The following is a 334675-nucleotide window of genomic DNA, read 5'->3' as shown; positions in this document are numbered from 1 at the left end:
CGCTGCATGGCGGCCGGCCTGGTCAAGGGTGAAGGCTTCGCCGTCGACGCCAGCATCATCAAGGCGGATGCCAGCCGGCAACGTGGGGTGGCGGGCGATGAGGTCGACTGGCGCGATCCGGCGCTCAGCACCCGCGCCGTGCGCGAGTACCTCGAAGCCCTCGATGAGGAAGCGCTGGCCGAAGCCCTGCCCAAGAAGATTTCGCTCACCGATCCGCAGGCACGGTGGACCGCCGCGCCAGGTGGCCCGGCCTTCTTTGCCTACGCTACCAACTACTTGATCGACACCGAGCACGGCGTGATCCTGGATGTGGAAGCCACCCCGGCGCATCGGACTGCCGAGGTCGAGTCGACCAAAACGATGGTGGAGCGCGTCGAAGCGCAGTTCGACCTCACGCCAGAACGCCTCATCGGCGATACCGCCTATGGCACAGCTCCAATGCTGGCCTGGATGGTCGAGGAGAAGGACATCGAGCCGCATGTGCCGGTGTGGGACAAGACCGAGCGCAAGGACGACAGCCTCTCCAGTAACGACTTCCACTGGAATCAGGAGGCCAACGAATACCGCTGCCCAGCCGGCAAACCGCTACGCAGTGAATGGCGCGCCTTCACCCAACCAAGATCGCGGGTGACCAAGGCCAACACCATCATCTACCGCTCCAGCCAAGCCGACTGCGCCACCTGCCCACTGAAAGCCAAGTGCTGTCCCAATACGCCGAACCGCAAGATCGTCCGCAGCATCCATGAAGCCGCCCGCGACGTGGCGCGACGCATCGCCAAGACGCCGGAGTACCTCCGCTCCCGCCGCGAGCGCAAGAAGGTGGAGATGCTGTTCGCCCACCTCAAACGGATCATGAGATTCGACCGCTTGCGACTGCGTGGCCTGACGGGCGCCACTGACGAATTCACCCTGGCGGCGACGGTGCAGAACCTGCGGCGCATGGCCAGGCTCTTGCCCCACGGGCCACCGGCCACGGGATAGGTACGCCTGCGGCGAGCAGAAACCCTCGAATTAACCCTCAAACCTGAGCCCGGAGGCTCAGTGAAACGCCGAAAGGCAACTTGAAGTGGCTTGCCGCCACTTCGAAAGCTGGCGCAGCTGGTCGGCTGGCTGCCGCAGAACCGCCTTTTTCAACAGAATCGGCCGGTTTCTGCCTAAGGCGACAGGCCTATACCGCAGCGGTTCGCGTACGCCGTACCAGGGCTTTGCCCGCTGGCATCACATCGGTGGGTTGCTATTCGGTGTTCTCGCCATCACCTGGATCTTCAGTGGATTGATGCCGATGTACCCCTGGAGCCTGTTCAGCAGCCGCTCGCCGATGCGCGGGCTAGTCAGCAGGGTGGGCGGAGCGGCAGTGAGCTGCTGGACCGTGCGGGCTCATCAGTAAGGCGAGAACAGCCATCGCGAGCCAGTGATTTGTTGAGCGTGCCATAGGGGACTCCTCCAGGATGCATGGGCGGCACTCTGCACCGGGAGCCGTCAAGAACTCGTTAACACGGTGCCCAAGCTGCTCGCCGGCGGGCTACATGCCACTCGTCGTGGCCGACCATCCGAGAACGCTTTTTTCACGGCCTCTACGGCAATGTTGCGGCCGTTACTGCTGTGCCATGGCCGGGAGGTTGCCAAAAGTCCTTCTTCCCCAGGCCGCGCTGGCGCGGACTGTTGATCATGGCCGCTGTGGTCCTGACAACAGCCGCTGGGTACCCAGCATGGCGCCATCTGTATCCAGTTGCGGCGGCAGAGGGCGGGGAGTACCGGCTGCTCTCGCGGGGTGTTCCGATGATCAGCGCCCTGGCGCTGGACAGCCAGGGCACGCTGTTCGTCAGCCAAGAGCTTCCCGATTGCATGGGCAAAATTCTGCGCCTGGAGGCCGACGGCCGCGGTACCGAAGTGCTGACGGGCTTGTCCAAACCGGACGGTCAGGTGATGTTCCGAGACGGTCTGGTCACGGGTCAGGAAGGCGGGGCGCTGCCCGTGTTGTGGCTGCGCGACGATCACAGTGAAACCTTGTTCGAGGCTGACAGCGTTGAGGGCGTCGCCACCGATGGCCATTTGCTCTATGCGATTGAAGACAGACCGCAAGGGCGGCTGCTGCGTTACGGCCCAGACACCCGGCAGCTCCGCGTCTTGCGCGAGGGCCTGGACGAAGGTGAAGGCGTCGCTGTTTGCCCAGATGGGCGATTGTTCTATACGGAGAAAGCCAAGGGCTGGGTCAAGCAGTGGCAGCCCGCAGGACAAGACCCGCTCGTCGTCGAAAGTTTGAACACACCTGGGTTCGTGGTATGCACGAAAGATGGCGTCTGGATCACCGAAGATGCCACCCATGGGACCCGCCTGCTGTTACTGGATCCCAGCGGCCACCTTCAGGTGATTCTCCAGCATCTGCGTGCGCCGCAAGCCATCGTCCCCTTCGACAGCGGGCGCTATTTGCTGGCGGAGCAGGGACGCAACCGCATTCTTGAAATCTTCCGACTGCCGAATGGATCTTGATCGGCATGATCCCAAGGGCGTTAGACGGCCATTTGGTCGCCTCGTTCGCTGCCCAGGTTCAGGTTCCGGCCACCCCTTATCAGCGCCTCGAGCCTCTAGACGCGTCTTGAGGCTGACTCCTGAGCCAATTCCAATTTAGGAAAGCTTGTAGATGATCAGTACTGTTGAAAGCCCTGCGATCCCCGTAAGAAGGCCCTCGATTAGCCGCAAAACGAAGCTGTGGACACTGGGTTTTCTGCTCATCGGCAGTATCAGCGTCGCGGTATCGAAGTTTCACCACTGGGATGAACGGCTGTTCTTCGACTTGAAAAGCCACCTCAACGCCTCTGTCTGGAAAGGTAAGAGTATCTGGCTGCCGGGCTACAGCGCCTATATCGACGCCAAGCCGGTCAAGGGCATCGAGCAGAATCTGTCTTCGATTGTTTATGACTATGATCAGGATCGCCTGCTGGCGGTGATCAATGACGGCCCGACCGAGCTGGTGGCCTTGAGCAAGACAGGAAATGTAACGGGCCACTACCCCTTGGTGGGTTTTGAGGACATTGAAGGCCTCGCCTACATGGGTGGCGGCCGGGTCGTGATTGTCGACGAGCGCACGCAACAGCTCAGTTTCTTCCAGCTCCCGGCGACACCGCAAAGCATCCACGCTGACGATGTGCAGTCCCTGTCCCTGGGGTTCCACCTGAACGGCAACAAGGGCTTCGAGGGGGTCACCTACGATGCCGAAACAGATCGGCTGTTCGTGGTTAAAGAGCGGAATCCGAGGCAGCTCTACGAAATTTCCGGGATGGGCTCCAGCCTTGGCCAGCGCATGCAGATCAAGATTCGTGATCTGACGTCCTGGATCGACGACAAGGTGTTTGCCACCGACCTGTCGGACATCCACTTCGACCCGAAGACCAAGCACCTGGTGATCCTGAGCGATGAGTCGAAGCTAATGGTGGAGATGACCACCGAAGGCGAACTGGTCAGCTTTCGCAATTTGGTCGGCTGGCTGAGTGAGCTCAAACAGTCGGCCCCGCAGCCGGAGGGGGTGACGCTGGACAAGGATGGCAATCTCTATGTGGTCAGCGAGCCCAATCTGTTTTATGCCTTCCGCAAGCACTAGTCGCACTGCGGCAGGTTGCCCAGCAAGGATACCGAGATAAGCCTGCAGATTTTCGGGCGACGGGCCCGATCTCAGGCAGCCTGAGGGGCCTGGTTGGCGATAGCGGACTGGACCGCCGTTGCGGCTGACCTCACGGCTGATGGAGGAAGGGGCACGCCCAAGCTGCAGGGCGATCAGTCGAATCGACTGCCCGGCAACCAGTGCTCGCGCGATCTCTTCGCGCTTGGCCAGCGTCAAGGCCAATCTGGAGCGCCGGCGTGGCGCCGGGCGTATCCCCCCGGTCTTCGCCAGAATGCGTTGGACCGAGGAGTGGTTACGATCGAACAACTGCGCGATCTGCTGGAGCGAGTCGCCTCGCTTCCAGCGGTCCCACATCAAGGCCTTCTGGCTTTCGGTGTAATAAATCCGGGGTCTTTGCTGCATCTGCAACACTTCTCCTGGCTACACAGGATCTAGTGTGTTGCGGCCATCGATTGAATTCAAAGCCAAAAGCAGACGGTCGCTGATGTCCGCTTCTCGCCGTTACAGACATAAAAAATGGCAGTTCTTGACCCTAGTCTGGAGATCAGAACGAGTCGGCGAAGATATGGGTAATTGAATCCTATCGTTGTGCCGTAGATATCGGGGCATCAAGCGCATAAGCCGCGCGAATCGGGTCGAAGTACTCGCGCAGGACAGCGATCTTGCCGTGTTCAACCCGGCAAAAGAGCACGTAATCCTGGCGATAGATTCGGCCCGTGGGTTTGATCAGACCTTCTGCCTTGACCTCGGCCACCGCCATGCAGGGATCAGCGAAGGCATGGATCCTCAGGTCGTGGAAGCGAAAATCAGCGACCGCTTCGATGAACCAGCCCACATGGCCCAGTACTTCCTTGCGACCGGTCAGCCGTTCGGGGTGACCCAAACCCGGCGCGTAGGGAAGCTCCCACAGCAGATCATCGGTGATCAGCGTTTTCCACTGCTCGTGGTCGTCGATGAGCGTCTGGAAATGCAGGTGCAGCAACTCGGCAGCGATGCTCATGAACGTCTCCTCGATTGGCCGACGGGTTTCAGTGCGTTAGAACGCCAAGCTGATGCAGCCCGGTCATCCAGTCTTCCATGTGCCAGGTGCGCACGATCTTTCCATCCTTGAACTCATGGATATCGGTGGCCCTGATGTCGATTCTGCGATTGGTTGGCGCCACGCCAACGAAGGTTCCGCTTTGCGTACCCGAGATACGTGAGCGCACGATGACCTTGTCGCCGTCCTGCAGGACTTCCTCGATCTTGATGCTGAAGTCGGAGAACGTGCCGTGCAGGTGCTCGAGCAACTGCCTTGGCGCCAGCCGTTCCCGACGCTCGCTCTAGTCCTGGCCATCGTCATCGAGATCGCTGGCGGCATCGCCATGGCCGGTGGCCTGCTGCAGATCGTCGCGTTCGGCGCCGGTCGCTTCAGCCTTGACGCTCGCCGCCGCTGAGGCGCAATCGCGCCGTCGAAAATCAACGCTCGCGGCGCCCGCCTGAACTCAACTTTCGACCCACTCTGAGGAACCTCATGAAAGCCATACGTGTGCATGAATACGGCAGCCCAGACATGTTACGGCTGAAAGAAGTCGTTGACCCCATTGCGGGGGAGGGCGAGGTGCTGATCATAGATCGGCAGCCATGGCGACTTTGGGCTGGGTCATGGCTCCTGATCAGGTCATGAGGCGGCTAACCGGCGGAGTCGCCACAGAAATGGGCAAGGACTCCGGAGGAATCGACTAACGGGTCCTCGTTGCCACTCCCTAACCTTTTCCCAAGCCCCGCTCCCAGGGTGAACAGAAGAGGAAACCGACCATGCTGAACATCGAAGGAAAAGTCATCGCGATCACCGGCGCAAGCAGTGGCATTGGTGAAGCGACCGCGCGTCTGTTGGCGAGCCGTGGCGCAAAAGTAGTACTCGGTGCCCGGCGCACCGACCGCCTCGAGGTCGTTGCCGGCGATATCAATGCGGCCGGCGGCAGCGCCGATTTCCGGGCCTTGGACGTAACCGATCGACAGAGCGTCCAGACCTTCATCGATTTCGCCGTCACCCGATTCGGGCAAGTCGATGTGTTGGTGAATAACGCTGGCGTGATGCCGCTTTCCAAACTTGAAGCGCTGAAGGTGGAGGAGTGGGATCGCATGATCGACGTGAACATTCGGGGCGTGTTGCACGGGATCGCGGCGACGCTGCCATTGATGCAGCGCCAACGGTCAGGACAGTTCATCAACATCGCGTCCATTGGTGCTTATGCAGTGAGCCCGACCGCGGCCGTCTACTGCGCCACCAAGTACGCCGTTCGGGCCATTTCCGAAGGGCTGCGCCAGGAGGTTGGCGGAGACATCCGCGTCACCGTCATCGCCCCCGGTGTGACCGAGTCGGAGCTGGCTGAAAGCATCTCGGACGAAGGCGGTCGCGCCGAGATGAAGGAGTTCCGCAGGATTGCCATTCCGGCCGACGCCATTGCGCGAGCGATTGCCTACGCCATCGAACAGCCCGCGGATGTAGATGTGAGCGAGCTGATCGTGCGGCCCACCGCCAGCCCGTTCTGACGGGGCGCGTGGATGAGTACCGGAGTTGGCGCTGGCCCGCGGGCCAGCGCGACCCTTACACGGTTGTCCTGGAGCTTGGCCGCTGTTCTGCTGCTGCCGTACGTAACGGTGTCGGCCGGGCAAGCTTCAACTCAATCCGGACAGAGGAGCGATGAGATGGCACGTCCTTCAGGTGATCAGAATAAGTACGTTGGCATGTGGGTGACCGCAGATGGCCACATCCGTCACGAACTGTTGGCCGGCGGCCGCTATGACGAGGCCCGTGGCAACAAGCAGAGCGCTTACCAGGGTCGCTACTGGCTGGAGGGAGACCACATCGAGTACGTGGACGACACCGGCTTCACCGCGGATGGAGAGTTCCGCGACGATGTCCTCTATCACGCCGGCATGGTCTTGCATCGCGAACGGTGAGTTGCGCAGAACCACTCGGAGTCTCGTTTCGCAAGCAATCAGGCGATGCTGCGTGGGTTCAATGAGTCTCTCGACGGCGCAATTCCGAATAGCCTGCTGTACTCGCGACTGAACTGCGAGGGACTTTCGTAGCCGACCTGGAAGCAGGCTGACGAAACGTCGAAACCTTCACTGATGATCAGCCGCCTGGCCTCCTGAAGGCGCAGTTGCTTCTGGTATTGCAGCGGGCTCATGGCGGTGACGGCCTTGAAGCGCTGATGAAGGGTAGAAGTGCTGAGGTTTACACGCTTCGCCAGGTCATCGATGCGCAGTGTGTCGGTGTAATGCTTGTTCAGCCAGTCGATGGCCCGGGTGACTCGGTGAGTCTGGCTATCCGCGAATGCCACGGCGTACAAACGCTGACCCTGGTCGCTATGCAGCAGACGGTAGAAGATCTCGCGTATGGCCAAAGGGGCCAGGGTGGCGATGTCTTGAGGCGTATCCAGCAGACGTATCAGGCGCAGCAGCGCATCCAGTATCGGTGAGTTGACGCGCTCCAGGTAGAGCCCCCGTTTCGGGGGACTGGGCACCCCCATCGGGCTGGCATCGGCAATCAGTTGCGTAATTTCGAGTGGGTCCAGATCCAGCCTGATGCAAAGGTACGGCTCCTGGGGGCTGGCTTCGATCACCTTGCCGGCGAGCGGCAGGGTCACCGAGACGACCAGGTAGTTCAGTGGGTCGTAGACGTAGCGCTCATCGTGCAGCTGTATCTCTTTTCGGCCTTGTGCGACGACGCAGAGCCCGGGCTTGTGCACGGTGTGGATCAGGTCGGTAGGGGAGTCACTGCAAACGAAGTGCAACGGGCCGATCGCGGTTCCGTGCACGCCGTACGTCGAGGCGTGACGTTGTATCAGGGCGGCCAACTCCTCACGACGGCGGATGATGTCCTCTGAGATGGGCTCATCACTCATATCGGTGGTTCTCCTGAGGTTCAGTGAGGCCAGTCGGCCGTTTCAGGCTTGCTGCCAGAATCCATTTTTGTTCTCGTGATAGCAATCGAAGGGAGCCTATTGGGGTTTTGCGCGAAACTGGCGCAAAGAAGCGCGCTCCGCGGGTGAGGGCGCTTGAGCAGGCCGGCTAGCATGGATTGGGCCCGACCTGAACTCGAGATTGGCCCTGTCGGAGGCGTACGGGTACCTCAAACTTCCGCTTGTGGCCGAGATCTGCCGGTACCCAATGGCAGCTACAGCCAGGAGCGGACGATGGACTCAATGATGGCAAATGGGCGGCATCGCCGATGCTGCTTTCGAAGTTAGAAGGCAGCAGGGATTGCCGTCACCCTTGTCGTGTTTCTCTCTGGGCGATGTCGCATTTGCCGCAACCACGTCTAGGCTATGAACGGCGAATCCACGAGATGCTGTTCCCAAATATCGAGTTCGACTGGGCAGCCTACTGTTCTGCTGGAGGCCTCGACGTCGATGCGCCGCACCGTGATGACAAGTGGTGCAATGCCAAGGGTGACGTTCAAGCCTTCTGGAGCCATGCGCACCGGCACCGCGGTATCTTTGTCACTTCCGATAAGAACTTCCACGCGGCGTCAAAGAAGCCAAGACTCATTGCACTTGCGAGTGGGGCGTTAGAAGCGCCTGAAACGGTGCTGAGCCTTGTAGCGAGGCAAAGCTGAGGCCTCCACCGGCAAGGCGCTTGGCTCAAACGTCAGACCCGCCTACAACTCATCGGAGCGCATATGACCCGATCTGAACCATATGTCCGTGAAGCCGGTCGCGGCGCGGCCGTCGTTTGCTTCCACTGCAACGCCAGCAGTTCCAGCCAATGGCGTAGTCTGATGGACCTCTTGTCTCCGACCCACCGCGTCCTGGCGCTGGACTCCTACGGGTCAGGCAATAGTCCAGACTGGCACTCCGATCGATTCATATCGCTTGCGGATGAGGTCGCGTTCATTGAGCCTGTCTTAGCTCGCTTGCCGTCACCCGTCACATTGGTCGGTCACTCCTATGGTGCGGCCGTGGCGTTAAAGGCTGCCCTCATGGCCCCGACCCGCGTGCGAGCGCTGGTGCTGTACGAGCCTACCTTGTTTTCGCTCATCGACGCTTTTACGCCACCTCCTAATCGCGCTGATGGCATTCGCGATGCAGTCTCTGCTGCCGGTGCTGCATTGGATCGTGGCGACCGCGACGCGGCCGCGAAGGTGTTCATCGATTACTGGATGGGTGAGGGTGCTTGGGCAAACACCCCGGAGCACCGTCGGCAGCCGATAGCGGACTCCGTGGCAAACGTGCGCAGATGGGGCCATGCGCTGTTCACTGAGCCCACACCCATCCAGACGTTTCACCGGCTCGATGTACCCATCCTGTACATGGCCGGCAAGCGCTCGACAGCTTCGGCGCAAGGTGTCGCCCAGCTCCTAATTCCGGCACTTCCCCGCGTACGCGCGGTAGAGTTCGAGGAACTTGGGCATATGGGCCCGATCACTCGGCCAGAGGTGGTAAATGCCGAGATCAAGCGGTTCCTCGAGCAGGTCTAACCCTTCCATCGATAGGACGTCACCCGGCAAGCCGGGCGACGCTTCTCATGTCAAACGTTATGAATGTCTGTAAAGGGTCGGGAAGCGACAGGCTGGCTGCGCGGCTAGAATCCATGACCAGTACCAATCGTGGAGAACCAAGATGATCAGCAAAAACACGATATGCCTCTGGTATGACGGCACTGCGTTGGATGCCGCGACGTTCTATGCCGAGACGTTCCCGGACAGTGTGGTGGGCGCTGTCCATCGCGCGCCTGGCGACTATCCTGCTGGCAAGCAGGGCGATGTCTTGACAGTCGAGTTCACGGTGATGGGCATCCCTTGCCTTGGTCTGAACGGAGGGGCGGCGTTCAAACATAACGAGGCATTCTCGTTCCAGGTTGCGACTGATGACCAGGCCGAGACCGATCGCTTGTGGAACGCAATCATCGGGCATGGTGGCCAGGAAAGCGCATGCGGATGGTGCAAGGACAAATGGGGCCTGTCGTGGCAGATCACACCACGCGTATTGACGGCCGCCATTACCAATCCTGATCGAGCAGCGGCCAAGCGCGCGTTCGAAGCGATGATGGGCATGCAAAAGATTGATATCGCCGCGATCGAAGCTGCGCTGAAGGGTTAACCAGCGCTTAGGGCCGAGCGCCGTCAGCGTGACGCCCCGTTGGATGGCAATGCTGCTGCATCATCGGGGGTGCCGTTGACGTCCGCTATGGGTGGTGGCTCCCAGACGATGTACGCAGCGGCGATCATCACGCTGTTCGGTCTGCCGATGTCCTGGATGCTGGCACCTGAAACCCGTTCGCTAAGCCTTCAGCAAGCGGCATCGCTCAGCTAGAAGCGTCTCATTGGTGTGGCGATGTGGCGGTTGGTCATGCGCTTTCTTGCGCTTGCCGCTGCGCTCGCCACTTTGACGGCAACACGCCATGGGCGTGCAGAAACTGCTTATTGAAGTGAGACCGATCGGTATGCACCCAGACATGGAGTTGCGTTGGTTAACCAATATGCGTAACGGATGTGGACCGCAGCAGATCCATCAGGGCCAGGACGATCAGGGTGGCGACGACGAACCTGGAAATGGCGATGAAGGTGGCCGGCAGCAGGGGCAAGTCGAGGAGCCGGCGCAGCAGGGCGATCTGCGAGAACAAGTACCAGATGCAGGCGAGGGTGGTGAGAAGCATTGCCAGCGCTACCTGGATGCCTGCCAGCAGGTTGGCTGCGATCAGCACGATGGAAAGAGGGGAGGCCAGGTAGCACTGGATGTAGAAGGGCTCGCGCAGTGTGGTGCGGCTCACGCGGACTCGCCGCACCCGCAGCATGGCCATGGCCGGCATCAGCGCGTACAGGCCGTAGCTGAAGCTGCGCACCAGCAGCGTCAGCAACTCGCCGGAAACCAATGGCGAAGGTCGATCCGGTATGGCGAAGCCGACGAGATGGGCAAGGACGATGGAAAGGACCAGCATCAGCGGTGGGCTGAGCATGCCGCTGAAGCGCTGGTCAGGCTGCTGCTCGAGCTGTCGTCGGGTATAGAGCGAAACGGCGATGGGGTTGCGTAGCACTCGCCAGAGCGTTCGCGGAAAGGAAATGGGCCAGGTCGCGACCTTCCAGAGGAATGCCTCGAGCGATTGCAGACTGCGCAAGAAGACCACCATCCGACAGGCATCTGGAGTGGCTGGAAGGTTGCCACGCGGCCCGTTCCAGGGACATCACGGGCAACCCACAACTGATCTGCGCAATGCGTTCGAAGCAGATCCAGTTCACTTGAGCATAGCCGAACCACTTCCGGTATTCGTTTCACCGCCAGCCGGGAAGGGCACCCGAGAGCGCTCCTCCTGAACAACCTGGGCCTTGAACGGTTTGGGTAAGCGCTTCGTTGGCGCATGGAAATCCTGACGTTAAGGACGATGGTGTCCGCTTAGAAATAAGCGAACTGGAGCCAAACGAATGCCGGAAGTGCCGTTCGATTTGGGCTTCAAGCGTTACCTGACGAGAAAAGGGGAGAGATCCAATTTTGCTGCTCTAATGTCCCCTTCTGGCCGAAGGCAGAACTCAAGGTTGTCTCCGAGGGGGGACTTTTAGCAGTGGCCTACAACTAGCGGAAGGACGCAGAAATCAGGCCAATTTAGCCCTTGCAACGCACCAGAACCGATGGCGGACCGCTAAAATGCCTGACTGAAAAATAAAAAATGAGATGGTTCATCAACCGTGAGAATCCAACCGCTTCCGCCGCTCAATAGTCTGCTTGCCTTTGAATCCGCCGCCCGCCACCTGAGCTTTACCTTTGCTGCCAAAGAATTGAATGTCACACAGGGCGCGATTAGCCGTCAGGTTCGCTTGCTGGAGGATTATCTCGGAAAGACATTGTTCGAACGGACAACTCGAACCATCAATCTGACGCCGGCAGGAGCCCAATACTACGAAACGGTTCGAGACTGTCTGCTGCATCTGGCCCGCTCCACTGGGGAGATACGGCAATGGCGAGGCGACCAGCAGGTGACCGTCGCCACCAGCACAGCAATGGCATCGCTGTGGCTGCTGCCTAAGGTTGCCGAGTTTCAAAGCCAGCATGAGGAGATCGACCTCAGGATCATCGCTCTCGATCATGTGAAGGACTACTCCAGGCTCGATTGCGATCTGGCGCTGTATTACTGCAGCACACCACCAAAGGGTATGGAAGTCACGCCACTTTTCTCGGAGGAGATTTACCTGGTTTGCAGCCCTGGATATCTGGCAAAGCATCCCCAGATTTCTTCGATCGAAGGGCTTTCTTCCTGCACGTGGCTGTGGCTTGAGGATTCGCAGCGCGACTGGATCGGGTGGCCGGAGTGGTTCAAGCGACTTGGGCATGAGCCTATCTCGCCGAAGCACCGGGTCAACATCAACAGCTACAGCATGGTGATCCAGTCCGCTATCAGCGGGCAGGGCGTGGCGCTCGCATGGAACAGGCTTGTGGATGAGCCTTTGAGTACGGGGGCGCTGGTACGTCCAAACGATCTTGTTCTTCAGACAGACGCAAAGTTCTGCCTGCTGGAGCCTCTCAGTGGGCGTGGACCACGACAAAGCGTGAGGTTGTTCCACGACTGGCTCATGGGGCTGCCTTCCGTTTGCGGGTAGGTGGCTCCGGCAAATAGTTGTCCTGTGGCCTGGGCGATGTGAAAGTTCCGAAACGACCGAAGCCGTCAGCTTGTGGCTGACGGCTTCGGCGCTTTCAGGTGGCTAGGGAACTGATTGGACGATTGCCGATGAATCGACCGCACGGGTCACTGGATTGCCAATTTCAGCCGGCTTTTCGTGCGGTCAGTGGTGCTATGTCCGCAGCCGCGCCCAGTGCTGGTCCGCGAGGTTGCAGGACACCCTCCTGGGAAAGCTCCTGAACGGGTAGACGGCCACCCGGGGGTAGGTAGGGTTGGCCGCTGAACGACTCCTGCCGCAGGCTGCGAATCAGGGTGTAGCTCATTACCATCATCAGGATTGCGATTGGCAGGCCCACGACAATGCTCGCCATTTGAATAGCCTTGAGCCCTCCCGCCAGGAGAAGCCCGGCAGCCACGGCGCCTTCCAGGATGCACCAGAGCAGCCTGATCCAGTTGGGCGGGTTTGTACTTCCCAGGGCGTTCAGTGTGCAGAGCACTTGAGTGCCGGCGTCGGCCGTGGTGACGAAGTGTACGGCCAGCAGCAGGCAGACAAGTATGGAGAGCGCGCCACCCACGACCGGGCCGTCCAGCTTTTCCAGCAGGGTGAACATGGCCGCGGTGGCTTCTTTCTGGGTGGCCAGGAGGATGGAGCCCCCTTCGAATTTCGCCTGATCCTGAACGAGCTCGGCGTTCGCGGCCGCTTTCTCGTACTGCTGGCGCTCGGTCTGTTCGTTCTTCAGAGCGGCTCCGCCGAAGACGGACATCCACAGAATCGTGACCAGTGTGGGGACCACCAGGGCGCCGACGATGAGTTCCCGAATCGTGCGCCCCTTGGAGATCCGCGCGATGAATAGGCCTACGAAGGGACCCCAGGTCATCCACCACGGCCAGTAGAAGGCAGTCCACCAGTTCTGCCATTCGGTGTCCTTCTGGGTGTCCATCCAGAGGCTCAGGCCGACCAGGTTCTGCAGGTAATCCCCGGTGGATTCGAACATGAGGTTGAGGATGTAACGAGTCGGGCCGATGGCGAGGACGATCAGCATCAACGCGAACGAGATGTACATGTTCAACGTCGAAATCCGCTTCATCCCTTTGGACAGGCCAGCCAGGAGCGATACGGAGGCGATGATGGTGACCACCAGGATGATGGACAGCTGGAGGCCGATGCTGATGGGGAGCCCGAATACCTGGTGAAGGCCGGTATTGATCTGCGCGACACCCAGGCCGAGCGATTGGGAGACGCCAAAGGCCGTGATCGCGACGCCCATGATGTCCACGACATGGCCGATCCATCCGTAGATCCGGTCACCGATCAGCGGATACAGCAGCGACCGAAGGGCCAACGGCAAACCCTTGCGATAGGCGAAGTAAGCCAGGCTCAGGCCGATCAGGGAAAAGATCGCCCATGGATGGAGACCCCAGTGGAACAGGGTAATCCGCATCGCGACGCTTGCCGCTTCATCCGTCAATCCCTTGGCGAAGGGATTCTCGGCGTAATGCAGCATCGGCTCGGCAACGGACCAGAAGATCAGCCCGATGCCCATGCCGGCGCTGAACAGCATGGCGATCCAGGAACCGAAACTGAACTCCGGTTCGTCGTCATGGGCGCCCAATTTCAAGGTGCCGAATTTGCTGACGGATATCCAGATCAGCAGGCAGAGGGCGCCGCTCACCAGGGCCAGGTAGTACCACTTGAAGTTGTTCAGAATGAAGGTCGACGCTGATTCGAAGGCTTGGGCAGCTCGCTCGTCCATGAGCGCGCAGAACAGCACGAACAGCACCACGGTGGCTATCGAAGTCACCGTGACATGGGGGTTGAGGCCTTTGAGGAGGCCCGATTCTGCACGCATGTCATTCCCCTTTTATTTTTGTTTAAGGGTTGAGGGCTTTGCTCGGCGAAGCGGGGCATGTCACCGGCTGTTGCTCGGGACCACGGTTGCCGCTTCTCGGCGGGGCGACCTCGGGTCGTTGGCGCCCCGAGATGTGGCAACAAAATGGTGGAAGCCCGGACGCGCGACAACTCATTTCTCCTCATCGATTAATTACCAAATATCATAAATTAATCTCTCTGCAATCCAGGAGGAGCGCCCAATAAAGTCGATGGGCTGGTCAGGATGGAGTGATTTAAAGTAATGATTAAAAGTCATTAATCTGCGCAAAAAAATCGTTTGTCCACTGCTTCGTCTCTTGCCGAAACTCGCCGCCATGCAGCAGGCCCGTTACGCCGTGCATTTCCATTCGTGCCAGCAAGAGAGAACAACAATGACTTCCTCGACCGCGACTCGCCTCATCCCGACTCATGCCCTGGAAACCGTCCTGGCTCCCATCCATGAAGCTCATGGCCTGACCAACGAGTTCTATACCGAGCAGCGCTATTTCGAACTGGAGCGCGATCAAGTGCTCGGTCGCAACTGGGCCTGCATCGGTTTCGCGACTGATCTGCCGAAGAACAGCTACGTCAAGCCGGTGGACTTCATGGGTCTGCCGCTGCTGATGATGCGCAACCGCGAGGGTGTTGTTCAGGTATTCCATAACGTCTGCAGCCACCGTGGCGTGAAGCTGGTGCAGCAAGCCGGCGAGGTGCAGGGTGTGATTCGCTGCCCCTATCACTCCTGGACTTATGACCTGAACGGTGGCCTCAAAGGGACTCCGCACGTCGGCGGTATCAACCAGCACAAGGACGATCGTTTCGCTTGCGAGAAGCATGGCCTGAAGGCTCTGCGCACCACCATCTGGATGGACATGGTGTTCATCAACCTGTCCGGTGATGCGCCGGCCCTGGAAGAACAGCTCGCGCCGCTGACCGAGCGCTGGACGCAGTTCCTCGGAGCCGAGGGCATGGGGCTGATGCGTCGCGAAGCGAGCAGCGGAGCCATGAGCATCGAGGTCAACTGCAACTGGAAGCTTGCAGTGGAGAATTACTGCGAGGCCTATCACCTGCCGTGGGTGCACCCGAGCCTGAACAGCTATTCGCGACTGGAAGATCACTACAACATCTGGTTCGACCAGTTCGCCGGCCAGGGCAGTTATGCCTACAACCTCTCCGACGTCGCCGGTACGCACCTGCCGATCTTCCCGTCCTGGCCGCAGGATCGCCTGCGTACAGCCGAGTACGTGGCTTTCTTCCCCAACGTCTTGCTGGGCATTCAGGCAGACCATGCTTTCGCCATGATGCTGGAGCCGATCGCTCCCGGTAAGACCGTCGAGCACTTGCGTCTCTTCTACGTAGGCGACGAGGCACTCGATAGCCGTTTCGAGGCTGCCCGCAATGCAGTCATGGAGTCCTGGCGGGTGGTGTTCGCCGAAGACATCGCATCGGTAGAAGGCATGCAGAAGGGCCGATACTCCCCCGGCTATAACGGTGGCGCGTTCTCTCCGGAAATGGACGTGCCGACCCACTTCTTCCACAAGTGGGCGGCGCGTCAGCTTCTCGATTGCGCACAGAACGCCTGAGGTGATGGCCATGCATTCGATCGCATCGCACTGGCTGAACTTCATTGACGGTCAGTGGACCGACAGTGAGCAGCACATCACCGTCAACAGTCCCGGCACGACCGAACTGGTTGCCACGGTCGCCCAGGCCAGCATCGCCGATGCGGAACGGGCCATCCAGGCGGCACGACGCTGCGCCGACAGCGGGGAGTTGACCCGTGCACGCCCGGCGCAGCGGGTTGCCTGGCTGCTGGAGGTCGCCGCGCAGATCCGCGCGGTGACCGAAGAGGGGGCATGGGTCCTGTGCCAGGAGAACGGCAAGAGTCTGCGTGATGCCCGCGACGAGTTCATCGAAGCGGCTCGCTACTTCGAGTATTACGCCGGAATGGCCGACAAGATCGAGGGGACATCCATTCCGCTCGGCAACGGTTACATGGACTTCACCGTCTACGACCCGATGGGCGTCTCGCTGCAGATCGTGCCGTGGAACTTTCCAGTGTCCATCTGTGCTCGATCGCTGGCACCTGCCTTGGCCGCGGGCAATGCGGTCGTGATCAAATCGCCTGAGCTTTCTCCGCTGGGGCTCTGCGTCCTTTTGAAGGCCATCGAGCGTGCCGGGTTGCCGCGCGGCGCGGTCAACCTGATCTGTGGTCGTGGCCGGGAAGTGGGTGCATACATGGCCGGGCATCGCGACGTCGATCAGATCGTCTTCACGGGTTCCGTCGGTACTGGCCAGAGCATCCTGCGTGCCGCTGCAGAGCACGCCATTCCCAGCGTCATGGAACTGGGCGGCAAGTCGGCCGCGCTGGTATTTCCCGATGCTGATCGCGAGCAACTGCTGGCCAGCGTCAGGAGCGGCATTTTCTTCAATGCCGGCCAGGTCTGTTCGGCAATGTCGCGATTGCTGGTGCATCGCTCGGTGTATGACGACGTCGTCGCTGAAGTGGTGGTGATGGCCGAGGGTCTTAGTGTCGGCGTGGGCCAGGACGATCCGGAACTGACGCCGGTGATCTCCGCAGGCCAGCTCGAGGGCATCGAGGCCATGTGTCGCCGGGCCCAGGAGGAAGGGGCGGTGGTCGCAACCGGTGGCGAGGCGATCAACGGATTGCGCGGGCATTACATGGCGCCGACGGTTTTCCGGGATGTCACCCCGGATATGGAAATCGCCCAGGCCGAAGTGTTCGGTCCGGTCCTCGCGGTGATTCCCTTCGATACCGAGGACGAGGCCATCGCCATCGCCAATGGCACCGAATTCGGACTGGTCTCGGGCGTCTTCACCCGGGATCTCGATCGCGCCCTGCGCTGTGCACGTCGGCTGCGCGCCGGCCAGGTATTCGTCAACGAATGGTACGCCGGTGGCATCGAAACACCGTTCGGCGGAGTAGGGCTGTCTGGATTCGGCCGGGAGAAAGGGCAGGAGGCTCTCTACAGCTACGTCCGGACCAAGAACCTGGCCTTGCGCATCAAGGGTGAGTGAGGGGGATACGGCGATGAAGAAATGGCTCTGCATCATCTGTGGCCTGATCTATGACGAGGCACAGGGCTGGCCGGACGACGGTATTCCCCCCGGTACCGGCTGGGAAGATGTCCCGGACGACTGGCTCTGCCCCGACTGCAAGGTGGGCAAGTCCGACTTCGAGATGATCGAGATCAGCGAACCGGTGACGGCCGTGGCCGCTCCGCCGGCCGTCATGAAGCAGCCGCTTGCTGCGGCTCTTCCTGCACAGCCGGTGGTCATCATCGGCAGCGGCCATGCCGGCTACGGTCTGGCCCAGGAGCTGCGCAAGGCCAACCCGCAGCTGGATATCCGGGTGCTGACTCAGGAATCTGGGCACATCTACTCCAAGCCGGCGCTGTCCATCGCGCTGGCCCAGGGACGTAGCGCGGCGGCCTTGGCGACGGAAGGCCCGCTGGCGCTGGAGCGGCGCTTGGGCATCCGCATCTACACGCATTGTCGGGTCGAGCGAATCGATGCCACGGCGCGACGCCTGTACACCAGCCTCGGCGAGATGGAGTACGGCCAGCTCGTGCTGGCCAGTGGCGCTTCCCCGGTGCGCTTGCCTATCGAGGGCTGTGCCGATGCGCTACTCAGCGTCAACAACCTGCAGGACTACCGCGAGTTCCGTGAGCGGCTGGAGGGTGTGCGCAGTGTCGCGATCCTCGGCGATGGGCTGATCGGATGCGAGTTCGCCAATGACCTGGCCAGCAGCGGCTATCAGGTGCGGGTAATCGGCCTGGGTTCCTGGCCCATGGCGCGCCTGTTGCCAGAACCGGTGGGCCTGCAATTGCAGCAGGCGCTGTCCGCCCTTGGAGTGCAGTGGAGTTTGCGCACGACCCTGCAGCGTATCGACCGGGGCGCCGATGGATATCGAATGACCTTGGCCGATGGCCAGAGCCTCGGTGCCGACCTGGTGCTATCCGCGGTCGGCCTGCGGCCCAACCTGGAGCTCGCGCTGGAGGCCGGCTTGGCGTGTGGACGCGGCATCAAGGTCGATGCACGCCTGCAGACGTCACAGCCGGGTATCTACGCGCTGGGCGACTGCATCGAGATCGACGGGCAGCTGCTGCCTTACCTCGCGCCCATCAACGAGGGCATACGTGCCCTGGCCAGGACCTTGCTGGGACAGCCGACTCCGGTCAGTTACCCGCTGGCCCCGGTTACGGTGAAAACCCCGGCGGCACCCCTCTGCCTCCTGCCGCCACCTGTCGATTGCGAAGGTCAGTGGCGTTGCGATGCGACCGGTGACGGTCTGAGCGCAGCCTTCCATGACCTTTCCGGGGCCATGCGTGGCTTCGTCCTCCTCGGACGGCAGGCGCAACTGAAACGAAATGCCTGGCTGCAGAGCTGTCAGGACACCCAACCGAACGTGGCCTGAGGGCCGACCAATGAACAGTATCGTTAACCTGCCTCATGACGACCGCAGTTGTGGCTGGTACGCCGCGCTGCCTGAACCGCTTCCCTGCAGGCGCCTGATTGGCGAGCAGAAGGCCGACTACGTAGTGATAGGCGCGGGCTTCGCAGGACTCGCTGCGGCGCGCCGGTTGGCCGAGCACCTTCCGCAGTCGCGTATTGTCCTGGTGGACGCCCAGCGTATCGGTTACGGGGCATCCGGCCGCAACTCCGGCTTCGTCATCGACTTGCCACACAAGTTCGCCCTGGAGCATCCCGATCCGCAGCACAAGCAGCGACTGCTCGGCCTCAACCGTGCGGCCATTGACCAGTTGCAAACGCTGATTGGTCGCCACGGCATCGATTGCCAGTGGTCCCATGCCGGCAAGTACCAGGGCGCGGTGGGCGCGCGCGGCCTGGCCTATCTCGATCATTTCGAGAAGCTGATGTCCGACCTTGGCGAACCCTATCGCCTGGTCGAACGCGAAGAGCTCGCCGGGGTGCTGGGTACCGGCTATTACAGCCGCGCCATCTTCACACCAGGCTGCTACCTCATGCAGCCGGCGGCATTGGTGCGGGGGCTGGGCGCGTCGCTTCCGAAGAATGTCGAGGTACTCGAAGAGTCGCCTGTCCGGCGCCTGGAAAAGGACACCGATGGGCGCTGGATCCTGCATGGCGACGAGGGGCTGATCCGCACGCCGAGAGTTCTGCTGGGCACCAGTATCTTCACCCAGGAGTTCGGTTACCTACGCAATCGCCTGTTGCCGGTGATGACGTTCGCCAGCTGGACACGCCCGCTCACCGACAACGAGATGGCCGCGACAGGTATCCAGGCCGATTGGGGGCTGACGCCTGCCGACCATGCGGGTACCACCGTGAGGATGACCCAGGATCGCCGTCTCATCATTCGCAACACCTACAAGCATGTTCCTCGTTACGGGCGAAGCATCGATGAGGCGACCCGCTCCAGGATCCGCGAGGATCATCGCAAGGCCTTTGTCGCCCGGTACCCACACCTTGCCGATGTGCCTTTCACTCACACCTGGGGTGGGGTCTACGCGATCTCGCGGAATTTCACCAACTACTTCGGTCAACTCGACGAAGGTGTTTTCGCAACGGCCTGCGACAACGGCGTCGGTGCGGCGTGGGGCACCATCTCCGGCACCTTGCTGGCCGATATGGCCGTCGGGACCGATTCCGAACAACTGAGCGACATTCGGGCGGTGACCGGGATGCCGTCGCTCAATCCGCCGGAGCCATTCTTGGGGTTGGGGGTCAAGACACGCATTCGGTGGGCAGCATGGAACAGCAGGAGCGAGATATGACCGGGGCCCCGAGCGGGAAAGGCCCGGTGCTGTTTGTCGATCATCGCGACCTGACTTTCACCCACCGTGGCGGGCCGCCCGGAAGCGCCAGTGTGGCCCGGGCAGTCAGCAACGAGGTGTCGCCGAATCTCGGGATCGGCTTTGCCCGTTGGGAGGGCGCCGAGGTGGCCTGGACCCTGCTTTATGACGAAGTGATCTTCGTCATCGAGGGGTGCTTTGAACTCAGGGCCAACGGGGAGCTGTATCGAGTGGCGCCAGGGCAACTGCTCTGGATTCCGGAAGGAACCGAACTCGTCTACGGCGGCCACGCACTGTTCGGCTACGTTGTGCATCCGGGCGACTGGAAGCAGCGCCACGGCCTCGTCTAATTGACGGATACACCTGACCTGGGGACTCCAATTGTTCGCACTCACCAAGGCGTTCGGGACGATTTACGCTGCGGCCCTGCTGATGCAGCTGGGTTCCAGCTTGCTGATGACTTACCTGGCCCTGCGTCTGGATGCTGCGGGTGTCGCGGAACTCTGGGGCGGCGGCCTTATGGCCGCCCATGCGCTGGGTATGGTGGTGGGGGGACGCATCGGTTACTGGCTGATCGATTGCGTCTCTCACGCACGTGCGTTCGTGGCAGGCGCCGGCGTGATCGTCACCGCGGTGCTCAGCTATCAGCTCAGTGACTGGTTGCCGCTCTGGCTGGCGTTGAGGTTCATCGTCGGCGCGGCAATGATGTGCCAGTTGATGGTCATCGAAAGTTGGCTCAGCGACTGCGCACCGGGCGACCGTCGTGGCAGCGCGATGTCGTTGTACATGGTGGCGAGCTATGTCGGCATGATGCTGGGGCAATTGCTGCTTGGCCTCGGCGACGGACTGGATGCTCTGGTCCTATCCGGGGTCGCCATCGCTTTCGCCATCGGACTGGTGCCTATGGCGCTGCATAGCGGAATGCCCCCCAGCGCCATCAGCCAGGCACGAATACCGCCCATGCTCTACGTCCGCCGCCTACCCCAGGCGTTGGGCACCATTCTCGCGTCGGGGCTGTTGAGCGGCTGCTTCTACGGATTGACACCGATCTTTGCGGCGCAATTGGGATTCACTTCCTCCCAGGTCGGTCAGTTCATGGCGCTTAGCATCGCAGCGGGGCTTCTTGCCCAGCTTCCCCTCGGAATGCTGTCGGATCGGTATTCTCGAGTGGCCCTGGTGCGAGTGACCGCTGCCTTGCTCTGCGCTGCCTACTTGCCGTTTGCCTTCCTCGATGCGCCGGAGTTCGGCTGGGTGATGTTCGCTGGTGCTGTCATAGGCTTCCTGCAGTTCTGCCTGTATCCACTTGGCGTCGCCCATGCAAATGACAATCTGGAGCCCGAGCTGCGTGTATCCGTGGCAGGTGTGCTGCTGGTGACGTTCGGTATCGGTGCGACCATCGGCCCACTGGTCGCAGGTGCACTCATGGAGCGGTTAGGCCCGCAAGCCCTTTACCTTTGTTGTATCGGCGTCACCGCGGTAGTTGTCTGCCTGGTGAGAGATGGCCAGAAAGTCTGTGCGTCAATTGTTCAGCCACGCCATTCAGGTTCCGCAGGCTAGTTGGCTCGGAGTTCTGGTTGGAGCGAAAGCCGAGGTGATCGACTGGAGAGGAAACCGATCCAAAGCAGACCTTGCCGCGGACTGCGATAGTTCAGTCGGCAGACCAAGGGGCAGCAAGGAAGGGCGGATATGGCCCCTCAATTCAGCCTGGTTGGCGGCTGTACTTTGTTTGACGGCGGTGCTGTCCTGATACCTGCGAGGATTAACAGGAAAACGCCCCTGACAATCTCAGAAAGTCATCACAGGAGTGCTGGAACCTGCTCAGCCGTCGCTTTGGCTGACTGCGGATTCTGACCGGTCACCAGCCGAGCATCGACGACGACCTTCGTTGTGAACGGTACCAGGGCTTTCTCGTACAACGCTCCTCGCCGCTTCATCTCTTCCTCAGAGTTGTAAGGCACCTTCTTCGCGACACCGGCCAACACTTCCTCAACCCAGGAATAGCCAGTGACGCGGCGGCCGGCGACCAGCAGCGTACCGTCCGACAGCTTCGTGTTCAGCAGTCCGCAGTAGCCATGGCAGACGGAAGAGACGATCCCTCCACGTTCGTAGATCTCTCGAGTGAGTCGCTGCAGGCCTGCGTCATCGGGAAAGTCCCACATCACAGCATGACCGCCAGTGAAGTAGATCGCATCGAAGTCAGCCGGATCGATCTCGTCGGGCCTGGCCGTGTTCGATAGCAGGGCCAAGCGAGCCTTGTCGGCTAGCCAGGCTTTTGCGGTGCTATCAGCATGCGGCCATTTAAGAGAGCGGGGCTCCAGGGGTGAGATTCCGCCCTTCGGACTCACGAGACGTTGCTCGTACCCTTTCGCGGAAAACACGTGGTAGGCATGGGTCAGTTCCGCCAACCACAAGCCGGTAGGCTCGGAAGGATCTGCATAGTGAGCGACGTTGCTGACGACGTGAAGTATGCGCTTGGTCATGTTGAGATCACCTACCCGTCGGCCTCGCAGATGCCGAAGACGTGTCGCTGTTACTCGCTATTAGGAAACTGGCCGTCGGCCGCGACACATTAGCCACGGAGCACCATAACCTTAAAGTTAAAATTAAGGTCAAGCTCGAGCCTACCGCTAACGGGTTGTCCCTCTCCCCGCACTAGCCCATCCAACTGTTCGTCACGGCACCTCGCCGGCCACGAGCCGGCCATTGATCGCAGCATCTTCAGTCGGGGTGACGCACTGCTCGGCATGCAGTCGCCTGCCCGCATCGTTCTGCGAGGAGCGCTTCTTCCTCCAGCCGAGGTCTCGCATAGAAAAGCTTGACCTTAAAGTTAAGTTGAAAGTTAGGGTGCTGTCGGCGGGCTCCACAGGGCATGCCCAGGCAGATGGAAATTGGCTCAAGACTGGGTCAAGGAACATGAAAGGACAGTTTCGACCGAATTCCAATCTGACAAAGCGGATTTCCCTGAACGCAAAACATTGGCAATAACCCACTTGGCGGAGAATTCAGCAAATGAAAGGCGGCAGTTTTGCAGTAATAGCGGGAATACTCATGAATACCGTTTCGGCGTTCGCATGGGCAGAAAATTCAGCCGAAGTCAAAGCGGCTGGAAGTGTGATGATCAATATTGGCGGCCATGAAGTTCCTGTGGTCGCAGGTGGTCTGTATGACCGCTTCCGCTCCAATCCTCCTCTTTCCACCATAGAGTCCGAAGCCCCTGGCGTTGACCTGAGTTGGTTCAGGGGACTCAAGAAAGCAAAGGTCGACATGGGATTCGAATCCTATTCGCCAAATTTCTACTACAAGAACAACAGAATTACCGCGGTCTTCACAGCGGACTTAGACAAGCTGAGAGAGCTGATACCTGCTGAAGTCCTGGATAAAGTCCAACCTCTTCAGGTTTGGCCGGGAAGAGGCCTGGTCGCCTTTACCGCTTACTCTTATGAGTACTGCGACAACGACAGCTATAACGAAATTGCCCTGTCCATTGTCACGAACAAGCCTGGATCGTCAAACCTGGGTCCCATCTCCCTTATTGGTCAGTCGATCTCCAAGGATTTCTGGGGGTACGTATTGAAACTCCCGGTAAATACCGAGCTTGCGAGGGTAAGGGGCGTGGTCGGGTATAACTTGCCGAAGTGGTTGACTGGTATCAATCGCCGGGAAAATGATAAGTCCGTAACCTTCGAGATCGTTGATAGCGAAACAGGCAAGGTTGATGTTGTCTTTGAAGGAGAAAAGTTGAGTAACCCTTCAGATGAAGTTGAACTGGTGACCAATGGTTTTACAAATATCGGTCATGGCGGAGAGTTGGCCTACGGCTATGCGGTATCACGTCAACTGAGTCACGCCTCTAGCACGAGTGCAGAATCGGTCAGCCTCGCGCTAAATGAAGGCAGCCTTTCTACGTTCATGAAGTCCCTGAAGCTGGGGAAAATGATGAAATACGAGTACGTGCCGCAGTTCCAAAGCGCGCTCTATGCACCCGAACCCCTGAAATCCAACTTGGACACCGAGTAATTATTTCCGGGAAACGTAAAACATCGGCACGCAACACAACCTTGCTCCAGTTTCGACTTCTGGATTCTACGGGTAGGTCGATAAGGCTACTTCGTTCAAGTCAGGCCTTCATGGCCTGACTTGCTTTATTCGGAGGAGTTATGCCTCAACCTTCCCGAGTTGGATGTAGCCGACTGGCCCCAGAAACCACATTCGATTCTTCGCGGAGGCGGTCCAATACTCGCTGCGTGTTTTCCACGCATTGCATGCCTTCCGGCTTGTTCTCGATGCTTTCGATGGCGACGAGCAACTGCGCCTTGTTGTGCTCCAGGCGCTTCTGCATGACCTCGATCTCGGTCACCTTGCGCTTGAGACTGTCCAATAGCTCCTCGTGCTTCCAATTGTTCTGGCTGACCGGCAGTAGGTGGCGGATCTCCTCCAGCGAGAAGCCTGCGGCCTGGGCCCCGGCAATGATCTCCAAAATCCAGACCGCCTCGGGGCCGTAGTCGCGATAGCCGTTTGCCTTGCGCTCAACCGAACTGATCAATCCACTGGACTCGTAAAAGCGGATGCGGGAGGCCGCCAGGCCGCTGAGCTTCGCCAGTTCACCAATTTTCATGCAGCACCTCGGAAGAAGCATTGACCTTAAAGCTTACTTTAATCCTAGAGTGCAATAGCGGCTAACTGACTCAACGGCTCACTGCAAGCATTCACAAGCAAAGCCAGGCGTGTTTTTCCGGCCGCGTTTCCAGGCATCGCCTATCGAGAAAGGCCATGAACGGTAGCTATTGGCGAATACATCGCCAGTTGCCGACCTCCACATCACACAGGAGAAGCGAACATGGGTTACGTCACAACGAAGGATGGAGTTGAAATCTTCTACAAAGACTGGGGGCCGCGCGATGCCCAAGTGATCTGCTTCCATCACGGCTGGCCGCTCAGTTCGGACGACTGGGATGCGCAGATGCTTTTCTTCCTGGCCCATGGCTTTCGCGTAGTCGCCCATGATCGCCGCGGCCATGGACGATCCAGCCAGGTCTGGGATGGCCACGACATGGATCATTACGCCGATGACGTGGCAGCGGTTGTCAACCACCTCGGAGTGCAGGGAGCCATCCATGCAGGCCACTCCACGGGCGGTGGTGAGGTCGTCCACTACATCGCACGGCATCGTGAAGACCCTGTTCCCAAGGCGGTCATCATCAGCGCGGTTCCGCCGCTGATGGTGAAGACCGCGAGCAACCCTGGCGGTCTCCCCAAAGATGTTTTCGACGATCTGCAAGCCCAGCTCGCGGCCAACCGCGCGCAGTTTTATCACGATATTCCGGCGGGTCCCTTTTACGGTTACAACCGCCCTGGAGCGAAGCCGTCGGAGGGTATCATCCGGAACTGGTGGCGGCAGGGCATGATGGGCAGCGCCAAGGCTCACTACGACGGCATCGTCGCCTTCTCCCAGACCGACTTCACCGAAGACCTTAAAAGCATCACGATCCCCGTTCTGGTGATGCATGGCGACGACGACCAGATTGTTCCTTATGAGAACTCTGGCGTGCTATCGGCGAAGCTGCTCAAGAACAGCACGCTCAAGATCTACCCGGGGTTCTCGCACGGAATGCCCACAATCAACGCCGATACGATCAACGCCGACCTGCTTGCCTTCGTGCGAAGCTGAGTTTCGCGGGGGCCAAGGAGTTCTCCTCTAGGCTCCCGCTTTTCAAGGCGGACGTCGCAATCATCCCGTCATCCTCGAAAACGTAGTGCTTCCACCAGCAAGGTGAATGCCGCGGTAGGTTATCGGCGGCTCGGGTCATACAAGTGGTAGCCGGTCACTGGCGGGCACCGGTCTTTCAACACGCTTACCCGATGACCTTCAGCAACATGACGCTGCACTTGGCCTGGGATTGGCTTGGGATTGACCGGGTTTTCCAAACGAGAGAGCGGCTCCCTGATCCGCTATCTGTTTATTTCGTACGCGCACATATTGACCGTCGCGGCCAGGTTCAGCGATTCGATGGTGCCACAACCGGGAATGGTAAATGGTTGGGCATTGAGTGCGATCAGTTGCTCGCGGGGCACGCCGCGTGCTTCGTTGCCGAACAGATAACAATCGAAAGTTTTAAAACTGGCGGATTGCAAGCTGTCGCCATTCATATCCAGGCAGGCAATGCGCTCAAAGCGCGTGCGCAAGGAGTCCAATTCCACATCCAGCTCCATGGGCGTATGAAAAATGGCGCCCATGCTGGAACGCACGACCTTGGGGTTATACGGATCAACGCTGCCAGGACTGAGCAGGCAGCGAAAATTACCGAACCACGCCAACGTGCGCAGGATGGTGCCGAGATTGCCCGGGTCCTGAATTTCATGCAGGTAAATGGCGCGCTCGTTATTGGCAGGTGCAGCAGCCGGCGCGGCAGCAGCCGGCATCGGCACCAGCGCAATGATTCCCTGCGGTGTCTTGGTGTCGGCGATCTGCGCCATTTGGCGGTCGTTGATCACATGGGTTTCAAACGGGCTTTGCCAGTGCTCGTAGGCGCCGGTTACATACAGCTGGCTGCGCTGTAGCAGCGGGTTCTGCAAGGCCGCTTTTTGCAGTTCCAGCAACAGATGTTCGCCCTCCACCAGAAAGTAACCGAACTCGGCCCGGTATTTTTTCTGGTGGAGTTTTTTTATGTCATCGAGTTTCATCAATGTGGCGCTCAGTTGGTCCGCACTTCAGTCTTGCTTATTTCAGACAGAAGCGACTTGGCCAACGCTTCGGCGACTTTGATGCCATCCACGCCCGCCGACAGAATGCCACCCGCATAACCGGCGCCTTCACCGGCCGGATACAGGCCTCGCAGGTTGAGGCTTTGCAATGTCTCGTGGTCGCGGGTGATTCGGACCGGGGAGGAGGTGCGGGTTTCGATACCGGTGAGCACCGCGTCATCGCGATCAAAACCGCGGATCTGTTTGCCAAATGCCGGCAGCGCCTCGCGGATGGCCTCGATCACATAATCCGGCAGCGAGGGCGCAAGATCGCCTAGACGCACGCCGGGTTTGTAGGAGGGTTCCACCTCGCCAAATTCGGTCGACGACACTCCGCGTACAAAGTCGCCCACCAATTGCGCGGGCGCACAGTAATCGCTGCCGCCCAATTCATAGGCGCGCGACTCCAGGCGCTCCTGCAACTCCACTCCGGCCAGCGGACCACCTGGGAAATCCTGCTCCGGGTTGATGCCCACGACTATGCCAGCATTCGCATTGCGTTCGTTGCGGGAGTACTGGCTCATGCCGTTGGTAACGACTCGCCCCGGCTCGGAAGTGGCCGCCACCACAGTGCCACCGGGGCACATGCAGAAGCTGTAGACGGCGCGGCCATTCTTGGCGTGATGCACCAGTTTGTAGTCGGCGGCGCCGAGCTCCGGATGGCCGGCGTATTTGCCCAGGCGGGCCTCGTCGATCAGTCCTTGCGGGTGTTCGATGCGAAAACCCACGGCAAAGGGTTTGGCCTCTATAAACACGCCCTGCCGGTGCAGCATACGGAAGGTATCGCGGGAACTGTGGCCCAGCGCCAGCACAACATGGCGACTGCGGATCGTTTCGCCACTGGCCAGCACCACACCCTCGAGCTGGCCATCGTTGATCAGTAGATCGGTAACCTTGTTTTCAAATCGCACCTCGCCGCCGAGGGCGATAATTTCCTCGCGCATGGTGGATACCACGCCAGTGAGGCGGAAGGTGCCGATATGCGGCTTGCTCACGTACATGATCTCTTCCGGAGCGCCGGCACGGACAAACTCGTGCATCACCTTGCGGGCGTAGAACTTGGGGTCCTTGATCTGGCTGTAGAGTTTGCCGTCCGAGAACAGGCCGGCACCACCCTCACCGAATTGCACGTTGGATTCCGGGGTCAGGACCTTTTTGCGCCACAGTGCCCAGGTATCCTTGGTGCGGCTGCGCACATCCTTGCCGCGCTCCAGCACGATGGGTTTGAACCCCATCTGCGCGAGCAACAGCGCCGCGAACAATCCACAGGGACCAAAGCCCACGACCAGCGGCCGCTCGCTCAGATCGGCCGGCGCTTGTCCTACTGGATAGTAGTGGGTGTCCGGGGCCGGGCGGATATTGTTGTCATCGGCAAAGCGCGCCAGAATCGCCGCCTCGTCGCGGGCCTCCAGATCGATGATGTAGATGAACAGAATGACGCTGTTTTTCTTGCGGGCATCGTAGCTGCGCTTGAACACGGTGAAGTTCAGCAGATCGGCGTCGCTGATACCCAGGCGTTTGACGATGGCCTTGCGCAACTCATCGGCGGAGTGATCGAGGGGCAGAGACAGTTCGTTGATGCGAATCATGGCGGTAATCCTGGCCGGTGACTCCGGCAAAGGAAGCAACAGAGGGTAGGAGTAAGGCGCGAATTGTACCCGCCGCCGCCCGCCCCTGTCAGGCCTGGCCTGATGGTTGTCCGGAAGGCGCCGTGTTGGTCGGCGCTGTGCGATCCCTGCCTGCGAATTAACCTGCGCAGTGTTATCGGCTTATAATTGCCGCCGCTTTGCGTCCAGCAGCTTCCCCTCGGTCCCATACATTGGTCCGCTCCTCACATTGATTTTCCGTGGTTGGCTCTATCATGAAACGATCCAAAAGCAGCCGCCGCTGGCTGGATGAACACGTCAACGATCCCTACGTCAAACAGGCTCAGAAGGATGGCTTGCGTTCCCGTGCCAGCTACAAGCTGATCGAGCTGAACGAGAAGGACAAGCTGATACGCCCCGGCATGCTGGTCATGGATCTTGGCTCCGCTCCCGGCGGCTGGTCGCAGGTGGCCGGACGTCTCGTGGGCGAAAAGGGACGGGTTCTGGCCAGCGACATTCTGCCGATGGACCCGCTGGATAACGTCGACTTCATTCAGGGCGACTTTACCGACGATGCAGTGTTCCAACAGCTTCTCGACAAGCTCAACGGCAGCCAACCCGATCTGATCATCTCCGACATCGCCCCCAATATCAGCGGCGTCGCTGCCGCTGACCAGGCCTCCTCGATGTATCTGGTCGAACTCGTCCTCGATATGGTCCGGCAGGTGCTCAAGCCCAATGGCAACTTTGTGGCCAAGGTCTTTCAGGGCGAAGGCTCTGACGAGTTTCTGAAGGACGTTCGCACCTCATTCGAGAAGGTGGTGATACGCAAACCAGAGTCGTCGCGGCCGCGGTCGAGGGAGGTTTATCTGGTGGCGAAGGGGTTCAAAGGATAAGGCGCCCACAGGCTTCAGCGCAGAGGGCCGGCTCTCCACTCCGCGCATCTGCAACAACCGCTTTTCGCTGACAGGCATGCCGACTCAGCAAACCTTCCTGCGCGATACGCTTTGCCAGGCGCCTGCGCCTTCCTCGATCACGCAATTGCACGTTGGGCTTCGCTTCGCTCAGCGCCAACCTACGGGAGTGCGTGGGTGTTTCGCGCAGGCAAGAAAACCCGCCATCGAGGTGGGTTATATGGCGTCCAGTCCGAAGATGGGGTGAGGCACGAAACCCATGCGGGGCAGGGGTGATGGGTTTCGCACGTTGCGAACTGGGGCGGTTTTGCCGTGTGAGCGGATTCTTTCGCGAATGAATTCGCTCACACATGGGGCGTCGGGGGATTACGCCTGCATCGCCCCGCCATGCACATCCATCGCCGCCTGGCGCAGGGCTTCCGAGCGGGTCGGGTGGGGGTGGCAGATCAGCGCGATGTCCTCCGCCGAGGCCGAGAACTCCATGGCCACGCAATACTCGCCGATCATCTCGCTGACGCTCGGGCCGACCATGTGCACGCCCAGCACCTCGTCCGTGCGCTCGTCAGCCAGCACCTTCACGAAGCCCTCGGTCTCGTGGTTGATCTTGGCCCGGCTGTTGGCAGTGAAGGGGAACTTGCCGACCCGGTAGGGGCGTCCCTCGGCCTTCAGCTGCTCCTCGCTCTTGCCCACAGTGGCGACTTCCGGTCGGGTGTAGATCACGTTGGGGATGACGTTGTAGTTCACCTCGGCGGCCTGGCCCGCAATGCGCTCGATGCAGACGATGGCCTCGTCCTCGGCCTTGTGCGCCAGCATCGGGCCGGAAGTGACGTCGCCTATCACCCAGACCCCTGGCGCGCCGGTCTGGTGGCGGTCGTTGGCGAGCATTCCGCGTGGGTCGGTGGCCAGGCCAACGGTCTCCAGGCCCAGGCCCTCGGTGTAGGGGCGGCGACCGATGGCCACCAGTACGTAGTCGGCCCTGAGGGTTTCCGCCAAGCCGCCGGCGGCGGGTTCGATGGCGAGCTCCACGGCGTTCTTGTCGACCTTGGCGCTGGTGACCTTGGAGCTCAGCTTGAAGCTCATGCCCTGCTTGGTCAGGGCGCGCTGCAGGGTCTTGCCGGTTTCGTCGTCCAGGCCCGGGCAGATGCGGCCCAGGTATTCCACCACCGTCACCTGGGCGCCCAGGCGGCGCCAGACCGAGCCCAGCTCCAGGCCGATCACCCCGGCGCCGATCACCACCAGGTGCTTGGGCACTTCCGGCAGGGACAGGGCGCCGGTGGAGTCCAGGATGCGCTGGTTGTCGATGGTCACGCCAGGCAGCGGGGTGGGCTCCGAGCCGGTGGCGATGACGATGTTGCGGGTTTCCAGGGTCTGCTGCTGGCCGTCGGCAGCGGTCACCACCACCTTGCCGGCGCCGTCGATGCGGCCCCAGCCCTTGATCCATTCCACCTTGTTCTTGCGGAAGAGGAATTCGATGCCCTTGGTCAGGGCCGCCACGCTTTCCGCCTTCTGCTTCATCATCTGCGCCAGGTCGAGGCTGGGCGTGACCTGTATTCCCAAGGTGGCGAACTCCTTGCCAGCGGCGGCTTCGTAGAGTTCGGAGGCGTGCAGCAGGGCCTTGGAGGGCATGCAGCCGACGTTGAGGCAGGTGCCACCCAGGGTTTCCCGGCCCTCGACACAGGCCACCTTCATGCCCAGCTGGCCGGCCTTGATCGCCGCGTTGTAACCACCCGGGCCGCCGCCTATCACCACCACGTCGTATGCACTCATGGGATCTACCTCGATCGATAAGTCGAAAAGGGGAATGCAGAAGCCTAGTGGACAACCACCAGCCTTCCAGCCTGGCAATATCCTGCTTGAATTATTGTCGTAATATTATTTGTGTCATATCTCCCGTCAAGGACGGGAGTGCCCGGGTGCGGCTTACCAGTCCAGCCGCAGGCGGCTTTCGAAGCAGCGTGATTCGCCGCTGAGCGGGTCATCGAAGGCCAGGCCCCGGGCCAGCAGCTTGAGGGGGCGCTGGTAGTCGTCCGGCTCGCCCTGGTCGGTGAGCAGAGGGTAGAAGCCGTCATTGCAGATGGGCGCGCCGAGGGCGGCGAGGTGCACGCGCAGCTGATGCTTCTTGCCGGTGATGGGGTAGAGGGCGTAACGCCAGAGGCCGCTGTTCTTCTCGATGACTTCAAGACGCGTGCGGCTGTTGGCGACGCCTTCCACCTCCTGCATGCGGAAGAACGGCTCGCCGGCGTCCAGGCGGGTTTCCCGCAGCAGCGGGAAGTCCACGCCGGGCAGGGCGGGGGCTATGGCTTCGTAGTGCTTGTGCATCTGCCGCTCGCGAAACAGCGCCTGGTAGCGCCCGCGGCTGGCCGGGTTGGCGGAGAACAGCACCAGGCCGGCGGTGTGCCGGTCGATGCGGTGCAGCGGCACCAGGTCCGGATTGCCCAGGCGTCTGGTGAGGCGCGCCTGCAGCGTCTCCTCGACGTATTCGCCGGCCGGCATCACCGGCAGGAAGTGCGGCTTGTCGGCCACCACCAGGTGGTCGTCGACATGCAGCACGCTTTCCTCGAAGGGAATCGGCTTCTCGTCCTTCACTTCGCGGAAGTAGTGCACCCGCAGGCCGATCCGGTAGGGGTGGTCCGGGCCCAGGGGCCGGCCCTCGGCATCCAGCACCCGGCCACGCGCCATGCGTTCCAGCCAGGTGTCGCGGGAGATGGCGGGAAAGTGGGCGCAGAGGCAGTCGAGCAGGGTCGCCCAGTCGCCCTGGGGCAGGTGCAGGGTGCTGGGGCGGATATTCGGCGTGCTGGGCATGGACTGTTTCGGCAAGTTGCAGGGGCGGGGCATTAGGCCGCAGTCACCTGACCGGAGTCAAAGCCAGAGGATAGAATGCACCGGTCGTGCGCCGCGGGCAGGAGCCCCGCCGTGATGCCAAGCCATCTCAGGCGCACGCCAGGACATTCGTTCAAAAGAGGACCGTTGTATGTACTTCAAGTCGATTTCCCTCAGTCTCGCTCTGGCCGGCCTGCTCCTTGCCGGCTGCAGCTCGACCGACAAGCCAGCGGCGCCCGCCGCTACCGCCCCGGCTACCGCCGAGGGATCCTCCAGCGCGGCTGCGCCGTCCATTTCCGGCTCCTGCGATTCGGCAGCCGTGGCCTCGCTGGTCGGCAAGACCGCCGATGTCGCCCTGGTCGAGCAGGCCAAGCGCCAATCCGGCGCCGAGACTGCGCGTGTGCTGCGCCCCAATGACGTCATGACCATGGACTACAACTCCCGTCGCCTGAATATCGACGTGAATGAGACGGACGTCGTCAAGCAGTTCACCTGCGGCTAGAGCAGCCTGAGCAGCACGACGCCCAGTGCGATGACTCCGCAAGCCAGCAGACGGATCGGCGGCATGGGTTCCTTGAGGACCAGCGCGCCGATCAGCAGGGCGAACAGCACGCTGGTTTCCCGCAAGGCGGAGACCAGCGCCACTGGGGCCTGGGTCATGGCCCAGATGGCGATGCTGTAGGCCGCCAGCGACATCGTCCCGCCCGCCAGCCCCCCGCGCCAGTGCGGGCCGAGTTGCAGAAAGGTGCGCGGACCGCGGGTCAGGGCGACCACCATCGTCATCACCAGGGCGTTCACCGCGAACAGCCACATCGAATAGGTCAGCGCATCGCCGTTGCGCCTTGCGCCGGTTGCATCGGCCAGGGTGTAGCCGGCTATGAACAACGCCGTCATCAGGGCGCAGCCCAGCAGTGAGCCGTTGACTCGTGCCGCTCCCCGGCCGCCACGTACGGCCATCAGCCAGATCCCGCTGACCAGCACCAGCAGTCCCAGCAACTCGCCAGCGCTTAGCCTGTCTTCCAGCAGGACCACCGACAATCCAGCCACCAGCAGTGGAGAACTGCCGCGCGCCAACGGATAGACCTGGCCCAGGTCACCATGCTGGTAGGCACGGGCCAGGTAGCTGTTGTAGCCGATGTGGAGGAGGGCAGAGAGTCCGATCCATGGCCAGGCCGCCAGCTTGGGTGGGTCCACGAAGGGCAGCACCGCCAGGGCGACGACACCGGCGGCGATCTGGATCAGGGCGGCGGTGAGGAACCGGTCCAGGCCGATCTTTAGCAGGGCGTTCCAGCCGGCATGCAGGGCGGCGGCGGTGATGACCAGGAGAAAGACCGGGGTTTCCACGGTGAGGGCTGTCCTTGTGCTCTCGACGCAGGCGCGGGGAATACTGCCACATCCTACGGCTGCGCCAACCTGCTGGGGATTGGCACCCTTCAGCCAGGCATAAAAATGACCACGACACAGGTAAGGGCCTAGGACGCCTGCTGAATCGTGGTCACCGGGGCCTAGCACGACCCCTGAACTAGAGTTGCTTGAGCATTTCCTCCAGGTGCACGTAGTCCATATGGTGGGCCGCGGCGACGCTGCCGTTGGTGAGGCGCCCCTTGGCGACGTTAAGGCCGTGGCGCAGGTGCAGGTCATCTTCGAGGGCCTTGCGCGTGCCTTTCTGCGCCAGGGCGATGACGAAGGGCAGGGTTGCGTTGTTCAGCGCCAGGGTCGAGGTACGCGCCACGGCGCCGGGCATGTTGGCCACGCAGTAGTGCACCACGCCATCGACCACATAGGTGGGGTCGGCGTGGGTGGTGGCCCGCGAGGTTTCCGCGCAGCCGCCCTGGTCGATGGCCACGTCCACCAGCACCGCGCCGTCCTGCATCCGCGCCACCATTTCAGCGGTGACCAGCTTGGGTGCCGCCGCGCCGGGGATGAGCACGCCGCCGATGACCAGGTCCGCCGCCAGCACCTGCTCGCGCACCGTGCCATGGGTGGAATAGAGGGTGGTAATGCGGTTGCCGTAGAGGGAGTCCAGGCGGCGCAGGGCATCCACGCTCTTGTCCAGCACCGTGACGTCGGCGCCCAGGCCCACGGCCATGGCCAGGGCATGGGTGCCCACCACACCGCCACCGAGTATCACCACCTTGCCGGGGGCAACGCCGGGTACGCCGCCGAGCAACACGCCGCGGCCGCCCTTGGCTTTCTCCAGGCAGCTGGCGCCGGCCTGGATGGACATGCGCCCGGCTACCTCGGACATGGGCGCCAGCAGGGGCAGGCGGCCATGGCTGTCGGTGACGGTTTCATAGGCGATGCAGGTGGCGCCGGAAGCGATCAGTTCTTCGGTCTGGGGCCTGTCGGGGGCCAGGTGCAGGTAAGTAAAGAGGGTCTGTTCGGGGCGCAGGCGGGCGCGTTCCTGGGTCAGTGGCTCCTTGACCTTGACGATCAACTGCGCCTGTTCGAAGACCTCGCCGGCGCTGCCGACCACCTTGGCGCCGGTCGCCAGGTAGTCCTCGTCGGCGAAGCCGATGGCCGCCCCGGCCCTGGTTTCCACCCAGACTTCATGCCCCAGGCGGGTCAATTCGGCCACGGATTGCGGGGTCAGGCCGACCCGGTACTCGTGGTTCTTGATCTCCTTCGGCACTCCGATACGCATGGCGACCTCCAGGGTTCTTGTGTCCTTTCAACAAGTGTAGAAACCCGGCCACCGCGCCCCCGCCGAATAGTGGCGGCTTTTCAGGGAATCTCCCTGAAAAGGTCGAGCGAAACAGGGGGTCGCGTTCCCGGATTCAGCCTTCCTGGTCCTTTTGCTTGCCCCTGTGGATGCCGCCGAGCAAGTCCACTGGCAGGGGAAAGACGATGGTGGTGGTCTTGTCGTTGGCGATGGAGCCCAGGGTCTGCATGTAGCGCAACTGCATGGCGCCGGACTGACGGCCGAGCATTTCCGCAGCCTGCATCAGTTTCTCCGAGGCCTGCAGCTCGCCTTCGGCGTGGATCACCTTGGCACGCCGCTCCCGTTCCGCCTCGGCCTGGCGGGCGATGGCACGGACCATGGATTCATTGATGTCGACGTGCTTGATCTCGACGTTGGAAACCTTGATGCCCCAGGCGTCGGTCTGGGCGTCCAAGGCATGCTGGATATCGACGTTGAGCCGTTCCCGCTCCGCCAGCATCTCGTCCAGTTCGTGCTTGCCGAGCACCGAGCGCAGGGTGGTCTGGGCCAACTGGCTGGTGGCCATGAGGAAGTTCTCCACCTGGATGATGGCGCGCTGCGGGTCGATGACGCGGAAGTAGACCACCGCGTTGACCTTCACCGAGACGTTGTCGCGGGAGATCACGTCCTGGGGCGGGACGTCCAGCACCACGGTGCGCAGGTCCACCCGCACCACCTGCTGGATCGCGGGGATGATCAGCACCAGCCCCGGTCCCTTGACCTTCCAGAAACGCCCGAGCTGGAACACCACGCCTCGCTCGTATTCGCGGAAGATGCGGATGGCCGATACCGCCAGCACGATCAGCAGGAACAGGAGGGTGGCAAAGCTGAGCGGAAAGGCCATGTTCAGTCTCCTTTGGGCGGGGTTTCATCCGCCGTCACGTCCAGTAACAGTCCATTGCGCGCCAGCACCCGTACCCGCTGGCCGCTTTGCAGGGGGATGTCGCTGCGCACCTGCCAGCGCTCGCCCTGCAACTGCACCCAGCCGCTGTACGGATCGTTCGCGACCAGGTCAAGCAGGGTCGTCTGGCTGCCCACCAGCATGGCATCGCCGCTGACCAGCGCACGCCGGCGGGCACGGACAGCCATGCCCAGGATGCCGAAGATCAGCAGCGCGCTGGCAACCGCTGTGGTGATGATCACCGACAGCGGGATGCCGAAGCCCGGCACCTCGGTGTCGATCAGGATCACCGCGCCCACCACGAAGGCAGCGATGCCGCCGAAGCCGATCACGCCGAAGCTGGGCATGAAGGCCTCGGCGGCCATGAATAGGATGCCGAGCAGGATCAGGGCGATACCGGCGAAGTTCACCGGCAGGAGCTGCAGCGCATAGAGGGCGAGGATCAGGCAGATGCCGCCGATCACGCCGCCGACGCCGCTGCCAGGGTTGGAGAACTCGAAGATCAGCCCGTAGACCCCGATCATCATCAGGATCAGCGCCACGCTGGGATTGGTGATTACCGCCAGTATCTGCGCGCGCCAGTCCGGCTCGCGCTGGATCAGCGGGGCACCGACGGTGGCCAGAGTGAGTTTCTGCCCGGCGATCTCGATGGTCTTGCCGTCCAGTTGCCGGAGCAGGTCGTGGACGTCGTGGGCCAGCAGGTCCACCACTTTCAGCCGTTGCGCGTCGGTGGCCGAGATGCTGACGGATTCGCGTACCGCACTCTCGGCCCACTCGGCGTTGCGTCCACGCATCTGCGCCAGGCCGCGGATATAGGCGGCGGCGTCATTGACCTGTTTGCGGGTGAGGGTTTCCTGGTTGCTGGACTGTTCGGCCTTGTCGTCCTTCTTCTCGTCCTTGCCGCCGCTGGGCTTGTCGCCCTCCGGCTGGCCGGGCATGCCGCCGATCTGCACAGGCGTCGCCGCCCCCAGGTTGGTGCCCGGTGCCATGGCGGCGATATGGCTGGCGTAGAGGATGTAGGTGCCGGCGCTGGCCGCCCGCGCACCGCTGGGGGCGACGAAGCTGACTACCGGCACCGGGCTGGCGAGGATCGCCTTGATGATGCTGCGCATGGAGGTATCGAGGCCGCCGGGCGTGTCGATCTGCAGCACGACCAGTTGCGACTTGTCTTCCTCGGCGCGCTCGATGCCGCGGGTCAGGTAGTCGGCGGTTGCCGGACCGATGGGACCATCCACCGTCAGCACCGATACGCTGCCGGCAGCCAGCAACGTGCCGGGCGACAGCAGGGTCAGGCACAAGAGCCTGCGCAGCAGACGGCGGATCATGGGGGCCTCCCGCTATGCCGTGTTCACTTACAGCATAGTTGAGGGCCTTGGTCGGGCATTCTCGGGCTGCAGAGGCCTTTGCTTTTCCTGTGGGGGCGACTTCAGTCGCTGAGCAGGCCGCAGGTCTGCCCTTCAGAACCGGGGCCGCTCCGCAGCTCTTCGCGAATGAATTCGCCCTACCAGGTCCGTGCCTACAACGCCGCACGGAACAGCGGCTTGCACGCCTTGGCGATCTGCTCGATATGGCGCTGGTCGGTACCGCAGCAACCGCCCATCACATTCAGGTGCGGCAGGCGGTGACGGAGCTTCGCGTACTGGGCCCCAAGTTCCTCGGGGTCGCCGCTGTCCAGGGCGACGGCTTCATTGAGTTCGGCATGGCTCTTGCGAGAGGCGTTGGCGCGCAGCCCGTGGATACGCTGGACCCAGCGGCTCCCCGGCACCAGAACATCCTCGAAGTGGTCGGGGTGGGCGCAGTTGATCATGTAGTAGGCGGGGTAGGCGGCGGTGGAGCTGTCCACTTGTTCGATGGCTTCTTTCAGTTCCTGGCCGGTGGGCAGCCTGCCGTCGGTTTCCAGGGTGAAGGAAATCGCCACCGGCATCCGTGCCTCGCGGGCCGCCAGCACGATGCCCAGGGCCTCTTCCACATAGTTCATGGTGATGGCCGTGACCATGTCCGCGGCGGTCCCGGCGAACAGCTCGATCTGCTCCCGGTGGTACTGCTGGGCCTGGAATTCGTCCATGGCTTCATCCGGCACGTAGCCATCGCCGCGCGGGCCGATGCAGCCGCTGATGACCACTGGCGTGCGACCGCTTTCCACTTCCGCGCGCAGTTCCTCCAGCAACTGGATGGCCAGGCGATTGATCTCGGCCAGCCCCTGGGGGGTGAAGCCGAGGTGGCTGGCCCAGTCCGGATTGGCGCGCCAGGTGGGGCTTTCCAGGATCAGGCCGGTGCCGAAATGGCTGGCGATGGCGCAGTAGGCGCGGAAGTACTTGCGCAGGGCCTCCTGGCCGTCGGGGTAGTTGAGCAGGACAAAGGCGGCGAAGTCGGGCAGGGCGATGCCCTCGTGGAAAACCAGGGTGGTCTCTATGCCGCCATCAGTAAGGAACAGTTCGCCCTCCAACTGGGGCAGGGCGCTGCGATATTGGGCCATGGCATTGCTCCGTGACCTGTGAACGTTCGCTGTCCGGAGTGACCTTGGGTCGAAGGCAGGGCGGGCAGCCGGATTGGCCTCGGGCTGGTTCCGCGTATGTTCAGGGGTGGCCCGCAGGCGCTGCGTCGGGCGGGGTTTTGCGCCCGGTGCGTAAGGAAAAATGCTAGCACCGGAGTGGGGCATCGCCCTGCCGGGCTGATGGGTGGGGATTCTTACTTGTGGGGGCGATTTCAATCTTGTAGGGGCGAATTCATTCGCCAAGGATGGCGAAGCTGCCCCAATGGATGTCACAGGGGCAGACCTTCGGCCTACATGGCGAATGAATTCGCCCCTACAGGGAATGCGAGTGTCGCCCCATCACGGAGCGGCAGGCGTCGCCTCGCTCGCCCCGTTGCGCTGATGCCGATACGCGCTCACCGCCTCGTACACCGCCTTGCGCAGGCGGTTGATGCCGCCGATGGGGCGGTGCTCGGGCAGGCCATGCCAGGGGTTGAAGGAGAGGTTGTCGCAGGCGAGGTTCTGTTCGCGGCTGTCGAAGTCCTGGGCCGGCACCTTGATCCTGGCCAGGGTCACGAAGGGCGAAATGTCCTCGTCCCATTCGACGCTGGTGTCCTCGATCGGCATGTAGTGTTCGGGGTTCTGCTGCTGCACCTGGAGGGCGAAGCAGGCCGGTACGCGGTCCAGGGACAATTGCTGGTAGAGGGCGTTGCGCAGGAAATTGGGCAGCGCGGTGTTCTGCTCGGGCAACTGGTAGGGTGGGCAGCTCTGCGGGTCGGGGATGACCCGGTACTTGATGTTCGCCTCCCCCAGCTTGTAGGGCGAGATGGAACTGTAGGTGGTGCTAACCGGGCTGTCCGGTGCGGGCGCCAGGGTCTTGAGGGCGATGATCAGGTGGCGGATTTCCCAGCTGCGCGGATCCCAACTGGGGAAGAAGGCGGTGACCTTCTCGCCGTTGGACTGGGCGTTGAAGTTCTGCCGGTATTCGGCCACGTCGCGGACGAAGAACACCGGGTGGTTGAACATCACGAAGTCCTGTTCGCCGGTGTGCGCGGGGCTCGTCATCAGCTTTGTGCCCGGCACGTCGAGTAGCTTGATGGCCATGCCGCGAGCGTCGCGCACGCGGTCGAACTGCGGGAAGGCGTTGCCGTTGGACAGGCGCATCCAGGCCTGCCAGGTCTTGCCCGGCTCGGCGAAGACACCGGCGCGCAGGTCGCTGGAGATTTCCGGCAGTACCGTCACCTCGGCCTTCACGCAGCCGTGGGACTTGGCATGGGCATCGCGCAGCACGCGGGTATTGTCGCGGTGCTGTTCGACGATGCGGATGGCGTCGTTGATGATGGCCTGGGTTTGCGCGGCCTCACCGGCGGGTATGGCTTCTTCGGTGGACACCGGGCCGGAAAATTTCCAGCCGTAGTAGGCCTCGCCCGCCAGCCAGCCGACCAGGCCGACCACCAGCAGGACGAGGAGGAGCTTGCCGAGTACTCGGCCGAACCAGAGCCAGAAGCGCTTGAGCATGGGTGCGTGGGTCCTTTGTCTGCTTCAGTGGGGTGGCGAGCGCTCAGCCTTCGCAGGCGGGGCCGGGCGTCCACGGCCGGGCTTCGACCTGGGTAAGCTGGCCTTCCAGCTGCGGGTTGCCCAGCACCTTGAGGTATTCGATCAGCGCCAGGCGCTCGTCTGGCTGCAGGAAGCGGCCGATCACACCGCCCTTGCGACAACCGTCGCGGAACTCGTGGCCCTGGTTGCCGTTGCCCTTGATGGAGGTGTCCAGCAGGAAGCTGCCGGGGAAGGCGTTCGTCTGGAAACCGACGAATTTCGGGTCGTACTCGAAGCTGCCGACATGGAACTGGCTCGCCCGTTCGGTGACCGGCGAGAGCAACTGGAACAGGCTTGGCACCGAACCGTTGTGCAGGAAGGGCGGGGTAGCCCAGATGCCATCCAGCGGGCGCGCCTTGTAGCCACGCTTCTCCTGCACGCCGATGGCCAGGCCGAAGCCATCCAGGGCGGCACGCTCTTCAGCAGAAATTCCAGCCTGCTTGTAGGCCTGGTCTTCGACGAAGGCGGTGATGTAGGCAAGGCCCTTGGCGCTGGAGATATTGCTGAAATCCACCTGCTCCAGGCTGGTGCCGAACAGCTTGACGTCCAGCTTGGCCAGTTGCTCCCGGGTCCAGCCCAGCTTGCTGATATCGAAGCGGTGATCGGCGATGTTGTCGGCAGTGGTGGAGTCGGTGCCGACGATGTCGACGGGCACTATGCGCATGTGCCATTCCGGGTCGCGGCCGGGAGCCATGCGTTGCTCCGGCGGAACCACATTGGGCGCGTGGCAGTACGCGCAGTTCTCGACGAACAGGGCGCGGCCCTGGCTCGCACGGGCCAGGTCCACCTTGCCGAGGACCGCTTCGGGCCAGGTCGGCGGGGTCAGGCGCTTGAGGGTTTCTTCCAGGGTGTGGAGGTCGCGTACGCGCACGCTCGAGGCGTAGCGATCGGCTTCCGGCACGGTGCCGCCGCCGGGCTGGAACAGGTGCAGGGTGGCGCCCACGCCCAGGGCCTCGCCTATGTTGCGCGCCATGGGCTGCATGGCCGAGCCGTTCCACTGCACCCAGTCGAACTTCCAGATGTCCCAGAGGTGCGGGTAGCTCACCGGGGCATCGGCGACCCGGTAGTTGGACGGGCTGATGGCATCGCCATAGACGCTGTTGGCGATACGGCCGAACGCGTCGGTGCGGCCGAAGCCTTCCTCGGTGGGGTAGAGGCCGCGGTGGGTATCGTTCCAGGCGGTGCCCAGGAGGCGGTCGAGGACCTGCTTGAAGTCGGTGCGCAGCTGTTTCTTGCCCTCGGGGTAACGCTCGCCCAGTACCGCCTCGGCGAAGCGGTTGAACTTGAGCGGGTTGTAGTAGGTGAAGGCCATGCTCATGCCCAGCGCCTGGCCGAAGCTGCCACCACGCAGGGTGGGCACGGTGGACGCGAGGGAATGCAAGGCGGCGCCGCCGTCGATGCGCACGGCCTGGCCCTGGTAGCGCAGCTCGCCGGTGTGGCAGGCGGCGCAGCTGATGTCGAGGTAGTGCGTGCCGGTCTTGGCGTCCTGGTGGCGGGTCAGGCCCACGGGCAGGTTGCCGGGGTTCTGCGGTGTGGCTTTCTGCTGCGGGTCGACAAGGAAGCCGAAGCGCGCCAGGTACTCGGGGCGGGCGAACTTGTCGCGGGAAAAGGGCAGCTCCAGTGCGGTGAACCAGTCGTAGCGCAGGCCCTTAACCAAGGTGCCCTGGGGCGTGTAGTAGTAGGTCTGGCGCTCTTGTTCGCCCCACTGCTCGAGGTAGTGCAGCTGGCTTGGCGACTGGTAGGCGGGCAGGTTGGGGTTGGCGATGTAATAAAGGACGACCGCCAGGCCTGCCAGGAGCAGGAAGAGCGCCAGCAGAAGGACACGACGTAGGACGCGCATCAGATACATCCTTGTAGCTTGATTAAATTTTCCTACCTTATGCCAATCAGACTGGGTATTGGCAAGGTGCCATTACAAAAATGTCTTAAGGCCTGGAGTAGAGCACCACGGCCGCGCGCTGCTTGCCCTGGCCGAACCGGCTGATGCGTTCGAACTCCCGATGGGTGACCGGCACATGCTGGCAGTCCTGCGGGCGACGCAACAGGCTGCGCTCTGCATTGGGGTCGTGGAGGTAGACGAAGGTGCGGTCGTAGTCGGTGACCAGCACCCAGTGGGGCGCGCGGCTGCGGCTGCGGCGATGGCCGTCCACCAGGACCAAGGGTTGTCCGCCGGCCTCCAGCAGTGGCGCCAGGTCCAGATCGTCGCCGAGGTGCTGCTCTATGTCCGTCTCCTGCAGCGCGTTGCAGAAGTCCTCGTGGGCCTGGCGGATGACCTCCCGCTTGCCAGGGTTGCGCACGTCTTCGAGGAACAGCGGCTCCTGCTGGCTCAGGTGCAACCTGACCCGATAGCCCCGGCGCCAGGCCGCCAGGGCCAGGCCGTGAGGGCTGCAGCCGCCATGTCCGCCAGGCATGTGCACGCTGCTGGCTTCGCGCCAGAGGCGCACCTCGTCCTGGTGATTTCCCGGGGGGGCGCCACCCAGAGCACCCATGGCCATCATCAGGCAGGCCGGGCCGCAGGTGAATTCGGTGGTCTGGTGGTAGTAGGGGACATGCCGCTGCAGAGTCTGGGGATGGCGCGCCACGCGCTTCTCAAAGCGCAGGGCTTCGCGGTGATCGGGGAAGAAGTCCTGCAGCAGGCCCAGGTTGTTGTAGCCGTTGCGCTCGAACAGCGCCACGGCCTGGCGGAGGTCGGGGCAGACCTCCAGCCGCAGGTAGGCACATTGATGATCGTGGGCGCTGGCTTCGGCCGCTTCCAGCAGGCGCTGGCCGATGCCGTTGCCACGGGCGCGTGGGTCGGTGGCGATGGAATGGAGCCGGGCGAGGGTACTGTCCTGGCGGAACAGCACCAGGGCATAGCCGAGGATGCGGCCGTCACCCTCGGCCACGGTCAGACTGGCATTGGCCTCGACCATCATCCAGCGGAACTGCTGCCGGCCCAGGCGGGCGGTCTCGAAGCAGCGGCCCTCGAGCTCCGCCAGCGCCGACAGGTCGTCGAGCGCGGCGGCACGCATAAGCAGGTTCATGGCAGGCCCCGCAAGGCAGGGAAGGAATCGCCCGAGTATTGGCCCGGATTGGAACGCTGTCGAGACGTTTGCCCGGTACAGCCGCCCCGCTAAAGCTCGAAGGGGAATTGGCCTTATAGAGAAACGTTCCAAAGATCGTCAAAGTTCTTGCTAGCGTTACAAATGTCTGTTCCAACCTATTGTTTTAATTGATAAATCAATTTTTTGACGTCAAGGAAGGTTAATCTTGGAAGCCATTCCGTCCGCACCGCGACGTCTCCTGCTGGTGGACCCTTGTGACCACTGCCGGTTGATCCTTCCCCACCTCGAGGAGGCCGGCTGGTCGGTCTCCAGCCAGAGCCTGGACCAGGCCTTGGCGGCGAGCTACGACATCGGTCTGTTGCGCTTGCGCAGCGAGCACCTGGAACGCCCGGAAGGGGTCAAGCACCTGATCAGCCGCAGCGGCACCGAATGGATCGCCCTGATCGACTCGGCGAATCAGTCGGGCCCGAGCCTGGACGAATTCATCGGCGAGTGGTTCTTCGATGCCCTGGCCGTGCCGGTGGATCTGCCGCGGCTGCAGGGCCTGCTCGGCCGCGCGTTTGGCATCGCCCGCCTGCGTGGTATCGGCAATCGCCGTGGCGACCAGCACGAGCTGCTGGGCCAGAGTCGACCGTTGCGGGATCTGCGCAAGCAGCTCGCACGCCTGGGACCGAGCGACAAGCCGGTGCTGATCCATGGCGAAAGTGGCAGCGGCAAGGAACTGGTGGCGCGCACCCTGCACCGGATGTCACGACGGGTGGCAGGCCCATTCGTCAGTTTCAACTGCGGCGTGCTGCCGGAGGGGGAAACCGCCAGCCTGCTGTTCGGACACCAGGGCAAACTGGCCTCGGCCAATGGCGGCACCCTGTTTCTCGATGCTATCCACGAACTGCCCTTGGGCCATCAGGAGCGTTTGCTGGCCTGTGTGCGCGGCAAGGTCCTGCGCCATGCCGACGGCGAGGTGCTGCCGCTGGATGTGCGAGTGCTGGCGTCCAGCCGGGAAGAGCTGGGCGAGCTGGTCGGGCAGGGGCGATTCGACTCCGGCTTGCGCCTGTGGCTGGAGCAGAACCGGCTGGTGATTACGCCCCTGCGCAAGCGCCAGGGGGATATCGCACTACTGGCCGGCTACTTCGCCGACCTCTACAGCCTGGAGGCCGGGCGGCGGCCCAGCCACTTCAGCGAGGAAGCCCTCGCCGCCATGTCGCGTCATCGCTGGCCGGGCAACGTGCGTGAGCTGGCCAGCCGGGTGCGGCGCGGTTATGCCCTGGCGGAGTGCGGGCAGATCGAAGCGGACGACCTGGGCCTGCAGAGTGCGCCGGTCGAGGGCGTCCCGTTGGGCACGCTGGAGGACTACAAGCGGCGGGCGGAATATCAGGCGCTGTGCGATGCGCTGGCCCACTACAGCAGCAACCTCAGCCATGCGGCCAAGGTGTTGGGGGTATCGCGGCCGACTTTCTATCGGCTGTTGCACAAGCATCAGTTGTTGTAGGGGCGAATTCATTCGCCAAGGGCGGCGAAGCTGTCCCTATAGGTCGGGGCAGACCTGCGGTCTGCTTGGCGATTGAAATCGCCCCTACAGGTACCCGCTCAACCTGGGCGTAGGGTGGATCGCGCTTCATCGATCCACCAGCGTAGCCAGGCTGGGCCGCGAAGGTGGATATGAAAAGCGATATCCACCCTACGCGTGCAGAGGGCTTACATCCCGTTGGCGAAGGCCGGGATGCTCATGTCGATGGCGGCGCGCACCGGCTTCAGGGCCTCGGCGTAGCGGGCGAGGATATCCAGGTCGTAATCCATGCGAGCGCGGATGCGCTGGTCGTCTTCGCTCACGGGGTCGACTTCGTTCAGCACCTTCTCCACGCCGCGGATGATCAGGTGCTCCGGCAGGTAGCAGAGGCGGCAGTTCTTGTAGCTGGAGGCACGCAGTTCGCTGATGGGATAGCCGCCGCCGATGCCGGAGGAGACGCCTACCAGCAGACCCGGTTTGTGGGCCAGTTCGGCCTTGCTGGCGTAGATGAAGAAGTTCTTGATGGCCGGGCAGGCCATGCCGTTCCACTCGGGGGCGATCACCACCACCGCATCGGCGTCGCGCAGCTGCTGCTGGTACCCGGCCCAGGGGCCGGTGTCTTCGGCCGGCCACAGGGGCAGCGGGCCCTGGCCGAGGTCGATGATGCTGCAGGAGCTGGGGCTGGCCTTGTCGAGGTCGATCAGGCGCTGGCGGATGAAGCGGGCGACCTTGCCCGATTGGCTGTTGGCGCGGCTGGAGCCGGCGATCAGGACGATGTTCAGCATCTTGGGGTTCCTTGTTGAGACCGCGGGCAGGCTAGCTGGCCGGTTGCGAGTCATCAAGGAAATGTGCGCCAGAGTGAGACACCGATGGCGTCAGGAGGCGGAGCTGCCTCCCGCTTGGCGATGGAAAGCGCCTTACAGGAGAAGTACAGGGTTGCGGCGGCGCGCGGACGGCTCCCTCTCCCGCGTGCGGGAGAGGGTTGGGGAGAGGGGGAGAACGTCAGGCCCGGAACTGATCCATCAATCCCTGCTGGTGGTTGGCCAGGCGGTTGAGCGCCTGGCTGACCTGGGCCGATTCCGCGGCCTGGCCGGAGAGCGATTCGGTGACGTCGCGGATGGCCGCCACATTGCGGTTGATCTCCTCGGCCACCGCGCTCTGCTCTTCGGCGGCCGAGGCGATCTGCAGGTTCATGTCGGTGATCACCGTCACCGCATCGCCGATGCGTTGCAGGGCGGCGACCGCCTGCTCCACTTGCTCGACGCTGCCCTGGGCCTGGCGGTGGCTGCTGTGCATCGAGCCGACCACTTCACGGGTGCCGTGCTGCAGGCCTTCGATCACCTGGCGGATTTCCTCCACGGAGTCCTGGGTACGCCGGGCCAGGTTGCGCACTTCGTCGGCCACTACCGCGAAGCCGCGCCCGGCCTCGCCAGCGCGGGCCGCCTCGATGGCGGCGTTCAGGGCCAGCAGGTTGGTCTGCTCGGCGATGGCGCGGATCACTTCCAGCACCGAACCGATCTGCTCGCTGCTGGCGGCGAGGCTCTGCACCTCTTCCATGGCCGCGCTCATCTCGCTGGCCAGTTGGTCGATGGCGCTGGTGGTGCGGCCGATCACGCCGAGCCCCTCGCGGGTGGCGTGGTCGGCGCCACGGGCGGCATCGGCGGCCTGGGCGGCGCTGCGTGCAACGTCCTGGGCGGTGGCGCTCATCTCGTTGGAGGCGGTGGCTACCTGGTCCACTTCGCGGTACTGCTGCTGCATGCCGGCGCTGGTCTGGCTGGCGATGGCGGCGGACTGGTCGGCGGTACTGCGGGCGTCCTGCACCGAGCGTTTGACGTCGGCGATGACCGGTTGCAGCTTGTCGAGGAAGCGGTTGAACCAGCCGGCCAGTTCGCCCAGTTCGTCCTGGCGGGCGTAGTCCAGGCGCCGCGTCAGGTCGCCTTCGCCGCTGGCGATGTCCTTAAGCATGCCGGCGACGCCGAGGATCGGCCGGGTCACGCCCCGGGCGGTGAGCCAGACCAGCAGTAGGCCGGCGATGGCCGCGACGAGGCCCATCAACAGGCCCACCAGGTTGGCGGTGTGGTTTTGCTGGTCGAGCTTGGCTTCCAGTTCAAGGGCCGGCGCCAGCAGCACTTTTTCGGGCACTTCCAGCAGTACGCTCCAGGGCGCGGCAGTGGGGATCGGCTTGAACGGCTCCATCACCCGGAGCATGCCGTCGTGCTCCATCTGCACGGACTTGCCTGCCTGCAGGTTGCCGGTCAGTTCGCCGGCCTTGTCGCCGAAGGCCTTGACCAGCTTGGCACTGAGCTGGGTGGTGTCGCGGCTGTGGCCGGCGAGTAGGCCGGCGGGGCTGATGATGCTGACGTGGCCATTGCCGTCGAACAGCTCGCGGTTCCCGGCCAGGCTCAGTTGCTGCAGGCTTTCCAGGCTGATGTCCAGGCCCATGACGCCCACGGTCTTGCCGTTCAGCTGCAGCGGGAAGGCGATGCTGGTCATCAGGGTCTGCTTGCCGCTGACGTTGTCGAAGTAGGGGTCGAGCACACAGGCCTGGCCGGTCTTCATCGGGCAGGTGTACCAGGCGTTGTAGGGGGCGCCGCTGGGGCCGGTGCTGCTGTCGGCGAGCAACTCCTCGGTCATGGATTCGGACTCGAGCTTGCCGGGCGTGGGTTGCGACCAATAAAGGGAGAAACGGCCCTTGTCGTTACTGCCGAGTTCCGCCTGGCCTTCGAAGAGTTCGTCCTTGCCGTCCAGGGCGTTGGGTTCGAACACCAGGTAGAGGCCGAGGATTTCCGGGTTGGCTTCCAGGCTGGTGCGTACCTGGCGGGTGAGGTCCTCGCGCAGGTCGAAGGCATCGAGGAAGCGCTTTTCCGCCTGCTCCTTGAGGAACAGTACCTGGCGCGAGAAGCCCTTGCCGTACTGGTAGTTGTCCATGAAGTAGCGCTGGATGCGGATCGCCTGCAGCTCTGCCCGGGCCTGCAGGCGCAGGCGTGCGCTCTGGTCGAGCATCTGGCTGCTGTCGGCTTTCACCAGACCGGCGCTGCGCTCGGACTGGTAGAGGGACGAGCCGACCAGCAGGGTCACGATGGCCAGGAGGCAGAGGCCGGTCAGCAGGGTGATCTTCCTCTGGATGGACAGGCGAGTGAACGGCATGGGGGTTTCCTTCTGTCTCGTCGGAACTTCATTCGTTGTCGGCATCAGTGGCGATCTCTTGACGCAAAGACGACGAATAGCCGTGCGGAATGCACGAGGGTGCAATTTGGAGGCAAGAATTATGCACACTCCGCCCAATATTCCGAACGCTTTTGACAGGGGCATTCGGTTTCGGCAGAGTGCGCGCTTTTTTTCCGCGGCAGGGCCGCGGCCGGCGTGATCGGGAAACCTGAGGAGAGGCGATGAATGCGGTAGTGGCGGCGGTGGGGATAATGCTCGTCCTCAGCCTGTGCCGGGTGCATGTGGTGGTGGCGCTGATCGTTGGCGCACTGGCGGGAGGACTGGTCGGCGGCCTGGGCGTGGAAGCCTCGCTGGCGGCCTTCAACAAGGGGCTCGGCGGCGGCGCCACCGTGGCGCTTTCCTACGCGCTGCTGGGCGCCTTCGCGGTGGCCATCGCGCGCTCCGGCCTGGCCCACGCCCTGGCGGACAAGGCCCTGGCGCTGGTGGGCCGGCAGGAAGCCAACGGCGGTGGCGCGCTGAAATGGCTGCTGGTCGCCCTGTTGCTATGCGTGGCCATTTCTTCGCAGAACATCCTGCCCATCCACATCGCGTTCATTCCGCTCCTGGTACCGCCTCTTCTCTATGTACTGACGCGTCTGTCGATCGACCGCCGGCTGGTCGCCTGCGTGATCACCTTCGGCCTGATCACCCCCTACATGTTCCTGCCGGTGGGCTTCGGCAATATCTTCCTGAACGAGATACTGCTGGCGAATGTGGTGAAAAGTGGCGGCGACGTTACCGGTGTGAATGTCACCGAGGCCATGTTGATACCGGCCCTGGGCATGCTCGCCGGCCTGTTGATCGCGCTCTTCAGCTATCGCCGCAAACGCAGCTATGACCTGGAGCGCATCGCCCAGGCCGAGCAGGTGAACGTGGCCTACAACCCGATGAGCCTGGGGGTGGCCGGCGTGGCCATCCTGGTGGCCTTCGCGGTGCAGCTGTGGCTGGACTCGATGATCATTGGAGCGCTGCTGGGCTTCGTGATCTTTTCGCTCTCGGGTGTGGTGCGCTGGAAGGAAGCCGACGATCTGTTCACCGAGGGCATGAAGATGATGGCCATGATCGGCTTCATCATGATCGCCGCCTCCGGCTTCGCCGAGGTGATGCGCGAAACCGGCCAGGTGGCGACCCTGGTGGAGACCTCGGCTGGCTGGATTGGCCACAGCAAGGCACTCGGTGCATTGCTGATGCTGCTGGTGGGACTGCTGGTGACCATGGGCATTGGCTCGTCCTTTTCCACCGTACCCATCATCGCCGCGATCTTCGTGCCGCTCTGCCTGCAACTGGGCTTCAGCCCGCTGGCCATCGTCAGCATAGTCGGCACCGCCGGCGCCCTGGGCGACGCCGGCTCGCCGGCCTCCGACTCGACCCTGGGTCCGACCGCGGGCCTGAACGTGGACGGCCAGCACAACCATATCTGGGACACAGTGGTGCCCACCTTCCTGCATTACAACCTGCCGCTGCTGGCCTTTGGCTGGGTCGCGGCCATGGTGCTCTGAGCCGCGTCGCATCCGGCGCGAGCTTCATCTTTTCGACCAAAGGGTCGCTTAAGCTCGAAGCGGGGTTGCCGATACACCGGTAACCCCGTCTCGCTTTCTGCGCCCAGCCTTCCGAGGATTGCTCGATGCGTTTGACCCTGAAGACCAAAGTCCTTCTGCTGGCACTGGTGCCGGTGATCCTCTTCGCGCTGGTGCTGTCCGGTGCGGTGACCCAGGTGCTGCACGGCCTGGCCGAAGAGGAGGTGAAGAACACCCGCGAGCGCCTGGTGCAGGAAAGTCGCCAGAAGCTGCAGAGCTACATGCAGATCGCCCTGGGTTCGGTGCAGCCGCTCTATGACGCCGCCGCCTACGGCGATACCACCAGCCGCGACCAGGCCATCGCGGTCCTGTCGAAGATCAAGTACGGCAACGACGGCTACTTCTTCGGCTACGACTCCCAGGTGGTCCGTCTCTTCCGTGGCGACAGTCCGGTGGATGTCGGCAAGAGCTTCACCGGCCGCAAGGACCCCAACGGCGTGGCCGTGAACGATCGCCTGGTGGCAGTGGCCAAGGACGGTTCCAACTACGTGGAATACAGCTCCTCGATGCCAGGCAACGAGAGTGCGCTGGTGCCCAAGCTCGCCTACAGCTATTACCTGCCGAAGTGGGACCTGGCCCTGGGCACCGCAGTGAACCTGGATGGCGTGGCCGCCCAGGTGGCCAAGGTCGAGGCCGAGATCGACGAGCGCGTCAGGACCATAGTCAGCAGCGTACTGGTCATCGCCGCCGTGCTGCTGGTGATCCTCGGTGTGGTTGGCCTGGGCCTGGCCAACGCACTGGTGCGTCCGCTGCAACGGATCAAAGCCAACCTCGACGACATCGCCGCCGGCGACGGCGACCTGACCCACCGCCTGGTGGTGGACAGCCATGACGAGCTGGGCGAACTGGCCGGCTCCTTCAACCGCTTCGTCGAGAAGATCCATGGCCTGGTGCGCCAGATCGTCGACATGACCGGCCAGCTCACCGGCCTGGTGGGCGAGGTGGCGGCCCAGGCGCAACGCTCCGAACAGGCCATGGAGCGCCAGCGCCACGAAACCGACCAGGTGGCCACCGCGATCAACGAGATGTCCGCCGCCGCCCATGAAGTGGCGCGGAGCGCCCAGGGCGCGGCCGAAGCCGCCCAGCAGACCGATCAGGAAGGGCAGGCGGCCAAGCAGGTGGTGGATGGCAGCATCAGCCGCATCCATGCCCTGGTGGGTGATATCCGCAGCAGCGGCCTGTCCCTGGATAGCCTGCAGCAGGACGTGCAGTCCATCGTCAGCGTGCTCGGCGTGATCCGCTCCATCGCCGAACAGACGAACCTGCTGGCCCTGAACGCCGCCATCGAGGCGGCCCGTGCCGGCGAGGCCGGGCGCGGCTTCGCCGTGGTCGCCGACGAGGTGCGCGCCCTGGCCAGCCGCACCCAGCAGAGTACCCAGGAAATCCAGGGCATGATCGACCGCTTGCAACAGGGCACCCAGGACGCCGTGACCGCCATGCGCCGCTCCAGCGACGCCGGCGATACCACCAGCGCCCAGGCCAACCAGGCCGGTGCTTCCCTGGACGCCATCGCCGGGCTGATCGGCACCATCAACGCGATGAACGCGCAGATCGCCAGCGCCGCCGAAGAGCAGACGGCCGTGGCCGAGGAGATAAACCGCAGCGTGCACCAGATCGCCGTGGCCGTGGACAGCGTCGCCGAGGAAACCCGCCATGGCGCCGACACCGCGCGCAGCCTGGCGCGCCTGGGGGATAGCCTGGGCGGGTTGGTGAAGCAGTTCAGGATCTGATCGGCGCCGGGCTTCGATGAATGCCCGGCCGCCCCCAACGTAGGAGCGAGCTCTGCTCGCGAACCGCTTCGCGAGCAGAGCTCGCTCCTACATGCTTCAGCACCATGCAATGGCGGGGGCGCGAAAACACTTCGCACTTTCCCAGGCACCCCGCGGACTAACCCAGTAGGTCCTCCACAGCCCGCGACCCCGCCATGGCCTCTCAGCGCCAACTGGAAAACCGCACCCTGATCCTCCTGCTGGTGGTGGTATCCCTTGCCTTCTGCTGGATACTCCTGCCGTTCTACGGCGCCGTGTTCTGGGCCGTGGTGCTGGCGGTGATCTTCTCCCCTCTGCAGCGCGAGCTGGCTCTGCGCCTGGGTGGGCGCGGCAATCTTTCGGCGATGATCACCCTTGCCATCTGCCTGTTGGTTGCGGTGCTGCCGGCCCTGCTGATCTGCCTGCTGCTGGTGCAGGAAGGAGCGGACTTCTATCACCGGGTCGAGTCCGGCGAGCTGGATATCGGCGCCTACGTCAACCAGTTCAAGGACCTGTTGCCGAATTTCCTCCAGCGCCAGCTGGACCGCCTGGGGATCGGCAACGTCAACGGCCTGCGCGATCGCATTGTCGGCGGCATGCTGCAGGGCAGCCAGTTCCTCGCCACCAAGGCGTTCGCCATCGGCCAGAACACCTTCGAAGTGGTGGTGAGCTTCTTCGTCATGTTCTACCTGCTGTATTTCTTCCTGCGCGACGGCCTGGACCTGGCGCGTAACGTGCGCATGGCAGTGCCCCTCGGCGAGCAGCATAAGCGCCGGCTGCAGATCAAGTTCACCCGCGTGGTGCGCGCCACGGTCAAGGGCAGCCTGGTGGTCGGCATCTGCCAGGGTGTCCTTGGCGGCCTGGTGTTCTGGGTGCTGGAGATTCCCAGCCCGGTGTTCTGGGGCGTGATGATGGCCTTCTTCTCCCTGCTGCCGCTGGTGGGCGCCGGGATGATCTGGGGGCCGGTGGCCCTGTTCCTGGTGATGGAAGGCGCGATCTGGGCGGGCGTGGGACTGGCGGTGTTCGGCATCCTGGTGATCGGCCTCGTGGACAATGTGCTGCGCCCCATCCTGGTGGGTAAGGACACGCGCATGCCCGACTACCTGGTGCTGATCTCCACCCTCGGCGGGTTGGCACTGTTCGGCCTCAACGGTTTTGTCATCGGCCCGCTGATCGCCGCGCTCTTCGTGGCGAGCTGGGACCTGTTCACCGAGACGCGCGGCAAGGTGCAATTGCCGCCGTGAGCCACGAAAGGGCGGGCGCACCGGCGCCACCCTGGAAAACACCCGCCCACAAAAAACCCGGCGCCTGGCCGGGTTTCTTGTTTCTGCAGTGCTGCCTCAGTTGGCCAGGGCCACCAGGCCGGAGTGATGGACCAGGTCCAGCAGCGGCTGCGGGTAGACGCCGAGGAAGAAGGCCAGCAGGGCGACGAACAGCAGCATGATGCCGCCGGCGCGCTGGGCCCAGTGCAGTTCCGCGTCGTGGCGGCGCAGGTTGGGCTCGACCAGGAACAGGGTCACCATGACGCGCAGGTAGTAGAAGATACCGATCGCGCTGCCCAGGACCAGGGCGCCCAGCAGCCACCAGAGGCCGGATTCGACGCCGGCGGCAATGACGAAGAACTTGCCGATGAAGCCCGCGGTGAGCGGGATACCGGCCAGCGACAGCATCATCACGGTGAGCACGGCGGTCAGGTACGGACGGCGCCAGAACAGACCGCGGTACTCGTACAGGGCGTCGCAGTCACGGCCGCTGTAAGGCGTGGACATCAGGGTCACCACGCCGAAGGCGCCGAGGCTGGTCAGCACGTAGGTGGCCAGGTAGACGCCGATGGCTTCCACGGCCAGGCCCTTGCTGGCGATCAGCGCCACCAGCAGATAGCCGAAGTGGGCGATAGAGGAGTAGCCCAGCAGACGCTTGATGTTGTTTTGCACCAGAGCCAGCAGGTTGCCGAAAAGAATGGAGGCGATGGCGATCACCGTCAGCAGGTCGTTCAGCCAGCCGCCGGCAGTGGCCGGGGAGAGCTGGTACAGGCGCAGCAGCACGGCGAACACCGCGACCTTGCTGACAGTGGCCAGGAAGGCGGCCACCGGCGCCGGGGCGCCTTCGTACACGTCCGGGGTCCAGAGGTGGAAGGGGACCAGGGACAGCTTGAACGCCAGGCCGATCAGCATCATGCCGATGCCCAGTTGGGACAGCACGCTGGAAGTACCGGCAGCGGCCAACTGGCTGAAGCTCAGGCTGCCGGCGTCGGCGTAAAGCAGTGCCATGCCGAACAGCAGGAACGCGGAGCCGGCGGCCGAAAGCACCATGTACTTGATGCCGGCTTCCAGAGAACGCTTGTTGAAGAAGGCGTAAGCCACCAGGCCGAAGATCGGTACCGAGAGCAGTTCCAGGCCGATGAACAGGCCGGCCAGGTGCTGCGCGGTGACCAGCACCAGGCCGCCGGCGGCGGACAGGAGGATCAGCAGGTACATCTCTTCGCGGTTGCCCGGGTAGCCCTTGCCCGAATCTCCGCCCAGGTAGGCGTGGATCAGGGTGACGCAGGCGAGGGTGCCGGCCAGGACCAGGGCCATGTAGTAGGCGCCGAAGTTGTCCACCATCATCAGCGGGGTCACTTCCAGCGGGGCGACCTTGAGGGCTGGGAGGATGGAAACCAGGGCCAGGTTGAGACCGATGACCGAGAGGCCGAAGGTCCAGGAGTGGTGCCGCTTCCAGGCGATGGCCAGCATGACCACGACAATGGTGGCGCAGGTGACCAGCAGCGGTAGGAGGGCGATCAGGTGTTGAGTCGTGAATTCCATAACCTACTTACCGGGCGACGAGTTGATTGACGGCGGAGTCCAGCCACTGGTGCACGCCATGCATGGTCGCAGCAGAGGTATCCAGCACCGGTTGCGGGTAGATGCCGAGCAGGACCAGCAGGCCGGCGAGACCCAGGACCATGACCAGTTCGCGGTAGCGAAGGCCTTCGTAGGTGTTTTCGTTCTTCGCCGGGCCGAAGTAGGCGCGGTGGATCATGATCAGCGAGTAGACCGAGCCGAACACCAAGCCGGTGGAGGCCAGCACGGCGATCCACGGCACTTGCTGGAACGCGCCGATCAGGATCAGGAACTCGCCGACGAAGTTGCCGGTACCCGGCAGGCCCAGGGCAGCGGCGGCGAAGAACAGGCTGACGCCGGGCAGGTAGGGCATGCGTGCCCAGATGCCACCCATTTCGCGCATGTCACGGGTGTGCAGGCGCTCGTACAGCTGGCCACACAGGATAAAGAGTGCGGCGGCGGAGAGGCCATGGGCGATCATCTGCACGATGGCACCCTGCAGGGCGATCTGGCTGCCGGAGTAGATGGCGATCAGCACGAAGCCCATGTGCGACACGCTGGAGTAGGCCACCAGGCGCTTGATGTCGGTCTGGGCGAAGGACAGCAGGGCGCCGTAGACGATGGCGAATACGCCGAGCCACTGGGCAATCGGCGCGAACTCGGCCGAGGCGTTGGGGAACAGCGGCAGCGCGAAGCGGATCATGCCGTAGGCGGCGGTCTTCAGCAGGATGCCGGCGAGGTCCACGGAGCCCGCGGTCGGGGCCTGGGCGTGGGCGTCGGGCAGCCAGGAGTGCACCGGCACTACCGGGAACTTCACCGCGAACGCGGCGAAGAAGCCGAGCATCAGCAGGTACTCGGTACCGGGCGCCAGTTCGGCCTTCAGCAGGTCGGCGTAGTTGAAGGTGAGCACGCCGGTGTTGCTGTAGTTCACCAGCACCAGGCCGAGGATGGCCACCAGCATGATCAGGCCGCTGAACTGGGTGTAGATGAAGAACTTGGTGGCGGCGTTGATGCGTGACTTGCCCTTGCTGCCACTATGACCCCAGAGCGCGATGAGGAAGTACATCGGCACCAGCATCATTTCCCAGAAGAAGAAGAACAGGAACAGGTCGATGGCGAGGAACACGCCGACCACGCCGCCGAGGATCCACATCAGGTTGAGGTGGAAGAAGCCGACGCGGTTCTGGATCTCGCGCCAGGAGCAAAGCACGGACAGCACGCCGAGCAGGCCGGTGAGGACGATCATCAGGATGGAGATGCCGTCCAGGGCCAGGTGGATGGTGATGCCGAAACGCTCGATCCACTGCACCTTGAACTCTTCTGCCCACACCGGATCGGAACCGGGGGCAGGGGCCAGGGTGAAGTCGCCGGTCGCCCACAGCCAGAGGCCGAGGACGAACAGCAGGGTCATGGTCAGCAGGGCGATCCAGCGGGGCAGGGTGGTGCCGAAGCGCTCACCTTGCCAGCAGAGCAGGCCGCCGATGAAGGGAATCAGGATTAGCCAGGGCAGAATCATGACGGGCTCAATTCCTTAAGTAGATTCAGGTCAGCAACACGGCGCCGAGCACGAGCACGGCCCCGCCGACTATGGATACGGCGTACCAGCGCAACTGGCCGGTCTGGCTGCGGCTGAGCGCGCTGTTGCCACCCCTTACCACGCGCGGGATCAGGCCGATGCTGCCGTCGATGGGATCGCGGCGGAGCAGGCGGCAGACCAGCAGGTAGGGTTTGACGAACAGCAGATCGTAGAGCCAGTCGAAGCCCCAGGCCGCGAACCACCAGGCACCGAGGAAGCGGCCCGGGGCGCTCTGGGCGACGGCGCTGACGAAGCGGCGCTTGCCGAGGAAGAGCATGGCGGCCAGCAGGATGCCTGCAAGGGCGATGGCGCCCGAGGCGATTTCCAGGCTGTGCTTGGCCTCGCCACCGGCATGGCCGATGCTTTCCGGCAGCACACCGGCCAGCGGCGGGGTGATCAGCGCGCCGACGAAGGTGGAAAGCACCAGCAGCACTACCAGCGGCAGGCTGTGGGCGATGCCGTGGCCGGCGTGGGCCTCGGTATTGGCCTCGCCATGGAAGACGATGAAGATCAGGCGGAAGGTGTAGATCGAGGTCAGGAAGGCGCCGGCCAGGCCCGCGTAGAGCAGGGCGGAATGGCCACTGGCGAAGGCTTCCCAGAGGATCTCGTCCTTGGAGTAGAAGCCCGCGGTGACCAGCGGCAGGGCCGCCAAGGCCGCACCACCCACCAGGAAGCAGGCGTAAGGCAACGGCAGCTTCTTCCACAGACCGCCCATCTTGAAGATGTTCTGCTCGTGGTGCAGGGCGTTGATCACCGCACCGGAGGCGAGGAACAGCAGAGCCTTGAAGAAGGCGTGGGTCATCAGGTGGAAGATCGCCGCGTCCCATGCACCAACGCCCAGGGCGAGGAACATGTAGCCGATCTGGCTCATGGTGGAATAGGCGAGGATGCGCTTGATGTCGGTCTGCACCAGGGCGGCGAAGCCGGCCAGGACCAGGGTCACGCCGCCGACGATGCCGACCAGTTCATGGATCTCCGGGGTCAGCAGGAACAGGCCGTTGGTACGGGCGATCAGGTAGACGCCGGCGGTCACCATGGTAGCGGCGTGGATCAGCGCGGAGACCGGGGTCGGGCCGGCCATGGCGTCCGCCAGCCAGGTCTGCAGCGGCAGCTGGGCGGACTTGCCCACGGCGCCACCGAGCAGCATCAGGGTGGCGACCCAGAGCCAGGCGTCACCGGCCACATACTTCTCGGGGGCCAGCTTCATCAGCTCCTGGATGTTCAGGGTGCCGAGGTGGAAGAACAGGATGAACAGGCCGATGGCCATGAACACGTCGCCGACCCGGGTGACGATGAAGGCCTTCAACGCCGCGTTGCCATTGGGCGTGTGCTGGAAGTAGTGGCCGATCAGCAGGTAGGAGCACAGGCCCACGCCTTCCCAACCGAAGTAGAGGAACAGCAGGTTATCGCCCAGCACCAGGAACAGCATGCTGGCGATGAACAGGTTGGTGTAGGCGAAGAAGCGCGAGTAGCCCTCGACGCCGCTCATGTACCAGGAGGCGAACAGGTGGATCAGGAAGCCGACGCCGGTGACCACGCCGAGCATGGTCAGGGATAGACCGTCCAGGTAGAGGGTGAAGCTGGGGGCGAAGCCCGCCACGCTCATCCACTGCCAGAGCGTCTGGGTGTAGACGCCGCCGGCGGGCGGATTGACGTTGAACTGCAAGATGATCCAGGCAGCGATCAGGGCAGAGAGGCCCACCGAGCCCACACCGATGACAGCGGAGGTGCGTTCGGAGAGGCGCCCGCGGGAGAAGGCCAGGATGAACCAGCCAAGCAGTGGGAACAGGCAAGTGAGGAATAGAAGGTTCATCCGCGCATCTCGCTGGCAGCGTCGATATCGAGGGTATGGAAGCGGCGGTACAGCTGTAGCAGGATCGCCAGGCCGATACTGGCCTCGGCGGCTGCGAGGCTGATCACCAGAATGAACATGATCTGGCCGTCAGGCTGGGCCCAGCGGGCGCCGGCGACCACGAAGGCCAGGGCGGCGGCGTTCATCATGACTTCCAGGCTCATCAGCACGAAGAGGATGTTGCGCCGTACCATCAGGCCGATCAGGCCCATGCAGAACAGCACGCCGGAGAGCGCCAGGCCGTGTTCCAGTGGGATTCCAGTCATGGCGTTACTCCTTTGCTTCGTGGCGGCCGAGGTGGAAGGCGGCGACCAGGGCTGCCAGCAGCAGCATGGAGGCCAGTTCCACGGCCAGCAGATAGGGGCCGAAGAGGGCGATGCCGACCGTCTTGGAGTCCACTGTCGTGTGGCCGATGGTGGCACCGCTGGCGTTGCCGAACAGCACATACAGCAGTTCGGCCAGCAGGGCGGCGGAGAGCAGGGCAGGGCCGGTCCAGATGCCGGGCTTGAGCCACTTCTTCTCCTGCTCGGCAATGGCCGGGCCAAGGTTCAGCATCATCACCACGAAGACGAACAGCACCATGATGGCGCCGGCGTAGACGATGATCTCCAGCGCGCCGGCGAAGGGCGCGCCGAGGGTGAAGAAGCACATCGACACTGCTAGCAGCGAGACGATGAGGTTGAGCAGGGCATGCACCGGGTTGGTGTTGGTCACCACCAGCAGGGTGGAGGCCACCGCCACGGCGGCGGCGAAATAGAAGGCGAATTCCACGCACGTCTCCTTAGGGCAGCAGGCTCTTCACGTTGATCGGCTCGGCCTCGTTCTGCGCGGCGCCTTTCGGCTTGCCGGCAATGGCCATACCCGCCACGCGATAGAAGTTGTAGTCCGGGTTCTTGCCGGGACCGGAGATCAGCAGGTCTTCCTTCTCGTACACCAGGTCCTGGCGCTTGAACTCACCCATCTCGAAATCCGGGGTCAACTGGATTGCGGTGGTGGGGCAGGCTTCTTCGCACAGGCCACAGAAGATGCAGCGGGAGAAATTGATGCGGAAGAACTCGGGGTACCAGCGACCGTCTTCGGTCTCGGCCTTCTGCAGGGAGATGCAGCCGACCGGGCAGGCCACCGCGCAGAGGTTGCACGCTACGCAGCGTTCCTCGCCATCGGGATCGCGGGTGAGGACGATGCGGCCGCGGTAGCGCGGCGGCAGGTACACGGGCTCTTCCGGGTATTGCAGGGTGTCACGCTTGCGGAAGGCATGGCCGAAGATCATCACCAGGCTTCGCAGCTGGGTGAAGGTGCCATGCACGACGTGGATGATTTCTTTGATCATGGTGTTTCTCCTTACTGGGCCGCCAGCACGAGCGCGCCGGTCACCAGCAGGTTGATCAGGGTCAGCGGCAGGCACACCTTCCAGCTGAAGGCCATCACCTGGTCATAGCGCGGGCGCGGGATGGAGGCGCGCAGCAGGATGAACAGCATGATGAAGAAGGCGGTCTTGAGCGCGAACCAGATGAAGGGGATCTGCGGCAGGATGCCGAACGGGCCATGCCAGCCACCGAAGAACAGGGTCACCAGCAGGGCGGAGATCAGCACGATGCCGATGTACTCGCCCACGAAGAACATGCCCCATTTCATGCCGGCGTATTCGATGTGGTAACCGTCGGCCAGTTCCTGTTCCGCTTCCGGCTGGTCGAACGGGTGACGGTGGGTCACGGCGACGCCAGCGATGATGAAGGTACAGAAGCCGAAGAACTGCGGAATGATGAACCACAGGTGCTGGGCCTGGTATTCAACGATGTCGCGCATGTTGAAGGAACCGACCTGGGCCACGATGCCCATCAGCGACAGGGCCAGGAACACCTCGTAGGAGATGGTCTGGGCCGAGGCGCGCAGGCTGCCCAGCAGGGCGAACTTGTTGTTGCTCGACCAGCCGGCGAAGAGCACCGCGTACACCGCGATGCCGGCCATGGCGAAGAAGAACAGGATGCCGATGTTCAGGTCGGCCACGCCCCAGGTGGGGGTGACCGGGATTACGGCGAAGGCGACCAGCAGGGCACTCATGGCGATGATGGGCGCCAGGGTGAAGATCAGCTTGTCGGCGAACGGCGGGGTCCAGTCTTCCTTGAAGAACATCTTGATCATGTCCGCGCCCAGCTGGAAGGCGCCAAAGGGGCCGACCCGGTTGGGACCGTAACGGTCCTGCCAGAGGCCCAGCAGGCGGCGTTCCACCCAGGACAGCAGCGCGCCGCTGACCACCACGGCCAGCAGGATGACGATGGCCTTGATGACGGCGATGACGATGTCGATCAGTTCGGGCGTCAGCCAGCTCATTGCGCGGACTCCTGTACGGCGGTGACGACGGCGCCGACGAAGGCGGCCGGGATGCCCGGCAGACCGACGGGCAGGCCGACCAGGCCGATGCCCATTTCTTCCTTGACGGCCAGCGGCAGACGCAGGGTCTGGCCGCCTACTGTCAGGGCGAGCAGGGCGCCGTCATTGACGCCGAGGCGGTCGGCTTCGTCCTTGGCCATGGCCACGTAGGATTGCGGGATGCGTTCCTGCACCGGCGCGGCGCGGGAGCTGTTCTCCTCGCTGCCGAACAGGTGGTACAGAGGCACCGCCTGCCAGGTGCCCTGGGCCGGATTGAAGGCGGCGTTGACGGCGAACCAGGGCAGTACCTTGCCCTCGGCCTCGATCAGGCGCACGCCCGGGTCGCCGGCGCGCAGGTGGCCGCCGACTTCGTCCTGGAACTTGTTCCAGGCCTGCGGCGAGTTCCAGCCCGGGGACCAGGCGAAGGGGATCTGCTGACGAGGCTCGACGCTGCCGGCATAGCCTTCCATGGAGAAGGCGAAGGGAGAGTCCTTGTCCTGCGGCTGGCGCGGCTCGTGCACGCTGATATCGGCGCGCATGGCGGTGCGGCCGCTGTAACGGTGCGGTTCGCGGGCGAGCTTCATGCCCTTGATGCGGAACGAGGCGCTCGGCGCGGCATCGCGGATGGCGGCGAGCTGCGGGCTGCTTTCGGCGCAGGCGGCGGTGACCTGGTCCAGCTGGGTCCAGTCCACGGCCTTGTCCTGCAGGGTGCTGTGCAGCGCGTGCAGCCAGCGCCAGCCTTCGCGGACCAGGATGCTGTCGTCGTAGTAGCTCGGGTCGAAGACCTGGAAGAAGCGCTGGGCGCGGCCTTCCAGGCTGACCAGGGTGCCGTCGCCTTCGGCGAAGCTGGCGGCCGGCAGCGCCAGGTGGGCGCGCTCGAGGGTGGCGGTCTGCTGGTGGTCGGCAACGATGACGACCTTGGCGGCGGCCAGGGCGGCGTCCACCTTGGCGGCGTCGGCGCGGCGGTACAGGTCGTTCTCGAGGATGACCACGGCGTCGGCCTTGCCGGAGGTCAGGGCCTCCAGTGCTGCGTCGACGGACTCGCCACCGAACAGGGCCAGGCCCAGGCTGTTGGATTCCGGCACCACCAGGCTGAGGGAACCGTTCTTCTCACGGTTCTTCAGGGCGCTGGCGATGTTGGCGGCGGCTTCGATCAGGGCCTTCTCGCCCAGGGATGCGCCGGAGACGACCAGCGGGCGCTTGGCGGCCAACAGCGCATCGGCGATGCGCTTGACCAGTTCGGCCGCTTCGCTGTCCAGGCCCTCGACGGCAGGGGCGCTCGGGTCGATGGCGTGGGCTACGGCGAAGCCGATGCGGGCGAGGTCGGCCGGGGCGGCGTGGACGCTTTCGGCGGCAACGTCATCCAGGCGGGTGGCGGTGACGCTGGCGATGAACAGCGGGTTCAGAGCGTCCTGGGCGACGTTCTGCACGGCGGCCATGTGCCAATCCTGGATCTTCATCGAGGCGGCGATGTCGGTGGCCTTGCCCTTGACGGCCTGGCGCAGGGCGAGGGCCATGCGGGCGGCGGTCTGGGTCAGGTCTTCGCCGAGGACGAAGATCGCGTCGTGCTTCTCGACGTCGCGCAGGGTCGGCACCGGCAGCGGGCCGTTCTGCAGGATGTCGCGGATCAGGCGCAGATTGGCCAGTTCGCTGGCGGCGATGCCGGAGTAGTAGTTCTCGGCGCCGACTAGCTCCCGCAGGGCGAAGTTGCCTTCCAGGCTGGCGCGCGGCGAGCCGATGCCGATCACGCGTTTGCCTTTCAGCAGTTCGGCGGCCTTGTCCAGGGCGCTGTCCAGGCTCAGCTTCTGGTTGCCCAGCAGCGGCTGGCGCGGGCGGTCTTCGCGGTTGACGTAGCCGTAGCCGAAGCGGCCGCGGTCGCAGAGGAAGTACTGGTTCACCGAGCCGTTGAAACGGTTCTCGATGCGGCGGATCTCGCCATAGCGCTCACCGGGGCTGATGTTGCAGCCGCTGGAGCAGCCGTGGCAGATGCTGGGGGCGAACTGCATGTCCCACTTGCGGTTGTAGCGCTCGGAGTGGGTCTTGTCGGTGAACACGCCGGTCGGGCAGACCTCGACCAGGTTGCCGGAGAATTCGCTCTCCAGGGTGCCGTCTTCGACGCGGCCGAAGTAGACGTTGTCGTGGGCGCCGTAGACGCCGAGGTCGGTGCCGCCGGCGTAGTCCTTGTAGTAGCGCACGCAGCGGTAGCAGGCGATGCAGCGGTTCATCTCATGGGAAATGAACGGACCGAGCTGCTGGTTCTGGTGGGTACGCTTGGTAAAGCGGTAGCGACGGGCGTTGTGGCCGGTCATCACCGTCATGTCCTGCAGGTGGCAGTGACCGCCTTCCTCGCACACCGGGCAGTCGTGCGGGTGGTTGGTCATCAGCCATTCGACGACGCTGGCGCGGAACTGCTTGGCCTCTTCGTCGTCAATGGAAATCCAGGTGTTGTCGGTGGCGGGGGTCATGCAGGACATGACGAGGCGACCGCGTTTGTCGTTCTCGTCGGTGTACTGCTTCACCGCGCACTGGCGGCAGGCGCCGACGCTTCCGAGCGCCGGGTGCCAGCAGAAGTAGGGGATGTCGAGTCCGAGGGACAGACAGGCCTGCAGGAGGTTGTCTGCACCATCGACTTCGAGCGTCTTGCCGTCTACGTGGATAGTGGCCATGGTTCAGTCTTCATCTGCCCGTGTGACCGGGCTTTGGCTAATGGAATCAGCATGCGCGCGGGGCCGGGTTACGGCCGCCGCTGCGCGAATTCTTCTTGGAGCCTGTTCACGATCTGCTGCGCGTCGGCTCGCGGGATCGTGAACACGCTCTTAGGCGCCGACGGGGATCGGTCGCGCTGCCGGGATCTCGCGGGCGATGCCTGCTTCGAACTCCGGACGGAAATACTTCATCGCACTGCCCAGCGGCTCGACGGCGCCCGGTGCGTGGGCGCAGAAGGTCTTGCCCGGGCCGAGGAAGCTGACGAGCTGCTCCAGGGTCTCCAGGTCACCCGCCTGGCCTTCGCCGCGCTCCAGGGCGCGCAGGAGCTTCACGCTCCAGGGCAGGCCGTCGCGGCAGGGCGTGCACCAGCCGCAGGACTCACGGGCGAAGAACTCTTCCATGTTGCGCAGCAGGGAGACCATGTTGATGCTGTCGTCCACGGCCAGTGCGAGGCCGGTACCCATACGGGTGCCCACCTTGGCGATGCCGGCGGCGTACATCGGCGCGTCCAGGTGTTCCGGGAGCAGGAAGCCGGTACCAGCGCCGCCTGGCTGCCAGGCTTTCAGCTTGAAGCCATCACGCATCCCACCAGCGTAGTCCTCGAACAGCTCGCGAGCCGGAACGCCGAAGGGCAGTTCCCAGAGGCCGGGGTTCTTCACCTTGCCAGAGAAGCCCATGAGCTTGGTGCCCATGTCTTCGCTGCCCGGGCGGGCGAGGGCCTTGTACCAGTCCACGCCGTTGGCGACGATCGCCGGCACGTTGCACAGGGTCTCGACGTTGTTGACGCAGGTGGGCTTGCCCCAGACGCCGACGGCGGCGGGGAAGGGCGGCTTGGAGCGCGGGTTGGCGCGGCGGCCTTCCAGGGAGTTGATCAGTGCGGTCTCTTCACCACAGATGTAGCGGCCTGCGCCGGTGTGGACGAAGAGCTCGAAGTCGAAACCGCTGCCGAGGATGTTCTTGCCCAGCAGGCCGGCGGCCTTGGCTTCCTCGATGGCGCGGTTGAGGATGTTCGCCGCGTCGACATATTCGCCGCGCAGGAAGATGTAACCACGATAGGCCTTGAGGGCGCGGGCGCTGATCAGCATGCCTTCCACGAGCAGGTGGGGCAGCTGTTCCATCAGCATGCGGTCCTTCCAGGTGTTGGGTTCCATTTCGTCCGCGTTGCACAGCAGGTAGCGGATGTTCATGGATTCGTCGGCCGGCATCAGGCCCCACTTCACACCGGTGGGGAAGCCTGCACCGCCGCGGCCTTTGAGGCCGGAGTCCTTGACCTGCTGCACGATCTCGGCCTGGGCCATTTCAGTCAGGGCCTTGCGTGCGGCGGCATAGCCGTTCTTCTGCTGGTACTCGTCGAGCCAGACCGGCTGCGCGTCTTCGCGCAGGCGCCAGGTCAGCGGATGGGTCTCTTCGCTGCGGGCGATGCGGTTGGCCGGGCCGATGGAGGTGAGGGTCTTCATTGATAGGCCTCCAGCAGCTGGGCAACGCCGTCAGGCTGGACGTCGCCGAAGGTGTCGTCGTCGATCATCACGGCCGGCGCCTTGTCGCAGTTGCCCAGGCAGCAGACCGGCAGCAGGGTGAAGCGGTTGTCGGTGGTGGTCTGGCCGAGGCCGATGCCGAGCTGCTTCTGCATTTCGGCGACGACGGACTCATGGCCGCCGACGTAGCAGGTCATGCTGTCGCACACACGGATCACGTGGCGGCCAACCGGCTGGCGGAAGATCTGGCTATAGAAGGTGGCCACGCCTTCGACGTCGCTGGCGGGGATGCCGAGGATCGCGCCGATGGCATCGGCGGCGCCGTCAGGCACCCAGCCGCGTTCCTTCTGGACGATCTTCAGGGCCTCGATGGACGCCGCGCGCGGGTCCTCGTAGTGATGCATTTCGTGCTCGATGGCCGAGCGCTCGGTTTCGCTGAGGGCGAAACGGTCGGTCTGGATAAGGGTGCTCATATCAGCGGTCCACGTCAGCCATTACGAAGTCGATACTGCCCAGGTAGGCGATCAGGTCTGCCACCATGCTGCCGCGGATCACCGAAGGGATCTGCTGCAGGTGGGGGAAGCTGGGCGTCCGAATCCGGGTGCGGTAGCTCATGGTGCTGCCGTCGCTGGTGAGGTAGTAGCTGTTGATGCCCTTGGTCGCCTCGATCATCTGGAAGGCTTCGTTGGCCGGCATGACCGGGCCCCAGGAAACCTGCAGGAAGTGGGTGATCAGGGTCTCGATGTGCTGCAGCGTGCGCTCTTTCGGCGGCGGCGTGGTCAACGGGTGGTCCGCCTTGTACGGGCCTTCCGGCATGTTCTTCAGGCACTGGTCGATGATGCGGATGCTCTGGCGCATCTCTTCAACGCGGACCATGCAGCGGTCGTAGGCGTCGCCGTTGTGGGCCAGCGGTACTTCGAACTCGAAGTTCTCGTAGCCGGAGTAGGGGCGAGCCTTGCGCAGGTCGAAGTCGCAGCCGGTGGAACGCAGGCCAGCACCGGTGACGCCCCACTCGAGGGCTTCCTTGGTGTTGTACTGGGCGACGCCGACGGTACGGCCACGCAGGATGCTGTTCTTCAGTGCGGCCTTTTCATACTCGTCGAGGCGCTTGGGTAGCCATTCGACGAACTCTTTCACCAGGCCGTCCCAGCCGCGCGGCAGGTCGTGGGCGACGCCGCCGATGCGGTACCAGGCCGGGTGCAGGCGGAAGCCGGTGACGGCTTCGATCACCTTGTAGGCGCGCTGGCGGTCAGTAAAGGTGAAGAACACCGGGGTCATGGCGCCCACGTCCTGGATGTAGGTGCCCAGGAACAGCAGGTGGCTGGTGATACGGAAGAACTCGGCCATCATCACGCGGATGAAGTCGACGCGCTGCGGCACCTTGATGCCGGCGAGCTTCTCGACCGCGAGGACGTAGGGCAGGTTGTTCATCACCCCGCCGAGGTAATCGATACGGTCGGTGTAGGGAATGAAGCTGTGCCAGGACTGACGCTCGGCCATCTTCTCGGCGCCGCGGTGGTGGTAACCGACTTCCGGCACGCAGTCGACGATCTCTTCGCCGTCCAGTTGCAGGATGATGCGGAAGGCACCGTGGGCGGAGGGGTGGTTCGGGCCGAGGTTGAGGAACATGTAGTCCTCGTTCTCGCCGTGGCGTTTCATGCCCCAGTCTTCCGGACGGAAGCGCGCGGCCTCCTCTTCAAGCTGGTGCTTGGCCTGGGTCAGGCTGAAGGGATCGAATTCGGTGGCGCGCGCCGGGTAGTCCTTGCGCAGCGGGTGACCTTCCCAGGTGTTGGGCATCATGATCCGCGACAGGTGCGGATGACCGGCGAAGGTGATGCCGTACATGTCCCAGACTTCCCGCTCGTACCAGTTGGCGTTCGGCCAGATACCGGTGACGGTCGGCAGGTTGAGGTCGCCCTCGGACAAGGCCACCTTGATCATTACGTCACTATTACGCTCCAGCGACATCAGGTGGTAGAACACCGTGAAATCGCCGGCCGGCAGGCCACGGCGCTGAGTGCGCAGGCGCTCGTCGACGCCATGCAGGTCGTACAGCATGACGTAGGGGCGCGGCAGGTTGCGCAGGAATTTCAGGACGTCGATCAGCTTGTCGCGGCCGACCCAGATCACCGGCATGCCGGTGCGGGTCGACTGAAGGGTGAAGCTTTCGGCGCCGAAGCGGGAATTCAGTTCTACGACGACGTCTTGGTCGTCTGCCTTGTAAGGCGGAATGGACAGAACGGTGTCTGCAGTCATAGTCTCGGTCGCTATTCGTCAACGTAAAGAATGAGCCTGGGGTCTTCCGGGGAAGAACAGGCTCAGACTTCGTCGGGGCTGCGCAGGTTGGTAACCTGAATACGCTGTTCGCGGCGCTTTTCCCGCTCGGAGGGCATGTCGGCACGGTAGATGCCTTGGTCCCCCACGACCCAGGATAGCGGGCGGCGCTCCTGGCCGATGGATTCCTGCAGCAGCATCAGGCCCTGCAGGAACGCCTCGGGGCGGGGCGGGCAACCGGGAATGTAGACGTCCACGGGGAGGAACTTGTCCACGCCCTGAACGACCGAGTAAATGTCGTACATGCCGCCGGAGTTCGCGCACGAACCCATGGAGATCACCCACTTGGGCTCCAGCATCTGCTCATAGAGGCGCTGGATGACCGGTGCCATCTTGATGAAGCAGGTGCCGGCAATGACCATGAAGTCCGCCTGGCGCGGTGATGCACGAATGACCTCCGCACCGAAGCGCGCGATATCGTGCGGTGCGGTGAAGGCGGTGGTCATCTCCACGTAGCAGCAGGAGAGGCCGAAGTTGTACGGCCACAGGGAGTTCTTGCGACCCCAGTTGACTGCGCCGTTGAGAACATCCTCGAGCTTGCCCAGGAAGATGTTCTTGTGCACCTGATCTTCTAGCAGCGGGTCGGAAACGGTCTCCCGTTCGCCGATCGGATACTGCTCGTAAGTCGCATCCGGATCGATCCGAGTAAGTTTGTATTGCATTGCCAAAGCCTCATTGTTTTAGCTTCGCCTGCCGCTTGCGACGACCTTCGGGAGCCCAATCGAGCGCCCCGATGCGCCAAAGGTAGACAAGACCTGCCAACAGAATTGCTATGAAAATGGTTGCTTCGATGAAACCGGCCCAGCCGCTTTCGCGGACGGAGACGGACCAAGCGAAGAGAAAGAGGGCTTCGACGTCGAAGATCACGAAGAGCATCGCGACCAGATAGAATTTTGCGGAGAGGCGGAGGCGGGCGGTGCCGGTGGGGAGCATGCCGGATTCGAAGGGGTCGTTCTTGCTGCGACCGATGGCCTTGCTGCCCAGCAGGCTCGAGACCCCGATCATGAAAGCGCAGAGGCCGACGACGCCCAGCAGGAAAATGGCGAAACCCCAGTTGTGGGACATGATGGCAGCAGCTTCCGACATGCCGGAACTCCTTAAGACAAGGAACGGCGTTCACTTGCGTTAAAAGGTTTAATGCCGGGCTCAAATGATGCCCTGGCAATCGATTCCAACAATTTTATGCCCGAGCGGGTGTGCAAGTAAATTTTTCAGGCCAAAAATTTGCCCGCGCAGCCGGATTTCGCGCCTGCATCTCCCTTGTAAGCCACGAATGGCACGGCTTTCAGCGTTTTGTTAGGCCTTGGTCGGATTGCGGCCTTATGTCGCAGCAGGGGTTCGCCATGGTAAGGAATGATAGTCATTAGCATTTGATTGGTGGTTAATTAGTCACTACACGGAATTTGTCCGCTGGAACTAAGAAACTGCCTAAACAAATATGCTTCCGGTCCTCCTTAGTTGTTCCGTGAGTCCTTTCATATTTGCGACAAATCCATCTGTTTTTAGTACTTAGTGCTTTTCCTGGGTGAAGAAAAAAGGCCGACCATCGTTGGTCGGCCAAGAGCTTCGAGGGGGATTCAGAGCAGCCTGCGGCCGTCCTCACGGGTGATGACCACGGTCGAGGAGCGCGGGCGCTTGCCCGGGCCGTCCGGCCAGGTGCTGAGCAGATTGGTGGCGGTTGAGCCTTCGCCCGGGTGCTGGATATTGATGAACAGGGTGCGGAAGTCCGGCGTCGCCGTAATGCCGGTCACCTCAGCGCCCAGCGGGCCCACCAGGAAGCGCTTCAATTCACCGCTGCGCGGGTCAGCGACAAGCATCTGGTTGTTGCCGAACGGGCCGGCGCTCAGCTGGCTGCCGCTCATGTCGGTCTGGATCCAGAGGCGGCCTTCGTCGTCGAACCAGAGGCCGTCCGGGCTGGCGAGGATGTTTTGCGCGCCCAGGGCGTTGCCGTTGGGGCCGCGGCTGTCGCCTTCCGGACCGGCGAGGAGGAAGAGGTTCCAGTCGAAGCGCCTGCCGCTGTGGTCGCGGCTGTTCTCGCGCCAGCGGATGATGTGGCCATAGGCATTGGCCGGGCGCGGGTTGGCGGCATCGGCGGTGGTGCGCGCCGTGTTGTTGGTGAGGGTGAAGTAGACCTCGCCGTTGTCCGGGTTCACCGCACCCCATTCAGGGCGGTCCATACGGGTGGCGCCGACGATGTCAGCAGCCAGGCGGGTATTGATCAGCACTTCGCCCTGGTCGGCGAAGGTGACCCCGGCGGCCTGGCAGGCCTTGAGGAAGTTGCTGTCGTTGAGGTCCAGGGCCAGCCAGTCACCGCTGCCATCGGCATTGAAGCGCCCGACGTAGAGAGTACCTTCGTCCAGCAGGCGGCCGTTGGCCTGGCCTGGGCGGTACTTGTCGCGGCTGACGTACTTGTAGACGTACTCGTTCTGCGAGTCATCGCCGGAATAGCAGACAACCGGACGGCCCGGTTTCACCGGGGCGAAGACCAGGCCTTCGTGGGCGAAGCGGCCGAGTGCGGTGTGCTTGACCGGGGTGGAATCCGGGTCGAAGGGGTCGATTTCGACTATCCAGCCGAAATGGTTCGGTTCGTTGCGGTAGTCACCCTTGGCGTCGGCGGCCTTGCGGGTGGCATCGAAACGCTCGAACTCGTCGCCGCCCAGGGTTTCCCAACCGAAGCGACTGGCGTTGCGCAGGCCATAGCGCTTGAGTTCGCGGGGCAGGTCCGCATCGCGGGTGGCGAAGTAGCCGGCCCAGTTCTCCTCGCAGGTCAGGTAGGTGCCCCAGGGGGTGAAGCCGTTGGAGCAGTTGTTCTGGGTGCCGCGGGTGGCGGTACCTTGAGGGCTGTAGTGGGTCTGCAGCAGTTTGTGGCCGCGGGCCGGGCCGTTGATTTCCATGTGCGTCGCAGCGGTGATGCGGCGGTTGCGGCGGCTCGGCACCACTTCCCACTCACCGCCTACATTGCGGCGGATCTCTACTACCGAGACGCCGTGAGCGTTGATTTCCTTGCGTACTTCCTCGGCGCTGACGCGTTTGCCGTCCACCAGGGTCGCGCCGTTGGGATGCAGCAGCGGGGCGTCGATGTATTCATGGTTCAGCACCAGCAGCCCATGGTCCGAGCGCTTGCCGGAACCGCGGCGGGCGTCGATGGGGAAGAAGTGCATGCCGTCATGGTGCATGCCGACCTGTTCGGCCTGGTCCTGGGCACTGTTGCTGGCGTCGTCGGCGAAGGCCGGGTAGCGCCCGGTGATGGGGGTGCCCCAGGGAATGAAGGGAGTGGCCTTGTAGCCCGGCGGCACGCTGATCGTGTCGGCGCGGCCGGTGGGGATGGCCTCGAAGGGCAGGCGCATACGGGGCTTGAAGGAGAAACCCTTGGTGTCGGCATCAGCCGCCAGCGCTTCGCCGGGAATGGCTGCGCCGAGGAAGGCAAGCGTGCTCATGGCGGCGCCGCCGATCAGCAACTGGCGGCGGTTGAGTCCACCGATCAGGTCGTTGATGTGCGGGTTGTCGGAGGTGTTACTGGGCAACTCGTCGCCGTTGCCAAAGAGCACGGCATTGTCGTTTTGTTGGTTCAAGGCGGGTCTCCATACGGGCCAATCGACGGAGCCCTGACGCTAATGCCTGAAAGCGACGGAAGCATGACAAAGACGTGGACATGTTGTTGCGAGGGAGGTGGCACGCATATCGCCATGCTTCAGTTGCGCACCAGTGCTTGGGTCCGCTGGTCGATGGCGAAGATCAGGGCACCGCCGGCCAGCGCTTCGATCACCTTGTCGCGATCGGCGCTGGCCAGGACCAGGCAACCATAGCTGCGGCCTGGCACGCCGTGGCGGCGGATGAAGTTGTCCTCCATATAGGCGTTGGCGTGGACGACGATGGCGCGCTCTTCGGCGTTGCTGTTGCTTAGCGACAAGCCTGCCAGCCGCATGGAGAGGCCATGGCCGGGCTCGTCGCTGTCGAATACCTGGGCGGTGCGAAAGAGGCCGAGGGAGGTGGCGCGGCTGCCGAAAGCGTTGGAGAAGCTGTCGGCCTGGCCGTCATGGTCCGGGTCAGAGCCTTTGCCGTGGGCGACGCGGAAGCTGCCCAGCAAAGCATGACTGCGGCTGTCGAAGAGATAGAAGCGCGGTAGCGTGGAGGGGCGGCCGTAGTCGACCACGGCGAAGCGAGGGTGCTGGTTCCTTTGCAACTCGCCGAGAATCTCAGCCAGGGCGGGCGGGGAGATCAGCAGTTCCAGGTCTCCGGCACGCAGGGCAGGGGAAATGAGCAGCAAGATCAGCAGCAGGGTTCTCGGCACGTCCGGTTCTCCATGGGTTACCCCGCTGATTGTAAGAGTGCTCGTGCGCCTGGCAACTCGCCGCTGACGGCAGGGGCAAAAGAAAACCCCGGTGCAAGCACCGGGGTTTTTCGACTTGCCATGTCCGGCCGATGCGTGGTCGGCCGGTGGCAGTTCCTCTTAGTGGAACTGGTTCATGGTGTTGTCTTTACCGCTCGCCTTCAGAGCAGCTTCGCCAGCGAAGTACTCCTTGTGGTTGTCGCCGATGTCGGAGCCAGCCATGTTCTGGTGCTTGACGCAGGCGATGCCCTGACGCAGTTCCTGACGCTGAACGCCTTTCACGTAGGCCAGCATGCCCTGGTCGGCGAAGTACCCTTTGGCCAGGTTGTCGGTGGACAGCGCGGCGGTGTGGTAGGTCGGCAGGGTGATCAGGTGGTGGAAGATACCGGCGTGGGCTGAACCGTCGCGCTGGAAGGTGCGGATCTTCTCGTCTGCAATCTGAGCCAGCTCGGTTTCGTCGTACTCGACGCTCATCAGCTTGGTGCGGTCGTAGGCGGAAACATCCTTGCCTTCAGCAACGAACGCATCGAACACTTGCTGACGGAAGTTCAGGGTCCAGTTGAACGACGGGCTGTTGTTGTACACCAGCTTGGCGTTCGGGATGACCTGACGGATGCGGTCAACCATGCCCTTGATCTGGCCAACGTGGGGCTTCTCGGTTTCGATCCAGAGCAGGTCGGCGCCGTTCTGCAGCGAGGTGATGCAGTCCAGGACGCAGCGGTCTTCGCCGGTGCCCTTGCGGAACTGGAACAGGTTGCTCGGCAGACGCTTGGGACGCAGCAGCTTGCCGCCGCGGTTGATCACCACGTCGCCGTTCTGCAGGTCGGCCGCGCTGATCTCGTCGCAGTCCAGGAAGGAGTTGTACTGGTCGCCCAGGTCGCCCGGTTGCTTGGTCACGGCGATCTGCTTGGTCAGGCCGGCACCCAGGGAGTCGGTACGGGCAACGATCACACCGTCGTCAACGCCCAGCTCGAGGAAGGCATAGCGAACAGCGTTGATCTTGGCGAGGAAGTCTTCGTGCGGAACGGTCACTTTGCCGTCCTGATGGCCGCACTGCTTCTCGTCGGAAACCTGGTTCTCGATCTGGATGCAGCAGGCACCCGCTTCGATCATTTTCTTGGCCAGCAGGTAGGTGGCTTCCGGGTTACCGAAACCAGCGTCGATGTCGGCGATAATCGGTACTACATGGGTCTCGTAGCCATCGATCTGGGCCTGGATCTCGTCCTGCTTGGCCTTGTCACCAGCGGCGCGTGCAGCGTCCAGTGCGGTGAAGAGCTGGTCCAGTTCGCGGGCGTCAGCCTGGCGCAGGAAGGTGTAGAGCTCTTCGATCAGGCCGGAAACGGCGGTTTTCTCGTGCATCGACTGGTCCGGCAGCGGGCCGAAGTCGGAACGCAGGGCAGCGACCATCCAGCCGGACAGGTAGAGGTAGCGCTTGTTGGTGGTCTTCAGGTGCTTCTTGATGGAGATCAGCTTCTGCTGACCGATGAAGCCGTGCCAGCAGCCCAGGGACTGGGTGTAGACGGAGGAGTCGGCATCGTACTCGGCCATGTCCTTGCGCATGATGGCCGCGGTGTACTTGGCGATATCCAGACCGGTCTTGAAGCGGTTCTGGGCGCGCATGCGGGCAACCGACTCGGGGTTGATAGCGCTCCAGCTGTTACCGTTCACTTCTTTCAGTGCGGCAATGGCCTTGATGTCGTTCTGATAAGCGGACATGGTCAATCCTTCAAAGTGTATATGTGGTTGAGCACCGACTTTCCCACTCAAAAACCTGCGTTCTGAAGGTTATTGCGGGTTGCTCACCGCAGCGCGTCGAAGGACCGACTGGAGGAGATTGAAGCTGAAGGTAGGGTGACGAGTTGCACACGCCCGCGGGATCGATGGGTGGTTTTGCGCTCCTGACTCGCTTGCCGGTTCGTGGAAACCGTTGGGCGATTTGCCGGGCGTTGCCTTCGATCTTGCGGTTGTTGCTGACGCTTCCCCGTCCCTCAGGACAACTTCGTTCCAGTCGCAACCTTGTCGCACTGCCTTATGGGCTGTCACAACACGGATCGGCTCGGCTGGTTGGCTGGGAGCGCGACCCGGAGGCCCTTTCCAGGGCCCCTGGCTAGCGGGAGCGAGGCCATCATGCCTCTTCAAACAAGCGCTCGTCAAACGTTTTGTAGTGTTTTTTTTGCACTACTACATAATACTTTCGGCTGAGACCGGTCGGTCAAAAAATGCTCGATCAGTCGACTGCGTCGACCTTGAGGCGCAGGGTCATGTCTTCATGGCCCTGGGTGGTGTGGCGGCGCAGGAATCCGCTCTGGTCGGACTGATTGTCCTCGTTCACTGCGCCGATGGTGATCCATTCGCCGAGTCGCCCGCTGACCTTAGTGTCGGTGCTCTGCACGTCGATCACGCCCGGCTGGTTGCTGTTCAGGCGATCGCGATTACTGCTGATGCTGACGTGCACCAGTTCGCCGCTGAGGGTGGCGGTGACGTAGAAGCCGCGGGTGACGTTGCGGTACTCGGTATTGCTGTAGATCTCGCCGTAGGGGCTGCTGTTGGTGGTGGTGATGGGCACGCTCTGGCCCACCTGGATCAGCGCCGGGTAGCCTTCGGTGGTCTGCACCTGCTGCACGCCGCCGCCGCGGCTGTCGGTGGTACGGCGGATTATGCGCACCTGGTCGCGGCCATGGACTTCGCCGCGCCCAGCCTGGACGTCGACGCCGCCGACGCTGGCTGACCCGTTGACCGCATAGCCGCGATCGTCCTGGAAATTGCTGTCACTGGTGTCGACGCTGATCAGCAGCCGCCGTGGGCGCGTGTCGAGCTGGTCGATGAGGTTGCGCAGTTCATCGATCCTGGCTGGGCTGGCGTTGACGACGAGCTGGTTGCCATAGGCGCTGACCCGGCCCTTGTTGCCCAGCACCGATTGTGCCGTGGGCAGCATCTCGTCCGCCGTGCGATAGCGCAACTGGATGAGCTCCGTGGCGGCCTGCAGCGGCAGGCAGACCAACAGGAGGAGGGCGGCGAGCAGGGCGCGTGGGGTCATAGCAGGAAGCTCCGTAAGTCCGGGTCGGTGGTGCTCATGTCCCAGGCCTGGTCGAAGCGGGTCTGCTGCAGCCGGGTCCTTCCGGGGTCGTTGTACAGGGCGTAGCCGGCGACCTGTTCCGGCTCGGGACGCACGAGCAGGCCGCGGTCGTCGGCGATCAGATAGGCCAACTGTTCCGAGGCGTGGTCCGGATTGATCCGCCGGATCTGCAAGTTACTGGAAATGCGCCGGCTCAGGCTGAGCAGGCGATGGCCCTCCTTCACGGCGCGGCTCAGGTCGCGCACCAGGATGCGCAGCTGACATTTCGGATCGCTGATCAGAAGGCGGGTGCAGGCCTGCTGGATGGCGCTGTTGTGGTAGAGCCAGGGTTCCAGGTCAGGGCTGTACAGGCAGAGACTTCGGCGCGCCTGCTGCATGAGCGCCAGGGCATGGGCGCGGGCGTCATCAGGGGTACTGAAGCGCTCGAGCCGGTCGTGGGTGCCGAGAATGAAGGGCGCGGGCTCCCAGCCCGGCGCTTCGGCCTGGGCTGGGGGCGGGTTGTGCACGCTGAAGCGCCCCGGCGACTGGAATTCGATGGCCGGCAGTTCGACTTCGTTCTCAGTGGGTTCCGGGGCGTTTTCCTTCATGTCTGCCTCTACTGGCTCTCGCGCAGCATGTCCACGTGGGGGATGCCAGCCTCGAGGAACTCGCTGCTGACGATCTTAAAGCCGTGGCGTTCGTAGAACGCGGTGGCATGGACCTGGGCGGACAGCATCTGGCGCTTCAGGCCTCGGCGTTCAGCTTCGGCGATGGCCGCCTGCAGCAAGCGGTCGCCGACTTTCAGCCCGCGCCAGTCCTTGAGCACCGAAACGCGGCCAATATGGCCGTCGGGGAGCAGGCGGGCGGTGCCGATAGCATAGTCCCGCTCGAAGGCGAGGAAGTGCACGGCGTCCGCATCTTCAGCGTCCCATTCCAGTTCCGGTGCGACAGACTGCTCGGCGATGAATACGGCTTCTCGGATTCGGCGCAGGTCGGCATTGTCCTTTTGCCAGTCGGCAACGCGGACGTGTATCTCACTCATCGGCAAACTCCAGACTTCCTTGCTTGACCAGTTCCAGAAGAAGCTTACGCCCCTCGTCATCGGCCAGCCATTGGCCGAGATTCTCCAGATGCAGCGCGTCAGCGGCGCAGATCAACTTCAGCAGTTCGCGCAGGCTGCCCGGCAGCAGGCGGCTCTGGCCGCTGGCGAAAAGCACCAGGTCCGCGTCGACTTCGGACCAGGCCAGGCGCGCGCTGGGGTTGCGCACCAGCACTGCGCCGTCCTCAACGGCGCCGAGGAAATCGTCTTCTTCCACCTCGGCGCCGGCCACCAGTTCCGGGTAGCGCGGCTCGGTCATGAACTGGCCGAACCAGGTGAGCAGCAGGCGCTCGTCGCTCATGTGCTCGCTGAGCAGGGACTTCAGTCGTTCCAGGGCGTCGTGCTGGATCTGATGCGGGTCGCTCACGGGGGCGGCGCCGGCGTCGCTGTAGCGCTCCTCGTCCGGCAGGAACTGGGCGAGGAAGTCGGTGAAGTGGGTCAGCACTTCGGCGGCGCTGGGGGCGCGGAAGCCCACCGAGTAGGTCATGCAGTCGTCTTCAGCGATGCCGAAGTGCGCCAGGCGCGGCGGCAGGTAGAGCATGTCGCCGGGTTCCAGTACCCACTCGTCGGTCTGCTGGAAATCGGCGAGGATGCGCAAGTCGGCATGGGGCAGCAGGGCGCTGTCGCCGTCGCACATCTGGCCGATCTTCCAGCGGCGGCGGCCGTGGCCCTGGAGCAGGAACACGTCGTAGTTGTCGAAGTGCGGGCCGACGCCGCCACCCGGGGTGGCGAAGCTGACCATCACGTCATCGATGCGCCAGCTCGGCAGGAAGCGGAACTGCTCGAGCAGCTCGGCCACGTCCGGGACGAACTGGTCGACCGCCTGGACCAGCAGGGTCCAATCGCGTTCGGGAAGGTTCTGGTAGGCGTCCTCGGCGAACGGACCGCGACGCAGTTCCCAGGGGCGCTCACCGTGCTCGAGCACCAGGCGCGACTCGACTTCCTCTTCGAGGGACAGTCCCGCGAGTTCGTCGGGCGAGATGGGGCTTTCGAATCCGGGGATGGCCTGACGGATCAGGAGCGGCTTCTGCTGCCAGTAATCGCGCAGGAATTCGCGTGCGGTAAGGCCGCCCAGAAGTTGAAGAGGAATATCAGGATTCATATCTAAGCCTTTGAAATAAAAACGCCCGGCACAGCCGGGCGTGCACTGGTTCACAACCAATCAGATGCGCTTGGCCTGGGCTACGGCGTTACCGATGTAGCTGGCGGGGGTGAGTTTGCGCAGTTCGGCCTTGGCCTCGGCAGGCATATCCAGGCCATCGATGAAAGTCTGCAGGGCTTCGGGGCTGATGCCTTTGCCGCGGGTCAGCTCCTTGAGCTTCTCGTAGGGGTTTTCGATCGCATAACGGCGCATCACGGTCTGGATCGGTTCGGCGAGCACTTCCCAGCAGGCGTCCAGATCTTCAGCAATGCGTTGAGCATTCAGCTCCAACTTGCTGATTCCCTTGAGGCTCGCTTCGTACGCAATCACGCTATGGGCGAAACCTACACCCAGGTTGCGCAGCACGGTGGAGTCGGTCAGGTCGCGTTGCCAGCGGGAGATCGGCAGCTTGCTGGCCAGGTGCTGGAACAGGGCGTTGGCGATCCCCAGGTTGCCTTCGGAGTTCTCGAAGTCGATGGGGTTGACCTTGTGCGGCATGGTGGACGAGCCGATCTCGCCGGCGATGGTCTTCTGCTTGAAGTAGCCGAGGGAGATGTAGCCCCAGACGTCGCGGTCGAAGTCGATGAGGATGGTGTTGAAGCGGGCGATGGCGTCGAATAGCTCGGCGATGTAGTCGTGCGGCTCGATCTGGGTCGTGTAGGGGTTGAACGCCAGGCCCAGGTCGCCTTCGATGAATTCGCGGGCGTTGGCTTCCCAGTCCACCTGCGGGTAGGCGGAGAGGTGGGCGTTGTAGTTGCCGACGGCGCCGTTGATCTTGCCCAGAAGGGGCACGGCGGCGACCTGGGCGATCTGGCGCTCCAGGCGATAGACGACGTTGGCCATTTCCTTGCCCAGGGTGGTGGGCGAGGCCGGCTGGCCGTGGGTGCGGGAGAGCATGGGCACGTCCGCGAAGCGCACGGCCAGGTCGCGGATGGCGTCGGCGAGCTGGCGCATCAGCGGCAGGATCACCTGGTCGCGGCCTTCGCGCAGCATCAGGGCGTGGGACAGGTTGTTGATGTCCTCGCTGGTGCAGGCAAAGTGGATGAACTCGCTGACCTTGGCCAGTTCCGGCAGCTTGGCGGCCTGCTCCTTGAGCAGGTATTCCACGGCCTTGACGTCGTGGTTGGTGGTGCGCTCGATTTCCTTGATGCGCTCGGCGTGCTCCAGCTGGAAGTCTTCGGCCAGTTGGTCGAGCAGGGCATTGGCTTCGGCGGAGAAGGGCGCGACTTCCGGGATGCCGGCGTGGGCGGCAAGGCGCTGCAGCCAGCGGACCTCTACCTGGACGCGGCAACGGATCAGGCCGTATTCACTGAAGATCGGGCGCAGGGCGCTGGTTTTGCCGGCGTAGCGGCCGTCTACGGGGGAAACCGCGGTGAGCGAGGAAAGCTGCATGAGGGCGTTCTCGGACAATCGGTCAACGAAAAGGGGCGCACATCATACACGGAATTCGTCCCGCTCACCGCTTCCCCGCCATGGCCGTGCGACGCATGGCGCAGCGGGACTCAGCCGCGCAGGAGCGGGTAGAGCTCGTTGAGCAGCTTGCGGCGGCTGAACAGCAGCTGCCAGCGGTTGCCGCCGAGCTGGCGCCAGAGGCGCGCGGCGCGGATGCCGGTGAGGAGCAGGGCGCGGATTTTCGCGGCATTGCTCGACTGCTGCAGGTGGCGCATGTCGCCGTGCACCTGGATACGTTGGCGGAAGGTGCTGAGGGTGTCCTGGTAGAGACTGGCGCAGGCGGCGATGACGTTGTCGTGCACCAGGCCGAAGTGCTGCACCTGCTGCTGGATCTGGTCCAGGCGGCTGCCGATGACTTCGAGCATGTCGCCGCGCTTGGCCAACTGGCGCTCGAGGGTAAGCAGCGCCAGGGCGTAGCGCAGCGGTTCGCGTTGCAGGCTCGACGGATCGCGCTCGAGGGCACTGACCAGGGCCTTGTAGCCGTCGCGCAGGTTGATGTCGTCGCCACCGTACACGTCGAGGGTGTCTTTCGGGTCGCGTATGAGCAGGCTGCCGAGCATGCAGCCCAGCGGCGGCTCGCTGATCTGGCCGGTCTTGGCGATGCGGTCCACTAGCGCTGCGGCCTCGAATACGGCGCCCAAGGCGACGAGCTGTTCGCGGGTCTGGTTCATGGGCGCTGTACTCCTGCATCCCGGGGCTCGGCGCTTTCTATCACGCCGCCGCCGAGGCAGATTTCTCCGTCGTAGAAGACCACCGACTGGCCCGGGGTGACCGCGCGCTGAGCCTCGTCGAACACCGCTACGTAGCCGTCAGCGGTTTTCTCCAGGGTGCAGGGCTGGTCGCTCTGGCGATAGCGCACCTTGGCCTTGAGGCGGCGCGGCTGGTCGAGATCGATCGGGTTGACCCAGTAGATCTCGGACGCCTTGAGGGCGCGGGAGTAGAGCCAGGGGTTTTCGTTGCCCTGGCCGACGATCAACACATTGCGCTGGAGGTCCTTGGCCAGGACGTACCAGGGATCATCGCTGGCGTCCTTCAAGCCGCCGATGCCCAGACCCTGGCGCTGGCCGATGGTGTGGTACATCAGGCCATGGTGGCGGCCGATGACGTCGCCTTCAACGGTCTGGATCTCGCCGGGCTGGGCAGGCAGGTACTGCTTGAGGAAATCGGTGAAGCGGCGCTCGCCGATGAAGCAGATGCCGGTGGAGTCTTTCTTCTTCGCCGTGGCCAGGCCGTATTTCTCGGCAATCGCGCGCACTGCCGGCTTTTCTAGTTCGCCCACCGGGAAGAGGGTGCGGGCGATCTGCTCGCCGCCGACCGCATGCAGGAAGTAGCTCTGGTCCTTGTTCGGGTCCAGGCCCTTGAGCAGTTCGGTGCGGTCGTCGATGTCCCGGCGGCGTACGTAATGGCCGGTGGCGATCAGGTCTGCGCCCAGGGACAGGGCGTAGTCGAGGAAGGCCTTGAACTTGATTTCGCGGTTGCAGAGGATGTCCGGGTTCGGCGTGCGCCCGGCCTTGTATTCGGCGAGGAAGTGCTCGAACACGTGGTCCCAGTACTCCGCCGCGAAGTTGGCGGTGTGCAGCTTGATGCCGATGCGGTCGCAGACGGCCTGGGCATCGGCCAGGTCCACTTTGGCGGTGCAGTACTCGGTGCCGTCGTCCTCGTCCCAGTTCTTCATGAACAGGCCTTCCACCTGGTAGCCCTGCTCGAGGAGCAGGAGGGCGGAAACCGAGGAATCGACGCCGCCGGACATGCCGACTATGACGCGGGTATTGGCTGGATCACGCATGGGAATCTGCACTGGCTGGTAAGCAAAAGCGGAATTCTAACAGGGCACGGGCCGGTCAGGCGACGCGGATCAGGCTGAGGGGGAAGCGCTCGCCGTCCAGGTAGTCGTCTATGCAGCGCAGGACCAGGTGGCTGCGCCAACGGTTCTTCTCGGTGAGCAATTCGTCACGCGTCAGCCAGCGTGGGCCGATGATGCCCCTGTCCAGCGGCTGGTCCGGGTGGTGGCGCAGCGGTCGGGCGGCGAAGCAGACGCGCTGGTAGGTCACGCCGTTGCTGGGGGCGGTGTAGAGGTAGATGCCAGTGACGGCGGTCAGTTCGACTTCCCAGCCGGTTTCTTCCAACGTTTCGCGCAATGCCGCCTGAATCAGGCTCTCGTCGGCTTCCAGGTGGCCGGCCGGCTGATTGAAAACTGCGCGGCCATCCGCCAGTTCCTCGACCAGCAGGAAGCGCCCCTGGTCCTCGACGATGGTTGCGACGGTGATGTGGGGTTGCCAGCTCATCAGGAACTCCTGGTGAAAACGTACATGATAAGGCGTCGGCGGCAGCAAAAAGAAACCCCGGGCGAGCCCGGGGTTTCCTTGGTTCCGCGGTGGCGATTAAGCCAGCAGTCCGTCGATCGCAGCGTTCAGGGTAGCGCTGGGGCGCATTACCTGGCTGGTCAGCTCCGGGTTGGAACGGTAGTAGCCACCGATATCCACTGCCTTGCCCTGGACGCCGTTCAGTTCGGCGACGATGGTCGCCTCCTGTTCGGTCAGGGCCTTGGCCAGCGAGGCGAAGTGGGCCTTCAGCTCGGCGTCGTCATTCTGGGCCGCCAGGGCCTGGGCCCAGTACAGCGCCAGGTAGAAGTGGCTGCCGCGGTTGTCGATTTCACCGACCTTGCGGGACGGCGACTTGTTGTTGTCCAGCAGCTTGCCGGTAGCTTCGTCGAGAGTCTTGCCCAGCAGTTTGGCCTTGGTGTTGCCGGTCTTGATGCCGGTTTCTTCCAGGGACACGGCCAGGGCCAGGAACTCGCCGAGGGAGTCCCAGCGCAGGTAGTTTTCCTCGACCAGCTGCTGCACGTGCTTCGGAGCCGAACCGCCGGCGCCAGTTTCGTACATGCCGCCACCGGCCATCAGCGGAACGATGGACAGCATCTTCGCGGAGGTGCCCAGTTCCATGATCGGGAAGAGGTCCGTCAGATAGTCGCGCAGGACGTTGCCGGTCACCGAGATGGTGTCCTGGCCGCGCAGCTGGCGCTCCATGCTGGTGCGGATGGCTTCGTTGTAGCCCTTGATGCTGATGTCAAGGCCGGTCAGGTCGTGATCCTGCAGGTAGGCTTCGACCTTCTTCTGCAGTTCGCGGTCGTGGGCGCGCTCCGGGTCCAGCCAGAAGATGGCCGGGGTGTTCGACAGGCGGGCGCGGGTGACGGCCAGCTTGACCCAGTCACGGATCGGGGCGTCCTTGGTCTGGCAGGCGCGCCAGATGTCGCCGGCTTCCACTGCGTGCTGCATCAGCACGGTGCCATCGGCTGCCACGACGCGCATGGTGCCGTCGGCGGTCATCTCGAAGGTCTTGTCGTGGGAGCCGTATTCCTCGGCCTTCTGCGCCATCAGGCCGACGTTCGGCACGGTGCCCATGGTGGTCGGGTCGAAGGCGCCATTGGTCTTGCAGAAGTTGATCATCTCCTGGTAGATGCGGGCGTAGGTGCTCTCCGGCATCACCGCCTTGGTGTCCTTCTGCTTGCCGTCCTTGCCCCACATCTGGCCGGAGTTGCGGATCATCGCCGGCATGGAGGCGTCGACGATCACGTCGCTCGGGATGTGCAGGTTGGTGATGCCCTTCACGGAGTCGACCATCGCCATTTCCGGGCGATGGCTGTACACCTCGTGGATGTCGTGGAGGATCTCTTCCTGTTGGGAAGCGGGCAGCGCCTTGATCTTGTCGTAGACGCTGCTGATGCCGTTGTTCGGGTTGACGCCCAGTTCCTTGAACAGCTCGCCGTACTTGTCGAACACGTCCTTGTAGTAAACGCTGACGGCGTGGCCGAAGACGATCGGGTGGGAGACCTTCATCATGGTCGCCTTGACGTGCAGGGACCACATCACTCCGGATTCCTTGCAATCCTGCAGGGTCTGCTCGAAGAAGGCGCGCAGTTTGTTGCAGCTCATGAACATGCTGTCGAGGACTTCGCCGTCCTGCAGGCTCAGCTGCTTCTTGACTTCGACCTTGCCGTCCTTGCCGACGAACTCGATGCGCACGTCACCGGCCTTGGCCATGGTGATGGACTGCTCGCTGGAGAAGAAATCGCCGCCGCGCATGTAATCGGCATGGGAGCGGGAGGCCATGCTCCACTTGCCCATGGAATGCGGGTGCTTGCGGGCGTAGGCCTTGACGGCGGCCGGGGCGCGGCGGTCGGAGTTGCCTTCGCGCAGGACCGGGTTCACGGCGCTGCCGAGGATCTTGGCGTAGCGGGCGCGGACTTCTTTCTCGGCGTCGGTCTGCGGGTCTTCCGGGAAGTCGGGCACGTTGTAGCCCTGGGCCTGCAGTTCGGCGATGGCGCCTTTCAGCTGCGGCACGGAGGCGCTGATGTTCGGCAGCTTGATGATGTTGGCGTCTACCGAGGTGGCCAGGGTAGCCAGGTAGGCCAGGTCGTCCTCGATGCGTTTGTCGGCATCGAGCTGGTCGGCGAAGCTGGCGAGGATGCGTCCTGCAAGAGAGATGTCGCGGGTCTCGACGTCGATGCCGGCAGAGGAGGCGAAGGCTTTGACGATGGGAAGCAGCGAGTAGGTAGCGAGGGCGGGTGCTTCGTCAGTGAAGGTGTAGGTGATCTTCGAGCGGATGGACATCTACTAATAACTCTCTTTTTTGCTGGGCGCGCACAGAATCTCGATCTGCGTTGGTGGACGCCTTCGCTCAACTCGGCGTTGAGCCAAATGTCGAGAATTGCCGCGGGATGTTGGGGCGCCAGTAGAGCGTTGTGCGGCTGGTCCATGGTAGTGGTCCGGCCGTTGCGAGGAGATGAGGTGGTCTGGTCCCAGACTGCTCGGACCTCGATGACCGTTAGGTCACGGCGCGCAGTATATCACTCTCAATCGCAGCCTGAGATGAACACTCGTTTTCGACTAAGGAAGATATGGTCGATGACCGCCCAACTGGAGTACGCTGACGCGCTGCAATAGGGTTCAACCACAAAACGGAGCTCAGCATGGGATACCAAAAGATCCAGGTGCCGGCAGTCGGTGACAAAATCACCGTCAATGCAGATATGTCCCTGAACGTACCGAATAACCCGATCATCCCCTTCATCGAGGGCGACGGCATCGGCGTCGACATCAGTCCGGTCATGATCAAGGTGGTGGATGCCGCCGTTGCCAAGGCTTACGGCGGCGCTCGCAAGATCTCCTGGATGGAGGTCTTTGCCGGTGAGAAAGCCACCCAGGTCTACGATCAGGACACCTGGCTGCCGAAAGAAACCCTGGAAGCCGTTCGCGATTACGTCGTTTCCATCAAGGGCCCGCTGACCACGCCGGTGGGTGGCGGCATCCGCTCCCTGAACGTCGCCCTGCGCCAGGAGCTGGACCTCTACGTTTGCCAGCGTCCGGTGCGCTGGTTCGAGGGCGTGCCCAGCCCGGTGAAGAAGCCCGGCGACGTCGACATGGTGATCTTCCGCGAGAACTCCGAAGACATCTACGCCGGTGTCGAGTGGAAAGCTGGCTCCCCAGAGGCCGAGAAGGTCATCAAGTTCCTCACCGAGGAAATGGGCGTCAAGAAGATCCGCTTCACCGAGAACTGCGGCATCGGCATCAAGCCAGTTTCCCTGGAAGGCACCAAGCGCCTGGTGCGCAAGGCCCTGCAGTACGCCGTGGACAACGATCGCAGCTCCGTGACCATCGTCCACAAGGGCAACATCATGAAGTTCACCGAAGGTGCCTTCAAGGAGTGGGGCTACGAAGTCGCGCGTGACGAGTTCGGCGCCGAGCTGCTGGATGGCGGCCCGTGGATGCAGTTCAAGAACCCGACCACCGGCAAGAACATCGTGGTGAAAGACGCCATCGCCGACGCCATGCTGCAGCAGATCCTGCTGCGTCCGGCCGAGTACGACGTGATTGCCACCCTGAACCTGAATGGTGACTACCTGTCGGACGCCCTGGCGGCTGAAGTGGGTGGTATCGGCATCGCGCCCGGCGCGAACCTGTCCGACACCATCGCCATGTTCGAAGCAACCCACGGCACAGCGCCGAAGTACGCTGGCCAGGACAAGGTGAACCCGGGTTCGGTCATCCTCTCCGCCGAGATGATGCTGCGCCACATGGGCTGGACCGAAGCGGCCGACCTGATCATCAAAGGCACCAATGGTGCCATCGCTGCGAAGACCGTGACCTACGACTTCGAGCGTTTGATGGAAGGCGCCAAGCTGCTGTCCTGCTCCGAGTTCGGCGACGCCACCATCGCTCATATGTGAGCCTGACGGCGTATACGAAAAGGCCGGTCATATGACCGGCCTTTTTTGTGCCCAAATATCAGGGGCTCAAACTTCTACCGTGCTGCCCTGGGGTTGGCTGATGGAGGCAGGCGCTTCGGTGGTGGCCGTGACGGGGCGAATATTCACGGCATGCAACCCTTTCGGGCCTTGGATGATATCGAAGCTTACCGGCTGTCCAGCCTTTAGCGTCTTGTAGCCGTCCATCTGGATGGCCGAATAGTGGGCGAACAGGTCCTCATCTCGGCCTTCGGCAAGGATGAACCCATAGCCTTTGGCGTTGTTGAACCACTTGACCTTACCGCTAAGCATGCTGATATCCCTCTGCAAAGGACTCCATCACTGGAGTATCATCCACTTCGACTCCACGCTCCTGCAGCCACTTTAGCCACGCGCGTGGAACCCCTGATACCCGAAGACGGGTATCCACTGGTTTTAACACCGTTTTGCCGTTAGTCAAGGCGCCACCCGCATCGCCTGAGAAGCGGATCAAAGTCTTTACAGCGGCCGTTTTCCATTCACTCATGACCTTTATTTCCAGCATGCATGCAAGCAGCCAGATTCGACTAACATTCAATCAGGACGGTCCGCAGCATCATGAGGACGACTCCACCGGCCTGGCGGTTCAAGAGGCCAAGCCGGCCCTGCAGGCACCACCGATGTATAAGGTGGTGATGTTTAACGATGACTACACCCCAATGGATTTTGTGGTCGAGGTGCTCGAAGTGATCTTCGGCTTGAACCGGGAACTCGCCACCAAGATCATGCTGACTGTGCATACGGAGGGTCGGGCGGTTTGCGGCGTGTTCACTCGCGATATTGCCGAAACCAAGGCCATGCAGGTCAATCAATATGCGAGAGAGAGCCAGCATCCGCTGCTCTGTGAGATCGAGAAGGACGGTTAACGCCGCCGCTTGGGTATGAGGTGAAGCCATGTTGAACCGCGAGCTCGAAGTCACCCTCAATCTTGCCTTCAAGGAGGCCCGTGCCAAGCGCCACGAGTTCATGACGGTCGAGCACTTGCTGCTCGCCCTGCTGGATAACGAAGCTGCCGCCACTGTGCTGCGTGCATGTGGCGCGAATATGGACAAGCTGCGGCATGATCTGCAGGAGTTCATCGATTCCACTACTCCGCTGATTCCTCAGCATGACGAAGATCGTGAAACCCAGCCCACGCTGGGCTTCCAGCGCGTCCTGCAGCGCGCAGTTTTCCACGTGCAGAGTTCCGGCAAGCGTGAAGTCACCGGTGCCAATGTGCTGGTGGCTATCTTCAGCGAGCAGGAAAGCCAGGCCGTGTTCCTGCTGAAACAGCAGAGCGTGGCCCGCATCGATGTGGTCAACTACATCGCCCATGGCATCTCCAAGGTGCCGGGGCACGGAGAGCAGCACGATCACGACCAGGAGATGCAGGACGAAGAGGGGGGGGAAGCCGCCGCCTCCGGCCATCCCCTGGACGCCTACGCCAGCAACCTGAACGAACTGGCTCGCCTGGGGCGTATCGATCCGCTGGTCGGTCGTGAGCCTGAGGTCGAGCGCGTCGCGCAGATTCTGGCCCGTCGCCGCAAGAACAACCCGCTGCTGGTGGGCGAGGCCGGCGTCGGCAAGACCGCCATCGCCGAAGGCCTGGCCAAGCGAATCGTCGACAACCAGGTGCCTGACCTGCTGGCTGACAGCGTGGTCTATTCCCTGGACCTCGGTGCGCTGCTGGCGGGCACCAAGTACCGCGGCGACTTCGAGAAGCGCTTCAAGGCACTGCTCAACGAGTTGCGCAAGCGCCCTCATGCCATCCTCTTCATCGACGAGATCCATACCATCATTGGTGCCGGGGCTGCCTCGGGCGGCGTGATGGATGCATCCAACCTGCTCAAGCCCCTGCTGTCGTCCGGTGAGATCCGCTGCATCGGCTCCACCACCTTCCAGGAGTTCCGCGGCATCTTCGAGAAGGATCGGGCTCTCGCTCGGCGCTTCCAGAAGGTCGATGTCACCGAACCGTCGATCGAGGACACCGTGGGCATCCTCAGGGGGCTCAAGGCGCGCTTCGAGCAGCACCACCATATCGAGTACAGCGATGAGGCCTTGCGTGCCGCAGCGGAGCTGGCAGCGCGCTACATCAACGATCGCCATATGCCTGACAAGGCCATCGACGTGATCGACGAAGCGGGTGCCTATCAGCGCCTGCAGCCCGAAGAGAAGCGGGCCAAGCGTATCGAGGTGGCCCAGGTCGAGGATATAGTCGCCAAGATCGCGCGGATTCCGCCAAGGCACGTCACCAGTTCGGACAAGGAGCTGCTGCGTAACCTGGAGCGCGATCTGAAGCTGACGGTGTTCGGCCAGGATGCGGCCATCGATTCCCTGTCCACGGCCATCAAGCTGTCCCGCGCCGGCCTGAAGTCGCCGGACAAGCCGGTGGGCTCCTTCCTCTTCGCCGGTCCCACGGGCGTCGGCAAGACCGAAGTGGCGCGCCAGTTGGCGAAGGCCCTGGGTATCGAGCTGGTTCGCTTCGACATGTCCGAGTACATGGAGCGGCATACCGTCTCGCGTCTGATCGGGGCGCCGCCGGGCTACGTGGGGTTCGACCAGGGTGGCTTGCTGACCGAGGCCATCACCAAGCAGCCGCACTGCGTGCTGCTGCTGGACGAGATCGAGAAGGCCCACCCGGAAGTCTTCAACCTGCTGCTGCAGGTCATGGACCACGGCACCCTGACCGACAACAACGGCCGCAAGGCGGACTTCCGCAACGTGATCCTGGTCATGACCACCAACGCCGGCGCGGAGACCGCAGCGCGGGCCTCCATCGGCTTCACCCTGCAAGATCACTCTTCGGACGCCATGGAGGTCATCCGCAAGAGCTTCACGCCGGAATTCCGCAATCGCCTGGATACCATCATCCAGTTCGGCCGCCTGAGCCACGAAGTGATCAAGAGCGTGGTGGACAAGTTCCTCACCGAACTGCAGGCGCAGCTGGAAGACAAGCGTGTGCAGTTGGTGGTCGACGACGAGGCGCGTGGCTGGCTCGCCGAGCGCGGCTACGATGCGCAGATGGGCGCGCGTCCCATGGCTCGCCTGATCCAGGACAAGATCAAGCGGCCGCTGGCCGAAGAGATCCTTTTCGGCGACCTGGCCGAGCACGGTGGCTTGGTGCACGTCGACGTCAAGGACGGGGAGCTCAGCTTCGAGTTCGAAACCACTGCAGAGATGGCCTGAAGGCCCTCCACAAAAAAGCCCGGCTTGATGCCGGGCTTTTTTGTGACTATCCGATCAGCGGGCGCGGTAGGTGATGCGGCCCTTGCTCAGATCGTACGGCGTCAGCTCGACGCGAACTTTATCGCCGGTGAGGATGCGGATGTAATTCTTGCGCATCTTGCCGGAAATGTGCGCGGTGACGACGTGCCCATTTTCCAACTCCACACGGAACATGGTGTTGGGCAGGGTGTCGATGACAGTGCCTTCCATTTCGAAGCTGTCTTCTTTCGACATGCAGTAAAGCCCTCGGTATTCAGAGATGGGCCCTGCCGCATTGGCGGCGGGCAAAAACGGCGTGCATTGTGCCCGAAAACAGCGCTGTTCGCCAAGGGGCTTCAGCTGAGCGTCACCCAGCGCTGGTTGACGAACAGCTCGATCGGGCGGTACTGGGTCTTGTAATTCATCTTCCTGCAGTTCTTGATCCAGTAGCCGAGATAGACGGCCTGCAGCCCCAGACGGGCGGTTTCGCCGATCTGCCAGAGGATGGCGTAACGGCCGAGGCTGCGCTTCTCCTCGCTGGGGTCGTAGAAGGTGTAGACCGCGGAAAGGCCGTTGGGCAGGACGTCGGTCACCGCCACTGCCTTCAGTTCGCCGTGCAGGCGGAACTCGTAGAAGCGGGAGAAGGGCAGGTCGCGCACCAGGAAGGTGGCGAACTGATCGCGGCTGGGTGGATACATGTCGCCATCGGCATGGCGCTGTTCGATGTAGCGGACGTAGAGCGCGTAGTACTCCTCGGTGAAGGAGGGGCGCACGGCGACCACGTTGAGGTCGGCATTGCGCTTGAGGATGCGCTTCTGCTGGCGGTTGGGGATGAACTGGTCGGCTGGAATGCGTGCCGGTACACAAGCATTGCAGCGCTGGCAGTGCGGGCGGTAGAGGTGGTCGCCACTGCGACGGAAGCCCATCTCCGACAATTCGGCATAGACTTCCACATCCATCGGCTGGCTGGGGTCGAGGAACAGGGTCGTGGCCTGCTCCTCGGGCAGGTAGCTGCATGGATGCGGTTGAGTGGCGTAAAACTTGAGGCGAGCCAGCTCGGTCATGATCAACCCCCGGGAGAACCCTTCAGCAAGTGTATGTCAGCCTGCGGGGGCTCGCCTAGGCGATCCAGTCTGCGTTGTTCGGCTGGTCGAGATAGAGCTGCAGGTAGCGGGAAAACTTCTCCCGGCTGATGGTTCGGGCGCCGAAGTTTTGCAGGTGCTGGGTGGGCATCTGGCAGTCGATCAGCACGAAGCCCCATTGGTTCAGATGTTGCACGAGGGTGGCGAAACCGACCTTGGAGGCGTTGTCGGCGCGGCTGAACATGGACTCGCCGAAGAACATCCGGCCTATGGCAATTCCATAGAGGCCCCCGACCAGCTCGTCATCCGTCCAGACTTCCACCGAATGGGCGACGCCGCGGCGATGCAGTTCGATATAGGCCGCTTGCATGGCGGTCGTGATCCAGGTGCCGTCGGTGTGGTTGCGCGGGCCGGCACAGCCCTGGATGACCGCAGGGAAGGCCTGGTCGAAGGTCACCCGGAAGCGTCCCTGGCGCAGCAGCTTGGCGAGACTGCGGGAGATATGGATTTCCTGGGGTGGCAGGACGGTGCGCGGGTCGGGGGACCACCAGAGGATCGGCTGGCCTTCCTGGTACCACGGGAAGCAGCCGTGGCGGTACGCCTGGAGCAGACGTTCCGCGGACAGGTCGCCGCCGGCGGCGAGCAGGCCGTTGGGTTCGCGCAGGGCGCGTTCGAGCGGGGGGAAGGCGAGGGAGTCGCGCCGCAGCCAGGTAAGCATGGGGGAGGGGAGGGCGGGCCGGAGAGCCCGCCGTGCCTGTCAGTTATCGTCGAGGTACTTCTCGGCGTCCAGCGCGGCCATGCAGCCCGAGCCGGCCGAGGTAATGGCCTGGCGGTAGACATGGTCGGCCACGTCGCCGGCAGCGAACACGCCCGCGGTGCTGGTGGCGGTGGCGTTGCCTTCAAGGCCGCCCTGGACGATCAGGTAGCCGTCGCGCATTTCCAGCTGGCCCTGGAACAGGTCGGTGTTCGGCTTGTGGCCAATGGCGATGAAGACGCCGGCCAGGGACAGCTCCTTGGTGCTGCCGTCGGCGGTGTTTTTCAGGCGTACGCCGGTCACGCCGGTATTGTCGCCCAGGACTTCATCCAGGGTGTGGTTCCAATGCAGGCGGATGTTGCCGTTGGCGGCCTTCTCGAACAGCTTGTCCTGAAGGATCTTCTCGGAACGCAGCTTGTCGCGGCGGTGGATCAGGTGCACTTCCTTGGCAATGTTGGCCAGGTACAGCGCTTCCTCGACCGCTGTGTTGCCGCCACCGACCACGCAGACCACCTGGTTGCGGTAGAAGAAACCGTCGCAGGTGGCGCAGGCGGAAACGCCCTTGCCGGCGAAAGCTTCCTCGGACGGCAGGCCGAGGTACTGGGCGGAGGCGCCGGTGGAGATGATCAGCGCGTCGCAGCTGTAAGTGCCGCTGTCACCCTTGAGGATGAAGGGGCGCTTCTGCAACTCGGCCGTGTGGATGTGGTCGTAGACAATCTCGGTGTCGAAGCGCTCGGCGTGCTTCTGCATGCGCTCCATCAAGGCCGGGCCGGTCAGGCCTTCGATGTCACCGGGCCAGTTGTCCACTTCGGTGGTGGTGGTGAGTTGGCCGCCCGGCTGGATGCCGGTGATGACCACGGGTTTGAGGTTGGCGCGGGCGGCATAGACTGCCGCGGTGTAACCCGCCGGGCCGGAGCCCAGGACGATCAATCGGGAATGCTTGACTTCGCTCATAAAAAGGCCCCATAAGTCTTTGTCACAAAAGAGAATGCATGCTCCAATTGAGCATCACGCAAATCGTTGCGGGCTATGCTACACCGAAGCGCGAGACAGCGCCAAAACGCAGCGGCGACAATCCATCCCTGCGTGGCATCGCGCGGGCAAATCCGTACAATGGGCAACGTTCTGAATGGGCCGGACCCCGTTGATGGCATACCGCCGGGCGGAAATCCGCCCTCGACCGACTCTTGAACGCGCCCGGGGCGCAGGAAAAGACGCGTTTTGAAGAATTCCACGACCAGAGCCCAGACGCCCGTCTGGCGCCAGCAATTGCATTATCGCCTCAAGGAAGGTGCGTTGATCGCGCTGGGGGCAATCTGCCTCTACTTGTGGATGGCACTGCTCACCTACGACTCCTCCGATCCAGGCTGGACCCACACCAGCAACGTCGAGCAGGTGCAGAACGCGGCCGGCCGGCTCGGTGCCTGGTTCGCCGACATCCTGTTCATGGCCCTGGGCTATTTCGCCTACGTTTTCCCGCTGCTCCTGGCGATCAAGACCCTGCAGGTCTTCCGTCATCGCCACGAACCCATCGACTGGAGCGGCTGGCTGTTCTCCTGGAGGCTGATCGGCCTGGTGTTCCTGGTGCTGTCCGGCGCCGCGCTGGCCGATATCCACTTCCAGGATCACGTCGGGCTGCCGGCCTCGGCGGGTGGCGCCCTGGGCGAGAGCCTGAGCCACCTGGCGGTCAACGCACTCAATGTGCAGGGCAGCACCTTGCTGTTCTTTGCACTGTTCCTGTTCGGATTGACGGTGTTTACCGACCTGTCCTGGTTCAAGGTCATGGACCTGACCGGCAAAATCACCCTTGATCTCTTCGAATTGATCCAGAGCGCGGTGAACCGCTGGTGGAGCGCGCGCCAGGAGCGCAAGCAACTGGTGGCCAAGCTGCGCGAGGTGGATGTCCGCGTCAACGAGGTCGCCGCGCCCGTGGTTTCCGATCGTCGCGAACAGGCCAAGGTCAAGGAGCGCCTGATCGAGCGCGAGGAATCCCTGACCAAGCACATGACCGAGCGCGAGAAACGCCCGGCCCCGGTCATCGCACCGCCTCCGCCGCCGAAAGACGCCGAGCCGAGCAAGCGCGTGCAGAAGGAAAAGCAGGCGCCGCTGTTCGTCGATACCGCCATCGAAGGTACCCTGCCGCCCATTTCCATCCTCGACGTGGCCGAGAAGAAGCAGAAGAGCTTCTCCCCGGAATCCCTGGAGGCCATGTCGCGCCTGCTGGAAATCAAGCTGAAGGAATTCGGCGTCGAAGTGATAGTCGAGTCGGTCCATCCCGGCCCGGTGATCACCCGCTTCGAAATCCAGCCGGCCGCCGGCGTCAAGGTCAGCCGTATTTCCAACCTGGCCAAGGACCTGGCGCGCTCCCTGGCGGTGATCAGCGTGCGGGTGGTGGAAGTCATCCCCGGCAAGACCACGGTCGGCATCGAGATTCCCAACGAGGACCGCCAGATGGTGCGCTTCTCCGAGGTGCTGGCTTCGTCCGAGTACGACGAGGCCAAGTCGCCCGTCACCCTGGCCCTGGGCCATGACATCGGCGGCAAGCCGATCATCACCGACCTGGCCAAGATGCCCCACCTGCTGGTGGCCGGTACCACTGGCTCCGGTAAGTCGGTGGGTGTGAACGCCATGATCCTGTCGATCCTGTTCAAGTCCACGCCCGAGCAGGCGCGGATGATCATGATCGACCCGAAGATGCTGGAACTCTCCATCTACGAGGGCATTCCGCACCTGCTCTGCCCGGTGGTCACCGACATGAAGGAGGCCGCCAACGCTCTGCGCTGGAGCGTTGCGGAGATGGAGCGGCGCTACAAGCTGATGGCCGCCATGGGCGTGCGTAATCTGGCGGGGTTCAACCGCAAGGTGAAGGACGCGGAAGAGGCGGGCACCCCGCTGACCGACCCGCTCTACCGCCGCGAGAGCATGGAAGACGAGGCGCCGCTGCTGAAGACCCTGCCGACGATCGTGGTGGTGGTCGACGAATTCGCCGACATGATGATGATCGTCGGCAAGAAGGTCGAAGAACTGATCGCGCGGATCGCCCAGAAGGCTCGCGCCGCCGGTATCCATCTGATCCTGGCCACCCAGCGCCCCTCGGTGGACGTGATCACCGGCCTGATCAAGGCCAACATCCCGACGCGTATGGCCTTCCAGGTTTCCAGCAAGATCGACTCGCGCACCATCCTCGACCAGGGCGGCGCCGAACAATTGCTGGGCCACGGCGACATGCTCTACTTGCCGCCGGGTACCGGTCTGCCGATCCGCGTCCACGGCGCCTTCGTCTCCGACGATGAAGTGCACCGTGTGGTCGAGGCCTGGAAGCTGCGCGGCGCCCCGGACTACATCGAAGACATCCTGGCCGGCGCGGAAGAGGGCGGTGGCGGATTCTCCGGTGGCGGTGAAGGTGGCGATGGCAGCGGCGAAGGCAGTGAGGACGATCCGCTCTATGACGAAGCCGTACGCTTCGTCACCGAAAGCCGCCGCGCTTCCATTTCCGCTGTACAGCGCAAGCTGAAGATCGGCTATAACCGCGCCGCGCGGATGATCGAAGCGATGGAAATGGCTGGGGTGGTAAGCCCCATGAACGGCAACGGGTCGCGCGAAGTGATGGCGCCGGCACCGGTGCGAGACTGATCCGAAACGGATTCTTGACGAGGATTTCCATGCGACTGATCCGCATGCTGATGGTAGCGGTCCTGGGCCTGGCCGCCCTGCAGGTCCAGGCTGACGACAAGGTGGCCGTCAGCCGCCTGACTGAAATGCTGAACAAGGCGCAGACCATTACTGGCCGCTTCTCGCAACTGACCCTGGACGGTTCCGGCACGCAATTGCAGGAAACCTCCGGTGAACTGTCGCTGAAGCGCCCGGGCCTGTTCCGCTGGCACACCGATGCGCCGATGGAGCAGTTGCTGGTCTCCAATGGCGAGAAAGTCTGGCTCTATGACCCGGACCTGCAGCAGGTGACCATCCAGACCCTGGATCAGCGCCTGACCCATACCCCGGCGCTGTTGCTCTCCGGTGATGTTTCGAAGATCAGCGAGAACTTCGAGATCAGCCACAAGGAAGGCGGCGACGTGGTGGACTTCATCCTCAAGCCCAAGGCCAAGGACACTCTGTTCGATACCTTGCGCCTGTCGTTCCGCAACGGCGTGATCAATGACATGCAGCTGATCGACAGCGTTGGCCAGCGCACCAACATCCTCTTCCTCGGGATCAAGATGAACCAGGCAATAGACACCGCGCAGTTCAACTTCAAGGTCCCGGAAGGCGCCGACGTCATCCAGGAATAAGCCGTAACGCCCATGGACCTGTTCCGCTCCGAACCCATCGCCCAACCCCTGGCGGCGCGCCTTCGCGCCACCAGCCTGGACGAGTACGTGGGCCAGGAACACCTCCTGGCGCCAGGCAAGCCGCTGCGTGAGGCCCTGGAGCAGGGCGCGCTGCACTCGATGATCTTCTGGGGGCCGCCCGGGGTGGGCAAGACTACCCTGGCCAAGCTGCTGGCCCAGGTCACCGATGCCCACTTCGAGACCATTTCCGCCGTGTTGTCCGGGGTCAAGGAGATTCGCCAGTCGGTGGAGATGGCCAAGCAGCAGGCGGCCCAGTATGGCCGGCGCACCATCCTCTTCGTCGACGAAGTGCACCGCTTCAACAAGTCCCAGCAGGACGCCTTCCTGCCCTATGTGGAAGACGGCACGCTGATCTTCATCGGCGCCACTACCGAGAACCCGTCCTTCGAGCTCAACAACGCGTTGCTTTCCCGTGCTCGCGTCTATGTGCTGAAGAGCCTGGACGAGGTCGCCCTGCGCAAGTTGGTGGGACGTGCCCTGAACGAAGACAAGGGCCTGGGCAAGCGCAAGCTGCGCCTGCCGGACGAGAGTTTCGCCATACTGATGGCTGCCGCGGATGGCGATGGACGACGTCTGCTCAACCTCCTGGAAAACGCTTCCGACCTTGCCGAGGACGGTGGAGAGATCGGCGTCGAACTGCTGCAGAACCTGCTGGGAGACAGCCGTCGCCGCTTCGACAAGGGCGGGGAAGCCTTCTACGACCAGATTTCCGCCCTGCACAAGTCGGTGCGCGGCTCCGACCCGGATGCGGCCCTCTACTGGTACGCGCGCATGATCGACGGCGGCTGCGATCCCCTCTACCTTGCTCGCCGAGTGGTGCGCATGGCCAGCGAGGACATCGGTAACGCCGATCCGCGCGCACTCAGCCTGTGCCTGTCGGCCTGGGACGTGCAGGAGCGCCTCGGCAGCCCGGAGGGGGAGCTGGCGGTGGCCCAGGCCGTGGTCTACCTGGCCTGCGCGCCGAAGAGCAACGCCGTCTACATGGCGTTCAAGGCCGCCATGCGCGATGTCGCCGAGAACGGATCGCTGGAGGTGCCCCTGCACCTGCGCAATGCGCCGACCAAGCTGATGAAGCAGCTGGGCTATGGCGAGGAATACCGCTACGCCCACGACGAGCCGGATGCCTATGCGGCGGGCGAGGACTACTTCCCCGAGCAACTTGAGCCGCGCCAGTACTACCAGCCGGTGCCCCGCGGCCTGGAGATGAAGATCCGCGACAAGCTGCAGCACCTGAAGAACCTGGATCGCAGCAGTTCCTGGCAGCGGAGAAAGCCGTGATCGGACTGATACTGGCGGTCTCCGCCGGCGGCGTGGCGGGTACCCTGCTGCGCTTCGCCACCGGCAATCTCATCGCTGCCCACTGGCCACGCCACTTCTACGCCGGTACCCTTGCGGTCAATGTTGTCGGTTGCCTGCTGATCGGCTACCTCTATGGACTGTTCCTGCTGCGACCCGAAGTGCCGGTGGAAATCCGCTCCGGCCTGATGGTCGGCTTCCTGGGCGGCCTGACGACCTTTTCATCCTTTTCCCTCGACACGCTGCGCCTGCTGGAAAATGGCCAGCTGCCACTAGCCCTGGGCTATGGGGTGCTGAGCGTGCTGGGCGGCCTGCTCGCCACCTGGGCCGGCCTGATACTGACGAAAATCTGAGAGACGAGAACCTGACATGCTCGATGCCAAACTGGTCCGCACCCAGACCCGGGAAATCGCGGAACGCCTCGCCACCCGTGGCTTTGAACTGGACGTAGCGCGCCTGGAAGCGCTGGAGAACCAGCGCAAGTCCGTGCAGACCCGCACCGAACAGCTGCAGGCCGAGCGCAACACCCGTTCCAAGGCCATCGGCCAGGCCAAGCAGCGCGGCGAGGACATCGCCCCCCTGCTGGCCGACGTCGACCGCATGGGTTCAGAGCTGGAGGAGGGCAAGCGCGAACTGGAAAGCATCCAGGTCGAGCTGGACAACCTGCTGTTGAACATCCCCAACCTGCCGCACGAGTCGGTTCCGGTGGGCGACGATGAAGATCACAACGTCGAAGTGCGCCGCTGGGGCACTCCGCGCAGCTTCGACTTCGAGATCAAGGACCATGTGGCCCTTGGCGAGCAGCATGGCTGGCTGGATTTCGAGACCGCGGCCAAGCTGTCCGGCGCCCGTTTCGCCCTGCTGCGCGGCCCCATCGCCCGCCTGCATCGCGCCCTGGCACAGTTCATGATCAACCTGCACGTCACCGACCACGGCTACGAAGAGGCCTATACGCCGTATCTGGTTCAGGCTCCGGCCCTGCAGGGCACCGGCCAGCTGCCGAAGTTCGAGGAAGACCTGTTCAAGATCTCCCGCGAGAACGAGGCCGATTTCTACCTGATCCCGACCGCCGAGGTGTCCCTGACCAACATCGTGTCCGGCGAGATCCTCGAGGCCAAGCAGCTGCCGCTGAAGTTCGTCGCCCACACCCCCTGCTTCCGCAGTGAAGCCGGCGCCTCCGGCCGCGACACTCGCGGCATGATCCGCCAGCACCAGTTCGACAAGGTGGAGATGGTGCAGATCGTCGAGCCGTCGAAGTCCTTCGAGGCTCTGGAAAGCATGACCGGAAACGCCGAGCGCGTGCTGCAGCTGCTGGAGCTGCCATACCGCGTGCTGGCCCTGTGCACCGGCGACATGGGCTTTTCCGCCACCAAGACCTACGACCTGGAAGTCTGGGTGCCGAGCCAGGACAAGTACCGCGAGATTTCCTCCTGCTCCAACTGCGGCGACTTCCAGGCCCGCCGCATGCAGGCGCGCTACCGCAACCCGGAAACCGGCAAGCCCGAGCTGGTGCACACCCTGAACGGCTCCGGCCTGGCTGTTGGCCGGACCCTGGTGGCCGTGCTGGAAAACTACCAGCAGGCCGACGGCAGCATTCGCGTGCCCGAGGTGCTCAAGCCCTACATGGGCGGCATCGAAGTCATCGGCTGATCGCCCGACCCACTGCAGGCGCAACGGAAAGCCCCACCGCCCGCGTAGCAGCCCGGCTGCACGCGGGCGGTGACCGTTTCAGCAATATCTCAACCGTCAATGCAAGAAGGCGCTTCCATGGATTACCTCCCGCTGTTCCACAATCTTCAAGGGCGCCAGGTGCTCGTGGTCGGTGGTGGCGAAGTCGCCTTGCGCAAGGCGCGCCTGCTGGCCGATGCCGGGGCTCGATTGCGGGTGGTGGCGCCGCGGGTCGAGGCTCAGCTGCTGGAGATGGTCGAGCAGAGTGGTGGCGAGGCTCGCCAGCGTGGCTATCTGAATGCGGACCTGGATGGCTGTGTGCTGGCCATTGCCGCCAGTGACGACCAGGCGCTGAATGCCGAGGTTTCGGCCCAGGCACAGTCCCGCGGTGTTCCCGTCAACGTCGTGGATGCGCCGAAACTCTGCAGTGTGATCTTTCCCGCGATCGTCGACCGCTCGCCGTTGATCGTGGCCGTTTCCAGCGCCGGTGATGCGCCGGTCCTGGCGCGTCTGATCCGTGCCAAGATCGAAACCTGGATTCCCTCTGCCTATGGCCAGTTGGCTGGCCTGGCGAAGAAGTTCCGCGACCAGGTGAAGACCTTGTTGCCCGACGTGCAGCAGCGTCGGGTGTTCTGGGAAGAGGTCTTCCAGGGCCCGGTCGCCGACCGCATGTTGGCGGGGCAGGGTGCCGAAGCCGAGCGCCTGTTGGCCGAGCGGGTGGCTGGTGGCGCGCCCAAGGCGCTGGGCGAGGTCTATCTGGTGGGTGCTGGCCCGGGTGACCCAGATCTGTTGACCTTCCGCGCGCTGCGCCTGATGCAGCAGGCCGACGTGGTGCTATACGACCGTCTCGTAGCGGCGCCGATCATCGAGCTGTGCCGTCGCGATGCGGAGCGCATCTACGTCGGCAAGCGCCGCGCCGACCATGCCGTGCCCCAGGATGAAATCAACCGCCTGTTGATCGAGCAGGCCAAGCTGGGCAAGCGCGTGCTGCGCCTGAAGGGCGGCGACCCGTTCATCTTCGGGCGTGGCGGCGAGGAGATCGAGGAACTGGCGGCCAATGGCATTCCCTTCCAGGTGGTGCCCGGCATCACCGCGGCCTCGGGCTGTGCCGCCTATGCCGGCATCCCGCTGACCCATCGCGACTACGCCCAGTCAGTGCGCTTCGTCACCGGTCACCTGAAGGACGGTAGCTGCGACTTGCCCTGGGGTGACCTGACGGCCCCGGGCCAGACCCTGGTGTTCTATATGGGCCTGGTGGGTCTGCCGCTGATCTGCGAGCAGCTGATCAAGCATGGCCGTGCCGCCGATACACCGGCGGCCCTTGTCCAGCAAGGCACCACTAGCCGTCAGCGGGTGTTCACCGGCACCCTGGCCAACCTGCCGCAACTGGTGGCGGAGCACGAAGTCCACGCGCCGACCCTGGTGATAGTTGGCGAAGTGGTGACCCTGCGCGAGAAGCTCGCCTGGTTCGAAGGTGCTCAGGCCGGCGTCTGATCCTTTTGCGCCACCGGCAGGCCTTTCAGATGCCCACGGCCGTGGGGCCGGCTGAAGTCCTGTGCAGGGCCCAGCGGCACCACACCCGTGGGGTTGATGGTGCGATGGCTGGCGTAATAGTGGTGCTTGATATGGGTGAAGTTCACCGTCTCGGCCACGCCCGGCCATTGGTACAGCTCGTGCAGCCAGCCTGAGAGGTTCGGATAGTCGGCCAGGCGTCGCAGGTTGCACTTGAAGTGACCGTGATACACCGCGTCGAAACGGATCAGGGTGGTAAACAGGCGCCAGTCCGCTTCGGTGATGCGTTCGCCGGTCAGGTAGCGGCGCGTCTCCAGCAGGGCATCCAGCCTGTCGAGTTCGTCGAACAGGGTATGGAAGGCTTCCTCGTAGGCATCCTGGGTGGTAGCGAAGCCAGCACGGTAGACTCCGTTGTTGATCGCTGGGTAGATGCGTTCGTTGAGCGCATCGATCTCCGCCCGCAACGGCTCCGGATAGAAATCCAAGTGGTTGCCGGTCAGGTGATCAAAGGCGCTATTGAACATCCGGATGATCTCGGCGGACTCGTTGCTGACGATGCTGCCGGTCTGCTTGTCCCAGAGCATCGGCACTGTGACCCGCCCGCTGTAGTCGGGGCTGTCCAGGGTGTAGCGCTGGTGCAGGTAATCCAGCCCGCCCAGCGTGTCGCCGGTGGAGCCATGCTGCGGGTCGAAGGTCCAGCCCTGTTCCAGCATCAGCCAGCTCACCACCGATACGTCGATCAGCGATTCCAGGCCTTTCAGCTTGCGGAAGATCAGGGTGCGGTGCGCCCAGGGGCAGGCCAGGGACACATAGAGGTGATAGCGGCCGGCTTGGGCGCGAAAGCCGCCTATGCCCGACGGGCCGGGTGCGCCGTCGACGGTGATCCAGTTGCGTCGCCGCGCGCTTTCGCGCTGAAAGCGCCCGTCCTTGGCCGTGTCATACCACTTGTCATGCCATTTTCCATCGATCAGCAGGCCCATCGTCTGTCTCCGAGGTCGAGTTCGGTTTCCAGTCTATCGGCTGCTGATCGATAGAAAAGCGCAAATAGGTGCACCTACTTATCAGTCAGGTCGATAGCTTGCGCGCACCCCAAAGGCGCCGGGCCTCTTCGAAGGCCTGCTCGCGCGCCATGCCAAGGCCGTGAAGGGCCAAGGCCATGGTCGAGTGGATGGCCAACTGGCCATAGTCATCCTCCGTTTCGCCGCGCCAGACAGCCACCAACTGGCTTGCATCCAGACTTTCCGGTTTCACGTGGCGCAGGGCGGAAAGCGCCGGCCATTCCTCGTCCCAGGCCTGGCCATTCGTGGTGCCGTAGAGGTGGCAGGTGCCATCGGGGTTGACCTCGATCTCGCCACCTTCGCCCTTGATCACAATGGCGTGATCGCCGAGCAGTTGGCTGGCCTCCCGGTGCACGCCCTGGTAGCCGGGATGGAAGATGCTTTGCAGGCCGCAACGTGCGCCCAGCGGGTTGAGGATGCGTGCCAGGGAATGAATGGGGGAGCGCAAGCCAAGGGTGTTGCGCAGGTCGATCATCCGCTGCAGCTGTGGTGCCCAGGCTCCGAGGGGGATGAACGCCAGCTGGCGCTCCTCCAGGGCCTGGGCCACTTGTTGCCAGTCCTGGCAGAGGGGGATGTCCAGCAGCTCCAGGAGCTGTTCGCTGTAGAGCCGCCCGGCGGTGTGGGCGCCGCCGCCATGCAGGAGGATGCGCAGGCCGCTGTCGGCCAGGGCCTTGGCGGCGAGCAGGTACCAGGGCAGGTGGCGCTTCTTGCCGGCATAGCTCGGCCAGTCGAGGTCGACGGCGATTTCCGGTGCCTGGTTGCGCTGGCGGAAGGCCTCAGTGAAGCCTGCCAGTTCCTCGGCGTTCTCCTCCTTGTGCCGCAGCAGCATGAGGAAGGCGCCGAGCTGGGTGTCTTCCACCTGGCCATCGAGGAGCATGCCCATGGCATTGCGGGCTTCCTCGCGTGTCATGTTGCGCGCGCCGCGCTTGCCTTTGCCGAGCATGCGGACGAACTGGGCGAAGGGGTGTTCCGGAGGTGTTATGAGGTTCATAGGCAATTGGTCGGCTTGGGCAGGCCGGCGAGCTTGGCGGCAAGCTTGGCGGGCGCGCCCTTGAACAGGCGGTTGAGGTGCAGGCTGTTGCCCTTGTCCGGGCCGAGCTTCTGCGCCACGTACTTGACCAGCGGACGGTTGGCCGGGGACAGCTGGAATTCGGCGTAGAAGCCGCGCAGCAGATCGAGGATTTCCCAGTGCTCCGGTTGCAATTCCAGCTCTTCGCGCTCGGCCAGGGCGTGGGCCACGGCCGGGGACCAGTCGGCCAGCTCCCGGAGGTAGCCGTCCTTGTCCAGCGGGATGCTGCGGCCTTCAATCAGCAATTCGCTCATAACCAGCTGTTCACCTTGTCGTAGTGGCAGCAGAGCTCGACGAAGGCCGGGTAGTCCACCGCATTCAAACGATGCGGGCGGTCGAGCAAGGCGCGAGCTTCGAGGTCTTCCGCAAGGGCGTGCAGGGCGATGCTCTCGGGCATCAGCTCCAGCGCCTGGCGGGCGACGCTGCCGGGCTGCAGGGCATACACGGCGTCGCCGCTGAGCAGCAGGCCGTCACCCGGTCCCAGCAGGCGAAGGCAGCTGCCCAGGCGGCTGTCGGCGAAGGGAGAATGGGAAAGGATGTGCAGGGTGGCCATCAGAGGGTGAGCACCTGGTCAAAACGATCGATAAGGGCGGTCAGGGCGCTGTCGTCGAGGACTTCCACCGCCAGGTTCAGAGCGGCGGATTCCAGGCCGCGTTCCTGCAGACTGCGAGCCGAGACGTACAGCGATTCCACGCCGAACAGCGGCAGGGCCTGCAGGTTGGCGGTCAGGTCCTTCTGCTGGAGGGTTGTCGGCTGCTGGGCAGCGACCAATTGGAATACCCCGTCATCGAGAAACAGCATTCCCAGGGGAAGGTCGAAGGCGCCTCCGGCAAGCGCGATATCCAGCGCCTCGCGGGCGTACGGCCCGGTCCAGGGTGCCTGGCGGCTGATGATCAGCATGGACTTCATGTCAGTTGCCTCCGAAGCAGACCAGGCGATCGGCCATCTGTGCGGCCTCGTGCAGCTGGCCCAGGCCGGACAGCTCCCAGCCCTCCGCCAGGTTGGTCGCCGGCCGTGCATAACGCTGCGCTTCCTCAGCATTAAGCACGCCACGGCGCAACGCTGCGGCGATGCAGACGACGCCATCGAGCTGGTGTTCGCGAACGAAGGTGCTCCATTCCGCGGAGAGGTTTGGTTCGTCCTGAGGGGCTACGACATTGGCGGAGGCACTGTGTACCCCGTCCTGGTAGAAAAACAGGCGGGCTATTTCATGTCCGCCGGCCAGGCAGGCCTCTGCAAAGCGCAGGGCACGCCGGGAGGAGGGCGCATGGGGCGGGGCGAACAGGGCGATGGCGAATTTCATGGTCGCTCGGGCGAATGGAAAACAGCTGGAATGATACGGCCAGACGCGTTCTTTTGCCCGCCCGCGCGCAGAAAAAAGCCCGCCGAAGCGGGCTAGTCCGAGGAGGCAGGCGATCAGTCGTCGCTGCTGAAAATGCCAAGCAGCTGTAGCAGGCTGATGAACAGGTTGTAGATGGACACGTAGAGGCTGATGGTGGCCATGATGTAGTTGCGCTCGCCGCCATGGATGATGGCGCTGGTCTGGAAGAGGATGCAGACCGACGAGAAGATCACGAAACCCGCGCTGATCGCCAGCTGCAGGCCGCTGATGTTGAAGAAGATGCTGGCCAGCATGGCGCCGATCAGGACGAAGAAGCCGGCGGTGATGAAGCCGCCGAGGAAGCTCATGTCCTTGCGGGTGGTCAGCACGTAGGCGGACAGGCCGAAGAACACCAGGGCGGTCATGCCGAAAGCCGAGCTGACCACTTCGCCGCCATTGGGCATGCCGAGGTACATGTTGAGGATCGGGCCCAGGGTGTAGCCCATGAAGCCGGTGAGGGCGAAGGTGGAGACCAGACCCCAGGCGGAGTCACGCAGCTTCACCGTCAGGAAGAACAGCCCGTAGAAACCGATCAGCACCACGAAGATGCTGGGGTAGGGCACGCGCATCTGCTGGGCGAAATAGGCGACCAGGCCGCTGAACGCAAGTGTCAGGGCCAGCAGCCCGTAGGTATTGCGCAGGACGCGGCTGACTTCCAGCTGCGCGGCCTGTGCAGGGTTGAGGGCATAGTTCTGTTCGTTCATCGCGACACTCCCGAAAGTTGATTCCGTGACCTTGGTCCGTTCTGGATCATAACAGAGGGCCTGAAAGCGCCAATTGCAAGAGTTTGACAGCGTGTTGCGTTCCGGTAGTATGGCGGCCCGCGCAAGCGGAGGTGTGGCCGAGTGGTTTAAGGCAGCGGTCTTGAAAACCGCCGAAGGGGAGACCCTTCCGTGAGTTCGAATCTCACCGCCTCCGCCATCTTTATAGCTGAAAGCCCCGAGTTTCGGGGCTTTTGCGTTTCTGGTCGGCTGTTTGTAGATCATAGTCGGCGCCGTCTCGGGCCATGAGTTCCGAAAAGATTTGGAGCGAGTTCCGACACTTCGGCTACCTGGAAGGCTTGGCGATCGCGCCGACGCGTCGGTAAACGCGCTCCGTGAGCTCTTCTTCCGTGTGCCCGAGCAGGCGACTGGCCTCTTTCAGGTCCGTGATCTCCGAGGCAGCTTTGGGACGAATGTCCCGAAACTGGAACTGGGCGATCCGGGTCGCCAGCTGATCATCCCCGCCCTCAACAGCTGCGCGCTTTGCCAGGTCGCGTGCGGCATCCCAGCGCAGCCGCAGCATCGACTTCGTCACGCGCTTCCCACGCTCGCTGACAATCAGGTACGGGCTCGTATGCTCCGCGTTACGCGCGGCCATCTGCTTGATCAGGTTCCCCAGGCTCTCGGCAATATCAGCGCCAAAAGTAAGGACCGTAGGGCAGAGCGCGAGGCCGCGCGCCACCGATTAGAGGACAAATACGTTCAGGTTCTGACTGACCTCGACGTTTTTCTCAGATCTGTAGCAAAGGGCGAATCGCTGAACGAGAGGCTTGCAACCCTCGGCGCAATAGTCGCTGTATTTGCCGGAGATGAGGTGGCTATCCGGCACACGGAGTTGGCCGATGCCATTGAGGTGTATCTTGCGGCCATCGGCGACTACTCGAAGAGGGATGGCAAGAGCCGGTGGAGATGGTCGTGGAGAACCTGGCCGAGGCGCCATTCTGATGCCCTGCCGGTCAAGCAGTGCGCTCAGCGGTGGATGGGGCAGGGGCCAGGCCGGGCTACACTGGCGCCCCAATCAACCCATCGGAGTCTCCATGTCCTACAACCTCGCCAAGCTGCCCCAGGATGAACGCCAGGCCCAGGAGGACGAGAAGGCGCGGCTGTTCGAGTTCTGGGAGCAGAACAATGAAAGGGCGAAGGTCGAGGCTGGCCGAATCTGGGCCGAGAAGGATAAGCGCAAGGCGAAGTGGAAGGACTGGGCGTACGAGCAGATCGATGCGATGCACCCGCCGGAGTACCAGAGCCTGGTGAAGCGCGAACTGGCGCGGATGGGCTGAGCTATTTGCGTGATTTTGCCAACCTAACCACTCGCTTCCATGCGGAGCGACCAGCACATACCGTAGTAACGACCGGTAGCAGGCGACCCATTAATCAGTAGGGAACAGACCACGGTTTTGGCTTGAATGATCAAGCAGAAGCGAAATTAATCGTCGGTGTCCCCTATTGCTATGCAGGTCTGTGACCGCACCCGGACACTTCGGCGGCACCAACATTTCTCTGGGGTGGATTACCGCCAGGGCGGTAAGCAGTAGGGCCAGCCTTGCCGCTTGATCCATATGGGTGACAGGCGCGACTCGGTCGTAGCCAGGAATGAGGAAACGGACTCGACCGGATCAACCAATCAGGTTTGGAAACGAACAACCCCTGCCGACAAGCAACGGCAGGGCATGCATGGTTTCGGTCTTGACGAAGGGCCGGCTATTGGGTGTCCCCCTTATTGCGATCGTTGACGAAGCCGTCCGACAGGGTCTTGAGGAAAGCAACGATGGCGTCCTCATCCTCTTTGTCGAGCTGAAGGTTGCCCAAGGGGACGCCGCCGAAATTTCCTCGCGTGACATTCTGGGGCACCTCGGGTGGCGGCCAGTTCTCGGACGGAATGTCCCGAGTGTTGTAGAAGTGGACTACGTCTTCGAGCGTCCGGAGAGCACCGTTGTGCATGTAGGCCTTCGGAAACCCGACGCCGGGGCGTTGATCAACGTTTCTCACAGTCGGAAACTTGAACTTCCCGTCGTTTGCCTCAGCCAGGGGAGCCCACTCCGGCCGGGTGCGCAGGAAGCCGCCCAAGCCCAAGTCGACGAAGTCCTCGCCAAGTGGATTGATGGGCGTCCCATCGTCCAGAAACACCGTGTCCATGTCGTAGAACGGGTTTTCCGGGTTCCTCGGCGTGCCGATGTTCGCGAAGCCGAAGCTGGTGAAAAGCGGTGGCTCTCCGTTGGGCCCCGGGATATGGCTCACGTGACAGGCCGAGCAGTGTTGTCCGAACTTGGTGAGCCCGTGGAACTCCTTGTCGGTGAGGATTCCCCTCGGGTCCAGAACGCTCCTGTCGCCCTCCGCTGGACGCCCACAAGCGGCGAAAGCGTTGCCAGCTTCGAGGCACGCCGTGAAGTATGCATCGAACTTCGAGCTGAAGGGGCTGACCTCCCGTGAGCCTTCGTATGCGGCGATGGATAGGCCGATCCGGGCGTAGGTCCCTTCGATCCCGCCAGTACTGCAGTCGAGTGAACCCGCCCCCCAGACCTGCTCGAACAGCGCGACGTATTGCGACCTGGCGACTTGCTCGCAGACGGCCTCCCGGGTCGGGTTATTCTGCTCAACAGGGTTGAGGAAAGGGGCTAGCGCCTGGTCAGCGGCCGGGTTTCCGAGCAACTCGCCCGTCGCGCGGCCGTCCCAGAAGTTACCACCGACGAACCTCCCGGTGGCCGGATTCGCCAGGTGAAACAGCGGGCTGAACGTCGCGTAAGCCGAACTCGGTGGTTTGCGGTTCCCGAAGAGATGCCGATCGGCGCCGCGAAAGACGGACCCATGCATGTTGACGCCGGCAACGCCTCCGGTCCACCCGGCATCGGGCAGGTGGCAGGCGGCGCAAGACTGCGATTTCGCCGGCTGCGAGATGCTGTCGAAGAACAGTTCCTTGCCAAGTTGCTCCAACGGGGTCAGGACGACCTCCGAGTTGGATCGAACCACCTGAGCGGCCAGCAGAATTCCCGCGGAGGTCAAAGCGAATCCGGTCCAGCCCTTGAAGTCGAGCCGCGCAGGCCCTTTCTTGATTGCCTCGATCCCCTTTTGAATGAGGCGGGTCAACGTCGCATAGCTTTGCATGTGCTACCTCCAGAGACGGGCGCTTCCATGCGGTTCCACGTAGACGGTAGATCGACTCGCCGCGGTTTCAAGCGAGGAGTGGAGCGGGGGGGGACAAACGGTGGGAGAGGGGGCTGGAAGGTCCGCCATCGTTATGCGGACCCGCGAAAAAGGGGGGCGCACACGGATTTATTTATATGACAGACCGCCTGCTTCTGGCCGCTTTCGGCCCGTCGCTTCTCCGGCGGGTACCACTCGAAGACCTCTGAGAGCTCTCAGCATCGAGGAAGCGACGAAGATCATCGAAGGCAGAGAAACCGCTGCTCAGGTGGCACTGCAGAGATTGAGGAAGCGGAAAAAGCCAAAGTTCGAGCCTAAGCGTGGCGGTTTAACCGTGTACGAGCGGTTTGTCGATCGGGTTGAGAATGCATTTGTTCCCATGCAGGGCGGCGCGCCAGGTATGGGCAAGAATTCTTGACCTAGAAACACAAAACCCCGTGCGAGCAGGGGACGGGGTTCTGTGTACTACCGATGGAGCTGGTCCTTCAACTGAGATTCACTGTGCTCCTGGGCGAGTGAAAATACGTGTCTGCCTTGGGTCGGGTGTGGCCCGTTCCAGCAGGCAGCTATTGGCCGATTCTGTTGAAAAAGGCGGTTCTGCGGCAGCCAGCCGGCCAGGTGTGCCAGCTTTCGAAGTGCAAGGCGAAATGGACGGATTGGGCGCATGACCCGATCTTCGCGCTGAACCCGCCTGAGTACCTGGCGTGGTGAAGCGCGAGCTGGCACGGATGGGCTGACACAAAGAAGCCGCCGTGACCTCTAAAGGGCGGGAAAGTCTCGGCGGCAGGGGTGCGCCTTCTTGAGGACGCTAGCTGTTACCGCGCCTTGTTAGCGCTCCTGGGGGCCGAACAGTGGAAGGCCGTAGGAATCGACGCCGATCATCTTGCTTAGGGCATCTTCTGCTGCCTTGTGGGCGTCAGTTCGGGTAGCGAAGTGTGCGTGGTCGTATACGAGGTGAAGCCGTGAGCCGGACATGTCCTCAAGCGGCTGGACGGCGATGAAGGCGAGGGCGTAATTGCCGTTGACGCGGGTTTCGGCCCAGGCCGAGTGTTCCGGGAAGTCTCGTCTAGTCATTGCGACCTCCTCTTTTGAGGGGAGGGTGAAGTTTCACCATTACACCCCTGACGCCGGTGTGGCGACTAAAGCGACCAATGGGGTACGCCGCCAGGGCAGGGGCACGCGCTGAAGGCCGCTTAGTCCCTTGGCTACCGGTCTATCGCCCGCTTATCGGTTCGATCAGGTCGGGGAAGTCGTTCCGCACGTTGTCCATGGCACGGTCGACCCTGAATACTCGAGCACTGCGGATAGCTTGGTCGCACATGACCACATTCTCTTCAGTGGGGAGTTTGCGAGGCTGCATCAGCTTACTGGCGGCCTGTTTTTCAATTTCCCACAATCTCCCGATACCGCCGCTGGTACTCCTCGTATCTCAGGCCTTCGCGGTTCAGTTGCTCGAGTTGCAGCTCTCTTGTGGGTGCGGGGTCAGTTGCGCGGGCCGTCGAGATTTTGGGTGCGATCTGGCTGGGTTCGGACGTGCTATCGGCGGACCGAATTTCGTCAACGATGCCCTTGGCAAATGCCTGGATCTGCACATCGGTCATCGCTGAGGAAATGCCTTCCCAGGAGGGAGAGCTGGTGTTGTAGCTGCGCTCCCCATACTCCTTGGCCGTCTGCGCGTCCAAGTAGATGACCCTTGCATCCACCCAGGCGTCGTCTGCGGGCTCGGACTCGGTGACATAGCGGAAGTCATTCACCTTGATTACCAGGAGCAAGCCCGGAGTGGGCGCGGTCGAAATGGGGCCGACCTGCTCCGTTACGGAATACCCGTAGGTCGAAGCTTCACTCTGTATGGCCGCGCGCCAAGAGGATTTGAACTGGTCCCAGTAGGCGTTCCTGAACACATTGTTGCCGGCCTTGAAGTTGACGATCAGCTGCGATCTGGCCTCGGAGGGCAAGTCGAGTTGGGGCAACGGTTCCTCCTTGGTCAGGTCGGCTGCACACCCAGTCAGGAGTACGGCAGCGAGTAGCAGCAGGGCGGTGCGCATGGAGGCCTCCTTGTCATGGCGTGAAGACTCCATCTTATCCAGTCAGGACTTCACGCGACTACGGGTTGGGGTGCTCCTACAGCTTCATATTCGCTTCTTTCATGACCCCGCAATCTCCCGATTCCGGTTCTTGGATGCGGGGCTGACGTTGCTCCTTGATACGGTGGCCTAGGCTGCACTGCCAGCCGGAGCTACGCCTGTCAGCATCGGGAGCGTCCTTGCTGATGAATTTGGCACAGTGCTTGGCACCCTAGCCGTGAAGCTGTGACCGAGTGAATCAGCTATTCATTCCGGCGAGGCCGTATGTCGCTGAGAATCTGGCTCGCAAGGGAGTAAGTTGTCCCCTTCGGTAGACTCGACGCAGTGCTGCTAAAGGCCTCGAAGGTGATTCAGATCGAATCCATTGGCTGGGTATGTTTCAAGAGCCCCGCTCTGAGCGGGGCCCCGCCTAGGTACGGCGTTCATACACTAGGTCCTGGTGTTCAGCCTCTCGCATTCACCCATCGCCAGGGTCTCTTGTTCATGCTTGCCGCCGACATAGTCGCCAGTAGCCCTGTCGATGATCCGGTACCAGTAAGCATCAAGCGCGGTTCCTCCGATAATTTCACCATTTCTGATCCCTTTGGCTTGTGCTCGTGGGACCCTTTTCACCGAGAAGCGTGCACTCATGGTGGAACTCCTTGAGTAGGTAGAAGTGGAACATTTTTGATAGCCGTACCTTGCCGATTGCGCAACCTTGAAGTCGAAACGGATCGTTTCGGTGGGCAAGGAGAGCCCCTGACTGAGCTGGTTTGCAACGAATCATCGAGGAGCGGCTGGTGACTGTTGCAGGGCGGTGTGCCGGAGGTGGTCGCGACCCTGGTTTGGGGTGGAGAACGAGTTGGAGCCGGTTCAGGCGTGGCTCCAGCAGGTGAGTGGGGGGGAGGTTTGAAGGTACCTCTACCACGTCGATATCCAGTGCGTCGGGCACGTTGTTGGGTTCAGGTTCTGCCTCGACGACATCGGCGTCCCGCGCGTCAGGGGCATCCTCCGCAGCCACTCGGGCGGCATCGGCGGCGTCTTCGTCAGCTTCTCTGGCTGCATCTGCAGCATCTTTGGCGGCATCCCTGGTTGCGTCAGCAGCAGCCCTGGCAACGTCCCTCGCTGCATCTGTGTTCGATGCGTGACTGAATATTGACGTGTCTCCTGATTGGTTGCGTATGCCATTTTCGTGTCGCCAACTTTATGCCGTTTCACGCCTATAGATCCCTCCGATCTGGCCCGGATTTCACGAGATTCCGCTCTCACTTATTTCCCTCTGCGATCTGTGTGACCGTTCATCCCTGAGCGGTAGCTGCAGTTAAAGCTTTTTTTCCCCTGCGAAAGGCTCTAGTTCAGGCGTTTCAGGTTGACTCTTGAGGATTGTCAATATGATGACAATCGGCAATTTACATTTTGATACAAATGCACTTTAGTCATGTTATTGACGTTCTGCGGCGCTAAACAAAACGAGCGAAGCTCAATTGCCCATAACTTCACTGGTGCAGTTTCCATAGAGATGCCTTGAAGCATCCGTCCAGTGTCGAGGGCCAGCAACTGGAGAGAGTCATGAAACGCCCCGACTGCGAGCATGCAACAGGTCGGCCGGAGGATTCGGCAGACGGCGAGGGGAGAAGGAAATTCTTGAAACTGACGGCGGTGGCGATGGCGGCGCCTCTGCTGATGACCGGGCGAAAGGCCCGGGCCGAAACGGCGCCGCCGGTGTTCCCGCCCAGCCCGGCGACTGTCCCCTGGGCTCACGAACTACCCACCCAGGTGAATCCGGTGCCTGCCGTGGCGTCCCTCAGTCCAGCACCAACCGAAGCGGCCAACATCGCCGCCGGTGAGGCGGGGCGCAATCCGCACCAGCGCTGGGCGCAGTTCGCGCCGGGCGCATTGCTCTACGAGATCAGCGCCAAAGAGCGCAATGACTGGGTCTACAGCCCGTCCTACCCGCCGCAGCGTATCTGGGGTTACCAGGCGAACACGCCGGACTTGACCATGCCTAGCGCGACCTTCTTCGCGCGTTACGGGCGCCCGCTGATTTGTCGCATCCATAACAAGCTGCCGCAGAACCATGTGGGGTTCGGTACGCCGGAAATCTCCACCCACTTGCACAACTTGCACTGCGGTTCGGAGAGCGACGGCTTCCCGGGTGATTACTACAGCCCAAACAAGCACGGCCCGACCCTGTCTGCGAACGGCGAATTCAAGGATCACCTGTACTCCAATGTGAAGGCCGGGTTCGAAGCTCGTCAGGACCTGGTAGGCGACCCCACCGAAGCGCTGGGCACGCTGTTCTATCATGACCACACCCTGGACTTCACAGCGCCCAATCTCTACCTGGGGCTGGCCGGTTTCTATTACCTATTCGACGAGCTGGATTCAGGTAATGAGGCGGATTCGAACCCCAGCGCGCTACGGTTACCCAGCCATCCGTATGACTATCCGCTCAACTTCAACGACCGGCGATTCGATGCCAGCGGCAAGCTGTTCTACGACCAGGTGAGCCCGGAAGGGGTGCTGGGCGACAAGGTGTTGGTAAATGGCCGCATTGAACCCGTGCTGCGGGTGGCTGCACGCAAGTATCGCTTCCGTCTGCTGAACACGGGGCCTAGTCGTTTCTATAATTTCGCCCTGGTTTCGCCTAACAACTTGATGCAGAAGTTTGCCCATATCGCCAATGACGGCAATCTCTTCGCCGCGCCACTGCTGAACCGGACCGACGTGAGCATCGGCGTTGCCGAGCGCGCCGACATTGTTGTCGACTTTTCCAAGTACCTGATCGGCACCCAGTTGTACCTGGTCAATCGGGTGCGCCAGGACCTGACCCGCGGACCCAAGGACATCAAGGACCCCGGCGAACGGGTGCTGAAGATCATCGTCGACCGCTACCCGCCGGCCCAGGACCTGAGCCGTGTACCGGCGACCCTGCGCCCCTTGCCGTTGGTCACGCAGGCCGAAATCAACTCCGCGCCGGTGCGGCGCTGGATCTTCGAGCGTGACAAGGGCATGTGGGCGATCAATCGCAAGTTCGTCGATGTGAACAACCCGAGGGCGCAGATCCCCAAGGGCGGTTACGAGATCTGGGAACTCTCCAACGTCGACGACGGCTGGACCCACCCCATCCACATCCACTTCGAGGAGGGGCGAATTATCGAGAAGATCGTCAAGGGCGTGAGCGTCCCCATACCGGCCCATGAGCAAGGGCGCAAGGATGTCTATGTGGTAGAGCCTTTCACGACGTTGCGGATATTCCTGCGCTTCCGCGATTACAAGGGTAAGTACCCCATGCATTGCCACAACCTGATCCACGAAGACCACGCGATGATGCTGCGCTGGGACATCGTCTGAGGCTGGCTGCGGAGCACCCTTGAAGTGGGAGGAATCACCATGAACACGCGAAGAACCATGTTGGCTGGAATTGGCGGCGCCGCTGCTCTGCTGGCGGGGTGGGCGGCCACGCGCGGCGCCGGCGGGCGAGTCGAAGCCGCTCCCGGAAATGGCGCAGGCGCCATCCCGTTCCCCGATGTCACGCTTTATACCCAGGATGGCCGCAAGGTGAAGTTCTACGACGACCTTATCCGCGGCAAGGTCGTCACCTTCAACATGATGTACACCCAGTGCACCGGCAAGTGCCCGACCATGACGGCAAATCTGCGTCAGCTCCAGCAGTTGCTGGGGGATAGGGCAGGACGGAGTGTCTTCATGCATTCCATTACCCTGCAGCCGTTGCTGGACACGCCGGACGTGCTCAAGGCCTATGCGGAGAAATACCGCATTGGCCAGGGCTGGCAGTTCCTGACCGGCGACCCGGAGGATATAGAAGCCGTTCGCTTCAGCCTGGGCTTCTATGACATCGACCCGGAGATCGATAGAAACCTGACCAGCCACACCGGCCTGGTGCGCATGGGCAATGACAACTACCAGCGCTGGACCATGGCGCCAGCGCTGACCGGGTCGCAGCACATACTGTCCACGCTGAACCACGTCGATCGTGAATGGGGCGCAAGTTCCTGAAGAAAATTCGCGAGGGTGTCTCCTGGTTTACAGGGGCGCCCTCCGTTTCCTGGTGCCGACATTTTCAAATTTCACCTCAACTAAATGGCGCAAGTAGCGGTAAAATATTCGCTTTCATTATTCGCTCGTGCCTGTTTTCGGTCCCGACGCAAAATCAGTGGATGGAAAATTGACGCTTGCCGATTGGCGGTCACCAGCAACTGGCGCTAGGTCATTCTCCGGTCATTTGCTAATGTGAACCTCATTCGAACAAGCTTGCTGCAGCGGCAGCGCGCGATGCACTGAGAGGTGTCGCTTGATTAGGGTGCTGGTGGTCGACGACCACGATCTGGTAAGAACGGGGATTACCCGCATGCTGGCCGATGTCGATGGCCTGCAGGTGGTGGGACAGGCCGACAGTGGCGAAGAAGCGCTCAAGAAAGCGAGGGAGCTCAAGCCTGACGTGGTCCTGATGGACGTCAAGATGCCCGGCATCGGCGGCCTGGAGGCGACCCGCAAGCTTCTGCGCAGCAATGCCGACCTCAAGGTGGTGGCGGTTACCGCCTGCGAGGAAGATCCTTTCCCGACCCGGCTGTTGCAGGCCGGTGCGGCGGGCTATCTGACCAAGGGCGCCGGTCTGGAGGAAATGATCCAGGCGATCCGCCAGGTCTTTGCCGGCCAGCGCTTCATCAGCCCGCAGATCGCCCAGCAATTGGCGCTCAAGTCGTTCCAGCCGCAAGCGAATGGCTCGCCCTTCGACCTGCTGTCCGAGCGCGAAATCCAGATCGCCTTGATGATCGCCAACTGCCAGAAGGTGCAGAGCATCTCCGACAAGCTCTGCCTGTCGCCCAAGACGGTTAATACCTACCGTTATCGGATCTTCGACAAGCTATCCATTTCCAGTGACGTCGAACTGGCGTTGCTGGCCGTCCGACACGGCATGGTAGACGCCGTCAGCTAAGATGTCCGACTCCTTCGATGCCAGTGCTTTCCTCGCCGCCTGCAGCGGGCGTCCGGGTGTTTACCGGATGCTCGATGCCGGCGGCAAACTGCTTTATGTAGGCAAGGCGAAGAACCTCAAGAAGCGTCTCGCCAGCTATTTCCGCAAAACCGGCCTGGCGCCCAAGACTGCCGCGTTGGTGGGCAAGATCGCCCAGGTCGAAACCACCATCACCGCCAACGAGACCGAGGCGCTGCTTCTGGAGCAGACGCTGATCAAGGAATGGCGGCCGCCCTACAACATCCTGTTGCGGGACGATAAGTCCTATCCCTATGTGCATCTCAGCGAGGGCGACTTCCCACGCCTGAGCATCCATCGTGGAGCCAAGAAGCAGAAGGGCCGTTACTTCGGCCCCTATCCCAGCGCGGGCGCCATCCGCGAAAGCCTCAATCTGCTGCAGAAGGCCTTCCTGGTCCGTCAGTGCGAGGACAGCTACTTCAAGAACCGCACCCGGCCTTGCCTGCAGTACCAGATCAAGCGCTGCAAGGGGCCCTGCGTTGGGCTGGTGGACCCTGCCGAATACGCCGCGGACGTACGCCACTCGGTGATGTTCCTCGAGGGGCGCAGCAATGCACTGACCCAGGAGCTCTCGACCGGCATGGAGGAGGCGGCGCAGCGTCTGGACTTCGAGCGTGCTGCCGAACTCCGCGACCAGATCGGCATCCTGCGCCGGGTCCAGGACCAGCAGAGCATGGAAGGCGGCACCGGCGATATCGATGTGGTCGCCGCCATTGCGACGCCGGGCGGCGCCTGTGTCCACCTGATCAGCGTGCGTGGCGGGCGTGTGCTGGGCAGCAAGAATTTCTTCCCGCAGGTGGCCATCGAGGAGGAGTCGGCCGACGTGCTGGTGGCCTTCATCGGCCAGTACTACCTGGGCAACCAGGAGCGCGATCTGCCCGGCGAACTGATCGTCAATACCACCCATGAAGACTTCCCCACGCTGATCGCAGCCCTGGCCGAATTGCGTGGCCGGGAGCTGGATATCAGCCATCGAGTGCGCGGCACCCGTGCTCGCTGGCAGCAGCTTGCGGTCACCAATGCCGAGCAGGCCCTGGCCGCGCGGCTGGCCAACCGGCAGCACACCGCCGCGCGCTTCGAAGCCCTGGCCGAAGCCCTGGGGCTGGACGAAGCGCCCCAGCGCCTCGAGTGCTACGACATCAGCCACTCCAGCGGCGAGGCCACGGTGGCCTCCTGCGTGGTGTTTGGGCCGGAAGGTCCGCTGAAGTCGGACTACCGCCGCTACAACATCGAAGGCGTCACCGCCGGCGACGACTACGCGGCCATGCACCAGGCGTTGTCGCGCCGTTTCAGCAAGCTGAAAGACGGGGAGGGCAAACTGCCCGATGTGCTCCTGGTGGACGGCGGCAAGGGCCAGCTGACCATGGCCCAGGAGGTCCTGCAGGAGCTGGCGGTTCCCGAGCTCATCCTTCTCGGTGTAGCCAAGGGAGTGACCCGTAAACCTGGTTTCGAAACCCTCTACCTGAACGACGCCGCCCACGAGTTCACCCTGCCGGCGGACTCTCCGGCTTTGCACCTGATCCAGCAGATCCGCGATGAAGCGCACCGCTTCGCCATTACCGGGCACCGCGCACGACGTGGCAAGGCGCGTCGCACCTCCAGCCTGGAGGAAGTGCCCGGAGTAGGGCCCAAGCGCCGCCGTGAGCTGCTCAAGCATTTTGGCGGACTACAGGAGCTGAGCCGTGCCAGCATCGAGGAGATCGCCAAGGCGCCCGGCATCAGCAAAAAGCTTGCTGAGTCGATTTATGCAGCCCTTCACAGCGAGTAGAATGCGGCCTTCCTTCAGAACCAGCCGTAACGATGAATATTCCAAACCTGCTCACCGTTCTGCGCGTACTGCTCATTCCCGTCTTCATCCTGCTGTTCTATCTGCCGTTCTCCTGGAGCTATCTGGCAGCCAGCGCAGTGTTCGCCATTGCCGCGGTCACCGACTGGTTCGACGGCTATCTGGCCCGGCGCTGGCAGCAGAGCACACCGTTCGGCGCCTTCCTCGACCCGGTGGCGGACAAGCTGATGGTGGCCGTGGCGCTGGTGCTGTTGGTGGAAGAGCATCACAACCTCTGGCTGACCCTGCCGGCGGCTACCATCATCGGTCGCGAAATAGTGGTGTCTGCGCTACGCGAATGGATGGCCGAGCTCGGTGCTCGCGCCCATGTCGCGGTATCCAACCTCGGCAAGTGGAAAACTGCGGCGCAGATGGTGGCGCTGGTCATCCTGCTGGCCAACCCTCCGCTGTTCACTTTCTGGGTGGCCATCGGCTATTTCCTGCTGATCCTGGCGGCAGCCCTGACACTGTGGTCGATGCTGCATTATCTGCTGGCGGCCTGGCCGCACCTCAGCACCGACCCGCAGGAAAAATAAAAGTTTTTTGAATCAAGGGGTTGACGAGCGTTTCTGTTCCTATAGAATGGCGCCCGTCACCAAGACAAAGCGGGAATAGCTCAGTTGGTAGAGCACGACCTTGCCAAGGTCGGGGTCGCGAGTTCGAGTCTCGTTTCCCGCTCCAGTTTCACGCGATGACGCCGCCGCCAGCGGCGTCTTCGTTTAGGCCGGATGGCAGAGTGGTCATGCAGCGGATTGCAAATCCGTGTACGCCGGTTCGATTCCGACTTCGGCCTCCATCTAAAAAGCCCCGTAGATCAAAAGTCTACGGGGCTTTTTTTGCCTGCGAGAAATGTGAGGTTGCGGCAGCGTTCTTTTGCTTCAAGTTCGCGGCCCGGATTCATTTGGCCACTGTTCTGCGCCTAAGTGATTGATTCGAAATTTTATTTGGGCTTAAATCAGCGCCCTGCACCAACCCCCCCTCCGGCCCGGATGGCGAAATCGGTATACGCAGAGCACTTAAAATGCTTCGACCTTCGGTCGTGCGGGTTCGAGTCCCGCTCCGGGCACCATTCAAAATCAAAGCGTTGCGCATCTTTCCTCCAATTGAACTGACCAGTGTCTTCAATTGCGGAGCAGGGTATCTCACGTTCAATTCCTGGCCTTGTCGCAGCTGGAAGAAAACAGTCTAAGAACGCCGGGCCGATTCGTGGGGGCATTGCTAATCTAAAAAATGGTAGGTGGATACGCAGACTGATGCGCAAGTGGATAGCGAGGAAACGTGGGGCGACGTTCCCAAGGGTACACGGTTAGAAAGATCTCCCCGATGAGATCCAGCCCTTACGCCGTGTGAAGCAGAAGAGGTGACATGCTTCTGTCAGATGCCCGAAAAACCTTGCAAGCCGGAAACCAGCGCCGGCCACCTACTACGAATTCCGGGCCCGCCATGTGCGGGCCCGTTCGTTTCAGGCGGCGATATCTGGGTTAAGCGCTTTTCTATATGATCGGCAGTTGCCAGGCTGTAGGAATCGGCTCGCGTGAGCGCAGAACCTTTCACGCCGCGAACGGACTAAGGCTGAAGTTGCGGTGTGCCCAGGTGGCGCATCCGTTGTGCAATTCGGCTAGCTTTAGAGGAACCTGAATGGATCAGGTGGAAGAGGGGATGCGAATGGAATCGAAAGAGCAGCAGTTGGTGCGGTTACTCAGCTTGACCACCCGGAGTCTCACGCACCTGACCGCTGCGATGAGTGAAATGTCCTTCGAGATGATGCGCAGCGACGACCCCGCCGTGAAGAGTGCGGGAGGGCGCATGATCGACCACCTGGCCGCCATAGGTGCTGGGCTCGACCAGCACTGGGAGCAACTGGCCGTCTACGGCGACATGCCTATCCCCTACGAGGGCAATGAAGCCCTGGTGGAATTGGAGCTCAAGGATCTCCCGCAGTATTCCTGAAAGCACGGCCCGATCGGGCCGTTCTTGTTTCTCGGTACTGTCATGCCAGTGTCACAGCCCTGCCATGGGGCTTGGATGGAATCCGCTTATCACAAGCGGAGGGTCTATCCATGCGGCTATGCGTGATCGGTGCGGGTTATGTGGGTCTGGTGACAGCGACCTGTTTCGCCGAGATGGGCAACCAGGTGGCTTGTGTCGAGCGCGACCCCTTCCGCCTGGCACGGCTGGCCCGCGGCCAAGCGCCCATCTACGAACCCGGTCTGGAAACCATGCTCCAGGCCCAGCTCGCCAGTGGTCAGTTGACCTTCACCGCGCGGATCGACGAGGGCGTAGACCAGGCCGATATCGTATTCATCGCAGTTGGCACCCCCAGTGGCGAAGATGGGGCCGCTGATCTTTCCCATGTGCTGGCGGTAGCCGATGAACTGGGCGCCAGCCTCAAGCGCGCCTGCCTGGTGGTGGACAAGTCGACCGTCCCGGTGGGCACGGCGGAACGGGTCGCCCAACTCATTCATGCAGGTCTGTCGGTCCGTGGCCTGGGTTTCAAGGTCCAGGTCGCGAGCAACCCCGAGTTCCTCAAAGAAGGGTCGGCGATCGACGACTTCATGCGCCCCGACCGCGTCATCATCGGATGCGACGATGCCGACGCGGCGGAACAACTGCGCCGCCTCTACGCTCCCTTCCTGCGTAACCACGAACGGCTGCTCAGCATGGGCGTGCGCGCGGCGGAATTCAGCAAGTACGCCGCCAACGCTTTCCTCGCCACCAAGATTTCCTTCATGAACGAAATGGCCGGCATCTGCGCGCGGCTTGGCGTGGATATCGAAGACGTGCGCCGCGGAGTCGGTAGCGACAAGCGCATCGGGACCCATTTCATCTACGCCGGTTGCGGCTATGGCGGCTCCTGTTTTCCCAAGGACGTCCGCGCGCTGATCCGTACCGCCGAACAGGAAGGCATGGAGCCCGGCATCCTGCGCGCCGTGGAGGCCCGCAACGCGCTGCAGAAGACCTTGCTGTTCCAGGCCCTGCGCGAGCACTTCAACGGCTTCCTGCAGGGCAGGGTGGTCGCACTCTGGGGGCTGGCGTTCAAACCGGGCACCGATGACCTGCGCGAAGCCCCCAGCCTGGTGCTGCTGGATGCCCTGCTGCAGGCCGGTGCGCGGGTCCAGGCTCATGACCCGGCGGCCAATGCCGGCGTCGCCGCGCGCTATCCCAAGGCGGTTGAAACGGGCCAGTTGCGCCTGCTGGATTCGCCCTACGCTGTCACCGAATGTGCCGATGCGTTGGTCCTGGTCACCGAGTGGAAGCAATTCCGTCAGCCGAACTTCGAGCGGATTCGTGGTCTTATGCGCATGCCCGTGGTTTTCGATGGACGCAATCTCTACGAGCCGGCGCAGCTGGCCGAAGCAGGGTTCCTGTACCGGGGCATAGGACGGCCCGCAAGCGGGCATTGTAAGGCGAGTGCCGCCTGATTAGACTGCGCGGCGATCCGCCCAAAACCCACCTCTCAAGGTTCGAAATGATCAAGAAATGCCTGTTCCCCGCCGCCGGTTACGGTACCCGCTTCCTGCCGGCCACCAAGGCGATGCCAAAGGAAATGCTGCCAGTGGTGAACAAGCCGCTCATCCAGTACGGTGTTGAAGAGGCCCTGGATGCCGGCCTCAGCGAAGTATCCATCGTGACCGGTCGCGGCAAGCGCGCGCTGGAGGACCACTTCGATATCAGCTACGAGCTGGAACACCAGATCAAGGGCACCGACAAGGAGAAATACCTGGTCGGTATCCGCCGCCTGATCGACGAGTGCAGCTTCTCCTACACCCGCCAGGTCGAGATGAAGGGCCTGGGTCACGCCATCCTCAGCGGCCGTCCGCTGATCGGCGACGAGCCTTTTGCCGTGGTGCTGGCGGACGACCTCTGCCTGAACCTGGAAGGCGACGGCGTCCTGACCCAGATGGTCAAGCTCTACAACCAGTTCCGCTGCTCCATCGTCGCCATCCAGGAAGTGCCGCCGGAAGAAACCTCGAAGTACGGCGTGATCGCCGGTGAGATGATCCGCGACGACATCTTCCGGGTGAACAGCATGGTGGAAAAACCCAAGCCCGAAGACGCGCCGTCCAATTTGGCAATCATCGGCCGCTACATCCTGACCCCGGACATCTTCCAGCTCATCGAGCAGACCGAGCCGGGCAAGGGCGGTGAAATCCAGATCACCGACGCGCTGATGAAGCAGGCCCAGGACGGCTGCGTGCTGGCCTACAAGTTCAAGGGCAAGCGCTTCGACTGCGGTGGCGCGGAAGGCTATATCGAAGCCACCAACTACTGCTTCGAGAACCTCTACAAGACCGGCAAGGCCTACTGATCGGGCCCCGCCAGTGGAAAGGCCGCCTTTGGGCGGCCTTTTTGTTTCCGCCGCCGGTGGTCTTCTGTAGAGGCGAATTCATTCGCCCCTACAGCGATAGCCTTCCCCTCGGCACGTCTCAGGGAATCGGCAGCGCCTCTGACCCTGGCCCCAGCGGCTGCCCATAGCTGAATTCCACATAGTTGCCCGCCGGATCACGCAGGCCGCAGTAGTAGCCCACCGGGTAGGGCTCGTCCCGCGGCGCCCAGACCAGGCAGCCTGCGGCTTCGGCCTGGGCGGCTATGGCGTCGACGCGTTCGCGGCTGTCCACGGCGAAGCCGAAGTGGCTGTAGTCGTCGGCGGCGAGGTTGCGGTCCTGGCCGCCGGGCATGATGACGAAGATGAACTGGTGCTCTTTGCCGGGCTCCGCCATCCAGACGATCTTCGAGCCCTTGCCCGCGCGTTCGTGGATCACGTGCATGCCGCAGAAGTCCGCGTAGAAACGGACGCAGGGCTCGAGCTCCGGTACATGCAGGGCCACATGGGTGAGGGTCGGACGCATGGGAATCTCCTTCTCGATGCCTCAAGGATAGGCCCGGCAACTGGCCAGAGACAGATCTTCCGGTATGCTGGCGGCTTGTTTCTGGAGACTTGCCATGGCTTACGATTTCGACCTCTTCGTCATAGGTGCCGGTTCCGGCGGTGTGCGTGCGGCGCGTTTCGCGGCCGGCTTCGGGGCCCGCGTTGCCATCGCCGAAAGCCGCTACCTGGGGGGCACCTGCGTCAACGTCGGCTGTGTGCCGAAAAAGCTGCTGGTCTACGGTGCGCACTTTTCCGATGACTTCGAACAGGCTGAAGGCTTCGGCTGGTCCCTGGGAGATGCCGGCTTCGACTGGTCGACCCTGATCGCCAACAAGAACCGCGAGATCCAGCGCCTCAACGGCATTTACCGCAACCTGCTGGTGAACAGCGGCGTCACCCTGCTGGAAGGCCACGCCAAGCTGATCGACCCGCACACCGTGGAAGTCGCCGGCCAGCGTTGCACGGCCAGGCACATCCTTATCGCCACCGGCGGTTGGCCGCAGATTCCCGACATCCCCGGCCGCGAGCACGCGATCAGCTCCAACGAAGCCTTCTTCCTCGAGCGCCTGCCCAAGCGCGTGCTGGTGGTGGGTGGCGGTTACATCGCCGTCGAGTTCGCTTCCATTTTTCATGGTCTGGGTGCCCAGACCACGCAACTTTATCGCCGCGAGCTGTTCCTGCGTGGTTTCGACGACGCCGTGCGCCACCACTTGCGCGACGAGTTGGGCAGGAAGGGCCTGAACCTGCAGTTCAATGCCGACATCGCCCGCATCGAGAAACAGGCCGACGGCAGCCTGTTGGCCACCCTCAAGGACGGCCGCCACCTGGAAACCGACTGTGTTTTCTACGCCACTGGCCGGCGCCCCATGCTCGACAACCTCGGCCTGGAGAACACCGGCGTCGAACTGGACGAGCGCGGCTTCATCAAGGTCGACGCCCAGTACCAGACCAGCGAGCCCTCCATCGTCGCCCTGGGCGACGTGATCGGCCGCGTGCAGCTCACCCCGGTGGCCCTGGCCGAAGGCATGGCCGTCGCCCGGCGCCTGTTCAAGCCCGAGGAGTATCGGCCGGTGGACTACGAGCACATTCCCACCGCCGTGTTCAGTCTGCCGAATATCGGCACCGTCGGACTCACCGAAGAGCAGGCGCGCGCCAAGGGCTGCAAGGTGAAGACCTTCGAAAGCCGCTTCCGGCCGATGAAGCTGACCCTTACCGAGAACCAGGAACGCACCCTGATGAAGCTGGTGGTGGATGCCGAAACTGACCGTGTCCTCGGCTGCCACATGGTCGGCCCGGAAGCGGGCGAGATAGTCCAGGGCCTGGCCGTGGCGCTCAAGGCGGGCGCGACCAAGCGCATCTTCGACGAAACCATTGGCGTGCATCCCACCGCCGCCGAAGAGTTCGTCACCATGCGTACTCCGGTAGGTGCCTGACCTGCAGATGGAGAAACTCTTCTACCTGTCCGACCTGTTCGGCGTTGCGGTCTTCGCCATCACCGGCGCGCTGATGGCCGGACGCAAGTCCATGGACCTGTTCGGCGTGCTGGTCATCGCCATCATCACCGCCCTGGGTGGCGGCACCCTGCGCGATGTGATCCTCGGCAACCACCCGGTGAGCTGGATCAGAGACGACACCTACATCCTGGTCGCCTCCCTGGCCACGGTGGGCACCGTGCTCTGGGTGCGCCTGACCCGGCCCATCAACGAAACCGGCTTGCTGCTGGCCGACGCCTTTGGCCTTGCCGTATTCACCGTCTACGGCACCCAGGTCGCCCTGCAGCATGAGCTGCAGCCGGGCACGGCGGTGATCATGGGCGTGATCACCGCCGTTGGCGGCGGGGTGCTGCGGGACATCATCTGTAACGAGGTGCCGCTGATCTTCCAGAAGGAAATCTACGCCATCGCCTGCATCGCCGGCTCCCTGGTCTTCATCGGCCTGCGCGAAGTGGCGGTGCCGGGCTGGCTGGGCACCTCGCTGGCCATGCTGGTGGTGCTGATGATCCGGCTGGCGGCCATTCACTGGAAGCTGTCGCTGCCGCGTTTCCACCTGCTCGACCGGGACTGACGCCATGCTCGAACGCCTTGACCACCTGGTGCTCACCGTTGCCGATATCCCCCGCACCCTGGACTTTTACCAGCGGGTGCTGGGAATGCGTCACGAAACCTTCGGCAACAGTCGCCACGCCCTGGCGTTCGGCCAGCAGAAGTTCAACCTGCACCAGGCCGGCAAGGAGTTCGAGCCCAAGGCCGCCCAGCCCATGCCCGGTGCCATCGACCTCTGCCTGATCACCCGCTGGCCCCTGGAGCGGGTGCTGGAGCACCTGGCGGAGCAGGGCGTCGAGGTGGAGGAGGGGCCGGTGATGCGCACCGGCGCCCTCGGGCCCATTGAGTCGGTCTATTTCCGTGACCCGGACGGCAACCTGATCGAAGTCAGTCGCTACTCCGACTAGGGCTATTCATTCCCGCCGCTGGCGAAATCCCGCAAACCCGCGACACTGGATGCAGTCGTTCTTCACCATTGCAGGTTGGAGGAATGCTCCATGTCCAGAATCGCTTTGCTGTGCGCGCTGTTTCTCGGCGCCGGCCTGGCCCAGGCCGAGATCAAGACCCGCGAAATCCCCTACAAGAGTCCGGACGGTACGTCCCTCATCGGCTACTACGCCTATGACGACGCCATCACCGGCAAGCGCCCCGGCGTGGTGGTGGTCCACGAATGGTGGGGCGTCAACGACTACGTCAAGCGCCGTGCCCGCGACCTCGCGGCTCTCGGCTACAGCGCCCTGGCCATCGACATGTACGGTGATGGCAAGAACACCGAGCATCCGGCCGACGCCCAGGCCTTCATGAAGAGCGCCACGGCCAGCGCCCCGGCCGCCAAGGCGCGCTTCCTCGCCGGCCTCGACCTGCTCAAGCAGCAGCCGCAGACCGACGGCTCGAAGCTGGCCGCCATCGGCTACTGCTTCGGCGGTAAGGTGGTGCTGGACATGGCCCGTGAGGGCGTGCCCCTGGCCGCCGTGGTCAGTTTCCACGGCCCATTGGCGACCGCCAGTCCGGCCACGCCCGGCAGCGTCAAGGCCAAGGTGCTGGTGGAGCATGGCGAGATTGACACCTTGGTGCCCTTGGCCGCGGTCAATGCCCTGAAAGAAGAGTTCGACAAGGCGGGCGCCGACTACCGGGTAGTCGTCCAGCCCAAGGCCAAGCACAGCTTCACCAACCCCGATGCCGACCGCCTCAGCCATGCCGGCCATGGCAGTGAGAAAGGGCCGGATCTCGGCTACAGCAAAGTGGCCGACGAGAACTCCTGGGCCGACATGCAAGCGCTGTTCAAGGAAACCCTCGGTCAGTAACGCCGTTGGCTAGGCTGATTCAGGCAGGCATCCAAGGGAGCTGTGCCATGAGCAAGCTGTTGCAGACAATCTCGCCCATCGATGGCTCCGTCTATGTGGAGCGCCCCTGGGCCTTGGCGGCGGAAGTCGCCGCTGCATTGGCGCGGGCCGAGTCCGCGCGCGGTGCCTGGAAAGGCACGCCGGTGTCCGAGCGCGTCGCCATCACCCGCCGTGCCATAAGCGCCTTCGCCGCCCGTGAGGCGCAATTGGCCGAAGAACTCTGCTGGATGATGGGCCGGCCGATTCGTTACGCGCCGGGAGAGGTTCGCGGCTTCATCGAGCGCGCGAGCTACATGGCCGATATCGCCGAAGAGGCGCTGGCCGATATCCACCTGCCGGACAAGCCCGGCTTCACCAGGCTGATTCGCCGCGAGCCCCTGGGCCTCGCCCTGGTCATCGCGCCCTGGAACTACCCCTACCTCACCGCGGTGAACGCCGTAGTGCCCGCCTTGCTGGCGGGCAATTGCGTGTTGCTCAAGCACTCCGCGCAGACCCCGCTGTGCGCCGAGCGCATGGTCGAAGCCTTCGCTGAGGCCGGCCTGCCTCCGGGGGTTCTCCAGTTTCTGCACCTCACCCACGACTACACCGAACGGCTGATCCAGGCACCCGAGGTCAGGCACGTCGCCTTCACCGGCTCCGTGGCCGGTGGCGCCATGGTCGAGCGCGCGGCAGCCGGGCGCTTCATCAGCTCCGGGTTGGAGCTGGGCGGCAAGGACCCGGCCTATGTACGCGCCGACGCCGACCTCGGCCATGCCGTGGAAACCGCCATCGACGGCGCCTTTTTCAACTCCGGCCAGTCGTGCTGCGGCATCGAGCGCATCTACGTGCATGCCGATCTCTTTGACGCCTTCGTCGAGCAGGCGGTGGCCCTGGTGGGGCAGTACCGCCTGGGCCGCTCGGACGACCCGGAAACCACCCTGGGGCCGCTGGTGCGCGCCGAGGCGGCGGAATTCGTTCGGGGGCAGATCAGCGAGGCGCTGGGGCAGGGCGCCCGAGCCCATCTGGACCCGGCCGCCTTCCCGCTGGACCGGCCCGGTAGTGCCTACCTGGCGCCCCAAGTGCTCACCAATGTCCATCACGGCATGCGGGTCATGAGCGAAGAGTCCTTCGGTCCAGTCGTGGGCATCCAGTTGGTGCACGATGACGCTGAGGCGTTGGCCCTGATGAATGACAGCCCCTACGGCCTGACCGCCGCCATCTTCAGCCAGGACGAAGCTGCCGCCCTGCAACTGGCCGACCGGGTGGAGGCCGGCACCGTTTTCCTCAATCGTTGCGACTACCTTGATCCGGCCTTGGCCTGGACCGGCGTCAAGCAGTCCGGACGCGGTTGCAGCCTGTCGCGGGTCGGCTTCGAGCACCTGACGCGGCCCAAGTCCTTCCACTTCAAGACCAGCCTGTGAGGCGCGCCATGGACCCGAGCCATTTCCGCATGAACTGGAACTACCCGACTTCGGTGCGCGTCGGCGTCGGCCGCATCGCCGAGCTGAGCGCGACCTGCCGCGAACTGGGCATGACAGCGCCGCTGCTGGTCACAGATCCCGGCCTGGCGGCATTGCCCATGATCGACGCCGCCCTGCGCCAGTGCCGCGACAGTGGGCTGAACGCCGGGTTGTTCCATCAGATCAAGGGCAACCCCACCGCGCCCAATGTCACGGACGGCGTGGCGGCCTTCAAGGCCGGTGGCCACGACGGCGTGATTGCCTTCGGCGGCGGCTCGGCCCTGGACGCCGGCAAGGCCATCGCCCTGATGGTGGGGCAGGACCGTCCGCTCTGGGACTTCGAAGACATCGGCGACAACGCTAGCCGGGTAAACGTGGCCGGCATGGCACCGGTGGTCGCGGTACCCACCACCGCCGGCACCGGCTCGGAAGTCGGACGCGCCGCGGTGATCACCGACGACCAGGCGCATATCAAGCGCATCATTTTCCACGCCAGGATGTTGCCTGCCATCGTGATCCTCGACCCGGAGCTCACCCTCGGCCTGCCGCCGAAGATCACAGCCGCCACTGGGATGGACGCGTTGTCCCACAGCCTGGAAGCTTATTGTTCGCCGCTGTATCACCCCATGGCCGAGGGCATCGCCCTGGAGGGTATGCGCCTGGTCAAGGACTACCTGCCGCGCGCCACCGCCAGGGGCAGCGATGTCGAGGCCCGTCTGCAGATGCTGGTGGCCTCCAGCATGGGCGCTACCGCCTTCCAGCGTGGCCTGGGCGCCATGCATGCGCTGGCCCACCCCCTCGGTGCTCTGTACGACGCCCACCATGGCCTGCTCAATGCGGTGCTGATGCCCTACGTCCTGCAGGCCAATCGCGCCCATATCGAAGGACCCATGGCGCGCCTGTCGCGCTACCTGGGCCTGCCGAAGGCTGGCGTCGCCGGGGTGCTGGACTGGGTGGTGCACTTGCGCAGCGAGCTGGACATCCCCCACAGCCTGGCCGAGATCGGCATAGACGATGCGCGTATCGAACAGGTCGGACGCATGGCAGAGGACGACCCCTCCGCAGGCACCAACCCGGTTCGCTACGACGCGGAGAGCTACAGCCGCATCTTCGAGAAGGCCCTGCGCGGACGGCTCTGAACTAATCTGATTTATGCAGCGGTGAGGTTCACCTGCTCCGTGCCCACGCGGGCCTTGGCCCGCTCCGGGGGCGATGCCCCCGGCGTTCTTCCAATACCCACGAACCAGGCCCTCGCCGGTGCACGCCGGTCGTGGTCCCGCACCGGCCTTGGCTTCAAACTCAATGGGAGAGTGGACATGACCGAGTCATTCAAGGCGGTCGGCGGCTGCCGCTGCGACCAGAACCCCGTGCGCTACGAGTACAGCGCCCGGCCAGCGGAATTGCACTACTGCCTGTGCACCGACTGCACCGATGTCTGCGGTGGCGCCCTGGCGATCATCGCTGTGGTGGACAGGAGCGCGTTCAAGATCACCGACAACGCCGACAAGCTCAAGTGCTTCCACTCCAAGGCCAGTTGCCACCGCTACTTCTGCTCAGAGTGCGGCTGCCACATGTATCTGCACGTGGACGGTTTCCCCGATTTCGAACTGGTGCACATCCCCACCCTGGACCGTGATTCCGATCCCGGCGGCAAACCGGACCGCTATGTGTTCGTGCGCTCCAAGCACCCGCTCCTGACCCTGCCGGACGATGGCCTGCCGCGCCACCAGGGCTGGGCCAATAGTGGTGAGCCGGTGGCGGCCTGATCGACATCACCCTGACGGACTGACCTGAGAGAGGCTATGGCGCTATCTGCTTCGCCAGGGTTTCGCGGAAGACCTCGAATGCCGCCGTCGAATAGCCCTGGCGCCAGACCAGCAGGGTTTCCACCCGCATCAGCGGGACCTGGCGGAGCAGGGGCGGTTGACGCAGCAGTGCCAGCACCGAGTGCGGCAGGATGCCGACGCAGGACCCTGCGGCCACGCACGCCAGGATGGCGTGGTAGGAGCCGACCTGCTGCACCCGGGGCGTGGGCCCGCCATCGGCGGACAACCAGCGTTCGGCGATCTGCCGGTAGCTGCAGCCTTCGGCGAAACCGGCCAGCCCGCGCACCTGCACATCAGCCGGCCTCTTGACCGGCGGGTGGTTGGCTGGCAGTACCAGGAGCAGTTCCTCCTCGAACACCGGCAGGGCCTCCAGCGCCATGCCAGCGGCTTCATCCCGCCACTGGTTCGCACCCCTTGGCCAGGCCACCAATGCGCAATCCAGGCGCCGCGCCAGCACGGCTTCCACCAGGGCCTGGCTGGTGCCGGTGCTCACTTCCAGCTCCACCTCCGGGCAGCGTCCGTGGAAGCTCGCCAGGGGGCCGGGCAGCCGGCTGGCCGCGGTGCTCTCCATGCTGCCCAGGCGCAGGCGACCGCTCGGTTGCTGCGGGTGCATGGCCTGGCGCGCCTCGTCCGCCAGGGCCAGCAACCGCTCGCTGTAGTCGAGGAAGGCCTGGCCACGGTCGGTGAGGGTCATGCGCTTGCCGTCGCGGAGAAAGAGTTGGGCGCCCAGTTCGTCCTCCAGGTGGCGAATCCGAGTGGTGACGTTCGATTGCGCGCGCTGCAGGCGCTGCGCTGCACGGGTCACGCTGTGTTCCAGAGCGACCGCGCGGAAGATCTCCAGGCTGGACAGATCCATGCTTGATAATCTCTCTATGAGAACGAATTGTTAAAAGTATTCTCGATTTAAGATAGATTAGCCAGGTCTTCACGCGTCAGGGAGTTGCAGCCTCATGTCGATCACCCGATTGCTCGGTATCGAACACCCCATCATCCAGGCGCCCATGGTCGGGGTTTCAACCCCCGCCCTGGCCGCTGCCGTATCCAATGCCGGCGCCCTGGGCTCCATCGGCATTGGCGCCAGCACCCCGGCCCAGGCCCGTGCCATGTTGGCGGAAACCCGCGGGCTGACTGGCAAGCCATTCAACGTCAATCTCTTCTGCCACCGCCCGGCCAAGGCCGATGCCCAGCGCGAGGCGGCCTGGCTCGAGCACCTGCGGCCGCTGTTCGACGAGTTCGGCGCCGAGCCGCCAGCGGCCATCCGGGAAATCTACAAGAGCTTCCTCGACGACCCGGACATGCTGCAGATGTTGCTGGAAGAGCGTCCCGCGGTGGTCAGCTTCCATTTCGGCCTGCCGCCCGATGAATGGATCCAGGCGCTGAAGGATTCCGGCATTCGCCTGCTGGCCAGTGCCACCACCCTGGAAGAGGCGCGGCTGGTCGAGCAGGCTGGCGTCGACGCGATAGTCGCCCAGGGCGTGGAAGCCGGTGGCCACCGAGGTGTATTCGAGCCCGAGCGTGGCGATGCCGGAATCGGCGCCCTGGCGTTGGTTCGGCTGATTGCCCGCCATACCCGCCTGCCGGTGATCGCCGCCGGCGGCATCATGGACGGGCAGGGCATCGCCGCCGCCCAGGCCCTGGGTGCCCAGGGCGTGCAACTGGGCACCGCGTTCGTGCCATGCCCCGAGTCCGCTGCCAATGCGGCCTACCGCACCGCGCTGAGAGGCGGACGCGCCCACCAGACGCGCATCACTGCCGTCATCTCCGGCCGCCCGGCGCGGGGGATGGTCAACCGACTCTGGACCGACCTCGACACGGCGGACGCACCGGCATTGCCGGACTATCCGAACACCTACGACGCCGCCAAAGCCCTGCACGCTGCGGCCAGTGCCAAGGGCTGCAACGACTTCGCCGTGCAATGGGCCGGCCAGGGTGCGCCGCTGGCCCGGGAGATGCCGGCGGCGGAACTGGTGAGGCTGCTGGTGGCGGAGATGGGGAAGTGATGGTTGGTGGGCGAGGGCAGGCCCGCGGCCTGCTCAGCCAATGAATTCGCCCCCACAGGCAAAGCAGGCCCCGTGTGGGAGAGGGGCTTTCGTCTCGGCTCGGAGGGAACGTAGGTTGGGCCGGGCGGCGTTCCGCTGAGCTACGCAAAGCCCAACAGGCAAGGCACGGAGCCAATGCCGGATGGGTTTGCATCAGGCGAATTTGAGAATGAATGCGGTCCCACGCATAAAGCCGATCCCCGCCCCACAAAAAAGCCCGAACGACCTTTCGGTCATTCGGGCAAGGGGCCCAAAGGCCCCGGCGGATTCGTTTCTTCAGCCACCGGGCTGCTTGCGGTACTCGGTAGTGGTCATCCCGGCGTATCCCCAGTTATCGGTGTCGACTTCCTCGATGACGATATGGGTCAGGTCCGGGCGTTTGCCCAGAACCCTCTGCAGGGTCTCGGTGATCTCGGCGATGACCTGGGCTTTCTGTTCACGGGTCACGCCGTCGCGGGTGATGCGTACGCTGACGAAGGGCATGGTTTTCTCCTCCTTACCAGGTGCCGGTGCTCATGCCGCCGTCCACCGCCAGCACTACGCCGGTGGTGAAGCTGGCGTCGGTGAGGTATAGCACCGCGTCGGCGATGTCCTGTACCTGGCCGATGTGGCCGACCGGTTGCAGACCGTTGAGGAAGTCACGGTAGGCGGGATCGTGCATCGGCGTGTCGACGATGCCGGGCGCCACGGCATTGACCTTGATGTCGTGCGGCGACAGTTCCAGGGCCAGGGCGCGGGTGAACTGGTTGAGGCCACCCTTGATCAGCACCGGCAGGGAGGACGGCAGTGCGCGGTTCGGTTGCAACGCGACGGATGCGGTGATGTTGACGATATGCCCCTGGCGGCGCGGGATCATGTGTTTCGCCGCGGCCTGGGAGGCGTACACCACGCCCTTGAGGTTGGTGGCGAGCATGGACTCCAGGTCGTCTTCGCTGTACTCGGCGATGGGCTTGGCAATGAAGATCCCGGCGTTGTTCACCAGCACGTCCACCTGGCCGAAAGCTTCGATGGCACGCTCGAACAGGCGCCTGGAGGTTTCCGGCACGGCGATGTCGCCGGCCACGCCGATGAAGCGCTGCGGATTGCCCAACTGCTCGGCGGCGGAAGCCAGTCGCTCTTCGCTGCGGGCCGACCCCACCACGTTGAAGCCGCGTTCCAGGTAGGCCTTGGCCAGGCCCAGGCCGATGCCACTGGAGGCGCCGGTGATCACTACGGTTCTATTGATGCCTTGCATGTCGATAGTCCTCGGATGAAACGATTGGGGAGATTCCGCAGAGGGCGCCTCTCTGTTGGAACGGACTATATTTGTGCGGGATATGTCGATAAATACGGCATTCAGCACTTCAATTGATACCTGGTGTAACTAATCATGAAGCGTCAGTTCGACGACATCCTGCTCGGCAGCATCGAGCTGTTCTGCCTCGCCGCGGAAGAGGGCAGTTTCACCGCCGCCGCGTTGGTGGCCGGGGTTACGCCCGCCGCGGTCAGCCGCTCCATTTCGCGGCTGGAGGAGCGCCTGGGCGTGCGGCTATTCGTGCGTACCACGCGCAGCATCCGCCTCACCGAAGGCGGCCGTGGCTATTACGAGGAATGCCGCCAGGCCCTGGCGCAACTGGTCGAGGCCGAGCGTGCGGTGATGGGCCAGCAGCAGGAGCCGGCCGGCGTGCTGCGCATCAGCATGCCCACCACCTATGGCCATCACCGGGTGCTGCCGCTGCTGCCGGAGTTCCGCCGACGCTATCCGCAGGTGAAGGTGGAGGTGCACCTGAGCAACCGCAATATCGACTTCGTCACCGAGGGCTATGACCTGGCGATCCGCGTGCGCGCCCAGCCGGATTCGACGCTGATCGCCCGCCATCTGGAGGATGCCCCCCTGGTGGTGATCGCCACGCCCGGCTACCTGGAGCGCGCCGGCACGCCACGAACCCTGGAGGAACTCGAGGATCACGAGTGCATCCAGTTCGAGTTGCCCAGCAGTGGCCGGCGCATCTCCTGGCTGTTCAGGGAACAGGGGCGGGAGCGGGAGATCTTCGCCGACGGGAGCTATCTGTTGTCCGATGATGTGGTGCAGGGGGGCGTTACCTTGGCCAAGCACGGTGCAGGGCTGTTCCAGACCTACCGTTTCGTCGTCGAGAAGGAACTGGCCGAAGGCAGCCTGGTGGAGGTGCTGCAGCCCTATGGCGGGCGTTCGCGGCCCTTCACGCTGCTGTATCCGCAGAACCGCCACGTGCCGCTGCGCCTGCGAGCCTTCGTGGATTTCCTGATGGATTATCGGGAGCAGTGGCGGGCTGTCGATCCGCCGGGCGGCCAGACGACTAACCACTGATTGGCTATCGTCTTTCAACCCCACCAGGAGATGCGTCATGAGCAAGCGGATCCACACCATCACCCCGTGCCTGTGGTTCGACGACCAGGCCGAGGCGGCCGCCAACTTCTACGTCGGCATCTTCCCCAATTCGAAGATCACCCTCATCAGCCGTTATGGCGAGGCGGGCAAGGAAGTTCATGGCAAGGAACCGGGCTCGGTACTGACCGTCGGTTTCGAACTGGACGGCCAGAGCTTCACCGCCCTCAACGGCGGGCCGGTCTTCACCTTCAACGAGGCGGTGTCCTTCCAGGTCAACTGCGAGACCCAGGATGAACTGGATCACTACTGGGACCGGCTTTCGGCCGGCGGCGACGACAACGCCAAACAATGCGGCTGGCTCAAGGACAGGTACGGCCTGTCCTGGCAGGTGGTGCCTTCGGTACTGATGGCCATGCTGACGGACCCGGACACCGCCAGATCCCAGCGCGCTTTCACCGCCTTGCTGCAGATGAAAAAGCTGGATATCGCCGCGCTGAAGAAAGCCTTTGACGGTTGATGCAGCTACCGACCGGGGGCGCGCTCTGAACCGGTGGGGCGAATTCATTCGCGAAGGGCTGCGCAGCAGCCCTCAGACGTCCCAGGCCCGACTTGCGGCCCGCCTCGCGAATGAACTCTCCCGACAAGGAAAGTTGCCAGGTGCCGTCAGGCGTCGACGTTCACCACCACTCGCCCACGGACCTTGCCCGCCAGCAGATCGCCGGCCACTGCAATCGCCTCGCCCAGGCCGATCTCGCGGGTGATGGCATCCAGCTGGGCGATATCCAGGTCCCGCGCCAAGCGGTTCCAGGCTTCGATCCGCTCGGCGCGCGGGCGGGTGACGCTGTTGATCCCCAGCAGGCTCACGCCCCGGAGAATGAAAGGCGCCACGGTGGACGGGAAGTCCATCCCCTGGGCCAGGCCACAGGCGGCCACGGCGCCGTCCGCGTGCAGGCCGGCACAGACGTTGGCCAGGGTATGGCTGCCAACCGAATCGATGGCGGCGACCCAGCGCTCCTTGCCCAGCGGGCGGCCCGGCTCGGAGAGTTCACTGCGGTCGATGATCTCGGCGGCGCCCAGGCCTTTCAGGTAGTCCGCTTCGCTGGTGCGGCCGGTGGCGGCGACGACCCGGTAACCCAGGCGGGCGAGCAGGGCGATGGCGAAGCTGCCGACGCCGCCGTTGGCGCCGGTCACCAGCACATCGCCCTGGCCCGGTTTCAGGCCGTGGCGCTCCAGGGCAATGAGGCAGAGCATCGCGGTATAGCCGGCGGTGCCGATCGCCATGGCTTGGCGCGGGCTGAAGGCGGCCGGCAGCGGGATCAGCCAGTCACCGTTGAGACGCGCCTTCTGCGCCAGGCCGCCCCAGTGGGTCTCGCCGACGCCCCAGCCGTTGAGCAGCACTGAGTCGCCGACCTTGTAGTCAGGGTGGCTGCTGGCCTCCACCGTGCCGGCCAGGTCGATGCCCGGCACCATGGGGAACTGGCGCACTACCGGACTCTTGCCGGTGATGGCCAGGCCGTCCTTGTAATTGAGGGTGCTGTAGGCCACGCGCACGGTGACATCGCCCTCGGGCAGTTGCGCCTCGTCCAGCCGGGTATTGCGGGCGCGGTACCCGGCCTCGTCCTTCTCGATCAGGATTGCGTCGAACATGCTCACACCTCCATTTAGACCAATCGTCTACAAATAGGCCCGGAAAACCTAGCGCGGCAATCCGGCCAGAAACCCTCTGATGAAAACATCCAGCGGGACATTGTCCCGCGTTAGCCGGGCGCGCTGTACGGCGCCTTCCCAGCCGATCCAGAAAAACGCCGCCAGCTCGTCGCAATCGGCCTCGGCCGCCAGTTCTCCCGCTGCCTGGGCGGTGCGCAGGCAGCTGGCCAGGCGGTGCTGCCAGGTGCAGAGGATGGCTTCCAGTTGCAGGCGGAAGCCGTCCGGCAGGATGGCCACTTCCTGGCCAAGGTTGCCCACCAGGCAACCCCGGCAGAACTGGTAGCGGGCCATGCCGGCCTTGGCGTCCTCGACGAAGTTCTGCAAGCGTTGCAACGGCGCTACTGCGTCCTGCAGGAACCAGTGATCCAGTTTGTGCGCGAAATAGCTGGCATAGCTCTCCAGCACGGCCTGGCCAAAGGCTTCCTTGCTGTCGAAGTAGTGATAGAAGGAGCCCTTGGGCACGCCCACGCGCTTGAGCACCGAATCGATGCCGGTGGACATGAAGCCTTGCTCGGTAAGGATCTCCATGCCGCAGCGGATCAGCGCGGCACGGGTATCGGGGAAATCGCGCTCGACCTTGGGTGGGCGGCCGCGACGGGGTCTGGAAATGGCTTCGGTCATGGGGTGGGGATTTTGGACTGGTCGTCTAGAAAGTCAACCAGACTATGGTCGAGCTGAGCATCCTGTAGGGGCGAATTCATTCGCCAAGGGCTGCGCAGCAGCCCCGTAGGTTGGTGCTGAGCCTGCGAAGCCCAACTTCCCCTGGCAGCAAGCTCGGGAGTGCTACGCACTCCATGTTGGGCTTCGCTTCGATCAGCGCCAACCTACGGACCTTTGGCGATTGAAATCGCCCCTACAGAAAAATCAGCCCCCAGCCTTCAAGCCGGAATATCCCCCAACACCTCGCGAATGCGCTGTGCGATATGAGTCGCGTGGGTTTCCAGTGCGAAGTGCCCGGTGTCCAGCATCTCCACCACCGCATTGGGGTTATCGCGTTTGAAGGCCTCGGCGCCGGGCGGAATGAAGAAGGGGTCGTGCGCACCCCAGATCACCAGGGTCGGCAGGCGGGTATCGCGGAAAAAGGCCTGGAAGGCCGGATAGAGCTTCAGGTTGTTGGCGTAGTCCAGGAACAGGTCGAGCTGGATGTCCTTGTTGCCCGGCCGCTCCAGCAGCAGGGCGTCGAGGTAATAGGCCTCGGGGGCTACGAGCTCCAGATCCTTCACGCCATGCACGTACTGCCAGCGGGTGCCGTCCAGATTCAGCACGGCGTCGTGCACGACCTTGCGGCGCCCAGGGTTATTCGGTTCGGCCCAATAGGCGCGGATCGGCTCCCAGGCATCGCCCAGGCCTTCGAGGTAGGCGTTGCCATTCTGCGAAACCAGGCCGGTGACCCGCTCCGGATGCGCCAGCGCCAGGCGCAGGCCGGTGGGGGCGCCATAGTCGAACACGTACATGGCATAGCGCTTCAGGCCCAGCTCCTCCACCAGGGCGCCCAGGGTGGTGGCCAGGGCATCGAAGCTGTAGCGGTACTCGCGCTCCGCCGGCACTTCGGTGAAGCCGAACCCTGGCAGGTCCGGCGCGATGATGTGGAACCTGTCGGCCAGCAGTGGGATCAGGTCACGAAACTGGTGGGACGAGCTGGGATAGCCGTGGAGCAGGAGCAGGGTGGGCGCGGTCGGGGAGCCGGCTTCGCGGTAGAAGACGCGTACACCATCGGCTTCGGCGAACTTGTGGCGGACCAGGGTATGGGAGGGGACGTGGCTCATGGGGGCGATACTCCGTAACTGGTAAATCGTTGAGATGGGGTTACGAGGCATCAGTATGCGTGTCATTGGTAACCTGTCAAGTTAAAAATAAGGGTTACAGGCTTCATTCGTCGTAACTGTCCATTTAGCCTTTACAAGGTTACACTCCAGCCGTCCCCCGCCGGAGAAGATCCATGGCCACCGCCGACACGACAGCTCCCCTCGAGCCCTATGTGCTCGCCGACCACCCGCTACTCGACCTGCTCAATACCTTGGCCGCGGTAGACGGCGCCCCCTGCGAGTTCCTGCGCAGCGATGCGGACGTGCAAGCCTGGTTGGCGCGTACCGGCTGGGATTTGCCCGCCGCTCAGTTCCCCAAGGGCACGCTGCTGCAAGCGGCACTGACCCTGCGCGAGGTTGTGCGCGAACTGGTGGAACAGCGGAAGGCTGGCCGCCAAGCCTCTCCTGATGCCCTCAATCGCTTTCTGGCCGCACCCAGCCACCTGCGCCTGGACTGGCCGGTCGGCGGTGCGCCCCGGTTGGACAAGGTGCGTGCGGCGGAAACCGCCGAGCAATACCTGGCGCCCCTGGCGGAATCCGCCGCGGAACTGCTGGTGGAAGGCGACTTCGACCTGGTGCGCGTCTGTGAGCACCCGGACTGCGTGCTCTGGTTCTACGACCGCACAAAGTCCCACCGCCGCCGCTGGTGCAGCATGGCCTTGTGCGGTAACCGGCATAAGGTCGCGGAATTTCGCAAGCGCAAGCAGCAGTAGCGGGGAAGCATTGGCTCTGCCTGCGTTGGCTGTTGCCTGGTGTCAATCGACGAGCCTGGAACCCCATGGGAGCGAGCTTGCTCGCGATCCGCCCCACGGCCGTGGATGGCGTCTACGATCTGGTGTTCATCTACAAGACCCTGCGCCAAGTCGACTTGAGACAGCGCGTGACATGATCATCAACCCGTTACCCATGTCTCCCGACAGGCGTTACCCATCTATCCCGGCTGAACACTGCGTTCCACCCATCCTGCTGACTTGGTATCAAGGCAATCGCAACGCCCCGTGCACCGTCCCCAGGATCATCCGGGTCATCAACTCCCGCCCCTGGCCGGCCGGCAGTCCGCCGGCATCCAGCCAGGCCGGCAGCTGGTTGAGCAGCGAGACGATACTGGCCACCGCCCCGCGCCCGGCGGCATCCATGGGCTGTCCAGCCAGTTGCTGCAAGGGTTCCAGCAGGGCTTCCTCATAGGCCAGGCGCAGGTCGCGAGCCTGCGCCAGGCGATCACCGGAGAGGCAGCGGGCATCCAGTTCGGCCAGGCGGAAATGCAAGCCCATGGGCTCGTGCAAGGCCAGATGGGCGTCGATCAACGCGGCCAGCCGTGCGGCCGGTTCGGCGTGGCGGCGGGCGGCCAGGGCGGCGTTGTCCAGCAGCTGCTCGTAGAGCTCCTCGATGAACTCGAACAGCAGCGCTTCCTTGCTCTCCACATGGTGGTAGATGGAGCCGACCCTGATCCCCAGCTGCGTCGCCAGGTCGCGCATGCTCACCTGGCCATAGCCCTGCTCGGCGAACAGGGCCAGGGCCAGGTGGCGGTTTTCCAGGTAGCGGGAAGGGCGGGCGGAACTGGCTTCGAGCATGGGGATGGCCCTTGCGAGTGGCATGCGCCAGCACTCTATCCAGCATTGGGTTCCCAGGCCTAGGTCGAAAGCGCTCCGGCACGTTGGCGTTTTTTTCCATTGCCCGGCCGGGGAGGCTCGTGGAAATGACCGGCTGGTATTCGTATGCGAATGATGAAGTTGAAATAATTCGGATCGGTAGTAGACTGGAGCCAAAGCCCCTCTGCCAGGAGACGCCATGAACATTCCCGCCAGCCATGCCAACCCGGATCTCCAGAGCGGCGAAGCCGGCCGCGTTGCGCTGAAGTTCTTCTTCAACCTGATGGACAAGTGGGGCTGCAACAAGGAGCAGCAGCGCACGCTGCTGGGCTCCATCGGCAACACCACCTACTTCAGCTACAAGAAGCTGCCCAGCGTGCGCCTGCCCCATGACACCCTGGAGCGCATCTCCTATTTGATGGGCATCCACAAGTCGCTGCGCATCCTCTTCAGCAACCACGAGGAGCGTGCCTACGTGTGGGTGCACAAGGCCAACAGCGCCGCGCCCTTCAACGGCCGCAGCGCGCTGGAGTACATGCTCGGCGGCCAGGTGGTGGACGTGGCCGACGTACGCCGCTACCTCGATGGAGTGCGTGGCTGATGACCGATGAGCTCCTGGTGGAACGGATACCCGAGTGGAACAAGGCCTATCGCCTGGTCAACAGCGCATTCCCGCCCATTTCAGTGTTCGAGGACACCCTCGACCCTGGCGACCTGGAACTGGCTTACGCCATCGAGGCCATAACCAACGACCGTCTGCGTGACCAGGCCGGCGAGATCACCCGCGTGGCCGCCGAAGACCGCGTCAGCGGCGCCGGCGCCACCGTGGTGATGGCGGTATTCACCCATATCGGCCGCGCCAGTCGCTTTTCCGATGGCTCCTTCGGCGTCTACTACTGCGCCAACTCGGTGGATGCGGCCATCGCCGAGACCCGCTACCACCAGGAGCGCTTCTGGCGTGCGACCCAGGAAGCGAGCATCGAAATCACCATGCGCGCCTACGTCAACAAGGTGGTCAGTCCAATGCTCGATGTGCGCGACCGCGCCGACCTGCACGACCCGGACCCCATGAGCTACGGGACCAGCCAGGCCTTCGCCGGGCTCCATCGCAATGCCGGGAAGTGGGGCCTGCTCTACGGCAGCGTGCGCCTGCCGGGGCATGAGTGCGTGGCCGCGTTCCGCCCGCCGGCGGTGACCCTGCCGGTGCAGGGGCAACATTTCCGCTATATCTGGGACGGCCGCAGCCAGACCATCTCCTGCGTGCTCAAGGTCAGCCCCGTTCAATGATTCAAGTTGAATCTTCCCGGGGGTGTCCGGTCGATTGAGTAGGCTATCCGCCGCCAGGAGGACAGCATCATGGGAGAGACACATTGCGCATGCCCCGGTTGCATCTGCAGCCTGGGCGATGAGGCGGTCTACCGCGATGGCAAGGGCTATTGTTGTCAGGCGTGCGCTGACCAGCATCCACCGGGCGAGCATTATTGCAGCGATCCCACCTGCCAGTGTGGCGATCCCCATTGGCGGGACGTCGAGTAGGGCGCCCGGCGCCGGCTGAGTCCGGCGCCGGTTTCATTTCTGGTAGCGCTCCAGCAGCCGTAGGTAGGTCGAGGCCAGGGCGAGGATCAGGAGGATGCTGCCCAGTACCCGCATTCACAGGATGAAACTCATCGGGGGGAAGCCCGTGGTGGGCGGCGGCGCGGGTCAGCGCGCGGGATTGGCTGCTGCCAGGCTCCGGGCCATTTTCAGCAGCTGGCGAAACCTCGGCAGGGCTTCGTTGGCGAAGGCCTCCAGTTCCAGCTCGTCGAGCTGGCGGGTGGCGAAGGCCAGGAGCTCGACTCTTTCCTCCAGGGCCATGACCTGACTGAGGGTGTAGGCCGGGTCGAACGCCGGCGGCTCCAAGGCGCGGAGATCGCGGATGACGGCGTTGTCCAGGCAGCTGTCGAGCCCGCCACGCAGGAACTTGCGACAGGCCAGGGCCTGGAGTTCGTCCGTACAACGGCTGTGCTCGACCATGGCTTGCAGGGCGAAGGCGCGGGTATCGGCGGACTGGCTTTTCTGCAGCGCCATCTCCGCGGCTTCGATACTGACTGCGTCCGCAGCCGTGACCCGGGTGACGAAACCGTTGGGCTCGATTTCGCCGTCTTCCTCCGAAATCTCGTTGACGGCCACTGGGTTGGCCCAGTTCTGAAGGGCGGCGTGGTAGATGCCTTGAACGTTCATGTTGGTCTCCGTACTGGAGGGGTATATCGCCTTCCCCTATAAATTCGGACGCGGGGGAGCGGGGCAGGGTTCAGGGAAATTTCTTCAGGGGAGGGTTGCGCTTCGGTGATGCGGGCATGGCGCACCCGGCGGACGATTGAAATGTCCTGGTTTGTGTAGGAGCGAGGCGCGAACGTGGATGCATACTCCCGCAAGCAGGACGTAGTCCTGCCAATCGGGATTAGCCCCCGCAACTTTCGGCCAGCAACTCATCCACCACCGCCACCAGCGCCTGTTGCCTGGGCAGCCCCGCATCCAGGGCTTCCCGGTAGCGCTGCAATTGGCGGTCGGCATTGCTGCCGTAGCGCAGGATGTGCCGAGCCCGGGCAAAGGCGGCACCCTCGGTCATGCTTTCGTCCAGGGCGCCGCAAAAGGCGTGGGCCCGGGCCAGCCAGGCGCCGGCGGAGAGGCTGGCCTCCCCGGTGTCGTCGATGAACATGGCGTGGATGCCGAGGTGCCGCGCCCGCCAGTAATTCTCCGCCAGCACCAGCCGCTGCAGCGGAAATTCCAGCGGATCGCTGTCGTCCCCGCCCATCGCACCGGCCACCAGGGCGCGGAACAGGCCGGCGATGCACAGGGCGTCTTCCACCGACGGGCAGGCGTCGGAGACCCGCAGTTCCAGGGTGGGGAAGCGCGCAGAAGGGCGGATGCACCACCAGATATCGTTCTCGGTACGGATCGAGCCGGAGGCCAGCAACCATTGCACATAGGCCTCGAAGGCTGGCTCGTCGGGGAAGTGCTCGTCAGGCAGGCCCATCCTCGGCCATTCGCCGCAGATCACCTGGCGGTAGCTCATGCATCCGCTGGGCCGGCCGAGCCAGAACGGCGAGGAGGCGCTGAGGACCAGCAGCAGCGGGAGCCAGGGCAGCACGCGGTTCATCACCCGGACGCGGTCGGCCTCCGGCGGAATGCCCACATGCACATGCAGGCCGCAGAGCAGGCTGCGCTGGGCGATCAGGCGATAGTCGTCGAACAGCTGGCGGTAGCGCGCCGAGGTATTGGCCTGCTGCGCGCGCCAGTCGGCGAAGGGGTGCGAGCCGGCGCAGACCAGACCCAGGCCGAAGCCCGCGGCCACCTGGGCCAGGCGGGTGCGCTGTTCCAGCAGGCAGGCGCGGGCCTCGGCCAAGTCCCAGAGCACCGGGCTCACCAGTTCCAGCTGGCTCTGGAACATCTCCTCGGCCAGGCGCTCGCCGAGGGCCTCGCGGGCGGCCTGGAGCAGGCCGGCCGGCGGCTGCGCGGGAATGTCGCGGTTACGCCTGTCCACCAGGAAGCACTCTTCCTCGATACCGAAGCTGGGGGCCTTGCGTTCGTTGAGCATGCTGGCTGGCCAGAATGGGCGGTATCTCCAAGTGACGCCGCCTTCGGCCGCGAGTTCAAGTTCCGCCTGTCTCCGCGGCTGAATTTTTCTCCGCAGTCGACGCTCCCAGACTCAGGGCCTCAAGGAGCGAAGTATGGACATTTCCCTTTCGCAAAAACGCCACAGCCCGCTAGACACCGTGTCCAGCTCGACCGGCCAGGTTCAGGCCCTCGATCGCCAGTTGCTGGAACAACCCGATTTGGCGTTGACCTTGCACCTGGCGCGGCTGATCCAGCTCATGGCGCTGGCCGCCCATTATCGGCCGGCGGGGCTGCTCCTCACGCGCCTGTTCACAGCCCAGATCCGATGAATTCAACGAGGTAGCCATGATGACCAAGGATTCCTGCAGCGCGCTCTCCGAGCGCAACCAGGCCCTTCTGCAACTCGGCGAAGCCCTGCGCGCCAGGGGCTATCGCTTCACCACCGTGACGCCGCTGACCCATTCGCGTATCAACCAGCGCCGGGAGAACGCCATGGCCGAAGACCTGGCCGGGGTGTTCGGCTGGAGCCGTCCCTTCGTGCGCGGCGCCCTGGACGAAGAAATCTTCAGGCTGATGGAAGCCGCTGACGTGCTGGTGGCCGGCGTCGACGGCTTTCGCAGCAAGGTGCGCTGGTCGAACCTTGGCGATGGGCTCTATGTGCACTCCAGCTTCCCCACGGACGAGAAGGATGCAGTGTTCTTCGGCCCGGATACCTACCGCTTCTTCCAGGCCATCGACCACCTGCTGGATGCCAGCGACGGCAAGGGCATCCACCGGGTGGCGGATGTCGGTTGCGGCGCGGGCGCGGCGGCCATCCAGATCGCCCGGCGCTTTCCAGAGGCCGATGTTCAGGCCCTGGATATCAATCGCCGGGCCCTGGAGTTCACCCGCGTCAATGCCTCCCTGGCCGGCACCCACGGCGTCCGTGCCATCGTCAGCGACCATCTACGCGAAGCCGAGGGCAGTTTCGACCTGATAGTGGCCAACCCTCCCTACCTGCTGGACCCCGCCCGGCGCACCTACCGGCACGGCGGTGGCGAGCTGGGCAGCGGACTGTCCCTGGCGATTCTCGACGGCGGACTGGGACGCCTGGTCCCCGGCGGCACCTTGCTGCTCTACACCGGCGTAGCCATGGTCGCCGGCAAGGACCCCTTCTATGAGCGGGTGCTGGGCTTCCTCGGCGACAGCGATTACCAATGGCACTACCGTGAGCTGGACCCGGACGTGTTCGGAGAAGAGCTGGCGCAAGCCTCCTATGCCCGCGCCGAACGCATCGCTGCGGTGGTCCTGGAGGTGCACCGGGCGGCCTAGGACTTCGATTCCTCCGCCAGCTGCGCGCGGCGTTTCTCCCGCTCCGACTCCTGCAGCTCGACGTCGCTGCGGATCTGCGCGTGGCTGATGAGCGCGAAGATGAAGCTGCCACCGACAATGTTGCCGGCCAGGGTCGGGCCGGCGAACACCAGCCAGAACTCGGCCCAGGCCAGCTCGCCGGCGAAGGCCAGGTAGGACAACTCTACTGCGCCCACCACTATGTGGGTGAAGTCGCCCAGGGCCATCAGGCTGGTGACCAGGATGATGATCCAGAACTTGGCCTGTTCCTGGGCCGGGATCATCCACACCATGGTGGCGATCATCCAGCCGGAGACGATGCCCTTGGCGAACATCTGCCCGCTGTCGTTCTCCATCAGCTTGTGGCCTATCTGGAGAAAGGCGGCGTCGGTGGCGCTGTCGAAGATCGGCAGGTGCAGCATCACATAGGCCACCAGCAGGGTGCCGGCGAGGTTGCCCGCCAGCACGACGCTCCACAAGCGCAGCAGACGACCGAAGTTGCCCGCGGTGGGTTTGCTCATCACCGGCAGCACGGCGGTCAGGGTGTTCTCGGTGAACAGCTGCTGGCGAGCCAGGATCACCGCGAGGAAGCCCGCCGAGTAGCCGAAGCTGGCGAGGGCGTGCGCGCCTTCGACACCTTCCAGGCGTGCGCGCAACAGGCCCATGGCCATGAGCGAGAGCCCCATGGACAGCCCGGCGGCCAAGGCCGACCACCAGAGCGCGGCGACCGTGCGTTGCAGCTCCTTGTCGCCCTGCACTCGGATGATCTCGTGGACCACCGCGGCCCGCGGCGGCTGCCCCTTCCTGACATCCTGTTTTTCCTGGGGGGTGAGGGCCGGGGTCTTGTCGCTCTTGCTCTTGTCCATGGCTCGCCTCGCGCTGCATAGGTAGGACATGCAGTAGTGACCGCCGCTGCCACTGCCACGCTCCGCGGCGTCGATAGCCGGCGGGCCGTCCGGGCAGAAAGGCTGAACGATCCACCGCCACCCCGCGTCGGAACCAGGGTAGGCCCTGCGCGGGCCTCCACTCCAATTATTGGCTCGGCGCGGCCCCGCCTCGTCGACCCGGGAGAACAGACCCATGGATATCGCAAACGACCGCAAAGAAATCATCCGTGTACTCAACGACCTGATCGAGACCAGCAAGGACGGCGAGGCCGGCTTCAAGCTCTGTGCCGGGGACGTCAAGCGTCCGGACCTGAAGAACATCTTCATCGAGCGCTCGCGGGAGTGCGGCAGCGCTGCCGCCGAGTTGCAGCGGGCGGTACTGGAGCTGGGCGGCAAGCCCGAGGACAGGGCCAGTGTCAGCGGTGCCCTGCACCGTCGCTGGGTGGACCTCAAGTCCCTGGTAACCGGCAAGGACGAAGAGGCCATTCTCAACGAGTGCGAGCGGGGCGAGGACCTGGCCAAGAAGCACTACGCCGAGGCCCTGCGTCATGAGCTGCCCACCGATGTACGGGCGATGGTCCAGCGTCAGTACGAAGGCGTGCTGCGCAACCACGACCAGATCAAGGCGCTGCGCAACGTCGAGCGCGCCCGTGCCTGACCAGTCCCGGCCGCCGTTTGCACGTGCAGGCGGCGCCGGTCAGCTGACCAGGAAGTTGACGAACTGCCAGGGATCGTCGCGGTCCAGTTCCTCGTCCATCAGTCGCCCGCGGTCCTGCAGCGGGTTCCAGTCGGCATAGAAGCCCGCCACTTCGCCCAGGTAGGGGCGAATGAGATCGAGCATTTCTGCGAAGGGCAGCTCCTCCGGCTCGAGGATGCCCCGCCGCGGATTGCCCATGGCCCACACCACCCCCGCAAGGACCGAAGCGGTCACCTGCAGGCTGGTGGCGCTGTTCTGCGGACAGAGTTCGCGGGCCTCGTCGATGGACAACCGCGAACCGTACCAGTAGGCCTGCCGCTCATGGCCGAGCAGCAGCACGCCCAGCTCGTCGCGGCCGCCGATGATGTCAGCGTCCAGCAGCCGTGCCTGGCGCTGGGGTCGCCAGTTGCGCGTGGCCAGTTCGCGCATGGAAAGGAGGGCGTCGTCGCAGGGTTGGTAGGCGTAGTGCACCGTAGGCCGGTAGCGCGGATTGCTGCCTGTGCCCAGGGTGAAATAGTCGGCGAGGGAGATCGACTCGCCGTGGCTGATCAGGTAGCCAAGGGTCGGCCCGATCGTCGGCGTCCAGCTGCGCACCTGGGTCACCGCGCCGGGCCGCTGCAAGTAGATGGACGCCTGGCAACCGCTCTCGTGGCGACGGCCGTCGCTGGGCAAGCGCTGCTCATGGCTGCCCCAGCCGAGTTCGGCGGGCTGGCAGGCTTCGCTGATGAAACCGTCGATGGACCAGGTGTTGACGAACTCGTCGTCCACCTTGCGCCGGAGCCCCTGCTGGGAATCCCGCTCGGCGATGTGGATGCAGCGCACCGCCAGGCGTTCGGCGAGCGCTGCCCATGCTTCCCGCCCGGTCGGCGCGGATACCGGCTGGCCCAGGCCGGCGGCCAGGTTCAGCAGTGCCTGCTTGACCAGATGGGATACGAGGCCGGGATTGGCGCCGTGGGTCAGCAGGGCGGTGGGGGCGTCTTCGCCAGGTCGGCGCAGGGCCAGGACGCTTTCGCGCAGGGCCTGGTTGCAGCGCTGGGACAAGGTGCGATGGGGATCGGTATAGCCGCCGGCCCAGGGCTCGATGCAGGTATCCAGGTAGAGCACGCCGCGCTCGCGGCAGAACTCCAGCAGCGCCAGGCTGGAAACATTCACCGAAAGATTGAGCAGGAAGTCCCCGGCACCCAGCAGCGGTGCCAGCTCGTCGCGGTAGTTCGCCGCATCCAGACCGATGCGGTGGAACTGAACCCCCTGCGCCTCGGCAAAGGCCTGGCCGCGCGGGTCAGGACTCAGGACAACCACACGGCGTGGGTCCAGGTCGATATGACGGCGGATCAGCGGCAGCACGCCCTGGCCGATACAGCCGAAGCCGACCAGCACCAGGCGGCCTTCGAAACGCTGGAGCAACGGCGAGCTGGACATGGCCTGCATTACCTCAGCTGGGTGGGTTGGAGCCACCTGGGACGAGCGGGGCGCCTCTCCGGATCATAGCTCTGGTCGCGAAAGTCGGCCGGATGGCGCCACTGACGCAAAGGACTCGCTATCGGGTGGCGCCCACGTCGACCGCCAGGTCCTCGGCCAGGCGCAGGTGTTGTTCCAGCTGCGGCAGAGTCTGGATGGCGAAGGCGCGGATATCCTCATCCTCCGAGTTGGCCGCCTGGTGGAACAGCGCCACGCTGGCCTTGTGGGCCACCACCTGGTTGTTCGCATAGGCCTGGTCGAAGGACCTCTCACCGCGCATCTCGAGGATTTTCTGCTTGGCCCGCGCCATCAGTGTGGAAGTCTCCGGCACCTTGATCCTGCGCTTCTGCGCCAGAGCGGCGAGCTGCCGGTTGGCCGCCGCGTGCTCGGTGACCATCATCTGGGCGAACTCCTTGACCTTGAGCGACGTGCCCTTCTGCAGCGCCAGCTTGCCGGCCTGGACCTCGGCGATGCCATTTGCCGTGGCCTTGGTCACGAACTCCTGCACGCTTATTTCATCGGCGGCCTGCGCGGTCACGGCCATGGGAAGCGATCCGAGCAGGGTGAACATCAGGATTCCAATGCTGCGAAACATATGGCGTCCTCCAGTTCTGATCCCCTCAGACGGTAGAAGAGGCGGGAAACGGGAAGTTCCATGCGGCCGGAGTCCGGCACGTCCCGGCCAGCCGGCTCAGGCTCGGCCGCGGGCCTGCAGACGCGCTCCGGCCATCACCACCTTGCGCTCCCGGCGAGGCTGGTTGGGGATGAAGCTGGGCAGCTCGGAACCATGCTTGAATTGCAACGCCTGGTCTTCCCGCAGCGGGCCCGCTTCCAGGATGAGGTCGCGCCTGATCCTTTCCACCAGGGTGAGCAGGACCGCGCCGTTGCACAGCTCCTCGCGGCCGATCGCCCGGCGCACCAGGCGCTTGCCCTGCTGGTCGCGCAATTCCAGTACCAGCGCGCCGTCCGGGCGCTGCTGGAACCGTACCTTGAAGTCGAAGAAGGCTTCGGCGAGATACTTCGCTGCAATGGATTGAATGACTTGCACTGTCCGATCTCCTTTCCGTTCACTTCCGACGGTCCTGGCTATCCGTGCGTCCTTGTCGAGACGATTGGCCAGGCTGGGTTTCCTTGTTCCCCGGAAGGTGCGGCGCTCCCTATTCGATGTCGCTCCGCTGGTTGTTTTTCAAGGCGCACGAATTCACGAGCCGGGCGCAGCGGCCCGCTCTGGAACAAGGTTGTGGGGGAACTCGAGAATTTCGCCGTGCCCGCTCTCACGGTGCAAAAAAAACCATAGCCAGAATCAGCGGAAATGCGAGAAATTCGTCAAATGAGTGGTGCCAAAACAATGGCATGGCATCCGTTCGTCGGCACCCACTCCAATGCGATGGCAGATCGATACTGCGCGAACGCCTCTGCATCGGGCATTGCCTGTTGGCACTTGGCAACGGCTCGACGGAAGGCTGTTTGCCAGCATTTACGACTGGACTTTCCCTGCTAGGTTTTCAAGTCCGGCTGCTCGATTGGTGAGAGGACTGATAATGAATAATTTGATGCTTCGCCAGGTTGAGGACACCCTGAACAGAATGAGCGTCACCTTCCAGTTCGAATGCCTGTGGGAGGACGATGACAGTTGCTCCATCATCCTCAGCAACCAGTACCTCGCCATCCCCCGAACGACAGTGGTCGGCATCCGCCAGCAAGACCTGCTGGACGAAACCAGCACCCAGCGGCTGGCCCTCGAATTGATGGACAAATTGCTGGACGACTGATGGGACGCTCCAGCCTCAAGCGGCGCAGGGCGCGAGCCCTGGTTCTGCGCCAACCGCCCCGCCAGGATTCGCGCAGCATCCAGCGCCTCGGCATCTGCATGCTCTTCGGCGTGTTGCTGCTGGGCATCTATGGCCAGTACGCCGGGCGTGGCCCCGGGGACAGTCGGCCGGTGCTGCGCCAGCAGGCGCCGGTATTCCACTTCGAGACCCGGGTCGTCCGTGCCCCGGCCAGGGACACGGACGACACCCAGGCCGCCCGGGAAGCGTTCGACAACCGCGGACGCCTGCATTTCTAACGCCGGGCCGCCCGGCAAAAAGTCTGAATCATTCGTCATGGCTTCCAGTCGATTGAGGTAGGTACTCAGCTGGAGAAGCCAGATGATCCGCGACAACCCCACGCCGCGAGCACCAGACGACGCCGAGGACCGCTCGGTGCGCGAGCTGGACTTCAGTGAAGAGCGCGACGAGCGCCAGGGCCGCATTGGCGATCAGCGGCCGGCCGGCGAGGTCGAGAAAGAGTTCCCGCCGGAGCGCGTGGCCGAGTGCGGCATGACCGGCGGCGAAACCCTCACCGACAGCGAACACGAAGACAACGTCACCCTCGACGACCTCAGCCCCGACACCCTCTACGACCTGACCGGCACCAGTGCGCCCGGAATGCCGGCCGATGCCGACCTGCGCCGCGTCGACGAGTCCGAGATCGGCGGCGGTATCGGCCTCGATGAAGCCGAGCTGGGGCGCTCCGCCCCGCTGGACGGCAAGCTCTGGACCGACAAGGTTTCGCCCGCGGGCGACGAAGAGGAATGAGCATGCGCGATCGCGCGGGGAGGCTCCATGAACAGTCCCAGGATCGGCTGGACTCCAGCCAACCGTTTCGGCGTGAAAGTCAGGGTATCCCTGTCCCGTAAGCGCTCACGGCGCCATACCAGGGCGCGTCGGGGAGACCTGGTCGGCAGGGAGGGGTGATCCATGGTTTCGCTCCTTTCCCAGCGTAGGCACCGTTACCCAAGCGCTCCGCAAAGGTTGCCGGGCAGCCGCTTCATCCGCACGCCCAACACGGCCATGGGCTTTTTCCTGCAGAGGATTCGGCCATGAATGACAACCGCTGCGCCTGCCCCAACTGCACCTGTGTGGTAGGCGCCGACGCCGTGATGCGCAATGGAAAGGCCTACTGTTGCGAGGCCTGCGCCGACCGCCACCCGGAAGGCTGCAAGCAATGCCGCGATGCCGAGTGCCGCTGCGGCGATCCCACCGTCCGCGACAAGCCGAAGGAGTCCCAGGTGGACAACGCGCTGGAAGAGACCTTCCCGGCGAGCGATCCGATTTCGCCTTGACCTCCCGGCCCGCGCCAGCCCCCGGGCTTGACGCGGGCAACGGCGTTGACCAGGTAGGGTGCGCATGGCGCACCCTACGGTGGGGCACGTGCAGGCCTCTTCACACCGCCAGACTCGAGGCAAAAAAATCCGCCGCAACACCAACCGCGGCGGATGGGGGAGAGAGGTCAGCCCGCCTTGCGCAAGGCCTCGATCAGCTCTTGCTTACGCATCTTCGAACGCCCGGCGATATTGCGTTTGCGTGCGCGGTCCATCAGCTCGGTCTTGCTCATCGAATCCAGGGTGCTCCCTGGACGGGGGACGCCACGACGGGTCGCCACGGCGCGGCGGGCCGAGGATTTGCGGGCGGCCTTCTTGGTTTCCGGGCTGGTGCGCCGGCCGGAGCCGCCGGCTTTCTCGCCGCCGCCGGATTGCTTGTTCACCGTGGCCCAGGCGCGGGCCTCGGCTTCGCGTTCGGGAACGCCCTTGGCCTCGTAGCTCTCCTCTATGTGCTCGGCCTTGCGCTTCTGCTTGTCGGTGTACTTCGCCTTGCTTCCACGTGGCATGGCGTGGTCCTCCTGATTCGTCGCGCTGCCGGACTGCCGCGCGGCCCTTGTTTCGGAAGAAGGCCGGGACCGCGCGATGGTTCAGCCCGCCTGATGAACGGGCCTGCCGCCCCTCGGATTGGCCGAACCTCTGCGGCTGGCCTGGCCTCAGAAGTTCATGGGCCCTGTCTCGGAAAGGCCGATGGACTTCAGCGAACGCATCCTGGTAACCCTGCTGAGCGAGTTCTCCGACCTCGGCGAGGTGGAGTACCTGACCCGCGCCATCCTGCGCCTGGGGCTGGCCATACTGCTAGGCGGGCTGCTGGGTTACGAGCGGGAAGTGATGGGCAAGGCCGCGGGTGTCCGCACCCATATGCTGGTGTGCCTGGGCGCCGCGCTCTTCGTCATGGCCCTGGAGCAGGAGGGGGCGGGACACGACGCCATCAGCCGGGTGATCCAGGGCATTGCCGCCGGCATCGGCTTTCTCTGCGCCGGCACCATCCTCAAGGGCCATAGCACCTCGGACGTGAAGGGCCTGACCACCGCCGCCGGGCTCTGGTCCGCCACTGCCATTGGCGTGGCCGTGGGCCTGGGCCGCGAAGCCACCGCCGTCCTCGGCACCCTGATGGCGCTGCTGGTGCTCCACGTGATCCCCCTGCTGGTGGACCCCAGGCCGAACGGCAAGCGGGACGACGAACCGACCAGCAAGCCGAACGGCAAACAGGACGGCGACTCTTAGGCAGCCATCGGCCACCGGTCCAAATCCCTGTGAACTTTTCCCGCCGATCCGCTTTCGGAACTCAAGAGGCCAGCGTTGCCGGGATGCAGCATCCGCCGGCCCGCCGCGCCTGACGGATTCACGAACGAAACGTCTGCCAGGCGTAAAGGAGCCAGGAGCGATGCTTTCGATCCAACAGACCGAAACCGGCGCCATCCTTGCGGCCCAGCAACCGCGCCTTGCCATCGAGGGAGTGGAACCGGTCGTGGAAGGGGGGCGCTTCGCCGCCAAGTGCCTGAGCCATCAGCCACTGGACATCGGCGCGGTGATCTTCACCGACGGCCATGATCAACTGGCCGCCGACTTGCTCTGGCGCAAGGCCGGCGAGGCCGACTGGCAACGCGTGCCCATGCAGGCGCTCGGCAACGACCTCTGGACGGCGCGCCTGGTGCCGGACGCCGTGGGCCGCGCCGAGTTCGCCATCGAAGCCTGGGTGGACCTCTATGCCAGCTACCGATATGAGCTGTTGAAGAAGTTCGGCGCGGGCGTGCCGGTGCAGCTGGAGCTCAAGGAGGGCGCGCAGCTGATCCGGCGCATTGCCGCCGAGGCGCCGGTGGAACTGGGCGCCGAGTTGGCGCAGCTGATGGACCGCCTGGATACCCGGCAGACCGTGGAAGAGCAGGTGGCGCTGCTGATCGAGCCGGAGGTGGGTGAGCTGATGCGCCGCGCCGAGCACCGCCCGCATCTACTGCGCAGCGAAAGCTACCCGCTCGATGTGGAGCGTCGCCTGGCTCAGTTCGGCAGCTGGTACGAGCTGTTCCCGCGCTCGGAGAGCGGCGATCCACAACGCCATGGCACCTTCGCCGATGTCCAGCGGCGCCTGCCGGAAATCGCCGCCATGGGCTTCGACGTGCTTTATTTTCCGCCGATCCATCCCATCGGCAAGACCCACCGCAAGGGCCCCAACAACAGCCTGGTGGCCGGGCCGGACGATCCCGGCAGCCCCTACGCCATCGGCGGCGGGGAGGGTGGCCACGACGCGCTGCACCCGCAGCTGGGCAGCTTCGAGGATTTCCGCGAGCTGGTGAACGCCGCACGGGCGCATAACCTGGAAGTCGCGCTGGATTTCGCCATCCAGTGCTCGCCCGACCACCCCTGGCTGCACCAGCATCCCGACTGGTTCAACTGGCGGCCGGACGGCAGCATCCGCCATGCGGAGAACCCACCGAAAAAGTATGAGGACATCGTCAATGTCGACTTCTATGCCGAGGCCGCTATCCCCGGTCTCTGGCTGGCCCTGCGTGACGTGGTGCTGGTCTGGGTGGAGCTGGGTGTCACCCTGTTTCGCGTGGACAACCCCCATACCAAGCCCATGCCGTTCTGGGAGTGGCTGATCGCCGACGTGCGTGGGCGCCACCCGCAGGTGATCTTCCTCTCCGAAGCCTTCACCCGGCCGGCAATGATGGCGCGCCTGGGCAAGCTCGGCTTCAGCCAGAGCTACACCTACTTCACCTGGCGCAATACCAAGGACGAGCTGCAGAGCTACCTCACTGAGCTCAACCAGCTGCCCTGGCGCCATTGCTACCGGCCGAACTTCTTCGTCAACACGCCGGACATCAACCCGTATTTCCTCCAGGGGTCGGGACGCCCCGGTTTCCTCATCCGCGCCGCCCTGGCCACCATGGGCTCCGGCCTCTGGGGCATGTACTCGGGTTTCGAGCTCTGCGAGGCCGCACCCGTGCCGGGCAAGGAGGAGTACCTGGATTCCGAGAAGTACCAGCTGCGCCCCCGTGACTACCAGGCGCCGGGCAACATCTGTGCGGAGATCTCCCGCCTCAACCAGATCCGCCGCGACAATCCGGCGCTGCAGACCCACCTTGGGTTCCAGGCCTACAACGTGTGGAACGACAGGATCCTCTACTTCGGCAAGCGCACCGAGGACCTGGCTAATTTCATTCTGGTCGCCATCAGCCTCGACCCGGAGCATGCCCAGGAAGCCCACTTCGAGCTGCCGCTCTGGGAGTTCGGCCTGGCCGACGATGCCGACCTCGAGGGCGAGGACCTGATGAACGGCAACCGCTGGGTCTGGCACGGCAAGGTGCAGTGGATGCGTATCGATCCCTGGCATCTGCCGTTCGGCATCTGGCGCATCCGCGCGGTGCGCTGAAAGGAGCATGACCATGGCCAAGCGCAATGGCGGCAGCGCCTTCCTCAACGACCCGCAGTGGTACAAGGACGCGGTGATCTACCAGGTTCACGTAAAGTCCTTCTTCGATGCCAACGACGACGGCATCGGCGACTTCCCCGGCCTGATCGACAAGCTCGATTACATCGCCGACCTGGGGGTCAATACCCTCTGGCTCCTGCCGTTCTACCCCTCACCGCGACGCGACGATGGTTACGACATCGCCATGTACCGTGGCGTGCATCCGGATTACGGCAACCTCGCCGACGCCCGCCGTTTCATCGCCGAGGCCCACCGCCGTGGCCTGCGGGTGATCACCGAGCTGGTGATCAACCACACCTCCGACCAGCACCCCTGGTTCCAGCGCGCGCGCCATGCGAAGACGGCGTCGAAGGCGCGGGACTATTACGTCTGGTCCGACAGCGACGAGAAGTACGCCGGCACCCGGATCATCTTCATCGACAGCGAGAAGTCCAACTGGAGCTGGGACCCGGTGGCCGGCCAGTACTTCTGGCACCGGTTCTATTCCCACCAGCCGGACCTCAACTTCGACAATCCCAAGGTGCTCAAGGCGGTGCTCGGGGTGATGCGCTTCTGGCTCGACATGGGGGTGGACGGCCTGCGGCTGGACGCCATTCCCTATCTGATCGAACGTGATGGCACCAGCAGCGAGAACCTGCCGGAGACCCATGCCGTGCTCAAGCGCATCCGTGCCGAGCTGGATGCCCGTTATCCGGACCGCATGCTGCTGGCCGAGGCCAACCAATGGCCCGAGGACACCCATCCTTACTTCGGCGACGACGACGAATGCCACATGGCCTTCCACTTCCCGCTGATGCCGCGCATGTACATGGCCATCGCCCAGGAAGACCGCTTTCCCATCACCGATATCCTGCGCCAGACCCCGGAAATCCCCCCCAATTGCCAGTGGGCGATCTTCCTGCGCAACCACGATGAGCTGACCCTGGAGATGGTCACCGACGACGAGCGCGACTACCTGTGGAACTACTACGCGGCCGACCGCCGCGCGCGCATCAACCTCGGCATCCGCCGGCGCCTGGCACCGCTGGTGGCGCGTGACCGGCGCCGGGTCGAGCTGCTCAACAGCCTGCTGCTGTCCATGCCCGGCACCCCGACCCTCTACTACGGCGACGAAATCGGCATGGGCGACAACATCTACCTGGGCGACCGCGACGGCGTGCGCACGCCCATGCAGTGGTCGGTGGACCGCAACGGCGGCTTCTCCCGCGCCGACCCGGCCAGTCTGGTGCTGCCGCCGATCATGGACCCGCTCTACGGTTTCCAGACCATCAATGTCGAAGCCCAGGCCCACGACCCCCATTCGTTGCTCAACTGGATGCGCCGCATGCTCAGCGTGCGCAAGCAGCAGAAGGCCTTCGGCCGCGGCAGCCTGAAGATGCTGGCGCCGAGCAACCGGCGGATCCTCGCCTACCTGCGCGAATACCAGGACGGCGACGGCCGCGAGGAGAGCATCCTCTGCGTCGCCAACCTGTCCAGCGCGGCCCAGGCGGTGGAACTGGAGTTGGCCGACTACGATGGCCGGGTGCCGGTGGAAATGCTCGGCGGCGCATCCTTTCCGCCCATCGGCCAATTGACCTACCTGCTGACGCTGCCGCCCTACGGCTTCTACTGGTTCTACCTGGCCGATGCCTCGCAGATGCCCAGCTGGCACCTGAAGCCGGTGGAGCGCATGCCCGAACTGCAGACCCTGGTGCTCTCGCGGGAACTCGGCGAGCTGATGGCAGGCAAGGCGCGGCAGGCCCTGGAGTTCGAATCCCTGCCGCTGTACCTGCCCAAGCGCCGCTGGTTCCCTGGCGAGCGGCTGCCCGCCGGCAGCGTCCACCTGCTCTATGCCATGCCATTGGGGGCGGGCGTCGATGCGCCGTTGATGGCCGGGCTGGAAGTGCACGGCGCCCACGGTAGCGAGTTCTACCAGTTGCCGCTGGCGGCGGTGCCAGAGCGTGCCAGCGGCAGCGACTTGCCGCAGCAACTGGCCCTGGCGCGGCTGCGCCGGGGGCGCAGGGTGGAACTGCTGACCGATGCCTTCAGCCTGCCGCGCTTCAGCCAGGAAGTCCTGAACCACCTGCGCGCCGGTTCGGTGCTGCGTGGTGACGGCGGCGAACTGCAGTTCCTCCCCGAACCGGCCCTCGCGGACTATCCATTGGCAGCCGATGCCGAGTTCAAACTGCTCTCGGCGGAGCAGTCCAACAGTTCCGCGCTGATCGGCCACAGGCTGCTGTTGAAACTGCTGCGCCGTGGCTTCCCGGGTGTCCACCCGGAGGTGGAGATGGGGCGTTTCCTCACTCACCACGGCTACAGCCATGTGGCGCCATTCCTCGGCGAAGTGCTGCGGGTGGACGCGGCCGGCCAACCCCATACCCTGATGGTCCTGCAGCGTTACCTCGACAACCAGGGCGACGCCTGGACCTGGACCCTGAACAACCTCGACCACGCCATTCGCGATGAACTGGCCGGCGGCTCGGCGGTCAGCGATTTCGACGCCCAGGCCGAGCTGAAACTGTTCGCCGGCATGCTCGGCAAGCGCATCGGCGAGATGCACGCGGTGCTGGCGCGCCCGGTGGACAGCCCGGACTTTGGCTATCGCCCGAGCGGCGAGCAGGACAGTGCCGCCTGGGCCACCGCCATCAGCGCCCAGTTGCGCCAGGCCCTGGAGGCCCTGACCAAGTCCCTGGAGCGGCTTGCCCCGGACGATGCGACATCGGTCGAGTGGCTGTTGGCCGAGGAGGAGGGCTTGCTGCGGGTCATCGGCCGGCTGGCAACCCTGGCGGCCGGCGGCATCCGCATCCGCGTGCATGGCGACCTGCACCTTGGCCAGGTGCTGGTGGTGCAGGGCGATGCCTACATCATCGACTTCGAGGGCGAGCCCAGCCGGCCCCTGAACGAGCGCCGCCAGCGCCACAGCCCGATGAAGGACGTCGCCGGCATGCTGCGTTCCTTCGACTACGCGGCGGCGGTAGCGCGGCGCAACGCCTGTGGCGCGGACGGCTCGCCGGAATCGCAGAGCGCCTGCCGCCAGGTGGTTGCCCGCTACCGCGCCGATGCTCGCAGCGCCTTCCTCGACGCCTACCGCCTGGCGGCCAACGGCCTGCCCCACGAATGGCATGGCCGCGAAGGCGAAGGCGCCGCCCTGGCGCTGTTCAGCCTGGAAAAGGCGGCCTATGAAGTCCTCTATGAAAGCCGCCATCGCCCGGACTGGGTCGATGTACCCCTGAACGGGTTGCTGGAGCTGGCCCGTCACCTGCTGGGACACCGCACATGACCGACGAAAGACTGGAACGCCTGCGCCGTGCGGAGGAGGGCGACCCCTTCGCCTACCTGGGGCCGCAGCGGCAGGGCGAGGACACTCTGGTGCGGGTCTGGCTGCCCGGCGCCGAAGCGGTGGAGCTGCTGGCCGCCGACAGCGGCGAATCTCTGGGTGCGATGGCGCGCACCGATGCCGAGGGGCTCTTCGAGCTGCAGCTGGCCGAGTGCCCGGCCTACCGCCTGCGCATCCGGTGGCCGGGCGGCCAGCAGGAGACCGAGGATCCTTACGCCTTCGGCACCCTGCTCGGCGACCTGGACCTCTACCTCTTCGCCGAAGGCAATCACCGCGACCTGGGCCGCTCCTTCGGCGCACAGCTGATGGAACATGACGGTATTCCCGGCGTGCGCTTCGCGGTCTGGGCGCCGAACGCCCGACGGGTGTCGGTAGTGGGCGAATTCAATGGCTGGGACGGCCGCCGCCATCCCATGCGCCTGCGCTACCCGTCCGGCGTGTGGGAACTGTTCATCCCGCGACTGGGCGCCGGCGAGCTGTATAAGTACGAAATCCTCGGCGCAGACGGCCTGCTGCCGCTGAAGGCCGACCCGGTCGCCCTGGCCGGGGAGATGCCGCCGGCCACCAGTTCGCGGGTGGTGGAGCCCCTGGCCTTCGACTGGCAGGACTACGACTGGATGGCCAAGCGCACCAAGCACCAGGCCCACGACCAGCCGCTGGCGATCTACGAGCTGCATCCCGGCTCCTGGCAACGGGTCGATGAGCGTCCGCCGAGCTGGGCGGAGCTGGCGGAACGGCTGATCCCCTATATCCGTGACCTCGGCTTCAGCCATATCGAACTGATGCCGATCATGGAGTACCCCTTCGGCGGTTCCTGGGGCTATCAGCCGTTGTCGCTGTTCGCCCCCACCGCACGCCATGGCACCCCGGCGGACTTCGCCGCCTTCGTCGACGCCTGTCACTGTGCGGGCATCGGCGTGATCCTGGACTGGGTGCCGGCGCACTTTCCCACCGACGAACACGGCCTGGGACGTTTCGACGGCACCGCGCTCTACGAGTACGCGCACCCCTTCGAGGGCTTCCACCAGGATTGGGACACCTTCATCTACAACCTTGGCCGCACCGAGGTGCACGGCTTCATGCTGGCTTCGGCGCTGCACTGGCTGCGGGTCTACCACGTGGACGGGCTGCGCGTGGATGCGGTGGCCTCGATGCTCTACCGCGACTACTCGCGCAAGGACGACGAATGGATACCCAACCGCCATGGCGGGCGGGAGAATCTGGAGGCCATCGAATTCCTCCGCCACCTCAATGAAGTGGTGCACGCCGAAGCGTCCGGAGCCCTGGTGATAGCCGAGGAATCCACCGCCTGGCCGGGGGTCAGCCACCCCACGGGCGAGGGCGGGCTGGGCTTCGCCTACAAGTGGAACATGGGCTGGATGCACGACAGCCTGGGCTATATCCAGAAGGAACCCATCCACCGCAAGCACCATCACCACCAGCTGACCTTCGGCCTGCTCTATGCCTTTTCCGAGCATTTCATCCTGCCGATCTCCCATGACGAGGTGGTGCACGGCAAGGGCTCGCTGCTGGGCAAGATGCCTGGCGACCGTTGGCAGCAGTTCGCCAACCTGCGCCTGTACCTGGCCTTCATGTGGACCCACCCGGGCAAGAAGCTGCTGTTCATGGGCTGCGAGTTCGGCCAGTGGCGCGAATGGGACCACGACCAGCAGCTGGACTGGTATTTGCTGCGCTACCCGGAACACGCCGCCGTGCAGGCCCTGGTGCGCGAGCTGAACTGCCTCTATCGCGGCGAACCCGCCCTGCACCGGCGCGACGACCGCGCGGAGGGCTTCCAGTGGCTGATCGGCGACGACCAGCACAACAGCGTATTCGCCTGGTTGCGTCATGCCGAGGGTGCAGCGCCGTTGCTGGTGGTCCACAACTTCACCCCCGAGCCGCGGCCCGGCTACCGCATTGGCGTGCCCCGCGCGGGGTTTTGGGAGGTCCTGCTGAACACGGACGATGAACGTTTCACCGGCTCCAAGGCCGGCTCGAGAGGCACCCTGGCCAGCGAAGTCATCGCCGCCCACGGTGAAAGCCAGTCGCTCAGCCTCGACCTGCCGCCCCTGGGCACGCTCATCCTGCGTCCGGAAGGCACATTCCCGTAGGTTGCTTTACCTATGGGGGCGAATTCATTCGCCAAGGGCGGCGAAGCTGCCCCCGTGGAGCCCACTAGAGAACGCCAGGCTTGGGAGCAGGGCCGTTGGGCTTCGCGAAGCTCAGCCCAACCTACCGGGAGCAGGCCGGCACCGGTCCATCAGGGGCGTGCTTTACTTGTGGGGGCGAATGAATTCGCCCCCACAATTGTCCGTGCTGCCGCTAATGCGACGGATGCGCCCTTTCCAGCTCCCTGGCCATCTCCAGGTGACGCTGGAGCACCGGCAGAGTGTTGCGGGCGAAGTCCTGGACATCCGGGTCGCCAGTCTCGACGGCCTGGTTGAAGAAGGCCACGGCCTCCTCGTTGGTCTTCACCTGGTTGTGGGCATAGGCTGCATCGAAGGAGTCCTGGCGCAACTCCAGCAGCTGGTTCTTCGATGCCTTGACCGGGGCGGCCTGGTCATAGACCTGGAGATTCTTGTCGCGGGCCAGGGCCTTGAGGTCCGAGGCGGCCTTGGTGTGGTCGTCGATGACCTGCTGGGCAAAGGCCTGCACATCGTCCGACTCGCTGTTCTGCAGAGCCAGCTTGGCGGCTTCGACCTTCGCCGCGCTGGCGGCCGAGACCTGGGCGACGAAGGCTTGCGGGGTAGGGGGTTGGTCCTGCGCCGCGGTAGCGGTGCCGAGGCACAGCAGGGCGCAGAGGCCGAGGGCGAGGGATAGGCCGTGGCGCTTCATGGTGGTACTTCCTGTGGAGGTTCCTCCTGTTTGTGATCGGCGGCGGGGAACGCGGTTCCGGGTTTCGGGCGAACGGTCCTCCGGGCCAGGAGTAGCGCGCCGAATGATGGGGCTAGTCGCCCTCCCGCGCGCCACGTCATCACGCATGGGTGGTCTCCTTGACGGTGGCGGCTGCTCACGGGTTCTGAACGGGACGTATCCCGGGGAGTTCAGGGTTCCTGATAAGCGGTGCGCGGGCGACGGACAAAAATCTGAACTCATGCAGAAAGCTGCGGACTCAATTTCAAGGAGCATCGGTCGGCGACGGAGGAGAAGAACCATGAGGCGGGACTGGGACCTGATCAGGGACCTGCTGTTGGAGATCGAGGGGCTGGAACCGGGCTACCACTTCGTGGCGCAGCCCCTTGGCGAGCACAGCCTGGAATCGGTGAACTACCACATCCACCTGCTCGAGCATGCCGGGCTGGTGGAGTGCGTCGAGTACCACCCCTGGAGTGGCGACCCCGGACGCGTCGCTACCTCGCTGACCCTGATCGGCCATGACTTGCTGGACAGCATCCGTGACGAGGACACCTGGCGGGCGAAGAAGAGCGTCCTTCTCGCACGCCTTGGCGTCATTTCCTACGACGCCCTGCGCAAGAGCGCCTGACTCCGCCCCGAACCCGAAGAGACACGGCCATGCCTGAGCAATCGAGCGCTGCCGGCGACGCCGTCCAGGCGTTCAAGAACAGCATCCTGGCGAAACTCAAGTACGTGGTGGGCAAGGCCCCGGGCAACGCCTTCGATCACGACTGGTTCGAGGCCGTGGCCCTGGCCGCCCGCGACCATGTGATCGACCGCTGGGAAGAGGCCACTACCTTGGTCGACCGGCAGGATGAAAAGCGCATTTATTACCTGTCGCTGGAATTCCTCATCGGCCGTCTGCTGGTCGATAACCTGTGCAACCTCGGCCTGCTGGAGGTGGCGCGTCAGGCCCTGGCGGAGCTGGACGTGGACCTGGAGCGGATCCGTGAGGTGGAGCCCGACGCCGCCCTCGGCAATGGCGGCCTCGGGCGCCTGGCGGCCTGCTTCATGGAGAGCATGGCCACCCTGCGCCTGGCGGCCCACGGCTACGGCATCCGCTACGAGCACGGGCTGTTCCGCCAGGCGATTGTGGATGGCTGGCAGGCCGAGCAGACCGAGACCTGGCTGGATTTCGGCAATCCCTGGGAGTTCGAGCGGCCCGAGGTGGCCTACAGCATCGGCTTCGGCGGCGGCGTCTTCACCCACGTGGAGGAAGACGGCACCAGCCGACAGATCTGGCAACCCCACGAAACCATACGCGCCATCGCCTACGACACCCCGGTGATCGGCTGGCGCCGTTCGGCGGTGAACACCTTGCGCCTGTGGCGCGCCCGCGCCGAGGAAGACCTGCAGCTGGACCGCTTCAACGCCGGCGACCACTTCGGCGCGGTGGCCGATGTGGTGCGCGCCGAGAGCATCTCGCGGGTGCTCTACCCGGCGGACATCACCGAAGCCGGCCAGGAGCTGCGCCTGCGCCAGGAGTTCTTCTTCGTCTCCGCCTCGCTGCAGGACCTGCTGCGCCGGCATATGGAGCAGCACGGCGATATCCAGTGCCTGCCGGACAAGGTGGCAATCCAGCTCAACGACACCCACCCGGCCATCGCCGTGGCCGAGCTGATGCGCCAGCTGGTGGACCTGCACCAGCTGGCGTGGAGCCGCGCCTGGGAACTGACGGTGGCAACCCTGGCCTATACCAACCACACCCTGCTGCCGGAGGCCCTGGAGTCCTGGCCAGTATCCCTGATGGAGCGCCTGTTGCCGCGGCACATGCAGATCATCTACCTGATCAATGCCCAGCACATTGATGCCCTGCGCGCCCAGGACATCCACGATTTCGCCCTGCTGCGGGCGGTGTCGCTGATCGAGGAGGAACACGGCCGGCGAGTGCGCATGGGCAACCTGGCGTTCCTCGGCGCCCACAGCGTCAATGGCGTCTCGGCGCTGCACACCAGGCTGATGCAGGAAACCGTGTTCCGCGAGCTGCACAAGCTCTACCCGCGGCGGGTGAACAACAAGACCAACGGCGTGACCTTCCGCCGCTGGCTGTTCCAGATCAATCCGCAGCTGACCCGCCTGCTGGTGGATACCCTGGGCGAAGCGGTGCTGGACTCCCCCGAAAGCACCCTGGAACAGCTCGAACCCTTCGCCGAGAAGCAGAGCTTCCGCAAGCGGTTCGCCCTGAGCCGCCAGCACAACAAACAGGCGCTGGCCCACCTGGTGCGGCAGCGCCTGGGCATCGCGCTGAATACCGAGGCCATCTTCGACGTGCAGGTCAAGCGCATCCACGAGTACAAGCGCCAGTTGCTCAACCTGTTGCAGACCGTGGCGTTCTACCAGGCCATTCGCAACGACCCGGCCACCGACTGGGTGCCACGGGTGAAGATCTTCGCCGGCAAGGCCGCCGCCAGCTACCAACAGGCCAAGCTGATCATCAAGCTGGCCAACGACATCAGCCGGACCATCAACGATGACCCCACGGTGCGTGGGCTGCTCAAGGTGGTGTTCATACCCAACTACAACGTCAGCCTGGCCGAGGTAATCATTCCGGCGGCCGACCTGTCGGAGCAGATCTCCACCGCCGGGCTGGAAGCCTCGGGCACCAGCAACATGAAGTTCGGCCTCAATGGCGCCCTGACCATAGGCACCCTGGACGGCGCCAATGTGGAGATGTGCGAGCGGGTCGGGGCGGAGAACATGTTCATTTTCGGCTTGACGGCGCAGCAGGTGGAGGCGAGGCGCCGCGGCGGCGAACTGGGCATGGGCAGCGTGATCGCCGAATCCGAGCGCCTCGGCGAAGCGCTGGAGGCCATACGCGCCGGCGTCTTCTCGCCGGACGACCCCTCACGCTACGCGGCACTGGTAGATTCCCTGCTGTTCGACGACCGCTTCATGGTCTGCGCCGATTTCGACGCCTACTGGGACGCCCAGCGGCAGGTCGACAAATACTGGCAGAACGGCTCCAAGTGGTGGCGCTCGGCGGTGCTCAACACCGCTCGCATGGGCTGGTTCTCCTCCGACCGCACCATCCGCGAATATGCCGAGGAAATCTGGCAGGCACCGGTGAAGCCCTGAGAGGTCGCCGCTCCATGCTCTTTGTGGGGGCACTTTGTGGGAGCGAATAAATTCGCTCCCACACCGATCGACGGCCTCTGCCGGGTCAAACCCAATCCGCAATCCTCACCCGCTGGCGCAGGTGCAGCCCGAGCATCAGCTCGTCCAGCGCCCCGGCGGCGAAGCGGCGCAGATGCTCCACGGGCTTGGCCTTGTTGCTCTCCGGAGCGTGTACGAAGTCGTCGAACTCCAGCGGCTCGTCGGCTTCGGGCGGGGTTTCCACCAGTGTCCATTGCAGGTCGCTGCGCAGCAGGCGCTGCTGCAGGTACTCGGCGGCGGGCGCCGGGCTGTCGGGCGACTGTTCCAGCCAAAGCAGCCGGTCGATCACCATCAGGCGCTTCACCCCGGCGATGCTCAGCCCGTCGATCAGCGCACTGACCGCACTGAATACCTTGTGGAAGGCCCGATCGCCGCTGTCCACCGGGCCTGCCGGCAACCGCGTGCTGGACAGCACGCAGACCACCGCATCCTTGCCCACCACGCTCTGGCTCACGCTGAGGGCATCGAACAGGTTGCCGGTCTTGGCGCGTATGCCGGGGCGCGCGGTGACCGAATTGAGGTCGCTGAGCACGGCGGTGGCTTCGTATTGGCGGTGCAGGGCCTCCACCAACAAGGCGCTGCCCAGGGCGCCCTGGGCGCCGTAGATGGCCAGCTTCACCGCCGGGGTTTCGAGGTTCTTCATGGCTGCAGCTTGTGGGCCGGGGTAGGGCCTTCCTTTCTCGGGTGGACGATGCGCGTCACCTGGATGTCGGTGATGGCCTCTGGTAATTCGAAAGTATGGATGGAACCCAGGTAAAAGCGCGCCTGGTCGGGTGTCATGGCCTCGCTGTCGGATGTCACTTCCGCGCTGCGAGGCTGGTCATTGAGGATGTAGTTGATCAGGTAGAGGGTCTTCTTTGGCATGGGCTGGCTCTCCGTCTGGCGTCGCTCCTGCCGGATAGACAGGCAGGACGCGGCGCCGGGTTCCATCTTTCCGCCCGATGGCGCCCCGCCGGCGAAGACCTGAGCCAAAGGCGCCAGCCTGCGGTCGAAAAAACCATGCACGGCTCTTGCGGATAGCGCGGGAGGCTGTAATGACCTTCATCTGCTTCTTCTACGGCTGCGCATGGAAGGCGGGCATCCAGGTCCACATGGGCAACGAGGACCTCATCCGGCTACGCTGCAGCCGCTGTGGCAGCAGCCGTTATCTGAAGGTTCGAGGCAACGCGAACGACGGCTAGTCGCTCGGCGGAAGGCTGTTCGCGAGCAAGCTCGCTCCTACAAGTCCGGCTCGAGCTACGGCCTGAGTCGAACTGCACCGTCGGGTGGATTTCCACCGGTCAGCGTCGCAACGACCTACGACTTTTCAGGTGCCGGGCGGACCCTGTGCTTGTGTTGCCGGCGGATGGCCTTGGCGCGCTTTTCCAGCACCAGATAGACGATGCTTGCCAGCAGCAGGGGCAGCAGGAAGTAGAGGGTGCGGTAGCCCAGCAGCGCTGCCACCAGGCTGCCCTGACTGAGCTGGTCGTGGAGCAGGGCGAGGAAGATGGTCTCCAGTACGCCCAGGCCGGCGGGGATATGGGTGATCACCCCGGCCACGCAACTGATCAGCAGGATGCCGAGGATGGACGGGTAGAAGGCTTCCTTGGGTAGCAGCCAGAAGATCAGCGACGCCATCAGCGCCCAGTTGGTGGCGCCCAGCCAGACCTGGATCAGCGCCAGGCGCAGAGAGGGCAGGGTGATCTCGTGGTCGCGCCAAGACCAGGTGCGGCGCTTGGCGTAACCGCAGGCATAGAGGTAGGCGCCGGCCAGGGCCAGGAGCAGGAAGCCGATCAGCTGCAGGCCGGTGACGCCGATCTTCCAGTTCTCCGGCAGGTCCACCATGCGCAGCGAGAACACCAGCCCGCCCAGGGCCATGTAGCCCACCCAGTTGGTGATGATGCCCAGGCTGATGACGCGGGTGACGGTGGCGGTATCCAGCCCCAGGCGCTTGTACAGCCGGTAGCGCAGGGCCACGCCGCCGACCCAGGTGGTGAAGTTGAGGTTGAAGGCGTAGCAGACGAAGGCCACCGGGATCACCTGGCGTGCCGGCAGATGGTGCTCGGTATAGGCCCGGCCGATCAGGTCGTAGATGCTGAACACCATGTAGCTGGAGAAGGCCAGGGCGACGCCCACCATCAGGGTGAGGGTGCTGTAGGCCTTGAAGGATTGCTCCACTTCCCGCCAGTCGAGGTTCTTCACCAGGGTGTAGAGCAGCACCGGCACCAGGATCAGGAAGAACAGGGTGAACAGGCGAGTGCCCCAGGTGAGCCAGGGATTCTTCTTGTCGGTGGTCATCAGGTCTTGCCCTCGTCATAGCGGGGCCCGGCGTCGGCGTCCGTTTCCGGGTGCAGGGATTCGAGACTCGGCGAATGAGCTGGGAACCAGCCGGCAATGGCCGGGAAACGGCGGATGAAGTGGAAACAGAGAAAGATCAGCGGCGCCCGCCACCAATAGCCGCGAATGATCCGCTCCAGGCTGATGCGCGTGCAGTGCTCCGCGGCCAGCTGCACCAGGTGGTCGTGCAGGCGCTGGTTGAAGTCCGCGTCGCGGATGATCAGGTTGGCTTCCAGGTTCAGCGCCAGGCTCAAGGGGTCGAGGTTGCTGGAGCCGACTGTCGACCATTCCCCGTCCACCAGCGCCACCTTGCCGTGCAGCGGCCGCTGGCAGTACTCGTGGATGGTCACCCCATCACGCAGCAGGTAGTTGTAGAGCAGCCGCGAGAAGCCCCGCGCCCAGCGCATGTCGGGCTGCCCCTGGAGGATCAGGCTGACCTTCACCCCGCGCCGGGCAGCGTTGCGCAGCTCGCGCAGCAGGCGGTAGCCGGGGAAGAAGTAGGCGTTGGCCACCACCAGCCGCGAGGTGGCGGCCCGAATGGCCTGCAGGTATTGCTGTTCGATATCGGTGGTGTGCCGGTCATTGTCACGCTCGGCCAGCAGCACCCGCACCCTGCCCGTGGGCCGCGCCGGCGGCCGCACCTGGCTGGGCTCTTCGAGGGCAGGGCGCAGCAGACCCAGGCTGGAACGGTGCAGGTCGGCCACCACCGGGCCGGTGACTTCCACGGCGTAGTCCTGCTTGGCCATGGGGCCGTAGTCGGCCAGGTGGTCGGCGGAAAAGTTGATGCCGCCGACGAAGGCGCGCTCGCCATCGATCACCACTATCTTGCGATGCAGGCGGCGGAAAAGGTTGGTGCGCATGCCCAGCAGGCGCGGGCTGGGGTCGAACACATGGACGTTGACTCCGACCCGGGTCATGGCGGCGACGAATTCCCGGCCGAGGTCCGCGGTGCCGTATCCGTCCACCGCCAGCTCCACGCGCACGCCACGTTGGGCCGCCTCGATCAACACCTGCTGCAGCTCGTGGCCCACCTTGTCCTCGAAGATGATGAAGGTCTCTATCAGCACTTCTTCGCGGGCGGCGCGGACGCAGTCGAACACCCGCGGGAAGTAGTCCTCGCCATTGATCAGCAGGCTGACCTGGTTGCCGTCGCGCCATTGACTGGTCACAGCCGGATCTCCGCGGCCAGCGGCGCGTGGTCGGAGAGGTGCGACCAGGGCCGGGTGGAGAGCACCACCGGTTCGTGGCTGGTGGCGTTGCGCACGTAGATGCGGTCCAGGCAGAGCAACGGATAGCGCGCCGGGAAGCTCTTGGCCGGCATGCCATAGGCCCAGCGGAAGGCTTCCACCAGCGACTGCTCGGCCAGCAGGTTGTCGGCGCGCAGGCGCCAGTCGTTGAAGTCTCCGGCGACTATCACCGGCGCTTCCGGAGAGAGGGTCGCCAGCAGGTCGCAGAGCAGTCCGAGCTGATTCTGCCGGTGCGATTCGCGCAGCCCCAGGTGCACGCAGATGGCGTGCACCTCGCGGTGGCCGGGAACGTCCAGCACGCAATGCAGCAAGCCGCGCTGCTCGTTGCCGTGGACCGTGACGTCGTGGTTGTCGTGCTGGATGATGGGAAACTTCGACAACAGCGCATTGCCGTGGTGGCCGTTGGGGTAGACCGCGTTGCGGCCGTAGGCGAACTGCGGCCACATGCTGTCGGCGAGAAACTCGTAGTGTGGCGTCGTCGGCCAGTCCCGGTAGCGCTTGGCGTGGCGGTCATGGTTGCCCAGCACTTCCTGGAGGAATACCAGGTCGGCTTCCGTGGTGCGTACCGCGTCGCGCAGCTCCGGCAGGATGAAGCGTCGGTTCAGGGCGGTGAAGCCCTTGTGGGTGTTGATGGTCAGCACCTGCAGCCGATGCACCGCGGTGACCCGGTCGATGACGATCTCGGGCGTGGGAATGGTGGTCACGGTCTCGCTCCTGCGAATCTCACTCATGACTCGACCCTCAGTGGTTGCCCGGCCTGGCCGAGCGCGCTTCGTGGCAGGACGAGGCTTCGGTGGGCTCCTGCAGGCCGGGCTCGGGTACATCGTCGAGCCGAATATCCCCCCACGTCATGGAAAACCACGGCTTTCATGTTCTTCTCCTGGTGCCGCCGGCGAGGTCGGCAGGCGCAGTCGCATCGGCCGCCGGAGCGCGGCCCCTAGTTTTCCGACTGGCAGGGCGGAGAGGGGTTCCGGGTTTTTGACGGGGGGGAATGCCGCGCGTCCGGGGGCACACTTGCGGCCTGTTTTCGCGAATGAATTCGCCCCCACAGATGAGGCACCCGCTTGCAGGATCCCAAGGGTGGATCGCGCTTCATCGATCCACCATCGGCGCCAGGCCCCAGCCCCGCTGGTGGATATGAAAAGCGATATCCAACTAGGGACCAAGGCCCACCGTGCAGGTGTGCGGAGCCTAGGGGTTGGCGGCCTGCAGCTCGAACAGCAGCAGCGAGCGGCTGGCAACGGCGTATTCGGCGCCAAAGGCGTGCGCTTCCAGAGCCCGCAAATCGGGCCTGTCGGTATCCAGCAGGCAGGCCCAGCCGCTGCCCTGAGCCACTTCCGGGAGGCGGAAGTTCACCGCTTCGTGGTGGGCGTTGACCAGCAGCAGCAGGGTGGCGTCGGCGCCACTGCGGCGGATGCCGGTGGGCTGGGCGCGGCCGTCCATGAGCATGCCCATGCAACGGGCGTGGTCGTCCAGCCACTGTTCCTCGGTCATTTCGGCGCCGTCGGGGGCCAGCCAGGTCACGTCCTTGACGCCCAGCTCCTCGTTGTAGAGCCCCACCAGGAACCGGCTCCGGCGCATGATCGGGTAGGCCCGGCGCAGGCTCACCAGGCGCCGGGTGAACTCCAGCAGGCTGCGGCCTTCCTCGTCCAGGGACCAGTCCACCCAGCCGATTTCGTTGTCCTGGCAGTAGATGTTGTTGTTGCCATGCTGGGTGCGACTGAACTCGTCGCCGGCCAGCAGCATCGGGGTGCCCTGGGAGAACAGCAGGGTGGCCAGTAGGTTGCGCATCTGCCGCAGGCGCAGGGCGCGGATCTCCGGATCGTCGGTGGGGCCTTCGCAGCCGTGGTTCCAGGACAGGTTGTGGTCGCTGCCGTCGCGGTTGTCCTCGCCATTGGCCTCGTTGTGCTTGTGGTCGTAGGACACCAGGTCGCGCAGGGTGAAACCGTCGTGGGCGGTGATGAAGTTCACCGAGGCGAAGGGCCGCCGGCCGCGCTGGTTGAACAGGTCGCCGGAGGCGGTGAGGCGCTTGGCGAGCTTGGCCATCTGTCCGCCATCGCCGCGCCAGAAGGCCCGCACCGTGTTGCGGAAACGGTCGTTCCATTCCGCCCAGCCGGGTGGGAAGCCGCCCACCTGGTAGCCGCCGGGTCCGCAGTCCCAGGGTTCGGCGATCAGCTTCAGGCGGCTCAGCACCGGGTCCTGGCGGCAGGCCACGAGGAAGCCGTGGCGCTCCTCATAGCCATGGGCGTGGCGGGCGAGGATGGTCGCCAGGTCGAAGCGGAACCCGTCCACGCGCATCTCGCTGGCCCAGTAGCGCAGGGAGTCGGTGACCATCTGCAGCACGCAGGGATGGCTGAGGTCGAGGGTGTTTCCGGTGCCGGAGTCGTTGATGTAGCAGCGCCGGTTACCGGGCACGAGGCGGTAGTAGGTGGCGTTGTCGATGCCGCGCATGCTCAGGGTCGGACCCAGCTCGTTGCCTTCGGCGGTGTGGTTGTAGACCACGTCGAGGATCAGCTCCAGGCCGGCGTCGTGCAGGTGGGCGACCATCTCCTTGAACTCGTTGACCTGGCCGCCGGCTAGGTAGGCCGGATGGGGCGCGAAGAAGGCGATGCTGTTGTAGCCCCAGTAGTTGTTCATGCCCTTTTCCAGGAGGTGCTTGTCGTTGAGGAAGGCATGCACCGGTAAAAGCTCGATGGCGGACACTCCCAGGGAACGTATGTGCTGCAGTAGCTCTGCGTTCATCAGGCCGGCGAAGGTGCCGCGCAGGCTCTCGGGCACCGCCGGATGGCGCATGCTGATGCCGCGCAGGTGGGCCTCGTAGATCAGGGTGCTGTCCCAGGGGGTACGGAAGCGTTGCTGTGCGCCCCAGGTGAAGGCCGGATCGATGACCCTGCACTTGGGCACGAAGGCGGCGCTGTCGCGCTCGTCGAAGCTGAGGTCGGCGTCCTTCGAGCCGATCACGTAGCCGAACAGTGATTCTGACCAGCGCAGCCTGCCCACCAGTTGCTTGGCGTAGGGGTCGATCAGCAGCTTGTTCGGGTTGAAACGGTGCCCCGCGTCGGGCTCGTAGGGTCCGTGCACCCGGTAACCGTAAACCTGTCCCGGATGGGCGTCGGGCAGGTAGCCGTGCCAGATCTCGTCGGTGTATTCCGGCAGGTCGATGCGCTCCAGTTCGGTCTCGCCGGTGGTGTCGAACAGGCACAGCTCGACCCTGGTGGCGTGGGCCGAGAATAGCGAGAAATTGACCCCCAGACCGTCCCAGGTGGCGCCCAGGGGGAAAGGATGGCCCTCGCTGACCCGCGAGTGCCGAACGATCTGCGGAGCATGGGCGCGCGGCCTGCTCATGGAACCTCCTCAGTGGCCGTTCAGGGTCAGGGCGCGCGGGTCGCACCGGATTTCTTCGCCGGCGCCGGTTTCTCGGACGCAATTTCCTGCGCGTTCTCGGGCGCGGCATCGATCAGGCTCATCGTCTTCGGCTTGCTGATGCGCCGCGCGCGGGGAGGCGCCTTCACCGGCTCCTCGGTTTCGGCGTCGACCAGCACGCAGGCCATCTCCCAGTGGCGGGCAGCCTGGCCTTGCGGGCGGCCCTCGGACTCCCAGATCTGGTAGGCGAGTTCGCGGATGCGTTCCTCGTTCTTGCTCATGGCTGTTGCTCCCGGTTCGAAGGAGTGAAGACCAGCAGGTTGACCGGAAAATCCGCGAGGACTTCCCCGAGGGCCAGGCCACCCTGCAGCGGGCACAGCTCGCGGGCGGAGAAGAGCCCGGTGAAGCGCCCGTCGCGCAGGACGTGGGGCAGGCGCACACGGGTGTTGCCCCAGCGTTGCGGTGGCACCTGGGGCTGGTCCTGGCCCTCCAGCAGCGGCGACGCCAGGCGCGGCACCACCACCAGCAGGCTGTGGTCGCCATGGGTACGGGCGAAGGCCAGGACCCGTTCGGCCTGCTCGCCCTCCACCTGCAATGGCTGGTAATCGCCTTCGCGGAACAGCTGCGGCCGGGCATGGCGCAGGTTCAGCACGGTGGCGATCAGCCGCTGCTTGATGCGCCCATCGCGCCAGGAGGCGATCAGCGTCCGGGGCTCGTCGAGGTTGCCGAGGGCGGCGATGCGCCCCGTATAGTCCACGGGTTGGCGGTTGTCCGGGTCCACCAGGCTGAAATCCCAGAACTCGGTGCCCTGGTAGAGGTCGGGGACCCCCGGCAGGGTCATACGCAGCAGGCACTGGGCCAGGCTGTTGAGGGCGCCCGCCGGGGCCAGGGCGGCGGCTGCGGCGGCGAGCTCCCGGCGCAGGGCGCGCGCCTGTTCGCTTTGCATCAGGCGTACCAGGAAGTCCCGGCAGGTGTTCTCGTAGGCCTGGTTGGGGGCACTCCAGCTGCTGCGCAGGCGTGCTTCCCGCAGGGCCTTTTCCTGCCAGCGCACCAGGCGCTCCAGGTAGTGCTGCACGCCTGCGGCATCCTCCAGGTCGAGCCCAGGGGGCCAACTGCCCAGCAGGCACTGGTAGAGGGTAATCTCGTCGGCCGGGGCGATCCCCTGGTCCTCGTCACCGGCCCGGCGCCAGGGGGCGGCCAGGCGTCGCCAGCGGTGCACCGCCTCGACGAACCAGCGGGCCCGCTCGCTCAGTACCGCCAGGCGCGCGCGGCTGTCTTCGCCGCGCTTGTGGTCGTGGGTGGCGGTGGCCAGCAGGTTGTCGGGAAAACTCGCCGCGCGCACGGCGCAGCAGCGGTGGAAGTCTGCCAGCGGGGCGCTGAACCGTTGCGGGTCGAAGCCCACGTCATTGCGTGAAAGCAGCACCACCGAGCGGTAGCAGGCGGTGTCCTCCACCGCCTTGGCGGCGACCGGCGAGGTGAGCTGCTGGAAGCGCCGTAGCACCTGCCGGCGCAGGCTCCGCTGCGGGCAAGGGGGCAGGGCACGCAGGGGTTCGCCGCCGAGCCAGCTGTCGAGGTAATCCAGCAGCGGCAGGTCGGCCTCGCCGAGGCTGCCGCGAGCAGCTTCCAGCGCCTGCTGGAAGTACTCGGCATCCTGCTCGGAACGGCCGCACGCACCGGCGTAGGTGCGATAGACCGGGAAGTGCACGATCAGCTCCAGCAGCGCCCGGCGGATGGCGCCCAGGGTCAGGTCGCGGGTGGCGATATCGCCCCGGGCGATCTGCAGCAGGCCCTGGGCCACGGTTTCCAGGTCGCCGGCCAGGGAGCTGGCGAGCAGGGCCCGGCGCGCCTCCCGCGCTTCCTCGAGGAAGTCGCCACTGCGTCCGCTGACGGCTTTCCACAGTGCGCGGAGGCGCAGTTCGCCGAGCGGGTCGTGCTGCAGCAGCGACACCTGGTTCATGAATTCGTAGCCGGTACTGCCATCGACATCCCAGTCGCCGGGCAGGTGTTCGCCGTGGGCGAGGATCTTTTCGACGTAGATGGGGAAGCGCATTCCCGCCAAGGCCCGAGGGCGCCTGGCCAGCAGGCTGTGGACCCTGCGCCGCAGGCGCCGGCAGTAACCGCGCGGATCGGCCAGGCCATCGACGTGGTCGATGCGCAGGCCGTCCACCAAGCCGCGCTCGATCAGCTCGAAGACCTTGGCATGGGTGGCCTCGAAGACTTCCTGGCGCTCCACCCGCAGGCCGCCCAGCTCATTGATATCGAAGAAGCGCCGCCAATTGATGTCGTCGGCGGCGGTGCGCCAGCTGGCGATACGGTAGGGCTGGCGTTCCAGCAGACGATGCAGGCGTTGCAGCCCGGCCTCGCTGTCACTGCGGTACAGCGCCAGGCCGCGCTCCAGGGCCAGCGCGTGGCGCTCGTCGCAGGCCAGCTGTGCCAGGCTCTGCTGCAGCTCGGCGGCCTGGCGCCGGGCATCCCGCGCGCCGGCCAGGCGGTCGAAGCCCCGGGCCAGGGCGGACAGCTCCGGGGCGCCGCAGCTGCGCAGGATTTCGCCATAGCTGGGCGGCGAGATGGGGAAGCGGTGCTCGAAATGCCGGGCATGGAAGCTGCCCTTTTCGGCATCGAACACCAGCGGCACCTCGCCGGCGGCCAGCACCTCGCCGTAGTCGCTGCGCAGGAAGGGCGCCAGCAGTTGGCCGTGGAGCAGCGGGTCCGGAGACTGCCACTGGATATCGAAGAAGCTGGCGTAGGGGCTTGCGGTGCCCCATTCGAGTACATCGAGCCACCAGGGATTGCAGTCGCCGCCCACCGCCATGTGGTTGGAGACCACATCGAGGATCAGCCCCATGCGCTGATGCCGCAGGGCCTCGACCAGGCGCTCCAGTGCGGCTTCGCCACCGAGTTCCGGGTTGATCCGGGTTGGGTCCACCACGTCGTAGCCATGGCTGGAGCCGGGGCGGGCGCAGAGCAACGGCGAGGCGTAGACATGGCTGACGCCCAGGTGGGCGAAGTACGGCACCAGGGGCACGGCGTCGTCCAGGGTGAAGCCGCGGTGGAATTGCAAGCGCAGGGTGGCGCGCAGGTCAGTCATGCTCGGGCCCCCGCTGGATCGCGCGGCTTTCCGCCAGGCGGTCGAGGTGGCGCCGGGCAAGGGGTTGCTCGAGCAGCTCGGCGGCCGCCACCGGCCAGCGCCGCCGCCAGTTCGGGTGCACCTCCCCCGGCCCCGGCAGGTTGGGTTGCTCCAGTTCGCCAAGAGCATCCTCCAGGGGCAGCAGCACCAGGGGCGCCGGGGTTTCGCCGACGTAGCCGATGCAACCTTCGACGCAGGCCTCCAGGCTGCACTCGTGGACGGACAGCTGACCTTGCTGGCGTAGCGCGGCCACCAGCGCGTGGCATTCGCGCTGGCGATCGTCCAGCTCCGCTCGTGCCTGCTCCGGGACGCTGTGGCCGGCCTTGAGCCGCCATTCGACATCGCGGCCCTGGAACCAGCCCTGCAGGCTGGGCAGGTCGTGGGTGCTGGTGGTGGCCAGGGCGTTGTCCGGCCAATGCTCGGGGGGGATGAAACGGCCGTCGAGTTGTTCGAACAGCAGTACGCGCATGCCCAGTACCTGGCGCCGCGCGAGCTCTTCGCGCAGCCCCTCGGGCACAGTGCCCAGGTCCTCGCCTATCACCAGGGCCTGGTGGCGCCAGGATTCCAGGGCCAGCAGGCGCAGCAGGTCGTGGAAGGGGAACTGCAGGTAGGCGCCGGCATCCGGTGGTGCGCCCTGGGGAATTACCCAGAGCCGCTGCAGCCCCATCACGTGGTCGATACGGATGCCGCCAGAGAAGCTGAAGCTGGCCCGCAGCATCTGGATGAAGGCGCGGAAACCCTGCTCCCTGAGGCCCTGCGGCGAGAAGGCCCAGACCCCCCAGTTCTGCCCGGAGCGGTTGAGGATATCCGGTGGCGCGCCCACGGTGACCATGGGCAGCAACTCGTCCTGGCAGGCCCAGGCCTGGCTGCCGGCGCAGTCGGCGCCCACCGCCAGGTCGGCGATCAGGCCGATGCGCATGCCGGCGCTCACCGCACTGATCTGCGCGCGCTCCAGGCAGCGGGCGATCAGCCATTGGCTGAACGCGTGGAATTCGATTTCCGCAGCGTGCTCCCTGGCGAAGCGCTGCACCGCAGCGTGCTGCGGGTTGCGCAGGTGCTCCGGCCAGAGCCGCCAGTCGCCGGGCAGGCCGCTGTCCAGCATGTGCCGGTGCAGGGCCTCGAAGCGGCTATGCAGCAACAGGGCGTCGCCGCCGCGTTCACGGAAGCGCACGAAGTCGTGGTGGAGCGGCCCGCTGTCTTCGTTGAAGTCGCGATAGAGCTGACGCAGCAGCGTCTGGCGAGCGCGCGCTACCGCCGGCCAGTCGATCAACGGGAGGGCTTCCAGGCGGGCGAATTGCGCGCCCAGGCCGGTGATTTCCAGCGCCCGGGTGACTGCTGCCTCGCCCAGCACGCTGGCCGGCGCCGCGTGCAGCACATTGAAGTGCAGCCGGCTGGAGGGCGAGTAGGGGCTGTACGGCTGGCCGTTGGCGCTGAACAGGGCATGTACCGGGCTGATGGCCAGGGCATCGGCGCCCTTGGCGGCGGCGCTGCGGGCCAGGTCTTCCAGGGCGCGGGTGTCGCCCAGGCCACCGTCACCGGGGCGGCGCAGGGCATAAAGCTGCGCGCCCAGGCCCCAGATGCGTTGGCGTTCCGCCAGCTCCATCACGCCCTGGCAAGCGGGCGGTGCCACCGCCAGGCAGAGCTGATGCTCGCCAATGGCCAACCGGTGGTAACCGCAGGTATTCGGCGCCACGAGGCGGCCATCGGCATCCAGGCGGCCATCCAGCAGTCGGCCGTCCTCCAGGCGCAGCTGGTAGGGCTGGCCGGGGCGCTGGCAGTCGGCCAGGGTCAGCACTTCGCCCTGGTCCAGGGTGACCAGGGCGCCGGGCCGGCCGCTGTGCCGGCGCGCCTCGATCGCGGCCAGGCTGCCGGCGATCTGCTGCGGGCTCTGGGCGGCGAAGCCGAGGGCTTCCAACAACATGCGCTGGACCTCCGGACTGATCCGCCGGGGCCGGCCGCCGACATCCACCCAGTCCAGCAGGAGGCCTGCGGCGCTGGCCAGGCTGGCCAATTGCGCATCGCTCATGGCGCGCTCTTCAGCAGTACCAGGGCGCTGCGCGGCGGCAGGCGGTGCTCGGCGAGGTCGAGCCCGCCCACCCGATGGGCATGGATCAGCTCGGCATTGGCCGGTGCGCTGTCGAAGGGCACTGGGGCCTCGCCGAGGTTGAGGGCGATATGCAGGCGGCTGTCATCGCCCAGGCACCAGGCGGCGGCCAGCGCATGGGAGCCGAGCGCCCTGGCGCCAAGGGGGCGGCTGCCGGGCAGGCGCGGGATGATCCAGCGGTGGCGCAGGCGCAGCAGCTCGCGGTAGAGCGCGAGCCATTCGCGGTGGCGCAACGGGTTGGCTGGGTCCAGGTCCGGCAGGCTGCTAGTGAAGGTCCGGGCCGAGTTGGGGTCGGGAATGGCCTCGCGCAGCGCGGCGTCGGTAAAAGCCGAGAATTCGGCGAACTCGTTGCGGCGGCCATCGCGCACCGCGCGGCCCAGCTCCGCGGGATGGTCGGTGAAATACAGGAAAGGCTGGGTCGAGCCCCATTCCTCGCCCATGAACAGCAGCGGCACCATGGGCGAGAGCAGGAGCAGCGCGGTGGCGGCCTTGAGCGCGTCGGGGTCGGCCAGCACCTGCAGGCGTTCGCCGAAGGCGCGGTTGCCCACCTGGTCGTGGTTCTGCAGGAACAGCACGAAGGCGGTGGGCGGCAGGTGCGCGCTGGGCTCGCCGCGGGCAAAACCATGCCGGTTACCCTGGCCCTGGAAGGCGAAGCCTTCGCCCAGGCAGCGGGCCAGCTGGGTGGCGGGGGCCTGCGCGTAGTCGGCGTAGTAGCCCTCGTGTTCGCCGGTGAGCAGCACATGCAGGGCGTTATGGCCGTCGTCGTTCCACTGGGCGTCGTAGCCTTGCCGCATCAGGCTGGCCTCGTTGCGCTCATTCTCCAGGACCAGGTGCACATGGCGGCCGGGCAGCAGCCCGGCGCGTACCCTCGCAGCCAGTTCCAGCATGAACTCGCGGTCGCGGATGGCGTGCACCGCGTCCAGGCGCAGCCCGTCCATGCGGTAGTCCTCCAGCCACATCAGGGCGTTCTCGACGAAGAAGTCGCGCACCGCCTCGCGGCGGAAGTCGATGGGCGCGCCCCAGGGCGTCTGCCGGTCGGCGCGGAAGAAATCACTGGCGTAGTGGCCGAGGTAATTGCCCTCCGGACCGAAGTGGTTGTAGACCACGTCCAGCAGCACCATCAGGCCCAGTTCGTGGGCGCGGTCCACCAGGCTGCGCAGCTCGTCCGGCGTGCCGTATGAGGATTCCGGGGCGAACGGCAGCACGCCGTCGTAGCCCCAGTTGCGCTTGCCGGGGAATTCCCCCAGGGGCATCAGCTCTACGGCTGTCACGCCCAGGTCGCGCAGGGCCGGCAGGTAGGCCTCGACTTCGGCGAAACCACCGAACAGGCCCACGTGCAGTTCGTAGATCACCGCCTCATGCCAGGGCCGGCCGCACCAGCCGGGCGTGCGCCAGGCGTAGCGGGAAGGGTCCACGACAATGCTGAAACCGTGGACATCGCCCAGCTGCTGGCGGGACGCCGGGTCCGGCACCCGTAGCTCACCATCGACCAGGAAGCGGTATCCGCCGCCCGCGCGGCACTCCAGCTCGCCACCGAACCAGCCACCGTCCTCGGGCTGCAAGGGGTGCAGCGAGCCGTCCTGCATTTCCACCGCGACTGTGCGGCAGTCAGGCGCCCAGAGGGCGAAGAACACGCGTTCGGCATCCAGCAGCCTGGCGCCGTGGCGTTGCGGGGCGGCCATCAGTCCGGGCCCCCGACCTCGCGAACGTCGCCGAGCAGGCGCAGGTAGAGCTCGTCGTAGGGGGCGACCGACTCCTCCCAGTACAACGGTGCGGCCATCGCCTTGCAGCGCATGGCATCGAACAGCTGCGGGTGGTGGTAGACGGCCAGGGCACGTTGCAGGGCGTCGAGGTAGCTATCGACCGTCGGATCGTCGAAGAGGAATCCGGTCACGCCGTCTTCGATGGTGTCGGCCAGGCCACCGGTGCGCCGGGCGATGGGCAGTGAGCCGAAGCACTGGGCGTACATCTGGCTCAGGCCGCAAGGTTCGAAGCGCGAGGGCATCAGCAGGAAGTCGCTGCCGGCGTAGATGCGTCGGGCGTCGGTTTCGTTGAAGCCGATCTGTACGCCGATACGGCCGGGGTGGCGTTCGCCCAGTTCGACCATGGCCTGCTCCAGTTCCGGCTCGCCCTGGCCGATCACGGCGATGCGGCCGCCCTCGGCGACTATGTATTCGGCCACTTCGCGGGTCAGGTCGATGCCTTTCTGCTGGACCAGGCGTGAGACCACGGCGAACAGCGGGCCGTCGACATCGTCCAGCTGGAACAGCTGCTGCACATGCTCGGCGTTGGCGCGCTTGCCTTGCCACTGATGGACGCCGAAGCCTTCCACCAGGTGCGGGTCGCTGCCCGGCTCCCAGCTTTCGTCTATGCCATTGGTGATGCCGCTGAGCTGGCCTTCGGCGACCTTGCCCTGGAGCATGCCTTCCAGGCCGCAGCCGAAGTCGGCGGTGGTGATCTCCTGGGCATAGGTCTCGCTCACCGTGGTCACGTGGCTGGCGTAGGCGATTCCGCCCTTGAGGAAGGACAGCTTGCCGTAGAATTCCAGGGCCTCGTGGCTAAGCGCCTCGGGTGGCAGGGCCAGCTCGGGGCTGCTCTGCAGGTCGCAGATGCCCTGGTAGGCCAGGTTGTGGATAGTGAACACAGTGGGCGTGCGCAGGCCGCGCCAGACCATGTAGGCCGGGGCCAGGGCCGCCGGCCAGTCGTTGGCGTGGACCAGTTCCGGGCACCAGCTGATGCAGGCGGTGCCGGCGGCGATCTCGGCGGCCGCCAGGCCCAGACGGGCGAAGCGGATATGGTTGTCCGGCCAGTCGTGGCCATGGCCGTCGCCGTAGGGCGTGCCTTCGCGCTCGTAGAGCTCGGGGCAGATCAGCAGGTAGACGATCAACCCGTCGGGCAGGTCCAGGCGGCCGATGCGGCAAGGGGGCAGGGCGGCGAGGCCGCCGACCTGGCCGATGACGCGGATCGGCAGGCCGGCTTCCAGCACCTGCCGGTAACCGGGAATCAGCACGCGGATATCGTGGCGTGAGGACAGGGCCTTGGGCAGGGCCGCCGACACATCGCCGAGGCCGCCCACCTTGACCAGGTCGGCGAGTTCGGAGGTGACGAACAGGATGCGCTTCTTGCTGGCTTGCAAGCTGCCCAGGTGCAGTTCGGCCCTGGGTTTGGCGCTGGGGGATGCGACCTCATCGATGCGGGCCGTGGCTACGGCTGTTCCCATGGTGTGCTCCGATTATTCATGGTCCTTGTTCTGCGGTCCCCTGGGTCGGCAAGACTTCTGCCGGACTTTGCGGACGCGCGCGCCGACTCCCTGTTTTCTGGCTCCCGCCAGCCATACAGGCACCTTCTCGTGGGGTTCATTTTCGGACCCCATATCAGTTCCTGACTGACCTGCCGGGCAGATGGTTCGACTTTTTTTCGGCCCGTCGGTCCATCCCGCAATAGGCTGAACTTTGCCGGCGGCCAGGCCTTCCATAGGACAAGGCAGGTCTGTCGCAGAGGAGGGATGGAGATGCGCGAGATCGAGCAGGTGGTGAACTTCCTGGCGAAGTACCGGCTCACCCTGGTGACCGCCGAATCCTGCACCGCCGGGCTGATGGCCTCGCTGGTGACGGGCGTCTCCGGTGGCGGCGCGGTGCTGGACAGTGGCTATGTGGTCTATTCGCCCCGGGCAAAGCAGGCTTGCCTGGGCGTGCATGAACAGACCATCGAGCGCTATGGCCTGACCAGCGAGGAGGTCACCCGCGAAATGGCCGTGGGTGCCTTGCAGGCCAGCCAGGCGGATATCGCCCTGGCCAACACCGGCCTGGCCGAGGCCGACGGTGGCATGGACGGGGTGCAGTGTTTCGCCTGCGCCATGCGGATCAACGATCACGAAGGCGTGGTCAGCGAAACCCTGCGCTTTTGCGGCGAACGCAATGAAGTGCGTCAGGCCGCGGCGCGTCATGCCCTGCTGCAGCTGCCGTATTACTACGAGCGGCTGCGCCAGGCGTGAGGGAGGTGAGCATGGACCCGCGTAGCGAAGCCTGCAGCCGTTGCCTTGTGGCCTGCTCGCTCTGCATCACCGAATTTCTCATGATCAGGAGCGAGGTGGAGCGCAAGGCGGTCAGGCGTTGCCGGGAACTTTGCGGCGAGTGCATGGACAGCTGCCGGCAGATGCTCGACCTGCTGGAGGGCGGCAGCCGCTATGCGGAGAGCTACGGCACGTTCTGCGCGGCGATCTGTCGGCTATGCGCCCAGGAGTGCGCACGGCACCCCTCGGAGAGCTGCCGGCGCTGCGCCGAAGCCAGCGGGGAATGTGCGGTGGCGCTGAAAGATAAAGTTAAAGCTGTTTCGTGATTATTGTTATAAACTATTGTTATTTAACAATAAAATATAAGTCTTGAGAAATCACTCGAACTCCCGGAAGACCAGGGGAGTTCGTTTTCCTGTATTCGTCCAACGCAATCGGGAGATCGCAATGAATGCCATCGAGCTACTCAAGCAGGATCACCAGTACTTCCGCCAATTGCTGGAAAGGCTTGGCCAGACCACCTGGAGCCGATGGATCGATTAAGTGCGATCCACCCTACGGTGCCTGAAGGCTGGTGCTTATTTTGTAGGGGCGACTTCAGTCGCCAAGCAGGCCGAAGGTCTGCCCGACATGGTCCGGGCCCGCTGCGCAGCCCTTGGCGAATGAATTCGCCCCTACAAGTGAGTAATCAGCCCGCCATGGCGGCCCATTCAAACCGCCAGACACCCCGGCGCGTGCCGCGTCCAGCCGCTGGCCTGTTCATAGGCATGGGCCAGTTGCAGGACGGCCAGGTCGGCCTGGTGCGGTCCGATGATCTGCAGCCCCATGGGCAGGCCACGGCTGTCGAAGCCCACCGGTACGTTGGCCACCGGGCAGCCGGAGAGGGTGCCGGGGATCACCACTTCCATCCAGCGGTGGTAGGTATCCATGGCTCTGCCGGCGATTTCCTGCGGCCAGTGGACCTGCTTGTCGAAGGGGAACACCTGGGCGCTGGGCAGCAGCAGGTAGTCATAGCGCTCGAACAGTCGGCTGATGGCGCGATACCAGTCGGTGCGTGCGGCCGAGGCGCGGGACACGTCCATGGCCGACAGGCGCAGGCCGTTTTCCACCTCCCAGATGGCTTCCGGTTTCAGCAGCTCGCGCTTGGCCGAGTCGGCGTGAAAGCCACCCAGGGAGCTGGCCACCTGCCAATGGCGCAGGGTTCGCCAGCTGTCCCAGAGCCTGGTCATGGAGTAGTCCGGCCGGACTTCGTCGATCGTGCAGCCCAGGGCTTCGAAGTCCCTGAAGGACGCGCGGCAGAGCTCCAGCACGCCGCGCTCCATCGGCAGGTAACCGTCGAAATCCGCCAGCCAGCCGAGGCGTGCGCCCTGGAAATCCCGTTGCAGGGCACCGGCGAAGTCCTGGCCGCCTTCGGCGATGGACAGCGGCGAGCGGGGGTCGCCGCCGGCCTGCACCGACAGTAGCAGGGCGACGTCGCGGGTGTTGCGGCCCATGGGGCCTTCGTAGCCCAGCTGATCGAGGAACAAGTCGGCGGCGTCGTCGAAGGGCACCCGGCCCTGGGACGGACGGAAACCGATGATGTTGTTGAAGGCCGCGGGGTTGCGCAGCGAACCCATCATGTCGCTGCCGTCGGCCACCGGCACCAGGCGCATGGCCAGGGCCGCCGCTGCGCCGCCGCTGCTGCCGCCGGCGGTGCGGCTCGGGTCATAGGCGCAGCCGGTGGCGCCGAACAGGGGGTTGTAGGTCTGCGAGCCCAGGCCGAATTCCGGGGTGTTGCTCTTGCCGATGATGATGGCGCCAGCAGCCTTAAGGCGCTCGACCATGATGCCGTCACGCTCGGGAACATGGTCGCGGTACAACGGCGAGCCCAGGGTGGTGCGGATGCCGCGGGTGAGGGAGAGGTCCTTCACCGCGTGGGGCAGGCCGTGCATCCAGCCCTGGTAGTCGCCACGGGCCAGCTCGGCGTCGCGCTGGTCGGCCTCGGCCAGCAGTCGATCGGCCGGTTGCAGGCTGACCAGGGCATTCACCCTGGGGTTGAAGCGTTCGATGTGGTCCAGGTAGTCCTGCATCACCTCGCGGCAGGACACCTGGCGCTGGCGGATGTGCAGGGAAAGCTCGTGGGCCGGCTGCTGCACCAGCTCACTGATGGGTCGATTCTGATTGTTCATGGTCGTGCCTTGGGGCGAACGGCGGATTGCGGGAGGCCCCGCCCGCGCGGGCGGGGCCGGGCGCCTCAGCGCATCAGGTTGGTCCAGACGCGGTCGGCCAGGCGGATGGCGCCTTCGCCGCAGGTCTTGCTGAACAGCACCTTGGTGCCATCGGGAATGTGCAGCTCGGGGGCGTCCTTCAGGCTGGCGTCCAGGTAGGGCTCGACGCCCTTGATCGGGCTCTGGTGCTTGAGGAAGTTCTGGGTCAGCGCGGCGTTTTCCGGCTGGCTCAGGAAGGCGATGAAGCGCTTGGCGTTATCCGGGTTGCGCGCACCCTTGGGGATCACCAGGTTGTCGACCCAGGCCAGTACCCCTTCCTTCGGGTAGAGGTAGCGCAGGCTCGGTTTCATCTCCCGGGCGCGCATGGATGAGCCGCCCCAGAACAGCGACATGTCGATCTCGCCCGAGGCCAGGTTCTCGCGGATGGAGCCGGCCTTGGAACTGTAGGTCTTGACGAAGGGCTTCTGGGTTTTCAGCAGGTTCAGGACCTGCTGCATCTGCTTCGGGTCCTCGCTGCACAGCGGGATGTCCAGGTACACGCTGGCGGCATCGATCACCTCGCTGGCCGAGTCGAACATGTTGATCCTGCCTTGCAGCTCGGCCGGCGGCTGGAACAGCACCGAGTAGCTGTCCAGCGGGCCCTTGTAGGTGTTGGTGTCCACCACCACGCTGGTGGTGCCCCAGATGAAGGGCACGGCATAGGCGCCCTGCGGGTCCCAGCTGGGATTCTTCAGGTTGTCGACGATGCTGGCGTAGTAGGGCTGCCGGGCCGGGTCGAAGCGCTCCAGCAGGTTCTCCTGGACCAGGATCGGGATGAACTGGTGGGAGGGGATGGCGACGTCGTAGCCGGTGCCGCCCTGCTTGAGCTTGGCCAGCAGGGTCTCGTTGGAGTCGTAGGAGTCCACCGTGACCTTGATGCCGGTTTCCTTCTGGAACTTCTCCAGGATCTGCGGCGAGAAATAGCCGCTCCAGCTCACCACGTTCAGTTGGCCTTCGGCCTGGGCGGACAGGCTCAGGCCCAGCGCCAGGCCGGCGCCCAGGGTTTTCATCACTGCGTTCATGGGTTGGCTCTCCAGTTCAGTGTTTTTTCTTGCCGAGCAGGTAGGACAGGGTCACGAACAACACCGAAACCCCGAGGATCAAGGTGGAAACCGCGTTCACATCGGGCGTCACGCCCATGCGCAGCAGGCCGAAGATGAAGATGGGCAGGGTGGTGGTGCCGGCCTGCGACACCATCATCGAGATCACGAAGTTATCCAGCGAGACGATGAAGGCCAGCATCAGCCCCGAGACGATGCCCGGCATCAGCAAAGGCAGGGTGACCTTGCGGAAGGTGCGCCACTGGCCGGCGTAGAGGTCTGCCGCGGCCTGCTCCAGAGACAGGTCCATGTCTTCCAGCCGAGCGCGGATCGGCAGGTAGGCGAAGGGGATGCAGAACACCGTGTGGGCGATGATCAGGTTGCCGTAGCCGAGCGACAGGCCGAGGGTCGAGAACAGCGCCAGGGTGGCGACGCCGACCACGATCTCCGGCAGTACCAGCGGCAGCATGATGGCGCCGATGGACAGGCGCAGGCCCTTGAATCGTGCGCCCCGCGAGGTGCCGAGGGCCGCCAGCGTGGCGATGGCGGTAGCCGCCAGGCTGGCGCAGACGGCGATCAGCAGGCTGTTGCCGGCGGCCTGGCGCAGCGCCTGGTTGGCGAAGGCGGCGCGGTACCAATCGAGGCTGAAGCCCGTCCAGATGGTGGCCGATTGGTTGGCGTTGAAGGAGAACACCACCAGTACCAGGATCGGCGCGTAGAGGTAGAGATAGAACAGGAAGCTGAACCCGCCAAATCCGGGGAATTCCTGCACGCCCAGGCGGGCCTTGCCGAACAGTCGCATCATCAGACACCTTCGCGGGCGAGGCGCTGGCGTTCCGCACGCAGCGCATAGACGGTCAGGACCAGCATCACCGCTGCCATCAGCACCAGGGACAGGGCGGCGCCGAAGGGCCAGTTACGGGCATCGCTGAACTGCCGGAAGATCAGGTTGCCGAGCATCATCTTGGTGCCGCCGCCCAGCAGTTCCGGGGCGATCATGGCGCCGAGGCAGGGCACGAAAGTGAGGATGGCGCCGGCCAGGATGCCGGGCCGGGCAATGGGCAGCACGACCTTGCGCAGGGTGCGCAGGCGCCCGGCGTAGAGGTCCTGGGCCGCTTCCAGCAGGCGCATGTCCATCTTCTCCAGGCAGGCATAGATCGGCAGCACCACGAAGGGCGCGTAGGTGTAGACCAGCCCCAGCAGCACCGCACCTTCGGTGTAGAGCAGCTGCAGCGGCTGGTCGATCAGCCCGAGTCCCACCAGGCTGTTGTTCACCACGCCGGTGCCGCGCAGCAGCAGTATCCAGGCGTAGGTGCGGATCAGGAGGTTGGCCCAGAAGGGCACGGTGATCAGGAAGATCAGTAGCCCACGCCGGTGCGCCGGCTGCATGGCCAGCCAGACGGCGACCGGGAAGCCCACCAGCAGGGTGATGGCGGTAGTCGCGGCAGCGACGCCCACCGAGCGCAGGGCGATGACCAGGTAGGAGTCGGCGAAGGCCAGGCTGTCGTCCAACTGGCGCTCGAACAGCAGCGACAGGTAGGACTCGGTGCTGAAGACGCGGTTGACCCCGCCGTAGGGGTTGGCCTCCATCAGCGAGTAGGCGACCACTATCAGGATCGGCAGGATCAGGAACAGGCCGATGGCGATCAGGGCGGGTGATACGCCGAGGAAGCTCTGCATGGCCTGGCGGCGCGCCAGGAGGGCGCCGGGCGGTTGGATTGCTTGATTCATGGCGATGGACCGGTGTCGGGTGGCGAGTTCAGTCCAGCAGTACGCTGGCGCTGTCCGGATCGAGCAGCAGGGCGGCGGCTTCGCCGGCGCGGAAGCGCTGGCCCTGGCCGGCACGGTTGGGTGTGCGCACGGTCAGGCGGCTGCCGTCGACGAGGCTGACGTGGTAGTGCAGGTCGGTCCCCAGGTAGACCTGGTTGTCGATGCGGCAGGGAATGGCACCGTTCTGGGCCGGCTCCACCAGGTGCAGGCGCTCCGGTCGGATCGACAGGCAGACCTCCTGCCCGGGGATCACACCCTCGCGAACCGCCGCGCGGAATGGCTTGCCGCCCGGCCCCTGGTAGACCGCCTGGCCGTTCTCCAGCTGCAGCAAGCGCGCCCCGATGAAGTTGGTCTCGCCGATGAAGTCCGCCACGAAGCGGTTGCGCGGCCGTTCGTAGATATCGTCCGGGCGGCCCACCTGCTGCACCTGGCCCTCGGAAAGCACGGCGATGCGGTCGGACATGGCCAGGGCTTCTTCCTGGTCATGGGTGACGAAGATGAAGGTGATGCCGGTGCGCGCCTGGATGCTCTTCAACTCCTCGCGCATGGCTTGGCGCAGCTTGAGGTCCAGGGCCGACAACGGCTCGTCCAGCAACAGCACCTTGGGGTGCGGCGCCAGTGCGCGGGCCAGGGCCACGCGCTGCTGCTGGCCGCCGGAAAGCTGGCTGGGGCGGCGCTCGGCGAAGCGCTCCATTTGCACCAGGGCGAGCATTTCGCGGACCCGCTCGGCCACCTGGGCGCGGCTCATGCGCTGGCCCATGGGATGGGACTCGAGGCCGAAGGCGAGGTTTTCGCCGATGGTCATGTGGGGGAACAGCGCATAGTGTTGGAACACGGTATTGACCGGGCGCCGGAAGGGCGGCTGGTCGGCGATGTTCTTGCCGTAGAGGAGGATTTCCCCGGCGCTGGGGAACTCGAACCCGGCGATCATCCGCAGCAGGGTGGTCTTGCCGCAGCCGGAAGGGCCAAGGAGGGTGAAGAACTCGTTGTCCCGGATATCCAGGTCGATGTTCTTCAGGGCCACCGGCCCGCTCTGCGGATCGCCATAGACCTTGCGTACCGCGCGAACCGACACCGCTGCCGTGGGCAACGGAAGATGCACCGCATTCATCACTGCTTCTCCTGTTCCCCGTGGTTGGGCGGCCGCGTGTTCTGGCGGCAGGGCCTTGGCCCACGGGCTTTCGATTGTTGTTTTAGGCAGTCCCGGCAATGGGCCGGGGCGTAAACAGGGAGTTGATCGGGAGGTTGTTGTTCTTCGTGCTCGGGACCGATCATCTGGCAGGGCATGCGGCCTATAAAGCTCAATTTTCTTACATGTGGTATTAAGAAAACTAACAGCCAGAAAGGTCCGCGCCTTCATGTCCATCCGCCGTTTGCCGCCCCTCAATGCCGTGCGCGCCTTCGAGGCCGCCGCCCAGCTCGGCAGCTACGTCGCCGCCTCCAAGGCCTTGCACGTGACCCAACCGGCCATAGGCCGCCACGTGAAGCTGCTGGAGGAGTGGCTGGGGGTGAAACTGTTCGACCGTACCCCGCGGGGGGTGGAACTCACCCCGACCGGGCGCCAGTACTACGCGAAGATCAGCTCGGCCCTGGCGCAGATCGCCGACGCCGGCAATGAAGTGGCGCGGCAGGGCACGGTGCGCTGGTTGAAGATCCTCGCCGTGCCGGCCTTCGCCAAGCGCTGGCTGACGCCCAAGCTGGAGGCGGTCAGCCGCATGCGGCCAGGACTGAAGATCGCCATCGAGCCCAACTCCACTTTCACCGAGGTGGATGGCAAGAGCGCGGACCTCGGCATCGTCTACGGCATGCCCGGCCAGTACATCGGCACCCACGCCACCTTGATGCAGCCCCGGGTCTTCCCGGTGTGCTCGCCCGACTACCTGGCCCGCACCGGCCCCATCCAGCGTCCGGAAGACCTGGCCCGCCACGACCTGATCCACTACGACAGCGAATGGTGGAACCTCTGGTTCGCCAGCATCGGCCTGGAGGTGCAGGTCAGCTCCGATGTGCTCTACCTCAGCAACGACTACGCCTTGTCCCTGGCCGAAAGCGGCCGCGGCATCGCCCTGGCCAACGAGGTGCTGGTCAGGCAGGAGCTGGAGGAAGGGCGACTGGTGCGGGCGATCGATGTGGACGTACCGCTGGAAAGCTACCAGCTGCTGACGCCGCCGGGCCCGGCATCGGCGGATGTGGAGTGGTTCCTGGAGTGGATTTCGGGGGCCTTGCGGGAGGAGTTTCCCGAGGCGTTCGCCTGAGCGAACCCGTTTCCATGTAGGGGCGACTTTAGTCGCCAAGCAGGCCGAAGGTCTGCCAAGCGAAGTTCCAGGGGGCTGCTTTGCAGCCCTTGGCGAATGAATTCGTCCCTACAGGCAGAGCGCAGCCCGACGGCGTCAGAACCGCTCGCCCGGCGGCAGGTAACGCCACTGCCCGACGGGTACCTTGCCCATCGGCACGCCGCCGATGCGGATGCGCTTCATGCCGACGACATGCAGGCCGACGGCGGCGCAGAGGGCGGCAATCCCCCCCGGCCGGGGGTTCTTCAGGGCGAAGCGCAGGTGGGTTTCGTTCTGCCAGCTGGCCTTGACCTTCGGCAGCTCCTCACCCTTTGACTTGATGCCGCGCTTGAGACGTTCCAGGCCGTCCGGCGCCATCTCGCCGGAGACCTCGACCACGTACTCCTGCTCGAGCTTGGCGGCGTCTTCGTTCAGCTTGCGCAGGGTGCGCCAGTCCTGGGTCAGCACCAGCAGGCCGCTGGCCCTGGGCTGCAGGGGCAGGGTGGTGGTCAGGCGGGAGAAGTGGCTGCGCAGCGCGCGCACCTCGGCACGGTCGTCCGGCCAGCGGCTGGTCGGCGTCAGCAGCTGTTGGGCCGCCTCGAAGCTCAGGCCGGCCGGCTGGTTCAGCAACAGCGTCATCGGCTCCAGCGGGTCGGGCGTCGCGCCGGGCAGCAGCGCCACGACCTGGTCCTCCACCTTGAACTGGGGCTGCTCCATGACCTCGCCATCGACCGTCACCCAGCCGCCCTCGATATACAGCTCCGCCTCCCGGCGCGAGCAGCCGGTCAGTTCGATAACGCGTTTGGACAAGCGGATTGGTTCGGTCATGGGGAGGGTCGCAAAGGGGGAAAGGGCGCAATGGTAAACCCTTTGGCCGGAATAGGCTTTGGTCCTGTAGGGGTGAATGAATTCGCCCCTGCAGGGAACCGCCGCCCCCAATCACCCCCACCAGTTGGCCACTGCCTGCCGATGAACCTGATGCGCCGCCTCCTGCACTGTCGGCACCAGACGCAGGCTGGCGCCGGGCAGGCATTGGGCCAGGCGGGCGACGGCCAGGGGAGTCAGGGCGCCGAGGCGCGGGTAGCCGCCGATGGTCTGGCGGTCGTTGAGCAGGGCGATGGGCTGGCCGTCCGGCGGCACCTGCACGGCGCCGAGGGCGATGCCCTCGGAGATCATCGACTGGCGCTTGCATTCCAGTACCGGCCCGAGCAGGCGCACGCCCATGCGGTCGGCGCGGGTGTCCACGGTCCAGGGGCTGTTGAAGGCGTCGAACAGGCTCTGGCCGGAGAAGTCGCCGGCCTGGGCGCCCATGATCAGTTCCAGGCGGGCTTCGCCGCCCAGGTCGGGTATCGCCGTCCGAGGTACGTCGCGTATCGAGCCGGCTTCGCCCTGCCAGCGCAGCTGGTCGCCACTGGCCAGGGCCTTGCCATTGGCGTGCAGCCCGCCGAGTTCTTCCCTGGCCACCGTCGACAGGCTGCCGAGCTGACGTTCGCCGAGGAACCCGCCGGGGGCTGCCAGGTAGGCACGGGTGCCCTGGCGTGGATGGGAGAAGGCCAGGCACTGCCCGGCGCGTACCTGGAAGGCGCCCCAGGCCGGCAGCGGCTGGCCGTCGAGGCTGGCGCCCAGGTCGGCGCCGGCGATCGCCAGGGCGCCGTCCCGCTGGCAGGTCAGGGTGAGGCCGCCGAGGCTGATTTCCACCACCGCCGCATCCGGGTGGTTGCCCAGCATCCAGTTGGCCCAGCGCATGGACACCCAGTCCAGGGCACCACCTTGGGTCACGCCCAAGTGGCGGCAGCCGAAGCGGCCCTGGTCCTGGAGGAGGATAAAGGGCGTGCTGCGGTCGATACGCAGGCTCATGGCAGGGTCTCCAGCGGCGTGTCGTCGCCGCCCAGGCGGATGAATTCGGCGTGGTCGATGGGCTCGAAGCGCACCCGGTCGCCGGCCTGCAGCAGGCTGTAGCCATCCAGGCCGAGGTCAAACAGGCGCACCGGCGTGCGCCCCAGCAGGTTCCAGCCGCCGGGGCTTTCCACCGGGTAGACCGCCGTCTGGCGCTCGGCGATACCGACGCTGCCAGGGGCGATGCGTTTGCGCGGGGTGGTCAGGCGCGGCGCCGCGAGGGCCTCCTCCACCAGCCCCATGAAGGCGAAACCTGGGGTGAAGCCCAGGGCGAACACCTGGTATTCCCGCTGGCTGTGGCGTTGCACCAGCTCCGCCACACTCATGTTCTTGCGCCGGGCCAGGGGCTCCAGGTCCGGGCCCACGCGTGGGTCGTACCAGGTGGGGATGCTGTGGCTACGGCCGCCGGCGCGGGTTTCCGGGCTGAGGTCGGTGAGGGTGCTGACGATCAGCTCGCGGGCCCGGCGCGGGTCCAGCTGTTGCATGTCGTAATGCAGCAGCAGGGTGGTGTACGAAGGCACCAGGTCCACCAGGGCGGGGCCGAAGGCCTCGCGCAGGCGGGAGCCGGCGGCCAGCAGCCAGGGCATGTTGGCTTCGTCGATGCGCTCGAACAGGCGCAGGATGAAGGCGTCGATAGCCGCGACTTCGATGCGCAGTTGCGGGGTGCTCATTGGGCCTCCAGCGCTTCACGTATGCGTTTGACAGCGGCTACCGAGCCGGGGTTGTCGCCGTGTACGCAGAGGGTATGTGCCTTCAGCGGCAGGTCGCTGCCGTCGCTGGCCAGGAGCGGCTCACCGCGGGCCAGGGTGAGGGCCTGAGCCACCACCTGCTCGGGGTCGTGGTGCACCGCACCGGGCAGGCTGCGCGACACCAGGTAGCCGTCACCGTCATAGGCGCGGTCGGCGAAAGCCTCGAACCACAGGGTCACGCCCTGTTCGTCACCGATGGCCTGGGCCGCACTGTTGTCGCGGGTACTCATCAGCATCAGCGGCAGTTGTGCGTCATAGGCGGCCACGGCGCGCATCACGGCGGCGAGTATGGCCGGGTCGCGCATCATGTCCTGGTACAGCGCGCCGTGGGGCTTTACGTAGCTGACGCGAGCCCCTTGGGCGCGGCAGAGGCCGTCGAGGGCGCCGAGTTGGTAGAGCATCAGGTCTTCTACCTCGGCCGGCGAGCAGGCCAGGGATCGGCGGCCGAAGCCCACCAGGTCGGGGTAGCCGGGGTGAGCGCCGATTCTTACGCGGTGCTGCACCGCCAGGGCGATGGTGCGGCGCATGGTACCGGGGTCGCCGGCGTGGAAGCCGCAGGCGATGTTGGCGCAGTCGATCAGCGGCATCACCTCGGCATCCAGGCCCATGGTCCAGGCGCCGAAGCTTTCACCGATATCGCAATTCAACAGCAGGCTGCTCATGGTCAGTCCTTCAGGTGCGGGCCCGTCCGGGGCGGGAGGTTTTCGTGGCGGCAAACCCGTCCCGTCGGCGGCCAATACACTGGCCGCCAGAGGGGAGCAGGGGGAAGGGCCGGTCAGATCTCGAGTTGCTTGCCGCGGGTTTCCGGCAGGCTGAGGGCGGCGAGGATCACCACCCCGTAGGACACCGCGGCGAATCCGCCAATGCCCAGGCTCAGCGGGACATGCTCGCTGATCATGCCGATCAGCATCGGGAACAGCGCGGCGATGGCGCGGCCGGAGTTGTAGCAGAAGCCCTGGCCCGAACCACGGATGCGGGTGGGGAAGAGTTCGGTGAGGAAGGAGCCCATGCCGCTGAAGATGCCCGAGGCGAAGAAGCCCAGGGGGAAGCCCAGCCAGAGCATGGCGCCGTTGCTCACCGGCAGTTGCGTGTAAAGCAGGACCACGACGAACGAGCCGACGGCGAAGAGGATGAAGTTCTTCTTGCGGCCGATCAGGTCGGTGAGGAAGGCGCTGATCACGTAGCCGACATAGGAACCGAGGATGACCATCGCCAGGTAACCGCCGGTGCCCAGGACAGTCAGGCCGCGCTCGGTCTTGAGGAAGGTCGGCAGCCAGGAGGTGATGGCGTAGTAGCCACCCAGGGCGCCAGTGGTCAGCAAGGAGGCGCGCAGGGTGATACTGAGCATGCCGGGGGCGAAGATCTCGTAGAAGCTGACGTGCTCCGCACCCTGGTTGTGCTTCTGCGCTTCCTTGTAGATTTCCGGTTCCTTCACCAGGCGGCGCACCACCATGACGAACAGGGCGGGCAGCAGGCCTAGCAGGAACAGTGCGCGCCAGGCGTCTTCCGGCGGCAGCAGGCTGAACATCAGGGCGTAGAGGATGGCGGTCATGCCCCAGCCAATGGCCCAGCCGGACTGCACCAGGCCCACGGCCTTGCCGCGATCCTTGGCCTTGATCACTTCGCCGATCAGTACCGCGCCGGCGGTCCATTCGCCGCCGAAGCCGAAGCCCATCAGGGTGCGCGCGATCAGCAGTTGCTCATAGTTCTGCGCAAGGCCGCAGAGGAAGGTGAAGAAGGCGAACCAGAGCACCGTCAGCTGCAGGGTCAGGACGCGGCCGATGCGGTCGGAGAGGATGCCGGCGATCCAGCCGCCAGCGGCGGAGGCGATCAGGGTGAGGGTGTGGATGAAGCCTGCCTCGCCCGTGGAAATGCCCCAGATGGCGATCAGGGTCGGGATGACGAAGCTGAGCATCTGGGTGTCCATGCCGTCCAGGCCGTAGCCTATCTTGCAGCTCCAGAAGGTCCGTCGTTCCTGTTTGTTCAGGGCCCGGTACCAGCCGAAATGGCCGCCCTGGTCCAGATCCAGGCCGCCCGCTTGGGTCGCGTGTTTTTCCATGGGGTTCTCCGATCGCTGTTCTTGGCGTTGTATGAGCATTCGGTGGATGCGGAGTCGGTGCCCGCAGCCTGTGGCCGGATTCTTGAGCGGGGCTGGCGAGTGCGTCCAACTAATTAAAACGGCCGCGGGAGATAAGAAATTCCGATACCCGGATGCAGTTGCCGGGAACGACGATGCGCGGCCCGGCGGATACGGCGTTCGTCGTTCGCCTGGGCTGGCTGGCACAGGAAGTGCTTGAATCTACTGTATCTTTCCACCTTCGCACTGCTTGGCCCCTTGCTCGCTGGAAACCGCCATGAACCTGAAGTTCCTTGAAACCTTCGTCTGGGTCGCCCGCCTGAAAAGCTTCCGCCTGACCGCCGAGAAGCTGTTCAGTACCCAGGCGTCCATCTCCAGCCGCATCGCCGTGCTGGAAGACGAGCTGGGCGTGAAACTGTTCGTGCGCGACTCCCGAGGCGTGACCCTGACGCCCGAAGGGCACAAGGTGCTGGAATACGCCGAGCAGATGATGGACACCATGCACGCTCTCAAGCAGTCCATCGATACCAGCGCCACCACCCAGGGGCGCATCCGCATCGGCGCCATGGATACCGTGATCCATACCTGGCTCAGCCCGCTGGTCGCCAGGGTGATGGAGCTGTTCCCGGCGGTGGAGATCGAGCTGATGGCCGACACCGCGCGCAACCTGTCCGAGCAGTTGCAGAAGGGCTACCTGGACCTGATCTTCCAGACCGACCCGCTGCGCCACGAGTCGGTGCTCAACCTGGAGCTGGGCAGCTATCCGCTGTGCTGGATAGTGTCCACCGGTTCCATCTACCACCGCGACTACGCCACCCTGGCCGAGCTGGCCAGCGAGCGGGTGGTGACCTTCTCCAAGCACTCGCGGCCGCACCAGGATGTATTGAGCCTGCTGCATGCCAACGGCGTGGCGGCGCCGCGCCTGAGCTGCGTGAACTCGGTGGCGGCCATGACCCGCCTGCTGCGCGACGGCTTCGGCATCGGCGCCTTGCCGCCGGCCCTGGTGAGCCAGGAGCTGGAGCGTGGCGAACTGACCATACTGCACATCGGCCCGCCGCCACCGAGTCTGCCGCTGGTGGTGTCCTGGCGCGGTGGAACCGGGCTGGAACTGGTGGATGAGGTGGTGGAGGTGAGCAAGGCGGTGGTGACGCACTATGCTTGCAACGTCGGCAAGGAACGCTTCGTCCAGGCCCCGCTGAAGAAGGGCGAGGGGCGCCTGCGTTCCCTCTGATTCACTTTTCCCGATGGCCGCCCCCGGAAAATTCTTGTTGGACGCCGGGCCGGCCGGCTGACTAAAAGATCGGCCAGTCCCCAACGGAGCCGGCCCATGAGCAAACAAGACCTGCACGAACTCGCCAAACTCGCCCCCCGTGAGCTGCGCCGGCTGATCCGCCGTGGCGGCTACGACGGCCACACCAGCGGCCTCGGCCAGCGCCACCTGCAGGCCAACCTGGTGATCCTGCAGAAGTCCTGGGCGGACGAGTTCCTGCGCTTCTGCGTGCTCAACCCCAGGTCCTGCCCGCTGCTCGACGTGACCGAGCCCGGGTCGCCGTACTTCGAGAAACTCGGCACCGATGTCGACGTGCGCAGCGACCTGCCGCGCTACCGCGTCCACCGCCGCGGCCAGGGCTTCGAGGAAGTGACCGACATAGGCGAATTCTGGGAGGCCGATTTCGTCGCCTTCGCCATCGGCTGTTCCTTCTCCTTCGAGCAGGCACTGCTGGATGCCGGTGTGCCGTTGCGTCATATCGAACTGGGGCGCAACGTGGCCATGTACCGCACCGCCATCGATACCAGTCCGGCCGGGCGCCTGGCGGGCAAGATGGTGGTGTCCATGCGTCCGCTGAAGGCGGCAGACGCGGTTCGCGCCATCGAGATCACCGCGCGCTTCCCCATGACCCACGGCGCGCCAGTGCATATCGGCGACCCGGCGCTGATCGGCATCCGCGACCTGTCCGCGCCGGACTATGGCGACCCGGTGCCGGTGGCCGAAGACGAATTCCCGCTGTTCTGGGCCTGCGGCGTCACCCCCCAGGCGGTTCTTGCCGAAGCCGAGCCCGAGCTCTACATCACCCACGTACCGGGACACATGCTCGTCAGCGACCGGCTGTACGGGGAGCTCTAGTACCCGCAAAGGCCCATAGGGAACTTTTGTAGGAGCCAGCTTGCTGGCGAAGGGGCTCATTTCGCGAGCAAGCTCGCTCCTACGGGGCTCCAGGCTCCCTGGCAACGGCTAGTGCGTCATGCCGGCTTGGCGCCCGGCCAGCCGGCCTGGTGCAGCGCACGGGTCAGGGTCTCGACATCCAGTCCCGGCACCCGGTGGCCGTTGCCCTCGGTGGTGGGGGAGGCCAGCATTGCGTTGATGATGGCCTCTTCCACGGCTTCGGCGGCGGCGAGGAACAACTCGCTGATGTGGTCATTGTTGACCATGCGCAGGTTGTCGCAGGTCGGCGCGCCCTTGGCCTCGTAGGCGGGGGCCGGCAGCTGCTGGTTACCGGTGGAGAAGGCGACGAATATGTCGCCGCTATGGTCTTCGGTGCCACCGCCGGTACGGGCCAGGCCGATGCTGGCGCGCTGGGCGAGGCGTGTGCACTGGTGCGGCAGCAGCGGCGCATCGGTGGCCAGGCAGACGACGATCGAGCCCATGCCCGGATGCGGCAGCCTCGCCCTGAGGAACGGCGAATCCACTTGCTCCATGTAGCGGCCCACCGGATAGCCGTCGACGCGCAATTCCTGGCGGACACCATGGTTGGCCTGGACGATGGCGCCCACCGTCCAGCCGCCCTGTTCCTCGCCCAAGCGGCGGGAGGCGGTGCCGATGCCGCCCTTGAACTCATGGCAGATCATGCCACAGCCGCCGCCCACCGCGCCTTCGGCCACCGGGCCGTCGACCGCGTTGTCCAGGGCCTCGGCCACATGCTCGAGCTGGACGTGGAAACCGTTGATGTCGTTGAGCAGGCCGTCGAAGGTTTCCAGGACCACCGGCATGTTCCAGTACAACCGCCCGTCTTCGGGCTGGTCCTTGCGGTCCAGGGCGATCAGGGCGTCCCGCACCACACCGACGCTGTGGGTATTGGTGAAGGCGATCGGGCTGGTCAGCAGGCCTGCCTCGCGAATCCACTCCAGACCCGTGGCATCGCCGTTGCCGTTGAGGATGTGCACACCGGCGAAGCAAGGCTGCTGGTTGGTGGACCCGAGGCGCGGCTCGATCACTGTGACGCCAGTCTGGATATCGCGGCCAGTGGCGGTTCGGCCGCGTATATCGCAATGGCCGACCCGCACGCCGGGTACATCGGTAATGGCGTTGAGGCGGCCGGGTTGCAGCTGGCCGAACTGGAGTCCGAGGTCTCGGGCACGTGGTTTCATCGTCGTTCTCATGGTGGGTGATTGCGGATGGGGGAAGGGTTACTGGCCGCTCTTCACCTTGCTCCAGACGCGGGTGCGCAGGCGTTCGGCCTTCTTCGGCAGCGGCTGGAGGGTGAACAGCCTGGCCATGGCGTCGGCTGGCGGATACACGTCGGGATTGTTGCGGGTCGCCGCGGCGACCATCGGGGTGGCGCTGAGATTGCCGTTGGGATAGTTGAGGAACTCGGAAATCGGCGCGATGACTTCCGGGCGCAGGAGGTAGTCGATGAATGCCAGGCCCTGCTGCGGGTGCGGCGCCGCCTTCAGCAACACCAGGGTGTCGAACCAGACGGGCGCGCCTTCGGTCGGCAGGCTGTATTCGATCTTCACGCCATTGCCGGCCTGTTCGGCGTTGGTCTTGGCTTCCAGCATGCCGCCGGACCAGCCCAGGGCCACGCAGATGTCGCCGTTGGACAGGTCGGTGATGAACCGGGAGGAGTTGAAGTAGGCGATGTAGGGGCGCAGCTTGAGCAGCAATGCCTCGGCCTTCTTGTAGTCCTCCGGCCGGGTGCTGTTGGGCGGCAGTCCCAGGTAATGCAGGGCGATGGGCAGCACCTCGGACGGCGAGTCGAGCATGGCCACACCGCACTGGCTGAGTTTGGCCACGTTCTCTTCCTTGAACAGCAGGTCCCAGGAATTCACCGGCGCCTGGTCGCCGAGCACGGCGCGGACCTTGTCGACGTTGTAGCCGATGCCGTTGGTGCCCCAGAGGTAAGGCACGGCATAGCGGTTGTCCGGATCGTTGACCGCCAGCTTGGCCAGCAGTTCGGGATCCAGGTTCTTCAGGTGGGGCAGCCGTGCCCGGTCCAGTGGTTCGAGGACGCCGGCGGCGATCAGGGTCGGCAGGCTGAAGTTGCTCGCCACCACCACGTCATAGCCGCTGCCGCCGGTGAGCAGCTTGCCTTCCAGTACCTCGGCGCTGTCGAACACGTCGTAGACCGGTTTGATCCCCGTGTCGCGCTTGAAGTCCGCCAGGGTGGTGGGGCCTATGTAGTCGTACCAGTTGTACACGTGCACGCTGGGCGCTTCGGTCGCGGCGCCGGCGGTCGACAGCCAGGCCGACAGGCATGCGCCCAGTCCGAGGTTGAGGTACGAGCGGTGACGAAGCATGATGCGGCACTCCTGGCCTGCGGCAGGCCCATGGTGGTCGAGAGTTCCGAGGCTAGAGGTCGGAAGTGGCGCTGCACATTCCCATCACGGGTTATGCGGAAGGGGTAGAAAGGGGTAGAGAGTGGAAGCCTTGTTGAAAGAACTGCCGGTGCATCAGGGGTTGGCGCGTGTTTTCGCCAGCCTGGGGCGGGACGCGTTCTGGCGCAGCCTGGTGGATACGCTGCGGCTGCTGGTGCCCCTGGACAACGCCCTGGTGGCGCTGATGCGTCCGGGCCGAGTGCCGCACTTGCTGGCCGACTTCGAATTCCGCGGCGGGCCGGACGAGCGCGAGGACCTGACGGACTACTGTGCCGGTCGCTACCTGCTCGACCCGTTCTACCTGGCTGCCTGCAGCGGCATCGCCGATGGCCTGCACAGCCTGGAGTCGGTTGCGCCGGACCAGTTCCAGCAAAGCGAGTACTACCTGAGCTACTTCCGCAGCGTGGTCGGCGGTGGCGAGCTGCAGTTCATCTGCAACCTCGACGATGCGGTGCTCGGCCTCTCGCTGGGGCGCGAGCAGCCCTTCGCCGCCGACGAATACGGGCGTCTGCTGTGCGTGCGCGACTGGGTGCTGGCGGCCATGCGCAGGCACGTCCAGCTCATGCCCCCGGAAGCTCCGGTGAACGAGGCGATGGCTAGCGACCTGGCCACCATCCTGGGGCGGTTCGATGCGCGTCTGACCGAGCGCGAGATGGAAACCGCCCGGCTGATTCTCCAGGGCTTTTCCAGCAAGGCCATTGCCCAGCGCCTGGGGATTTCACCGGAGACGGTGAAGGTGCATCGGCGCAACCTCTACAACAAGCTCAATGTGAGCGGCCACGCCGAGCTGTTCGCCCTGTTGCTGCATCCCCATTGACCGATGCCGGGAAGGACCGGCTCAGGCCTGCGGCGCCTTGGTCGTCGTCTCCTTGCTGAGCTTGTCCACTGCGCGCTGCAGGCGTTCCAGGTCGGTACGCAACTGGCGCAGGGCTTCACGGCGGTCGTGCAGCACTTCCTTCATGTAGCAATGGCCGGTCACCCCGCGAAGCAGCAGGAAGGCGCCCATGCCCAGGTTCCAGATGCCCGCGAGGCCACCACGGCGATAGCCGCGACCCGCCATGAGCAGGCCGGAAATGATGGAGCCGGCTCGCTCCCAGCCCTCGACGTTCTGCTCGTACGCCGGGCCCATGATCTGCCATTGGTTGTCCATGGTCGGAGTCCTCCCGTGTTGGTTTGAAACTTGACTGGCGGCGGGAGCGCGGCGTTCAGCCGGAGAGATGAGCGGTCGGTGCGCAGCCTAGCGCTGGCCGGCCGGTGGCTCCTTGCCGCCTTTCTTGTCGGGGCTCATCAGGTACACCGTGAGGATGAAGCGCGCCGGCACCAGCGACAGCAGGCCGAGCATGCCGAACACGGCGATCAGGGTGACGCCGCCAGCAGACTCGGTGATATTGCTGAACACCGCCAGGCCCACCGCCATCAGGAACATCACCACCCCGAACCATTGCAGGCCCTGGGCCCAGCGGAAGAGAGGCGACTGGCGCACTTCACGCAGGTGGCGGTTGGATTCGTTCTCTTCGGTCATAGCTGCATTCTCGGAGACTTTCCCTTTTTCAGACTAGCAGCACGCTCGGCATGTTCAGGCGACGAACCCCGTAGGGTGCGCTGCGCGCACCGAAACGTCCGCGCGGGATTGTTGGTGCGCACAGCACACCTTACGGGCATCGAGCCAAAGCCCGACTCTTGGAGCAGACAGACCCAAAAAAGCCCCGAAGGTCAGTTCGACCTTCGGGGCAGAGCAGCGCGGCGGGCCTTTCAGCCCAGCACCTGGGGCTTGGATCAGGCAACCACGGGGATCATCGGGTCCGCGGCTGCCAGGGCTTCGGCGCGGTTCGCGGCCGGCGGGTAGATCCAGACGCTGTTGATCTCGGTCTTGATCTTCTTGGCTTCATCCCGGACGAAGCGGATCTGGCGGTCCCAGCCTTCGGTGAAGATCGCGCCCCAGGCGCCGAGGTCCAGGCAGGTCACGTACTTGGGCTGGCTGTAGGCGATCGGGTCGACGCCGAGCAGGCTGGCCGCCACGTTGTTGCCGGCCGAACGGCCGAGGGCGATCGCGTGCTGGCAGGTCATCAGGGCGTAGTTGCCTGCGTCGTCGACGGCAGCATAGGCCACGTCACCGGTGGCGAAGATGTCGTCCTGGCCGATCACCTTGAGGTTGCGGTCGACATGCAGGCGACCCTGGGCATCGCGCTCCGCCGGAACCTGCTCGGTCAGCGAGCTGGCACGTACACCGGCAGTCCAGACCACTGTGCTGGCCGCGATGCGCTGGCCATCGGCCAGGGTGACGCCATCGGCGTCGATGGACGCCACCGAGCTGTTCAGGCGCCACTCGACCCCCACTTCGGCGGATGCCTCGGCAATCAGGGAGCGCGGACCATCGCCCAGCGCCGCACCGATTTCACTGCCGCGATCGACCACTATCACTCGCACCTCTGCGTCCGCGCCCAGGGCCTTGCGCAGGCGGGCGGGCATCTCGGTGGCGGTTTCGATACCGGTGAAACCACCGCCGGCGACTACGACGGTATTGCGTGCGGCCGACGCCGGAAGCTGGCCCAGGGAGTGGATGTGTCTTTCCAGGCGCACGGCCTCATTGATTTCGTCGACGTCGAAGGCATGTTCGATACCTGCCAGGCGCGGACGAGCCACCTTGCTGCCGCTGGCCAGGACCAGGCGGTCATAGGCCCGGATGGTGGTTTCACCCTGGGCATCGCGGTACTCGACCGTCTTGCCTACTGCGTCGATCCGCTCGGCCGTGCCCTGGATGAAAGTCACGCCGACGGCTGCAAAGAGATCGTGGAGCGGAGCTGCCATCTTGTGCACGTTCGGCTCGTAGAAGCGTGGGCGGATACGCAGCTCGGCCTGGGGCGCGAGGACGGCCACTTCGGTATCGGTGTGGCCATGCAGGTCCATCAGGCGAGCGGCGCTCAGCGCGCTCCACATACCAGCAAACCCGGCGCCGACGATCAGAATGCGTTGTTTCATGTATGTCTCCTGGAAGAAAAAGGAATCGCGTTGAGTACGAGTACGTATGGGCATCGAATCGATTGGCCTGTTATTTGGGCCAGCCGTGGGGGTAGTCACCGACGTTTGCCTCATAACTGCGACTATATTTGTCGTAGTTAATCCGGGCAAGGCTTTTTTCAGATTGGCGCTGACCGTCCATCGCAATGGGTGCCCCGACGCTTTGCGCATATTTAAGGAGGAACCTTGGTCGTTGCGCCTGCCGCAGCCCATCGGCGCGGGCGCGGCGGGTCTTGCGGTAGCCCAGTGGATGCACGCAATATAGTGCGACTGGAAATGTCGGAGTTGGCTATGTCTCTATACAGCGCTGGCGTGGAGTACGGGATCCATTGCCTGCTTTACCTGACCGATGAGAAGGGTGATGGCCGCGAGTCCAGCGTGCGTGCGCTGGCCGAGCTGCAAGGTGTGCCCCAGGAACTCCTGGCCAAGGTTTTCACCAAGCTGGCGAAGGCCAGGCTGGTCGTTGCCACCGAAGGCGTGCGTGGCGGCTTCAAGCTGGCGCGGCCGGCCGACGAGATCAGCGTGCTGGATATCGTTCAGGCCATCGATGGGGAGAAATCGATCTTCGAATGTCGCGATATCCGCGGGCGGTGCGCCGTCTTCGACGGGTCGCCGCCGGACTGGGCAATCTCCGGTACCTGCGCGATTCACGCGGTGATGCTGACGGCGCAGAAACGCATGGAAGAAGCGCTGGCCCAGCAGACCGTGCTCGACCTGGTGCGGCGGCTAGGGCGCAAGGCGCCTCCGAGCTTCAATGAGGAAGTCATCCGCTGGATGGACACGCGCCGTGATGGCCGGGCCGCCAGCGGTGATGCATGACGGCGTCTGTGGCCAGGTCACAGCGACTAACCCAGGCCGCCAAAAGATAGGCCGGGCGGCGACTCAGGCCAGCTAATCGCCATGACGCCGGCGTCGGGCCTGCTTGAGGACATCCATCACCGCCCCGGTCAGCACGGCGGTGGAAACGCCGAACATGAGGATGCCGTTGGCGGCTTCCAGGGGCCCCAGCAGCCGCCACTCTTCGGTCATGACGATGTCGCCGTAGCCCAGGGTGGCGAAATTCACGCCGGAGAAGTACAGCGCCGTCTCGAATTTGTCGAACTCGCCGAGGTACAGGAACAGCGCGGCCCAGATGGCCATCTGCACGAAGTTGCCCAGGAGCATCACCAGCATCACCAGCCCCAGCAGCAGGGTATTGCGTCCCAGGGAGTCGTGGCTCTGCTCGGCAGGCCTGAAGCGCACGTACTGGCGTAGGCACAGGGCCAGGAAGATTGCCTGCAGGAACAGGCAGAGCAGCATGATGGGAAAGCCGATCAGAAGGCTGAGGAACATGGGCCGGTCTCGTCAGGGGTTGATGGGGCGCTGGCGCCTGATGTCGATCAGGTACACCGCCAGGCAGGCGTACAGGGTCACGGTGATGAACAGGCCCATGCGCACGGCGAATGCCGTGTAGACATCCTTGCCGGCAGCGCTGTCCTGCACCGACTGGCCGAGCAGGATGATCAGGGTGGCCATGCTGTTCAGCCAGAAGCCCGGGCTCAGCCGGGTCGGGCTCAGGGCATAGAGCTTGCGCGCCAGCAGCAGGCCGAAAAGCAGCATCCACAGGAAGAACATCCAGAGGTTCGGCAGGATTCCCAGCGCACCCCAGAACAGGATGGCCAGCAGGCCACCGAGCAGGGTCGAGCCGAGTAGCTCCCGGCCCGCGTCGCGCGCCCTGGTATCACATGCCTGCTGGCCCAGGCTCACGGCCTTCATGATCACCGGCATATAGCTGGCCGGGTCTATCAGCGCCAGCAGGTAGGCCGGCATTACCACCAGCATGGCACGCAGCGCGATCCAGCTGGCATCGGTGGGTGTCAACCCGGCCTTGGCGGGCGGGGGCGAGGCGGCTGCCGATTCGGGGAACAGCCAGTGGCCGAGGGCGAGGCTGAGAACTGCCAACAGCACGCCTTTCAACAGCGCCTCGATGACCATCAGCGACAGTTCGAAGTCGCTGGCTCCGGCGGCGGAGATCAGGGTCAGGCCGATGACCAGGAAGGTGGAAACCAGCGAGTTGCCCCCGCTCAGGCCGTAGCGGAAACAAATGAAGAGCAGGAGTCCGACCAGCAGCACTCCGCTCAATGGAGCATGGATCAGCAGCGGAATCAGCAGCAGGCCGCTGCCGGTGGTCAGCGCCACCACGAGCGCCAGTCCCAGGCCAGCCTTGAGGCCCAGCGGCCGATTCATCGCGGCGCCCATGAACAGTGTCAACATCGGCGCAAGGAAAGGGATTGGCAGGGCCAGGCCGAAGCTCGCGGCGAGGCACAGCGCGGTGGCGCTGGCCAGGCGCAATGCGCGCTGGCTGCGCGGATCGCGCTCAGTAGGCATAGGACAGCCAGCTCATCAGGCGCAGGACCAGCCGGCCAATCGGGTTCAGCGGGTTGCCCTCGCGCGGGAAGGCCATCACCTCGGCCTGCCCGCCGACGCGGATGCCGCGCAGCTTGGCCAGCTCGCCCGGGGCGAATTCGACTATCACCGGGAAACGCTGCGCAGGGCGCAGCCAGTCGCGGCTGTTCTGCACGCTGGGCAGGCTGCCGGGCGCGGTGGCCTGGCCGACGCTGACGCCATAGCCGACGCTGCGCACGCGACCCTGGAATATTCGCCCCGGCAGGGTATCGAGCACTATGCCGACCGGGGTGCCGACCTCGACCAGGCCGAGGTTGTTCTCGGTCATGTCCGCGCTGATCCAGACGTCATGGATCGCGATCAGGGTCATGACCGGGTTGCCGGCCGCGGCGAACTGCCCGGCTTCGGTACGCAGGTCGGTGATCAGGCCGGCCGAACGTGCGCGCACCTGAGTGTTGGCCAGGTCCAGCTCGGCCTTCTGCACGGCCGAGGTGGCGCTGCGCAGTTGGGCGTTATCTTCCTCGCTGCCGCCTTGCTGTTCGCGCGCTCGCTGCACTTCGGCGCGGGCCGCGGCGACCTGGCTGATGGCTTGCTCGCGAGAGGCGCGGGCGCCTTCCAGGCGGCGCAGGGAGATGGTGCCCGGATCTTCCCGGTACAGGCGCTCGAGACGCGCGCTATTCTGCTTCTCCTTCAGCTCATTGGCCTGTGCGGCCTGCAAGGATGCCAGCGCCGAGTCGATGCCTGCGGTGCTCGCGCCGACCTGCCGGCGCGTCGAATCGAGGTCGGCGCGGGCGCGGTCGACGGCGATCTGGTACTGCTGGCGATCCACTTCGAACAGCACCTCGCCGGCTTTCACGTCCTGGTTGTTGCGGACCTGCACCCGCGTCACCCGGCCCGCCACCTCGGCCGCCACCGGAACGACGAAGGCCTGCACCCGCGCCTGCTGGGTATAGGGGGTGAAGCGGTCGGCCAACAGGTACCAGAGCAGGGTCAGGACTATCACCCAGGCGACCCAGCCGGCCCCTCGTTTCACCGGGTCGGAGGCGGGTGCCGGCGGCTTGGCTGGCGCTTCTGCGGGGTCCTTCGCGGCATCACTCATCGTTGCTCACCTTGTGCGGGTCCGGACTGCTGCCGGGGTCCGGATGGCTTTGTTCATCGAGCAGGTCGCCCCAGTCGGTGCGTTGTTGCATCTGCTGGCGGGTGGCCGGGTCGACCAGCGGCTCGGCGCTGTACCAGCCGCCGCCGAGCGCCTTGTACAGATTGATCAGGTTGCTGACCGCGGCGCCGCGGTTGGCCAGGTAGGCATCCTGCTGGGCGATCAGCGCGCGCTGGGCGTCCAGTACGCGCTGGAAGTCCGCATAGCCTTCTCGGTACTGGGAGTTGGCCAGGTGCAGCGAACGCTCGGCGGCCTGCGCCGCCTCACCGAGAATGCCGTCGCGCTCCAGGGACTTGACCAGGCCGATGGCGGCATCGTCCGCCTCGCGCGCGGCCTGCCGTACGCCGTCCTGGTAGGCGACTATCAACTGCTGCAGCCGGGCATCCTGCACCCGTATGTTGTTCCTGATCCGGCCATGGTCGAACAGGTTCCAGCGCAGGCTGGGGCCGCCGACCAGGTCGAGGGTATCCGGGGCACCGTCCAGCGAGCTGGTGGACCAGACGATGCTGCCGAGCAGGCTCAACGAGGGGTAGAGATCGGCTTCGGCGACGCCGATCAGCGCCGACTGGGCGGCCACCTGGAATTCCGCGGCGCGGATGTCCGGCCGGCGTAACAGCAGGTTGGCGGGCACGTCTTGCAGTACCGCGCGATCCAACAACGGGATCAGCCCCTCATACGCGCCCAGCTCGGGTAGCGGACCTGGCGGCCGGCCGATCAGCGTGGACAGCGCATTGCGGCTGACCAGGACCTGGCGCTCCAGGTCGGGGATGGTGCTCAGGGTACCCAGGTATTGGGTCTTGGCCTGCTGGACGTCGAGCTCGGTTTCTTCTCCGCCCTTGAACAGCCGTTCGGTGATCTCCAGGCTGCGATTCTGCAGCTGTGCGTTCTCCCGCGCGATGCGCAGGCGAGCTTCGGTGGTCCGCAGCGCATAGTAGGTATCCGCCACTTGCGCGCGCAGCAGCACCAGCAGGTCTTCACGATTGGCCCAGGCGGCGAAATAGGCGGCGTCGGCTGACTCGATGGCGCGGCTGAAGCGCCCCCAGAAGTCCAGTTCCCAGGCGATGTCGAAGCCGGCGCTGTGCTGCCAGAAGTGCGTGTCCTGCGGGTTGCGCCCGCCGGACTGGTCGCGCTTGAGGTAGATGCTATCGGCGCTGGCCTGCTGGAACTGCGGATAGCGGCCGCTCACGGCGATGCCCAGCTGGGCGCGGGCCTCCAGCACCCGCAGGCCGGCGATCTTCAGGTCGGGGTTGTTGCGGTCCGCCTCGAGGATCAGTTGCTCCAGCGCCGGGTCCTCGAACACCTGCCACCACTGCTGATCGTCCGGCTGCGGACGGAGGAGGCCGGCCTGCTCGAGGGCGGGGCTGTTCCAGTGCTCTATCCAGGGCTCTCCCGGTGACTGGAAGTCCGGCCCGAGGCGCACGCAGCCGCCGAGGCCGAGCACGCCGAGCAGGAGCAGCCGGCCAGGGTCGATACAACGCCACATCATGGGGTGAGCTGCATCAGGTCTGCGGCGGTTGGCCGGGTTGCACTTCCTCCTGCGGGTTTTCCACCCACTGCCAGAACAGCTGATAGCCGACCGCCAGCACCACCGGGCCGATGAACAGGCCGATGAAGCCGCTGGTGACCATGCCGCCCAGGGCGCCGATGAGGATCACCGGCATGGGTACGTCCACCCCGCGGCCAAGCAGTAGCGGTTTCAGCACGTTATCGGACATGCCGGCGACGAGGCTGTAGATGGCGAAGATGATGCTCGCTGCAGTCGTACCTTCGGTGGCGAAGACGTAGGCGATCACCGGCAGCGAAATCAGCACGACCGGCAGCTGCATGATGCCGAGTAGCAGGGCGGCCAGGGCCAACAGGCCGGCGCCCGGAATCCCCATGGCGACGAAGCCGACCCCGACCAGCAGCATCTGGATGAAGGCGATGCCGACCACGCCCTGGGCAACGGCGCGGATGGTGGCGGTGCACAGTACGGCGATATTCGGTCCCCGGACCGGGCCGGAGATGCGCGTGGCGATCTGTACTGCGCTGCGGCTGCCATTGTCGCCGTAAGCCATGATGACGCCAGCGATGATCAGGGCGGCGACGAACATCAGGAAGCCCACGCCGACACCCGCCAGCTTGCCCAGCAGGTTCAGGCTGATGCCTTTCAGGTGGGGCAGGACCTTGCGCAGCAGGCTGGTCAAGTCGGTGGAAGCCTGCAGCCAGAAATCGTGCAGGGTCGGCCCCACCAGCGGCAAGGTGGCCACCTTCTCAGTCGGCGGTGGGATATGGAAGCTGCCTTCCTTGACGACGGTCAGGGCATGGTCCACGGACTCGGCTATCGAGTCGGCCAGCAGGTAGGCCGGCACCATCAGGATAATCAGCGCGACCACCACTATCAGGGTTGCCGCACGGCCGTCGCTATCGCCCAGCTTCGCTTTCAGAAGGCGGTGCAGGGGATAGAGGGTGATGGCCAGGATCACCGACCAGAGCATCAGGTCGAGGAAGGGGTTGAAGATCTGGAAGCAGAAGATGACCAGCACTGCGATCAGTCCGGCGCGGATCAGGACATCGAGCAGGCCACGGGACAGCATTCGTTCCGTGAGGGGGGTGAGTGACATCTGGCTTCTCCTTGTGATGCAACCGGGCAGGCGGCGGGAACGCGATTCTTGTATGGCGGGCGTGGAGCCGCCGTAGGGATCAAGGCGGTGTCCGCCCGCGGGGGCGGCCTGGAAGGCTTCATTCAGGCCGCCCGTGTACTCAGTGGAACGGGAAGATGTAGTTCATCCAGGCCGCCATGCGCAGGAGGATCTTGCGCATCACCGCGACATGGTGGAAATGCTTGCTGTAGAGCGCCGCCTGGCCGTAGGCGCCACCCGGCATCAGCTTGCTGTAGGGTTCGAAGGCGGGATCGGTGATCTCGATGATCACCGGCACCCGGCCTGGCGGTGGCGAGCCCGTGTAGCTGATCAGGGTGCCAGAAGGCTGCACCTGGCCTTCGCCGATCACCCCGATCACCTGTTTCACCTTGCCGCTGAACACCTTGCCGGGAATGCCGTCGAAGGCCACCTCGGCCTCGTCGCCGGGAGTCAGGCGCAGCTGGCTGTTCTGCCGCATCCAGGCGGTGAAGTAGTGGCCTTCGTCCGGAATGAAAACCATCGATGGGCGTAATGGCAACCTGGTCGCCATCATCCCGGGGCGCAGCGAAACATGGGTGACGAAGCCCTTGCTCGGCGCCCGTACCACGGTGTTGTCCAGTTCGAACTGGGCGATATTCAGTTGCGCCTGCAGGTCATCCACCCGTGCCGTGGTGATGTCCACATCCCTTCGATTGCCGACGTTACGCGCGGCCAGCTCGCGGGCACGGAACTGGTCGGCCTTGGCCGAAACCAGCTGGGCCTTGAGGGACTTGACCCGGTTCTCGAAGGGCGTCGGGTCGATGCGGAACAGGACGTCGCCCTTTTCCAGCGGTTGGTTGCCCTGTACCGGTACGTCTATCACCTGGCCGGTCACCACCGGAATCACCGGAACCGAGACGAAATAGCTGCGGGCCACCTCCGAGTAGGGGTGGTTGTAGTTCATGGTGAAGATCAGCGCGCCGATCAGCACCACCCCGCCGAGCACGGCGGTGGGCACCGACCACTTGTTCAACGGGATGCGGAAGATCTTGAAGATGGCGACGCAGAGGGCGGTGTAGGTGAGGATGAGCAGGAGATCCATGGTCAGACGTCCTCTTCCCTGGCCGGAGGAGCCGGCTGTTGCGGGGTGCCCCGCTGGCCTTCGAGCCGCTCCAGGCGCTGGAGTACTTCCGCCATCTGTTGTTCGAGATGGGCCACATGGACCTGCGCAGGCTTGCCGTCACTGAAGCCCCAACCCCGGTCCTCGCGATAGGCCATGGCCCAGATCCACAGGAAGGGCCAGAGCGCGTGCAGGGTGAACAGGCTGACCCAGCCGGTGGCATGGATCGCATCCTGGTGTGGGTGGTTGCGGTGCACGGCGATTTCATAGGGGATGTCGTGCAACACGATGATCCCGTAGAACAACACTATCCCGACGAAAAACAGCAAGCCCAGGGCGAAGTAATCAAGCATGAAATGCTTCCCTCAACGGTGATCCATGGATATGGAAAAAAGCGGAATGCTGATGGCCTCAGGTCCAATGATGGAAATCAAAAATCGTCATTACCGCCTTGATCTGCGGTGCTCCGGCCCGTGCGCTGAAGTCTAGCAGCGGTATCGTTCGAGCCATGGCCGCGGCGAGGTCTCAGGGCAATCCATAGACCTTGAACAGCAGCCTGGACGTGCCGCGAGCGCCTCCCAGGTAGGTGGCATGGGCTTTTTCGATCTCGCCGGAGCGGTACATTTCGCTCAGGACGGTGTCCACCAGCAGACGGAAGTCTTCGTCGCCACGTGCGACGATCATCGACGCCGGGGCGAACTCGAAGAGGCGGGGCACTACCATCAGGTTGGCGGCGTCCTTGCTCTTGTCCACCTGGTGCTGCAGGAGCATGCGTTCGGAAATAAAGGTACCGGCCTTCCCCGTGGCGACCGCATCCACGCCGGCGGCGATACTGTCGACCGTAACCAGCGTGGTCAGCACGCCGAGCATCTTCATCTTGTTGCGTACCCAGTCCTCGCTGACGCCGCCTGCGAGGACGGCGATGGTCTGGTTGGCCAGTCCGCGGTTGACGGTCGCGCGCCAGGTCGGCCCGCTATGCACCTCCTCGCCATTGAGCGCCCGTAACAGGGATTCAGGGGCGTCGCGGCGCACCATGGCCGAGAGGCCTGCAGTGTAGACAGGGATGGAATAGCTCACGCGCTTGCGGTTTTCCAGCGTCTCTGGCGTCGGCGTGCAGACAATGTCGACCTCTCCCGAGCTGACGGCACTCACCTCGCTGTCAAGCGTCACGGCCCGATAGCGCACCTGCAGGTTGGGCAGGTCCAGGTCCTCCTTCAGCCGCTCGGCGATCTTCAGGCACAGCGCAATGGCATAGCCAACGGGTTTGTCGCCTTCCAGGCTGCTGAACGGCGCGAAATCCTGCACATAACCGAGAGTGAGCGCATTGATGCTGCGCACCCGCTCCAAGGTGTCGGCGCCCGCCAGCAATGGCAGAAGGGTGAGCGCGCCGGTGAGCAACATGCGAATGGTGGATGGCGAGCGTGCGTTCATGTCCTGTTCCCTGCATCAGGCTGTCTTTTCAGGCGAGGACATGTCATCGCTTCCCGGACCAGCTCGCGTTTCACTGGCAAAGCGCTTGGCGATGACGCCATAGAACAGGTAGCCGACCGCCAGCACCAGGGTGCCGCCGAACACCGCCTCCATGCCGCAGGCGTAGAGGGCGTAGAACGAGTAGCACAGGGCCACCACCAGCACCAGGGTATTGCGGGTGTAGATCACCGGGCCGACTCCGGCCTTGTACATGATCACCAGGAGCCCGGTCAGCGCCGTGACGTAGGGGATCAGGTTGGTCACCGCGGCCAGGCTGACCAGCTTGCCGAACTGTTCGCTGGCGTTCGGCGAGATGGTCGACAGGGCCATCAGTGTCTGCAATATGCCGCAGACGATCATGCCGAAGATCGGTGCGCCCAGGCGACTGGCCTTGCTGAACAGGTCCGGGAACATGTCCTGGTCGGCGGTCATCTTGGCCGTTTGCGCCAGAGTGAACTGCCAGCCCAGCAGGGAGCCGATGCAGGCCATCACCGCCAGGGCCATGATGATGTTGCCGATGGTGGGGTTGAACATCTGCGCGTAGACATAGGCGAAGGGCGCCGAGGAGTTGGCCAGCTCGGCATTGGGAACTATGCCCTGGATCACCGTGGTCGACAGCACGTACACCACTGCGGCGCCCAGGGTCCCGAAGAGGCAGGCCAGCGGCACGTTGCGCTTGGGATTTTCCACCGCATCGGTGGCTTGCGCCGCGGACTCCATGCCGAGGAACGCCCAGAGGGTCAGGGGAATGGTCTTGGCGATAGCCTCCGAAACCGGCAGGTCGTTCGGGTTCCAGGCCGCGATAAGGATGGCCGGGTCGAACCAGAACCAGCCGATCAGGCTCAGGCCCGCCACTGGAATGATCACGCCCCATACGGTTATCGCGCCGATCCTGCCGGTAGCGCTCGGGCCGCCGAAGTTGGCCAGGATGGTCAACCAGACCAGGCCGATGGTACCGACGCAGAGCGGAATCGCGCCGCTGCCGAGCCAGGGAATGAACGCGGTCATATAGCCAACCGCGGAAATGGCGACGGCCACATTGGCGATGGCCAGCGAGATGAAGTACAGGTAGGAGCAGAGGAAGAACCCGGACTTCGCGTGCGCCTCTTCGGTATAGGCGGACAAGCCGCCGGATCGCGTGCAGAAGATGCCGCACTGGGCGAAGCAGTAGGCAATGGCCATGGAGCCGATGGCGGTGAAGATCCAGGACAGCAGCGACACGGCGCCGAGCTGGGCCATGTTGGTGGGCAGCATGATGATGCCGGAGCCCATCATATTCACCGCGACCAGGGTGGTCAGCCCGGTGAGGGTCATTTTCTTGCCTGGCTCAGCCATCGACGACTCCATCCCGGACCGTGACCTATTGGTTATAGATCATTCTGCAAAAGGCACCGCACAGAACCCGACGCCCTCTGGTACGGCCGACTGCTACCCGTGGAAACAGCTGCCGGGTATTCGGCCCCCGGGAACGCTTGTCGCCTGCCGGACGTCGCCAGGCGATCGTGGAACTGGCCGTGGTCCCTCTCCGGGACCCTCGACGTCACTCTTAGGGATGACTTTTAAAATCACTACTTCGTCCGTTACCGCCGCGGAGGGGATTGATTAGCTTTGGCCACCGAGCAGTAGTCCACCTGGGAAAGGCCAAATGACAACAAAAATAGCCCTCAACGCTTTCCGCCCTCATGCGCTGGCCATAGCCATCGCGTTCTGTATCGCGGCTCCGGCCGAAGCAGTGAACTTCAACGTCGGTGAAATCGAGGGGCAGTTCGACTCCTCGCTGTCCGTGGGGGCCAGCTGGTCTATGCGCGGGGCCGACAAGGACCTGATCGGCGTGAACAACGGTGGCGATGGCCTGTCGCAGACCTCCGACGACTCGCGTCTGAACTTCAAGAAGGGCGAGACCTTCTCGAAGATCTTCAAGGGCATCCACGACCTCGAACTCAAGTACGGCGATACCGGCATGTTCGTCCGGGGAAAGTACTGGTACGACTTCGAGCTGAAGGACGAGCACCGCCTGTTCAAGGACATCGACGACCACAATCGCAAGGAGGGCGCCCAGTCTTCCGGGGCCGAGCTGCTCGACGCCTTCGTCTACCACAACTATCAACTAGCCGACCTGCCGGGCAGCGTGCGCCTGGGCAAGCAGGTGGTGAGCTGGGGTGAAAGCACCTTCATCGGCAACAGCATCAACTCGATCAACCCGATCGACGTGTCCGCCTTCCGTCGTCCGGGCGCCGAGCTCAAGGAAGGCCTGATCCCGGTCAACATGTTCTATGTGTCGCAGAGCCTGAGCGACAACCTCTCGGCCGAAGCCTTCTACCAGCTGGAGTGGGACCAGACGGTCGTCGACAACTGCGGCACCTTCTTTGCCCAGCCGGACGTGATCGCCGATGGCTGCGACCAGAACCTGGCGGTGCTGACCAACAACCCAGCCCAGATTGGCGCCATCAACGGCATTTTCGGGCCGGCCGGCGTGGGCGTGACGCCGTCTCCCTTCAATGAAGGCATCGTCGTCCCGCGCGCCGGCGACCGCGATGCCGACAACGATGGCCAGTATGGCCTGGCGATGCGCTACTTCGCCGAGGAGCTGGATACCGAATTCGGTGCCTACTACCTGAATTACCACAGCCGACTGCCAGTGTTCAGCGGCAGCGGTGCCTCGGTTGCGGCGCAGAACCAGATCAACGCCACCGCCACCAGACTGATCCCCCTGGTCGGTGCCGGCACCGCAGCCCGCCTGGCCGCCGCCGCCACCGCCGGCAACTCCAGCTACTTCGTCGAGTATCCGGAAGACATCCACCTGTTCGGCCTGAGCTTCTCCACCACCCTGCCCACCGGTACGGCGTGGAGCGGCGAGGTCAGCTACCGGCCGAATGCACCGGTCCAGCTGAACACCACCGACATCCTGTTCGCGGGTCTGAACGACATCGTGCTGGGCGGCGCTGTTCGTCCCTTCGACAACGCCTCCGTGCTCAACGGCCGGGCTGGCCAGGACACCCACGGCTATCGCCGCAAGGAACTCACCCAGTTCCAGACCACCTTCACCCACTTCTTCGACCAGGTCATGGGCGCCAGCCGCCTGACCCTGGTGGGAGAGATCGGCGTGGTCCATACCGGTGGCCTGGAAAGCACCAGCAAGGCCCGTTACGGGCGTGATCCGGTGTTCGGCCCCGGTCCGCTGCCGAACGGCACCTGCTCGGCCCTGAACGCCAGCACCCTGGGCAACCCGAACGCGGAGAACGTCAGCAAGTACTGCGAAGACGACGGCTTCGTCACCAGCACCGCCTGGGGTTACCGCGCGCGCGCCATCTGGGACTACAACAACGTATTCGCCGGAATCAACCTGAAGCCGAGCGTGGCCTGGTCCCATGACGTCGATGGCTATGGCCCGAACGGCCTGTTCACCGAAGACGCCAAGGCCGTCAGTCTGGGCCTGGATGCCGAGTACCAGAACACCTACACCGCCAGCCTCGCCTACACCGATTTCTTCGGTGGCCAATACAACACTTCGATCGACCGCGATTTCCTCGCGTTCAGCGTCGGCGTGAACTTCTAAGCGGCCTGCAAGCCTGAGGACGACATGCGCATGAAAACAACAACGACCCTGCTGAAAACCGGCGCCCTGGCGCTGTCCCTGCTGGCCACCAGTGTCATGGCCAAGGTGTCTCCTGATGAAGCCGCCAAGCTGGGCACCAGCCTGACCCCGATGGGTGCCGAGAAGGCCGCCAATGCCGATGGCAGCATCCCCGCGTGGACCGGTGGCCTGCCGCAGAATGCCGGCACCGTCGACTCCAAGGGCTTCCTGTCGGACCCCTTCGCCAGCGAGAAACCGCTGTTCACCATCACCGCGCAGAACGCCGGGCAGTACAAGGACAAGCTGTCCGCCGGCCAGCTGGCGATGTTCAAGCGCTATCCCGACACCTACAAGATCCCGGTTTACCCGACCCACCGGACCGCGGCGCTGCCGGACAACATCTACGCCGCGGCCAGGACCAGCGCGCTGAATACCGAAGGCGTCGACGGCGGCAACGGCCTGAAGGACTTCAGCGACAGCCGCTACTACGCCTTCCCGATTCCCAAGAGCGGCGTCGAGGTGGTGTGGAACCACAGCACGCGCTATCGCGGCGGCAACATCAAGCGCTACATGACCCGCGTGCAACCGCAGGCCAACGGCGCGTTCAGCATGGTCCAGTTCACCGACGAAGTGTCATATCCCGCCGACCTGCCGGACATGGACAAGAGCAAGGCGGAAAACGTGCTGTTCTTCTTCATCCAGAACGTGACTGCTCCGGCGCGCCTGGCCGGTAACGTGTTGCTGGTGCACGAGACCATCGACCAGGTCAAGGAGCCGCGCCTGGCCTGGCTCTACAACGCCGGCCAGCGCCGCGTACGCCGTGCGCCCCAGGTGGCCTACGACGGTCCGGCGACTGCCGCCGACGGTCTGGCCACCTCGGACAACTACGACATGTTCAACGGCGCTCCGGACCGTTACAGCTGGGAGTTGGTGGGCAAGAAAGAGATGTACATCCCCTACAACAGCTACCGGCTGGATGATCCGAAGCTGAAGTACGGCGACATCATTCAGGCAGGCCATATCAACCAGGACCTGACCCGTTATGAGCTGCACCGCGTCTGGGAAGTGGTGGCCAAGCTGAAGACCGGCGAGCGCCACATCTATGCCACCCGCCATATGTACTTCGACGAGGACACCTGGCAGTTGGCCGAGGTCGACCATTACGACGGTCGTGGCCAACTCTGGCGCGTAGGTGAAGGGCATGCCCAACAGTACTACCACAAGCAGGTGCCGGGCTATACCGCCGAGGCGCTGTATGACCTGATCTCCGGCCGCTACTCGGTGCTGGGCTTGAAGAACGAGGAAAAGCAGAGCTACGAGTTCGGCGCCAAGGCTTCGGCTTCGGCCTATACCCCGGCGGCGCTGCGGCAGGCCGGTATTCGTTGAGTTGTGATACTCCGTGTGTTTTGCGGCCCTTCGGGGCCGCTTTTTTTGTCTGGATCGGGATGGGGCTTGAAGTCGGATGGTCTGGCTCATTGCCGAGCAGGTTTCGGGTTTCTGTTTCGCCTTCCCAGGCGAGTCCCTTTTCCAATCGCCGGATGGCCGGCCCCGTGAAAAGGAACCAAAAAACTTGCCCCAGCATCCGGCCCCGGCTTCGCCGGGGTTCCCTCCCTCCATCGTCGCTCCGGGGGCCCGGCGCGAAGGGCCATCCATGGCCCTACACGCCTCTCGCGGCATCCATGCCGCTCGTCCCCCCGCGCAACGATTCCACTCGGTCTCCTGAAGGGGCGAAATCGCTGCCCCACCTTCTATACGGGCTTGAAGGCAACGAGTTGGCATCAGAATGAGTTCATCGCGTCTGGCTCGAGTCACCCCTCTACCGCTTGCGGGGCGAAGAGGCACGCTTTTCGGAAGCATCGCTTTCGGTGCCGATGAGCGACTGAGCGCGAAGCGATCAGGCCGGGGCGCAGGGCGGGGGCCGGGGGAGAGGGCAGCTCTGCTAGGCGCCCCAGCATTCCGCGAACAACTTTCCAATTGAGGTCCGAGCAATTGCACGATGGCATCTGGCTCTGCAAGGATGGCGACATCATCGAACAAGAAGCGAATGTGTCCATGGCACAACCGCCAGTGCATCCCGACCTGCCTCGCCTGCCGCCGCGCCACGTCCCCCGTCCACGCCTGCGTGACGCCCTGCTGGAAGCCGATTGCCGCTTGCGCCTGCTCTGTGCGCCGGCCGGCAGTGGCAAGAGCGTGCTGCTCAGCGAGTGCATGCGGCAGTGTCCTGCCGATACCCAGCTCGTCCATCTCGACTTGCGTGGCCAACGCCTCGGTGCCGAGGCATTCCTACAGCGCCTGGCGCATGCGCTTGGCCTGGCGACAGTGGAGGTCGAGGCTATCAAGCAGTGCCTCGACAGCGGCGAGCGCCCTTGCTGGCTGGTGCTCGACGACTACCCGCGCTTTCCCGATGCCGAACTGGACCAGGCGCTGAACGAGCTCATCCTCTGTTCCCCGTACCGCGTGCATTGGTGGATCGCCAGCCGCCGTCGGCCGCAACTGCAGCTCGCCCGCCTGCTGCTGGATGGAGAGTTGTTCGAGCTGGGCAGCCACGAACTGGCTTTCTGCGAAAGCGAGCTGGCGGGGCTGTTGCAACGGGCCGAGCAGCACTGGTCCCGGCCAGCGATCCTGGGGCTGCTGGAGCAATCGCAAGGGTGGTGCGCGGGGCTTTGCCTGCGGCTGCTCGGGCTCAAGCCAGGCCAGCCGCTCCCGGCCGATTCCGGCAATGCACTGGTGCTGGAGTACCTGAAACGCGAAGTGCTCGACGAGCTGCCCGAGGAGTGGCGGCTGGGGCTTTATGCCCTGGCCCGGTTCCCGCAGTTCGATCGCGACCTGTGCGAGCAGTTGCTGGGAGTAGGCGAGGGCGGTCAGCTGCTCGATCAGCTGACGGCCTGCGGCCTGTTCATCGAGGCGGTCGACCAGCAGGGTCAGCTCCAGCGGGTCCAGCGTGCGTTCGCGCCGCTGCTGGCCGGGCAATTGCCCGACAGCATGGCCAAGTCCCTGTTCCGCAAGGCCTGCCAATGGTGCGTGAGCCAGGAGCAGATAGGCGCGGCGCTGGAGTACGCGTTCAAGGCGGAGCAGCCGGAGGTGGCCGCCAGCCTGATGGAGCGCTATACCCAGGACCGGCTCCTGCAAGGCAGTGGGATTGCCCTGCTGCTGGAGGCGCGACGCGCGCTGCCCTTGTCGATGCAGGCCGCCACACCACGCCTGACGCTGGTCAACGCCTGGATCCTGCTGCTCAGCGGCAGGCTCGAAGAGGCGCAGCATTTCGTCGATACGCTCGGTCGCTTCCTGCCCCAGCCCGATGCCCGCAGGCAGTTCGAGCTGGTCGCCCAGTGGAAGGCCCTGGCGGGCAAACTGGCTTTTCACCATGGCGATGCCGAGCGGGCGCATCCGCTGGTGGCCGAGGCCATCGACGAGCTGCCGGAGCGGGCCTGGGGACAGCGTCTGCTGTGTTGCGTGCTGCAAGTCGAGCAGGCACTGATCGACGGTGACTTCGACCTGGCGCAGGACCTCAATCGCAAGGCCATCAAGCAAGCGCGTGAACATGGCAGCCTGCCCATCGAATGCGTCCTGGCACTCGAGCACGTGAAGCTGTTGGAGATCCGCGGCGAGTTGCTGCGCGCGGAGTCCCTGGTCACCCGCCTGCGTGCGGAGCTGACCGACGCCTGGGGCGCGGAGCCCAATCCGATCCGTGGGCGTACCCAGTTGCTTCGCGCCAGCCTGTTGGCGCAGCGCGGCAATTACGAAGAGGCGGCGGCCGCCTTCGAGTCCGGTGTCCAGGAGTGCCAGCAGTGCGCCGATCCGGCGGCGACCTGGGGCTATCTGGGGTTGGCCGAGCTGGAAGCCCTACACGGTGATCTTGCGGGCGCGTTCGCGCGCATCGACGACGCCGAGCGCCTGATGCACTACAGCCATATCAGCGGGCAGCTCTACCAGGGGCTGGTTCTGCTGACCAAGGCGAAACTCTGGCTGAGCCAGGGGCGCCATGCCCATGTCGAAAAGGTACTGCGCAAGCAGCTTGGCGAATTCACCCAGCTGCCGCCATTCGGCGCTCCGGAACTGAATGTACGGCTGCGCCTGCTGCTGGCCCAGGCCCAGCTGGCCGGCGGCGAGTTGGCGGAAGCGTTGAAAAGCCTCGCGGCCATCAAGGACACCGCGCTTGACGAAGGCCGCCGGTTGCTGGCTTGCGAAGCCGGCTTCGTCCTGGTCGAAGGACTGTACGCCGCCAACCGGCAGACTCAGGCCAAGCAGGTGCTGTTGGACGTATTGGCCATGGCCCGGCAATTGGGCCTGGTCAGCATCGAGCGGGCCTTCCTCCAGCGCAACCCGGCGATGGCGCAGTGGGTGGGCGAACCCGGCGGCGAGAGCGGCGTACCGGTGGCACTGCTTACCCGGCGCGAGCTCGAGGTGCTCAAGCTGATTGCCCAGGGCTATGCCAACCAGCAGATCGCCGACGCCCTGTTCATCTCGCTGCACACAGTGAAGACCCATGCCCAGCGGATCAACGCCAAGCTGGGCGTCGAACGCCGCACCCAGGCGATCCTGCGGGCGAAGGAACTGGGGCTGAGCGACTGAGGCTCGTCATCCATCCGACAGGCCACCTCCTGAAGAAGCCCACGACCGTAGGGTGCGCTGTGCGCACCAACTCCCATGCCCATACGGTGGGCCAAAACCTCCGGCACCCATGCCCGGTGCGCATGGCGCACCCTACGCTGGAGTCAGGGCGCCGCGACCGCGAGCGGGGGACGAGGGAAGGCCTGGAGCAATGCGCTGGTGAGTCGTTCGGTTTGCAGCGCCGGGGCCAGCACCTGGATCAGGCCGGCTTGCAGCGCCTGGTCGACACCCAGCTTGCCCTGCACCAGCGCCTGCAATACGCCCTCGCCGGTTATGACGGTGGTTTCGCCCTCGGCGGGAGCGGGTACGTGCAGGGTCATCCGCAGTTCCGCGCCGGTGCCGTCGAAGCGCGCCCACAGCCCCGGCTCCACCAGCAGCAGGCTGAAGCTGTCACCCTTGGTGATGGGCGCGAGGGCGGTGCGCAGTTTGTCGAGCATGACCTGTGCCCGGCGCAGGCCGAATCCGCCCTGTAGCGGAATCGGCCTGGCCAACAGCCTGGCTTCGTAGGCATCGAAGATGGCTAGCGCAACCGGCAGCGAAGCCGGGTGCGCCGTGGCCAGGTCCACCGCCATGCCGTCGTAACCGCAGGCCAGGCTGGGCGCGCTGACACTGCAAAGCAACAGTGCCAGCGTGCCGATCAGGAAGCTCCGGGTCTTCATGGCGTGGCGATGTTGAACCAGAAATCGAACTTGTCGAGCAGGCCCATGAACTCGGCGAAGGCCTGCGGATGGCCGTCGAACTTCAGCTCGCCGGACGCGACCTTCTGCTCCAGGGTCGCCTTGCCTAGCTGGATATCTTCCAGCGTGGCCTTGCTCATGGTCAGGTCGACGTCGGCCTTGGCGTCGGCCTTGTCGACGTAGGTGAGCACGCCGTTCTCGACGGTCAGGGCATAGCGCTTGTCCAGGTCGGTGAAGTGGTAGTTGAGCACCAGCTTCTTGCCCGCGGCGCGCTCGCCGTTGAGGCGTACGGCCAGGTAGTCGAAGAGCATTTCCGGGGTCATGGCGCGGATCACGTCCGGGCTGGCGGTAACCGAGCCGCCGGCGGAGGGCACGCCGTTGCGCAGCTCATACGCGCCCTGCAGGTAGACCGAGCGCCAGGGCCCGGATTCGGCCTGATAGCCCATCTGCTCGAAGGAATCGGCCAGCAGATTCTTCGCGTCGACATTGTCCGGCTCGGCGAATACCACTTGCTTGGCTGCCTCGGCAACCCAGCGATACTCGCCCTTGGCGAAGTCGGCCTTGGCCTTGGCCAGCACCGCCGCCGAGCCGCCCATGTATTCCACGTACTTTTTCGCCGCTGCTTGCGGCGGCAGCTTGTCGAGGTTGGCCGGATTGGCGTCGTACCAGCCCATGTAACGCTGGTAGACCGCCTTGGCATTGTGCTTGAGGGTGCCGTAGACGCCACGCCCCGGCCAGAAGGATTCCAGCTCCGGCGGCAGCTTGATCGCTTCGGCGATCTCCTCGCCGTTCATGCCTTGGTTGAGCATGCGCACCGACTGGTCGTGGATGTACTTGTAGATGGCGCGCTGTTTTTTCAGGTAGTCGTCGATCGGCGCCTGGCCCCACAGCGGCCAGTGGTGGCTCTGGAACTTCACCTCGGTCTTGTCGCCGAACAGGTCGATGGTTTCGCCGAGGTACTTCGACCACTGCAACGCATCGCGCACCTGGGCCCCGCGCAGGGTGTAGAGGTTGTGCATGTTGTTGGTGGTGTTCTCGGCCATCCACATGGCCTTGGCGTCCGGGAAATAGGTGTGCATTTCCACCGGTGCCTCGGTGCCCGGGGTCATCTGGAACACCATCTTCACCCCGTCCAGGGTCAGTTCCTGGCCGGTTTTCTCGATTTCGTCGGTAGGCTGGATCAGGGTGGTGGTGCCGGTGGAAACGGTAACTCCCATCCCGGCGTTGACACCGCCTTGCGGGTTGCGCGGCAGCAAGGCGCCGAACATGTATACCGCACGGCGGGCCATGGCATTGCCGGCGATCACGTTTTCGCTGACTGCGAGTTCGCTGAAATCCTTGGGCGCGACGATACGCACCTTGCCGGCCTTGACGTCGGCTTCGTTTACTATGCCGCGCACGCCGCCGAAGTGGTCGATGTGCGAGTGGCTGTAGACCACGGCCACTACCGGTTTCTTGCCCAGGTGCTGGCTCACCAGCTCATAGGCGGCCTTGGCGGTTTCCTGGCTGAGCAGGGGGTCGAAGACGATCCAGCCGGTCTTGCCCTCGATGAAGGTGATGTTGGAGACGTCGTAGCCACGCACCTGGTAGATGCCATCGGTCACCTTGAACAGCCCGTACTCCATGCTCAACTGGGCATGGCGCCACAGGCTGGGGTTGACCGAGTCCGGCGCCGGCCGGTCCAGGGCGATGTACTGCTTGTAGCTCTCCAGGTCCCAGACCACCTTGCCGCTAGCGTCCTTGATGGTCAGGGTTTCCGGCTTGGCAATGAATCCGCGCTGGGCGTTCTCGAAGTCTTGCCTGTCGCTGAATGGCAATGCAGCCAGCACGGCCTGGTTGGCGGCCCTGGTGGCATCGCTGGCCGGTTTGGCGGGAGCCGGGGCGGCCTGGGCCACCGCGGCGGAAAGCAGGGCGGCGACCAGCCCGGCCGAGGTCAGGCATTTCAGGGAGCGGTGCATCTCATGCATCCTCGTTGTTGTTGGATGAGGTTGGGTGCAGGGGGCCATCAGGCCTGTGCGATCCATTCCGCCGTACGCTCGGCGATCATGATCGAAGCGGCGTTGGTGTTGCCGCCGACCAGGGTCGGCATGATCGAGGCGTCGACCACCCGCAACCCCTGGATGCCATGCACGCGCAACTGGCTGTCCACCACGGCGTTCTCGTCGTGGCCCATGCGGCAGGTTCCTACCGGGTGGTAGATCGAGTCGGTGCGTTGGCGCAGCACCTCGATCAGCTGCTCATCGCCATGCAGGCCGTGGCTGTACAGATCCTTCAGGCCGAAACGCGCCATGGGCGCCTGTTCGACGATTTCCCGCGCCATGCGGTAGCCCTTGAGCAGGGTCTGGACATCGTCGTCGTGGCCGAGGAAGTTAGGGTCGATACGCGGCGGCGCGCTGGGGTCGGCCGAGTGCAGGCTGACGCTGCCGACGCTTTTCGGCCGCAGCACGCAAACGTGGCAGCTGAAGCCATGGCCCCAATGCAGCTTGCGGTTATGGTCGTCCAGCATGCTGACCACCGAATGCAGCTGGATGTCCGGGCGCGACAGCGCGGCGTCGGTCTTGAGGAAGGCGCCACCCTCGGCGAAGTTGCTGGCCAGCGGGCCGCGCCTGCGGGCCAGGTACTGGGCCAACGCCGAGCCCATCTTCAGGCTGCCGCCAATGGAGTAGCCCAGCAGGGAGTTGTCGGTGCCCTTGTAGCAGAGCACCACGTCCGGGTGATCCTGCAGGTTCTGGCCGACGCCGGGCAGCTCATGCTGGACGGCGACGCCGTGGGGCTTGAGTGCGGCCTCCGGACCTATGCCCGAGAGCATCAGCAGGTGCGGGCTGCCGAAGGCGCCAGCGCTGAGCAGCACCTCCTTGCGCGCCTTGAGGGTGATCGAGCTGCCCTTGATTCGGACCTGTACGCCAGTCGCCTGCCGTCCCTGCAGCAGGATGCGTTCGGCATGGGCGCCGGTCAGCACGCTGAGGTTCTTGCGCTCGCCGCGGATCGGCTTGAGGAAGGCGGTGGCCGTGCTCCAGCGCCGGCCATCGCGAATGGTCACGTCGTACTGGCCGACCCCTTCCTGCTCGGCGCCGTTGAAGTCGGCGTTGTAGCGGTGGCCGGCCTTCTGTCCGGCTTCGATGAAGGCATGGGTGGCGGCGTGGGCCTCGATCTGGCCGACATACAGCTCGCCGTCCTTGCCGTGGAAGTCGCAGGCGCCGCGATGATTCATCTCGCTCTTGCGGAAATAGGGCAGGACCTCGGCGAACGACCAGCCGGGGTTGCCCATGGCTTGCCAGTCGTCGAAGTCGCTGTGGTGGCCGCGGATGTAGATCATGCCGTTGATCGAGCTGCTGCCGCCCAGCACCTTGCCCCGCGGCTGGTAGCCGATGCGCCCCGCGAGGCCCGTCTGTGGCACGGTGTCGAAGGCCCAGTTGACGTGGCGGGTCGGCAGGATGGCGGCGATGCCGGCCGGCGCATGCACCAGCGGCGAGCGGTCTTCCGGTCCCGCCTCGAGCAGGCATACGGAAACGGCCGGGTCGGCGCTGAGACGGTTGGCGAGCACGCAGCCGGCCGAACCGGCACCGACGATGATGTAGTCGAATTCCATAGGGGGCTCCAGGCTGGAGGAGGGGGCCTGGGCATTCTTCGCGGAACCTGCGGGGAGTTATTGATCTTTGATGACAATTATTTGATCTTTGCCGACATGGACCCCTTTATCAGAACCACTTCCTTCGCCGGATTCCGCGAGCTGGTCAGCAAGCTCGGGCGGGACCCCATCCCGCTCCTGGAGCGCTTCCGCGTTCGCCCGGAGTTGCTCGACGACGAGGACGCCCGCGTGCCGCTGCGCTCCCTGGTCGGGCTGCTGGAGTACACGGCCCAGGAGCTGGACTGCGCCGACTTCGGCCTGCGCATGGCCGAGTACCAGAACCTGCACGTGCTCGGCCCCATCGCCGTGATCGCCCGCAATGCGGTGACCGCCGGGCATGCCCTGGCGGAGATCGTGCGCTTCATCGGCTATCACAGTTCCGGTGTCCAGCTCGATCTGGACCGCAGCGAGCCGCAGGCCCCACGCCTGGAGATCGGGCTGCTCCTGCCGGGGACGATGCCGCAGCGGCAGATGGTGGAGCTGGCCATGGGCGTGGCGCACAACACGATGAAGCTGCTGTACGGCGCCAATTTCAGCGCCAAGGCGGTGCTCCTGTCCGGCGTCAGCCCGCTGCCGCCGGCTCGCTATCGCCGCTACTTCCAGACGGAGGTGTATACCGGGCAGGGCTGCAACGCACTGGTATTGACCGACCAGCAACTGAACCAGCGCATCGAGCAACAGGACCCGAACCTGCACCGCGCCCTGGTGCAGTACCTCAGCCATTTCAATCTGCAGAGCTCGTCCGACCTGGTGGACCAGGTCCAGCGCCTGGTGCTGCGCATGCTGCCGACCCAGCAATGCCGCCTGCCACTGATCGCCGAGCAGATAGGCCTGCACGAACGGGCGCTGCAGCGCCAGCTCGCCGAACTGGGCTGCCGGTTCGACGACCTGGTGGAAGGCATTCGCCGTGATCGCGCCGACTTCTACCTGGCCGAGCGCGACATCCCCATGTCGCAGATCGCCGGCATGCTCGGTTACAGCGAGCAGAGCGTGTTCAACCGCGCCTGCCGACGTTGGTTCGCGATGACGCCCGGAGCCCGGCGGCGCCAGTTGCTGGCGCAACGAATGAGTTCGCCTGGGTAAGGATCCGCGTTCGAAACATGATGCCCGCGCAGGGCTCATCTAGACCGTAGGAGCGAGCCCCTCAAGCCGGGCACTAGTGCCTGAAGTGCAGATGATGCCTGTCGCACCATAGTTTGATGGCTGGCCGGTTGACCCATAGGGCCATTCCGATGCTGCCGATGAAAGCGCAACCGACGATGATCAGGCCTAACGTGTTCACGCTCATGGCACGCCTCCCACATCTTTCGACCGACTACAGAAAAAACCTAACAAAGCGGTTTGCTGCTGACAAGTTGCTTCCATCTGCAACTAACGACCGCTGATCGAGAGCCATTGACCGGCCAGCTGCACGCGATCTTTTTACGCTTTTTTTACGCCGGGAACGCCAATCGCACAGGATACTTGACGCCCGTTCATGGCTGGTCGGGCTGCCTATCCGAGTTTGCCGCACCCCCGCTTCAGCTCGGCGACCGACCTCGATGCCATCAACCTTCCACCCGCTTTGCCGCCAATATTTCCCCCGGAGTTGATCGATGAGCTCGAAGGTCCTGGAGCCGATGGCCCATTCTCCTGCCCACTCGTCATCCCTTGGCTTGCTCGTCGCCGCCACCGGCGTGGTCTACGGCGATATCGGCACCAGTCCGCTGTACACCCTCAAGGAAGTCTTCGCCGGCCACTATGGCGTGGAGGTCAACGCGCCGGGCGTGCTCGGGGTCCTGTCGCTGGTCCTCTGGTCCCTGCTCTGGGTCGTGTCGCTGAAATATGTGCTGTTCATGCTGCGCGCCGACAACGGCGGCGAGGGCGGCGTCATGGCGCTGACCGCGCTGGCCCGTCGCGCCACCGCCGCCTATCCCAGGCTCAGTGCGCTGCTGGTCCTGCTGGGGTTGTTCGGTACGGCACTGTTCTACGGCGACAGCATGATCACCCCGGCAATCTCCGTGCTGTCTGCAGTCGAAGGCCTGGACGTCGCCCTGCCTGGCGTTGGTCATTGGGTCGTGCCAATCACCGTGGTACTGCTGATCGGCCTGTTCCTGATCCAGAAGCACGGAACCGCGCGAATCGGCATCCTCTTCGGACCGGTGATGGTGCTGTGGTTCGTGGTGCTGGGCGTACTCGGCATCCACGGCATCTCGCAGCGGCCCGAGGTGCTGCAGGCCGTCAATCCGTGGTGGGCATTCAACTTCTTCGTGGCCCACCCGGGCATCGGGGTGACCATCCTCGGCGCCGTGGTGCTGGCCCTTACCGGTGCTGAAGCCCTGTATGCCGACATGGGGCATTTCGGCCGCAAGCCCATTGCCAGGGCCTGGTTCTCCCTGGTCCTCCCCGGACTGGTGCTGAACTATTTCGGTCAGGGCGCCTTGTTGCTGTCGAATCCGGCCGCCGCCCGCAACCCCTTCTACCTGTTGGCCCCGGAATGGGCGCTGCTGCCGATGATCGCGCTGGCGACGCTGGCCACGATCATCGCCTCCCAGGCGGTGATCTCCGGCGCATTCTCGTTGAGCCAGCAAGCGATACAGCTGGGCTACATCCCGCGGATGCAGGTGCAGCACACATCCAGCGCCGCCCAGGGCCAAATCTACATCGGCGTGGTGAATTGGGCGTTGATGACCTGCGTCGTGCTACTGGTGATCGGCTTCGGCTCTTCCGGCGCGCTGGCCGCGGCCTATGGCGTGGCCGTCACCACGACCATGCTGATCGACACCCTGCTGGTCTCGGCCGTGATGTTGCTGTTGTGGCGCGCGCCACGCTGGCTGGCGGTGCCGCTGCTGCTGGGGTTACTGGTCGTGGATGGGCTGTTCTTCGGCGCCAACGTGCCCAAGATCTTCCAAGGTGGCGCCTTCCCGGTGGTGGCGGGGGTGATCCTCTTCCTGCTGATGACCACCTGGAAGAGCGGCAAGCAAATCCTGATCGAGCGTCTGGACGAGACGGCGCTGCCGCTTCGAGGATTCCTCGACAGCATCCGGATCCAGCCGCCGCATCGCGTCGGGGGCACGGCGATATTCCTCAGCGCCAGCCCGGACGCCGTCCCCCATGCGCTGCTGCACAACATGCTGCACAACCAGGTGCTGCATGAGCAGGTTGTGCTGCTGACGGTGGTAACCGGGGACACCCCGCGCATCGAGGATGACCGACGCTTCGAAGTATTGCCGTACGGTGACGGTTTCTACCGCGTGCTACTGCACTTCGGCTTCATGGAGGAGCCCAACGTGCCGGAGGCCCTGCAGAAGTGCCGCATCGACGAGATGAACTTCGCGCCCATGCGCACCACCTACTTCCTCAGCCGCGAAACGGTGATACCCACCAAAGGCCTCGGCATGTCGCTCTGGCGCGAAGGATTGTTCGCCTTCCTGCACAAGAACGCCAACAGCAGCCTGCGTTACTTCCAGTTGCCGGTGAACCGCGTGATCGAACTGGGCACCCAGGTCGAGATTTGACCCGTCTTGGGGTGGGCCTGGCTGCGCATGGAAAAGATGGGATTGCGAGCAATACTTCGCTGACGCCGCACGGATGATGGTGCCTCTCATTTGCGGGATGCCGAACCCTTGCCATCCTGGCAGGATGGCCCTCCCAGGAAGGCCATAATCGAGTTCGTCGAGGCAGTCACCGCCGAGGGATCCAAGGACTTCGTCGCGCCAGCCGAACGCATTGCGGTGTTCGATAACGACGGCACGCTGTGGAGCGAACAGCTCATGTACTTCCAGGTCCTGTTCGCCCTTGCCGAGGTCGAGCGCCTGGCCCCGCAACACACTGAATGGAAAAGCCAGCAGCCGTTCAAGGCGGTGCTGGAGGGCGACTCGCTCGGCGCCAATCTTCTCTATGGCGTGGCGGCAACAGGGTCCGAATTGACGATTGTTGATTCGAATCATCATCGGTATTCCGGTCTTATCGCGGGCGGGCGTGAAGCCAGGGATCCATGAGTTCAAGTTGCCGATGGAGATACCCGTGGTACGTTTTCCGTTTCGCCCGCCCCTGCGTGCTTCCGTCCGGGTTGCCGCGCTTTCCCTTTTCGCCCTGGCCATGAATCCCGCTTGCGCCGATGCAAAGCCCGACGGGGCGCCCGCTGGTCACCTGCAATCCTTGGCGCTGGATGTACCGGCTGTACAGACCGACGATTTCGACCGGATCGCGGAGCGGCGCATCCTGCGCATCCTGGTGCCCTACAGCAAAACCTACTTCCACATCGAGCGCGGCCAGCAGAAGGGGATCAGCCATGAGTTCGGCAAGGCGCTCGAGCAGTGGCTGAACAAGCGCTATCCGCAGAAAGGCCCGGTGCAGGGTTGGCATGTGATGTTCGTTCCGGTATCGCGGGACCTGTTGATCCCGGGGCTGCTCCGCGGACTGGGCGATATCGCTGCGGGTGGCTTGCTGGCTGACGATGAGCGTCGCCTGGACGCGGTTGCGTTCAGCGCCCCCTTCTACTCGAAGGTCCATCAGGTCGTGGTGACCGGACCGGCCGTGCAGCCCATCACTCACCTGGACCAGCTCGCCGGCCAGGAGGTCGCGGTGCGGGCATTCAGCAGCCAGTTCTGGAAGCTGATCAAGCTGAGCAAGGCACTACAGGATCGGGGCTTGCCCAGCATCAGGATAGTGCCGGTGGACGACGGTCTCGAACCCGAGGACCTGCTGGCGATGGTCGATTCGGGCCGGGTCGCGGCTGCTGTGGTGGACCGCTATGTGGCTCAGGCGTGGCAGCCTTTCCTCGGCGCCATCCGTATCGACGAAACGTTGTGCCTGGATGCAGGCGGCGAATATGCCTGGGCGCTTCGCCAAGGCAACCCGTTGCTCAAGGCCGTGCTCGCGGAGTTCGTCGCGGAGCACCACCTGGGCACCGAGTTCGGCAGGCGGCTGCATGCACGCCAGATTCGGGAAGGGCGATTGCTGGCAGACAGTGTCACAGCGAAAGAGGAGGAAGCGTTCAAGGCGTTGCACCATGCCTTCGACAAGCAGGCGCAAAGGTATGGCCTCGATCCCCTGATGCTGATGGCGCAGGCCTTCCAGGAGTCGCGGCTGGATCAAAGCGCGCGCAGCGACAGGGGCGCGGTCGGCATCATGCAGGTGTTGCCGACCACGGCAGCGGACCCCAATGTGCGGGTAGCCGGCGTCAGTACCAGCGCCGAGAGGAATGTCGAGGCCGCCAGCAAGTACCTGCGTTTCCTCGCCAACACTTATCTGGATGATCCGGGCCTGACCCCGGACAACAAGGTGTTCATGCTCCTGGCAGCCTACAACGCGGGGCCGGGCAACCTGCGCCGGGCCAGGCGCCTGGCACAGGAACGCGGCCTGGACCCGGATATCTGGCTTCACAACGTCGAGCGCGCGACTGGGCAGCTCCTGGGCAACGAGACCGTCAACTATGTGAACAACGTCTACAAGTACTACGTTGCCTACAAACTGGCCGAGGAGCGGCGGCAGGAAAGGCTTGCCGGCCGGCAGGATGACCCAGGCGGTGGCTGACGGAGGAGTGTAGCGACCCGGCGCAGGGCGGCCGGTAGGGGAGGGAAGCGGCTCGCTGCGAGTGCAGGAGCCGCCGTGGATCGAATCAGAAAATGAAGTAGACGGAGGCGCTGGTCTGGTCCAGGTCGATATCACCGACTTTCAGGACTTCCTGCTCCACACGAACGCCGATATTCCTGAACAGGTCGAGTTCGACGCCGGCACCGTAGGTGAGGTCCATGTCATTGTCATCCCCGGCGGAATCTCCTTCGGCATCCCAGGCATGGACGCCGCCACTGGCGAACAGGCGGATCCGGTCGCCGATCGGGACACCGAGGTGCACCGCGGCCTGGACGGAATTGCCGTCGAAGCGTTGCCCATCGCCTTCGAACTCGCCCAGGTCGACCACTGCGCCTTCAATTGCCAGGTACGGATTGAAGCGGTAACCCGCGTAGGCCTTGTAGCTGTTATCGCTGTCGCCGAGGCTGTGTTCATCCGTTTCCACGTGGGTCACACCGGCACCCACATAAAGCCCTCTGTCGTCCGCAACGGCGCCAAAGGAAGCGAGGGTGAGCAGGGTTGCAGCAAGGTGTTTTCCGAATTTCATCTTTCTACCTGATGGTTCCTGTTAGGGGGTTTCCGGTTTAGTTGGAAGTGGCATGTAGGGCGTTCTCGCCCTGGAACTCGCGATCCAGTCGCTCGCGAAGTTGTCGCGCCTTGGCGTCGATTGCGGGGTAGAGATCTTCGGCAACGGGCGAGTCGGACGGGTCTATATCCGCGCTGCGCACCCGGTTCACGGCCTGGCCGAAGGTTTCCCCGTTCATGCCGTCGGTGACTTCGGTCTTGAAGAACAGATAGATCGTTTCATCCCGCAAGCCGGCCGTGTGCATGCCCAGGCCGAGGAGGAATCCAATCGGGACGTATTCCATGACGCTCATATCCCGCGGCGTCCGCTTGATATCGGCTATCGACACCTTGAGTGCGAGGGAGCGCGGAGTGGGGGTGTCGACGAGTTCGTAACCTGCGGATAAAAGTTCGTGTTGCAGTTGGGAGCGGAAACGGTTGAGAATTTTCCGTTCTTCCGCCGAGTCGAGGTCCTGGCTGGCACCATCCGCGGCGGAAACCAACCCAGTCGGACTCAGGAATATCTTCTTGTCATAACTTGCAGCAAAAAGGACGTCATTCCGTTTCCAGTAAATCATGTCTTCGCTCTTCTCGACCTGGGTATGCCCAAGGGGGTTGTCAAGTTGCTCTGAATGGCTGGAGTCAATCTTCGGGGCCATCGAGCAGCCGACCAGCGAGAGCGTGAATGGAATGATCGAAAGTAATTTCAGGTTCATGGAAAGTTCCAGAAGCGGATATTCAAAGGGCTTCGTCAGCCGTGTTTTCCGAGGTATTGCAGAAAGAACACTGCGCTAGCCGAGATCGCTGGATAGTGGGGCGATGTTGGCTAAGCTTCGGGGATCGGTCGCCTTGGCTGGTTAGGCTGGCGGGGGGCGACAACGGATGGAATGGTCGGGCCTCACACTCACGATTGTGGTGTGGGCAATTTTCACTGGAGAAGGTCGATACACCGAATCAAAAATCGTTATTTTCGGTTTTTGATCGACTTTGAAGACCAGTTGTGCGGGAAAATAAGGCAGCCGCCTGGCGGTCATCCATTATCAGTGCAAGATTCACCGGAAAGCATGAGAAACAAGTTTCAGTTTTTATTGAAGAATGGCGATACGGCGACTCTCGACGCTGCAACCAATCAATTGAGTTTCGGGCCGCAGGGGGGCGAGGTGAACTCCGTCACTTTGGCCTATGCGGAATCGCGACTCCTTCAACTGCTGTTGCTGGAGCCCGGAGAAATAAAGAGTCGCAACGAGATCATGGAGTTCGCCTGGGATAATCGCGTCGTCGCTGCAGGAAGTTTGAACCAGGCGATATTCACCTTGCGCAACCTGATCAACGACGGTCGTGATCACGACTTGTTGCAGACAGTTCCAAGGCGTGGCTATCGATTCAATGCCAGTTATGTAGTCGACGAAGTTGGCGCGGCTTCCGCCGAGGAAACCGAAGAAACCGTGGCTGAGGAAATCAGCTTGTCGAATGAAAATGCTCCCGAACCGGTGCAGGCGGAAGTGTTGCACGGTACCGGGATGAAGTTCGACTGGGGAAGGTTGCTGTTGCCAGCTTATGTATTGATGTCAGGGCTGCTTGTTGCGGTTTTCTGCTATAGAGGCGGACTGTTCGATGGGATGGGCTCCGAACTGGCTATTGCAACTGTGGTCAAGGGGCCGGTGACCTACCAGTTCGTCGGCGTGAACGAAGCGGAAACCGAAAGGTTGATGGCAGACTTCAAACCCGTACTGGAGTCCCGGGATGTTCACCCGGCAGGAGAGGTTTGGGTCAACAAGGCGAACAGGCTCTTTGACTTGAGTTGTGTGAGGGCGGATGGAAGGACCGGCAACCTGATGTTTTCCGAAGACAACAAGATGGAAAACCTGAAACTCGCAATGGTCCGCAAGTGCCTGGAGGACAGCCAATGAACTTCGTCCGTTTCAAGCACCTGTTCATTCTTTCCGGCATGGCATTGCTGGCCCTGGCCGGAATCGTCTTCGACCGGCCCGCCTATACCAAGGGGGTTTCCTACCACGGCACGAACAACATTGTCCTGAACAGCGGCGAGATGATCCACTCGGAAGAGCGGCTGATCATCGGCGACACCCTGAGCCTCGCCGTGATCGAAAAGTCGGACGCGAACCTGAATTACGCCTCCCTGTCTGCGAAGGCGGTGAGTTTTGGCAGGCGCACCCTGGAACTCGAGATCCAGCAGGCGCAGAGCAGCCGCAGCAACCCGCTTTCCGGGCTGAGCGAAGTTCCGGACGTGTTCTTCGGCCGACAGTACGGCCTGGCGACCGGGGCGGCCCTGCACCTTGAGTTCTTGCCGACCCAGGTGGAGAACACCATCTGCTACTACGTCCAGGAACTGGACTACGTCCGCTGTCTTTACCGATAAGGTGATAGCGGTGAATCCCCCGCCAACGGGGGATTCGAGCCAGGTTGGCGGCGCCCCGGTTCAAGAGCTGAAAAGCCGCTCGAAGAATCCATCCGGCAAGCTTTGCTTGCAGCCCTGGTATTGCCGGCTGTACGTCTCGGACCGATCCCCGACCCGCCCCGCGACAGTTTTCAACCAGGGCTTCCGCTCGTAGCTGCGCTTGCGATATCCGCCCCAGCCTTCGTGATAATTCAGGTACTGGGCGGAGGCGTTGGAGACGGATATCCCGTTTTCTTTCTGCGTCTTGCTGATGTACCAACCCATGAAATCCATGGCATCGCCAAAGTCGTCCCGTTCCGCTCCCCAGTTGCCGGTTTCCTTGCGGTAGTCACTCCAGGTCTCTGTCTTGGCCTGGCTGTACCCATAGGCGGAACTTACCCGCCCCCAAGGAATGAAACCCAATGCATAACGCCTAGGAGGCAGGGCGTCGCTACGGAAACTTGACTCCTGCTGCATGAAGGCCATTGGCACATACAGGGGGACATTCCAGCGCTCCTGCATATCCAGCGCACTTTCGTGCCAGCCTGACTTTTCCCTGAATATCGAGCAGATATTACTTTGGTCGGCGGGTGGCGATACTGCGCAACCAGACATCAGCAGTGCGAAAAGTACCGCAATGGAGGCGATCGTTCGCCTGTTGGAGTAGCGCATCTGAACTCCGTGGTGATGAACTTGAAAGTTGCGAAGCCAGACTCTGGCGAGAAAGCGGAATAGTACTGAGTCGATAGTCTGGATTGATACGTCTTTCAGGGGCGGATGGGGTGATTTGATAGAAAATGAATATTGATGACTTTGATTGGCTTCGCTCCCAGGGATAATTTCCGTAACGTGCCATGGCGAGAGTCGGTTATCGGACTCTGCGTGGCTTAATTTCCTAATGTTCGGCGAGTGAAGACAGTTGAGAGTCGAGAGTGTTTTCCGCTTTTTCTGCTGGGTGTCCTGCTGCCTGCTGGCAGTCCTGTCCGTGGGGGCGATCAACAGTTCGTTTGCAGGAGGAACGGCCATTTTTGTCGCGGCAGTCCTGCTCTGCCCGGACCTCTGGAATATCGTTAATCGCCTTGTTGGCAAGTCGATCGATGGCATTGTCTTCGCGACACTGGCCTTTCCGCTATTTCTGATTGGCGCCTATGTCTCGATAAGTTCTGAAATTCCGGATGCACTGTCGAAGGATCTGGCAAAGGTCTCCGGATATTTCCAGTCGCTATTCGACGGCGATGGGGAAGAAAAGGCCGATAAATCCTCCGGGCCGGAAGTTGACCAGGGGGCGTTGAGTTTCTTTCGCAATGTCATGGAGCAGGATTACCTGATAGGGCTGGCGGGAGGTAAGTCGGCCCTTGTCGAATTGGCCATGGTCAGGCCGGTCGAGCGCCTGCCAAGTTCCAGGTTGGCGAGTATCTATAAGGATGACGAGTTGGCAGCGGAAGAGCTCTACAAGGGCAAGAAGATAATCGTCAGCGGTGAAATCGTCGGTGTGCGCGTTAATTTTGCCGACGACGTTATCGTTGAACTTCCCGGTAACGATGATTTTTCCAATGTCCAGGCCGAACTTCACCGGGACGTGGGGCGATATAGCGGGCCCTTGATAGAGGGCGAATATGTCGGGTTGTACTGCAGCGTTCGCGGACGGGTTCTCAACGACACTGCCAGTCTTATCTATCTGGAGGGCTGCGAGTCGGCCGACTTCAGTCGTGACGCCAAGGATTACGCGAGCCACCTTGCCGAGAAGATGAGTGCCTGGCTGCATGGTGGCGGCGTGCATGAATTTCCCTCCGACTTCGCGGCTTCCTACTTTCTGGCGACCTACCTGACGGGCACCAGGCTACCGGCGGCAAACCCCTGCCGTGTCGAAGCAACTGCGCTCGAGGCGTGCATCAGTTCCCTGGAAGCGTTGAGCACGCGAAGCCTGTTCGAGATGGCCAGGGGCGATCTCGATCGCTGGCGCACGTGGCTGGCCCTGCCGCCCTTGGCCAGCCATGTATCCAGCCGGTGATCCACCCTGAAATGGTCCAGTCCGATGATGATTGATCATGCCGACCTTACTCCACGCAGCCTGGGCAGGCTGCTCCTGCCCGTGGGCGGGCAATTCAGGAAGGCCGCGAGCCTGCTGATCCTGGCGTTCACTTGCTGCTTCGCTTCCAGCGCAGCAGTCGCCCACGCCCAGCTGCGCGCGCACTGGGTCCAGGACATCGAAGAGGAAGCCACCTTCGTCGGCGTCCTGAGCCGCGCCGAAGACGAAGACATTCGATACGTCGACCTGAGCCTGGAGGTATTCAGCAATGGGGTGTCGCTGGGTACTGAGGTGCATCGGATCGAGCTTGCCGAAACCGTAGAGCTCTTTTCGCTGCCGGTAGAGGAGGGTATCGACTGCCTGGAAGTCGAGTCCGTCGTTGGCTTGGACAGCCAAGGCTTCGCAGTTCCCAGCGAAGAGACTCCACCTGCGGGCATCGATGATTGCCGCATCAGGGGCACGCGTTTTTTCTGATCCGTACGGCAGGTCCTGAGTGGGCTTCGGGCCCGCACCAGCCGTGATGGATCCACCGAGTACTGGAAATGATCCTGAAACTGAGCATCATCGCCCCGCTCCTGGCGGGGCTGTTGGCCGGCTGCACTGCAGCACCGCAGACACGCTCCGAGAATCCGGGGTTCCCGGACGACCATGCGGCTCTCGCTCCCCGAGCTGAGCATGGGGATGTCCGCTATTGGCAGGCCTCGGGGGTCGCCCTGGCTGAGCAGTATCGCAAGAGGGTTCTTCTGGAGCCGCCGCGGCTAGTGCTTTCGGAAGGTTCGGGGCTGGACTTCACTGCCAGAGAAATCGACACGCTGCTGTTTTTTTTCCAGCGGCAATTGCGTCGGGAACTGCTCTCGAACGGCTATGAGATGGTCGGCCAGCCTGAGCCCCAGGCACTGCGCATCCAGCTTTCCGTGACCGGTTTGAAGCGAACGCCGCAGGCCGACGCTGCCGAGCCCCAGGCAGGCGACAGGTTTTCCCTGTTCTTCGACGCCGACGTCAAGGATGCGATGAGCGGAGCGGCGCTGGCCCGATCCACCAGCTTCGTCGTGGGTGGCGAGCTGGCTGATTCGAGGATTCGGGTCGAGGATCTGCGTCCCGTGCTGGCGAGCAAAGCACGGGAGGCCAGGGAGCGGCTCGACCGGGCTTTCCAGCGTTGACTGACACCTGATGTCTTCTTTCCGAATGACTCGGCGCTGTCGTTGACGTTGATCCTACTGGCATCCCAGCCCAGCCCAGCCCAGCCCAGCTCCCGGCCCACGGTCTTGGCGTGGGCGGCGAATGCTTCGTTGGCTTCGATCAGGGCGCCACGGGTGCCAGCTTTGCATCGAACTATCAGGACATCGACGGGATCATCGTCCCTATGTCTCGCCGAGTGTTTGCTTACGACGCCGCAGGAATGAAGGTCGATTCGCCGCTCCTGGTGTCCATTGATTTCCACTCCGTTGCCTGGCGAAAGGACCAGGTACTCGGGCGCGCAGGTTGTGATTTCAATGGCCACTGGGTAACGGGTGGATTCCCGGAGAAAATCCAATCCCTGCTGATGGGCTCAACGAGCCCAGTATGTCGCTGAGTGGCCTTGAGCGATGTGCCAATCTCCCCCAAGCGAAGTTGAAATTCCGATTGTGCGAAGAGAAGCCGGCAGGGAAGGGAAATGCAGGCTGAAGCTGCTCATCACCCTTGGCGGAAGTGGTTTTTTTTTATGGCCCTGCGGGTCGAGGCAATGATCTCCTTTCGAGTCTTTTCCTTTTCGACCGCTCGGGACAATATCAATGCCCCTACACACTGGGCGATGATGGCCCAAGCAGCATCCGAATCGCCAACACGACTCGCCCAGGCCTTCTGGATTTGCTTCAGCCCCTTCTCAACAGCCCCCCGCACCTCAGGCTCTGCGCGAGCGATCTCCCCGCCGAGAGCAGGCAGCACACAGCCTTCCTCGGGATGCAGGACATGAAATGTACTCAGGTAGTCGCGCAAGCATCGCTCCAGCTGCTCACCGGAAGCGTTTTCCCCGCCCGCCAGCATTTCGGCGCTATTTCTGATCTCATCCTCGATCACGGCTTGGAAGAGTGCCTGTTTGGACGGGAAGTGACTGTAGAAAGCTCCTCCAGTCATGCCGACGGCGGACATCAGCGCATCTACTCCCGTCGAGCTGAAGCCACCTCTCTTCGTGATCGCCCTGGCGGTCTCCACCAACTTTGCGCGCGTCTCGATCTTGTGTGTCTTGGAGTAGCGCATCTGGGGCCTCTGGATTCGCATGAAGTGGATAAAGCGTAGTAAATAACTCGTTTACTAAACGATCGTTTCAGTATGGTTGAGCATGACGGATTTTCTGGAGTTCGACCCAGGTAATCGCGCTGTAATCCTAGGGCGTACCTCTAAGGGCGACCTGCAAAATCGCTCCTTGGGGCGCTTAACCGCGCCAAATCGGCCTCATTAGATTTGCCTTCACCTTCAACCACTCAGGTAGGGCAAATGACAAAAATTAGAATTGCCAACAACTTCAAGCCACATTTGGTGGCTGCCGCGGTCGCATTGGGCAGTAGCGGTCAGGCGCATTCGATCGGGTTTCAGGTGGGGGAGATCGAGGGGCAGTTCGACTCCTCGCTGTCGGTGGGCGCCAGTTGGTCCATGCGCGGGGCCGACAAGGACCTGATCGGCGTCAACAACGGTGGCGACGGCCTATTGGTGATTAGGTGTTCCGCACACAGGCCCGCTCGTAAGCTTCCAGGAATTCCTCAGGCATTCGCCGGGGTCTGCCGCTGGAGATCTCGACGCAAACAAATGAGGTTTGCGCTCTCAGCAACAACTGCTGATCGGCCGGCCGGATGATCTGGAAATGACGGACCAGCTTGACGCGCTTTTCCAGAGCGACGATCCAGGTGCCCACCAGCAAACGATCACCTTCGTAGGCGCTGGCCAGATAGTCGAGCTCGTTGCGAACCACGGCCATCCCACGATCCATTCGTTGGTAGTCCGACAACGACATGCCCAGGCTCAAAGATTGCGTCCACGAGCACTGCTCGAGCCACTTCACGTATATCGAATGATTGACGTGACCCAGGCCATCAATATCTGCGTTACCCACCACGACTTCGATCAGAAAAGGGTTCGGTCTATCCCAATTCATTCCGATTGACTCCTGCATGGCTTTCTCGCGAATGGGCAGTGCCTGGAAGGGGCACTCCGGTGACGGTTTGAAGACTCAAGGACGGCATTGCACTTCACTTCGAATCACGTTTGACACGCCGAGGAGCATAGCATAACGTTCGTTCAGTAAACGATCGTTTTTGTATGGCGGGCAAGCCGCCTGGCAAGGAAAGCAAGTCTCCTCAACAACAGAACAACAGCACGAATGCGGGAGTCGTCAATGCAGCAGCGGATCTGGCATCAGAGTTATCCATCTGATTTTCCAAAAGAAATTGATACAGCTGACATCAGTACGCTTGTCGCCACCCTCGAGCGATCGTTCAGGCGCTATCCCGATCGTATTGCGGCTTTCTGCCTTGGCGAGGCATTGCGCTACGGCCAGCTGGAAGTGCTATCGAAGAGACTCGCCAACCATCTCCGACAGCTGGAACTCGAGAAGGGTGATCGCGTTGCCTTGATGATGCCCAATTGCCTGGCGTACCTCGTGGCAATGACGGGAGCTCTCCAGGCCGGCTTGACCATCGTCAACGTCAACCCTCTGTATACGCCCAGGGAGCTGGAGCACCAGCTCCGTGATTCGGGGAGCAAATGTCTCATCATCGCTGAAGGACTCACCCAGGCCTTCGAGCAGATCGCAGATCGTACGGCAGTAGAGCATGTGCTCACTGCTCCCTTGGCAGCATTGATGGAGAGGGTTCGTACACACGAATCAGGGCAAGCATCAGTTCAGCCACATTCGTCGACTGGCTCCACCCGGCCCCTTGCTGCCGTGATTGCGCACAGTGGGGAATCTCATCGAGGCGATCTGCAGGTAACGCTGGACGACATTGCGTTTCTGCAATACACCGGCGGTACTACGGGCGTTTCGAAAGGGGCGATGCTGACCAACAGGAGCGTGGGTGCCAGCCTGAAGTTGATTCTTCTGTGGCTAGCGCCGTCGGCACAAGACGCCCAGATTTCCATCGTGCTGCCCTTGCCGCTCTATCACGTGTACCCGTTGGCTGTCGCCCTGTTGTCGATTGCGACAGGTGCCAATCTTCGCCTCATCCCCAACCCGCGGGATTCGGCTTCAGTACTGGACGAACTACGACGTGAACCCTTCGATATGTTCATGGGGGTCAATACACTGTTCAACAGCCTGGTCGACTATCCAGAGCTTCAGGGCGTCGATTTCTCCCGGACGAGTTACGTGATAGGTGCGGGAGCGTCTGTACAGCACGCTGTGGTGAAGCGCTGGGTTGCAGCCGGAGGTCCGCCGATTACTGAGGCCTACGGCCTGACGGAGACCTCCCCCTGCGCCATGTTCAACCCTCCGGGCAGAAATGGCAGCATCGGCGTGCCGATGCCCTCGACCGATGTTCGCGTCGTGGATGAAGACGGAGCCATTGTTCCGCTCAATGTTCCCGGCGAGCTGCTAATCAAAGGCCCCCAACTGTTTGCCGGCTACTGGAACAATCCCGAGGAGTCGAGCAAGGCCTTTACCCCGGATGGCTGGTTCAAGACCGGCGACATAGTCACCATGGGCGAAGACGGATTCATGCAGATTGTCGATCGCAAGAAAGACATGATCCTGGTCTCGGGGTTCAACGTGTATCCGAATGAGATTGAGGCAGTGGCCGCTGCGCACCCGGACGTGGTGGAGTGTGCCTGCATAGGTGTGCCGGACGCCCGATCGGGTGAGGCGCCTCATCTATTCGTCGTCCCCAGGCGCCCAGACGTGACGCCGGAGCAGATCAGAGAGTATTGCCGAGAGCGTCTGACGGCCTACAAGATTCCGCGATACATCACGTTTACCAGCGCATTGCCCAAGTCCCCGATCGGGAAAATCTTGCGTAAGGACCTGCGGCACTAGCCAAGCTGCGCAGCGATCAGGTTAGAGCGCTCGGACCTGACAGCCGCACAGAGCACTCGTCAATTGACCCGCGTTTGGGCTGAAGCCAGGGCTTGGCCATGGTCCAGCGCCGCAGATTTTCCAGACGTTAGCTAGCTGAATTTTTTGGGCTTCTGGATTCCATTTGACATCCAGAAGCCCAGGCACCACAGGAGAAATGGCATGTCGCTGGAGTTCGTGCTGGATTACAGGAGCCCCTATTCCTACCTGGCGAACACCCAGGTAGCGGATTTGAGCCCCCATACGGTTTATCAGGTTGTCGATATCGTCAACGTCATGGGGAAGGTGCACAACCAACCCTCGCCTGCGTGTCCGGCCAAAGCGCGTTACTCGGCCATCGATTCGGCCCGCTGGGCCAAGCTCTACGAAGTTGCCTGGGCACCCAACCTGGCATTGCTGGGCGCGATGAGAGACCGCGATTTCGATGGCAGTTTTATCAATCGCGCCGGCTTGGCGGCTCAAGAGCTGGGCGTGTTCGAGATTGTCAATTCAGCGTTGTTCGCTGCGGTCTGGGCGGGCCGCGACGATCTGCTGACATCGGAAGGCAAGAGCACGTTTCTCAAGAAGCAGGGTTGCGACATCGACATATGGGAGTACTCGAACTCTGCCTACATCAAGGAACGCCTGGCCTCCAATGACGAAACCGCGGCTTCGCGCGGTGTATTCGGAGTCCCATCCTTCTTTGTGGGGGATGAGCTGTTCTTCGGTAACGATCGGATCGAATTCGTTCGGGCCGCCTTGAAAAAACTGGCCGCATGAGGTGCAGCATGAATAGTGGAAAAGTGGCTGTAGTGACTGGTGTAGGACCGGGCACAGGAGTGGCTATCGTCCGGCGCCTGGTAGGCGAGGGTTACAGCGTCGCCATGCTCGCGCGCAGCGAAGAACGCCTCACAGCGTTAGCCAATGAACTCCCCAATTGCTTTGCCTATCCGGTCGATGTCACCGACTTTCATAAGCTCCACGACGTACTGGATCAGATCGAGACTGGCCTGGGGGCTCCAGAAGTGCTGATCCACAACGCCGTAGGTGGTGCCTTCGGGAACTTTCTGGAGATTGATCCCAAGGTCCTGGACCTGAACTTCCAGACCAATGTGATGGCTTTTCTCCACCTGTCGCGGCGTTTGGCTCCAGCCATGATCAAGGCCGGCCGTGGGGTGATCATCGCGACCGGAAATACCTCTGCGTGGCGAGGCAAGAAGAAGTTTGCTGGCTTTGCCCCGACCAAGGCGGCGCAGAGAATTCTCGCCGAGTCGATCGCGCGCGAACTGGGGCCACAAGGCATCCATGTCGCCTATCTCACGATTGATGCCGTTATCAACGTTGACTGGGCAAGAAAGCGATATCCGGAAGCTCCGGAGGATTTCTTCATCCAGCCTGACGACATAGCCAGCGAGGTTCTGCACCTGGTGCGGCAACCCAAAGGTGCATGGACATTCAACGCTGAAGTGCGTCCGTACCGAGAGAACTGGTAATGGGTTGCCGGGTATTCAGTGAGATTTCGCGCGTTGGCTATCCGGGCCCGATGAGGAAGCAATATGGGCCATTTCACCTTCCCGCTTGAATGCGTCGACTGTTGCCGATCTTGCTCGTACCACAATGGAGAGAAACCATGGCTGTGAAATTCTTGATGGATGGTCCGATGGCAATTGCGACCTTTTACGGTGATCCCAAGAACTTGCTGACGTTCGACACCTTTCACGAGTTGATGGATGTCGTAGACCAGGCCATCGATCATAAGGCGCGCGCCCTCCTGACGCTGACTGAGGGTGATCATTTCAGCGCGGGTGCCCACGTGACCGAGTGTTTCCTCGGTCAAGACTCCAATTCTGCACGGCGCACTCTGCACCGCTCGATTCCGGAAATGCATCGATTCGAGAACCTGCCGTTCCCGACCGTGGCCGCTGTACGCGGGATGTGCCTGGGGGGCGGTTTTGAGATCATGCAGATCCACGACATCGTCTTTGCTGGCGAGTCTGCACAGTTCGGCCAAATTGAAGCGGTCATCGGTACGACAACGCTATTGGGCGGCGCTCAGCGTCTGGTCGCTCGCGTCGGCGTGGCACGTGCCAAGGAAATGGTCTTCTCCGCAGGCACCTATGACGCTAAGACGATGCTGGAGTGGGGCGTCATCAACCGCGTGCTGGCAGATGCCGAGGTAGAGGCCAAGGCTCATGCTTATGCCATGAAGCTGGCCAATGGCCCTACCGCTGCCTTCGCCGCGTCCAAACATCTCATCAATAGCGCGGCGTCGCATGGGCTTGGTGCGGCGGACCGGGTCCTGCTGGAGTCGGCCCCTGCAATCTTCAATTCCCAGGACATGCAGAATGCAGTAGCGGAGTTCGCCAAGGGTGGAGTTGAGGCGCTGATGAAGGGGGCGCTCAGATTCAAGGGGGTCTGAGTCGGGTATTACGATGGTGACAGACGCTCACCATCGTTTGCCCTGGCGGCTCTAGGTTCCGAGCCGCTCCCTCAGCAGCTCCGGGGGCTTGTCGGTGTACCTCTGGCTTGCAGGTAGCAGGGACTGGCACACAGCACCGAGATGGCATCTCCCCCTCATCACCTGGTCGCCGCAAGGGCGACCAGGTGTTGACCGAGGATGTCAGTTCGGGAAGTGATCCCCAAACATGGGATGGCCACCGGCGGAGCTTTCCCGCGTTGCCTCATCCTGGATGACGTCCCAATGCTCGACCATCACACCATCCTCAAGACGAAGGATGTCAACCACGACCCAGCTCGCCGGCAGACCGAGGCCAGAGAAGCGGCCGTGCAGCATGACGAAATCGCCTTCCGCCACAGCGAGTTGGCACTCGTAACGCAGATCGGGTGACCCAGCAGCGACGAGGCCGAACAGGCCCTCGCGGCCAGGAGGCACATGGGCACTGTGCTGGATGTACGCAGGCGACCAGAAGCGTTCAGCCGCCACCAGATCCTTGCGGTTGAACAGCGTTTCAAATCCTTCGAGAACGATGGCCTTGTTTTCGGAGGGCGTGCGTGCAGTCATGTTCGAGTTCCCATCAGCAGTGAGCGGGGAGGGCGGCCACTAGGGGCGCCAGTAGAGTTCTTGCGGTACTAGACGGCAGATGCGGTATCTGCGGCGCGAACGGCGTGGCCAAATACCGGCTCGGTGTGGACAAGGCGAGAATGGAAGGCCCGCATTCGCGTGCAATAACGATGAGGCTGCCGAAACACGCGAGGCGGGCGTAGAAGGGTGCGGGAAACCTTCGCATAAGGTGGGGGTTGCCCTTGACCGCTGACGGATCCGTCAACCCAGTTCCGGCCCGGCCGCAATCATATCGTTGAACTGATTGACCCAGGCATGCTCGTTCGGGCCGGGGTTGGCGCGCATGGCCTCGGCTGGAGCGACGAGGATTTCGTCAGCGCCGCTCTCGAGCTGTTTCATTGCTTCGGTGATGAACTGGTCGAGGGGAATGGCACGCTCTTCTTCACTGCTGTTGAGTAGTTCGGTGCGTACCCAAGGCGGCGCGATTTCGACCGGCTGGATGCCATGCTCGCGCAGGAGGTAGCGCTGGGACAGTGTGTAGGAATGGACTGCTGCCTTGGTTGCCGAATAGACCGCTGCCACCGCCATCGGCACGAACCCGAGAACGGAGGAGACGTTGGCGATTACCGCATCAGGCCGTGTCTTCAGATGTTCGACCAGGGCCGAGGTCATGCGGATCGGGCCGAGCAGGTTGGTGGTGACGGTCGACAGGGCCAGCGCATCGTCCACTGGGCCCTCCGCATGATCGAGCAGCATGATGCCAGCGTTGTTGATCAGAACATTCAACCCAGGATGGTTGGAGATGAGCGTTGTCGCTGCCGCCTGGATGCTGTCCGGATCGGCGATGTCGAGCTCAATCGCGACCATGCCGGGATTGGCGTCGATGGTCTCCTGCAGGCGCTCCTTGCGCCGGCCGGAGATGATCACTTGGTTGCCTCGATTGTGGAAGGCTTCGGCCAATCCACGGCCAATGCCGGAGCCGCCGCCGGTGATGAAGATGGTGTTGCCGGTCATACGCATGATGCTTCTCCTGGATTGCTGAAGGCAGGGTGTCCAGCGCGCCGCTCGAATGAGCAGGTTGGCGATGCGTCGCGCGGGTGTGGCAGAAATTTGGCAGAACTAACTGGACTGGAGTAGCTACGCTGGTTCGCTATCACCTATGCATGAAGCGCATAGCTGTTGCTGATGGTGCTTCGCGCGGTTGCCATCGGAGATTCATGAGCGAAACGCCACATGGCCCAGGGATGACCCTGTCAGCCACCCAGCAGCGCAATGGTTACACGGTGGGTGACTCGTCCTGCGAACTGGAGGCATTGGGGCGCTCACTGAGGAGACTGGCTACCAGGTGCTCGATCAGAGCGCGGCCGGCACTGCGGGTACGTGAGGCATGGGGAAAATAGGCATGAACAGGCACGGGAACGGTTGCCCAGTCATTGAGCAGGGTGACCAGTTCGCCACTTTCAAGTTCGCGCCGGCACGCCCAGGCTGTCGTCGACGTGATCCCCAGTCCAGCAGCTGCCGCTGCGACAGCGCCCTCGTTCTCGTCTGTCGAGAAGTGGGCTTCGAGCTTGATGGTCCTGGTTTCCCCATCCCGCTTGAACGTCCAGGCGCTCTGCACGGCCGCGGCTGGACCGCCGATGATTCGATGTGATTGCAGATCCTCGGGTGTAGTCGGTTCGCCGGCAACTCGCAGATAGGAAGGTGAGGCGAGAATGAACCTGGGGATCGTCATGATCTGACGGCTCGTGGCGCTGGAATCCGAGAGTCGCCCCAGTCGAATCGCGACATCGACATTGTCACGAACCAGATCCTGCCAGTGATCCGCGAGGAGGACTTGAATGTGGAGATTGGGGTGTTTCGCTGAGAACGAAGCCATGCGTGGAATCATCTCTCTGATACCTACGCTCGTCGGCATGCTGATCCGAACGATGCCGCGGAACTCGCCGCCCTCGCGAACGCTCAGTTCTGCTTCGTCCACGGCCGCAAGAATAGGCTCCATGCGCGACAGGAATTCTGCCCCTGCTTCCGTAGGCACGACCGCGCGCGTGGACCTTACCAGCAGCTGGGTGCCGAGGTCGGCTTCAAGGTCGGCGACAACCCTGGAGACCTGGGACTGAGAAAGTCCGTTTTCGCGTGCCGCCGCTGAGAAACTGCCCAGCCGCGCGACCCGGGTAAACAACCTGTAGCTGAAGAGGTCCTTCATTTGCGCAGTGCCTCCACTCGAACGGGATGCACGTCGGATTCAGCCCATTTGGGCACCGCTTTCAGCGTTGCCCGTGAAATCAGACGGCTCATTGAATCAGGTTTATCAGGAGATGCGAGACCCGCCACGCTTCGGGTCAACCGTGAACGTCTTCCCCATTCGCACTGAACTTGCCACGGACGACCGACAGGTACTGCTTCGAGCGGCCGAGTGCTTGAAAGCACGCTTTGCAGCTGGGGGCGTAGTTGCCCCCAGCTATTGGCAATGCAGAATCTCAGGCTACTTCGATGTAGGAAGGATAATCCGTGTATCCCACGTCCGTGCCGCCGAAGAAAGTCTCACGGTCGTATGGGTTCAGCGGCCAGCCATTGCGCAGGCGCTCTGGCAAGTCAGGGTTGGCGATGAAGTGGCGGCCAAAAGCAACCAGGTCGGCATCGCCTGCTTCGAGAATCGCCTTGGCCGACTCACCGGCGAAACCACCCGCGGCGATAAGGGTACCGCTGTAGTGCTGTCGGATGAGTTGGGCCGCCACCGGATTCTGGTCCCGGTTCTCCTTCTCGACGTTGCCGGCGATGCGTGGCTCGATCAGATGCAAGTAGGCGAGGTTCCGCTTATCCAGTTCGCGGGCGACATAGGTGAACAGGCCATCCGGGTCACTGTCGGACATATCACCAAAGACGCCACTCGGGCCGAGGCGGACGGCCACCCGATCACTGCCCCAGACGGAGCTCACGGCATCGACTGCCTCCAGCAGGAAGCGGCTGCGATTCTCGAACGAGCCGCCGAAGAGATCAGCGCGTTTGTTGCTGCCGTCCTGCAGGAACTGATCGAACAGGTAGCCATTGGCCGAGTGGATTTCCACACCGTCGAAGCCGGCGGCGATGCCGCGTTCGGCGGCGGCGCGGAAGCTTTCCACCAGGTCGTGGATTTCAGCAATGCTCAGTTCGCGCGCCGGGGTATTGGGCACCCAGCCGGCTTCGGTGTAGGCCACTCCGCCGTGGGCAACGGCGGAAGGCGCCACAGGCTGGCCGCCGTCCGGTTGCAGCTGGCTATTGGACTGGCGCCCTGCATGGTAGAGCTGCAGGAAGATCTTGCCGCCCTTGCCATGGACAGCATCGGTGACGAGCTTCCAGCCTGCAATCTGGCTATCGTCATACAAACCAGGAGCCCCCAGATAGCCGTTGCCATTCGGCGCAGCGATGGTGGCCTCGCCAATCAGCAGGCCACCGGCGGAGGTGCGCTGGGCGTAGTACTCGGCCATTAGCGGGCCAGGAATCGCGCCCGATTCGGCGCGCATGCGGGTAAGCGGCGCCAGAACGACGCGGTGGGCAATCTGATAGGGGCCTACCTGGATGTTCGTATGAAGTTTGGACATGACATCGATTCCTGTCAGTGAGTGGTCGATGGCAGGAATGTAGGCGCGTGACCGGCGAAGAAAAATAACCCGCGATGCCGAACATTTCGGACAATGATTCCGTAATCCCGCATCGTGTGTAGCGCTCGTGGGCAAAGAGACGGCTGTAGTGCCAACAGGAAAACGTGATGGACAGCCTGAGTGGAATCTCGATGTTTGTGCAGGTTGCCGAGACGCGCAGCTTCACCGAGGCTGGTCGGCAGCTGGGTGTCTCGTCGTCGGCGGTGGGCAAGGCCATTGCCCGGATGGAGGAGCGGCTGCGTGTGCGGCTGTTTCATCGCAGCACGCGCAGTATCACGCTGACCGCTGAAGGGACTTTGTTCCTGGAGCGCTGCCGCCGCATTCTCAGCGAAGTTGCCGCCGCCGAGTCCGAGCTGTCGGGCCTGGCGGGCAGCCCACGTGGGCGACTGCGCGTGGGCACACCGCAATTGGGCGACCTGATGATGCCGGCCTTCGATGGGTTCATGGAACGCTATCCGGAGATCGAACTGGACATCGACATGTCCGATCGCATGGTGGATGTGATCGAGGAGGGGTTCGACGCGGTGATCCGTACCGGCGAGCAGACTGATTCCCGTCTTTCCGCACGTCGGTTGGGTGCCTGCCCTCATGTGCTGGTGGTATCGCCCAAATATCTCCAGCGGCACGGTTTGCCCACCCAACCACGAGATCTGGAAAGCCATTTCTGCCTCCAGCACAAATTCCCTGCAACGGGAAAACTGGAGCGCTGGCCGCTGCGGCTCGAGACCTCTGAGTCCGAACTGGTTTTGCCCGCGACCATGACTGCGAACACCGTCGAACCTCTGGCCTACGCCGCGATCCAGGGTAGGGGCATCGCTTTCTTGCCGGCCTTCCTGGTGCGCGACGCACTGGAAAGCGGTCAACTGGTCACAGTGCTGGACGACTTCATGGACCGCGAGGTCGTCTTCTGGATGCTGTGGCCAGCCAGCCGCTATGCCTCGCCCAAGCTGCGCGTCTTCATTGACTACATGAGCGCGCACTTGCGCATCTGAAGCGTTACACCACCATCTCGAGGCGCACGCCGTCGCGGTTGGACGTCTCGATGGCGTCAATCAGGTCGTGCATGCGCAAGGCGTCTGCGAAGGTAGGCGCCAGGTGCGTGCCATCGCGCACATCCTTCGCGTAGGCGGCATACAGGTTGGCCATCTCCTGCTGGCTGCCGTCGAGACTGTTCTCCGGCAGCCAGTTGTAGCGCGGCGGCACCTTGAGCAACCGCATGGGCTGAGCGTCGCCCTGAGCTGCCTCGATGATGTAGAACTCGCTGCCGAAGGCGGTGGTATTCCAGATCTTGATATCGCCCTTGGTGCCGGTCAGATCCAGTTGAATGCCGTAGTTGTTGCGTTTTCCCGCCTCGATATGGGTCGTCAGCACCGCGCCGTTGGAGAAGGTACCGTTGAGCACGACCTGGTCGGCGGTCGTATGTTTCAGCACCTCGCCCGTTTCGATCAGCGTCACTTCCGGGAACTGGTTGACGGTGAGCGCGCTGATGCTGGTGGGATGGCCAAGCATGGTGAACAGCGCATCGAAGTAGTGGCCGCCGTAGATGGAGAGCAGGCTGGAGAAGTTCTCCGGCGGAATGGTGAAGTGCAGGGCGGCCGTGCGTTGCTGCTGGAATTTCTCGACGCTGATGTGCAGACGCACCGAACGCAGCTCCCCGATATACCCGTTACTCAACAGGTCGTGCACGTAGCGATATTCCGGGTTCAGGCGGCGCTGCAATCCGGCGATATGCCGAACGGTGGCCTTCTGCGCAAGCTCAAGCAATTCCTGCGAAACGGCCCTGTTGGGTGTCAGCGGCCACTCGCAGTAGACATCCTTGCCGGCGGCGATGGCAGCGCGCACAGTCGCCTCATGCTGGGGGGCGGTATTCAATACCACCACCAGGTCCACTTCCGGATGGTTCACCAGCGCCTCCACGGAATCGAGGGCAAAGCGGATGCCGTGGCGCTGGGCCAGGTTGGCGGCCTTGAGCGGATCGCGACTGTGGACGGCCGTCAGTTCGAAGTCGGGGAGCAACTTGAACGCAGGCAGGTGGCCATATTCCGCCCAGTTGCCGACGCCGATGAGACCAACGCGAATTTTGGAAGACACAGTCATTGAAAGCTCCTGAGATCAGTGGGAGTGGTGCGGTTGGAGAATTGCTCGATGGCCGGCGGTATAGGCCAAGGCCAGGGCTGCCGCTGCGCAGAAGGCGCTGACAGAGCCCAGGTCGCCCAGCGAGCCATATCGCAAGGTCAGAGAGCCCAGGGCGGGGCCCCAATACAACGGCCGTTTACTTGAGATGTATTGGCGTGAGTCCATGGTTTTTCCGTCACGGAAAATTGATGGACCCAGTGTAGGAACGCGGGCTATCGGGAAAAATGCGCTACAGATCCGAACATTTCGGACATCGACGTCCAGTATCAAAAAGAGCGGAGGGCAGGGGAGCTAGGTGCCGGCGCGGGCACTACCGAGCTGGTCTGAGCTGGCTGGAGGTTGGTGCCTGGCGGGCAAACCTGAACGCAGTGAAGCCCAACATTCGGGGCGTTGGGCTTCGCAAGCTCAGCACCAACCTGCACTTGCTGCGTCTGGCCACCAGTCATACGATTCGACTGTTCCTCAGCCGGAGGAATCATCGTGAAGCCGGTGACGCTCCTGATGCGCATCCTGGCGCCTGCCATCGCCCTGGCGCTGGCATCCGCCGGCCTGCATGCCGACGACCAGTTCGCGCCGTTGCGCGACGCCATGGTGCAGGAGATCGCCGCCATGTCGTCCGTCACCCGCGACGAAACCGGCCGGACCGAGTTCGCGGCGCCGGTGATGGCCGCCATGGTCAGGGTGCCGCGCCACCAGTTCGTCCCGCCCGATGAGCAACCCTACGCCTACGAGAACCGGCCGCTGCCGATCGGCTACGGCCAGACCATCTCCCAACCCTACATCGTCGCCCTGATGACCGACCTGGCGCAGGTCGGGCCCGGCGACGTGGTGCTCGAGATCGGCACCGGCTCGGGCTACCAGGCGGCGATCCTCGCCGAGCTGGCGCAGGCGGTCTACACGCTGGAGATCATCGAGCCGCTGGCAATGCAGGCCAGGGAACGCCTGGGCCGGCTGGGCTATTCGAAAGTGCGGACCCGGCTGGGCGACGGCTACCAAGGCTGGCCCGAACAGGCTCCCTTCGACGCCATCGTCGTCACCGCCGCCGCCAGCCATGTGCCGCCGCCGCTGATCGCCCAGCTCAAGGTTGGCGGGCGGATGGTGATCCCGGTCGGCGCGCCGTTCATGACCCAGTACCTGCTGCTGATCGAGAAGGCCGGCGATGGCAGTCTGTCCACCCGGCAGCTGCTGCCCGTCCGCTTCGTGCCGCTGGTCAGGGGCGACTGAGCATGCATTCGCCGCCGTTGCTCGCCCTGGCGCTGCTGTCGGCCTCCGCGCTGGGCTATGAGGTGCTCCTGCTGCGGTTGCTGTCGATCATCCAGTGGCACCATTTTGCCTACATGATGATCAGCGTCGCGCTGCTCGGCTACGGCGCCGCCGGCACCGCCGTGGCGCTGGCGCGACCTGTGCTGGCGTCGCGCTTCCACGGCGTGTTCATCGGCGGCGCGCTGCTGTTCGGGCTGAGCGCCATCGCCTGCTTCAGCCTGGCCCAGCACGTCCCGTTCAATCCCCTTGAGATCCTCTGGGACCCTCGGCAGCCGGCGCGTCTGCTGTGGATCTACCTGCTGCTGTTCGTGCCGTTCTTCTGCGCGGCGCTGTGTATCTGTCTGACCTTCACCTGCTTTCAGGAGCAGATTCACCGGATCTACGCCTTCGACATCCTCGGCGCCGGCTTGGGCAGCCTGGCGATCGTCGCCGTGCTGTTCGTGCTGACGCCGGTCGATGCGCTGCGCCTGCTGGGCGGCAGCGGCATCGCCGCCGGGGCGCTGGCCTGCGGAAGACGCCAGCGCTGGCTGGCGGCGCTGCTGCTGGCGCTGGCGGTGGCGCTGCCGGCCGGCGTGCCCGGGCGCTGGATCGCCCTGTCGCCCTCCGAGTACAAGGAGCTGAGCCAGACGCTGCGCATCAAGGATGCCCGCGCGATCGCCCAGGCCTGGAGTCCGCTGGGCCTGCTCACGGTGGTCGACAGCCCGACCATTCCCCTGCGCCACGCACCGGGCCTGAGCCTCAACGCCACGCAGGAGCCTCCCGCGCAACTGGCCATCTTCACCGACGGTGACGGCCTTTCCGTGCTGAACCGCCATGACGGGCGCCGCGAGTCGCTCGCCTATCTGGATTATCTGACCTCGGCCTTGCCCTACCACCTGCTGCGGCAGCCCCGCGTGCTGGTGCTCGGCAGCGGCGCCGGCGCCGATGTGCTGCAGGCGCTCTACCACGATGCCAGCGCGGTGGACGCCATCGAGCTGAACCCGCAGGTGATCGACCTGGTCCAGCGCCGCTTTGCCGATTTCTCCGGCAGGCCGTACAGCGCACCCAACGTCCGCGTGCTGATCGGCGAGGCGCGTGGCCTGGTGGCGTCGCGCCGCGAGCCGTACGACCTGATCCAGATCGCCCTGCTGGACTCCTTCGGCAGCGCCTCGGGCGGCCTGCATGCGCTGTCCGAGAACTACCTGTACACGGTGGAGGCGTTCGAGGAATACCTGCGCCAGCTCAAGCCCGGCGGCCTGCTGGCCATCACCCGCTGGGTCACCCTGCCGCCGCGCGACATTCCCCGGCTGCTGGCTACCGCGGCCGAGGCCATCGAGCGCGATGGGCAGGCCGGCGCGGCACGCCGCATTGCCATGATCCGTGGCTGGAAGACCGCGACCCTGCTGGTCAGCAACGGCGACATCGGCGCCGCCCGCATCGCCGCGCTGCAGGCGTTCTGCCGGCAGCGCTCCTTCGACCCGGCCTACTTCCCGGGGATGACCGAATCGCAAGCGAACCGCTACAACCTGCTCGACCAGCCGTACTTCTTCGACGCGGCGCAGGCCCTGCTGTCCGGCGAGCGCGCGCAGTTCTTGGCGCGCTACAAATTCGACGTGCGTCCCGTCACGGACGACCGGCCGTATTTCTTCCACTTCTTCAAGTGGCGCTCGCTGCCGGAACTGCTGGCGCTGAAGGCGCAGGGCGGCCTGTCGATGCTGGAGTGGGGCTACCCGGTGCTGATCGCCACGCTGTTGCAGGCCGGCGTGGCCGCCGTGCTGCTGATTCTGCTGCCGCTATGGCTGGCGCGGCGGCGCTCTCGAAGCGCGGTTCCGGGCAGGTTCGAAGCGCGGGTAGTGTGCTATTTCGCCGCCATCGGCTTCGCCTTCATGTTCGTGGAAATCGCCTTCATCCAGAAGTTCACCCTGTTCCTCAGCCACCCGCTGTATTCGGTGGCGGTGACGCTGAGCGCGTTCCTGATCTTCGCCGGCCTCGGCAGCCGGTATTCCGGCCGGCGGCAGGCGGGCACGGGCGGAAGATTCCGCCATCCGCTGGCGTGGCCGGTGCTGGCGATCTGCATGTTCGCCCTGGTTTACCTGATCGTCCTGCCCCCGCTGTTCCAGCTGCTGGCGCCGGTATCGACCGGGGTCAGGTTCGCCGTCTGCGCCGCGCTGGTCGCGCCGCTGGCGTTCGCCATGGGCATGCCGTTTCCGCTCGGGCTCGGGCGCGTCTCCGCGCGCGCCGAAGCGCTGGTGCCGATCGCCTGGGGCGTCAACGCCTGCGTATCGGTGGTGGCGGCCGTGCTGGCGACGCTGCTGGCGATCCACCTGGGATTCACCGTAGTGCTGCTGCTGGCGTTGCTGGTGTACCTCGCGGCGGCGGTCGCGTTTCCCTGAGAGCGGCGGTCCACAGCGAAACGTCGACAGGCCTGGCTGAGACGAATCGGCCTGTTGGAACGCCGCTTGTCACAGTTCATCGTGTCGCTGACTGGTCTGGCCGTGGACGACGAAGCCGTGTGCCTGGTGGTAGTGGGCAAGCTGGGCTGGATCAAGCGTCAACGGGCGAAGTTTCAGGCACTGCCACGACAGTCGCAGCGGCGCATGGTCAGTGGTGAGAGCCATTATTTTCTCGGTCGGCGTTATCGACTCAGGGTAATAGACGAGGGCGGTGCACCTCGGCTTATGCTCAGAGGCAAGGGTTCAATGGATCTTTTCGTGCGCCCTGGCATCACGCTAGAGAAAAAGCAGGAAATCCTGCATGCCTTTTACCGTGCAGAGCTGAAAAAGCTCATCCCCGATCTGCTGGACAAGTGGCAGCCGATCCTTGGTGTCACGGCCAGCGCTTGGGGCATCAAGCGTATGAAAACAAAATGGGGGCACGTGCAACATCGAATCTCGGCGCGTCTGGCCGAACCTGGAGCTAGCTAAGAAAACTGTGCAGTGCCTGGAGTACATCCTGGTGCATGAACTCACGCATCTGCCGCAGTGGCGCGTGCTGCATGAGGAGCTGAATGGGTCTGTGCTGGCGGAGTTTTAGGCTGTCCGCAGCAGCGGGGTCTTGCGACTCCCCAAAACTGCAACAAAGTTAATTTGAAACTCTTTGGCCGCGCCATCCTTAAGACTAAAAATCTCAAGAGTTGCTGGATTTTTATGCTTTCTGGCGATAAAAAAGCCGTCCGTCAAAGCAAAAGTAGACAACCCAATACCCGTAACTTGTTGATTCTAATGTAGAACAGCAAGGACCTGTCTCGTCTTTTTTTGTACAAATCATGAAGAGAAATTGGTGCAATTGTCGCGGTGTGGCAACAGGCGATCCTGTTGGCGCAGGGCGTCGCGGAGCAGGGTTTGAGCGAGCAGCGGGCCGTTCTCGAGGCCGAGCGCGCGCGGGTCGCGGACATCGAGGAGGCCGCGCGGCAGGCCGCCGCCCAGGCGCGGCAGCAGGTGGCGGCGGCAGATGCCGCACGGCAAGCTGCGGAAACCCGGTTGTCTGACTTGGAGCTCTTGCTCGAGCAACGCCAAGCGCAGTTGGACGACGTGCAGAAACGTTGCACGGTCCTTACGACGGAGCGGAAGGAAGCTGTGCACGAGGTCAGCACCCTGCGCCAGGAACTACAGGCTGCTCAGCGCCAGCTGACGCAAGAGCGCGACGCCACGGCCACCTATGTGCGCGGCGTGGAGGATCGTGCTCACCGTGAGGTCGATCGCGCCCGGGAGGAGAGCCGGGCGATGGCCGCGCAATCGAAGACCGCAGGGAAGCAGCAGGAGCAGTTGCGCCAACGGCTGGACACCGCGCTGGCCCAGCTCAGCGAGGCGCAACAAGTCGCTGCCGCCGAGTCGGCGCGGGCGATGACCCTGGCGCAGCAACTCACCCCGCCGGCGCGTGCCCGGCGCACCAGCGTCAAGCCCGCAAAGTCAGCCAAGCCGGCGAAACGGCCGAGAAAACCGGCAGCGAGATCGATCGTCAATTCAGCGAAACGAAGAACGTACTTCGTTCACTGTCTGCTGTGGGTTCTGCAGGTGCGGGTAGTGCCCGGTCCTGGGAAGCAGTTGGAACGGGGCATTGATCTTCTGAGCGAACTCGATGCCCATCTCTTTCTTGATGTAGAAGTCCCACTCTCCCCAGACCACCTTGACGGGCGTCTTCAGCTTGCGCAGATCGGCCTCGAAAGCATTCTGGTCGCGAGTGAAGTGGGAGTAATAGTGATAGAACGCATCGGCTGACGTCAGCTTCCCGTTTTGCCATCCGCGCGCCATGTCCGCTTGGAACTCGGGAGACAGGGTGTAGCTGGACGACGGCGGCAAGCCTCGCGTGAAGGCGTTTGCGAGGATTTCATCTCGAGACTTGTTGAACGCCTCCCGGACCGTTTGCGCCGACTTGGGATCCTTCAGACTTTGTAGACGTTCCTGCATGTATTGCGGGCGGTTGAATGGAGCGAAATCCCCCACGATGATGGATTTCGCTATGGCGGGATCATCGATCGCCGCGAGCAACGCGGGCAAGGCTCCGATGTCGGTGGCGTAGATCACCAGGTTTCGCTTATCGATGCTGGCGCGTTCGATATAGCCCTTCAACACCTTTGCGTAATCGGCAGGCGCGTATGCGAATTTGGCAGGGGAAGGTCGTGTCGATTCCCCATATCCCGGCCAGTCGAACGCATGGACTTCATAGTCGGCGCCAAGCGTCAAGGCGATACCGTTCCAGGCATATAGCGTCTCGGGAAAGCCATGTAAGAGTAGTACGGTGCCCTTTGGATTGTCGCCGCGTACAACCATCCTCCTGAGCTGTATATCGGAATTGACTTCCACATAACTGATTTCGCAGGTGGGTTTCGTCTCCGGCGCAGCGGAAGCGCCCCCTGCAACAAGCGCCATGCTCAGGGTGGCAACCGCACTAACTGTGCGAACGAACGAGCGTGAACGGCGAGCTTTCTGTTGCTTGGTCATATCTTTCACCATTGAGGCACTGAACAGATGCACCGTGCTGTTAAGTGTCGGCCAATCTGCTGCATATGTAGCATTGAGGGGAAGAGATGTATCTCCCATCTGGCAACTGACGACGAAGAGGGTGTAGGCAAAATAAATTAAACTTTCCATCCCTCTGCGTGGAAAGCCTTGGAAGCACTATTGGTGATCTTCAAACTGGTTGATCAACTTGCGTAGTCTGGAGGATTAGAAATTTTCAGATCTGCTGTCTCATCACCCCAGGTTATGCCCTCATCCAGAGCAATCACGCCTTGTACATCAGACAGCGCGGGCGCCAGGGTCTCAGCTATGAGTATAGCTTTGGGAGTCGGTTCGACATGCCTTCCAAGTGGTATAAAAAGTGGATCATCGAAACGACGGCGCAACTTGCGGAGTGAGTTGCTTACGGCCGGTTGGGTTACATTTAACGCGCGAGCAGCCCGTGATACACCTCTTTCGCGATAGACCACTAGAAAGGTAATCAGCGAGTTAAGGTCAAACTTTCTGAAAACTTGCTCATCAAACTGCACTGGCGTTCTCCTCATGTGCTTCCTGGGTAAAACTGCAAAACTTGATGCTAACCATTGAGTTTCCTGGCGACTTGACGAGATCGCCGAGATTCACAGTCGAAAAATGCTGGACCCTATGTTCTTGCCTGGACCAGCAGTCGCTTAGCACCCATAGCTGTGGCTTATTCACGCTTCGTGTTACGCCATACTTCGGCCTAGAACAAGACGGAAAACATCTATAGCGCTAATCGACCGTACAACCACGGGCCGCGCGCCGAACCGTGGAATAACCAGGGAGGAGCGCAAGTTAAGTTTCTTTCGCCGGGGCATGGCGCAGCCAGAACAGCCTCCCAAAATGATGGGAAACCTTCTCGCGGCCTTGTCTAAACAAATCTTGGCACCCGGTTGAACAGCACTGCATTGTTACTGGGGCGTCTTCACCAGAGTCGGATAACCTCGGGTGAATACCCAGTCAGTTTCTTTGGCGGGCACGTGGCAACCCAAGCAGGTCTGCTGAAATCCTTTGGAAACGTTGGTTTTCGGATCCTTGGCTTCATAGAGCGCCCAGCCCCAGCCTTCTGCCCAATGGGGGTTGCCCTTGAAGCGTTCCTTCCGATCCTTGACCATCACAAACCACACCGACATTTCTCCTGCCCACTGAGCCAATCCTGTGGTTTGAGCACCTTCGTCCACTTTGCGAATCTCCTTCACCAGCACCGCGCCGTCTGGAAATTCTCCAGTCTTGCGGTAAGCCTCAACGGCTTCAGGCTGTGTATAGACATCGTGGAACCCATAGCCAGGAGCCTGTTTGTCACCGACCACCCACGTGCCGAGATGACTCCAGGTCTTGCGATAATCGACAGGCAGGCTGATTTGCCCATTCTTGTCTACATAGTGGCTATAGGTGTGTTCGGCAAGGCCGGCGCCATAGGCCTGAAAATTCATCGCCATCAGCATTGCGCCGGTAAGAGCTATACGCCTCATGATGCTTCTCCTTACGAATGGATCAATGGCACCCACTCAGGTACCGCTGTGGAGTTTCGAGTGTGGTGAAACCTGGGAGGCGACCCCTACTGCCTAGTGCAGTACGCCGTTCCCGTTGCGCGAGTTTTGCCGATGCAGCAGATGACCTTCGCCGACGCCAGGTACGCCGGCAGGCAAGGTAGCGTTCCAGTTCAGTCAGCGCTCAGGAGGGGCAGCAATTCCCCCTTGCGATCCAGCGCTGCCAGGTCGTCGAAGCCGCCCACGTGGCGCCCGTCGATGAAAATCTGCGGCACGCTACGGCGGCCGCCGCTGCGCGCGAGCATTTCGGCAAAGCGTGATGGACTCGATTCGACATTGAACTCTTGCGGCTCGATGCCCTTGCTACGCAGCAACGCCTTGGCGCGAACGCAGTAGGGGCAGGTACTGGTGCTGTAAATAATCACGTCACTCATGGTTGTTTCTCCGAGTCTGCGGGCAGTCGACCTGCCGGCAGGTTTTGCGTTATCGGGCTGCCGGGGGGAAGTCGATGTCGGTGACAGCGGTGTTGTTGACGTGGTTGCTCAGGGTCATGACGCCAACTTCGGCCGCCACTTCGATCAGCTTCGTGTCGGAAAAACCGGCGGCGCGCGCAGCGGCGATCTGTTCGTCGTTCAGGTGACCGCGCCCTTGGGCTAGCTGACGGGCCAGGACGGTCAGGGCATTCAGGCTGCCTTCGCGCGCTCGTCGGATCTCTTCGGGCGACAGGCCGGTCTTCTCGCCGAAGAAGGTATGCGCGGCCGGGCAGTACTCGCAGCCGTTGACCTCGGACACGGCCAGCGCGATGTACTCACGCTCTACGGCACTCAGGGAGCCTTTTGCCAGGGCCTGGGATAACTGCAGGTAGTCGGCCAGCGCGGCGGGGGCGTTGGCGAGGGTCTTGAAAAATTTGGGCACGAAACCCACCGTTTTCTGCACGCCTGCGAGTAAGGGGAGGGCGGCGGCGGGAGTCTGGAGGGGGGTAAGGGCAGCGATGCGGGACATCAAGTATCTCCGGGCTAACAAAGTGCCGCGACTTGGACACGGGGCCAATTTACCCAGTGAGATCGATCCATCGGGCGCAGAAGCTCTCTGATATGCGACTGATCGTCCAAACCTGATTCGAAGTGAGTGAGGAGATGCCGTGAACTGTCTTTCCGGATTGTCGAGGCCTTTCTGTACGCGCGCCGGATCCTAAATTGGGCCATGCCCAACCGACCAAGTACCGTATCGAGACCGTCATGCGGGGCCGCTACCTCGTCCCGCCGAACCCGCCAGGGCAGGGGAAGTACGGTGAGCTGATGCGCGCGCGCATATCCATTTCCGCCGAATGGAGTCGCTCCAAGTGCCAGTGACCCTGTAGCTCTACTTCAAGGGCGATCCTTTCATTGCCGGCGCCCCTGGGCAAACGAACCACCAACACCATTTAACTGGAGCAGGATGGAGAATTGCGTCATGGTCTGTTCGACATCTTGCTCGCCGGCGGCTTCCAGTGGCCTTGCCCAAGTGAGCCACTGAGAAAACGCCGAACGAGTCCCACCCGATCTGCCGAAATCGTGCCGTCGATAAGTCCGAGCCCTGCCGCATGACCCACATGAGCCGTTCCGATACCGAGTACGCTGGCAAACGTAAACAGACCTGGCGCGAGCGCTTCCTGGCAGAGATGGAGTAAGTGGTGCCTTGGGCCGGGCTATTGATGCTGATCGAACCGTTTTACCCCAAGGCTGGCAATGGCCGTCTGCCGTATCCGCTGGAAACCATACGGCGCATCCACCTGCTGCAAAACTGGTTCGCCCTCAGCGATCCGGCGATGGAAGAGGCGCTGTACGGGATCACCTCATGGCGTCCGTTCGCCTAGCTGTCGCTGACACAGGGCCGCCTCCCGGAAGACACGACGATCATGAACTTCCGACATCAGCAGGACGCGGTCGGCAACAACTCGCTTCATTACCAGCGTGGAGGTCAGCGTTGTGGGGTGAAAGTCGCTTTTCAATTACACCATTCGTGGCCAGCCCCAAAAGGTGGACCGGTGAAGCGCGGTCTACCCAAACAGCACAAAGCCTCTGTGCTATCGGGGAGCCGGCGCCTGCTGCTGTCGTCGGTACCAGCCGGGGCTCAGGCCGTGGTACAGCTTGAAGGCACGACTGAAGGCGGCCTGGGACAGATAACCGCACTGCTCAGCCACTTGACCTATGGGTTGCGGCCCCTGGGCAAGCAGTCGGGCGGCCAGGGTCATACGGATCTGTGTCACCCATTCCTGCGGCGTCAGCGACGTGCAGCGACCGAAGTAGCGGGCAAAAGTGGCACGAGACAAGTGGCATTGTTCGGCCAGGCGCGCCAGGGTCCAATTTCCCCAGGGTTCGGCTAGCACGGCCCCCACCGCCGGGGCCAGGCGGGCATTGGCTAGCAGGGTGAGCAAGCCGGGCGTCGGCTCGGTCTCTGTCAACAGGGCCCGTAGCAGCAGGGTAAAGAGGGTGGTGGACAGCTCCCGGACTATGGCACTGCTGCCGGGCTCGCTGCCGGCACTTTCCCTGCCCAGCATGGCCACCAAGCTGCGCAGCCCCTCGCAATCGGGCCGCTCGGCGGTGCGCACCCGCAGCAGCTCGGGGGAGCCGGTCAGCAATAGCGCTCCTGAGGGGGCCACCCAGAACTCGCCACAGAGCATCTCCAGCACAGGCCCCTCCCCCACGGACACCTGCTTCGTCACCACGCCGTTGTGATGGCTCACCCGCAGGGCCAGCGGCCCTTCCTCGAAAAGCCCTTTGAGCCGGTGCGGTGCCCCGCTCGGCAGCAGCAGCACGTCACCGGGGGACAGCAGCCATTGCTTGTCGCCCAATACCAGCCGGCCCTGGCCGTTCAGGATCACGTGGTAGGGCAGACGCCCGGGTTCAGCCTGGGAATGATCCTCGACCCAGTTACCGGAAAAACTGCAATGGAGGTCAACCGTACCCTTGGGCGCCAGCAAGCTGATGAGGTGACTCAGGTTGTCCATTTTCCCGATTGAGACCCTGGAGCAAAGAATTGAGACAGCTCGACGCAGAGGCCAGCGGCGACGGTCCCTAGCATAGGAACCGTCGCCAAAGCGGCGGTATCCACCAAACCACTGGAGTTCATTATGAGCCGTTTGTACACCCTGTCCCCGAAAGAGGCCACCGGCCAAGCCGCCGAACTGTTCGCCTCCATCAAGGCCTCCATCGGCATGATCCCCAATACCCACGTCACTATCGGCAGCAACGCGCCGGCGGTGTTGGCCGGCATCCTGGCCCACGACGCCGCCCTCAAGGCCAGTTCCCTGTCCCCCCGCGAGGTGGAAGCCATCAACCTGGTGGTCAGCCAGACTACTGGCTGTGGCTACTGCCTGGCCGCCCACACTGCCCTGGGCAAGATGGCTGGTTTCAGTGTCGAACAGACCAAGAAGCTGCGCACCGGCAGCTACGACGAGGACACCAAACTGGACGCCCTGGTCCGCTTCGCCCGGAAACTGCTCACCACCAGCGGCGAAGTGCCGGATGCCACCCTGGCAGACATCCGCGCCGCCGGCTACAGCGACACCCAGATCGTTGAAATCATGAGCGCCATGGGCGGAATCTTCCTCTACAACCTGATCAACAGGGTTGCCGCTCCCGTCCTGGATTTCCCCAAGATCGACTGAACTCGAAGTTGCCGGACGAAGAATCGTCAGCATCCGGCCAACACACGCCCCCGATCCCTACGAACTACGTGATGGTGTCCGACCAAATTTGGTGGACACCATTTAAAGCCCCTTTTGGAGGATCTCCTATGCAACGCCGACATCGCTCCTACCCCAAACCCTTGAGCGCCTAGCATCCAGATGATGACTGACGCCGTCGTGCCGGAAAATGCGGACATGGCGGATAACTGCCTCGGAGAATGCGCATGCCCAGAATCACCCGACGCTACCGCCAGCAGGTATTCGGCCTGTTTCAGTCAGCCATCACCTGTGCGGTAGCCACCCTGATCGCCACTCCCAAGGGGATGAACCTCGGGGCCTTCGCCTTGCACTGGTCAGGCGCCTGGCTTATGGCGTGGCTGAGCCTGGTGCCAGTGGTACTGCTGGCTGCCCCCTGGATTAGACGACTGACCGATCTCATCGTACAGGACGAGGTTGCCTGAGCTAAGCCCAGGCAAACCCGTACGAATGCCCCTCGTCGTTGAACTCGACGCATGGATGATGGTGGCACCGGCAATGATGCTCACCGCCAGATCGTTCTGCTCCGCTGTAACTGTGCGCCGAATGTCTTCACAGCCCTGTCCGGGCTTGAACTACAACAAAACCGCCGCAGGTAACCCCACGCGGCAGGAGACCTTCAATGAACCAATTGGCCACTCGAATTGCCTGGTTCGCCGTTGCCGTGCTGGGCGCATTCGCGCTGGGAACAGTGGCGCTGCGCCGTGGCGAAGCCATCAACGCCCTCTGGATCGTTACTGCCTCAACCGCGATCTACCTCATTGCCTACCGCTACTACAGCCTGTTCATCGCCAACAAGGTGATGCAACTGGACCCCACCCGTGCAACGCCTGCCGTGCTCAACAACGACGGCCTGGACTACGTCCCAACCAACAAGCACGTGCTCTTCGGTCACCACTTCGCCGCCATCGCCGGCGCCGGCCCGCTGGTGGGCCCGGTGCTCGCCGTGCAGATGGGCTACCTGCCCGGCACCCTCTGGCTGATCGCCGGCGTGGTCCTGGCCGGTGCGGTGCAGGACTTCATGGTGCTGTTCCTCTCCACCCGCCGTAATGGCCGCTCGCTGGGTGACATGGTCCGCTCAGAGATGGGGCAGGTTCCGGGCACCATCGCCCTGTTCGGCTGCTTCATGATCATGATCATCATCCTCGCGGTGCTGGCGCTGATCGTGGTCAAGGCACTGGCCGAAAGCCCCTGGGGCATGTTCACCGTGATGGCGACCATCCCTATAGCGATGTTCATGGGCGTCTACATGCGCTACATCCGCCCGGGCCGCATCGGCGAGATTTCCCTCATCGGCGTGGTGCTGCTGCTGGCCTCCATCTGGCTCGGCGGCGTAGTGGCCGCTGACCCGGTCTGGGGCCCGGCCTTCACCTTCACCGGCGTGCAGATCACCTGGATGCTGATCGGCTACGGCTTCGTCGCCGCCGTGCTGCCGGTGTGGCTGATCCTGGCACCGCGCGACTACCTGTCGACCTTCCTCAAGATCGGCACCATCGTCGCGCTGGCCCTCGGCATCCTGATCACCATGCCCGAGCTGAAGATGCCGGCGCTGACCCAGTTCGTCGACGGCACCGGACCCGCGTGGAAGGGCGCTCTGTTCCCCTTCCTGTTCATCACCATCGCCTGCGGCGCGGTGTCCGGCTTCCACGCGCTGATCGCCTCCGGCACCACGCCCAAGCTGCTGGCCAACGAGTCCCATGCCCGTTACATCGGCTACGGCGCCATGCTGATGGAGTCCCTGGTCGCCATCATGGCCATCGTCGCCGCCTCGGTGATCGAGCCGGGCGTGTACTTCGCCATGAACAGCCCGGCCGCGCTGGTGGGCAGCGACGTCAACGCCGTTGCCGCGACCGTCAGCAACTGGGGCTTCGCCATCACCCCCGAGGCGCTCGAGGCCACGGCGAAGGACATCGGCGAACATACCATCCTGGCCCGTGCGGGCGGTGCGCCCACCCTGGCCGTGGGTATCGCGCAGATCCTCCACCAGGTGCTGCCGGGCGAGAACACCATGGCCTTCTGGTACCACTTCGCGATCCTCTTCGAGGCGCTATTCATCCTCACCGCGGTGGACGCCGGTACCCGCGCCGGGCGCTTCATGCTGCAGGACCTGCTTGGCAACTTCGTGCCGGCCCTGAAGAAGACCGAATCCTGGACCGCCAGCGTGATCGCCACTGCCGGCTGTGTGGGCATGTGGGGCTGGCTGCTGTACCAGGGGGTGAGCGACCCGCTGGGCGGCATCAACACCCTGTGGCCGCTGTTCGGCATCTCCAACCAGATGCTCGCCGCCATCGCCCTGATGCTGGCCAGCGTGGTGCTGATCAAGATGAAGCGCCAGCGCTATGTCTGGGTGACGCTGTTCCCGGCCATCTGGCTGGTGATCTGCACCACTACCGCGGGTCTGATCAAGCTGCTCGACCCGAACCCGGCGGTGGGCTTCCTCGCCCTGGCCAAGAAGTACAGCGACGCCCTGGCCGCCGGCCAGGTGCTGGCGCCGGCCAAGGACATCGGGCAGATGCAGCATGTGATCTTCAACGCCTACACCAATACGGCCCTGACTGTGCTGTTCCTCTTCGTGGTGCTGAGCGTCGTGTTCTACGCCATCAAAGTCGGCCGCGCCGCATGGATAAAGTCCGAGCGCAGCGACAGCGAAGCGCCGTTCCAGCCGATTCCGGAAGCCTAAGGAGCCAATCTATGTTCAACGACCTCAGCCGCATGGGTAAATACCTCGGTCAAGCCGCCCGCATGCTGGTGGGCATGCCTGACTACGATAATTACGTCGAGCACATGCGCAACAAGCATCCGCACAAACCGGTGATGAGTTACGAGGAGTTCTTCCGCGAGCGGCAGGACGCCCGCTACGGCCGTAACGCAAAGACCGTACGCTGCTGTTGAACCTCCCGATGCAGTCACCTGAGCGCCACGCTTGTCGTGGCGCACTTTTTCCCGCTCCCGTAATCGCGAATGAATTCGCTCCACACAGGGAGGCTGCCGATCGGCCGCTCCTGATTCCGAGGACTATTCGATGTCTGCCCATCTGCCCATTCCCGTCACTGTGCTCAGCGGCTTTCTCGGTGCCGGCAAGACCACCCTGCTGAAATACATCCTCAAGGGCGAGCACGGCCTGAAGATCGCCGTGATCGAGAACGAGTTCAGCGAGACACCGATCGACGGCCAGTTGCTCGGCACTGATCCGGTGCAAGTGATGACCCTGGCCAACGGCTGTGTCTGCTGTTCCATTCACGTCGAGCTGGAGAAGGCGCTGTTTCTCCTGCTGGAGCGCCTGGACGCCGGCGAGTTGGCCTTCGACCGCCTGGTGATCGAGTGCACCGGCCTGGCCGATCCGGCGCCGGTGGCGCAGACCTTCTTCGCCGAAGATGAGATCCGCGAGCGCTATGTGCTGGACGGCATCATCACCCTGGTGGACGCGGTGAACGCCGAACGCCACCTGCAGGAAACCATGGCCCAGGCCCAGGTGGGCTTTGCCGACCGCATCCTGGTGAGCAAGCGCGACCTGGTGGACCAGACCCATTTCGACGCCCTCTGCCAGCGCCTACAACGCATCAATCGCCGCGCGCCAATCCGCGTGGTGGACCACGGCCGCATCGATCTCGCCGAACTGTTGGACGTGCGCGGCTTCAATCTCAACGCTGATGTCGGCCCGGCGCTGACCCTGCGTCCGCTCACGCCGGCCGGTACTCCCGACCGCATCAGCACCCTGGTGCTGAAGAGCGAGCGTCCGCTGGACATGGACAGGCTCAGCTGCTTCATGGAAGGGCTGCTGGAGGAGCATGGCAATTCCATGCTGCGCTACAAGGGCGTGCTGAGCATCTCCCGCGAAGAGCGCCGGATGGTATTCCAGGGTGTGCTGCGGCTTTACGGTTTCGACTGGGATACCGAGTGGAAGGACGGCGAGGCGCGGGAGAGTGTGATGGTCTTCATCGGCGACCAACTGCCCGAGGAGAAGATCCGCGCGGGCTTCGAAGCGGCACAGAAGTAGTTTCTCCTCTCCCCGGCAGCGAGAGGGGCTGGGGCATTCGGCAAGCAATGGGGAAATGCAATACGCACCGAAAGACTGAGGTGGGGAAACGCGCCGGCCCCAACTACTTATTGCCCCCGATAGTGCGAGCAAGGGCGATCCCGCTGCCGCGAGGGTGCTTATGCCCCTCCAAACGTGCCGACTTCACTCCAGCCGCCCTGGGTCGACTGCTGCCGACCACAACAGGGCGGAGCCGGCCAAGAGCTGTCGTCGGTGTACCGAGGAAATCAGGGGCGATTCAAGCAGGACTCGCCTCGTGGTTGCTGCTCGAGTTGTCAGGCGTTGGCCCCTCTTGGGAAATCGCGCGGCGGCTTGGTCGCTGCGGTGAGCTCTGAAGTATCACGATGCATCCGGAACGGATGGTCGGGAACGGGCATACAAATGTGCCTGCTACCCGATACGCCCTGGATAAATGGTTACGGCGAAATGGCCACACCCCAACGAGGTTAGCCCCGGCGCCTCAGTACAGGGTTACAACGCCCTTGTGGCATGACCTGCGAGGCCTGGCCGCCCCAGTAAGTATCCGGAGAAACACCATGTCCCGTACCCAGATCTCGAACAAGACTCGTATTGGCCTGATCGCTGTCGCCCTGGCCGGCGGCATGAACCTGGCCTCGTCCGCCGCCTTTGCGGTGGAGGCCCTGCCCCAGGGTTACCTGCTGGCCGCGGCCGACAAGGCCGGTGAAGGTAAGTGCGGCGAAGGCAAGTGCGGTGCCGCCGAATCCAGCAGCACCAAGGCCGCCGAAGGCAAATGTGGTGAAGGCAAGTGCGGCGACGCGTCCTTCGCCCGAACCGACACCGACGACGACGGCCTGGTTTCCCGTAAGGAACTCCTGACCGTGGCACCGAAGGGCGAAGCGGAGTTCATTGCGATGGACACCAACAAGGACGGTTTCCTGTCCGAGGGCGAGGTCTACAAGTTCCGCCGCAACCAGTATCTCTCCAATGGCAAGAAAGTCCCCACTGAGCTGTTCACCAAGATGAGCCAGGCCAAGAACTGATTCCAGTTCCTCGCCGCTCCCCTCCCTGCGTATTTGGCCGGGGAGGGCTCCACCCCTCTGGAGAATTGCCATGACTACAGCTTCTTTCTCCTATGGTGCAGGCCTTGGCTTGCGTCGCGCGCTGCTCCCCGAGTTACTGGAGATGGATGCCGTTGCCGTGGAATTCCTGGAGTGCAGACCGGACAACTGAATCAAGGTCGGCGGCCAGACGGGTGCCCAGGCCCATCATTCAGGGAGGCGGTTGTATTCCACTGTATCGCCAGGCCGTTTTGACACTTGGCCATCTACAGGCACCTCTTTTCGACACCTTAGAGATACCTCGGGCGCATTCAATAGACGCCATCAGAGCATTGTCGTACGTCTCGGTCCTGTGCTCACCGACGGTGGTCGATGTCCGGATCGGTTTCCGTGAATCCCTTCTCTTACGCTCGAGGATCAACTCCATGAACAAACTGAAAACCTGGCTGACCGCTATCGCTTTTTCCTTGGCCGGCGCGGCTGTTCACGTGAACGCTGCCGAAGTCCGTTGCCCGGACGGCGGTGTCTGCTTCCAGCTGACGCCGTTGTCCGGAAAGAACCAATCACCGCAGCTGGCCGAGGACGGTTACAGCAGAACCCCGCAGGGCATGCAGCTGAACGAAGCGTCGCAAATGCTGGCCGCGGATGGTTTCGGCAGGACCCCGCTGGGTAAGCGGCTGGCGGGGCACCATCAGACTGGACGTGCCTGACATGCTTGTCCATGGGCTTGCCGGCGCTTTGCTCGTAGGCGTCCTGCTCTTCGCCGGCTGGGGCCTCGTTAGCCGGGTGAAACCATCGTCGCCGGGTACGGCCTGGCTGCGACTTGGTACCGGTTGTGCGGTGCTTGTCGCGGCTGGGGTGATTGCCTTTGGTGCTGATAACCGTTTGCTCGACGGGACTTCATCCGAAGGCGGGAAGGCTGCCGAGGGAAGCCTCATGGCCAAGGCAATCGATTTCCTGGTCGACAAGGTTGCCGCCTCGCCGCCGGAACTGGGCGATCTGGGCAACATGCCCTCGCTGGCGGGCGCAGTCGAATGGCTGAACTCGCCGCCCCTGAGCGCCGAGTCACTGCGGGGCAAGGTAGTGCTGGTGGATTTCTGGACTTATGACTGCATCAACTGCCAGCGTACGCTGCCCCATGTGAACAACTGGGCGAAGAAGTACGAGAAGGACGGCTTGGTGGTGATCGGCGTGCACACGCCCGAGTACGCATTCGAGAAGATCATCGGCAATGTGCGCACCCAGGTGAAGCTGCTCGACATCGGCTATCCGGTCGCGATCGACAACGACTATGCGATCTGGCGCGCTTTCAACAACCAGTACTGGCCCGCCCATTACTTCATCGACGCGAAAGGGCGGGTGCGCTATAGCCATTTCGGTGAAGGCCGCTACGACACTCAGGAGCAGGTCATCCAGCAGCTTCTGCTGGAGGCCAAGGCGGAAGCTGATTCCCCAGGCAAGAAGGGTTAGTGAAGCGGACCACCTCATCAGTGACATCCGTTACGCGTGACCCGATGTTGCTTCCTCCCAGAGCAGATCGAGGCACGGCCAGCGAAGGCGTAATCCGGGACAAGTTGCCGCAGACAAGGAGGCTTGTCCCGAAGGTCGGACGTCGTGAATCCCGGTGAAGGCTCCGCTCAGGATGGGGCGCAGAATTCCAGTTGCACGCACAAACCACCACCCTCGCGGTTGCACAGGCTCAAGCGAGCGCGCAAGGCCTGGCTCAGCTGCTGGGCGATGGCCAGGCCCAGGCCAGTACCGCCGGCGCTGTGGATGCGCGCGCTTTCCACCCGGTAGAAGGGCTTGAACACTTTGGCCAGCTCCGCCTCGGCGATCCCCGGGCCCTCGTCCAGCACCTGTAGCCGCACGCCGCCCAGGGCGTCGCCTTGCACCTCCAGGCGTGCACTGCCGGCGAATTTAAGGGCGTTGTCGATTAGGTTCGTCAGTACCCGGCGTAGGGCATGGGGGCGGGTTTCCAGCAGCACGCCGCTGCGTCCGCCAAGGCTCACCGCCTGGCCGCTGTCCTGGTAATCGCAGACCAGGCTATTGAGGAAGGCATCGAGGTCCACCTTACACAGGGATTCTTTGGCACCCTCCATGCTGCGTGCATAGGCCAAGCCTGCCCGGATCATGTGCTGCATTTCTTCCAGGTCGCCCCACAGTCGGTCACGTTCCAGCGAGGCGTCCATCTGCTCGACCCGCAGCTTCATGCGCGCAATGGGCGTTTGCAGGTCGTGGGAGATGGCAGCAAGCATCAGCAGGTCCACTGCAGGTAGGTTCTTGCAGCCGCCGACGTCCGAAACCATGAGCTGTTGCATGAGTGTCATCTCCTCAATGGTCCAGGGCGCCTTGATCCTGGCGTCGGTGCCCTCGCAGGTTTCTGCAACCACAGCCACGGGACGCCACCACTGGAAGTAGCCCCGCGTTTCCTTGGGGATTTTGCAGGATCTGACCTGACGCTCAGGTGGCATAGCGTGCCGCAGGCGCGCTCAATGACAGATGCGGCACGAGCTTCTGCCGCGCGGCTTCATAGGCATCCAGATCGGCGATATCCGGAAGGGACGGAATGGTGACGAACTCGCCCTGATCGAACCCGGCAAGGGCTGCGTCCACCATGTCCTCGGCCTTCATGACGATCGCACTAGGCAGGTACTGCAGAGGCGTTCCGGCTGCCTCCCAGAAGTCGGTCGCGGTTGCGCCGGGAAGGACCACCTGCACCCTGACATTCTGGTCCTTGAGCTCGTTGTGCAGCGACTGGCTGAACGCGAGCACAAAAGCCTTGGAGCCGCCATATACACCGTTCAGAACTTCCGGTGCGATGGCGACGATCGAGGCGATATTGATGATCGTGCCGCCACCGCGTGCGACGAAGCCCGGTACGGCGGCGTAGGTAAGGCGTGTCAGTACGTTTACATTGAGGGTGAGCAGATCTTCCAGTTTGTCGATGTTCGACTCCAGAAGCGGGCGGGTAGCACCGATGCCCGCGTTGTTCACCAGCATCGTGATGCTGGCATCCGTGCGTAGCAGGTCTTCGACTCGGGCCAGGTCGGCCTTGGCACCAAGATCGGCGGCCACGACCTCCACCGAGCGTCCGGTTTCGTCGCTCAATCGTTTTGCCAGGGCGTTGAGGCGATCCCGGTTACGTGCCACCAGGATCAGGTCATAGCCGCGGCGGCTGAGTCGTTCGGCGTAGATCGCGCCGATTCCGGATGACGCGCCGGTGATAAGTGCTGTGCCCATTCTCGTAGTCATGTCGGTCTCCCAGGGGGCGGTGCGACGGATGTCGCGACCTCTGTTCTGGGGCGATCCTAGTACCTTGAGGGGTGGGCTCAAATGACATATAAGACACCTTTTAGGACGTGGTGAGGAATCATGCATACGATCGGCTTCGTCGTATTCCCCGGGTTCCAGGTCATGGGATTCTCGGCCATCACTGCCTTCGAGATCGCTAACCTGGTCCTCGGCGAGCCGGCCTATGAGGTCACCCTGCTGTCGGAGAAGGGGGGGCTGGTGAGTTCGTCCGCGGGTTTCCGTGTCGAAACCAGGGCCTTCGGTCGCCAGACCTTCGATACCGTGATGTTCGGGGCTGGCACGACCATTGAACCGATCACCCCGCGGCTTGCCAGGTACGTGCGTCAGTCCATGGAGACCGCTCGACGGGTCGCGGCTCCCTGCACCGGGGCCTTCGTACTGGCCGAATCCGGGGTGCTGGACGGCCGCCGGGCAACGACGCACTGGTTGTTTGCAAAGGCGCTGCAGGATCGATTTCCCGCTGTGAGAGTCGAGCCGGACAGGATCTACATCATCGACGGCCCCGTCTGGACTTCCGCGGGTATGTCGGCCTCCATTGACTTGGCCCTGGTGATGATCGAGCGGGACCACGGCCTCGATGTAGCCCGTGAAGTGGCGCGTAAGCTGGTGGTTTACCATCGCCGTGCCGGTGGCCAATCGCAATTCTCCACGCTCCTGGAGCTCGAACCGAAGTCCGATCGGATCCAGAGCGCGCTGGACTACGCCCGCCGTAACCTGCAGCGCCCCCTGAGCGTGGAAGAGCTCGCCGAGGTCGCCCATCTCAGTCCGCGCCAGTTCAGTCGAGCGTTCAGCGCCGAGACCGGTCAGTCGCCGGCCAAGGCGGTGGAGCATCTGCGTGTCGAAGCCGCGCGGATGCTGCTGGAAGACAGCCGGCATCCGGTCGAGCTCATCGCCAAGGAGGTAGGCTTCGTCGACCGCGAGCGGATGAGGCGCGCGTTTTTGCGTAACCTCGGCCAGACGCCTCAAGCGATTCGGCGCAGTGGAACTCCGAGCGTCCAATGAGTGCCCTTAAGTTCTTGTCGCTTGTCGCTTGTCGCTTGTCGTGGAGGAGTACGTCAGTTCCAGTGCTGCTCGGGGTCTTCGCGGCGATGGACTCATGGCAAATCCACCCGCCTTACTCGGTTTTCAATGCCTTTACTTCATTTATGATTCGCACCTTGGTGCCGACTGGCACTTTTGAAAACAACTCTTCGACATCGTGGTTGTACATCCGAAAACAGCCGTGACTGGTACGTGTGCCGATCCCGAATTTTTTATTTGAACCATGAATAAGGTACGCCGGCAGTCCCAAACGTATCTTATAGGGACCAAGTGGGTTGTCTGGTCCAGGCGGCACACGGATTGGCAACGGATCACCATCCGCCGCATGCTCGGCACGAATGGATGGTGTAGGAAACCATGATGGGTTGGCGACTTTTTCTGTGATGCGGGTTGTTCCCACAGGGGAGTCCCACTCTTCACGGCCAATACCTAGCGGATAGGTATAAACGAGCCGAGTTCCAGTAGGAAAGTAGTAAAGACGGAGTTCAGCCAGATTGATCACCACCCCGTCCCTCGGACCATCAGGCAAGGTGAATTGAGTGGGTATCTGAATGTGCGTACCAACCTTTGGCAACCAGGCATCCACGCCGGGGTTGGCGTCGAGCATTTCTTGATATCCGAGATCGTAGCGCTCAGCCAAATCGGCAAAGGTGTCTTCATAACGTGCGATGACGACTTGTCTGACGCCCACCTCTGAACCTCCATCGGAAGGTAGTTCGTAGCGGGCAGCCATACTCGGCTGAAACACAAAGCAGGCTATCAGTGCTGACGCCAGTCGCAATTTATTTTTTCTCGAAAAGCCCACTTCATTGAATGGAAAAACTCGTACCGCTTTAATCATTAGGCGTATCCCGAAACCTTCGCTTGTTGAGGTGGTGTTTCTAACTTAGAGGCCGATCATGTCGCGATGTACCTCAAGAGCATTGCGCTCCACCCAGTTATGCGCCAGCAATCCGTCGGGACGAACTTCCCAAACTGCGGTGCCGATCATTTCGAATGACGTGCTGCACGAACGACCGCCAACGAAACCATTGTTTTTGCCGGAAAGTTTCCACCGTGAGGCTACGCGAGTACCTTCTTCATTCTGGAAGGTCTCGATACTGCAAAATGTAAATTCCTCGATCTTCGACAGAAAGGTCCTGATCCACTCAATGAAGGCTTCACGGCCAACGACTTCGACTCCGCCGGATGTAATGACAAAGTCTTCAGCAACAAAATACGCTGCCGCCTGTGGGTTTTTCGCCTGCCAGACTTCGCGCCAGAAATTTTCAACGATTTCTACAGCATTGTTGTTGGCCATTTGGATCTCCTCGACTTCTAGGCTTCGTGGCCCACTCATTGGTGTTGCTCGGTTAAATCGCGTTGATGGTCTCAGTGAACTACAGAGCCCGACACTGGAGGGCTGTTGTCACTTTGGAGGAATGAACGCCGGCGCCCCAGACTAGTTGCGAGATATCCAAGACACTCAGGCAGCGTTCTTTTTCAGATGCCGAGTCAATTTCGGCAGGTTGGCCATGACCACAGGAGCGATGTTCGGAGATTGCCATCTAGAAGACAAACGCATAAATTTAATGGAATCTAGTTGATAGGCGAATTCATCATGCAGACTGGAGATGTTGAGATCGATCTGCTGCGAGCCTTCATTGCAGTCGCAGAAACGGGGAGTTTTACCGCGGCGGCCGAGGTAATTTCTCGATCGCAATCAGCGGTGAGCCAAAAGGTCATCCGTTTGGAAGAAGCCCTTGGCGTGCGGGTGTTCGAACGCACCAGCCGGGCGTTGACCCTGACCCCGACCGGTGAGCGCCTTCTGGTGGGCGCGCGCAAAATGATGGTGCACTTTGAGGATTTCGTACGCGAATTCAGGGAGCCGGCGACGGTGAATGTGCTGCGCCTTGGGTTCTCTGAAAATCTCGTGCCCACTCAGTTACCCAAACTGTTATCACGCTTCACCCAGCTGTACCCGGACATTCAGTTGGAGCTTACAACCGGCCTAAGCAGTGACCTGTTGGCGGATTACGAAGCTGGACGACTGGATGTGGTGATCGCCAAACGTAAGACCAGCACCACGGCCCAGCGAGGCAGAATTATCTGGCGCGAACCGCTGGTCTGGATTGCCGCCAAGGATTACGAAATTGAAGCTTCGCGGCCGGTGCGCCTGGTGATGATGCGGCCTCCCTGTGCGTACCGCGCGATTATGATCGAAGCGTTGGCTTCGGTAAGGCGTGAGTGGACTTCGGCGTGTGTGGCAAGCAGCCTGATCGGTGTACAGGCCGCCGTGGTGGGTGGACTGGGCATTACCGCACTGGGCACTTCATTCCTGCAGGAAGGCATGCGGATTGTCGAACCCTCGGAAAAACTACCAACGCTATCCACCACTGAAGTGGCGGTGATTGGTGATGAAATTTCCATCCAGCATCTGGTTCAACCTTTGGTGTCGTTATTGACTGAAGGCCTGATGTCCGGCACCAGCCTGACCTGATCTTCCAGACTTCACCTCCCTTCGCGGTAGGGCGAGGCGCTTAGCCAGGCTTCAACAGTGATTCTGCAGTAGATTGATCAGCGCTTTCGCGTAACCTGGCAATGCTTCGATGTCCCGAATTTAGATTCGGCGCTCGCAAACGACCCAAGACTCATCCAGCGAAAGAGTTGCCAGACTCATGGCAAGGCCAATAATTTTTTTGCCTGCAGATTGGGCGAGAGCAAATAGCCAGGTGGCCTTTCAGCCAGGAGGACTCGATTGACATAGCGATTCAGCGATTCAGCGATTCAGCGACTCACCGACCAGGGACGAGACGTATGGGAAGTGGAAGCCTGCAGCGTGGCAGTGTCGATCAAGGAACAGGCCTCGGCTATTTCCTTCGCGGAGAAACGCAAAGAGCGAGTGGAAGCCGCGCACTGCATCCCGCAGGAGGTGTTACAGCGCTGGGCTGAGGAGCACTCCAGGATGCAGGCGAGTATCTGAGACGTTCGCCTGCTGTCCTCTGAGAAGCTGGAAGGGTACCTCGGCGCGTACGGCCCTTCGCATTTCGCTGCGGATCATTTCCTCCCAGCCACTTGCTTGATCCAGGACGATCATGTGGCCGAGGACACAGTTCGCCTGTCTTGTTTCCCCTGACGCCGGGGCTCTCGCAATCTTCCCACTGATCCTCGTCCATCCCGGCCTGGTCGAGCTGGGATCATAAGTCAGCCCAGATCGGCCTTGCTTTTCAGCAACGCGAACATTCTCACGCGCTCGTGAATCTCCTGCAGCGTATGACGAAACGGATCTGGCTGGTCGCTGGTCGCAGGGTCGACGAAGTTCCACATCAGCACCTCCTCGGAGCTGGGCAGCTGTTGTGATTCACTCGACGATTTGTCACACAGGTCAATCAGATAATCGAAATGTTGCCCTACGTATTCGTCGATGGACTTGCTGCGCAGACCGGATGCCGGAATCCCGGCATGTTCCAATGCCTCGATTGCCCGAGGATTAATCGTGCCGGGTTGGATACCCGCGCTGTGGGCTTCGAAGTGCTCGCTGTCGATGAGCCTCAATGACGCTTCAGCCATTGGCGAGCGGGAATCGTTTGCCACGCAGACAAATAGAACGCGCAGTTTCTCACTCATCGCACCGCCACCGTTGTCTATGGATGATGGAGAACGATAGACGCCCCCGCTTCAGTCCGACCAGAGTGACTATAGAGAGAGTGACAGGCGGGTAGCCACAAGCGCAGTGGCTTTTGAACTGGCAGACCGCTCGGATTTGCGGGTGGGGGCGGCCCGCTCTTCGTCATCAGAACGTCATCATTGGCGCTCTAGGTTTACGCCAACCGCCCGCTGCTCGGAGATTCTGCGATGAAAGAATTGACCCTGAGTTCCTTGGTGCTGTCTGGCTTGCTAGCGGGCGCCTGCCTTGCGGGCGAGTATGACAGGCCTGGGTTTGTCACCGAAGTGAAGGACGGCCGCCTATGGGTCTTTCGTGAGGGTTCGCCAGCATTGAAAGACTTCAAAGAGCGCGGTGAACCGGATAAGCAGTTCACCGATATTGGCAACGGCCCCGAGGGTATGACCGTCAAATCGGCCGACGAGCAGACACTGAAGGACTATCTGAGCACGTTGAAAAAGTAGCTCTTTGAGTGTTTTAGGTGCTTGGCTCAGAAGTCGTGAGCCCACCTGCTATGCAGACGGAGTCTCACCAGTGCTTTTCAATTGACACCAAACCGGCTGAGCCTTCGAACGTTGCAGTGATTCCAGGGCTTTCCATAAGTTGGGCAGGCTTTGAGTCAGCTGCTGGACCTGGCTTTTGGAGCAAGCTCTTCCAGGCATTCGGCGAGGATCAACAGCTCCACCTCAGCGGCTTCCAGCTCCGCCTTGGCGGCAATCTCCCAGCGGTCCTTCAGGACCAGCAGATCCTGCTCCTGCTCCGCCTTCAGGCACCATTGGAAGTGGTCGTGCCAATCCCCCAGGGCCGATTGCACCTTCTTCAGCGCACTCGCCGCCTCGCTCGAAATGACCAAGACCTTGGGATAGGCCTCATGGGCGTAGCGCATCCGCTTCACTAGCAAGCGGAGAATATGCCGGTCGTACGCCGGGTCGGCCAGCGCCCGGCGCAATACGTTCGCCTGACGCTGCAAGCGAGTCTTGACCCGGTCGCGCAAGTGCTCCAGTTCTCCGTCCCTCTCGGCCTGTCGCATCCTGGCCGGCCATTCATCCAGCACGGCCACGAACCGTCGCACTGTCGAGCTTTCGACAATGGCGGAGTAGCTCGACTCCACCAACTCGCGGCGGCGGGTCGCCTGGAAATGGAAACCCTGCCGATCCAGTTCCCCGATCAGCACTTCGAGGTCGCGTACCGGTGTGGTCAGGCGGCCGACGTCTGCTGCGGCCTCGTCCAAGGAGCGGGGCACGTCCAGGCGTCGTATGGGCCTCAGCAAGCTTCGTAATTTGCGCAGGCTGATTCGAAGATCATGGAGGGCCTCGCTGTCCGTGCGACAAGCCAAACGCGCATGGGTGTGATGAAAACTCACTTCCAGGCCCAGGACCTGGGCGACAACCGAGTCGAGGAAAGACATTCACGATCTACTCTTTAGCCAACGTCCGGTGAGCGTAGTCCAAGTACATGTGAGGGTTGTTGCGGTGGAGCAATGCCGTATCGACCTCACATCCGGCTGGCGGCACTTTTCCATTTCCTTGCTTGTCAGCGCATTTCGGCTTGCCAGCCTTCGCTGATGGACTACCGTCAAAGGGCTCATACTGAGGACCAACTTTGGAGGTCTTCACGGCTTGCCACTCCGCCAGATCCACATCCCGTGACGACTTCCCCTTCCCTGCGTCCACCTGCCGGACTGCCGTGAGCTGGTCCTCGGCAGTAGCGTACGGGCATCGCCCTGATTCATCAGCGGCGACGGCGCTGGCTGATCAACTCGAGGTGGAATTCAACCTGAGGCTGGCTCCCGACAGGGAGGGAGTCGGCTGTGGAGGTGCACGATGGGACGTTTGAGCGGAAAGGTCGCGATAGTGACGGGGGCGAGCTCCGGAATCGGCCGCGCAACGGCGCTGTTATTCGCGCAGGAGGGGGCCAAGGTCGTGGTGGCGGCGCGTCGCGAGACCGAGTTGAAGCAACTGGTCAGTGAGATAGAGGCCTCTGGTGGAGAGGCGGTGGCGCTGGCAGGGGATGTGCAGTCGGAGCTGTTTGCCGAGAAGCTGGTGGAGTTGGCGGTCGGCCGGTTCGGTCGACTGGACATCGCGTTCAACAATGCCGGTACGCTGGGCGAACAGGGAGCGACCACCAACGTGAGCAAGAAGGGCTGGGATGAAACCCTGGCCATCAACCTGACCAGTGCCTTCCTTGGCGCGAAGCATCAGGTGCCCGAGATGATCAAGCAGGGTGGCGGATCGATCATTTTCACCTCCACCTTCGTCGGCTATTCCTTCGCGTTTCCAGGCGTGGCGGCGTACGCCGCGAGCAAGGCCGGCCTGATCGGACTGACCCAGGCCCTGGCCGCCGAATTCGGCCCGCAGGGCGTTCGCGTCAACTCGATTCTGCCGGGCGCGGTGGATACGCCTATGTACCGCGACATGAACGACAGCGAGCAGGCCCAGCAATTCATCACCAACCTGCATGCATTGAAGCGCGTGGCGACGCCTGAAGAGCTGGCGCGCTCGGTCCTTTACCTGGCCTCGGACGACTCGGCATTCGTGACGGGGACAGCCTCCCTGGTAGATGGCGGAGCTTCCATCACCCGATCCTGATGATGAACCTCCGGGGGGCCAAGTCAGTCCTTGAAGACTGCCGCCCCATGGTGGTTATGGCTACGGGCAGAAGCAGTCGGTGTCGTCCATAGGCGCCACGAGCGAATGCAATTGCCATTCAGCAGTGCCAGGCAGACCGTCATCGAAGTGTCATGCAATGCGAGGCACCATTCCCATTCTCCATGTTCGGAGCTTGGTCTGGCCGGGGAATGGTCAGCCTCGCTGATTCAGCAGGAACTCTCGCATGAAAGGCAGCGCCTCGTTGTTTGCGGCCGTTGATCTCGGCTCGAACGCATTTCGCATGACGATTGGCCAGCAGGTGCTGTGCAATCAACGCTCGGTCATCCAGAAGGTGAAGACCCTTCGCGAGCCTGTGCGCCTGGCTGAAGGCCTGCATGGCGACGCGTTGGACGGGCTCGCCCTGGAGCGCGGCTGGATGGCGCTGGAGCGATTCGGCAAACGCCTGAGGGGTTTCGAAGAGCGCCGCGTGCGCGCAGTAGCGACCAGCGCCGTACGCCAGGCGCGAAATGCTTCTGTTTTCCTTGTGGGCGCTGAGGCTCGGCTGGGATTTCCTATCACTATCCTCTCCGGGCAGGAGGAGGCTCGACTGGTTTATTCGGGCATCGCCCACACCATGCCGTGCGAGGAAACCACTCGCCTTGTCGTGGATATCGGCGGCGGTTCCACGGAGCTTATCGTCGGGCGTGGAAGGCAGCCGATCTTCTCGGAAAGCCTGGCAGTCGGCAGTGGCACGTTCGGCAAGCGCTATTTCTCGGGCGGGCGGGTCGACAGTCGTTCCCTGCAGATGGCAGAGCAGGGCGCCTGCATCCAGTTTTCGCGGGTTGCCCGCTACGTACGCCAGCATGGTTGGCATGCCGCTATTGGATCGTCCGGTACCGCTCGCGTGCTGGCCAGGGTGCTGAAGGCCAACGGCCTGAACGACGGCGGCCGTGACGGCATCACCTACGTGGGGCTGCTGCGGTTGTCGCTGAAACTCCTGGAAGCGGGGCAGATCAAGCGCCTGAAGCTGGACGGTCTCCAGCAGCACCGGCTGAGCATGCTGCCCGGCGGGCTGGCAATCATGCTTGCCGCATTCAAGGTCTTCGGTATCGAGGACATGACGCCGTCGGAGCCCGGCTTGCGCTTTGGCCTGCTACACAGCCTGATAGACAATGCTTCACCTGGCTCGCTGAGGCATTGATGATCGGCGTTCAGCCCGCCTACGAGCTCGCATGATCCATAGCGCAACCCACGGCCACCAGGAACCGGACCTCTATGGCCTGCTGTACGGCTTCCTTTTCCGTCCCGGTGAACCCGGTCGGGAGATCGACTCGGCCGAAGCCCTGGAACGATTGCTCGCGCCCCATGAGCCTGACGAGTTCATCTGGCTGCACCTAAGCCTCGCGCATGCAGCCTGCGAACGCTGGATGAAGAGCAACCTCGACCTGCCAGACACCTTCTTCGAAACCTTGCGTGAAGGCTCACGCTCCACCCGCATCGAGCATATAGACGCAGCCCTGCTGGCGGTGGTCAACGATGTGGTCTTCAACTTCGGCATGGTGTCGTCGGATGTTTCCACCCTGTGGGTGTGCGCCCGCAGCCGGCTGCTGGTGAGCGCCCGGCTTCAGCCATTGCATTCGGTGGACAAGCTCCGCTTTTCGGTGAAACAGGGCGAACTCTTCCGTTCGCCGATCGAGCTGCTTGTCCACCTGCTGCGCGACCAGGGTGACCTGCTCACCCAGATCGTCCGCGAAACCAGCCTGAATGTGGATCGCATCGAGGACCAGCTGCTCTCGCTGCGCCTGAGCGACAACCGGGCGGAGCTCAGCGCCATGCGCCGCGTGCTGGTACGACTGCAGCGTCTGCTGGCGTTGGAGCCCGGCTCGCTGCTGCGGCTTCTGAACCGTCCCCCCGAGTGGCTGCAGGAGCAGGATGTGCGGCAGCTACGAGCCGCCACCGAGGAATTCACCCTGATCATCAGTGACCTCACCGCGCTGGGCGAACGCATCAAGTTGTTGCAGGAAGAGATTGCCGCCAAGCTCAACGAGCAGAGCAACCGGACCCTCTTCACGCTCACCATGGTCACGGTGCTGGCACTGCCGATCAACATCATCGCGGGCTTCTTCGGCATGAACGTTGGCGGTGTTCCCCTGGCCGAAGATGCCCACGGATTCTGGGTGCTGGTGGCACTGGTGGCCACCTTCACCGTACTGGTTGGGCGCTGGGCCTTCCGCAAACGTGGCGACTATTGAGCCCTCCCGCCTCTCCAGCCTGAATTGACCGGAGGAGGAGGGAGCCCTGCTCGGCTAGAACAGCCGAGTCAATAGACCTCGGGGACGATCAGGTCCGCCGGCGTGGGAATCCGCACATAGTCTTTGTGCCGCATACGCTGCGGCAGTTCCACCTGGGGCTGTTCCACTTCCTCGTAAGGCATTTGGCCGAGCAAGTGATGGATGCAGTTGAGGCGGGCCTTCTTCTTGTCATTGGCGTGCACCACCCACCAGGGCGCCTCCTCGATGTGGGTGCGTTCCAGCATGATTTCCTTTGCCTTGGTGTAGGCCTCCCAGCGCCGCCGGGACTCCAGGTCCATGGGGCTGAGCTTCCACTGCTTGAGCGGGTCATGAATGCGACTGAGGAAGCGCAGGTGCTGCTCCTGGTCGGAGATGGAGAACCAGTACTTGATCAGTTGGATGCCTGAGCGCACCAGCATGCGCTCGAACTCCGGCACGGTTCGGAAGAACTCCTCGTACTGCTCGTCGTTGCAAAAGCCCATGACCCGCTCGACGCCGGCGCGGTTGTACCAGCTGCGGTCGAACAGGACGATCTCGCCCGCCGCGGGCAGGTGCGAGACGTAGCGCTGGAAATACCACTGGGTGCGTTCGCGGTCGTTCGGCGCGGGTAGGGCGGCCACCCGACAGACCCGTGGATTGAGGCGCTGAGTGATGCGCTTGATCACGCCGCCCTTGCCGGCGGCGTCGCGACCCTCGAAGAGGATCACCACCTTGTGCCCACTCTTGACCACCCAGCTCTGCAGTTTCACCAGTTCGCCCTGGAGGCGGAACAACTCGCGAAAATAATCGCGGCGGGCCGCCTTCTCCGGACTGTCCGGGGTGTTCTGGTCGAAGAGTTCGTCGAGGTTCTCGGCGTCTTCGGCCAACTCCAGTTCGAGCTCCTCGTCGTTGTGGTCGATCAGCTCGCGGTGGATGCGCTGGATCAGGGGGTCGTTGGTGAGGATCATGGCCAGGCCTCGGATTGATGTATTTGCGATCCTAGAACCAGGTCGTGGCATGCCGGTGACAGCTGGGAAAGCCCCGGGCGAGCACGATGTCGAACATGCCACGACGCTGCTCGCCATCCTGCTCCAGTTCGATGGTGTTGGTGGTTCGTTCGCGCGCCCAGGGGGCGCCGGCAATGAAAGGGTCGCCCTTGAACTGGTGCTTGAGGTTCGCGGTGTCCGTCGGCAAGCCTGGCTACTGCCCGGACATACGCTTGCCGAACGACACTGCATAGGCCGCAGAGCGTGCCTTGAGGACCGGGTCGTCAGTGATCTGGATGCCGTCAGCCACCACGATGGGGTCGAAATTGATGGGGCCACAGCTGCCGTCTTTCTGAGCCATGGCCTGGGTGATTGCCAGGGTACCAACCTTGACCTTCTCGCGATCGGCCGGCCAGACCTTGGAAGGATCATTCTCAGAGTCCCCCGGTTGGCCGAGGGTGATGTACATGTCCCATTTCGCTGGGGACTTCTGGGTACGGGCGATCAGCGCTGGCTCCAGGTAGTCGGCCGGCGCCTTGCTGGTTTCCTCGTCGGTGAGGTTCTTCACCCCGTCCACCGGCTCGAAATGCCAGCGCACAAGGGTCTTCTTGTCGTTCTTGTCGACAAACCAGAACGCATGGAGGCTGTTGTAGAAGCTGGTATCAAAGCCCACAAACGGATTGCGCCCCTGTATCGCCGCGCCCAGCGGGTTGAAGTCCGGATGCTTGGCCGTAAACGCCTTGAACACCTCGGGATTGGGCGCGCCGGTGGCCGGATCGGGCTTCAATGCCAGGACCAGGTCGCGAAAGCCCTCCGGCGTGGCGAAGAAGACCGGCACGTTGACCATGGTCATGTGCTGGAGGCCTCCGCCGGGCAGTTTGAATTCCAGGGCCATGCCCTGCACGGCCTTGGCGGCATCCGATTGCTGGGGATTGCCGCCATCCAAGGAAAAGCGCGCAATTACCGGAATGGCCTGGCCGCTGAACAAGGCCGATCGGCTGTACTTGGCGCCGTCAGCGTTGCCGATAAATTCCCCTACGGCACAGGTCCCCTTGACGTGGTTGCGCCTGAGCCCAGGGTGGACGCCGAAGGTCCCCTCGAAGGCACTGATCATTTCAACGGGGTTGAACGCTTCTTCCTCAGCGGCGTAGGCAACTTGTGAAAGAACGGTGAGCAGCGCACTGGCGAGAAGGGTGCTGGCCTGTGTCATGGAGGTTTCTCCGCGCTGGAATGGGTAGACGGTGGAGTTTAGGTCGAATCTCCTGAACCTGATTCGTCATACCCGGGAAATCACTAGAGCGTGAGTTGCATCGACAACGCCAAACTCACGTTGAAATCTGGAGCGACCCGCAACCGGCCGTATACGCGTTCCTGGGGCGCCGCGTAAGCCGCCGGCACCAGTGGCAGACCGAGGCCAATGCGGCTCTCAGGCAGGCGGAGGGGGATCTGGTTGGGCTCGCTTCACTGCGGAGAGCGGAGGAGGGCGGGAATAACCGGGCTCGATGAGTCTGAAGGACCTAATGACGACGCGCGTTTGCCTCAACTCATCTCGTTGATTACTTCATTGCAGGTTGGCGGCAGCTCGTGAGGGGCATCCAGCCGAGGCGCCGCACGCTGCATGCCGTTGTCAGGTGCCGGTTGGTTCCTCGTGCGTTGAGGGGAATGAGTGATGCTCATGCGCAATGATCCAACGCCCAGCTTCTCTTCGCAGGCCTACTGTCAACCGGAGGCGCGGGGTGGGGTCCACGTCCAGCTCATCCGTTAGCCCACAGCGAAGCAAGGCGGTTGCATAGGCGACATCTTCACCCGCGGTAACGTCCAGCCAAACGATCTCGAATGTGCCGCCGGTCTTTAGCCAGTCGAAGAACGGCGGCCACGTCTGACGGTACGCATCGATTCCGCGGATATGGACCGGTGGCGGGACATCGAACATCAGCACGTCCTCTGCATGGTTCGCGACGGCACCATCGATGTCGAAGTTGCTTACTGATTTTGCCCAGTTCTCTATCAGCTCGCGGATTTCCGCGTTTGTGCGCGATTGGCTGTTGGAAGTCATGGCCTCTTGTTCCTCATGGTTGCAGATCGACTGCGGCCCGGTAGCTGCCATCCATATAGAAGGGCACGGAGGCGTGGTCGCAAACGATCAGCCACCGTCCGCTGGCCTTGAGGAGACACAGCGTCGTGCGATACCACATGTCCTGGTCCGCACCGCGTTGCCGGCCCCGCATTCTGTTGAGCGCCGATACAAACGCCAGGTTGCCGTCGATGGTGAACTTGACGTCGCGCGAATCGACCCGGATTGGCCCTTCCCAGCCCGCGAGCCAGGCGGCGATGTTGTCGCGGTCCATTCCGCGCCGCCCCAGTGGCGGCGCCAGGTCGTAGATCACAGCATCTGGCGCATAGGATTCGACGATCGCGTCTGCATCGTGGTCCGTATGTGCTTTTGCCAGGTGGTGGAGGACCGATTCGATCTCGGCCCTATCCGTTGTCGAATTCATGACATTCCTCCTCGCCGATGTGGCAGTGCCACCCGATAGTCGATCGGTGCGAGAGAAGATCGACAAGCCATGGTGGAGAATCCCACAGCGTGCTCTTCCGGTGCCTAACTCTAATTAGACCCCAGTGGGGGATAACGCCTTCACGGACTTGGTGGATAACCTTCCTGGTTCTCTCGTCTCCCTGACCAGGCCGGGCATTGTGACAGTCGGGCGAATCGCTGAGGGGGGATGCACCTTGGGCGGGAAGCCCATTCTGCTCGATAAATTGCGGCATCAGACCAAGTATGGCTACTTATTTGCCATCTCTCCGTCCACCAGCAGCTTTCGGACGGAGGCGTGGATGTAGCCAGGAATTGTCTTGTACGGATTGCTGGTCGGAGATCTCTCGCCGGCATCGGGCATGCTGCTGAAGCCGTGCACGAGGTTAGCACCCTGCGCCAGGAACTACAGGTTGCTCAGCGTCAGCTGACGCAGGAGCGCGAGTCCTCGGCCAGCTATGTGCGGGGCGTGGAGGATCGCGCCCACCGCGAAGTCGACCGCGCCCGCGAAGAGAGCAGGGCAGTCGCCGCGCAACTGAAGGCCGCGGGGAAACTGCAGGAGCAGTTGCGCCAACGCTTGGATGCGGCGGCCCAGCTCAGCGAGGCGCAGCAACTCGCCGCCGCCGAGTCGGCGCGGGCGATGACCCTGGCGCAGCAACTCACCCCGCCGGCGCGTGCCCGGCGCACCAGCGTCAAGCCCGCAAAGTCAGCCAAGCCGGCGAAACGGCCGAGAAAACCGGCAGCCCCGGGTTAGTGACCGAGGCTTTGTCCACCGCCTGTTGACGGGTAGCCATTCACTTCGACGGTCGAGGCAAGACCGTCGCTATCCGACCCAATATAGGTAGTCCGTTCCGTCTTCCGTAATACTCGATGAGGCTGGTAGGTCGCTGTCAGCAAAGGCGGAACATGCACCCGCCGCATTCCCCAGTCCGGCGCCACAGGGAGCCGGCCATCCTGTTTTGCTTCATCTTTCTGTACCCAGTCACGGCCGGCGGCGGTTCTTGGAGCCTCGACCGTCATCTGTGCCGAGGAAAACCGGACTGCGATTGGGCTTAGGCCAGTCCTGCCAAACACAGGCAACCACCCTGGAGCCATTTGAAACCTCGTGAGCACGGCTGCCAGCGCCTCATTTGATCGCTGCGGACTGAGCATGGCTGGTCTGAGAATTGCCCACAGGCCGCCCCTTGGTGGCCAAGCAGACATGCGCCGCCTAGGAGGGCATGAGCAGGGCCATCGACGCCACAACGCCCTCTCGCGCAGGCAGGCAGAACAGCGCCTCCAGCACGCCCAGCCTCTGGCAATTCGCAATTAGGCCCGAGCGGCCTTGCCGGTTGGCCAGTGGCCTTGCGTCTGCGCTTTTGCCTGGTCTGCAGCCGGATGGGTGTGGCCGGTGATTGCGTCTTTGATCGGACGAGCTTCCGTTCACGGCAGTTTGAATAAAGTGATTGATATCGCTGGAGAACGTGGCGCAACCTAAAGAACAGCAGTACTTACGTCAGTGCCAATGGTCATTACCGAAGGCTATTGGCGCGAGAGGACAGGAGGTCACAGTCGGGCCGACAACTACCAAAGGGGGCGCTCGGAGTTGAACGGGTCGACCTCCGGAGGGATAGCAGCAATGGCACTCAATAAAGAAGTGCTGGAGTTTGATGTCGATGTAGATCTGCAGCAGCGGCGGGCGGGCGTCAGAGTGGCCCACGTGGTGGGCGACGAGGATGACGCGAGCTGGCCTACTGTCAGATCCCATCAATCAATCTCAGCCAAGCAATACAAGTTCATCGACTACGCCCGCGCGCTCGACGTCACCCAGCTGTACCTCAACGAAATTGGCTTTGTCCCTCTACTCACTCCACAAGAAGAAGTGCACTACGCACGACTGGCGCAGCGCGGAGATTCTGCCGGGCGTAAGCGCATGATCGAAAGCAACCTTCGACTCGTGGTGAAGATTGCGCGACGCTACGGCAATCGCGGGCTCTCGCTGCTCGACCTGATCGAAGAGGGCAACCTCGGCCTGATCAGGGCGGTGGAGAAGTTCGATCCGGAGCGGGGCTTCCGCTTCTCCACCTACGCGACCTGGTGGATCCGTCAGACCATCGAACGGGCCATCATGAACCAGACCCGGACCATCCGCCTGCCCATCCATGTGGTCAAGGAGCTCAACGTCTACCTGCGGGCGGCGCGTGAGCTGGCCCACAAGCTCGACCACGAGCCCTCACCGGAAGAAATCGCCAACCTGCTGGAAAAGCCGGTCAATGAGGTCAAGCGCATGCTCGGCCTCAAGGAGCGGCTCACCTCGATAGACGTGTCCCTCGGGCCAGACTCCGACAAGACCCTGCTAGATACCCTGACCGACGACCGTCCGACCGATCCCTGTGAGCTGCTGCAGGACAGCGAACTCTGGCAGAGCCTCGACCTGTGGCTGTCCGAACTGAACGACAAGCAGCGCGAAGTGGTAGTCCGGCGTTTCGGCCTGCGTGGCCACGAAAGTTGCACCCTCGAAGAGGTGGGCGAAGAACTCGGTCTGACCCGTGAGGGGGTGCGGCAGATCCAGGTGAAGGCGCTCACGTGTCTGCGAGAAGTCCTGGAGAAAAACGGGCTTGGCCGGCGGTTCAATTTCCCAGTAGTACGCTGACGGCCTGAAGGCGTTCGGCTCCACGTGTTTTCTGCCTGCCAGGGATTGGAGTGGTTGGATGCACTCAGCTTTTGTCCGGGCACGTACCTCGACTGGCTCGCTTCCTAGGCAGGGCGTTGCTTTCAACAAGCGCCGATCCGCTGGCCAAAGCGATAGCAGCTAGAGGGCGAGGTCTGAGCCACGCCAGTACTACGGTTGTTGAACGCGTCGAAAATCACGCCGAACTCGAAACTGTCGACGAACTGATCAGCCATTGAACCGGAGAACGAGCATGCCTGAAGTCATGGCCTGTATCGATGATTCCGCTTCCGCCCCGGCTGTGTGTGACTATGCGGCGTGGGCGAGCCTGCGTCTCAACGTGTCGCTGTCCTTCCTCCACGTGCTGGAGCCGCTGCGGTACCCAGGCGAAGCCGACCTCAGCGGCAATGTCTGGCTCCGCAGCCGGGACAGCCTGCTCCAGGAACTGGCGTCCGTGGAGGAGCGGCGGAACCGGCAAGCTCTTGAACAAGGTCGGCTGATCCTGAACGCGGCGAAGGAGAGAGCCATGGCGGCGGGCATCCGCGGGGCGGACGTACGCCAACGGGAAGGCGAGCTGGCGGAACGTTTGCACGAGTTGGAGAACGAGATCGAGCTGTTGGTGATTGGCGCGCGCGGCGAGGAACACGCCAATCAAATGTCGGCCCTCGGCAGCAAGCTGGAAAGCGTAGTGCGCGCCATGCATCGTCCGATCCTCGTGACGCCCTTCGATTTCAAGGCACCCGAAAGCGTATTGCTCGCCTTCGACGGCAGCGCAACGATGCGCCAGGCGGTGGCGACGTTGGCCGCCAGCTCGTTGCTCCAGGGGCTCCCCATTCATCTGGTCATGATCGGCAGCGCAGACGACGAGCATTGGGCGCAGCTGGATGCGGCGTGCGATGAACTAGCCGTTGCAGGCTTTACGGTGCACACGGCGATCCGCCCTGGGGAAGTCGAATCGACGTTGCACCTGTATCAGACCGAGCAGCGCATCGACCTATTGGTGATCGGCGCCTATGGCCATTCGCGACTCCGTCAATTCCTGGTGGGCAGTTCGACGGCTCGCATGCTGCGGACGACTCGGACGCCATTGCTGGTGGTGCGCTGAGCCCATCATCTGCCGCCAGCACGGTCGGCAACGGTGAGCGGCGCGAAGAATCAGGCGGACTCACCTGCCGGTACACCACCGCTGCGGCCTATGGTCAACAATGACAGCTGCCTGACTACGCGTGTCTTCTGCAAAAAAAAAGATGGCCGCACAGGGCGGCCTAAACGAGGGTGGCTAGCAAAAGGGGTAAATCAATGCGCTGGTGAGCTTGCCCACCAGGGCCGCGGTCTGCTCCGTGCTTTCAGTTTCGGTGGGATCAACCTGGAAGACATCAAGGCGCCGGAGTGTTTCGAGATCGAGCAGGTGCTGATCGAGCAATGCGACATTCCGGTGTTCCATGACGACCAGCACGGCACCGCGATCGTGACCGCCGCCGGCATGCTGAATGCTCTGGAGATCCAGGGCAAAACCCTGGAGAACGCGAAGATTGTCCGTCTGGGCGCCGGCGCTGCGGCCACCGCGTGCATGCGCCTGCTGGTCAGCCTCGGCGCGCAGAAGCGCAACCTGTACATGGTCGATCGCATGGGGGTGATCCACAGCGGTCGGGACGGGCTCAATCCGTACAAGGCGGAGTTCGCCAACGATGGCGGTGTCCGCACCCTGCTGGACGCCATGCAGGGCGCCGATGTGTTCGTTGGGCTGTCCGGGGCCAACCTGCTGACGCCGGAAGCGCTGTTGGCCATGGCACCCAAGCCGATCGTGTTCGCCTGCTCGAATCCCGATCCGGAGATCAAGCCGGAACTGGCGAAGGCAACCCGCGACGACCTGGTGTTGGCGACGGGCCGCTCCGACTACCCAAATCAGGTCAGTAACGTCCTGGGCTTTCCGTTCATCTTCCGCGGCGCCCTCGATGTCCGAGCCGCTCGGATCAACGAGGGAATGAAGATTGCTGCGGTGGAGGCGCTGCGTCAGTTAGCGAAGGAGCCCACCCCGGTGGAGGTGTTGCGTGCGTTCAACATCGATCGCCTGGAGTTCGGGCCGGACTACATCCTCCCCAAACCGCTGGATGCGCGCCTGTTGGGTGCGGTGGCCGGTGCAGTCGCCCGGGCGGCGGTGGACTCTGGAGTCGCGCGACTGCCTTACCCCGCCCATTACCCGCTGTGATCAACTCGGGATCGGGCTCCAGGGCCGAGCCCGATCCCACCTCGGCCCTCTCCTTGGCTCCTGCGGTGACAGCCCCGGTCCCGTTAATTATAATTTGATTAACATCCGTCGACTGAAATCTGCAGAAACCCTATGGAAAGCAAGACTGCCCGCCTCACTGTACTCATCGACCCGCACAAGAAGAAAGCGTTCGAGGAACTGTGCGCCGCACAAGACCTGACGCCGTCGCAGGTGGTGCGGCAACTAATCCGGGATTACCTGGAGCACCATGGCGTCACCTATGCGACCAAGAGCACGTTGGCGGCCAACGCCAAATCTTGACGCCCTGTAAGCCTTGATCGTCAGTGGGTCAACGTCCCGGGTCTAGGGCGAGGGAGGTGCTTCTGGCGCCTCATCCATCGCCAGCGCGGCGGCGAACTCATCGTGGTAATGCACCGCCCCAAGGAGCTGCAGAATACCCGCCTTTTCGAGCTTGCTGAATACCTTGCGGTTCGCTTCGCAGAGCTTCACCACGATCTGCCGCTTCTGCAGCTGCTGAATGACTTCCTCCAGCGTTTGCAGGCCGGTGATGTCCATGAAGGGCACACGCTTGAGACGGATCACCAGCAGGCGCGGATCGGTGTGGGTCTGCGCCAGCACCCGCTCGAAGGTTTCGGCAGCACCAAAGAACAGCGGCCCTTCGATCGTATACACCAGCACTCCCGGCGGTAGTCGTACCTGGCCATTGGCGCGCAGTTCGCTGGCCAACTCCTCCTCGACGACTTGTTGCACCTCGACCGAGGAGGCCATGCGTCGCATGAACTGCAGCATGGCCAGAATGACGCCGATGTTCACCGCGATCACCAGATCGCTGAACACGGTCAGACCGAAGGTGATGAGCAGGATCGCCACGTCGGCCCGCGGCGCGCGCTGCAGCATGCGCTGGAAGTGTTTCAGTTCGCTCATGTTGTAGGCGACGACGAACAGGATCGCGGCCAGGGCGCAGAGCGGAATGTTCGAGGCCAGAGGCGCGAGGAACAGAACGATCAACACCAGGGTCAGGGCATGGGTAACGCCGGCCAATGGCCCGGTGGCGCCATTGCGGATATTGGTGGCGGTACGGGCGATGGCGCCGGTGGCGGCAAAGCCGCCGAACAAGGGTGCCGCCAGATTGGCAATACCTTGGCCGATCAGTTCCTGATTGGAGTCGTGCTTGGTCCCGGCCATACCATCCGCCACCACAGCAGAGAGCAGCGATTCGATGGCGCCCAACATGGCAATGGCGAAGGCCGGGCCGATCAACTCGATGACGCGTGACAGGGTGATGTCCGGCCAGGCCAAGTCGGGCAGCCCCTGGGGAATACCGCCAAAGGCGCTGCCGATGGTGGCCACCCCATCGAAGTGGAACAGCGACTGGACCGCCATGGCAAACACCATCGCCACCAGCGGCCCGGGTACGCGCTTCAGACCGGGCAGCCTGGGCGTCGCGATGACCAGGGCCAGACTGGCCGTCGCGAGCAGCGTGGTGGCGACGTGCAAGTCTGGCAATCCTTGCAGCAGGCGCCAGAACTTCTCATGGAAATGGCCAGCACCAACCTTGGGCAAACCGAAAAAATCCTGCCATTGCCCCACCCAGATGATCACCCCGATCCCGGCGGTGAAGCCGACGATCACCGGATCGGGGATGAACTTGATGATGGCGCCGAGGCGGGTGATGCCGAGGAGCAGCAACATGGCACCGGCCATCATGGTAGCGAGCTGCAGTCCGTCCACGCCGTATTCGGCGGTGACCCCCGCGAGAATCACAATGAAGGCGCCGGTCGGTCCGGCAATCTGCAGGCGACTGCCGCCCAGCAGGGAGACCAGCAAGCCGCCGACGATCGCCGTGTAGATGCCTTGCTCTGGCTTGACCCCGGAGGCGATGGCAAACGCCATGGCCAAGGGCAGCGCGACGACACCGACGATCACACCGGACACCAGGTTGCGTGCCCAGTGTTCCCGTCCGAACAACCCGGCCTTCCACGCTTCGCGCACCGCAATCATGACTGGCTCCTCAATCAATGCATGTGCATAATATTATCATGCAGTGATAATGGCGAATGCGGGGCACGGCGGAACCAGCTGGAAGACCAGCCGATTCTGATGCGGTGCCAAGGCGCCGAATCAGCCGGGATCTTGAGTAAACGTGTGAGCGCGAACGTAGCGTGGTGACTTGAATGAAGCGAAATGATGTGAAGGCTCGGCATGCCGAAGGCATAGTCTTCGACACCCATGTGATCTCCAATCCAACCAACACCAAAGAGTGGATCGTGTTCTTCAAGAAGGACGCCGGAAGAAGCTTTTTCCTGGTCGATGACAATGAAGAGGTCGAGTCGTTTGTCCATCTGGACGACCTGATTCACGAACTCCGCGACCTAGGGATCAAGAGCGCAGAAATCCATTTTTGACCCGCAGGTAGATTTAGAGGCGCCGCCATGTCAGTGAAAGTCGAGCATCTAACCAGCCAGAGTGAAGAACTATGGACGGTACGCTTCGGTATCCGTCGGGTGCAGTTTCGCCACGAGCGTTGCGCCAGAGATTTTGCGGCCAAGCTCAAGGAACGGATCGAGGCGCCACATAGTTATCCCCAAATGGCGAGCAACGGCACGGGTTAGCCACTCAAGTGAGCTGTACTAGCAATAGAAAAAGATCAATCAGTTGCAGCGGCAGAGTAGAGCAGGCGCTGCTGTCCACCCAGTAACCGTCCCATCATGCTGCCTGCCCGATACGCCGAAAGAAGAATTCTGCCGGTGACATGAGACGACTCATTTGCTGTGCAGCATCGACAGTCGCACTCCCAGGATTGCCGGACGGTCTCTGAAAGAGCACTTCGCCCATCAGACTGCTAGTCCTCTTTTCTCTGAACTCTTCGACTGCCGCAGAACCGCCCTCTTTTCAACAGAATCGGCCGATAGCGGCCGTTTTCGAGAAGCAGCTGCCAAGAGCGGCCTTTGAATCGCTCTGCCTACCCAAGCTAAGCGACGCAAAACCCGATCCTATCGCCATGCTCCCGTAACGGAGTCATACCGACGGGTTGGCAACGGGCGCATGCCTGGCCATCAGCTCAACGACCCAGTCGATGAATACGCGCAGCTTGGTGCTCACATGCCGGTTCGGCGGGAACGCCAGGTACAGCGGCATGGGGTCGAGTTGCCAGTCGGCGAACAGGGGAACCAGTTCGCCGCGCGCGCAATGCGTCTGGGACATGTAGTGCGGCAGCCACAGTACGCCCATGCCAGCCAGGCCGGCCGCGAGATAGGCATTGCCGTCGTCGACCGCCAGTACGTAGCGACCTTGCACCCTAACGGTCTCGTCGCCGCGACGCATGGCGTAGGGCAGGGCTTTGCCGGTGCGGGCCCAGAGGAAACCCACGATGCGCTGATGGGTCTCTTCCAGCTCGTGCGGATGCAGTGGGACGCCCGCGCGCTCCAGATATCTCGGCGCAGCGAATACCCCCAACTGCAGGTCGGCAACGCGCCGGGCCATCAGTGACTGGTCGGTGAGTTCGCCGCCGCGGACCACGCAGTCCACGTTTTCATCGATCAGATCCACGATCCGGTCGCTGACGCCCATGTCGATCTGGATGTCGGGGTACCGCGCGTGGAATTCCGGAAGGGCAGGCACGATGATCATGCGGGCCAGCGGACTGGGGACATCGATCCGCAGACGGCCCCTGGGCGACGCCGAGGCGGTGGACAGACTGGTCTCGGCATCGTCCATGTCGGCCAGCAAACGGACCACACGATCGTAGTAGACGGCGCCATCGGCGGTCACATTGAGCTTGCGTGTGGTGCGGTTGATCAGCCTGACGCGCAGCCGCGCTTCCAGTTGCTGCACCAACTGTGTCACGCTGGTCTTGCTCATGTGCAGCGTTTCGGCAGCCTTGGTGAAGCTGCCGGTTTCCACTACGCGCGCGAATGCCTGCATCGCATCGAAACGGTCCATAGGTGCTCCGGTAATTCAGGGATTGTTTGGATTCTACAAACAGTGATGGCCAGGGCTGCTCGTTTATCCAGCAAAGATGCCGCCTTAACCTTGCTCCATCGTTGAAACCAGGGCCGCTTCGGCCCCCTTGATGGAGAAAGTCGATGGCAACGCGCAACGTTGTTTTTCCCGCTGGACGCCAGGCGCTGTATGAGCGAAACCGCTATTCGCCGGCGATCCGCAGCAATGACCTGCTGTTCGTTTCAGGGCAGGTAGGCAGTCGCGAGGATGGGTCGCCGGAGCCCGACCTGGAAGTACAGGTTCGCCGCGCGTTCGAGAATCTGAATGCGATCCTGACTGCGGCAGGTTGTACCTTCGACGACGTGATTGACGTAACCGTCTTCATGGTCGACCCCGAATCGAAGTTCGAGACCATCTGGAAAGTCGTGCCCGAGTATTGGGGCAATGCGCCACATCCGACGCTGACCGCCGTTGGCGTGACATGGCTCTATGGTTTCGACTTCGAGATCAAGGTGATCGCGAAGCTGCCGGGGACCACGGCGCAAACGCAGGCTGCTTGAACCAGCCGGTAGCCGGCTTCGGGTCGAAAACGGACATTAACAATCGATTGATTCACAGCGCCGTGCATGAGGGATATATCCCGCTGGTTGGGCGCGCCCATGCGAGTGCGGTGGGAACGCTCGATGCTCGCGGGCGCTACAATGTCGCCAGCGCCGATTCCCCGAATCGGGCACGCCCGGAGCCAACTTCAGATGTTCACCCTTGTAAACCTGGACACATCGCCGCCCGAATCCCTGAAGAGCCAGGTTCTACAAATGGTGGTGGATTACTTCAGCGACATCAGCCCGGTGTCGCTGACGCCCAGCAATCCGCTCTATCAGTTGTATCAGTACGTGATTGGCTACGAGGTGCACCTGTATCTGCAAGCCATGAACAGCTCTCTGGACAGCACTGCGCGGTTGATCCTGGCCCTGGATGATGAAGATCCCTCCCAAGTGCTGGGTTTTGCCTTGTACCTGCCGAGCCAGGATGATGCCGAGGCCTGCACTCTGGCCTATATGGCCGTCAAGGCCAGCCACCGCCGACGCGGTATTGCCCGGGCTTTGTTGCAGCAGATGGTCAAGCATCGGCCTCACGCCGAGCTGGCCTGCGTGGCGAACAAGGTGCCGACCTTTGAATCAATGGGGTTTCAGGTACTGGCAGCGCAGGGGCCGCACGTGCTGCTGAACACCCACGATCACCGCTCGGACGGCATGGTGGCGGTGCAGGATCTGGCCCCGATATTCCAATCCAAGGAAGTGCGGCAGATCCACGCCTACCTGGTGCAGCAACACGGCAAGAAGGCCATGAGCGCGGCCGAGAAAGAACGCGACCGCCTGCTTGACCAGATGGCCCATCAGGCTCAGGCATTGGTGAAAGAGCGTTTCCCTACGTTTCACTGACGGCCAAAGAGACAAATTTATTTTTTGCTTAGAACGTCCGTTTTCGGTAGCCAAGAGCTGCCATTGTAAAGAGGGCTGCTTTCGACCCTTTGCAGACATTCATAACGCACCGGTTCAGCCGCGCCGAGCGCAGCGAGGGAAGCCCCGCGAAGTGGGGCCGTCGGCTGGAACCGTTTGTTATGCCGCCACGATGGTTTTGCGCTCATGAGGCAGCTTTGAGTATGGGTCTGAGATCCTCAAGCTTGTCGAAAAGGTGCCAAATGTAGTTTCGAGTGCCATTGACTCGGTGCGGATGGAGGTCTGCGAGAGCCGGATCATTGCAGTAGCTCTCAAAAGCCTCCTTGGACGTCCACTCGACGAGAATGAGAACCGTGCGGGGGGCTATATCACCAGTTGCAACCTCACGAAACTTTCCGAGCGCCACCACCCGACCACCGTGAGCCTGAACCTCCTTCGTTGAGCGCCGGGAGTACGCCATGTATTCGTCTCGATTCGCGACATCGAAGAGGTTAAGGGCGTAGATCGGATTCGGCATCAGCATTCTCCAATTGCAAACGTCATGGCGGCATAACGTTTGGTTAAGGGGCCGCGGAACGCGGTCCCGAGTGAGCGAAGCGAACGGCTTGAACCGCATGTTAGGCCGCGCCACCGACTGCTGCTTTGCCGCCTACCGTCGGTGAGCGCTACGTCGCTGACAAAACGGAGGTAGCTGTGGCATGGACCGCAAGCCTGCCGTCAGCGCCCCAGAGCTTCGCTTCAAGGAAGACCAGTTGCTTTCCGGCTTTGATGACTATGGCTTCGCCCCTGCACTCGCCGAGCTTCATAGGCGCGACGAAGCTGCACTTGATCTCGACCGTAGGCAGCCAGGCCTTGGTCTTGGCGTACGCTGAGATTGACACCAAGACGTCGATCATTGAAACCGCGAAACCGCCCTGCACATTGCCAAAGTGGTTCTTGAACGCAGGCTGCGGCGCGAAGCGTAGGACGACTCTTCCACTCTCAAAGTCTGCGTCTTCGACAGTAAACGGAGTCAGTGCAGCGCAGTCAGGCTTCGGTTGAGCATCCAGAAGGTGTGTCAACTCGGTGGCGTGAGACATGGCTGGGATCCTGATTCTGTTGCCCAACTACTATTAGGCGACATGCCATGTCGCGTTTCTTGTCGTGATGGCGTGTCGGATAACGTTCCTTGTCGTCCTGTAAGTCCTTGTCTAGCTTAGAGGTGGTCGCGGCAAACGCGACATCGCCCAGAGAGAAACACGACAAGGGTGGCGGCAAGCCCTGCGGCCTTCTAGATTCGAAAGCAGCATCGGTGACGCTACCCATTTGCCATCACTGTGTCCACCGTCCGCTCCTGGCTGTAGCTGCCATTGGGTACCGGCAGATTTCGGCCATAAGGGGACATTAGGTAGAAAAAATAGATCTGTCCCCTTTTTCTCCCGTCCCCTTTTTCTCCCGCGTAACATTTGAGCCATTGGTGGGCTACAGAACGATGCCCGTCAGAAAACGCGTTGGGAACGCATTGCAGAGATACTCCACGAAGGCGGTAATCTTGGAGCTGACCAGACGGCGGGAAGTATGGAGGACCCAAAGTTCGATGGGGCGATCGAGCATGCGGCCCCATACGACGAGGTCATGCCTGCCCACGGCACTTTCTACCAATGATCTGGGAAGCAATGCCGCGCCCGCGCCCGCTATCACAGCATCACGTATCGAAAGCATCGACGACATTCGAATTTGCACGTCGGGCATGACACTGTTCAGTGTGTCGCCATCCTGATAGCGCCACAGACCGCCGTCGTATCTGCTTGCGTATACGACCGCGGGTACGGATGGTGTCTCCCCCCCGGACGCTGCAGTCGGGCGCTTGAGCGAAGGCGACGCGACCAGCAGCATTTCGTCTCGTGCGAAACAGCGTCCTACAAGTGTCGCATCGGGGCTCGGATTGATACGTATCACCACGTCGTAGCCATCCTCCACCAAATCCGCGACGCGGTCGTCAGCCGTGATGTCCAGACGCACTTCGGGATAGGCCTTTGCAAAGCCGGCTGCCAGGCAACCGAGCAGAGTGGATGAGAACAGCACGGGTGGGCCACGAAGCCGACCTCTGCCGCCGAACCCGTTAGTCGCGTTAGCCGGTCCCTCATTGCGGTCCACCCTTAGGACGTGCGGTACGTAGAGTGTGCTGCGTTTAGAAACGCGAAGCAGTCCTCCTGTCGCTATGGGCCATAAGCAGTCATTTCCCACCGACGGCGCCACGCTTTCAAGTTCGTTCTATGGGGGTAATAGTCCAGTCGTAAGGATTGCGCATGTATATTGGCGACGCTCTATCACCTGCTCGGAATACCGTGATGGTTGACTAGGAATACGACGAGATGATGGCCCGCTATTTAGCGGACATGGAGAAACAGTCCCGCGAACGGCTTGCCGCAGCAACTGACCTGGTTGCGAAGTTCATCGCTCTGGCTGCATCCAAGGACGTAACCCTCGGCGCGGACTCATTCGAGTACATCCAGACGATCGGCATCGTTGCCAAGGCGCCGGGCATCGCAAGGACGCTATTGGGACCAATAAGGGCCGAGCGCGACGGAGTGCTGTCGTTCAACCAGATCGCGAGCCGATTTCCTCCCTGCCGCCATTACGAAGGATACTTTGCCGGGCCCGACTTTATTTTGATGGCCCACCCCTGCTACCGGCGTGGAATGCATCCAGTCTTCATTGATGTCGCGGCATATCGAAAGATTGCCCCCCGCGGGTACCTCCCATCGGTTATCCATTCCCCACCCCATAGGGGGTGGGGAAAGACGCATGCATCTTAAATAGGCTGTCAGTGCTCATGTCTCCGTCGAGTAGTGGGCCTGTTCAGAGAGGTGAGTGTTGTGAACCGTAGTCTTTCCACGTTAACCGGCAGGAGCCGTAAGCTCGATGGCGGTGCCATGTTCGGCGGGACGCCGCGGCGTGCCTGGATCGAGTGGATGAGCCCCGACTACGACAACCAGGTCGAGATGGCCAGTCGCGCGCTGCTGGTGCAGCAGGAGGACCTGAACATCCTGGTCATGGCCGGGACCGATGCGCTCCTGGCGCCGCCGCCGCGCACCTGCCATTGCCAGCCGCAGGCCCAGGGCCTGCTGGACAGCCTCGCCCGCCGTGGCCTGGGAGAGGGGCAGATCCATGCCGTGCTGCTGACTCACCTCCACGCGGTATTGCCGCCGGACGTGCAGGAGGCCATTCAGGACGGCAATGCGCCACGGCTGCTGTTCCCCGTGGCGCGCTATCTGACAGGGCGCCGTCAATGGTTGCGGGCTCGGCATCCCCATCCCCGCGACCGCGCGCTGTTCGTCCCGCAGATCGTCCGCCAGCTGGAGGGCAGCGGTCGCTTGAAACTGCTGGATGAGCAGTGCAGCGACTTCCTCGGTAAGGGCTGGCGTTTCCATGTCAGCGACGGCTACACGCCTGGCCAGTTGCTGCCGGAAATCGACATGCCCGGCGGTCCCATCGTCTTCGCCGGCGACCTGGTACCGGCCTTGCACTGGCTCAGGCTCGACCTGACCAGCGCCTTCGACCGCAATCCGGAATGCCTGATCGATGAGAAGGAACGCCTGCTGGACCACCTGGTGGCCAATGGCGGTCGTCTGTTCCTGCCCCGCGATCCCGGCGTCGCGATGATCAAGGTCATGCGCGACCGGCAATCGCGCTACCAACCCTTCGACCACCATGCCGACCTGAATCGGCTGGATAGTTGATACCTCGAAAAGACCCCCTTTGGAGGGGAATGGGGACGTTACGTCCCGTTCAACAGGAGCCCTGGATGAAAGTGCTGGCCGCGGTAAAGCGCGTGGTCGATTTCAACGTCAAGGTCCGCGTCAATGCGGACCACTCTGGCGTCGACCTCGCCAATGTGAAAATGGCCCTGAATCCCTTCTGCGAAATCGCCGTGGAAGAGGCGCTGCGGCTGAAGGAGCAAGGCATCGCCACGGAAGTGGTGGTGGTGTCGGTCGGCCCAAACGCCGCTCAGGAGCAGCTGCGTACTGCCCTGGCCCTGGGCGCTGACCGCGCCATCCTGGTCGAGTCCGCCGACGAGCTGAACTCCCTGGCAGTCGCCAAGCTGCTGAAGGCCGTGGTCGAGAAAGAGCAGCCGCAGCTGGTCATCCTCGGCAAACAGACCATCGACAGCGACAACAACCAGACCGGCCAGATGCTGGGCGCCCTGACCGGCTACGCGCAAGGCACCTTCGCCTCCAAGGTTGAAGTGGCCGGCGACAAGGTCAACGTCACCCGCGAGATCGACGGCGGTCTGCAGACCGTTGCTCTGGCTCTGCCGGCGATCGTCACCACCGACCTGCGCCTGAACGAGCCGCGCTACGCGTCGCTGCCGAGCATCATGAAAGCCAAGAAGAAGCCGCTGGACGTGGTCACCCCGGACGCCCTGGGTGTTTCCACAGCTTCCACCGTGAAGACCCTGAAAGTTGAAGCACCGGCCGCCCGCCAGGCTGGTATCAAGGTCAAGTCCGTGGCTGAACTGGTCGAAAAACTGAAGAACGAAGCGAAGGTGATCTGAGATGGCTGTCCTGGTAATCGCTGAACACAACAACGGCGCGCTGGCTTCGGCCACCCTGAATACTGTGACTGCCGCGCAGCAGATCGGTGGCGAGGTGGTCATCCTCGTGGCGGGGCAGGGTGTGGGTGCCGTGGCCGAAGCCGCCGCCCAGGTGGCTGGCGTGTCCAAGGTGCTGGTCGCCGACAACGCTGCCTACGCCCACCAACTGCCGGAAAATATCGCGCCCCTAGTGGCATCCCTCGCCCGTGACTTCAGCCACGTGCTGGCGCCGGCCACCACCAACGGCAAGAACTACCTGCCGCGCGTGGCGGCCCTGCTGGACGTCGACCAGATCTCCGAGATCATCGCCGTCGAAAGCGCCGACACCTTCAAGCGCCCGATCTACGCCGGCAACGCCATCGCCACCGTGCAGTCCTCGGCTGCCGTGAAGGTGATCACCGTGCGTACCACCGGTTTCGACGCCGCGGCTGCCGAAGGCGGTTCCGCTGCCGTTGAAGCGGTGACCAGCGTCACCGACGCCGGCACCTCCGCCTTCGTCGGTGAAGAGCTGGCCAAGTCCGACCGTCCGGAACTGACTGCGGCCAAGATCGTCGTCTCCGGCGGCCGTGGCATGCAGAACGGCGAGAACTTCAAGCACCTCTACGCCCTGGCCGACAAGCTCGGCGCTGCCGTGGGGGCCTCCCGTGCCGCCGTCGACGCCGGTTTCGTCCCGAACGACATGCAGGTCGGTCAGACCGGCAAGATCGTTGCGCCGCAGCTGTACATCGCCGTGGGCATCTCCGGTGCTATCCAGCACCTGGCCGGCATGAAGGACTCCAAGGTCATCGTCGCGATCAACAAGGACGAAGAAGCCCCGATCTTCCAGGTGGCCGATTACGGCCTGGTGGCTGACCTGTTCGAAGCCGTACCGGAAATCGAAAGCCTGCTTTGAGGCTCACCAGCAAGGAAAAAGCCCGCTCTCCGAGCGGGTTTTTTTGTAGGGTGCGCCGCGCGCACCGACGGAGTTTCCGGTTTCCTCCGTGCCACATCCCGACGCCGAGGCGGTGCGCATGGCGCACCCTACGGGAGCATCGCGAATGAATTCGCTCCGACTGCGATCGGACCAACCTACGAAGGGAATGGGCCCGCAATTGTAGGTTGTGGCAGAGCGTAGCGAAGCCCAACGTTTCACGGTGTCGGGCCTCGCTACCCACTTCGCCGGTCAGCGCATACCGTCGGTACGCAATGCTGCCGGGGTGAAGTCGTAGGCCTTGGCCGTCAGCCCGTACTGGGTGTTCTTCGGCTCCTCGTTGCGCAGGCCCACCACCATGTAACGGCCCGAGATCAGGTCGTACAGGGTTTCCGCCGCCAGGTAGCTGGTCTGGTTGTCATAGCGGTACAGCGCATGCCCCTCGGCCACCCGCCAGAGCTGGCCCTGGCGGTCGTAGTGGTCCACTTCGGCGATCTGCCAAGTGTCCTCGTCCAGGTACATGTGGCGGGTGGCGTAGACATGGCGGGCACCCGGCTTCAGGGTGGCGACCACTTCCCACACGCGGTGCAGCTCGTAGCGGGTGTGATCGGGGTTGAGATGGCCGGCCTTGATGATGTCGTCGTACTTCAGCGACGGCGATTCCATCCGGTAGCTGTTGTAGGGGATGTACAGCTCCTTCTTGCCGATCAGCTTCCAGTCGTAGCGGTCCGGCGCGCCGTTGTACATGTCGAGGTTGTCGGCGGTGCGTTGGCCGTCCGACGCGGTACCCGGGCCGTCATAGGCCAGCTGCGGCGCCCGGCGTACACGGCGCTGGCCGGCGTTGTAGACCCAGGCGCGACGTGGCTCCTTGACCTGGTCGAGGGTTTCGTGGACCAGAGCTACGGTACCGGCCAGGCGTGCCGGGGAAATCACCCGCTGCTTGTAGTAGTACAGCAGCGCCCCTGCGTCCTCCGCCGGCAGGTCGCTCACCCGGCTCGGGTAGACCTGCTGCTCTTCGAAACGCACCGGTGTGTAGCTGCCGTCTACCTGGGGCGTGGCCTGGATGAAGGCGCGCCTGTAGCTGTCGCCCATGTAGCGCGTGAAGTGGTTCCAGACGACTTCCACCCCATTACTGGGGATGGGGAAGGCGTAATAGCTGCCCTGCTTGAAGCCGGCGAGACCGTTGCCGTCGTTGATCGACTGCACCTGCAGGGCGCTGTCCCTGGCCGCGGCCTGAACCTGGGCCGGCACTGTCGCCGTGCGGTGGCTCGGATAGACCGGAATGCGATAGCTGTCGGGGTATCGCTTGAACAAGGCCATCTGGCCGTCGGTGAGCTTGTCGCGGTATTGCCCGGCGTTGCTGGCGGTGATCACGAACAGCGGCTTTTCGCCAGCGAAGGGGTCGGCCAGGAAGCCGTTGGCATCCACCGCCCCCGCATTGGTGGGCAGGCCGCCGGTCCAGGCGGGAATGCTGCCATCGGAATTGGCTTCCTTCTGGGCGCCCAGCGGCGTGAGGCTGGTACCCAGTTTGTCGGCGTCCTGCTGCGAGACGGCGGCCATCACGCTGCTGGCCAGCAGGGACAGCACCAGGAAGGTGCCCTTGATCATGGTTTTACGATTCATCGTGTCGTGGCTCCCCGGTCAGAAGTTCACGCCGAAGCTCAGCGACAGGTAGTCGCGGTCGACGTCAGTGTTGAAATCGCCACCGAAGTAGTTGGTGCAACTGAGGCTGGCGGTGTAGGTGTTGCGGTAGTCGGCATCCAGGCCGAGGCTCACGGCCTTGGAGCCTTCGTTGAAGGTCGGGCCGTAGCCTTCGACGTCATGGGACCAGCCCAGGTTGGGCGTCAGGTTGATGCCCGCGAAGACGTTGGTGTACTTCATCGCGCTGTACGCGCGGTAACCAAAGGAGTTCTCCGTGAAGTAACCCTGGCGGCCGCCCTGAACGATGTCGCCGAACACCGAATCCCGGCCGTAGCGCTGGACATCCAGGGATTCGAGGCCACCGATATGGGTCATGCCCAGTTCCACGGCGAGGCTGATCGAATCGGCCCCCAGCATTGGGTCGAACACGTGCAGGAAGGTGGTCTGCGCCTGGGTGACTTCCTTGCGCTTCCAGCCCTGTAGCACCTGGTCTTCCTCTGCCGGCACCGTCGGTTCCACATCGCTGCCGGTGAGGGCGCGGAAGGTCGGGTTGAGCGCGCCGCCGGCGAGGTCGGCGGCGTTGATCGACAGCGGCTCGTTCGGGCGATAGCTGATCTCGCCGCTCCAGGCGGTGCCGGTGGGCAGCTCGGTGGCGAAGCTCAGGCCGAAGAGGTGGATGTCTTCCGGATAATCGATGAAGTAGTGGGTGTTGCCGGCGCCGGTAGCCAGCCCCAGGGCGAACTGCAGGTCAGGCGGCAGCGCGGCGAAGCCGGGATCGTTCTGGATGAAGTCGGTGACGCCGGTGGCGGTCTGCAGGCTGAACTTGGGTTTGCGCGAGTGATAGTTGACGTAGTACGCGCCGTACTCGGCCCCGTCGCCCAGCCAGCGCAGCGCCATGCCGTATTGGCCGCTGTCGCGTGGCTCGTTGTCCTTGATGCGCGGAATGATCACACCTTCGTTGCTGATGCTGCGGTCCTGGATGTCGAAGCCAAGGCCCGCGGCAGCGGCGATCGGCTCCAGCGGACCGATGTCGGCAAGGCCTGCGTTGAGGTTGTTGTTACACCCTTTGGGCACCGGGTCGGCGCCAAAGAAGGTGCCGCAGTTGGGCAGCGCATAGGGCTTCCATTCCAGCTGATAGAAGGCTTCCAGGGTCAGGCTGTCGCTGAGGCCTTGGGAAACGTAGAGCATGTTCACTGGGATCAGGCCTTCCTTGATCTCCGAACCCGGACGGAGCAGGGCGACCACGTCCAGCGGGTTGATGGCGTTGATGGAGTTGCCGATGAACAGGCTTTCGCCCCAGCTCACCACCTGCTTGCCGAAGCGGATATCGCCGGGGAGGCCGGCGATCTCGTAGCGCTGGGCGATGAAGGCGTCGAGGATCTCCGCACCGGAGGAACGGGTCGACATGACCCTCCCATCGTCGCTGATCTGTTTGAACGGACGGTTCTCGTCCTTCAGCTCGAAGTCGTACCAGTACTTGCCGCGCACGAATGCGCGCGTGTCGCCCCGGCTCAGTTCGAGGTCATGCACGCCCTTGAAGATCTTCGAGAAGGTTTCTCCCTTCTTGAAGTTCAGGCGTCCGTCATCGCCCGAGGATGAAAAGCCGTTACCCCCGTTGGTGGAGTCGATCAGGTGGGAATCCGGGTCGGAAGTCCCCCAGCTGGCGCCGATGGACAGGGATGAGTCGAACTGTCCCTGGATATCCCCGACGTTGAAGGAAACGGCGAATGCCGGGTGCTGGATGGATGCCGAAACGGCCGCTGCCAGCAGACAGCGCTTGAAGTATCGGATACGCACTGGATTGTCCTTGTTCTGGTTGTGCTACGTATCGGACGGGCGAGCGGTGGCCCGTCTGTGCAGGCGTTCGCGCGGGAGCGCGGTCAGCCCTGGCTCTGCAGGTAGCAGAGCACCGCCTTGCGCTCGTCGGCCTTGCGCAGGCCGCCGAATGCCATGGTGGTTTCGGGGAACATCCGGGCCGGGGAGGTGAGCCAGGTTTCCAGGCGCTCCAGCGACCAGCTGTCATTCGCACCAGCGAGGGCCGGCGAATAGGCAAAGCCCTTCACGGAAGCCATCTGACGGCCGACGACGCCGGCCAGGTGCGGGCCGACGCGGTCAAAGTCGAGCGCGTGGCAGGCGCTGCACTTGGTCTGGAAGACCTTTTGTCCGGCGGCAGGGTCGCAATCGAGGGCGAAAACGGCATGACTGAGGGAGAGCGCGAGTGCGCCGACGGCTATGCGGAAGGATGGGTACATCGTGTTATTCCCCGGTTGGCTAAGGTGGGACCTAAGGTGACAGCCGGGGTCGGGCTTCGAATCGCTGGCGAACGCCATTGATTTGTCATTCGGTGCCAATCGAATGGCCGGGGCGGGACCGCCCACCTGCGGGTGGGCGGCGAGGGCGGACTCAGTGGGGTGGCGTATAGGGATCCGGGGTGCCGCTTTCGATGGGCGGGTACTTTTCCAGGCTGGCCTTGAAGCGTCCGACGATGCCCATCATCGGCTGCAGTACCCAGGTGTTCTCGACCGCGACGTTGCGCTCCTCCCGCAGGTCCGTGAGCAGGTTGTGCAAGCGCGGCACGGCCAGCGGCAGCGGCGGATCGTACATCTCCTCCTGCTGAATGAAGTGCAGCTTCCAGTTGCGCCATTTCACCGCGGAAAGGCGATCGGCCACGTAGGCCGGAAATCCCTCCCGGTTCGACTTCTCCTGTTTCCCGCTGAGGAACGCCATCTGGTCGACGCCGTCCACGGCGCGATCAGTGGGCACCTCAGCGCCACCGACATGGGCGAGGGTGGTGTAGAGGTCGACGATATGGACGATGTCGTTGCTCACCCTGCCGGCCGGCACGTGACCGGGCCAGCGCAGGATGAAGGGGGCGCGCAGGCTGGCCTCCATGGCCGTGAAGTAGGTGCCACGCCAGGGGCCGTTGGCGCCCCTCCAGGGATCGGTGGCCTCGCCACCGTTGTCGCTGGCCAGGATAACCAGGGTGTTGTCTTCGACGCCGGCGGCCTTCAGGGCATCGAGCACCTGGCCGGCGCGATGGTCGATTTCCGCCAGAGAGTCGGCCCAGGAGCCGTTGCCAGTCTTGCCGGCGAAGGCCGGATTGGGCTGCGTCGGCATATGCGGAAGGGAGAAGGGGATGTAGGCGAAGAACGGCTTGCCGGCGCTGGCGTTGCGCTTGATGAAGGCGGTGGCGCGCTCGGTAAGCTCTGCGTCCAGGGTGCGCTTGCTGGCCAGGTCCAGCTTCTTCACCTTGCTCGCCGGCTCGTCCCGCTTGGACTCGTAGATGTACTGCGCCGGCACCAGGCTCTCGTCCCAGCCCTGCTTGCTGCCGATCGCCGGCGTCAGGTCGGTGGTCTGGTCGGCGGCGGACCACATGACTTCGTCGTAGGTGCGGGGCACGCCGTACCACTCGTCGAAGCCTTGCCCGGTGGGGAAGCGCGACTCGCTGCTGCCCAGGTGCCACTTGCCCCAGATGCCCGTGGCGTAGCCGCGCGCGGAGAGCAGTTCGGCCAGGGTCACTTCCCACAGGGTCAGGCCGTCCGGGGTGCCGGCGCGGGGGACCTTGTAGGTGCCGGAGCGGATCGAGAAGCGCCCAGTCATCAGCGCCGAGCGTGAGGGCGTGCACTGTGCCTCGACATTGAAGTTGGTGAGGCGGATGCCTTCCTGCGCGAGCTGGTCGATCCTTGGTGTCTCGGCGCCACGGATCACACCGCCGCCGTAGCTGCCCAGTTCGCCGTAGCCGAGGTTGTCGTAGAGCATGATGACGATGTTCGGCGGGGCCGTCTGGCCGTGCGCCAGCGGCGCCAGCAGCGTCCCCAGCAGCGCCAGCCGCGACAGATGGTCTTTCATCGATAGTTCTCCGGTGCTGCCGGGTGGCTGAATGGTCTGCTGGCAGCTTAGTTCCGACCTTGCCAGAAGAGGGCGCGGAGGGAATCGCTCGCGGGCGCCAGGCATTTGTCATCTGGTGCCATTTGCAGGCTTCTCGTGGGGGGAGGAGGGTGCGCCGGCCATCCCGTTCGACGCCTGTTGTCGCTATTTTCGGCGTCTGTTAGGGTCTCCCGCCTGTGTCGGACGCAGGCTCGATTCACTGAGAACTCCTGCCCATCCGGCTGCGCTCGAACGACAAGAAGAATCCGGGCCCAGGAGCCCTTGCCGCCATGTCCCGCCTGAAGCACACCGTTTACGCCGAGGCCCTTCTGCAGCATTACGGTGACCTGTTCCGCCCCTGTCTCGCCGCGGTCGGGTTGAGCGAGGAGGTGCTTGCACGCCCCGACGCGAAGATACCCCTGCGCCAGTACAACGAGTTACTCGAGGTGGCCGCAGAACGAAACGATCCCTTCCTTGGATTGCGGCTGGGGCTTGGCTTGCTTGGCGAGCCGCTGAAGACCAACCTGATGGGCGGCGTCGGTCACCTCGCGCGTAGCGCGGCGGACGTGCGGACCATGCTGGAGTGCGCGAGTCGCTTCATCGTCGTGCATGCCCAGGCCAACGAACTGACCTGGCGGTTGCAGGGCGGGTGCCTGGAAATCGCCTACCGCCTGACCGACCCGAGCGTGCTTCACCGCAGGCAGGACGCGGAGTTCGCCATCGGCACGCTCTATGCGCGCCTGCGTGAATACACCGGCAGGAAGTACGCGCCGCTGCGGGTGGAGTTCGAGCATCCGCAACCTGCGGACATCAGCCTCCATACCGAAGTGTTCCAGTGCCCACTGAAGTTCGGCCAGCCGGCCAACCTCATCGTCTGGCCTGGAGAGATGCTCGACGAGCCGCTGGTCACGGCCGATCTGCGGTTGTTCCAGGCGTTGCTGCCGGGGCTGGAAGAGGAACGTCGCCGGCGACTCGCCGACACCGATCTGACCACGCGCATCGGCCTGGTGATCGAGGCCAACCTGGCCAGCGGGCGTGTTGGTCTCGAACAGGTGGCGACGGAGCTGTGCATGAGCAAGCGCACGTTGCAACGGCGCCTGCAGGAGCTTGACCTGGAGTTCGCCGAACTGGTGGAGGAAATCCGCCAGGCCCTGGCCATCGAGCTGGTGCGCCAGTCGTCGCGCAGCCTGACCGAGATCGCCCAGCAGTTGGGCTACAACGAGGCCAGTTCCTTTACCCGCGCCTTCCGCCGCTGGACCGGCCTCAGCCCCCGCGAGTTTCGCCAGCAGGGCGCGAATTCCAGCTGAAAATCTCCCTGTGGGAGCGAATTCATTCGCGAATGCCGTAGGGTGGATGGCGCTTTTTCCATCCACCATCGTCGCCGGACGTGGCTTCGCTGGTGGACATGAAGAGCGATGTCCACCCTACGAAATCGATGACCCCGCGTACTTCCTGTGGGGCACCAACCGTAGGGTGGATGGCGCTCTTTCCATCCACCATCGTCGCCGGGCGTGACTCCGCTGGTGGACATGAAGAGCGATGTCCACCCTACGAATCGAGGCGACCTGCGGGCTCGGCGCTTCAACCCAGTAGTTCGCGGGTTCTCAACGCTGCCTTGCTGCCGGCGCTGATGGCACCGTCGATAAAGCCGCGCCAGCCTTCGCCGTGGTCGCCCTGGCCGAACAGCACCCGGCCGCGATCCTTCTGGAAGTGGTCGTAGTACTTGCCCAGCCAGTTCGGCTTGTAGCTGCAGTAGGTGCCCTGGGAATACGGGTCCAGGGTCCATTCGTATCCGTAGCATTCCTCCACTTCCAGGTCCGGATAGAAGGAACTCACCACCGCCTGCACCGCGTCGCGGTCCTGGATGTCGAGCATCTGCGGATCGGCGCCGAAGCCGACGAAAATGGTGTGATCCTCGGCCTTGGCGTAGGTCGCCAGTACGTTGATCGGATTACCGGTGCCGGCCACCCCGATCCGTTTGCCGTCGTCGGGGAGCTTGCCCTTGGTGCGGACGAATACCTTGATCCCGCTGCCGCTGTGCTTCTCTTTCGCCGCCGCGACCAGCTTCGGGTCCAGTGCCGGGGTGAAGGCGATGCGCGGCAGCACGTTCATCGGTACGGCCACGATCACCGCGGCGGCGCGGAGGGTTTCGCCCTGTTGGGTGGTGACCAGGACCCGCTCGCCCTGTTGCTCCACCTTGGTCACCGGGGTGGACAGCCGCACATCCGGCTTGCCCTCGTTCAGCATGGCGTTGATCAGGCTGATGGTGCCGTCCTTGAAGCTGTAGCGGCCGCAGGCGTCGACGAACGCCGTCATGTTCCAGCCCGGCAGCGACCACCAGCGCGCCACGTCGGCATAGGAGGCGCGATCACTGGTGGTGTGGGCGATACCGGCAACGTAGGCATCGACGAAACTGCGCTGCAGCGAGGTCAGCTTGAGCTGCGCGAAGCGATCGGCACCGCTCATGCTGTCCACCGCGAGCAGCTCCTTCCAGGTGTACTTGGCGTCGTAGGGGCGCTCCCACAGCTTGGGGGCCTCGGCGAAGTATTCCTTGATCGCCTTGGAGATGGCGATCAGGTCCTCGAGCGTCGGCTCGATGGCTTTGCCTTCGTGAATGATGCGGACGGTCTGCTTTTCCTCGACGAAGGGCTCGGGGGTTTCTTTCAGCGGCAGGCCGTAGCGCTGCACTTCGGCCCAGACAAAGGGCTGGGTCCAGTGGATCCAGGTGCCGCCCAGCTCGACCTTGTGACCGGCGAACTCGCTGCTGAAGGTGCGTCCGCCGAGACGGTTACGGGCTTCCAGCACGAGCGTCCGGTAGCCGTTCTTCATGCTGTCGCGGGCTGCCGTCACGCCGGCGAAGCCGCCGCCGATGACCACCACGTCGTAATCGCAATCGGCGAACTTGCCGGCGCCTTCCGGCTTGTCCTCGGTCGACGCGGTCAGCGAAGCACTGCCTGCCACCGCCACCGCGCCGGCAGCACCGACGACACCCGCATTGCGAAGGAATTTGCGACGGCTGACTCCGTCATGCTGCTGGTCACCCATTTCCACACCTCTGAGCTTGTTGTGATGCCTTGCGGCCTTGTCGGCCAACATGCCAGAGGCGGTCTGCGTTTCGATTGCCAGCTCACGCCAGGGTTTTGCCATTGGGTGCCAATGTCATGTGGCGCTGCCACATCGCGAATGAATTCGCTCCCACAATGAAGCGGGCCGAGTCCATGTAGGCTGTGGCAGAGCTACGCGAAGCCCAACGTTTCCGGGGTTGCCGATGCTGCGTTGGGCGGAATGGCGTGTTGCTTGCGTCTCAGACGACCAGTTCGATCAGGAAAGGGCCCGGGGTCCGGTTGGCCCGGCTGAACAGCTCGTTGAAACCTTCCATGCTGGTGACACGGTCCGCTTCCACGCCCATGCCATTGGCCAGGCGCACCCAGTCGAGATCGGGGTTGCCAATGCCCAGCATCTCCATTGCGGTCTTGCCCGCGCTCGCGCCGACGTTTTCCAGTTCGTGCTGGAGGATCGCGTACTTGCGATTGGCCAGTACCACCACCGTGACATCGAGGCATTCCCGCGCCATGGACCAGAGGGCCTGGACGGTGTACATGCCTGATCCATCCGCCTGCAGGGTGACGACGCGGCGGTGCGGCGCCGCCACCGCAGCGCCCAGGGAAAGCGGCAGGCCGTCGCCGATGGCACCGCCGCCCACCTGCAGCCAGTCGTGAGGGGCGGCATTCAGGGTGCCGGCGTAGAGGGGCGGGCCGAAGGTGATGCTCTCGTCGACCACGATGGCCTGCTCGGGCAGCAGGGCGTTGAGCGACTGCGCCAATGCTTGCGGGGTTATCACGCCACGGCCGACCGATGCATCGATGGGCGCGCAGAACGGCTTCACGTGCGGAGCCCCTAGCTCCTCGGCCAGACGCTCGAGGGCGTCGAGCAGGTCTTCTTCCGGGCGGGCCAGGAAGTGGATACCGGCATCCTCCGGATAGGGACGGGGTGCCTTGCCGGGATAAGCGAAGAACGTCGCTGGTGCGGGTGTACCCACCAGGATGATATGGGCGATGCCAGCCAGTTTCGCGCGTGCGACATCGCCGGAATAGGGCAGTCGCTCCACCGCGAAGCGACCTCGACCACGGGCGACGCGAGGGTTGGACACCGTCGAGAGCAGGCGCGCGTCGGTTGCGGCAGAGATTCGATGGGCGGCCGCCAGGGCATCCTGTCCCAGCGCCTTGCCAGCCAGCAACAGCAGAGTCGGTTGGCCGGAGCGCAGTATCCGGGCGGCCTGCTGTACGGCATCGGGGGCGACCCTCGGCGTTGCGATCGGCGCAAGGGGCGCGGCGACCACGCCGCCGGCATCCCAGCAGACGTCCGAGGGCAGGATCAGGGTGGCGATGCCACCGGGTGCGCTGCAGGCCGCTTGCACCGCCGTGGCGGCAGCCAAGCCCACGGAGCCGGCCGATGTCGCCGTGCGGGTCCAGACGGAAACCGGGCGGGCCCAACCCTCGGTGTCGGCGGTGAGCGGTGCGTCGTAGGGGCGATGATGGGTTGCCTGGTCGCCGACGATGTTCACCATGGGTGTCCGCGCACGTCGCGCGTTGTGCAGGTTGGCCAGGCCATTGGCCAGGCCGGGGCCGCAATGCAACAGGGTGGTGGCAGGTTTGCCGGCCAGCCGCGCGTAACCGTCGGCGGCACCAGTCACGACACCTTCGAACAGACCCAGCACGCAGCGCATGCCGGGATTGCGATCGAGGGCGGCGACGAAATGCATTTCACTGGTGCCGGGATTGGCGAAGCAGGTATCCACGCCGGAGGCCAGCAGGGTTTTTACGAGGCTTTCCGCGCCGTTCATTTCGCTCATTGTCTTCAAGTCCTTTCAGTGATCGGGCGATCCGCCGGGCGCGGTGCCGCAAGGCGCCGTGCAGGAATGCAAACAAGCAGCAACAGGCTGCCTACCACCAACAGCCCGGCAATCAGGTCGAACGCCAGGTAGAGGCTGCCGGTAGCGGTTTTCACGGCGCCTACTGCCATTTGGCTGAGCACGCCGGCCAGGTTGCCGATGCTGCTGATGATGGCGATGCCGCCGGCCGCGCCGGACTTGCTCAACAGGGCCGGCGGGATGGTCCAGAACAGCGGCATGGCCGACAGCGTAGAAGCAGCGCCCAGGCTCATCAGTGCCATGGAAAACACCGCATTTCCGTGGGCCAGGTCCAGCAGACAGAAGCTGGCGGCGGCCACCAGCATGGTCAGGCTCAGGTGCCAGCGGCGTTCCATGTGGCGGTCCGAACTGCGGCCCAGCAGGTACATGGCGCAGAGGCCGCCAAGGAAGGGCAAGGCGGTGACCAGGCCAATGAGTTTCAGGTCTTCCAGGCCGAAGCCGCGCACCAGGGTCGGCAGCCAGTAGGATACGGTGTTGGAGCCGCTGTAGATGCAGAAGCACACCAGACCTGCTACGTACAGCAGCGGGTCGCGCAGCACGCCACTGAATCCATGATGCTTCACGGCGGAGACCGGCTCCTCTGCCAGTGCCTGTCGGATCTGGCGTTTTTCTTCGTCGTCCAGCCAGGTGGCCTGCTCGGGCCGGTCGGTCAGCCAGAAGCGGCCGATCACTCCCAGCAGTACCGCTGGCAGACCGGTGAGGACGAACAGCACCTGCCAGTTGCGCAGCCCAAGCAAGCCATGCAGGTGCGCCATGATGGCCCCGGACAGCGGGCCGCAGATCATCCCGGCGACCATGGCCGCCATGAAGAAGGAGGCGGTGATGCGCCCACGCAGCGCGGCCGGGAACCAGTAAGTGAGGAATAGGATCAGGCCAGGAAAGAATCCCGCTTCGGCGATGCCCAGCAGGAAGCGCGCGGCGATCAATTGGTTGGGCGTGGTGACGAACGCCGTGGCCACGGTGATCAGGCCCCAGAGGATCATGATCCGCGTCAGCGTGGCGCGCGCGCCGACGCGCTGCATGTACAGGTTGCTCGGCACCTCGAAGAGGATGTAGCCCAGGTAGAAAATGCCGGCACCGATGCCGTAGGCAGCATCACTGAGGGCGATGTCCTCGGCCATGCGCAGCTTGGCAAAAGACAGGTTGAGCCGGTCGATGGCGTTGATGATGAACGCCAGCATCAGGAAGGGCAGCAGTCGCCAGATGACCTTGGTGAACGTGCGCTTTAATTGCTGGGTCGGTAGTGCGGAGGTGGCCGGGAAGGGCTGGATGGTATCGCTCATGGAACCGCTCCTGCGGGAAAGCCGGATTGTTGTTGTAGTGGGGCCTCGGCAGGCCGCAGGAGCGAGTATGGAATGAGGTCGTGGCGCGATGTTCCGTGTTTCTTTTGTGGCTCAACGCATTGATTTTTAATGAATATTGCCCTTTGTCAGGACTCCCGCGCGGCGGTCATTCCGATTTCTCGGTCCGAGTGTCATCGTCCAGCCTGCGATCTTCCGGCCAGATGACCTTGATGGCCTCGCCGTCCAGACGGTAGGTGTGGCAGCTGTCAATCAGGCTGGGGCGCGGCAGGGGCCGGTCGCTCGCCAGGCGATCGCGGAGGTGGTCGTGCTTGCGGAGCAGGGCGAAATGGGCCTGGTAGGCGGTGGTGGCCATTGGACCAAAGAGTTCGGTGAGGTGGGTGCAACCGCTGGCACCACCGACCCGCGCCTTGATCCTTGGCATGAAGCCTGGCCCGATCCGCAGCCCCGCCAGGGCGGTATAGGCGGACTCGATCTGTGCGCAGTAGGGCGTCGGTCCGGCGTGGGTTCTGGCCGTTACCTGCTGGATTACCAGTTCCCGGTCCAGGGTCATGGTGATGTGCATGTGATGGATGTTCCCATTGGCCGGCACGACGCGGAACAGCATGTCGGCGTCATCGGGGGTGATGTCACGCATCTCGCCTTCCACATCCAGCAGCCCGTCCTCGCGCAGGTAGGCGTTGCAGGTGACGTGGCGGGTATGGAGGAGTGTCCGTGCGTGGCTCATGGCTGAGTTCCCGTGGCGAATGTCGAGAACCGGAGCGTAGGGGCGGAAAGGTGCCGGGCCGCCCCCCGCTTGGGGAGGGGCGAGTGGGTTTTCAGTCGATGAGCTTGTGGTTGCGCGCCCAGACCATCGCGTCGTAGCGGCTGGAAACACCGAGCTTGACGAAGATATTGCGCAGGTTCCACTTCACCGTTTCCAGGGTGATGTCCAGCGTATGGGCAATTCGCTTGCTGGACATCGCCTGGGCCACCAGGCTGAGGATTTCCAGTTCGCGCGGTGTCAGCACCGGCTGCTGCTCGGGTGTCGCCGCGCGGCGCGGACGAGGCATCGCGGCGTTCGCCGAACATGGATCGGTGAGCTTGCCGAGCAACTCATCCACGTACTCGCCGATGGGGCCTTCCTGGGGGTGTTCCTCGGCCAGCCGGTGCAGCAGTTTTTCTGTCAGCGGGCCTTCGTCCAGCAGGGTGCGGACCAGGCCGAATCCCTGGGCGGCCTCCAGCATGCCCGTGAGGACGGCGACCGATTCATCGGACCGCTTGAGATCGTAGAGGATGTCTGCGCGGAGCAGGTCGGCCAGCACAGCAAAGCGACCACGATTGAAGCGCAGGGCATAGTCGCTGACGACCTTCAGGGCCTCCAGGGCGCGTTCCGAGTTCTCGCTGCGCAGCAACCGGGCACGGGCCAGGGCGGCGAGCGCCGGCAGCTCGGCACGGGCCCCCTGTTCAGTGGCATGGGCCTGCGCCAGTTCCTCAAGGCTCGCCAGCAGCTCGGTGGCGCGAATGCGGTTGCCCTTGATCAGCAGGACGCGAATCTGTTCGGCGAGCAGATGGGCCACCGGCCTGAGCTGCCCGAGGCAACGCAAATGGGCGATCTGTTGCTGGAGAAAGCCCAGTGCCGCGTCCGGGCCTTTCTGCAACAGGTCGAGACGTGCGCGGACCATGTTGGTGCGCAGGATCACGTCCGGCACCGAAGAGTGCAGCAGCCCGAAGCGGTTGGCGATCAGCTCGCGGGCGTCGTCGATGCGGTTGAGTTCGTAGAATGCGTCCGAGAGCAGGCTGGCGCACAGGTTGGCGCAGATCGAGCGATGGCCGTGTTCGCGCGTCGAGCGTTCGAGCAACTCCGAACCCAGGCGCTCGGCTTCGCGTACATCGCCGGCCAGCATGTGAGCGGTCACCTGGGCCGACTCTGCCACCATCGCCATGTCGTTGCCGCGATCCTCCGGCGGGATGGGATGGATGTCGAACAGCCGTCGCGCATCGGCGTAGCGGCCGGCGATGTAGTAGGCCACGGTCAGGGTGGCCAGCAGCATGTAGCGCAGGAAGGGATTCTCCATCGGCGCGTCGCGCACCGGCTCCAGCAACTGCACGGCACGATTGGAATCGTCGTCTTGCACCGCGATTGCAGCGCGGACCAGCGACAGGCCGCTGGCCAGCTCCGGGTAACCCTGCATGTCGCTGGCTTCCAGCCGGGCCAGCCAGGACTTCGCCCGCGCCGGACGGGAGGTGAGGGAAACGGTCACGCAGGCCAGGAAGAGCAGGCGCGGGTGACGGAACAGCACGTCTTCCGGAAGGCGTTCGAGCAAGCGCAGCGTGGGCGCCAGGTAGTCGAGGGTCCAGGTGGCGGGAGCGGAGCGTTCGATCACCTGGGTGGCGAACTCGACATCGTCGCCGAGGCTGGCGTGACGCACCGCCTCGGTCAGGCAGTTGTGTTCCGCGAGCCAGTGTGCGCCCCTGCGGTGCAGTTCGCGTACCTGGTCGCTGCCACGCCGTTCCAGGCGGGTGCTGAGAAACTCGCCGAACAGCGGGTGGAAGCGGTACCACGCCTGGCGGTCGTCCGAGTCCACGCGGTAGATCAGCAGGTTCTCGTCTTCCATGCGCTTGATCAGCTCGCCAGCGTCGGCATGGCCGGTCACGGCCTTGGCCATCGCGGCGCTGAAGCGGCGGAATATCGACAGCGCCTCGGTGAACGCCACCATCTCAGTTGGAAGGTGCGCCACCACTTCCTCACTCAGGTAAGTCTGCAGGTCGCTGGAGCGCCAGAGCAGGTCCTGCAGGATGGCGCGGCTGTCGGCGCGGTTCTTCAGCATAATGACGATCAGTTGCAGGCAAGAGGGCCAACCGCTGGTCAGGTCATGGATCAGGCTCAACTCGTCCGCGTTGATCCTGTTGCTGCCCAGGTTCTCCTCGATGAAGGCGCGGGTTTCGGTCAGGTCGAATGGCAGTTCGACGCTTTCTATCTCGGCCACCTGGTCCATGACCCGCAACCGCGAAAGGCTGAGCGGAGGGGTGACCCGCGAGGCCAGCACCAGATGGAGGTTGCCGGGTCCTTGGTCGAGAAGCTTCTGGATCAGCTTGTGCGCCAAGGGAACTTCGACATGGTGGTAATCGTCGAGGATCAGGTAGAGCTCTTTGGCGTGCATGGCTGCGGCGTCGACGATGGCGGCAACGGTGGCATCCATCGCGCTGGCTGCGTTGTCGTCGCGCAGCAGGTCGATGCCCACTTCGATGCCCAGGCGCCGCAGTGCTTCCAGCAGCGTCGCGCAGAATGCCGAGTAGCTGTTGTCTTCCGCCGTCAGCGAGACCCAGACGACTTCCCCACCCGCACGCAGCCGCGACTGCCGCCACTGGGCCAGCAGGGTGGTCTTGCCGTAACCCGCGGCACCGGTGATGAGCGCGAGCCTGCAGTGGTGCATGCGTTCCAGTTGCGCCAAGAGGTTGCCGCGAAGCACGTGCTTCGTGCCTATGCGTGGCGGCGAGAACTTGGTGGAGACCAAGTGCCTGGGTGTCTTTGTTATCAACGTCTTGTCCCTGGTTCACGGTCTGCGAAGGGTAGCGCGTAGGAAAGGATGGATCGGTTTTACCGATTCGGCTAACCGCACCAGTCCGCTGCACGTCCCGTCGGATGGAACTCGGTCGGCGACGCTAGCGAAGCGCCACTGTCGCGTCAAGGAAGTCCGGGTCCCGTAGCTGGTGTGCTGTCGCGCCAAGCCTGGACGCCCTTGCCGCCCCAAAAAGGGAGGGGACGGGGCACTGTACGGCTTCCCTAAGATCGCGTCGGACTATTCACTGCGCTCGGGAGAAGGAAACAAAATGAAACTGAACGACAAGGTCGCCATCGTCACTGGAGCAGCGTCCGGCCTCGGTCTGGCCACCTGCAATGCGCTGGCGGCGGCCGGTGCCAGGGTAGTCGGCTTCGACCTGGACCAACAGAAGCTCGACACGGCATTGGGTGAAGGTATTCAGGGGATCGCCGTAGACGTTTCCAGCGAGGCCAGCGTCAAGGCAGCCATCGATGCGGTGGTCGAGCGTTTCGGCGCGGTCCATGTCGCGGTGAACTGCGCGGGCATCCTCGGACCGTGCAAGACGATCTCCAAAGGCCAGCTGTTCCCCACCGAGCTCTGGGACCGCGTGCTGGCGGTCAACCTCACCGGCACCTTCAACATCATTCGTCATGCCGCTCTGGCCATGACCGCGAACGCCCCCGAAGAAACCGGCGAGCGCGGCGTCATCATTAACACAGCGTCCGGTGCCGCGCGGGAAGGGCAGATGGGCCAGGCGGCCTACAGCGCAAGCAAGGCCGGCGTCATCGGCATGACGCTGCCGATCGCCCGTGACCTGGCCGAACACGGCATCCGCGTGGTGAGCCTGGCGCCGGGCCTGTTCGAGTCCGGCATGTCGGCCGGGATGCCGGCGAAAGTGTCGGAAAGCATCGTCAACAGCCTGCTGTTCCCGCGCCGTATGGGTCATCCTGCGGAATTCGCCGCGCTGGTGCAGCACGTGGTGGAGAACCCCTACCTGAACGCGCTGACCCTCGATATCCAATGCGGGGTCCGTTGATCCTGCGGACTGGGCCCTGCACGGCCCTTGTGTAGGAGAGAGCTTGCTCGCGAAAGTCCGGGCTCGGGAGGTTCGCGAGCAAGCTCGCTCCTACAAGTGTTGATACCAGGCCACGCCACGTTCATCCGTGCTGACGCTGATCTCGTTCCGTATCAGCAGATGGTTGAGGTGGGCGATGGATTCGCCGGTGGCCAGGGTCAGTTGGGTCGGTTCCTCGGTTCGCAGTTTCGCTGAGAAGAGCAGCGGGAAAACGTCGAGGACCCGGCGGGGCTCCTTCAGTCCTTGTCTCAGGCGGTCCAGTCCATCCAGCACTTCGACCTCCAGCTGATTCAGTCGCGCATGCAGGCCATGAAAGGGTTCGTTGTGCGAGGGCAGGACGAGCACGTCGTCAGGCACGCGTCGACGGAGCTTGCCGAGCGAGTGGAGCCAGTCGCCCAGCGGATCGGCATCCGGTTCGGTGAAGTGCACCGAAACGTTGGAGGAAATGCGCGGCAGCACCTGGTCGCCGGAGATCAGCAGCTTTCGTCGGGCGTCATACAGGCAGGCGTGTTCGGGTGAATGACCTGTTCCCACCACCACTTCCCAGTCGTATTCCCCGATACGTACGAGCTCGCCCTCGCGGATGCGCCGGTAGCTGTCGGGCAGGGGAGAAATCATCCGGCTGAAGCTCCCGAAACGTTGGCAGTAGACGGCCAGTGCCTGGTCGTCCCAGCCGGCGCGGTGATAGAAGCTGACCGCCTCGTCGGGGGCCGCGCGTCCGCTGTCGCCTGCCAGCATCCGGCATTGCAGGTACTCCAGCCGCGTCATCCAGAGGCGGCAACCGGTCCGCCGGGACAGCCAGCCGGCCATGCCGATATGGTCGGGGTGCAGATGCGTGGCCAGTACCCGTGTCAGCGATCCCCCGGCGAGCGGGCCTGCCAGCAGTCGCTCCCAGAGGGACACGCTGTCCTCGTTGCACAGGCCGGTATCCACCAGTGCATGGCCGCCGTCCTCGGCCAGCAGCCAGACATTGATGGCGCCAAGGGAGATGGGCAGTGGCAGCCGGGTCCAGAGCACACCAGGCGTGACTTCGAGCAAGGCGCCGGGTGCGGGTGTGGCATCAAGGGGATAGCTGACGGCCGCCCGCGTGTGAGTAACCGGTGCCTCGTTCGTCATTTCGTTCTCCTTTGGCGGTTCGCCCTCGCCGAGGCCGGGGAGGGTAGTTCGATGCGCTCATGCTAGCGGAGGGGGGGAAGGGGGGGCACCCCCCTTTCAGAAAGGGGGGGGAGGACTCACGGATGGTGCTGGCACCCTTTGGGCACTCGATCACTGATTGAGCTGTTTCCGGACCTGGTGGCGGTCAGCGCGAGGTCCCGGTTAAACCAAGGGGAGGAGACGCCCAGATGAATAACAAGAACAAATCGAATCAGAGTCATCCCGCCAGCTCTCACGCGCTGCGCGCCACGGTGGTTGCCATGTGCGCGATTGCCTGCGGCAGCGCCAGCGCGTTCGAGATCGACACCGGCAACGAAGACATCCAGCTGCGCTGGGACAACACCCTGCGCTACAACCTCGGCATGCGGGTCGAGGGGCAGGACGATGCGATTCTGAAGAACCCCAACAACGATGACGGTGATCGCAACTTCGACAAGCACAGCCTGGTCAACAATCGCGTAGACATCCTCAGCGAGTCCGACATCGTCTACAAGGGCAAGTACGGCGCCCGGGTCAGCGCGGCGCTCTGGTACGACGCGGCCTATGCCGGCAGTCTCGACAACGACAATGTGGCGACCTCCAACCACCTGGGGTCCGATGGACGCCCGGCCCTGGGCCTCAGCCGTTATGCGGACCGTTATTACGAAGGGCCGTCCGGCGAGTGGATGGACGCCTTCGTGTTCGGCGAGTACGACATCGCCGACATGCCGCTGAAGGCGCGCCTGGGCCGCCACACCGTGAACTGGGGCGAGTCCCTGCTGGGGGCCGGCGCCATTCATGGCATTTCTTATGGTCAGGCCCCGCTGGATCAGGGCAAGGCCCTGGCTCTGCCGGGTATCGAGGCGAAGGAGCTGTACCTGCCGCGCAACCAGTTCTCCGCGCAACTGCAGGTGACTCCCGAGCTGTCCTTCGCGGCGCAGTACTTCTTCGAGTGGCGCCCGTCGCGTGTGCCCGAGGGCGGTACCTACCTGGGCTTCGCCGACATCTATCTGCAGGGCGGCGAGTCATTCATCCTCAGCCCCACGCTGCGCGCCACCCACGGCGACGACATCGAGCCGCAGAACTCTGGCGACTGGGGCGTGATGACGCGCTGGAGCCCTGAATGGCTCGACGGCACCTTGGGCTTTTACGTCCGCAATTTCTCCGACACCCTGCCGCAGACCATCCTGCTGGCTAACGCCCGCCCGCAGTACTTCTTCAACTACGCCGACGATATCGACATGTACGGCATCAGCCTGTCGAAGGAAATCGCCGGGGTCAGCGTCGGCCTGGACGTTAACTACCGCCGCAACATGCCGCTGGTCAGCAGCGCGGCACGGGTGACTTCCGCAGCCGGTCTGCCGGACGACGGCGACATCCTCGGTGCCCGCGGCGATACCCTGCACGGCGTGCTCAACGCCATCGGCACCGTCAGCCCGACGCCGCTGTTCGACAGCGCCAGCTGGTCCACCGAGCTGACCTGGAGCCGCTGGGTGTCGGTCAACTCCGACCCACTCAATCTGTTCAAGGGCTCGTCGGCCTACAAGGCGGTACCGAGCAACATCGACGAAGTCTCTCGCGACGCCTATGGCCTGGCCGTCAACTTCACCCCGACCTGGTTCCAGGTGTTCCCGGGGGGCGACCTGTCGATGCCGATGAGCTACTCGGTGGGCCTGTCGGGCAACTCGGCAGTGGCCTCCGGTGGTAACGAAGATGCCGGCAGCTATGCCGTGGGTCTCGCGCTCGATCTCTACAGCCGCTATCGCTTCGACCTGAAGTACGTCGACTACTTCGGCGACTACTCGACCAACCCGGTCACCGGCGCCGCCGTGACTCCCAGCGGCAGCCAATCGCTGCTGGAAGACCGTGGTGCCGTGTTCTTCACCTTCAAAACCACCATCTGAGCGGCAACTGCCGCTCCTGCAAGTCCACGAACGGCGGCCCCGGTTACACCCGGGCGCCGTTCCGCAATTCGCGCTCCGGCGTGACCGATGTGAGGTGACCCAGGTGTTCAGACAGTTCTTTCGTCCGCCACTCGCGATGCTGCTCGCCCTGATGGCAGGACAGGCGCTTGCGCAGCAGGCCTTCATCTCCCCCATGGAGACACCCGCGCAGCACAGCGCGCAGGCGATCCGGGCGCCGCTCAATGCGCTGGCAAGGGCCGGTGAACGCTTGGTCGCGGCGGGGCAACGCGGTCACATCCTCTTTTCGGACGATGGCAAGGACTGGGTCCAAGCCCAGGTGCCGGTCAGCTCCGACCTGACAGCGCTGGCCTTCCCCAGCGCAGAACAGGGCTGGGCCGTCGGCCATGAAGGCGTGGTCCTGCGCACCGTCGATGGCGGTAAGGCCTGGAGCAAGCAGCTCGATGGCCGGCAGATCGCCGAACTGCTGGTGAAGCACTACGGCAACCCGGCCGATCCGGATGATCCAGAGGCGCAGCGCCTCAAGAAGGACGCCGAGCTTTTCGCCGTCCAGGGCGCCGACAAGCCGCTGCTGGACGTGTGGTTCGAGGATGACCTGAACGGTTTCGTCGTTGGCGCCTTCAACCTGATCCTGCGCACCGTCGATGGCGGCAAGAACTGGACACCCTGGCTGGACCGTGTCGACAACCCCAGAGCCATGCATCTGTACGGTCTGCGTCCCGCCGCCGGTAGCCTGTTCATGGTCGGCGAGCAGGGCCTGGTGCTGAAGCTGGATGCTGCGCGGCAACGCTTCACCCGCCTGGAGTTGCCTTACCAGGGCACCCTGTTCGGTGTGCTGGGCGATGACGGCCTGGTGCTGGTCTACGGCCTGCGCGGCAATGCCTATCGCAGCCTTGATGGCGGCGCCAGCTGGAGCAGGGCGGAAACCGGTATCGAGGCCGGAATCACCGGCGGCGTGATCGCCGAAGACGGCTCCGTCGTGCTGACCAGCCAGACCGGCCAGTTGCTGCGCTCCACCGATCGCGGCGCCACCTTCAGCCTCGTTCCGGTCGATCGCGTGGTTCCCAACTTTGCGATGGCACCCGCTGCCGGCGGGGCAGTCGCCCTGGCCGGGCTCGGTGGCGTGCGCATCCAGAACTTCAAGTGACAAAAAGAAAGTCGGAGAGCCGAGATGGGCACCCACAATCCCAGCGACAACCTGCTGACCATCAGTGACCTGAAAGAATTCGATTCCAGGTCCGGCAGCCGCCTGGAGCGGTTGATCTTCAACAACCGCCTGCTGGTCATCCTGCTCTGCGCCGTGGTGACCGTGTTGCTCGGCTGGGACAGCACCCGGCTGACGTTCAATGCGGCGTTCGAGAAAACCATTCCGCAGAACCATCCCTACATCCGCAACTTCCTGGAGAACCGTGACGAGCTCAAGGGGCTGGGCAACGCGGTGCGCGTGGTGGTTGAGAACCGCAGCGGCGACATCTTCGATCCGGACTACCTGCAGGCCCTCAAGCAGATCAATGACGACCTGTTCCTCACCCCGGGCGTCGACCGGGCCAACGTCAAGTCGCTGTGGATGCCGGTGGTGCGCTGGAACGAAGTAACCGAGGAGGGCTTCGCCGGCGGGCCGGTCATGCCCGACAACTACACCGGCTCGGAAAAGAGCATCGGCGAGTTGCGCCAGAACATCGGGCGGGCGCAACTGCTGGGCAACCTGGTGGGCACCGACTTCCGCTCGAGCATGATTTTCCTGCCCCTGCTGGAGAAGGACAGCGACACCGGCAAGCCCCTGGACTACTGGGAACTGTCCAGGCAACTGGAGAACATCCGCGCCAAGTACTCCGGCCCGCAGGGCAACGCCAACCTGGATATCCGCATCGTCGGGTTCTCCAAGGTGGTAGGCGACCTGCTCGACGGCCTGCAACAGATGATCGTCTTTTTCGCCGGGGCGGCAGTGATCGCTGCGCTGATCATCTACGCCTGGACCCGCTGCGTGCGCAGCACATTGCTGGTACTGAGCTGCTCCTGCATCGCCGTGCTCTGGCAGCTGGGCCTGATCGCCCGCCTGGGCTACGAGCTGGATCCCTATTCGATCCTGGTGCCTTTCCTGGTCTTCGCCATCGGCGTGTCCCATGGTGCGCAGAAGATGAACGGCATCATGCAGGACGTGGCGCGCGGTACCCACAAGCTGGTGGCCGCCCGCTATACCTTCCGTCGCCTGTTCCTGGCCGGGCTGACCGCCCTGGCCGCCGACGCGGTGGGCTTCGCCGTGCTTATGCTGATCGACATCCCGGTGATCCAGGACCTGGCGATCACCGCGTCGATCGGGGTCGCGCTGCTGGTCTTCACCAACCTGATCCTGCTGCCGGTGATGCTGTCCTATTCCGGTGTCAGCCGAACGGCTGCCGAGCGCAGCCTGCGCGCGGAGCAGCGGGAAGCCTCCGGCGTCTGGAAGCTGCTGGAGCGCTTCACCCAGCGCCGCTGGGCAGCGAGCCTGCTGCTCATTTCAGCGGTCATCACGGTTGCCGGTTTCATCGTCAGTACCCACCTGAAGATCGGCGATCTGGATGCCGGCGCTTCCGAGCTGCGCCCCAACTCGCGCTACAACCTCGACAACGCCTACATCAACTCCCGCTACTCGCTGTCGTCGGACCAGTTCGCGGTGATCGTCAGGACCGCTCCCGAAGGTTGCCTGGAGTACCAGACGCTGATCGAGACCGATCGGCTGGGCTGGGCCCTGCAGCAGGTGCCGGGCGTGCAGAGCACCGTTTCGCTGGCTGACGCGGTGCGCAAGATCACCGCCGGTTCCTATGAAGGCAACCCCAAGTGGATGTCGATCCCGCCGAACCAGGACGTGCTGAACTACGCCGCTCGCACCGCAAGCACCAGTAACCCGGAGCTGTTCAACACCGAGTGCTCGGTCATGCCGCTGGTGGCCTACCTGACTGACCACAAGGCGGAAACCCTGGACCGTGTAGTGAAAGCCGCCGAAGCCTTCACGGCTGTCCACAGCACGCCCGAGCGCCAGTTCCTCCTGGCTGCCGGCAGTGCGGGCATCGAGGCCGCCACCAACATCGTGGTCAAGAAGGCGAACCTGACCATGCTGATCTACGTCTACGCGGCTGTGATCCTGCTCTGCTTCATCACCTTCCGCAGCTGGCGTGCGGTGGTGGTCGCCGTGGTGCCGCTGGTGATCACCTCGGTGCTCTGCGAGGCACTGATGGTGGCGCTGGGCATGGGCGTGAAGGTCGCCACCCTGCCGGTGATCGCCCTGGGCGTCGGCATCGGCGTCGACTACGCACTCTACCTGCTGAGTATCCAGCTAGCCCGGCAGCGTGCCGGCGCCTCCCTGGTCGATGCCTACCGCCATGCCCTGCGTTTCACCGGCAAGGTGGTAGCGCTGGTGGGCGTGACCCTGGCCGCCGGGGTGATCACCTGGGCCTTCTCGCCCATCAAGTTCCAGGCCGACATGGGCATCCTCCTGACCTTCATGTTCCTCTGGAACATGCTCGGTGCCCTGGTCCTCATCCCCGCGTTGTCCCACTTCCTGCTGCGTGGCGTCGGCGAATCCGGCAGCCGGATTCCCACGCCCGCGGCAGTCGTGGAGCAGCCGGCTCACAACGAATCCAAGACCCCGGCTGCCCATTGCGTATGAGGCCGGGCCGACACGAAACCAGGAATCCATAAGGAAGCACCATGAGCGATACCTCCGCAGTGTTCCTCAGCGAACAGGAAATCATCATCCGCGACGCAGCGCGCAAGGTCGCAGCCGAAGTCGTGGCCCCCACGGCGGCCGACCGCGACCGCAGCGGCGCCTGGCCGCGCGGCGAGCTGGAGGCCGTGGCGGAGCTGGGCTTTCTCGGCATGCTGATACCCGAGGAGTACGGTGGCTCCGGGGCCAGCTTCGTCGAATACTGCCTGGCCATCGAGGAGTTCGCCGCCGCCGACACCGGTTTCGCCACTCTCATCCACGTGCACAATTCCGTGGGCCTCACCGTGGCGCGCCTGGGCAACGAGGAGCAGAAGCGCAAGTACCTGCCGGACCTGGCCAGTGGCAAGCGCATCGGCGCCTTCCTGCTCAGCGAACCCCACGCCGGCTCCGACACTGCGGCCTTCCGTACCCTGGCTCGCCGCGACGGCGACCACTATGTGATCAACGGCAGCAAGCAGTTCATTTCCAACGGCAACGAGGCTGGCCTTGGCCTGGTGTTGGCGGTGACCGACAAGGCCGCTGGCAAGAAGGGCAGCAGCCTGCTGATGGTCGACCCGGCGCAAAACCCCGGCTACGTGGTGGCCCGCGTCGAGCACAAGATGGGCCAGCGCTCGGCGCAGGTGGCGCAGATCCAGTTGGAGGACTGCCGTGTGCCGGTGGCCAACCTGCTCGGCGCCGAAGGCTCCGGCTACCGCAATGTGATGGGCTCGCTGTCGGAGGGGAGGGTGGCCATCGCCGCGGTGGCGACGGGGACCGCCCGCGCGGCCCTGGCTGCCGCCGTTGCCTATGCCCGGGAGCGCGAAGCCTATGGCGCGCCGATCATCAACCTGCAGGGCGTTGCCTTCGACCTGGCCGACATGGCGACCCAGGTGGAGGTTGCCGAGCAATTCATGGTGCATACCGCGCGCCTCTGCGATGCGGACGTTCCCTGCGCCCGGGAGGCTTCCATGGCCAAGCTGTTCGCCAGCGAGATGGCGGAGAAGGTCTGTTCCGATGCGCTGCAGATCCACGGCGGCTACGGCTACCTGAACGATTTCCCGGTGGAGCGTTACTGCCGAGACGTTCGCGTCACCAAGATCTACGAGGGCACCAGCCATATCCAGAAGCTGATCATCGCCCGCAGTCTCGGCTGAAGAGAGGCCCCCCTCCAAAGAAGGGGGGCAGCGCCATTGGGCAGGTCATAACCTGCCTGGAACGATCGATACGGGTTTGCGGCAGCCACCCAGGACAGGAACATGAAGATGCAGATGCCAAGCGATGAGCAGCACCTGATGGTGGACAGCTTCCGCACCTTCCTCCGTTCCGAGGTGGCGCCGATTGTCCGGGTGTTCCGCGACCGGCCCATTCCCCGGGAAAGCCTGCGCGAAATTACCCAGGGCATTGCCGAATTCGGCCTGCCCGGCGCCAGCCTGGCCAAGGAGTTCGGCGGCATGGGGCTATCGGCCGTGACCGAGGCAATGCTGTTCGAGGAACTCTGTTGCGTCTCGGTGGAGATCGCCGCTTGCGTGATGGCCAATCTGGCGGTGGTAGCGGCCCTGGCCGAACTTCCCGAGACCCGTGCCCACATGCGTGACCGATATCTGCCTGACCTGCTTGCAGGACGCAGTTTCGCCGGCTTCTGCGCGAGCGAGGCGGACGCGGACGCGGACGCGGACGGCATCACGGCCCGCTGGGACCTGGACAGCTTCGTCATCGAGGGTGAAGAGGGCGGGGTGTTCAATGGCCACCTCTGCGATTTCCTCATCGCCCGGGCGCGCCTGGCGTCCGGCACCTTCTGCCACCTGCTGGTGGACCGCAGCGAGCACGGATATGAAGCCCGTGGTGTCGAGCGACCGGGCGTTGGCCGGGCCTGTGGCGTGCGGGTGGCGTTATTTGGGGGCCGTCTGCCCGCCAGCCAACTGTTCTGGGAAGAGGATGATCATTCGGGGGCTCGGGTCAGGCTGCTGGAAAAGCTCCATGCCGGCAGCGGACTGCTGGCGGTGGGACTGATGCGCGTTGCCCTGGAGGCGTTCATCCTCGCCTCCCAGGACTCCTCCGGGGGCGACAGGCCGCTCGCCGCGCAGCCGCTGGTGGCCGCGCGCATCGCCGAAATGGCGACCCGGCTGGAGGCGGCCAGGCTCCTCTGCGTTCGCGCCTATTCCATGATGGACGCTGGCGTTCGCAGTCAGATGCAGGCCTCCATGGCTCACTGGTTCGCCAGCGAGATGGCGCTGGAAGCCTGCCGGGCGGTGGTGCTGTTGCAGGAGCGGCCGGCGCCGGCATCTGCACTGGACGTCGAGCGCCTGCTGCGCGAGATCATCGCGTTACCTGTTACCGGTTGCGGCAGCGACTTCCAGAAACTGCTCATCGCGCAGGAACTCACGGGTATCAGTGCGTTTGCCTGGCCGTCCGTTTCCTGCAATTGAACGAATTCCGCCCGATGCCGGAGTTCTGGCTGAAACCGTGGCCCCGGAGCCACTTCAAGGAACACTTATGCGCTTCTCGATCGCTGTCATTGCCGCTGCCATTTCCCTGCTCAGCGCCCAGTCCTGGGCAGCCGAGACCATGCCAGCCAACCCCGCCAAAGCGGCCAGTCCCGCAACGGCCGCCGCGAACCGGGAAGTCCTGAAGAAACTGCCGTTCGACGACCGCGCCGACTATGAGGCGGCCCGCCGTGGCCTGGTGGCGCCCTTCGAAGGGGAAATCCGCAATGCTGAGGGCAAGGCGGTCTGGAACACCCATGCGTACGACTTCCTGCAACAGAAGGACTCGCCAGATTCGGTGAACCCGAGCCTGTGGCGCCTGGCGCAGCTCAACGCCAATGCCGGCTTGTTCCAGGTGACCGAGGGCCTGTACCAGATTCGCGGCATCGACCTGGCGAACATGACCATCATCGAAGGCAAGGACGGACTGATCATCATCGACCCGCTCTACGCCACCGAGACCGCCAAGGCCGGCCTGGAACTGTACTACCAGCATCGTCCGCGCAAGCCAGTGGTGGCGGTCATCTATTCCCACAGTCATGTCGACCATTTCGGCGGCGTGCGCGGTGTGGTCGACGAGGCCGACGTGAAGGCCGGCAAGGTCCGCATCTATGCGCCGGAAGGCTTCATGGAGCACGCCATCAGCGAGAACGTGCTGGCCGGCACCGCGATGTTCCGCCGCGGCATGTTCCAGAGCGGCGGCGCCGTGGCCAAAGGCGAGCGGGGGCAACTGGATACCGGGATTGGCAAGGGCGCGCCCGTAGGCGGCACCATTAGCCTGATCCCGCCGACCGACCTGATCATCCAGCCCCTGGAAAGCCACGACATCGCTGGTGTGCAGGTGGAGTTCCAGCTGACCCCCGGCACCGAGGCGCCGGCGGAGATGAACTTCTACCTGCCGGAGATGCATGCCCTGTGCATGGCCGAGAACGCCACCCGGACGATGCACAACATCCTCACCCCGCGCGGCGCCGAAGTGCGCGACGCCAAGGCCTGGTCGCGCTTCATCGATGACAGCCTGGTACGTTACGGCGACAAGGCCGAGGTGATGTTCGCCCAGCACAACTGGCCGACCTGGGGCGGCGAGGGCATCCGTACGCTGTTGGCCGACCAGCGCGACATGTACGCCTTCATCAACAACCAGACCCTGCACCTGCTTAACCAGGGCCTGACGCCGCTGGAGATCGCCGACGCGGTCAAGAAGCTGCCAGGCGACCTGGACCGCAAGTGGTACACCCGTGGCTACTACGGCACCCTCAGCTTCAACACCCGTGCCGTGTACCAGCGTTATCTCGGCTTCTACGACGGCAATCCGGCCAACCTCGATCCGCTGCCGCCGGTGGAATCTGGCAAGCGCTACGTGGAAGCCATGGGCGGCGCGGACAAGGTCCTGCAACTCATGCGAACCGCGAAGGAGCAGGGCGATTACCGCTGGGCCGTGCAGCTGGGCAATAACCTGGTCTTTGCCGAGCCGGACAACAAGGCCGCCCGTGAAGCACAGGCCGACGCCCTGGAGCAGCTGGGTTATCGCAGCGAGTCGGCGATCTGGCGCAACATCTACCTGACCGGCGTCCAGGAACTGCGCAAGGTCGCTCCCCAGCAGGGTGCGCGGGCCACCGCCGACCTGGTGCGGGCCGCCACGCCCGCGATGTTCATGGATGTGCTGGCAGTGCGCCTGGATTCGGACAAGGCTGTGGGCCACGACATGACCCTCAACTGGAACTTCGAGGATCTGGACCAGCATTTCGCCCTGACCCTGAGCAATGGCGTGCTGACCTACCGCGAGAACACCCGTCACGCCAAACCGGATACCACGGTAACGATGAGCAAGGCGGTGCTCGACCGCATCAGCCTGCGCCAGCTGGATTTCGCCACCGCACTGAAACAGGGTGACATCAAGCTCGAAGGGGACGCCGCCCACTTCAAGGCGTTGATGGGCATGCTCTCGACCTTCGAGGCGACCTTCAACGTCGTGACCCCCTGAGCGCCATGACGCGCCGGCAGGAACCCATGCAAGGCCACGAAGGCGGGGCGGGCAAGCCGTCCCGTGGCCAGGGCGCCCATGACAATGTCCTGGTGGAGCTGCCGGCCAAGCCACGCAAGCGACCGAAGCAGGCGCGCTCGGTCGCCCTGGTCGACGCCCTGAAAGCGGCGGGGCGCGACATCCTCGAACGGGAAGGGCGGGAGGCGCTGTCCGTCTACCGGCTTTCCGATTACTCGGGCGTGGCGATCAGTTCCATCTACGAATACTTCCCCACCATCGAATCGCTGGTCGGCGCCATCTTCGAGGACTACCGGGCCGATGCGCGCCTCGAAGTGATCGCCAGCATCCAGGCGCTGCCGCCGTCGGCGACTCTCTATGACGGTCTTGAGGTGCTCCTGCGAACCGGCCTCACGGCCTTGCACCGTTGGCTGCAAATCGACTCGCAGCTCAGTATCAAGTCCGCCTATTACGGCGAGCTGGTACGCCTGGAGATCGTCAAGCCGGAGCGTTTCTGGATATCCATGGTGATTCCGGCCCTGGTGGAGCGCTTCTCCGACGAGGTTCTGGTGCGCAATCGCGAGAAGGCCGGCTTCCTCGCCTACCAGGCCGTGACGGCCTTGCCCCGTGCGCTGCTGATCGAAAAACCGGAATACCTGGTAGAGGCCGACACCGTTCGCCTGCTGGCGCGCATGCTCCATGCGCTGCTGACCACCACGGATGCGGAAAGCGCCGCTCCGTGAACCTGTTGCTCTGACAAAAAACCTTATGAATCAGAGTGTTGGGTGTTTATCTGGGATGCTGGAATCCGGAAATGATCCAGCCCTTTTCACCCCTAGAATGGCCTTGCCATGAAGGCCGTCCGACCCGCGACGGCCGGGTGATACGTGCCTTCCCGAGCAACTGCCGGGCAGGGCACGAAAGGGTGAATCCGAGGAGAACGTCCCGTGACAAGAACAATAGAAGAACAGGTCGGACTGCTGCTGACTGATCCGGCTGCCCTGGCCGACCACTCCTTGCAGAACTGGATCCAGCTGCCGCGCGAACGCGTCGACGTCCTGCAACTGGCGGGCCTGAAGCGCCGCTTCGCCGAAATGCGCGAGCGCATTCCGGTGCTGAAGAAACTGGCGGACGCCGAAGGCGTGGAGAGCATCGAGCAACTGGACGACGTTGTGCCGCTGCTGTTCGAGCACACCATGTTCAAGTCCTACCCGCCGTCGCTGCTGGAGAAGAACAACTTCGCCGCGATCAACAAGTGGCTCGGAAAGCTGGTGACCCCGGAGCTGGCGGAAAAGATCGCCGCCGTCGACGTCAGCGCCTGCAAGGGCCTGGACGACTGGTTCGAAACCATGGACCGCGATGTCCCGGAACTCTGCCTCAGCCACACCTCGGGGACCTCCGGTACCCTGTCGTTCCTGCCCTGCAGCGTGCGTGAGTTCGAAAAGGCCTCTCAGGTGCGCAGGCTCTACGCCTGGAACATGAGCGGCCCGGACACCCCGAACCCGGACATGCACACGGCCTATCCGTACTACCGCAAGGGCTACCTCAGCCACCTGCGCGGGGTCGGTTCGCTGGTCAAGGTCCTGCTGTCGGACGAGTCGCATTTCCACCCGGCCTATCCCTCCACGCTGTCCAGTGACGTGCTGCACCTGGGCGCCAAGCTGCGCGCCGCCCACGCCAAGGGCACCCTGGACCGCCTGGTGATAGCCCCGGAACTGCTGGCCAAGAAGAAGCTCTTCGACCAGCAGCAGGCCGAGATGCCGCAGCACCTGGCGGCGTTCTTCGACGACATCGCCGGCCGTCTCAAGGGCAAGCGCGTCTACATCGGCGGGACCTGGAACCTGCTGCATAACATGGCCAAGGCCGGCCTCGAACGCGGCCTGGAAGGCGTGTTCGATCCGGATTCCTACATCATCACCACCGGTGGCGCGAAGGGCGTGGTGCAGCCGGAAGGCTGGCGCGAGGACGTCAAGCGCTTCACCGGCGCCAAGGCGCTACACGAGTCCTACGCGATGTCGGAAGTGGTCAGCGGTTCGCACCTGCGTTGCGAGCAGGGCCACTACCACTTCGCCCCGACCGCGATACCGTTCCTGCTCGACCCGGAAACCAGCAAACCATTGCCGCGTGGTGGCCGCCAGACCGGTCGCGCGGCGTTCTTCGACCTGGGGGCGGACATCCACTGGGGCGGTTTCATCACCGGCGACGAAATCACCGTGGAATGGGACAAGCCGTGCTCCTGCGGCCGCCCCAGTCGCTATGTGGTCGGCGCCATCCAGCGTTACAGCGAGAAGAACGGTGGCGACGACAAGATCACCTGCGCTGCATCCGAGCAATCCCACCGGGAAGCCATGGACTTCCTGAACACCCTGGAGGGCTGAAGCCATGACCCACCCCATTGCACCGATGATCATTCGCGGCGAAGTGATCACCGACAACCTGATCGAAGTGGGCGGACGCGGCGGCGACCTGGCCTTCCTGACCCCGGACGCGCACAAGTACATCGACCGCCTGCCGCTCGGCAATCCGGCGAAACTGGCCGACCTGTACCAGCTGAGCTTCGACGACATCCTCGACTATGCCGTCGAGCTCGGGCAGCACCTGGCCTTCAGCAAGAACCTGTACCTGCAGGAAGCCTGCGAGCTGTCCTACCTGACCGCGCCCACCACCCCGACCATCGTCAAGGGCTCCTACATGGGCCTGCCGAACATGCTCTCGCGGGAATTCATCACCGAGATGGTGGAAAGCACGGTGGGCGTGAAGTACCTAGAAGGTTGGGTGCCGCAGACCCTGCTGGATGGTACCGAGCTGGAAGTCCGCTGCTTCGGCGCGCGCACCCTGCACATCGTTGCCGGCAATGCCGTGTCGCTGTCGCTCTGGACCATAATCCGCAACATGGTCCTGCGCAGCGACGCCATCATCAAGGCACCGTCCAACGACCCGTTCACTGCCCTGGCGATTGCCCGCACCATGGTCGACATGGCGCCAGACCACCCGCTGACCAGACACCTTTCGGTGGCCTACTGGAAAGGTGGCGACCAGGCGTTCGAGCAACGCCTGTACCAGCCGCAGAACCTGGAGAAGATTGTGGCCTGGGGCGGCTTCGCCTCGATGAAGCACGTCACACAGTACGTCCAGCCAGGCCTGGAACTGATCTCCCTGGACCCCAAGCGCAGCGCCAGCATCATCGGCAAGGACACCTTCGCCAGCGAAGCCAACATGCGCGAGGCGGCAGTGCGCCTGGCCGCCGACATCGGCGCGATCAACCAGAAAGGCTGCGTGTGCGCGCGGGTGATCTATGTGCAGAGCGGCACCGACGCGGAGGGGCTGGAGCGGCTGAACACCTTCGGCCAGTACGTCTACGAGGCGATGCTGGGGCTTCCCAACACGCTCAGCACCACGCCCAAGTCCTACGACAAAAACCTCAAGGCCCACGTCGATGCATTGCGGCTGGATGACGAGTGGTACAGGGTGATCGGCGGGGAGGAGGGCGAGGGCGCGATCATCTGCTCGCAGATCCCCGAGCCGGTGTCCTTCTCCACGCTCCTCGACGATCGCACCGCCAACCTGGTTCCGGTGGACGAACTCAGCGAGATGCTGGATGCGGTGGATGCCTACACCCAGACCGTTGGTATCTATCCCGAGAGCATCAAGGACCAGCTAAAGGATGTGCTGCCCCTCTATGGCGCGCAGCGCATCGTTTCCCTGGGTTATGCCGGGGCGATGAAGTTCGCCGCGCCCCAGGACTCCATCGAGCCGATGCGACGCATGGGCAAGTGGATTTCCAACCAGATCGCCTCGCCGGAAACCAGCCCGGCGCCCTGGCAGCGTCCTTCCATCTGACACCGCGCGCCCTGCTTCGGCAGGGCGCTTCACCGTTCGCCCCTGAGATTCGAGGATTCGCCCATGACCACCTGTCACGGCTACGGCGCCCATGAGGCCCATGCCCAATTGAAGCCGCTGAGCTTCGAGCGCCGCGCCCTGCGCGACGACGACGTCGCCATCGACATCGCCTACTGCGGCGTCTGCCATTCGGACATGCACTACGTGCACAACGACTGGAACAGCACCCGCTTCCCCTGCGTGCCCGGCCACGAGATCGTCGGCCAGGTCAGCGCCGTGGGCCCGGCGGTGGCCCGCTACAAGGTCGGAGACCGGGTGGCGGTCGGCTGCCTGGTGGACAGCTGCCAGCAGTGCGCGGCCTGCGAAGCCCACGAAGAACCCCATTGCAGCCACGGCATGACGCCCACCTACAACGGGCTGGACCGCATCAGCGGCGAGGTCACCCTTGGTGGCTATTCCCAGCACATCGTGGTGCGCGAGCAGTTCGTCCTGCGCGTCCCCGAGGCGCTGGACCCGCGCTTCACCGGGCCGCTGCTGTGCGCCGGCATCACCGTGTGGACCCCGCTGCGCGAGCATGGTGTTGGCGCAGGCACCCGCCTGGCCGTGGTCGGCCTCGGCGGGTTGGGCCATATGGCAGTCAAGCTGGCCGCGGCCCTGGGGGCGGAGGTCACCGTCATCACCACCTCGCCGGGCAAGGCCGACGACGCCAGGGCGCTGGGCGCGCACCATGTGCTGCTGTCCACCGACCCGCAGGCGATGAAGGAGGCGGCGAGCCGCTTCGACCTCATCCTCGACACCATCCCCCGCAAGCACAACGTCAATCCGTACCTGATGCTTCTGGGCCGTCACGGCAAACTGGTGCTGGTGGGTGCCCTGGAGCCGCTGGAGCCGATCCATGGCGCGCTGCTGGCGATCAACAACCGTTCCATCGCCGGTTCGCTGATCGGTGGCCTGGCCCAGACGCAGGAACTGCTGGACTTCTGTGCCGAACACCAGGTGCTGCCCCAGTGCGAAATGATCGACATCCAGGGCATCAACACCGCCTTCGAACGCATGGAACGCAATGATGTGAAGTACCGTTTCGTGATCGACATGGCGTCGTTGAACGGTGCCTGACGGCTACGAGTCGCACCGCCCCGACCCACTGAGTCGGGGCTCTCCGCGTGATGCCGGGCTTGCGCCCCCACCCCAAAGGGGAGGGGCCATGTGTTCCTGGAACGGGCATAACCTGTCTGTGATGGATCACGACGGAGAAAAACAACAATGCGTTCCTTACGTTCGGCGCTGGCCTGTGGCGCCTTCACCACTTCCTGCCTGATGGCCGCGTTCGCGCCATCGCTGTCCCATGCCGCCAATCCGCAGGTGCCGGCCTACTCCGACCAGGAGGTGCGCGACGCCTACATCTACCTGCTCGGACGCTTGCTGGTGCAGCGCCAGCAGCAACTGGACTTCCAGCAAGGCATGCGCTGGAACGAACTGGTGCACCGCAAACCAGGTGCGGTGGACTGGCCGAATCCCAACCTCGATGTGGCCTATTCCGAAGCCTGGGTGGCGGTGGATGAACGCAACTGCACCCTGGTCAGCGTGCCGAAGATTTCCGACCGCTATTACACGGTGCAGTTTCTCAACGGCTGGGGCGAGACCCTGGCCAACATCAATGAGCGCACCTTCGCCAAGCAACCCAGCGGTGACTTCGCGGTCTGCCTGAAGGGTGCGAGCGTCGCGCTGCCGGGAGGCGTCCAGCGCGTGGACCTGCCGACCCGCACCGCACGGGTGCTGTCGCGGGTGGAACTCGGCGCTGACCCGCAGCAGGCGGAGCGCCTGCAGCACCAGTTCAGCATGCGCTCCAGCGGCACGCCGCAGCTTCCCGAAGTGCCCCAGGTGCCGCTTTTCAGGCTGCAGCAGCTGCCCGGCGTCGAGGCATTCGATGTCGCCGAGGTGGCGCTGGAGGAACCCGACCTGAATCCCGGCATGAAGGCGTTGCAAGCTCGCGTGCATGAACTGGCGAAGCGGGTCGGCGATCCGGCACAGCGCACCCGCCTCGACGCGGTGATCCGGCAGCAGGCCTTCATCGCCCTGGCCAATGCCGCTCCCACCCTCGGTCCCGGTACGGTGCTCAACGGCTGGGTACGACCGGCCGTATCCGGCGCCTACGGCAGCGACTACCTGACCCGCACCCTGGTCAACCTGGGCGGCATCTGGGCCAACACCCAGCAGGAGGTCAACTACTTCCGTGGGGCCGTGGACGACCATGGCGACGTGCTCGAAGGCGGTCGCAGCTATTCCCTGACCTTCCCCCGCGACCAACTGCCGTCCGGCTTCGCGCGCTACTTCTGGTCGATCACGGCCACCGATGCCAAAACCTTCAAGGTGCTGCCCAATGCCCTGGGGCGTTTCCAGCTGAATAACCAGTCGGCCCTGCGTTACAACCCCGATGGCTCGCTGACCCTCTACTTCGGCCCGCAGCCGCCGGCGGGTGTCGCCGAGGCGAACTGGTTGCCGACCCTTGCCGGGCAGAGCTTCCGGCTGATGTTCCGCTACTACGGCGCCAAGGGTGCGGTGGCCGGCGGCCATTATTTCCCGCCGGCCCTGGCCAGGCTCTGAGGTGGACCCGATGAGGACAGGAATGATGTACGAGCTCAAAGTGATCCTGACGGCCCTCGGGCTGCTTGCGGCCTGCCTACCCGGCGCGCGTAGCGAGGAACTGGCGCAGGTCGGGGTGCACGTGACCGTGGACAATTTCATCCGCGCCGAGACCGACCGCTACTTCGCCCTGACCGTGCAACGCGGTGGCTTCGGCAAGTTCGCCCATTGGCGCGAGCTGGTTCCGGTGGGCGCCGCCACCGTGGTGCGGCCGAACCGCGACACCCTCTATTCCACCGCGGTCTTCGACCTCGACACCGGGCCTGTCAGCGTGACCCTGCCCGATGCCGGTCCGCGCTTCATGTCGATGGCGATCATCGATCAGGACCATCACGTGACTGATGTGCACTACGGCGCGGGGCGCTTCAAGGTCGACAAGGCGGACGTGGGGACCCGTTACGTGCTGGTGGGCGTGCGCACCCTGGTGAACCCTGCGGACCCGGAGGATTTCTCCCGCGTTCGAACGCTGCAGGACGCCATCACTGTGGATCAGCCCGGCGGGCCGGGCCGCTTCGAAGTGCCCAACTGGGATGAAGCGAGCCGCGCCAAGGTGCGAAAGGCGCTGACCGCGCTAGGGGAAACCCTGGACGACTCCCGTGGCATGTTTGGCAAAGCAGGCGAAGTCGACCCGGTACGTCACCAGATCGGCAGCGCTACCGCCTGGGGCGGCAATCCCGCCAAGGACGCCTATTACCAGACCGTCACCCCTGCGCAAAACGACGGTCTGACGAACTACCGGCTGGAGTTGGGCGAGGTCCCGGTGGGCGCCTTCTGGTCCATCAGCGTCTACGACGAAGCGGGGCGCTTCCAGCGCAATGCCCTGGAGGCCTACAGCCTCAACAGCCTGACGGCGAAGAAAGGCGAGGGTGGCACTACCTCCGTAAGCTTCGGCGGCTGTACCGCGCAAGTGGCGAACTGCCTGCCGATCATGCCCGGCTGGAACTACATGGTGCGTTTCTACCTGCCGGACAAGTCCATCCTGGACGGCAGCTGGAAGCTGCCCGAGGCGCGACCTGCGTCTTGAAACCCAAGTACGGCGGCCGAATGGCCGCCGTTTTTCTTTGTAGCGGTTCTATCCTGCTCGGCGAATGAATTCGCCCCCACAGGACTGTGCTCAGACTGAACGCCGGCACAGACAGCCCCCTCTCCCTCTGGGAGAGGGTTGGGGTGAGGGCTGTTCCAGACTGGCTCGGTGCGCACCATTTCGCGAATAAATTCGCTCCCCTAGGGCAGGACTGCGTCCTGCTTGGCGATTGAAATTGCCCCTACAGGACTGTGCCGAAGGTGGGCCGAGAGTCCGTCACCCCTCCACTTCAGGGAGAGGGGCCGGGGGAGAGGGCAGTCACCGGCTGGCTCGGTGCCCCTTCCATTTTCGCGAATGAATTCGCTCCTACAGGGCATGACTTCGTCCTGCTTGGCGATTGAAATCGCCCCTACAGGACTGCGCCAAAGGTGAGCCAGGAGTAACCCGCGCAGAACAAAAAAAGCCCCAATGGCCCCCATTCGGGAAGGGACACATCGGGGCATCAAGCGAGGGTAATCTTCAAAACCGCTTGCGCAACTCAGGACACGCGGCGGGCCTTGTCCTTCCAGTATTTCTCCCGCACCTGGCGGCGCAGGACCTTGCCCACCACGCTCACCGGCAGCGCATCGACGAAGAGGATCGACTTGGGCGCCTTGAAGCGGCCCAGGCTGCCTTTCACGTGTTCGATCAGGGCTTCCGGCGAAACCACCTGGCCGGCCTTGAGCATCACTTCCGCGTGCAGCGCCTCGCCCCATTCCTCGTGGGGAATACCCACTACCGCCGAGTTGGATACGGCCGGATGGGCGTTGAGGGCGGCTTCCACCTCCACGGCGTACACGTTGAATCCGCCGGTGATGATCATGTCCTTCTTGCGGTCCACCAGGTGCAGGAAGCCCTGGTCGTCCAGGTAGCAGAGGTCGCCGGACTTCCAGAAACCATCGACGAACTCGGCGGCGCTGGCTTCGGGGTTGCCGAAGTAGCCGGAAACGGTACCCCGCGAACGCACCCAGAGTTCGCCGGTAGCGCCCTGTTCCAGCGGCTTGCCGTCGTCGTCGACGATGACCACTTCGGCACCGGCGGCGATGCGCCCGGCGGAACCGATCTGGCTGTCGGAAGCGTCCAGGTGGTCGGCCTTGCCGAGGATGGCCACGGCGTGCAGGCACTCGGTGGCACCGTAGATCTGCATGAAGATATTGCCGAAGCGCTCCTGGGCCTGGCGCAGCTTGGCCGGGCTCATGGGCGCGGCGCCGTAGGCCAGGGTCTGCAGCGAGGAAAGGTCGTAGTCGGTGGCTTCCGGCATTTCCAGCAGCCGGTAGATCATGGTCGGCACCAGCAGGGTCATGGTGACCCGCTCGGCGGCGATGTTTCGGCACAGCTGGGCCAGGTCGGGCACGTTCTGGGTCAGGGTGCAGCCACCACGGAACAGGGTCGGCAGCAGGCCGAGGCCGGAGCCGTGGCTGATGGGAGCCATGTGCAGGAATCGCGTATCGGGCTGGTAGGGCTGCTCGCTCTCCATGTACATGGAATCGCGCAGGGCGAGCCAGTTGTCCATGGTGTAGGGCACGCACTTGCTGACGCCGGTGGTACCGCCGGTGAAGCGATAGGACACCACATCGTTCTGGGTTTCGTGGGCGATGTCCGGCGTCGCGTCGGAGACGCCTTCAAGCAGGTCCCAGAAATACAGCAGGCCGTCACGGGACTGGGCCGGCGGGTCCATGCAGACCACCTGGATGCCCTGCTCGTGGAGCATGTCGAAGTAGCGGTCCAGCAGCGGGTTTTCCAGGAACACCGCCTTGGGACGGATCAGGGCGATTTGCGAGCGATGCTCTTCCAGCGAATCGCGGAAGTTGGTGTAGGCCCCGGCGGCCTCGCCCTTCATGGAAGTCCAGGCATGCACCAGGGACAGGTTGTCGTTGTCCAGGATGCACAGGTAGACATCGCCACGCTGCAGTCCCAGGCGCTCGCGCAGCATGTTGGCGATGCGGTTGGTGAGTGAATGCAGCTCGCGGAAGGTGTAGCGGCGTTTGCGCTCGATGTTCACCAGCGCTTCGCGGTCGGCGAAACGCACGGCGAGGTTGCCCATGGTCCGGGCGAAATTCATTCTTGTCGTCATTGTTCTTCTCCCTCCTGTAGCCCGGTCGGCCGGCGATAAGCGTGCAGCCCCGCGTGCCTTGTACAAGGCACGCGGGGCTTCGTCCAGCGCGGGATCAGGCGCCCTTGATGCCTTTCATGGCGGCTTCGACGAACAGCTGAACCTGCTGGTTGGCGTCATTGCGCGGGCCGGCGCTGTTCCAGTCGGTGATCTGTGCCAGGCGTGCCTCGATGGCTTCCGGCGACAGCTCGGCATCGTTGATGTACACCGGCGCGGTTTCTTCTATGCGCACGGCAGAGAACACCCCTGCGCCGGCGCCGAGGATCAGCTTGGTCGGTGCGTTTTCGCTGACCAGGAACAGGGCGCCCGGGGTGACCTGCTCGGGGCGGCTGGCTTTCAGCAGTTCTTCCGGCATCACGTCTGCGGTCATGCGGGTGGCGGCCATGGGCGCCAGGGTGTTGACCAGGATGTTGTTCTTGCGGCCTTCGATGGCGAGCATGTTCATCAGGCCCACCAGGGCCATCTTGGCGGCGCCGTAGTTGGCCTGGCCGAAGTTGCCGAAGAGGCCGGCGGCAGAGGTGGTCATCATGATGCGGCCGTAGTTCTGCTCGCGCATCAGGTCCCAGACGGCCTTGGTGCAGTTCACCGAACCCATCAGGTGGACGTTGAGCACTGCATTGAAGTCGGCCATCTCCATCTTGCTGAAGGACTTGTCGCGCAGGATGCCGGCGTTGTTGATCAGGATGTCGACGCGGCCGAAGGCTTCGACGGTCTGCTTGACCAGGGCCTGGACCTGCTCGTAGTCGGCGACGTTGGCGCCGTTGGCAATGGCGGTACCGCCGGCCTGGCGGATTTCCTCGACCACGGCGAGGGCGGCGTCGGACGAGCTGCCGGAACCGTCACGGCTGCCGCCGAAGTCGTTGATCACTACCTTGGCGCCACGTGCGGCCAGCTCAAGGGCGTGGACGCGTCCCAGGCCGTTGCCGGCGCCAGTGACGATGGCGACGCGGTCATCGAAGCGAATTGTCATGGTGTTTTTCCTCTCTTGAAGCGTAGTAGGGGGAGAACGGCGGGGAAACTGCGTGGATTCCCCGTGTTCGCCGTTCTCCGTAAAGGGTCAGGCGCGGGCGAAGATGCCGACGTGCTCGGTCGATTCCTCGACGCGCCAGAGGCCGCCGCCATTGCCCTGCAGGGCGATGCGGGCGCCTTCGACCTGGCGCTTGCCGCAGTCGCCGCGCAGTTGCTCGACCAGCTCGAAGATCTGGCCGATGCCGGTGGCGCCGATGGGGTGGCCCTTGGATTCCAGGCCGCCCGACGGGTTGACCGGCAGCTTGCCGCCCAGGCTGAAATCGCCGCGTTCGGCCATCACGCCGCTCATGCCCGGCTCGCAGAGGCCCAGGGCCTCGATGGCGAGCAGCTCGCCGATGGCGGTGGCGTCATGCACCTCGGCCACGTCGACGTCCTGCGGGGAAATGCCGGCCTGCTCGAAGGCGGCCTTGCCTGCCAAATGGGTGCAACCCTTGTCGAAGTCCTCGGCGGCGCGGGCCGAAGCCGAACGCACCACACTGGCCAGTACCTTGATCGCGCGGCTCTTGTCGAAGCCGTATTTCTTCATCGCAGATTCGGTGCAGAGGATAGCGGCAGCGGCACCATCGGAAATGGGCGAGCACATCGGCAGGGTGATGGGGTAGGTGATCGGCGGCGCGGCGAGGATTTCCTCGATGCTCATGGCATTGCGGTACTGCGAACGCTCGTTGTGCACGGAGTGCCCGTGGTTCTTCGAGGACACGGCGGCCAGCTGGCGCTGGGTGATGCCATAGCGCTCCATCAGGCCGCCACGGCCGAGGGCCGCGTAGACATCCATGAAGGGGCTGTAGGGCTTCTCGGACTGGGAGCCGGGCGGCGGCACGATGCCCTTGCCCATGGCAGCCAGGTAGTTCTTGTTCTCCTCGAAGGTCTCGATGTCCCAGGCGGACTCGAAGGCCGAGAACATCTTCATCTTGTCGCTGTAGAACATCTTCTCCGCGCCCACGGCGATGGCCACGTCGGCGGCGCCGGCGCGAAGCTGGGTGACCGCCAGGCTGAAGGCATGGCTGGAAGAGGCGCAGGCGCCCTCGATGTTGAAGATCGGAATGCCGTCCAGGCCCAGCGGCAGCAGCGCCACCTGGCCACGGATCATGTGCTGGCCATCGAAATGGCCCTGGGTGCAGTTGCCGAAGAAACCGACCTGGACCCATTTGCGGTCACAGCCGGCGTCCTTCAGAGCGTCTTCCACCGCCCAGGCGGTCAGTTGCTTGATGGTCTTGTCGGTGTGGCGGCCGAAGGCGGTCATGCCCACGCCGACGATGTATACGTCTTCCATCTCTACTCCTTCATGATCTGCTCGCGAAATCATGGCTAACGGGTTGTGGACGCGGGTCTCAATAGCCCTTGAAGTCTGGCTTGCGCTTCTCTGCGAAGGCACGCACGCCCTCGGCCATGTCGTAGGAGCGCTGGTGATTGCGCAGCTCCAGGAGTTCCTGGCACAGGGCATCGGCGCGTGACTTGTCGCCGGCTTCATTGGCGACTTTCTTCATGCGGCGCAACACCAGCGGACTCTTCTCGGCCAGCTTGTCGCCGATGGCCTGCACGCGGCCCACCAGCTCGGCATCGGCCACCACTTCGCTGACCAGGCCGTAGTTCTTCATGTCCTGGGCCGGCAGGGAGTCGCCGGTGAAGAGCATGTACTTGGCGATGTTTTCCGGGATCTTGCGCGGCAGCACTGCGGCGCCGCCGCCACCGGGGAACACGCCGAAGTTGGAGTGGGCGTCGCCGAAGCGGGCGCTCTGGGCGGCGATGACGAAGTCGCAGCACAGCACGGTCTCCAGGCCACCGGCCAGGGCCAGGCCGTTGACGGCGGCGATCACCGGCTTCGGATACACGCGCAGCAGGTCGAAGAAGGCGACGATGGTGTCCAGCAGGTCCGGCTCGCCCGGTTGCGGCGTACCGCTGGCTTTCAGGTCGGCGCCGGCGCAGAAGGCCGGGCCGGTGGCGGTCAGCGCAATCACGCGCACGCCGGCGTCGTCTTCCCAGACGTGCAGGCGGGCGATCATGGCCTCCAGCATCTCCCGGTTCAGGGCGTTCATGGCTTTCGGGCGCGTCAGGGTGATCCAGCCCACCTGACCCCTCACCTCAAAAGAAACGGACTCGCTCATCTCAGCTCCTCGAATGCAATGCAAATGGCGTTTCTGCCTGGATTCGAACTTACGCGAGGCCGTCTGAACTGCTCCCCCCCCGTTGCGGACGGGGCCGACTTCCAACCGGTTGTAGCAGGATGCGGGCGACGTCCGGGCAATGCCCGAAGCCGGGTGAAGCCCACGCCTGGTGCCGTTTGGAGGCGGGCCGGACCGTTTCGAACAAGTACAAGGGCGGAGAAAACGAGCATGCATACATCAGTCATCAATGCCGACGACCTGCTGGTCGCGACCAAGTTCTCGCCCCCGCGCCTCAATGCCCGGCACATCCCGCGTGCGCAGCTGCTGGCTCGTTTGCGCGAGGCCCAGCAGTGCAGTGCGACCCTGATCACCGGCAGCGGGGGATTCGGCAAGACCATCCTGCTGGCGCAATGGCGCCTGGAACTGATGAAGGCCGGGCTGGACGTGGCCTGGATCTCCTTCAGCCTCGACGACCGCCACTTCGCGAGTTTCCTCGCCTACGTGCTGTCGGCCCTGCAGCGCCTGGGTATCCGCATCGAACAGGAGTGGCTGCAGAGCGATGGCGGCGAGCAGTCGATCAACGCCCTGGTGGCCAGCGTCACCCACGGGGCGGAAGCCGTTGGCAGGGAACTGCATCTGTTGATGGATGACTTCCACCATGTGGAAGCGCCCGCCGCCCACCGCTTGATGCAGAAGCTGCTGGATCACTGCCCGGCCAATCTGCATATCGCCATCGCGTCGCGGACGACACCGCCCTTGAGCCTCGGCCGCCTGCGCATGCAGGGACACCTGGCAGAGATCGATTTCGCCGAGTTGCCCTTCGACCTGGACGAAACCCGCGACTTCCTCCAGCAGAACCTCGGCACCCTGAAACTCAGCGCCGATGAAGAGCACCTGATCCATGACCTGACCAGCGGCTGGCCGGCCAGCCTGCAACCCATCGCCACATTGCTGCGGGCGCGCCCGACGAAGCGTACGCAGCTGTGCTCGATACTTGCCAAGTCCAGCGACCTGCAGGCCTACCTGGCCGAGGACGTGGTGGCCTGCCTGCCGCCCGAGCTGCTCGGGTTCATGGAGAAGGTCTCCATCTTCCGGCGCTTCAACGCCGATCTCGCCGCCTTCGTCACCGCCAGCCCGCGCGCACCGGAGCTGATGAAGCGAGCCGAGGACGAGAACCTGCTGATCTACCGCATCGAATCCGAGGACAGCACGCCCTGGTATCGCTTCCATCCGCTGTTCGGCGAATTCCTGGTGCAGCGCCTGGCGGCTCGCGGGGCTACTGAAGTGGAGACGTTGCACCGTCGTGGCAGCCAATGGTTCGCCGAGCATGACTACCTGGTGGAAGCCGTTCGCCACGCCAACCTGGGCGGAGACCTGGACTATGCGCTGGAGGCCATGGAGGAAGCGGCCTCGACCAGCTGGAGCATGGCCTACGTCAGTCCGATGCTGCATCTGTTGGAGCGATTGCCGCAGGACGTCCTGTTCGCCCATCCGCGACTGTTCATCATGGGCTGCCTGACCTACGCCTTCACCGCGCGGCCGGGCAAGGCGCAGCGCTGGCTGGAGCAGATACGCCGCACCGAGGCGGCACGTAATCCGGCGGTATCGTCGAAGCTGGTCCTGGCGGATGCCGCGATCGCCCTGCAACTGGACCAGCCCCGGCGGGTCATCGGCCTGCTGGAGCCGGCCCACCAGACCCAGCTGGATAACCATTCCCTGCACTACATCGGCCTCTCGGCGCTGGTCACCGCCTACCTCGCCGTGGGCCGCCTGGATGACGCCCGCAGGTTGCACGAACAACAACCGGTCCATCTCGAGGATCGTGGCAACGACATGGCCATGGTCTTCGAAAGCATGCGGGCACTGACGAGCCTGAGGTTCGGCGATGCCCTGGAGGCCGAACGCCTGGGTTCGAGCGTTCTCGCCCGGGCCGAAGAGTCCTATGGGCGCGGATCGGTATCGGCCAACCTGTGCGCGGCCACGCTCTGCGATGCCTATTACGAACTGGATCGCCTCGACGACGCCCTGCGGGTACTGGCCAACCGCAGCGGCATCCTGCGTTCGTCCATGCCGGATGTGATGGCCCGCGCTTCGCTCTGCCGCGCCCGCATTGCTGCACAGCGCGAGTCGCACCAGGCCGCGCTGGACTTCCTCGAAGCGCAGGCCGCGCATTTCCATGTGCTGGGCCTGGACCGCCTGCTGGCGCTGATGCTGGCCGAGCAGGTCCGTCTGCTCCTGGAACAGGGCGAACAGCGTCGCGCCACGGCGCTGGTATCGCGCCTGGTCGACCTCGAAACGGCGCAGCGTCCGACCGCCGAAGCGCGCTACGAAATCGCTCACATCGCCACCTTCGCCCGGTCACGGCTGGCACTGGCCGGACGTGATCCGGCCTGGGCGCTGGAAGGGCTGGCGATGGTGCGCAAGGGTGCTGAAAAGCAGGGGCGGGCGCGCACGCTGGTCAAGGTCCAGCTGCTCGCCGCATTGGCCCACGACGAGCTCGGCCAACGGGATGAAGCCGATGAAAACCTTCAGGCCGCCATGGAAATGGCCGCCCGGCATGGGCTGGTCCGCACCGTGCTGGATGAAGGCCGGGCGATCGTCGAACGGTTGCTTCAATGGCGCGAAGAGATTCGTCCCGAAGCAGCGGTGGCCGACTACCTGGACCGCCTCTTCGAATGTGACGAGGCGGAAGCCGAGCCGCTGCCGTCCATCCCGCAACCGCGCGTGGCGGCCAGTGCGCCGCGTGCGAGCCTGACCCCGCGTGAACTGGAAATCCTCGGCCTGGTGGCACAGGCAATGTCCAACAAGCGCATCGCCCTGACGCTCAACATCACCTTTGGCACGGTGAAGTGGAACGTGAAGAACATCCTCGCGAAGTTGGGTGTATCGAGCCGCTACGCGGCAATTTCGCTGGCGCGCCAGCAGGGACTGCTGAAGTAGCTGGACGTCCTCCCGGGCGGGTTCCCCTACCGAGAGGGGAGGCGCGGGTGCGGAGCCGTCGCCTCCATGCTGGGCACATTGCGCTGTTTGCCAACTGCTGCGTGACGCGTACTCGCCGGTTCGATCCGGGCGGCGTCCAGAGGTCCGGCGGTCGCGTCGGCGGCGGTAGCAGCGCAAAGCATCGGAACTTCGACCCAGGGCAAGAGGAAGCATATGAGCGATACATCCGCAGCATTCCTGAGCGAGCAGGAAATCATGATCCGCGACGCCGCCCGCAAGGTGGCCCAGGAAGTGGTGGCAACCACGGCCGCCGAGCGCGACCGCACTGGCGCCTGGCCCCGCGACGAGCTGAAGGCGGTGGCCGAACTCGGCTTCCTCGGCATGCAGGTTCCCGTGGAAGCCGGCGGCTCGGGCATGTCGTTCCCCGAGTACTGCCTGGCGATCCAGGAATTCGCTGCCGCTGACGCCGGCTTCGCGACCATCCTCCATGTCCACAACGGCATGACCGACATGCTCCATCGCTTCGGCACCGAGCGGCAGAAAGAGAAATACCTGGCCGGCATGATCTCCGGCGAACTGATTGCCGCCGGCCTGCTGACCGAGCCCCAGGCCGGTTCGGATACCGCCGCATTCCGCACCACCGCGCGCCGCGAGGGTGACTGCTACGTGCTCAACGGCAGCAAACAGTTCATCTCCAACGGCAACGAGGCTGGCATCGCCTTCGCCATCGCGGCGGTGACCGACACCCCGGAAGGCCGCAAGGGCCCCAGCATGTTCATCATTGACCCGCGCGAACCCGGCTACACCGTGACTCGCGTGGAAAGCAAGATGGGCCAGCGCTCGGCCCATGTGGCGGCCATCCAGCTGGATAACTGCCGCGTACCGGCGGAGAACCTGCTGGCCGAGGAAGGCACTGCCTACAAGCGCCTGATGGCGACCCTCTCCGAAGGCCGCATCGGTATCGCCGCGGTGGCCTTGGGCGGTGCCCGCGCCGCCCTGGAAGCCGCCGTGAAGTACGCCAACGAGCGCGAAGCCTACGGCGCGCCGATCATCAACCTGCAAGGCGTGGCCTTCGACCTGGCCGACATGGCCACCCAGTACGAGGTCGCCCAGCATTTCACCCTGCACGCGGCCCGGCTGCACTTCGCGGGTGTGCACTGCGCCAAGGAGGCCTCCATGGCCAAGCTGTTCGCCAGCGAAATGGCGGAGAAGGTCTGCTCCGAAGCCCTGCAGATCCACGGCGGCTACGGCTACCTCAGCGACTTCCCGGTGGAGCGTTACTGCCGTGACGTTCGCGTCACCAAGATCTACGAGGGCACCAGCCATATCCAGAAGGTGATCATTGCTCGCCACCTCTGACAGGGCGGGTAACGATCCTGTTGAACGCGGAAACCAGATGTCTGGACAGCGAGCCGGGTATGCCCGGCTCGTCGTCGTATCGAGAGGAAAATGGACGTGACTGACAGTGCAGTGCTGTACGAGAAGATCGGCAAGACGGCGCTCATCACCCTGAACCGGCCGCAGAAGCGCAATGCCTTCGAGGCTGCCGTCAGCGATGCCCTGGCGGCAGCCGTGAAAGCCGCGCGGGACGACCGTTCGGTGCGCTCGGTGGTGTTGACCGGGGCGGGCGGGGCGTTCTGCTCCGGCTTCGACCTGGGCAGCCTGGAGGAGGGCGAGGACGGCACCTTTGCCGGACGCAACCTGGTGCTGGGTTTCCACGACTGGTTCGCCGATCTGATTGACCTGGAAAAGCCCGTGATCTCCGCAGTCGATGGCGTTGCCGTAGGGGCGGGGTTCTCCCTGGCCCTGGCGGCGGACTTCATCTTCGTTACCCCGCGCGTGCGGCTGTTGCCGACCTTCCTCAGCCTGGGGCTGGTGCCGGACCTGTCCATGCTGCATGTGCTGCCACGGCTGGTTGGCCTGGCCAAGGCCAAGGAGATCATCTTCTCCGCGCGCCCACTCGATGCCGACGAGGCGCTGGCGCTGGGCCTGGCGCAGGCGATCCTTCCCCAGGAGCAATTGGTGGACAGCGCCTTGCGCTTCGCCGCGCAGTTCGACGATGCCCCTGCCGAGGCGCTGGGCATGGCCAAGACACTGCTCAACCGCTCGTTCGAGACCGACCGCCAGGCCATGACCCAGTTCGAGGCCACCGCCCAGTCGCTGTGCGGTGCGAGCCGCTATCACGCCGAGGCGGTACGCCGTTTCCTGGCCAAGGAAGGGTTGCCGTACCGGGGGGCGGTGCGTCCGGCGTCCTGATGTTTCGCGAATGAATTCGCCCCTACAGGACTATGCCGAAGATGAGCCAGGAGTCACCCCTCGCCCTCTGGGAGAGGGGCCGGGGGTGAGGGTAGTTGCCGGCTAGCACGGTGCCCAACCATTTTGCGAATGAATTCGCCCCCCACAGGACTGTGCCGAAGGCGTGCCGAGAGCCACCCCTCGCCCGCATGCGGGAGAGGAGCCGGGGGAGAGGGCGGTTGCCGGCTGGCACGGTACCCAGCCATTTCGCGAATGAATTCGCTCCTTCAGGGCAGGGCTGCGTCCTGCTTGGCGAATGAATTCGCCCCTACAGGACTGTGCCTGCGGCGAGCGCCAACGCACCGTCCGTCCGCAGCGCCACAAAACGCCACGCCTGGCGTCCATTGCCACTGCCGCTGAAACCCGCATCCGCTAACATGCCGCCAATCATTCGGCCGGGGAGGGGTGCCTGCCCGGAGCGCCATCCCGGGCTATCCAAATGGGGAGGGGCGGAACGCTGGAGGGGCTGCCTATCCTTGAGGCTCAAAAGCCTGCCGCCCAGTGCCAATGCCGGGCGAGCGCCGCTGGCGCCTGCGGGATACCCACAGTTGAGGAGAAAGACATGAGGCAGAAAGTCGTCGTCGCCGGTGTAGGCATGATCCCGTTCGTGAAGCCGGGCCAGAGCGAAACCTACGCGGTCATGGGCGAGCAGGCCGTGCGCCTGGCCCTGGCGGACGCGGGTGTTGGCTATGAGTCCATCCAGCAGGCCTTTGCCAGCTATGTCTTCGGTGACTCCACCTGCGGCCAGCGCGTGCTCTACAACGTGGGCATGACTGGCATCCCGGTGCTCAACGTGAACAACAACTGC

Annotated in this window: 302 protein-coding genes, 4 tRNA genes and 14 pseudogenes (1 of these 320 running past the window's edge); 152 read left to right on the top strand and 168 right to left on the bottom strand. The window is 63.7% G+C overall.

What is annotated here, in order from left to right; all coding sequences use genetic code 11:
• The 4 genes and pseudogenes from E8F12_RS29505 to E8F12_RS29490 all read left to right on the top strand — a co-directional run.
• Window positions 1-981, top strand: a 981-nt coding sequence (locus E8F12_RS29505; protein ID WP_280328740.1) for an IS1182 family transposase, incomplete at its 5' end; no start/stop codon positions are given.
• 190 nt (window positions 982-1171) lie between these two features.
• Window positions 1172-1321: pseudogene (locus tag E8F12_RS29500) on the top strand (PepSY domain-containing protein); the annotation flags it as partial.
• A 458-nt stretch (window positions 1322-1779) separates the two neighbouring features.
• Entirely contained in the window at window positions 1780-2490 is a 711-nt protein-coding gene (locus tag E8F12_RS29495; RefSeq protein WP_280328739.1) for a hypothetical protein, read from the top strand.
• Window positions 2491-2641: 151 nt separating this feature from the next.
• The gene (locus E8F12_RS29490) at window positions 2642-3598 is read left to right on the top strand and encodes an SdiA-regulated domain-containing protein (protein ID WP_280328738.1); all 957 of its coding nucleotides are present in this window, start codon (window positions 2642-2644) and stop codon (window positions 3596-3598) included.
• Window positions 3599-3672: 74 nt separating this feature from the next.
• Here E8F12_RS29490 and E8F12_RS29485 read toward each other — a convergent pair.
• The 3 genes and pseudogenes from E8F12_RS29485 to E8F12_RS29475 form a co-directional block, all read right to left on the bottom strand.
• Window positions 3673-4021, bottom strand: a pseudogene (locus E8F12_RS29485) (helix-turn-helix domain-containing protein); the annotation flags it as partial.
• A 178-nt stretch (window positions 4022-4199) separates the two neighbouring features.
• Window positions 4200-4619, bottom strand: a complete 420-nt coding sequence (locus E8F12_RS29480) for a nuclear transport factor 2 family protein (protein ID WP_280328737.1) — start codon at window positions 4617-4619, stop codon at window positions 4200-4202.
• Between the two features lie 28 nt (window positions 4620-4647).
• A complete protein-coding gene (locus E8F12_RS29475) occupies window positions 4648-4908 on the bottom strand; it encodes an ester cyclase (protein ID WP_280328736.1) in 261 nt (86 codons plus the stop codon).
• A gap of 15 nt (window positions 4909-4923) precedes the next feature.
• On the opposite strand from E8F12_RS29475, the pseudogene E8F12_RS29470 reads away from it, so the two are divergent.
• The 4 genes and pseudogenes from E8F12_RS29470 to E8F12_RS29455 all read left to right on the top strand — a co-directional run.
• Window positions 4924-5055, top strand: a pseudogene (locus tag E8F12_RS29470) (LysR family transcriptional regulator); the annotation flags it as partial.
• Between the two features lie 77 nt (window positions 5056-5132).
• Window positions 5133-5228: pseudogene (locus E8F12_RS29465) on the top strand (NADP-dependent oxidoreductase); the annotation flags it as partial.
• 188 nt (window positions 5229-5416) lie between these two features.
• A complete protein-coding gene (locus E8F12_RS29460; RefSeq protein ID WP_280328735.1) occupies window positions 5417-6154 on the top strand; it encodes an SDR family oxidoreductase in 738 nt (245 codons plus the stop codon).
• A 156-nt stretch (window positions 6155-6310) separates the two neighbouring features.
• The gene (locus E8F12_RS29455) at window positions 6311-6565 is read left to right on the top strand and encodes an Atu4866 domain-containing protein (RefSeq protein ID WP_280328734.1); all 255 of its coding nucleotides are present in this window, start codon (window positions 6311-6313) and stop codon (window positions 6563-6565) included.
• A gap of 38 nt (window positions 6566-6603) precedes the next feature.
• Here E8F12_RS29455 and E8F12_RS29450 read toward each other — a convergent pair whose 3' ends face one another.
• Window positions 6604-7515, bottom strand: a complete 912-nt coding sequence (locus E8F12_RS29450) for an AraC family transcriptional regulator (RefSeq protein WP_280328733.1) — start codon at window positions 7513-7515, stop codon at window positions 6604-6606.
• A 326-nt stretch (window positions 7516-7841) separates the two neighbouring features.
• Here E8F12_RS29450 and E8F12_RS29445 point away from each other — a divergent pair, with 326 nt between their 5' ends.
• The 4 genes and pseudogenes from E8F12_RS29445 to E8F12_RS29430 form a co-directional block, all read left to right on the top strand.
• Window positions 7842-8228, top strand: coding sequence for a hypothetical protein (locus E8F12_RS29445; protein WP_280328732.1), 387 nt, complete (start codon window positions 7842-7844; stop codon window positions 8226-8228).
• A 63-nt stretch (window positions 8229-8291) separates the two neighbouring features.
• Window positions 8292-9089, top strand: a complete 798-nt coding sequence (locus E8F12_RS29440; RefSeq protein WP_280328731.1) for an alpha/beta fold hydrolase — start codon at window positions 8292-8294, stop codon at window positions 9087-9089.
• Between the two features lie 142 nt (window positions 9090-9231).
• Entirely contained in the window at window positions 9232-9711 is a 480-nt protein-coding gene (locus E8F12_RS29435) for a VOC family protein (RefSeq protein ID WP_280328730.1), read from the top strand.
• Between the two features lie 69 nt (window positions 9712-9780).
• Window positions 9781-9924: pseudogene (locus tag E8F12_RS29430) on the top strand (MFS transporter); the annotation flags it as partial.
• A 157-nt stretch (window positions 9925-10081) separates the two neighbouring features.
• On the opposite strand, the gene E8F12_RS29425 reads toward E8F12_RS29430, so the two are convergent.
• Window positions 10082-10726 (bottom strand): hypothetical protein, encoded by a 645-nt coding sequence (locus E8F12_RS29425; RefSeq protein ID WP_280328729.1) that lies wholly within the window; start codon window positions 10724-10726, stop codon window positions 10082-10084.
• Window positions 10727-11291: 565 nt separating this feature from the next.
• On the opposite strand from E8F12_RS29425, the gene E8F12_RS29420 reads away from it, so the two are divergent.
• Window positions 11292-12200 (top strand): LysR substrate-binding domain-containing protein, encoded by a 909-nt coding sequence (locus E8F12_RS29420; RefSeq protein ID WP_280328728.1) that lies wholly within the window; start codon window positions 11292-11294, stop codon window positions 12198-12200.
• A 163-nt stretch (window positions 12201-12363) separates the two neighbouring features.
• On the opposite strand, the gene E8F12_RS29415 is transcribed toward E8F12_RS29420, so the two are convergent.
• Window positions 12364-14070 carry a BCCT family transporter gene (locus E8F12_RS29415; protein ID WP_280328727.1) on the bottom strand — a complete coding sequence of 569 codons (1707 nt, stop codon included), beginning with the start codon at window positions 14068-14070 and terminating at the stop codon, window positions 12364-12366.
• Between the two features lie 412 nt (window positions 14071-14482).
• Between E8F12_RS29415 and E8F12_RS29410 the strand changes: the two genes are divergently transcribed.
• The 7 genes and pseudogenes from E8F12_RS29410 (at window position 14483) to E8F12_RS29380 (ending at window position 21442) form a co-directional block, all read left to right on the top strand.
• Window positions 14483-15673, top strand: a complete 1191-nt coding sequence (locus E8F12_RS29410) for an SRPBCC family protein (protein WP_280328726.1) — start codon at window positions 14483-14485, stop codon at window positions 15671-15673.
• A gap of 10 nt (window positions 15674-15683) precedes the next feature.
• Window positions 15684-17129 (top strand): aldehyde dehydrogenase family protein, encoded by a 1446-nt coding sequence (locus E8F12_RS29405; RefSeq protein ID WP_280328725.1) that lies wholly within the window; start codon window positions 15684-15686, stop codon window positions 17127-17129.
• A gap of 13 nt (window positions 17130-17142) precedes the next feature.
• Window positions 17143-17304, top strand: a pseudogene (locus E8F12_RS29400) (rubredoxin); the annotation flags it as partial.
• Window positions 17293-18528, top strand: a complete 1236-nt coding sequence (locus tag E8F12_RS29395; protein ID WP_348532440.1) for an FAD-dependent oxidoreductase — start codon at window positions 17293-17295, stop codon at window positions 18526-18528. The pseudogene E8F12_RS29400 and the gene E8F12_RS29395, both read left to right, overlap by 12 nt.
• Window positions 18529-18538: 10 nt before the next feature.
• Window positions 18539-19867 (top strand): FAD-dependent oxidoreductase, encoded by a 1329-nt coding sequence (locus E8F12_RS29390; RefSeq protein WP_280328724.1) that lies wholly within the window; start codon window positions 18539-18541, stop codon window positions 19865-19867.
• Window positions 19864-20235, top strand: a complete 372-nt coding sequence (locus E8F12_RS29385) for an ethanolamine utilization protein EutQ (protein ID WP_280328723.1) — start codon at window positions 19864-19866, stop codon at window positions 20233-20235. Before E8F12_RS29390 ends, E8F12_RS29385 begins: the two co-directional genes overlap by 4 nt.
• A 31-nt stretch (window positions 20236-20266) precedes the next feature.
• Entirely contained in the window at window positions 20267-21442 is a 1176-nt protein-coding gene (locus tag E8F12_RS29380; RefSeq protein ID WP_280328722.1) for an MFS transporter, read from the top strand.
• Window positions 21443-21681: 239 nt separating this feature from the next.
• Here the strand turns inward: E8F12_RS29380 and E8F12_RS29375 are convergent, their stop codons facing one another.
• Window positions 21682-22365, bottom strand: a complete 684-nt coding sequence (locus tag E8F12_RS29375; RefSeq protein ID WP_280328721.1) for a type 1 glutamine amidotransferase domain-containing protein — start codon at window positions 22363-22365, stop codon at window positions 21682-21684.
• 529 nt (window positions 22366-22894) lie between these two features.
• Here E8F12_RS29375 and E8F12_RS29370 point away from each other — a divergent pair.
• Window positions 22895-23902 (top strand): acetoacetate decarboxylase (ADC), encoded by a 1008-nt coding sequence (locus tag E8F12_RS29370; protein ID WP_280328720.1) that lies wholly within the window; start codon window positions 22895-22897, stop codon window positions 23900-23902.
• Between the two features lie 145 nt (window positions 23903-24047).
• Here the strand turns inward: E8F12_RS29370 and E8F12_RS29365 are convergent, their stop codons facing one another.
• The gene (locus tag E8F12_RS29365; RefSeq protein ID WP_280328719.1) at window positions 24048-24500 is read right to left on the bottom strand and encodes a MerR family transcriptional regulator; all 453 of its coding nucleotides are present in this window, start codon (window positions 24498-24500) and stop codon (window positions 24048-24050) included.
• A 222-nt stretch (window positions 24501-24722) separates the two neighbouring features.
• Between E8F12_RS29365 and E8F12_RS29360 the strand changes: the two genes are divergently transcribed.
• Window positions 24723-25553: an alpha/beta hydrolase gene (locus E8F12_RS29360; RefSeq protein ID WP_280328718.1), complete on the top strand. Its 831-nt coding sequence runs from the start codon at window positions 24723-24725 to the stop codon at window positions 25551-25553.
• A gap of 281 nt (window positions 25554-25834) precedes the next feature.
• Here the strand turns inward: E8F12_RS29360 and E8F12_RS29355 are convergent, their stop codons facing one another.
• Both E8F12_RS29355 and E8F12_RS29350 read right to left on the bottom strand, forming a co-directional pair.
• Window positions 25835-26566, bottom strand: a complete 732-nt coding sequence (locus tag E8F12_RS29355; RefSeq protein WP_280328717.1) for an RNA methyltransferase — start codon at window positions 26564-26566, stop codon at window positions 25835-25837.
• An 11-nt stretch (window positions 26567-26577) separates the two neighbouring features.
• Window positions 26578-28215, bottom strand: a complete 1638-nt coding sequence (locus E8F12_RS29350) for an NAD(P)/FAD-dependent oxidoreductase (protein WP_280328716.1) — start codon at window positions 28213-28215, stop codon at window positions 26578-26580.
• Between the two features lie 272 nt (window positions 28216-28487).
• Here E8F12_RS29350 and rlmE point away from each other — a divergent pair, with 272 nt between their 5' ends.
• A complete protein-coding gene (gene rlmE / locus E8F12_RS29345) occupies window positions 28488-29108 on the top strand; it encodes a 23S rRNA (uridine(2552)-2'-O)-methyltransferase RlmE (protein WP_215373934.1) in 621 nt (206 codons plus the stop codon).
• Window positions 29109-29492: 384 nt separating this feature from the next.
• Here rlmE and lpdA read toward each other — a convergent pair whose 3' ends face one another.
• On the bottom strand, window positions 29493-30893 hold the full coding sequence (gene lpdA / locus E8F12_RS29340; RefSeq protein ID WP_280328715.1) for a dihydrolipoyl dehydrogenase: 1401 nt from the start codon (window positions 30891-30893) through the stop codon (window positions 29493-29495).
• Window positions 30894-31046: 153 nt separating this feature from the next.
• On the bottom strand, window positions 31047-31961 hold the full coding sequence (locus E8F12_RS29335; protein WP_280328714.1) for an RluA family pseudouridine synthase: 915 nt from the start codon (window positions 31959-31961) through the stop codon (window positions 31047-31049).
• Window positions 31962-32097: 136 nt separating this feature from the next.
• On the opposite strand from E8F12_RS29335, the gene E8F12_RS29330 reads away from it, so the two are divergent.
• Window positions 32098-32448 (top strand): I78 family peptidase inhibitor, encoded by a 351-nt coding sequence (locus E8F12_RS29330; protein ID WP_280328713.1) that lies wholly within the window; start codon window positions 32098-32100, stop codon window positions 32446-32448.
• Here E8F12_RS29330 and E8F12_RS29325 read toward each other — a convergent pair.
• From E8F12_RS29325 to E8F12_RS29290, 8 genes are all read right to left on the bottom strand, one after another.
• The gene (locus E8F12_RS29325) at window positions 32445-33290 is read right to left on the bottom strand and encodes an EamA family transporter (protein WP_280328712.1); all 846 of its coding nucleotides are present in this window, start codon (window positions 33288-33290) and stop codon (window positions 32445-32447) included. The genes E8F12_RS29330 and E8F12_RS29325 overlap by 4 nt on opposite strands.
• Window positions 33291-33468: 178 nt before the next feature.
• Window positions 33469-34590 carry an alanine dehydrogenase gene (gene ald, locus E8F12_RS29320; RefSeq protein WP_280328711.1) on the bottom strand — a complete coding sequence of 374 codons (1122 nt, stop codon included), beginning with the start codon at window positions 34588-34590 and terminating at the stop codon, window positions 33469-33471.
• Between the two features lie 133 nt (window positions 34591-34723).
• Window positions 34724-35491, bottom strand: coding sequence for a slipin family protein (locus E8F12_RS29315; protein WP_280328710.1), 768 nt, complete (start codon window positions 35489-35491; stop codon window positions 34724-34726).
• Window positions 35492-35493: 2 nt separating this feature from the next.
• Entirely contained in the window at window positions 35494-36873 is a 1380-nt protein-coding gene (locus tag E8F12_RS29310; RefSeq protein ID WP_280328709.1) for a nodulation protein NfeD, read from the bottom strand.
• Window positions 36874-37064: 191 nt separating this feature from the next.
• A complete protein-coding gene (locus E8F12_RS29305) occupies window positions 37065-38024 on the bottom strand; it encodes a homocysteine S-methyltransferase family protein (RefSeq protein ID WP_280328708.1) in 960 nt (319 codons plus the stop codon).
• 357 nt (window positions 38025-38381) lie between these two features.
• Window positions 38382-39539, bottom strand: a complete 1158-nt coding sequence (locus tag E8F12_RS29300) for a catalase family protein (protein WP_280328707.1) — start codon at window positions 39537-39539, stop codon at window positions 38382-38384.
• A 43-nt stretch (window positions 39540-39582) separates the two neighbouring features.
• Complete coding sequence (locus tag E8F12_RS29295) at window positions 39583-41457, bottom strand: di-heme-cytochrome C peroxidase (protein WP_280328706.1); 1875 nt, start codon at window positions 41455-41457, stop codon at window positions 39583-39585.
• Window positions 41458-41542: 85 nt separating this feature from the next.
• A complete protein-coding gene (locus E8F12_RS29290; RefSeq protein WP_280328705.1) occupies window positions 41543-42640 on the bottom strand; it encodes a peptidase C39 family protein in 1098 nt (365 codons plus the stop codon).
• Between the two features lie 235 nt (window positions 42641-42875).
• Here E8F12_RS29290 and E8F12_RS29285 point away from each other — a divergent pair, with 235 nt between their 5' ends.
• Window positions 42876-44150: a sigma-54 dependent transcriptional regulator gene (locus tag E8F12_RS29285; RefSeq protein ID WP_280328751.1), complete on the top strand. Its 1275-nt coding sequence runs from the start codon at window positions 42876-42878 to the stop codon at window positions 44148-44150.
• A gap of 206 nt (window positions 44151-44356) precedes the next feature.
• Here the strand turns inward: E8F12_RS29285 and E8F12_RS29280 are convergent, their stop codons facing one another.
• Together E8F12_RS29280 and E8F12_RS29275 are read right to left on the bottom strand one after the other, a co-directional pair.
• Complete coding sequence (locus E8F12_RS29280) at window positions 44357-44953, bottom strand: NAD(P)H-dependent oxidoreductase (protein WP_280328704.1); 597 nt, start codon at window positions 44951-44953, stop codon at window positions 44357-44359.
• 217 nt (window positions 44954-45170) lie between these two features.
• Complete coding sequence (locus E8F12_RS29275) at window positions 45171-47315, bottom strand: methyl-accepting chemotaxis protein (protein WP_280328703.1); 2145 nt, start codon at window positions 47313-47315, stop codon at window positions 45171-45173.
• A gap of 242 nt (window positions 47316-47557) precedes the next feature.
• Here E8F12_RS29275 and E8F12_RS29270 point away from each other — a divergent pair, with 242 nt between their 5' ends.
• From E8F12_RS29270 to E8F12_RS29260, 3 genes are all read left to right on the top strand, one after another.
• Complete coding sequence (locus E8F12_RS29270; RefSeq protein ID WP_280328702.1) at window positions 47558-48874, top strand: Na+/H+ antiporter NhaC family protein; 1317 nt, start codon at window positions 47558-47560, stop codon at window positions 48872-48874.
• Window positions 48875-48999: 125 nt separating this feature from the next.
• Window positions 49000-50682 (top strand): methyl-accepting chemotaxis protein, encoded by a 1683-nt coding sequence (locus E8F12_RS29265; protein ID WP_280328701.1) that lies wholly within the window; start codon window positions 49000-49002, stop codon window positions 50680-50682.
• Window positions 50683-50876: 194 nt separating this feature from the next.
• Window positions 50877-51944, top strand: coding sequence for an AI-2E family transporter (locus E8F12_RS29260; RefSeq protein ID WP_280328700.1), 1068 nt, complete (start codon window positions 50877-50879; stop codon window positions 51942-51944).
• 96 nt (window positions 51945-52040) lie between these two features.
• Here the strand turns inward: E8F12_RS29260 and nuoN are convergent, their stop codons facing one another.
• From nuoN to E8F12_RS29135, 25 genes are all read right to left on the bottom strand, one after another.
• Entirely contained in the window at window positions 52041-53504 is a 1464-nt protein-coding gene (nuoN, locus tag E8F12_RS29255; protein WP_280328699.1) for an NADH-quinone oxidoreductase subunit NuoN, read from the bottom strand.
• A 7-nt stretch (window positions 53505-53511) separates the two neighbouring features.
• Complete coding sequence (gene nuoM / locus E8F12_RS29250; RefSeq protein ID WP_280328698.1) at window positions 53512-55038, bottom strand: NADH-quinone oxidoreductase subunit M; 1527 nt, start codon at window positions 55036-55038, stop codon at window positions 53512-53514.
• 25 nt (window positions 55039-55063) lie between these two features.
• Window positions 55064-56911 carry an NADH-quinone oxidoreductase subunit L gene (gene nuoL, locus E8F12_RS29245; RefSeq protein ID WP_280328697.1) on the bottom strand — a complete coding sequence of 616 codons (1848 nt, stop codon included), beginning with the start codon at window positions 56909-56911 and terminating at the stop codon, window positions 55064-55066.
• Window positions 56908-57216 carry an NADH-quinone oxidoreductase subunit NuoK gene (nuoK, locus tag E8F12_RS29240; protein ID WP_280328696.1) on the bottom strand — a complete coding sequence of 103 codons (309 nt, stop codon included), beginning with the start codon at window positions 57214-57216 and terminating at the stop codon, window positions 56908-56910. The genes nuoL and nuoK overlap by 4 nt, the downstream gene beginning before the upstream one ends.
• 4 nt (window positions 57217-57220) lie before the next feature.
• Entirely contained in the window at window positions 57221-57721 is a 501-nt protein-coding gene (gene nuoJ / locus E8F12_RS29235; protein ID WP_280328695.1) for an NADH-quinone oxidoreductase subunit J, read from the bottom strand.
• Window positions 57722-57731: 10 nt separating this feature from the next.
• Entirely contained in the window at window positions 57732-58280 is a 549-nt protein-coding gene (nuoI, locus tag E8F12_RS29230) for an NADH-quinone oxidoreductase subunit NuoI (RefSeq protein WP_028628751.1), read from the bottom strand.
• Between the two features lie 11 nt (window positions 58281-58291).
• Entirely contained in the window at window positions 58292-59281 is a 990-nt protein-coding gene (nuoH, locus tag E8F12_RS29225) for an NADH-quinone oxidoreductase subunit NuoH (RefSeq protein WP_280328694.1), read from the bottom strand.
• Complete coding sequence (gene nuoG, locus E8F12_RS29220) at window positions 59278-61986, bottom strand: NADH-quinone oxidoreductase subunit NuoG (RefSeq protein ID WP_280328693.1); 2709 nt, start codon at window positions 61984-61986, stop codon at window positions 59278-59280. Before nuoG ends, nuoH begins: the two co-directional genes overlap by 4 nt.
• A gap of 150 nt (window positions 61987-62136) precedes the next feature.
• Window positions 62137-63483, bottom strand: coding sequence for an NADH-quinone oxidoreductase subunit NuoF (nuoF, locus tag E8F12_RS29215; protein ID WP_280328692.1), 1347 nt, complete (start codon window positions 63481-63483; stop codon window positions 62137-62139).
• Window positions 63480-63974, bottom strand: coding sequence for an NADH-quinone oxidoreductase subunit NuoE (gene nuoE, locus E8F12_RS29210; protein ID WP_280288988.1), 495 nt, complete (start codon window positions 63972-63974; stop codon window positions 63480-63482). The genes nuoF and nuoE overlap by 4 nt, the downstream gene beginning before the upstream one ends.
• Before the next feature lies 1 nt (window position 63975).
• Entirely contained in the window at window positions 63976-65757 is a 1782-nt protein-coding gene (gene nuoC, locus E8F12_RS29205; protein ID WP_280328691.1) for an NADH-quinone oxidoreductase subunit C/D, read from the bottom strand.
• Between the two features lie 62 nt (window positions 65758-65819).
• Window positions 65820-66497, bottom strand: coding sequence for an NADH-quinone oxidoreductase subunit B (locus tag E8F12_RS29200; RefSeq protein ID WP_028628745.1), 678 nt, complete (start codon window positions 66495-66497; stop codon window positions 65820-65822).
• 10 nt (window positions 66498-66507) lie between these two features.
• Window positions 66508-66921 carry an NADH-quinone oxidoreductase subunit A gene (locus E8F12_RS29195; protein ID WP_280328690.1) on the bottom strand — a complete coding sequence of 138 codons (414 nt, stop codon included), beginning with the start codon at window positions 66919-66921 and terminating at the stop codon, window positions 66508-66510.
• 491 nt (window positions 66922-67412) lie between these two features.
• A complete protein-coding gene (locus E8F12_RS29190) occupies window positions 67413-69407 on the bottom strand; it encodes a PhoX family phosphatase (protein WP_280328689.1) in 1995 nt (664 codons plus the stop codon).
• 119 nt (window positions 69408-69526) lie between these two features.
• Window positions 69527-70126 (bottom strand): murein L,D-transpeptidase catalytic domain-containing protein, encoded by a 600-nt coding sequence (locus E8F12_RS29185; RefSeq protein ID WP_280328688.1) that lies wholly within the window; start codon window positions 70124-70126, stop codon window positions 69527-69529.
• A 159-nt stretch (window positions 70127-70285) separates the two neighbouring features.
• The gene (locus E8F12_RS29180) at window positions 70286-71881 is read right to left on the bottom strand and encodes an isocitrate lyase (RefSeq protein WP_280328687.1); all 1596 of its coding nucleotides are present in this window, start codon (window positions 71879-71881) and stop codon (window positions 70286-70288) included.
• 511 nt (window positions 71882-72392) lie between these two features.
• Window positions 72393-73202: a secretin N-terminal domain-containing protein gene (locus E8F12_RS29175; protein WP_280328686.1), complete on the bottom strand. Its 810-nt coding sequence runs from the start codon at window positions 73200-73202 to the stop codon at window positions 72393-72395.
• Window positions 73199-73828, bottom strand: coding sequence for a histone acetyltransferase HPA2 (locus E8F12_RS29170; RefSeq protein ID WP_280328685.1), 630 nt, complete (start codon window positions 73826-73828; stop codon window positions 73199-73201). The genes E8F12_RS29175 and E8F12_RS29170 overlap by 4 nt, the downstream gene beginning before the upstream one ends.
• A gap of 8 nt (window positions 73829-73836) precedes the next feature.
• The gene (locus E8F12_RS29165) at window positions 73837-74262 is read right to left on the bottom strand and encodes a GNAT family N-acetyltransferase (protein WP_280288996.1); all 426 of its coding nucleotides are present in this window, start codon (window positions 74260-74262) and stop codon (window positions 73837-73839) included.
• A complete protein-coding gene (locus tag E8F12_RS29160) occupies window positions 74255-75421 on the bottom strand; it encodes a cupin domain-containing protein (RefSeq protein ID WP_280328684.1) in 1167 nt (388 codons plus the stop codon). The genes E8F12_RS29165 and E8F12_RS29160 overlap by 8 nt, the downstream gene beginning before the upstream one ends.
• A gap of 60 nt (window positions 75422-75481) precedes the next feature.
• Window positions 75482-76852: an adenylosuccinate lyase gene (purB, locus tag E8F12_RS29155; RefSeq protein WP_280328683.1), complete on the bottom strand. Its 1371-nt coding sequence runs from the start codon at window positions 76850-76852 to the stop codon at window positions 75482-75484.
• Between the two features lie 110 nt (window positions 76853-76962).
• Window positions 76963-77583, bottom strand: a complete 621-nt coding sequence (gene hflD / locus E8F12_RS29150) for a high frequency lysogenization protein HflD (RefSeq protein ID WP_280328682.1) — start codon at window positions 77581-77583, stop codon at window positions 76963-76965.
• Window positions 77580-78698 (bottom strand): tRNA 2-thiouridine(34) synthase MnmA, encoded by a 1119-nt coding sequence (gene mnmA, locus E8F12_RS29145; protein WP_280328681.1) that lies wholly within the window; start codon window positions 78696-78698, stop codon window positions 77580-77582. The genes hflD and mnmA overlap by 4 nt, the downstream gene beginning before the upstream one ends.
• Before the next feature lie 55 nt (window positions 78699-78753).
• Window positions 78754-79197 (bottom strand): NUDIX hydrolase, encoded by a 444-nt coding sequence (locus tag E8F12_RS29140; RefSeq protein WP_280328680.1) that lies wholly within the window; start codon window positions 79195-79197, stop codon window positions 78754-78756.
• A 96-nt stretch (window positions 79198-79293) separates the two neighbouring features.
• The gene (locus E8F12_RS29135; protein WP_280328679.1) at window positions 79294-81522 is read right to left on the bottom strand and encodes an NADP-dependent isocitrate dehydrogenase; all 2229 of its coding nucleotides are present in this window, start codon (window positions 81520-81522) and stop codon (window positions 79294-79296) included.
• A gap of 359 nt (window positions 81523-81881) precedes the next feature.
• Here E8F12_RS29135 and icd point away from each other — a divergent pair, with 359 nt between their 5' ends.
• Window positions 81882-83138, top strand: a complete 1257-nt coding sequence (icd, locus tag E8F12_RS29130) for an NADP-dependent isocitrate dehydrogenase (protein WP_280328678.1) — start codon at window positions 81882-81884, stop codon at window positions 83136-83138.
• 66 nt (window positions 83139-83204) lie between these two features.
• On the opposite strand, the gene cspD is transcribed toward icd, so the two are convergent.
• Both cspD and E8F12_RS29120 read right to left on the bottom strand, forming a co-directional pair.
• Window positions 83205-83468 carry a cold shock domain-containing protein CspD gene (cspD, locus tag E8F12_RS29125; RefSeq protein ID WP_280328677.1) on the bottom strand — a complete coding sequence of 88 codons (264 nt, stop codon included), beginning with the start codon at window positions 83466-83468 and terminating at the stop codon, window positions 83205-83207.
• The gene (locus E8F12_RS29120) at window positions 83461-83682 is read right to left on the bottom strand and encodes a hypothetical protein (RefSeq protein WP_280328676.1); all 222 of its coding nucleotides are present in this window, start codon (window positions 83680-83682) and stop codon (window positions 83461-83463) included. The genes cspD and E8F12_RS29120 overlap by 8 nt, the downstream gene beginning before the upstream one ends.
• A 16-nt stretch (window positions 83683-83698) precedes the next feature.
• Here E8F12_RS29120 and clpS point away from each other — a divergent pair, with 16 nt between their 5' ends.
• Window positions 83699-84061, top strand: coding sequence for an ATP-dependent Clp protease adapter ClpS (clpS, locus tag E8F12_RS29115; protein WP_280328750.1), 363 nt, complete (start codon window positions 83699-83701; stop codon window positions 84059-84061).
• A 28-nt stretch (window positions 84062-84089) separates the two neighbouring features.
• On the top strand, window positions 84090-86360 hold the full coding sequence (gene clpA / locus E8F12_RS29110) for an ATP-dependent Clp protease ATP-binding subunit ClpA (RefSeq protein ID WP_280328675.1): 2271 nt from the start codon (window positions 84090-84092) through the stop codon (window positions 86358-86360).
• A 54-nt stretch (window positions 86361-86414) separates the two neighbouring features.
• Here clpA and infA read toward each other — a convergent pair whose 3' ends face one another.
• From infA to trxB, 4 genes are all read right to left on the bottom strand, one after another.
• Window positions 86415-86633, bottom strand: a complete 219-nt coding sequence (gene infA, locus E8F12_RS29105) for a translation initiation factor IF-1 (RefSeq protein WP_016492441.1) — start codon at window positions 86631-86633, stop codon at window positions 86415-86417.
• 101 nt (window positions 86634-86734) lie between these two features.
• Window positions 86735-87442, bottom strand: coding sequence for an arginyltransferase (locus E8F12_RS29100; RefSeq protein ID WP_280290722.1), 708 nt, complete (start codon window positions 87440-87442; stop codon window positions 86735-86737).
• A 55-nt stretch (window positions 87443-87497) separates the two neighbouring features.
• Window positions 87498-88178 (bottom strand): leucyl/phenylalanyl-tRNA--protein transferase, encoded by a 681-nt coding sequence (aat, locus tag E8F12_RS29095; protein ID WP_280328674.1) that lies wholly within the window; start codon window positions 88176-88178, stop codon window positions 87498-87500.
• A 39-nt stretch (window positions 88179-88217) separates the two neighbouring features.
• Window positions 88218-89168 carry a thioredoxin-disulfide reductase gene (trxB, locus tag E8F12_RS29090; protein WP_280328673.1) on the bottom strand — a complete coding sequence of 317 codons (951 nt, stop codon included), beginning with the start codon at window positions 89166-89168 and terminating at the stop codon, window positions 88218-88220.
• Window positions 89169-89435: 267 nt separating this feature from the next.
• Between trxB and ftsK the strand changes: the two genes are divergently transcribed.
• The 6 genes from ftsK (at window position 89436) to cysG (ending at window position 97021) form a co-directional block, all read left to right on the top strand.
• Window positions 89436-91847 carry a DNA translocase FtsK gene (gene ftsK, locus E8F12_RS29085; protein ID WP_280328672.1) on the top strand — a complete coding sequence of 804 codons (2412 nt, stop codon included), beginning with the start codon at window positions 89436-89438 and terminating at the stop codon, window positions 91845-91847.
• Window positions 91848-91876: 29 nt separating this feature from the next.
• Complete coding sequence (gene lolA, locus E8F12_RS29080; RefSeq protein WP_280328671.1) at window positions 91877-92503, top strand: outer membrane lipoprotein chaperone LolA; 627 nt, start codon at window positions 91877-91879, stop codon at window positions 92501-92503.
• Window positions 92504-92515: 12 nt separating this feature from the next.
• Window positions 92516-93841: a replication-associated recombination protein A gene (locus E8F12_RS29075; RefSeq protein ID WP_280328670.1), complete on the top strand. Its 1326-nt coding sequence runs from the start codon at window positions 92516-92518 to the stop codon at window positions 93839-93841.
• On the top strand, window positions 93838-94212 hold the full coding sequence (gene crcB, locus E8F12_RS29070) for a fluoride efflux transporter CrcB (RefSeq protein WP_280328669.1): 375 nt from the start codon (window positions 93838-93840) through the stop codon (window positions 94210-94212). The genes E8F12_RS29075 and crcB overlap by 4 nt, the downstream gene beginning before the upstream one ends.
• Window positions 94213-94228: 16 nt before the next feature.
• The gene (serS, locus tag E8F12_RS29065; RefSeq protein WP_280328668.1) at window positions 94229-95509 is read left to right on the top strand and encodes a serine--tRNA ligase; all 1281 of its coding nucleotides are present in this window, start codon (window positions 94229-94231) and stop codon (window positions 95507-95509) included.
• 117 nt (window positions 95510-95626) lie between these two features.
• The gene (gene cysG / locus E8F12_RS29060) at window positions 95627-97021 is read left to right on the top strand and encodes a siroheme synthase CysG (RefSeq protein ID WP_280328667.1); all 1395 of its coding nucleotides are present in this window, start codon (window positions 95627-95629) and stop codon (window positions 97019-97021) included.
• Here cysG and E8F12_RS29055 read toward each other — a convergent pair.
• From E8F12_RS29055 to E8F12_RS29025, 7 genes are all read right to left on the bottom strand, one after another.
• Window positions 97006-98019: a glutathione S-transferase family protein gene (locus E8F12_RS29055; protein WP_280328666.1), complete on the bottom strand. Its 1014-nt coding sequence runs from the start codon at window positions 98017-98019 to the stop codon at window positions 97006-97008. The genes cysG and E8F12_RS29055 overlap by 16 nt on opposite strands.
• An 85-nt stretch (window positions 98020-98104) precedes the next feature.
• A complete protein-coding gene (locus E8F12_RS29050; protein WP_280328665.1) occupies window positions 98105-99088 on the bottom strand; it encodes a glycosyl transferase family protein in 984 nt (327 codons plus the stop codon).
• Window positions 99085-99420 carry a TusE/DsrC/DsvC family sulfur relay protein gene (locus tag E8F12_RS29045; RefSeq protein ID WP_280290711.1) on the bottom strand — a complete coding sequence of 112 codons (336 nt, stop codon included), beginning with the start codon at window positions 99418-99420 and terminating at the stop codon, window positions 99085-99087. The genes E8F12_RS29050 and E8F12_RS29045 overlap by 4 nt, the downstream gene beginning before the upstream one ends.
• Entirely contained in the window at window positions 99417-99719 is a 303-nt protein-coding gene (gene tusB, locus E8F12_RS29040) for a sulfurtransferase complex subunit TusB (protein ID WP_280290710.1), read from the bottom strand. Before tusB ends, E8F12_RS29045 begins: the two co-directional genes overlap by 4 nt.
• Entirely contained in the window at window positions 99719-100075 is a 357-nt protein-coding gene (gene tusC / locus E8F12_RS29035; protein ID WP_280328664.1) for a sulfurtransferase complex subunit TusC, read from the bottom strand. The genes tusB and tusC overlap by 1 nt, the downstream gene beginning before the upstream one ends.
• Window position 100076: 1 nt before the next feature.
• The gene (tusD, locus tag E8F12_RS29030; protein ID WP_280328663.1) at window positions 100077-100469 is read right to left on the bottom strand and encodes a sulfurtransferase complex subunit TusD; all 393 of its coding nucleotides are present in this window, start codon (window positions 100467-100469) and stop codon (window positions 100077-100079) included.
• A gap of 113 nt (window positions 100470-100582) precedes the next feature.
• Complete coding sequence (locus tag E8F12_RS29025; protein WP_280328662.1) at window positions 100583-101251, bottom strand: Bax inhibitor-1/YccA family protein; 669 nt, start codon at window positions 101249-101251, stop codon at window positions 100583-100585.
• 127 nt (window positions 101252-101378) lie between these two features.
• On the opposite strand from E8F12_RS29025, the gene E8F12_RS29020 reads away from it, so the two are divergent.
• Window positions 101379-101468, top strand: a tRNA-Ser gene (locus tag E8F12_RS29020).
• 126 nt (window positions 101469-101594) lie between these two features.
• Here E8F12_RS29020 and E8F12_RS29015 read toward each other — a convergent pair.
• Window positions 101595-101930 (bottom strand): annotated as a pseudogene (locus E8F12_RS29015) (integrase); the annotation flags it as partial.
• Window positions 101931-102345: 415 nt separating this feature from the next.
• On the opposite strand from E8F12_RS29015, the gene E8F12_RS29010 reads away from it, so the two are divergent.
• A complete protein-coding gene (locus E8F12_RS29010; RefSeq protein WP_280328661.1) occupies window positions 102346-102588 on the top strand; it encodes a hypothetical protein in 243 nt (80 codons plus the stop codon).
• A 421-nt stretch (window positions 102589-103009) separates the two neighbouring features.
• Here E8F12_RS29010 and E8F12_RS29005 read toward each other — a convergent pair whose 3' ends face one another.
• The 4 genes from E8F12_RS29005 to E8F12_RS28990 form a co-directional block, all read right to left on the bottom strand.
• Window positions 103010-104410 (bottom strand): cytochrome c peroxidase, encoded by a 1401-nt coding sequence (locus tag E8F12_RS29005; protein ID WP_280328660.1) that lies wholly within the window; start codon window positions 104408-104410, stop codon window positions 103010-103012.
• 867 nt (window positions 104411-105277) lie between these two features.
• Complete coding sequence (locus tag E8F12_RS29000) at window positions 105278-105523, bottom strand: hypothetical protein (protein ID WP_280328659.1); 246 nt, start codon at window positions 105521-105523, stop codon at window positions 105278-105280.
• Between the two features lie 308 nt (window positions 105524-105831).
• Window positions 105832-106494, bottom strand: coding sequence for a hypothetical protein (locus tag E8F12_RS28995; protein ID WP_280328658.1), 663 nt, complete (start codon window positions 106492-106494; stop codon window positions 105832-105834).
• A 468-nt stretch (window positions 106495-106962) separates the two neighbouring features.
• Window positions 106963-107163, bottom strand: coding sequence for a hypothetical protein (locus tag E8F12_RS28990; RefSeq protein ID WP_280328657.1), 201 nt, complete (start codon window positions 107161-107163; stop codon window positions 106963-106965).
• A gap of 1014 nt (window positions 107164-108177) precedes the next feature.
• Between E8F12_RS28990 and E8F12_RS28985 the strand changes: the two genes are divergently transcribed.
• The 11 genes from E8F12_RS28985 (at window position 108178) to galU (ending at window position 117663) form a co-directional block, all read left to right on the top strand.
• Window positions 108178-109866 carry a multicopper oxidase domain-containing protein gene (locus E8F12_RS28985; RefSeq protein ID WP_280328749.1) on the top strand — a complete coding sequence of 563 codons (1689 nt, stop codon included), beginning with the start codon at window positions 108178-108180 and terminating at the stop codon, window positions 109864-109866.
• 39 nt (window positions 109867-109905) lie between these two features.
• Window positions 109906-110532 (top strand): SCO family protein, encoded by a 627-nt coding sequence (locus E8F12_RS28980; protein WP_280328656.1) that lies wholly within the window; start codon window positions 109906-109908, stop codon window positions 110530-110532.
• Window positions 110533-110827: 295 nt separating this feature from the next.
• Window positions 110828-111472 (top strand): UvrY/SirA/GacA family response regulator transcription factor, encoded by a 645-nt coding sequence (gene uvrY / locus E8F12_RS28975; RefSeq protein ID WP_280290697.1) that lies wholly within the window; start codon window positions 110828-110830, stop codon window positions 111470-111472.
• Between the two features lies 1 nt (window position 111473).
• Window positions 111474-113297 (top strand): excinuclease ABC subunit UvrC, encoded by a 1824-nt coding sequence (gene uvrC / locus E8F12_RS28970; RefSeq protein WP_280328655.1) that lies wholly within the window; start codon window positions 111474-111476, stop codon window positions 113295-113297.
• A 32-nt stretch (window positions 113298-113329) separates the two neighbouring features.
• The gene (gene pgsA / locus E8F12_RS28965) at window positions 113330-113890 is read left to right on the top strand and encodes a CDP-diacylglycerol--glycerol-3-phosphate 3-phosphatidyltransferase (protein WP_280290695.1); all 561 of its coding nucleotides are present in this window, start codon (window positions 113330-113332) and stop codon (window positions 113888-113890) included.
• A gap of 69 nt (window positions 113891-113959) precedes the next feature.
• Window positions 113960-114035, top strand: a tRNA-Gly gene (locus tag E8F12_RS28960).
• A gap of 41 nt (window positions 114036-114076) precedes the next feature.
• A tRNA-Cys gene (locus tag E8F12_RS28955) sits at window positions 114077-114150 on the top strand.
• Window positions 114151-114337: 187 nt separating this feature from the next.
• Window positions 114338-114423: transfer RNA gene (locus E8F12_RS28950), tRNA-Leu, on the top strand.
• Window positions 114424-115019: 596 nt separating this feature from the next.
• Window positions 115020-115304, top strand: a complete 285-nt coding sequence (locus E8F12_RS28945; protein WP_280328654.1) for a hypothetical protein — start codon at window positions 115020-115022, stop codon at window positions 115302-115304.
• Window positions 115305-115414: 110 nt separating this feature from the next.
• Window positions 115415-116776 (top strand): UDP-glucose/GDP-mannose dehydrogenase family protein, encoded by a 1362-nt coding sequence (locus E8F12_RS28940; protein ID WP_280328653.1) that lies wholly within the window; start codon window positions 115415-115417, stop codon window positions 116774-116776.
• 47 nt (window positions 116777-116823) lie between these two features.
• Window positions 116824-117663, top strand: coding sequence for a UTP--glucose-1-phosphate uridylyltransferase GalU (galU, locus tag E8F12_RS28935; protein ID WP_280290693.1), 840 nt, complete (start codon window positions 116824-116826; stop codon window positions 117661-117663).
• Window positions 117664-117781: 118 nt separating this feature from the next.
• Here the strand turns inward: galU and E8F12_RS28930 are convergent, their stop codons facing one another.
• The gene (locus tag E8F12_RS28930; RefSeq protein WP_280328652.1) at window positions 117782-118204 is read right to left on the bottom strand and encodes a VOC family protein; all 423 of its coding nucleotides are present in this window, start codon (window positions 118202-118204) and stop codon (window positions 117782-117784) included.
• A 94-nt stretch (window positions 118205-118298) separates the two neighbouring features.
• Between E8F12_RS28930 and gorA the strand changes: the two genes are divergently transcribed.
• The 7 genes from gorA (at window position 118299) to E8F12_RS28895 (ending at window position 124814) form a co-directional block, all read left to right on the top strand.
• Window positions 118299-119657: a glutathione-disulfide reductase gene (gorA, locus tag E8F12_RS28925; protein ID WP_280328651.1), complete on the top strand. Its 1359-nt coding sequence runs from the start codon at window positions 118299-118301 to the stop codon at window positions 119655-119657.
• A 7-nt stretch (window positions 119658-119664) separates the two neighbouring features.
• The gene (locus E8F12_RS28920) at window positions 119665-120288 is read left to right on the top strand and encodes a trimeric intracellular cation channel family protein (RefSeq protein ID WP_280328650.1); all 624 of its coding nucleotides are present in this window, start codon (window positions 119665-119667) and stop codon (window positions 120286-120288) included.
• Between the two features lie 4 nt (window positions 120289-120292).
• Window positions 120293-120673, top strand: a complete 381-nt coding sequence (locus E8F12_RS28915) for a VOC family protein (RefSeq protein ID WP_280328649.1) — start codon at window positions 120293-120295, stop codon at window positions 120671-120673.
• A gap of 90 nt (window positions 120674-120763) precedes the next feature.
• Complete coding sequence (locus E8F12_RS28910; RefSeq protein WP_280328648.1) at window positions 120764-121570, top strand: dienelactone hydrolase family protein; 807 nt, start codon at window positions 120764-120766, stop codon at window positions 121568-121570.
• A gap of 47 nt (window positions 121571-121617) precedes the next feature.
• The gene (locus E8F12_RS28905) at window positions 121618-123009 is read left to right on the top strand and encodes an aldehyde dehydrogenase family protein (RefSeq protein ID WP_280328647.1); all 1392 of its coding nucleotides are present in this window, start codon (window positions 121618-121620) and stop codon (window positions 123007-123009) included.
• 8 nt (window positions 123010-123017) lie between these two features.
• On the top strand, window positions 123018-124187 hold the full coding sequence (locus E8F12_RS28900; protein ID WP_280328646.1) for an iron-containing alcohol dehydrogenase: 1170 nt from the start codon (window positions 123018-123020) through the stop codon (window positions 124185-124187).
• 177 nt (window positions 124188-124364) lie between these two features.
• A complete protein-coding gene (locus E8F12_RS28895; RefSeq protein ID WP_280328645.1) occupies window positions 124365-124814 on the top strand; it encodes a GFA family protein in 450 nt (149 codons plus the stop codon).
• Window positions 124815-124848: 34 nt separating this feature from the next.
• Here E8F12_RS28895 and E8F12_RS28890 read toward each other — a convergent pair whose 3' ends face one another.
• Window positions 124849-125730 (bottom strand): LysR family transcriptional regulator, encoded by an 882-nt coding sequence (locus tag E8F12_RS28890; RefSeq protein WP_280328644.1) that lies wholly within the window; start codon window positions 125728-125730, stop codon window positions 124849-124851.
• A 94-nt stretch (window positions 125731-125824) separates the two neighbouring features.
• Here E8F12_RS28890 and E8F12_RS28885 point away from each other — a divergent pair, with 94 nt between their 5' ends.
• On the top strand, window positions 125825-126874 hold the full coding sequence (locus E8F12_RS28885; RefSeq protein ID WP_280328643.1) for a nitronate monooxygenase: 1050 nt from the start codon (window positions 125825-125827) through the stop codon (window positions 126872-126874).
• A gap of 315 nt (window positions 126875-127189) precedes the next feature.
• On the opposite strand, the gene E8F12_RS28880 is transcribed toward E8F12_RS28885, so the two are convergent.
• Window positions 127190-127396 (bottom strand): 4-oxalocrotonate tautomerase family protein, encoded by a 207-nt coding sequence (locus E8F12_RS28880; protein WP_280290682.1) that lies wholly within the window; start codon window positions 127394-127396, stop codon window positions 127190-127192.
• 13 nt (window positions 127397-127409) lie between these two features.
• On the bottom strand, window positions 127410-128147 hold the full coding sequence (locus E8F12_RS28875) for an SDR family oxidoreductase (protein ID WP_280328642.1): 738 nt from the start codon (window positions 128145-128147) through the stop codon (window positions 127410-127412).
• Window positions 128148-128282: 135 nt separating this feature from the next.
• Here E8F12_RS28875 and E8F12_RS28870 point away from each other — a divergent pair, with 135 nt between their 5' ends.
• Entirely contained in the window at window positions 128283-129239 is a 957-nt protein-coding gene (locus E8F12_RS28870) for a LysR family transcriptional regulator (protein ID WP_280328641.1), read from the top strand.
• Window positions 129240-129276: 37 nt separating this feature from the next.
• On the top strand, window positions 129277-129777 hold the full coding sequence (locus tag E8F12_RS28865; protein ID WP_280328640.1) for a VOC family protein: 501 nt from the start codon (window positions 129277-129279) through the stop codon (window positions 129775-129777).
• Window positions 129778-129923: 146 nt separating this feature from the next.
• On the opposite strand, the gene E8F12_RS28860 is transcribed toward E8F12_RS28865, so the two are convergent.
• From E8F12_RS28860 to E8F12_RS28850, 3 genes are all read right to left on the bottom strand, one after another.
• On the bottom strand, window positions 129924-130907 hold the full coding sequence (locus tag E8F12_RS28860) for an MDR family oxidoreductase (RefSeq protein WP_280328639.1): 984 nt from the start codon (window positions 130905-130907) through the stop codon (window positions 129924-129926).
• A 48-nt stretch (window positions 130908-130955) separates the two neighbouring features.
• Complete coding sequence (locus E8F12_RS28855) at window positions 130956-131588, bottom strand: TetR/AcrR family transcriptional regulator (RefSeq protein WP_280328638.1); 633 nt, start codon at window positions 131586-131588, stop codon at window positions 130956-130958.
• 257 nt (window positions 131589-131845) lie between these two features.
• Window positions 131846-132733, bottom strand: a complete 888-nt coding sequence (locus E8F12_RS28850) for an alpha/beta hydrolase (RefSeq protein ID WP_280328637.1) — start codon at window positions 132731-132733, stop codon at window positions 131846-131848.
• Window positions 132734-132906: 173 nt separating this feature from the next.
• Between E8F12_RS28850 and E8F12_RS28845 the strand changes: the two genes are divergently transcribed.
• A complete protein-coding gene (locus E8F12_RS28845) occupies window positions 132907-133485 on the top strand; it encodes an ABATE domain-containing protein (protein ID WP_280328636.1) in 579 nt (192 codons plus the stop codon).
• A gap of 264 nt (window positions 133486-133749) precedes the next feature.
• Here the strand turns inward: E8F12_RS28845 and E8F12_RS28840 are convergent, their stop codons facing one another.
• Window positions 133750-134367, bottom strand: a complete 618-nt coding sequence (locus tag E8F12_RS28840) for a TetR/AcrR family transcriptional regulator (RefSeq protein WP_280328635.1) — start codon at window positions 134365-134367, stop codon at window positions 133750-133752.
• Window positions 134368-134560: 193 nt separating this feature from the next.
• On the opposite strand from E8F12_RS28840, the gene E8F12_RS28835 reads away from it, so the two are divergent.
• From E8F12_RS28835 to E8F12_RS28825, 3 genes are all read left to right on the top strand, one after another.
• Window positions 134561-134962, top strand: a complete 402-nt coding sequence (locus E8F12_RS28835; protein ID WP_280328634.1) for an MbcA/ParS/Xre antitoxin family protein — start codon at window positions 134561-134563, stop codon at window positions 134960-134962.
• On the top strand, window positions 134962-135648 hold the full coding sequence (locus tag E8F12_RS28830; protein WP_280328633.1) for an RES family NAD+ phosphorylase: 687 nt from the start codon (window positions 134962-134964) through the stop codon (window positions 135646-135648). Before E8F12_RS28835 ends, E8F12_RS28830 begins: the two co-directional genes overlap by 1 nt.
• A gap of 69 nt (window positions 135649-135717) precedes the next feature.
• The gene (locus E8F12_RS28825) at window positions 135718-135897 is read left to right on the top strand and encodes a metallothionein (RefSeq protein WP_280328632.1); all 180 of its coding nucleotides are present in this window, start codon (window positions 135718-135720) and stop codon (window positions 135895-135897) included.
• Between the two features lie 165 nt (window positions 135898-136062).
• Here E8F12_RS28825 and E8F12_RS28820 read toward each other — a convergent pair whose 3' ends face one another.
• Window positions 136063-136581, bottom strand: a complete 519-nt coding sequence (locus tag E8F12_RS28820; RefSeq protein WP_280328631.1) for a DUF4142 domain-containing protein — start codon at window positions 136579-136581, stop codon at window positions 136063-136065.
• A gap of 220 nt (window positions 136582-136801) precedes the next feature.
• Window positions 136802-137938 (bottom strand): carboxylate-amine ligase, encoded by a 1137-nt coding sequence (locus tag E8F12_RS28815; protein ID WP_280328630.1) that lies wholly within the window; start codon window positions 137936-137938, stop codon window positions 136802-136804.
• Window positions 137939-138071: 133 nt separating this feature from the next.
• Between E8F12_RS28815 and E8F12_RS28810 the strand changes: the two genes are divergently transcribed.
• A complete protein-coding gene (locus E8F12_RS28810) occupies window positions 138072-138287 on the top strand; it encodes a hypothetical protein (RefSeq protein ID WP_280328629.1) in 216 nt (71 codons plus the stop codon).
• 19 nt (window positions 138288-138306) lie between these two features.
• A complete protein-coding gene (locus E8F12_RS28805; RefSeq protein ID WP_280328748.1) occupies window positions 138307-139269 on the top strand; it encodes a methyltransferase in 963 nt (320 codons plus the stop codon).
• Here E8F12_RS28805 and E8F12_RS28800 read toward each other — a convergent pair.
• Window positions 139266-140153 (bottom strand): formate/nitrite transporter family protein, encoded by an 888-nt coding sequence (locus E8F12_RS28800; protein ID WP_280328628.1) that lies wholly within the window; start codon window positions 140151-140153, stop codon window positions 139266-139268. The two genes, E8F12_RS28805 and E8F12_RS28800, sit on opposite strands and share 4 nt — an antisense overlap.
• A gap of 214 nt (window positions 140154-140367) precedes the next feature.
• Between E8F12_RS28800 and E8F12_RS28795 the strand changes: the two genes are divergently transcribed.
• Window positions 140368-140832, top strand: coding sequence for a PA2169 family four-helix-bundle protein (locus E8F12_RS28795; protein ID WP_280328627.1), 465 nt, complete (start codon window positions 140368-140370; stop codon window positions 140830-140832).
• A 39-nt stretch (window positions 140833-140871) separates the two neighbouring features.
• Here E8F12_RS28795 and E8F12_RS28790 read toward each other — a convergent pair whose 3' ends face one another.
• From E8F12_RS28790 to E8F12_RS28780, 3 genes are all read right to left on the bottom strand, one after another.
• Window positions 140872-142290, bottom strand: coding sequence for a saccharopine dehydrogenase NADP-binding domain-containing protein (locus E8F12_RS28790; RefSeq protein WP_280328626.1), 1419 nt, complete (start codon window positions 142288-142290; stop codon window positions 140872-140874).
• A gap of 118 nt (window positions 142291-142408) precedes the next feature.
• Window positions 142409-142924 (bottom strand): DUF4142 domain-containing protein, encoded by a 516-nt coding sequence (locus tag E8F12_RS28785; protein WP_280328625.1) that lies wholly within the window; start codon window positions 142922-142924, stop codon window positions 142409-142411.
• 96 nt (window positions 142925-143020) lie between these two features.
• Window positions 143021-143377 carry a DUF3509 domain-containing protein gene (locus E8F12_RS28780; RefSeq protein WP_280328624.1) on the bottom strand — a complete coding sequence of 119 codons (357 nt, stop codon included), beginning with the start codon at window positions 143375-143377 and terminating at the stop codon, window positions 143021-143023.
• 505 nt (window positions 143378-143882) lie between these two features.
• On the opposite strand from E8F12_RS28780, the gene E8F12_RS28775 reads away from it, so the two are divergent.
• The 4 genes from E8F12_RS28775 (at window position 143883) to E8F12_RS28760 (ending at window position 145435) form a co-directional block, all read left to right on the top strand.
• Window positions 143883-144101 carry a hypothetical protein gene (locus E8F12_RS28775; RefSeq protein WP_280328623.1) on the top strand — a complete coding sequence of 73 codons (219 nt, stop codon included), beginning with the start codon at window positions 143883-143885 and terminating at the stop codon, window positions 144099-144101.
• Window positions 144101-144397, top strand: a complete 297-nt coding sequence (locus E8F12_RS28770; RefSeq protein ID WP_280328622.1) for a hypothetical protein — start codon at window positions 144101-144103, stop codon at window positions 144395-144397. Before E8F12_RS28775 ends, E8F12_RS28770 begins: the two co-directional genes overlap by 1 nt.
• 82 nt (window positions 144398-144479) lie before the next feature.
• Window positions 144480-144908 carry a phosphotransferase system, HPr-related protein gene (locus tag E8F12_RS28765; RefSeq protein ID WP_280328621.1) on the top strand — a complete coding sequence of 143 codons (429 nt, stop codon included), beginning with the start codon at window positions 144480-144482 and terminating at the stop codon, window positions 144906-144908.
• A 284-nt stretch (window positions 144909-145192) separates the two neighbouring features.
• Window positions 145193-145435 carry a metallothionein gene (locus E8F12_RS28760; RefSeq protein WP_280328620.1) on the top strand — a complete coding sequence of 81 codons (243 nt, stop codon included), beginning with the start codon at window positions 145193-145195 and terminating at the stop codon, window positions 145433-145435.
• Window positions 145436-145602: 167 nt separating this feature from the next.
• On the opposite strand, the gene E8F12_RS28755 is transcribed toward E8F12_RS28760, so the two are convergent.
• A complete protein-coding gene (locus E8F12_RS28755) occupies window positions 145603-145980 on the bottom strand; it encodes a Rho termination factor N-terminal domain-containing protein (RefSeq protein ID WP_280328619.1) in 378 nt (125 codons plus the stop codon).
• Window positions 145981-146161: 181 nt separating this feature from the next.
• Between E8F12_RS28755 and E8F12_RS28750 the strand changes: the two genes are divergently transcribed.
• From E8F12_RS28750 to glgB, 4 genes are all read left to right on the top strand, one after another.
• Window positions 146162-146698: an MgtC/SapB family protein gene (locus E8F12_RS28750; RefSeq protein WP_280328618.1), complete on the top strand. Its 537-nt coding sequence runs from the start codon at window positions 146162-146164 to the stop codon at window positions 146696-146698.
• A 160-nt stretch (window positions 146699-146858) separates the two neighbouring features.
• Window positions 146859-148844 carry an alpha-1,4-glucan--maltose-1-phosphate maltosyltransferase gene (locus E8F12_RS28745; protein WP_280328617.1) on the top strand — a complete coding sequence of 662 codons (1986 nt, stop codon included), beginning with the start codon at window positions 146859-146861 and terminating at the stop codon, window positions 148842-148844.
• 13 nt (window positions 148845-148857) lie between these two features.
• Window positions 148858-152163 carry a maltose alpha-D-glucosyltransferase gene (treS, locus tag E8F12_RS28740; RefSeq protein ID WP_280328616.1) on the top strand — a complete coding sequence of 1102 codons (3306 nt, stop codon included), beginning with the start codon at window positions 148858-148860 and terminating at the stop codon, window positions 152161-152163.
• Window positions 152160-154331 (top strand): 1,4-alpha-glucan branching protein GlgB, encoded by a 2172-nt coding sequence (glgB, locus tag E8F12_RS28735; protein ID WP_280328615.1) that lies wholly within the window; start codon window positions 152160-152162, stop codon window positions 154329-154331. The genes treS and glgB overlap by 4 nt, the downstream gene beginning before the upstream one ends.
• Window positions 154332-154542: 211 nt before the next feature.
• Here glgB and E8F12_RS28730 read toward each other — a convergent pair whose 3' ends face one another.
• On the bottom strand, window positions 154543-155055 hold the full coding sequence (locus E8F12_RS28730) for a DUF4142 domain-containing protein (RefSeq protein WP_280328614.1): 513 nt from the start codon (window positions 155053-155055) through the stop codon (window positions 154543-154545).
• Between the two features lie 319 nt (window positions 155056-155374).
• Between E8F12_RS28730 and E8F12_RS28725 the strand changes: the two genes are divergently transcribed.
• Window positions 155375-155704 (top strand): DUF2513 domain-containing protein, encoded by a 330-nt coding sequence (locus E8F12_RS28725; RefSeq protein ID WP_280328613.1) that lies wholly within the window; start codon window positions 155375-155377, stop codon window positions 155702-155704.
• A 29-nt stretch (window positions 155705-155733) separates the two neighbouring features.
• A complete protein-coding gene (locus tag E8F12_RS28720; RefSeq protein WP_280328612.1) occupies window positions 155734-158190 on the top strand; it encodes a glycogen/starch/alpha-glucan phosphorylase in 2457 nt (818 codons plus the stop codon).
• 85 nt (window positions 158191-158275) lie between these two features.
• Here the strand turns inward: E8F12_RS28720 and E8F12_RS28715 are convergent, their stop codons facing one another.
• Together E8F12_RS28715 and E8F12_RS28710 are read right to left on the bottom strand one after the other, a co-directional pair.
• Entirely contained in the window at window positions 158276-158911 is a 636-nt protein-coding gene (locus E8F12_RS28715; protein ID WP_280328611.1) for an NAD(P)H-binding protein, read from the bottom strand.
• Window positions 158908-159132 carry a hypothetical protein gene (locus tag E8F12_RS28710; RefSeq protein WP_280328610.1) on the bottom strand — a complete coding sequence of 75 codons (225 nt, stop codon included), beginning with the start codon at window positions 159130-159132 and terminating at the stop codon, window positions 158908-158910. The genes E8F12_RS28715 and E8F12_RS28710 overlap by 4 nt, the downstream gene beginning before the upstream one ends.
• Before the next feature lie 170 nt (window positions 159133-159302).
• Here E8F12_RS28710 and E8F12_RS28705 point away from each other — a divergent pair, with 170 nt between their 5' ends.
• Complete coding sequence (locus tag E8F12_RS28705) at window positions 159303-159449, top strand: PSPA7_2676 family Cys-rich small protein (RefSeq protein ID WP_280328609.1); 147 nt, start codon at window positions 159303-159305, stop codon at window positions 159447-159449.
• A gap of 115 nt (window positions 159450-159564) precedes the next feature.
• Here E8F12_RS28705 and E8F12_RS28700 read toward each other — a convergent pair whose 3' ends face one another.
• The 9 genes from E8F12_RS28700 to glgA form a co-directional block, all read right to left on the bottom strand.
• Window positions 159565-160545: a lysylphosphatidylglycerol synthase domain-containing protein gene (locus E8F12_RS28700; RefSeq protein WP_280328608.1), complete on the bottom strand. Its 981-nt coding sequence runs from the start codon at window positions 160543-160545 to the stop codon at window positions 159565-159567.
• Entirely contained in the window at window positions 160545-161753 is a 1209-nt protein-coding gene (gene clsB, locus E8F12_RS28695) for a cardiolipin synthase ClsB (protein ID WP_280328607.1), read from the bottom strand. Before clsB ends, E8F12_RS28700 begins: the two co-directional genes overlap by 1 nt.
• On the bottom strand, window positions 161750-162562 hold the full coding sequence (locus tag E8F12_RS28690) for an endonuclease/exonuclease/phosphatase family protein (RefSeq protein WP_280328606.1): 813 nt from the start codon (window positions 162560-162562) through the stop codon (window positions 161750-161752). Before E8F12_RS28690 ends, clsB begins: the two co-directional genes overlap by 4 nt.
• A 460-nt stretch (window positions 162563-163022) precedes the next feature.
• On the bottom strand, window positions 163023-165176 hold the full coding sequence (gene glgX / locus E8F12_RS28685) for a glycogen debranching protein GlgX (protein ID WP_280328605.1): 2154 nt from the start codon (window positions 165174-165176) through the stop codon (window positions 163023-163025).
• A 26-nt stretch (window positions 165177-165202) separates the two neighbouring features.
• A complete protein-coding gene (locus tag E8F12_RS28680) occupies window positions 165203-165475 on the bottom strand; it encodes a DUF2934 domain-containing protein (protein WP_280328604.1) in 273 nt (90 codons plus the stop codon).
• Window positions 165472-168282: a malto-oligosyltrehalose synthase gene (locus E8F12_RS28675; RefSeq protein WP_280328603.1), complete on the bottom strand. Its 2811-nt coding sequence runs from the start codon at window positions 168280-168282 to the stop codon at window positions 165472-165474. The genes E8F12_RS28680 and E8F12_RS28675 overlap by 4 nt, the downstream gene beginning before the upstream one ends.
• Window positions 168275-170347 carry a 4-alpha-glucanotransferase gene (gene malQ / locus E8F12_RS28670; protein WP_280328602.1) on the bottom strand — a complete coding sequence of 691 codons (2073 nt, stop codon included), beginning with the start codon at window positions 170345-170347 and terminating at the stop codon, window positions 168275-168277. Before malQ ends, E8F12_RS28675 begins: the two co-directional genes overlap by 8 nt.
• Window positions 170344-172107, bottom strand: a complete 1764-nt coding sequence (gene treZ, locus E8F12_RS28665) for a malto-oligosyltrehalose trehalohydrolase (RefSeq protein WP_280328601.1) — start codon at window positions 172105-172107, stop codon at window positions 170344-170346. The genes malQ and treZ overlap by 4 nt, the downstream gene beginning before the upstream one ends.
• Window positions 172107-173645, bottom strand: coding sequence for a glycogen synthase GlgA (gene glgA / locus E8F12_RS28660; protein ID WP_280328600.1), 1539 nt, complete (start codon window positions 173643-173645; stop codon window positions 172107-172109). The genes treZ and glgA overlap by 1 nt, the downstream gene beginning before the upstream one ends.
• Before the next feature lie 291 nt (window positions 173646-173936).
• Here glgA and E8F12_RS28655 point away from each other — a divergent pair, with 291 nt between their 5' ends.
• Both E8F12_RS28655 and E8F12_RS28650 read left to right on the top strand, forming a co-directional pair.
• Entirely contained in the window at window positions 173937-174419 is a 483-nt protein-coding gene (locus E8F12_RS28655) for a CinA family protein (protein WP_280328599.1), read from the top strand.
• Window positions 174420-174430: 11 nt separating this feature from the next.
• A complete protein-coding gene (locus tag E8F12_RS28650) occupies window positions 174431-174763 on the top strand; it encodes a four-helix bundle copper-binding protein (protein ID WP_280328598.1) in 333 nt (110 codons plus the stop codon).
• A gap of 384 nt (window positions 174764-175147) precedes the next feature.
• On the opposite strand, the gene E8F12_RS28645 is transcribed toward E8F12_RS28650, so the two are convergent.
• From E8F12_RS28645 to E8F12_RS28625, 5 genes are all read right to left on the bottom strand, one after another.
• Window positions 175148-176605 carry an amidase gene (locus E8F12_RS28645; RefSeq protein WP_280328597.1) on the bottom strand — a complete coding sequence of 486 codons (1458 nt, stop codon included), beginning with the start codon at window positions 176603-176605 and terminating at the stop codon, window positions 175148-175150.
• Between the two features lie 65 nt (window positions 176606-176670).
• On the bottom strand, window positions 176671-177705 hold the full coding sequence (locus E8F12_RS28640; protein ID WP_280328596.1) for an extracellular solute-binding protein: 1035 nt from the start codon (window positions 177703-177705) through the stop codon (window positions 176671-176673).
• 16 nt (window positions 177706-177721) lie between these two features.
• Window positions 177722-178531 (bottom strand): ABC transporter permease, encoded by an 810-nt coding sequence (locus E8F12_RS28635; RefSeq protein ID WP_280328747.1) that lies wholly within the window; start codon window positions 178529-178531, stop codon window positions 177722-177724.
• The gene (locus E8F12_RS28630; RefSeq protein WP_280328595.1) at window positions 178528-179454 is read right to left on the bottom strand and encodes an ABC transporter permease; all 927 of its coding nucleotides are present in this window, start codon (window positions 179452-179454) and stop codon (window positions 178528-178530) included. The genes E8F12_RS28635 and E8F12_RS28630 overlap by 4 nt, the downstream gene beginning before the upstream one ends.
• A gap of 28 nt (window positions 179455-179482) precedes the next feature.
• Window positions 179483-180604: an ABC transporter ATP-binding protein gene (locus tag E8F12_RS28625; RefSeq protein ID WP_280328594.1), complete on the bottom strand. Its 1122-nt coding sequence runs from the start codon at window positions 180602-180604 to the stop codon at window positions 179483-179485.
• Window positions 180605-180851: 247 nt separating this feature from the next.
• On the opposite strand from E8F12_RS28625, the gene E8F12_RS28620 reads away from it, so the two are divergent.
• Window positions 180852-181748 carry a LysR substrate-binding domain-containing protein gene (locus E8F12_RS28620; RefSeq protein ID WP_280328593.1) on the top strand — a complete coding sequence of 299 codons (897 nt, stop codon included), beginning with the start codon at window positions 180852-180854 and terminating at the stop codon, window positions 181746-181748.
• A gap of 135 nt (window positions 181749-181883) precedes the next feature.
• Here the strand turns inward: E8F12_RS28620 and E8F12_RS28615 are convergent, their stop codons facing one another.
• The 5 genes from E8F12_RS28615 to E8F12_RS28595 all read right to left on the bottom strand — a co-directional run bounded on the left by E8F12_RS28615 (window position 181884) and on the right by E8F12_RS28595 (window position 186470).
• Window positions 181884-182594, bottom strand: coding sequence for an rRNA pseudouridine synthase (locus E8F12_RS28615; RefSeq protein ID WP_280328592.1), 711 nt, complete (start codon window positions 182592-182594; stop codon window positions 181884-181886).
• A gap of 111 nt (window positions 182595-182705) precedes the next feature.
• Window positions 182706-183623 (bottom strand): biotin-dependent carboxyltransferase family protein, encoded by a 918-nt coding sequence (locus E8F12_RS28610; RefSeq protein ID WP_280328591.1) that lies wholly within the window; start codon window positions 183621-183623, stop codon window positions 182706-182708.
• A complete protein-coding gene (locus E8F12_RS28605; protein WP_280328590.1) occupies window positions 183620-184333 on the bottom strand; it encodes an allophanate hydrolase subunit 1 in 714 nt (237 codons plus the stop codon). The genes E8F12_RS28610 and E8F12_RS28605 overlap by 4 nt, the downstream gene beginning before the upstream one ends.
• Window positions 184330-185073: a 5-oxoprolinase subunit PxpA gene (locus tag E8F12_RS28600; protein ID WP_280328589.1), complete on the bottom strand. Its 744-nt coding sequence runs from the start codon at window positions 185071-185073 to the stop codon at window positions 184330-184332. The genes E8F12_RS28605 and E8F12_RS28600 overlap by 4 nt, the downstream gene beginning before the upstream one ends.
• A gap of 113 nt (window positions 185074-185186) precedes the next feature.
• A complete protein-coding gene (locus tag E8F12_RS28595) occupies window positions 185187-186470 on the bottom strand; it encodes an MFS transporter (RefSeq protein WP_280328588.1) in 1284 nt (427 codons plus the stop codon).
• 295 nt (window positions 186471-186765) lie between these two features.
• Between E8F12_RS28595 and E8F12_RS28590 the strand changes: the two genes are divergently transcribed.
• The gene (locus tag E8F12_RS28590; RefSeq protein ID WP_280328587.1) at window positions 186766-187719 is read left to right on the top strand and encodes a LysR family transcriptional regulator; all 954 of its coding nucleotides are present in this window, start codon (window positions 186766-186768) and stop codon (window positions 187717-187719) included.
• Window positions 187720-187815: 96 nt separating this feature from the next.
• The gene (locus E8F12_RS28585; protein WP_280328586.1) at window positions 187816-188613 is read left to right on the top strand and encodes a putative hydro-lyase; all 798 of its coding nucleotides are present in this window, start codon (window positions 187816-187818) and stop codon (window positions 188611-188613) included.
• 116 nt (window positions 188614-188729) lie between these two features.
• Here E8F12_RS28585 and E8F12_RS28580 read toward each other — a convergent pair whose 3' ends face one another.
• Both E8F12_RS28580 and E8F12_RS28575 read right to left on the bottom strand, forming a co-directional pair.
• The gene (locus E8F12_RS28580; RefSeq protein WP_280328585.1) at window positions 188730-189854 is read right to left on the bottom strand and encodes a P1 family peptidase; all 1125 of its coding nucleotides are present in this window, start codon (window positions 189852-189854) and stop codon (window positions 188730-188732) included.
• A gap of 39 nt (window positions 189855-189893) precedes the next feature.
• Entirely contained in the window at window positions 189894-191003 is a 1110-nt protein-coding gene (locus E8F12_RS28575; protein ID WP_280328584.1) for a polyamine ABC transporter substrate-binding protein, read from the bottom strand.
• Window positions 191004-191124: 121 nt separating this feature from the next.
• On the opposite strand from E8F12_RS28575, the gene E8F12_RS28570 reads away from it, so the two are divergent.
• The gene (locus E8F12_RS28570) at window positions 191125-191898 is read left to right on the top strand and encodes a LuxR family transcriptional regulator (protein WP_280328583.1); all 774 of its coding nucleotides are present in this window, start codon (window positions 191125-191127) and stop codon (window positions 191896-191898) included.
• Between the two features lie 21 nt (window positions 191899-191919).
• Here the strand turns inward: E8F12_RS28570 and E8F12_RS28565 are convergent, their stop codons facing one another.
• The 3 genes from E8F12_RS28565 to E8F12_RS28555 form a co-directional block, all read right to left on the bottom strand.
• Window positions 191920-192231 (bottom strand): DUF2892 domain-containing protein, encoded by a 312-nt coding sequence (locus tag E8F12_RS28565; RefSeq protein ID WP_280328582.1) that lies wholly within the window; start codon window positions 192229-192231, stop codon window positions 191920-191922.
• Between the two features lie 87 nt (window positions 192232-192318).
• Window positions 192319-192603, bottom strand: a complete 285-nt coding sequence (locus E8F12_RS28560; protein ID WP_280328581.1) for a hypothetical protein — start codon at window positions 192601-192603, stop codon at window positions 192319-192321.
• 254 nt (window positions 192604-192857) lie between these two features.
• Complete coding sequence (locus E8F12_RS28555) at window positions 192858-194060, bottom strand: NAD(P)/FAD-dependent oxidoreductase (protein ID WP_280328580.1); 1203 nt, start codon at window positions 194058-194060, stop codon at window positions 192858-192860.
• Window positions 194061-194390: 330 nt separating this feature from the next.
• Here E8F12_RS28555 and E8F12_RS28550 point away from each other — a divergent pair, with 330 nt between their 5' ends.
• Window positions 194391-194918: an Rrf2 family transcriptional regulator gene (locus E8F12_RS28550; protein WP_280328579.1), complete on the top strand. Its 528-nt coding sequence runs from the start codon at window positions 194391-194393 to the stop codon at window positions 194916-194918.
• 72 nt (window positions 194919-194990) lie between these two features.
• On the opposite strand, the gene E8F12_RS28545 is transcribed toward E8F12_RS28550, so the two are convergent.
• The 9 genes from E8F12_RS28545 to potE form a co-directional block, all read right to left on the bottom strand.
• A complete protein-coding gene (locus E8F12_RS28545; RefSeq protein ID WP_280328578.1) occupies window positions 194991-195431 on the bottom strand; it encodes a potassium channel family protein in 441 nt (146 codons plus the stop codon).
• 12 nt (window positions 195432-195443) lie between these two features.
• Complete coding sequence (locus tag E8F12_RS28540) at window positions 195444-196466, bottom strand: DUF2955 domain-containing protein (RefSeq protein WP_280328577.1); 1023 nt, start codon at window positions 196464-196466, stop codon at window positions 195444-195446.
• Complete coding sequence (locus E8F12_RS28535; protein WP_280328576.1) at window positions 196456-197583, bottom strand: HlyD family secretion protein; 1128 nt, start codon at window positions 197581-197583, stop codon at window positions 196456-196458. The genes E8F12_RS28540 and E8F12_RS28535 overlap by 11 nt, the downstream gene beginning before the upstream one ends.
• Window positions 197576-199126 (bottom strand): TolC family protein, encoded by a 1551-nt coding sequence (locus E8F12_RS28530; RefSeq protein ID WP_280328575.1) that lies wholly within the window; start codon window positions 199124-199126, stop codon window positions 197576-197578. Before E8F12_RS28530 ends, E8F12_RS28535 begins: the two co-directional genes overlap by 8 nt.
• A gap of 13 nt (window positions 199127-199139) precedes the next feature.
• On the bottom strand, window positions 199140-200243 hold the full coding sequence (locus E8F12_RS28525) for an AI-2E family transporter (protein ID WP_280328574.1): 1104 nt from the start codon (window positions 200241-200243) through the stop codon (window positions 199140-199142).
• A gap of 139 nt (window positions 200244-200382) precedes the next feature.
• Window positions 200383-201342: a biotin/lipoyl-binding protein gene (locus E8F12_RS28520; RefSeq protein WP_280328573.1), complete on the bottom strand. Its 960-nt coding sequence runs from the start codon at window positions 201340-201342 to the stop codon at window positions 200383-200385.
• Between the two features lie 2 nt (window positions 201343-201344).
• Entirely contained in the window at window positions 201345-201713 is a 369-nt protein-coding gene (locus E8F12_RS28515; RefSeq protein ID WP_280328572.1) for a DUF3302 domain-containing protein, read from the bottom strand.
• Between the two features lie 172 nt (window positions 201714-201885).
• Window positions 201886-202791 carry an amino acid ABC transporter substrate-binding protein gene (locus tag E8F12_RS28510; protein WP_280328571.1) on the bottom strand — a complete coding sequence of 302 codons (906 nt, stop codon included), beginning with the start codon at window positions 202789-202791 and terminating at the stop codon, window positions 201886-201888.
• Window positions 202792-202806: 15 nt separating this feature from the next.
• Window positions 202807-204165 (bottom strand): putrescine-ornithine antiporter, encoded by a 1359-nt coding sequence (gene potE, locus E8F12_RS28505; protein WP_280328570.1) that lies wholly within the window; start codon window positions 204163-204165, stop codon window positions 202807-202809.
• A 310-nt stretch (window positions 204166-204475) separates the two neighbouring features.
• On the opposite strand from potE, the gene E8F12_RS28500 reads away from it, so the two are divergent.
• The 3 genes from E8F12_RS28500 to E8F12_RS28490 all read left to right on the top strand — a co-directional run bounded on the left by E8F12_RS28500 (window position 204476) and on the right by E8F12_RS28490 (window position 210976).
• Window positions 204476-206386 (top strand): DUF1302 domain-containing protein, encoded by a 1911-nt coding sequence (locus E8F12_RS28500; RefSeq protein WP_280328569.1) that lies wholly within the window; start codon window positions 204476-204478, stop codon window positions 206384-206386.
• 30 nt (window positions 206387-206416) lie between these two features.
• Entirely contained in the window at window positions 206417-207790 is a 1374-nt protein-coding gene (locus E8F12_RS28495; RefSeq protein ID WP_280328568.1) for a DUF1329 domain-containing protein, read from the top strand.
• 603 nt (window positions 207791-208393) lie between these two features.
• A complete protein-coding gene (locus E8F12_RS28490; RefSeq protein ID WP_280328567.1) occupies window positions 208394-210976 on the top strand; it encodes a LuxR C-terminal-related transcriptional regulator in 2583 nt (860 codons plus the stop codon).
• A 143-nt stretch (window positions 210977-211119) separates the two neighbouring features.
• On the opposite strand, the gene E8F12_RS28485 is transcribed toward E8F12_RS28490, so the two are convergent.
• The 3 genes from E8F12_RS28485 to E8F12_RS28475 are packed head-to-tail and all read right to left on the bottom strand — an operon-like array spanning window position 211120 to window position 215281.
• Window positions 211120-211674: a hypothetical protein gene (locus tag E8F12_RS28485; protein WP_280328566.1), complete on the bottom strand. Its 555-nt coding sequence runs from the start codon at window positions 211672-211674 to the stop codon at window positions 211120-211122.
• A complete protein-coding gene (locus E8F12_RS28480; RefSeq protein ID WP_280328565.1) occupies window positions 211671-213650 on the bottom strand; it encodes an alkyl sulfatase dimerization domain-containing protein in 1980 nt (659 codons plus the stop codon). The genes E8F12_RS28485 and E8F12_RS28480 overlap by 4 nt, the downstream gene beginning before the upstream one ends.
• Before the next feature lie 47 nt (window positions 213651-213697).
• Window positions 213698-215281 (bottom strand): choline dehydrogenase, encoded by a 1584-nt coding sequence (locus E8F12_RS28475; RefSeq protein WP_280328564.1) that lies wholly within the window; start codon window positions 215279-215281, stop codon window positions 213698-213700.
• A gap of 81 nt (window positions 215282-215362) precedes the next feature.
• Between E8F12_RS28475 and E8F12_RS28470 the strand changes: the two genes are divergently transcribed.
• From E8F12_RS28470 to E8F12_RS28455, 4 genes and pseudogenes are all read left to right on the top strand, one after another.
• The gene (locus tag E8F12_RS28470) at window positions 215363-216403 is read left to right on the top strand and encodes an AraC family transcriptional regulator (protein WP_280328563.1); all 1041 of its coding nucleotides are present in this window, start codon (window positions 215363-215365) and stop codon (window positions 216401-216403) included.
• A gap of 512 nt (window positions 216404-216915) precedes the next feature.
• Complete coding sequence (locus tag E8F12_RS28465) at window positions 216916-218817, top strand: potassium transporter Kup (RefSeq protein ID WP_280328562.1); 1902 nt, start codon at window positions 216916-216918, stop codon at window positions 218815-218817.
• Window positions 218818-218907: 90 nt separating this feature from the next.
• Window positions 218908-219231, top strand: a pseudogene (locus E8F12_RS28460) (haloacid dehalogenase-like hydrolase); the annotation flags it as partial.
• Between the two features lie 4 nt (window positions 219232-219235).
• Window positions 219236-220837, top strand: coding sequence for a lytic transglycosylase F (locus tag E8F12_RS28455; RefSeq protein WP_280328561.1), 1602 nt, complete (start codon window positions 219236-219238; stop codon window positions 220835-220837).
• 85 nt (window positions 220838-220922) lie between these two features.
• On the opposite strand, the gene E8F12_RS28450 is transcribed toward E8F12_RS28455, so the two are convergent.
• Window positions 220923-221423, bottom strand: coding sequence for an outer membrane beta-barrel protein (locus tag E8F12_RS28450; protein ID WP_280328560.1), 501 nt, complete (start codon window positions 221421-221423; stop codon window positions 220923-220925).
• A 37-nt stretch (window positions 221424-221460) separates the two neighbouring features.
• Window positions 221461-222156 (bottom strand): DUF3313 domain-containing protein, encoded by a 696-nt coding sequence (locus tag E8F12_RS28445; protein ID WP_280328559.1) that lies wholly within the window; start codon window positions 222154-222156, stop codon window positions 221461-221463.
• A gap of 348 nt (window positions 222157-222504) precedes the next feature.
• Here E8F12_RS28445 and E8F12_RS28440 point away from each other — a divergent pair, with 348 nt between their 5' ends.
• Complete coding sequence (locus E8F12_RS28440) at window positions 222505-223350, top strand: winged helix-turn-helix domain-containing protein (protein WP_280328558.1); 846 nt, start codon at window positions 222505-222507, stop codon at window positions 223348-223350.
• The gene (locus E8F12_RS28435; RefSeq protein WP_280328557.1) at window positions 223347-223820 is read left to right on the top strand and encodes a hypothetical protein; all 474 of its coding nucleotides are present in this window, start codon (window positions 223347-223349) and stop codon (window positions 223818-223820) included. Before E8F12_RS28440 ends, E8F12_RS28435 begins: the two co-directional genes overlap by 4 nt.
• A gap of 60 nt (window positions 223821-223880) precedes the next feature.
• Here E8F12_RS28435 and E8F12_RS28430 read toward each other — a convergent pair whose 3' ends face one another.
• A complete protein-coding gene (locus E8F12_RS28430) occupies window positions 223881-224510 on the bottom strand; it encodes a hypothetical protein (protein WP_280328556.1) in 630 nt (209 codons plus the stop codon).
• Window positions 224511-224757: 247 nt separating this feature from the next.
• Between E8F12_RS28430 and E8F12_RS28425 the strand changes: the two genes are divergently transcribed.
• The 3 genes from E8F12_RS28425 to E8F12_RS28415 all read left to right on the top strand — a co-directional run bounded on the left by E8F12_RS28425 (window position 224758) and on the right by E8F12_RS28415 (window position 227027).
• A complete protein-coding gene (locus E8F12_RS28425) occupies window positions 224758-225849 on the top strand; it encodes a hypothetical protein (protein ID WP_280328555.1) in 1092 nt (363 codons plus the stop codon).
• 27 nt (window positions 225850-225876) lie between these two features.
• Complete coding sequence (locus E8F12_RS28420) at window positions 225877-226341, top strand: hypothetical protein (protein ID WP_280328554.1); 465 nt, start codon at window positions 225877-225879, stop codon at window positions 226339-226341.
• Window positions 226342-226409: 68 nt separating this feature from the next.
• Window positions 226410-227027 carry a DUF3313 family protein gene (locus E8F12_RS28415; RefSeq protein WP_280328553.1) on the top strand — a complete coding sequence of 206 codons (618 nt, stop codon included), beginning with the start codon at window positions 226410-226412 and terminating at the stop codon, window positions 227025-227027.
• Between the two features lie 41 nt (window positions 227028-227068).
• On the opposite strand, the pseudogene E8F12_RS28410 reads toward E8F12_RS28415, so the two are convergent.
• A pseudogene (locus tag E8F12_RS28410) lies at window positions 227069-227170 on the bottom strand (hypothetical protein); the annotation flags it as partial.
• Between E8F12_RS28410 and E8F12_RS28405 the strand changes: the two are divergent.
• Complete coding sequence (locus tag E8F12_RS28405) at window positions 227138-227440, top strand: hypothetical protein (protein WP_280328552.1); 303 nt, start codon at window positions 227138-227140, stop codon at window positions 227438-227440. The pseudogene E8F12_RS28410 and the gene E8F12_RS28405 sit on opposite strands and share 33 nt — an antisense overlap.
• 101 nt (window positions 227441-227541) lie before the next feature.
• On the opposite strand, the gene E8F12_RS28400 is transcribed toward E8F12_RS28405, so the two are convergent.
• Complete coding sequence (locus tag E8F12_RS28400; RefSeq protein WP_280328551.1) at window positions 227542-228105, bottom strand: TetR/AcrR family transcriptional regulator; 564 nt, start codon at window positions 228103-228105, stop codon at window positions 227542-227544.
• A 237-nt stretch (window positions 228106-228342) separates the two neighbouring features.
• Between E8F12_RS28400 and E8F12_RS28395 the strand changes: the two are divergent.
• Window positions 228343-228549 (top strand): annotated as a pseudogene (locus tag E8F12_RS28395) (DUF1302 family protein); the annotation flags it as partial.
• Window positions 228550-228559: 10 nt separating this feature from the next.
• Here the strand turns inward: E8F12_RS28395 and E8F12_RS28390 are convergent.
• A complete protein-coding gene (locus E8F12_RS28390; protein WP_280328746.1) occupies window positions 228560-228997 on the bottom strand; it encodes a thioesterase family protein in 438 nt (145 codons plus the stop codon).
• Between the two features lie 240 nt (window positions 228998-229237).
• Between E8F12_RS28390 and E8F12_RS28385 the strand changes: the two genes are divergently transcribed.
• The 4 genes from E8F12_RS28385 (at window position 229238) to E8F12_RS28370 (ending at window position 233306) form a co-directional block, all read left to right on the top strand.
• Window positions 229238-230869 (top strand): AMP-binding protein, encoded by a 1632-nt coding sequence (locus tag E8F12_RS28385; protein WP_280328550.1) that lies wholly within the window; start codon window positions 229238-229240, stop codon window positions 230867-230869.
• Between the two features lie 201 nt (window positions 230870-231070).
• Entirely contained in the window at window positions 231071-231667 is a 597-nt protein-coding gene (locus E8F12_RS28380; RefSeq protein ID WP_280328549.1) for a DsbA family protein, read from the top strand.
• Between the two features lie 8 nt (window positions 231668-231675).
• The gene (locus E8F12_RS28375; protein ID WP_280328548.1) at window positions 231676-232380 is read left to right on the top strand and encodes an SDR family NAD(P)-dependent oxidoreductase; all 705 of its coding nucleotides are present in this window, start codon (window positions 231676-231678) and stop codon (window positions 232378-232380) included.
• A 137-nt stretch (window positions 232381-232517) separates the two neighbouring features.
• Window positions 232518-233306: an enoyl-CoA hydratase/isomerase family protein gene (locus E8F12_RS28370; protein WP_280328547.1), complete on the top strand. Its 789-nt coding sequence runs from the start codon at window positions 232518-232520 to the stop codon at window positions 233304-233306.
• A gap of 201 nt (window positions 233307-233507) precedes the next feature.
• Here the strand turns inward: E8F12_RS28370 and E8F12_RS28365 are convergent, their stop codons facing one another.
• The 4 genes from E8F12_RS28365 to E8F12_RS28350 all read right to left on the bottom strand — a co-directional run bounded on the left by E8F12_RS28365 (window position 233508) and on the right by E8F12_RS28350 (window position 237487).
• Entirely contained in the window at window positions 233508-233909 is a 402-nt protein-coding gene (locus tag E8F12_RS28365; protein WP_280328546.1) for an ester cyclase, read from the bottom strand.
• 261 nt (window positions 233910-234170) lie between these two features.
• Window positions 234171-234929 carry an SDR family NAD(P)-dependent oxidoreductase gene (locus tag E8F12_RS28360; protein WP_280328545.1) on the bottom strand — a complete coding sequence of 253 codons (759 nt, stop codon included), beginning with the start codon at window positions 234927-234929 and terminating at the stop codon, window positions 234171-234173.
• 256 nt (window positions 234930-235185) lie between these two features.
• Entirely contained in the window at window positions 235186-236112 is a 927-nt protein-coding gene (locus tag E8F12_RS28355) for a LysR family transcriptional regulator (RefSeq protein ID WP_280328544.1), read from the bottom strand.
• Between the two features lie 274 nt (window positions 236113-236386).
• Window positions 236387-237487, bottom strand: a complete 1101-nt coding sequence (locus E8F12_RS28350) for an alkene reductase (protein WP_280328543.1) — start codon at window positions 237485-237487, stop codon at window positions 236387-236389.
• Between the two features lie 167 nt (window positions 237488-237654).
• Between E8F12_RS28350 and E8F12_RS28345 the strand changes: the two genes are divergently transcribed.
• On the top strand, window positions 237655-238539 hold the full coding sequence (locus E8F12_RS28345; protein ID WP_280328542.1) for a LysR family transcriptional regulator: 885 nt from the start codon (window positions 237655-237657) through the stop codon (window positions 238537-238539).
• A gap of 4 nt (window positions 238540-238543) precedes the next feature.
• Here the strand turns inward: E8F12_RS28345 and E8F12_RS28340 are convergent, their stop codons facing one another.
• Complete coding sequence (locus tag E8F12_RS28340) at window positions 238544-239644, bottom strand: Gfo/Idh/MocA family oxidoreductase (RefSeq protein ID WP_280328541.1); 1101 nt, start codon at window positions 239642-239644, stop codon at window positions 238544-238546.
• Window positions 239645-240163: 519 nt separating this feature from the next.
• Here E8F12_RS28340 and E8F12_RS28335 point away from each other — a divergent pair.
• The 3 genes from E8F12_RS28335 (at window position 240164) to E8F12_RS28325 (ending at window position 243849) form a co-directional block, all read left to right on the top strand.
• Window positions 240164-240907, top strand: coding sequence for a protein-L-isoaspartate(D-aspartate) O-methyltransferase (locus E8F12_RS28335; protein WP_280328540.1), 744 nt, complete (start codon window positions 240164-240166; stop codon window positions 240905-240907).
• Between the two features lie 2 nt (window positions 240908-240909).
• On the top strand, window positions 240910-243318 hold the full coding sequence (locus tag E8F12_RS28330; protein WP_280328539.1) for an SAM-dependent methyltransferase: 2409 nt from the start codon (window positions 240910-240912) through the stop codon (window positions 243316-243318).
• Between the two features lie 66 nt (window positions 243319-243384).
• Window positions 243385-243849 carry a YgjP-like metallopeptidase domain-containing protein gene (locus tag E8F12_RS28325; RefSeq protein WP_280328538.1) on the top strand — a complete coding sequence of 155 codons (465 nt, stop codon included), beginning with the start codon at window positions 243385-243387 and terminating at the stop codon, window positions 243847-243849.
• 339 nt (window positions 243850-244188) lie between these two features.
• On the opposite strand, the gene E8F12_RS28320 is transcribed toward E8F12_RS28325, so the two are convergent.
• From E8F12_RS28320 to E8F12_RS28290, 7 genes are all read right to left on the bottom strand, one after another.
• The gene (locus E8F12_RS28320; protein WP_280328537.1) at window positions 244189-244506 is read right to left on the bottom strand and encodes a hypothetical protein; all 318 of its coding nucleotides are present in this window, start codon (window positions 244504-244506) and stop codon (window positions 244189-244191) included.
• A gap of 24 nt (window positions 244507-244530) precedes the next feature.
• Window positions 244531-244740, bottom strand: a complete 210-nt coding sequence (locus E8F12_RS28315) for a hypothetical protein (protein WP_280328536.1) — start codon at window positions 244738-244740, stop codon at window positions 244531-244533.
• Between the two features lie 147 nt (window positions 244741-244887).
• Window positions 244888-245865 (bottom strand): alpha/beta hydrolase, encoded by a 978-nt coding sequence (locus E8F12_RS28310; protein WP_280328535.1) that lies wholly within the window; start codon window positions 245863-245865, stop codon window positions 244888-244890.
• 203 nt (window positions 245866-246068) lie between these two features.
• Window positions 246069-246413 (bottom strand): LysR family transcriptional regulator, encoded by a 345-nt coding sequence (locus tag E8F12_RS28305; RefSeq protein ID WP_280328534.1) that lies wholly within the window; start codon window positions 246411-246413, stop codon window positions 246069-246071.
• Window positions 246414-246815: 402 nt separating this feature from the next.
• Window positions 246816-247376, bottom strand: coding sequence for a cytochrome P460 family protein (locus tag E8F12_RS28300; protein WP_280328533.1), 561 nt, complete (start codon window positions 247374-247376; stop codon window positions 246816-246818).
• Between the two features lie 191 nt (window positions 247377-247567).
• Window positions 247568-247828, bottom strand: a complete 261-nt coding sequence (grxC, locus tag E8F12_RS28295; RefSeq protein ID WP_280328532.1) for a glutaredoxin 3 — start codon at window positions 247826-247828, stop codon at window positions 247568-247570.
• A gap of 49 nt (window positions 247829-247877) precedes the next feature.
• Window positions 247878-248396, bottom strand: coding sequence for a carboxymuconolactone decarboxylase family protein (locus E8F12_RS28290; RefSeq protein ID WP_280328531.1), 519 nt, complete (start codon window positions 248394-248396; stop codon window positions 247878-247880).
• Window positions 248397-248976: 580 nt separating this feature from the next.
• Between E8F12_RS28290 and E8F12_RS28285 the strand changes: the two are divergent.
• Window positions 248977-249246: pseudogene (locus E8F12_RS28285) on the top strand (transposase); the annotation flags it as partial.
• 213 nt (window positions 249247-249459) lie between these two features.
• Here the strand turns inward: E8F12_RS28285 and E8F12_RS28280 are convergent.
• A complete protein-coding gene (locus E8F12_RS28280) occupies window positions 249460-250383 on the bottom strand; it encodes an AraC family transcriptional regulator (RefSeq protein WP_280328530.1) in 924 nt (307 codons plus the stop codon).
• A 123-nt stretch (window positions 250384-250506) separates the two neighbouring features.
• On the opposite strand from E8F12_RS28280, the gene E8F12_RS28275 reads away from it, so the two are divergent.
• The 8 genes and pseudogenes from E8F12_RS28275 to E8F12_RS28240 all read left to right on the top strand — a co-directional run.
• On the top strand, window positions 250507-251043 hold the full coding sequence (locus E8F12_RS28275; RefSeq protein WP_280328529.1) for a carboxymuconolactone decarboxylase family protein: 537 nt from the start codon (window positions 250507-250509) through the stop codon (window positions 251041-251043).
• A gap of 245 nt (window positions 251044-251288) precedes the next feature.
• Window positions 251289-251525: a DUF2798 domain-containing protein gene (locus tag E8F12_RS28270; RefSeq protein WP_280328528.1), complete on the top strand. Its 237-nt coding sequence runs from the start codon at window positions 251289-251291 to the stop codon at window positions 251523-251525.
• A 197-nt stretch (window positions 251526-251722) separates the two neighbouring features.
• Window positions 251723-253780 carry a carbon starvation CstA family protein gene (locus E8F12_RS28265; protein ID WP_280328527.1) on the top strand — a complete coding sequence of 686 codons (2058 nt, stop codon included), beginning with the start codon at window positions 251723-251725 and terminating at the stop codon, window positions 253778-253780.
• 11 nt (window positions 253781-253791) lie between these two features.
• Window positions 253792-253992, top strand: a complete 201-nt coding sequence (locus tag E8F12_RS28260; RefSeq protein WP_280328526.1) for a YbdD/YjiX family protein — start codon at window positions 253792-253794, stop codon at window positions 253990-253992.
• 130 nt (window positions 253993-254122) lie between these two features.
• On the top strand, window positions 254123-255097 hold the full coding sequence (gene yjiA / locus E8F12_RS28255; RefSeq protein ID WP_280328525.1) for a GTPase: 975 nt from the start codon (window positions 254123-254125) through the stop codon (window positions 255095-255097).
• Window positions 255098-255672: 575 nt separating this feature from the next.
• Window positions 255673-256137, top strand: coding sequence for a hypothetical protein (locus E8F12_RS28250; protein WP_280328524.1), 465 nt, complete (start codon window positions 255673-255675; stop codon window positions 256135-256137).
• A 443-nt stretch (window positions 256138-256580) separates the two neighbouring features.
• Window positions 256581-256865 (top strand): hypothetical protein, encoded by a 285-nt coding sequence (locus tag E8F12_RS28245; protein ID WP_280328523.1) that lies wholly within the window; start codon window positions 256581-256583, stop codon window positions 256863-256865.
• 1 nt (window position 256866) lies between these two features.
• Window positions 256867-257625: pseudogene (locus E8F12_RS28240) on the top strand (thioredoxin family protein); the annotation flags it as partial.
• A gap of 167 nt (window positions 257626-257792) precedes the next feature.
• Here the strand turns inward: E8F12_RS28240 and E8F12_RS28235 are convergent.
• Window positions 257793-258410 (bottom strand): annotated as a pseudogene (locus tag E8F12_RS28235) (ATP-binding protein); the annotation flags it as partial.
• Between the two features lie 205 nt (window positions 258411-258615).
• On the bottom strand, window positions 258616-259407 hold the full coding sequence (locus E8F12_RS28230; protein WP_280328522.1) for an SDR family oxidoreductase: 792 nt from the start codon (window positions 259405-259407) through the stop codon (window positions 258616-258618).
• A gap of 120 nt (window positions 259408-259527) precedes the next feature.
• Here E8F12_RS28230 and E8F12_RS28225 point away from each other — a divergent pair, with 120 nt between their 5' ends.
• Window positions 259528-260469 (top strand): GlxA family transcriptional regulator, encoded by a 942-nt coding sequence (locus E8F12_RS28225; protein ID WP_280328521.1) that lies wholly within the window; start codon window positions 259528-259530, stop codon window positions 260467-260469.
• Between the two features lie 136 nt (window positions 260470-260605).
• On the opposite strand, the pseudogene E8F12_RS28220 reads toward E8F12_RS28225, so the two are convergent.
• Both E8F12_RS28220 and E8F12_RS28215 read right to left on the bottom strand, forming a co-directional pair.
• A pseudogene (locus E8F12_RS28220) lies at window positions 260606-261256 on the bottom strand (L,D-transpeptidase family protein); the annotation flags it as partial.
• A gap of 138 nt (window positions 261257-261394) precedes the next feature.
• Window positions 261395-261808 (bottom strand): nuclear transport factor 2 family protein, encoded by a 414-nt coding sequence (locus tag E8F12_RS28215; protein ID WP_280328520.1) that lies wholly within the window; start codon window positions 261806-261808, stop codon window positions 261395-261397.
• A 282-nt stretch (window positions 261809-262090) separates the two neighbouring features.
• Between E8F12_RS28215 and E8F12_RS28210 the strand changes: the two genes are divergently transcribed.
• Window positions 262091-262987, top strand: a complete 897-nt coding sequence (locus E8F12_RS28210; protein ID WP_280328519.1) for a LysR substrate-binding domain-containing protein — start codon at window positions 262091-262093, stop codon at window positions 262985-262987.
• A gap of 704 nt (window positions 262988-263691) precedes the next feature.
• Here the strand turns inward: E8F12_RS28210 and E8F12_RS28205 are convergent.
• Window positions 263692-264114 (bottom strand): arsenate reductase ArsC, encoded by a 423-nt coding sequence (locus E8F12_RS28205; protein WP_280328518.1) that lies wholly within the window; start codon window positions 264112-264114, stop codon window positions 263692-263694.
• 228 nt (window positions 264115-264342) lie between these two features.
• Between E8F12_RS28205 and E8F12_RS28200 the strand changes: the two genes are divergently transcribed.
• Window positions 264343-264615 carry a hypothetical protein gene (locus tag E8F12_RS28200; RefSeq protein ID WP_280328517.1) on the top strand — a complete coding sequence of 91 codons (273 nt, stop codon included), beginning with the start codon at window positions 264343-264345 and terminating at the stop codon, window positions 264613-264615.
• A 155-nt stretch (window positions 264616-264770) separates the two neighbouring features.
• On the opposite strand, the gene E8F12_RS28195 is transcribed toward E8F12_RS28200, so the two are convergent.
• Window positions 264771-265559 (bottom strand): CHAD domain-containing protein, encoded by a 789-nt coding sequence (locus E8F12_RS28195; RefSeq protein ID WP_280328516.1) that lies wholly within the window; start codon window positions 265557-265559, stop codon window positions 264771-264773.
• Window positions 265560-265974: 415 nt separating this feature from the next.
• Here E8F12_RS28195 and E8F12_RS28190 point away from each other — a divergent pair, with 415 nt between their 5' ends.
• The 3 genes from E8F12_RS28190 to E8F12_RS28180 all read left to right on the top strand — a co-directional run bounded on the left by E8F12_RS28190 (window position 265975) and on the right by E8F12_RS28180 (window position 268991).
• The gene (locus E8F12_RS28190; protein WP_280328515.1) at window positions 265975-266739 is read left to right on the top strand and encodes an SDR family oxidoreductase; all 765 of its coding nucleotides are present in this window, start codon (window positions 265975-265977) and stop codon (window positions 266737-266739) included.
• A gap of 244 nt (window positions 266740-266983) precedes the next feature.
• The gene (locus tag E8F12_RS28185; protein ID WP_280328514.1) at window positions 266984-267940 is read left to right on the top strand and encodes a Ppx/GppA family phosphatase; all 957 of its coding nucleotides are present in this window, start codon (window positions 266984-266986) and stop codon (window positions 267938-267940) included.
• A 31-nt stretch (window positions 267941-267971) separates the two neighbouring features.
• Window positions 267972-268991, top strand: a complete 1020-nt coding sequence (locus E8F12_RS28180) for a transporter (protein ID WP_280328513.1) — start codon at window positions 267972-267974, stop codon at window positions 268989-268991.
• 68 nt (window positions 268992-269059) lie between these two features.
• Here E8F12_RS28180 and ppk2 read toward each other — a convergent pair whose 3' ends face one another.
• The 5 genes from ppk2 to E8F12_RS28155 all read right to left on the bottom strand — a co-directional run bounded on the left by ppk2 (window position 269060) and on the right by E8F12_RS28155 (window position 272493).
• Window positions 269060-269977 (bottom strand): polyphosphate kinase 2, encoded by a 918-nt coding sequence (ppk2, locus tag E8F12_RS28175; RefSeq protein WP_280328512.1) that lies wholly within the window; start codon window positions 269975-269977, stop codon window positions 269060-269062.
• A gap of 31 nt (window positions 269978-270008) precedes the next feature.
• Complete coding sequence (locus E8F12_RS28170; RefSeq protein ID WP_280328511.1) at window positions 270009-270203, bottom strand: hypothetical protein; 195 nt, start codon at window positions 270201-270203, stop codon at window positions 270009-270011.
• Between the two features lie 6 nt (window positions 270204-270209).
• Window positions 270210-271205, bottom strand: coding sequence for a catalase family peroxidase (locus E8F12_RS28165; protein ID WP_280328510.1), 996 nt, complete (start codon window positions 271203-271205; stop codon window positions 270210-270212).
• 417 nt (window positions 271206-271622) lie between these two features.
• Complete coding sequence (locus E8F12_RS28160; RefSeq protein ID WP_280328509.1) at window positions 271623-272051, bottom strand: nuclear transport factor 2 family protein; 429 nt, start codon at window positions 272049-272051, stop codon at window positions 271623-271625.
• Between the two features lie 13 nt (window positions 272052-272064).
• Window positions 272065-272493: a nuclear transport factor 2 family protein gene (locus E8F12_RS28155; protein WP_280328508.1), complete on the bottom strand. Its 429-nt coding sequence runs from the start codon at window positions 272491-272493 to the stop codon at window positions 272065-272067.
• A 414-nt stretch (window positions 272494-272907) separates the two neighbouring features.
• On the opposite strand from E8F12_RS28155, the gene E8F12_RS28150 reads away from it, so the two are divergent.
• The 5 genes from E8F12_RS28150 to E8F12_RS28130 all read left to right on the top strand — a co-directional run bounded on the left by E8F12_RS28150 (window position 272908) and on the right by E8F12_RS28130 (window position 277711).
• A complete protein-coding gene (locus E8F12_RS28150; protein WP_280328507.1) occupies window positions 272908-273285 on the top strand; it encodes a hypothetical protein in 378 nt (125 codons plus the stop codon).
• A gap of 864 nt (window positions 273286-274149) precedes the next feature.
• Window positions 274150-275163 (top strand): RNA polymerase sigma factor RpoS, encoded by a 1014-nt coding sequence (rpoS, locus tag E8F12_RS28145; RefSeq protein ID WP_280328506.1) that lies wholly within the window; start codon window positions 274150-274152, stop codon window positions 275161-275163.
• A gap of 271 nt (window positions 275164-275434) precedes the next feature.
• Window positions 275435-276286 carry a universal stress protein gene (locus E8F12_RS28140; protein WP_280328505.1) on the top strand — a complete coding sequence of 284 codons (852 nt, stop codon included), beginning with the start codon at window positions 275435-275437 and terminating at the stop codon, window positions 276284-276286.
• A gap of 90 nt (window positions 276287-276376) precedes the next feature.
• The gene (locus E8F12_RS28135) at window positions 276377-277390 is read left to right on the top strand and encodes a malic enzyme-like NAD(P)-binding protein (protein WP_280328504.1); all 1014 of its coding nucleotides are present in this window, start codon (window positions 276377-276379) and stop codon (window positions 277388-277390) included.
• Window positions 277391-277522: 132 nt separating this feature from the next.
• Window positions 277523-277711 carry a ribbon-helix-helix protein, CopG family gene (locus tag E8F12_RS28130; protein ID WP_280328503.1) on the top strand — a complete coding sequence of 63 codons (189 nt, stop codon included), beginning with the start codon at window positions 277523-277525 and terminating at the stop codon, window positions 277709-277711.
• Window positions 277712-277753: 42 nt separating this feature from the next.
• On the opposite strand, the gene E8F12_RS28125 is transcribed toward E8F12_RS28130, so the two are convergent.
• Window positions 277754-279412, bottom strand: coding sequence for a SulP family inorganic anion transporter (locus tag E8F12_RS28125; RefSeq protein ID WP_280328502.1), 1659 nt, complete (start codon window positions 279410-279412; stop codon window positions 277754-277756).
• A gap of 173 nt (window positions 279413-279585) precedes the next feature.
• On the opposite strand from E8F12_RS28125, the gene E8F12_RS28120 reads away from it, so the two are divergent.
• Window positions 279586-279816 (top strand): hypothetical protein, encoded by a 231-nt coding sequence (locus tag E8F12_RS28120; protein ID WP_280328501.1) that lies wholly within the window; start codon window positions 279586-279588, stop codon window positions 279814-279816.
• 613 nt (window positions 279817-280429) lie between these two features.
• Here the strand turns inward: E8F12_RS28120 and E8F12_RS28115 are convergent.
• Window positions 280430-281353: a LysR family transcriptional regulator gene (locus E8F12_RS28115; RefSeq protein WP_280328500.1), complete on the bottom strand. Its 924-nt coding sequence runs from the start codon at window positions 281351-281353 to the stop codon at window positions 280430-280432.
• Window positions 281354-281496: 143 nt separating this feature from the next.
• Between E8F12_RS28115 and E8F12_RS28110 the strand changes: the two genes are divergently transcribed.
• Together E8F12_RS28110 and E8F12_RS28105 are read left to right on the top strand one after the other, a co-directional pair.
• Window positions 281497-281913, top strand: a complete 417-nt coding sequence (locus E8F12_RS28110; protein ID WP_280328499.1) for a RidA family protein — start codon at window positions 281497-281499, stop codon at window positions 281911-281913.
• 192 nt (window positions 281914-282105) lie between these two features.
• Entirely contained in the window at window positions 282106-282795 is a 690-nt protein-coding gene (locus tag E8F12_RS28105; RefSeq protein ID WP_280328498.1) for a GNAT family N-acetyltransferase, read from the top strand.
• 202 nt (window positions 282796-282997) lie between these two features.
• On the opposite strand, the gene E8F12_RS28100 is transcribed toward E8F12_RS28105, so the two are convergent.
• The 3 genes from E8F12_RS28100 to E8F12_RS28090 all read right to left on the bottom strand — a co-directional run bounded on the left by E8F12_RS28100 (window position 282998) and on the right by E8F12_RS28090 (window position 284877).
• Window positions 282998-283330 (bottom strand): DUF1330 domain-containing protein, encoded by a 333-nt coding sequence (locus E8F12_RS28100; RefSeq protein ID WP_280328497.1) that lies wholly within the window; start codon window positions 283328-283330, stop codon window positions 282998-283000.
• Between the two features lie 148 nt (window positions 283331-283478).
• Complete coding sequence (locus E8F12_RS28095; RefSeq protein WP_280328496.1) at window positions 283479-283892, bottom strand: PaaI family thioesterase; 414 nt, start codon at window positions 283890-283892, stop codon at window positions 283479-283481.
• 382 nt (window positions 283893-284274) lie between these two features.
• Complete coding sequence (locus E8F12_RS28090) at window positions 284275-284877, bottom strand: substrate binding domain-containing protein (protein ID WP_280328495.1); 603 nt, start codon at window positions 284875-284877, stop codon at window positions 284275-284277.
• 290 nt (window positions 284878-285167) lie between these two features.
• Between E8F12_RS28090 and E8F12_RS28085 the strand changes: the two genes are divergently transcribed.
• The 4 genes from E8F12_RS28085 (at window position 285168) to E8F12_RS28070 (ending at window position 288281) form a co-directional block, all read left to right on the top strand.
• Window positions 285168-285611 carry a hypothetical protein gene (locus E8F12_RS28085; protein ID WP_280328494.1) on the top strand — a complete coding sequence of 148 codons (444 nt, stop codon included), beginning with the start codon at window positions 285168-285170 and terminating at the stop codon, window positions 285609-285611.
• A 60-nt stretch (window positions 285612-285671) separates the two neighbouring features.
• On the top strand, window positions 285672-286535 hold the full coding sequence (locus tag E8F12_RS28080; RefSeq protein ID WP_280328493.1) for an MBL fold metallo-hydrolase: 864 nt from the start codon (window positions 285672-285674) through the stop codon (window positions 286533-286535).
• 65 nt (window positions 286536-286600) lie between these two features.
• The gene (locus tag E8F12_RS28075) at window positions 286601-287350 is read left to right on the top strand and encodes an electron transfer flavoprotein subunit beta/FixA family protein (RefSeq protein WP_280328492.1); all 750 of its coding nucleotides are present in this window, start codon (window positions 286601-286603) and stop codon (window positions 287348-287350) included.
• Between the two features lies 1 nt (window position 287351).
• Entirely contained in the window at window positions 287352-288281 is a 930-nt protein-coding gene (locus E8F12_RS28070) for an FAD-binding protein (protein WP_280328491.1), read from the top strand.
• 270 nt (window positions 288282-288551) lie between these two features.
• Here E8F12_RS28070 and E8F12_RS28065 read toward each other — a convergent pair whose 3' ends face one another.
• The 4 genes from E8F12_RS28065 to E8F12_RS28050 all read right to left on the bottom strand — a co-directional run bounded on the left by E8F12_RS28065 (window position 288552) and on the right by E8F12_RS28050 (window position 293789).
• Window positions 288552-289922: a DUF1329 domain-containing protein gene (locus E8F12_RS28065; RefSeq protein ID WP_280328490.1), complete on the bottom strand. Its 1371-nt coding sequence runs from the start codon at window positions 289920-289922 to the stop codon at window positions 288552-288554.
• Between the two features lie 18 nt (window positions 289923-289940).
• Window positions 289941-291731 (bottom strand): DUF1302 domain-containing protein, encoded by a 1791-nt coding sequence (locus E8F12_RS28060; RefSeq protein ID WP_280328745.1) that lies wholly within the window; start codon window positions 291729-291731, stop codon window positions 289941-289943.
• 89 nt (window positions 291732-291820) lie between these two features.
• A complete protein-coding gene (locus E8F12_RS28055; RefSeq protein ID WP_280328489.1) occupies window positions 291821-292192 on the bottom strand; it encodes a c-type cytochrome in 372 nt (123 codons plus the stop codon).
• A gap of 151 nt (window positions 292193-292343) precedes the next feature.
• Window positions 292344-293789: an arylsulfatase gene (locus tag E8F12_RS28050; RefSeq protein WP_280328488.1), complete on the bottom strand. Its 1446-nt coding sequence runs from the start codon at window positions 293787-293789 to the stop codon at window positions 292344-292346.
• Window positions 293790-294097: 308 nt separating this feature from the next.
• Here E8F12_RS28050 and E8F12_RS28045 point away from each other — a divergent pair, with 308 nt between their 5' ends.
• Window positions 294098-295114 (top strand): AraC family transcriptional regulator, encoded by a 1017-nt coding sequence (locus E8F12_RS28045; protein WP_280328487.1) that lies wholly within the window; start codon window positions 294098-294100, stop codon window positions 295112-295114.
• Window positions 295115-295388: 274 nt separating this feature from the next.
• Here E8F12_RS28045 and E8F12_RS28040 read toward each other — a convergent pair whose 3' ends face one another.
• The 5 genes from E8F12_RS28040 to E8F12_RS28020 all read right to left on the bottom strand — a co-directional run bounded on the left by E8F12_RS28040 (window position 295389) and on the right by E8F12_RS28020 (window position 303535).
• Complete coding sequence (locus E8F12_RS28040; RefSeq protein ID WP_280328486.1) at window positions 295389-296852, bottom strand: NAD(P)/FAD-dependent oxidoreductase; 1464 nt, start codon at window positions 296850-296852, stop codon at window positions 295389-295391.
• Between the two features lie 259 nt (window positions 296853-297111).
• On the bottom strand, window positions 297112-298659 hold the full coding sequence (locus E8F12_RS28035; RefSeq protein WP_280328485.1) for an acetolactate synthase large subunit: 1548 nt from the start codon (window positions 298657-298659) through the stop codon (window positions 297112-297114).
• Between the two features lie 5 nt (window positions 298660-298664).
• Window positions 298665-300020: an MFS transporter gene (locus E8F12_RS28030; RefSeq protein ID WP_280328484.1), complete on the bottom strand. Its 1356-nt coding sequence runs from the start codon at window positions 300018-300020 to the stop codon at window positions 298665-298667.
• 166 nt (window positions 300021-300186) lie between these two features.
• Window positions 300187-300765: a DUF2889 domain-containing protein gene (locus E8F12_RS28025; RefSeq protein WP_280328483.1), complete on the bottom strand. Its 579-nt coding sequence runs from the start codon at window positions 300763-300765 to the stop codon at window positions 300187-300189.
• Between the two features lie 91 nt (window positions 300766-300856).
• Window positions 300857-303535, bottom strand: coding sequence for a LuxR C-terminal-related transcriptional regulator (locus tag E8F12_RS28020; RefSeq protein WP_348532439.1), 2679 nt, complete (start codon window positions 303533-303535; stop codon window positions 300857-300859).
• A gap of 316 nt (window positions 303536-303851) precedes the next feature.
• Between E8F12_RS28020 and E8F12_RS28015 the strand changes: the two genes are divergently transcribed.
• On the top strand, window positions 303852-304598 hold the full coding sequence (locus E8F12_RS28015; RefSeq protein WP_280328481.1) for an SDR family NAD(P)-dependent oxidoreductase: 747 nt from the start codon (window positions 303852-303854) through the stop codon (window positions 304596-304598).
• A gap of 90 nt (window positions 304599-304688) precedes the next feature.
• Here the strand turns inward: E8F12_RS28015 and E8F12_RS28010 are convergent, their stop codons facing one another.
• Window positions 304689-305753, bottom strand: coding sequence for an MBL fold metallo-hydrolase (locus tag E8F12_RS28010; protein ID WP_280328480.1), 1065 nt, complete (start codon window positions 305751-305753; stop codon window positions 304689-304691).
• 227 nt (window positions 305754-305980) lie between these two features.
• Between E8F12_RS28010 and E8F12_RS28005 the strand changes: the two genes are divergently transcribed.
• The 12 genes from E8F12_RS28005 (at window position 305981) to E8F12_RS27950 (ending at window position 323346) form a co-directional block, all read left to right on the top strand.
• Window positions 305981-307675: a DUF1302 domain-containing protein gene (locus tag E8F12_RS28005; RefSeq protein WP_280328479.1), complete on the top strand. Its 1695-nt coding sequence runs from the start codon at window positions 305981-305983 to the stop codon at window positions 307673-307675.
• A 103-nt stretch (window positions 307676-307778) separates the two neighbouring features.
• Window positions 307779-308840, top strand: a complete 1062-nt coding sequence (locus E8F12_RS28000; protein WP_280328478.1) for a YCF48-related protein — start codon at window positions 307779-307781, stop codon at window positions 308838-308840.
• Between the two features lie 24 nt (window positions 308841-308864).
• Window positions 308865-311339 (top strand): MMPL family transporter, encoded by a 2475-nt coding sequence (locus E8F12_RS27995; protein ID WP_280328477.1) that lies wholly within the window; start codon window positions 308865-308867, stop codon window positions 311337-311339.
• A 41-nt stretch (window positions 311340-311380) separates the two neighbouring features.
• Window positions 311381-312529: an acyl-CoA dehydrogenase family protein gene (locus E8F12_RS27990; RefSeq protein ID WP_280328476.1), complete on the top strand. Its 1149-nt coding sequence runs from the start codon at window positions 311381-311383 to the stop codon at window positions 312527-312529.
• A gap of 108 nt (window positions 312530-312637) precedes the next feature.
• Window positions 312638-313801, top strand: a complete 1164-nt coding sequence (locus E8F12_RS27985; RefSeq protein WP_280328475.1) for an acyl-CoA dehydrogenase family protein — start codon at window positions 312638-312640, stop codon at window positions 313799-313801.
• 67 nt (window positions 313802-313868) lie between these two features.
• Window positions 313869-315842, top strand: coding sequence for an alkyl sulfatase dimerization domain-containing protein (locus E8F12_RS27980; RefSeq protein WP_280328474.1), 1974 nt, complete (start codon window positions 313869-313871; stop codon window positions 315840-315842).
• A 26-nt stretch (window positions 315843-315868) separates the two neighbouring features.
• Entirely contained in the window at window positions 315869-316582 is a 714-nt protein-coding gene (locus E8F12_RS27975; RefSeq protein WP_280328473.1) for a TetR/AcrR family transcriptional regulator, read from the top strand.
• Window positions 316583-316786: 204 nt separating this feature from the next.
• A complete protein-coding gene (locus E8F12_RS27970; protein WP_280328472.1) occupies window positions 316787-318217 on the top strand; it encodes a hypothetical protein in 1431 nt (476 codons plus the stop codon).
• 4 nt (window positions 318218-318221) lie between these two features.
• Window positions 318222-319679: an acyl-CoA reductase gene (locus E8F12_RS27965; RefSeq protein WP_280328471.1), complete on the top strand. Its 1458-nt coding sequence runs from the start codon at window positions 318222-318224 to the stop codon at window positions 319677-319679.
• A gap of 63 nt (window positions 319680-319742) precedes the next feature.
• Window positions 319743-320795, top strand: a complete 1053-nt coding sequence (locus tag E8F12_RS27960; RefSeq protein WP_280328470.1) for an NAD(P)-dependent alcohol dehydrogenase — start codon at window positions 319743-319745, stop codon at window positions 320793-320795.
• A gap of 147 nt (window positions 320796-320942) precedes the next feature.
• Window positions 320943-322283 (top strand): DUF1214 domain-containing protein, encoded by a 1341-nt coding sequence (locus E8F12_RS27955; RefSeq protein ID WP_280328469.1) that lies wholly within the window; start codon window positions 320943-320945, stop codon window positions 322281-322283.
• Window positions 322284-322308: 25 nt separating this feature from the next.
• Window positions 322309-323346: a DUF1254 domain-containing protein gene (locus E8F12_RS27950; RefSeq protein WP_280328468.1), complete on the top strand. Its 1038-nt coding sequence runs from the start codon at window positions 322309-322311 to the stop codon at window positions 323344-323346.
• Window positions 323347-323884: 538 nt separating this feature from the next.
• Here the strand turns inward: E8F12_RS27950 and E8F12_RS27945 are convergent.
• The 4 genes from E8F12_RS27945 to E8F12_RS27930 form a co-directional block, all read right to left on the bottom strand.
• Window positions 323885-325459 (bottom strand): AMP-binding protein, encoded by a 1575-nt coding sequence (locus tag E8F12_RS27945; protein ID WP_280328467.1) that lies wholly within the window; start codon window positions 325457-325459, stop codon window positions 323885-323887.
• A 94-nt stretch (window positions 325460-325553) separates the two neighbouring features.
• Window positions 325554-326468, bottom strand: a complete 915-nt coding sequence (locus E8F12_RS27940) for an SDR family NAD(P)-dependent oxidoreductase (protein ID WP_280328466.1) — start codon at window positions 326466-326468, stop codon at window positions 325554-325556.
• A gap of 87 nt (window positions 326469-326555) precedes the next feature.
• The gene (locus E8F12_RS27935) at window positions 326556-327800 is read right to left on the bottom strand and encodes a thiolase family protein (protein ID WP_280328465.1); all 1245 of its coding nucleotides are present in this window, start codon (window positions 327798-327800) and stop codon (window positions 326556-326558) included.
• Between the two features lie 58 nt (window positions 327801-327858).
• Window positions 327859-328632 (bottom strand): enoyl-CoA hydratase/isomerase family protein, encoded by a 774-nt coding sequence (locus tag E8F12_RS27930; RefSeq protein ID WP_280328464.1) that lies wholly within the window; start codon window positions 328630-328632, stop codon window positions 327859-327861.
• Between the two features lie 228 nt (window positions 328633-328860).
• On the opposite strand from E8F12_RS27930, the gene E8F12_RS27925 reads away from it, so the two are divergent.
• The 4 genes from E8F12_RS27925 to E8F12_RS27910 form a co-directional block, all read left to right on the top strand.
• Window positions 328861-331572 carry a LuxR C-terminal-related transcriptional regulator gene (locus E8F12_RS27925; RefSeq protein WP_280328463.1) on the top strand — a complete coding sequence of 904 codons (2712 nt, stop codon included), beginning with the start codon at window positions 328861-328863 and terminating at the stop codon, window positions 331570-331572.
• 213 nt (window positions 331573-331785) lie between these two features.
• Window positions 331786-332931 (top strand): acyl-CoA dehydrogenase family protein, encoded by a 1146-nt coding sequence (locus E8F12_RS27920; protein WP_280328462.1) that lies wholly within the window; start codon window positions 331786-331788, stop codon window positions 332929-332931.
• 96 nt (window positions 332932-333027) lie between these two features.
• Entirely contained in the window at window positions 333028-333828 is an 801-nt protein-coding gene (locus E8F12_RS27915) for an enoyl-CoA hydratase/isomerase family protein (RefSeq protein WP_280328461.1), read from the top strand.
• 601 nt (window positions 333829-334429) lie between these two features.
• On the top strand, window positions 334430-334675 hold the start of the coding sequence (locus E8F12_RS27910; protein ID WP_280328460.1) for a lipid-transfer protein. The gene runs 942 nt beyond the window's last position; the window shows 246 of its 1188 coding nt (coding positions 1-246); it begins with the start codon at window positions 334430-334432; its stop codon lies beyond the right edge, outside the window.

This window comes from Pseudomonas sp. BN102 (assembly GCF_029871245.1).
Classification (GTDB): domain Bacteria; phylum Pseudomonadota; class Gammaproteobacteria; order Pseudomonadales; family Pseudomonadaceae; genus Metapseudomonas.
The sequence above is the reverse complement of the archived record's forward strand: the minus strand, read 5'-3'. Positions and strand labels throughout refer to the sequence as shown.

What these genes read in the sequence shown, in the direction of transcription:
- E8F12_RS29495 (WP_280328739.1), top strand. Translation starts at nt 1,780, where the DNA reads ATGATCAGCGCCCTGGCGCTGGACAGCCAGGGCACGCTGTTCGTCAGC.
- E8F12_RS29490 (WP_280328738.1), top strand. Translation starts at nt 2,642, where the DNA reads ATGATCAGTACTGTTGAAAGCCCTGCGATCCCCGTAAGAAGGCCCTCG.
- E8F12_RS29480 (WP_280328737.1), bottom strand. Translation starts at nt 4,619, where the DNA reads ATGAGCATCGCTGCCGAGTTGCTGCACCTGCATTTCCAGACGCTCATC.
- E8F12_RS29460 (WP_280328735.1), top strand. Translation starts at nt 5,417, where the DNA reads ATGCTGAACATCGAAGGAAAAGTCATCGCGATCACCGGCGCAAGCAGT.
- E8F12_RS29455 (WP_280328734.1), top strand. Translation starts at nt 6,311, where the DNA reads ATGGCACGTCCTTCAGGTGATCAGAATAAGTACGTTGGCATGTGGGTG.
- E8F12_RS29450 (WP_280328733.1), bottom strand. Translation starts at nt 7,515, where the DNA reads ATGAGTGATGAGCCCATCTCAGAGGACATCATCCGCCGTCGTGAGGAG.
- E8F12_RS29445 (WP_280328732.1), top strand. Translation starts at nt 7,842, where the DNA reads ATGCTGCTTTCGAAGTTAGAAGGCAGCAGGGATTGCCGTCACCCTTGT.
- E8F12_RS29440 (WP_280328731.1), top strand. Translation starts at nt 8,292, where the DNA reads ATGACCCGATCTGAACCATATGTCCGTGAAGCCGGTCGCGGCGCGGCC.
- E8F12_RS29435 (WP_280328730.1), top strand. Translation starts at nt 9,232, where the DNA reads ATGATCAGCAAAAACACGATATGCCTCTGGTATGACGGCACTGCGTTG.
- E8F12_RS29415 (WP_280328727.1), bottom strand. Translation starts at nt 14,070, where the DNA reads ATGCGTGCAGAATCGGGCCTCCTCAAAGGCCTCAACCCCCATGTCACG.
- E8F12_RS29410 (WP_280328726.1), top strand. Translation starts at nt 14,483, where the DNA reads ATGACTTCCTCGACCGCGACTCGCCTCATCCCGACTCATGCCCTGGAA.
- E8F12_RS29405 (WP_280328725.1), top strand. Translation starts at nt 15,684, where the DNA reads ATGCATTCGATCGCATCGCACTGGCTGAACTTCATTGACGGTCAGTGG.
- E8F12_RS29395 (WP_348532440.1), top strand. Translation starts at nt 17,293, where the DNA reads ATGATCGAGATCAGCGAACCGGTGACGGCCGTGGCCGCTCCGCCGGCC.
- E8F12_RS29390 (WP_280328724.1), top strand. Translation starts at nt 18,539, where the DNA reads ATGAACAGTATCGTTAACCTGCCTCATGACGACCGCAGTTGTGGCTGG.
- E8F12_RS29385 (WP_280328723.1), top strand. Translation starts at nt 19,864, where the DNA reads ATGACCGGGGCCCCGAGCGGGAAAGGCCCGGTGCTGTTTGTCGATCAT.
- E8F12_RS29375 (WP_280328721.1), bottom strand. Translation starts at nt 22,365, where the DNA reads ATGACCAAGCGCATACTTCACGTCGTCAGCAACGTCGCTCACTATGCA.
- E8F12_RS29370 (WP_280328720.1), top strand. Translation starts at nt 22,895, where the DNA reads ATGAAAGGCGGCAGTTTTGCAGTAATAGCGGGAATACTCATGAATACC.
- E8F12_RS29365 (WP_280328719.1), bottom strand. Translation starts at nt 24,500, where the DNA reads ATGAAAATTGGTGAACTGGCGAAGCTCAGCGGCCTGGCGGCCTCCCGC.
- E8F12_RS29360 (WP_280328718.1), top strand. Translation starts at nt 24,723, where the DNA reads ATGGGTTACGTCACAACGAAGGATGGAGTTGAAATCTTCTACAAAGAC.
- E8F12_RS29355 (WP_280328717.1), bottom strand. Translation starts at nt 26,566, where the DNA reads ATGAAACTCGATGACATAAAAAAACTCCACCAGAAAAAATACCGGGCC.
- E8F12_RS29350 (WP_280328716.1), bottom strand. Translation starts at nt 28,215, where the DNA reads ATGATTCGCATCAACGAACTGTCTCTGCCCCTCGATCACTCCGCCGAT.
- rlmE (WP_215373934.1), top strand. Translation starts at nt 28,488, where the DNA reads ATGAAACGATCCAAAAGCAGCCGCCGCTGGCTGGATGAACACGTCAAC.
- lpdA (WP_280328715.1), bottom strand. Translation starts at nt 30,893, where the DNA reads ATGAGTGCATACGACGTGGTGGTGATAGGCGGCGGCCCGGGTGGTTAC.
- E8F12_RS29335 (WP_280328714.1), bottom strand. Translation starts at nt 31,961, where the DNA reads ATGCCCCGCCCCTGCAACTTGCCGAAACAGTCCATGCCCAGCACGCCG.
- E8F12_RS29330 (WP_280328713.1), top strand. Translation starts at nt 32,098, where the DNA reads ATGTACTTCAAGTCGATTTCCCTCAGTCTCGCTCTGGCCGGCCTGCTC.
- ald (WP_280328711.1), bottom strand. Translation starts at nt 34,590, where the DNA reads ATGCGTATCGGAGTGCCGAAGGAGATCAAGAACCACGAGTACCGGGTC.
- E8F12_RS29315 (WP_280328710.1), bottom strand. Translation starts at nt 35,491, where the DNA reads ATGGCCTTTCCGCTCAGCTTTGCCACCCTCCTGTTCCTGCTGATCGTG.
- E8F12_RS29310 (WP_280328709.1), bottom strand. Translation starts at nt 36,873, where the DNA reads ATGATCCGCCGTCTGCTGCGCAGGCTCTTGTGCCTGACCCTGCTGTCG.
- E8F12_RS29305 (WP_280328708.1), bottom strand. Translation starts at nt 38,024, where the DNA reads ATGGCCCAATATCGCAGCGCCCTGCCCCAGTTGGAGGGCGAACTGTTC.
- E8F12_RS29300 (WP_280328707.1), bottom strand. Translation starts at nt 39,539, where the DNA reads ATGCTCAAGCGCTTCTGGCTCTGGTTCGGCCGAGTACTCGGCAAGCTC.
- E8F12_RS29295 (WP_280328706.1), bottom strand. Translation starts at nt 41,457, where the DNA reads ATGCGCGTCCTACGTCGTGTCCTTCTGCTGGCGCTCTTCCTGCTCCTG.
- E8F12_RS29290 (WP_280328705.1), bottom strand. Translation starts at nt 42,640, where the DNA reads ATGAACCTGCTTATGCGTGCCGCCGCGCTCGACGACCTGTCGGCGCTG.
- E8F12_RS29280 (WP_280328704.1), bottom strand. Translation starts at nt 44,953, where the DNA reads ATGCTGAACATCGTCCTGATCGCCGGCTCCAGCCGCGCCAACAGCCAA.
- E8F12_RS29275 (WP_280328703.1), bottom strand. Translation starts at nt 47,315, where the DNA reads ATGCCGTTCACTCGCCTGTCCATCCAGAGGAAGATCACCCTGCTGACC.
- E8F12_RS29270 (WP_280328702.1), top strand. Translation starts at nt 47,558, where the DNA reads ATGAATGCGGTAGTGGCGGCGGTGGGGATAATGCTCGTCCTCAGCCTG.
- E8F12_RS29265 (WP_280328701.1), top strand. Translation starts at nt 49,000, where the DNA reads ATGCGTTTGACCCTGAAGACCAAAGTCCTTCTGCTGGCACTGGTGCCG.
- E8F12_RS29260 (WP_280328700.1), top strand. Translation starts at nt 50,877, where the DNA reads ATGGCCTCTCAGCGCCAACTGGAAAACCGCACCCTGATCCTCCTGCTG.
- nuoN (WP_280328699.1), bottom strand. Translation starts at nt 53,504, where the DNA reads ATGGAATTCACGACTCAACACCTGATCGCCCTCCTACCGCTGCTGGTC.
- nuoM (WP_280328698.1), bottom strand. Translation starts at nt 55,038, where the DNA reads ATGATTCTGCCCTGGCTAATCCTGATTCCCTTCATCGGCGGCCTGCTC.
- nuoL (WP_280328697.1), bottom strand. Translation starts at nt 56,911, where the DNA reads ATGAACCTTCTATTCCTCACTTGCCTGTTCCCACTGCTTGGCTGGTTC.
- nuoK (WP_280328696.1), bottom strand. Translation starts at nt 57,216, where the DNA reads ATGACTGGAATCCCACTGGAACACGGCCTGGCGCTCTCCGGCGTGCTG.
- nuoI (WP_028628751.1), bottom strand. Translation starts at nt 58,280, where the DNA reads ATGATCAAAGAAATCATCCACGTCGTGCATGGCACCTTCACCCAGCTG.
- nuoH (WP_280328694.1), bottom strand. Translation starts at nt 59,281, where the DNA reads ATGAGCTGGCTGACGCCCGAACTGATCGACATCGTCATCGCCGTCATC.
- nuoG (WP_280328693.1), bottom strand. Translation starts at nt 61,986, where the DNA reads ATGGCCACTATCCACGTAGACGGCAAGACGCTCGAAGTCGATGGTGCA.
- nuoF (WP_280328692.1), bottom strand. Translation starts at nt 63,483, where the DNA reads ATGAAGACCCTCACCTCCATCGGCCCGGCCAACCGCATCGCCCGCAGC.
- nuoE (WP_280288988.1), bottom strand. Translation starts at nt 63,974, where the DNA reads ATGAGCACCCTTATCCAGACCGACCGTTTCGCCCTCAGCGAAACCGAG.
- nuoC (WP_280328691.1), bottom strand. Translation starts at nt 65,757, where the DNA reads ATGACTGCAGACACCGTTCTGTCCATTCCGCCTTACAAGGCAGACGAC.
- E8F12_RS29200 (WP_028628745.1), bottom strand. Translation starts at nt 66,497, where the DNA reads ATGCAATACAAACTTACTCGGATCGATCCGGATGCGACTTACGAGCAG.
- E8F12_RS29195 (WP_280328690.1), bottom strand. Translation starts at nt 66,921, where the DNA reads ATGTCGGAAGCTGCTGCCATCATGTCCCACAACTGGGGTTTCGCCATT.
- E8F12_RS29180 (WP_280328687.1), bottom strand. Translation starts at nt 71,881, where the DNA reads ATGTCCGCTTATCAGAACGACATCAAGGCCATTGCCGCACTGAAAGAA.
- E8F12_RS29175 (WP_280328686.1), bottom strand. Translation starts at nt 73,202, where the DNA reads ATGACCCCACGCGCCCTGCTCGCCGCCCTCCTCCTGTTGGTCTGCCTG.
- E8F12_RS29170 (WP_280328685.1), bottom strand. Translation starts at nt 73,828, where the DNA reads ATGAAGGAAAACGCCCCGGAACCCACTGAGAACGAAGTCGAACTGCCG.
- E8F12_RS29165 (WP_280288996.1), bottom strand. Translation starts at nt 74,262, where the DNA reads ATGAGTGAGATACACGTCCGCGTTGCCGACTGGCAAAAGGACAATGCC.
- E8F12_RS29160 (WP_280328684.1), bottom strand. Translation starts at nt 75,421, where the DNA reads ATGAATCCTGATATTCCTCTTCAACTTCTGGGCGGCCTTACCGCACGC.
- purB (WP_280328683.1), bottom strand. Translation starts at nt 76,852, where the DNA reads ATGCAGCTTTCCTCGCTCACCGCGGTTTCCCCCGTAGACGGCCGCTAC.
- hflD (WP_280328682.1), bottom strand. Translation starts at nt 77,583, where the DNA reads ATGAACCAGACCCGCGAACAGCTCGTCGCCTTGGGCGCCGTATTCGAG.
- mnmA (WP_280328681.1), bottom strand. Translation starts at nt 78,698, where the DNA reads ATGCGTGATCCAGCCAATACCCGCGTCATAGTCGGCATGTCCGGCGGC.
- E8F12_RS29140 (WP_280328680.1), bottom strand. Translation starts at nt 79,197, where the DNA reads ATGAGCTGGCAACCCCACATCACCGTCGCAACCATCGTCGAGGACCAG.
- E8F12_RS29135 (WP_280328679.1), bottom strand. Translation starts at nt 81,522, where the DNA reads ATGTCCATCCGCTCGAAGATCACCTACACCTTCACTGACGAAGCACCC.
- icd (WP_280328678.1), top strand. Translation starts at nt 81,882, where the DNA reads ATGGGATACCAAAAGATCCAGGTGCCGGCAGTCGGTGACAAAATCACC.
- cspD (WP_280328677.1), bottom strand. Translation starts at nt 83,468, where the DNA reads ATGCTTAGCGGTAAGGTCAAGTGGTTCAACAACGCCAAAGGCTATGGG.
- E8F12_RS29120 (WP_280328676.1), bottom strand. Translation starts at nt 83,682, where the DNA reads ATGAGTGAATGGAAAACGGCCGCTGTAAAGACTTTGATCCGCTTCTCA.
- clpS (WP_280328750.1), top strand. Translation starts at nt 83,699, where the DNA reads ATGCATGCAAGCAGCCAGATTCGACTAACATTCAATCAGGACGGTCCG.
- clpA (WP_280328675.1), top strand. Translation starts at nt 84,090, where the DNA reads ATGTTGAACCGCGAGCTCGAAGTCACCCTCAATCTTGCCTTCAAGGAG.
- infA (WP_016492441.1), bottom strand. Translation starts at nt 86,633, where the DNA reads ATGTCGAAAGAAGACAGCTTCGAAATGGAAGGCACTGTCATCGACACC.
- E8F12_RS29100 (WP_280290722.1), bottom strand. Translation starts at nt 87,442, where the DNA reads ATGACCGAGCTGGCTCGCCTCAAGTTTTACGCCACTCAACCGCATCCA.
- aat (WP_280328674.1), bottom strand. Translation starts at nt 88,178, where the DNA reads ATGCTTACCTGGCTGCGGCGCGACTCCCTCGCCTTCCCCCCGCTCGAA.
- trxB (WP_280328673.1), bottom strand. Translation starts at nt 89,168, where the DNA reads ATGAGCGAAGTCAAGCATTCCCGATTGATCGTCCTGGGCTCCGGCCCG.
- lolA (WP_280328671.1), top strand. Translation starts at nt 91,877, where the DNA reads ATGCGACTGATCCGCATGCTGATGGTAGCGGTCCTGGGCCTGGCCGCC.
- E8F12_RS29075 (WP_280328670.1), top strand. Translation starts at nt 92,516, where the DNA reads ATGGACCTGTTCCGCTCCGAACCCATCGCCCAACCCCTGGCGGCGCGC.
- serS (WP_280328668.1), top strand. Translation starts at nt 94,229, where the DNA reads ATGCTCGATGCCAAACTGGTCCGCACCCAGACCCGGGAAATCGCGGAA.
- cysG (WP_280328667.1), top strand. Translation starts at nt 95,627, where the DNA reads ATGGATTACCTCCCGCTGTTCCACAATCTTCAAGGGCGCCAGGTGCTC.
- E8F12_RS29055 (WP_280328666.1), bottom strand. Translation starts at nt 98,019, where the DNA reads ATGGGCCTGCTGATCGATGGAAAATGGCATGACAAGTGGTATGACACG.
- E8F12_RS29050 (WP_280328665.1), bottom strand. Translation starts at nt 99,088, where the DNA reads ATGAACCTCATAACACCTCCGGAACACCCCTTCGCCCAGTTCGTCCGC.
- E8F12_RS29045 (WP_280290711.1), bottom strand. Translation starts at nt 99,420, where the DNA reads ATGAGCGAATTGCTGATTGAAGGCCGCAGCATCCCGCTGGACAAGGAC.
- tusB (WP_280290710.1), bottom strand. Translation starts at nt 99,719, where the DNA reads ATGGCCACCCTGCACATCCTTTCCCATTCTCCCTTCGCCGACAGCCGC.
- tusC (WP_280328664.1), bottom strand. Translation starts at nt 100,075, where the DNA reads ATGAAGTCCATGCTGATCATCAGCCGCCAGGCACCCTGGACCGGGCCG.
- tusD (WP_280328663.1), bottom strand. Translation starts at nt 100,469, where the DNA reads ATGAAATTCGCCATCGCCCTGTTCGCCCCGCCCCATGCGCCCTCCTCC.
- E8F12_RS29025 (WP_280328662.1), bottom strand. Translation starts at nt 101,251, where the DNA reads ATGAACGAACAGAACTATGCCCTCAACCCTGCACAGGCCGCGCAGCTG.
- E8F12_RS29010 (WP_280328661.1), top strand. Translation starts at nt 102,346, where the DNA reads ATGTCCTACAACCTCGCCAAGCTGCCCCAGGATGAACGCCAGGCCCAG.
- E8F12_RS29005 (WP_280328660.1), bottom strand. Translation starts at nt 104,410, where the DNA reads ATGCAAAGCTATGCGACGTTGACCCGCCTCATTCAAAAGGGGATCGAG.
- E8F12_RS29000 (WP_280328659.1), bottom strand. Translation starts at nt 105,523, where the DNA reads ATGACTAGACGAGACTTCCCGGAACACTCGGCCTGGGCCGAAACCCGC.
- E8F12_RS28995 (WP_280328658.1), bottom strand. Translation starts at nt 106,494, where the DNA reads ATGCGCACCGCCCTGCTGCTACTCGCTGCCGTACTCCTGACTGGGTGT.
- E8F12_RS28990 (WP_280328657.1), bottom strand. Translation starts at nt 107,163, where the DNA reads ATGAGTGCACGCTTCTCGGTGAAAAGGGTCCCACGAGCACAAGCCAAA.
- E8F12_RS28985 (WP_280328749.1), top strand. Translation starts at nt 108,178, where the DNA reads ATGGCGGCGCCTCTGCTGATGACCGGGCGAAAGGCCCGGGCCGAAACG.
- E8F12_RS28980 (WP_280328656.1), top strand. Translation starts at nt 109,906, where the DNA reads ATGAACACGCGAAGAACCATGTTGGCTGGAATTGGCGGCGCCGCTGCT.
- uvrC (WP_280328655.1), top strand. Translation starts at nt 111,474, where the DNA reads ATGTCCGACTCCTTCGATGCCAGTGCTTTCCTCGCCGCCTGCAGCGGG.
- pgsA (WP_280290695.1), top strand. Translation starts at nt 113,330, where the DNA reads ATGAATATTCCAAACCTGCTCACCGTTCTGCGCGTACTGCTCATTCCC.
- E8F12_RS28945 (WP_280328654.1), top strand. Translation starts at nt 115,020, where the DNA reads ATGGAATCGAAAGAGCAGCAGTTGGTGCGGTTACTCAGCTTGACCACC.
- E8F12_RS28940 (WP_280328653.1), top strand. Translation starts at nt 115,415, where the DNA reads ATGCGGCTATGCGTGATCGGTGCGGGTTATGTGGGTCTGGTGACAGCG.
- galU (WP_280290693.1), top strand. Translation starts at nt 116,824, where the DNA reads ATGATCAAGAAATGCCTGTTCCCCGCCGCCGGTTACGGTACCCGCTTC.
- E8F12_RS28930 (WP_280328652.1), bottom strand. Translation starts at nt 118,204, where the DNA reads ATGCGTCCGACCCTCACCCATGTGGCCCTGCATGTACCGGAGCTCGAG.
- gorA (WP_280328651.1), top strand. Translation starts at nt 118,299, where the DNA reads ATGGCTTACGATTTCGACCTCTTCGTCATAGGTGCCGGTTCCGGCGGT.
- E8F12_RS28920 (WP_280328650.1), top strand. Translation starts at nt 119,665, where the DNA reads ATGGAGAAACTCTTCTACCTGTCCGACCTGTTCGGCGTTGCGGTCTTC.
- E8F12_RS28915 (WP_280328649.1), top strand. Translation starts at nt 120,293, where the DNA reads ATGCTCGAACGCCTTGACCACCTGGTGCTCACCGTTGCCGATATCCCC.
- E8F12_RS28910 (WP_280328648.1), top strand. Translation starts at nt 120,764, where the DNA reads ATGTCCAGAATCGCTTTGCTGTGCGCGCTGTTTCTCGGCGCCGGCCTG.
- E8F12_RS28905 (WP_280328647.1), top strand. Translation starts at nt 121,618, where the DNA reads ATGAGCAAGCTGTTGCAGACAATCTCGCCCATCGATGGCTCCGTCTAT.
- E8F12_RS28900 (WP_280328646.1), top strand. Translation starts at nt 123,018, where the DNA reads ATGGACCCGAGCCATTTCCGCATGAACTGGAACTACCCGACTTCGGTG.
- E8F12_RS28895 (WP_280328645.1), top strand. Translation starts at nt 124,365, where the DNA reads ATGACCGAGTCATTCAAGGCGGTCGGCGGCTGCCGCTGCGACCAGAAC.
- E8F12_RS28890 (WP_280328644.1), bottom strand. Translation starts at nt 125,730, where the DNA reads ATGGATCTGTCCAGCCTGGAGATCTTCCGCGCGGTCGCTCTGGAACAC.
- E8F12_RS28885 (WP_280328643.1), top strand. Translation starts at nt 125,825, where the DNA reads ATGTCGATCACCCGATTGCTCGGTATCGAACACCCCATCATCCAGGCG.
- E8F12_RS28880 (WP_280290682.1), bottom strand. Translation starts at nt 127,396, where the DNA reads ATGCCCTTCGTCAGCGTACGCATCACCCGCGACGGCGTGACCCGTGAA.
- E8F12_RS28875 (WP_280328642.1), bottom strand. Translation starts at nt 128,147, where the DNA reads ATGCAAGGCATCAATAGAACCGTAGTGATCACCGGCGCCTCCAGTGGC.
- E8F12_RS28870 (WP_280328641.1), top strand. Translation starts at nt 128,283, where the DNA reads ATGAAGCGTCAGTTCGACGACATCCTGCTCGGCAGCATCGAGCTGTTC.
- E8F12_RS28865 (WP_280328640.1), top strand. Translation starts at nt 129,277, where the DNA reads ATGAGCAAGCGGATCCACACCATCACCCCGTGCCTGTGGTTCGACGAC.
- E8F12_RS28860 (WP_280328639.1), bottom strand. Translation starts at nt 130,907, where the DNA reads ATGTTCGACGCAATCCTGATCGAGAAGGACGAGGCCGGGTACCGCGCC.
- E8F12_RS28855 (WP_280328638.1), bottom strand. Translation starts at nt 131,588, where the DNA reads ATGACCGAAGCCATTTCCAGACCCCGTCGCGGCCGCCCACCCAAGGTC.
- E8F12_RS28850 (WP_280328637.1), bottom strand. Translation starts at nt 132,733, where the DNA reads ATGAGCCACGTCCCCTCCCATACCCTGGTCCGCCACAAGTTCGCCGAA.
- E8F12_RS28845 (WP_280328636.1), top strand. Translation starts at nt 132,907, where the DNA reads ATGGCCACCGCCGACACGACAGCTCCCCTCGAGCCCTATGTGCTCGCC.
- E8F12_RS28840 (WP_280328635.1), bottom strand. Translation starts at nt 134,367, where the DNA reads ATGCCACTCGCAAGGGCCATCCCCATGCTCGAAGCCAGTTCCGCCCGC.
- E8F12_RS28835 (WP_280328634.1), top strand. Translation starts at nt 134,561, where the DNA reads ATGAACATTCCCGCCAGCCATGCCAACCCGGATCTCCAGAGCGGCGAA.
- E8F12_RS28830 (WP_280328633.1), top strand. Translation starts at nt 134,962, where the DNA reads ATGACCGATGAGCTCCTGGTGGAACGGATACCCGAGTGGAACAAGGCC.
- E8F12_RS28825 (WP_280328632.1), top strand. Translation starts at nt 135,718, where the DNA reads ATGGGAGAGACACATTGCGCATGCCCCGGTTGCATCTGCAGCCTGGGC.
- E8F12_RS28820 (WP_280328631.1), bottom strand. Translation starts at nt 136,581, where the DNA reads ATGAACGTTCAAGGCATCTACCACGCCGCCCTTCAGAACTGGGCCAAC.
- E8F12_RS28815 (WP_280328630.1), bottom strand. Translation starts at nt 137,938, where the DNA reads ATGCTCAACGAACGCAAGGCCCCCAGCTTCGGTATCGAGGAAGAGTGC.
- E8F12_RS28810 (WP_280328629.1), top strand. Translation starts at nt 138,072, where the DNA reads ATGGACATTTCCCTTTCGCAAAAACGCCACAGCCCGCTAGACACCGTG.
- E8F12_RS28805 (WP_280328748.1), top strand. Translation starts at nt 138,307, where the DNA reads ATGACCAAGGATTCCTGCAGCGCGCTCTCCGAGCGCAACCAGGCCCTT.
- E8F12_RS28800 (WP_280328628.1), bottom strand. Translation starts at nt 140,153, where the DNA reads ATGGACAAGAGCAAGAGCGACAAGACCCCGGCCCTCACCCCCCAGGAA.
- E8F12_RS28795 (WP_280328627.1), top strand. Translation starts at nt 140,368, where the DNA reads ATGGATATCGCAAACGACCGCAAAGAAATCATCCGTGTACTCAACGAC.
- E8F12_RS28790 (WP_280328626.1), bottom strand. Translation starts at nt 142,290, where the DNA reads ATGTCCAGCTCGCCGTTGCTCCAGCGTTTCGAAGGCCGCCTGGTGCTG.
- E8F12_RS28785 (WP_280328625.1), bottom strand. Translation starts at nt 142,924, where the DNA reads ATGTTTCGCAGCATTGGAATCCTGATGTTCACCCTGCTCGGATCGCTT.
- E8F12_RS28775 (WP_280328623.1), top strand. Translation starts at nt 143,883, where the DNA reads ATGCTTCGCCAGGTTGAGGACACCCTGAACAGAATGAGCGTCACCTTC.
- E8F12_RS28770 (WP_280328622.1), top strand. Translation starts at nt 144,101, where the DNA reads ATGGGACGCTCCAGCCTCAAGCGGCGCAGGGCGCGAGCCCTGGTTCTG.
- E8F12_RS28765 (WP_280328621.1), top strand. Translation starts at nt 144,480, where the DNA reads ATGATCCGCGACAACCCCACGCCGCGAGCACCAGACGACGCCGAGGAC.
- E8F12_RS28760 (WP_280328620.1), top strand. Translation starts at nt 145,193, where the DNA reads ATGAATGACAACCGCTGCGCCTGCCCCAACTGCACCTGTGTGGTAGGC.
- E8F12_RS28755 (WP_280328619.1), bottom strand. Translation starts at nt 145,980, where the DNA reads ATGCCACGTGGAAGCAAGGCGAAGTACACCGACAAGCAGAAGCGCAAG.
- E8F12_RS28750 (WP_280328618.1), top strand. Translation starts at nt 146,162, where the DNA reads ATGGACTTCAGCGAACGCATCCTGGTAACCCTGCTGAGCGAGTTCTCC.
- E8F12_RS28745 (WP_280328617.1), top strand. Translation starts at nt 146,859, where the DNA reads ATGCTTTCGATCCAACAGACCGAAACCGGCGCCATCCTTGCGGCCCAG.
- treS (WP_280328616.1), top strand. Translation starts at nt 148,858, where the DNA reads ATGGCCAAGCGCAATGGCGGCAGCGCCTTCCTCAACGACCCGCAGTGG.
- glgB (WP_280328615.1), top strand. Translation starts at nt 152,160, where the DNA reads ATGACCGACGAAAGACTGGAACGCCTGCGCCGTGCGGAGGAGGGCGAC.
- E8F12_RS28730 (WP_280328614.1), bottom strand. Translation starts at nt 155,055, where the DNA reads ATGAAGCGCCACGGCCTATCCCTCGCCCTCGGCCTCTGCGCCCTGCTG.
- E8F12_RS28725 (WP_280328613.1), top strand. Translation starts at nt 155,375, where the DNA reads ATGAGGCGGGACTGGGACCTGATCAGGGACCTGCTGTTGGAGATCGAG.
- E8F12_RS28720 (WP_280328612.1), top strand. Translation starts at nt 155,734, where the DNA reads ATGCCTGAGCAATCGAGCGCTGCCGGCGACGCCGTCCAGGCGTTCAAG.
- E8F12_RS28715 (WP_280328611.1), bottom strand. Translation starts at nt 158,911, where the DNA reads ATGAAGAACCTCGAAACCCCGGCGGTGAAGCTGGCCATCTACGGCGCC.
- E8F12_RS28710 (WP_280328610.1), bottom strand. Translation starts at nt 159,132, where the DNA reads ATGCCAAAGAAGACCCTCTACCTGATCAACTACATCCTCAATGACCAG.
- E8F12_RS28705 (WP_280328609.1), top strand. Translation starts at nt 159,303, where the DNA reads ATGACCTTCATCTGCTTCTTCTACGGCTGCGCATGGAAGGCGGGCATC.
- E8F12_RS28700 (WP_280328608.1), bottom strand. Translation starts at nt 160,545, where the DNA reads ATGACCACCGACAAGAAGAATCCCTGGCTCACCTGGGGCACTCGCCTG.
- E8F12_RS28690 (WP_280328606.1), bottom strand. Translation starts at nt 162,562, where the DNA reads ATGAGTGAGATTCGCAGGAGCGAGACCGTGACCACCATTCCCACGCCC.
- glgX (WP_280328605.1), bottom strand. Translation starts at nt 165,176, where the DNA reads ATGAGCAGGCCGCGCGCCCATGCTCCGCAGATCGTTCGGCACTCGCGG.
- E8F12_RS28680 (WP_280328604.1), bottom strand. Translation starts at nt 165,475, where the DNA reads ATGAGCAAGAACGAGGAACGCATCCGCGAACTCGCCTACCAGATCTGG.
- E8F12_RS28675 (WP_280328603.1), bottom strand. Translation starts at nt 168,282, where the DNA reads ATGACTGACCTGCGCGCCACCCTGCGCTTGCAATTCCACCGCGGCTTC.
- malQ (WP_280328602.1), bottom strand. Translation starts at nt 170,347, where the DNA reads ATGAGCGATGCGCAATTGGCCAGCCTGGCCAGCGCCGCAGGCCTCCTG.
- treZ (WP_280328601.1), bottom strand. Translation starts at nt 172,107, where the DNA reads ATGGCCGCCCCGCAACGCCACGGCGCCAGGCTGCTGGATGCCGAACGC.
- glgA (WP_280328600.1), bottom strand. Translation starts at nt 173,645, where the DNA reads ATGGGAACAGCCGTAGCCACGGCCCGCATCGATGAGGTCGCATCCCCC.
- E8F12_RS28655 (WP_280328599.1), top strand. Translation starts at nt 173,937, where the DNA reads ATGCGCGAGATCGAGCAGGTGGTGAACTTCCTGGCGAAGTACCGGCTC.
- E8F12_RS28650 (WP_280328598.1), top strand. Translation starts at nt 174,431, where the DNA reads ATGGACCCGCGTAGCGAAGCCTGCAGCCGTTGCCTTGTGGCCTGCTCG.
- E8F12_RS28645 (WP_280328597.1), bottom strand. Translation starts at nt 176,605, where the DNA reads ATGAACAATCAGAATCGACCCATCAGTGAGCTGGTGCAGCAGCCGGCC.
- E8F12_RS28640 (WP_280328596.1), bottom strand. Translation starts at nt 177,705, where the DNA reads ATGAACGCAGTGATGAAAACCCTGGGCGCCGGCCTGGCGCTGGGCCTG.
- E8F12_RS28630 (WP_280328595.1), bottom strand. Translation starts at nt 179,454, where the DNA reads ATGAATCAAGCAATCCAACCGCCCGGCGCCCTCCTGGCGCGCCGCCAG.
- E8F12_RS28625 (WP_280328594.1), bottom strand. Translation starts at nt 180,604, where the DNA reads ATGAATGCGGTGCATCTTCCGTTGCCCACGGCAGCGGTGTCGGTTCGC.
- E8F12_RS28620 (WP_280328593.1), top strand. Translation starts at nt 180,852, where the DNA reads ATGTCCATCCGCCGTTTGCCGCCCCTCAATGCCGTGCGCGCCTTCGAG.
- E8F12_RS28615 (WP_280328592.1), bottom strand. Translation starts at nt 182,594, where the DNA reads ATGACCGAACCAATCCGCTTGTCCAAACGCGTTATCGAACTGACCGGC.
- E8F12_RS28610 (WP_280328591.1), bottom strand. Translation starts at nt 183,623, where the DNA reads ATGAGCCTGCGTATCGACCGCAGCACGCCCTTTATCCTCCTCCAGGAC.
- E8F12_RS28605 (WP_280328590.1), bottom strand. Translation starts at nt 184,333, where the DNA reads ATGAGCACCCCGCAACTGCGCATCGAAGTCGCGGCTATCGACGCCTTC.
- E8F12_RS28600 (WP_280328589.1), bottom strand. Translation starts at nt 185,073, where the DNA reads ATGAGCAGCCTGCTGTTGAATTGCGATATCGGTGAAAGCTTCGGCGCC.
- E8F12_RS28595 (WP_280328588.1), bottom strand. Translation starts at nt 186,470, where the DNA reads ATGGAAAAACACGCGACCCAAGCGGGCGGCCTGGATCTGGACCAGGGC.
- E8F12_RS28590 (WP_280328587.1), top strand. Translation starts at nt 186,766, where the DNA reads ATGAACCTGAAGTTCCTTGAAACCTTCGTCTGGGTCGCCCGCCTGAAA.
- E8F12_RS28585 (WP_280328586.1), top strand. Translation starts at nt 187,816, where the DNA reads ATGAGCAAACAAGACCTGCACGAACTCGCCAAACTCGCCCCCCGTGAG.
- E8F12_RS28580 (WP_280328585.1), bottom strand. Translation starts at nt 189,854, where the DNA reads ATGAAACCACGTGCCCGAGACCTCGGACTCCAGTTCGGCCAGCTGCAA.
- E8F12_RS28575 (WP_280328584.1), bottom strand. Translation starts at nt 191,003, where the DNA reads ATGCTTCGTCACCGCTCGTACCTCAACCTCGGACTGGGCGCATGCCTG.
- E8F12_RS28565 (WP_280328582.1), bottom strand. Translation starts at nt 192,231, where the DNA reads ATGGACAACCAATGGCAGATCATGGGCCCGGCGTACGAGCAGAACGTC.
- E8F12_RS28560 (WP_280328581.1), bottom strand. Translation starts at nt 192,603, where the DNA reads ATGACCGAAGAGAACGAATCCAACCGCCACCTGCGTGAAGTGCGCCAG.
- E8F12_RS28555 (WP_280328580.1), bottom strand. Translation starts at nt 194,060, where the DNA reads ATGAAACAACGCATTCTGATCGTCGGCGCCGGGTTTGCTGGTATGTGG.
- E8F12_RS28550 (WP_280328579.1), top strand. Translation starts at nt 194,391, where the DNA reads ATGTCTCTATACAGCGCTGGCGTGGAGTACGGGATCCATTGCCTGCTT.
- E8F12_RS28545 (WP_280328578.1), bottom strand. Translation starts at nt 195,431, where the DNA reads ATGTTCCTCAGCCTTCTGATCGGCTTTCCCATCATGCTGCTCTGCCTG.
- E8F12_RS28540 (WP_280328577.1), bottom strand. Translation starts at nt 196,466, where the DNA reads ATGCCTACTGAGCGCGATCCGCGCAGCCAGCGCGCATTGCGCCTGGCC.
- E8F12_RS28535 (WP_280328576.1), bottom strand. Translation starts at nt 197,583, where the DNA reads ATGAGTGATGCCGCGAAGGACCCCGCAGAAGCGCCAGCCAAGCCGCCG.
- E8F12_RS28530 (WP_280328575.1), bottom strand. Translation starts at nt 199,126, where the DNA reads ATGATGTGGCGTTGTATCGACCCTGGCCGGCTGCTCCTGCTCGGCGTG.
- E8F12_RS28525 (WP_280328574.1), bottom strand. Translation starts at nt 200,243, where the DNA reads ATGTCACTCACCCCCCTCACGGAACGAATGCTGTCCCGTGGCCTGCTC.
- E8F12_RS28520 (WP_280328573.1), bottom strand. Translation starts at nt 201,342, where the DNA reads ATGGATCTCCTGCTCATCCTCACCTACACCGCCCTCTGCGTCGCCATC.
- E8F12_RS28515 (WP_280328572.1), bottom strand. Translation starts at nt 201,713, where the DNA reads ATGCTTGATTACTTCGCCCTGGGCTTGCTGTTTTTCGTCGGGATAGTG.
- E8F12_RS28510 (WP_280328571.1), bottom strand. Translation starts at nt 202,791, where the DNA reads ATGAACGCACGCTCGCCATCCACCATTCGCATGTTGCTCACCGGCGCG.
- potE (WP_280328570.1), bottom strand. Translation starts at nt 204,165, where the DNA reads ATGGCTGAGCCAGGCAAGAAAATGACCCTCACCGGGCTGACCACCCTG.
- E8F12_RS28500 (WP_280328569.1), top strand. Translation starts at nt 204,476, where the DNA reads ATGACAACAAAAATAGCCCTCAACGCTTTCCGCCCTCATGCGCTGGCC.
- E8F12_RS28495 (WP_280328568.1), top strand. Translation starts at nt 206,417, where the DNA reads ATGAAAACAACAACGACCCTGCTGAAAACCGGCGCCCTGGCGCTGTCC.
- E8F12_RS28485 (WP_280328566.1), bottom strand. Translation starts at nt 211,674, where the DNA reads ATGAAGACCCGGAGCTTCCTGATCGGCACGCTGGCACTGTTGCTTTGC.
- E8F12_RS28480 (WP_280328565.1), bottom strand. Translation starts at nt 213,650, where the DNA reads ATGCACCGCTCCCTGAAATGCCTGACCTCGGCCGGGCTGGTCGCCGCC.
- E8F12_RS28475 (WP_280328564.1), bottom strand. Translation starts at nt 215,281, where the DNA reads ATGGAATTCGACTACATCATCGTCGGTGCCGGTTCGGCCGGCTGCGTG.
- E8F12_RS28465 (WP_280328562.1), top strand. Translation starts at nt 216,916, where the DNA reads ATGAGCTCGAAGGTCCTGGAGCCGATGGCCCATTCTCCTGCCCACTCG.
- E8F12_RS28450 (WP_280328560.1), bottom strand. Translation starts at nt 221,423, where the DNA reads ATGAAATTCGGAAAACACCTTGCTGCAACCCTGCTCACCCTCGCTTCC.
- E8F12_RS28445 (WP_280328559.1), bottom strand. Translation starts at nt 222,156, where the DNA reads ATGAACCTGAAATTACTTTCGATCATTCCATTCACGCTCTCGCTGGTC.
- E8F12_RS28440 (WP_280328558.1), top strand. Translation starts at nt 222,505, where the DNA reads ATGAGAAACAAGTTTCAGTTTTTATTGAAGAATGGCGATACGGCGACT.
- E8F12_RS28435 (WP_280328557.1), top strand. Translation starts at nt 223,347, where the DNA reads ATGAACTTCGTCCGTTTCAAGCACCTGTTCATTCTTTCCGGCATGGCA.
- E8F12_RS28430 (WP_280328556.1), bottom strand. Translation starts at nt 224,510, where the DNA reads ATGCGCTACTCCAACAGGCGAACGATCGCCTCCATTGCGGTACTTTTC.
- E8F12_RS28420 (WP_280328554.1), top strand. Translation starts at nt 225,877, where the DNA reads ATGATTGATCATGCCGACCTTACTCCACGCAGCCTGGGCAGGCTGCTC.
- E8F12_RS28415 (WP_280328553.1), top strand. Translation starts at nt 226,410, where the DNA reads ATGATCCTGAAACTGAGCATCATCGCCCCGCTCCTGGCGGGGCTGTTG.
- E8F12_RS28400 (WP_280328551.1), bottom strand. Translation starts at nt 228,105, where the DNA reads ATGCGCTACTCCAAGACACACAAGATCGAGACGCGCGCAAAGTTGGTG.
- E8F12_RS28390 (WP_280328746.1), bottom strand. Translation starts at nt 228,997, where the DNA reads ATGAATTGGGATAGACCGAACCCTTTTCTGATCGAAGTCGTGGTGGGT.
- E8F12_RS28385 (WP_280328550.1), top strand. Translation starts at nt 229,238, where the DNA reads ATGCAGCAGCGGATCTGGCATCAGAGTTATCCATCTGATTTTCCAAAA.
- E8F12_RS28380 (WP_280328549.1), top strand. Translation starts at nt 231,071, where the DNA reads ATGTCGCTGGAGTTCGTGCTGGATTACAGGAGCCCCTATTCCTACCTG.
- E8F12_RS28375 (WP_280328548.1), top strand. Translation starts at nt 231,676, where the DNA reads ATGAATAGTGGAAAAGTGGCTGTAGTGACTGGTGTAGGACCGGGCACA.
- E8F12_RS28370 (WP_280328547.1), top strand. Translation starts at nt 232,518, where the DNA reads ATGGCTGTGAAATTCTTGATGGATGGTCCGATGGCAATTGCGACCTTT.
- E8F12_RS28365 (WP_280328546.1), bottom strand. Translation starts at nt 233,909, where the DNA reads ATGACTGCACGCACGCCCTCCGAAAACAAGGCCATCGTTCTCGAAGGA.
- E8F12_RS28360 (WP_280328545.1), bottom strand. Translation starts at nt 234,929, where the DNA reads ATGCGTATGACCGGCAACACCATCTTCATCACCGGCGGCGGCTCCGGC.
- E8F12_RS28355 (WP_280328544.1), bottom strand. Translation starts at nt 236,112, where the DNA reads ATGAAGGACCTCTTCAGCTACAGGTTGTTTACCCGGGTCGCGCGGCTG.
- E8F12_RS28350 (WP_280328543.1), bottom strand. Translation starts at nt 237,487, where the DNA reads ATGTCCAAACTTCATACGAACATCCAGGTAGGCCCCTATCAGATTGCC.
- E8F12_RS28345 (WP_280328542.1), top strand. Translation starts at nt 237,655, where the DNA reads ATGGACAGCCTGAGTGGAATCTCGATGTTTGTGCAGGTTGCCGAGACG.
- E8F12_RS28340 (WP_280328541.1), bottom strand. Translation starts at nt 239,644, where the DNA reads ATGACTGTGTCTTCCAAAATTCGCGTTGGTCTCATCGGCGTCGGCAAC.
- E8F12_RS28330 (WP_280328539.1), top strand. Translation starts at nt 240,910, where the DNA reads ATGCATTCGCCGCCGTTGCTCGCCCTGGCGCTGCTGTCGGCCTCCGCG.
- E8F12_RS28310 (WP_280328535.1), bottom strand. Translation starts at nt 245,865, where the DNA reads ATGACCAAGCAACAGAAAGCTCGCCGTTCACGCTCGTTCGTTCGCACA.
- E8F12_RS28300 (WP_280328533.1), bottom strand. Translation starts at nt 247,376, where the DNA reads ATGAGGCGTATAGCTCTTACCGGCGCAATGCTGATGGCGATGAATTTT.
- grxC (WP_280328532.1), bottom strand. Translation starts at nt 247,828, where the DNA reads ATGAGTGACGTGATTATTTACAGCACCAGTACCTGCCCCTACTGCGTT.
- E8F12_RS28290 (WP_280328531.1), bottom strand. Translation starts at nt 248,396, where the DNA reads ATGTCCCGCATCGCTGCCCTTACCCCCCTCCAGACTCCCGCCGCCGCC.
- E8F12_RS28280 (WP_280328530.1), bottom strand. Translation starts at nt 250,383, where the DNA reads ATGGACAACCTGAGTCACCTCATCAGCTTGCTGGCGCCCAAGGGTACG.
- E8F12_RS28275 (WP_280328529.1), top strand. Translation starts at nt 250,507, where the DNA reads ATGAGCCGTTTGTACACCCTGTCCCCGAAAGAGGCCACCGGCCAAGCC.
- E8F12_RS28270 (WP_280328528.1), top strand. Translation starts at nt 251,289, where the DNA reads ATGCCCAGAATCACCCGACGCTACCGCCAGCAGGTATTCGGCCTGTTT.
- E8F12_RS28265 (WP_280328527.1), top strand. Translation starts at nt 251,723, where the DNA reads ATGAACCAATTGGCCACTCGAATTGCCTGGTTCGCCGTTGCCGTGCTG.
- E8F12_RS28260 (WP_280328526.1), top strand. Translation starts at nt 253,792, where the DNA reads ATGTTCAACGACCTCAGCCGCATGGGTAAATACCTCGGTCAAGCCGCC.
- yjiA (WP_280328525.1), top strand. Translation starts at nt 254,123, where the DNA reads ATGTCTGCCCATCTGCCCATTCCCGTCACTGTGCTCAGCGGCTTTCTC.
- E8F12_RS28250 (WP_280328524.1), top strand. Translation starts at nt 255,673, where the DNA reads ATGTCCCGTACCCAGATCTCGAACAAGACTCGTATTGGCCTGATCGCT.
- E8F12_RS28245 (WP_280328523.1), top strand. Translation starts at nt 256,581, where the DNA reads ATGAACAAACTGAAAACCTGGCTGACCGCTATCGCTTTTTCCTTGGCC.
- E8F12_RS28230 (WP_280328522.1), bottom strand. Translation starts at nt 259,407, where the DNA reads ATGACTACGAGAATGGGCACAGCACTTATCACCGGCGCGTCATCCGGA.
- E8F12_RS28225 (WP_280328521.1), top strand. Translation starts at nt 259,528, where the DNA reads ATGCATACGATCGGCTTCGTCGTATTCCCCGGGTTCCAGGTCATGGGA.
- E8F12_RS28215 (WP_280328520.1), bottom strand. Translation starts at nt 261,808, where the DNA reads ATGGCCAACAACAATGCTGTAGAAATCGTTGAAAATTTCTGGCGCGAA.
- E8F12_RS28205 (WP_280328518.1), bottom strand. Translation starts at nt 264,114, where the DNA reads ATGAGTGAGAAACTGCGCGTTCTATTTGTCTGCGTGGCAAACGATTCC.
- E8F12_RS28200 (WP_280328517.1), top strand. Translation starts at nt 264,343, where the DNA reads ATGAAAGAATTGACCCTGAGTTCCTTGGTGCTGTCTGGCTTGCTAGCG.
- E8F12_RS28195 (WP_280328516.1), bottom strand. Translation starts at nt 265,559, where the DNA reads ATGTCTTTCCTCGACTCGGTTGTCGCCCAGGTCCTGGGCCTGGAAGTG.
- E8F12_RS28190 (WP_280328515.1), top strand. Translation starts at nt 265,975, where the DNA reads ATGGGACGTTTGAGCGGAAAGGTCGCGATAGTGACGGGGGCGAGCTCC.
- E8F12_RS28185 (WP_280328514.1), top strand. Translation starts at nt 266,984, where the DNA reads ATGAAAGGCAGCGCCTCGTTGTTTGCGGCCGTTGATCTCGGCTCGAAC.
- E8F12_RS28180 (WP_280328513.1), top strand. Translation starts at nt 267,972, where the DNA reads ATGATCCATAGCGCAACCCACGGCCACCAGGAACCGGACCTCTATGGC.
- ppk2 (WP_280328512.1), bottom strand. Translation starts at nt 269,977, where the DNA reads ATGATCCTCACCAACGACCCCCTGATCCAGCGCATCCACCGCGAGCTG.
- E8F12_RS28165 (WP_280328510.1), bottom strand. Translation starts at nt 271,205, where the DNA reads ATGACACAGGCCAGCACCCTTCTCGCCAGTGCGCTGCTCACCGTTCTT.
- E8F12_RS28160 (WP_280328509.1), bottom strand. Translation starts at nt 272,051, where the DNA reads ATGACTTCCAACAGCCAATCGCGCACAAACGCGGAAATCCGCGAGCTG.
- E8F12_RS28155 (WP_280328508.1), bottom strand. Translation starts at nt 272,493, where the DNA reads ATGAATTCGACAACGGATAGGGCCGAGATCGAATCGGTCCTCCACCAC.
- rpoS (WP_280328506.1), top strand. Translation starts at nt 274,150, where the DNA reads ATGGCACTCAATAAAGAAGTGCTGGAGTTTGATGTCGATGTAGATCTG.
- E8F12_RS28140 (WP_280328505.1), top strand. Translation starts at nt 275,435, where the DNA reads ATGCCTGAAGTCATGGCCTGTATCGATGATTCCGCTTCCGCCCCGGCT.
- E8F12_RS28135 (WP_280328504.1), top strand. Translation starts at nt 276,377, where the DNA reads ATGGTCAACAATGACAGCTGCCTGACTACGCGTGTCTTCTGCAAAAAA.
- E8F12_RS28130 (WP_280328503.1), top strand. Translation starts at nt 277,523, where the DNA reads ATGGAAAGCAAGACTGCCCGCCTCACTGTACTCATCGACCCGCACAAG.
- E8F12_RS28125 (WP_280328502.1), bottom strand. Translation starts at nt 279,412, where the DNA reads ATGATTGCGGTGCGCGAAGCGTGGAAGGCCGGGTTGTTCGGACGGGAA.
- E8F12_RS28120 (WP_280328501.1), top strand. Translation starts at nt 279,586, where the DNA reads ATGAAGCGAAATGATGTGAAGGCTCGGCATGCCGAAGGCATAGTCTTC.
- E8F12_RS28115 (WP_280328500.1), bottom strand. Translation starts at nt 281,353, where the DNA reads ATGGACCGTTTCGATGCGATGCAGGCATTCGCGCGCGTAGTGGAAACC.
- E8F12_RS28110 (WP_280328499.1), top strand. Translation starts at nt 281,497, where the DNA reads ATGGCAACGCGCAACGTTGTTTTTCCCGCTGGACGCCAGGCGCTGTAT.
- E8F12_RS28105 (WP_280328498.1), top strand. Translation starts at nt 282,106, where the DNA reads ATGTTCACCCTTGTAAACCTGGACACATCGCCGCCCGAATCCCTGAAG.
- E8F12_RS28100 (WP_280328497.1), bottom strand. Translation starts at nt 283,330, where the DNA reads ATGCCGAATCCGATCTACGCCCTTAACCTCTTCGATGTCGCGAATCGA.
- E8F12_RS28095 (WP_280328496.1), bottom strand. Translation starts at nt 283,892, where the DNA reads ATGTCTCACGCCACCGAGTTGACACACCTTCTGGATGCTCAACCGAAG.
- E8F12_RS28085 (WP_280328494.1), top strand. Translation starts at nt 285,168, where the DNA reads ATGATGGCCCGCTATTTAGCGGACATGGAGAAACAGTCCCGCGAACGG.
- E8F12_RS28075 (WP_280328492.1), top strand. Translation starts at nt 286,601, where the DNA reads ATGAAAGTGCTGGCCGCGGTAAAGCGCGTGGTCGATTTCAACGTCAAG.
- E8F12_RS28070 (WP_280328491.1), top strand. Translation starts at nt 287,352, where the DNA reads ATGGCTGTCCTGGTAATCGCTGAACACAACAACGGCGCGCTGGCTTCG.
- E8F12_RS28065 (WP_280328490.1), bottom strand. Translation starts at nt 289,922, where the DNA reads ATGAATCGTAAAACCATGATCAAGGGCACCTTCCTGGTGCTGTCCCTG.
- E8F12_RS28055 (WP_280328489.1), bottom strand. Translation starts at nt 292,192, where the DNA reads ATGTACCCATCCTTCCGCATAGCCGTCGGCGCACTCGCGCTCTCCCTC.
- E8F12_RS28050 (WP_280328488.1), bottom strand. Translation starts at nt 293,789, where the DNA reads ATGAAAGACCATCTGTCGCGGCTGGCGCTGCTGGGGACGCTGCTGGCG.
- E8F12_RS28045 (WP_280328487.1), top strand. Translation starts at nt 294,098, where the DNA reads ATGTCCCGCCTGAAGCACACCGTTTACGCCGAGGCCCTTCTGCAGCAT.
- E8F12_RS28040 (WP_280328486.1), bottom strand. Translation starts at nt 296,852, where the DNA reads ATGGGTGACCAGCAGCATGACGGAGTCAGCCGTCGCAAATTCCTTCGC.
- E8F12_RS28035 (WP_280328485.1), bottom strand. Translation starts at nt 298,659, where the DNA reads ATGAGCGAAATGAACGGCGCGGAAAGCCTCGTAAAAACCCTGCTGGCC.
- E8F12_RS28030 (WP_280328484.1), bottom strand. Translation starts at nt 300,020, where the DNA reads ATGAGCGATACCATCCAGCCCTTCCCGGCCACCTCCGCACTACCGACC.
- E8F12_RS28025 (WP_280328483.1), bottom strand. Translation starts at nt 300,765, where the DNA reads ATGAGCCACGCACGGACACTCCTCCATACCCGCCACGTCACCTGCAAC.
- E8F12_RS28015 (WP_280328481.1), top strand. Translation starts at nt 303,852, where the DNA reads ATGAAACTGAACGACAAGGTCGCCATCGTCACTGGAGCAGCGTCCGGC.
- E8F12_RS28010 (WP_280328480.1), bottom strand. Translation starts at nt 305,753, where the DNA reads ATGACGAACGAGGCACCGGTTACTCACACGCGGGCGGCCGTCAGCTAT.
- E8F12_RS28005 (WP_280328479.1), top strand. Translation starts at nt 305,981, where the DNA reads ATGAATAACAAGAACAAATCGAATCAGAGTCATCCCGCCAGCTCTCAC.
- E8F12_RS27995 (WP_280328477.1), top strand. Translation starts at nt 308,865, where the DNA reads ATGGGCACCCACAATCCCAGCGACAACCTGCTGACCATCAGTGACCTG.
- E8F12_RS27990 (WP_280328476.1), top strand. Translation starts at nt 311,381, where the DNA reads ATGAGCGATACCTCCGCAGTGTTCCTCAGCGAACAGGAAATCATCATC.
- E8F12_RS27985 (WP_280328475.1), top strand. Translation starts at nt 312,638, where the DNA reads ATGCAGATGCCAAGCGATGAGCAGCACCTGATGGTGGACAGCTTCCGC.
- E8F12_RS27980 (WP_280328474.1), top strand. Translation starts at nt 313,869, where the DNA reads ATGCGCTTCTCGATCGCTGTCATTGCCGCTGCCATTTCCCTGCTCAGC.
- E8F12_RS27975 (WP_280328473.1), top strand. Translation starts at nt 315,869, where the DNA reads ATGCAAGGCCACGAAGGCGGGGCGGGCAAGCCGTCCCGTGGCCAGGGC.
- E8F12_RS27965 (WP_280328471.1), top strand. Translation starts at nt 318,222, where the DNA reads ATGACCCACCCCATTGCACCGATGATCATTCGCGGCGAAGTGATCACC.
- E8F12_RS27960 (WP_280328470.1), top strand. Translation starts at nt 319,743, where the DNA reads ATGACCACCTGTCACGGCTACGGCGCCCATGAGGCCCATGCCCAATTG.
- E8F12_RS27955 (WP_280328469.1), top strand. Translation starts at nt 320,943, where the DNA reads ATGCGTTCCTTACGTTCGGCGCTGGCCTGTGGCGCCTTCACCACTTCC.
- E8F12_RS27950 (WP_280328468.1), top strand. Translation starts at nt 322,309, where the DNA reads ATGTACGAGCTCAAAGTGATCCTGACGGCCCTCGGGCTGCTTGCGGCC.
- E8F12_RS27945 (WP_280328467.1), bottom strand. Translation starts at nt 325,459, where the DNA reads ATGACGACAAGAATGAATTTCGCCCGGACCATGGGCAACCTCGCCGTG.
- E8F12_RS27940 (WP_280328466.1), bottom strand. Translation starts at nt 326,468, where the DNA reads ATGACAATTCGCTTCGATGACCGCGTCGCCATCGTCACTGGCGCCGGC.
- E8F12_RS27935 (WP_280328465.1), bottom strand. Translation starts at nt 327,800, where the DNA reads ATGGAAGACGTATACATCGTCGGCGTGGGCATGACCGCCTTCGGCCGC.
- E8F12_RS27930 (WP_280328464.1), bottom strand. Translation starts at nt 328,632, where the DNA reads ATGAGCGAGTCCGTTTCTTTTGAGGTGAGGGGTCAGGTGGGCTGGATC.
- E8F12_RS27925 (WP_280328463.1), top strand. Translation starts at nt 328,861, where the DNA reads ATGCATACATCAGTCATCAATGCCGACGACCTGCTGGTCGCGACCAAG.
- E8F12_RS27920 (WP_280328462.1), top strand. Translation starts at nt 331,786, where the DNA reads ATGAGCGATACATCCGCAGCATTCCTGAGCGAGCAGGAAATCATGATC.